The sequence below is a fragment of the Thauera sp. genome (assembly GCF_047601425.1).
In the GTDB taxonomy this organism is placed as follows: domain Bacteria; phylum Pseudomonadota; class Gammaproteobacteria; order Burkholderiales; family Rhodocyclaceae; genus Thauera.
The window spans coordinates 54294-504503 of sequence record NZ_JASGJL010000001.1; the positions used below are offsets into that span (position 1 = coordinate 54294).

Sequence of the window (450210 nt, forward strand, 5' to 3'; positions counted from 1 at the left end):
CCGAGCCGGAAGGTGGTCTGGCAGGCGGGGCAGCGTGTCAGCATCATGCTGCGAAGCGCTGCCCCTCCAGCCGGATCCAGCCGTCATGCGTTGCGCCGACCTGCAGCGCAATGAACGGCGCCCAGGCTTCGATGACCTGGCCGGCCTGGGTTTCGAGCACGCCGGACAGGGCCACGCGGCCGCCCGGCGCGACGCGTGCGGCGATGGCGGGGGCGAGCACGCACAGCGGGTTGGTCAGGATGTTGGCGACGACGAGGTCGAAGGTGTCGCCCAGCGGCACGCCGGAGTGCTGCAGGCGGATCGCCGTGGCGTTGCGTCCGGCATTGTCGCGCGCGGCCTCGACCGCCTTTTCGTCGATGTCGATGCCCAGCACGTCGGTGGCACCCAGCTTGGCCGCTGCAATGGCGAGGATGCCGGAGCCGCAGCCGTAGTCGAGCACGCTGATGCCGGGCGTGACCGTGTCGCACAGCCATTCCAGGCACAGCCGGGTGGTGGGGTGCGAGCCGGTGCCGAAGGCCATGCCGGGGTCGAGTTCGATGTTGATTGCGTTGCCGTCCGGTGCTTCGTGCCACGAGGGCACGATCCACAGCCGCTCGGTGATGCGGATGGGGTCGAACTGGCTCTGCGTGAGCTGGACCCAGTTCTGCTCGGCGACTTCCTCGGTGGTGTACGGCGGCACGTCGTCCAGCCCGGCGGCCTTAGCGGCCTCCGCCAGCAGGGCCTCGAGTGCGTCGGCGCTGGTGCCGCCGTCGATCAGCGCGATCACCCGGCTGTGGTCCCACAGTGCGGTGGGCAGGTGGCCGGGTTCGCCGAACTGCGGTGTTTCCGCGTCGGTGCCGGCGTCGGCATCCTCGATGGACACCGACAGGGCGCCAGCCTCCATCAGGGCGTCGGACAGGGCTTCGGCGCGGTCGGCGTCAGCCTGCAGGGTGACCGAGATCCACATCGGCTCAGTTCTTCACTTCGTTGCGGTTGGCCAGCTTGTGTTCCAGGTAGTGGATGCTGGTGCCGCCTTCGATGAAGCGCGGGTCGAGCATCAGGGTCTGGTGCAGCGGCACGTTGGTCTTGATGCCTTCGACCATCATCTCGGACAGCGCGATGCGCATCCGGCGGATGGCCTGGTCACGGGTGTCGCCGTAGGCGATCAGCTTGCCGATCATCGAATCGTAGTGCGGCGGCACGGTATAGCCGTTGTACACGTGCGAATCGACCCGGATGCCGGGGCCGCCGGGCGTGTGCCAGTTGCTGATGCGGCCGGGCGAGGGCGTGAATTTGAACGGATCCTCGGCGTTGATGCGGCACTCGATGGCATGGCCGCGGAACTTGATGTCGCCCTGGCCGAACCACAGCTTCTCGCCTGCGGCGACGCGGATCTGCGCCTGCACCAGGTCGATGCCGGTGATGTACTCGGTGACCGGGTGTTCGACCTGCAGGCGGGTGTTCATCTCGATGAAGTAGAACTCGCCGTTCTCGTACAGGAACTCGAAGGTGCCGGCGCCGCGATAGCCGATCGTGCGGCAGGCTTCGGCGCAGCGTTCGCCGATTTTCGCGATCAGCTTGCGGTCGATGCCGGGCGCGGGGGCTTCCTCGATGACCTTCTGGTGGCGGCGCTGCATCGAGCAGTCGCGCTCGCCCAGATAGACCGCGTTGCCGTGCTGGTCGGCGAGGACCTGGATTTCGACGTGGCGCGGATTCTCGAGGTATTTCTCCATGTACACCACCGGGTTGCCGAACGCCGCCTGGGCTTCGGCGCGGGTGGTGGTGACGGCGTTGAGCAGCGCGGCCTCGGTGTGCACCACGCGCATGCCGCGCCCGCCGCCGCCGCCCGCCGCCTTGATGATGACCGGGTAGCCGATGGCGCGGGCGGTCTTGATGATTTCCTTGGGTTCGTCGGGCAGTGCGCCGTCGGAGCCGGGCACGCAGGGCACGCCCGCAGCCTTCATCGCGTCCTTGGCGGAGACCTTGTCGCCCATCAGGCGGATGGTGTCGGGGCGCGGGCCGATGAAGACGAAGCCGGACTGCTCGACGCGTTCGGCGAAATCGGCGTTCTCGGAGAGGAAGCCGTAGCCGGGGTGGATGGCCTCGGCATCGGTGACTTCGGCCGCCGAGATGATCGCCGGCACGTTGAGGTAGCTCAGCGTGGACGAGGCCGGGCCGATGCAGACCGATTCGTCGGCGAGGCGGACGTATTTGGCTTCGGTGTCGGCTTCGGAATGCACCGCGACCGTCTTGATGTCCAGCTCGCGGCAGGCGCGCAGGATGCGGAGGGCGATCTCTCCGCGGTTGGCGATGAGGATCTTCTCGAACATGGCGTGATCAGCCGATGATGAAGAGCGGTTGGCCGTATTCGACCGGCTGGCCGTTCTCGACCAGGATGGCCTTGATTACACCGGAGAATTCCGATTCGATCTCATTCATCAGCTTCATTGCTTCGATGATGCACAGGCGGTCGCCTTCGGCGACGGTCTGGCCGACGTTGACCAGCGGCTTGGCTCCGGGTGCCGAGGCGCGGTAGAACGTGCCGACCATCGGCGACTTGACGATCTCGCCTTCGGGCAGCGCGTCCGCCGCGGCTTCGGCGACTGCCGGCGCAGGGACTGCGGCGACCGGGGCCGGTGCGGCAGCCGGAGCGGATGCGACATAGGTGGTCGGCGCGGCCACGCCGATGTGTTTGGCGATGCGGACCTTCTCCTCGCCTTCGGTGACTTCCAGTTCGGAAATTCCGGACTCCTGGACGAGGTCGATGAGTTTCTTCAGCTTGCGCAGATCCATGCTATTTCTCCATGCTTGACGATGCCGCTTGCGAGCGGTGTTCGTCGGCGATCAATGTTCTGGTTTCCGCAGGCATGCGCTGGCCGCTGGGCCGGCAGGCTACGGTGCCCGGATGGGGCGAGGATGGTGATGCAGGACGCAGAAAGGGCAGGGGGCGCCTTGCGACGTCGGCGGTGCAGCGGATGGACGGGCCGCCATCGGCGAGGCTGATGCACGTGGCCGGCACGGCAAAACGAGGCCGCTGCGGCTGATCAGACGCCTTGGAAAGTGGTGCAGCGGGTGCTTGCAGGCGGTCGCCTGCGGGGCCGCGGGCTGCCATGGGGCCGCGTTTTGTACGCTTCATGCCGGCAAGTTTGCAGCAAATCGATGCAAATTGTCCACATCGGCGTTGCCGGGGACGATGTCTCAGGAAGGCAGCAGTGCGCGGATTCTGCTCTCGAGTTCGTCCCGTTTCAAGGTGCCCAGCTTGATGTGGCGCGCCTTGCCGTCGCGATCGATGATGACGGTGAAGGGCAGCGCCCGGGCATCGTTGCCGAAGTTCTTTGCCAGGTTCAAGGTTTCGGGGCCTGCGATCAGCAGAGGGTAGGGGACATCGAACTCGGTGTCGAAGGCGCGAACCTTGTCGAGGCTGTCGATGCTGATGCCGACGAACTGGACCGGCTGGCCGGCAAACGCCTGGCTGGCGGCAGCGAAGTCCGGAATCTCCTTGCGGCAAGGGGGGCACCAGGTCGCCCAGAAATTGGCCACGATGACCTTGCCGCGCCATTGCTCCAGGGCCTGCGGCTGCTCGTCGGTGTCCGGCAGCGTGAGGGCGAACAGGGCATCGATCGCAGTGTCCGGCACGACATGGGTCTGTCCGGCGGGGGCGCCGTTGCGATTGGCGAAATAGCCGGCGATTCCGGCCAGGACGGCGACGGCGAGGATCAGCAGGGTCTGGAGGCTGCGGCTCATCGGTGTGTCCTTCAGGCGTCAGCGGCCGGAGGGCTGTTCTCGGCTTCGAGAAGGGCTTCGACCTGGGCCAGCCGCGCCCGCTCCTGGCCACGCCGGCCGTTGCGTTCGGCGCCGGCGGAGTAGATCGACAGCCGCACCGGTACTTCGTCCCAGTCGAAGCTCAGGATGGCTTCGGGGCTGTTCGGCGCAGGGCGGCGCGGCTCCCGGTGCTCATAGTGGAAGTCCTGGTTGAGGAAGAAGATCTCCACTTCCTTGGCGCTTTCGGGAAAGAGTTCGATTTCCAGTTCGGAATATCGGCCTGCGGTGCCGTCCAGCGCGCCGCCGGTCAGATAAGGGCGGAAGTCGGCGAGCAGGCGCATGACCTCGACCGCGGCGCTGCGCATCTCGTGCAGGCGTTCGGGCTGCTCTTCATCCTGATACAGCGCCTGCCAGGCGCGCAGTTCGGCCTCGATCTCGGTATTCGTCGGCAGGGCCTCGGAGTCGGCCGCGCCGAGCTGCTTGGCGGCCTTGCGCTTGGCGAAGCCGAAGTCGCTGATGCCGTCTTCGGCCATCATGCGGGCTGCCAGCGCGGCGATCTCGCGCCGCAGGGTGCCGTTGGGAGTCGCGTGTGAGGGCATGAGGAGGCTCGGGTAGAATGCGGGCCCATTCTACACGGGCCGGTTTCATCCGGATGACGGCCTCCCGGAGCTTCTTCGCCATGCACATCCACATCCTCGGCATCTGCGGCACCTTCATGGGCGGCGTGGCGCTGCTCGCGCGCGCGGCCGGCCATGTCGTCACCGGCTGCGATGCCAACGTCTATCCGCCGATGAGCACCCAGCTCGAAGAGCAGGGCATCCGCCTGACCGAGGGCTACGATGCCGCGCAGCTCGATCTGGCGCCGGACGTGTTCGTCGTCGGCAATGCGGTGTCGCGCGGCAATCCCCTGCTCGAAGCCATCCTGGACCGCGGCCTGCCCTACGTGTCCGGTCCGCAGTGGCTGGCCGAGCATGTTCTGGCCGGGCGCTGGGTGCTGGCGGTGGCGGGCACCCACGGCAAGACCACGACGACCTCGCTGCTGGCCTGGATGCTGGACGACGCCGGCCTGAATCCCGGTTTCCTGGTCGGCGGCGTGCCGCAGAACTTCGGCGTGTCGGCGCGGCTGACCGAATCGCCGTTCTTCGTCATCGAGGCCGACGAGTACGACACCGCGTTCTGCGACAAGCGTTCCAAGTTCGTCCATTACCGGCCGCGCACCGCGATCCTGAACAATCTCGAATTCGACCACGCCGACATCTTTGCCGACCTGGCGGCGATCGAGACCCAGTTCCACCACCTGGTGCGGACGATCCCGGCGAGCGGAAGGGTGATCGCCAACGGCCGCGAGGACAGCCTGAAGCGGGTGGTCGAGCGCGGCTGCTGGTCCGAGCTGGAATGGTTCAACGATGCGGCGCAATGGCAGGCCGCGGCGGGCGTGTCGGAAGCCGAGGCAGTGTTCAGCCTGGGCGGCAGGGAACTGGGGCGGGTGGAGATGCCGCTGGCGGGCAGCCATAACCGCGAGAACGCGTTGGCGGCGGTCGCCGCGGCGCGCCACGTCGGTGTCACGCCGGCTCAGGCGATCGCCAGCCTGGCGCGCTTCCAGGGCATCAAGCGCAGGCTGGAGCTGCGCGGCACCGCGCGCGGCGTGCGTGTCTATGACGATTTCGCCCACCACCCGACGGCGATCGCGCTGACCGTGGGCGGCTTGCGCCGGCGGGAGCCGCAGGGGCGCATCCTGGCGGTGCTGGAGCCGCGCTCGAACACGATGAAGCTGGGCGTGATGAAGGCCCAACTGCCGGCCAGCCTGGCCGAGGCCGATGCAGTGTTCTGCTACGCGGGCAGTCTGGGCTGGGATGCGGCGGAGGCGCTGTCGCCGCTGGGCGAGCGGGCGCGGGTGCATGAATCGCTGGACCGCCTGGTGGCGGATGTGGCCGCGGCCGCGCAGCCAGGAGATCAGGTGCTGGTGATGAGCAACGGGGGCTTCGGCGGCGTGCATCAGAAACTGCTGGATGCGCTCGCCGCCGCTGCCTGAATGGCGGCAGCCAGGGAGTGGCCGAAGGCCCTCCCTGGGGGGACTACTTGCGCGCGTTGGTCGGATTGTCCAGCCGGCGCGCTTCTTCGTCGCTGATGTATTCGAATACCCGCACCACCTTGCTGACGCCCTTGCTGGTACGGGCGATCTCGGCGGCAGCATCGGCTTCGGCACGGGTGACGATGCCGAGCAGGAAGACGACGTTGGCCTCGGTCACGACCTTGATGTTGTGTGCCGAGAAACGCCCGGCGTCGAGGAAGCGCGCCTTGACGTTGGAGGTGATCAGGGTGTCGTTGCCGCGAGCGGTCAGCGCCGAGTTGGGGCCGACCGCCACTTCGTTGATCACGCCGCGGACGTTGTCGACACCTGCGACCACGCCGTCCAGCTGGCTGCGCACGGTGTCGTTCGCAGCCTCGCCCGTCAGCAGCACGTTGCGGTTGTAGGAGGTGACGTTGACGTGGACGGTGTCGCCGAAGCGTTCTCGGATGCGGCTGGCGACCTTCCATTCGATGCTTTCGTCCTCGACGTAGGAGCCGCTGGTGCGCCGGTCGGCGACCATCGCGGCGCCGGCGCCGACGCCGGTGGCGACCACCGGGAAGCAGCCTTGCAGCAAGGGCAGGGTTCCCGCTGCGGCGAGGCCGAGCAGGAGACGGCGGCGGGACGGGCTGGGGGTATCGTGCGTATGGCGCATCAGTCTTCCACTCCAAGTAATAGACAATCGATGCCGTCGCACAGGCAATGCAGGATCAGCAGGTGCAGTTCCTGGATGCGTGCCGTGCGCTCGGCGGGGGCGCAAAGGTGGATGTCGTCGGGGCCGAGAAGTTCGGCCGTGGTCTTGCTGTCGGCGCCGGTGAGGGCGATGACCCGCATGTCGCGCTCATGGGCGGCGCCGATGGCTTCGAGGATGCGGGGGGAGTCTCCGTGCGCCGACAGCGTCAGCAGGATGTCGCCGGGCTGGCCGAGGGCGAGGATCTGGCGCGACAGCAGGCCTTCGGGTGAGGGGTCGCCGGAGATGGGGGCCAGCGTCGAGGCATCGGCGCTGAGGGCAAAAGCAGCCAGCGAGGGGCGTTCGAGTTCGAAGCCGTTGACAAGCTGGGCGGCGAAGCGCCGTGCGTCGCCGGATGAGCCGCTGCCGCCGCAGACCAGGACTTTGCCGTTGTCGAGCAGGCTGGTCGTGATGATCTCGATCGCGCCTGCGATCGGTGCGGCGAGCATTTCGAGCGCATCGAGCGTGGTGCGTGTGTTGTCCTGGAACTGGCGTGAGATGCGCGCGATGAGGTCCATGTCGCAAGAGTCGTTCGCTGGGGCGGGAAGTCTAGCATGCTGGTTCAGCCGGCATCGAAGGCGCCGCGCAGCCAGGTGATGCAGGCTTCGTCGAGGCCGTCGAGCAGCACGGCGTCGAAACGGCAGGGGGCGGACTGGAAGCGCTGGCCCTGGCCGTTGAGCCACCAGCGCGCCGCCAGCAGAACGCGCCGCTGCTTGGCGGCGGTGATGCTTTCGCCGGCGCCGCCGAAGCGGGTGTTGGTGCGCAGCCGCACTTCGACGAAGACGACGCTGCCGCGTTCCAGGCAGATCAGGTTGACCTCGCCGCCGCGGCAGCGGACGTTGCGGGCGAGGATGCGCAGGCCCCGCGCTTCGAGATGGCGCGCGGCCAGATCCTCGGCGAGCCGGCCGCGCGCTTGCGCCGGCGTTGCGCGGGCGCCGACAATGTCGTCCGTCGTGGCGGGCGCGCGGCTCGTGCGACTGCCCGCCGTCATTCCGGAGTCCTCGCCAGGCGGCGCTCGCGCGCCGCATCCATCGCCATGAACACCATCATTCCCCGCTCCAGCGTCGCGCTGCCCGAAAACCCGCTGTCCAGTACGCCGTCATTGTATGTGGTGGCGACACCGCTCGGAAACATCGGCGACATGGGCTTGCGCGCGCTCGCAGTGTTGAAGGCGGTTGAACATCGTCGCTGCCGAGGACACCCGCCACAGCCAGCGCCTGCTCGATGCCTTCGGCGTGGAGACGCGCATGCTGGCGGTGCATCAGCACAACGAGCAGGAAGCGGCCGGCCGCCTGATCGCGCTGCTCGAGGCCGGGCAGCAGGTGGCATTCATCACCGACGCCGGCACGCCGGCGGTGTCCGATCCTGGCGCACGGCTGGTGGCGCGGGTGCGCGAGGCGGGCTTTCCGGTGGTGCCGGTGCCGGGCGCCTGTGCGGCGATTGCAGCGCTGTCGGTGGCGGGGCTGGCCGAAGGCGGCTTCCGCTTCGTCGGTTTCCTGCCGGCGAAGTCGGCGGCCCGCCTGGCGGCCTTGCAGCCGCTGGGCGACGAGGCCGCGGCGATGGTGTTCTACGAGGCTCCGCACCGCATCGCGGAATGTGTGGCCGATCTGGCAGAGGTCTTCGGCGGCGAACGGGAGATCTTGATCGCGCGCGAGATGACCAAGCTGCATGAGCAGATCGTGCGCATGCCGCTGACCGAAACCGCGGCCTGGTTCGCCGCCGATCCGAACCGCAGCCGCGGCGAGTTCGTCCTCGTGCTGGCCGGCAAGCCCGCGGGCGAGGGGCTGGACGCCGAAGCCGAGCGGGTGCTGGTCCTGCTGCTCCGCGAATTGCCGGTGAAGAGTGCCGCCCGGCTTGCTGCGGACATCACCGGCGCATCCAGGAATGCACTGTATGCGCGAGCGCTTGCGCTGCGCGGGGAGCGCGGCTGAGGGGCCGACCGTGCAGATGCGGCATATGGCTGCCGCATGCGGCAGGATGCACGCTCAAGCCGGAGTCGAGCGCCTATAATCTGCGTTCCGGCTTCAAGGATATCTCCACAATGCAATCGATCACCCTGGTCCGCCCCGACGACTGGCACCTCCATGTACGCGACGATGCCGCGCTCGCCGCCGTGGTTCCGCATACGGCCGAACGCTTCGGCCGGGCGCTGATCATGCCGAACCTGAAGCCGCCGGTGACGACCACCGCACAGGCCCTGGCCTATCGCGAGCGCATCCTGGCCGCGGTGCCGGGTACGCGCTTCAAGCCCTTGATGAGCCTGTACCTGACCGACAACCTGCCGCCCGACGAGATCGACCGGGCCGTCGAGTCCGGCCACGTCGTCGCCGCCAAGCTCTATCCCGCCGGCGCCACGACCAACTCCGACGCCGGCGTGACGGCGGTTCGACAAGATCTACCCGGTGCTCGAGCGCATGGAAAAGCGCGGTCTGGTGCTGTGCGTGCATGGCGAGGCGACGGGTGCCGACGTCGATGTGTTCGACCGCGAGCGGGTCTTCATCGAGCGCACGCTGTCGCCGCTGGTGCGGCGTTTCCCGGGGCTGAAGATCGTCTTCGAGCACATCACCACCGCCGAGGCCGCCCAGTTCGTGCGCGCGGCGGGCAGCCACGTCGCCGCCACCGTCACCGCGCACCACCTGCTGCTGAATCGCAATGCCATCTTCCAGGGCGGCATCCGTCCCCACCATTACTGCCTGCCGGTGCTCAAGCGTGAATCCCACCGCGAGGCACTGCTCGCCGCCGTCACCTCCGGCAGCACGCGCTTCTTCCTTGGCACCGATTCGGCGCCGCATGCGCGCAGCACCAAGGAAAACGCCTGTGGCTGCGCGGGCTGCTACACCTCCCATGCCGGTATCGAGCTGTATGCCGAGGCCTTCGACGCTGCCGGCGCGCTGGACAAGCTCGAGGCCTTCGCCAGCCTCAATGGCCCGGCTTTCTACGGTTTCCCGCCCAACGTCGACACCATCACGCTGCAGCGCGAGGAGTGGACGGTGCCGGCGGCCTATCCCTATCTCGGCGACGATCCGCTGGTGCCCTTGCGCGCCGGCGAGACGGTCGCCTGGAAACTGCTTGCCTGAGGGGGCATTCATGCGGATTCATCTCGCCCGTTTGGCCCGGGTGCTGGCGGTGCTTGGCGTGTTGCCGGTGCTGGCAGCCTGCGAGAACAGCGCGACCGCCTACATGGTTAACGGCAAGGATCATGCGCTGATCCTGGTGCGCGAGCAGAAATTCTTCTGGGACAGCGATCTCAAGCAGGCGGTGATCGCCTCGCGCCTGCCCAAGTGCCAGAAGCGGGTCAGCATCCATCCGGGCTCGACCACGCTGGTCGAAATGCGGGTGTACGAGGCGGGCGACCGGTTGTGGGCGCTGCAGCAGGGCCCTTACTGGTATCTGGCCAGCACCGACGTGTGCCGCGTGCAGGACTGGGCCAATCCCGACGGCAAACCGCCGGGTTCCTGGGTCGGCAGTTTCGTGCTCAAGGACGGCGCACCGGCTTTCGTGGCCGCGCCGGCGAACCAGGACTGAAGTCCCGCGTATAATCCGCCGCTGGAAGTTCGCCAGGCAGTCGCTGCGCACCTCGTCGTGCGTGGAGGAAAGTCCGGGCCCCGCAGAGCAGGATGCCGGCTAACGGCCGGGCGCCGTGAGGCGACGGAAAGTGCAACAGAGAGCAGACCGCCGATGGCCGTCGCAAGACGGATCAGGCAAGGGTGAAACGGTGCCGCGGCATGCGCAAGCAGGCTGCGGGCCGATGCGAAAGCATCGGCGGGTAAGAGCCCACCGCAGGACTGGCAACAGGACTGGCACGGCAAACCCCATCCGGGGCAAGGCCAAATAGGGGAGCATTGGCGTGGCTCGCGTCGCTCCCGGGTAGGCTGCTAGAGCGCCACGGCGACGTGGCGCCCAGAGGAATGACTGCCCGATGCCGCCGGCTTGCCGGCGGTGTTCGACAGAACCCGGCTTATCGGCGAACTTCCCTTCGAATTCAGTTCGTTTCTCCGTTCCGGCGTCCGTCCGGAACGGCAGGCTGTGCAGCTCCGCGCGGCTGTCGTCTGCGCATTCCCCCATTCCGGTTTTCATCGTTCGTGGCGGCTGCTTGTGGGCCGGCCCTCCGGGGCCGATCCAGGCCTCGTCGTGGGCTTTTTTCCCCACTTCCTCCCACTTGGCTGGCGGCCCGGCGCAAGTTCACCTGTTTTCGCATGTCGATACATGATCTGCCTTGATTTTTCAGGGTTTATCCGGTCTTTGCCGATGTGGCATAAGTCATTGTGTCACAAAGAAAATCCTGATTCTTCAGCTTGACCGGGTAAAGCCTTTCCACTAAAGTGGGGTCAAGTGGAAAAAAGTGGGGAAAAGTGTCGATAGGGCGCTTCCCCAATCCGGTCAGGGGGGTCAATGTTCCAGGGAGCCGCTGCGCTCAATCTCGATGCCAAGGGTCGCCTCGCGATCCCTGCGCGGCATCGCGATGCCCTGGCCGTCGAAAACGGCCAGGTGGTGCTGACCGCCCATCCCCATGGCTGCCTGCTCGTCTATCCGGTGCCCGCCTGGGTGCCGATCCGTGACAGGGTGCTGGCCGCGCCCGGCCTGGACCCGACTTCCGCCATGCTCAAGCGCCTGCTCGTGGGCTTCGCCCAGGAGGAATCCCTCGATGCCGCCGGCCGTGTGCTGGTGGCGCCGTCGCTGCGCCAGTTCGCCAAGCTCGACAAGCAGGTCTGGCTGGTGGGCCAGGGCAGCCACTTCGAACTGTGGTCCGACGAGGGCTGGCAGCAGCAGCAGCAGGCCATGCTGGCGCTGATGAATGCGGGCCTGCCGCCCGGCTTCGAGAATCTGGCGCTGTGAGCACCGCGATGAGTGCTGCCGCTGCTGTCCATGTCACCGTGCTGCTGAAGGAGGCGGTCGATGCGCTCGACGTCAAGCCGGACGGGGTCTACGTCGATGGCACCTTCGGCCGTGGCGGGCACAGCCGCGCCGTGCTCGAGCGGCTCGGGCCGGCGGGGAGGCTGATTGCCTTCGACCGTGATCCGGCGGCGATTGCCGCGGGCCGGACGCTGGGCGATGCACGGCTGACGCTGGTGCACGAGGCTTTCGGCTCGCTGGACGAAATGCTGGGGGAGCTGGGTGTGGCGCAGGTGGATGGGGTGTTGCTGGATCTGGGGGTGTCTTCACCCCAGCTTGATGAGGCAGCGCGGGGCATGAGCTTTCGCTTCGATGCACCGCTGGACATGCGTATGGATACCAGCCGCGGGCAGACCGTGGCGGGCTGGCTGGCGGAAGCGTCCGTCGGCCAGATGACGGAGGTGATCAGGGATTATGGCGAGGAACGGTTTGCTCATGCGATTGCAAAGGCGATTGCAGCTGCTCGGACAGGGGGGGCTGTTGCAACCACTGGACAACTTGCCGCGATCGTGGAAAAAGCGGTCCGTACACGCGAGCCGGGGCAGCACCCGGCGACACGCACCTTCCAGGCTCTACGGATTTTCATCAATCAGGAGCTCGAGGAGCTGACGCGCGTGCTGCCTGCCTGCGTGAATCGTCTCGCTGCGGGCGGCCGGCTGGTGGTGATCAGCTTTCATTCCCTCGAAGACCGCATCGTCAAGCGTTTCATGCGTGACGAGTCCCGCCCGCCGGTGCTGCCGGCGAGGCTGCCGATCCGTGCCGCCGAGCTGCCGCCGCCCCGCCTGCGTCTGGTCGGCAAGGCGCAGCGGCCGGGCGATGCGGAAGTGGCGGGCAACCCCCGTTCGCGCAGTGCGGTGATGCGGGTGGCCGAGCGCGCCGGGAGCGAAGCATGAAGATGCGCTTCGATGCCGTGCTGGTGGCGCTGACGGTGGCGAGCGCGCTGGGCGTGATCTCCGCCCAGCATCAGGCCCGCAAGCTGTATGCGGAGTTCGAGCGCGAGCAGGCGCGGGCGCACAGCCTCGAAGTGGAATGGGGGCAGTTGCAACTTGAACAAAGCACCTGGGCAGCGCATGCCCGGGTGGAAAAACTGGCGCGGGAAAGGCTGGGCATGCGCCCGCCCGTGCAAGGCCAGGTGCTGGTGGTGGAGCCGTCATCATGAAGAAGAGCCGACGCGGGGTCGCCTTCAATCACAACCCTCTGCTCAAGCGCGAGCTGCCGATGTGGCGTCCGCGCTTCCTGCTGCTCGCGCTGCTGGCGGGGTCGATGACCCTGGCCGGGCGCGCGCTGTACCTGCAGGGCGTCAATAACGATTTCCTGCAGGCCAAGGGCGAGTCGCGCTATGCGCGCACGATCGAGATTCCGGCCACGCGCGGCCGCATCACCGACCGCCATGGCGACATGCTGGCGGTCAGCACGCCGGTGCGCTCGGTATGGGCGATCCCGGCCGACACCAAGCTCGAGCCTGCGCAGGCGCGGGAACTGGCGCGAGTGCTGGAAATGGATGTGCGTGAGCTGAACGAGAAGCTCGCCACCCAGCGTGATTTCGTCTATCTGAAACGCCAGCTGTCGCCGGAAGTGGCGCAGAGCATCGCCGATCTCGAACTGCCCGGTATCCATCAGCAGCGTGAGTTCCGCCGTTATTACCCGGGCGGCGAGGTGATGGCGCACATTCTCGGTTTCACCAATGTCGAGGATCAGGGGCAGGAAGGCATCGAACTGGCCTTCGACAAGCAGCTCGCCGGCGTGCCCGGTCTGCGCCGCGTGATCAAGGACCGCCGCGGCCAGATCATCGAAGGCGCCGAGGCGGTCCGCCCGCCGCGTGAAGGCGAAGAGGTGGCGCTGTCGATCGACGGCAAGATCCAGTACCTCGCCTGGTCGGCGCTGCGCGACACGATGAAGGAGCACAAGGCCAAGGCTGGGGCGGCGGTGGTCATCGATTCGCGCACCGGCGAGATCCTCGCGATGGTGAACGCGCCGACCTTCAATCCGAACAACCGCCGCAACCTGACCGGCGAGCAACTGCGCAATCGCGTGTTCACCGACAGTTTCGAGCCGGGCTCGATCATGAAGCCCTTCATTGCCGGGCTTGCGCTCGATCGCGGCAAGGTCAGGCCGACCACGCTGATCGACGCGACTGCGGGCCGCATGACGATCGGCACTGCGACGATCTCGGATTCGCATCGCCACGACAAGCCGATGACCGTCGCCGAAGTCATCCAGAAGTCGTCGAACATCGGCACGGTCAAGCTCGCCCAGTATTTCTCGCCGACCGAGATGTGGCAGCTGTTCGATGATCTGGGTTTCGGCAAGCCGCTCAATCTCGGCTTTCCCGGCGAGAGCGGCGGACGGCTGCGTCCGGCCAGGAGCTGGAAGCCGATCGAGCAGGCGACGATGTCCTATGGCCACGGTATTTCGGTGAGCCTGATCCAGATGGCGCGCGCCTATCTCGCCTTTGCGCGCGATGGCGAACTCGTGCCCTTGTCGCTGACCCGTGTCGAAGGCGCGCCCAGCAATGGGCGGCGGATTTTCTCGGTGGAAACCACGCGGGCGGTGCGCGCGATGCTGGAGTCGGTAACGCAGGCCGGCGGCACCGCGACCAAGGCGCAGGTGGCCGGCTACCGTGTCGGCGGCAAGACCGGTACCGCGCTGAAGATCGAGAACGGCCGCTACGTCAAGCGCTATGTCGCTTCCTTCGTCGGCTTTGCGCCGGTGTCGAATCCGCGTCTCGTCGTCGCCGTCATGATCGACGAGCCGAGTGCCGGCAGCTACTACGCCGGTACCGTGGTCGGGCCGCTGTTCTCGCGAATCATGGAAGGTTCGCTGCGCTCGCTCGGCGTGGCGCCGGACGCGCCGCTGACGCCGCTGCAGCTGGCTCGCCGCCAGGGTGAAGAAGGCGAAGCTGGCGCCGGTGTGGTGCGGGAGAGCATGTAAATGGGGAAGGTCGCGTCGATCCTGGCCTGCCTGCGCGCGGCGGGTGTGGAGCCTGCCGGCATCACCGCCGATTCGCGCAAGCTTGGTGCCGGCGAGGTGTTCGCGGCATGGCCGGGTTTCCGCACCGACGGCCGGCGCTACCTGGCTTCGGCGGTCGAGGGCGGCGCCGCGGCCGTGCTGTGGGAGAGCGGCGATGGCTTCGCGCCCGGACACCTGCCGGTACCGTCGCTGCCGGTCGAAGGGCTGCGCGAGATCGCAGGGCATCTTGCCCACGAGATCTACGGCCATCCGTCCGAGAAGCTCTGGCTGGCGGGAGTGACCGGGACCAACGGCAAGACGACGGTGAGCCAGATGATCGCAGCCGCGCTGCAGGGCGTGGGAACGCGCTGCGGCATCGTCGGCACGCTCGGCAACGGCTTCGCCGGGGAACTGCAGAGCGCGCTCAACACCACGCCCGACGCGCTGGAACTGCATCGTCTGCTGGCCGGCTTTCTTGCTGCCGGAGCGGGTGCGGCAGTGATGGAAGTGTCGTCGATCGGCCTCGACCAGGGCAGGGTGAACGGTGCCTGCTTCGATGCAGTGATCTTCACCAACCTGAGCCGCGACCATCTCGATTACCACGGCTCGATGGAAGCCTATGGCGAGGCCAAGTCCCGTCTGTTCACGCTGGCCGGCAGTGCGACCGCGATCGTCAATATCGACGATCCGTTCGGCTTGATGCTGGCGAGGCGCCTGGTCGGCGAAGGCCGTGAGGTGATCGCCTGCACGCTGTACCAAGTCAATGTCGATGCGGTGCCCGGTGCGCGCGTGCTGTTTGGCGACAGGCTGCAGTCGTCCGCCACCGGTTTCCGCTTCGTGTTGAACTGGGACGGACGTACGGCCGACGTCCAGGTACGCGTGGTCGGGCATTTCAACGTTTCCAACCTGTTGTTGGTCGCCGCGGCTTTGCTGGCTCGCGGCTTGCCCTTCGACGAAGTGCTTCCTCATCTGGCACGCCTGCAGCCGCCGGAAGGGCGCATGCAGTTGGTGGGAGGAGTCTGCGAGCCGCTGATCGTGATCGACTATGCGCATACGCCCGATGCGCTCGCCCAGGTGCTGGAGTCGTTGCGCCCGACGGTGCAGTCGCGCCGCGGCAGGCTGGTGTGCGTGTTCGGCTGCGGCGGTGACCGCGATCCGGGCAAGCGGCCGATCATGGGCGAGGTGGCACGCCAGCTGGCGGATCGCGTCATCGTCACCAGCGACAATCCGCGTACCGAGGATCCGCAGAACATCCTCGAAGCGGTTGCGGCCGGCGCCGGGCCGGCGGCCGAGCGGATCGTCGACCGCGCCCGGGCGATCGCTTTCGCCGTCGCCGAGGCGGCGGCGGACGACGTGGTGCTCATCGCCGGCAAGGGCCATGAGCCCTACCAGGAAATCCACGGCCGCCGGCTGCCGTTCTCCGATCTTGAACAGGCCGATCTTGCCTTGCGCGCCTGGCATACCCGAGGTGCCCAGCGATGATGAGCCTGCAGGACGCGGCCCGGGCACTTGCTGCACACGGTGCGCAGGCCATCGGCACGGCCCGCTTTGGCAGCGTCGGTACCGACAGCCGGGCGCTGGTGCCCGGTCAGTTGTTCGTTGCGCTGCGCGGCGAGCGTTTCGACGGCCACGCTTTCGTCGGCACCGCGGCCGAGGCCGGCGCCGCGGCGGCGCTGGTCGATGCGTGCTGGCTCGCCGAAAACCCGGAGCCGGCGTTGCCGGTGGTGGCGGTTGACGACACCCGGCTCGCGCTCGGCACCCTGGCTGCTGCCTGGCGTGCGCGCTTCGCGCTGCCGCTGATCGGCGTCACCGGCAGCAATGGCAAGACCACGGTCAAGGAAATGTGTGCGGCGATCCTGCGCACCCAGGCCAGGCACGAGGGCTTCGGCGACGAGTCGGTGCTGGCGACGCACGGCAACCTGAACAACGACATCGGCATGCCGCTGACCCTGCTCGGCCTGCGCGAATTCCATCGCGCCGCGGTGATCGAGATGGGCATGAACCACCCGGGCGAGATCACGTACCTCACCGCGCTGGCGCAGCCGACGGTGGCGATCGTCACCAACGCCCAGCGCGCCCATTTGCAGGGCATGGGTACGCTGGAGGACGTTGCCCGGGAAAAAGGTGCGATCTACGGCGGGCTCGGTGCAGCCGGCGTTGCCGTGATCAATGCCGACGATCCGCATGCGGACGACTGGCGCAGCCTCAATGGCGGGCGCCGGATTGTGACATTCGGTATCGATCGGGCTGCCGACGTCCGTGGACAGGCTACCCTTCGCGGCCTTGGCTCGCGGGTGATACTCGACACGCCGCAGGGCCGCATCGAATTCGCGCTCCAGGTGCCCGGGCTGCACAACGTGCGCAATGCCATCGGCGCTGCTGCGGCCTGCCTGGCTGCGGGCGCGGCGCCTGCAGCGGTGGCCGAAGGGCTGACGGCATTTGCCGGCAGCCGCGGCCGCCTGCAGCGGCGCGAGGGCGTGAATGGCGCGGTGATCCTGGACGATTCCTACAACGCCAACCCCGATTCCGTACGTGCCGGGATCGACGTGCTGGCGGCCATGCCGGGCCATACCTGGCTGGTCTTGGGCGACATGGGCGAAGTGGGCGAGACCAGCGCCCAGGTGCATGACGAGATCGGCGGCTACGCCAAGAGCAAGGGCATCGACGGCCTGTTCGGGCTGGGCGAGATGACGGCGGTGGCGGTGCGCAATTTCGGCGAGGGCGGGCGTCACTTCGGCTCGCCCGAGGCGCTGGCCCGGGCGCTGTCGGCACGGCTCGATGCGGACTCGGTGGTGTTGGTGAAAGGCTCGCGCTTCATGCGCATGGAAAGAGTGGCGGATGCGCTTGCGGCAGTGCACAATTCCGCCCCTTCGAACGGAACCGGCTCCTGACATGCTGTTGGAAATCGCACTCTGGCTCAGCCAGGACATTCGTGGCTTCAACGTCTTCGGCTACATCACGCTGAGGACGGTGCTGGCCGCGCTGACCGCGCTGGCGATCTCGCTGATCGCCGGCCCTGGCGTCATCCGCTGGCTGGCGGCGAAGAAGATCGGCCAGGCGGTGCGCGATGACGGTCCCAAGTCGCATCTGACCAAGGCCGGCACGCCGACCATGGGCGGCGCGCTGATTCTTATCTCGATCGGCATCACGGTGCTGCTGTGGGGTGATCTGAGGAACCATTACGTCTGGGTCACGCTGTTCGTCACCCTCGGCTTCGGCGCGGTCGGCTGGGTGGATGACTGGCGCAAGGTCGTGCACCGCGACCCGAAAGGGCTGGCGAGCCGCTGGAAGTATTTCTGGACGTCGGCGATCGCACTGGCGGCTGCGATCTACCTCGGCCTTGCCGCGGATACTCCGGCGCAGACCGAACTGATCGTGCCCTTCTTCAAGGCCGTTGCCTATCCGCTGGGCATCTTCGGCTTCATCGCGTTGACCTATTTCGTCATCAACGGCACCAGCCATGCGGTCAACCTGACCGACGGGCTCGACGGCCTGGCGATCATGCCGACGGTGATGGTGGCCGGCGCGCTGGCCATCTTCGCCTACGTCGCCGGCCACACCGGCTTCTCGAATTACCTCGGCGTGCCCTACATCGCCGGCGCGGGCGAGCTGGCGGTGTTCTGCGGTGCGATCTGCGGCGCCGGGCTGGGCTTCCTGTGGTTCAACGCCTATCCGGCCGAAGTCTTCATGGGCGACGTCGGCGCGCTGGCGCTGGGCGCGGCGCTCGGCACCATCGCCGTCATCGTGCGCCAGGAAATCGTGCTCTTCATCATGGGCGGGCTGTTCGTCGCCGAGACCCTGTCGGTGATGGTGCAGGTGCTGTACTTCAAGGCCAGCGGCGGCAAGCGCATCTTCCGCATGGCGCCGCTGCACCACCACTATGAATTGGGCGGCTGGAAGGAAACGCAGGTGGTGGTCCGCTTCTGGATCATCACCATCATGCTGGTGCTGTTCGGGCTGTCGACGCTGAAACTGAGATGAGCGAGCTGACGGGCAAACACGTTCTGGTCCTCGGGCTCGGTGAATCGGGCCTGGCGATGGCGCGCTGGTGCGCAGTGCGCGGCGCGCGTCTGCGCGTGGCCGACAGCCGTGCCGTGCCGCCCGGGCTGGATGCGCTGCGCGAGGACGCGCCGCTGGCCGAAATCGTCACCGGCAGTTTCGGCGCCGAAGTGCTGGCCGGCATCGATTTGGTCGCCCTCAGCCCCGGCCTCGATCCGCGCACCGGTGTCGCCGCCGAAGCCTATCGCCGCGGCCTGCCGGTCACCGGCGAGATGAGCCTGCTGGCGCAGGCGCTGGCCGAGCTCGGCGTGCGCGAGCGCAGCCGCATCCTCGCCATCACCGGTACCAATGGCAAGACCACCACCACCGCGCTGACGACCGCGCTGGCGCAGTCGGCGGGCATCGACGCGGTCGCCGCCGGCAACATCAGCCCGGCCGCGCTCGACGTGCTGATGGAGCGGCTGGAACTGGGCATCGATCTGCCGGCCTGCTGGGTGCTGGAGCTGTCCAGTTTCCAGCTCGAGACCCTGGACGGCCTGGACGCAGAGGCCGCGACGGTGCTCAACGTTAGCGACGACCACCTCGACCGCTATGCCGACGTCGAGGCCTATGCCGCGGCCAAGGCCGCGATCTTCCAGGGGCAGGGTGTGCAGGTGCTGAACCGCCAGGACGCGCGCGTCGCGGCGATGGCACTGCCGGGCCGCCGGGTGATCCGCTTCGGCGTCGACGCCCCCGCTCGCGAGGCTGACTACGGCATTGCCTGCCACGATGGTGCCGACTGGCTGGTGCGCGGCGGCCAGCGGCTGCTCGCGCTGAGCGAACTGCCACTGGCCGGGCGCCACAACGCCGCCAACGCGCTGGCCGCGCTGGCGCTGTGCGAAGCCGGGCTGGGCATGGCGCCCGCGGACCTGATTATCGGCCTGCGTGCCTTCCGCGGCCTGCCTCACCGCGTCGAACTGGTTGCCGAGCGCGTCGACGGCGTGCGCTTCTACGATGACTCCAAGGGCACCAACGTTGGCGCGACGGTCGCTGCGCTGGACGGCTTCGACCGTCCGGCGGTGCTGATCGCCGGTGGCGACGGCAAGGGCCAGGATTTCTCGCCGCTTGCGCCCGCGGTTGCCGGCAAGGCGCGCGCGGTGGTGCTGATCGGCCGCGATGCGGACCGGATCGCAGCTGCGCTGGCTGGCACCGGCATTCCGCTGGAGCATGCGGCTGATCTCGAAACCGCGGTCGGCCGGGCCGCTGTGCTGGCACAACGGGGGGACGCAGTGCTGCTGTCCCCTGCCTGCGCCAGCCTGGACATGTTCCGCAACTACGCCCACCGCGCCGAAGTGTTCGTTGCCGCGGTGCGGCGCCTGCCGGAGGTCGAGGCGCGATGAAGCTCGGCTCCAGCCTGACGAACATGTTTGCCGCGGTAACCGGCAAGTCCGTCGCACCGAAGGGGAGCGACCGCTTCGTACGCGGCGGCGGTTCGGTGCGGGAGCTCGATCCGCTGTTGATCTGGTCGGCCGTCGGCCTGCTGCTGCTGGGCCTGGTGATGGTGTATTCGGCTTCGATCGCGATCGCCGAAGGCAGCCGCTTCACCAACTACCAGCCCTACTACTTCGTTGCGCGCCATGCGGTGTTCATGGCCGTGGGCATCGTTCTCGGCCTGGCGGCCTTCCAGCTGCCGATGGCACGCTGGCAGCAACTGGCGATGCCCTTGTTCGTGATCGGCGTGCTGCTGCTGATGGTGGTGCTGATCCCGGGGGTGGGGCGCGAGGTCAATGGTGCCCAGCGCTGGCTGTCGCTGGGGCCGGTGAACCTGCAGCCGTCCGAACTGATGAAGATCTTCGCCGCGCTCTATGCGGCCGACTACACGGTGCGCAAGCTCGACGTGATGGGCAGCTTCAAGCGCGGCTTCCTGCCGATGATGGCGGTGATCCTGCTGGTCGGTTTCCTGCTGCTGCGCGAGCCGGACTTCGGCGCTTTCGTCGTCATCACCACGATCGCCTTCGGCGTGCTCTTCCTCGGCGGCGTCAATGGCCGGGTGTTCGCGCTGCTGGCGATTGCCGCGGTGATCGGTTTCGTCACCCTGATCCTGATCTCGCCCTACCGCCTGGAGCGCGTGCTCGGCTTCATGGACCCATGGAAGGACGCCTTCGGCAAGGGCTACCAGCTGTCGCATGCGCTGATCGCCTTCGGCCGCGGCGAATGGTTCGGCGTCGGCCTGGGGGCGAGCGTGGAGAAACTGTTCTACCTGCCCGAGGCGCACACCGACTTCCTGCTCGCGGTGATTGCCGAGGAACTCGGCTTCGTCGGCATCATGGTGGTCATCGCCATGTTCGCGCTGCTGGTGCAGCGCGCCTTCGTGATCGGCCGTGAGGCGATCCGGCTCGAACGCTATTTCGCCGGCCTGGTGGCGCAGGGCATCGGCCTCTGGTTCGGCGTGCAGTCCTTCATCAACATGGGCGTCAACATGGGCCTGCTGCCCACCAAGGGCCTGACCCTGCCGCTGATGAGCTTCGGCGGTTCGAGCATCGTCGCCAACTGCATCGCGCTGGCGATCCTGCTGCGCTGCGACTGGGAAGTGCGGCAGCTGAAGCGCGGGGGCCAGCCATGAAGACGCTGATGGTCATGGCCGGTGGCACCGGCGGCCACATCTTCCCCGGCATCGCGGTGGCCGAAGCGCTGCGCGAGCACGGCTGGCGCATCGTCTGGATGGGCAACCCCGACGGCATGGAAGCCCGCATCGTGCCGGCGCGCGGCTACGAGACCGCCTGGGTCCGCTTCGGCGCGCTGCGCGGCAAGGGCCTGGTGCGCAAGCTGATGCTGCCGCTGAACCTGCTGTCCGGCTTCTGGCAGGCGCTGCGCGCGCTGCGCCGCAGCCGGCCCGACGTGGTGCTGGGCATGGGCGGCTACATCACGTTTCCGGGCGGCATGATGGCGGCGCTGCTCGGCCGTCCGCTGGTGCTGCACGAACAGAATTCGGTGGCGGGGCTGTCCAACCGCGTGCTTGCCGGCGTCGCCGAGCGGGTGCTGACGGGCTTCCCCGAGGTATTGAAGAAAGGCCGCTGGGTCGGCAATCCGGTGCGTGCCGAGATTGCCGCCGTGGCGCCGCCGGGCGAGCGTTTCGCCGGCCGCGAAGGCCCGCTGAAGATTCTCGTCGTCGGCGGCAGCCTCGGCGCGGCCGCGCTCAACGACGCGGTGCCGGCCGCGCTTGCCCGTCTGCCGGCCGACAATCGGCCGCAGGTGCTGCACCAGGCGGGCGAGAAGCAGATCGAGGCCTTGCGCGCCGCCTATGCACGGGCGCAGGTGGAGGGCGATCTGCGCCCCTTCATCGACGACATGGCGAGCGCCTACGCGGAGGCCGACCTGGTGATCTGCCGCGCTGGTGCGCTGACGGTATCCGAACTTGCCGCGGTGGGGGCGGCCAGCCTGCTGGTGCCTTTCCCGCACGCGGTGGACGATCACCAGACCGGCAATGCGCGCTTCCTCGCCGACCGCGGCGCAGCCTATCTGCTGCCGCAAACCGAACTCGATGCCGAACGGCTGGCCGGCATCCTCGCCAGCATCGATCGCCCGCGCCTGCTGCAGATGGCGGAGAACGCCCGTGCCCAGGCCCGCCCGCTGGCGGCGGCCGAAGTGGCGCGCGTCTGCGAGGAACTGGCCGGCGGAGACAAGAAGAAATGAAGCACAAGCTCAGGAACACCGACTTCGTCGGAATGCGGGCTCACAACGCCAGGGCGTTGTTCGGGGTGCCGCTCGATCGCCATGAGGGCAATGACCGTGAAGCATAAGGTCAGGAACATCCATTTCGTCGGCATCGGCGGCTCCGGCATGAGCGGCATCGCCGAAGTGCTGGTGAACCAGGGTTATGCGGTGAGTGGCTCCGATCTCGGCGACAACGCCGCGACGCGCCGCCTGCAGAAGATGGGCGCCCGCGTCATGCGCGGCCATTCGGCCGACAACGTCGCCGGTGCCGATGTGCTGGTGGCTTCCACCGCGGTCAAGGCGGACAACCCGGAAGTGGTGGCTGCGCGCGAGCGCAACATTCCGATCGTGCCGCGTGCGCAGATGCTGGCCGAACTGATGCGCTTCAAGCAGGGCATCGCCATTGCCGGCACGCACGGCAAGACGACGACGACTTCGCTGGCGGCGAGCATTCTCGCCGAGGGCGGCATCGATCCGACTTTCGTCATCGGCGGCCGGCTCAATGCCGCCGGTGCCAATGCGCGCCTCGGCAATGGCGAGTACCTGGTGGCCGAGGCCGACGAATCGGATGCCTCCTTCCTGCTGCTGAGTCCGATGATCGCGGTGGTGACCAATATCGACGCCGATCACATGGACACCTACGGCCATGATTTCGGCCGCGTCAAACAGGCTTTCGTCGATTTCCTGCAGCGGCTGCCTTTCTACGGCGTCGCCGTGCTGTGCGAGGACGACGCCAACGTGCGCGAGATCATGCCGCAGGTGTCGAAGCAGATCGTGCGCTACGGCCTGTCGCCGAACGCCAACATCCGCGCCGAGAACGTGCGTGCCGAAGGCGGGCGGATGCTGTTCGACTGCGTGCGCGTCAATGGCTCGACCACTCGGCTGCCGATCGAACTCAACCTGCCCGGCATGCACAACGTGCTCAATGCGCTGGCGGCGATCGCGGTGGCGACGGAAGTGCAGGTGCCGGACGAGGCCATCGTCAAGGCACTGGCGGATTTCCGTGGCGTCGGCCGCCGTTTCCAGCGTTACGGCGAGGTGCAGCTGGTCGGCCTGGACGGCGACGAGGCCGGCAGCTTCACGCTGGTGGATGACTACGGCCATCACCCGGTCGAAATGGCGGCGACGATTGCCGCTGCGCGCGGCGCTTTTCCGGACCGGCGCCTGGTGCTGGCCTTCCAGCCGCACCGCTACACCCGTACCCGCGATTGCTTCGAGGATTTCGTCAAGGTGCTGTCCTCGGTCGATGGCCTGCTGCTGGCCGAAGTGTATGCCGCGGGCGAGGCGCCGATCGTCGCTGCCGACGGGCGCTCGCTGGCTCGCGCGCTGCGCGTCGCCGGCGGCGTCGAGCCGGTGTTCGTCGAGGACATCGCCGACATGCCGAAGATGATTCTGTCCACTGCGCGCGACGGCGACGTGGTGATCACCATGGGCGCGGGCAGCATCGGCGCGGTGCCGGGCAAGCTCGCAGCGATCGAGGACGTGTCGTGAAGGCGCGCTTCGGCAAGGTTGCGGTGCTGTTCGGCGGAACGTCGGCCGAGCGCGATGTGTCGCTGATGTCCGGCAGGGCGGTGCTGGCCGCGTTGCAGGACGCCGGCGTGGATGCGCATGCCTTCGACCCGGCGGAGCGCGATCTGCACATCCTGAAGGAAGAGGGCTTCGAGCGTGCGTTCATCGCCCTGCATGGCCGTGGCGGCGAGGACGGCACGGTGCAGGGCGCGCTGGAACTGATGGGCATTCCCTACACCGGCAGCGGTGTGATGGCTTCGGCGCTGTCGATGGACAAGTGGCGGACCAAGATGGTGTGGCTTGCCTGCGGCCTGCCGACGCCGCGCTACGCCATCCTGGATGCCGATACCGACTGGGATGCGGTGGTGGCCGGGCTCGGCCTGCCGATCTACGTCAAGCCGGTGCATGAAGGTTCGAGCATGGGGGCGACCAAGGTCGTCGCCGCGGACCAGCTGCAGGCGGCCTGGGAACTGGCGGCGCGCTACGACAGCCTGGTGATCGCCGAGGAGTTCATCGCGGGCGCCGAACTGACTGCGCCCTTCCTCGAGGATCAGGCCTTGCCGCTGGTGCGCATCGTCGCGCCGGACGGCAACTACGATTACCAGCACAAGTATTTCACCGACGACACCCGCTACGACTGCCCCTGCGGCCTGCCGGCCGAACAGGAGGCCGAGCTGCAGGCGCTGGTGATGAAGTCCGCCCGCGTGCTCGGCTGCCGGGGCTGGGGCCGGGGTGATCTGATCCTGACCGCCGAAGGCAGGCCCTATCTGCTGGAGATGAATACCTCGCCGGGCATGACCAGCCATTCGCTGGTGCCGATGTCGGCGCGCGTGGCGGGACTGGAGTTCGACGCCCTGTGCCTGAAGATCCTCGAAGGAGCCCGCCTTGGCTGAAATCGGCGTCCGGCCCGCTGCCGTCCGTCCTGCTGCCATCCGTTCCGCCCGACCGGCGGCACGGGCGGCTGCGGAGCGTGGCGGCAAGGGGCTGTGGCACAGGCCGGCGCTGCTGAACCTGATTTCCGATCTGCTGACCCTGCTGGGAGCGGTCGGCCTGGGCTGGGCGCTGGTGATCTGGTTCGTGTCGCGGCCGCTGTTCCCGATCGGCGAGATCGTGGTGCTGACGCCGCCGGCGCAGGTCACCGAGGAACAGCTGGAGTACGCCGCGCGTACCGCGATCGACGGCAACTTCTTCACCGTCGATCTGGAGGCGGTGAAGTCGACCTTCGAGAAGCTGCCCTGGGTGCGCAAGGCCGAAGTGCGCCGGCGCTGGCCCGATGCGCTCGAACTGCGCATCGAGGAGCATCAGGCGGTGGCCTACTGGACGGTGTCCGACAGCGGCGACGCGCGGCTGGTGAATGCGCAGGGCGAGGTCTTCGTCGCCGCCAGTGACGCCGAGATGCCGCATTTCGACGGCCCGCAGGGCAGCTCGGGCTGGCTGCTGGCCCGCCATGGCGAATTTTCCGAGCTGCTGCGGCCGATGGGGGTGCAACTGGTCGGATTGGTGCTGTCGGCGCGCGAAGCCTGGCAGCTGAAGCTCGACAACGGCCTGGTGATCATGCTCGGCCGCGAGCAGGAACGGTCTCTACTCGCCGACCGGCTCAAGCGCTTCATCGCGGTATGGCCGCGGGTGCGCGAGCAGGTTGACATCGACATCAAGGTGGCGGATCTGCGCTACCCGAGCGGATTTGCGCTGACGCCGGCCGATGGCACGGTACTGCTGCAGGCCGCGCCGCAAAGTGGCAGAAAGGGCAGGTAATGAGCAAGGAATACAAGGAACTGATCGTCGGACTCGACATCGGCACGACCAAGGTGACCTGCATGGTGGCCGAGGTGCGGCCCGACGGCCGGCTCAACGTCGTCGGCCTGGGCACGCAGTCCACCAACGGCCTCAAGCGCGGCGTGGTGGTCAATATCGAGGCCACGGTGGATGCGATCTCGCGCGTGCTGCAGGAGGTCGAGCTGATGGCCGAGTGCAAGATCCACGACGTCTATACCGGTATCGCCGGCAGCCACATCAAGAGCTTCAACTCCAGCGGCACCGTGGCGATCAAGGAGAAGGAGGTCACGCCGACCGACGTCGATCGCGTGATCGAGGTCGCGCGGGCGATGCCGATTCCGGCCGAGCAGCAGATCCTGCACATCCTGACCCAGGAATTCATCATCGACGGCCAGGGCGGCGTGCGCGAGCCGATCGGCATGAGCGGCGTGCGCCTGGAAGTGAAGGTGCACATCGTCACCGGCGCCGTGTCGGCCGCGCAGAACGTGATCAAGTGCGTGCGCCGCTGCGGCCTGGAGGTCATGGACCTGAGCCTGCAGCCGCTCGCTTCCAGCTATGCGGTGCTGACCGAGGACGAGAAGGAACTGGGGGTGTGCATGGTGGATATCGGCGGCGGCACGACCGACATCGCGGTGTTCACCCAGGGCGCGATCCGGCACACCGCGGTGATTCCGGTGGCGGGCGACCAGGTCACCAACGACATCGCGATGGCGCTGCGCACGCCGACCGCCGAGGCCGAGGAAATCAAGATCCGCCATGGCGTGGCGATGCACCAGATGGCCGATCCGGAAGAAATGATCGAGGTGCCCGGGGTGGGCGACCGGCCGCCGCGCAAGCTGTCCCGCCAGGCACTGGCCGACGTCATCGAGCCGCGCGTGTCCGAACTGTTCGAGCTGGTCCAGGCCGAGCTGCGCCGCAGCGGCTACGAGGAACTGCTGTCGTCCGGAATCGTGCTGACCGGCGGTTCGGCGGTGATGCGCGGCATGGCCGAGCTGGGCGAGGACGTGTTCCACATGCCGGTGCGAGTGGGCGCGCCGCAGTACGACGGAGGCCTGGCGGACGTGGTCTGCCAGCCGCGTTATTCCACCGCGATGGGCCTGGTCATGGAAGGCGCAGCGCAGCGCAGGCGGGGCTTGCAGGCGCGTGACACGCGCAGCGTGAAGCAGTTTTTCGGCCGCATGAAGTCGTGGTTCGAACGTAATTTTTGAGCGGACGCGAAAAGTCCAGGCATTTTGTCATGAAGGCCGTTGATAGCCGGTATTTAGTATTAAACTTGCCGGAATTTACTAGATGCAGGCTTATCGGCGTTTGATGTTGAGCAGGGCCGTTAATTCAGGAGGCGAGGCAAATGTTTGAAATCGTTGAGAAGGAACCGTCGGGCACGGTCATCAAGGTGATCGGCGTCGGTGGTGCGGGCGGCAACGCCGTCGACCACATGATCCGGGAAGGGGTGAAGGGGGTGCATTTCATCACTGCCAACACCGATGCGCAGGCGCTGGCCCGCTGCCTGGCTTCCCACAAGGTCCAGCTCGGCGGCACCGGCCTCGGCGCCGGTTCCAAGCCGGAGGCGGGGCGTGCCGCGGCGCAGGAGTCGCGCGAGGAGATCGCCGCCGCGCTGGAAGGCGCGCACATGGTGTTCATCACCGGCGGCATGGGCGGCGGCACCGGCACCGGCGCAGCGCCGGTGGTGGCCGAGATCGCCAAGGAGATGGGCATCCTGACCGTCGCCGTGGTGACCAAGCCTTTCGACTTCGAGAACCGCATCCGTGTCGCCGAGAGCGGCGTCGAGGAACTGACCCGCCACGTCGATTCGCTGATCGTCGTGCTCAACGACAAGCTGCTCGACGTCTATGGCGACGATGCCGGCTTCGAGGAGTGCTTCCGTTCGGCCGACAACGTGCTGCGCTCGGCGGTCGGCGGCATTGCCGAGATCATCAACGTGCCCGGCCTGGTCAACGTCGACTTCCAGGACGTCCGCACCGCGATGGCCGAGATGGGCCGCGCGATGATGGGTTCGGCCGAGGCCGCCGGCATGGACCGCGCCCGCATCGCCGCCGAGCAGGCCGCGGTGTCGCCGCTGCTCGAAGGCACCGAACTGTCGGGTGCGCGCTGCGTGCTGATCAACATCACCGCCAGCAAGTCGCTGAAGATGTCCGAAGTGCGCGACGCGGTGAAGACCGTGCAGGCCTTTGCCGCGCCGGAAGCCTTCGTCAAGTACGGCACCGTGTTCGAAGAGAGCATGGAAGACCGCATCCGCATCACCGTCGTCGCCACCGGCCTCGGTGCCCCGCGCGCGGCCCGCCAGCCGATCATGGAAGTGGTGAAGGGCACCGGCACCTATGGTCCGGCGATGAGCGGCAGCGGCGCGGTTGACATGAACAGCCTCGACGTGCCGGCGGTGATGCGCACCGGCCGCCGTACCACGGTCGAAGCGATGAGCACCAGCGGCGTCGGCACCTACGACATTCCGGCTTTCCTGCGCCGCCAGGCCGACTGACCGCCGTTTGCTCCGGCGCCGGGCTCCGCTGTTCGCGGGGCCTGGCGCCCGACGGGCATCTGTTGTGAACCGCCGCCTCCGGTTCATGGCAGATGCCCGTTTTCATTGGGGCACAGGCCGCCGCATGCCTTTTCCGGTCCGGGGCCCTTTCCGCAGGCGGGGGAAAGGAGCGAAACGACAGCGAACGTGTCCATGCAACAGCTTTGCTGCATTGCGCCAATAGTCCGTGTCGCCAGTGGGGGCGTGCTAAACTGCTGGCCGATATAAGGAATTTAACAATGATCAGGCAGCGCACCCTCAAATCCATCGTCAAGGCCACCGGCGTCGGTCTGCACGGCGGGCGCAAGGTGACGCTGGTGCTGCGTCCGGCGCCGCCGGACGCAGGCATCGTCTTCCACCGCGTCGATCTCGAGCCGCCGCTGACCCTGCCGGCCGATCCCTATGCCGTCTGCGACACGCGGATGTGCTCGGGCCTGGAAAAGAACGGCGAGAAGGTCGGTACCGTCGAGCATCTGATGTCGGCGCTGGCCGGCCTCGGCATCGACAACCTGTACGTCGATGTCGACGCGCCGGAGATTCCCATCCTCGACGGCAGTTCCGCACCCTTCGTGTTCCTGCTGCAGTCGGCGGGTATCGAGGAGCAGAAGGCGCCGAAGAAGTTCATGCGGGTGAAGAAGCCGGTGGAGTACCGCGAGGGCGACAAGTGGGTGCGTCTCGCCCCCTACGACGGCTTCAGCCTGGAGTTCTCCATCGTCTTCGACCACCCCGCGATCGACAGCACGGCGACTTCGGTCAAGGTCGATTTCGCCACTCACTCCTACGTCCGCGACGTCGCCCGCGCGCGCACCTTCGGTTTCATGCAGGACGTGGAGTTCATGCAGTCCAACGGCCTCGCGCTCGGCGGCAGCCTCGACAACGCGATCGTGATGGACGAGTACCGCGTGCTCAATGCCGAGGGCCTGCGCTATGCCGACGAGTTCGTCAAGCACAAGGTGCTCGACGCCATCGGCGATCTTTACCTGTGCGGCCATCCGCTGCTGGCGTCCTATTCGGCGCACAAGGCCGGCCACGCGCTGAACAACCAGATCCTGCGCGTGCTGCTGGAAGACAGCGAGGCCTGGGAGATCGTCAGCTTCGAGCAGCCCAAGGCCACGCCGCCCGCCGTCGTCCATCAGTTCGGCGAAGTCCTGCCGGCGCAGGCGTGATGGCGGCCACGCGGCTGGAGCGCGGGCGATGCTGATCATGCGTCTGCTGCTGCTGTTCGCCGTGCTCGGCATCGGCGGCTCGGTGATCCTGTGGCTGCTCACCGGCAATCCGCGTTTCAAGCTGTGGGCGTGGAAGGCCTTCCGCATCGTCGTCGTGCTGCTGCTGGCCATCCTTGCGGTGTTCGCCGTCGAGCGCGTGCTGGCGCCAATGATTTGAAGATTGCTGGCGGTATGGGGCTGCCTGTCTTCGTGGCTGCTCCTGTTCCCGCGTCTATTCGCGTCCGCGCCTGACCAGCCGCTCCAGTGATGCGCGCAGCGGCGAATCCGGCGGCAGCGAGGCGGCGAATTCGGACAGGCCGGCCTTGGCGCCGGCAGAGATGTGGCGCTCCGTCGCAGGCGGGCGCCAGACTGTCTGTTCCGGCGTTCCAACCTTGACCCTGATCGTGCCCAGTGCGTGCCCGGCGCGCAGGAAGTGCTCCTGCAGGCTGGGCAGCATCTGCTTGAGCCGCACCGCGGTGGCGCCGTTGCGCGTGGTGATGACCAGCACGTCGTCCTTCAGGTTGGCGACGTGGCACTGTTCCGCCAGCTGCAGGGGCAGCGCGGCCTCCAGCGTGCCCTGCAGCCGCCGCAGGCGGGCAGCGTGGTCCTGCAGGCGGGCGAGGGATTCGACGCTGCCGAGAAAACGATGGAGAGGGCGGCTCATGGGGCGTGGGAAAGGAGGAATGCGGGAGGTCGTGCTGTGGTGCGCAGTGGGGCACCCTGTGCGGCATGATAAACTCGCGCCTTTGCCGAATCGACGTCCACCTCCAACATGATCTCCGGCCTGCTCAAGAAAATCTTCGGTAGTCGCAACGACCGCCTCGTCCGCCAGTACTCCCAGACCGTGCGCAAGATCAATGCGCTCGAGCCGCAGATCTCCGCACTGTCCGATGAGGAACTGCGCGGCAAGACCGCCGAATTCAAGCAGCGCGTGGCGAACGGCGAGGCGCTCGATACGCTGCTGCCGGAAGCGTTCGCGGTGGTGCGCGAAGCCGGCAAGCGCGTGCATGGCATGCGCCACTTCGACGTCCAGCTGGTCGGCGGCATGGTGCTGCACAACGGCAAGATCGCCGAAATGCGCACCGGCGAAGGCAAGACCCTGGTTGCCACGCTGGCCGCCTACCTGAACGCGCTGTCCGGCAAGGGCGTGCATGTGATCACGGTGAATGATTACCTCGCCAGCCGCGACGCCGACTGGATGGGGCGCATCTACGGCTTTCTCGGCCTGACGACGGGCTGCAACCTGTCGCGCATGTCGCACGACGAGAAGCAGGCGGCCTACGCGGCCGACATCACCTACGGCACCAACAACGAATTCGGCTTCGACTACCTGCGCGACAACATGGTCTATGCGGCCAGCGAGCGCGTGCAGCGCGCGCTGAATTTCGCCATCGTCGATGAAGTGGACTCGATCCTGATCGACGAGGCGCGCACGCCGCTGATCATCTCCGGCCAGGCCGAGGACCACACCGAGCTCTACCTGAAGATGAACCAGGTCGTGCCGCTGCTGAAGAAGCAGGAAGGCGAGGGCGACAACATCACCGAGCCGGGCGATTTCACCGTCGACCTGAAGTCCCACCAGGTGCTGCTGACCGAGGACGGTCACGAGAACGCCGAGCAGATCCTGATGCGTATGGGCCTGCTGGCCGAAGGCACCAGCCTCTACGACCCGGGCAACATCCTGCTGGTGCACCACCTGTACGCGTCGCTGCGCGCCCATGCGCTGTACCACAAGGATCAGCACTACGTGGTGCAGAACGGCGAAGTCGTCATCGTCGACGAATTCACCGGCCGCCTGATGGCAGGCCGGCGCTGGTCCGACGGCCTGCACCAGGCGGTCGAGGCCAAGGAAGGCGTGCGCATCCAGGCCGAGAACCAGACCCTGGCCTCGATCACCTTCCAGAACTACTTCCGCATGTACGGCAAGCTGTCCGGCATGACCGGCACGGCCGATACCGAGGCCTTCGAGTTCCACTCGATCTACGGCCTCGAAACCGTGGTGATCCCGACCAACAAGCCTACCCAGCGCAAGGACGAGAACGACAAGGTCTATCGCACCGCGAAGGAGAAATGGGATGCGGTGATCGAGGACATCCGCGACTGCGTGCAGCGCGGCCAGCCGGTGCTGGTGGGCACGACCTCGATCGAGACCAATGAATTCCTCTCCAACCTGCTGAAGAAGGCGAAGATCGAGCACCAGTTGCTCAATGCCAAGCAGCACGACAGCGAAGCCCAGATCGTCGCCCAGGCGGGCCGCCCGGGGGTGGTGACCATCGCCACCAACATGGCCGGCCGCGGTACCGACATCGTGCTCGGCGGCAACATCGAGCGGCCCGTCGGCGCGGTGCGCGACGACGACAGTCTGCCGGCAGAGGAAAAGGAAGCGAAGATCGCCGCGATGCGCGAGGATTGGGCCAAGGTGCACGAGCAGGTGATTGCCGCCGGCGGCCTGCACATCATCGGCACCGAGCGCCACGAGTCGCGCCGCATCGACAACCAGCTGCGCGGCCGTTCCGGCCGCCAGGGCGACCCGGGCTCCAGCCGCTTCTACCTGTCGCTGGAAGATCCGCTGATGAAGATCTTCGCCGGCGAGCGCCTGAACGCGATCATGGTGCGGCTGAAGATGCCCGAAGGCGAGGCGATCGAGCACGGCATGGTCACGCGCTCGCTCGAGTCGGCGCAGCGCAAGGTCGAGCAGCGCAACTTCGACATCCGCAAGCAACTGCTGGAATACGACGACGTCGCCAACGACCAGCGCAAGGTCATCTACCAGCAGCGCAACGAACTGCTCGAGACCGAGGATATCTCAGACACCGTCAAGGCGATGCGCCAGGGCGTGCTGGGCGACGTCTTCCGCCGCTACGTGCCGCAGGACAGCGTCGAGGAGCAATGGGACATCCCCGGCCTGGAGATGGCGCTGGCTTCCGAGCTGGCGCTGAAGCTGCCGGTGGGCGAGTGGATCAAGGTAGAGCCGAGCCTGGACGACGAGAAGATGCTCGAGCGCATCATTGCCGCGGGCGAGGAGGCCTATGCCGCCAAGACCTCGCTGGTGGATCTCTCGGCCTGGCATCAGTTCGAGCGCAACGTGATGCTGCAGAGCCTCGACACCCACTGGCGCGAACACCTCGCCGCGCTCGACCATCTCCGCCAGGGCATCCATCTGCGCGGCTATGCGCAGAAGAACCCCAAGCAGGAATACAAGCGCGAAGCCTTCGAACTGTTCGAGACCCTGCTCGATGCGATCCGCGCCGATGTCACCAAGATCCTGATGACGGTCCAGGTGCGCACCGAAGCCCAGCTCGACGAGGCCGAAAAGCCGCCCGCAGTGGAAAACGTCCAATACCACCATGCCGACCAGGACGAAGCGCAGGCTGCTGCCAATGCCGGACTGGCGGCGAGAGGCGTGCAGCCTGCGCAGGCCGGGATGCGCGTCGGCCGCAACGATCCCTGCCCCTGCGGTTCGGGCAAGAAGTTCAAGCATTGCCACGGGCAACTGAGCTGACATGCAGGCGGCCGCAGGGCGGCGGGGGTGCCACCCGTCACCTGCGGCCTGCGCAGCCGCGTCGGTTTTCTTTACAATCCTGCCCCCATCGGGTTCCAGTGCAGAAAAATCGGGCATAGGAATCAGCGGCTTGTATCAGCTGGTCTGTTGATTGCTTGACATCCTTCGTTACGGTATCCCATAACTGAAGTGCAAGATGGCATGAGGCGGGTCTGGCGTCAGGCTCGTCGGATGGCTGTGGGCGCAAGGCTCGAGCCAGCTGTCTTGCCGGCCATGCAGAATGGCGGGGCATGGTCTGTTGCCAGGCTGATTCGCTGCCGTTGCCTCACGGGCTTTGTGAGGCAGGCGAGTCTTCATTGCAGCCGTGGATCTCGACCCGGGAGAGACAGATGGCGGAGCATGCTGTTCGATCTGGCACGATGGAAGGGCGATCATGTCCGGCGAGGCCTGCGTAAAGGCTCCAAGGCGGGCGATCGTACTCGACCGTACTGGTTCTGCGGCGGCCGAGCTCGATGCGCTTCGGCTGTCGGGCTGGGTGTTCCAGTGGGTGGCGACGATGGATGCCGCTCGCAAGGCCCTGGCTTGCGATCCGCCAGCAGTCGGCCTCGTCGCTTTCGATTCGGCGCAAACCTGGTCTGCCGGTGAGCTGGAGGGTTTGCTCCGGCGTCCCGACATCGAATGGATCGCATTGCTCGGCCAGGACCTGGTGGACGGCGATCGGCTGGGGCTGGAGGTGCTGCGCAGTTTCCATGATTTTCACTCCCGGCCTCTGGACAGGGAGCGGCTGTCGTTCACGCTGGGCCATGCCCATGGAAAGGTCGAGCTGTGCCGGTATGCCTTGGTGCCCCGCCGTGAGTGCGGCGCGTACGGCATGACGGGGACGAGCGGCAGGATGCGTCAGCTGTATCGGCAGATCGACAAGATCCTGGCGGTCGATGCGCCGGTGCTGATCGGTGGTGAGTCCGGCACCGGCAAGGAACTGGTTGCACATGCCATCCACCAGTATTCGATGCGTGCCCGGGCTCCCTTCATCGCCATGAATTGCGGGGCCATCGCGCCGAGCCTGATCCAGTCCGAACTGTTCGGCCATGAGCGGGGCGCGTTCACCGGTGCTGCGCAGCGCAAGATCGGCAGCATCGAGGCGGCCAACGGCGGCATCCTGTTCCTGGACGAGATCGGCGACCTTCCGCTGGAGATGCAGGCGAATCTGCTGCGTTTTCTCCAGGAGAAGAGCATCACCCGGGTCGGCTCGACCGAGCGGGTGAAAGTCGATGTCCGCGTCATCGCAGCGACGCATGTCGATCTGGTACGCGCGGTCACGCAAGGCCGTTTCCGCGAGGATTTGTACTATCGCCTCAATGTCCTGCATCTCGCGCTGCCGGCCCTGCGTGAGCGGCGCGAGGACATTCCCCTGCTTGCAGAGTGCATTTTTGCCGAGCACCGTGAGCAGGCTGCAGCGCAGGTGCGAGGCTTCAGCAGCGCGGCTCTGCAGGCAATGATGTGCTACGACTGGCCCGGAAATGTGAGGGAGCTGGTCAACCGGGTTCAGCGCGCGATGATCATGACCGAAAACCGCCTGATCGGCCCGCTTGATCTCGGGCTGTCGTCGGATGCAGAGCCGGGGATGCAGACCCTGGACGAAATCCGTGCCAGGATCGAGCGCGAACTGATTGAAACCAGCCTGAAGACGCACGGCAACAACGTTTCGGAGACGGCTCGCCGTCTGGGTGTTTCCCGGGTCACCTTGTACCGCATGATCGATCGTCTGAAGATCGTTCTCTAGCCGGCCGACCGCGGGAGGTCTTGACGCAGTAGTTTGACAGGGAGCAACTGCGATGAAGAAGGCACATGCGTACCGCGGCAGGCTTGTCCGTCCATTTCTCGGTGTGCTCGTCGCAGCCCTGGGGCAGCCGGTATCTGCCGAGGAACTGGACGGTGATGTCGGCAGCATCGCCGGGCGCTTCGAAGCCCAGCTCCAGCAGATCGAGATATTGAAGCGCGAACTGGCCCGGCAGGAAGCTGCGCTCAAGGCCTTGCGCCGGGAGGTCGATCTGCGGCAGAGAGGGCGGGGCAGGGATGGCGCCCCTGCCCGTGCGGCGCCGACCGCGGTTGCCCAGGCGGACGCAGCGCCGGTTTCGCCTGTCGGGCAGGCGCCGGAGGCGCCCGAGCGGCCGCCGGAGGTCGCCCCCATCTTCGAGCAGCCCGGGGTGCTGACCCAGCCCGGCAAATGGATCGTCGAGCCTTCGCTGCAGTATTCGTATTCGTCCAGCGACAGGATCGCACTGGTCGGCTACACGATCATTCCAGCCATCCTGATCGGCCTGATCGACGTGCGCAACGTGAAATCGAACTCCTTCACGGCGACGCTTTCCGTGCGCAGGGGAATCACCAACCGCTTTGAGCTCGAGGCGCGCATTCCGTACGTCTACCGCTACGACAATACGCGCGGGCGGGAAATCATGGACCCCGAGCGGGTGCGCGAATTCTATTCCGACCAGAAAGGGCAGGGGATCGGTGACATCGAACTGATCGGCCGCTACCAGCTCAACGACGGCGGCAACGATTCGCCCTATTACATCGCCTCGCTGCGCTTCAAGGCCCGTACCGGCAAGGATCCTTTCGAGGTGCCGACCAGCCTGACGGTCGACCCGTCCGACTCGAATACCGGCGCGAGGACGGGCATGCAGCGCGACCTGCCGACAGGTTCGGGCTTCTACTCCCTGACTCCGGGGCTGACCGTTCTCATCCCGTCCGATCCGGCCGTGTTCTTTGGCGGGATCAGCTACCAGTACAGCTTCAAGCGCAAGAACGTGACGCCCAACCTGGTGGGTGAAGTCGATCCGGCCGACTATGCATATTCCTCGATCCAGCCGGGGGGGGTGCTCGGCTTCAACTTCGGCATGGGGCTGGCGCTGAACGATCGTTCGTCGTTCAGCATCGGATACGACCACCTGTCGGTTGGCAAGACCGAAGCCAGATATGTCGACGGCCAGCGGGCGGAAGGCGTGCGTGTCCAGCTCGGCACGCTGTTGCTGGGGTATTCCTACAAGCTCGATTCGATGCGGACCGTCAATCTATCGCTCGGCGTCGGTGTCACGCGCGACACGCCCGATGTGCAGATGACGCTGCGCATGCCTTTCTCGCTGTAATCGGCAAATGAAACGGGCCGGCGCCCCCGGGAGGTGCCGGCCCGTGCTGTTCTGTCCGGCCGCGGGCTTTGCCCGGGCAGCCCGGCAAAGCGGGATTAGCGCATCTGCGCCGCACGCGTCACTGCTTCCTGCATCGCCTGTTCCATGAGTACACCCTGCATGGCTTCCAGGCTATTGACCGATGCACTGATCGTCGTAATGGTCTGAAGTTTCTGGTTGTCCAGCGAATTCTGGACCACCGTGGCGAGCGAGTGGGCCGGCAGAAGGTGAGAAATATTGTTGGGGCCGCTCTGGATCAGTGCCAGTGCGGCACCGGGCGGCAGCGGGATGCCGGACGTCTGGCTTGAACCGTCGAGGCGCAGGCTCGTGGTGCTGTGCAGAATGCCGTTGATCAGCACGACGCGCTCGATGCCGAAACGCATCTGCAGGCCGCCCGGCGTTTCAAAGCCGCCGCGCAAGGTATCGAGCTCGGTGTCGGGTATCGTGGCCGCGGCCAGCAGGTGGTCGAGCTGCTGTCGCCGCGCGGCCAACTCCGCTCCGGCGACGTCCGAGCCGCTTGCGGGCAGGCATGCCGCGAATGCACACCCCCCCGTGACGATCATGGCCAGCAGCGGCGGGCGCGTGCGGCGGAAGGATGTCCGGATGGCCATGGCGTCTGCTCTTCGTCGCTCAGAAATCCACCATGCTCGGCCGGCTCAGGCTGTGCCGCACGATGTTGTCACGATGGGCGCTCACCGGCGCGTGCGGCCGGATGCTCCAGTCGTCCGTGTGGTTGAAGCGCGCCGTGGCCATGTGACTGGTCACGACCAGCAGGATGCCGTTGGTCCAGTGGCGTTCGAAGTCGGTCCGTGCGACCACGCGCGTTCCCATCGCCGGATCACCGAGCAGGACATCGTTGCTGCGTACGCCCTTGATGACGACGAAGTGGGCATAGCCGTTTTCGTTGATCAGGGCAATGGCGGGAATGCCGGCTCGGGCGAGCTCGTCCAGATTCGCCTCGACACCGCTGGTCTCGAAGCCGCGGCTATCGAGATAGCGTTTCATGTCCAGCATCGAAAAACCGTCGTGGCGGATCTTCTCCTGATCGCCGTTCTCGAACATCACCTGGAAGACCGCCGATTCATCGACAGCCCAATCGTAGTGATGTGTCAGCAGCGTGGCGACGGCCGCAGAACCGCAACTGAAATCGTATTGCTGGCGAAGCGTGGCCAGAAAGCGGCTGCCCTTCATGCTCACGGTGGGGATCGAAAGCGTCCCGCCCAGCGGGGCCGTCATCTGCAGGCGCTCGGCATGGCCGGAGCCGCTGACGAGCAGAAGCGCCAGCATCGCGCAGGGCATCAGAGCATGGCGCAGGGAGCCGGCCAACATGGCAATGAACCTCACTGCACCTGGACGTTGAGGATCACGGCGTTCTGGATCAGCACGCCATTGCCCGAGTTCTGGATCACCATCGGCAGGCCGGCTGCGCCTGCGAGTGCGTTGTCGGACACGATGTTGTGGCCGGTGACGAGATCGTATGCCTGTACCTCGCTGACCGCGCCCGAGGCATGAATCTCGCTCAGATGCAGATCGCTGCCACCGCGCTGTGTTTCCAGCACCTCGGTATCGACGATCCGTCCGAAGCCGGGTATGGGGGCGGGTTCAGGCAGGGATCCACCGGCATGTGCGCTGCCGGATTCCGTGCAGGAGAACGCCAGTGCGACGCCCAGTGCAACCATCATTTGGAAAGCGGATTGCATGATGCTGCCCCTCCATGAAGTGTGCAGCAGGGGTTGGCGGCGATGCCGCCGCCAACCCCGTTCTCGCTTACCGGAGCGACATGTTTGCCTGCACATTGACGCTCTGCTGCACCAGCGCACCGATGCCCGTGTTCTGGGCTGCGACGGTGATGCCTGCAGAGTTGGCGAGGGCGCTGCCCGCGATGGTGTTGGACATGTCGAAGGTGCCGGCACGGACTGCCACCGACCCGCCTCCGCCGCCAGCGCCACCGGTGCCGCCCACGCCCGAACCGCCGGTGCCGGCGCCGGCGTAGGCCGCGCCGCCTTCACCGCCCTGGCCACCCTGGCCACCCTGGCCGGATCCGCCCGCACCGCCGGCGGCAGCCGTGGCTGCGCCGCCGCTCGCATCGCCGCTCGACGCGGTGCTGGTGGCATCGCCGCCCGTGCCGCTTCCCGCGGTTGCCGTGCCGCCTGCCGCCGTGCCGCCTGCACCGCCGCTGGCCGAGCCCGCGCTCGCCGCGCCACTGGTTGCGGTGCCGCCGTTGCCGCCGTAGCCAGCGGTATTCGTGGCCGAACCTGCCTGGCCGCCATTGGATGCGCCATTGCCGGCAGCCGAGCTGGCTCCGCCGGAAGAGCCTGCGCCGCCCGTGCCGCTGCCACTGCCGCCGGACACCGAGGCGGTTCCGGTCCAGCCGCGGGACGATGCGCTGCCGCCTGAGCTGCTGGCACCGCCGCCATTGGCGCTGTCGTGCGCCTTGGCACTGCCGCCGCTCGAGCTTGCGTCGCCGCCGCCGCCCGCCAGCGCGCCGCGGGCGCCACCGCCGTCGCCGCCATTGGCGCCGCGAGCGCTGCCGCTGCCGGCATCTCCACCGATGCCTTTGCCGCCGCCGCCAGCAATGGCCGAGCCGTTGCCTGCATCGCCGCCGCTGCCCCTGCCGCCAGCGGAGAAGGAGTCCGAGTCGCCGCCGATGGCATTCCCGCCGAATGCGTTGCCGCCGTCGGCGCCGCTGCCGCCGTTGCCGCCAAAGGCCTTGCCGCCGTCGCCGCCTGAGGCGCCTCTGGCATTGCCGCCCAGACCCGATCCGCCGTTGCCGCCGTAGGCCTTGCCGCCGTCAGCGCCATTGGCGCTGCCGAAGTTTCCGGCGCTGTTACCCAGACCATGTACGCTGATCCGGGTCACTGTGCCGTCGAGCCTGGACAGCGCCACGGCTGAGGTCTTGTTGAAGGAGTCGGAGAGGTTCGATGTCGCGTTGCCGATGCCTGCCGCGGCTGAGCCGGCGGCACTGGCCATCGCTCTGGCAGAAGTGTCGCTTCTGCTCATGTTGGTGCTCTTGCTGTTGCTCTTCGAGATGGAGGTCGTGCTGTTGTCGGATTTGTCGATCGAGGTGTTCCTCACCCGATTGTCCGACAGGTCCCTGCTGTCCGAGTTGCTGATCGAGACGTTTTTGACCCGATTGTCCGAGTTGTTGCTGTTGTCCGAATTGTTGCTGTTGTCGGTCAACAATGTGGCGCTCGAATACTCGTTGGCGAGTGCGCCGGTGCCGCCGCTCTGGTTCGAATGCGCTTCGGCGTTCTGCTGCACGCCGCCATCGTGCTGAGCCAGATTGTTGGTGGGGTTCGCCATGGCTGGCGAGGAAAGACCGAATGCGAGAGCAATCGCACTTGCGAGCAGACTGTGTTTCATGGCGTCCTCCACTGGTTGTTGGCGGGGCCCATGCATGGTGCAGAACCCCTGCAGAGTTGGGTCAGCAAACCCCATGCCAGAGATGCGGAAGCGGCCGGAACCGAGGTGTATGGAGTTGTTGCAGCGGATCGCGCTGGTGCTGAAAGCCTGCGGAGAAGGGCGATTGTTCATTTTGTTTACAGCAGCGCCGGACGGTGCCGCATGGCACGATTGCCCGAATGCCTTTCAGGGCGCGGTTTGCCGTCCGGAATGAAAGGCTGATGCCGGAGTCCGGCGGTGTAACGGCAGCGATACACCTTCGGAAATGTGGGGGCCCGGAATGCGGGAATCTGCGCCTCACTCTGCAACAAGGCCAATGAAGGGCGAATCCGCTATCATTCGGCGTCATTTCGCCGCCGGGTACTCTGCCCGGCAAGCCTGCAAGGAGCTTTGTGTGGCCGTAAATCTGAATACTCCGAATCCTGTCGATCTGCTGCCGGTTGCCGGCGTCCGCCTGGGGGTCGCCGAGGCCGGCATCCGCAAGGCCGGCCGCCGCGACTTGACGGTGATCGAACTCGCCGAAGGCAGCCGTGCGGCCGGTGTGTTTACCCGCAACCGTTTTTGCGCCGCACCGGTGCAGGTGTGCCGCGAGCATCTGCCGGCCGGGGCGATCCGGGGGATGGTCATCAACACCGGCAATGCCAATGCCGGCACCGGCGAGCCAGGGCTGGCGGCGGCGCGCGCCAGCTGCACGGCACTGGCAACGGAGATGAACATCGCCGCGGAGCAGGTGCTGCCGTTCTCGACCGGCGTGATTCTGGAGCCGCTGCCGGTCGACCGGCTGATTGCCGCCCTGCCGCGCGCGATCGCCGACCTGCGGACCGACGGCTGGTTCGACGCCGCGCACGCGATCATGACCACAGACACGCTGGCCAAGGCGGTGTCGAAGCAGGTCCAGGTCGGCGGCAAGACCGTGACGCTGACCGGCATCAGCAAGGGCGCAGGCATGATCCGGCCGAACATGGCGACCATGCTCGGCTTCCTCGCCTGCGACGCTGCCGTCGCGCAGCCGGTGCTCGAGACGCTGGTCAGGGAGGCGGCCGACCTGTCCTTCAACAGCATCACGGTCGATGGCGACACCTCGACCAACGACTCTTTCATCCTGATCGCCACCGGCAAGGCCGGCAATGCCGAAATCACCGCCGCCAGCGGCGCCGACTACCAGGCGCTGCGCGACGCGGTGGTCGAGGCGTCGATCGGGCTGGCGCAGGCCATCGTGCGCGACGGCGAGGGTGCGACCAAGTTCATGACCATCGCGGTCGAAGGCGGCCGGGATCGCGAGGAGTGCCGCAAGGTCGGCTACGCAGTGGCGCATTCGCCGCTGGTCAAGACCGCTTTCTTCGCCTCCGACCCCAACCTCGGCCGTATCCTCGCCGCGATCGGCTATGCCGGCATCGACGACCTGGATGTGTCGAAGCTGCGCGTCTGGCTGGGCAACCCCAATGAATCGGTGCTGGTTGCCGAGCACGGCGGCCGCGCGGCGTCCTATGCCGAGGAGGCGGGCGCGCGAATCATGAAGCATGCCGAACTGTCGGTGCGCATCGACCTCGCCCGCGGCCAGACCGCCGCCACGGTGTGGACCTGCGACTTCTCGTACGATTACGTCAAGATCAATGCGGATTACCGCTCCTGAGCGGCATCGCCGCAGCGAACTGCACTGAAGTAGATTGGGCCCGCGTAGCAAGCGGGCCTTTTCTTTCAACTGAATGCTGCGAAGGCTTCGTGCAGTGCCGCCTGCATCGCCGGTTCGAAAGGATCGTGTCCTGCCTCGTCCACCCACAGCAGGCGGCTGCCGGGCAGATGTTCATGCAGTGCGAGCGCAGCTTCCGGACGGCAGATCCTGTCCCGGCGGCCGTGCAGCAGGCGGATCGGCAGACCGGCAAGCCCGGCCGCCTGATGCTGCCATTCATCCTCGGGTTGGAAACAGTCGTGACGCAGGTAGTGGGCCTGTACCCGGTATTTGTCCAGTGCGCGTGCAGCGCTGGCGGCATCGAGTTGCGGCAGGGCCGCCGGCTGGCCGCGGGTGAGGCTTTCTTCCCATTGCATCCAGTGGCGGACGACCTCGAGCGCATGGCCGTGGCCGGCTCCGAGCACGGCGTCGCAAACCCGTTCCGCAAGCCGCTTTTTGCCCGGTACACAGCTGGCGAGCCGAGTGTGTGCGGCCGGCTGCAGCGCGCCCGCGCCGTCGAAGAACCAGTCGATGTCGCTGCGGCGGGCAAGGAAGATGCCACGCAGCACCATGCCGAGGCAGGCGTCGCGGTGGTGTGCGCCCCAGGCGAGCGCCAGCGTCGAGCCCCATGAGCCGCCGCTGACCAGCCAGCGGTTGACGCCGAGATGCTGGCGCAGGCGCTCGATGTCAGCCACCAGGTCTGCGGTGGTATTGGCTGCCAGTGCGCCGCGCGGGTTGCTGCGGCCGCAGCCGCGCTGGTCGAACATCACGATGCGGAAGCGGCTGGCGTCGAACAGGCCGGGATGGCGTGGGCTGCAGCCGCTGCCCGGGCCGCCGTGCAGGAACAGCAGCGGCGTGCCGTCCGGATTGCCGTACTGCCCGAACCAGATCGCGTGGCCGTCGCCGACTCCCAGCATGCCCTGCTGCCAGGGGTGCGCGTGATCTGCGGAAGGGATTCCGGCGGGAAGGGGAGCAGGGCTGCCGTTCATGGCATTCATGCTACTGCGCCCGGCTGGCGCTGCATGGGTTGCACGCCAGCTTCATGAAAATCTTGAGGCCCGCTTCAGAACTTTGCCGATGCCTGCGATCGCAAGCAGGCGCAGTCTATGGACCGTGCACGGCCTGCTTGACCGTGCGCCGCACCGGGCGAATCCGGCAAACCCGACCACGACAGGAGACACATCATGAAATGGGAAACCCCGACTGCCACCGACATGCGTTTCGGCTTCGAAATCACCATGTACATCGCGAACCGCTGATGCCGTCGTCCGGGAGTTGCATGACAGCTCCCGGACCGGCAGGGATGGAGGGCAGCAGGTGAAAGTACGCGTTCTCGGCTCGGCCGCCGGCGGCGGATTCCCGCAGTGGAACTGCAACTGCCGCAACTGCGACGGCCTGCGCCGCGGCAGCGTGCGTGCCCGTGCCCGCACCCAGTCGTCGATCGCGGCGAGCGGCGACGGCGAGAACTGGGTGCTGTTCAATGCCTCGCCCGACATCCTGCAGCAGTTGCGCGAGACGCCGGAATTGCAGCCGGCACGTTCGCTGCGCGACACCGCGATCCGCGCGATCGTGCTGATCGATGCGCAGATCGACCATACCACCGGCCTGCTGATGCTGCGCGAGCACCGCCAGCCGCAGGTGCTGTGGTGTACCGCGCCGGTGCGCGAGGACCTGAGCACCGGCAATCCGCTGTTCGGCGTGCTCGGCCACTACTGCGGGCTGGACCTGCACGAGATTCCGCTGCAGGGCGGCTTCAGCATTCCCGAACTGCCGGGCATCGGTTTCGCCGCGCTGCCGCTCAGCAGCAATGCGCCGCCGTACTCGCCGCGGCGCGACCGGCCGCAGCCGGGCGACAACATCGGCATCACGCTGAGCTGTACGGACAGCGGCCGCCGCCTGTTCTACGCGCCCGGCCTCGGCGAGATGACGCCGGATGTCTGGGCGGCGATGCAGGCCGCCGACTGCGTGCTGGTCGATGGCACCTTGTGGACCGACGACGAGATGATCCGCCTCGGTGCTTCCGGCAAGACCTCACGCTCGATGGGGCACCTGCCGCAGAGCGGCCCCGGCGGCATGCTGGAGTGGCTGGGCCGGCTGCCCGCCGCCACCCGCAAGATCCTGATCCACATCGACAACACCAACCCGATCCTGGACGAGGACAGTCCCGAGCGTGCCGAACTGGATGCGCGCGGCGTGGAAGTCGCCTGGGACGGCATGGTGATCGAACTCTGAGCGGCTGCGCTGCAGCCTGCCGAGAGGAGCTCCTGATGGAAGCTGAACTGATTGCCCCGCCGCCTGCCGCCCCTGCCGTCGACGATGGCGCTGCGCCGCTGTCGCGCGAGGAATTCGAAGCGCGGCTGCGCGGCAAGAGCACGCGTTACCACATCCATCATCCCTTCCACGTGATGATGGCCGAAGGGCGGCTGACGCCGGCTCAGCTTCGCGGCTGGGTCGCCAACCGCTTCTACTACCAGGTGTCGATTCCGCTGAAGGATGCGGCGATTCTCGCCAACTGCCCGGAGCGCGAGATCCGCCGCGAGTGGATCCAGCGCATCCTCGACCACGACGGCCGGGGCGCCGACGACCCCGGCGGCATCGAAGCCTGGATCCGGCTGGGCGAAGCGGTCGGGCTGACGCGCGAGGATGTCACCTCGCTGCGCCTGGTGGCGCCGGCGGCGCGCTTCGCGGTCGATGCCTACGTCAATTTCGCCCGCCGGCAGCCCTGGGAGGAGGCGGTCGCATCCAGCCTCACCGAGCTGTTCGCGCCGCACATCCACCAGCAGCGCATCGACACCTGGCCGCAGGTCTACCCCTGGGTCGATCCGGCGGGGCTGCAGTATTTCCGCAACCGCCTCACCCAGGCCCGGCGCGACGTCGACCACGGCCTGCGCTTCACGCTCGAGCACTTCAGCCGCAGCCGCGCCTTGCAGCAGCGCGCGCTGGAAATCCTTCAGTTCAAGCTCGACGTGCTGTGGGCGCTGGCCGACGCGATCATGCTCGACCAGTGCGAGATCGAGATCCGGGGGGCGAAGGCATGAACCGGGAAAACATCGCGGAAGCTGCCGCTCCGCTCGCCGGCGCCTGCCCGAAGGTGTCGCGCCGCTTCCGCCTGCAGTGGGAAGAAGCGCAGCAGTCCTGGGTGCTGCTCTACCCGGAAGGCATGGTCAGGCTCAACCGGAGCGCCGGCGAGATCCTGCGGCGCTGCGACGGCACGCGCACGCTGGAGACCATCGTCGCCGAACTGGAGCAGAGCTTCGGCGCCAGCGACCTGAGCGCCGACGTCAGTGCCTTCATCGACATGGCGCGCCAGCAGCAGTGGATCGAAGCCGGAGCCGGCCGGCCATGAATGCGCCGCTGCCAGCTCCGCCGCTTGCCATGCCCGGCCCGCCGCTGTGGCTGCTGGCGGAAGTGACATACCGCTGCCCGCTGCATTGCGCCTTCTGCTACAACCCGGTCGATTTCGCCCGCCACGACGGCGAACTGGCCACCGCGGACTGGCTGCGGGTGCTGCGCGAAGCGCGCGCCGCCGGCAGCGTGCAGTGCGGCTTTTCCGGCGGCGAGCCGCTGATGCGCGACGATCTCGAAGTCCTGGTGGCGGAAGCGCACCGCCTCGGCTTCTACACCAACCTGCTGACTTCGGGGGTCGGACTCACGGCCGGGCGGGCGCAGGCCCTGCGCGAGGCCGGGCTGGATCACATCCAGCTGTCCTTCCAGGACTCGACCCGCGAACTGAACGATTTTCTCTCGCACACCCGTACTTTCGATCTCAAGCAGCGCGTTGCCGGCCTGATCAAGGACAACGGCTGGCCGATGGTGATGAACTGCGTGATCCATCGGCTCAACATCGACTACGTCGAGAACATCATCGACATGGCGGTCGAGCTCGGCGCCGAATACCTGGAACTCGCCAACAGCCAGTACTACTCCTGGGCGCTGCTCAACCGCGACCAGTTGATGCCCTCGCGCGCCCAGCTCGAACGCGCCGAGCGTATCGTCAACGAATGCCGGCAGCGCCTCGGCGACCGCATCCGCATCTTCTTCGTCGTGCCCGACTACTACGAGACGCGGCCCAAGAAGTGCATGAACGGCTGGGGCGAAGTCTTCCTGACGGTGACGCCGGACGGCACGGCCTTGCCCTGCCATACCGCGCGCATGCTGCCCGGGCTGGACTTTCCCAACGTCCGCGACATGGACGTGAAGGCGATCTGGTACGGCTCGGAAGGCTTCAACCGCTACCGCGGCGATGCCTGGATGAAGGATCCGTGCCGAAGCTGTCCGGACAAGGAAAAGGATAGAGGCGGCTGCCGCTGCCAGGCTTACATGCTGGCCGGCGATCCGGCCGCGGCCGATCCGGTCTGCGACAAGTCACCCCACCACGGCAAAGTCGTGAAGGCGGTGGAACAAGCCAGCGATCCTGGCTGGAAGGGCGGTGCGAAGCCGCTGATCTTCCGCGATCCGCGCCGCTCGCGGGAACTCGGGGCGGTAGCAAAGAGTGCGGCGGGCGCCTGAGCCGTCGCCGATGCCTTCATCCAGCCGATTCGGTTCAGCACTGCAGGTACCGCTCCTGCAATGGCTGGAGCCGTCGGTACGGTGTCATCGTTTCAATGCAGCACATGCGGCATCGCCAGCATGAAGGGCGGAATCGACGCATCGAAACGATGGCCGTCGCCCGCCGCCATCTGGTAGCTGCCGTGCATCGTGCCGACCGGTGTTTCCAGCATACAGCCGCTGGTGTAGCTGAAGCTTTCGCCGGGTGCCAGCAGCGGCTGCTCGCCGACCACGCCCTGGCCGCGCACTTCCTGCACCTTGCTGTTGCCGTCGGTGATGATCCAGTGCCGGCTGATCAGCTGTGCCGGCAGGCTGCCGGTGTTGCGCAGGCTGATGTGGTAGGCGAAGACGTAGTGACCGTCATCGGGGCGGGATTGTGCAGCGATGTATTCGGCCCTGGCCGATATCTCGATACGGTAGGGGGGCGCCGGGGTGTCTGGGGTATTCACGTCTCTGCCTCTCCTTGGTCTTGTTGTGCTCTGTTTCGCCGGGGCGAAGCGGTAAAATAGCACTTTTGTCCGGAACCGCCGCCATGTCCCAAGCCGTACCGTCCCCGCTCACCGCCCTGTCTCCGCTCGATGGCCGCTACCACGGCAAGGTCGCGGGCCTGCGCGACCACTTCTCCGAACACGGCCTGATCCGCAACCGCGTGAAGGTGGAAGTCGAATGGCTGAAGGCGCTGGCCGCCGAGCCGGCGCTGGCGGAGATCGCGCCCTTCTCGCCGGCCACGATCGTCGAACTGGACGGTGTGGTCGCCGCTTTCTCGACTGAGGACGGCGAAGCGGTGAAGGCGATCGAAGCCACCACCAACCACGACGTCAAGGCGATGGAGTACTGGCTGAAGAAGCGCCTCGGCCACAACGCCGAAGTGATGAAGGTGTCGGAGTTCATCCACTTCGCCTGCACCTCGGAAGACATCAACAACACTTCGCATGCGCTGATGCTGGCCGAAGGCCGCGACTGGGTGCTGCTGCCGGCGCTCGACGCGGTCATCGCCCGCTTCCGCGAGCTGGCCCATGCGCTGGCCGATCTGCCGATGCTGTCGCGCACCCACGGCCAGCCTGCCAGCCCGACCACGCTGGGCAAGGAAATGGCCAACATCGCCGCCCGCCTGATGCGCGCCCGCGTGGCGATCGCCGGCGTGGCGATGACTGCCAAGTTCAACGGCGCGGTGGGCAACTACAACGCCCATCTGTCGGCCTGGCCGGCCTTCGACTGGGAAGGCTTCAACCGCCGCTTCATCGAGTCGCTCGGCCTCACCTTCAACGAATACACCATCCAGATCGAACCGCACGACGCCATGGCCGAGCTGTTCGACGCCGTCGCCCGCGCCAACACGATGCTGATCGACTCCTGCCGCGACATCTGGATGTACATCTCGCTCGGCTACTTCAAGCAGAAGCTTAAGGAAGGCGAAGTCGGCTCGTTGACGATGCCGCACAAGGTCAACCCGATCGACTTCGAGAACGCCGAAGGCAACTTCGGCATCGCCAACGCGGTGCTGAAGCACTTCTCCGAGAAGCTGCCGATCTCGCGCATGCAGCGCGACCTGACCGACTCCACCGTGCTGCGCAACATGGGTGTCGGCTTCGGCCACACCGTGCTGGCGCTGGACAGCTGCCTGCGCGGCCTGGGCAAGCTCGAAGCCGACCCGGCCCGCCTCGCGACCGACCTCGACGAATGCTGGGAAGTGCTGGCCGAGCCGGTGCAGACGGTGATGCGCCGCTTCGGCATCGAGAACCCCTATGAGCAATTGAAGGCGATGACGCGCGGCAAGGGCATCACCCGCGAAGCGCTGCAGGATTTCATCCGCACGCTGGCGATCCCCGCCGAGGAGCGCGATCGCCTGCTGGCCATGACGCCGGCCAGCTACGTCGGCAAGGCCGCCGAGCTGGCGCGCCGTATCTGAGCAACTGCGGGACAGCGGCCGGCTGCATGCCGGCCATGTCCAGGCAATGAAAGCGAGCGCCACCCGAGGGTGGCGCTTTGTCGTATGAAAGGAGCAAACAAGATGGCTTTTGCCGACAACCTGAAAGCGATGCCCGGCGTGTCGCATCTTTCCGCCCTGAACCTGATCGACGCTGCCGACAGCACGGTCGCCACCATCGAGAACAAGCCGGGCCAGGCCGGCTCGCTGGTGGTTCTACAACCACCTCGCCCAGCTCTACGGCGCGATCACCCCCGAAGCGGCGAAGAAGGGCCTGGAGCTCTACGCCGAGCACACCGAGGACGCACGCACCAATCCCGGCAAGCACCCCAACATCGACCGCCTGATCGGGCTGGTGGAGCGGGGCGAGACCCTGCGCGTGAAGCAGGTGTTCGCCGTCTGAGTCCGGCATCCGGAAAAGAAGGAATAGATTCGGAACCGAGGGCGCTGCGCAGCAAGGTGTGTTGTGCAGCGCCCTCAAAAGTATCGTTAATCGGTACTTTTTATCCTGGTTGTGGCGAAAAGTGTTTTCATGGCTATGCTGCAAGCCCTGTCACGCTTTTGAGTCTCCACGCCATGAGCACTTCCGCCGATCTCGTCGCCGCGCTGAAAGCCGAACTGCGCGACGCCCGTATCACCTACGCCGAACTGGCCGGGCGCATCGGCCTGGCCGAATCCAGCATCAAGCGCATGTTCGCCCAGGGCGGCGACATGCCCTTGTCGCGCGTCGATGAAATCTGCCGCGTGCTGCGGCTGGACTTCGCCGATCTCGCCCGCCGCGTGGCGGAGCGCCAGCCGCTGCTTGCCGAACTGACGCAGGAACAGGAGCAGGCGGTGGTGGCGGACCGGCGCCTGCTGCTGGTGGCGACCTGCTGCATGAGCCAGTGGAGCGCCGAGCAGATCGTCGCCACCTACCGCATCGATGCGGCCGAATGCACCTCCCATCTGCTGCGGCTGGACCGCCTCGGCATCATCGAACTGCGTCCGCTCAACCGCTACCGCCTGCGCGTGGCGAAAGGTTTCCGCTGGCGTCCGCACGGCCCGGTGATGAGTTATTTCCGCAGCGAAGTGCTGGATGAGTACTTTGCCGGCGGCTTCGACGGCGAAGCCGAGATGCTGAGCGTGGTCCATGGACAGCTCGGCCCCGGCATGGCCGAAGGTTTCCGCGAACGGCTGATGCGCATCGGCGAGGACTTCTCCCGCCAGCACGTTGCCGACCAGAAGCTGCCGTCCGCGCAGCGCCGCCCCTACACCCTGGTGATCGCGATGCGCTCCTGGCTGATGTCGGCCTTCCGCGACCTCAAGCGCGACGACGTCGCCTGGCCGGATGCCGGTTGAAGGGTTTTCCGCCTGACTCCCGTAGCCCCTGCCAGTTTCCCCCGTTCCCTCATCCGGCTCCGACACCATGTTCCGCTCCCTGCTCAAGACCGTATTGCGCGCCGCCGCACGTCTGCTGTTCCGTGTCCGCATCGAAGGCCGCTTGCCCGAGCAACCCTCGCGCCTGCTGGTCATCGCCAATCACGAATCCTTCCTCGACGGCCTGCTGCTTGCGCTGTTCCTGCCCTACGACCCGGTGTTCGTCGTCAACACCCGGATCGCCGGACATCCCTTCTTCCGCCTGCTGCTGAGGCTGGTCGACCACCTGAAGGTCGATCCCACCAGCCCGATGGCGATGAAGCACGTCGTCCGCCTGCTCGAATCCGGCCGCCCGGTGGTCATCTTCCCCGAGGGGCGGATCACCACCACCGGCAGCCTGATGAAGACCTACGACGGCCCGGCCTTCGTCGCCGCCCGCACCGGCGCCACCCTGCTGCCGGTGCGCATCGACGGCGCCGCGCGCACTTACTTCTCGCGCCTCGGCGGACGCTATCCGCGCCGCCTGTTGCCGCAGATCAGCCTGTTCGTGCAGCCTGCCACCCGCATCGACATGCCGGCCGCGCCGACCGCTCGCGAACGCCGCCGCAAGGCCGGCGAAGCGATGCGCCGCGTGATGCAGGAGATGATCTTCGCCAGCCGGCCGCGCCAGACCCTGTTCGAGGCGCTGCTCGATGCCGGCGCGATCCACGGCATGCGTCGCCCGGTGGTGGAAGATATCAAGCAGCAGGAATACAGCTACGGCGAAGTGCTGCGCCTGGCGCTCGGCCTCGGGCGGCTGGTGTCGCGCCACACCGAGGCGGGCGAGAACGTCGGCGTGCTGCTGCCCAATCTCGCGCCCACGCTGGCGCTGGTGTTTGGCCTGAGCGCGCAGCGCCGCGTGCCGGCGATGCTGAACTACACCGCTGGCGTGGACGGCATGCAGGCTGCCTGCACCGCTGCCGGCATCCGCACCGTGCTGACCGCGCGCGCCTTCGTCGACCAGGCCAAGCTGGGCGACAGGTTGGCGGCGCTGCAGGGCGTGCGCGTGCTGTACCTGGAGGACCTGCGCGCCGGCATGTCGCTGGCCGACAAGCTGTTGCTGGTGCTGTGGGCAGCGCGTTTCCCGCGCCTGGCGACGCACATCGGCGATGCCGAGGATCCGGCGGTGATCCTGTTCACCTCGGGCTCCGAGGGCAAGCCCAAGGGCGTGGTGCTGTCGCACCGCGCGCTGCTCGCCAACATCGCCCAGATCCGCGCGGTGGTGGATTTCTCGGTGGATGACAAGGTCCTGGATGCGCTGCCGCTGTTCCACTCCTTCGGCCTGACCGCCGGCGGCCTGCTGCCGGTGCTGTGCGGCGCGCGGGTGTTCCTGTATCCCAGTCCGCTGCACTACCGGGTGATTCCGGAGCTGGCCTACGACCGCGGCTGCACCGCGTTGCTGGGCACCTCGACCTTCCTCGGCAACTACGCGAAGCACGCCCATCCCTACGACTTCCACCGCCTGCGCTACGTCATCGCCGGTGCCGAGAAGCTGGCCGAGCCGGTGCGGGAAGCCTGGTTCGACAAGTTCGGCATCCGCATCTTCGAGGGTTATGGCGCGACCGAAACCGCGCCGGTGATCGCGGTGAATACGCCGATGGCCTTCCGCCGCGGCACCGTCGGCCAGATCCTTCCCGGCCTGCATGCGAAGCTGGTGCCGGTGGCGGGCATCGACGACCTGGATGGCCGTCGCGGCATGCTGCACGTGCAGGGGCCGAACCTGATGAGCGGCTATCTGCGCGCCGAAGCGCCGGGTCTGCTGCAGCCGCCGGTGTCGGAGCTGGGCGAAGGCTGGTACGAAACCGGCGACGTGGTGGAGATCGACGACGACGGCTTCGTGCGCATCGTCGGCCGGGTCAAGCGCTTCGCCAAGATCGCCGGCGAGATGATCAGCCTGGAAGTGGTGGAGAAGATCGCCGCGCTGGCCTCGCCCGGCGCCCAGCACGCCGCCAGCAGCCGCGCCGACGCCGCGCGCGGCGAGGCGCTGGTGCTGTTCAGCACCGACCCGGCGCTGAGCCGCGATGCCCTCAGCACCGCGGCGCAGCAGGCCGGCATGGCCGAGCTGGCGGTGCCGCGCATCATCGTGCCGGTGGAGTCGCTGCCGCTGCTCGGCACCGGCAAGATCGACTACGTCAGCTTGAAGAAACAGGCGGAGGCCGCGTGATGAAACCCGCTTCGAACATTGCTTCGCCCGCGCGCCGCCGCTGGCTGCGTGCCGGGCTGGCCGCCGGTGTGCTGGCCGTGGGCGGCGGCACGGCGGCCAGAATGGCGCAGTCCCGGCTGCTGAATCCCTGCCTCGCGGCGCTGCCGCCGGAGTGGGCCGGACATCCGCTGGTGGCCGCTGCCTGGCAAGGGCTGGATCCGGCGCAGGTGTGGGATTGCCATGTGCATCTGGCCGGCACCGGCGACGGCGGCCATGGCATCGAGATGTCGCCCGACATGCTGAGTCCCTTGAATCCGCTGCAATACCTGCAGCGCCTGTTCTACCTCAACGCAGGCTGCGTGCATCAGGCGCCGGGCCGGGTGGACGACAGCTACGTCGAGCGCCTGCTGAACCTGAGCGACGGCATGGCGCCCGGCTACAAGAGCATGCTGTTCGCCTTCGACCGCGCCCATGCGGCGGACGGTACGCCGATGCCCGAGCGCAGCGCGCTGTACGTGCCGGATGCCTATGCCCGCAAGCTGGCGCAGGCGACGCCGGAGCGCTTCGAATGGGTGTGCTCGGTGCATCCCTACCGCGCCGATGCCGGGGACGCCTTGCAGCAGGCGGTGGAGCAGGGCGCCCGCGCGGTCAAGTGGCTGCCGCCGGCAATGGGCATCGATCCCGCCGATCCGGCCTGCGACCGTGCCTACCGCACGATGGCCCGGCTCGATCTACCCCTCATCACTCACGTCGGCGAGGAAAAGGCGGTCCATGGCGCCGGCCAGCCGGCGTGGGGCAATCCGCTGCGCCTGCGCCGTGCGCTGGACCTTGGGGTTCGGGTGGTGATGGCGCATTGCGCGACGGTGGGCGAGGATGTCGATCTGGACCGGGGCGAGAACGGTCCGCGTGTGCCGAGCTTTGCATTGTTCGAGCGTTTGATGGCGGAACCGTCTTACTGGGGCCTGCTGTCCGGCGACATCTCCGCCGTCGTGCTGCGTAATCGTGAGCCTGAACGCCTGCGCGTGCTGCTCGAACGCGAGGACTGGCATCAGCGCCTGCTGTACGGCACCGACTACCCGCTGCCCGGCATCCTGCCGCTGATCTCGCCCGCCGCGCTGGCGCGCGAGGACATGCTGGACGAGGATGCCGTGCCCTTGCTCGAAACGATTCGCGAGCACAATCCGCTGCTGTTCAATTTCGTCCTGGCGCGCCTGCTGCACAGCAAGGGCAGCCGTTTCTCCACCGCAGTGTTCGAAACCCGCCGTTTCTTCGACCGGAAATCCGTATGAGCACCCAGTTCAAGCTGATGGGCGAGCGCCGCTTCCTGCCCTTCTTCCTGACCCAGTTCCTCGGCGCCTTCAACGACAACTTCTACAAGAACGCGCTGGTGGTGCTGATCACCTTCCAGGCGGCGCGGCTCACCGAGCTGTCGCCAGGCGTGCTGGTCAATGTGGCGGCGGGCTTGTTCATCCTGCCTTTCCTGCTGTTCTCCGCGATCGCCGGGCAGCTTGCCGACAAATACGAAAAGAGCAGCCTGATCCGCTGGACCAAGCTGCTGGAAATCGCCCTGATGGCGATCGCCGCGCTCGGCTTCGCAACGATGTCGCTGCCATTGCTGCTGGCGACGCTGTTCCTGATGGGCACGCAGTCGGCGATCTTCGGCCCGGTGAAGTACGCCATCCTGCCGCAGATGCTGGAGGAAACCGAACTGGTCGGCGGCAATGCGCTGGTCGAGTCGGGCACTTTCCTGGCGATCTTGCTCGGCACCATCGCCGGCGGCCTGCTGATCGAAGCGCCGGACGGCGTGGCCTGGGTGTCGGCCGGCACGCTGGCGGTCGCGGTGCTGGGCTACCTGAGCTGCCGCGCGATTCCGCCCGCCGCGGCGGTCGATCCGGACATGAAGCTCGACTGGAAGCCGGTCAGCCAGACCTGGCAGATGATCCGCTTCGCCGCCGGCGAGCGCACGGTGTTCCTGTCCATCCTCGGCATCTCGTGGTTCTGGTTCTACGGCGCGATGTTCCTGTCGCAGTTTCCCGGTTTCGCGTCCACCGTGCTGGGCGGCGACGAGAAGGCGGTCACGCTGCTGCTGGCGGTGTTCTCGCTCGGCATCGCGCTCGGCTCGCTGCTGTGCGAGCGGATGTCGGGCAAGCAGGTGGAAATCGGCCTGGTGCCTTTCGGTTCGATCGGCCTGACCCTGTTCGGCCTGGATCTGTGGTGGGCGAGCGCAGGGCTGGAAGCGGCCGGTTTTGCCGCAGCTGGTACGGAAGCCGGCACGGCGATGCGTCCGCTCTCCGAACTGCTGGCCGAGCCGGCGGTCTGGCGGATCCTGTTCGACCTGGTGATGCTGGCGCTGTGCGGCGGCTTCTTCATCGTGCCGTTGTACGCGCTGGTGCAGAGCCGCTCCGCGCCCTCGCACCGTTCGCGCATCATCGCCGCCAACAACATCCTCAACTCGCTGTTCATGGTTGCCGCAGCGGGGCTGGGGGCCGTCATGCTGGCAGCCGGCGCCAGCGTGCCGCAGCTGTTCCTAGTGACGGCGCTGCTCAATGCCGCGGTGGCGATCTACATCTACACCCTGGTGCCGGAGTTCCTGCTGCGCTTCATCGTCTGGCTGCTGATCCATACGGTGTACCGCCTGCGCGTCGAGGGCATCGGGCAGGTGCCGGAAAAGGGCCCGGCGGTCATCGTCGCCAATCACGTGAGCTTCGTCGATGCGCTGATCATCATGGCGGCCTGCCGGCGGCCGATCCGCTTCGTCATGGATCACCGCATCTTCCGCTGGCCGATCCTGTCCTTCATCTTCCGCACCAGCCGCGCGATCCCGATCGCGCCGGCCAGCGAAGACCGGGCAATGATGGAGCGTGCCTTCGACGAGGTGGCGCGGGCGCTGGAAGCCGGTGAACTGGTGGGCCTGTTTCCGGAAGGGAAGATCAGCGGCGACGGCGAGATGTCGCCTTTCCGCCCCGGCATCGCGCGCATCGTCGCCCGCACGCCGGTGCCGGTGGTGCCGATGGCCTTGCGCGGGCTGTGGGGCAGCTTCTTCAGCCGCAAGGGCGGCGCGGCGATGACGCGGCCTTTCCGCCGCGGTGCCTTCAGCCGCATCGAGCTGGTGGCCGATGCGCCGATCGAAGCCGCCGAGGTTTCGCCCGAAACCCTGTACCAGCGGGTGGCGGCCTTGCGCGGCGATCGGGCTTGAGGTGGCGGGCCGAGTGAGGGGGCTGATGAACTGGCAGTCGAGTGACGGCGAATGCGGCATCAGGGCTCGCCGGCCCAATGCAGCCGCGTCCTGATCTGCTCGAAGACCTGGCGCGTCAGCGGATTGACCACGTGGCGGCGTACATAGAGGCGATAGACGAGATCCGGCAGCGGAGGCAGCCCCTCCGCGGGGCCCAGCACGCGCAAGCCGCTGTCCAGTTGCTCGACGCCCCGTGCGGTCACGCCGAGGCCTGCACGCAGCGCGGCGCGGATGCCGATCAGGCTGCTGGAAGTGTAGCGGGTGGTCCAGGAAAGGCCGGCGTTGTCGAGCGCCTCCTGCGCCAGGCGGCGGAAGATGCTCGGGCCGTCGGCCATGATCATCGGGATGGGCCGGGACGGGTCATGCACGTAAGCTACGCCGCACAGCCACACCGTGGGCGAGGTGCGTAGCACCACGCCTTCGAGCTCCGCATCGGCGCGGTTGGAGATCACCATGTCGAGTTCGCCGCGCTTGAGGGAGTCCATCAGGAAGGGGCTGCGGCCGACGTGGATGTCCAGCTGCAGCATCGGGGAACTGCGCACCACTTCCGACAGCAGGCTGGGCAGCATGGTGTCGGCGACGTCGTGTGGCGCGCCGATGCGGAGTGTTCCCTCCAGTCGTCCCTGCTGAAGCTGGCGTAATGCTTCATCGTTGATGACCAGCATGTGGCGGGCGTAGGCCAGCAGCCTTTCGCCGTGCTCGGTCAGCTGTTTGTGGCGGCCTCGCTTCTCGAACAGCGGATGGCCGATGTGTGCCTCCAGCCGCTGCATCTGCTGAGTGATCGCCGATTGGGTTTTGCCCAGCTGCACTGCCGCCGCGCCGAAGCTTTCATGCTTCACGATCGCCAACAGGGTGCGCAGTTGCTCGAGATCGAGTGTGCTCATCCATTAATGATACTGATGTTTTTTGCTCGGGAACGGCGTTGTTCGGATGCCGTGCCGCCATTAGAGTGGCACAAGGGCGCACCGGTCACTTCCCTGCATCGGTGCCGGAGACAAGGAGATTCCTGTGAGTACTGTAAGTGAGCAACGCCAGCAGGCTGTCGGTGAAGCCATCGTGCAGATGAAACGCGCCATCGGTGATACCGGGGCCACGCGCACGGCCCTTGCCACCGTGCTGGCCTCGCTGGAGTCGATCGCCGCCCGGACCGAGTTGTGGCAGGCGGCCGACTTCCCTCCGCCCGAAGATGGAGAGCACCAGGCTCGTTATCTGATCGCCGAGGACCCGGACCAGAGCTATGCGCTCTATCTGAACGTGATGCGCCCGGGCAAGAAGATCGTGCCGCATAACCACACGACCTGGGCCTGCATCGCGGCGGTCGAAGGCACCGAGGTCAACCGCATCTACGAGCGCATCGACGACGGCTCCGTGCCGGGCGTGGGCAGGCTGCGCGAGACGGCCCGCGTTCTGGTGGAACCCGGCCACGGCGTCGCCTTGATGCCCGACGACATTCATTCGGTGCAGATCGAAGGCGAGCAGATCATCCGCCATCTGCACATGTACGGCCGTGCGCTGGAGACCCTGAACCAGCGCACCGCCTACGACCTGGAGAAGGGATCCTGTCAGACCATGGGCATCGGCGTGCAGACCCGCCGTTCGACGGATCTCGTTCGGGCCTGCCTTCTTCCCTTCTGCGAGCCGACGGCCGCATCGCCGATCATTCCCATCCCTGGCATTCATGACCATCGAACGCATAACCCCGTTCTTGCTGAAGACCTGGCTGCACGACGGCGATGAAATCGCCGTGCTCGATGTCCGGGAGCATGGCCAGTACGGCGAGGCCCATCTTTTCCATGCCACGCCGCTGCCCTACAGCCGGCTGGAGCTGGAGATCCGGCGCCTGGTGCCGCGGCTGGATGTGCGTGTCGTGGTGTATGACGACGGCGGCGAGGGGGCCGGCGTGGCGTCGAACGCAGCTGCGCGGCTGGCGGCGCTGGGTTATCGCCGCGTCTGCGTGCTGGATGGCGGGACGCGCGCCTGGCAGGCTGCCGGCCATGTGCTGTTCGCCGGCGTCAACCTGCCTTCCAAGACCTTCGGCGAACTGGCCGAGAAGATCTATCACACCCCACGGGTGACTGCGCAGCAACTGGCGGCCATGATCGCCGGCCCCTCGCCGGTGGTGGTGCTCGATGGCCGACCGGTGCCGGAGTTCCGCAAGATGAACATCCCGACGGCCATCTGCTGCCCCAATGGCGAGCTGGCGTATAGGGTGCGATCCCTCGTGCCTGATGACAGCACGCCCATCGTGATCAACTGCGCCGGCCGCACGCGCTCGATCATCGGCGCACAGACGCTGATCAACCTCGGCATCCCCAATCCCGTTTACGCGCTGGAGAACGGCACCCAGGGATGGTTCCTCGCCGACCAGGCGCTGGAGCACGGTGGCAGCCGGCGTTACCCCGACGGCTCGGGCACGCCGGTTCTGCGGGATGCGGCATGCCGGCTGGCCGAGCGCTTCGAGGTGCCGACCGTGAGCGCTTCGACCGTGCGGGCCTGGGCTGAGGACCCCGGCCGGACGCTGTTCTTGTGCGACGTGCGCACACCGGAGGAATTCGCCGGGAGCAGCCTGCCGGGCGCGCAGCATACTCCGGGTGGCCAATTGATGCAGACCTTCGATCAGTACGTCGGTGTGCGCGGCGCCCGGCTGGTGCTGTTCGACGACGACGGCGTGCGTGCGCCCACGGTGGCCAGCTGGCTGCGCCAGATGGGGCACGACGCCTGCGTGCTCGAAGGAGGCTTGTCCAGCGGCTTGTCGCTGCAGGCCTCTCCTGTTCCTGTGCCGCCCGTGCTGGGAGGCATTTCCGTTCAGGCCCTTGCGGCGCGGCTGGAACGTGGCGACATCGTCGTCATGGACCTTCGCCCCGGCATGGCATACCGCGCCGGCCACATCGATGGCGCCCGCTGGTCCATCCGGCCCCGGCTCGCGGCCGATCTCGCAGGTGAAACGCGCCAGGCCGTGCTGGTCGCCGACGAGCCCGCAGTGGCGGCCTGGGCCGTGACGGGGTGCCGATTGGCACACCCGCCGCTGCTGCTGGAAGGCGGCATGACAGCCTGGCGTGCAGCGGGCTTGGCCGAGGTGGCCACACCCGACGTTCCTGGTGATGCGGACTGCATCGACCATCTCTTCTTCGTGCATGACCGGCACGACGGCAACAAGGAAGCCGCGCGCCGCTACCTGGCCTGGGAGACGGGGCTGGTCGGCCAGCTCGATGAGCAGGAGCTGGCATCTTTCCGATTGCCAGCCGATCCGGCTGCGTCGCGCGACGCCTGATCGACGAGCAGCGCCCTGTCCGGGGGCTTTATCCTGCTGATGAGCCTGCCGCTTGTAGTCCAGAAATGAAGAAGGCGCCCCTGGGGGCGCCTTCTTCCGCAGGCCGGGTCGCATCAGACCACGGCTTCTTCCTTTTCCTTCTTCACCTTCACGAACTGCTCGCGCTTCATGCCGAGCCAGATCGCCAGCGGGCTGGCGACCAGCACCGAGGAGTAGATGCCGAAGCAGATGCCGATGGTCAGCGCGAGGGCGAAGTAGTACAGCGTCTCGCCGCCGAAGACCAGCATCGACAGCACCATCATCTGCGTGCTGCCGTGGGTGATGATGGTGCGCGAGATGGTGCTGGTGATGGCGTGGTCAACGACCTGCTCGGTGGTGTAGCCGCGTTTCTTGCGGAAGGTCTCGCGCACGCGGTCGAAGATGACCACCGACTCGTTCACCGAGTAGCCCAGCACGGCCAGCGTCGCCGCCAGCACGGCCAGCGAGAACTCCCACTGGAAGAAGGCGAAGAAGCCCAGGATGATGATGACGTCGTGCAGGTTGGCGATGATGGTGGCCACGCCCAGGCGCCATTCGAAGCGCAGCGCCAGGTAGACGACGATGCCGATGATCACCAGCAGCAGCGCCATCGCGCCGTCGCTGGCAAGCTCCTTGCCGACCTGCGGGCCGACGAACTCGACGCGGCGCAGTTCCGGCGCAGGAGCGTCCATCTTGTTCAGCGTGGCCATCACCCGGTCGGCGATGCCGTTGCTGTCGATGTCGTCGCGGTTGGGCAGGCGGATCAGCACGTCGCGGGCGCTGCCGAAGTGCTGCACCAGGATGTCGGTGTTGCCGTCGGCCGCAAGCGCACTGCGGATCGGCTCCAGTTCCTGGGCCTCGCTGTAGATGACTTCGACCAGCGTGCCGCCGGTGAACTCCACCGACAGGTGCAGGCCGCGGGTGGCGATGAAGAACACTGCGAGCAGGAAGGTGAGGAAGGAGATCGCGTTGAACACCAGCGAGTGGCGCATGAACGGGATGTCTTTCTTGATGCGGAAGAATTCCATGATTGTGCGTTCCCTTGTTCCGCGCTCAGTTGCTGTCCGGTTTCCAGATCTGGCCGATGGACAGACTGTCGATCTTGCGCCGGCGGCCGTAGATGAAGTTGATCAGCATGCGCGACACCAGGATGGCGCTGAACATCGAGGTCAGGATGCCGAGGCAGTGCACCACGGCGAAGCCGCGCACCGGGCCGGAGCCGAATACCAGCAGCGCGATGCCGGCGATCAGGCTGGTGACGTTGGAGTCGAGAATCGTGCCCCAGGCGCGGTCGTAGCCGGCAGCGATGGCGGCTTGCGGACTCGAACCGTTGCGCAGCTCCTCGCGGATGCGTTCGTTGATCAGCACGTTGGCGTCGATCGCCATGCCCAGCGTCAGCGCCATCGCGGCGATGCCGGGCAGCGTCAGCGTGGCCTGCAGCAGCGACAGCAGCGCCACCAGCAGCAGCAGGTTGGCGGCCAGCGCGATCGTCAACACGACGCCGAACAGCGCGTAGTACAGGCACATGAAGATCGCGATGGCGATGAAGCCCCACAGCGTCGAGTGGAAGCCCTTGGAGATGTTGTCGGCGCCGAGGCTGGGGCCGACGGTGCGCTCCTCGATGATCTCCATCGGCGCGGCGAGCGAGCCGGCGCGCAGCAGCAGGGCGACGTCGTTGGCTTCGGTGGTGGTCATCGCGCCGGAAATCTGCACGCGGCCGCCGCCGATCTCGGTGCGGATCACCGGTGCGGTGACGACTTCGCCCTTGCCCTTCTCGATCAGCAGGATGGCCATGCGCTTATTGACGTTTTCGCGCGTGACGTCGCGGAAGATGCGCGCGCCGGCGGCATCGAGCTGCAGGTGTACCGCGGGCTGGTTGGTCTGGCCGTCGAATCCGGGCTGGGCGTCGGTGAGGCGGTCGCCGGTCAGCACGACCTGCTTCTTGACCAGCAGCGGGCCGCCGCCGCGTTCGGAATACAGCTCGGTGCCGAAGGGGATGCTGCCGCCCAGCGCGGCTTCGAGCGCGCCGGGGGTGTCATCCACCATGCGCACTTCCAGCGTCGCGGTGCGGCCGAGGATGTCCTTGGCCTTGGCGACGTCCTGCACGCCGGGCAGCTGCACGACGATGCGATCGGCGCCCTGCTGCTGGATCACCGGCTCGGCGACGCCGAGCTCGTTGATGCGGTTGTGCAGCGTGGTGATGTTCTGCTTGATGGCGAAATCGCGCATCGTCTGCTGCGCCTGCGGCGTCAGCGTGGCGACCAGGCGGAGGTCGTCGGCGCCGGCGTCGCGGTCGGCCAGCTGCAGATCGTTGGTATTGTCCTGGATGGCGCGGCGGCCGGCGTCGCGCTGGGCAGCGTCGCGGAAGCGGATGACGACGGTGTTGCCTTCGCGGCTGATGCCGGCGTGGCGGACGTTCTTGTCGCGCATCAGCGTGCGCAGGTCGCCGGTGGTGGAGTCGAGGCGCTTGGTCAGCGCCCCCGGCATGTCGACTTCGAGCAGGAAATGCACGCCGCCGCGCAGGTCGAGGCCGAGGTACATCGGCAGCGCGTGGATTGCGGTCAGCCAGGCGGGCGAGGCCGGCAGCAGGTTGAGCGCGACGACATAGGACGGGTCTTCGGCATCCGGATTGAAGGCGCGCTCGATGACGTCCTTGGCGCGCAGCTGGATGTCGGTGCTGGCAAAGCGGGCACGCACGCTGCCGGCGTCGGAGAAGATGCCGCCGTGTTCGATGCCGGCATCCTTGAGCGCACTGGCGACACGGTCAGAGGCCGCGGCGGCGTCGAGCTTGAGGGTGGCCTTGGCGCTGGACACCTGGACTGCGGGAACCTCGCCGTAGAAATTGGGCAAGGTGTAGATCAGACCCCAGAGCAGCACGAGGCCGATCATGAGGTTCTTCCAGAGGGGGTAGCGATTCATCGTCGGCGGCAGACAGTATGGTGCCGGGCCGCGGCCGCTGCCTGGGGCAGTGGTGGGCGGGGCGACCGGTGTTGCGCAAAGCCGGGCGACCTCTCGGGGAGGACGCCCGGCTCCACGGCAAATGGGATCAGAGGGACTTCAGCGTGCCCTTGGGCAGCACGGAGGCGACAGCCTGCTTCTGCACCGCGATCACGGTGTTGGCGGCGACTTCGACCTGCACGAAGCTGTCGCCGACTTCGGTCACGCGGCCGGCGATGCCGCCGCCGGTGATGACCTCGTCGCCCTTGGCCAGGCCCTCGACCATGGCCTTGTGTTCCTTGGCGCGCTTCATCTGCGGGCGGATCATCAGGAACCACAGCACGATGAACATCAGGATCAGGGGCAGCAGGCCCATCAGGCCGCCGGTGGGGTCGCTGCCCGCAGCTTGGGCATAGGCATTGGAAATCAGCACGTTGGTTACTCCGGGTTAGCGAAAAAGCGCTCGATTATAGCAGTTGCCGGCGAGTGCTCCGGCCGGGTGAGACGTTGTGTGGTGCCTGGGGTTCAATGCGTGCCGGTCGCGCGCTCTTCGCGGAAGCGGCGCACATAGGCTTCGAAAGCCTGGCCAGCGATGGCTTCGCGCAGTTCGGCCGTCAAGGTCTGGTAGTAGCGCAGGTTGTGCACGGTGTTGAGCATGCTGCCGAGAATCTCGCCGGTACGGTGCAGGTGGTGCAGATAGGCGCGGCTGAAGTTGCGGCAGGTGTAGCAGTCGCAGGACGGGTCGAGCGGGCGGGTGTCGGCCTTGTGCACCGCGTTCTTGATCTTGATGTCGCCGTAGCGGGTGAACAACCAGCCGTTGCGCGCGTTGCGGGTCGGCATCACGCAGTCGAACATGTCGATGCCGGCGGCCACGCCTTCGACGATGTCCTCGGGCGTGCCGACGCCCATCAGGTAGCGCGGCTTGTGCTGCGGCAGGCGCGGCGCGGTGTGGGCGAGGATGCGCGCCATGTCTTCCTTGGGCTCGCCGACCGACAGGCCGCCGATGGCGAAGCCGTGGAAGCCGATCTCTTCCAGCGCGCCGAGCGATTCGTCGCGCAGATCCTCGTACATGCCGCCCTGGACGATGCCGAACAGGGCGTTGGGGTTCTCGAGGCGGTCGAACTCGTCGCGCGAGCGGCGCGCCCAGCGCTGCGACAGCCGCATCGACTTCGCCGCCTCGTCGCGGCTGGCGGGGTAGGGCGTGCATTCGTCGAAGATCATGACGATGTCCGAGTTCAGCACGGCCTGGATCTGCATCGAGATCTCGGGCGTCAGGAACAGCCGGGCGCCGTCGATCGGGCTGGCGAACTTGACCCCTTCCTCGCTGATCTTGCGCAGCGCGCCCAGGCTGAAGACCTGGAACCCGCCCGAGTCGGTGAGGATGGGCTTGTCCCAGGCCATGAAGCGGTGCAGGCCCTCGTGGGCACGGATGATGTCCAGCCCCGGGCGCAGCCACAGGTGGAAGGTGTTGCCGAGGCAGATCTGCGCGCCGATGCCGGCGAGCATGTCCGGCGTCATCGCCTTGACCGTGCCGTAGGTGCCGACCGGCATGAAGACCGGTGTTTCGACCGTGCCGTGGTTCAGCGTCAGGCGGCCGCGGCGGGCGCCGCCGTCGGTGGTGAGGAGTTCAAACTGCATCGTGTTCGGCGTTTTCGTTGCGGGTGAGGAACATCGCGTCGCCGTAGCTGAAGAAGCGGTAGCGCTGGGCGATGGCGTGGGCGTAGGCGCGGCGGATCTCGTCCATGCCGGCGAAGGCGGAGACGAGCATCAGCAGCGTGGATCTGGGCAGATGGAAGTTGGTGACCAGCGCATCGACGACCTGGAAGCGGAAGCCGGGCAGGATGAAGATCTCGGTCTCGCCGCTGCCGGCGGCGAGCGGGCCGTCCTGCGCGGCGGCTTCCAGCGCCCGCATGCTGGTGGTGCCGATGGCGATGACGCGGCCGCCGGCGGCACGGGTAGCCGCGATGGCATCGATCGTCTGCTGCGGGATCACGTAGCGCTCGCGGTGCATGCGGTGCTCGCCGAGGTCGTTGACCCGCACCGGCTGGAAGGTGCCGGCGCCGACGTGCAGCGTCAGCCAGGCGCAGCGCGCACCCTTTGCCGTGATGCGGGCGAGGGTGGCTTCGTCGAAATGCAGGCCGGCGGTCGGCGCGGCGACCGAGCCGGGTTCGCGCGCGAACACGGTCTGGTAGCGGCTTTCGTCGTCGTCGCCGGCGGCGCGCTGGATGTAGGGCGGCAGCGGCAGCTTGCCGTGGCGCTCCAGCAGCGCGAACAGGTCTTCGCCGGCGGGAAAGCGCAGGTGGTAGAACTCGCCGGCGCGGCCGAGCACCTCGACCTCGAAGGCATCGGCCAGGCGCAGCATGCTGCCGGCCTTGGGCGACTTGCTCGCGCGTACCTGGGCGAGCGCCTCGTGCGGGCCGATGGCGCGCTCGATCAGCACTTCGACCTGGCCGCCGCTGGCCTTGACGCCGTGCAGGCGGGCGTGGATCACGCGGGTGTCGTTGAACACCAGCAGGTCGTTCGGGCCGATCAGCTCGGGCAGGTCGGCAAAGCAGCGGTCGAGAAAGGGGGCATCCTTGTCCGCCGGCGCGACCAGCAGGCGGCTGGCGCTGCGCTCGGCGAGCGGTGCCTGGGCGATCAGTTCCGGCGGCAGGGGGTAGTCGAAATCGTTCAGCGTGAGCTGCATGTAATCAGGTAATGAAATTGGATGGATGTCGGCAGACGAAAGCCTGCCGGTATGCAGTGGGCGTCCTGCTTGCCGCGGCGAGCGGTATTCGTGGATAATGCGCGCCTTCCCAGCCGGGATGGCGGAATCGGTAGACGCAGCGGATTCAAAATCCGCCGCCGCAAGGTGTGTGGGTTCGAGTCCCACTCCCGGCACCAGCGCACTGTCTGCGCACTCTTTCCAGGTTTTCCCTGCGCACTCCGCTTCGTTGCGCTCCTGCCGCCACGCAAGGGCGGGATTCTGGCGCATCGCCGGGGGCGATGGCAAATCCGCGTTTTCCTTCCGCGATGTCCGTCCGTGCCGTGGGGGCCTTTTGGGCACCGCCTCAATCCGGCTGCCGGCGCTCGTTCGCCGCGGCGCTGATCGCACGCACCGCGGGGTGGGTCAGCCTGCGCTCCACCGAGATGGCGTAATAGGTTTCGACGACGTCTTCTGCAGTGCCGAGGTGCACCATCGCATCCTGGCGGCAGAGCTGTTCGCCGACCGCCAGGGCGCTGGGGAAGATGCCGGCACCGGCTTCGGCGAAGGCGCGCATCAGCGCGCTGTCGTCGAATTCGCCGACGATGTGCGGCTTCAGCCCGGCGGCGTCGAGCCAGCGCAGCAGCGGGCCGCGCACCGCGGCTTCGCTGCCCGGCAGCAGCAGCGGCGCGCCATTCAGGCTGTGCGGAAAATCGCTGTTCAGGCTTGCGGCCAGGCCGGGCGCGGCGAAGAAGCCGATGGTCGATTCGCTCAGCTTGTGGCTGTAGCCGCGCACGTCCATGTTCGGCGGCATCGGGCCGTCGGCGAGCACGACGTCGAGCTTGTGGATCGCCAGTTCGCCCAGCAGGGCATCGAACTTGCCTTCGCGGCAGACGATGCGCATCGGCTCGGCCAGCGTCATCGACGGCGCCAGCAGCAGCCAGGCGATCGTCTTCGGCACCACGTCGGCGACGCCGACGCGGAAAGGGACGGCACGGCCGCTGGCACGGCTGCGGATCGCCTCTTCCAGTTCGTCGCCAAGACGGAAAATTTCTTCGGCATAATCGAGGGCGACGCGCCCGGTGTCGGTCAGCGCCAGCCCGCGCCCCTGGCGCTTGAACAGGCTGACGCCGAGTTCGGTCTCGAGCGTGGCGATCTGGCCCGACAGGGTTTGTGGCGCGAGTCCGGAACGTTCTGCGCCGCGCACGATCCCACCTGCTCGGGCGACGGTCCAGAAGTGATGCAGCTGCTTGTAGTTGATCATGGCCGGCTTCCGGGTATTGCGAATACTTCGAAAAAATCAGATTCATATTCTGTTGAACCGAGATTCTATCGAAGCGTCTGAGGTTTAGTATCCGACAGGCGTCCAGCCTGGCGGCAATGCGCAACAACCAATAAGGAGACTCGACATGCGAATCGATCTGCATTGTGAGGGCGTCGAAGCCGCCCCCGTCCTGCGTGACTACGTGACTCGCCGGATGGGCTTCGCAATCGGGCGTTTTCGTGACCATATCCAGTGGGCGCGCGTGAAAGTGGCTGACGTCAATGGCCCGCGCGGCGGCCAGGACAAGCGCTGCGTGGTACAGCTGCGCCTGCGCAACCTGCCCGACGTGGTATTCGCGATCACCCAGCTCGACGTCCGTGCTGCGGTCGATCAGGCTGCCGAACGTGTCGCCCGCGTGCTTGCCCAGCGCGTGCGCCGTGTTCAGCGTCCGAATCGGGCCCGCCTCGCCGAGATGCAGGCGCAGCCGGCCTGAGGCGCACCGGGCTGCCCGAGCCAATCAATCCCGATACATCCAAAACAACACCCCCTGACCGGAGGAAGCAAGACCATGGAAAACCGCCTTTCGACGACGACTCGCTCCGAAACATCGGTGCTGTCGACCAACAAGGTCATCCGCAACACCTACATGCTGCTGTCGCTGACGCTGGCCTTCTCCGCACTGACGGCCGGGCTGTCGATGGCGATGGGGCTGCCGCACCCGGGGATGATCATCACCCTGGTCGGCTATTTCGGCCTGCTGTTCCTGACGACCAAGTTCCGCAACAGCGGCCTGGGCATCCTGTTCGTGTTTGCGCTGACGGGCTTCATGGGCTTCACCCTCGGCCCGATCATCTCGGCCTATTTGTCGCTGCCCAACGGCGACACCATCGTGATGCAGGCGATGGCCGGCACTGCGGCGATCTTCCTCGGCCTGTCGGCCTATGCGGTGACCACCAAGAAGGACTTCTCCTTCATGGGCGGCTTCCTGATGGTCGGCATCCTGGTGGCCTTCCTGGCCGGCCTGGGCGCGATCTTCTTCGAGATCCCGGCGCTGTCGCTGACCGTTTCCGCCGCTTTCGTGCTGCTGATGTCGGGCCTGATCCTGTACGAGACCAGCAACATCATCCACGGTGGCGAGACCAACTACGTGATGGCGACCGTGTCGCTGTTCGTGTCGATCTTCAACCTCTTCACCAGCCTGCTGCACCTGCTGGGTTTCATGAACAACGACTGATCGCCGGTTTGCCGGAATCGCGCGCGGGGTGGTTGCCGAAAGGCGGCCACCCCGCTTGTTTTAGGTCCCGAGCCGGGCTGCTGTCGGAATGCGATGGGCCCGGCCCGGCCCGTGTGGCGCTACAATGGCGCACATTTCTCAGTGGGAACGGTTGGATGAAGACCACTTTTCTGGATTTCGAACAGGCGGTTGCCGAACTGGAAGCGAAGATCGACCAGTTGCGTTTCGTGGCGGACGACCCTGCCGTGGACATCTCCGAGGAGATCGCCCGCCTCGAAGCCAAGAGCCAGTCGCTGACCAAGGACATTTACGCCAAGCTGACGCCCTGGCAGATCGCGCAGGTCGCGCGCCACCCGCAGCGGCCCTATACGCTCGACTACGCCCAGCACATCTTCACCGATTTCGAGGAACTGCACGGCGACCGCGCATTTGCCGACGACAAGGCCATCGTCGGCGGTCTGGCGCGCTTCAACGGCGAGAGCTGTGTCGTCATCGGCCATCAGAAGGGCCGCGACACCAAGGAAAAGATCGCGCGCAACTTCGGCATGCCGCGGCCCGAGGGCTATCGCAAGGCGATGCGGCTGATGAAGCTGGCCGAAAAATTCGGCCTGCCGGTGTTCACCTTCGTCGATACCCCGGGCGCCTATCCCGGCATCGGCGCCGAGGAGCGCGGCCAGTCCGAGGCGATCGGCCACAGCATCTACCTGATGGCGGAACTGCGCGTGCCCATCATCGCCACCATCATCGGTGAAGGCGGCTCGGGCGGTGCGCTGGCGATCGCGGTCGGCGACCAGGTGCTGATGCTGCAATATTCGACGTATTCGGTGATCTCGCCCGAAGGCTGCGCTTCCATCCTGTGGAAGAGCGCCGACAAGGCGGCCGAGGCTGCCGAGACCATGGGCATCACCGCGTCGCGGCTGAAATCGCTCGGCCTGGTCGACAAGGTCGTCAATGAGCCGATCGGTGGAGCCCATCGCGATCATCGGGCGATGGCGGCGTCGCTGAAGCTGGCGCTGGCTGATTCGCTGCGCCAGGTGGAGCATCTGTCGCCTTCCGAACTCGTGGCGCAACGCTACGAGAAGCTGATGAGCTACGGCCGCTTCAAGGAAGTGGCGGCCTGAGGCGATGTTGCTGGAGGCCGCTTCCCGCAGCTTGAAGGCCGCGGGAGTCGGCCCGGGCGCGCGCCTGTGCTGCGCGCTGTCGGGCGGCGTCGACTCGGTCGTACTGCTTCATGTTCTGCATGGCCTGGCTCCGCGCCTGGGCTTTTCCCTTCAGGCGGCTCACGTCCACCATGGTCTCAGCCCGAATGCGGATGCATGGGCCGAAGCCTGCGGGCAGCGCTGCGCCGAGTTGCAGATTCCCTTTTCCTTGTTCCGTGTGACCGTGCGGCACGACGATGCCGCCGGACTCGAAGCCGCAGCCCGGCGCGAGCGCCATGCCGCGCTCGATGGCCTCGATTGCGACTGGCTGGTGCTGGGCCATCATCTCGATGATCAGGCCGAGACTCTGCTGTTCCGCCTGCTGCGTGGCAGTGGCGTGCGTGGCGCGGCGGCGATGGTGGCATTCGAGCCGCCGCAAGCCGGCCGGCCGGGGCGGTTGCGGCCGCTGCTCGACTGCCGCCGTGCCGGGATCGAGGCCTGGGCGCGCAGCCACGGACTGAGCTGGGTCGAGGACGAAAGCAATGCCGTGCTCGACTACAGCCGCAACCACCTGCGCCATCGGGTGCTGCCGGTGATCGGCGAGCGCTTTCCCGCGGCAGTCGCCACGCTGGCGAGGGCCGCGGGACACTTTCGTGAGGCAAGTGACCTGCTGGACCAGCTTGCCGAACTCGATCACGCCGCCTGCGGTGGGCAAGTGCTGAGATGCGAACGCCTGCTGGCGCTGCCCGATAGCCGCATCGCCAACCTGCTGCGCTGGCTGGCACGGCGGCAGGGCTTCCGTGCGCCGAGCCGGGCGCGGCTGGGAGAGGCGCTGCGCCAGATGCGCGCGGTACCCGCCGCCCGTCCACTGCGGCTGGATCTCGGCGAGCTGGCCTGCTGCGTCTACCGCGGCGAACTATGGCTGGAGGAGAATCTTGCCGAGCGCCTGCAGCCGCAGTCCTGGCAAGGTGGCGGACAGCTGCCGTGGGGGGCGGGCAGCGTCGATTTCCGTTCTGCTGTCGGTGAGGGCGTGGCCCGTGCCGCAGTCGACGGCTGCAGCCCGGTCGTGCTGGATGTGTGCCGGCCGGGCCTGCACATGCGTCTGGGCGCGGGGCGGCCGCGGCGCAGCTTCAGGAAGCTGTGCCAGGAGGCGGGGATTCCGGCCTGGATGCGCGGGCGTCTGCCCGTGCTGTGGATCGGTGACGAGGCTGCCTGGATCGGCGGCATCGGTGTTGCCGCGGATTTCGCCTGCAAGGCCGGAGAGGCCGGCCTGGTGCCGGAGTGGAGCCCCCGGAGCGGAGCGGGCCCGTAGCAGGCGCTCGGCAGCGGCGGTTTCAACTGCGCAGATCTGTCAGTATCTGCGCCAGTTCCACTGCAGAACGAACCGCCATCTTGTCGAAGATGCGGGAGCGATGCGCCTCGACGGTGCGCATCGAGATCGAGAGCTCGTCGGCGATGACCTTGTTGTACTTGCCTTCCAGGATCAGCTCCATGACTTCGCGTTCCCGCTGGGTCAGGGTTGCCAGCCGGGCCTCGATGGCTTCGCGGTCGGCGATGGCGCGCTGGCGCTCGGCATCGAGCGCAAGGGCTTTTTCCACCAGTTCGACGAGATCATGGTCGTTGAAGGGTTTCTCGATGAAATGGAAGGCGCCTTTCTTCAGCGCCGCCACTGCCATCGGCACGTCGCCGTGGCCGGTGATGAAGATCACCGGTAGGCCGCAGCCGCGCGCCAGCAAGGTGTCGAAGCACTCGAGTCCGCTCATTCCCGCCATGCGGATGTCGAGCACGATGCAGCCCTGCCATTCCGGCCGCCAGGCTGCGAGGAACTGCTCGCCGCCTGCCCAGGCCTGGCAGGCGACGTTGCGTGTCTTGAACAGCCACTGGAGGGCGTCGCGGATGGCGTCGTCGTCGTCGATGATGTGCGCGCAGGGCGGATTCATGCGTTTTCCACGGGAAGCGTCAGGGTGAAGATGGTACCGCCGCCGGGCGCGGCGTCGAAAGTGAGGCGGCCATGGTGGAGTTCGGCAATGGAGCGGCAGATGTTGAGCCCCATGCCCATGCCCTCGGTCTTGGTGGTGAAGAAGGGTTCGAACAGCCGGGCGGCGGTGTCGGCCGGGATGCCGCAGCCGTGATCGGTGACCTGGACGATGGCCGAGTGGCCTTCGAGCCGGGTGGCGACGTGCACCTTCCTGTCGGCGGGCGAGGTGTCGCGCATCGCATCCATGCCGTTGCGCACCAGATTGACGACGATCTGCTCGATCATCACCGCATCGGCCTTGACCGGGGGAAGTGCCGGCGCCAGGTCGAGGACGAGCTGCATGCGCCGCTTGCGGACGTCTGCTTCGATCAGGCTGGCGGCGTCGCGGACGACGGTGTTGAGGTCTATCAGGTCGAGCCGAGGCTCCGAGCGGCGCACGAAGTCGTGCACCCGGCGGATGATCTCGCCCGCGCGGCGGGCCTGGCGCCCGATCTTGCGCTGGATGTCGAGCAATTCGTCGCGGTCGGTGTCGGTGGCCTGCAGGTGATGCAGGCAGCCGTCGGCATAGCTGGCGATGGCAGTCAGGGGCTGATTGAGTTCGTGAGCGAGCGTGGACGCCATCTCGCCCATCGTGATGAGCCTCGATGTGGCCTGCAGCCGCTCTTCCTGTTGTTGCGTCAGCTCGTGGGCGCGTTTCTGCTCGGTGATGTCGAGCACCGAACCCATCCAGCCTGCTTGCCGGCCGCTGGCATCGATCAGCGGCGCCTCGAACAGCAGCACATCGACCATCTCGCCATTCTTGCGGCGGAAGCGCAGTTCGACGCCGTCCGGTGTCGAGCCGATGTCCTCGAGGCGGTCGAGCAGTTCCTGGCGCTGTTCGATGTGGTTCGGCAGCCAGTAGGGCAGCGGCGGCCTGAGACCGACCAACTCGTCGGCACTGTAGCCGGTGATGCGGCAGAAGGCGGAGTTCACATAGGTCAGGCGGCCATCGAGGTCGCGGGCGCGCATGCCCGTCAGCATCGAATCCTCCATCGCCTTGCGGAAGGCGGACTCGGCGCGCAGCGCCACCTCGGCCTGCTGGCGCCGGGCAAGCTGGCGCCGGAGCTGCCGCACGCTCCAGACGATGGCGCCGCCGAGAATCACGATGGAGGCGGTCAGCAGCAGCGGAATCCAGCGCGTGTCCGGTTTGTAGGCGGTGATCTGCAGGCTCAGGCCGTGCCCGGGCGGCTCGAAGGGAATCCGGTAGTCGAGCTGCGGGGATAGCGGCGCAACCTTCGACTTGGCGGCGATCTCGCGTCCGTCGCTGTCGAGGACGGCGACCCGGTAGCGTGTCGAGAACCACCAGGGCAGATCGCGCACGACGATGTCGTTCAGCGAGTAGATGCCGGTCACCACGCCCTTCGATGCATTGTCGGACCAGACCGGAATATGCACCTCGAAGCGATGCTTGCCGTTGCTTCCGGGATAGGGCGGACCGTACGTGGGGCGGCCGATGTTGCGCGCGAGCTGGAAGGGGGTCTCGGCAAGGGAAAGATCCGCCGCCTCGTCCGGGTCCGGGGCGGGGAGCGGCGGCATGGCGCCGACCAGGGCGCCATCCGGGCTGCGCCAGAGGATGTGGACCAGCCCCCGCCCCTGGGTCAGCAGGTGCGCCAGGCGGGCTTCGGTCTGCCGCTCCAGCCGGGGGGCGAACAGGTCGGGGCCGAGTTGCTGGAGGTCCGCTTCGTTGCGATCGAGTTCGAAACGAAGGTTCTGCTCCATCCACAGCACGTCGCTGATCAGCGTGGAGCGCTGCTCGTCGGCGTCGTACTGGCGCGTCAGCCAGACGAGCGCGGCGATCGCGGCGAGGAACAGCGGCAGGGCGAAGTAGGAGATTCGGCCCACCCAGCGGGCCCGTCGGGTGGCGGCCTGGGGGACGGGGGCATCGGCATGGGTCATGAGCTCTGAGCGCAGGTACGGCGGGTATGAGCGCGGATGGTACCCGGCGGGAACTGCGGATTTCCACAATAGAAGCTGTTGGCGGGTACAAAGGATACTGATGGGGCTGTGCAGAAAAACTTATCGGTGCAGTCAGCCGCGTTGGGCACCATCGTCCGGCGGGGGAATGCAAACGTCAATATGAACACCGTTCATCCGGAGGGGAGAAATCCATGAAGATCCGTGCACTTCTGCTGGGTTTGGTCGCTGTGGGCCTGTCGGCCGCTGCTGTCGCCGCTGACCCGATCATCATCAAGTTCAGCCACGTCGTGGCCCAGGACACGCCCAAGGGCAAGGCTGCGGAAAAATTCAAGGAGCTGGCCGAGAAGTACACCAGCGGCGCGGTCAAGGTCGAGGTCTATCCCAACAGCACGCTGTACAAGGACAAGGAAGAGATGGAAGCGCTGCAGCTCGGCGCAGTGCAGATGCTGGCGCCTTCGCTGGCGAAGTTCGGCCCGCTGGGCGTGCGCGAGTTCGAAGCCTTCGATCTGCCCTACATCTTCAATGGCTACGATGCCCTGCACAAGGTGACCAAGGGCGCGGTCGGCCAGCAACTGCTGGACAAGCTGGAGCCGCGCGGCATCAAGGGCCTGGCCTACTGGGACAACGGCTTCAAGTCCTTCTCGGCCAACAGCCCGATCACCAAGCCGGAAGATCTGCGCGGCAAGAAGATGCGCATCCAGTCGTCCAAGGTGCTGGAAGAGCAGATGCGCCAGCTCAAGGCCTTGCCGCAGGTGATGGCTTTCTCCGAAACCTACCAGGCGCTGCAGACGGGCGTGGTCAACGGCACCGAGAACCCGCACTCCAACCTGTACACGCAGAAGATGCATGAAGTTCAGAAGCATCTGGCGGTGACCGACCACGGCTACCTCGGCTATGCGGTGATCACCAACAAGAAGTTCTGGGACGGCCTGCCTGCGGATGTCCGCACGCAGCTGGACAAGGCCATGGACGAGTCGACGGACTACGCCAACCAGATCGCCAAGGAAGAGAACGACAAGTCGCTGGAAGCGGTGCGTGCCTCGGGCAAGACCGAGATTCGTGTCCTGAGCGATGCCGAGCGCGCGGCCTTCATCAAGGCGCTGGTGCCGGTGCATAAGAAGATGGAATCGCGTGTGGGTGCGGCGACGATCAAGTCGATCTACGAAGCCACCGGCTTCGATCCCAGCAAATACTGATCGCTGACGGGCCGGTCCGACCCTGCCGTGCCCGCAAGGGCGCGGCAGCACTCATGGGAGAATCGCCATGGTATTGAAACTACTTGATCGCCTGGAAGAGTTCCTGGTCGCCTTCTTCATCGGCGCGGCGACCGTGATCATCTTCGTGGCGGTGGTGCACCGCTACATGGTCGGGATCGATTTCCCGGCGCTGCAGGACATCCTGCTCGAAATCGATCTCGGCTGGGCGCAGGAACTGTGCATCATCATGTTCGTCTGGATGGCCAAGTTCGGTGCCGCCTACGGCGTGCGCACCGGCATCCACGTCGGCGTCGATGTGCTGATCAACCACCTTTCCGACGCGGTGCGCGAAAAGTTCATCCTCTTCGGCCTGCTGGCTGGCGCACTGTTCACCGGCACCATCGGCACGCTGGGTGCCCACTTCGTGTGGGAAAACGGCATGGCCTACGCCGTGCTGAGCGCCCTGGGCGCGGATACGGGCAGCTTCTTCGAAGGTCCGGTCACGCCCGACCTCGAATGGCCCACCTGGATCGTGTATTCGGCGATCCCGCTCGGCTCCTACCTGATGTGCTTCCGCTTCCTCCAGGTCGCGGTGAGCTTCTGGCGCACGGGTGAGCTGCCGCACCACGATCACGGCCACGTCGATGGCATCGACGAGGAAGGCCACGTGCCGGTCGATGTGAACTACTTCGAGATGGACGACGATCTGCATCCGCACGACCTCAAGCACAAGCACCATCCGTACGAAAGCGACGATAGCCGCGACGGCAAGGGAGGCAAGAAATGAGCGCCCTGATTATCTTCCTGCTGCTCACGGTCCTGATGCTCACCGGCATGCCGGTGTCCATCTCGCTCGGCCTGACGGTGCTCAGCTTCCTGTTCTTCTTCACCGAAGTGCCGCTCGAATCGGTCGCGCTGAAGCTGTTCACCGGCATCGAGAAGTTCGAGATCATGGCGATCCCGTTCTTCGTGCTGGCGGGCAACTTCCTGACCCATGGCGGGGTGGCGCGGCGCATGATCGACTTCGCCACGGCGATGGTCGGCCACCTGCGCGGCGGCCTCGGCATGAGCTCGGTGTTCGCCTGCGCGCTGTTCGCCGCGGTGTCGGGTTCCAGCCCGGCGACGGTGGTGGCGATCGGCAGCATCATGATCCCGGCGATGATGAAGGTCGGCTATCCGAAGGAATTCGGTGCTGGCGTGGTCGCCTCGGCTGGTGGCCTGGGTGTGCTGATCCCGCCGTCGATCGTGATGGTGATGTACGCGGTGTCGACCAACAGCTCGATCGGCGCGCTGTTCATGGCGGGTGTCGTGCCTGGCCTGCTGTGCGCGCTGATGCTCGGCTTCACCACCTGGTGGGTGGCGCGCAAGGGCGACTATCCGCGTGAGCCCAAGCGCAGCCTCAAGGAGGTGTGGGTTGCCTTCCGCCGCGCGATCTGGGGCCTGGCGCTGATCATCGTGGTGATGGGCGGCATCTACTCGGGCATGTTCACGCCGACCGAAGCGGCGGCGATGAGCGCGGTGTACGCCTTCTTCATCGCGATCTTCGTGTACAAGGACCTGAAGCTGTCCGACGTGCCGAAGGTGCTGCTGAACTCGGCCAACATGAGCGCGATGCTGCTGTACATCATCACCAACGCGGTGCTGTTCTCCTTCATCCTGACCAACGAGCAGATTCCGCAGGGGATCGCGCAGTGGATCATGGACTCGGGGATGGGCATGATCGGCTTCCTGATCGCGGTCAACATCCTGCTGCTGGTGCTGGGCAGCTTCATGGAGCCGTCGTCGGTGATCCTGATCACCGCGCCGATCCTGTTCCCGATCGCGATGAAGCTGGGGATCGATCCGATCCACTTCGGCATCATGATCACGGTGAACATGGAGATCGGCATGATCACGCCGCCGGTGGGCCTGAACCTGTACGTGGCCAGTGGCATCGCCAAGATGGGCTTGACGGCGATGGCCAAGTCGGTGTGGCCGTGGCTGCTGACGATGCTGGTGTTCCTGATGCTGGTCACCTACGTGCCCATCATCTCCACCTGGCTGCCGACCGCGCTTGGCATGATGTAAGCGCCTTAAGCAAGCGAGGAGCGACGAAGCCCGGCGATGAGCCGGGCTTCGTGTTTTCTGCCTTGGGGGCGAGTGTTTCACCATGCATCCCGTCACATGCACGGGGGCATGCTCGGGTTAGAATCTCGCGCGCCTTGCCCGCCCGGAAACCTCATGGAATATCTCGCCTTTCTGGTCGACCTGCTGCTGCACGTCGATCAACACCTTGCTGCCTTGCTGGCCGAATACGGCAACTGGATCTACGCCATCCTGTTCCTGATCGTGTTCTGCGAGACCGGCCTCGTCGTCACGCCCTTCCTGCCGGGTGATTCGCTGCTGTTCGTGGCCGGTGCGCTGGCTGCCGGCGGCGGCATGGATCCGGCGATCCTGATCGGCGTGCTGTTCGCCGCCGCGGTGCTGGGCGATTCGGTGAATTACTCGATCGGCAGGCATTTCGGCGGGCGCATCTCGCAATGGCCGGACAGCCGCTTCTTCAACCGCCGTGCGCTGGAGCATACCCGCAGCTTCTACGAGCGCCATGGCGGCAAGACGATCATCATTGCGCGCTTCATGCCGCTGATCCGTACTTTCGCGCCCTTCGTCGCCGGCATGGCGCCGATGGACTACCGCCGTTTCGTCGCCTTCAACGTGGTCGGCGGTGCGCTGTGGGTCGGTCCGCTGGTGATGCTCGGCTACTGGTTCGGCAATCTGCCGGTGATCCAGGACAACCTGACGCTGGTGATCCTGGGCATCATCGCGCTGTCGCTGATGCCGCTGTTCATTGGCTGGCTGCGCCACCGCACAGAGGCGGCCCGCGCGCGGGCCTGAGTGGGAGGAGGGCAGCCGCACGATGCGGAAGGCTGGACGGCCGTGCCTGATGCCCTGTATGCAGTGTTGTCTCCGGGGCGGGATGGAAACCTGCTAAAATTCCCCGTTTTTTCAAACCCCGCTTGGAGCTTTTCATGGCAATCGAACGCACCCTTTCCATCATCAAACCCGACGCTGTGGCGAAGAACGTCATCGGCCAGATCTATGCCCGTTTCGAAGCGGCCGGCCTGAAGATCATCGCCGCCAGGATGGTGCACCTGTCCGAGCAGGAAGCCGGCCAGTTCTACGCCGTGCACAAGGAGCGTCCGTTCTTCAAGGATCTGGTCTCCTTCATGACTTCCGGCCCGGTGATGATCCAGTGCCTCGAAGGCGAGAATGCGATTGCCAAGAACCGCGAACTGATGGGCGCCACCGATCCGAAGAAGGCCGACAAGGGCACGATCCGCGCCGATTTCGCCGATTCGATCGACGCCAACGCCGTGCATGGCTCCGATGCGCCGGAAACCGCTGCCGTGGAAGTGGCTTTCTTCTTCCCCGGAATGAACGTTTACTCGCGCTGAGCGGTCCGTTCCCACGGCCCGTCGCGTACGCCACGGCGCCCAGGCGCCGCGCGCGGCGTGGTCGGGCCGTTTGCATTACAGGACTGAAGCTTCAGGCATGAGCACTTCCAAACCGGTCAATCTGCTCGATTTCGACGTCGACGGTCTCGTCGCCTGGTTCGCCGGGCTGGGCGAGAAGCCGTTTCGCGCCCGCCAGGTGATGCGCTGGATGCATCGCGAGGGCTGTGCGGATTTCGATGCGATGACCGACGTCGCCAAGGCCTTGCGTGCCAAGCTCAAGGATGCGGCGGTGATCGCCGCGCCGGTGCCGGTGCGCGACTCGGTATCGGCCGACGGCACGCGCAAGTGGCTGCTCGACGTCGGCAATGCCAACGCGGTCGAGACCGTGTTCATCCCTGAAGCGCGCCGCGGCACGCTGTGCGTGTCCTCGCAGGCCGGCTGCGCGCTCGACTGCGCGTTCTGCTCGACCGGCAAGCAGGGCTTCAACCGCAACCTGTCGGCGGCCGAGATCATCGGCCAGCTGTGGCTGGCCAACACCTTGCTGGGCGCAGCCCGGGAGGAAGGGCAGGAGGGCGGCCTGGAGCTCGAAGCGGGCGAAAAGGACAACGGCCGCATCATCAGCAACGTGGTGATGATGGGCATGGGCGAGCCGCTGGCGAACTTCGACAACGTCGTCACCGCCTTGCGCCTGATGCTCGACGACCATGCCTACGGCCTGTCGCGCCGCCGCGTCACGGTATCGACTTCCGGCATCGTGCCGGCGATGGACCGGCTGCGCGACGAATGCCCGGTGGCGCTGGCGGTGTCGCTGCATGCCTCCAACGACGGCTTGCGCGACAGGCTGGTGCCGATCAACCAGAAGTATCCGCTGCGCGAGCTGATGGCTGCCTGCCAGCGCTACCTGGAGCGTGCGCCGCGGGATTTCGTCACCTTCGAGTACGTCATGCTCGACGGCGTCAATGACAGCGAGGCCCATGCGCGCGAACTCGTCGCGCTGGTGCGCGACACGCCGTGCAAGTTCAACCTGATTCCGTTCAATCCCTTCCCGAATTCAGGCTTCCTGCGCTCGCCTGCGGAACGCATCCGCCGCTTTGCCGCTATCCTGATCGACGCCGGCATCGTCACCACGACGCGCAAGACGCGTGGCGACGATGTGGATGCGGCCTGTGGACAGCTTGCCGGCCAGGTCCAGGACCGGACCCGGCGCACGGTACGTCTGAAGCAGGCAACGGAGGAACGTTCATGAAGCCAAGATTCACCCTGGTCTGCGCGCTGCTTGCTGCGCTTGCCGCGGGATGCGCCACGTCACCCGGAACGCCGGGGCCGGGAGACTCCGCAGTCAGCCGGCCGATGTCCGACATATCGCCGTCGACACCGGCCGAAACGCGCGCCCGGGTACATGTCGACCTCGGCATGGCCTACTTCGAGATCGGGCGCACGGACGTGGCGCTCGACGAAGCGCGCATCGCCCTCAACGACAGCCCCGGCTATGCGCCTGCCTACCACCTGCTCGGGCTGGCCTACATGATGATCGAGGAGAACGGCCTGGCCCGGCAGAATTTCGAGCAGGCGCTGCGCAATGCGCCGGGCGATCCCGAGTTCAACAACAGCTACGGCTGGTTCCTGTGCACCCAGGGCGAGGAGGCGCGTGGGCTGGAGCGGCTTGCCCAGGCGGCCCGCAACCCGTATTACCGGCATGCGACGCGCCCCTATACCAATGCGGGCTTGTGCAATCTGCGGCTCCATGACTTTGCCGCCGCTGAAACCCAGTTTCTTGCCGCCGTGCAGGTCGATGCGTCGAACAACCAGGCGCTCTATCAGCTGGCGGACATCGCCTATCGCGGCGGACGCTATGATCAGGCCAGCGCTTTCCTGATCCGCCTGCATCGGCAGAGCAATCCGACGGCGGCCTCGGTCTGGCTCGGCCTGCGCACGGAGCGCCGGCTGGGCAACCGGGATGCCGAGGCCAGCTATGCAGCGCAGCTCGAGAGCCGCTTCGGCTCGTCCGAGGAATATAAGAAGATGATGCAAGGGAAGTACGAGTGAGCAGCATTCAATCCCAGGCGCCCGCTACGCCGGAAGCCGAATCGGTCGCAGCTTCTCCCGGCGCCCGGCTGCGCCAGGCGCGTGAACAGCGCGGCGAGTCGGTGAGCGAGACCGCGTTCGCGCTGAAACTGAATCCGCGCCAGGTGCTTGCGCTGGAGTCGGACGACTTCGCCGCACTGCCGGGCATGGCCTTCGTCCGCGGCTTCATGCGCAACTATGCGCGCTACCTCGGGCTCGATCCCGCGCCGCTTCTGGACGAGGTTCAGCGCCTGAGCGGCGGTGCCGCGGTCGATCTGACACCGATCCGCAATGCCGAAGGGGAGATGCCGAGCGGCAGCGGCTCGAAGGTGCGCACCGCGCCGATCGGCTGGATCGTGCTGGTGCTGGCGCTGGCGCTGCTGGTCGGCTGGTATTTCGACTGGTTCCAGACCGAACCGTCGGTTGCTGAAACCACATTGGAAGCGCCGGTGATGGGAGGCGTCCGCATCGAGCCGGCTCCGCCGCCGGCAACGATGGCCCCGCATGCCGTGATGCCGCCGGCAACGGCCGAGCCTGCAGCCGCGGCGGGTGAGGGAGCGGTGGCCGGCATTCCGGTGGCCGGCACCCCGGTGGCCGGCATTCCGGCTGTCTCGGATGCGGTGTCGCCGGAATCCGTGCCGTCAGCCGCAGGAGGCGCGGAGACAGTCGCAGTCCCCAGCGGCTCCAGCGCTTCCGAAGCCGCCTCGGCACCTGCCGGGCCGGGCGCAGAGACGCCAGCGGCTCCGCCGGGCAGCGGGGGGCTGACCTTCCGCTTCAGCGGTGAATCCTGGATCGAGGTGCGCGATGCCAGCGGAACGATCGTGTATTCGGGCATCAACCGTGCTGGTGCCACGCGCAACGTCCAGGGCAAGCAGCCCTTCGCGCTCGTCGTTGGCAATGCGGCGAGCGTGAGCCTCGAATTCGATGGCAGGCCGGTCGATCTGGCTGCCCACACCAAGGTTTCGGTGGCGCGCCTCACCGTCCAGTAAAGATGTCGACCAAGATGATCCAAGACGACAAGCCTTTCTCATCCGATGCCAGGCCGCTCGGCCGGCATCCGACCCACCAGGTCGCGGTCGGCCGCGTGCGTGTCGGCGGCGACGCACCGGTGGTCGTGCAGTCCATGACCAATACCGATACCGCGGACGTGCTCGGTACCGCGATGCAGGTCGCCGAACTGGCACGGGCCGGTTCGGAACTGGTCCGGATCACGGTGAACAACGAAGCTGCGGCGCGGGCCGTGCCCCATATCCGCGACCGGCTGCTGGCGCTGAACATGGACGTGCCGCTGGTCGGCGACTTCCACTACAACGGCCACAAGCTGCTGACCGATTTCCCGGCCTGCGCCGAGGCGCTGGCCAAGTTCCGCATCAACCCCGGCAACGTCGGTGCCGGAGCCAAGCGCGATCCGCAGTTCGCCGCCATCGTCGAGCTCGCCTGCCGCTACGACAAGCCGGTGCGGATCGGCGTCAACTGGGGCAGCCTCGACCAGTCGGTGCTGGCGCGCATCATGGACGAGAACGCCCGCCGTGCGGAGCCGAGCGATGCCGGCGGGGTGATGCGCGAGGCTCTGGTGGTGTCGGCGCTGGAATCCGCCGCCAAGGCCGAGGAGTACGGCCTGGCGGCCGACCGCATCATCCTGTCGGCCAAGGTCTCGAGCGTGCAGGATCTGATCGGCACCTATCGCGAACTCGCCCGCCGCAGCAACTACGCGCTGCACCTCGGCCTGACCGAGGCCGGCATGGGCAGCAAGGGCATCGTCGCCTCGACGGCGGCGCTGTCGGTGCTGCTGCAGGAAGGCATCGGCGACACCATCCGCATTTCGCTGACGCCCGAGCCTGGCGGCAGCCGCACGCAGGAAGTCGTGGTGGCGCAGGAAATCCTGCAGACCATGGGCCTGCGCGCGTTCACGCCGATGGTCACGGCCTGCCCGGGCTGCGGCCGCACCACCAGCACTTTCTTCCAGGAGTTGGCTTCCGGCATCCAGGACTACGTGCGGTCGCAGATGCCGGTGTGGCGGGACCAGTACGACGGTGTCGAGAACATGACGCTGGCGGTGATGGGCTGTGTGGTCAATGGGCCGGGCGAATCCAAGCATGCCAACATCGGCATATCGCTGCCGGGTACCGGCGAGTCGCCGGCGGCCCCGGTCTACATCGATGGCCAGAAAGCCGTCACGCTGCGCGGCGACAATATCGCCGCGGAGTTCAAGGCCATCGTCGACGACTACGTAGTCAGCCACTACGTGAAGAAGGGGGCCTGAGCCGCGCGCCAGGCTGCAAATCCAGCCAGCAACGACAATGCCTCCGGGCGATACCAACAAGATCAAGAACTCATGAGCCAGACCCTTCAAGCCGTGCGCGGGATGAACGACATCCTGCCCGACGACGCCGAAACCTGGGAATACTTCGAAGACATCGTGCGCGACTGGCTGCAAAGCTACGGCTATCGCCCGATCCGCATGCCCATCGTCGAACCCACGCCGCTGTTCAAGCGCGCCATCGGCGAAGTGACCGACATCGTCGAGAAGGAGATGTATTCCTTCGAGGACGCACTGAACGGCGAGCACCTGACGCTGCGCCCCGAAGGCACGGCATCCTGCGTGCGCGCGGCGATCCAGCACAACCTCGTCGCCTCGGGCGGCCCCCAGCGGCTGTACTACTACGGCCCGATGTTCCGCCACGAGCGCCCGCAGAAAGGGCGCTACCGCCAGTTCCACCAGATCGGCGTCGAGGCGCTGGGTTTCGCCGGCCCTGAGACCGACGCCGAACTGATCCTGATGTGCGCGCGGCTGTGGGAAGACCTCGGCCTCGAGGACGTCGCGCTCGAGATCAATTCGCTGGGTGCGCCGGAAGAACGTGCCCGGCACCGTGCGGCCCTGATCGCTTACCTGGAGCAGCACCAGGACAAGCTGGACGAGGATGGCAGGCGGCGTTTGTACACCAACCCGCTGCGCATCCTCGATACCAAGAATCCGGAACTGCAGCCGATCGTCGAAGCGGCGCCGCGGCTGGCGGACTATCTCGGCGACGAGTCGAAGGCGCATTTCGAGGCGGTACAGATATTCCTGAAGGATGCCGGCATCCCGTTCCGCATCAATCATCGTCTGGTGCGCGGTCTCGACTACTACAACCGCACGGTGTTCGAGTGGGTGACGACGCGGCTGGGCGCGCAGGGTACGATCTGCGCCGGCGGCCGCTACGATGGCCTGGTCGAACAGCTCGGCGGCAAGCCGCAGCCTGCTGCCGGTTTCGCCATCGGCATCGAGCGCCTGCTGCTGCTGTGGAAGGATTGCGGCGGCGAAGCCGAGCGGCCGGTGGTCGATGCCTATGTCGTGCATATGGGCGATGCCGCGGCGCGGCTGGCCTTCCGTGCGGCCGAAGCCTTGCGTGCGCATGGTTTTGCCGCGATCCTGCATTGCGGCGGCGGCAGCTTCAAGTCGCAGATGAAGAAGGCCGATGCCAGCGGCGCGCCGGTGGCGCTGGTGATCGGCGAGGATGAGGCGGTCGCGGGCGAGGTGGGCCTGAAACCCATGCGCGGTCCGGGAGCGCAGCAGCGCGTGGCGCTCGATGCGCTGCCCGAGGCGATGGCGGAGCTGCTGTACGGCGGCGATGACGAAGAAGGGGCTGAATGATGGCGGTGTATGACCTCGAGGAACAGGAACAGATTTCCGAGCTGAAAGCCTGGTGGGCGCAGTACGGCAACCTGGTGAGCACGATCGCGGCGCTCGCGGCGCTGGCTTCGGTCGGCTGGCAGGGCTGGCAGTGGTACCAGAACCGCAATGCGGCCGAGGCCGGTGCGCTGTACCACGTCGTGCAGAAGGCTGCGGACAGCCGGGAGGCACAGCAGGCGCGCGATGCTGCCGGCCGCCTGATCGGCGACTACCCGGGCACGACCTACGCGCAGCTGGGCGCGCTGCTGTCGGCAGGCACCCAGTTCAGGGCCGGCGAGCTGGACAATGCGCAGGCGCAGCTCGAATGGGCGGTGGACAAGGGCCAGGACCCGGCGCTGCGCGATCTTGCCCGCCTGCGTCTTGCCACGGTGCTGCTGCAGAAGGGCGAGCTCGACGCGGCGCTGGTCCGTCTGCAGGCTGCGCCGGTGGAGGCGTATGCGGCGCGCTTCGCCGACCTGCGCGGCGACGTGCTCGCGACGCAGGGCAAGGCCGCGGAGGCGCGCACTGCCTACCAGGCGGCGATCGATGCGCTTGCCCGCGAAGGCGAGCAGGCTGTGACCTTGCGTGAAGTGGTGCGCGTGAAACTCGAATCTCTGGAAGGCTGACCGATGAAGCTTGCTTCCCTGCGTGTCGTACCGCTCGTTGCCGCTGCCGTGCTGGCTGCCGGCTGCTCGTCCCTCAATCCTTTTGCCAGCGACAAGCCGAAGCCGGCGCCGCTGGCCGAATTCAAGCCGAGCGCCGAGCTGGTCCAGCTGTGGCGCGCTGACATCGGTGAGTCCGGTCCTTATCTGTTCGAACCCGCGGTGGTCGGCGACAGCGTCTATGCTGCCGGCGAGGACGGCGACGTCGCCCGTTTCGAAGGCGGCCGCACGGTGTGGCGCGTTGACGCCGATACCCGGCTGTCCGCAGGCGTCGGCGCGAGCCGCAATCTGGCCGTGGTGGTGACCGCGAGCGGCGTTGCCATCGCCTATGGCGCTGACGACGGCAGCGAGCGCTGGCGCTCGAACATCGGCGCCGAAGTGCTGGCCCAGCCGGCGGTCGATGGTGACCTCGTCGTGCTGCGCGCTTCCGACAACCGCCTGATCGCGTTGAACGCGCGGGACGGCAGCCGGCGCTGGATCTATCAGCGTGCCAATCCGCCGCTGGCGCTGCGCAACTTCTCGGGCGTGCTGCTCGAAGGCAACGTCGTGCTTGCCGGCTTTCCGGGCGGCAAGTTGGTCGTGATCAATTCGGTCAACGGCGGCGCGATCACCGAACTGTCGGTGGCGAACCCGCGCGGCTCGACCGAACTCGAGCGGGTCGCCGACGTCGCCGGCACGCCGGTCGCAGGCCGCCGCGAAGTGTGCGCGGTGACCTATCAGGGGCGCATGACCTGCTTCGACACCAGCAACGGCAATGCGCTGTGGACGCGCGACTTCTCGAGCAGCGTCGGCATGGACCGCGACGCGCGCTTTGCCGTCGCCACCGACGACCGCGATGCCGTGCATGCGCTCGATGTCTATAGCGGTGCCAGCGTCTGGAAGCAGGATGCGCTGGCGCGGCGCGCGGTGTCGCGTCCGCTGATCGTCGGTGATCACATCGTCGTCGGTGACATCGAAGGCTACGTCCATGCACTGGATCGCGATTCGGGCGCTTTCAGCGCGCGCAGCCGCGCCGGCGACGGCCCCTTGTCGGCGGCGCCGCGGCCCTTCGGGCGCGGTTTCGTCGTGCAGGGGCGCGACGGGACGGTCGCTGCCTATGAACTGCGTTGAGACAGGCGGCCTGACGTGAAACCTACCATCGTCCTGGTCGGCCGGCCCAACGTCGGCAAGTCGACCCTGTTCAATCGCCTCACGCGTACGCGCGACGCCCTGGTGGCGGATCAGCCGGGCCTGACCCGCGACCGCCATTACGGTGTCGGCCGGGTGGGCGAGCGCGACTACCTGGTCGTCGATACCGCCGGCTTCGATCCCGTCGCCAAGGACGGCATCATGCACGAGATGGCACGGCAGGCCGAGCAGGCCATCGCTGAAGCCGACGTGCTGCTGTTCCTCGTCGATGGCCGCGCCGGCCGCACGCCGCACGACGAGCAGATCGCCGCCCGCCTGCGCCGTGCCGGCCGGCCGGTGCATCTGGTGGTCAACAAGGCCGAGGGCCTGGACCGTGCGATCGTCGCCGCCGATTTCCATGCGCTCGGCCTGGGTGATCCGCTGCCGGTGTCGGCGGCGCACGGCGACGGTATCAAGCAGCTCGTCGAAATCGTGCTGGCGCCGTTTCCGCTCGACGACGAAGCCGAGGCCGCCGAGGACAGCGGCCCCAAGGTGGCAATCGTCGGCCGCCCCAACGTCGGCAAATCGACCCTGGTCAATACCCTGCTCGGCGAGGAGCGGGTGATCGCCTTCGACCTGCCGGGCACCACGCGCGACGCCATCGCGATTCCGTTCGAGCGCGGCGGCAAGCGCTACACCTTGATCGATACCGCGGGCCTGCGCCGCCGCGGCAAGGTCTTCGAGGCAGTCGAGAAGTTCTCGGTGATCAAGACCCTGCAGGCGATCCAGGAAGCGAACGTGATCGTCCTCGTGCTGGATGCCGCGCAGGACATTTCCGACCAGGATGCGCACATCGCCGGCTTTGCGCTCGATGCCGGGCGCGCGCTGGTGGTCGGCATCAACAAATGGGATGCGGTTGACGACTACCAGCGCGACCGCCTGAAGCTGGACATCGGACGCAAGCTGGCCTTCCTCGGCTTCGCGCGTTTCCACCAGATCTCGGCGCTGAAGTCGCAGGGCATCGGCGGCCTGCTGAAGTCGGTCGATGCCGCTTACGCGGCAGCGACGTCCAACCTGTTGACGCCGCGGCTGACACGCACGCTGCAGCAGGCGGTGGCCCGCCAGGCGCCGCCGCGCCATGGCCTGTCGCGGCCGAAGATGCGCTACGCCCACCAGGGCGGCATGAACCCGCCGGTGATCGTGATCCATGGCACCGCGCTCGAGGCCATTCCTGCTTCCTACGTGCGTTATCTGGAGCGCTGCTTCATGGAGGCCTTCAAGCTGCAGGGCACGCCCTTGCGCATCCAGTTTCGCACCACGCACAATCCCTATGCCGCGCGCGATTGAGCGCGCGGCAGGCAGGAACCCTACGGGAATCCTACCGGAACCGTTTCCACACCCGGATGTCGATGCATACTGCCATGTGGCGGTGCAGCATCAAATCCATTACATTCTTATAAACAGAAAATAAAGAGGTTCATCAATGAGCAACAAAGGGCAACTTCTACAAGACCCGTTCCTGAACACGCTGCGCCGCGAGCACATCCCGGTGTCGATCTACCTGGTCAACGGCATCAAGCTGCAGGGCCAGGTCGAGTCCTTCGACCAGTACGTCGTGCTGCTGAAGAACACCGTCACGCAGATGGTCTACAAGCACGCCATTTCCACCGTCGTGCCGGCCCGTCCGGTCGTCATCCAGCAGCAGGAAGAAGGCAACTGAGCACAGCAGCCATTGTTCGCAGCCGTCTGAGCGCGGCTGCCGGGGGCTCGCATGTTTGAACGCCCCTCGGCAGGAGAGCGTGCCGTTCTCGTCCAGCTCGATCTTGGCCAGGGGCTCATCGACGAGCGCCTGTCCGAACTGAAGCTGCTGGTCGGCAGCGCGGGCGCATCGATCGAGGCCGTGGTCCAGGGCCGGCGCCAGGCGCCCGATCCGAAGCTGTTTGCCGGCAGCGGCAAAGTGCAGGAAATCGGTGAAGCGCTGCGCGCGCACTCGGCTGACATCGTGATCTTCAACCACGCCCTGTCACCCGGCCAGCAGCGCAACCTCGAGCGTGAATTGCAGTGCATGGTCATCGACCGCACGGCGCTGATCCTCGACATTTTCGCCCAGCGCGCCCGCAGCCACGAAGGCAAGCTGCAGGTCGAACTGGCTCAGCTCGAACATCTGTCCACCCGGCTGGTGCGGGGATGGACCCACCTCGAACGGCAGAAAGGCGGTATCGGCCTGCGCGGCCCCGGCGAGAAGCAGCTCGAAACCGACCGCCGCCTGCTCGGCAACCGGGTCAAGATGCTGAAGTCGCGCCTGGCCCAGATCGAGAAGCAGCGCAAGGTCCGCCGCCGTGCCCGGGAACGCCGGGAGGTGTTGTCTGTCTCTCTGGTCGGTTACACCAATGCGGGCAAATCGACGCTGTTCAATGCGCTGACGAAAGCGGGTGCCTATGCGGCCGACCAGCTTTTCGCCACGCTCGACACCACCTCGCGCCGGCTCTACGTCGGCGGCGAGGGGGCGGGAGCGAGCGTGGTGCTGTCGGACACCGTCGGTTTCATCCGCGACCTGCCTCATGCGCTCGTCGCCGCGTTTCGCGCGACGCTCGAGGAAACGGTGCAGGCCGACCTGTTGCTGCACGTCGTCGATTCGGCAAGCGAGGATCGCGATGCGCAGATTGCCGCGGTAAACGAGGTCCTTGCCGAAATTGGCGCTGCCGATGTGCCGCAGGTGCTGATCTGGAACAAGATCGACCTCACGCATGCCGTGCCGGCGGTCGAGCGGAGTGACTGTGGTAACATTCGGCGCGTTTTTTTGAGCGCCAGAACGGGCAAAGGTCTTGATCTGCTTCGCGAAGCGCTCGCGGAAGTGGCTCAGCAGGCCTTTCATGAAGATGCCGACCGGGAAGCCGGTACGGTGGAAGAGCTTCCTATTCAATCGTGATTACGGGCATTCTCATGTCACTTAACGACCCCCGCTGGGGCGGCCAGGGCGGCGGCGATGATCGCGACCGCGACGATGGGCGGCGCGGCAACGACAATCGCGACGGAAATGACAACCGTGGCGGCAACCAGGGACCGCCCGACCTCGAGGAGGTCTGGCGCGACTTCAATCAGCGTCTGTCCGGCATGTTCGGCGGCAAGCGGCAGAACCGCGGTTCGTCGGGTGGCGGCGGAGGTGGCGGTGGCGGCAGGCCGCAGCTGCCCGAGTTCTCGTTCAAGCAGTTCGGCGGCGGCCTTGGCGCGCTCGCCGCGCTCGCCGTTGCGGTGTGGGCTGCGAGCGGCTTCTATACCGTCGATGCCAACCAGCGCGGCGTGGTGCTGCGGCTGGGCGAATACGTGCAGACCACCGAGCCCGGTCTGCGTTGGCGTCTGCCGTATCCGTTCGAGTCGCACGAAATCGTCGATCTGACCGGCGTGCGCACCGTCGAAGTGGGCTACCGCGGTTCCGAGCGCAACAAGGTGCTGCGCGAGTCGCTGATGCTGACCGACGACGAGAACATCATCAACATCCAGTTCGCGGTGCAGTACGTGCTGAACAGCCCGGAGAACTACATCTTCGACAACCGTTATCCGGACGAGTCGGTGGCGCAGGTGGCCGAGACCGCGATGCGCGAGATCGTCGGCAAGAGCCGCATGGACTTCGTGCTCTACGAAGGGCGCGAGGAAATCGCCGCGACCGCGCACGAACTGATGCAGCGCATCCTTGACCGCTACCAGACCGGCATCCAGATCAGCCGTGTGACGATGCAGAACGCCCAGCCGCCCGAGCAGGTGCAGGCCGCGTTCGACGACGCGGTGAAGGCGGGCCAGGACCGCGAGCGGCAGAAGAACGAAGGCGAGGCCTACGCCAACGACGTCATCCCGCGTGCGCGCGGTGCCGCGTCGCGCCTGATCGAGGAAGCAAACGCCTACCGCGAGCGCGTCGTCGCCAACGCCGAGGGTGAGGCGAGCCGCTTCGACCAGGTGTTCGCCGAATACCAGCGTGCGCCCGACGTGACGCGCGAGCGCCTGTACATCGAGACCATGCAGCAGGTGATGTCCAACACGTCCAAGGTGATGATCGATGCAAAGGGCAACGGCAATCTGATGATGCTGCCGCTCGACAAGCTGATGCAGCAGGCCGGCGCCACGTCGCGGCCGGCCGCGGGGGCCGCGCCCGCCCAGCCGGCGGCTGGATCGAATGCATCCACGCTGGCATCGGATCCGCGCAACAGCCGCGACCCGATGCGCAGCCGTGAGCGGGGAGAACGTTGATGCGTGACAAGCTTTCTTTGATCGGCGGCATCGTTTTGGTCGCCATTGTGATCGCCTCGGCGTCGCTGTTCACCGTCGACCAGCGCCAGTATGCGATCGTGTTCCAGCTGGGCGAGGTCAAGGAGGTCATCTCCGAGCCCGGCCTCAACTTCAAGCTGCCGCTGATCCAGAACGTGCGCTATTTCGAGAAGCGCATCCTGACCCTGGATACGCCCGAGCCCGAGCGCTTCATCACCTCCGAGAAGATGAACGTGCTGGTGGATCACTTCGTCAAGTGGCGCATCGTCGATCCGCGGCTCTATTACGAGTCGGTGGCCGGCGACGAGGCGCGTGCGCGCACCCGCCTGACGCAGACGGTCAATTCCGGCCTGCGCGAGGAGTTCGGCCGCCGCACCATGCACGACGTGGTATCCGGCGAGCGTGACCGCATCATGGACCAGATGCGCGAGCGCGCCGACCGCGACGCCCGCAGCATCGGCGTGCAGATCGTCGACGTACGCCTGAAGCGGGTCGACCTGCCGAACGAAGTGTCGGAATCGGTGTTCCGCCGGATGGAAGCCGAGCGTACCCGGGTGGCGAACGAACTGCGCTCGCAGGGTGCCGCCGAGGCCGAAAAAATCCGCGCCGACGCCGAGCGCCAGCGTGAGGTCATCGTTGCCGAAGCCTACCGTACCGCGCAGCAGCTCCAGGGCGAGGGCGACGCCAAGGCCACCGCGATCTATGCCGAGGCTTTTGGTAAGAACCCGGAGTTCTATGCCTTCTACCGCAGCCTCGAAGCCTACCGGGCCAGTTTTGCCGGCAAGGATGACGTGATGGTGGTCGATCCGAGCTCGGACTTCTTCCGCTTCATGAAGGACATCGGGGGCGCGAAGCGCAATTGAGAGCCTGATGGGCGCCTCCTTGTTGACCGCTTTCGCGCTGATGCTGATCATCGAAGGCATCCTTCCCTTCGTCGCGCCAGCCGCCTGGCGCGAAACTTTTTTGCGCCTCGCCAGCATGGCCGATGGCCAGATCCGCTTCGTCGGGCTGACCTCGATGCTGGGAGGCCTGTTGCTCCTTTTCGTCCTGAACTGAACGCTCTATGCGCTGGGTATTGCCCGACCACATCCAGGACGCGCTGCCGTCCGAAGCTCACCAGCTCGAAACGCTGCGCCGCCGGCTTCTCGACGCCTTCCGCGTCCGCGGCTATCAATTGGTGATGCCGCCGCTGCTCGAATATCTCGACTCGCTGACCACCGGGGCGGGGCAGGATCTCAAGCTGCGCACCTTCCAACTCGTCAACCAGCTGTCGGGGCGGACCATGGGCGTACGCGCCGACATGACGCCGCAGGTCACCCGCATCGATGCGCATCTGCTGAATCATCGCGGCGTGTCGCGGCTGTGCTACTGCGGCAGCGTGCTGCACACCCTGCCGTCGACGCTGACGGCGACGCGCGAGCCGCTGCAGCTCGGTGCCGAGCTGTACGGCCACGCCGGCATCGAGGCCGACGTCGAGATCCTTCGCCTGCTGGCCGAAGTGATGCGCCTGGCCGAAGTGCCAGCTTCGCGCATCGATATCAGCCATGTCGGCCTGTTCCATGCGCTGGCGGCGCGCGCCGGCCTGGTGCCGGGGCGTGAGGAAGAACTGTTCGACCTGCTGCAGGCCAAGGACGTGCCGGCGCTGCAGGCCATGCTGGCCGACGTCGCCGAACCGGTTCGCGCCGCCCTGCTGGCGCTGCCCGGCCTCTACGGCGGGCCGGAAATCCTCGACCGCGCCGCGGCCTGTCTGCCGCAGGACGAGGAGATCACGGCCCTGCTGGGCGAATTGCGCCAACTGGCCGGCGCGCTGGCCGATCTGCCGATCAGTTTCGATCTGGCGGACCTGCGCGGCTACCACTATCACAGCGGCATCGTCTTTGCCGCCTATGGCGCGGAGTCGCCGGCGGCGCTGGCGCTCGGCGGACGTTACGACCGGGTCGGCGAGGCTTTCGGCCGTGCGCGGCCGGCGGTCGGCTTCAGCCTCGACCTGCGCGAACTGGTGTGGCATCTGCCGGCGCCGCTGGCGCATCCGGGCGCGGTGCTGGCGCCCTGGGCGGGCGACGATGCCGAGTTGGCTGCCGAAGTGGCGGCGCTGCGTGCGCGCGGCGAGATCGTCGTCACGGCATTGCCCGGGCATCAAGGAACTTGGAACGAGGCCGGTTGCGACCGGCAACTGGTCAGGCGGGACGGTCGCTGGGCGGTCGTGCCGTTACAGGGAGAGTAGAAAATGGCAAAGAACGTCGTCGTCGTCGGCACCCAGTGGGGTGACGAGGGCAAGGGCAAGATCGTCGATTGGCTGACCGACCACGCCAAAGGGGTCGTCCGCTTCCAGGGCGGCCACAACGCCGGCCACACGCTGGTGATCGGCCAGACCGAATACAAGCTGAACCTCGTGCCCTCGGGCATCGTGCGCGAAGGCGTGGCCTGCTTCATCGGCAACGGTGTGGTGCTCGACGCCCATCACCTGCTGTCGGAGATCCGCACGCTCGAAGCCGGCGGCATCAAGGTCCGCGATCGCCTGCGCATCAGCCCGGGCTGCCCGCTGATCCTCGGTTACCACAGTGCGCTCGACCGCGCGCGCGAGGCGGCCAAGGCCGCCGGCGACAAGATCGGCACCACCGGCAAGGGCATCGGCCCCACCTACGAGGACAAGGTCGCCCGCCGCGCGCTGCGCGTCTATGACCTGTTCGACCGCGAGCGCTTCGCCGCCAAGCTCAAGGCCAACCTCGAATATCACAACTTCGTGCTGACGCAGCATCTGGGCGCCGAAGCGGTCGATTTCCAGGTGGTTTTCGACGAGGCCATGGCCGATGCCGAAGAACTGCTGCCGATGGTGGCGGACGTCTCGGCCGAGCTGTACGCGATCAACAAGTCGGGCGGTTCGCTGCTGTTCGAAGGCGCGCAGGGCACGCTGCTCGACATCGACCACGGCACCTATCCCTTCGTCACCTCGAGCAACTGTGTCGCCGGCCAGGCAGCGGCGGGCTCGGGCGTCGGCCCGAGCCGCCTGCACTACGTACTGGGCATCACCAAGGCCTATTGCACCCGCGTTGGCGGCGGTCCTTTCCCGACCGAGCTCGACATCGAGACCAAGGGCGTGCCCGGCGAACAGATGTCGACCAAGGGCCGCGAATTCGGCACCGTCACCGGCCGCAAGCGCCGCTGCGGCTGGCTCGACCTGGCCGCGCTGAAGCGTTCGATCATCATCAATGGCGTCACCGGTCTGTGCATCACCAAGCTCGACGTCCTCGACGGCCTGGAAGAGCTGAAGCTGTGCACCGGCTACATGCTGGACGGCAAGCGCATCGACCTGCTGCCGATGGGGTCGGAAGAGGTCACGCGCTGCGAACCGATCTACGAGACCATGAAGGGCTGGAGCGGCACCACCTTCGGCGCGCAGAGCTGGGACGCGCTGCCGCAGGAGGCGCGTGCCTACCTGCACCGGATCGAGGAGATCTGCGAGATTCCGATCGACGTGATCTCGACCGGCCCCGAACGCGACGAGACGATCCTGCGTCGCCATCCGTTTGGTGCCTGATCGGATGCTGCAGGCAGGGGAGGGGCCGCGAGGCTGCCTCCGCCAGCTTGCCAAAAAAACGGCGCTGTCCGCATGTCCGGCTCCTTCGGGGGGCCGTGGCATCGGCGGCGCCGTTTTCCTTGTGTCCTTTCCGGTGCAGGCTGTTGCGCTGACCTCGGACGGCGTAAACGAAAAAAGCCGGCTCAAAGCCGGCTTTTCCCTGCAACTGGTGCCCAGAAGAGGACTCGAACCTCCACGCCTCGCAGCGCTAGTACCTGAAACTAGTGCGTCTACCAATTCCGCCATCTGGGCAGGGAGGCGCATAATAGCAAACGATCCGGCGTTTGAAAAGATTTTTCCGTTTTTCCCGTGTTCCGCTGCTGTGTATCCGGCTGGCGCGTATGCTGTCGCCACGCATGCTGCTGGCGGTACTGCACGAGCCTTCAAGGCTGCAGCCGATGGCGGAAAACAAAAAAGCCGCTCCGAAGAGCGGCTTTCCTGTGAAACTGGTGCCCAGAAGAGGACTCGAACCTCCACGCCTCGCGGCGCTAGTACCTGAAACTAGTGCGTCTACCAATTCCGCCATCTGGGCAAGAAGACGCGCATTATAAGCACTCGAAGAAAACTGTCAATGACTCGAAGAACAAAAAATTCCGCAAGAAGTAATCAGACGCGTAGCGCTGCTCCGGCCGGCTCGCGTTCCCGCAATGGCGCAGCCCAGGGAGCCACGGCCGGCAGGTCGCCAGCCGGTGGCCGCGGTGCCGCGCCGACGGCCGGCCGCAGCCGCGCGGCGCGCAAGGATGCCGCCAGGCAGAATGCTGGCCGCCAAGACCTTGCCCGGCAAAACGCTGTCAAACAAAGTGCCATCCGCCTGGCCGATCCCTTCCATGAGCGCGAAGCGCAGAAATACGAACAGCCGCTGCCCAGCCGCGAATACGTGCTGCAGGTGCTGGCCGAGCGCGGCGTGCCGATGCCTTTCGACGAACTGGCGACGGCGCTCGACATCCAGGCTTTCGAGCGCGAGCACTTCGACCGCCGCCTGCGTGCGATGGAGCGCGAAGGCCAGATCGTGCGCAACCGCCGCGACGCCTATCTGCTGCCCGACAAGGCGGATCTGATCAAGGGCCGTGTCGAAGGCCATGCCGACGGCTTCGGTTTCCTGCGCCGCGATGATGGTGGGCCCGATGTCTTCCTGCCGCCGAAGGAAATGCGTGAACTGCTGCACGGCGACCGCATCCTGGCGCGCATCGCCGGCCAGGACCGCCGAGGCCGCCCCGAAGGCCGGCTGGTCGAAGTGCTGGAGCGCGCCAACAGCCGCGTCGTTGGCCGCATCATCAACGAGCATGGCGTGATGATCGTGGTGCCCGAGAACCGCCGCCTGGCGCAGGACATCCTGATCGCGCCGGGCGGGCGCAAGAAACCGGAGCCGGGCCAGATCGTCACCGTCGAACTGGTCGAACAGCCGACCAAGTTCGCCCAGCCGATCGGCCGCATCGTCGAAGTGCTGGGCAACTACGCCGATCCCGGCATGGAGATCGAGATCGCGCTGCGCAAGCACGACCTGCCGTTCGAGTTCTCCGCCGAAGCCAAGGCCGAAACGCGCAAGCTGCCGACAGTCGTGCGCCAGAAGGACTGGGCGGGCCGCGAGGATCTGACCAAGCTGCCGCTGGTGACGATCGACGGCGAGACTGCCAAGGACTTCGACGACGCCGTCTATTGCGAGCGCCAGGGCAAGGGCTACCGCCTGATCGTGGCGATTGCCGACGTGTCGCACTACGTCGAGGCCGGCAAGGGCCTCGACAAGGATGCCTACGATCGCGGCAACTCGGTGTATTTCCCGCGGCGGGTGATCCCGATGCTGCCGGAAAAGCTTTCCAACGGCCTGTGTTCGCTGAACCCCGAGGTCGAGCGCCTGGCGATGGTGGCCGACATGAACATCACCGCTACCGGCGAGATCAAGACCTACCGCTTCTATCCGGCGGTGATCTGGTCGCACGCGCGCCTGACCTATACCCGGGTCGCCGCGGCCCTGTACGAACAGGACGCGGCGGAACGCGAGGCGCTCGATGCGCTGCTGCCGCATCTCGAAAACCTCGACAAGCTCTTCCGCGTGCTGCTGACGGCGCGCGCCAAGCGTGGCGCGATCGACTTCGAGACCACCGAGACGCGCATGATCTTCGACGACAACGGCAAGATCGCGCAGATCGTGCCCGAGGTGCGCAACGACGCCCACCGCCTGATCGAGGAGTGCATGCTGGCGGCCAACGTCTGCGCCTCGGATTTCCTCGCCAAGCACGAGCATCCGGCGCTGTATCGCGTGCATGACACGCCGTCCGAGGAAAAGCTGACCAAGCTGCGCGAGTTCCTCAAGGAGTTCGGCCTCGGTATCGGTGGCGGCGACGAGCCGCGCGCCCGCGACTACGCCGCGCTGCTCACGCAGATCAAGGACCGTCCGGACGCCCAGCTGCTGCAGACAGTGATGCTGCGTTCGCTGAAGCAGGCGATGTACAGCCCCGACAACGTCGGCCACTTCGGCTTGGCCTACGAGAGCTACACCCACTTCACGTCGCCGATCCGGCGTTATCCCGATCTGCTGGTCCACCGCGCGATCAAGGCGGTGCTGGCGGGCGAGCAGTACAAGCCGGGCGACTGGGAGCAGATCGGCCTGCACTGCTCGGCGACCGAGCGCCGTGCCGACGAGGCCACCCGCGACGTCGTCGCCTTCCTGAAGTGCTATTTCATGCAGGACCGTGTCGGCGAAACCTTCACTGGTAGCGTTTCGGCGGTCGTGCCGTTCGGCCTGTTCGTCGCTCTCGACGACATCTTCATCGAAGGGCTGCTGCATGTCTCGGACCTCGGCAGCGACTACTTCCATTACGACGAGACCCGCCATGCGATGCTCGGCGAGCGCAGCGGCAAGCAGTTCCGCCTGTCCGACCGGGTCAAGGTGCAGCTGGTGCGCGTCGACATGGCGACCAACAAGATCGATTTCCGTCTGATCGAAGGTCCGCTGCCCGTCGAGAAACCCCAGCCTGCTGCCGTCGTTGCGCCTGCCGAGGCTGTCGTGGTCGCGCCGGTCGCCGAGCCGGCGGCAGCCGATGCCACCGCGGACGAAGTCGCGGCACCTGCGGAGAAGGTGAGACGCACCCGCACGCGCAAGGCGAAGCCCGTGGCCGCAGTGTCGGCAACCGAAGCTGCAGCAGCCGGCGCCGCGCCGGCTGCTGCAGCGCCGGCCGTCGCCGAGGCATCGCAGGCAGCCGAAACCTCCGCTGTGGCCGAAGTCGCCGCTGCGCCCGAGCTGAAGCCTGTTGCTGCACCGAAGCGGCGTTCGCGCACCCGCGCCTCCGCTACCCCGAAAACTGCGGCGTCTCCTGCAGCCGAGGCGGAGACCCGCCCGGCGCCGGCCAAGGCCGCCCGCGCCGGGGCCAGTGTGCTCGACGACATCCGGCGGAAGGCGGTCGACCAGGAGGCTGCGGCGATCGAGCTGGCTGTCGAAGAGGCATCCGCCGCCAAGGCTGGCAAGGCGGAGAAGAAGAAAAAGGAGAAGGCCGGCAAGAAGGACAAGGACGCTGCGGACAAGGGCAAGAAGGCCAAGGCCGTGAAGACCAAGGCCGGCAAGGCCAAATCGGCCGAGAAGGCAGAGAAGAAGGCGAAGAAGGCCGGCAAGAAGGACAAGGCGGAAAAGGCCGGGAAAGCGAAACCGGCCAAGCCGGCCAAAGCAGCCAAGGCCGTAGCCGTGCCGGTGCCCGCGACTGCTGCCGAGCCGGTAGAATCGCGCGCCTCGAAACCGGCCGCGCGTTCCGGCGGCAAGACGCCTGCGAAGGACAAGAAACGTGGCTAAGACGACCGACAGCACACCGAACAATGCCGCCACCCGGCTGATCTACGGCTTCCATGCCGTGTCGGCCAAGCTACGCCATGCTCCGGATTCGGTGCTGGAAATCCACCTGTCGGCCGACCGCAAGGACGCGCGGGTGAAGAAATTCGTCGTCCAGGCCGAGGCCGCCGGTGTCCGCATGCTGTATTGCGAAGGCGACAAGCTCGACGCGATGGTCGGCACCCGCCGGCACCAGGGTGTGGTGGCGAAGGTCGATGCGACGCGGCGCGACATCAAGCTCGCCGACGTGCTCGACAGCCTGGAAGAGAATGCGCTGATCCTGGTGCTGGACGGCGTGCAGGATCCGCACAACCTCGGCGCCTGCCTGCGCGTCGCCGACGCGGCCGGCGCGCATGCGGTGGTCGCGCCCAAGGACCGTGCGGTCGGCCTCAATGCCACCGCGGTCAAGGTCGCCAGCGGCGCGGCCGACACCGTGCCCTATATCACCGTCACCAACCTGGCACGCGCGCTGCGCGAGATGCAGGAGGCCGGCGTGTGGGTGGTCGGTGCCGCCGGCGAGGCGGAGAAGTCGCTGTACGGTATCGACCAGAAAGGGCCGGTGGCCTGGGTGCTAGGTGCCGAAGGCGACGGCCTGCGCCGGCTGACGCGCGAGACCTGCGACGAACTGGCACGGATCCCGATGCATGGCAGTGTCGAAAGTCTGAACGTATCGGTGGCGAGCGGCGTCTGCCTGTTCGAGGCACGCCGCCAGCGCGGCTGATTCTCAGCGGCCGGCTTGCCGGCCGCGCCTTGCCAGCTGCGCCGCGATTCAATACCCTTTGCGTCTTTCGAGCTTCGGGGTGCCCGCGCCTGCGCGGGAGAATCGGGAAGGCGGTGCAAATCCGCTGCGTGCCCAGCGCCGTGAAGGGGACTGTCCGGGCAAGGTTTGCCCAGCCACTGGCCTGCAGAGGCCGGGAAGGCGCCCGGACGGGATGATCCTCAGCCGGAAGACCGGCCCCGCAAGCGTTCAACAGCCGTCTGGTCGGCGGGCTGTCCACTGCTTCACGACAAGGGGACGACTCCGTGAGCAGCCATGCGCAAACCTTTCAGACCGATCCATCCTTCAGCGCCGCCGAGCGCGCCGCCGTTTACCGGGCCATCCACACCCGGCGTGACGTGCGCGGGCAGTTCCTGCCCGACCCCATTCCAGACGAGGTGCTGGCGCGCGTACTGATGGCCGCCCATCACGCGCCTTCGGTCGGCTTCATGCAGCCCTGGGACTTCGTCATCGTGCGTTCGCGCGAGGTGCGCGAGCGGATCCATCGGGATTTCCTCGCCGCCCATGCCGAAGCCGAGCAAATGTTCGAGACCGGCAAGCGGGGCGCCTATCGCAATCTGAAGCTCGAAGGCATCCTGGAGGCGCCGCTCAACCTGTGCATCACCTGCAATCGCAGCCGCAACGGTCCGGTGGTGCTCGGCCGCACCCACATGCCGGAAATGGACATCTACAGCGCGGTCTGCGCGGTGCAGAACCTGTGGCTGGCCGCGCGCGCAGAGGGGCTGGGCGTGGGCTGGGTCAGCATCCTGCACCCGCAGGCGCTGCGCGAGACGCTCGGCATTCCGGACGGGATCGTGCCGATCGCCTACCTCTGCATCGGCCATGCCAGCCATTTCCATGAGCGTCCGGAGCTGGAGTCGGCCGGCTGGCTCAAGCGCATGCCGCTGACCGAACTGCTGCACTTCGATGGCTGGCGGGGTGAGGCCGATGAGGTCGGTGCAAGCCTCGTCCGCGCGGTGCAGAGCGTATGCTCACCGGACCGGCAAGCCTGACGGGGCCCCTCGCCGCTCACACCATCGCCAGGAAATCCTGCCATTCCTCGATCGGCAAGGGTTTGCCGAACAGGTAGCCCTGGAAGAAGTCGCAGCCGTGCAAGCGCAGGAATTCGCGCTGAATCGGCTGTTCGACGCCTTCCGCAACCACTTCCAGGTTCAGGGCGTGGCTCATCGACAGGATGGCGAGGACGATGGCCTCGCTGCCTTCGTCCTGAGCCATGTCGCGGATGAAGGATTGGTCGATCTTCAGTTGGGCGAAGGGCAGGCGCTTGAGATAGGACAGCGACGAGTAGCCGGTGCCGAAGTCGTCGAGTGCGAACTGGATGCCGAGTTCGCGCAACTGGTTCATGCGGGTGATGCTCTGGTCCAGGTCGTCGAGGATGGCGCTTTCGGTCAGTTCGAGCTTCAGCCAGGATGGGTCGGCGCCCGTTCTTTCGATCGTGCCGCGCACGACATCGACGAAATCCGCCTGGCGGAACTGCCGCGCGCAGACATTGACCGAGATCCACAGGTGGCGGGTTGCTGCAGACTGCTGCCAGCGTGCGAGTTGCGTGCAGGCCGTGTCGAGCACCCATTGTCCGATCTGCACGATCAGCCCGGTGTCCTCGGCGAGCGGAATGAATTCTGCCGGCGAGATAGCCGTTCCATCCGGCCCGGACCATCGGATCAGGGCTTCTGCGCCGGCAGGGCGGCCGTGGCGATCGACCTGGGGTTGATACAGCAGGTGGAAACCGCCGGTATCGAGGGCTGCGCGCAGGCCGATCTCCATGCGGGTATGCGCATCGACCACGGCCTGCATCGCCGGGTTGAAGAAGCGGATGGCGTTGCGGCCGTCTTCCTTCGCCGAGTAGAGCGCGACTTCGGCCTGTTTCAACAGGGTCTCGGGCGAGGAGGCGTGGCCGCGGAAGAGGCTGATGCCGAAGCTCAGCGTTGCGTAATAGGGGCCCTTCTGCGCACCGCCCAGCTGGTAGGGGATGTCCAGTTCCTTGTGCAGCTTTTTGGCGATCAATTCGGCGCGGGCAATGGCATCGGCCTCGCTGGCGCCGATGTTCTCGATGACGACGGCGAAATCGTCGTCGCCGTGACGCGCCACGGTGTCGTCCTCGCGCACGGCGGCCTGCAGCCGTTCGCCGAGATCCTTCAGCAACTGATCGCCGCTGCTGTGGCCGAGGGAGTCGTTGAGCTGGCGGAAGCGGTCGATGTCCAGCAACAGCAGCATGCCCCAGACCTCGTTGCGGCTGCTGACGCGGATCGCCTGCTCTAGGCGGTCGCGCAGCAGGGCGCGGTTGGGAAGGCCGGTCAGTGCATCGTAGTAGGCGAGGCGATGCAGCAGGGCTTCGGATTGCTTGCGCTGGGTGATGTCCTCTTTGACGGCGACATAGTGCGTGATCGTGCCGTCGGCCTGCTTGATCGGGGCGATCGTGGCCAGTTCGAGGTAGCCTGAACCATCCTTGCGGGAGTTGTGGAACTCGCCGCGCCAGACTTCGCCGAGTGTCAGCGTGTTCCACAGCTCCGTATAGGTTTCCTTCGGCGTCCCGCCGGCGTTCAGGATGCGCGGATTCCGGCCGATGATCTCTTCGCGGCTGTAGCCGGTGACACGCTGGAAGGCGTCATTGACGTATTCGATACGGGCGTTCGTGTCGGTGATGACGACACACACGGGGCTTTGTTCGATGGCCATCGACAGCCGGCGCAACTCGGCGTCGCGCCGCTGGATTTCCTCTGCCATGTGGTCGATGCCGGCACTGACGTCGTCCAGCTCCTTGACCTTCGCATTGTGGCCGACGCGGGTGTCCAGCTCGCCAGCGGCGATTCGTGCCACTGCGTTGCTGATGCGCGAGGTCCATACTTCGATCAGTTGATAGATGTACAGACGGGCAACCAGCGCCGACAGCAGGGAGATGGCCGCGAAGATTGCCAGGTTGAGCTGGAAGCGTTGGTCGACTGCGCTCAGCGAGCGTTCGAGCGGGGCGCCGATCGCGATGAGATCGTTCTCGGAAGTGAAGCCGGGTGAGGCGACGCCGTACAGCCGCCGCTTGCCGTCCGGGCCGGTGAGTTCGGCGATGCCGCCTTTCATCGCCAGTGTTTGGTGCAGGGGCGCCAACTGCTCGGGTGTGAGGGTCTGGCCTTGCCACTGCCCAGGGTCGGGGTAATGGGCCAGGATTTTGCCGTTGCGGTCGATCAGGCTGGCTTCCCAGCCTGGTGGAAGCGTGAAGCCTTCGATCAGGCGATTGAGCCAGTTCAGCGAGATCGTCGCAAATACGGCCCCAGTCACCTTGCCTTCGGCATCATGCAGCGGGTGGCCGAACATGAGTACGGGCTTGTTCGATATGCGGCCGATGTAAGATTCCCCGTGGGTGATCCCGTTTCCGCTCAGGGCCGCCTGAAACCAGGCTCGGTCGGCAATGTTGACGGTTTCGCGTCCGGGCAGCGCGCTGCAGAATATCCGGCCGTCCGGCAGGGCCGCGCCGATGTTCATGAAGTCTTCCACGGATGCAAGCAGCCGCTGGGCGATGTCATTGCACAGGGGGCCGTCCAGAGAACGCAAGTCGTTCGACCGCGCCATCATCTGCAACGCGAGGCCCACGCTCCGGTGGGCCTTGTCAGCCTCCCTGCGGGCGGCGGAGAGGTATTGCGCGATTTCCTCGTGTGCGCGTTCGATGGTCCGGGTGCGCTGCTGGTGGTAGTCGGCCAGCACGAACATCAGCACGGGCGCCAGCGCGAGGCCGATTGTCAGCCACAGCCGCAGGCGCAGCGAATTGCGGATCATCTTGCCTCTTGGAATGGGTTGATCGGCAGACGGCGGGCTGAAGCCTGCCGCAGATGTGCGCAATATGCCCCAAAATGGGCAATCCTGTCTTGCAAGGACTGTCCGGGACTGCCGAGTGCATCACGATCCACGGGCGCTTCGTGTTGCCGCGCCTTGGCAATATCCTTATTTGAGCTGGAAGCCGCGGGCGTGCAGCGCTTCGACCAGGCGGTCGCGGCCGGACAAGGTCTGCGGGCCGGCGATGCGCTTGGCGGAATGCATGGCCCAGGTGCCGCGCACGTTCATGTGCTGCTCGTCGTAGAAGCGGGCCATTGCCGCGTTGTAGGCCTCGATGCCGTTCTGCTGTGTGGCCAGCGAGTATTTTTCATGGTGCAGCACGACCGATTGCGGCGGGCGCGGCTTGACTGCCGCGTGATGTGCCGGGTCAGGGTGACCGACGCACATGCCGAACACCGCCACCACGCGCTGGGGCAGGCTCAGCAAGTCCGCGACTTTCTCCGGCTGGTTGCGCATGCCGCCGATATAGACCGTGCCCAGCCCCAGGGACTCAGCCGCGGCGGCGGCATTCTGCGCCGCGAGTGCGGCGTCGATGACGCCGACGAGGAACATTTCGGCGTAGTCGAGTGCCTCGGCCGGGCGTTCGGTGGTTTCGGCGACATGGGCCAGGCGGGCGAGGTCGGCAAGCCAGACCAGCTGCAGCGGCGCGTCCCGGACGTGGGCCTGGCTGCCGGCGCATTCGGCCAGGGCGGCGCGCGTGGCCGGGTCGCGCACGGCGATGACGCTCCAGGCCTGCAGGTTGGACGAACTGGCTGCCGACTGCGCGGCGGCGATGATGGCGGTCAGCATGTCGTCGCCGACAGGGTCGGGCAGGTAGCCGCGCACCGAGCGGTGCTCGAGAAGCTGTTCGATCAGGGGGCTGCAAGCCATCTCGAGGGGAGCGCTCGCGTCATAGCCATAGCGGGCGTGAAGGCGGTGCTGGAGGAGAGACATCTTTACTCCGGTCGTTGTCACAATGCTGCGAGTATGGCGCCGCAACTGCGCTTCGGCGAGCCTCGCCGGAGGCGCCGGCGAAATGGAGGAGTGGGGGCTCCTGCATTCGGCGCACGGCCTGCGGGTTTGATTTCAGTGATTCGTTACGTTAACGTTAACGTAATATCAAAAGGCAGGCATGCGCCAGCATGACGGGCCGTCAATTTCTACGACAACGAGGAGGGGGCATCATGGGGGCTGCTGAATTCATCGCCGCGCGCGATTTCCTGCTGCAACATCGCAGCGACTACGCCACGGCCTACGCCGGTTTCAAGTGGCCGAAGCTGACGGAGTTCAATTGGGCGCTGGACCACTTCGATGTGCTTGCCCGGGGCAACGACGACCCGGCGTTGTGGATCATCGAAGAGGATGGCCGGGAGTCGAAGCTCAGTTTCGCCCAGCTGTCGGCGCGTTCGAACCGCGTCGCCAACTGGCTGCGCGGGCAGGGCGTCGGGCGTGGCGACCGCATCCTGATCATGCTAGGCAACGAAGTGCCGTTGTGGGAAACCATGCTGGCGGCGATCAAGCTCGGCGCGGTGGTGATCCCTGCCACCACGCTGCTGACGCCGGACGACCTGGTCGATCGGGTGGAGCGCGGACAGGTCAGGCATGTGGTCATCGGCGCGGCCCATACCGGCAAGTTCGAAACCCTGCCGGGTGGTTTCACCCGCATCGCCGTGGGCGGTGCGCCGGCCGGCTGGAAGGCTTTCGAGGACGCTGCCGCCGAGTCCGAGGTCTTCACTCCGGAGGGCGTCACCCGCGCGGACGATCCGCTGCTGCTGTATTTCACCTCGGGCACCACGTCCAAGCCCAAGCTCGTGCTGCATACCCACCAGTCCTACCCGGTCGGCCATCTGTTGACGATGTACTGGATCGGCCTGAAGCCCAACGACCGTCACATGAACATTTCCTCGCCGGGCTGGGCCAAGCATGCCTGGAGCTGCTTCTTCGCCCCCTGGAACGCCGGGGCCTGCGTGTTCCTGTACAACTACGGCCGCTTCGATGCCAAGGCGCTGCTCGACGTGCTGGTGAAGTACGAGGTATCCACCCTGTGCGCGCCGCCGACCGTGTGGCGCATGCTGATCCAGCAGGATCTCGCTGCGGTGAAGACCAGCCTGCGCGAGTTGATCGGCGCCGGCGAGCCGCTGAACCCCGAAGTCATCGAGCAGGTGAAGAAAGCCTGGGGCATCACCATCCGTGACGGCTACGGCCAGACCGAGACGACGGCGCAGATCGGCAACACGCCCGGCCAGCCGCTCAAGCCCGGCTCGATGGGCCGGCCGCTGCCGGGCTACAGGATCGCGCTGCTGGATGCCAACGGCAATCCGGCCGAGGAGGGCGAAATCGCGCTGGTGACGGGTGAGCATCGTCCGACCGGGCTGATGACCGGCTATGCGGGCGACGAGGCCAAGACCGCCGAAGTGATGCGCGACGGCCACTACCGCACCGGCGACGTCGCCAGCATCGATGCCGATGGCTACATCACCTACGTCGGCCGTGCCGACGACGTGTTCAAGGCTTCCGACTACCGGATCAGCCCATTCGAACTGGAAAGCGTGCTGATCGAACACCCGGCGGTGGCCGAGGCCGCGGTGGTGCCGAGTCCCGATCCGCTGCGCCTGGCCGTGCCCAAGGCTTTCGTGATCCTGGTCGGCGGGCAGCAGCCGAGCAGGGAGCTGGCCAGGGACATCTTCGCCTTCACCCGCGAGCGGCTGGCACCGTACAAGCGCATCCGCCGCCTGTCCTTCGCTGACCTGCCCAAGACGATCTCGGGCAAGATCCGCCGTGTCGAGCTGCGCAAGGCCGAAGAGGCCCGCGCTCAGGATGCCCGCGGCGAACTCGAGTTCTTCGAGGAGGACTTCCCCGAGCTGAAAGGTTGAGCCTCGGGCCCCACACGGCCGGCATGCTGCTACAATGCCGGCCGTGGCGGGTCTCCCCGCATTGCAGCGCGGTGAATCTGGTCAGGGCCGGAAGGCAGCAGCCACAGCCGTTCCCTGTGAGTGCCGGGGGTCGGGCTCGCCACCCCGAATCCGCAAAGCCGAGGACGCTCCGTCGTGGAGCGCCTCGGCTTTTTTCACATTCTGATCGGGACGCCTGCGAATCGCTTCCCGGTGTCGCGTGCCGCCGCCGCGACCCGGTTTTCAGCCGAGCAGGCCGTCCAGCAGCATCATCGTGACGAAACCTAGGATCAGCCCGCCGGTTGCCAGGGTTTCGCGGCCCCGGCGATGCGATTCCGGAATGATTTCGTGGCTGACGACGAACAGCATCGCCCCTGCCGCCGCCGCCAGCCCCCATGGCAGGATCGCCGCGGAAGCGGAAACCGCCATCGAGCCGGCGATTGCGGCAATCGGCTCGATCAGGCCGGATGCGGCGGCGACGACGAAGGCGAACATGCGGCCGTAGCCGGCTGCGGCGAGGGCGATGGCGACGATCAGGCCTTCGGGCACGTTCTGCAGCGAGATGCCGGTGGCGACGGCGCTGCCGCTGCCGGCCTGCAGCTCGCCGAGCCCGGATGCCACGCCGATGGCCAGGCCTTCGGGGATGTTATGTACCGCGATCGCGAACACGAACAGCCATGCCGAGCTACCGTTGCGCACGTCGCTGGGCCCTGCCCGGGAGGGCGTGTGCGAGTGGGGCAGCAGACGGTCCATTGCCAGCAGCAGCAGGGCGCCGGTCAGCAGTCCGGTTGCCACCAGCATGCCGGCGCCGGATGGCCCCAGGCCTTGCGCCTGCGCCGCCGCGAAAGCCGGCTGCAGCAGCGAGAACAGGCTGGCGGCCAGCATCACGCCGGCGCCGAAGCCGAGCAGCATGGCTTGCATGCCGGCGCCGATCTTGCGCAGCGTCAGCACCGGCAGCGCGCCCAGCGCAGTGGCGCTCGCTGCCATCGCTCCGCCGGACAGTGCAGCGGCGAGCGGCAGCTCGAAACCGTCGAGGCCACGCAGCGCCTGGGCCGCCAGGACGGCAAGGCCGGTGAGCGTGATCATCCATCCGGCGAGCGCACGCGCGACGCCGGAGGGGCTGGCGGGCTGGAGGTGCAGGCGGGCGACTTCGGCAACCATGGACGGATTCCTTCTGATCGATGCGCTGGGTGGAAACGGTGCGGCCGGCGAGGTGCGGCCGGCGAGGCGCTAGAGCGTCTGCGCAAACTCGGCGCACACCTGGCAGAACAGTTCGAACAAGACGTCGATGTCGGAGCGGAATGGGTGCATTGGGTTCATGGTCGGCTCCTCCTCGATTCCTTGGACTCGATACAAGGATAGGATCGGGATCGTCATAGCTCAAATTGATAAGAAAAATGATGGCCATCCTTGTTGGCTATCGATCGACATTTCAGCCGCTCGCCTGATCGGCACCGGATGGAGCGCCCCGCTCTGCTAGAATCGGCCGCCATGAGCTATCAGGTCCTTGCGCGCAAGTGGCGGCCGAAGTCCTTCGGCACGCTGGTCGGTCAGGAGCACGTCGTGCGGGCGTTGACGCATGCGCTCGCCACCGGCAGGCTGCACCATGCCTGGCTGTTTACCGGCACGCGCGGCGTCGGCAAGACCACCATCAGCCGCATCCTGGCCAAGGCGCTGAACTGCGAGACCGGCATCACCGCCGAGCCCTGCGGCGAATGCGAGGCCTGCAAGGCGATCGACACCGACCGCTTTCCGGATTATGTCGAGATGGACGCCGCGTCCAACCGCGGCGTCGACGACATGGCGGCGCTGCTGGACAAGGCGGTGTATGCGCCGGTGCAGGGCCGCTACAAGGTCTACATGATCGATGAAGTGCACATGCTGACCGGCCACGCCTTCAACGCCATGCTGAAGACGCTGGAAGAGCCGCCCGAGCACGTCAAGTTCATCCTCGCCACCACCGATCCGCAGAAGATTCCGGTCACCGTGCTGTCGCGCTGCCTGCAGTTCAACCTCAAGCAGATGCCGCCCGGCCACATCGTCGATCACCTCACGCGCATCCTGCAGGCCGAGGCGGTGCCGTTCGAGCCGGGCGCGCTGCGCCACCTGGCCAAAGCGGCCAATGGTTCGATGCGCGATGCGCTGTCGCTGCTGGACCAGTCGATCGCGCACGGCGCCGGCAAGGTCGAGGAGGAGCAGGTCACGCACATGCTCGGCACGGTCGGCGACGATCACCTGTACGCGGTGCTCGATGCGCTGGCAGCCGGCAGCGTGGCCGGCCTGATGGCGGTGGCCGACGGCATGGAGGCGCGCAGCCTGTCCTTCGATGCCGCGCTGCAGTCGCTGGCGAGTCTGTTCCATCGCATCGCGCTTACGCAATATGCGCCGGATGCCATCGCGGACGAAGTGGAACGCGCCCGCATCGTCGCCTACGTTGCTGCTTTCGATGCCGAATTCCTGCAGCTGGCCTACCAGATCGCCATCCACGGCCGCGACGAGTTGCCGCTGGCGCCGGACGAATACACCGGTTTCATGATGACGCTGCTGCGTCTGCATGCTTTCCGGCCCGAGCAGCCGGCCGCACTCGGCGGTCCTGGTGTGGCCCCCGCCGGCAGCGGCCAGGCACGGAATCCGCCGCCACCTGCATCCGCGGCACCAGCGGCAGCGCCGGAGTTGCCTTCTCGAGCGCCGCTTGGTGAAGCCTCCCGTTCCGCGCCGCGGTTCATCGGGCGGGAGTCAGTTCCGCCGCCAGCGTTGGCAGGAGGAGGAGGCGCATCGGGGAAGCAGGGGGCCAGTGCGCCTCAGCCTGCCGCCGCCGATGCCGCTGCGGTAGACCCAGCTCCGGCGATGTCGCGTACGACGCTTCCCCCGGCTGCTGCTCCGGAGACCGAACCGCTCCGTCCGCCTGCGGATGCGCCTCGGCGTATTGAAGCGGTCGCCGCAGCCGCGCCTGCATTGGAGGGTCCGCGCGGCGACCATGACGTGCCGCCCTGGGAGGAATTGCCTCTCGAGGCCTATGCCGCGGACTATTCCGGCCAAGGTGCCGAGCCGCCGGCGGCGCGGGAGGAGAGGGGACGGGAGTCGGCGCCAGCGCTTGAAGTGAAACCTGGCCGGTCGTCCGGGGACGAGGCATCCTCGGGTACGAATCAGGATGCCGCGCAGAGCCGGGTGCAGACGTCCGGCGCTGGCGGCGATGTCGCCACCTTGCTGGCGATGGGCGACTGGCGCGGCCTGATCAGGGCGCTCGGGCTGAGCGGCCTGTTGCGCGAACTCGCACAGCACTGCGAATGGGTCGATTTCAACGACGGTGAACTCCAGCTGCGCCTGTCGAATGCGCACCGCCACCTGTTCGACATGAACCGTTCGGCAGCAGACCGCCTGCAGGACGTGCTCGGCAATGCGGCCGGGCGGACGCTGAAGGTGCGCATCGCCGTCGGCGACATTGCCGGAGAAACACCGGCCCAGCGCGACGAGATCGAGCGCAGGGCGCGCCATGCCGAGGCAGTCGCCGCGCTCGAGGCCGACCCTTTCGTGCGCGAACTGATCGAGCGTTTCGATGCGACGCTGGTCGAAAACAGCGTGAAACCCTTGTGAATGGCGGCGGTTTGCCGCCGACCTTCGTTTGAACGATCAATTTCATTGGAGTAGCCAGCATGATGAAAGGCGGAATCGCCGGGCTGATGAAGCAGGCCCAGCAGATGCAGGAAAACATGAAGAAGATGCAGGAGCAGCTCGCTTCGGTCGAGGTCGAGGGCCAGTCCGGTGCCGGCATGGTCAAGGTGCTGATGACCTGCAAATACGACGTGCGCCGCGTCTCGATCGACGAGTCGGTGATGGACGACAAGGAAATGCTGGAGGACCTGGTCGCCGCCGCGCTGAACGATGCGGTGCGCAAGGTCGAGGCCACGACCCAGGAGAAGATGTCGGGCTTCACCGCCGGGCTGAACCTGCCGCCGGGCATGAAGCTGCCGTTCTGACGGGAGCGGGCGGATGTCGCCTTCCAGTCTCGACGAATTGATCGAAGCACTGCGCTGCCTGCCCGGGGTCGGGCCGAAGTCGGCGCAGCGCATGGCCTACCACCTGCTGCAGCGCGACCAGCGCGGCGCCGCACGGCTGGCCGGCGCGCTGGCGCATGCGCTCGACGTGCTGCGCCATTGCGAGCGCTGCAACACCTTCAGCGAGGAGGCGATCTGTGCGCGCTGTGCCAATCCGCGACGCGATGCTTCCCTGTTGTGCGTGGTCGAGATGCCGGCCGATCTGGCGATGATCGAGCAGACGCAGTCCTACAGCGGGCTGTACTACGTGCTGATGGGGCGCTTGTCGCCGCTCGACGGCATCGGGCCGAGGGAGCTGAGGCTCGACAAGCTGATCGCCCGTGCGGGCGACGGCAAGGTCAGGGAGGTCATCCTTGCGACCAACTTCACCAACGAAGGCGAGGCGACCGCCCACACCATTGCCAGCTCGCTGTCGGCGCGTGGCCTGAGGGTGAGCCGGCTGTCGCGCGGTGTGCCGGTCGGTGGCGAACTGGAGCATACCGACACCGGCACGATCGCCCAGGCGCTGGTCGAGCGGCGCTCGGTCTGAAACCGGCGGGGCGGGATGGGTTTTGCGGCGCAGCAAAAATGCTGCCGGCTGCGGCTTTCGTCGTATCGATGCCACGCGGAAAGCCTTGTTCCGACTGGCGATCCGGCCTTTGCGCTTTCTCTGCTGCGGTGACTCCGCTATAATTCCGCAGTTATTTGTATCCGGGTCTTTCGTTTTCCTTTCAGGGAAGAGGGTCATGAGCGTTGATCAAAAGATGGACAGCGGCCGCCGCACCCTGCTGCTGGCGACGTCCGCCGCAGGCGGTGCCGCCGCTGTGGCAACAGCGGTGCCGTTCGTTGCCAGCCTGACGCCGTCCGAGCGTGCCAAGGCAGCCGGTGCGCCGGTCGAGGTTGATGTGGGCAAGCTCGCTCCGGGCGAGATGATGACGGTGGAGTGGCGCGGCAAGCCGGTATGGATCCTGCGCCGTACCGAGGAGATGCTGGCGTCGCTCGACAAGACCGACGAGAAGGTCAGCGATCCCGAGTCGAACAAGCCGCAGCAGCCCGACTACGCCAAGAACAAGCACCGCTCGATCAAGCCCGAGTATCTGGTCGCGGTCGGCATCTGTACCCACCTGGGCTGTTCCCCGTCCGAGAAATTCAAGGTAGGCGCTGAAAGCGGCATGGGCGCGGACTGGCCCGGCGGTTTCCTCTGCCCCTGCCACGGCTCGATCTTCGACCTGGCCGGCCGCGTGTATAGCAGCATGCCGGCGCCGGACAATCTCGAAATTCCGCCGCATCAGTACCTCGCGGACACCACCATTCTTGTTGGCGAAGACGGGAAGGCATAAGCGATGACGACCAAATCCCAGGCTGTGCTGAACTGGATCGACGAGCGTTTCCCGCTCACGTCGTCCATCAAGGGGCATCTCACCGAGTACTACGCCCCGAAAAACTTCAACTTCTGGTACTTCTTCGGCTCGCTGGCGCTGCTGGTGCTGGTGATCCAGATCCTGACCGGCATCTTCCTGGTCATGCACTACAAGCCGGATGCGTCGCTGAACGCCGCCGGCGTGCCGGTGGCCTTCGCCAGCGTCGAGTACATCATGCGCGAGGTGCCGGGCGGCTGGCTGATCCGCTACCTGCACTCGACCGGCGCCTCGGCCTTCTTCATCGTCGTGTACCTGCACATGTTCCGCGGCCTGCTCTACGGTTCCTACCGCAAGCCGCGCGAGCTGATCTGGATCTTCGGCACGCTGATCTTCCTGGTGCTGATGGCCGAAGCCTTCATGGGCTATCTGCTGCCCTGGGGCCAGATGTCCTTCTGGGGTGCGCAGGTCATCGTCAACCTGTTCTCGGCGATCCCGGTGATCGGCCCGGACCTGTCGCTGGTCATCCGCGGTGACTACGTGGTGTCCGATGCCACGCTGAACCGCTTCTTCTCCTTCCACGTCATCGCCGTGCCGCTGGTGCTGATCGGCCTCGTCGCCGCGCACATCATCGCGCTGCACGAAGTCGGCTCGAACAACCCGGACGGCGTGGAAATCAAGAAGAAGAAGGACGCCAACGGCATCCCGCTGGACGGCATTCCCTTCCACCCCTACTACACCGTCAAGGACATCGTCGGCGTCGTCGCCTTCCTGTTCTTCTTCAGCGCGGTGGTGTTCTTCGCGCCCGAAGGCGGCGGCTACTTCCTGGAGTTCAACAACTTCATTCCGGCCGACCCGCTGAAGACCCCGCCGCACATCGCGCCAGTGTGGTATTTCACGCCCTTCTACTCGATCCTGCGCGCGGTGACCTACCCGCTGTTCGGCCTCGATGCGAAGTTCTGGGGCGTGGTGGCGATGGGAGCATCGGTGGTGATCATCGCCTTCCTGCCCTGGCTGGACCGCAGTCCGGTGAAGTCGATCCGCTACAAGGGTCCGATCTTCAAGATCGCCGTGGTCATCTTCGTCATCTGCTTCTTCATCCTGGGCTACCTGGGCGTGCTGCCCCCGACCCCGGGCCGTACGCTGGTGTCGCAGATCTGCTCGGTGCTGTATTTCGCGTTCTTCCTGCTGATGCCGTGGTACAGCAAGCTCGACAAGTGCAAGGCCGAACCGGAAAGGGTGAATTTCAAATGAAAATGCGCGTGATCAATCTCATCAAGCGTGCGGCAGCCGTGCTGCTGCTCGCCCCGGCGCTCACGCTGGCGGCCGATGTCTCGGTGAAGCTCGACAAGGCCCCTGTGAGCACCGATCAGGCTGCCTTGCAGCATGGCGCCAAGCTGTTCGTCAATTACTGTCTGAACTGTCACGGCGCGTCCTATGTGCGCTACAACCAGCTGGAGAACATCGGTCTGTCCGAGCAGATGATCAAGGACAATCTGCTGTTCACCGGCGAGAAGGTCGGCGATCTGATGAAGATCAGCATGACCCGCAACGACGCCAAGACCTGGTTCGGCGCCGCGCCGCCGGACCTGTCGGTGATCGCGCGCTCGCGCGCTTCCGGCGACGGCAGCGGCGCGGACTGGCTCTATACCTATCTGCGCCAGTTCTACCGTGATTCCGAGCGTCCCACGGGCTGGAACAACGTGATCTTCGAAAACGTCGGCATGCCGCACGTGCTGTGGGAGCTGCAGGGCGAGCAGGTGGCCAAGGTCAGCGATGACGGCCATGGCGGCAAGCACGTCGAACTGTCGCTGGCCAAGCCCGGCAAGCTGTCGGTCGAGGAGTACGACAAGGCCGTGGCCGATCTGGTCTCCTTCCTCGTGTGGATGGGCGAGCCGGTGGCCGAGAAGCGCAAGGCGATCGGCACCGTCGTGCTGATCTTCCTGGCAGGCTTCTTTGTGCTGGCCTATGCCCTGAAGAAGAACTACTGGAAGGACATTCATTGATCGGAAATGCGGCAGGCCGGGAGGCCTGTTGATCTAGTCCCATCCCAGACGCACCACGCGATTTCGCGTGGTGCGCTTTTGCTTTTGCATCCCCGGAGTGGCAACACCATGATGAATCTGTATTCCGGCACGACCGATCCCTTCAGCCATCGCTGCCGGATCGTCCTGTTCGAGAAGGGCATGGACTTCGAAGTCATCGACGTCGATCTCTACAACAAGCCCGAGGACATTGCCGTCATCAACCCTTACAACCGAGTTCCGGTGCTGGTCAACCGCGATCTCGTGCTGTACGAGTCGAACATCATCAACGAGTACATCGACGAGCGTTTCCCGCATCCGCAACTGATGCCGCCCGACCCGATCATGCGCGCCCGCGCACGCCAGTTGCTGCATACCTTCGAGCACGAGCTGTTCTCGCACCTCGAAGCACTCGAAGCCAACCAGAAAGGCGTGGACAAGGTTCGCGCCCATGTCCGCGACCATCTCACCCAACTGGCGCCGATCTTCACCAAGCAGAAGTTCATGCTCGGCGAAGAGTTCTCGATGCTGGACGTCGCCATCGCACCGCTGCTGTGGCGCCTGGAGCACTACGGCATCGAACTGCCCAAGGCTGCGGCGCCGCTGATGAAGTATGCCGAGCGCATCTTCAGCCGCCAGGGCTTCATCGATGCGCTGACGCCTTCCGAGAAGGTGATGCGCCGCTGACCGTTCGACCCGCGGTGGCCCGCCGCCAATGCGGGCATCGCTTGATGGAAAGGCCATGAGCACAATATCAACCAAGCCTTATCTGCTGCGTGCCATCTGGGAATGGTGCGTCGATCAGGGATTCACGCCCTACCTCGCCGCCATCGTCGATGGGCAGACACGTGTGCCGCCCGGCTATGCCCGCGACGGCCAGATCGTGCTCAATCTGTCGTCGGACGCCACCGGCCAGCTGCAGATGGCCAACGACTACATCACCTTCCAGGCTCGTTTCGGCGGTGTTGCGCATTCGCTGGTGATCCCGGTTGCCAACGTGATCGCGATCTATGCCCGCGAGAACGGGCAGGGCATGGCGTTCGAGCCCGAACTGGAGGAAGCGGAAGAGCATGCGCCGGCGCTGGTTTCCCAGGACGGCGGGGCCGGGGAGCCGGCCACCACCGAAGAGATGGGCGAAGCAGCAGCAAAGGCGCGCGAGGAAGCGGCGAAATCCGGCGATGGACTGCCTCGCCGTCCGCGCCCTTCGCATCTGACCGTCGTCAAGTAAGGAGGCACCATGCCCAGCCTGGAATGGAATGAAAAGCTCGAAAACGGTCTTGCGCGGATGGATGACACCCATCGCGAGTTCGTCGAGCTGTATACGGCTGTCGCGGCGGCTGCGCCGGAGAACTTCCTGGCCGCCTACGATGCTTTCGTCGAGCATACCGAGGCGCATTTCGCCCAGGAGAACCGCTGGATGGAAGCGGTGGATTTCCCCGGCTGCCACCGCGCCGAGCATGATCGCGTGCTTGCCGTGCTGCACGACATCCGCAAGCGCGTCGCCAACGGCGACATGTTCTTCGCCAGGCGTCTGGTGCAGGAATTGCCGGCGTGGTTCGAGAACCACACCAACGGCATGGATGCGGCGCTTGCCTTCCATCTCAACAGTGTCGGTTACGACGTCGAGGTGGAGCGTTTCGTACCCGGAGAGGAAGGCAGCGAAAAATCTGCTGCAGGCTGTGCCTGTGCCACGCTGACGGCCGAGAACAAGACCGCCTGCGCCTGAAGGGCGCGCTAGTCCCGTGCGCCATCGCCGTTTGCGGCGCCGCGGCTGGGGGTCAACTGCGGAAAGGGTAGGCGGGCACGGGGTGTTCGCCGCGCATCAAGGCCGCGAGAGCATTGGCCGAGCCGCAGGCGAGCGTCCAGCCCAGTGTGCCGTGGCCGGTGTTCAGCCACAGGTTTCTGCTCGTGCTCCTGCCGATCAGCGGCAGATTGCCCGGTGTGGCTGGCCTCAGCCCTGCCCAGGGCTGAATGCTGGTTTCGTCGATGACGCCGGGGAAGTTTTGCCGGACCCAGTCCAGCAGCGGGCGGATGCGTTCCGGCCGGATCCGGGTATCGAACCCGGCCAGTTCCGCCGTGCCTGCGATGCGCAGGCGGTCTCCCAGGCGGGAGCAGACGATTCGCCGCGACTCGTCGGTCAGGCTGATTTCCGGCGCCCTGGCAGGCTCCGTTAGCGCTGCAGTGATCGAATAGCCCTTCACCGGATAGATCGGCAGCCGCATGCCGGTCGGCGCCAGCAGTCCCGCGCTGTGACTACCGAGGCAGACCACGTAGGCGTCGGCGATCAGCGCGCCCCTTCGGCCAACCGCATCCTCGATGTCGATGTTGTTGACCGAACCGTTACTGTGGTTCAGCTGCAGCACCTTGGTGTTCCAGTGGAGGCGCACGCCTGCCTGGTTCAGTCTTTCGGCCAGCGCCCGGGTGAACAGGTGCGCATCTCCGGATTCGTCTCCAGGCGCGTGGATGCCTCCGGCCAGCGGGTTTTGCCGGGCCGCGAGCGCGGGTTCGAGGGCGATGCATTCGGCAGGCTGGCAGACCCGCGCTTCGATGCCGAAATGCGCCAGTTCCGCCACTCGTCGAGGTGCCTGGGCGAATTCTCGCGGTGTGTTGAACAGGTGCAGGATGCCGTGTTTGCGCTGCTCGTATTCCAGGCCGGTTTCGTCCCGCAGCCTGGCCAGGCATTGGCCGCTCCAGACGGCGAGCGCAGCAATGGCGGCAGTGTTGCGGCGCGTGCGCCAGGGCAGGCATTCCCTCAGAAAGGCAAGCGCCCAGCGCCATTGGGCCGGGTCGGAGGACGGGCGGATCTTCAGCGGAGCATCGGCGCGGCCGAGCCAGCGCAAGGCGAGCCACGGCGCCGAGGGGTTGGCCCAGGGCTCGGGGTGGCTGATGGAAATCTGGCCGCCGTTGGCGAAGCTCGTTTCCATGCCAGCGTCCGGGTGGCGGTCGACCAGGCTGACTTCGAACCCCGCCTGCCGTAGATACCAGGCAGTCGTGACACCGGTGACACCGGCGCCGAGAACCATGACGTGCATAAACGATGAAGATGCTGTAGGACGGTGGCGCGGAGCCCGGGTTCGAACGTGGAATGCCCACCCTCCCTGGGCCGAGGCAGGGATGATAGCCATCCATTCGGGCCGGGTGAAACTTTTTTTGCCGTGCGCTGAGCGCAAGGAACCGGGATAATCCACCGCTGTCAGCATTAACCGCATCCACGGAGTCTCTTCATGCGTCGTGTCACCCTCACCCAGTTCCTGATCGAGCAGCAGCGCGCCGGTCGCATCACCGCCGACCTGCGCCTGTTGACCGAAGTCGTTGCCCGTGCCGTCAAGGCCATCAGCGTCAATGTCTCCAAGGGGGCGCTTGCGGGAGTGCTGGGCGAGGCAGGTACCGACAACGTCCAGGGCGAAGCGCAGAAGAAGCTCGACGTCATCGCCAACGAGATCCTGCTGCAGGCCAATGAATGGGGTGGCCACCTGGCGGCGATGGCCTCGGAAGAAGTGGAGACCGTGCACCAGATCCCCTTCGACTATCCGAAAGGCGGCTTTCTGCTGCTGTTCGATCCGCTCGACGGTTCGTCGAACATCGACGTCAATGTGTCGGTGGGCACCATCTTCTCGGTGCTGCGCATGCCGCCTGGTGGCGCGCCGGCAACGGAAGAGAGCTTCATGCAGCCCGGGCGCGAGCAGGCTGCCGCAGGCTATGCGATCTACGGCCCGTCAACCCAGCTGGTGCTGACCGTCGGCAATGGCGTGCACGGCTTCACGCTCGACCGCGAGATGGGCAGCTTCATCTACACCCATCCCTTCATGACGATTCCCGAGGAAACGCGCGAGTACGCCATCAACGCCTCGAATGCGCGCTTCTGGGAGAAGCCGGTGCAGCGCTATGTCGAGGAGCTGCAGCAAGGGGCGGATGGCCCGCGTGGCGTGGACTTCAACATGCGCTGGGTGGCGTCGATGGTGTCGGATGTGCATCGCATCATGACCCGCGGCGGCATCTTCATGTACCCGATGGACGAGAAGTGCCGCGCCAAGGGCGGCAAGCTGCGCCTGATGTACGAGGCGAACCCGATGGCGATGCTCGTCGAGCAGGCCGGCGGCGCTGCCAGCACCGGGCGGGAGCGGATTCTCGACGTGCTGCCGACAGAGCTGCATCAGCGCGTGCCGGTCATCCTCGGCTCGAAGGCCGAGGTGGAGCGCATCGCCGAGTATCACCGCGAGTACTGATCGCTTCGCATGCGGGTTTGCCAGCGTTTTGCCGTCTCGCTGTTGCTCGGTGTCGCGCTGCAGGCCGCGCTGCCTGTCGCCGCCCAGCAGGCGCTGGACGTGGGCCTCGAGGCGCCGGACGAAGTGCGTGAACTGCTCGAGCGCCATGTCCGCCTGTTGCGCAAGGATGAGCAGAAGCTGCCCGAAGCTGCGGCCGATCGGCGTGCGATGTCACGCCGCGCGCAACGGGAGGTGGAGCAGTTGCTGGCGACCGAAGGCTATTTCTCGCCATCGGTCCGTGTTGACCGCAGTGAAGCGGGCCGATGGCTGCTGAAGGTCGAACCGGGGACGCGAACGACCGTCGGACAGGTTTCGATCGCTTTCGAAGGCGAGGTCACTGCGGCGTCCGACGATCCGGGTGCGGGAGGCGAGGCTTATCTCGAGGCCTTGCGTGGCCGCTGGAGCCTGCCGCAAGGCGCGCCTTTCCGCCAGGCTGACTGGGATGCGGCCAAGCAAGCGCTGCTCGACGCCGTAGCCGCCCGCCGTTATGCAGCCGCCCGCATCGTTGCCAGCCGCGCCGAGATCGATCCCGGTACGGCGTCGGCGCGGCTGAGCGTGACGCTGGACAGCGGCCCCGCGTTCTACCTCGGCGCCCTCGACGTCAGTGGTTTGCAGGAACTGCCTGCCGATCTGGTGCAGCGCTACAGCCGCCTGCAGGAAGGGGAGCCCTACGATCGCGAAGCCTTGCTGGCGTTCCAGACCGGCCTGCAGAACACGCCGCATTTCGCTTCGGTGACCGTTGCCATCGACCGTGACCCGGCGCTGGCCAAGGCCGTTCCGGTGAGGGTGCAGGTAACCGAGGCGAAACCCAGGTATCTCGGCTTCGGCGTGGGGGTGTCGAGCAACACGGGCTTCCGCGTCGAGGCCAGCTATCGCGATTCCAACCTGTTCCATCGCGCCTGGGAATTGTCGACCGGTTTGCGCATCGAGCAGCGCCGCCAGTCGGCCTATGCCGACATCTTCCTGCCGCCTTCGGGGCGGCACCGCGACAGTTTCGGCGCGCTCGTCGATCGCAGTGATCTCGAAGGGCTCAAGATCAGTTCGCAGGCCGTCGGCGCGACGCGCAACACGGTGCGGGGCGACATCGAGACTCAGCTTGCGCTGCGGTTGCAGCACGAGCGTATCCAGCCCAGTGGTGCGGAAGCGAGTTCGCAGAATACCTTGACCCTCAACTGGACCTGGCTCCGGCGGGCGGTCGATGATCTGCTTGATCCGACGCGTGGTTACGTGCTGGAATTCCAGGTCGGCGGCGGTGCCGCGGTGGCGCTGGCCGACCAGGATTTCGTCCGCCTGTATGGTCGCGCGGTACGTTACCAGCCAGTTGGGGAGCGCGACGTGCTCATCCTGCGCGGCGAAGCGGGCGTGACGCTGGCCGATTCGCGGGAAGGCATTCCGCAGGACTTCCTGTTCCGCACCGGCGGGGCGCAGTCGGTGCGCGGCTACGCCTATCAGAGCCTCGGTGTCCGTGAGGGCAGGGCGACCGTCGGCGGACGCTACCTCGGCACCATGAGTGCGGAGTACGTGCGCTGGTTCGAGCCGCAGTGGGGGGGCGCAGTGTTCGTTGATGCCGGCGACGCGGCCGATACCCGCGGCGACTTCGATCTGCGCACGGGCTACGGCGTCGGCGCTCGCTGGCGCAGTCCGGCCGGACCGCTGGCCGTCGATCTCGCCTGGGGGCACGACGAGCGCAAGCTGCGGCTTCACTTCGGCGTGGCCGTCGCCTTCTAGCGGATGCCTGTTCAGGCCCGCAGTGCTAGATGCTGTTTCAGGCCTCGCGGCGGAAGATCAGGCTGAAGTTGTTGACCGGCATCTCGATGATTTCGTCGAGTCGGAAGCCATGTTCCCGGGCTGCGGCTTCGACGGCTTCGAGGTCGCGCACGCCGAAGCGGGGGTCGATGCCATGCAGCCATTCGTCGAATGCGGCATTGGATGGCGCCGTATGCGTGCCGTTGCGGCGGTAGGGGCCGTAGCAATAGACGATGCCGCCTTTCGGCAGCACCCGGGCTGCACCGCGGAACAGCGCCGCCGTGCTCGGCCATGGAGAATAGTGAAGCACGTTGATCGCCATCACAGCATCGGCCTGCTTGACTGGCCACGTCTCACTGTTCAGTTCCAGTTCGAGCGGCGCTTCGATGTTGACCAGACCGGAATGCGCGATCCAGGCGACGATGGAGTCGATCGCGGCCGGGTCGCCCTCGGTCGGCTGCCAGTGCAGCCACGGCATGTGCGCACAGAAATACACGGCGTGCTCGCCGGTTCCGCTGCCCACCTCCAGCACTGAAGCCTCATCGGGCAGAACGCGCTGCAGGATCGGCAGGATGTGGACGCGGTTGCGCTCGGTGGACGGGGAGAACATGCGTCGATCGTCGGACATGGGGCAAAAGCTGATTTATTGGTTACTTGGACTTCGCGGAGTGTGAGCCAGACTGGCGAATGGGGCGAGCATCGACAGACGTCGACTGTGAACTTTTCCCCGCTATAGGGTATGTCCGGATCGCGGATCGATCCCGAACCTGTGCTCGGGGTGTTCCGTGCCCGGGACGAGGTTCAGCGCACGAGAAATGGGAGATTGGCCGATGCCGCTTTGCCGTGGCGGTCACGTGTCGTGATGAACAGGCGGTAGGCCCCTGGTTCGGCAGGCGCCAGCAAGCGCACGCTGGCGGCGTCGGCGCGCAGGACGCGAGTGACGATGCGTGCCGGGGGAGTTTCGCGGTCGCCGCCCTTGCGCAGATCGGTGGCTTCGGCGAGGATTTTCCATTCCGTTTCCAGCGCGGTGCCATCGGCGCTGACGGCATCGATGCCGGCCGAAATCTCTGCTCCGGGCGTGAACACGTCGGCTGAGATGCCGATCCCGCGAACGAGCGGAGCGGGTTTCGCCACCGGCCGGCCCCAGGATGAGGCCAGCGCGTCGCTCATTGCGGTTTCACTGCCATCGGCCAGCAGCAGGCCGTGCCAGGTTTCGGTCTGCTCCTGCTTCGCTCCCCACAGGAACGGAAATACGCCGCGAATCTGGGGCTGGTACGCGAGGTAAGCGAGAGCCTCGGTGAAGAAACGGGCCTTTTCGCTGCTGGTCGGCTCCACCGGGGCTCCCCAGGGTTTGCGGCCGGCCTGCCATTGGCCGAGCGGCCCCAGTTCCGTGATGACGACCGGTTTGCTGATGCCTGCGTCACGCAGCCGTCGAGGCAGATCGAACACCGCACCGGCATAGACGTTGATGCCCAGCAGGTTGACGTTCGGGCAGCAGTTCGCCAGGTTCCGGAAAGCACTCGCGCCGGTATCGGCGACGATCATCAATGTCGGGTGATCCGGGTCGAGTCGTTTGATCGACGCGGCAAGGCGGTCGACCGCGCGCCATAGCGGGAGCGGGTCTTCCACTGCCGTTTCGATTTCGTTGCCAATGCCCCAGGCGAGCAGGGCGGGATGTTTCCGGTAGCGCCCGACGAAATCGAGAATGGCCTGTTCCTGCGCATGCACGGCATGCCCGTCGTCGTAGTTGAAGCCGTGGCGCGGATGCTCCAGCCATAGACCCATGAGCACCTTCAGGCCGAGCCGCTGCGCCTCATCCAGCACCCAGGCATCGGTCTGCCGATAGACGCGTACCACCTTGGCACCGGTGCCCGCCAGTCGTGCGAGGCTGGCGGCATCGCCTTCGAAGGCCGCCCCCCGCCATTGTGTGTCCGCTTGCCCTGCAGCCGGGGCCGATCCGGCGGTGCAGATGAAAAGGGCGAAAAGGATGTGCCGGAAAACGGCTGCAGAAGTGCTCATCTCGATCCACTGTTCGGAACGGCGACCGTACGCGCGCTCCATTCCTGAGGGCTTGTCCTGCCTTGGGGCGGCCTGGCGGCACAAAAGTTCAGCGGCCGGCGACGTCCGGCATGGAAAGGGTCGGCACAAATCGCGCAGGCTGCACTTGAAATCCCGGAACCCCGTCCCTATTATTAGCACTCGTTGGCAGTGAGTGCTAACAAAAACCCGGGGTGGCAGCGCAGCTGCTGCTGCGGGCCACTGCGAATTTTCCGCGGGCAATCCCGCGAGCCATCAACCCAAACAGTTGAACCGAATAGGAGTGAACTCGATGAAGATTCGTCCCCTGCACGATCGCGTGATCGTCAAGCGTCTGGAAGCCGAGCGCAAGACCGCCAGCGGTATCGTGATCCCGGACAGCGCAGGCGAGAAGCCCGATCAGGGCGAAGTCCTGGCCGTCGGCAACGGCAAGATCCTCGACGACGGCAACGTGCGTCCGATGGCCGTCAAGGTGGGCGACAAGGTGCTGTTCGGCAAATATGCCGGCCAGGCCGTCAAGGTCGAAGGCGAAGAGCTCCTCGTGATGCGCGAGGAAGACATCATGGGCGTGGTCGAAGGCTGAGCCTTCCTGCAGTCCTGAAACGCTAATCCCCGAAAAAATTCCGGAGTTCTGAAGAATGGCAGCTAAAGAAGTCAAGTTTGGTGATTCCGCCCGCGAACGCATGGTCGCCGGCATCAACATCCTCGCCAACGCGGTCAAGGTGACCCTGGGCCCGAAGGGCCGCAACGTGGTGCTGGAGCGCTCGTTCGGCGCCCCGACCGTGACCAAGGACGGCGTCTCGGTCGCCAAGGAAATCGAACTGAAGGACAAGTTCGAGAACATGGGCGCGCAGATGGTCAAGGAAGTCGCTTCCAAGACCTCGGACATCGCCGGTGACGGCACCACCACCGCCACCGTGCTGGCCCAGTCGATCGTGCGCGAAGGCATGAAGTACGTCGCCGCCGGCATGAACCCGATGGACCTGAAGCGCGGCATCGACAAGGCCGTCGCCGCCACCATCGAAGAACTGAAGAACCTGTCCAAGCCCTGCTCGACCAACAAGGAAATCGCCCAGGTCGGCTCGATCTCGGCCAACTCCGACAGCGACATCGGCGACATCATCGCCAACGCGATGGACAAGGTCGGCAAGGAAGGCGTGATCACCGTCGAAGACGGCAAGTCGCTTAACAACGAGCTGGACGTCGTCGAAGGCATGCAGTTCGACCGCGGCTACCTGTCGCCCTACTTCATCAACAACCCGGACAAGCAGGTTGCCATCCTCGACAACCCCTTCGTCCTGCTGTTCGACAAGAAGATCTCCAACATCCGCGATCTGCTGCCGGTGCTGGAACAAGTCGCCAAGGCCGGCCGTCCGCTGCTGATCATCGCCGAAGACGTCGAGGGCGAAGCCCTGGCCACGCTGGTGGTGAACAACATCCGCGGCATCCTGAAGACCTGCGCCGTCAAGGCTCCGGGCTTCGGCGACCGCCGCAAGGCCATGCTGGAAGACATCGCCATCCTGACCGGCGGCCAGGTCATCGCCGAAGAAGTCGGCCTGACGCTGGAAAAGGCCACCCTGGAAGACCTGGGCCAGGCCAAGCGCATCGAAGTGGGCAAGGAAAACACCATCATCATCGACGGTGCCGGCCAGGCCGAGCGCATTGAGGCCCGCGTCAAGCAGATCCGCGTGCAGATCGACGAGGCGACCTCCGATTACGACCGCGAGAAGCTGCAGGAACGCGTCGCCAAGCTGGCCGGCGGCGTTGCCGTGATCAAGGTCGGTGCCGCGACCGAAGTCGAAATGAAGGAGAAGAAGGCTCGCGTCGAGGACGCCCTGCACGCCACCCGCGCTGCGGTGGAAGAGGGCATCGTCCCGGGCGGCGGCGTTGCGCTGCTGCGTGCCCGCGCCAACCTGAGCGGCCTGAAGGGCGACAACCACGACCAGGACGCCGGCATCAAGATCGTGCTGCGCGCGATGGAGCAGCCGCTGCGTGAAATCGTCGCCAACGCCGGCGACGAGCCGAGCGTGGTGGTGAACAAGGTCGTCGAAGGTTCGGGCAACTACGGCTTCAACGCGGCCACCGGCGAGTACGGCGACATGGTCGAGATGGGCGTGCTGGACCCGACCAAGGTGACCCGCACCGCGCTGCAGAACGCCGCTTCGGTCGCTGGCTTGATGCTGACCACCGACTGCATGGTCGGCGAACTGGCCGAAGATAAGCCGGCCGGCGGCATGCCCGACATGGGCGGCATGGGTGGTATGGGCGGCATGGGCATGGGTATGTAATGCCCGGGGCCCCGGCTCGCCGGGGTTCTTGAACTGCTTCTGGAAGGCCTCGCGAAAGCGGGGCCTTCTTGCATCCGGATGGCGTTGTCGGCTTGCGCCAAGTTCTACCGCAAGGCCTTTCGACCTTGCTGTCAGTATGGTCAAAATCCGTGGGATAATCGGTCGCTTCCGCTACATCCAGCGACCGAGCAAGGAAAGCGCATTCGAGCAGATGCTAGGTGCATTCGCTTACGCGTAACTTACACCCCGGAACTTCATGCGTATTCTGCTGGCAGAAGATGATCCCGTGATTGCCGACGGTATCGGCCGCGCCTTGAGGCGCAATGGATATGCCGTCGATCATGTCGACAATGGCATCGACGCCGATGTGGCGCTGGCATCCCAGCCCTACGATCTGCTCATTCTCGATCTCGGCCTGCCGCGCTTGCCCGGTATCGACGTGCTCAAGCGCCTGAGAGCGCGCAAATCCGTGCTTCCGGTCCTGATCCTGACGGCGCAGGACGGGGTCGATGACCGTGTGCGCGGACTTGATGCAGGTGCGGACGACTACATGGCCAAGCCTTTCGCCCTGCCCGAGCTCGAGGCACGCGTGCGCGCTCTGACGCGCCGTGGTACCGGCCAGGCTCGCTGCCTCGAACTGGGGCGGCTGTCCTACGATCAGGCGGACCGCGTGGTCAAGGTGGATGGCCAGGTGCTCGAACTATCGGCCCGCGAGATCGGCCTGCTGGAGGTATTCCTGCTGCGCGTCGGACGGCTGGTGAGCAAGGATCAACTGGTGGATCACCTGTGCGGCTGGGGCGAGGAAGTCTCCAGCAATGCCATCGAAGTCTACGTGCACCGTCTGCGCAAGAAGCTGGAGGACAGCGGTGTGCGCATCGTGACCGCTCGCGGGCTGGGCTATTGCCTCGAGAACTCTGATGCGGCGTCGGCGGCGAAAGTCTGACAGGGCCATATCCAGTACGAAGCGCCAGGGACCGCCGAATTCGCTGTTCGGCGAAATCCTCGACTGGCTGCTTGCGCCCTTGCTGTTCCTGTGGCCGATTTCGATCATCATCACGCACAATGTTGCCGACAACATCGCCAACCAGCCCTATGATCTCGCGCTGGCCGATGGAGTCCGGATGCTGTCGCGCATGGTGGTGTTCGACGAAGGGCAGGTCGTCGTGCGCTTTCCCGCGCCGCCACGCGCCCTGTTCCGTGCGGATCAGGATGATGTGCTGTATTTCCAGGTGGCGGACGAGCGTGGCGCGATCGTGTCCGGCGATGCGGACATTCCCCGGCCACGGGGGCTGCCGCCGCCCGCTGGCGAGGAAGTATTGTTCCGTGACGAGACCATCCACGGCGAGGAGACGCGGGTCGCCTACCAGTTGATGAAATCGGGCGAGGATGAAGACGCTCCACTGGTCTGGGTGCAACTGGCCGAGACCCGCAACAAGCGTGGCGATTTGGCTTCGCGTGTCGTGACTGGCGTGCTGCTGCCGCAGTTCGCCATCATCCCGTTGGCGGTGCTGCTCGTCTGGGTCGGCCTGTCGCGCGGCATCACGCCGCTCAACCGCTTGCAGAGTCTGATTCGTCGCAGGCGGCCGACGGACCTGTCGCCGGTCCAGCCGGCGAGCGTGCCGGAAGAGGTCAGGCCACTGATCATCGCCTTCAACGATATGATGGCGCGCCTGGAGGAGAACCTGCAGGCCCAGCAGCGCTTCATCGCCGATGCCGCACATCAGATGCGCACGCCGTTGACCGGGCTGAAGATGCAGACCGACCTTGCCCTTCACGAGACCGATCCGGAGCAATTGCGCCGCTCGCTGACCCATATCGCCGAGAGCACGGATCGAGCCGCCCACCTCATCAACCAGTTGCTGTCGCTGGCGCGGGCCGAGGCGAGCTTCGAGAAGCTGTATGCGGTCGAGCCGGTCAGCCTTGGCATGGTCGTGCGCGAAGTGGCGCTGGAGTTGTTTCCGCGCGCGCAGATGAAGGAGATCGACCTCGGCGCCGAAGGAGGGGAAGGGGAGCTGCTGGTCGAAGGCAATTCGGTGCTGCTGCGCGAATTGGTCAAGAACCTGGTGGACAACGCGATCAAATATACCCCTCGTGGCGGGCGCGTGACGGTACGGACACGCTTTGCCGGTTCGCCGGTTCTCGAAATCGAGGATACCGGTCCGGGTATTCCTGAGGCGGACCGGGAGCGTGTGTTCGAGCGCTTCTATCGCGTACTTGGCAGCGGAGTGGATGGCTCTGGCCTGGGCTTGCCGATCGTGCGCGAGATTGCCGAGCTGCACCGCGCCATCGTCACGCTGGATGCCAATCCGGCAGGGCAGGGGACCCTGGCCCGGGTGGTCTTTCCGCGCAGTCACCTGCATGTTCCGCCGCTGGTCCAGGGCGATGTCTATCCGCTCGGCTGAAGCGCGGTGGTTTCCGCTGTCGCAGAGGGAGAAATCGTAGGAATCGTTGATCGTGATCAATAAAAGTTCCGGAAAGTGCCCATAAGGGAAACTTTTTATCAACCTGTAAGCGCACCGTAAGTGTCTTCGCCTAATTTTGAGCGCAGCCGGTGGATGCCCGGTTTGTTCAAACAAGTAGGAGGGAGACATGGAAAGCAATACGGTGGCGAAAGTCGTCGCCAATCCCAAGTATCAACGGCTGGTCAGCACGCGTACCCGCTATGGCTGGACGCTGACGATCATCATGCTGCTGGTGTATTACGGCTACACCGCGATCATCGCTTTCGACAAGGAACTGTTCCATCAGCGCCTGGGCGAAGGGGTGATGACCCTGGGTGTGCCGGTCGGCTTCGGCGTGATCCTGTTCACCATCATCATCACCGGTATTTATGTGCGTCGCGCCAATTCGGAATTCGATGCCCTGACCGAGGAAATCGTCAAGGAGACCGGCAAATGATGGGTTCTTATGCACGTCTGGGCGGAGGCCTTGCCCTCGCCCTGCTGTCGGCGGCAGCGCTGGCTGCCGGCGGTGATCTCGGCCAGGCCGAAAAGCAGGCTACCAACTGGACCGCGATCATCATGTTCGGCGCCTTCGTCGCCGGCACCATGTTCATCACCAAGTGGGCAGCCTCCAAGACCAAATCGGCGGCTGACTTCTATACCGCTGGCGGCGGCATCACCGGCTTCCAGAATGGTCTGGCCATCGCCGGTGACTACATGTCGGCAGCGTCCTTCCTCGGTATTTCCGCCGCGGTCATGGTCAGCGGCTACGACGGCCTGATCTACTCGATCGGCTTCCTCGTCGGCTGGCCGATCATCACCTTCCTGATGGCGGAAAAGCTGCGCAACCTCGGCAAGTTCACCTTCGCCGACGTGGCCGCCTACCGCTTCGAGCAGACCCCGATCCGCGCTTTCGCGGCCTCGGGTACCCTGGTCGTGGTGGCCTTCTACCTGATCGCCCAGATGGTCGGCGCGGGCCAGCTCATCAAGCTGCTGTTCGGCCTCGAGTACTGGATGGCGGTGGTGATCGTCGGCGCGCTGATGATGATCTACGTGCTGTTCGGCGGCATGACTGCGACCACCTGGGTGCAGATCATCAAGGCGGTGCTGCTGCTGTCGGGCGCGTCCTTCATGGCCTTCATGGTGATGATGAACTACGGCTTCTCGCCCGAGCAACTGTTCGCCGCTTCCGTCAAGATCAAGGCCGATGCCGCGATCGCGGTCGGCAAGTCGCCGGAAGAGGCCAGTGCGCTTGCCCAGGCGATCATGGGACCGGGTTCCTTCATCAAGGATCCGATCTCGGCGATCTCCTTCGGCATGGCGCTGATGTTCGGTACCGCGGGCCTGCCGCACATCCTGATGCGCTTCTTCACCGTGCCGGATGCCAAGGAAGCACGCAAGTCGGTGTTCTGGGCCACGACTTGGATCGGCTACTTCTACATCCTCACCTTCATCATCGGTTTCGGTGCGATCGTGTTCGTCTCGAACAATCCGGAATTCCTCGACGCCAATGGCGTGCTGAAGGGCGGTGGCAACATGGCGGCGATCCATCTCGCCAACGCGGTCGGCGGCAACATCTTCCTCGGCTTCATGTCGGCAGTGGCCTTCGCGACCATTCTCGCGGTGGTGGCCGGCCTGACGCTGTCGGGTGCCTCGGCGGTGTCGCACGACTTGTACGCCACGGTGTTCAAGAAGGGCAATGCCGATTCCGCCTCCGAACTGCGCGTGTCGCGTATCACCACCATCGTGCTGGGTATCATCGCGGTGATCCTGGGGATTGCGTTCGAGAAGCAGAACATCGCCTTCATGGTGTCGCTGGCCTTCGCCATCGCCGCATCGGCCAACTTCCCGGTGCTGTTCATGTCGGTGCTGTGGAAGGATTGCACCACGCGTGGCGCGACCATCGGCGGTTTCATCGGCCTGATCACGGCCGTGGGCTTGACCGTGGTGTCGCCGTCGGTGTGGGAAGCCACGCTCGGCAACCCGAAGGGTTCGGCACTGTTCCCCTACACCTCGCCGGCCCTGTTCTCGATGACCGCTGGCTTCCTCGGCATCTGGCTGTTCTCGATCCTCGACAACAGCGCTCGTGCCAAGGCTGACCGTGCTGGCTACCTGGCTCAGCGCGTGCGTTCCGAAACCGGGATCGGCGCTGCAGCGGCTTCGAGCCACTAAGTTTCGGTCATGCCCTCCCTTCGTCGGGGAGGGCTGCTGGAAGGCAATACAAAAGGCGGCGGGCGCAGGCTCGCCGCCTGTTTTTTTGCAGTTCCGACCATGGTGCCGGCAGAAGAAAAAATAGAAGTGCTGCTTGACCTCATGTGGATTCGGGCTATAATGCACACCTCTTTGGCCAGGTAGCTCAGTTGGTAGAGCAGCGGATTGAAAATCCGCGTGTCGGCGGTTCGATTCCGTCCCTGGCCACCACAGAATTCGTTCCAGCAAAAAGCCCGATTCTTCCGATCGGGCTTTTTGCTTTTCGAGCGCATCTACACCCTGGTGCCGACTACGGATGAGCCGCCAGTGTAGTAGGGAAACTGGCTGATTCCGCTCAATTTTTGTGCGTAAACGCGGGTGCTATAATGCGCACCTTTCCATCGAAGTGCGCTGAACAGCCTGATCCCGAATGCAGCTTTACGCCCTTGGCCTGAACCACCACACAGCGCCGCTTGCGATTCGCGAGCGCGTTGCGTTTCAGCCGGAAAGGCTGGGTCAGGCGCTGCACGATCTGGCGCATGCGGATTCGGTGCGGGAAGCGGCGATCCTGTCAACCTGCAACCGTACCGAGCTGTATTTCGCCGCTGAACAGCCGCAACATGCGGCGGATTGGCTGGCGCGCTTCCATCAGGTGGCGCTCAACGACGTTTCGCCCTATCTGTATGCCTATCCGCAGCGTGATGCGATCCGCCACGTGTTCCGTGTCGCCAGCGGCCTCGATTCGATGGTCATCGGCGAGCCCCAGATCCTCGGCCAGGTCAAGGATGCCGCACGCCGTGCCGAAGAGGCGGGTACGCTGGGCACGCTGCTGCACAAGCTGTTCCAGAACACCTTCGCGGTGGCCAAGGAAGTGCGTTCAACCACTGCGATCGGCGCCAACACGGTGTCGATGGCGGCGGCGGCGGTACACCTGACCGAGCGGATCTTCGAAAGCGTTGCCGACCAGCACGTGCTGTTCATCGGCGCAGGCGAGATGATCGAACTGTGCGCAGCACATTTCGCCGGCGCACAGCCGAAATCCATGACGGTGGCCAACCGTACCGAAGAGCGTGCTCTGGCGTTGGCTTCCCGCTATGGTGCGCAGACCATGCGGATCGACCAGATCGGCGACATGCTGTCGCGCTTCGACGTAGTCGTGTCCTGTACCGCGGCACCTTTGCCGATCGTTGGCCTGGGCATGGTCGAGCGGGCGGTGAAGGCACGCCGCCATCGCCCGATGGTGATGGTCGATCTTGCCGTGCCACGCGATATCGAACCCGAGATCGCCGGACTTGACGACATCTTCCTGTATACCGTCGATGATCTTGCGCAGGTGGTCGATGCCGGCATGGAGTCGCGCCAGCAGGCGGTGGTCGAGGCCGAGCAGATCATCAACACGCGCGTGGATGGCTTCCTGCACTGGATGTCGGCGCGCGAGACGGTGCCGGCGATCCGTGCGCTGCGCGAACACGCCGAGAACCTGCGCCAGGCCGAACTGGAGCGTGCGGTGCGGCTGCTGGCCAAGGGCGACGATCCGCACAAGGTGCTGGAGGCACTGTCGCATGGTCTGACCAACAAGCTGATGCATGGCCCGACCCACTATCTGAACAAGGTGGAAGTCGAGCATAAGGCCGACGCCGGCCAGTTCGTGCGCCAGCTCTTCAATCTCCCCAACCAGGGCTAGCGCGACGCAGCTGCGTTCGGGCCCGCAACAGCGGGCCAACGGCCCTCATTCAGCCATGAAACAGAGCATCCGCGACAAACTCGAACATCTTGCTGCGCGCCTGCAGGAATTGGACCGTGCGCTTGCGGCTGAGGATGCGGCGCGCGACATGAACGCCTTTCGCGGCCTGTCGCGGGAGCGTGCCGAGATCGAGCCGGTGGTCGCCCTGTATGCGTCCTATGTGCAGGCCGAGGCGGACCGGGGCACTGCGCGCGAACTGCTGGCCGATCCCGAAATGCGCGAGTTGGGAGAACTGGAGCTCGAAGCGAGCGAAGCGCGCATCGCCGAACTTGAAGACGGGCTGCAACGAGCCCTGCTGCCGCAAGACCCTAATGACGAACGCAACCTCTTCCTCGAGATCCGTGCCGGTACCGGCGGCGACGAGGCTGCGCTGTTCGCTGGCGACCTGCTGCGAATGTATTCGCGTTATGCCGAGCGCCAGCGCTGGAAGGTCGAGATCGTATCGGCGAGCGAATCCGATCTGGGCGGCTACAAGGAAGTGATCGCCCGCATCGTCGGCAACGGCGCGTTCTCGAAACTGAAGTTCGAGTCCGGCGGCCATCGTGTGCAGCGCGTGCCGGTGACCGAGACCCAGGGACGGATCCATACCTCGGCTTGCACCGTGGCCGTGCTGCCCGAAGCGGGCGAGGTGGAGGCGATCGACATCAATCCGGCCGATCTGCGCGTCGATACGTTCCGGGCTTCCGGGGCGGGCGGGCAGCACATCAACAAGACCGACTCCGCCGTCCGCATCACGCACATTCCGACCGGCATCGTCGTCGAATGCCAGGACGACCGTTCCCAGCACCGCAACAAGGCCCAGGCGATGTCGGTGCTGGCGGCGCGGCTCTACGACGCGAGAGTCCGCGCGCAGCAAAGTGCGGAGGCTGCGCAGCGCAAGAGCCTGATCGGCAGCGGCGACCGCTCCGAGCGCATCCGTACCTACAACTTCCCGCAGGGCAGGGTGACGGACCATCGAATCAACCTCACGCTGTACAAGCTGGAGGCGGTCATGCAGGGAGAACTCGACGAACTGGTCGATGCGTTGACGCTCGAGCATCAGGCCGAATTGCTGGCCGCTTTGGCAGACGAATGATGGTGGAAAGCGCGCGGGGCTCCACCCCCGGTTCCACCGATATCGCCGGCGCCCTGGCGTGGGCGAGGACGCATATCGATCTGATGGACGCTCGCGTGTTGCTGCGCCACGTACTGCAGTGCCCGGCCGCGCACTTGGTGGCCTGGCCGGAGCAGAGGCTGGATCGAGAGGACTGGGCGGCGTACCGCGCACTGGTCGAGCGCCGTGCGGTCGGCGAACCGGTCGCCTATCTCGTCGGCACGCGCGAATTCTTCGGCCGCGAGTTCATGGTCACGCCCGCGGTGTTGATCCCTCGCCCGGATACCGAATTGCTGGTCGAATTGGCACTCGCATATTTTTCCGACCGAAGGGCTGCTCGTGTGCTGGACATGGGCACCGGCAGCGGGGCCTTGGCAATCACGCTGGCGCTGGAATTCGACGAAGCGGATGTCAGCGCGATCGACCGCTCGCGCGAAGCACTGTGGGTGGCGATGGCCAATGCTGCGCGCCTCGGTGCCAGCGTGTCCTTCGTCCAGAGCGACTGGTTCGTTTCCCTGGGTGAAGAGCGCTTCGATCTCATTGTCGCCAATCCGCCCTACATCGCTGTGGGTGATCCGCATCTGGGCCAGGGCGACGTGCGCTTCGAGCCTCCGTGCGCATTGGCTGCGGGGCCGGCCGGGCTCGACGACCTGCAGGAAATCGTCATGCAGGCGCCCGCTCGCCTGGCAGACGGCGGTCGGCTGTTCCTCGAGCATGGCTATGATCAGGCCGCCGCCGTGCGCAGCTTGCTGGCGGATGCCGGCTTCACGGAAATCGCTTCGTGGAAGGATCTCGCCGGTATCGAACGAGTCTCGGGCGGCCGATGGCTGGGACGTGGCTGAGTTGCGGCATGCCCATTGTGGGTGCATTGACGCTGCACATCGCCCATCTTAAAATTACCCGACTATTAAACTCAACTTTTGATGGCCCCAATCATGAGCATTCACGACGTCATTCGCGACCAGGTCACCAGCAACGATGTGGTTCTTTACATGAAGGGTTCGCCGCAGTTTCCGCAGTGCGGTTTCTCCTCGGCTGCAGTGCAGATCCTGAAGGCCTGTGGCGTGAAGGAAGTGCTGGCGGTCAATGTGCTGGCAGATGACGAGATCCGCCAGGGCATCAAGGAATTCTCCAACTGGCCGACCATTCCGCAGCTCTACATCAAGGGGGAATTCATTGGCGGCAGCGACATCATGCGCGAGATGTACCAGAACGGCGAGTTGCAGCAGATGCTGAAGGATACAGGGGTTGGCGGCGCAGACTGAAAACCGCCAAAGACTCGTCGCAGGCCCGGTACTTCCAGGGTGGGCGGCGGGCCGGCGAAGCATCGATGAAGCCAGCCCATGGGCTGGCTTCATGCATTTTGCGCGGGCGTCTGGCCTGTGAAACGGCTGCGCATGCGCAATCCGGCTTTTCGCGCCAGATGAGGCAGCAGCATGCGCAGCGGCATTCGCTGCAGGTGGTAGCGGGTCAGCATGGCGAGCCGGGCCAGATTGACCCCGGTCAACGGCGGAAAATCCGGGTCGGATGGCAGCATGGCCAGCGGCACCAGGCGCTTCATCGCTGCGCCGAACAGGGCTGGAGGAGCCTGGAGCCGTGCCAGCATCTCCTGCGCCCGGGGCGTGCCCATCCACGCATGGGCGAAGTACAGGCCGTACCATAGCGGGCGCTGCAGGCCGAGCTGTCTTGCCCGATCAAGCAGACGTTCGGCAAATTCCTGCTGGCCGGCTGCGTTCCTCAGCAGACCGTCGATATCGACGACCTCACGCACCCTGAGCGACATGTCTCCATCCTGGAAGCAATGCAGGCAAGCGTGCAGTATCTGGTCCTCGATCGACAGGACGCGGAAAGGAGAGCCCGGCAGCGCCTCGCTGGCTTCGAACAGGGGAGCGGGGTCAAAGCGCAGGCGTGCGGTGACCGGCGTGATCGCGTGATGCAGATCCACTTCCAGGAAGTGCCCTGGAAAGCGCATCGGCGGTGTTTCGTGGCTCCAGTCACGATAGTAGCGTTCGTCGTAGGGGTCGAGTTCGGCTGGCTTCCAGCCCGCGGACCGCAGGCGCTGTTCCATGCCGCGGAGGTGTTCGCGGGGAACGAGCAGATCGACGTCGGAAACGAAGCGGCCGCGGGTGAAGGCATGGCCCTGCAGGAAATAGGCGCTGCCCTTCAGCAGCACGATGGGAAATTGCCCATCGCACAGCTCGGCCAGGCTCGCAAGCTCCCCTTTCAGCATCTGCTGGTTGAAGGCGAACATCCGCTCTGCGGACAACAGATGGCGGCGAATGGGGGCAGGCAGCGAGGGATTGTCCTTGTTGGCGGCAGCCAGCCGGCCATGCAGGCCGCTCATGCGGGCCAGGCGGAGAACATATTCCCAGTCTGACACCGTTGATTCAAGCGGGCCTGCGATGCCTTTAAGCAGCAGCCGGGTTGCGGAGTTGACCGAGATGCTCACGGTGCGCGCTCCAGCAGCGTTTCGATGGTTTCGATGGCGCCGTCCAGGCTGCCGTAGAACCAGATCCCATGCATGAGATTCGCGGGCGAGGCGGACTGCTGCCTGAAAGCCGACGGGACCCAGTGCCCGGTAATTGAAGCTGTTCAGGCCAAGCCGCATGGCGGCCTCGGCTTGGGGAACCGGCGTACACGAAAGTGCTGCGCCGTCCTGGTAGCGCGGAAAGACGACGAGGCGCGGACGGGCAGGACGGTGCCGGCCTTCGTGGCTGTCTCGGTCGGGTACGAAATGGGCGACGTCGCCTTTGCGTGTTCCCGGAAACACCGGACCGAGGACGGCGCGCGGGTTGGAGCCGATGACCTCGATCGAGCGGTTCTTCAATGCCGCCGGCTTGATCAGCGGGAGCACCATGCCGGAATCGGGGTCGATCACGCCGAACTCATCCGACAGGAAGCGCCAGCCGGCCAGATGCAGCGCGCAGGTGAGCGTGCTCTTGCCGGAGCCGGGTGCAGCCGGCAGGATCAGCGCGCGATCATTGCGGGCGGCGACGCCGGCATGCAGCAGCAGGTAGGCGTTGAGACGCTGGGCGAGCAGCCAGTTGCCGCCCCATTCGAACAGTGGCAAAGCGTTGTCGCTTGGATAGGGATCGAAGGGGCGCGAGGCTTCGGACCAGAGCGATACCTGTCGTTTCCATGGCCGCAGCAAGGGAGCGTCGGGTAGCAGGGATACACGCACGTCGGCGAAAGCCACCGGATCTTCGCGCCCCTGATGTGGATAAATGGTGTCGAGGTCGGCGTGGAAGCGGGCAATCGGTGAATGTACGGCGATACGCGCGGCGCCGACGTCGAGGACACGGTATGCCGGCACGCTCACCCCTTCACCGATGCGGAGTCAGCCAGGATCATCAACGTGCGTGCCAGTTTCTCCAGGCCTGGAGGCCAGCCGCCGGCGGACTCGACGTCTTGCTGAAAATCGTCGAAGGAACCCTTCTCAATGGCCTCGGCTGCTTCACGCAACACTAGCGTTGCACCTTCATTGAGCTGGTGAGTGTCCCACCATAGCGGATCCAGAAAAAGAAACTGCCCGTCGAGGGACGGGCAGTATTGATCGAGCCAGGCACTGGGGCCGAGCACCGTCATCGGAGATCAGCCGCCGAACCTGAAACCTGCAACTGCACCCGGATTGACTGATGCGAGGCATGATGCGGTCGCAGGTGCTGCTGCGGCGTTCCCGGGTCTGTATTCCGGGTATGTGCCTTGCCTTACGCCGTTATCGTCAAAATAGACCAGAACCCAGCCTTTCTTCTGAGCAACTTGCTGCCGCCCGGGCCGGAGCGGGACTTCTGTTGCGTTCAAGAGCTCATCATGCGGGAAAGTCGTCGAATAGACACGATTGTTGACTACAAAGCCATCGACTTGCTTGCTTCCTTTTTTGGTGGGGGTCGCTACTTGATACGTATGGACCCTGACTTCCTCCCAGGCCCAATTGCCCTTTTCAGCGATTGGCGGAGGATTCTCACCCAGGACGAATTGCTTGCTGATTGCCGGATAGCCTCCCCCTGCGACCCGGACTTCGGCAATGCAGCCATGCGATGCCGCCGCGGCCGGCGCACCATATCCAAGCGTGACAACGGTAGAGGCGCCCAAGGCACCCTTCAACAGGCGTCGTCGCTGTTCGGTGGAGTCGTTCCGGGGGGCGTGTGTCATGTTCGGCCTCTTTCAAATTTCTGGCTGTGTTGGAGCAATTATATCTGCTTGGGTTCAAAACCCGAGAGCAAGTCTGGTTTGAACGTAGCAAATTTCACGCCTGGGTGCTGAAAAATTTCACAATAAATTGAATCCAATGAGTTTTTTTCAACCTGGATTCAGCTGGAAATCCCCGGTGTAAGAAAACTCGACAATCTGGCCGTACGGTATCAGGGGCGGATGTCCGCCATCAGCGCCACATCGACAGTGCGGCATTCAGTCGCGTGGCGAGACGCAGGGTTTCGCCCAGGTAGCCCTTTCCGAACAGGTTCAGATGGTTCAGCATGTGATACAGGCTGTATAGCTGCTTGCGGGTTTCGTAGCCTTCGTCGAGCGGCCAGCCGGCACGGTAGCGGGCATAGAAGCTGCCCGGAAAGCCACCGAACAGTTCGCTCATGGCGAGGTCGGATTCGCGGTCGCCGTAATGCACGGCGGGGTCGTAGATCGTCGGTGTGCCGTCGGCGAGCATTGCGGCGTTGCCGTGCCAGAGGTCGCCGTGCAGCAGGCTTTCGCGCGGGCGGTAATCGAGGAAAAGCGCCGGCACGCGGTCGAACAGGCGCTCGCCCTGTTTCTGGAGCTCACCGCAGAAGCCCTTGTCGCGGGCAAGGGCGAATTGTGGGCGCAGGCGGTATTCGGTGTAGAACAGCGCCCAGTTGTCGGCAAAGACGTTAGGTTGCGGGGTAGGGCCGATGAAGTTGTCGCGCCGCCAGCCGAAATGCGGGCCGTTGGTCCGGTGCAGGGCGATCAGCGCATCGGCGAAGCACTCGCCGTCTTCGGCGGACTGCAGCGGGTGCAGTTCGAGCTGTTCCAGGACCAGGAATGCATGTGTGTCGCTGCAGCCGCTGGCGATCGGTGCTGGCGTGCGGAAGCTGCCTGCGGCTGCGAGCGCGAGCAGGCCGTCGATTTCGGCTTCGAACATCTGCAGCCGGTCGGCGCTGGTGAACTTGACGAAAAAACGTTCGCTGTCGCCCGTGATGAGCATCTTGGCGTTGCTGCCCGTGCCGGCCGCTTGGGCACTGCGAATGCTGAAGCGGTTGCCGACGCGCTGGCGGATTGCGGCTTCGACCGTGGGCAGGGCTGGATGTGTCACAGGTTGGCGATGCGGGCGCTGGCCAGCGACAGGCGGGTGGCCAGTACTTCGAGAAAGGCCTTGTAGAAGTGCATGCGGCAGGTGTCGCTGGCGCGGCGCAGCGCATGGGCGCGGAGCGTGACCAGGCTGGTCGTGGTGCTTGCCGTGACCGAGGCCGAGCGTATGCCTGCTGCGGCCGAGAAGACGGCGATTTCACCGAAGCATTCGCCTGCTGTCAGTACGTTGAGCAGGCGGCCGCGTTTCTTGACCTGAGCTTCGCCGTCGATGATGAAGCAGATAGAGTCGCCGCCTTCGTCTTCCTTCATGATCACCGTGCCGGGCTGCACCTGGCTGAACTGCGACAGGCGCAGCACTTCCCACAGTTCGGCATCCGAGAATTCGCGGAAAAAGCGCATCGCGCGCAAGGCCTCGAAGCGTTCGGCCTCGGGGATCGAACCACGCGTGACTTCGACGCTGCGGTTGCGGAAGGCGAGCGCGAGGTCGTGAGAGAACTCGGCCCAGCTCTGGTAGCGGCGATCGACGTCGCGTTCGGTGGCGCGGCGGACGATGGCATCGAGCGCTTCGGGAACTTCGGGGCGCAGTTCGGACGGCAGCGGAACGACGTCGTGCGCGATGCGGTACAGCAGGCTGTAGTTGTTGCTGGTTTCGAAGGGCAGGTGGCCGGTCAGCAGCTCGAACATCACCACGCCGAGCGAATAGATGTCGGTGCGATGGTCGAGCGGCACTTCCCGCACTTGCTGCGGCGACATGTAGGCCGGTGAGCCGATGCCCGATATCTGCGTGGTCTCGCGTGCCGTGGCGAGCGCCGAGCCGAAGTCTGAGATGCGGATGTCGCTGCCTTCGGGTGCCATCAGCAGGATGTTGGCGGGCTTGATGTCGCGGTGGGTGATGCCCTGGTGGAAAGCGTAGTCCAGCGCGCGGGTGGCCTTGAAGACGATTTCGATGACGCGTTCGAAGCTGGCCAGCGAGCCGGCTTTGGTCAGTTGCTCCAGCGTGCCGCCGGGCACGTAGTCCATGACGACATAGGCATTGTTGTCATCTACCGCAGCATCATGGATCCGGACGATGTGCGGGTGGTGCAGGCGGCCGGAGAAGGCGGACTCATTGAGAAACAGCTGGCGATAGAGGCGTCCGCGATTGCGATCGCTTAGCACGTCGCGACGCAGTTGCTTGATCGCCACTTCATGCTGGTTGAAGGGGTCCCAGGCCAGGAAGACGACACTGGTAGCCCCTTCGCCGAGCTGGCGGCGAATCTCGTATTTGCCTATCCGCTCCACCGCCATGACGCCGCTCAGCCGCGCAGCTTGCGCGCGTGTGCAATGGCCGCCCGCACCTGCTCCGGCGCAGTGCCGCCGATGTGCTTGCGAGAGGCAAGCGACCCCTCGACGGTCAGCACGCCGAACACATCCTCGCCCAGACGTTCGGCAGCGCCCGGTACGTGCGCCATGGCGATGCGCAGTTCGTCGAGCGAGAACTGCGGCAGGTCGCAGCCCTTGACGTCGGCGGCGCGCACCGCCAGCGCCACGGCTTCATGGGCGTCGCGGAAGGGCAGGCCTTTCTTGACCAGGTAGTCGGCGAGATCGGTGGCGGTGGCATAACCCTGGGTCAGCGCGCCGCGCATGGCGTCGGCCTTGACCCGGATGCCGGTGACCATGTCGGCGTAGATGCGCAAGGTGTCGATGACCGTGTCGGCGGTATCGAACAGCGGTTCCTTGTCTTCCTGGTTGTCCTTGTTGTAGGCCAGCGGCTGGCCTTTCATCAGCGTCAGCAGCGCGATCAGGCTGCCATTGACGCGGCCGGTCTTGCCGCGCACCAGTTCGGGCACGTCGGGGTTCTTCTTCTGCGGCATGATCGAGCTGCCGGTGCAGAAGCGGTCGGCGAGGTCGATGAAGCCCACGCGCGGGCTCATCCACAGGATCAGCTCTTCCGACAGGCGCGACAGGTGGGTCATCAGCAGCGCGGCGGCGGCGCAGAACTCGATGGCGAAGTCGCGGTCGCTGACGGCGTCGAGCGAGTTGAAGCAGACTTCGTCGAAGCCGAGTTCGGCGGCGACGAATTCGCGGTCGATCGGATAGCTGGTGCCGGCCAGCGCGGCGGCGCCGAGCGGCAGCCGGTTGACGCGCTTGCGGCAGTCGGCGAAGCGTTCGGCGTCGCGTCGGCTCATCTCGTAGTAGGCCATCAGGTGGTGGCCGAAAGTGACCGGCTGGGCGACCTGCAAGTGGGTGAAGCCGGGCATCGGCGTGTCGGCATTGGCTTCGGCGACGTCGAGCAGCCTGTCCTGGAATTCGGCGATCAGCGCCAGGATCTGGTCGATCGCATCGCGCAGCCACAGGCGGATGTCGGTGGCGACCTGGTCGTTGCGGCTGCGGCCGGTGTGCAGGCGCTTGCCGGCGTCGCCGACCAGCGCGGTCAGGCGTTTCTCGATGTTGAGGTGGACGTCCTCGTCGTCGAGGTTCCAGGCGAATTCGCCGCGCTCGATCTCGTCCTGGATCTGTGCCATGCCGCGCTCGATGTCGGCGAGGTCGGCGGCGGCGATGATGCCCTGCTTCGCCAGCATCCTGGCGTGGGCGAGCGAGCCGCGGATGTCCTGGCGGGCCATGCGCTGGTCGAACATGACCGAGGCGGTGTAGCGTTTGACGAGGTCGGAAACAGGTTCGGTGAAGCGGCCGGACCAGGCCTTGGCGGGTTCGCCATTGCCGGCAGCCGGCATCGTGGTGTCTGTCATAATGCGTGTCGGAGGATGTCGGCCCGCGTATTCGGCGGGTCTTGCATGGGGACTTGTCTTGCTGGGGAGCGATCGCTGGCGCGGCGCCGATGAACGATGGAAAGTATAAAGCAAAAGCCCGTGCCGCTCGGCGCCCCGGCACTGCCGGATTTCCGCAATCTCGGCGTCATTCTGCGCCTGCTGGTGCTGGTGAACCTGTTCGCGCTGGCCACGTTGCTGATACGGGTCGATGAGGGAGAGCGGCTGCTCGCCGAGGGCGTGCTGATGGCCGGCCGCGTGGAACTGCCCCTGCTGCTGGTCGTGCTGCTGCTGTATCTCGCGTCGTCCTGGCTCAGGCGGCGCTCATCCCGCGTCGCGCTGGGCAGTCTGCTGGCACTGGTGGTGCTCGCGGTGGCGCTCAGCTATCCGCTGACCGAAGGCGGCAGCCTGTTCCGCCGCCTTGCCTGGGCGCTGGCGGCGGCCATGATCTGCCTGGGCTACTTCGACTACCGCAGCCGGCGCTATTCGCCTGCGCTGGCCGAGGCGCGGCTGCAGGCGCTGACGGCCCGCATCCGGCCTCATTTCCTGTTCAACAGCCTGAACGGCGTACTGGGCGTGATCCGTTCCGACCCCCGGCGGGCGGAACGGGCACTCGAAGAACTGGCCGACCTGTTTCGCGTGCTGATGCGGGAGAACCGCGAACTGGTTCCGCTGGGCGACGAGGTGGCGCTGTGCGAGCGCTATGTCGATCTCGAACGCCTGCGCCTGGACGAGCGCCTGGCGGTGCGCTGGGAAACACCGGAAGTGGGAACGTCCGCGCACGCCGAGTTGATGCGTGCCCGCGTTCCTGCGCTGCTGCTGCAGCCGCTGCTGGAAAATGCGGTCTACCACGGCATCGAGCCTTCCAGTGAGCCGGGGGAGGTCGTCGTGCGCATCGAGCGCCGGGGCGGCGAACTGAGGCTGGAGGTCGATAATCCGGTCTGCGACGTCAACCGCCATCGCGCCGGCAATCGCATGGCGCTGGACAACATCCGTGAACGCCTGATGCTGTTCTTCGATCTCGAGGCGGGGCTGGACAGCGAATGTAGCGGCGGTCGCTACCGCGTCCGCATCCGCCTGCCCTACAGGAGCCTGGGCGCATGAATTCTCCTGCCGGCCAGCCGGCCATGTTGCGTGTGCTGATCGTCGATGACGAGGCGCCTGCCCGTTCCCGTCTGCGCGACCTGCTCGGCGACATCGCCCGGAGCTGTCCCAATGTCGTGGTCGGCATGGCGGCCAATGGTGTCGAGGCACTTCGCCTGCTCGGAACCGAAAAAGCGGATGTGGTGCTGGCCGACATCCGCATGCCGGCGATGGACGGCGTCGAACTGGCCCGTCATCTGGTCCGCTGCACGCCGCCGCTGCCGGTGATCTTCGTCACTGCCTACGACCAGTATGCGGTCGAGGCCTTCGAACTGGCGGCGGTGGATTATCTGCTCAAGCCGGTGCGCGCCGAGCGGCTGGAGCTTGCGCTGGGCAAGCTGCGCAGCCGCCAACTGCCGGCCGATCCGGTTCTGGCCGGGCTGGCGCCGAACGAGCGCCGGCATTTCAGCGTCAGCGAGCGCGGCCGCATCCTGCTGCTGCCGGTGGCCGACGTGCTCTACCTGAAGGCCGAACTCAAATACGTCACCGCGCGCACCACCGAGCGCGAATACCTGCTCGACGAATCCCTGGTGCAGCTCGAACAGGAGTTCCCCCAGCGCCTGCTGCGGGTGCACCGCAGCTGCCTGGTGGCGCGCGACGCGGTGCTGGGTGTCGAGCGTGTCGGCGAAGGCGACGGCGAAGGGCACTGGGAGGTGCTGCTGAGAGGCCTGGAAGGCCCGGAAGGGCGCCTGCCGGTCAGCCGCCGGCAATGGCCGGCGGTGAAGCAGGCGCTCGGACGCTGATCAGCCGCTGTTGCGCAGGCCGGCAGCGATGCCGTTGATCGAGATGTGGATGCCGTTGCGGATGCGCGGATCTTCCCCGTGCTCACGGTGGCGGCGCAGCAGTTCGACCTGCACGTGGTTGAGCGGATCGAGATAAGGGAAGCGGTTGCGGATCGAACGTTTCAGCAGCGGGTTGCCGTCGAGCAGTTCGTCCTGGCCGGTGATCTGCAGCAGCGCGTCTACCGTGGCCTGGTGCTCGGCGCGGATGCGGCCGAAGATTTCCTCCCGCAGCGCGGTGTCCTTGACCAGATCGGCGTAGCGGCTGGCGATCGCCAGGTCGCTCTTGGCCAGCACCATGTCCATGTTCGACAGCAGCGTGGCGAAGAAGGACCACTCCCGGTACATGCGCTGCAGCAGTGTCAGACCGTCGTCCGGATGCTTTTCGAGGAAAGCGCGCACCGCGCTGCCGAAACCGTACCAGCCCGGCAGCATCACCCGGCACTGCGCCCAACTGAATACCCACGGAATCGCGCGCAGATCGTCGATCGCGGTGCTTTTCTTGCGCGAAGCCGGCCGCGAGCCGATGTTCAGCGCGGCGATCTCGCTGATCACGGTCGATTCCCAGAAATAGCGCTCGAAGCCCTCGGTGTCGTAGACCAGGCCGCGATAGGCGGTGAAGGCTGTGTCGGACAAGGCCTGCATGGCGTCGAGGAAAGCTGCCGGCGTCGGTTCGGCATCGGCCGGACGCAGGCTGGTTTCGAGCGTGGCGGCGACCAGCACCTCGAGATTGCGGCGGCCGACTTCCGGGTTGCCGTACTTGGCGCCGATGACTTCGCCCTGTTCGGTCAGGCGGATCTGGCCCTGCACTGCACCCTCGGGTTGGGCCAGGATGGCCTGGTAGCTCGGGCCGCCGCCGCGGCCGACCGAGCCGCCACGGCCGTGGAACAGGCGCAGGCGCACGCCATGGCGGGCGAACACGGCGACGAGCTCGCCTTCGGCCTTGTACAGCGCCCAGCCCGAGGTCAGGAAGCCGCCGTCCTTGTTGCTGTCCGAGTAGCCCAGCATCACTTCCTGCGTCTGGCTACGCGCGGCCAGCAGTTCGCGATAGATCGGCAGCGAGAACAGCCTGTCCATGACGCCGGCAGCATTTTCCAGATCGCCGATGGTCTCGAACAAGGGCACGATGTTGACGTCGAGCGCCTTCTCCCGCGGCCGCAGCAGGCCGGCTTCCTTCAGCAGCACTGCCAGCTCCAGCAGATCCGAGACGTCGTCGGTCTTGGAGATGATGCAGTTGCGGATCGCCGCCGTGCCGTAGCGCAGGTGGGCGCGGCGGGCGCTGCGGAAGATCGCCAGTTCGCCTTCGGTTTCCTCCGAATAGCGCAGGTGGGGCGAGGCCAGCGGGCGGGCGGTGGCCAGTTCCTCGAGCAGCAGCGCGCAGCGGCCGGCTTCGTCGCGGGCGCTGTAAGCGGTGCCGGGGCAGGCGGTTTCCAGCAGCTCGGCGACGACGCGCTCGTGCACGTCGGAATTCTGGCGCAAGTCGATCGGCGCCAGGTGGAAGCCGAATACCTTCACCGCCCGGCGCAACTGGCGCAGGCGGCCGCGGGTGAGCGCAGCCGAACCGTTGGCGAGCAGCGAGCGGTGGAGGATGTCGAGATCGTCCGCCAGCTCTGCCGCGTCCGCATACGGCGTGGCTTCGGCGACTGCATGGCGGGTGGGCTCATGGCCCAGCAGTGTGCGGTAGGTGGCGGCCAGCCGGGCGTAGATGCCGGACACGGCGAGGCGGTAAGGCTCGTCGCTGCGATGCGGAGAGTTGTCCGGCGAGCGTTCGGCCAGCGCCAGCAGCGCGTCCGAGGCACCGACGAAGGTCTGGCTCATCGACAGTTGCGAACCCAGCGTGTGCAGCTCGTTCAGGTAGTGGTCGAGCGCCATCGTGGCCTGCATCGACAGTGCCTTGTCCAGCACCTCGGCGGTGACGAAGGGATTGCCGTCGCGGTCGCCGCCGATCCAGCTCCCGACCTGCAGGAAGGCCGCCAGTTCGATGCCGTCCAGGCTGGGCTCCGCCGCGGCCAGCCGGTCTTCCAGGCTGGCGTAGATCCGCGGCAGCTCGTGCAGGAAAGTGGTGTCGAAGTAGGACAGGCCGTTGGTGACTTCGTCGATCACCGACAGCTTGGCGGTGCGCAGGATGCGGGTCTGCCATAGCGTCAGCACCGCGCGGCGCAGCGCCTCCAGGCGGGCCTCGGCTTCGTCGGGCGTGAGCTGCATGCGGTCGCGCTCGTCGAGCAGGCGCGCGATCACGGTCTCGCAGTTCAGGATGCTCTTGCGCTGCACCTCGGTGGGGTGGGCGGTCAGCACCGGCGACACCAGCGCGGTGGCGAAGAATTCGGCCAGTCCGGCGGCATCGGCGGCGCCGCTGCCCAACACGCTGGCGACGGCGTGGCCGAGGCTGCCTTCGCGCGGTGCCGAGCCGGCGATCAGATGGGCGCGCGAGCGGCGGATGTGGTGCTGGTCCTCGGCGATGTTCGCCAGGTGCGAGAAGTAGCTGAAGGCGCGCACGACCTGGATGGTCTGGTCGCGCGACAAGGCATCGAGGATGTCCTCGAGCTCGCGGCGGGCGGCGCTGTCGTCGTCGCGGTGGAAGCGGACCGAGTTCTGCCGGATGCGTTCGATCAGCTCGAATGCGGCGGCGCCCTGCTGGTCGCGCACGGTGTCGCCGAGCAGGCGGCCGAGCAGGCGGATGTCATCGCGCAATGGTGCGTCTTTGTCCTGGTTCATTTCGTTTCTGCTTGTAGGGGAGTGGGCGGGGGATGGAGCGCGCCAAGGACGGGGAGGGGCCCGCCGTTGGGCGGTACTACAAGAAAAAAGAACGGTGAAACGTCAGTCTGCAGCGCCCATGCTGCGGCGCGCAAGATCGAGCGCGTTGTCGATGTACTGGGCGTAGAAATCTTCCACGCCGATGCCGACCACGTCGTCGCCCAGCACGCGGCCGTCAGCGTCGAAGAACCTGACGGTCGGCGCGAAGCGTACCCCCTGTGCCGCCGCCACCTTGCGATGGGTCGAAGCCTGGCCGGCGAAGTCCACCAGGGGCGCGTCGGTGTCCATGTCGATCTGGCGGAACAAGGCTCGTCGGCCGCCGGCCGACATCGGCACCAGGTAGTGCCGCGCGGTGTTGCAGTAACTGCAGTCGGCCTGGCTGTAGAGCACCACCATCGGCATCCGCTTACTGCGCATCTCGGTCCTGTCCCGCGCCAGGTCGGTTGCGGCGGGCAGCCCTCCGGGCGCCGCCGGGAGCGCAAGTGGCACGCATGCTAGAATCGCGGCCAGTCCATGCACCAGCGGTGCGAAGCCGGATGCTGTGGCGCGGCGAAAATCGAGTCTCCCCGGCATCGTCGAATCCTGTCCTTGAGTGATCCCAACCGTGAGTCAAGCGAACCCCGAGCGCATCGTCATCGCCACCCGTGAAAGCCGCCTCGCCCTGTGGCAGGCCGAACATATCAAGGCCCGCCTCGAGGGATTGTATCCCGGCTGTCGCGTCGAACTGCTGGGCATGACCACCCGCGGCGACCAGATCCTCGACCGGCCGCTGGCCAAGGTGGGCGGCAAGGGCCTGTTCGTCAAGGAGCTGGAAACCGCCCTGCTCGACGGCCGTGCCGACATCGCCGTGCATTCGATGAAGGACGTGCCGATGGAAATGGGCGAGGAGTTCGTGCTGCCCTGCATCACCGAGCGCGAAGTCCCGCTGGATGCCTTCGTTTCCAACCGCTATGCAAGCCTGGACGACATGCCGCCGGGCGCGGTCGTCGGCACCTCGTCGCTGCGGCGCGAATCGCAGATCCATGCCCAATACCCCTTCCTCGGCGTCACCAGCCTGCGCGGCAATCTCGACACCCGCCTGCGCAAGCTCGACGAAGGCCAGTACGACGCGATCATCCTCGCCGCGGCCGGCCTGACCCGCCTGGGGCTGAGCGAACGCATCCGCTCGGTGATGCCGGCCGAAGTCTCGCTGCCCGCCGCCGGGCAGGGTGCGCTCGGCATCGAATGCCTGGCCTCCCGCGCGGACGTGATCGGCTGGCTGCAGCCGCTGGTCGACGCCGACACCTCGGCCTGCGTGCGCGCCGAGCGCGCCGTGGCCCGCGCGCTGGCCGGCAGCTGCGAAGTGCCGCTCGGCGCCTACGCGCTGATGCGCGAAGGCAAGGTCTGGCTGCGCGGCTTCGTGGCCCGACCCGATGGCAGCGAAATCGTGCGTGCCGAGCGCGACGGTTCGCCGGCCGAAGCCGAGGCGCTGGGCCGGGCGCTGGCCGAGGATCTGCGCGCCCAGGGCGCCGACATGATCCTCGCCGACCTCGGCTGATGCGCGGCTGAATGCGCGGCCGAACGAGTGGCCCAGCGACAGATGCCGCAGCCGTCATGACGCAGGATCTGCAGACCAAGGACTGTGCCCTGCCGCTGGCCGGGCGCCTGCTGGCGGTCACCCGGCCACTCGAACAGGCGGACAGCCTGTGCCGCCGCATCGAGGCGGCGGGAGGCAAGGCGATCCGCTTCCCGGTGCTGGGGATCGGGCCGGCGCCGGATTCGAGCCAGCTCGAGGCGATCGTGCCGCGGCTGGATGAATTCGACCTTGCCTTCTTCGTCAGCCCGAATGCCATTCACCATGCGCTCGAATTCGTCCTCGCGCGCCGCGTCTGGCCCACGTCGCTGCGCGTGTTGACCGTCGGCAAAGGCAGCGGAAAAGCGCTGAGCCAGCGCGGCTTCAGCGACCCGATAGTGCCCGAACACGGCTTCGACAGTGAATCGGTGCTGGCTCTGCCGGAGTTCGCCGCCGAGGCCGTGCGCGGCCGCAAGGTCGTGATCTTCCGCGGCGATGGCGGACGCGACCTGATCCGGGACACCCTCCGCGAACGTGGCGCGCAGACCGAGTACGTGACCTGCTACCGCCGCTACTGCCCGGCTCCTGATCCTGCGCTGCTGCTGGCGCCCGCTGCCCGAGGCGAACTTGCCGGCCTGTTGCTGACCAGCAGCGAGGGGGTGCGCAACCTGGCGACCATCCTCGGCCGTGACGGGATGAGGGCGCTGGCGACGATCCCGGTGTTTGCATCCCATGCGCGTATTGCTGCGCAGGCCCGCGCGGCGGGTTTTGGCAGCGTGATCGAGACCGCGGCCGGCGATGAAGGCCTGTTGCAGGCGCTGGCAGGATACTTTGGTTAAACTCTCCGGTCATGAATACTGAACTTCCCGCCCTGACCCAGCCGCCCGGGGCGGCCAAACCATCCAGCAAGGACGGCGCCATGCCCGAACAATCGACCGAACAAGTATCGCCACCGCCGCCGTCGGCTGGATCTGCGGCCCCTCGCCAGACCATCGCCTGGTGGGCGCTGCTGTTGGCGCTCGCGGCCTGTGGCGGCGCGGGCTGGTCGGCCTGGCAGGCGCGGGACACCCACGGGCAGTCGGCGCAACTGCGCGAGATGCTGGCCAGCCGCCTTGCCGAGAGTGAAGGCCTCGCCGGCGAGGCGCGGGGCATCGTCCGCCAGCAGCAGGAAATCCTTGCCGCCCTGCAGGGCAAGCTGGGTGCGCTGGAGTCCAAGGTCGAGGCCACCGAAGGTCAGGCTGCCGCGCTGGAAGCCCTGTACCAGGAATTTTCCCGCTCGCGCGAGGATCGTGTCGTTGCCGAAGTCGAACAGGCTGTCGCCCTGGCGGCGCAGCAACTGCAGCTTGCCGGAAACGTCGAGGCGGCGCTGATCGCGTTGAACCAGGCCGATGCCCGTCTCGGGCTGCACGACCGTGGCCAGTATGCGCCGCTGCGCCGTGCCCTGGCGGGCGACATCGAAGCACTGAAGCTTCAGCCCGTGGTCGATGTGCCCGGACTCGGCCTGCGCCTGGAGCGCTTGCTCGAGCGCGCGGACGTGATGCCGCTGGCCTTCGAGGGGCAGTTGCCGGCGCCGCAGCTGCCTCCCGACGATGACAGCGTCGCTGCTGCAGGTGATGACTGGACGGCCAAGGGGCTCGGCTACGCGCGCGAGCTTGCCCATGACGTCTGGCGCGAGATCCGCGGCCTCGTGCGCATGGAGCGGCTCGACGAGGAGGCTCCCGTGCTGCTGGCGCCGGCGCAGAACACTTTCCTGCGTGAAAACCTGAAGATCCGGCTGCTCACTGCGCGCCTTGGACTGCTGGCGCGGGATGCGCGCACTTATGCTGCCGATCTTGCCCAGGCGCGCGCGTGGGTCGAGCGCTTCTTCGACCTGAGTGACGAGCGCGTGAAACTGGTTCTGGAAGAGCTTAAGGCGCTGGAGTCGGTTTCCATCCGCACCGAACTGCCCACTCTCACCGAAAGTTTTGCCGCCCTGCGCGTGATGCAGGCGCGCGGCGAGCAGGCGCGCGGCGAACGTCCGGCGGTCCGGGAGGCCGCTGAGTCCTCCGCGCCGCCGGCAGCCGCCGAAGCTCCCGCCGCCGTGCCTGACGTTGCCGAGCCGGCTTCCGACTCCATAGCAGGGGACGCGCCGGAAGCGTCCCCGGCGCAGTGAGGGGGCGGCGATGCGTACCTTGATATGGATGATCGGCATCTTCGCCGTCGCGGTGGGCGTGGCGATGGTGGCCGGCCTCAACGATGGCTACGTGCTGGTTGTGGCGCCGCCGTGGCGCGTGCAGCTGTCCTTGAACCTGCTGGTGGTCATCGTCGTCGTCGGCTTCGCACTCGGCTATGCGCTGATTCGTCTGGTCAGCCGGACCCTGCAGTTGCCGACCAGGGTGGCGAAGTGGCGCGAGCGGCGCCGGCGCGAGCGTGCCGGACGGGCGCTGACGGATTCCGTCAATGCGCTGTTCGAAGGCCGTTTCTCGCAGTCGCTCAAATCCGCATCGCGAGCCTACGAGACTGACGAAGGCGCGTCGATGGCGGCGCTGGTCGCGGCACGCGCCGCGCATGCGATGCAGGACGAGCCGCGCTATCGTGAATGGCTCGGCAACGCGGCGAAGAAGGAAACGAATGGCGATGTCGCGCGCCTGATGACCGAAGCGGAGCTGGCCGTCGATGCCGGGCGCTTCGACGAAGCGGCGGCGCGGCTGGCGACGCTGCGCGAAGGCGGCCATCGCCACATTGCCATGCTGCGGCTGGAGGCGCGCGTGGCGTCGGCGCTGCGGCGCTGGGAAGAACTGGTCGGCACCGTCCGCCAGTTGCGCAAGCACAAGGCATTGACCGATGAGCAGGCCGTGCCGCTGCTGCGCCGTGGCCATGTCGAGCGCATGCGCGAACTCGCCGGCGACAGCGAGGCGCTGGTCGATTACTGGAAGAACATTCCCGCCGGCGAACTGCAGGATCGCGGCCTGATCGAACGCGTACTGCCGCTGCTGGCAAAAGCCGGGCGCGGCGAGCTTGCACGCAAGCAGGTGGAGCATCTGCTCGACGAGCACTGGGATTCCGACCTGGCACGGCAATATGCGCATTGCGCCGAGAACGAAGGCGAAAGCAGCGTGCGCGCCTGCCTGCAGAAGGCCGAAAGCTGGCTGCAGCAGCAGCCGCGTGACGCGGGGCTGCTGTTCGCGCTCGGCCAGCTTTGCGTTCGTGCGCAGTTGTGGGGCAAGGCGCAGAGCTACCTCGAATCGTCGGTGAAGTACGGCCCGAGCGTCGATGCCTATCTCGCCCTGGCGCACCTGCTGGAAAATCTCGAACGCAATGCCGAAGCCCAGCCCTACTATCGCGCAGCGGCCGAAATCGTTGCCGCCGGCGGGCAGAAGAACGCCGTGGCGCTGCTGCCCGCCTGAGGAGGCCGCGCCGCCGGCGCGGCTTGCCTGCACCGGCGGCGCGGCCGATGGCTTTCAGGCGGAAGCCGGAGGGCAGGCACCCATCTCGACCAGGCCGCTGAAGCCGCCCCAGAACATCCGCATGCCGTCGAAAGGCATGTCTTCCGGCTTGGTGCAGGTGATGCGGGGATCCTCCATCACCAGTGCGTTGATGCGGTCGCGCTCGGCGCGCGAAGCGTAGACGATCCACGAGAACACGGCCACTTCGTCGTCCTTGAGCTGTACGGCCTGCGGAAACGAAGTGATCTTGCCGGGCTGCACGTCGTCGCCCACGCATTCCCAATACTGCAGTGCGCCGTGTTCCATCCAGACCTCGCCGGCCTGTTGCGCGAGTGCGCGGTAGGCATCCAGCTTGGCGCGGGGTACGGGCAGCACGAATCCATCGACGTAGTGCATGAGTCTCTCCTTCGGGGTTGGGAAGGCGGCTTCGGCCATGCGGCGGAGAGGCTGCAAGCACCCTCTCCGCCGCAAGCGCTTCGACCGTCAGGCCTGCATGGCGACGTTGACCATCCAGGGTGTTCCGAAGCGGTCCCTGGCCATGCCGAAGCCGGGTGACCAGAAAGTCTCGGCGAAGGGCATCACGCACTGTCCCCCTTGCGCCAGGGCATCGAAAAGGCGCCGGCCCTCCGCCACGTCGGCGGCCTGGATCGATATCCACAGGCCCTGGGCCGGCTGGTAGCCGCCGCAGTCGCCATCGGCGCCGGGCATGGCATCGGAGCCCATCAGCGACTGTTGCCCGATCTGCAGGTGCACATGCATGATCCCGTTCCTGGCCGATTCGGGAATCGGCGGCATGCCTTCCATGGCGGGCATTTCGCCGAAGGTGGATTGGTGGACGATGCTGCCGCCGAACAGATCGGCGTAGAAGGCGAAGGCTTCGGCGCAGTTGCCGTCGAAATTGAGATAAGGCGTGAACTCCATTGCTGTCTCCCGGGGCGAGGCTGGGGCAGGGGCTGCCCCAACGCGTGGTGGGCCGCCGCAAAGAGTGTGTGGACGGCGTGCACATAGGTTAGAATCCGATGTGAACGATGTTTACATGAATCGTGCTTCGCGCTTGTAAATAAATATTCCCTGCTGCCGAGAATTGCCCATGTCCATCGCTGCCCGCTCGACCTATCACCATGGCGACCTGAGGACGGCACTGGTCGAGGCCGGCATGGCGCTGGTGCGCGAGGGCGGGCCGCAGGCGCTGGTGTTGCGCGAGGCGACGCGCCGTGCGGGTGTGACGCCCAATGCGGCCTATCGCCATTTCGCCAACCACCAGGCCTTGTTCGAGGCGGTGCGCGCAGCGGTGCTGGGCGTGCTGGCGGCAGCGATGGAAGCCGAACTGCGGCAGGCGGAGAGGCTGCGGGATCCCGCCGAGCGTGCACGCGGCATGCTGGCGGCCGTGGGGCGCGGCTACCTGGGCTTCGCGCAGGCCGAGACGGGATGGTTCCGCACCGCGTTCGCCTTCGGCGTGCACGACGTCGAAGTGCCTGCCGACCCGGCGCGCACTGCTGCCAAGGGGCTCAATCCCTTCGAATTGCTGGGCCATGCGCTGGATGCGATGGTGCATGCCGGCGTGCTGCCGGCCGAGCGGCGGCCCGGTGCGGAGTATCTGGCCTGGTCGGCAGTGCATGGCATGGCACTGCTGATCATCGATGGGCCGCTGCGGAACGCATCGGCCGAGCAGCAGCAGGCGCTGGGCGCCCGTCTGCTGCGCATGGTCGAACTGGGTTTGTGAACCCTGCAGCTACGGCGTGGAGAAGGCGCGGAGGTCCGGGCGGTTCAGGATCACGCCGCGGCGCCGGGCAGCAATGCCTCGACCAGTTCGGCCGGGCGGCACAGCCGCACACCGCGCGGCGTGACGACGATGGGCCGGTTGATCAGTATGGGAGTGGCCACCATGGCGGCGGCCAACTGGGCATCGGTGAGCGAAGGCTCGTCCAGGCCTTGTTCGAGATATTCGGGCTGCTTGGTGCGCAGCAGCGCACGTAGCGGCTCGCCGGTGGCCTGCGCCAGCGCCAGCAGTTCGTCGGCGGAAGGCGGTGTCTTCAGGTATTCGACGATGTCCGGTTCGGCACCGCTGGCCCGGATCATCTCCAGCACGGTGCGCGAAGTGCCGCATCTCGGGTTGTGGAAGATCGTGATGTCGCTCATGCCGTTTCCAATGAATCGAAGTCTGCGCGGGGACTGTTCAGGTCCTGGCTTTTACGCCCACTCGCGCGGTTTGAGGAATTCGTCGTACAGACGCGCCTCGGCCGAACCGGGTTCGGGCTGCCAGTCGTAGCGCCATTTGACGATCGGCGGCATCGACATCAGGATGGATTCGGTGCGTCCGCCCGACTGCAGCCCGAACAGCGTGCCGCGGTCGAAGACGAGGTTGAATTCCACGTAGCGCCCCCGGCGATAGGCCTGGAAGTCGCGCTCGCGCTCGCCGTAGGGCGTGTTCCGGCGGCGCTCGGCGATCGGCAGGTAGGCGCCGAGGAAGGCGTCGCCGACCGCGCGGGTGAGGCCGAAGGCGGTGTCGAAGTCGGTTTTGCCGTCGGCGCCGAGGTCGTCGAAGAACAGCCCGCCGACGCCGCGCGGCTCGTTGCGGTGCTTGAGGAAGAAGTAGCGGTCGCACCACTCCTTCAGGCGGGCATATTCCGCCTCGCCGCCGAAGGGCAGCACCGCCGCCTTGCAGGCGGCGTGGAAGTGGCGCACGTCCTCTTCCACCGGGTAGTAGGGCGTCAGGTCCATGCCGCCGCCGAACCACCATACCGGCGCCTTGCCTTCGGCCAGGGCGACGAAGCAGCGCACGTTCATGTGCACCGTCGGGCAGTGGGGATTGCGTGGATGCAGCACCAGCGACACGCCCATCGCCTCGAAGCGCCAGCCAGCGAGTTCGGGGCGGTGGGCGGTGGCCGAGGCAGGCATGCCGTCGCCCATGACGTGGGAGAAATTGACCCCGCCGCGCTCGAAGAAATTGCCTTCCTCGATGACGCGGGTCAGGCCGCCACCGCCGCCGGGGCGCTCCCAGCCGTCCGCCGCGAAAGCCTGGCCGTCGAAGGCTTCCAGGCGGCTGACGATGCGTTGCTGGAGATCGGTGAACCAGGGTTTGACGGTGGCGGGATTCATCGTGGCTCAGCTCTTGTCGTCGATCGGCGCCTCGGCGGCGCCGGCCTTGGCGGCGGCGACGGCGGCTGCGCAGGCGGCGGCATCGGCGAACATCGGGCTGGTGCCGACGATCTGGCCGTTGCTCGCTTTCAGGTTGAAGTAGGGACGGCCGTCGGAAGCCGTCTTGAGTTCGTAGCGCTTGTCGTCGCCGGCGTTCTTGCGCACCGACTCGATGCCGTTGGCGCAGCTGGCCTTGGCGTTGTAGCCCTCGCTGCGAACCAGGGTCTTGCCGTCCGCGTTGAGCAGCTTGAAGTGGAACTCGCCCTTGTCGTTCTTGGTGATCTCGAATCTGACGGACATCTGCGCCTCCATTGCATCGGGTTGTGGTGGTGAGCGCCAGACTGGCGCGCGTCTAGGATAGCCGGGGTTTACACCCCTGTTCGTGGCAGATGGCACGGGCACGGACGGCCGTGCCCGTGTCGGGGGGACGGATCAGACCTTGCGGGCGACTGCCCGGTAGCCGATGTCGCGGCGATACTGGCGGCCGTCGAAGGTGATGCCGTCGGCCATCTGGTAGGCGTTCTTCTGCGCGGTGCGCACGTTGTCGCCCAGGGCGGTCACGCACAGCACGCGGCCCCCGGCAGTGACGATCTCTCCATCATGCTCGGCGGTGCCGGCGTGGAAGACATGCACGTCGCCGGCAGCATTCCTGGGCAGTCCGGAAATGGCATCGCCCTTGCGCGGGCTGTCGGGATAGCCTGCGGCGGCGAGTACGATGCCGAGGGCGAAGCGGCGATCCCATTCGGCCTCGATCTGGTCCAGTCTGCCGGCGATGGCGGCTTCGACCAGGTCGGACAGATCGGTCTTCAGGCGCATCATGATCGGTTGCGTTTCCGGGTCGCCCATGCGGCAGTTGAACTCCACCACGCGCGGCCGGCCTTCGCCGTCGATCATCAGGCCGGCGTACAGGAAGCCGGTGTAGGGCAGGCCGTCGGCCGTCATGCCGGCGAGCGTCGGATTGATGATCTCGCGCATCACCCGCGCATGGACCTCCGGCGTGACCACGGGGGCGGGCGAATAGGCGCCCATGCCGCCGGTGTTCGGCCCCTCGTCGCCGTCCTTCAGGCGCTTGTGGTCCTGGCTGGTCGCCAGCGCCAGCGCATTCCTGCCGTCGGCCAGGACGATGAAGCTGGCTTCCTCGCCCTGCATGAACTCTTCGATGACGACGCGCGCGCCAGCATCGCCCATCTTGTTGTCCAGCAGCATCATGTCGATCGCGGCGTGCGCTTCGTCCGCCGTCATCGCCACCACCACGCCCTTGCCGGCGGCGAGGCCGTCGGCCTTGATCACGATCGGCGCGCCTTCGGCGTCGATGTAGGCATGGGCCGCGGCGGCGTCGGAGAAGGTCTGGTACTTCGCCGTCGGGATGCCGTGGCGGACCAGGAACTGCTTGGCGAAGTCCTTCGAGCTTTCGAGCTGGGCGGCAGCCCTGGTCGGGCCGAAGATCGCCAGTCCGGCGGCGCGGAAGGCGTTCGACGACGCCGGCCGCCAGCGGCGCTTCGGGGCCGACCACGGTGAACGCGACCTGCTCGCGGCGCGCCAGCTCGACCAGTTCGGCCACGGCGGTGGCGCCGACATCGACGTTCTGCACCTTGGGCTCGCGCGCGGTGCCGGGGTTGCCCGGCGCCACCAGCACGCGGGTGACCTTGGGCGACTGGGCGAGCTTCCAGGCCAGCGCGTGTTCGCGGCCGCCGGAACCGATGACGAGGACTTTCATGGGGTGCTCCGAGTTTCTGCTGGGTTGATGCTATTTGTCGGTCCGCCACCGAAGCGGGAGCAATGCTTCACCGCTTCGATGGCGAGCCGGGATCAGTGGCGGAAGTGGCGGAAGCCGGTGAACACCATCGCGATGTCCTGCTCGTCGGCGGCGGCGATCACTTCGGCATCGCGCATCGAGCCTCCCGGCTGGATCACCGCGGTGGCGCCGGCCTGGGCGAGCACGTCGAGGCCGTCGCGGAAGGGGAAGAAGGCGTCCGATGCGACCACGCAGCCCGAAATCACCAGGCCGGCATTCTCGGCCTTGATCCTGGCGATGCGGGCGGAGTCGACGCGGCTCATCTGGCCGGCGCCGACGCCGATGGTCATGCCGTCCTTGCAGTAGACGATGGCGTTGGACTTGACGTACTTGGCCACGCGCCAGGCGAACAGCATGTCGCGCATTTCGGTTTCGGTCGGCGCGCGCCTGGTGACTATCTTCAGGTCGGCGATCTGGATGCGGGCTTCGTCGGCGCTCTGCACCAGCAGGCCGCCGCCGACGCGCTTGTAGTCGAAGGCACCGGCAGGCTGGCCGAGCGGGCAGCTCAGCACGCGCACGTTCTGCTTGGCGCGCAGCAGCTCCAGCGCCTCGGCGGTGTAGGACGGCGCGATCAGCACTTCGAGGAACTGCGCCGACACCGCTTCGGCAGCGGCGCGGTCGACTTCGCCGTTGAAGGCGATGATGCCGCCGAAGGCCGAGGTCGGGTCGGTGGAGAAGGCCTTTTTATAGGCTTCCAGCGGGGTTGCAGCCAGCGCCACGCCGCAGGGGTTGGCATGCTTGACGATGACACAGGCAGCGGCCGCGCCGTCGCGGTCGAAGGCCTTGACGCATTCCCATGCCGCGTCGGCGTCGGCGATGTTGTTGTACGACAGCTCCTTGCCCTGCAGCTGGGTGTAGCCGGCGATGCCGCCTTCGGCCGCGCCCGGCTGGCGGTAGAAGGCCGCGCTCTGGTGCGGGTTCTCGCCGTAGCGCAGGTCCTGCACCTTGTCGAAGGCCAGCTGCAGGCGCTCGGGATAGGTCTGCAGCGAGACGTCGCCGGCCTCGTTGGTGACCAGCGCGGTCAGGTAGTTGGAGATCGCCGAATCGTAGCGCGCGGTGTGGGTGAAAGCCTTCACCGCCAGCGCGAAGCGGGTCTTGTGGCCGAGCTTGCCGCCGTTCGACTTCAGCTCGGCGACGATGCCGGCGTAGTCCTCGGGGTCGGTGACGATGCCGACGCCGCCTTCCTCGTTGCCGTGGTTCTTGGCCGCGGCGCGCACCATGGTCGGACCGCCGATGTCGATGTTCTCGATCGCGTCTTCCAACGTGCAGTCGGGCTTGGCCACGGTCTGCTGGAAGGGGTAGAGGTTCACCACCACGAGGTCGATGCGGCCGATGTCGTGCGCGGCGATGGTGTCCATGTGCTCGGCCAGGTCGCGGCGGGCGAGGATGCCGCCATGCACTTTCGGGTGCAGGGTCTTGACGCGGCCGTCGAGCATTTCCGGGAAGCCGGTGTGCTCGGACACGTCGGTGACGTCGAGGCCGGCTTCGCGCAGCAGGCTGGCCGTGCCGCCGGTCGACAGCAGCTTGATGCCGAGGCCGGCGAGTTCGCGCGCAAAGTCGAGCACGCCGCGTTTGTCGGAGACACTGATCAGGGCTTGGGTGACGTTCATCGTGGGATCGGAAGCGAAGAGGGGAAACGTGGAAAGAGTGGGGCTGGCGGCCGCCGCGGCACATGATGTGCCGCGATGCTCACAGCAATTCGTGGTTCACAGCAACTCGTAGTCGGTCAGCTTGCGCCGCAGCGTATTGCGGTTGATGCCCAGCATCTCGGCGGCGACCGTCTGGTTGCCGCCGGCCTGCTGCAGCACGAACTGCAGCATCGGGCGCTCGACGTTGCGGATCACCATGTCGTGGATGGCGGCCGGCTTCTCGCCGTCGAGGTCGCGGAAGTACTGGTCCAGCGTGCGGACGACGGCGTCCGCGATCTCGTTGCTGCGGCCGGTCATGCTGCGAGTTCCTGCGGAAGTTCGGCCTCGTAGCTCAGGCGGGCGTCGGCTTCGGCGAGCTGGCCGAAGAACTCGTCGACCGCGGCGAGCTGCGCGGGGATGTCGGGAATCTGGTTCATCGTGCGGCGGAAGGCGGCGGAGCCGACCAGGCCCTTGGTGTACCAGGAGATGTGCTTGCGGGCGATCTTGACGCCGCGGTCCTCGCCGTAGAAACCGTACAGGTCGGCCAGGTGTTCGCGGCAGACACGGTGGATCTCGCTGACCAGCGGCGGCGGCAGCAGCTCGCCGGTGTTCAGGTAGTGCTCGATCTCGCGGAAGATCCACGGCCGGCCCTGCGCGGCGCGGCCGATCATGACGCCGTCGGCGCCGGTGTAGTCGAGCACGAACTTCGCCTTCTCGGGCGTGGTGATGTCGCCGTTGGCGATCACCGGGATCTTCACCAGGGTCTTGACCTGGGCGATGGTGTCGTATTCGGCTTCGCCCATGTACTGGTCGGCGCGCGTGCGGCCGTGGATGGCGATGGCGCGGATGCCGGATTCCTCGGCGATGCGGGCGACCACCGGCGCGTTCCTGTTCTGGCGGCTCCAGCCGGTGCGGAACTTCAGCGTCACCGGCGTGTGCGGCACGGCCTCGACCACGGCTTCGAGGATGCGCGCGACCAGCGGTTCGTCCTGCATCAGCGCCGAGCCGGCCATCACGTTGCACACCTTCTTGGCCGGGCAGCCCATGTTGATGTCGATGATCTGGGCGCCGCGGTCGGCGTTGTAGCGCGCGGCCTCGGCCATCATCGCCGGGTCGGCGCCGGCGATCTGCACCGAGATCGGATCGACTTCGCCGTCATGGTTGGCGCGGCGCTGGGTCTTCTCGCTGCCGTAGAGCAGGGAATTGGAGGTGACCATCTCGGACACGGCGACGCCTGCGCCGAGCTTCTTGCACAACTGGCGGAAAGGGCGATCCGTCACTCCGGCCATCGGGGCGACGAAAAGATTGTTACGCAGAGTGAAGCCGGCGAACTGCATGCTGTGATCGGGCGGGGGAAACGGCGCATTTTACCCCAATGATCAAGGCTCTGGCGCGTATCGAGCGCCAGGGATGGGCATGGGGCGGCGGGGCAGGGCCAGGAGCCGGGGAATCGGAGCGGCTGTCTCCGCTGTGGAGAATGCGTTCGTGAAGCAGTAAGCTTCCGCTTGTCTGGATTGGCTTGGGTCGATTGAAACGGCGTTTGCATTCAATCTGGAGCAATCATGTCCATCAGCGTTCTCGATCTGTTCAAGATCGGCATCGGGCCATCGAGTTCACATACCGTCGGGCCGATGCGCGCCGCCCACGGTTTTGCCGCCGGGCTGATGGGGCAAGGCCTGCTCGCCAGTGTGACCCGCGTCGAAGTGAAACTCTACGGTTCGCTGTCGGCGACCGGCATCGGCCACGGCACCGACCGTGCGGTCATCGCCGGGCTGATGGGCCAGAAACCGGACGAGGTCGATCCCGACTTCCTGATCGAAACCGTCGATCTCGTCCGCCTCGACGAAAAACTCCCGCTCGCCGGCACCCACAAAGTGCCCTTCGCCTGGAATTGCGACATGCGCCTGCTGCCGGTGAGCCTGCCTTTCCATCCCAATGCGATGCGGCTCGCCGCATACGGCGGGACAGGCCTGCTCCACCAGAACACGTATTACTCGGTCGGCGGCGGTTTCGTCGTCGACGAAGTCCAGGCGCAAGCCGGCTTGTGTGCCGAAGCCGAACTCGCCCTGCCGTATCCCTTCGAGACCGGCGCCGAACTGCTTGCCCAGTGCCGCCGCCACGGCCTGAGCATCAGCGAGCTGATGCTCGCCAACGAAACCGCCTGGCGCAGCGATGCGGACACGCATGCCGCGCTGCAGCGCATCTGGGCGGCGATGCGGGCCTGTGTCGCGCGCGGCATCACCCGGGAGGGGGTATTGCCGGGCGGCCTGAACGTGCGCCGCCGTGCCGCCGCGCTGTACCGCAAGCTGAGCGAGCGCAGCGCCGGCCATAATCTCATCAGCAGCACCCTGGCCGCGCTCGACTGGGTGAATCTGTATGCGTTGGCGGTCAACGAGGAAAACGCCGGCGGCGGGCGCGTCGTCACCGCGCCGACCAATGGCGCCGCCGGCATCATCCCGGCCGTGCTGCATTACTACATGGACTTCATGCCCGGCAGCAGCGAGCAGGACGTCGATCGGTTCTTGCTCGCTGCTGCCGCCGTCGGCGTGCTGTGCAAGAAGAACGCCTCCATCTCCGGCGCTGAAGTCGGCTGCCAGGGCGAGGTCGGCTCCGCCTGTGCGATGGCCGCGGCGGGCCTGGCCGAAGTGCTTGGCGGCACGCCGGAGCAGGTCGAGAATGCCGCCGAGATCGGCCTCGAACACAACCTCGGCCTCACCTGCGACCCGGTCGGCGGCCTGGTGCAGATCCCCTGCATCGAGCGCAATGCGATGGCCTCGATCAAGGCGATCAACGCCGCCCAGCTCGCCCTGCGCGGTGACGGCGCGCATGCGATCTCGCTCGACCAGGCGATCCGCACCATGCGCGATACTGGCCGTGACATGCTCGACAAATACAAGGAAACCTCGCGTGGCGGGCTTGCGGTCAGCTTCCCTGCGTGTTGAATCCAGCCTGCAGGAGGCTGTGATCGCAGGAGCATCGGCTACGTATAGTCGGGTAGAGATGATGATGCTTGCAATGATTGCGATTGCGCCTAAGATGTAATCATTGCAAGCATCTTGAGCATTCCCATGGAGATTGCCATGACCACCAATCTCATCGTGCGCAACGTCGATCCCGCCGTCGCGCGGGCGCTGAAACAGGCGGCCGCTGCACACGGGCGCAGCGCCGAAGCGGAGCATCGCGAAATCCTGCGCGCAGTCCTCTGCCAGCCCAGCCGCCGCAGCTTCAAGGACGTGCTGGCCGCAATGCCCGACGTCGGCACGGACGAAGACTTCAATGCCCGCCCGCGCTGATGTATCTGCTCGACACCAACGTTCTTAGCGAACTGCGCAAGGGCCAGCGCGCCAACTCCGGTGTTCGTGCCTTTTTCGCGACGCTCGACAGCGCCGACATCTACCTTGCGGTGCAGACCATCGGCGAAATCCGCCGTGGCCTGGACAACATCCGCCGGCGAGGCGACCACGTTCAGGCCGACAGGCTCGAAGTCTGGCTCGATGCCGTGGTCGCCGAGCACGCCCGCCACATCCTGGATTTCGATCTTGAATGTGCCCAGCTATGGGGGAACCTGTTATCAGCCAGCCCTCAACATCCGATCGACAAGCAGATCGCCGCAATCGGTCTCATCCACGATCTCACCGTGGCCACGCGCAATACAGCGGATTTCGCCGGTACCGGCGTCCGCCTGTTCGATCCTTTTGCTTGATGCCCGGTACCGTCGTCGCGCCGGGGGAGGGCTCTGCTGAACGGGGGCTCGATCAAGCGGCTTGTGCTGAAATTTCCAGGCGATCGTGCAGCCGGCGGGAGGTGGGTTTTTTCGCGAGGCTTGGGTTGCGGTGAGAAACTCAAGGCCAGGCGCGAGCGCCGAACATCATGCGGCGGGCGACGAAGTTGCGCAGCGGCGGGAAGACATCGAGGGCGAACAGCGCGGCGCCGCGGGCGTGGCGCAGCGGGGCAACGTCGTTGCTGAACACGCGCACCAGGGTGTCGGTGAAGCGGATCGTGCCGAGGCGGTCGAGCCCGCGGCTGCGGGCGTAGGCGGCCAGCACGGCGGGGGTGCCGAGGTCGCATGGTGACTGAGTGGCCGAGGCGGCGCGAGCGCCTTCGTCACAATGGCGCAGCAGGGTGTCGGCCAGCGCCCAGACGTCGCGCAGCGCGAGGTTGAAGCCCTGGCCGGCGACCGGGTGCAGGGTCTGGGCGGCATTGCCGAGCCACACGGTGCGTGGGCCGACCGCGGATTCGCGGTAGCGCAGCAGCAGCGGATAGCGCAGGCGCTTGCTGACGCTTTCCAGCCGCACGCGGTTGCCGATGTGGGCCTGCAGGCGGGCGAGATAGGTGTCGTCGTCCAGCGCCAGCAGCGCATCGGCGGTGTCGGGGCGGGCGACGTGCACCAGCGCGTAACCTTCGCCCCTGGGCAGCAGCGCGAGCGGACCTTCGCGGGTGAAGCGCTCGAAGGCGGTGCCGCGATGGCCGCCGGCAACGGCGACCTGGGCGATCAGGGCATGCTGGCGATAGTCGTGCTCGACCACGTTCGGGTCGTCGGCCTTCAGCCCGCCTTCGGCGCAGGCAGCGAGCCGGGCGCGCAGCGTGGACTGGCTTACTCCGGGGCCGCTCAGGCTGGCCATGATGTCGCCGCCGCCGGGCGCCAGGTTGGCGACTTCGGTTTCGTCCAGCACCGGAATGCCGGCGGTGTCGACGGCGGCGCGCAACGCGGCGGCCAGTGCGCCCGCCGAGGCGACGTAGCCGAGCGCGGGCAGGCCGTGCTCGTTGGCGTCGATCAGGGTGCGGCCGAGGCCGCCTTGCTGGGAGACGTGGATGTGCTCGATCGGCGTGGCCGACAGCGCTTCCCATACGCCCAGGCGTTCCAGCGTCAGGCGGCTGCCGTGCGCCAGGGCGAGGTCGCGCGGGTCGCCGGCGACGGCTTCGCGGGAACGGGCATCGGCCAGCACGATGTCGAGGCCGGCATCCTTCAGCGCCAGCGCCAGCGCCAGGCCGACCGGGCCGGCGCCGACGATCAGCAGGTCATGGACGGGGGCGGGCGCAGGGGCGTCGTCAGCCATGGCCGGCCTCCCGCATCAGGGCTTCGATGTCGGTGACGGCCTTGGGAACGTCGGTCGTGATCAGTTCGCAGCCGTCTGCCGTCACCACCGCGTCATCCTCGATGCGGATGCCGATGTTCCAGAAGCGCTCGGGCACGTCGGCGGCAGGGCGGATGTAGCAGCCGGGCTCGATCGTCAGCACCATGCCTCGGGTCAGCGGGCGCCATTCGCCGTCGAGCTTGTATTCGCCGGCGTCATGCACGTCCATGCCCAGCCAGTGGCCGGTGCGGTGCATGTAGAAACGGCTGTAGGCGTTGCTCTCGATCGCGCCGTCCAGGCTGCCCTTGAGCAGGCCGAGGTCGATCATGCCCTGGGCGAGCACTTTCACCGCGGCTTCGTGCGGTTCATTCCAGTGCGCGCCGGGGCGGGTGGCGTCGCGGGCGGCGTGCTGCGCGGCGAGCACGATTTCGTACACTTCGCGCTGCGCGGCGCTGAAGCGGCCATTGACCGGGAAGGTACGGGTGATGTCCGAGGCGTAGCCGTCGAGCTCGCAGCCGGCGTCGATCAGCAGCAGGTCGCCGTCGCGCAGCCGGCAGTCGTTCTCGATGTAGTGCAGCACGCAGGCGTTGGCGCCGCCGGCGACGATCGAGGTGTAGGCGGGCGCCTGGCTGCCGGCTTTGCGGAAAGTGTGCAGCAGTTCGGCTTCGATCTCGTACTCGAAGCGGCCGGGACGGGTGGCGCGCATCGCGCGGCAGTGGGCTTCGGCGGAGATCTGCGCGGCGCGGCGCATGGTGGCGAGTTCGGCGGCATCCTTGACGAGGCGCATCTCGTCGAGTTCGGCGCGCAGGTCGCGGATCGAATGCGGCGGCGTGATGCCGGCACGGGCCTTGCCGCGCACGGTGTTCAGGGCGCGCAGCACGGTGGCGTCCCAGGTTTCGTCGTAGCCCAGGCTGGCCCAGATCAGCGGCTGGCCGGCGAGGTAGTCGGGCAGGCGCTTTTCGAGGTCGCCGATGGTCCAGGCTTCGTCGAAGCTGAAGGTCTCACGCGCCGCGTCCGGGCCATGGCGATGGCCGTCCCAGATCTCGCGTTCCTCGTTCTTCTCGCGGCAGAACAGAATCTGCTTCGGCTGCTCGCCGGCAACCAGCACGACGACGGCTTCGGGCTCGCGGAAAGCGGTGAGGTAGTAGAAATAGCTGTCGTGGCGGTAGGGATAGTGGGTGTCGCGGTTGCGGGCGCGCTCGGGCGCGGTCGGCAGGATGGCGACGCCGCCGCCGGCGGCCTGCATGCGCGCTAGCAGGCGGTCGCGGCGGTCGCGGAAAGGGGCGAGATCGAGTTGCGGAACGGAAAGGGGCGGAGTCGGTGCGTTCATGGCGCGATTATCTCACTGTCTGTAGCGGCTGCTGGCGCGCTCGCAGGAGATCGTCCAGGGCTGCGAGCTGGGCCGGCGTGCCGACGTTTTCCCAGTGGCCGTCGTGGCGCTCGCCGGTGGCGTGGCCGGCGGCGATGCTGCGGCGGTAGTAGGGCGTCATCGCCTTCCGTTCGCCGGGGGCGATGTCGGCGAACAGGCGGGTGTCGTAGAGGCCGATGTTGCCGAAGGTGAGGCGCGCCGCTTCGCCGGGGCCGTCCAGCGTCAGCAGGCCGTTCTCGCCGAGGACGAAATCGCCCGCTGGATGGAAGGGCGGGTTCGGCACCATGACCAGGTGCATCAGCGGCTCGGCACTGGCGGCCATCGCGGCGGCGCGTGGCAGCAGGCGGAGGTAGTCGTAGTCGGTGTGGATGTCGCCGGAGACGGCGAGGAAGATTTCACCGTCTGCGCTCGCCGGCCGCCCGGTCAGCAGCGGCAGCGCCTGGGCGATGCCGCCGGCCGTCTCCAGCGCGGTCGTCTCCGGCGAATAGCGCAGGTGCACGTCGTAGCGGCTGCCGTTGCCCAGCGCGTTTTCGAGCCGCTCGCCGAGCCAGGCGTGGTTGATGACGATGTTGACGATGCCGGCACGGGCGAGGGCTTCGATCTGCCAGACGATCAGCGGCTTGCCGCCGGCTTCGAGCAGCGGCTTGGGGCAGTGGTCGGTCAGCGGCCGCATGCGCTCGCCGCGGCCGGCGGCGAAGATCATCGCTTTCATGTCAGAAGGTGTAGCCGACCTGGGTTTCCTCGGGTTCGAGGCGGTCGAGCAGCTTCAGCAGCGGGCCGAGGTCGCGGTAGCGCTTGCAGGCGCGGCGCAGATGGTCCATCACCAGCGGCATGTCGGCCAGGTAGCCGTCCTTGCCGTCGCGGTGGCAGAGGCGGGCGAAGATGCCGAGCACCTTCAGGTGGCGCTGCACGCCCATCCATTCGAAGTCGCGGTGGAAGTCGGCGAATTCCTCGCGCACCGGCAGGCCGAGCTTCTTCGCGGTTTCCCAGTAGCGGATCAGCAGATCGAGGACGAACTCCTCGTCCCAGCGGATGTAGGCGTCCTTGAACAGCGACGCCAGGTCGTAGCTGATCGGGCCGTAGACCGCGTCCTGGAAGTCGATGATGCCGGGGTTGGCACCGAGGCCGTCGCCGGCTTCGAGCAGCATCAGGTTGCGCGAGTGGTAGTCGCGGTGCACGAAGACCCTGGGTTCGGCCAGGTTGACCGCGAGGATGCGCTCGAAGGCGGTGTTCAGCAGCGCCGTTTCGGCCTCGCTCAGGGTGACGCCCTTGTGGCGGGCGACGTACCACTCGGGGAACAGCATCAGCTCGCGCAGCAGCAGGGCACGGTCGTACTCGGGCAGCACGCCGGGGCGGCTGGCGTGCTGGATGGCGGCGAGCGAGCCGAGCGCGTCGGCATACAGATGGGCTGCGCGATGCGGGTCGCCGCCGCCTTCTCCCCCCTCCGCCTTCAGCGCGGCCAGGTAGGTCGTCGAGCCGAGGTCGGACAGCAGCAGGAAGCCCTGCTCGAGATTCTGTGCCAGCACTTCGGGCACGTGGGCGCCCGCAGCGCGGAACAGTTCGGCCACCTGCAGCCAGGGGCGCACGTCTTCCTTGCCCGGCGGGGCGTCCATGACGATGCGGGAAGGGCTGCCGTCGGCGAAGCGGGCGCGGAAGTAGCGGCGGAAGCTGGCGTCGGCCGAGGCCGGCGCGAGATCGAAGGACTGGCCGGGCAGGACGGCGGCGAGCCAGGCGCGCAGTTGTTCGAGGCGTTGCAAGAGGAAGTTCTCCACGGGCGTTCGTGTACAATCCGCAAGTTTATCAACACGGTCGTGCGACAGGGGATCGCCCTGCGAACGATGGAAAGCGTTTGCCTTCATGCCTCCGAATACGCGCATGCGTCTGATCCCCTTCCTGTTGTGCTGGCTGTCCGGCACGGCGTTCGCGGCCGGCTTGCCGCCGCTTGTGGTGTCGCCCGACCTGGTACGGGCGCCGAAACCTCCAGCAAGTCCGGTCTCCGTCCCGGCCAGCGGGACCGAGGCTGCACCTGCCGCTCCGGTGGCCCGACCCGCGCCGTCGGTGGCTCCGGCCGGAGGAAGGGTGTCGTTGACGCTGCCTCCTGTTCCGGCGTCCACCGCGGCGCAGTTGCCGGCCGGGGAAAAGCGCCGGCCGCCTGAGGTTGCCGATGAGCCCGCGCTGCCGGCGGGCAGCACTTCGGTGAAGGCGTTGAGAATCCTCGGTGCGCGCAGCATCGAGCTGGTTGCCGATGGCGATGCGGAGCTGCAGCGTGACAACATGATCCTCACTGCCGACCGCGTCACCTATCGCGAGCCGATCGACGAGGCCGAGGCCGAAGGCAATGTCGAGCTGCGGCAGGGCAATGACGTCATCGCGGGGCCGAAGGCGACGATGGTGATCGGTGACAGCACCGGCAGCTTCGAGTCGCCGGCCTACCAGATTTCGCGTCAACGCCAGCCCAGCCTGACCGGCGAGGCTCCGCGCACCGTGTCGGGCAGCGGCGAGGCCGACCTGCTGCGGCTCGACGGCGAGAATCAGTACCACATGCAGAATGCGACCTGGTTGACCTGCGAGGCCCGCGACCCCGACTGGTACATCCGTGCACGCGAGCTCGACCTGGACTACGACCGCGAGGTCGGCACTGCGCGCGATGCGTCGATCGTGTTCAAGGACGTGCCCATCTTCTGGATGCCATGGGCGGAGTTCCCGCTGACGGCCGGCCGCCAGTCCGGCCTGCTGCCGCCGACCTTCGGCTCGTCGAACAAGACCGGTGTGGACCTCGCGCTGCCCTATTACTGGAACATCGCGCCCAACTACGATGCCACGATCACCCCGCGTTTCATGAGCCGGCGCGGTGTCCAGTTCGGCGGCGAATTCCGCTACCTGGGCGAAAGCTATCGGGGCGAATCGCGCGTCGAATGGATGCCGAAGGACCGGCTGACGGGCGAGGAGCGCACGCTGGCGTCGATTCAGCACGAGCAGCGGATCACGTCGAAACTGTACGGCTCGCTCGACTTCAACTCGGTGTCGGATGACCGCTATTTCGAGGATCTGTCGTCCCGTATCGGTGTCGCCTCCCGGATCAACCTGCTGCGGCAGGGGCAGCTTTACTACCAGGGCGCGAGCTGGTGGAGCGCGAGCATTCTCGCGCAGAGCTATCAGACCCTGAATCCGGACGAGGAATCGAGGAATGTCGCGCCTTACCGGCGCCTGCCGCAGATCCTGGTGCAGGGTCAGCGTCCCGATCTGCCGGGCGGCCTGGCGGCGACCTTCACCACCGAGTACACGAGGTTCGCGCATGAGGATGCCGACAGGGACAAGGACGAAGGCGCGCGTTTCATTGCCTATCCGCAGCTTTCCCTGCCCTTGGCCGGGGCGGCGTGGTTTGTGACGCCGAAGGCAGGCTTCCACTACACCAGCTACGATATCGACCGCTCGCCCCTGACCGCCACGCAGCGCGACTCGATCACGCGCTCGGTGCCGATCTTCTCGGTGGATTCGGGCCTGTTCTTCGAGCGCGAGACGACGATCTTCGGCGGCAGCTACCTGCAGACGCTGGAGCCGCGTCTGTATTACCTGCGGGTGCCGTCGCGCGACCAAAGGGATATCCCGAACTTCGACAGCAGCCGCTTCGACGTCGGTTTCGCGCAGATGTTCGCCGAGAACCGCTACTCGGGCAGTGACCGGATCGGCGACGCCAACGACCTCACCGCAGCGGTGACGACGCGCTTCATCGATGCCGATACCGGTGTCGAGCGCCTGCGCGCGATGGTCGGCCAGCGCTATTACTTCTCCGACCAGGACGTTTACCTGTACAACCGGGACGAATTACGCAATGCCGGCCGCGGCACGGAAATTCTGCTCGGCCTCGGCGGGCGCCTGTCCCGCGAGTTCTCGATGAACTCCTATCTGCAGCACAACACCGAGACCAATCGTACCGAGCGGGCGAACTTCAATCTGCGCTACCAGCCTGACTACGCCAAGGTGCTGAACTTCAGCTATCGCTACGCGCCCGAACTGTATATTTCCGAGAATCTGGTTGGCCTCGAGGACATCGACGTTTCGGGCCAGTGGCCGCTTGGTGGTGGCTGGTACGGCGTCGGTCGCGTCACCCATTCGCTGCTCGACAACCGCATCACCGAAGCGATCGGCGGCCTGGAATACAACGGTGGCTGCTGGGTGCTGCGCGTCGCGGTGCACCGCTTCGCGATCGAGCGTGACGACGTTTCGAAGGCCATCTACGTGCAGCTCGAACTGAACGACCTGGCCGGCATCGGCTCCAATCCGATCAACCTGCTGACGCGCAGCGTGCCCGGCTATGGCAAGATCAACGACTCTTCGGCCGACCGCGTGTTCGGCATGGATTGAAACCCCGCGAGCAACTCATCAGATGAAGACCATGAATCGTCCCCTGTCCCGTTCCCGTTTGCTGCTCGCCGTTGGCATCACCAGCCTGGTCCTGAGTTTTCCGGCGCATGCAGCGCCCCAGGCCGTGGCGGTCGATCGGATCGTCGCCGTCGTCAATGACGAAGTGATCACGGCGCTGCAACTGCGGGCACGTATCGATCAGGTCACGCGCCAGCTCCAGCGCCAGGGGGTCGAGCTGCCGCCCAGAGAGGTGCTGGAGCAGCAACTGCTGGAGCGCCTGATCATCGAGCGTGCGCAATTGCAACTGGCCAAGGAAACTTCGCTGCGGGTGGATGATGCCACGCTCGGCCGCGCGATCGAGCGCATCGCCTCCAACAATCAGTTGAGCATCGATCAGCTGCGCCAGACGCTGGAGCAGGACGGCGTGGCGTGGCAGCGCTTTCGCGACGAGATCCGCACCGAGATCCTGCTGACCCGGCTGCGCGAGCGTGAAGTCGAAAGCAGGGTTGTCGTCACCGATGCCGAAATCGACAATTTCCTCGCCAGCAACCCCGATGCTTTTTCGGGCGAGGAGTTCGAGATTGCCCACATCCTGCTGCGCGTGCCGGAGCAGGCTTCGCCGGAGCAGATCGAGGCCTTGCGCCAGCGTGCCGAAGGCGTGATGGCCCGACTGCGCTCGGGAGAGGATTTCGCCCGCGTCGCTGCCGAGGTCTCGGATGCGCCTGACGGCCTGTCGGGCGGCAGCCTGGGCTGGCGCCCCCTCAACCGCCTGCCGGCGCTGTTTGCCGACGTGGCGCGCGAGATGCGCCCCGGCGAAACCTCGCCGATCCTGCGCAGCGCTTCCGGCCTGCACATCGTGCGCCTGGTCGACCGCCGTGGCGGCGGTGACACTGCCGTGGCCCAGATGGAACAGACGCGCGCCCGCCACATCCTGATCAAGACTTCGGAGGTGCTGTCCGACGCCGATGCCGAGGCGCGCCTGATGGGCATCCGCGAGCGCGTCGCCAACGGCGCCGACTTCGCCGAACTGGCCAGGGCCAATTCGGCAGACCTGTCCGCGGCCAAGGGCGGTGACCTGGGCTGGCTCAATCCGGGTGACACCGTGCCCGAGTTCGAGCGTGCGATGGGCGCGCTGCAGCCGGGTGAAGTCAGCATGCCGGTGCAGTCCCCGTTCGGCTGGCACCTGATCCAGGTCGTCGAGCGCCGCGTGCAGGACGTCACCGACGAACGCAAGCGCAACGCCGCACGCGCCGCGCTGCGTGAGCGCAAGGCCGACGAGGCCTACGAAGACTGGCTGCGCCAGCTGCGCGACAGCACCTACGTCGATCTTCGTCTGGACCGCGAGTGAGCGCTGGCGGCGCTTCCAGGCCGCTCGTCGCCATCACCAGCGGCGAGCCGGCCGGTATCGGGCCGGAACTGTGCGCCCGCCTGCTCGAACGCCAATGGACGGTGCGGCCGGTCGTGCTTGGCGATCTCGAATTGCTGCGCGGGCGTGCTGCCGCCGCTGGCGTCGCGGCGTCGTTCCAGCCGTGGCGGCCCGGGCATGATGCAGCAGCCGGCGTCATCGAAGTCCTGCACGTGCCGCTCGCCCGGCCGTCCCGCCCCGGCGTGCTCGATGCGGCCAATGGCGCCTACGTGCTCGGGCTGCTCGACCGCGCGATCGGCGGCTGCAAAAGCGGTGAGTTCACCGCGATGGTCACCGCGCCCGTGCATAAGGGCGTCATCTGCGAAAGCCTGGGTGTGTCCGATGCGCTGCCTTTCAGCGGCCATACCGAATATCTCGCCGAGCACACCGGCACGCCGCGGGTGGTGATGATGCTGGCCGGCGGCGGTATGCGCGTCGCGCTCGTCACCACCCATCTGCCGCTGGCCCAGGTGCCGGCGGCGATCACGCCGCAGGCGCTGGAAGAAACACTGCGCATCCTGCACGCCGACCTGGTGCGGCACTTCGGCATCGCCGCGCCGCGCATCCTCGTCGCCGGCCTCAACCCGCATGCGGGCGAGGGCGGGCACATGGGGCGCGAGGAAATCGACGTCATCGAGCCGGTGCTGGCGCGGCTGCGCGCCGAAGGCATGCATCTCGCCGGTCCGCTGCCGGCGGATACGCTGTTCGTGCCGCACACGCTGGAGCAGGGCGATGCGGTGCTGGCGATGTACCATGACCAGGGCTTGCCGGTGCTCAAGCATGCGAGCTTCGGCGGCGGCGTCAATGTCACGCTCGGCCTGCCGATCATCCGCACTTCGGTCGACCATGGCACGGCGCTCGACCTCGCCGGCAGCGGCCGGGCCGACCCCGGCAGCCTGTTCGCCGCGCTGGAGCTGGCTGCGGCGATGGTGGCTGCCCGCGCAGCCCATGCCGCTGCCTGACTGCGGCCGGCACGCGACAACGAGGATTTTCGATGCAAGACCGCGAAACCGACGGCCACCGCGCACGCAAGCGCTTCGGCCAGAATTTCCTGTCCGACCCCAACATCATCCGCCGCATCATCGACGCCATCCGCCCGCAGGCGGGCGAGACGATGGTCGAGATCGGCCCCGGCCTGGGCGCCATGACCGCGCCGCTGATCGAGCGCCTCGGCCACCTGCACGTGGTCGAGATCGACCGCGACCTGATCGCGCGCCTGCACGAACGCTACACGCCGGACCAGCTCACGGTGCATGAAGGCGATGCGCTGAAGTTCGACTTCGGCAGCCTGTGTGCCGATGGTGAGCGCTCGCTGCGCATCGTCGGCAACCTGCCGTACAACATCTCCACGCCGATCCTGTTCCACCTCGCCGGCTTCGCCGACCAGGTCAAGGACATGACCTTCATGCTGCAGAAGGAGGTCGTCATGCGCATGGTGGCTGAGCCGGGCACAGAGGAATACGGCCGCCTGTCGGTGATGCTGCAATACCGCTTCCGCATGGGCAGGATGTTCGACGTGCCGCCCGGCGCCTTCCGCCCGGCGCCCAAGGTCATGTCCAGCATCGTGCGCATGGCGCCGCTGCCCAGTGAGCAGCTCGGTGCGCAGGACGAGGAACTGCTCGGCCGGATCGTCACCGCCGCTTTTGGCCAGCGCCGCAAGACGCTGAAGAACACGCTGCGCGAGTTCGTGGGCGATGCCGATTTCGACGCCCTGGGCATCGATGCCGGCCTGCGCGGCGAGAAACTGTCGGTCGCGCAGTTCGTCGCGATCGCCAATCACTGCAGCGCGCGGGGATGAGGGCAGGGCCTTCAGGATTGGCGTAGGCCGGATGGGCCGTCTTTCGGCGGAAATGAAAACGGCAGGGTTCCAGTGGTGGAGTCCTGCCGTTTTTTCTTGCCGCGGCGCCCCGGGATGTTCGAGTTGCCGCGTCGCGCGTCAGCTCACTTCTTGCTCAGCGGGCAGGTATTGAGGCCGAGCAGCGGATAGAGCGGGCACCAGCCCATGGCGCCGGTGGCGAGCGGCACGATGCCGATCCAGGCCCAGACGGGGCCGCCCATCAGCGCCCAGGCGATCAGCGCGATGCCGACCAGGATGCGCAGGATCTTGTCGATGCCGCCAACGTTCTTCTTCATGATGCTCTCCTTGCGAGGATGGATAGTGGTCCGATTGGAGCACGCCATTCCATTCGCGGTCTGTAACCACGGTTACAGAGCGAGCCGCTTCAGGCCCTGGCCGAGCCCTCGGCCGCCAGCCGGCGAAGGCCGGCAGGATCGAGGATTTCCACCTGTTCGCGTGACAGCCGAACCAGGCCCTGGTCGGCGAAGTTCTTCAGCAGGCGGCTGACGATCTCGCGCACGCTGCCCAGCTCGTCGGCCAGTTGCTGATGGGTGGTGCGCAGGCTGCGGCCCTTGCCCAGCAGCAGGGCCGCCAGGCGCTGGTCGAGCTTGCGGAAGGCCACTTCCTCGATCAGCTGCATCAGGTCGGCGATGCGTTCGGTGAAGAGGTGGAAGATGAAGTCGCGGAAGGGGCGTTCGCTCATCATCTCGTCGAACACCGCCTTCGGCAGCAGCATCAGCAGTGTTTCCGCTTCAGTGACGCCGCGGGCGTTGTAGTCCTCATGGCCGAGCAGGCAGGAGGAGGAAATGATGCAGGTTTCGCCCGGCGCGACGCGGTACAGCGGCAGCTCGCGCCCGTTCGGCGCGCACTTGCTGACGCGCACCGAACCTTCGACGACGAAGGGAAAGCCTTCGCAAGCCTGGTGGTCGTCGAACAGCATCGCTCCGGCCGGCACGCGCATCCAGCGGGCGTTCTGCAGGACGCGCTGGCGCGCGTCGGCGGACAGGCGGTCCAGGATGGGATAGCAGGCCGAGAGGCGATCGGTTGCGGCGGTATCCATGGTTTCAGGCAAGTTCCAGGACGACCGGTGCGTGGTCGGAGGGCCGTTCCAGGCGGCGCGGCGCCTTGTCCACCGTGCAGCTGCGGCAGGCTTCGCGCAGCGCCGGGGAGACCAGCAGATGATCGATGCGCAGGCCGAAATTGCGCCGGAAAGCCATCATGCGGTAATCCCACCACGAGAAGGCGCGCTCGGGCTGTTCGAACAGGCGGAAGGCATCGACCAGCCCCAGCTCGAGCAGGGTACGGAAGGCGTCGCGCTCCGGCACGGATACGTGGATTTCGTCCTTCCAGTCCGGATGGGCGTCACGGTCTTCCGGGGCGATGTTGAAGTCGCCCGCCAGCACCAGGCGCTCGTGCGTCTTCAGTTCCTCGCGCAGCCAGCCGGTCAGTGCGGTCAGCCATTTCAGCTTGTATTCGAACTTGTCCGAGCCCACCGCCTGGCCATTGGGGAAATAACCGCACACCACCCGCACGCCATCGATGGTGGCGGCGATGATGCGCTTCTGTTCGTCCTCGAAGCCGGGGATGTTGCGCACCACGTCAGTGCCGTCGATCGGCCGCGGGCTGAGGATGGCGACGCCGTTGTAGGTCTTCTGGCCGATGAACACCGCATGGTAGCCGGCAGCTTCGAGTTCGGCGGCGGGGAAGGCCTTGTCTTCGAGCTTCAGCTCCTGCAGGCACAGCGCATCGGGCTGGTTGGCGGCCAGCCAGTCGAGAACGTGGGGGAGGCGGACCTTCAGGGAGTTGACGTTCCAGGTGGCAATCTTCATGGGGCTCGCATCGCTCTCGTATGGGCTGGTCTGAAAGGGGCGGGGGCATGCTCCAGTGTTTCTGCCGGTCTGCCGCTGTTGATGCCTGCTTCAGGCCACTGGCACCCCATATGGAGCAAGGCTCTCTAGTCTATCTTACTGGCGAGCTGCAAGCGGTCGCAGCCATCCTCAGTAGATTTCCGCACGTGGGCATCATCGTTTGTCACCCTTTAAACACAAATAATTCTCATTTATAGTATAGGGTACTGTGCTCTGTCATCCGCCAGGATGACGTATCCCGACCATCGCATGCCCAGTGTGCGCAAGACTTGTGAGGCCGACCATGGAATACGCCAGCCGTGACTTCGATCAGCTCGCCCAGGAACACCGTGCGCTGATGCACGACTATGGCCGTACGCAACGGCGCTGCTCCGAACAACTGCATGCGCAAGCGCGCGAACTCGAGCGCCTTCGGTCGCAGGTGATGCGTCTGCAGGCGGAGGTCATCAAGCGCGAAACCGTGCTGGCCTGGGAGCGCGAAGACCGCGCCGCCCTGGAGGCTGCGATCCCCGGCCTGCCCAAGCGTGTCACGCTGGCGCGCCACGTGGAGACACTGGTCGCCCGCATCCAGGTGCTGATGCGCGAGCGCCTGCAGTGGGAAAGGCCGCGTGAGGGGAGACTGACCGCCAAGGCAGCGGGGCAGGGCGATCTGAATGCCGCCATGGGCGCCCGGCCCGCGCCCGAAGCCGTGCTGGACGTTGACGACCCCGAGGCGCTGGAAGCGAGCCTGCGCGCCGCCGATCTGGTGATCTGCCAGACCGGTTGCCTGAGCCATGGCGATTATTGGCGGGTGCACGACTACTGCAGGCGGACCAACAAGACTTGCGTGCTGGTCGAACAGGCCGGGCTGCCGGACATGACCCGCGCGCAAAAGGCCGGCTCCGGTGAACTGCGCGTGCTGAGCCTCGCGGCCGGAGTACCGGGTAAATACACATGAGCTGCCCTTCTTGCCGTTTCCAGTCCTGTAGCTGTTTCTTCTCCGTTTCTCACTATTAGGTAGATCGACATGCCCCATGCCCTTCCTGCATTGCCCTATGCCTACGACGCTCTGGAACCTCACATCGACGCGCAGACGATGGAAATCCACTACACCAGGCATCACCAGACCTATGTGAACAACCTCAATGCGGCGCTGGAGGGCACCGAATACGCCGCGCTTCCGGTCGACGAGCTGATCGCGAAGGTCGAGTCGCTGCCTGAAGCGCTGCGCGCGCCGGTGCGCAACAACGGCGGCGGCCACGCCAACCACAGCCTGTTCTGGACGGTGATGTCGCCCAAGGGTGGCGGCAAGCCCGAAGGCGATCTGGCGCGCGCCATCGACACCGATCTCGGCGGTTTCGATGCCTTCAAGGATGCTTTCACAAAGGCCGCGCTGACCCGCTTCGGCAGCGGCTGGGCCTGGCTGACGGTGGACAAGGTCGGCAAGCTGGCGGTCGAGAGCAGTGCCAACCAGGACAACCCGGCAATGAAGGGGATCGGCTCGGGCAACACCGCGATCCTCGGGCTGGATGTCTGGGAGCATGCCTACTATCTTAAGTATCAGAATCGGCGCCCTGAATACATCGCCGCGTTCTACAACGTTGTCGATTGGGCCGAAGTCGCCCGTCGCCATGCCGTGGCGCGGGGATAAGCGGGACGATCATCAAATGGACGAGACGCCGACCCTGGAATCACCGCCCCCCTGGTGGCGCGGCTGGCGGCCGAGGCAATGGCTCGGCCTGGCCATTTACGTGGCGGGCGCGCTCGTCCTGCTCATGCAAAGCTGGACCTTCATCCATGGCAACCCGGTGGTGCAGAGCGCGCTGATCGGCGGTTCGGTCGCGGCGCTTGCGACCGCGCTCGGCACGCTGCCGGTGCTGTTCTCGCAGCGCTTGTCCGAGCGCGTGCAGGACAGCCTGTTCGGTTTCGGTGCCGGCGTGATGCTGGCGGCCAGTGCGTTTTCGCTGGTCATTCCCGGCCTGCAGGCGGCGCAGGATGCCGGCAGCTTCGGCGGCGGGCCATGGGCGGCGGGCGGGGTGGTCGGCATTGCGATCCTGCTGGGCGGCACGGTGCTGCTGATCATGGATCGCCTGCTGCCGCACGAGCATTTCATCAAGGGCCGCGAAGGCGCGGTGGCGCAGAAGCTTCGCCGCACCTGGCTGTTCGTCATCGCGATCGCGCTGCACAACCTGCCCGAAGGTGTGGCGATCGGGGTCGGCTATGCCGGCAACGAAGGCATGCGGGCCAACGCGCTGGCGATGGGCATCGCGATCCAGGACGTGCCGGAAGGGCTGGTGGTGGCGGTCGCACTGCTGGCGGCAGGCTATCGGCGCGCGGTGGCGGTCGGGCTGGGGATTGCGTCAGGCCTGGTCGAACCGATCGGCGCGGTGCTCGGCGCGGCGGTGGTCGGCTACTCGGCGGCCTTGCTGCCGTGGGGGCTGGGCTTCGCCGCCGGTGCGATGCTGTTCGTGATCAGCCACGAGATCATCCCCGAGTCGCACCGCAAGGGGCACGAGGCGTATGCCACGGCGGGGCTGATGATCGGCTTCGTGCTGATGATGGTGCTGGATACCGCGCTGGGCTGATCCTGCCGGTGCCGCCGCCCACTGCCAGGCGGCGGCATCCGGCCATCAGGCTCTCATTCAGGCATCCACCATGCCGCTGTGGCGCAGCAAGGCGTCGACCTTGGGTTCGCGGCCGCGGAAGGCCTTGAAGGATTCCAGCGCCGGGCGGCTGCCGCCGACGGCGAGGATCTCGCGCCAGAAACGCGCGCCGGTCTCTGGATCGAGCAGGCTGCCCTTGCCGGCGCCGGCCTCCTCGAAGGCCTCGAAGGCATCCGCCGACAGCACTTCCGCCCACTTGTAGCTGTAGTAGCCCGCCGCATAGCCGCCGGCGAAGATGTGCGAGAAGCTGTGCGGGAAGCGGTGCCAGGCGGGCGGGATCATCACCGCCACTTCCTTGCGCACGTCGTCGAGCAGCGCCATCACGCGCTCGATCGGCACCGGCCCGGCGGAGGCGTCCAGCTCGCTGTGCAGGCGCAGGTCGAACATCGAGAACTCGAGCTGGCGCACGGTCTGCATGCCGCTCTGGAAGTTCTTCGCCGCGATCATCTTGTCGTACAGCGCGCGCGGCAGCGGCTCGCCGGTGTCGACATGGGCGGTCATGCCCTGCAGCACGTCCCATTCCCAGCAGAAGTTCTCCATGAACTGGCTGGGCAGCTCGACCGCATCCCATTCCACGCCGTTGATGCCGGACACCGCCAGTTCGTCCACCTGGGTCAGCAGGTGGTGCAGGCCGTGGCCGCATTCGTGGAACAGGGTCAGCACGTCGTCGTGGGTGAAGGTGGCCGGTTTGCCGCCGACCGGGCCGGGGAAGTTGCACACCAGGTAGGCGACCGGCGTGCTGCTGCCCCAGGTGTCGCGGTGGCGGCTGCGTGCCGAATCCATCCAGGCGCCGCCGCGCTTGGTCGGGCGCGCGTGCAGGTCGAGATAGAAGTGGCCGACGAGCTCTCCGTCCTTCTCGATGCGGAAGAAGCGGACGTCCGGGTCCCAGGCCGGCGCCTCGTCAGGCAGGATGTTCAACTCGGTACAGCGCGCGGATCACGCCGAACAGGCCGTCCAGCACCTTGGGCTCGGGGAAGTACTGCTTCACTTCCTGGTCGGAGTAGGCGTAGCGCTGCTGGCGCAGCTTTTCCGAGGCGTAGGCGGCATCCCAGGGCTGGAGATCGGTCAGGCCGAGTTCCTGGGCGGCGAAGGCGCGCAGCTCCTCCAGGTCGCGCTCGGCGAAGGGCCGGGCCTTGGCGGCGAGGTCGCGCAGGAAGGCGAGCACCTGCTCGGGCGTGTCGGCCATCTTCGGCACCAGCGACACTTCGGCGAAGTCGCGGTAGCCGAGCAAACGCGCCTCTTCGTTGCGCAGTGCCAGGATGCGGCCGATCAGCGGGCCGTTGTCGAGTTCAGGATTGCCGAGCTCGGAGGCACGGGTGGCGGAAGCGCGGTACATGCGCGCGCGCAGTTCGCGGTCGTCGGCGTATTGCAGCACCGGCAGATAGGAGGGCATCTGCAGCGTGAACTTCCAGCCCGGCTTGCCTTCGGCTTCGGCAGTGGCGCGGGCCGCTTCGCGCGCATCCTCGGGGATGCCGGCGAGCTGGCTGTCGTCCTCGATCCATTCCGCGTAGGCGTTGGTGGCGTCGAGCAGGTTTTCGGAAAACTTCGCCGCGAGCTGCGACTGCTCTTCCTGGATTTCCTGGAAGCGCGGCTTCTGCTCGTCCGCCAGTTCGGCGCCGGACAGGCGGAAGTCGCGCAGGCCGTGCTCGAGGATCAACTGACGCACAGGCGACAGGGTGGCGAACTCCGGGCTGTTGCGCAGCGCCTTGTACTTCTCGAACAAGGCCAGGTTCTGGCCGACTTCGGCGTAGAAGCGCGAGATGTCCGGCAGCATGGCGTTGTAGGCCTCGCGCCATTCGGGCACGTCATGCACGCTGTGCAGGTGGCCGACCACGCCCCAGGCGCGGCCGAGGCGTTCGCCGGCCTCTTCCATCGGGCCGACGAAGCCGTCCCAGGTCGGTGTCGCCGGATCGGCGGTCAGGCGCTCGATCAGGCGGCGGTTTTCATCGATCAGTTGCTCGATTGCGGGCTTGACGTCTTCCGGCTTGATGTCGGCAAAGCGCGGCATGCCGGAAAAGTCGAGCAGGGGATTGGCGACGGCATCGTTCATTGGGCTGAATCCCGGTGGCGATTGAAGTTACGGGCCAAGGCTCAGTCGAGCTTGCAGCCGGTCAGGCGCTGGTAGGCGTCGCGATACTTGTCCGCAGTATGCTCGATGACGTTGGCCGGCAGCGTGGGGCCAGGCGCGGTCTTGTTCCAGTCGAGCGTTTCCAGGTAGTCGCGCACGTACTGCTTGTCGAAGGATGGCGGACTGATGCCTTCGCGGTAGCTGTCGGCGGGCCAGAAGCGCGAGGAGTCCGGCGTCAGCGCCTCGTCGATCAGGTGAAGGGTGCCGGCGGCATCGATGCCGAACTCGAACTTGGTGTCGGCGATGATGATGCCGCGCCCGGCTGCATAGTTCGCCGCTTCCGTGTATAGCGCGATCGCGGCCTTGCGGGCTTCCTCGGCGAGCTGGGCGCCGGTCTTGCCGGTGCCGGCGAGCGCGTCCTTCAGCATCGTCTCGCAGCGAGCCTGGGCCTGCTCGAAGGAAATGTTTTCGTCGTGCTCACCCATCTCGGCCTTGGACGAAGGGGTGAAGATCGGTGCCGGCAGTCTGGCTGCCTGCTGCAGGCCGGGAGGCAGGGCGATGCCGCAGATGGTGCCGGTGGCCTGGTAGTCCTTCCAGCCGGAGCCGATCACGTAGCCGCGCACCACGGCCTCGATCGGCAGCGGTTTCAGGCGCTTGACCACCAGCGCGCGGCCGCGTACCTGGCCGCGCTCGTCGGCTGCCACCACGGTTTCGGGGTCGATGCCGGTGAGCTGGTTGGGCAGGATGTGGCCGAGCCGTTCGAACCAGAAATTGGCCAGCGCCACCAGCACGCGGCCCTTGTCCGGAATCGGGTCGGGCAGGATCACGTCGAAGGCCGACAGGCGGTCGCTGGTGACGATCAGCAGCTTCTCGTCGTCGATGGCATAGATGTCGCGTACCTTGCCGCGGCCGAGCAGCGGCAGGCTGGTGATGGAAGTTTCGAAGAGGGGAGTCGCCACGGTCTGGCCTCGCTTGCGGGCAAAGCGGGAATTATAGGGGAGTGCCGTGCGCTGCGTGCCGCAGTTCCGGTGTGACGTGGGCGATGTATGAGGACGTGACCGGGGTCACGAGATGATTCTGCCGTTTTCATTAATCTCTTCAGTATCGAAGAATTTGACAGGATGGCTCCGCACCATGTCGCTGAACCGGCTTCTCGCTACCGCAATGCTCTGTTCGGGCCTTGCCTTCCAGGCCCAGGCGGCGCCGATCTCCGCCACCGAGGCATTGAATCAGTTCAACCTGATCGTGTTCGGCAGCGCGGTTTCCTCGTCCCATGTGGACGGCCGTGCCTACGTCGGCGGCAGCGTGAGCGGCGGGAACTACGCCCAGCATGCCCAGCGGATGCCGGATTCGCCCTACGCTGGGCTGACCGTCGGCGGTGCGGCTTCTGGCGTGAATGTGAACGGCGGCGGTATTTCAGTGGGCGGCAGCCTCTCTGGGGCCAACATCAACAAGGGGAGCGCCTACGTCGCCGGCGGCGCAACCAGCACCAATTTCAATGGTGGTGCTTATGTACGAGGCCCCGAGGCCTTCAACAATTTCAATGGCGGGCGCTTGAGCGAGGCGCCCGGGTTGCCCACGCCCGAAGGCATCAAGACGAGCATGCTCGATCTGTCGCAGGAACTGAGCCAGCGCGGCAGCACCGGCAGCACGGTCGAGCTCGGCGACAGGAAGGCAGTGTTCAATGCGGTTGCCGGCGCGGACGGCGTAGCGGTGTTCGATCTTACCGGGGGGATTGCCGAAGAGCTGTTCCGCCGCGGCGAGTTCGTGTTCAACACCGGCAATGCAGGGCTGATCGTTTTCAACATCGACGCCCTCGCGCTCGATTTCGCGGTGAATTTCCTCAACGGCAGCGCGCAGCAGATCGGCGGCCTGGCCGTGTGGAACTTCTACAACGCCACCGACCTGATCATCCACAACCAGTTCGGCGGCAGCGTGCTGGCACCCAATGCACGCTTCACCAACTACAACAACATCGAAGGCACGGTGGTGGCGAATTCGCTGGTTCAGCGTGGCGAGATCCATCTCCAGCCTTTCCGTGGTGCGTTCCCGGGCAGCGCGCAGCCGTCGGTACCGCCGATGGCCAATGCGGTGCCCGAACCCGGCGCGCTTGCCCTGCTGCTGGCCGGGCTCGGGATGATGGTGGTCGCCAGCCGCGGCAGGGTGGGCAAGGCCGCAGTCCAGGCCAGGAGCAAGAGCCGGAAAGTGTGAAGCGCTCGGGGCGGCCGGGGACCTAGTGCCCGCCGCTGCCTTCTTCCTTGGCGAGCACCTTGCGCATGCGGCGCAGCCCCATGAAGACGAAGCCCGCGATCACCGGAATGGACAGCGCGGTGATGATTTCCGGCGTCAGCGGGGCGATCAGATCCTTGGCGCCCTTGGAAACGTAGTTCACCAGCTGCGAGGCGTAGTAGGTGATCGCCACCACCGACAGGCCTTCCACCGTTTCCTGCAGGTGAAGCTGGATCTTGGCGCGGCGGTTCATCTGCGCCAGCAGCTCCTGGTTCTGGCGTTCCAGTTCGATATCCACCCGGGTGCGCAGCAGTTGCGAGTTGCGCGCGATCCGTGCCGACAGGTCGTCCTGGCGGCGGGCGATCGAGGTACAGGTGTCGATCGCCGGCACTAGCCGGCGGTCCATGAATTCGCTGATCGGCGAGAAGCTGGGCAGGCGCTCTTCGCGCAGATCCTCGATGCGCTGGCGCACCAGCCGGTAGTAGGCCGCGGCGGCGCCGAAGCGGAAAGTGGTGAGCGCCACCGAACGCTCGACCTCGGCGGCGAGCCTGGACAGGCGGGCGAGCACCGCGCGGTCGTCTTCGGCGCTGCGCGCCTGGTTCATGCCGTCCATCAGATCCGCAAGCTCGTCCTCGGCGCGCGACACCAGGCGGCCGACTTCCTTGGCCACCGGAAAGGCGAGCAGGGCCATCACGCGGTAGGTCTCGATCTCCACCAGGCGCTGGGCGATGCGGCCGGCCTGGCGCGGCGTGAGCTGTTCATCCAGCACCAGGAAGTGCGAGAAACCGTCGTGGAGGTGGAAATCGGTCAGTACCCAGCCGGCGCCGCCGGCCACCTTCGAGGCGACCAGGGCCTGTCCGCTGCTCGACTGCTGGTGCAGCACGGTTTGCGGCGGCACCTCGGCGGTGCTGCGTACTTCGATGTGCGTGGCCGCGATCAACTGGCCGGGGATCGCTTCGCGCCAGGCTTCGGGCACATGGCGCAGCGCGTAGTCCTTGCTGCCGGATTCGTCGCCGTCGATGCTGCAGAAAAAGCAATAGCTGGAAAACTCGTTGTGCCTTTCCCACTTCAACTGGAAACCATCCGCTTCCAGCAGCAGATAGCCGGAGTCGGTGACCGGCGCGGGGAGGCCGAGCTGTTCGGCCAGCGCCTGCAGGTGAATGCCTTCGCGCCCGGCGCTGCCTTCGTGATGGGTGAAGGCCAGGTAGGTGACGTATTCGGGCGTTTCCAGCGCGACCGGGGGCCGGGCATGGATTTCGTCGCTGAGGACCTGGCGCAGGGGATGCTGTTCGAACGGAGGCATGGCGTCGGTGCAGGTGCCGCGACGCCCTGCGTGGTTGGGGAGGAAGCATTCTTCCCCATCGGCCCGGGCGGTGACAAGCGCCCCACAATGAAAAACGCGCCCGGCGAGGGGCGCGTTCCGGATGGGGGTGCGGGGTGGTTCAGCGCACGATCTGGGTAAGTTCGCCAGCCTTGTAGCGCGCCGCCATCCTTTCCAGCGACACCGGCTTGATGCGGCTGGCCTGGCCGGCGCTGCCGAAGGCTTCGAAGCGGGCCTTGCACACCAGCTTGGCGGCTTCGCGGGCGGGCTTGTTGAATTCGCGCGGATCGAACTTGGACGGGTTCTCGACGAAGAACTTGCGCACCGCGCCGGTCATCGCCAGGCGGATGTCGGTATCGATGTTGATCTTGCGTACGCCGTACTTGATGCCTTCGACGATTTCCTCGACCGGCACGCCGTAGGTTTCCTTCATGTCGCCGCCGTACTGGCGGATGATCTCGAGCAGTTCCTGCGGCACCGAGCTGGAGCCGTGCATCACCAGGTGGGTGTTGGGCAGGCGGGCGTGGATGGCCTTGACGCGCTCGATCGACAGGATGTCGCCGGTGGGCTTGCGGCTGAACTTGTAGGCGCCGTGGCTGGTGCCGATGGCGATGGCGAGCGCGTCGCAGTCGGTCTGCTTGACGAAGTCGGCGGCCTGGTCGGGGTCGGTCAGCATCTGCGAGTGGTCCAGCGTGCCTTCGGCGCCGATGCCGTCTTCCTCGCCGGCCTGGCCGGTCTCGAGCGAGCCGAGGCAGCCGAGCTCGCCTTCGACGCTGACGCCGATGGCGTGCGAGAACTTGACCACTTCACGGGTGACGGCGACGTTGTATTCGTAGGAGGAGGGGGTCTTGCCGTCTTCCATCAGCGAGCCGTCCATCATCACGCTGGAGAAGCCGGAGCGGATCGCGCCCATACACACCGCCGGGCTCTGGCCATGATCCTGGTGCATGACGACCGGGATGTGCGGGTAGGCTTCGACGGCGGCGTCGATCAGGTGGCGCAGGAAGGCTTCGCCGGCATATTTGCGCGCGCCGGCCGAGGCCTGCATGATCACTGGGCTGTCGCATTCGGACGCCGCTTCCATGATGGCCTGGACCTGTTCGAGATTGTTGACGTTGAACGCGGGCAGGCCATAGCTGTGTTCGGCGGCGTGGTCGAGCAGCTGGCGCATGGAAACGAGGGGCATGAAGGTTCTCCTGGATGGCGGAAGAGGGTCGAAACTAACCGCGCATTCTAATACACAGCCGGTGTGGCGTTGCGTGCGTACGAGTGCTTCAGTGTGTGTGGAATCACGAAGCCCCCGACGCCCAGGCACCTGGCGCGGGGTGGTCGCCGACGCGCACGATCTTCAGCGTGTTGGTGCCGCCCGCGGCGCCGATCGGCTCGCCGATCGTCAGCACGATCAGGTCGCCGTAATCGACCACGCCCTGTTCGAGCAGGATCTGCTCGGCTTCCCACAGCAGCACGTCGCGGTCCTGGTGGGTCTGGCTCATCAGCAGCGGATAGACCTCGCGGTACAGCGTCATCTGGTTGCGGGCGCCGGCTTCGGGCGTGAGCGCGTAGATCGGCACGCCGCAGTTCAGCCGGCTCATCCACAGCGCGGTCGAGCCGGTCTGCGTCAGCGAAGCGATGGCCTTCACCTTCAGGTGGTAGGCGGTCCACATCGCCGCCATCGCGATCGACTGGTCGATGCGGGTGAACACGCGGTCCAGCACTTCGCGGTCGAGCGTGACCTCGCTCGACTTCTCCGCTTCCAGGCAGACCCGGCTCATCGCTTCGACGACCTCGACCGGGAAGCGGCCCGAGGCGGTTTCGGCCGACAGCATCACCGCGTCGGTGCCGTCGAGCACCGCGTTGGCGACGTCCGACACTTCGGCGCGGGTCGGCACCGGGCTGGCGATCATCGATTCCATCATCTGCGTCGCGGTGATCGTCAGCTTGTTGCGGTCACGCGCCGCGCGCAGCATCTTCTTCTGCAGCGCCGGCACGGCGGCATCGCCGACTTCGACCGCGAGGTCGCCGCGCGCCACCATGATGCCGTCGGAGGCATCGAGGATCTCGCCCAGGTTGGCCACTGCCTCGGTGCGCTCGATCTTGGCGATCAGCAGCGCGTCGCCACCGCCCGCGGCGCGCATCAACTGGCGTGCCATGTACATGTCGGCTGCGCTCTTGGGGAAGGACACGGCGACGAAATCGACGCCGATCCGCGCCGCGGTGCGGATGTCGTCCATGTCCTTGGCGGTCAGCGCAGGCGCGGTCAGGCCGCCGCCCTGGCGGTTGATGCCCTTGTTGTTCGACAGCTCGCCGCCGACCTTGACGACGGTGTGGATCTCGTGGCCGGTCACGCGCTGCACGCCGAGCTTGATCCGGCCATCGTCGAGCAGCAGCACGTCGCCTTGCTTCACGTCCTTGGGCAGATCCTTGTAGTCCAGCCCGACGCGCTGGGCGCTGCCGAGTTCGCAGCGGGCGTCGAGGACGAAAACCGCATCGCGTTCCAGCGTCACGCGGCCGTCGGCGAACTTGCCGATGCGGATCTTGGGGCCTTGCAGATCGGCCAGGATGCCCACCGGCCGGCCCGCCAGCGCCGACGCCTGGCGGACGGCCCAGGCACGTGCGACGTGTTCTTCCGCCGCGCCGTGGGAAAAGTTCATCCGCACGACATCGACGCCGGCCTCGATCATGCGTTCGAGCACCTGGGGGTCGGACGAGGCGGGACCGAGTGTGGCGACGATCTTGGTGTGGCGTGACATTGGCGGCTCCGGGGGCGAATGGTGCTGGCTGTTGCATCTCCATGCATTCTAAAGCCGAGGCTGACGGCGATTTCCGCTATCTTCGGAGTGATCCGGCTTGGGGCGGAACGGCAAAAGTCTATATGCCAGTGGCTGGATGCGAACTGGCTTACGAACTTGGGGGAAGGACAGTGGAAGTTGCAGCTGTGCTCATCTTGATCGTCGCGCTGCTGGGCGGATGGTTTCATCTGCGACGACGGCTGCGGGAACAGTCAGCGCCCGTGCGCGAGCCGCGCCATCCATACCATTGTGTGTCCATCGAAGCCCGGGGAGAGGGCTGTACGGCGGTATGCCAGCTGAAGGGGGGACGCTTCCTTGCTGCGCATGCGCCGCGTTTGCCGCTGGCGGATTGTGTAAGCAGTCGTTGCGGGTGCATCTACCGGCATCATGAGGACCGCCGCCATCATGATCGCCGTAATGCCTACATCCATGCTGTGCATCTGCAGTTTGGCCATGTTCCACAGGAGCGTCGAAACACGCCTGGCCGGCGCAAGTCGGACCTGATGCTGCATCCAATGCACTGATGAGCGAAGGGGCGCCTAGGCGCCCCTTCGCTTCGTATAGCTGCGATCAGCGGCTCAGTCGGCGTAGCGCGCTTCCAGCGCGGCGATCGCCGGCAGGGTCTTGCCTTCGAGGAATTCCAGGAAGGCGCCGCCGCCGGTCGAGATGTAGCCCACGTCGTCGGCAATGCTGAACTTGGCGATGGCCGCCAGCGTGTCGCCGCCGCCGGCGATCGAGAAGGCTTCCGAGTGGGCGATGGCCGAGGCCATCATCTTGGTGCCGCCGGCGAACTGGGCGTGCTCGAAGACGCCGACCGGGCCGTTCCAGACGATGGTGCCGGCGTGGGCGATGATGTCGGCAAGCCTGGCCGAGGACTTGGGACCGAAGTCGAGGATGCGGTCGTGCGGACCGACCTCGTCCACCGAGATGCGGTTGGCGCGGGCCAGCGCCGACACTTCGTCGGCCACCACGACGTCGGTGGGCAGCGGCACTTCGGCGCCGCGTTCCTTCATGATGTCCATGACCTGCTGGGCTTCGCGCACCATCTCGGGTTCGGCCAGCGATTCGCCGATGCGCTTGCCGGCGGCGAGCAGGAAGGTGTTGGCGATGCCGCCGCCGACGATGAGCTGGTCAACCTTCTCGGCCAGGGTCTTCAGGATGGTCAGCTTGGTCGAACACCTTGGCGCCGCCGACGATCGCGACCAACGGCCGCTTGGGATCGTGCAGGGCCTTGCCGAGCGCGTCGATCTCGGCGCCCATCAGCATGCCGGCGCAGGCCACCGGGGCGAAGCGGGCGATGCCGTGGGTGGTGGCTTCGGCGCGGTGGGCGGTGCCGAAGGCGTCATTGACGTAGATGTCGCACAGCGCGGCCACCTTCTTCGCCAGCTCTTCGTTGTCCTTCTTCTCGCCCTTGTTGCAGCGGCAGTTCTCCAGCAGCACGACTTCGCCCGGCTTGACCGCGAAGCCACCGTGAACCCAGTCGGCGATCAGCTTGACCGGCTTGTTCAGCAACTGGCCCAGGCGCACGGCAACCGGCGCCAGGGTGTCGTCGGGGCCGACCGTGCCTTCGGTCGGGCGGCCGAGGTGGGAGGTGACCATCACCGCCGCGCCCTTGTCCAGGCAGTACTGGATCGACGGGATCGAGGCGCGGATGCGGGTGTCCTCGGTGATGTTGCCGGCTTCGTCCTGCGGCACGTTGAGGTCGGCGCGGATGAAGACCTTCTTGCCGCGCACGTCGAGTTGGCTGAGTTTCTTGACTTGCATGATCGTGTGAGTCTCGTGAAAACGCCCTGCGGGGCAGGGCGTCGATGGTTTGCGATTGCCGGACGCTTACTTGGTGCTCATTTGGCGTTGACGAAGGCGCGGGCGGCGTCGAGCATGCGGCAGGAATAACCCCACTCGTTGTCGTACCAGGCCAGCACCTTGACCAGCACCGAGCCGTCCTCGCCCTTGATGACGCGGGTCTGGGTGGCGTCGAAGGTGGAGGAGACGGTGGTGTGGTTGAAGTCGGAGGACACCAGCGGCTCGGTGTTGACCGCCAGGATGCCCTTCAGCGGGCCGTTGGCCGCAGCGGTCATCAGTTCGTTGATCTCTTCCTTGGTGGTGGCGCGCTCGGCGGTGAAGGTCAGGTCAACCAGCGAGACGTTGATGGTCGGCACGCGCAGGGCGAAGCCATCGACCTTGCCGACGAGCTGCGGCAGCACCAGGCCGACGGCCTTGGCGGCGCCGGTCTTGGTCGGGATGATGTTGGCGGCGGCGGCGCGGGCACGGCGCAAGTCCTTGTGGCGGACGTCAACGGTGACCTGGTCGTTGGTGTAGGCGTGGATCGTGGTCATCAGGCCTTGCTTGATGCCGACGCTGTCGGCCAGGATCTTGGCGACCGGGGCCAGGCAGTTGGTGGTGCACGAAGCGTTGGAGACGACGGTCATGCCGGCCTTCAGCGCTTCTTCATTGACGCCCATGACGATGGTAGTGTCCACGTCGTCGCCGCCCGGCGCCGAGATCAGCACGCGCCTGGCGCCCTGGTCGAGCAGGGCCTGGGCCTTGGCCTTGGTGGTGTAGGCGCCGGTGCATTCCAGCAGCACGTCCACGCCGTGGCTGCCCCAGTTGACGCCCTTGGGGTCCTTGGTGGAGTAGAAGGGGATCTTCCTGCCGTCGATGATGATGGTGTTCTCGCCTTCGGTGTCGACCGAGGTGGCGAAGCGGCCATGGGTGGTGTCGTACTTCAGCAGATGGGCGTTGGTGGCCAGATCGCCGGAGGCGTTGATGGCGACCACTTCGAATTCGTTCTGCAGGCCCTGCTCGTAGATGGCGCGCAGCGTGCAGCGACCGATACGACCGAAACCGTTGATGGCGACCTTGATGCTCATCGATGCTTCTCCCTTTTCAGATATACGAAACCGATCGCCCGCTTCAGGCGAGCACTTTTCTGACCGCGGCCACGACGGCCTCGGTGGTGATGCCGAAATACTTGAACAGCTCGCCGGCCGGGGCGGATTCGCCGAAGCGGTCGATGCCGACGACTTCGCCTTCCAGGCCGACGTACTTGCGCCAGCCGTCGCTGACACCGGCTTCGACCGCGACCCGCGGCAGGCCCTTGGGCAGCACGGCCGCCCTGTACGCTTCGTCCTGGCGGTCGAAGACGTTGGTGCTCGGCATCGACACGACGCGGACGGCGATGCCTGCTTCGGCCAACTGCTGCTGGGCCGCCATCGCCAGCGCGACTTCGGAGCCGGTGGCGATGATAATCGCCTGCGGCGCGGCCGCCTGTGCAGCAGTGCGCGCTTCGGACAGGATGTAGCCGCCGCGGCGGATGCCAGCCAGTTGTGCAGCGTCGCGGCTCTGGAAGGGCAGGTTCTGGCGCGAGAAGCACAGGCTGCTCGGGCCGCTGTCGCGTTCGATGGCGCAGGCCCAGGCGACGGCCGTTTCGGTGCTGTCGCAGGGGCGCCAGACGTCCATGTTGGGGATCAGCCGCAGCGTGGCGGTCTGCTCGACAGGCTGGTGGGTGGGGCCGTCCTCGCCGAGGCCGATCGAGTCGTGGGTGAACACGAAGACCTGGCGGATCTTCATCAGCGCGGCCATGCGCAGGGCGTTGCGCGCGTACTCGCTGAACATCAGGAAGGTGGCGGTGTAGGGGATCAGGCCGCCGTGCAGGCTGATGCCGTTGGCGATCGCGGCCATGCCGAACTCGCGCACGCCGTAATACACGTAGTTGCCGCCGCCGGTCTTGCTCACGCCCTTGGCGCCCGACCACAGCGTGAGGTTGGAGCCGGCCAGGTCGGCCGAGCCGCCGAGCAGTTCGGGCAGCTTGGGCGCGTAGGCTTCGATGCTGTTCTGGCTGGCCTTGCGGCTGGCGATGGTCTCGGTCCTGTCGGTGACTTTGGCCAGCACCGCGGCGACGTGGGCGTCCCAGTCGGCGGGCAGTTTGCCGGCCATGCGGCGCTCGAATTCGGCGGCGAGCTCGGGGTGGGCGGCGCGGTAGGCGGCGAAGAGGGCGTTCCACTGCGCTTCGGCTTCGGCGCCCTTGGCGCGGGCATCCCAGGCGGCGTAGACGTCGGCCGGAATCTCGAACGGCGGGTGGTTCCAGCCGATGTGGGCGCGCGCGGCCTCGATCTCGGCGGCGCCGAGCGGGGCGCCGTGAACGTCGTGGCTGTCCTGCTTGTTGGGGGCGCCGGCGCCGATCACGGTCTTGCAGCAGATCAGCGTGGGCTGGGTCGTGTTGGCTTGAGCCTGCTGGATGGCAGCTTCGATCGCGGCGGGGTCATGGCCCTGCACGTCGCGGATCACCTGCCAGCCATAGGCTTCGAACCTTTTCGGGGTGTCATCGGTGAACCAGCCATCGACGTGGCCGTCGATGGAGATGTTGTTGTCATCGTAGAAAGCGGTCAGCTTGCCCAGGCCCCAGGTGCCGGCGAGCGAGCAGGCTTCGTGCGAGATGCCTTCCATCAGACAGCCGTCGCCGAGGAAGACCCAGGTGCGGTGATCGACGATCTCGTGGCCGGGACGGTTGAAGTCGGCGGCCAGCAGTTTTTCGGCCAGCGCCATGCCCACCGCGTTGGTGATGCCCTGGCCGAGCGGGCCGGTGGTGGTCTCGACGCCGGGGGCGTAGCCGTATTCGGGGTGGCCGGGGGTCTTGCTGTGCAGCTGGCGGAAACGCTTGAGTTCCTCGATCGGCAGGTCGTAGCCGGTGAGGTGCAGCAGCGCGTAGATCAGCATCGAGCCGTGGCCGTTGGACAGCACGAAGCGGTCGCGGTCGGCCCACTTCGGGTTGGCCGGGTTGTGCTTCAGGTGGTGGCGCCACAGCACTTCGGCGATCTCGGCCATGCCCATCGGCGCGCCGGGGTGGCCGGAGTTGGCCTGTTGCACGGCGTCCATCGCCAGGGCGCGGATCGCGCCGGTCACGGGGTTGAAGACCGGGGGCTTGACGTTGCGGGTCAACTGCATGATGTTTTCGGGCCGGGAGGCCGCCATCGGAAAACCGCAATTATCCCTTAAAAGCCCCCGCTGATGCCAATGTTGCAATGCGATGGCGGCATGGCCATCGGATCGATGTGGCGCTCAGACCGACTGCCGGCGCCGCTCCATCAGCTTCCAGATCAGCGGGGTCAGGATCAGCTGCATCGCCAGGTCGAGCTTGCCGCCCGGGATGACGATGGTGTTGGCGCGGCTCATGAAGGCGTTGGGGATCATGTTCAGCAGGTAGGGGAAATCGACGCCGCGCGGATCCTTGAAGCGGATCACCACCATCGATTCGTCCTGCGTCGGCACGTCGCGGGCGATGAAGGGGTTCGAGGTGTCGACGATCGGCACGCGCTGGAAGTTGATGTGGGTGCGGGCGAACTGCGGCACGATGTAATGCACGTAGTCGTGCATGCGGCGCAGGATGGTGTCCTGCACCGCGTCGGCAGAATAGCCGCGGATCCGGGTGTCACGGTGCAGCTTCTGGATCCATTCGAGGTTGATGGTGGGCACCACGCCGATCAGCAGGTCGACGTGGCGCGAGACGTCGACGTCGTCGGTGACGACCGCGCCGTGCAGGCCTTCGTAGAACAGGCAGTCGGTGCCGACCGGCAGGTCTTCCCATTCGGTGAAGGTTCCCATCGGCAGGTTCCAGCGCATGGACTGCGCCTCGTTGTGGATGTAGTGCCGGCGCCGGCCGGTGGCGGCCTCGCCGTAGGCGCGGAACAGGCTTTCCAGATCGGAGAACAGGTTGGCTTCCGGGCCGAAATGGCTGATGCCGCGCTGTCCGGCGCGTTCGGCCTCTTCGATCTGCTCCTTCATCTCCGCACGCGTGAAGCGGTGGAAGCTGTCGCCCTCGACGATCGCGGCATTGACGTGCTCGCGGTGGAAGATGGCTTCGAAGGTATGCTTGACCGTCGTCGTGCCGGCGCCGGATGAGCCGGTGACGGCGATGATCGGGTGTTTCATGGACATGTTGGATGCTCTCCACGCCGCACCGTGCGGTGCACGTGCTTCAGTATATTGCGGTGCAGCAAAATGGAACAGGCCGGCAGGCGTCCGGGCGGTCCGCGGCCCGGGTGCTCAGGACCGCGCCTTGACCCATGCAGACCATTCGGTGAACAGGCTGGGATTGACCGCGGCGATCACGCCGCGCTTCAGCGCCGGGCCGGCCATCAGCGAGCCGCCGTCCAGCGCTTCGGCCACGCCGCCCGCTTCGGCCAGGATCAGCCGGCCGGCGGCGTAATCCCACAGCATCTGGCCGCCGTGCAGGTAGACATCCAGCCTGCCTGCGGCGACGAAACACCATTCCAGCGCGCTGGAGCCGAAGTTGCGCTGCGAGTAGTAGGGGGGGCGCACCGCCAGCTCATCGCCCAGGTGGTGGCTGATGCGCTTGAAATCGACGCCGGCCACCGCGTCGCGCAGTTGGGACGCACCTTCGCGCAGCGGCAGTTCGGTGCCGTTGAGGTAGGCGCCGGCGCCGCGTGCGGCATAGAAGGATTCGTCGGTGATCGGGTTGTAGACCACGCCCAGCACCGGCTCGTGGTCGATCAGGTAGGCGATCGACACGGCGAACAGCGGAATGCCGTTGGCGAAGTTGGTCGTGCCGTCGATCGGATCGATGCACCACAGGCCACGGCCGCCTTCGTTCCACAGGTGGGCCTGCTCGGTGGCGGTCATTTCCTCGCCGAGCACTGCGCCGGCGAGGAGTTTCGGCAGGGCTTCGCTGAAGCAGCGCTGCGAGGCCAGATCGGCCTCGGTAAACAGCGAGCCGTCCGGCTTGCGGTTGCGCGCCGACTTCAGGTAGCGGGGCAGGATTTCGTCGCGCGCGATGTCGCGCACCATCGATTCGAGGGCTCGGGCACGGGCGAGGCGTTGGGCTGCGGTGGGCATGCGGGCTCCTGGCCGGTCGGCTGCTTGATGCGAAGTCTATAATCTTACGATGATTTCACGTTTCCATTTTCCAGGGCCTCTGCCCGATGGCGGCGAAGTCGCGCTGCCCGACGATCTCGCCCATCATGCGCTGCGTGTGCTGCGCCTGCGCGACGGCGAGCCGCTGGTCTTGTTCGACGGCAGCGGCGGCGAAGTCGAGGCGCGCCTGGTGGTGCGCGGCAAGGCCGGCTTTGCCATGCTTGGCGAGCGGCGCCTTTTTGATCGCGAGTCTCCCTTGCGCGTGGTGCTGGTGCAGGCGCTTGCGGCGGGCGACAAGATGGACTGGGTGGTACAGAAGGCCGTGGAACTGGGCGTGGCGGCGATCCAGCCGGTGCAGGCCGAGCGTTCGGTGCTGCGGCTGGCGGGCGAGCGCGCGGACAAGCGGCGTGCGCATTGGCAGCAGGTGGCGGTGTCCGCCTGCGAACAGAGCGGGCGCAACCGCATTCCGGACGTGGCGCCGATCCTGCCGCTGGCGTACTGGCTCGGCGCCGCGCGCGGACGGGAGGTATGGGTGCTGGCGCCAGGCGGTGGGGAAGGCTTCCCATCCGGCGAGCAGCCAGCAGGCGAACTGCATGTGATGATCGGCCCCGAAGGCGGCTGGACTGAAGGCGAGCTTGCCGCCTGCGATGCCGCAGGCGTGCGCCGGGTGACGCTCGGTCCGCGGGTACTGCGGACCGAGACCGCGGGACTGGCCGCGCTGGCGGTGCTGCAGGCGCGCTGGGGCGATTTCTGACCAGACGGTCCGGTCCTGCGGGGACAAGGGCGACGGGAGGAAGGGATGTTCGAATCTGCGGAACTTGGCCACAGGACCGACAAGGAAGAGTACGACGCTGCCGTGCCGCCGCTGCGCATGGCGCTGCTCGATGCCCAGTACGAGATCCTCGAATTGAAGCAGTTTGCCGTCGTCGTGCTGATCAACGGCATCGATGGCGCAGGCAAGGGCGAAACCATGAACCTGCTCGACGAGTGGATGGATTCGCGCCACATCGAAGGCTGGGCCTTCGACCAGCCGACTGCCGAGGAAAGCGAGCGTCCGTTCATGTGGCGCTTCTGGCGTGCCTTGCCGCCGCGCGGCAAGATCGGCGTGATGTTCAACAACTGGTATTCGCAGCCGATCCGCGACCGGGTCGAGCGCATCGGCAGCAAGGCCGATTTTGAACAGCGCCTCGGCGAGATCCGCCGCTTCGAGGACATGCTGGCCCAGGAAGGCGTGTTGCTGGTCAAGTTCTGGTTCCACCTGTCGAAGAGCGGCCAGAAGAAGCGCCTGCGCGAACTGGCGAAGGATCCGCGCACGCGTTGGCGCGTCACCGAGCGCGACTGGCAGTTCTACCGGCAGTACCCGCGCTACCGCGACGTCGCCGCACGTGCGCTGCGCCAGACCAGCACCGGCAACGCCCCATGGATGATCGTCGATGGCAGCGATCCGCGCTTCCGGGCACTGTTCGTCGGCCGCAGCTTGCTGGCGGCGCTTGAGAAGCGGCTCGAGGCTGCGCGTCGCAGGCACGTGCCTCGCCAACTGGCGCCAGCGCTGCCGCCGGTCATCGACCGGCGCAATGTGCTCGACAGCCTGATACTGCGCCAGTCGATGGGCAAGAAGGAATACGGCGAGGCGCTGGAAGGGCTCCAGGGCCGGCTGGCACTGCTGACCCGCGACGGGAAGTTCCGCAGCAGGCATTCGCTGGTGCTCGTGTTCGAGGGTGGGGACGCTGCCGGCAAGGGCGGTGCGATTCGACGGGTCACCGCGGCGCTGGACATCCGCCAGTACAGCGTGGTGCCGGTTGCCGCGCCGACCGAGGAGGAGCGTGCCCAGCCCTATCTGTGGCGCTTCTGGCGCCATCTGCCGGCGCGCGGCAAGACCGTGGTGTTCGACCGTTCATGGTACGGCCGGGTGCTGGTCGAGCGGATCGAGGGTTTCTGTTCGGAGGCCGACTGGATGCGGGCTTATGGCGAGATCGGCGATTTCGAGGATCAGCTCGCCGACGTAGGCATCATCGTGATCAAGTTCTGGCTGGCGATCGGCAAGGATGAACAGCTGGCGCGCTTCCAGGCGCGTGAGGCGGAGCCGCACAAGCGCTTCAAGATCACGGCGGAAGACTGGCGCAATCGCGAGAAGTGGGACGATTACGTCCGCGCCGTGTGCGACATGGTCGATCGCACCAGTACCGAGCGTGCGCCCTGGACACTGGTCGAGGCAGAGAACAAATATTTTGCCCGGATCAAGGTTTTGCGCACGATTTGTGAACGCATCGAAGCGGAACTGGCCTGACTTGTGCGTGGCGATGTCGCCGCGCGCACGCATCCGCTAGAATCCCGCCATCCGAAATTCCGTCGGCCCGGTGGCTTTGCTTCGACATGCCGCTGGTCCGGCACCTGCCGCGGTGACTGCGTGAACGCTGAATCGACCCCCGACGTACCGGTGCCCGACGACCCCACGTCTCAGTTCGTCGCCTGGGTGCGTGGCGCTGCACCTTACATCCACGCCTTTCGCGGCAAGACTTTCGTCGTCGGCTTCGGCGGCGAGGTGGCGGCGGGCGACCGCGCGCAGCGCCTGGCCTACGACTGCAACCTGCTCGCCGCGCTCGGCATCCGCCTGGTGCTGGTACATGGGGCGCGGCCGCAGATCGATGTCGAACTGGCCCGCCGCGGCCTGGAACCACGCTTCCACCACGGCCTGCGGGTGACCGATGCCGAGGCGCTGGAGTGCGTGAAGGCGGCGATGGCGGTGACCCGCTTCGAAGTCGAGGCGCTGCTGTCGCAGGGCCTGCCCAATACGCCGATGGCGGGCAGCTACATGCGCGTGACCGGCGGCAACTTCATCACCGCACGTCCCGTCGGCGTCGTCGATGGCGTCGATTACCAATATACCGGCGCGGTGCGCAAGATCGTCGCCGACGAGATCAACGCCGATCTCGACCAGCACAACGTGGTCCTGATCACGCCGCTCGGTGTCTCGCCCGCAGGCGAAATCTTCAATCTGGCGATGGAGGAGGTGGCCGAAGCGGTGGCGGTGGCGGTGAAGGCCGAAAAGCTCATCTATCTGTGCGATGCGCCTGGGCTGCTGGATGGCGAGGGCGGGCTGGTCGAGTCGGTGACGGCGGACGAGGCGCAGGCCAGGCTCGCGAGCGGAGAAGGCCTGACCGAGGATCTGGGGCTGTTCCTGCCATGTGCGATCCGTGCGGTGCGCCGCGGCGTGGCGCGCTGCCACCTGATCGACCACGACAAGGACGGCGGGTTGCTGCTGGAGTTCTTCACCCATGCCGGCGTCGGCACCGTGGTGTCGCGCGACCCTTTGTTCCGCCTGCGCGAGGCGACGGTCGATGACGTCGCCGCGCTCGTCTCGCTGATCACGCCGATGGAGTCCGATGGCACGCTGGTGCGGCGAGGCCGCGAACTGCTCGAACAGGAAATCGAGCGTTTCACCGTGGTCGAGCATGATGGCGTGCTGGTCGGTTGCGCCGCGCTGTATCCGTTCTCGGAGGACAATGCCGCCGAACTCGCCTGCCTCGCGGTGACGCCGGAATATCGCCGCGCCGGCCTGGGCGACCAGTTGCTGAAGCGCATCGAGCGCCGGGCCCGCGTGCAGCGGCTGGAGCGCTTGTTCGTGCTGACGACGCGTACTGCGCACTGGTTCCGCGAACGGGGTTTCAGCGAGATCGGCCCCGAAGCCCTGCCGCGCAAGAAGCGTGAGCTGTACAACCTGCAGCGGCGCTCCAAGGTGTTTGTGAAACCCCTATGATCCTCTGGCCCAGACGTACGATGCGGCGACAGGCCGATGCCGAACTGGCGCTTCTGCGGCAGGTGGCGGAGGGCGTACACGGCATCGAAGCGGTGTTCGATCGCGATTTGCGTCTGCTGTGGATCAGCCCCTCGATCGAGCGCGTCACCGGGCTGGAGCCGCAGGAGTGCATGGAGGCGGAGGATGCGCTGGATCTGCTCGTGCACGAGTCGGACCGCAGCTATTGCCGCCGCATGCTGACGCAGATGGTGGTGGATGGAGTGGCGCAGGATTTCGAGCTGCGGCTCAGGCGGCGGGACGGCGAAGCGGCTTGGGTTGCCTCCCACTGGCGGGCGGTGCCGGATGCCGAGCCCGGGCTGGCCGCCCTGCGCCTGTCGGCCGAGGATATCCAGACGCGCAAGGAAACCGAGTACAAGCTGCTCGAGACGGTCACCGAACTCCGCCGCGCCCAGGCGCTGCGCGAGCACTACCTGCTGAGGAGCAACGACGAGCGCCAGCGCCTCGCCGCGCTGCTCAACCTGATCCGGCTGGGCATCCTGTTCATGGACCAGGAACGGCGGGTGCTGTACTACAACCGGGCGATGCTCGAGATCTGGGGATATCCGGAGGATACGCACCTGATCGGCATGCGCGAGAGCGTGCTGCAGAGCAAGGCTGCGCCCTTGCTGGAAGATGCCCAGGCCTATTTCGTCCATGTCACCGAGGTGCTGGAAACCAGGAAACCGATCAGTGACGAACATGAATTCCGTTTCGCCGATGGCCGCGTGATCACGGACCGTTCGGCCGTGGTGGCGGGGGCCGGCAAGGACCAGCGCATCGGGCGGGTCTGGATCTACGAGGACGTGACCGAGGCCCGGCGCATTTCGGCGCAGTTGATCTCGATGGCGGAACGCGATCCGCTGACCAACATCTTCAACCGGCGCCGCTTCCATGAGGAACTCGAGCGGATGCTGGCCGATGCGGCGCGGCGCGGCACTTCGGTCGGCTTGCTCGGCATCGATCTGGACGGCTTCAAGCCGATCAACGATGCCTTCGGCCATCAGGCGGGCGACGAAGTGCTGGTGACGCTCGTGGAGCGGGTCGGCAGCGTGGTGCGCCGCAATGAAATGTTCTTCCGTGTCGGCGGCGACGAGTTTTCCATCCTGGTTCCCGACGCCAGGGCGTCCGCGCTGGCCGAACTGGCCAATCGCCTGTGCGAATCGATCGGTGGCCTGGTGTTCGAGTTCGACGGGCACAAGGCCGGTGTCACGGCGAGTATCGGCATCGCCCTGTTTCCCGAACATGGCGGTGACGCTGAAAGCCTGATGGCCGCCGCCGACGAGGCGATGTACCGCTCGAAGGCGGAAGGGCGCAATCGTTGGAGCCTGTCGGCAAGAGGCGGGGGCGAATCCGCTAGAATGCCGGCTTCGAGCTCCGATGAACCCGTTAGCAGAGAGGATTGAACATGGCTCGCATGGTGAATTGCGTGAAACTCGGCCGTGAGGCGGAAGGGCTGGATCTGCCGCCGGTGCCGGGCGCGCTGGGCAAGCGCATCTTCGACAACGTGTCGAAGGAAGCGTGGCAGCAATGGGTCAAGTACCAGACCATGCTGATCAACGAGAACCGCCTGAACCTGATGGATGCCCGCGCGCGCAAGTACCTGGCCGAGCAGATGGAAAAGCACTTCTTCGAAGGCGGTGCGGACCAGGTGAGCGGCTACGTGCCGCCCGCGCAGTGAGCGGACCGCGCCGGTTTCACTGAAGCCGCACGCACAAAAAAAGGATGGCCAGGCCATCCTTTTTTTTGTGGATCTGCCGTTCGGCGGTCAGTTTCCGTGACCGCGCAAGGCTTCCTCGGACTTGCTGTAGCGCACGTCCTCGCCCTGGGCCAGGAAGACCACGTACTCCGCGATGTTCATCGCATGGTCGCCGATGCGCTCGATCGCCTTGGCGTTGAAGAGCAGTTCGAGGCTGCTGGTGATCGTGCGCGGGTCTTCCATCATGTAGGTGATCAGCTGGCGCATGATCGCCTTGAAGCTGGCATCGACCTCGGCGTCCTCGCGTTCGATGCGCGGTGCGACGGAGGCATCGGCACGGGCAAAGGCGTCGAGCGCCGAATGCAGCATCCCCGATGCGGCCTGGGCGGATGGCGACAGGTCGACGCGGGGGGCGAAGCTCAGTTCGGCCGAGTGCAGGCGCTTGGCCGACTTGGCGATCTTCTTGGCTTCGTCGCCGATGCGCTCGAGATCGGCCACCGAGCGGAGCACCGTCATCACTAGGCGCATGTCCGCCGCGGTTGGCTGACGCAGGGCGACGATGTGGTTGCATTCGTCGTCGAGCTGTTTCTGCATCAGGTTGATGCGCTGGTCACCTTCGATGACCTTCTCGAGAAGGGAGAGGTTGCCGGTGCGCAGGCCTTCGAGTGCGTCAGCGACCTGTGCTTCGACCAGCCCGCCCATGCGCAGCACGCCGCTGCGGATTTCTTCCAGTTCGGTCCTGAACTGCTTGTATGTGTGTTCCGTCATCTTCGCCGTGGTCCTGTCGATGGAGGCATGCAGGCTAGCACCGCAAGGTTAAGGTTTTGTTGCATGTCACACGGCGGAGAACGATCGGTTCAACTGCGCTGCAGGCGTTCCACGCCGGCGGCACCGGCCAGCAGCAGCAGATCGGCGCCGCGGGCGGCGAACAGGCCGTTGGTGACCACGCCGACGATCTGGTTGATGCCTTGCTCGGTGCCGACCGGATCGTCGATCGCCAGGCCATGCACGTCGAGGATCAGGTTGCCGTTGTCGGTGACGAAGCCTTCGCGCAGGCGCGGCTCGCCGCCCAGGCGGGCGAGTTCGCGGGCGACGTGGCTGCGCGCCATCGGGATGACCTCGACCGGCAGCGGAAAGCGGCCGAGCGTCTGCACGCGCTTGCTTGCGTCGCAGATGCAGATGAAGCGCTGCGCGACCGCGGCGACGATCTTCTCGCGCGTCAGCGCGCCACCGCCGCCCTTGATCATGGCGAAGCTGCCGTCGATCTCGTCGGCGCCGTCGACATAGACCGGAATGCTGTCGATGTCGTTGAGATCGAACACCTGGATGCCGTGCGCGGCGAGCCGCTTCGAGCTGGCTTCGGAACTGGAGACCGCGCCGCGGATGCGTTCGCGCATGCCGGCGAGGCCGTCGATGAAGTGGTTCACCGTCGAGCCGGTGCCGACGCCGACGATGCTGCCGCCCTCGATGTAGTCGAGGGCGGAGAGGGCAGCGGCTTTCTTGAGTTCGTCCTGGGTCATGTCTGTTCCCTGGTCCTCAGACCAGGCCATGGAAAGGTTGGATGAAGACGGTGTCGCCGGCCTGCACCGAAGTGCAGTCTTCCGGCAGCACGATGAAGCAGTCGGCTTCGGACATCGAGCGCAGTACGCCCGAACCCTGTGTGCCGGCAAGGGTGACGCCAAGCCCGGTACCGTCCCGCAGCATGCGTCCGCGCAGATATTCGACGCGATCCGCCGGCTTGCGCAGGGCGAAGGCTGCGCGGGCGGCGAAACGCCCGGCCGGCGGCAGCGGGGTCACGCCCATCATGGCCAGTAGCGCGTCCTGCACGAACTGGTAGAAGCTCACCAGCGTTGCCACCGGGTTGCCGGGCAGGCCGAACAGCACGGCGTTGCCGATGCGGCCGAAAGCCAGCGGCCGCCCGGGCTTGATCGCCAGCTTCCAGAACGAAACCTCGCCCATGCGCGACATCAGTTCGCGGACGAAGTCGGCATCGCCGACCGAGACGCCGCCGCTGGTGATGACCACATCGGCGGCCTCGGCCGCTTCGGCGAACGCGGCCTCGAGTGCGGCCGGCCGATCGGGCACGATGCCCATGTCGAGCAGTTCGCAGCCCAGCCGCGACAGCGCGCCGGACAGGGTGTAGCGGTTGCTGTCGTGGATCGCACCCGGTGCCAGCGGCTGGCCGATCGGGGTGAGCTCGTCGCCGGTCGAAAAGAAGGCGACACGCAGGCGGCGGCGCACCACGACCTCGCCGATGCCGAGTGAGGCGATCAGCCCCAGTTCGGCAGGGCCGCAGCGTTTGCCGGCGGGCAGGGCGACGCTGCCGGCAGCGAGATCCTCGCCGGCACGCCGCAGGTTGCGGCCTTGCTGCTGGCCGGCGGGGATGAAGACGGTGTCGCCCTCGCGGCGGACGGCTTCCTGCATGACGACCGTGTCGGCGCCGTCCGGGATGACCGCGCCAGTCATGATCCGTACCGCCTCGCCTGGGCCGGGCCGGCCGGCAAAGGGGCGCCCCGCGAAAGCGTTGCCGATCACCGCCAGCGCGGTTTCGGCGTCGGCGGCCAGGTCCGAGGCACGCACCGCGTAGCCGTCCATCGCCGAGTTGTCGTGCATCGGCACGTCGAGTGGGGCGATCACGTCCTGCGCCAGTACCCGCCCGAGGGCGGCATGCACCTCGACGTGCTCGCTGCCGGTGATCGGAGAGAGGCTGTCGAGGATCAGCCGGTGCGCCTCGGCGACCTTCAAGGCGGCCTGTACCGTGCTGCTGGGGGATGGATGGGTCATCTGCTGCGTGCCAAGGAAACTGGAAGCTGCCGGGGCTGGCCGGCACGGCTGCCATTTTCACACAAGGGGAAGCGCATGAAAAAAAGGGGTGGATCGCTCCACCCCTTTCCGGGTCGATGGCCGGCAGTGTTCAGCGCAGGCCGGCGGCGAAGTCCGAAACGGCCTTCATTTCGGCGTCGGTCATCTTCAGCGCGATCATGCGCATCATGCGGTTCGGGTCGTTCTCGCGGCCGCCGTCGCGGAAGGACTTGAGCTGGGCCTCAGTGTAATCGGCGAACTGGCCGGCGATGCGGGGGTACTGCGCCGGCAGGCCGGTACCGGCGGGACCGTGACAGGCGGCACAGGCGGGAACGCCCTTGGAGGCGATGCCGCTGCGCCAGATGCTCTGGCCGAGCTCGATGGTGCCGAGATTCTTCGCCGGCTCGGGCTGCTGCTCGAAGGAGGAGAAATACCTGGCGAGCGCGCGCATGTCTGCTTCTTCGAGATCAGCGACCATCGCCGTCATGACCGCGTTCTCGCGTGCCGGGGGCTCGCCGTTCCAGCCCTTGAACTCGCGCAGCTGCTTGTAGAGGTAATCCTCATGCTGCCCCGCGATCTTCGGGTTGGCCGACAACTGGCTGTTGCCATCCGTGCTGTGACAGGCGGCGCAGAGCGTTTCGACAGTCTGTTTTGCCTTGGCGAGGTCCGGGGCCTGTTCCTGGGCCTGCAGGCCGCCAGCGACAAGCAACAGGGACGAGAGCAGCAGGGAACGCTTGGTCATGATGTCCTCGGAAAGCCGTGAGTGATTGTTTCAAACACGGTATTCTATAACAGGAAACCCACCTTGCGCGATGCGTTGTGGGCTTTGTGGCGCATCCGCCCGGTCTTTCTTCTGCTTTCCTCCATGCCCATCTTCCGCAACGCACAATTCGAGATATCGATCGCCAAGCCGTCCGGCCTGCCACCGCCTTCCGGAGCCGAGATCGCCTTCGCGGGGCGCTCCAATGCGGGCAAGTCGAGCGCGATCAACACGCTGGCCGGACATGTCCGTCTGGCCTTCGTGTCCAAGACGCCAGGCCGAACCCAGCTGATCAACTTCTTCCGTCTCAACAGCGGTGCGCTGCTGGTTGACCTCCCGGGCTATGGCTATGCTGCGGTCCCCGAGAAGGTCAGGCGTGAATGGCAGGGCCTGATCGAGCATTACCTGCGTGAGCGGGAAAGCCTGATCGGCCTGGTGCTGATCATGGATTCGCGCCACCCCTTGACGCCGCTCGACCGCCAGATGATCGACTGGTTCGCGCCGTCGGGACGGCCGATGCACGTGTTGCTGACCAAGAGCGACAAGCTGTCGCGCGGCGCGGCCAGTGCGGTGCTGCAGGACGTGCGCCGCCAGCTCGCGCCGCTGGGGCCGCAGGTGACGGTCCAGCTTTTCTCCAGCCTGAAGAAGGCCGGCGCCGAGGAGGCCGAGCGCGTCATCGGCGGCTGGCTCGGCCTGGTTCAGGCGGATGCCGGGCCGGCAGTGCGGCCCGCGGCCCAGGGTGGCGAGGGCGCGCAGGAGACAGGCAAATAAAAACCCCCGACCAGGGGAGTAGCCGGGGGTGAAGACTGCCTCGCTGGTGCGAAGCGCCCGCTCAGGGAGGTGAAGCGGGAGACAGCGGCGCAGGAGCGCGTTGCCGTCTGCTTGGTAAGATAGAGCACTTCGCCCGAAAGTTCCGCTGCCAATGCGTTACTTGATGTGTTTCCGGCGTGCGCAGGCGCGTCGGCGCGGGCCGTTTCGAAACCGACAAGCGAGATCCAGAGATGCGACCGACCGGAGCTTTCCCCTTCACCCGCATGCGCCGCATGCGCCGCGACGATTTTTCCCGCCGCCTGATGCGCGAGAACGTGCTGACGGCCAATGACCTGATCTATCCGGTGTTCGTGCACGACAAGCCCGGCCGCGAGGCCGTGGCGGCGATGCCCGGCGTGGAGCGGCTGTCGATCGACGAACTGCTGAAAGTGGCCGAGCAGGCGCTGGAACTCGGCGTGCCGGCGGTCGATCTGTTCGGTGTTCCCGATCCGGCGGCGAAGACGGCGGATGGCGCTGCCGCATGGGACGAAAACGGCATCGTCCAGCGCGCGATCCGTGCCTTGAAGGCACGCTTCCCCGAACTGGGTGTCATCACCGACGTCGCCCTCGACCCCTACACCACCCATGGCCAGGACGGCCTGATCGACGATACCGGCTACATCGTCGAACGACGAAACCGTCGAGGCGCTGGTCAGGCAGTCGCTGTCGCATGCCGCGGCGGGCGCCGACGTGGTGTCGCCCAGCGACATGATGGACGGTCGCATCGGCACCATCCGAGCTGCGCTCGAGGATGCCGGCTTCATCCACACCCGCATCCTCGCCTACAGCGCCAAGTACGCCAGCAGCTTCTACGGCCCCTTCCGCAGCGCGGTCGGCTCGGCGGGCAATCTGGGCAAGGGCAACAAGTATTCCTACCAGATGGACCCGGCGAACAGCGACGAGGCCTTGCGCGAAGTGGCGCTCGACATCGCCGAAGGGGCGGACATGTTCATGGTCAAGCCCGGCATGCCCTATCTCGACATCGTGCATCGGGTCAAACACGAGCTCGGGGTGCCGACCTATGTGTACCAAGTCAGCGGCGAATACGCGATGCTGAAGGCTGCTGCGGCCAACGGCTGGCTGGATGACCGGGCCTGCGCGCTGGAAGCCCTGCTGGCCTTCAAGCGTGCCGGCGCCGATGGCATCCTGACCTACTACGCGCTCGAAGCTGCACGCTGGCTGAAGGCCGGCGCATGATCTTGCAGGGCACGCAGGCGTCCGCTGCCGTCGTGTTGCGGACGATGCGCGTGGATGATCTCGGCGCAGTGCTCCGCATCCAGCGTGAAGCCTACGGCGATGCTTACCAGGAATCCGCCGAAGTGCTCGGGCGCAAGCTCGGTCTGGCCCCCGGCGCCTGCTGGCTGGCCGAATCCGGCGGCGAAGCGCTCGGTTATGTCTTTGCCCATCCGTGGGCTGCTGATGCGCCGCCGCTGCATGAGCGGATCGAGGACCTTCCGGCGCAGGCGGATCATGGCTTCCTGCACGACCTCGCGGTGTCGCCGCGCGCGCGTGGCCTTGGTGTGGGGCGGGGGCTGTTCGGCAAGGTGCGCTGCTGGTCGGAGCAGGCTGGGCTTGGCGCGCTGACGCTGGTGGCTCTGGCCGATGCGGCGGCTTACTGGCGGGGGCTCGGCTTCACTGCAGTCCCGCTGGCTTTGCCGACGGGTTATGGCGCTGGCGCGCAGTTCATGCGGTGCGGGCTGGAGGCAGGTGCCTAGCCTGGCAGGGGCAGCTGGGCTGTATTGGGATGGCCTGGCGAAGGAGCCGCCATCCATGGCTAATGGCCTGCCAGCAGGCGGCCGAACCGGCGGCGAAGATCGAGGATCGACGCCAGTTTCATGTCCACATAGGCGGGCGTGCGCAGGCTGCGGCTCACCAGCACGGTGCGCATGCCCAGCCGTTTTGCAGTTCGCAGGTTGATCGCCGAGTCTTCCAGCATCACGCAGCGGTTCGGGTCCAGGCGCCGTGAGGAAAGCAGCTTGCGGTAGCCGCGGATGCCGGGCTTGGGATGGTAGTCCAGGTCCTCGATGGCGATCACGTCCTCGAACAGGTCGTGGATGCCCATCAGGTCCAGTACGGCCAGGGCGTAATGGCGGGGCGCGTTCGAGAACACGAAGCGGCGGCCGGGCAGCCTGCGCAGCATGCCGCGCAGCGCACGGTCGAACACCATCATCTCGTGCAGGCGGTCGAAGCGATGCGTTTCGACCAGGAAGTGCGCCGGGTCGGTGCCGTGGTGGCGCATCAGGCCGAGCAGGGTGGCGCCGTAGCGGCGCCAGTAGTTCATCCGCAGCGCATTGGCTTCGTCGTGGGACAGCGACAGATGCCGTTCCAGGTAAGCCGTCATGCTGCGGTTGATGTGCGGAAAGATGTGCGGGCTGGCGTTGTGCAGCGTGTTGTCGAGATCGAACAGCCAGACGGTGCGGTTGGGCATGGTGGAGGCGACTCAGCGCGGCATGGGACGGGGCTGGAAGCGGACGATGCTGCGGCCGTCCTCGGTGGTCTTTGGTGCGGCTTTCCAGGCGTGGCCCTGGATGATTTCGAAGCTGGCGGGCAGCCGTCCGTCCCGGCGCAGTGCTTCGTATGCAGCACGTGCCTGTACCCAGCCGGTACGGCCGGACAGGCCGCGCGGGCGGCCGACGGCAGCGTTGGCGGCACCGGTGGCACGCAGATCGGACAACAGCCCGTCGAGCTCGGTATAGGTCAGCGTCAGCATTTCCATGTCCATCACCGGATCGGCGAAGCCGGCCTTGACCAGGGCGTCGCCCAGGTCGTGCATGTCGATGAAGCGGTGCACACGTTCACCGGCCGTGCGGGGCAGGGCATCGCGCAGTTCGCGCAGCGAATCCGGCCCGAGGGTGGAAAACATCAGCAAGCCGCCGACTTCCAGCGTGCGATGAATCTCCTGCAGTGCCGGCAGCGGATCGTCCAGCGCCGGCAGCATCAGGTTGGACCACACCAGGCCGAGGCTGCCGCGGGCGAAGGGCAGCTGCCTGGCGTCGGCGAGGATGTGGGGCAACGGTGCGGCCTTGGCGCCGAGCAGGCGGCGCAGCAGGCCGGGAGCGGGGGCATCGCCGCGCAGGCGCTGACCGGCACGGGACAGCATCGGCATGGCGAAATCGGCCGCCAGCACACAGGCCTGCGGAAAGCGCTGCGCCAGGCGGGGCAGGTCGGCGCCGGTGCCGCAGCCGAGATCGAGCACGCGCTTCGGTTCGATACGGATGTAGTCCAGGCGCTCGTCCATCCGGCGGGCGATTTCGCGGGCAAGGACGTCGGCGCCGTCGGCCGTCGCCGCGGCGCGGGCGAAGCGGCGGCGCAGCAGGCCGTGGTCGAGGGCGAAATCCTCGTCGCGGTTGGCCGTTTCGCTCATCGGGCGCTCCGGCGGTGGACGGGGATCGGGGCCTTGCCGTCGCGAACTGTGGCCGTGTCGTACCGATTCACTGGACGGTCGGCGTTGATCGAAGTCATTGTCATTTCCGGCGCCGGGGGCTGTAATGGCGAACCCCGAATGTTCTGCCATTGGTCAAAATCTTGTCAAACCGAGCCTTCGACCTGCGCCGCCTGCTGGCCAGCGTGCTGGATGTACTGATGCCGCAGGACTGCCTCGTCTGCGGCGAGGCGGCAGGGGCGTGCGGCGTGTGCACGGCCTGCCTGGCCGACTTGCCGAGGCGGCCTCCCAGCGCATGTCCGGTTTGCGCCCTGCCCGGGCTGGATGGCGGACCTTGCGGGCGATGCCTGCGCATGCCTCCCGCCTATGATGCGACGCTGGCCTTGTTCGACTACGTCTTCCCGGTCGATGTGCTGGTCCTTGCACTGAAGTATCGGCACCAGTTGAGCGTGGCCACTTTCCTGGCTGCCGAACTGAGTGTGCTCGGCGAACGACCTGCGGCAGATGCCGACTTCATCCTGCCGATGCCCTTGCATCCGCGCAGGCTGGCCGAGCGCGGTTTCAACCAGGCGGTGGAGCTTGCGCGTCCGCTGGCGCGCGGGCAGGCGCTGCCAATGGAACTGGCTTGCGTCCGCAAGCTGCGCGACACGCCACCGCAGGCTTTGCTGGGCCGCGACGAGCGTTTGTTGAGCCCCGCTGGCGCCTTCTGCTGCGATCGCGTACTGGATGGCCTGCATGTACTGGTGATCGATGACGTGATGACCACGGGAGCGACGCTGGACGAACTGGCACGCTGCCTGAAGGCGCAGGGCGCGGCGCGGGTCACGAATCTGGTCGTTGCCCGCACGCCGGCACCGGCCTGAGCTACAGTGCCGGCTTTGCGCACAAGGCGCTGACCGCCATTTCCGTCCCGATGTTCGAGATCGTCCTTTACCAGCCGGAGATTCCGCCCAACACCGGCAACATCATCCGGCTTGCCGCCAATTCTGGCAGCCGCCTCCATCTGATCGAACCGCTGGGTTTCGATCTGTCCGACAAGCAACTGGCCCGCGCGGGGCTGGATTATCACGACCTGACCTGCGTCACGGTGCATCCGGACTGGGCGCAGTGCCGTGCGGCGCTGGAGGGGCGGCGCTTCTTCGCGCTGTCGACCCGCGGCGTGCGGCGGCACGACGATGTGGCTTACCGCGAAGGCGACGTGTTCGTGTTCGGGCCGGAGAGCCGTGGCCTGCCGGCGGAAATGCTGGCGGGTTTCGAGCCCGAGGCGAGGATCCGCATTCCGATGCGGCCGACCAACCGCAGCATCAACCTGTCGAATGCAGTGGCGGTGGTGGTGTATGAGGGTTGGCGCCAGCAGGGATTCGCCGGCGCGGCTCAGGCGGAGGCCTGAGCGGGGATTACTCGTGGCGGGGGTCGCGCGCCAGCAGTTTCTCGACCGCGCCACGTGCATCGAGGCCGTGATGCAGCAAGGCATCGACAGCTTCGCAGATCGGCATCTCGACGCCATGGCGCCGGGCCAGGCCGACGACTTCGCGCGCGGTGGATACGCCTTCGGCGACATGGCCGAGGTCGCGCAGGATGCCGGCCAGCGTGCTGCCCTTGGCGAGTTCCAGGCCGACGCGGCGGTTGCGCGAGAGATTGCCGGTGCAGGTCAGGATCAGGTCGCCCATGCCGGTCAGGCCCATCAGCGTTTCGCCGTTGCCGCCCAGGGCGATGGCAAGACGGGAGATTTCGGCCAGGCCGCGGGTGATCAGCGCCGCGCGGGCATTGAGGCCGAAGCCCATGCCGTCAGACACGCCGGCGGCAATGGCCATGACGTTCTTGACCGCGCCGCCGATCTCGCAGCCGATGACGTCGGTGTTGGCGTAGATGCGCAGGCGAGGCTGGTGCAGGGTTGCGACCCAGTGGTGAGCGAAGGCTTCGTCGGCTGAGGCGAGGGTGATCGCTGCCGGCAGGCCGCGCGCGACTTCGGCGGCAAAGCTGGGGCCGGTCAAAACACCGCTGGTGGTGCCCTCGCCGAGCTCTTCGGCGACGATTTCATGCGGCAGCCGTCCGGTTCCGGCTTCGAGCCCTTTGCAGGCCCACAGCAGTGGCGTGCCTGGCTGCAGGCGATGGAGGGCGCGAGCCGTATCCCGCAAGCCGGCCAGCGGTGTGACGACCAGATGGAGATCGGCGCCTTGTGCCGCACGGGAGAAATCGGCTTCGAAGCGCAACGTGTCGCTGAGGCGGATGTCGGGCAGATAGCGGCGGTTTTCGCGCGTCAGGGCGAGTGTCCGCAGGTGTTCCGCATCACGTCCCCACAGGCACACCTCGTGCGTGGCGCTGAAGGCCTGTGCCAGTGCAGTGCCCCATGCGCCCGCGCCGAAGACGGCGATGCGCCGGCTGTTGTGCTGCTTGACGGATGCGGCGGTCACAGCCCCCAGACCTCGTTGATGCGGATGTAGCCTTCCTCGCCGTCGCGGTGGCGCACTCTCGCCCAGCCGAGCGACGGCGGTTCGACCAGGTCGAGCACGACGTTGCGGACGGCTTCGAAGCTGGGCGCCGCGTCATCGCGGGCCTCACGCCGGATGGCGGCGCGTTCCGCAGTCACGAGCACGGTGCGGCGGTTGGCGAGCACACGGCTCTCCAGCCAGCTCAGGGAGCCGCCGGGCTCCCGCACCTTGACCCACTTGTCGACCCTGACGACGATTTCGACCGGGGTGCCCGAGCGCAGGAAAAGAAGACGCTTGCCCTGTTCCGAGGGCGTGTCGTACAGGATTGCCTGTTCGGTCAGGGAGCGGAATTCGATCGCCTGCGCCAGCGCCGGCCCCGCCGCCATGCTGGCGAGTGCGGCAAGCATGGCGATCGAGCGGGGCTGGATGGAACGGCGCAGGTGTGTCATGGCGGCGAGCCTTATCACTGGATCGGCGTTTCGCCCTGCTGCGCGGCGGCCTGCTGGCGCTGCGATTGGTACAGGGCCTCGAAGTTGACCGGCGACAGCAGCACGGGCTGGAAGCCGGCGCGGGTGACGGCGTCCGACACGGCCTCGCGGGCATAGGGGAAGAGGATGTTGGGGCAGCCGATCATCATGACGGCCTCGAGGTCGGCTTCGGGCACGTTGCGGATCTGGAAGATGCCGGCCTGGGCCACTTCGACCAGGAACAGCGTACGGTCTTCGCCGATGGTGGCGGAGACGGTGACGGTCAGCGTGATCTCGTAGACGCCTTCGTCGATGCTCTTGCCTTCGGTACGAAGCTGCACGTTGACCTGCGGGGCCTCGCGTTCGAGATAGATCTGCGGAGCACCCGGCACTTCGACCGACAGGTCCTTGACGTACAGTTTTTCGATCGAGAAGACGGGTTGAGCGTTTTCAGACATGAAATGGGTATCCGGTGAGTGAGGTTTGGATTGCAGGAAAGAGAATCAGGGGAAGAAAGATTCAGGCGGATTCGCCGCGCAGCATCGGTTCGAGCTTGCCGGCACGGTCGAGCGCCATCAGATCGTCACAGCCGCCGACATGGTAGCCGCCAATGAAGATCTGCGGAACCGTGCGCCTTCCGGTTTCCGTGATCATCTGCTCGCGCCGGGCGGGGTCGAGATCGGTGCGGATCTTGTCGATCTCCGTCACGCCCTTGCTGCGCAGCAGCTGTTCGGCGCGGATGCAGTAGGGGCAGGTCGCCGTGGCATACATGCGGATGGCGGCGGGCATGCTCATTTCCTCTTGCGGCTGACCGGCTGGCCCGCTTTCTGCCATTCCATCATGCCGCCGTGCAGGTTGTAGACCTTCTCGAAGCCCGCCTTGCGCAACTGCGTGGCGGCAGCAGTCGAACGCGCGCCGCTGGCGCAGCACAGGATCAGCGGATGGCTCTTCCACTTGTCCAGCTCGCCGCTGCGGCGCTCGAGGTCGCCGGCGGGAATGTGGCGGGCATTGGGAATGTGGCCCTGGGCGTATTCGCCCTGGTCGCGCACGTCGATGACGACGGCGTCTTCACGGTTGATCAGCATCGTGGCCTCGACCGGGGAAAGCTGGCCCCCGCTGCCTCGGCCGCGTGCCAGGTCGACGAGCAGCCAGCTGCCGCTTGCGGCTGCCAGCGCCGCCCAATACCAGTTATGTTGCAGGAATTCCACGAAAAACGGTGCTCCGGTAGGGGAAAAGGAAATCAGCCTTGCTCGTCATCGACGCCGCAGAACACTTCGCGCATCAGCGCGATGAGCTGCAATGTACGCGGATCGCCGACGCGGTAATAGACGCGGTTGGCGTCCTTGCGCGTCTGCAGCACGTCCTTGTCGCGCAGGATGGCGAGATGCTGCGAGATGTTGCTTTGCGAAGTGCCCACCGCATCGACGATGTCCTGCACGCAGACTTCGCCGTCGCCGAGCACGCACAGAATCTTCAGGCGCAGCGGATGGGCGATTGCCTTGAGTGCGCGAGCGGCAGTTTCTATGTGCTCGTTCTTGTCGATGAGCGTGAAGATGTCGTCTTTGTTCACGGTAGGGCCGGCAGGGCAAAGCGCTAGTATAAAATAAGGTGTCTCCGTCTTGCGCGCTAGGGAACATGCCGGGAGCGGATCCGGTCTTCGTCCGTGCCCGTCGGCTTCCCCAGGCTCCCATTCCCGCAACCCCGCTCATTTCCTTGAATCGGAATCCTAGCTTCATGCGTATCGCTGGCCGTGGCCATCTGGCTGCTTTCGTCCTTGGCCTCGTGCTGGCGTCGGCAGTGGCGCCGGAGGCCGCCTACGCGCAGGCCACTGGCGACATTGCCGACAAACGCTCGGATCTCGATGATCTCAAGAAGCGTATCCGCGACCTGCAGCAGGAGATGTCGCGGACCGAAGCGAACCGTTCCGATGCGGCAAAGGCGCTGACCGAGTCGGAGCGCGAAGTGTCGCGTGCGCAGCGGCGGGTGTTGCAGCTGCAGCGTGAGCGTGCCGAGGCCGATGCACGTCTGGCGGAACTGGAACGTGCGCAGCAGGAAGCGGGGACGGGCATCGAGGCCCGTCGAGGCGAACTGGCGGAGTGGCTGCGCCGGCACTACGTGCATGGTGCGGCAGACGGCGTGGCTCCCCTGTTGTCTGCGCGTGACCCGAACCAGATCGCGCGTGACGCCTATTATCTCGAACAGCTCGGCCGCGCCCGCCTGGGCCTGATCGAGCGCATGCGTGCCGATCTGCGCGAAACCGAGCTGCGTGCGCAGGAGATCGGACGCCGGCGCGACCGGGTGAGCGAACTCGAGGCCCGGCAGCATGAGCAGCGCAAGCAGCTCGAAGCCAGCCTGCTCCAGCGCAAGACTGCGCTGGCCGAAATCTCGAAGCAGCTCCAGAGCCAGAAGCGCGAAGTGGCGACCTTGCGCGAGGACGAGCAACGGCTGGCGAAAGTGATCGACACCCTGGTCAGGCGTGCCCGCGAGGCGGCCGCGCGCGAGGCGGCGAGGAAACTGGCGGAGCAGCGTGCGGCGGAGCGCCGCGCGGCGGAGGCGCGTGCGGCCGCGGCGGCGCAGGCGAAGGCGGCCGGCAATGCCGCGCCGTCGGCAGCGGTTCCCCGTCCGCCGGCGCAGCGTGCCGAGCCGGTCGTCGGCGAGGCGCGCAGCACTGCCGGGGCGACGCCGACCGGCGTGCGCTTCGCCCAGCTTCGCGGCCAGTTGCGCTTTCCGGTGCGCGGCGAACTCGTCGGGCGCTTCGGTGCTCCAAGGGCGGAAGGCGGCACGACCTGGAAAGGCGTGTTCATCCGGGCGGGTACCGGTGCGGATGTCAGGGCGGTCGCAAAGGGCGAAATCGTGTTTTCGGACTGGTTGCGCGGCTATGGCAATCTGATCATCATCGACCATGGCAGCGACTACCTCACCGTCTATGGCAACAATGACACCTTGCTGAAGGAAGTGGGCGATGCGGTGTCCGGCGGCGACGCGATCGCCAGCGTGGGCACCAGCGGAGGGGGCGGAGAATCGGGTTTATACTTCGAACTCCGCCATCAGGGCCGCCCGCTCGACCCGATGCAGTGGGTGCGACTCAACTAGATCAAATGGTGCGAAGGGCTGGAGCCGCTTCCCCGATGGAGTTCTCATGCGCAGCAAGCTGAAACAGCTCGGCCTCGTCATGACCGGCGTGTTCGCCGGCGTGGCGCTCAGTCTCAATTTTTCCGCCAACGCCGACCGCACGACCCAGGTGCCGCTGCCGGTCGAGGAGTTGCGCGCCTACGCCGACGTCTTCAATGCGATCAAGCAGGGTTATGTCGAGCCGGTCGAGGACAAGAAGCTGATCGTCGATTCGATCAGCGGCATGCTGTCGGGGCTCGATCCGCATTCTGCCTACCTGGACGCCGAGGCCTTCAAGGAGCTGCAGGTCGGCACGCAGGGCGAGTTCGGCGGGCTGGGCATCGAGGTCGGCATGGAAGACGGCTTCGTCAAGGTCGTTTCGCCGATCGAGGACACGCCGGCCTTCCGCGCCGGCGTCCAGGCCGGCGACCTTATCGTCAAGCTCGACGACACGCCGGTGAAGGGCATGAGCCTGAACGACGCGGTCAAGCGCATGCGCGGCAAGCCCAACACCACCATCGAGCTGACCATCATGCGCAAGGGCGAGGCGCGGCCGATCGTGCTCAAGCTGACGCGTGAAGTCATCAAGGTGCAAAGCGTCAAATCCAAGATCGTCGAGCCCGGTTACGGCTACCTGCGCGTTGCCCAGTTCCAGGAGAACACCGCGGCCTCGGTGGTCCAGCACCTGAACAAGCTGAGTGCCGAAAAGCCGCTCGCCGGGCTGGTGCTCGATTTGCGCAACGACCCGGGCGGCCTGCTGCACGGCGCCGTGGGCGTGTCCGCGGCCTTCCTGCCGCTGGGGGCGATGGTGGTGTCCACCGACGGCCGCACCGAGGACGCCAAGCGCGAATACCGCGCAATGCCGGACGACTACCTGCGCGGCACGCGCGACGATTTCCTCGGCCGCCTGCCTGCGGGCATCAAGGATGTGCCGATGGTGGTGCTGGTCAATGCCGGCTCGGCCTCGGCGTCCGAGATCGTCGCTGGCGCGCTGCAGGATCACAAGCGTGCCGTCGTGATGGGGACTCAGACTTTCGGCAAGGGCTCGGTGCAGACCATCCTGCCGCTCGACAACAGCACCGCGATCAAGCTGACCACGGCGCGCTACTACACGCCGAGCGGACGCTCGATCCAGGCCAAGGGCATCGAACCCGACATCGTCGTCGAGGAAAGTGCCAATGGCTCGAACCGCCGGGTCCGCGAAGCCGACCTGCAGGGCCACCTGGGCAACGACAAGGATCCCGAGGCCGAGCTCAAGGCCAGGGAGGCCGGGCAGAAGGACGGCGCCGACGACGAGGCCGAACCGGTGCGCTTCGAGCTTGCCGGCAAGGACGACCACCAGCTGCAGCAGGCGATCAACCTGCTCAAGGGCCTGCAGATCGTTCAGGGCAAGAAGCCTGAACCGAAACCCTGAAATACCCTGTCCCGACCGCCTGCTCAGGGGCGCCCTTGAGCAGGCGGTCGGCATGTGCCGGATATCTGCCCACGATGGCAGGTATCCGGCCTTTTTGTTTGCCTTGCCAATCCACACATTTCTCTTCACATGAACGACGATCAGTTGCTGCGCTACAGCCGCCACATCCTGTTGCCGGAAATCGGCGTGGAGGGGCAGGAGGCGCTGCTCGCCGCGAAGGTTCTCATCGTTGGCGCCGGCGGACTTGGCTCTCCGGCGGCGATGTATCTCGCCGCCGCCGGCGTCGGCTCCCTGGTGATTGCCGATGACGACGCCGTCAACCTCACCAACCTGCAGCGCCAGATACTGCATTCGGCCGAGACGGTCGGCCGGCCCAAGGTCGAATCGGCGCGAATCAGCCTGCAGCGCCTCAACCCGCTCGCCGAGGTCGTGCCGCTGGCGGCGCGGCTCGAAGGCGATGCGCTGGAGGCGCAGGTGGCGGCGGCCGACGTGGTGCTGGACTGCTGCGACAATTTCGCCACCCGTCATGCGGTCAACCGGGCCTGCGTGAAGCTGCGCAAGCCACTGGTGTCCGGTGCCGCGATCCGTTTCGACGGCCAGGTGTCGGTATTTGATCTGAGGCAGCCCGAGGCTGCCTGCTATCACTGCCTGTTCCCGGAAGGCGAGGACATCGAGGAGGTGCGCTGCGCGGTGATGGGCGTGTTCGCGCCGATCGTCGGCCTGATCGGCACGACCCAGGCCGCCGAGGCGCTCAAGCTGATCATCGGCTGCGGCACGCCACTGGTGGGGCGCCTGCTGCTGCTCGACGGCCTGGCGATGGAGTGGCGCAGCATCGGTTTCGGTCGCGACCCCGGCTGTGCCGTCTGTGGCGGCGAATCCGGTGCCTGAAACCTAGCCGAGGCTGCAGGCCGCGCCGCAGCACGATGCGCTTATCGCTTCGCCGGCAGATCGGTTGCCAGGCGCGCGAGGATGCGGATGTCGCGGCCGAGCTGGCGCAGGTCGCGGAGGTCGAGCCGGGTGGCATCTTCCAGCCGTGTCAGCGCGGCGAGATTGAACAGGCCATGGGCGGCATCGCCGGCCAGCATCGGCGCCAGATAAAGCAGCAGCTCATCCACGCAGCCTTCGCGCAGCAGCGAGCCGTTGAGCTTGAAGCCGGCTTCGGCGTGGACTTCGTTGAGGCCGAGCGTGCCGAGTTCGCTCATCAGGCGCGGCAGATCGACCTTGCCGGCGGCGTTCGGCAGCACGATCAGCCGGTGCCCGGCGGCCGACAGGCTGGCGATGCGCGTGCTGTCCTCGCTGGCGGTGGCGATCAGGATCGGCTCGCCCTGCAGGATGCGGGCGCTGGGAGCCACGTCCAGCCGGGCATCGACCAGCACACGCAAGGGTTGGCGTTCGCAGGCGACGTCGCGCACGGTGAGCTGCGGATCGTCTTCCTTCACCGTGCCGATGCCGGTCAGCACGGCGCAGGCACGGGCACGCCAGGCGTGGCCGTCGCGGCGCGCCTCGGCGCCGGTGATCCATTGGCTGACGCCGTTTTCCAGCGCCGTCTTGCCGTCGAGCGTGGCTGCCGCCTTGAGCCGCAGCCAGGGGCGGCCGCGGGTCATGCGCGAGACGAAGCCGATGTTCAGTTCGCGCGCTTCTGCTTCCAGCAAACCGTGCTCGGTGACGATGCCGGTAGCGCGCAGGCGGGCCAGGCCGCGCCCGGCAACGAGCGGGTTGGGGTCTTCCATGGCGGCGACGACGCGGGCAACCCCGGCTTCGATCAGCGCATCGGCGCAGGGCGGCGTACGGCCGTGGTGCGAGCAGGGTTCGAGCGTGACGTAGACGGTGGCGCCGCGCGCGGCTCTGCCTGCCTGTCGCAGGGCGTGGATTTCCGCATGGGCTTCGCCGGCACGGTGGTGCCAGCCTTCGCCGACGATGGCGCCGTCGCGCATCAGCACGCAGCCGACGCGAGGATTGGGTGAAGTGGTGTTCAGGCCGAGCGCGGCGAGCCGGAGCGCGCGCGCCATGGCGGCATGGTCAGCCGCCGAAAAGGTCATGGCCGGATTCCTGCCCGGGCTTGGCGGGCTTGCTGCGGCGCGAGCGGGGCTGCACCTCGCGGATCAGGTCGGAGAATTCATCCACGTCAGCGAAGTTGCGATAAACCGAGGCGAAGCGGATGTAGGCGACCTTGTCGAGCTTCTTCAGCTCCTTCATCACCAGTTCGCCGATCTTCTCGCTCGGCACTTCCTGCTCGCCCAGCGACAGCAGGCGCGCTTCGATGCGGTCCACCGCGGCGTCGACGGCATCGATGGTGACGGGGCGCTTGCGCAGCGCCAGCTTCATGCTGCCGGCCAGCTTGGTATGGTCGAACTCGGTGCGGCTGCCGTTGCGCTTGACGATGTGCGGCATCTTGAGGTCGATGCGCTCGTAGGTGGTGAAGCGCTTGTCGCATTTCGGACAGCGGCGGCGGCGCCTGACGACGTCGCCATCCTCGTTCTCGCGCGTGTCGGTGACCTGGGTATTGGGGTCAGCGCAGAAAGGGCATTTCATGGCCGGAAGGCGCTACGCGGGGCTTGCCTGGCACGCCCCGCGTTCGGGCTTACTTGCCGTACACCGGGAACCTGGCGCACAGCTCGGCGACCTGGCCGCGCACGCGCTCGATCACGGCCTGGTCTTCCGGCGCGTCGAGCACGTCGGCGATCAGATGGGCGACCTTCTCGGCCTCGATCTCGGTGAAGCCGCGGGTCGTCATCGCCGGCGAGCCGATGCGGATGCCGGAGGTGACGAAGGGCTTCTCGGGGTCGTTCGGGATCGAGTTCTTGTTGACCGTGATGTGGGCGCTGCCCAGCACGGCCTCGGCCGCCTTGCCGGTGATCTTCTTGTTGCGCAGGTCGACCAGGAAGACGTGGCTCTCGGTACGGCCGGAGATGATGCGCAGGCCGCGCTCCTCGGACAGCACGCGGGCCATCACGCGGGCGTTGGCGATGACCTGTTCCTGGTAGTTGCGGAACTCGGGCGAGGCGGCTTCCTTGAAGGCGATGGCCTTGGCGGCGATGACGTGCATCAGCGGGCCGCCCTGCAGGCCGGGGAAGATCGCCGAGTTCAGCGCCTTCTCGTGTTCGGCCTTCATCAGGATGATGCCGCCGCGCGGGCCGCGCAGGGTCTTGTGCGTGGTCGAGGTGACGACGTCGGCGTGCGGCACCGGGTTGGGGTAGAAGCCGGCGGCGATCAGGCCGGCATAGTGGGCCATGTCCACCCAGAAGATGGCGCCGACTTCCTTCGCGATCTTGGCGAAGCGCTCGAAATCGATGCGCAGCGCGTAGGCCGAAGCACCGGCGATGATGATACGCGGCTTGGTCTCGCGCGCCAGCGCTTCCATCTTGTCGTAGTCGATCTCTTCCTTGTCGTTCAGGCCGTAGGCGACGACGTTGAACCACTTGCCCGACATGTTCAGCGCCATGCCGTGGGTGAGGTGGCCGCCTTCGGCCAGGCTCATGCCCATGATCGTGTCGCCCGGCTTGGCGAAGGCCATCAGCACTGCCTGGTTGGCCTGCGAGCCCGAGTTCGGCTGCACGTTGGCGGCTTCGGCGCCGAACAGCGCCTTCAGGCGGTCGATCGCCAACTGCTCGGCCACGTCGACATGCTCGCAGCCGCCGTAGTAGCGCTTGCCGGGGTAGCCCTCTGCGTACTTGTTGGTGAGCTGGGAGCCCTGGGCTTCCATCACCGCCCTGGAAACGTAGTTTTCCGAAGCGATCAGTTCGATGTGGTCTTCCTGACGCTTGTTTTCGGCCTGGATGGCGGCCCACAGCTCGGGATCGACTTTGGCGAGAGTGTCTTGCGAAGAGAACATGGACGGAACCGGTAACGATTGGCTTTAAAAGCGGATGTTACCACGCACACCCGGGACTGCAGCGGGCGCGATCATCGTGCCGATGCAGTCCCGGCCGAGCTCACCACCCGCCGTTGTCGCCGCCATCGCTCCCGCCGCTGCCCCAGGCGTCGCCGCCGCCCGTCGGCGCCTCGATGCGGATGCTGTCGAGGTCTACATCGACCGCCTTGTCCAGACTGCCGGTGATGAGCTGAGGGAACGCGATCAACAGGCCGAGGACGACGATCTGCAGGAACACGAAGGGCAGGGCGCCGCGGTACATCTGCCCGGTGCGGATGCCTTCCATGCGCTTGCCGGTGACGCGATCGATGAAGCTCGCTACCGGCGTGATGCTGCGCAGGTAAAGCAGGGCGAAGCCGAAGGGCGGTGTCAGGAAGGAGGTCTGCAGGTTGACCGCGATCAGGATGCCGAACCAGATCAGGTCGATGCCCATCTTCTCCGCCACCGGTCCCAGCAGCGGCAGCAGGATGAAGGCGATCTCGAAGAAATCGAGGAAGAAGCCGAGCAGGAAGACGACGGTATTCACGAACAGCAGGAAACCGATCTCGCCGCCGGGCAGTTGATCGAACAGGTGTTCGACCCAGTGGTTGCCGTCCACCGCGGTGAAGGTGAAGCTGAACAGCGTCGAGCCGATCAGGATGAACAGCACGAAGCAGGACAGCCGGGTGGTGGCTTCGAGTGCCTGGCGCAGCGTCTTGAGATCGAGCCGGCGGCGCATCAGGGCCATCAGAAGCGCGCCGGTCGCGCCCATCGCGCCGCCTTCGGTCGGTGTCGCGACGCCGAGGAAGATGGTGCCGAGCACGAGGAAGATCAAGGCCAGCGGCGGCACCATCACGAAGGTGAACTGCTGGGCCATGCGCGACAGCAGGCCAAGCCGCAGCAGGCGGTTGATGCCGGCCAGGATCATCGACAGGATGGTGCCGAAAGTCATGGCGACGACCACGGTCTCGTCACGCGCCGGGGACTGGGGTTCGGTGCCCTGCATCCAGCCGAGGATGTCGCCGTACCAGAAACCGAAGATGATGGCGGCGGCAATGATGAGGATGCTGAACACGAGCAGGGAGCGCCCGCCGGAGGTGCCATCGGCTTCGCGGAAAGTGCGCGCCTCCGGCGGCATGGCCGGCACCAGCTTGGGCAGGAAGATCGCCACCGCGATGATCAGCAGCGCATAGGCGCCGATCAGCATGAAGGCCGGCGTGAAGGCGCCGCGGAACATGTCGCCGACACTGGTGCCGAGCTGGTCGGCGACGACGATCAGCACCAGCGACGGCGGCAGCGCCTGCGCCAGCGTGCCCGAGGCGGTGATGGTGCCGCAGGAGAAGGCCGGGTTGTAGCCGTAGCGCAGCATGATGGGCAGTGAGATCAGGCCCATCGAGATCACCGCCGCGGCGACCACGCCGGTGGTGGCGGCCAGCAGCGAGCCGACGAACAGTACCGACAGCGCCAGCCCGCCGCGGATCGGTCCGAACACCTGGCCGGCGGTTTCCAGCAGGTCCTCGGCCATGCCGCTGCGTTCCAGGATCAGCCCCATCAGCGTGAAGAAGGGAATCGCCAGCAGGGTGTCGTTCTGCATGATGCCGAACACCCGCAGCGGCAGCGCCTGGAACAGGGTGGCCGGCAGCAGGCCCAGTTCGATGCCGACGAAACCGAATACCAGCCCACAGGCGGCCAGCGAGAAGGCGACCGGGAAGCCGGAGAGCAGGAACAGCATGACCACCCCGAACATGATCGGGGCGATGTTGGAGGTGAAGAATTCGATCATGATTTGCGCGCCTCGTCGCTGGCCTCGGGATGCGCTGCGTCGGCAGCGGCGTGGTCGTGATCCTCTGCCTGGCCGCCATGGCCGCCGCCGAGCTTCAGCGGATCGGGGCCGTGGCCGGTGAGGTAGGCGATACGCTTGATCAGTTCGGAGAAGGATTGCAGTCCCAGCAGCGCGAAACCGATCGGTACCAGCGCGTACACCGGCCAGCGGATCAGGCCGCCGGCGTTCGATGACACTTCGCCGGAGTTGTAGGCCTGTGCGACGATGGGCCACGAGAAGCTGATCATGAACCAGCACAGCGGCAGCACGAAGAAGACGATGCCGCCGATGTCGATCAGGATGCGTGTGCGCGGCGACAGCCGGCTCGACACGACGTCGATGCGCACATGGGCGTTCTGCAGGAAGGTATAGCCGGCGCCGAGCAGGAACACTGCGGCGAACAGATACCACTGGATCTCGAGAAAGGCATTGGAGCCGATGTTGAACGCCTTGCGGATGATGGCGTTGATTGCGCTGATCAGGGTGGCGACCAGGATCAGCCAGATGATGGATTTCCCGATCAGCCTGCTGAGCCGGTCGATGATCAGGGAGATATCTAGCAATGTCTGCATGGCGTCGGGCTCTCGATGGTCGGCTGGCTGTTCGTGCGCGTTGTCATGCCGGCATGAACGGCAGGCACAGCCAAGCCGCCGTCAGCGCGGAGCTGGCGGCGGCGGAGAAGACGACGGGCCGTGGCCCGTTCGCGGCAAGCGTGCTCAGAGTTTCTGGGCGGCCATGTACTGGTCGTAATTGCCTTCGGCGAGCGGCATCCACTGGTACTGGTCGGCAAGGAAGCGCGCGTAGTCCGGGTGGACCTTCTTCCAGTTGGGGTTGGTGTCGTTCAGTTCCGCGTAGACTTCCTGGGTGGCCTTGAACGAGGCGTCCATGAAGTCCTTCGGGAGGCGGCCCAGCTTGGCTCCTTCGGCGACAAGTTGCTTCAGCGAATTCGGGTTGCGGGCGTCGTAGCGGGCCTGGCAGGTGACGTGGGCAGCGCGCGAAGCCTGCTCGATGATGGCCTTGTACTCGGCGGAGAGGCTGTTCCACTGCTTGTCGTTGATGTAGAGCGAGAACTGCGTGCTGCCTTCCCACCAGCCCGGGAAGTAGTAGTTCTTGGCGACCTTGTGCAGGCCCAGGCGCAGGTCATCGTAGGGACCGATCCACTCGGCCGCGTCGATGGTGCCTTTTTCCAGCGCCTGGTAGATCTCGCCGGCCGGAATGTTCTGCGGCACGACGCCGAGCCTGGCCAGCACGCGGCCGCCGAAGCCGCCGACGCGAAACTTCAGGCCCTCGAAGTCCTTGAGCGACTTGATTTCCTTGCGGAACCAGCCGGCCATCTGGGTGCCGGAATTGCCGCAGGGGAAATTGACGATGTTGTACTGCTTGTAGAACTCGCGCAGCAGTTTCAGGCCGTTGCCTTCGAACATCCATGCGCTCATGCCGCGCGAGTTCATGCCGAACGGGATGCAGCAGTCCAGGGCGAAAGTTTCATCCTTGCCGAAGAAGTAATACGGCGCGGTGTGCGCGCATTCGATCGTGCCCTGCTGTACCGCGTCCACCACGCCGAAGGGCGGAACGAGTTCGCCGCCGGGGTGGACCGAGATCACGAACTTGCCGCCGGTGGCGTCGGAGACGTACTTGGCGAAGGCTTCGCTGGCGCCGAAGACGGTCTCGAGCGATTTGGGAAAGCTCGATGCCAGCCGCCAGCGGATCAGCTGCTGGGCATGCACGATGGCGGGTGCGGTACCGGCGGCCAGAATGCCGGCCATGCCGGCGCCTTGCAGAAATTTACGGCGTTCCATGTTCGTCTCCTCTGTTGTCTATCGAAAATTTGTATCCGATTATAGATGAAATTATTCGCCACCCGGATACCACGGAAAACCCTAATAATTCACGGAATCGCCGATTTTGCTGTGCCCGTCATGCACTGGGCAGTTCGTCCAGCGCTCCGCCGAGATGGCTCTCGTCCGCCCAGGCCAGCAATTGCCAGTTTCCGGCGCTGTGCTCGATCCAGTTCAGCCCGGCGTTCGGTATCGGAAAGTCGCGTGGCGTATGCAGCGCGGTGCCGCAAGCCAGCCGCCGGCTGATGTCGAGCACGCCGCCATGGGTGACGATCAGCACGGTCTGGCCGGCGTGACGGGTGGCGATATCGTTCAGCACGGCGCCGACGCGGGCGGAGAAGGCGAGCAGGCTTTCGCCATGTTCCGGAACGCCGAAATCGAGTTCCCGCGCCTTGAAACGCTGGTAGAACCCGGGGTGCTGGCGTTCGGCCTCGTCATAGGTCAGGCCCTGGAACAGGCCGTAGTGGCGTTCGCGCAGGCGTTCGTCCTGGATCGTTTCCAATGCCTGCCGGTGGGCGATGGCTGCAGCGGTCTGCCGCGCACGCAGCAGGTCGCTGCAGTACAGCGCGGCGAAGCCATGGCCGAGTGCCTGCAGACGTGTCGCCGTCGCTTCGGCCTGGGCGAGTCCGGTTTCGTTGAGCGGAATGTCGAGATGTCCCTGCAGACGGCGTTCGGTATTCCATGCCGTTTCGCCATGGCGGACGAGACAGATCCGGCATGTCCTTGGCGGTATCGATGAATTTTCCATATAAGACGTTTTAATGAATGGGTACGTGCGAAAAACGGAGGCTGTGAAATAATGACGGGCTTTCGATGGATTTGCTTGCGCACCGACGTGCACAGGCGCCGTGGCCGTTCACGTTGCCGTGCGTTTCTGGAGTCTTTCCGTGTCCTTTTTGCTGCGAATTTCCCGCTTGATCGACTGGATCAACGAACGGGTCGGGCGTAGCGTGATGTGGCTGGTGCTGATCGCGGTCGTGATCAGCGCCGGCAATGCATTCGCCCGCAAATTTTTCAACACCAGCTCGAATGCGATGCTGGAGATCCAGTGGTACCTGTTCGCCGCGATCTTCATGCTGGCCTCAGGTTACACCTTCCTGCGCAACGAGCACGTCCGCATCGACATCCTCACCACCCGCCTGTCGCCGCGAGGGCAGAACATCGTCAACGTGATCGGCATCCTGCTCTTCATGCTGCCGATGGCGGTGCTGATCCTGTGGTTGTCGCTGCCGATCGTGATGACCTCGATCGAGTCGGGCGAAATGTCGCAGAACTATGGTGGCCTGATCCGCTGGCCGGTCAAGCTGCTGCTGCCGGTCGGCCTGCTGCTGCTGGTGCTGCAGGCCTTCTCCGAACTGATCAAGCGCATCGCCTTTCTGACCGGGCACGGGCCGAATCCGCTGGTCAAGAAGTCCGCCGGCGCCGGCACAGAGGAACTGGTCGCCGCGATCAAGGCGAACAGTGCCCAGATCGTCGGACAGGAGCGTGCGAAATGACCGAGTTCATCATCGCCAACATGGCGCCGCTGATGTTCGCGTCCATGATCCTGTTCCTGTTGTTCGGCTTTCCGGTCGCCTTCGCACTGGCCGCCAACGGCATCCTGTTCGGCCTCATCGGCATCGAGCTCGGCCTGCTGCACGGCGCGCTGTTCCAGGCGCTGCCCGAGCGGGTGTTCGGCATCATGGCCAACGACACCTTGCTGGCCGTTCCTTTCTTCACCTTCATGGGTCTGATCCTCGAACGCAGCGGCATGGCCGAGGACCTGCTCGACACCATCGGCCAGCTGTTCGGCCCGATCCGCGGCGGCCTCGCCTTTGCGGTGATCTTCGTCGGCGCGCTGCTGGCAGCGACCACCGGCGTGGTGGCGGCCTCGGTGATCTCGATGGGCCTGATCTCGCTGCCGATCATGATGCGCTACGGCTACGACCATCGCATCGCGAGCGGGGTCATTGCCGCCTCGGGCACGCTGGCGCAGATCATTCCGCCCTCGCTGGTGCTGATCGTGATGGCCGACCAGCTCGGCCGTTCGGTGGGCGACATGTACCAGGCAGCGCTGGTGCCGGGCCTGATGCTGACCGGTTTCTACGCACTTTACGTAGCAGCTGTCGCGATCGTGCGTCCGTCCCATGTGCCGGCGATGCCGCCCGAGGCGCGGACCTTGCGCGAGGACGACGGCTCGAGCGGCTTGCGTTCTCTCGCTGTCCTGACTGTGCTGTCGGTGGCCGGTGCGTGGCTGTTCATCGACTGGTTCTATGGCGAAGGCGCACCGCGCGACGAGATGGCGGTGGTGTCGGCGATGGCGGCGATCGGCGTTGCCTTCGTCGTCGCGATCATCAACCGCGTGCTCGGCCTCGGCCTGCTGTCGCGCATGGCCGAGCGCGTGACCTTCGTGCTGATTCCGCCGCTGGGCCTGGTTTTCCTGGTGCTCGGCACGATCTTCATCGGCATTGCGACGCCGACCGAAGGCGGGGCGATGGGTGCGGTCGGCGCGGTGGTGATGGCGGTGGTGCGCGGACGGCTTTCGTTCGGCCTGTTGAAGCAGGCGATGGACTCGACGACCAAGCTGTCCTGCTTCGTGATGTTCATCCTGATCGGTTCGAGCGTGTTCGGCCTGACTTTCCGCGGCGTCAATGGCGACCTGTGGGTCGAGCACCTGATGACTTCGCTGCCGGGCGGCGAGATCGGCTTCCTGATCGCGGTCAACGTGCTGGTGTTCCTGCTCGCCTTCTTCCTGGATTACTTCGAACTGGCCTTCATCATTGTGCCGCTGCTGGCGCCGGTGGCCGACAAGCTGGGCATCGACCTGATCTGGTTCGGCGTGCTGCTCGCGGTGAACATGCAGACTTCCTTCCTGCATCCGCCGTTCGGCTTCGCGTTGTTCTTCCTGCGCTCGGTGGCGCCGGAGAAGGTGAAATCGTCCTCGATCTACTGGGGAGCTGTGCCTTTCGTCATCATCCAGCTCTGCATGGTCGGCCTCATCATTGCTTTCCCTGATCTGGTCTCCTATGGCGACGGCAGTCCGAAACCGGGCGAGCAACAGGAACTGAAGCTCGACGAGTTGCTGGGCGGCGGCGGAGCGCCGCCGGCTGCGGACGATGCCGGTTCCGACCTGTTGCGCCAGTTGCAGGGCGACTGAGAATGGTGCGATACGTCGAACTGCACGAATGAAAATGGCCCGCGCAGCAAAGCGCGGGCCATTTTTTTACTGCGTTCAGCCCGGCTCGAGGCCGGGCACTTCCGTTCAGCGGATCGACTGCATGAAGCGGTCGTAGCTGCCTTCGGCGACGCCGAACCAGGCGTTCTGAGATTTACGGTACTTTTCGAATTCGGTGTAGATCTTGGCCCACGCCGGATTCTTCTTCGCTTCCTCGGCGTACAGCTCCTGCGATACTTCGTAGCCGCGTTTCATGATCTCGTTCGAGAAGGTTTTCAGCTTCACGCCCTGCGACAGCAGGCGGGCCAGCGCCTGCGGGTTCTTGTGGTCGTAGGTTGCCGTCATCAGGATGTGGGCTTCGCGCGAAGCGGTGCGGAACGCAGCCTGGTATTCCTTCGGCAGCTTGTCCCACTCGGCCTTGTTCACGTAGAAATGCACCACCGGACCCGGCTCCCACCAGCCCGGTGCGTAGTAATTCGGTGCGACCTTGTGGAAGCCCAGCTTTTCATCGTCGTAAGGCGCGACCCATTCGGCGGCGTCGATGGTGCCTTTTTCCAGCGCGGGGTAAACATCGGGGCCGGCGAGCTGCTGCGGGATGGCGCCCATGCGCGCAAGGATCTCGCCGCCGATGCCGGCGATGCGGATCTTCAGGCCCTTGATGTCTTCGAGCGAGTTGATTTCCTTGCGGTACCAGCCGCCCATCTGCACGCCGGTGTTGCCGCCGAGGAAGGAGTAGATGTTGTAGTTGCTGTAGAACTCGTCCAGCAGTTCCTGGCCGCCGCCGGCGATGATCCAGGCGTCCATCTGGCGTGCGTTCAGGCCGAAGGGCACGGCGGTGCCGAAGGCGAAGGTCTTGTCCTTGCCGACGTAGTAGTACGAGCAGGTATGGCACATTTCGACCGTGCCCTGCTGCACGGCGTCGAGCGCCTGCAGGCCGGGCACCAGTTCGCCGGCCGGGAAGATGCGGATGTCGAACTTGCCGTCGGTGATTTCACGCAGGCGGTTGGCGAGCATCTCGGCGCTGCCGAAGAGGGTGTCGACGCTCTTTGGAAAGCTCGAGGTCATGCGCCACTGGATCGACGGCAGGCCGGTCTGAACGGCCGGTGCGGAGGCGGCGGCGGGGGCTGCGTGTTGTTCGGACTTGCCGCAGGCCGCGAGGCCGAGGGCGGCGCCAGCCGCAGCGCCGGCACCGGCCTTCTTCAGAAATGAACGACGTTCCACATGAACTCCTTCAGGACAGTGATGAGGTATCGATGTACGGCAGCCCGCCTCAGCGGCCCGCCACCTTCATGCGCTCGATCAGGATCGAGCCGCAGTGCTTGGCGCCGCGCGGCAGCGCATCGTTGCCGATGGCGACGATGCTGCGGAACATGTCGCGCAGGTTGCCCGCGATGGTGACTTCTTCCACCGCGTGCTTGATCCTGCCTTTCTCCACCCAGAAACCCGCCGCGCCGCGCGAGTAGTCGCCGGTGACGTAGTTTACGCCGTGGCCGAGCAGCTCGGTGACGAGCAGGCCGCGATCCATCTGCTTGACGAGGCCGGCGAGATCCTTGTCGCCCGGCCTGACGATCAGATTGTGCGAGCCGCCGGCGTTGCCGGTGGTCTGCATGCCGAGCTTGCGCGCGGAGTAGGCGGACAGGAAATAGCCGTTCAGCACGCCGTCGGTGACGACCTCGCGATCGCGGGTGGCAACGCCGTCGCTGTCGAAGGGGCTGGAGCCGAAGGCTTTCTTGAGGTGCGGCCGCCCGGAAATGCTGACCAGCGGCGAGAACACCTGCTGGCCGAGGCTGTCGAGCAGGAAGCTCGATTTGCGGTAGAGCGCGCCGCCGCTGACGGCCTGCACGAAGCTGCCGATCAGCCCGACCGCCAGCGGCGCCTCGAACAGCACCGGCACCTCGCAGGTCCGGACCTGCCTGCCGCCCAATCGTGCCAGTGCGCGTTCGCCGGCGATGCGGCCGATCTCGTCGGCGCTCATCAGCTCGGCCGGGTCGCGGCGCGAGTCGTACCAGTATTCGCGCTGCATGCCCTCATCCTCGCCGGCGATCACCGAGCACGACAGGCCGTGGCGGGTGGTGGCATAGCCGCCGATGAAGCCGAGGCTGTTGGCCGAGACGAAGTGCGACTGCTGGATCGAGGTGCCGGCGCCTTCGGAGTTGCTGATCTGCGGGCCGACCGCGAATGCTGCTTCCTCGCAGCGGCGGGCCAGCGCGATCGCTTCGTCGACGCCGATCGCCCAGGGGTGGAACAGGTCCAGCTCGGGCATGTCCTTCTCGCGCGCCATCAGCGCGGCGTCGGCCAGGCCGGCGCAGGGATCGGGCGCGGTGAAACGGGCGATCGACAGTGCGGCGTCGACCGTGGCTTTCAGCGCCTTCTTTGAGAAGTCGGAAGTGCTCGCGTAGCCGCGCTGCTGGCCGAGGTAGACGGTGACGCCGACACCCTTGTCGCGGTTGTATTCGATGGTCTCGACTTCCGCCTTGCGCACGCCCACCGACTGGCCGAAGCCTTCCGACACATCGGTCTCGCAGGCACTGGCGCCTTGCTTCTTCGCATACTTGAGGATGTCGGTGGCGATTTCGCGCAGATGCGCCTGGGAGAAGGAGAAGCCTTGGTCGGACATGGGCGGGCTGCTGTCGGGCAAAGGCTATAATCTTAACCCGTCCAAGCTCCGAGCCACCTGCAATGCGTTCAGATTCGCGCCCCTCCCACGACGAAGACGATATCGTCGAGCCGCCCAGCAAGAGCAGTCTCAAGCGCGAGATGCATGCCTTGCAGGATATCGGCGAGCAACTCGTCGCGCTGTCGTCCGAACGCCTCAAGAAAGTGCCGCTGCCCGATACCCTGTACGAAGCCGTGCGTGCCGCACAGGGATTCAAGATGGAGGCGCGCCGCCGCCAGATGCAGTACATCGGCAAGCTGATGCGCAAGATCGACCCGGCGCCGATCCAGGCCCAGCTCGACATCTTCAATGGCAACTCCGCTGCCGAAGTGGCGAAGATGCACCGCCTCGAACGCCTGCGCGAGCGCCTGCTGGAAGACGAGCAGACCATCGGCACCATCGCCGAGACCTGGCCCGAGGCCGATCTGCAGTACCTGCGCACGCTGCGCCGCAACGCGCTGAAGGAGCGCGAGGCCGGCAAGCCGCCCAAGGCCTTCCGCGAGATATTCCGCGTGCTGCGCGACTTGCAGCAGGCGCAGGATGATGCCATCGAAGCCGCCCGCGCCGAGGCGGAAGGCGAGGACGGCGGAGAAGAGGCGGATCGCGCCTGAAGCCGGCCGCGCCTCGCCGGCTGCACCCGAATCCCTCACGACGAGACTTGTTCCCATGAGCGAATCCATCCGCATCGGTCTGGTGTCGATCAGCGACCGCGCCGCCGACGGCACCTATGAAGACCAGGGCATCCCAGCGTTGCAGGACTGGCTGGGCAAGGCGCTGACCTCGCCCTGGAGTGTCGAGACGCGGCTGATCCCCGACGAGCGTCCGCTGATCGAACGCACGCTGGCCGAACTCGCCGACCAGGCCGGCTGCAACCTGGTGCTGACCACCGGCGGCACCGGCCCGTCGCCGCGCGACGTCACGCCCGAGGCCACGCTGGCCGTCGGCGACAAGGAAATGCCCGGTTTCGGCGAGGAGATGCGCCGCATCAGCCTCAACTTCGTGCCCACCGCGATCCTGTCGCGCCAGGTCGCGGTGATCCGCGGCCGCTGCCTCATCATCAACCTGCCCGGCCAGCCCAAGTCGATCCGCGAAACGCTCGAAGGCGTACGCGATGCCGATGGCGCCGTGCGCCACGTCGGCATCTTCGCCGCCGTGCCGTACTGCATCGATCTCATCGGCGGCCCCTACATCGAAACCGACGATGCGGTGATCAAGGCCTTCCGTCCCAAGAACGCCATCCGGCCGAAGCAGGCATGAGCGCGGACGCGAGCGGCGCGCCCCTGCTGTTGCACTGGTCCGAGGACGGCGAGGCGCACAGCGCCCGCTGGCGCTCGGAAAGCGGCCAGGCGCCGCCGAAGCGGGTTCAGCCCGTCGATGACACGCTGACCGCCGACGCCGCCTGGCGCCTGGCCTGCGAAGGCGCGGCGCTGCTGTGGCGGGGCGACTACCACAATGCCCGCCAGTTGCTGCAGGCCATGGGACGCCGTGCCGGCCGTCGACCGGGCAAAAAGAGCGTCGGCAGGGGCAGGAAGGCGGCACAGGCCCCCGCGTCAGCGGCCGAGGCTTTCCACCTCCACCGCATGGCCCAGGCGCAGCGTGCGCGGACGCTGGGCATGCTGCTGATTCCGGTCGAAGCCGGCGGCCGCATTGCCTTGCGCCGTGCGCCCGACGTTCACGACGTGCTGGCCGAAGCCTTCGGCGACGAGCACGCGGACCTGCTGCAAGCGCCGTTCGCGTTGTCGCTGCGCGAACTGCTCGGCCTGATCGGTGCGCACGAATGGCGGCGCAAGGGCGTTCCGGTGCCGGCGCTGGGCGAGCGCATCCATCCCTGGTACGGCGTGTTCTCGCCGATCCGCGGCGAATACCTCGATCTCGTCGCCCGTGCGCCCCTGCCGGCGAAGACGCTTGCCTTCGACATCGGCACGGGCACCGGCGTCATCGCCGCGCTGCTGGCGCGCCGCGGCGTGCAGCGCGTGGTGGCGACCGAGCTGTTGCCGCGTGCCATCGGCTGCGCCCGCGACAATCTCACGCGCCTGGGCTTGTCCGCGCAGGTCGACGTGGTCGAGGCAGATCTTTTCCCTGCCGGCCGCGCCCCGCTGGTGGTATGCAACCCGCCCTGGGTACCGGCCAAGCCCACTTCCGCGATCGAGCACGCCGTATACGATCCCGGCAGCGCCATGCTGCGCGGCTTCCTGCACGGTTTGCGGGCGCACCTGGAGCCGGGCGGCGAAGGCTGGCTGATCCTGTCCGACCTCGCCGAACACCTCGGCCTGCGCAGCCGCGACGAACTGCTCGGCTGGATCCGCGATGCCGGCCTGAGGGCGCTCGGCCGCGAAGACATCCGCCCGCGCCACGCCAAGGCTGCCGATGCGGACGATCCCTTGCATGCGGCACGGGCAGCGGAAACGACTTCGTTGTGGCGGCTGGGAGCAGCCTGAGCGTCGAGCTTCTACTTCTGCACGATCCGGATCATTGGCCGCTCCAGGTGCTTCGCCGGCGGCGGCACCGACAGCTGGCGGCGGCGTTCCTGCTCGCGCCACCAGGCGCGAACGCCGAGCAGGGCGGCGAGGATCAGGGCATAAATGAAGGGCTTGAGCAGGTCGGCCTTCACCAGCCACCAGAAATGCACCACGCCGAGGATGGCGATGGCGTAGCTCGAGCGGTGCAGCGACTGCCAGCGCCGGCCGCCCATGCGGCGCACTGCGGCCTTGTTCGAAGTGACGGCGAGCGGGACCAGCAGCACGAAGGCGGCGAAACCGACGCTGATGAAGGGACGGTCGAGGATGTCGCGTGCAATCGCCTGCCAGTCGAAGAACTGGTCCAGCCAGATATAGGTGGAGAAATGTGCGGCAGCGTAGGCGAAGGCGAACAGCCCCAGCATGCGCCGCAGCCGGATCAGCCAGTGCAGTCCGCTGTAACGGCGCAGCGGGCTGACTGCGAGCGTGATCAGCAGCAGGCGCAACGTCCATTCGCCGCTGGCGCGGGTGATGGTTTCGATGGGATTGGCGCCGAGGCTGTCGTTCTGCCAGCCCAGCGCCAGTTGTCCGGCGGGGACCAGGCAGGCGATGAAGACGATGGCCTTGAACAAGGTGATCAGTGGCGCAGAAGGCGCGCGCAGGAAGTTCGGCATGTCCGGGTGTCGCTCTCAGTAATGCGTGCGCAGGTCCATGCCCTGGTACAGGCTGGCGACCTGCTCGGCGTAGCCGTTGAACATCAAGGTCGGCCGTTTGCGGATCTCGCCGATGCGGCGCTCGGTGGCCTGGCTCCAGCGCGGATGCGAGACCTCCGGGTTGACGTTGGCGAAGAAGCCGTATTCATGGGGCGCGGCGCGGCGCCATGAGGTCGCCGGGCGGTTTTCGACGAGGCGGATGGTGGTGATCGACTTGATGCTCTTGAAGCCGTATTTCCACGGCACAACCAGGCGGATCGGTGCGCCGTTCTGGTTCGGCAGCACTTCGCCGTACAGGCCCACGGCCAGGATGGTCAGTGGATGCAGGGCCTCGTCCAGACGCAGGCCTTCGGCGTAAGGCCACTGCAGGACCGGCCGGCGCAGCATGATTTCAGGGTCGTAGTGGGTCAGGAATTCGACGTACTTGGCGCTACCGAGCGGCTCGACCGCTTTCAGCAGGGAAGCCAGAGGGAAGCCTACCCAGGGGATCACCATCGACCAGCCTTCGACGCAGCGCAGGCGGTAGATGCGCTCTTCCAGCGGCGCGAGCTTCAGCAGTTCGTCGATGTCGAAGCGGCGCGGCTTGCCGGCCAGGCCTTCGACCATGACGCTCCATGGCCGAGTCGCCATGCGCCCGGCGTTCTGCGCCGGGTCGCCCTTGTCGGTGCCGAATTCGTAGAAGTTGTTGTAGCTCGTCACCGACTTGCGTTCGGTCATGGCTTCGGTGGTGCTCAGCGGCGAAGCGGTGGTGGCCAGGCGGTCCGATGCTGCGTTTGCCGTCCCGCCCAATCCTTGCCACAGGGCCGTGCCGGCCATGAGCCCGAGTCCGCTGCGCACCAGGAAGCGGCGCCGGTCTTCGAACAGCGAGCGCGGCGTGATTTCGGCGGGGCGGATGTCGGCGGGAATGGGGCCCGAGGTGGAGCGGATCAGCATGGCAGGTTCTCGGCGGAGCGATTTCGGACGGACCGTCGAGACAGACCATCGAAATGGCTGATCGGTTCAGCAGGGGCGGGCGAATGGAATGGCGGCCTGTGCCTGCATGGCGCTGGCCTCGTTCGGCGTCAGCGAGGAGTTCGCCCAGACGACGCGGTTGCGGCCGGCGTGCTTGGCGTCGTACAGGGCCCGGTCGGCGGCGTGGAACAGTGCGTCGCTGACACTGGAGGTGGTGGGCACATGGCTTGCGCCTCCCAGGCTGAGCGTGAGCTGCAGCGGCTGGCCGTCGAGGGTCTGGAACGGTGTCGTGGCGATGCGCTGGCGTACGGCCTCGGCGAATGCGGAGGCGCCGGCTTCGTCGGCGCCCGGCAGCAGCAGCACGAACTCCTCGCCGCCGTAGCGGCAGACGAAGTCGCCGGGCCGGTGTATTGCCCACTTCAGCGCTTGCGCCACGCTGCGCAGCGCTTCGTCGCCTTCCGCATGGCCGTAGGTGTCGTTGATGCGTTTGAAGTGGTCGATGTCCGCCACGATCATCGACAAGGGCAGGGCATGGCGCAGGCAGCGTCGCCATTCCTGTTCGAGGGTCTCGGCGAAGCGCAGCCGGTTGGGGATGCCGGTGAGATTGTCGAGCATGGCCAGCTGTTCGAGCAGGCGGCGCTGCTCCACCAGGCGCAGGTGGTTGCGTACCCGGACGCGGACGATGGGCGGATGGAAGGGCTTGGTGATGTAGTCGACGGCGCCGAGTTCGAGGCCGATCTTCTGGTCGTCGAAGGAGTCCAGCGCGGTGATGAAGATCACGGGGGTGTCGCGCGTGCGGTCGTCGTCCTTGAGCTGGCGGATCACCGAATGGCCGTTCATGTCCGGCATCACGACGTCGAGCAGGATCAGGTCGGGTTGCAGTTCGCGTGCCCGCGCCAGCGCCTGCTCGCCGTTCTTGGCCAGGTGCAGGCGGCACTCGTGCTGCAGCAGCTCGGTGAGCAGCTGGCGATTGTGCTTTTCGTCATCGACGATGAGTACGGTGGGGTCGGCGTTCATGTCGGAGCCTGGATCATGTCTTCGCGCAGGGCGGTCAGCAGTGGCAGGGCGGTTTCGTATTCGACATCTTCGATCAGGGCGAGTATCGCCTTTACATGGGCTTGCCAGACCGATCCTTCCAGCACGCCGCTCAGCCTGCGTATCCCGCTTTCGGCGCGGGCATCATGACAGGCAAGCAGCGCCAGCGTCTCGTCGATCAGCGGCAATGCCGCCTCCATCTGCCGCGCAGCGTCCGCAGCCGATGCCTGCCCGGCTTCCGGCGCTCGGCTGCCGGGCAGCGTTGCCAGTGCCGAGCATACCGTCTGCAGGCTTGCATCCAGCGCCAGCAGCTCGTCCCCGCTGGGTGACTGGCCAGTGCGCAGCCGGTGTTCCAGTTCGCCCGCCTGCGCAGCCAGTCCGGCGGCGCCGATCGCTGCCGCGCCGGATTTCAGCGAGTGTACCCAGCGGTGAGCGGTTCCGGTATCCCCACGTGCCAATGCCTCGTGCAGGGGACGGCTGCCAGAGGCGAAGGCCGTTGCGAACTCGTCCAGGATGCGGCGGTACAGGGCCGGGCGGCCGAGATGGTTGGCCAGGCCGCGAATCATGTCGATGCCCGGCAGCTCGGCTGGCCAGCCTGCAACCGCGAATGGAGCCGCCTGGTCCGCCGGCGTTTCGCCCCTTGCCGCCACGCCGGCCATGCTCGGCGTCGATGCGGGAAGGGACGGGGAGGCGCCGGCTTCGTGTGCCGGCAGCCAGCGCAGCAGCACGGCATACAGCATGCCGACGTCGATCGGCTTGGTGAGGTGGTCGTTCATGCCGGCTTCGAGGCTCCGCTGGCGGTCGCCCTCCAGGGCATGGGCGGTCATCGCGATGATCGGGATGTCCGGACAGTCCGAGCCGGCCCGGATGCGCCGCGCAGCGGCGAGGCCGTCCAGCACCGGCATCTGGACGTCCATCAGCACCAGATTGCACGGCTGCACTGCAAGCGTGGCCAGCGCTTCCTCTCCGTTTGCCGCCTCGACGACCTGCAGGCCGGCATCCTGCAGGAAGGCGCGTGCGATTTCACGGTTGAGCGGCATGTCGTCCACCACCAGCACCCGGAAGCCGCCCAGGGATGCGTGGCCGCTCGGTAGCGCGACCTGGTCCGGGGGCGGCGGCGCAGGATCGGAGCGCGCTTCGTCCAGCGCCGCCCGCAGCGTCCGCGGCAGGACGGGCTTGACCAGGGTGGCGTCGATGCAGGCAGTCTGCAAGTGCTCATCCATGCTGGCGTAGCCGGTGTTGCTGATCTGCAGCACGATTTTCGGGAAGGGCCGGGCCGCGGCGGCGAACGTGGCGCCGAGACGGGAGCGCAATTCCCTTGCCAGCGCCAGGCCATCCATGTTGCCGATGTGCCAGTCCAGCAGGATCAGATCGAAGGCGTCGCTGGCGGCGACGCGCTCGTGCAGCAGTTCGATCGCCTGCTCCGCGTCTGCGCAGGCACGCGCGCGCAGCCCTTGCTGGGCGCACAGCGTCGACAGCACATGGCGGCTGGACGGGCTCGCTGCCACCACCAGGGCATGGTGGAAGCCGGTTGCGGCAGGGCGCGCCTCATCCGCTGGTGCCACGGGCAAGTCGAGCCCGACATGGAAATGCGCGCCTTCGCCGGATACGGATTCCACCTCGATGCGCCCGCCCATCATGCGGACCAGCTGGGCACAGATCGACAGCCCCAGCCCGGTGCCGCCGAAACGCCGGGTGATGGAGTCGTCGCCCTGGGAGAAGGGTTGGAACAGCACGGCCTGCTGCGCGGATGTGAGGCCGATGCCGGTGTCGTGCACGCTCAAGCGCAGAGCAGCCATGCCGGCCGGGGCGGGGTCGCCACGCAGGCTGACCTGCAGCATGACTTCCCCCCGTTCGGTGAACTTCACCGCGTTGGCCAGCAGGTTGATCAGGATCTGGCGCAGGCGCAGCGGGTCGCCGACCAGGCGGGCCGGCAGGTTTCCATCGGGCAGCAACAGCAGCTCGACGTTCTTCTCTTCCGCCCTGAGCGCCACCACGCTCAGCGCCTGTTCACACAGCTCCAGCAGGTCGAAGGGGATCGATTCCAGCGGCAGCTTGCCGGCTTCGATGCGGGAATAGTCGAGCACGTCGTTGATGACGCCCAGCAAGGCCTCGGACGAGGCCAGCATCTTGTCGAGCTGGTCGCGCTGCTGGCGCGTCAGCGCCGAGCGGCGCAGCAGGCCGCCCAGGCCGATGATGGCGTTCATCGGCGTGCGGATCTCGTGGCTCATCCGTGCCAGGAACTCCGATTTCGCCTGGTTGGCGCGGTGTGTCTCGGCCATCGCCGACGCCAGCGCGTGAGTGCGCTGCTCGACCAGTTGTTCGAGATTGTCCTGGTAGGCGGCCAGTTCGGCGCCGCGTGCCTGCACGGTATCGATCAGTTCGTTCAGGCCACGCCCCAGCGCGGCGATCTCGGTGCCGCCGCCCGGTTGTGCGCGAGCCTGGAGGTTCGGATTGCCGGTCAGCCGCCGCAGCAGATCGGGAAGCGCGTGGACAGGCGCAAGCAGCCGGCGCATTGCCCGAGACATCGAGATCAGCGTCACGACCAGCACCAGCAGCAGGACCGTGGTCGCTTCCAGCGCCGAGTGCAGGAGAGCCCTGTCGAGATGCTCCAGCGAGGCGACCAGTTCGAGCCGTGCCGCCTGGCGCTGGCCTTCGAGCACGGGAGCCCAGACGGTCAGCCTGCCGTCGCCGAAACGGTAGCCCGTCGCCCCCTGGGGCAGGTTGTTCAATTGGAAGGAAGAGGCGCCGTTGCGCGTGTAAGTCGCCAGCAGGCCGCTGTCGGGCAGCACCAGGCGGGCTTCGAGGATCAGCGGGTTGGCTGACAGTGCCTGCAGCAGGGCATCAGCCTCGCGGTAGTCGGCAAAAACCACCGCTGCCCGGCTGTTGCTGGCGATCAGGGCAGCCTGCGCCGAGAGCGAGGCGACCCATTCCGTTCGCAGCAGGCGCTGCTGCTGGAATGACATCAGGCCGAAGACCAGCAGGGTTGCCACACTCAGGGCGACTGCACCGAGCAGGTTCAGGCGCCCGCTCAGGGTGGCCGGCAGCCAGGCAGCCAGCCTTTCGATGCAGTGTCGCAGCCGCGCGCGCATCGACTAGTCTCCCGGAGGGCGGGCGAGGCGCAGCAGCTGCGCGCTGAAGCTGACGCCCCGCTCCCGCGCCACACGCTGGTTGATCACGATATCGATGCCAGTGCCTTCGTCCCGCACCAGCAGCTCGACGATGCCGCCGGCCTGGGCGAAGCCCTCGATGTCGGACACCGTGACCTGCGGGCGCCGGGTCAGCTGCGAGAGTATCGCGTCCAGGCGATGCCGTTCGGAGCTGCCGATGAACACCATGTCGCAGTGGACGGCCTGGGCGGGATCGTCCAGATAGCGCACGCTGAACGTGCGTCCGTCGGTTACCGAGCGCTGCAACTGGGTCAGTGCATCCTCCAGCCCGCTCCGCCCCAGGTGGCAGATCAATGGCGATGGGGCGCGTTCGAGCGGCGGTTCATAGACGAACAGCGGCAGCTTGAACAGCAGCACTGCCTTCAAGGCCTGCTCCGATGCCGCCTGGGGTGCGGGTGCCTGTGCCGCGGCCAGCTCGCAGCACAGGCCGGCCAGCAGGCCGGCCATGGCGCGCATGTATCGCCGCCACATTTAGAAGCTGTACTCCAGCGTCACCATCCAGCTGCGCGGCTGCTGCGGCATCGTCAGCAGGGTGCTGTCGGCGGCGCCGTGGGCGACGTGGTAGCGGCGGTCGAACAGGTTGTCGATGTCCAGCCACAGCGTGGCATGCCCATCCAGCAGGCGGTGCCAGCCCACGTGCAGGCTGGCGGCCCACCAGGCGTCGGCTTTCAGGTGATGGCCGGGCCGCGTCCGATCCCTGCGTCCGGTGGTGGTCCTGCCGACCCAGGTCAGGCGCGGCGTGACCGTCAGCGTGTCGCCATGGCGCCAGGTGCTGCCGAGCTTGAGCTTGTGCTTCGCGACGTAGGGCAGATCCCAGTTCCGTTCGTCCTCCCCGGTCTGGAGCGTGCCGTCGATGTAGCTCAGGCTGCCCCACACTTCGCCGTGCCAGGCGCCCGCGGTGCGGAATTGCCACTGGCCGCTGATGTCGAGTCCCGTATGGTGGGCCTTTCCTGCATTGCCCTTGATCGTGGTCTCGCTCAGCACCGCGCCGGGAATGTACTGCGTCGGCACCCTTTCGTTGAGCGTGGCGATCAGGTTGTTGATGTGGCTGTGGTACAGATGGGTGATCAGGTTCAGCGATGGCGTCGGGCGCCAGTCCCAGGTCAGGCTGAGCGTGCGGGCGCGTTCGGCTTCGAGCTTGCCGTTCGGTGCGCGGAAACCCTTGCCGATATAGAGCCCTTCCGCATCCCTGGCGCCGCTGAAGGCACCGTATGCCGACAGCGACTCGTCGTAGGAGGGCGCGCGGAAGGCTTCGCCGTAGGACAGCTTGAAGACGTGCCGCGCCAGCGGTTGCCACACCGCGCCCAGGCGCGGGTTGAGGCTGCTGCCGTAGCCCGAGTGGCGATCGTGGCGAACGCCGATCATGGTGGTGAACTGCGGCGTCCACTGTGCCTGCCATTGCAGGTAGCCGAATTCATTGTGATGGCGAGCCGAGGGAATCAGGATCGGCAGATCGGTGTTGGCATAGTTCAGGCCCTGGCCGTGCGTTCCCAGTGATCGCCGATAGCGGCTGGGCAGATTGGGCGTCAGCATGGCTTCGTAATCCTGATAGCCGATGCCGAGCTGCAGTTCATGCGCGGGATCGATGCGCCAGTGCAGCGTGGGCCGGATGCCGGTGCGGGTAGCCTTGGCATAGTTGTAGCCGCGAGCGCCGAAGCCGGTGTATTTGTTCAGGTAGTTGGAGTCCGGGTCGGCTTCCTGGCGAGCGTAGTCGATCAGCACGCGCCCCTCGATGTCAGGCGTCAACTGGAAGCGCGCCTGTGCGTAGAGGGTTTCGGAAACGGTTTCCCAGCGTGCACGGCGGTCGTACAGAGCCATGTCGGTACGGTCGCCCGTGCTGGTCGGCTGGCTGAAACCGTTGCGGTAGTAGCCCAGCGTCAGGTGTTCGGTGAGATCGGCGCGGGCGAACAGGCTGTGGCTCTCGATGCCGTCAACATGGCGGCGGCGGGCCTGGGCCGGCACGACGACCGTGCCGTCGTAATCCTGTGCGTCCGCTGCAGGGAAGTCATCGGGATAGTAGTGATCGAGCGGCGCGCGATCGCTGCGCTGCCTGTGTCCGCCCAGCGAGAAGCGTACGTCTTCGGCCGGGCTGAGATTGAACAGGAACTGCGCTTCGCGGCTGTCGAAGCGTCCGGCGCCTGCCGAGGCCCAGTTGTCGCCGGCCTGCTCGCCGCGGTCGGTGATGATGTTGATGACGCCGGCCACTGCGTCGGCTCCGTAAAGCGCCGCGGCCGGGCCGTAGAACCACCTCGACCTGGCGTGCCATGTACAGCGAGAAGTTCCGGGCGACGGCGATCTTGCCGCCGGCCGGGTCGTCCACGCGGACGCCGTCGAGCATGATCAGCAACTGGTTGTTGCTGTTGAAGCCCTGCAGGCTGAAGTTGTTGAAGATCGACGAGCGGCTGCCCGCCATGAAGTCAACGCCGGGCAGGTCGCTCAGCAGTTCGCCCAGGTCGCGATAGCGGCGGGCTCTGATCTGTTCCCGGGTGATCACGATGACGTGGGCGGGCGTGTCGTCGCGCCGCTCGACGCGGTGCGAGGCCGTGATGATCGGTGTCTGGATGAGTTCTTCGAGCGACAGCGGCAGCAGGCGCAGCACGTCCTCGCTTGCGCCTGCCTGCAGCGGTGGCCAGCATGTCGCCACGACCCCCGCCACACAGAGGGCCCGGCATTTCGGCCGGTGTCCGAGCACAGTCAGCGCCATTTCTCACCCATGAGTTTCACCTACCCGATCGAACCGGTAATGATCCCACAACAGTTCATGAATGTGGCATGCCGATGCACCCGATTGCCATCAATCCGTGCCCTGCCGATGGAAAAAATCACGCATCCGGGATGAGGCGCGCAGGCCGGGCGCTGTATCTGTCCCGCCTGTTGCCGGAAATGCGAGCTAGAATCACAGGTCACTTTCAGCCAGAGATGCAGAGTTTTTGCCATGCCCGCTTCCACCAAGATCCATATCGACGACGTCCGCATCCAGGAAATCAAGGAGCTTGTGCCACCGGCGCACGTGCTGCGCGAGTTCCCGGCCACGCCCGGGGCGGCGGCCGTCGCCTACGAGGCGCGCCAGTCCATCCACCGCATCCTGTTCGGCGCCGATGACCGCCTGCTGGTGGTCATCGGACCGTGTTCGATCCATGATCCGGCGGCAGCGATCGAGTACGCCAACCGGCTCAGGGCCGAGGCCGACCGCCTGAAGGACGATCTGCTGATCGTCATGCGCGTCTATTTCGAGAAGCCGCGCACCACCGTCGGCTGGAAGGGGCTGATCAACGACCCTGGCCTGGACAACAGCTACCGCATCAACGACGGCGTCCGCCTGGCACGCAAGCTGCTGTGGGAAATCAACGAACTCGGCTTGCCGGCCGGCACCGAGTTCCTCGACATGATCACGCCGCAGTACATCGCCGACCTCATCAGCTGGGGCGCGATCGGCGCGCGGACCACCGAGAGCCAGGTGCACCGCGAACTCGCCTCGGGCCTGTCGTGCCCGGTCGGCTTCAAGAACGGCACCGACGGCAACGTCCGCATCGCGGTCGACGCGATCAAGGCCGCCCAGTCGCCGCACCATTTCCTGTCGGTGACCAAGGCCGGCCATTCGGCCATCGTCACCACCCGCGGCAACGAGGACTGCCACGTCATCCTGCGCGGCGGCAAGGCGCCAAACTATGACGCCGCCAGCGTCGATGCGGCCTGCAAGGAGCTCGCCGCCAGCGGCGTGCAGGGCAAGGTCATGATCGACTTCTCCCACGCCAACAGCCGCAAGCAGCACCGCCTGCAGATCGAAGTCGCAGACGACGTCGCCCGCCAGCTTGCCGCCGGCGAGGATCGCATCATCGGCGTGATGGTCGAGTCCCACCTCACCGAAGGGCGCCAGGACCTGGTGCCGGGCAAGGAGCTCGAGTATGGCAAGAGCGTCACCGACGCCTGCATCGGCTGGGAGGACAGCGTGAAGCTGCTCGACACGCTGGCCGAAGGCGTGCGCCAGCGTCGCGTCGAGCGCGCGACCCAGTACGAGTGAGCCGCTGCGCCCGCATCAGCGACTGAACACACCGATCACGGAGGCCCGCCATGCAACTGACTGATTCCGCGCTGCTGCGCACTCAAGCCTACATCGACGGCGCCTGGCGCGACGCGGCCGATGGCAGCCGGTTCGAGGTCAGGGATCCCGCCAGCGGCTGCGCACTGGCCAGTGTGCCCGACATGGGAGCTGCCGAGACCCGGCAGGCGATCGAGGCCGCCGCTGCTGCGCTGCCGGCCTGGCGGGCGCGCACTGCCAGGGAGCGTGCTGCCGTGCTGCGCAAGTGGTTCGAACTGATGCTCGCGCACCAGGAAGACCTGGCGCTGCTGATGAGTTCGGAGCAGGGCAAGCCGCTGCCCGAAGCGCGCGGCGAAGTGGCCTATGGCGCATCCTTCCTCGAATGGTTCGCCGAGGAAGGCAAGCGCATCTACGGCGACGTGATTCCCGCGCATGGCGCGGACAAGCGCATCGTCGTGGTCAAGCAGCCGATCGGCGTGGTCGCGGCGGTGACGCCGTGGAATTTCCCGATCGCGATGATCACGCGCAAGGCCGGCCCGGCGCTGGCCGCCGGCTGCACGATGGTGCTCAAGCCGGCCGAGGACACGCCGTTGTCCGCGCTGGCGCTGGCCGAACTGGGCGCGCGCGCCGGCCTGCCGAAAGGCGTGCTCAACATCGTCACCACCGCGAGGGCGGCCGAAGTCGGCGGCGAGCTCACCGCCAACCCGCTGGTGCGCAAGATATCCTTCACCGGCTCGACCGAGGTCGGCAAGCTGCTGATGCGCCAGTCGGCCGACACGGTCAAGAAGGTCTCGCTCGAACTCGGTGGCAACGCACCCTTCATCGTCTTCGACGATGCCGACCTGGACGCCGCGGTCGCCGGCGCAATGGCGTCGAAGTACCGCAACGCCGGCCAGACCTGCGTCTGCGCCAACCGCCTGATCGTGCAGGACGGCATCTATGAAGCCTTCGCCACCAGGCTGGCCGAAGCGGTGGCGAAGCTGAAAGTCGGCCCGGCGTTGTCGGGCGACGTGCAGCAAGGTCCGCTGATCAACGAGGACGCCGTCGCCAAGGTCGAAACCCTGCTCGCCGACGCGCTCGGCAAAGGGGCGCGGCTGGTCTGCGGCGGCAGGCGGCATGCGCTCGGCGGCACCTTCTTCGAGCCCACCATCGTCGCCGACGTGACGCCGGCCATGCGCGTCGCGCGCGAGGAAATCTTCGGCCCGGTGGCGCCGCTGTTCCGCTTCCACACCGAGGAAGAAGCGGTGCGCATGGCCAACGACACCGAGTTCGGCCTTGCGGCGTATTTCTACGCCCGCGACATCGGCCGCGTCTGGCGCGTCGCCGAGGCGCTGGAATACGGCATCGTCGGCATCAACGAAGGCATCATCTCGACCGAGGTCGCCCCTTTCGGCGGCATCAAGGAATCCGGCATCGGCCGCGAAGGTTCGCGCTATGGCATCGAGGACTTCGTCGAGATCAAGTACCTGTGCATGGGCGGCATCCGCTGAGCGCTTCGGCCGGCTACGGCGCCGTGCCTTCCAGCGTCCTGACCAGCGTGTAAACGGCGCGATGAACCGGTAGTTCGAGTCCGGCTTCATCCGCCAGCCTCAGCAGCACACCGGTAATGGCATCGATCTCGGTGCGCCGGCCGGCCAGCACGTCCTGCAGCATGCTGGCGCGGTTGCCGGCCGTCGCCGTTGCCACCGCATGGACGCGGGCAAGGGCCGCGGCTTCGTCCAGCGCCAGCCCCCGGGCATGCAGTATCGGCCAGGCCTCGTGCACCAGGGTGTCGAGCAGCAGGCGATGCGGCGGCTGCAGCAGTGCCCCGTTGGGCACCTGGAACAGCGCCGCGAGCGGATTGATGGCGGCGTTGACCAGCAGCTTGGCCAGGCGCGCGGCGGCAATGTCCGGCGCCACGCGGGCGACGAAGCCGGCCGCCGCCAGCAATGCGGCAACCGGCTCGAAACCGGGCGGCAACAGTGTTTCGCCTGCGCCGGCGGGGTGCACGCCCTGCGCGTCGCGGTAGGCGCCTTCGGTGGTGACACCCTGGCCGACCAGAAGCGCAGGGCCGGCGGCAGGGAGCAGTTCTTCGACCAGCCCGTTCTGCAGCGACAGCACTCCCCTGGGCTGCATGGCCAGCGCCGTGGCCGCGGCCACGCTGGTGTCGCCCGTCTTGACCAGCACGATCACCCAGTCCGCCCCGGGCGCTTCATCCGGCCCGAACACGTCCAGCCGTCGCAGTCTGGCGCCGACGAGGACGCCCTGGCGCAAGGCTTCGGCACGCAGCCTGTCGCGCGCAAGCACCGCCACGGGGACGGAGTCTGCGAGGCGGGTGGCAAATGTGAGGCCGAGCGCGCCGGCGCCGATGATGGCGAGCGGATAGCGCCGGCGGGAGGGAGGAGCGGAAGTATCCATGGCGGTGAGTGTCCGCCATCGGCATGGCCTGCGGCAAGAGGCCGGCAGCGGGATCAAGCGTAGCGCCGAGCCGCCTCCACCGCCAGGCCGGCGCCGATGCTGCCGTAGAGGTCGCCTTCCACGGTTCGCGCCGACGGCAGTTCGGCGGCGATGCGGGCACGCAATTGCGGCACGCCGCTGGCGCCGCCGGTGAAGTACACGGTATCCACCTGTTCGCGGCGGATACCCGCATCGCCGAGCAGCTGCGCCACGCAGCTGCCGACACGTTCCACCAGTCCCGCCGTTGCGGCGGTGAAGTCCGCGGTCGTGATCGTGTGCCGCAGCCCGTCCTCGAGCCGGCCGAGGTCCAGCGCTGCCTCGGCCGCGGTCGATAGATCGATCTTCGCCTGCTCCACCTGCAGCGCCAGCCAGTGGCCCTCGCGCCGGCTCAGCAGGCGTGCTAGGCGGTCGAGTTCGGTGCGCGCTGTGGCGTCGCGGTAGATGTTCTGGAAATCGTTCCAGGCCTGGCGGCTGTATGCCATGTTGATCGTGTGCCAGGTCGATAGCTGGAAATACAGGCTGGCCGGGATGTGGGCGCCGTTCTTCATCAGGCTGCGATGGCCGAGCAGGGGCATCACGCAATCCAGGCTCAGCGCACGGTCGAAGTCGGTGCCGCCGATGTGGATGCCGGCATTGCCCAGCAGGTCGTTGCCGCGTTCGTCGTGGCGGGCGCGCTCGGGTGACAGCCGGACCAGCGAGAAATCGGCCGTGCCGCCGCCGATGTCGGCGACGAGTACCAGTTCCTCGCCAGACAGCGAACGCTCGTAGTGCAGCGCCGCGCCGATCGGCTCGAACTGGAAGCTGATTTCGGCGAAACCCACCTGGCGCGCGATCGCCTCCAGCGTGCCCTGCGCCTTGCGGTCGGCAGCCTCGTCGTCATCGACGAAATGCACCGGGCGGCCGAATACCGCATGATCGAAGCCGCGGCCGGCCTGCGTTTCGGCACGCTGCTTGAGTTCGCCGATGAAGGCGGCCAGCAGGTCGCGGAAGCGCAGTGCGCGGCCCTGCACTTCGGTCTGGCCGTCGATCAGGCTGGAGCCCAGCAGGCTCTTCAGCGCGCGCATCAGCCGGCCTTCGTAGCCGTCGAGATACTGCGCCAGCGCATCGCGGCCGAAGTGGGTGCTGTCTTCGTCGGCATTGAAGAACACCGCCGAAGGCAGCGTCGGCCTGCCGTCTTCCAGTGCCAGCAATGGAGCCGCGTCGGGCCGCAGCCAGCCGACGGTGGAGTTGGACGTGCCGAAATCGATGCCGCAGGCGCGGGCGGGAGCATGCATGGAGGCGGGCGGCGCAGGGCCGTGCGGCGGAAACGGCTGCGCATGTTAACCGACGGCAAGGGGATGTTCCACCGTGTTGGCAGCCGCCTGCCTGCAGCGCCTCGACGTCCGCCGCCGCTTTCAGCGTCGCAGCGGCCTGGCTGGAAGTGTATGGGGCTGTTTCGCCGGAACGCTTGTGCATGTACCGGGGGTGGGCGATGTTCTACCATGCGCATCTGTCCCGCCCGCAGCACCCTGCAGTCCGTTCATGCCCCCAGCCGCTCTTCGCCTTTCCCTCGCTTCCGTTGCCGTTCTGCTGCTTGCGGCCTGCGCTTCGCCGCCGCCGGTGTATGACATGGAAACCTTCCAGCATGAATCTCCCTTCGTGACCTGGAGTACGCGCGAACCCGCCGCGGCATGCGAGCTTGGCAAGCGTGCGCTGCTGAGCCAGGGCTACCGGCTCGAAGGCACGGACATGGTAAGGGTCAGGGGCGAGAAGTTTTTCCAGCCCAAGCCGGACGAGGGCATCACCCTCAACATCACCCTGGTGTGCCTGCCGAGCAACGTCGGTGCGGTGATCTATGCCAATGCGCTGCAGACACGTTATGCGCTGAAATCGGGCTCGACCAGCACCGGCCTCAGCGTGGCCGGCCTCGGTTCGATTTCGCTGCCCTGGACGGCGGCGAAGGAAGCGCTGGTCAAGACCGGCGAGGAAACCGTCACCAGCCCGGCGTTCTACCGCCGGCTGTTTTCGCTGATCCAGACGCTCGATGGCACGCGGGTTGACGGTATCGAGCTGGAGGTCGGCGACACGGAGCCCTGAGCCCGGCCAATCCGCATGGATCGTGGCCTATAATCCGACCCTGGCTTTCCATCCCGCCTGCTTGCCATGACTTTCCTCCGCCCCGACGAGCTTTCACCCGCGTTCCGTGACGCGGGCCGTCGCGTGGGCCGCCGGCAGGCCATCCTCCCATTCCAGCGCGGCCTCGTGCTGGCGCAGTCGTTCAAGATCACGGGGTCTCCCGCCGTGCTTTCCCCGGCCGTGCGGGGCCGGAGCCGGGACTGAGCCCGGACCGCCCCGCACGGCACCTTGCCCGGGGCGCTTGACCGCGTCCTGATCAACGTGCAGCCAGTGCGGGGACGCCGGATACCCCGGATCTTCCGCCTTTTGCTTTCGGGCAGATCGTTTCCACACCAGGGCTGCAATCACGATGCCACGCGATGCGTGGCCAGGCATCTGCACATGGGGTGATGTCATGGAACTCACGAGAAGGTTCGTCCGGGCCAAGCGCCCTTGCACAGACGGTTTCCGCTGGTTCGTGCGCCAGTTCGGCGAAGGCGGCGATTACCAGGAATTGCTCGACCAGATGGTGGCGGCGGGGCGGGTGGGTGATGCCTGCTGGCTGCTCGAACAGTTCGGCCCGACCGGCGAGGTGCGGGTCGTCGATGCGATCGAGGCCGATGCCATCGTCTTCGCCGGTACGCTGGAAGTGAGGGGCAACGTCGATATCGACGGCAAGCTTCACGTCGGCGGCAATCTGCGTGCCGGGGGCGGCGTGCGTGCCGGCGGAGAACTGATCGTCGGCGGCGACCTGCGGGTCGAAGGCAGCGTCCGGGCGGAAGACCATGCCGTGATCGGCGGCGATCTGCGCGTCGGCTGGGGTGTCGATGCCTCGGGTGATCTGCGCTGCGCGGGAGAACTCCGCGTGGCCTGGGATGTGCACTGCAAGGGGCGCATGCGGGTGGAGGGCAGCGCCAGTGTCGGCACCGAGCTGCGCTGTGAAGGCGATCTGCGCTGCCGCAAGGGCCTGCAGGCGGGGGGCGACATCAGCGTGACGGGGAGCTTGCGTGCGGATCAGGGCATCGTCGCGGGCGCCTCGATCGAGGCAGGCATGCACCTGGAGGCCGGCTGGGGCATCAAGGCGGGTGGGCTGATCCGTGCCGCGGCGGCCATCCGTGCCGGCGAGAGCCTGCAGGCAGGCGAGGGGATCCGTGCCGGGGACGGTTATGGCGTGTATGCCGGGCTGGACGTGCAGGTGGAGTCCTGGGAAAGCAGCGCCCGCGTCAGTGCCCCGGTGAAGCCCGAGAGCCTGATGAGCGGTTGGTGGGCCGGGCCGCGATAGGTTGGGCCGCGTCAGGCCGGGCTGGGGCGGTGCTTGCTCAGGCGTCGGCGGCCGGACCGTCGGTGCTGGCCTTGGCCGCGTCCGCCGCGTGTTCCTTGCGCAGATCGCGATAGACGGCGGCACGCATGATCATCATCGCCACCACCGGTGCGGTCATCAGCACGAAGACGCTGATCAGCAGTTCGTGGACCACCAGCCTGGACTGCGTCGCGGTGAAGTAGATCATCGACGCGATCAGGATGCAGCCGGCGCCCAGGGTGACGGTGATGGCCGGGCCGTGGATGCGCTGGTAGAAGTTGGCCAGCCGGAGCAGGCCGAGGGCGCCGATCAGCGTGATCAGCCCGCCCAGCACGAGCAGGAAGATCACCGGCAGCGCGGCCCAGGCCGGCAGGGTTTCGGCGATGTTCATTCGATCACCTCGCCGCGCATCAGGAACTTCGCCAGCGCGATCGTCGATACGAAGCCGAGCAGCGCGATCATCAGCGCCGCCTCGAAGTAGATCTGGCTGCCGTGGCGGATGCCCAGCATCAGCGCCAGCAGCATCGCGCACATCCACAGCGTGTCCAGGGCCAGCACGCGGTCCTGTGCGGAAGGGCCGATGATCAGGCGCAGGGTGCACAGGATCATCGCCAGCACCACGCAGACGAGTGCGAAGACGATGGCTGCCGACAGCAGGCTCGCGGTTGTCACGTCGTTTTCTCCCGTTTCGAATGCCTGGGTTGCTCGCCGGGCTGTTCGAATACCTCGATGATCGGCCGTTCGTAGTGCGATTTGATGGTGTCGATCCACCATTGCTCGTCGTGCAGATCGAACACGTGGAGCAGCAGCTCGTGGGTCTCGGGGACGATTTCCACCCATACCGTGCCCGGCGTCGAGTTGATCAGGCAGGACAGCAGGGCGAGGCCGTAGGGGTCGCGCAGGTCGAGCGGAATGTGGATGAACTGCGAATTCACCCCTTCGGTGCGGCGGAACAGGATGATCCGGCTGACGTTGAAGCATGAGCGCACGATTTCGATCAGCGACAGCCACAACAGCTTGAACAGCACGAAGGGCCGAGAAATGCGCGGGTAGCCCTGGGGCTGCAGCGGGCGGGCGAGCACCGGGGCGACGATGCCGAGCATGGCGCCGAGCAGCAGGTGGGCGGGTTCGATGCTCTGGTTGAGCAGCAGCCACATCAGCAGCAGGCACAGCGACAGGAGCGGGGAGGGGAGCCAGCGTTTCATCATTCCACTTCCGGCTGCGGCAAGCGCGTCACTGCGGGTTCGTGCAGCACGCGCTCGCCGTAGGTGGAGGTTTGCGTCAGCCCGGCGACGGTGCGGTCCAGGTAGTCGAAGATCGGCCCGGCCTGTACCGTGAGCAGCACGCAGAAGGTGACCAGTACGGTGATCGGCGCCGCTTCGGTGAACTGCAGCCTCGGCGGCGCGATGTCGCCCGAGGCCCAGAAGATGCGCACGCCCAGCCGCATCAGGGCGATGATGGCGGCCAGGCCGCCGACGATGACGAGGGCGATGAAGCTCCAGGTCAGCGCCGGAATGCGGCCTTCCGTGGGCAGGATGTCCAGCAGTGCGTGGAACAGGCTGAACTTGGCGACGAAGCCCGACAGCGGCGGCATGCCGCTGATGACCAGCGCGCAGGCGGCGAAGCTCAGGCCCAGGAAGGCCAGTGTGCCGGGGATGCCCTGGCCGACCGGCTCTTCCGGCTTGTCCTCGATGGCGAAGGCTTCCATGGTGATCGCGATCAGCGCCGCGCCGGGCGGGCGGATGCGGTCGGTGAGTTCGACCAGCAGCATGAAGGCCGCCATCGCCAGCGTCGAGCCGAGCAGGTAGTACAGGCCGGAGGCCAGCACCGGGCCGCCCGCCAGGCCGATCACCGCGAGCAGGGTGCCGGACGAGATGATCGCGCCGTAGCCGGCCATGCGACCGCCTTCCTGGCTGGCCAGCATGCCGACCGCGCCGAAGAACAGGGTCGCCATGCCGCCGATCGTCAGCGCGGTGAAGCCGAAGCCCGTCAGCGCCCCCGCGCCTTCGCTGAACACCGTCATCCACACCCGCAGCACGGCGTAGACGCCGACCTTGGTCATCAGCACCAGCATCGCGGCGACGGGCGCCGAGGCCGAGGCGTAGGTGCCGGGCAGCCAGAAGCCCAGCGGCCACATCGCGCCCTTGGTCAGGAAAGCCAGGCCGAGGGCGGAGACGCCGATCGCCAGCAGCCAGGTGTCCTCGGTGCCGAGCAGGGCGACGCGCATCCCCAGGTCGGTGAGGTTGAGCGTGCCGCTGGCGGCATAGACCAGCGCGACGCCGATCAGGAACAGGAAGGAGGCGACCAGGTTGATGGCGATGTACTGCATGCCGGCGCGGATGCGCTGCAGGTTGTAGCCGTGCAGCACCAGGCCGTAGGAGGCCGCCAGCATGACCTCGAAGAAGACGAACAGGTTGAACAGGTCGTTGGTCAGGAAGGCGCCGTTCAGGCCCATCAGCAGGAACTGGAACAGGGTGTGGAACTGGATGCCCACCCGGTCCCAGCGCTTGGCCGAGAACACCAGTACCGCCAGCGCGATGGTGGCGGTGAGCAGCAGCATCAGCGCGGTGAGCCGGTTGACGAGCAGGGCGATGCCGAACGGCGCGATCCAGTTGGAGGCGAGGTAGACGCCGATGCCGTCGGGCCAGTAGCCGCCGTCGGCCATCACCAGCAGTGCCACGGCCAGCAGCCACAGCAGCACGGTGCTGGTGACGCTGAGGGCGAACTTGAGCGTGTAGCGGCTCTGCTTGACCGGAATCAGCACCGCGCCGGTCAGCAGCGGCAGCAGGATCGGCAGCACGATGAAGTGCTGCAGGAAGGGCAGGGCGTTCATTCGCGCGGCTCCTTGCCGTCCACATGGTCGCTGCCGGTCAGGCCGCGGGCGCCGATCATGATGACGAGATAGAGCGCGGTGGTCGCGAAACCGATCACGATGGCGGTCAGCACCAGGGCCTGCGGCAGCGGGTCGGCGAACTGGGAGGGGTCGATGTCGGGAGTCGGGGTGATCGGCGGACGGTTGACCGACAGCCGGCCCATGGCGAAGATGAAGATATTGACGGCGTAGGACATCAACAGCAGGCCGGTGATGAGCTGGAAGGTGCGGGGCCGCAGGATCAGCCAGATGCCGGAGCCGAACATGACGCCGACGGCGAGCGCGATGACGATTTCCATTACAGCGCTCCTCCGTTGGCGGCGGAGGCGGCTGCATCGGCAGCCTGCTCCCCTGCTTTCTTGTGCGCACGCAGCGATTGGTGCGCCAGCGCGACCAGCATCAGCATCGTCGTGCCGACCACCACCGCGAACACGCCGAGATCGAACACGAAGGCGCTGGGCACGTGCAGTTCGCCAAGCACAGGGAGATGGAGGTGCGCGGTATGCGTGGTCAGGAAGGGGTAGCCGAAGGCCCAGGAGCCCAGGCCGGTGAGACCGGCCAGCAGCAGGCCGGCGCCCAGCCAGCGGTGGGGCCTGAGGGTGATGTGGGCCTCGACCCAGGTCGCGCCGGCGAGCATGTACTGGACCAGGATGGCGACGGCGAAGATCAGGCCGGCGACGAAGCCGCCGCCGGGCAGGTTGTGCCCGCGCATGAAGAAATAGGCCGCGATCACGCCCATGAAGGGCAGCAGCGTGCGCAGATAGATGCCCGGCACGGCGAGATAGCCGCTGTCTGCCTGCTCGGCGGGGGTCTGTCTGCTGGCCGGATCGAAGGCGTGCAGCTGCTGTTGCGGCACCTCGGCGCTGTCGGGTGCCGGGCGGAAGCGGCGCAGCAGGGCGTAGACGGTGAGCGCGACGATCGCCAGCACGGTGATCTCGCCCATGGTATCGAAGGCGCGGAAGTTGACCAGCAGCACGTTCACCACGTTGCTGCCGCCGCCGCCGGTGAGGGCATTGAGCAGGAAGAAGCTGGCGATGGTGTCCGAGGCGGGGTGCACCAGCACGGCATAGGTCAGCACGGCCATCGCCATGCCGCCGGCCACGGCGATGATCATGTGCAGTGCGCGCCGCGTCCAGTCGCGGCGGGAGGCGATGGCCTGCATCTCCGCCGACTCGATGCGGGGCGGCAGCCAGCGCAGGCCGAGCAGCAGCAGTACGGTGGTGACGGTCTCGACCATCAGCTGGGTCAGCGCCAGATCGGGGGCCGACAGCCACAGGAAGGTCGCGGCGGTGACGATGCCGGTGCCGCCGACCAGCACCAGCGCGGTCAGGCGGTGGTATTTCGCCATCCATGCGGCGGCGACCGCGCAGCCACCGCCAATCAGCCAGATGCCGGCGAACAGCGGGTCGAAGCCTTCCTGCGGCAGCACCGTCCAGTCGGGGGGTGGTCCGGCAAGCAGCAGGGGGACTGCCAGCAACATCAGGATCAGCATCAGCATCTGCTTCTGCAGCTTGGAGGTGCCCAGGCGGCGGACCAGCCATTCCGCCGCGCGGGTTAGCGACTGCATTGCGGTTTCGTAGGCCTGGGCGCCGTTGAAGTGGCTGAGCAGCGGCGCACGCGTGCGTTCGCGCAGGTTGAAGCGCCAGCGCAGTATCGCGTACAGGGCGATGCCGCCGAACAGGGCGATGATGCTCATCAGCAGCGGCAGGTTCCAGCCGTGCCAGGTTGCCAGGTCGTAGCGCGGGGTGTGCTCGCGCAGGCTGGCGGTCACCGCCAGGTCGAGGATGGGGCCGATGCTGATTGCCGGTGCGACGCCCACCACCAGGCAGGTGAGCGCCAGCAGTTCGACCGGAAAGCGCATCCAGCGCGGCGGCTCGTGCGGGTCGCGCGGCAGGTCATCGGCCTGCCTGCCGAAGAAGATCGAGATGAAGCGCAGCGAATAGGCGACGCTGAACATGCCCATTGCCACCGCGGCGATCGACAGCCACCAGTTGTGGTCGCCGCCGACCTGCAATGTTTCGGCGAAGAACATTTCCTTGGACAGGAAGCCGTTCAGCAGCGGCACGCCGGCCATCGCCGCGCTGGCGATGATCGCCAGCGTGGCAGTGATCGGCAGCTTGTGGCGCAGGCCGCTGAGGATGCGCATGTCGCGGGTGCCGGTCTCGTGGTCGATGATGCCGGCGGCCATGAACAGCGAAGCCTTGAAGGTGGCGTGGTTCAGGATGTGGAAGATCGCCGCGACCATCGCCAGCGGCGTGCCGATGCCGATCAGCACGGTGATCAGGCCGAGGTGGCTGATCGTCGAGTAGGCCAGCAGCCCCTTGAGGTCGTGCTGGAAGATGGCGATGAAGGCGCCGATCAGCAGGGTGCATACGCCGGCGCCGCCGATGATCCAGGTCCATTCCGGCGTGCCGGACAGGGCCGGCCACAGGCGCACCAGCAGGAACACGCCGGCTTTCACCATCGTCGCCGAGTGCAGGTAGGACGACACCGGCGTCGGCGCGGCCATCGCATGCGGCAGCCAGAAGTGGAAGGGGAACTGCGCGCTCTTGGTCAGCGCGCCCAGCGCGATCAGCAGCAGCGCGGTCAGGTACAGGTCGTGGCTGCGGATGAGTTCGCTGGCGGCGAGGACGATGTCGAGGTCGTAGCTGCCGACGATGTGGCCGAGCACGAGCACGCCGGCGAGCAGGCACAGGCCGCCGGTGGCGGTGACGGTGAAGGCCATCCGCGCGCCGCGGCGGGCGTCGGCGCGGTGGTGCCAGTAGCCGATCAGCAGGAAGGAGGTCAGGCTCGTCAGCTCCCAGAACACCACGAGCTGGACCAGGTTGCCCGACAGCACCACGCCCAGCATCGAGCCCATGAAGGCGAGCAGGAACGAGAAGAAGCGGGGTACCGGGTCGTTCGGCGACATGTAGTAGCGCGCGTACAGCACCACCAGCAGGCCGATGACGAGCACCAGCAGGCCGAAGATCCAGGCCAGGCCGTCCATGCGCAGCAGGAAGTACAGGCCCTGCGCAGGCAGCCAGTCGAAGCCTTCGCGCAGCACCGTCCCTTCCGACATCTCCGGATAGAGCGAGATGAGGGCGATGATCCCGTAGACCGCCACGCCGGCCGCCAGCCAGAACTCGCGGTTGCGGGCGTCCTGTGGCATCGATGCCGCAATCAGGCTGGCGATGAAGGGGACGAAGACGAGGGAGGCAAGCAGCATCGGGCCGTGGCTGTCGGGGAGGGGACGACCACGAAAGATACCACAGCAAATACCGCGCCAAGACGTGTTCAATCGACGAAATTTCCTTCTTTTGGCGGCTGTTGGCTTGTTTTACGGCGAGGCGTCTAAGCTCCGGCGCCGTTGTGCGTGCGGCTGGAGCGGAGGGCTGGATTAGTCTTCCGGGCAGCATGTGCATTTCGTGCCGAGTTGCTCCATATATTGGTATTTATGGAGCAGTTGTTCCGTCCTGACATGCTCCGCATGTGCTGCCGATCCCGCGATGCGGGCGGTTTTCCCGCTCACTGCTTGAAGGTGAATGGGCTGGCCGTGCTGGCACGGTGTCTGCTGGAGGTATGTGGTGGCGGTTGACGCCCATGAACATCAAAACGAGGAGACATCGAGATGATCTACGCAATGCCCGGTCAGTCCGGAGCCCCGGTGCAGCACAAGGCGCGCTACGACAACTTCATTGGCGGCAAGTTTGTTGCGCCGGTCAAGGGGGCGTATTTCGACGTGGTGACGCCGATCAGCGGCCAGGTGTATACGCAGGCGGCGCGCTCGACGGCCGAGGACATCGAGCTGGCGCTGGACGCGGCGCACGCGGCGTTTCCGGCCTGGAGCAAGACGCCGGCGGCGGATCGGGCCAACATCCTGTTGAAGATTGCCGACCGCATCGAGCAGAACCTGGAGCGGCTGGCGTACGCCGAGACGGTGGACAACGGCAAGGCGATCCGCGAGACGCTCAACGCCGACATTCCGCTCACGGTCGATCACTTCCGCTACTTCGCCGGCTGCCTGCGCGCGCAGGAAGGCGCGATCTCGGAGATCGACGAGAACACCGTGGCGTACCACCTGCACGAGCCGCTGGGCGTGGTCGGGCAGATCATCCCGTGGAACTTCCCGATCCTGATGGCGGCGTGGAAGCTTGCGCCGGCGCTGGGCGCGGGCAACTGCGTGGTGTTGAAGCCGGCCGAATCGACGCCGGTGTCGATCATGGTGCTGGCCGAGCTGATCGCCGACCTGCTGCCGCCGGGCGTGCTCAACATCGTCAATGGCTTCGGCCGCGAAGCGGGCATGCCGCTGGCCACCAGCAAGCGCATCGCCAAGATCGCCTTCACCGGCTCGACCTCGACCGGCCGGGTGATCGCCCAGGCCGCGGCCAACAACCTGATCCCGGCCACGCTCGAGCTGGGCGGCAAGTCGCCCAACATCTTCTTCGCCGACGTCATGGACAAGGACGACAGCTTCCTGGACAAGGCGATCGAAGGGATGGTGCTGTTCGCCTTCAACCAGGGCGAAGTGTGCACCTGCCCGAGCCGGGCGCTGATCCAGGAGAGCATCTACGACCGGTTCATCGAGCGTGTGGTGAAGCGCGTGGCGGCGATCAAGCACGGCCACCCGCTCGACACCGAGTCGATGATGGGGGCGCAGGCCTCGAAGGAGCAGATGAGCAAGATCCAGTCGTACCTGGCGCTGGGCAAGGAAGAAGGGGCGCAGGTGCTGATCGGCGGCGACAAGGCGGATCTGGGCGCGGACCTGAGCGGGGGCTACTACATCCAGCCGACGCTGTTCAAGGGCCACAACAAGATGCGCATCTTCCAGGAAGAGATCTTCGGCCCGGTGCTGGCGGTGACGACGTTCAAGGACGAAGCCGAGGCGCTGGCGATCGCCAACGACACGCTGTACGGGCTGGGCGCGGGGGTGTGGAGCCGCAACGGCAACGTGGCCTACCGCATGGGCCGTGCGATCCAGGCGGGCCGGGTGTGGACCAACTGCTACCACGCCTATCCGGCGCATGCGGCCTTCGGCGGCTACAAGGAGTCGGGCATCGGGCGCGAGACCCACAAGATGATGCTCGACCACTACCAGCAGACCAAGAACCTGCTCGTCAGCTACAGCGAAAACAAGCTCGGGTTCTTCTGAGACGGCTCTCCTCCCGCGCCCGATTGCGGGCGCTTGGTCGGGGGCGGGCGACTGCCCCCGACACTTGTATTGCGGAGCGGAAAAACATGGTCCAGCGCGTCATCGCCACAGCAGCGACGCTCGAATTGATCGACCAGCTCAAGGCGGAGCACGGTCCCGAGCTGATGTTTCACCAATCCGGCGGCTGCTGCGACAACAGTGCCGCCAACTGCTACCTGCCCACCGACCTCACGATCGGTCCTTACGACGTCCATCTCGGCGAGATCGGCGGCGTGCCCTTCTACATCAGCGCGTCGCAGTACGAATACTGGAAGCACACTCAACTGATCATCGACGTCGTGGAAGGGACGGGCGGCACCTTCTCCCTCGAGGGCGGTACCGGCAAGGCTTTCCTGACCCGGTCGCGGTTGTTCGACGACGACGAGATGGCCGAAGTGGAAGCCGAGGATCGCGCCCGAGGCCGCTGATGCTGCGCGGCTGCTTATTTTTGTTCCCGCTGCCGGGTGGAGCGGGCGGCTTTTTGCTTTAATGCCTCCAGTGGGCCGGTGGGGCCGGCGCTGGAGGCGAACGACGATGGGGCGGACCGATGCACGCATGCCAAAGGCGAACGCGCCTGTGCAGGTATCCGTTCCTGCGCCTGTCGCCGACGGGTGCGTGACGCTTGCCGGCCTGGCCACTGGCGATGCCGCCCTGCAGCGGGTGCTCGATCGCGCGGGCAGGGTCGTGGGGCGTGACATTCCGCTGCTGATCCAGGGCGAATCCGGCGTCGGCAAGGAGTTGCTGGCGCAGGCCTGCCACAACAGCGGACCACGGGCCGATGGCTCTTTCGTCGCCCTCAACTGCGCGGCGATCCCCGAAAGCCTGATCGAAGCCGAACTCTTCGGCTACGCCGGCGGCGCCTTCACCGGTGCATTGCGCGAAGGCGCGGTAGGGCGCATCCAGCAGGCCGATGGCGGGACCTTGTTCCTCGACGAAATCGGCGACATGCCGCTGGCCATGCAGGCCAGGCTGCTGCGTGTGCTGCAGGATCGCCGCGTGCTGCCGATCGGTGCCCGCGAAGCGGTACCGGTCGATATCGCCCTGGTCTCCGCAACGCACCGGATGCTGAATGAGTCGGTGAGGAGCGGCCTGTTTCGCGAGGATCTCTACTATCGCATCAACGGCCTGACCGTCCATCTTCCTCCCCTGCGCGCACGTACCGACATTCATGTCATTGCCGGCCAGTTGATCGAGGCGGAATGCGCCGGGCTGCCGCGCGATGGCGTCAGCGTGTCGGAAGAGGTGATGCGCTTCTTCGAAGCCCATGCCTGGCCGGGCAACATCCGCCAGTTGCGGAACGTGCTGCGGGTGGCGCTGGCGCTGCTCGATGACGACGAGCGGGTGATCCTGCCGAAGCATCTGCCCGAGGAAATCTTCGTCACCGACGCCGTGCCGGCGTCCATCGCGCCCCGGGCGACTGCGGCGCTGCGAAGCGGAAGCGAAAAGGAAAGGGACGCGCGGTATGTTCCGGTCAGGCCGCGCGGCCGCCCCCCGCTGGGGCTGGACGAGGGCCAGATCCAGCAGGCACTGGTTGATCACGGTGGCAATGTCTCCGCTGCTGCACGGGCCCTGGGCATTGCCCGCAATACCTTGTATCGCAAGCTGGGCCGCGATTTCTGAATGGAGAATGGATTAATGTCCGCTGATCAACGCCGCCTGCCGCTGTCGGCGCTCGTGCTTTTCGTTCTCGCGGCGCTGTGCATGGTGCTGGCCGTGATCTGTTTCGCCGGTGCCGGCGGCCAGCTCCACCCCGTGCTGGCGGAGCCGATCGCGGGGCTGGCGTTTCTGGTGTCGGCCGTCGCGCTTGCCGGATCCGGCGCCTTTCCGCTGGTGATCTCCCGTCTGGCAGCGAAGGACGAAGCACAGTAAGGGGTCGGGGCGCCGACAGGCTTCACCCGGCAAGCTGCCCTCAGGCCCGCCAGTGCCCCGATTTGCCGCCCAGCTTTTCCAGCAGGCGAATGCCTTCGATGCGCATGCCGCGGTCGACCGCCTTGCACATGTCGTAGATCGTCAGCAGGCCGATATTGACCGCGGTCAGCGCTTCCATCTCGACGCCGGTGCGGCCGACCGTTTCGGCGGTGACGGTGCAGCGCACCGCATGGTCGGCCTCTTGCGGTTTGCCTTCTTCCAGCCCGAACTCGACCGCCACCCGCGTCAGCGGCAGCGGATGGCACAGCGGGATCAGCTCGCTGGTGCGCTTCGAGGCCTGGATGGCGGCGATGCGGGCGATGCCGAGGACGTCGCCCTTCCTGGCGGTGCCGGCGCGGATCATGGCGAAAGTGTCCGGCAGCATCAGGATGCGGCCGGTGGCGACGGCGACGCGGCGGGTTTCGGCCTTGGCGCCGACGTCGACCATGTGGGCCTGGCCTTCGGCGTCGAAATGGGTCAGGACAGAGGTCAAAGCGGGGGTGTCGGGGCGGGTTGCGTCGGTACTCATCGGGAGTCGGAAGCCATGAAGAAATGAAACGTTCGGCGCCGGCTACAGCCCGATACAGGCGTGCGGGAACGCTTCGATGCGGCCGGGTATCATAGCACCCGATGATGCGACGACCTCTTGCCCTGCTGCTCAGCCTCGCGCTGGCCTTTCCTGCCCATGCCTACGATCTGCCCGACCTGGGAGACGTTGCTGCGACCGAGCTTTCGCCGGCCGCCGAGCGGCGCATCGGCGAGCAGATCATCAGCCAGATCCGCTGGCGCGATGCCAGCTACCTGGACGACCCCGAAGTCGAGGAGTACGTCAATCGCATCGGCCACAAGCTGGCGGCGGTCAGCAACAATCCCGGACTGGAATTCGATTTCTTCGTCGTCAGCGACTCCACGTTGAATGCCTTCGCGCTGCCCGGCGGCTACATCGGCGTGCATACCGGCCTGCTGCTGGCGGCGCAGACCGAATCCGAGTTCGCCTCGGTGCTCGGCCACGAAATCGCCCACGTCACGCAGCGCCACATTGCCCAGATCGTCGGCAAGCAGAGCCAGTCGGCGATGCTGATGATGGCTTCGCTGCTGGTCGCGGTGCTGGCGGCGCGCAGCAATTCGGACGTCAGCCAGGCGGCGATCGCTGCGGGCCAGGCCGGTGCGATCCAGTCGCAGCTCGGCTACACCCGCAGCTTCGAGCGCGAGGCGGACCGCGTCGGCCTCGAGACGCTGGAAAGCGCAGGCTTCGACGTGCGCGGCATGCCTGGCTTCTTCGAGCGCCTGCAGCGCGCCACCCGCATGTACGAGAACAATGCGCCGGCCTATTTGCGCACCCACCCGCTGACGACCGAGCGCATCGCCGACATGGAGAACCGCGTCGGCTCGATGCGCTATCGCCAGGTAGTCGATTCGCCCGATTTCAACTTCTCACGTGCCAAGCTGCGTGCCAATGCCGGCCTCGCCACCGATGCGGTCAGGGACATGGAGAGCCAGCTGGCGCAAGCGCCTGCCGATCCCGCTGCCGGTTATGGCCTGGCTCGCGCCCTGTTCCGCGCCGGCAGGCTGGACGAGGCGGCCCAGCGGCTCGACTCGGTGCGCGCCAAGGCGCCGCCGTCACCGTGGATCGAAACCCTGCGCGCCGAGATCGCCTTGGCGCGCAAGGACGGTGCGGCCGCGATCAAGATGCTGGAGGCGGCGATGCGCAGCTTCCCGTCCAATCATGCTCTGGTCTATGCGCTGGCCGATGCGCGCATCCTCGGCGGCCAGCCGCGGGCGGCTGTGGATGGCCTTCGCCGTGCGCTGGACAATCGGCAATCCGACCCTCGCTTGTGGCAGTTGCTGTCGCGGGCCTATGCGGATATGGGCAAGGTTACCGCCCAGCATCGCGCCCAGGCCGAGGTCTATCGGCTGCGCGGCAGCCTGCCGGCGGCGATCGAGCAACTGGAGATCGCAAGCAGGGCGGGGGACGGCGATTTTTATGAACTCTCCGCGGTGGATGCACGCATGCGCGAATTGAAGCAGCGCCTGATCGAGGAAAGGCGCGACCGTAACGATTGAACGTTTGCCGTGATGGATTCGATGGGCCGGCCTCGCTTGCCCTGCCGCGTGTTCTTTCGGCCTGGCTGGGCATCCATTAGAATGACGAGCTATTCAAAAAACTGATATCGACCCAAGCGAGGACACAGGATGGATTTCGACAAGGAAGTGGATGCACGCGGTCTGAACTGTCCGCTGCCGATCCTGCGCGCAAAGAAGGCGCTGGCCGAGATGCAGCCGGGCCAGGTGCTGCGCGTGGTGGCGACGGACCCCGGTTCGACGAAGGATTTCCAGGCCTTCGCCAAGCAGACCGGCAACGAACTGCAGAAGCAGGGAGAAACGGCGGACAAGGCCTTCGAGTTCTACCTGAAGCGCAAGTAAGCGCTCCGGCTGTGAATGCGAAACGGGCTGACCGAGTGATGCGGTCAGCCCGTTTCGTTTGCAGAGGCTTATCCGGCGGATCCGGGCGAAAACCCGGGCTCGACTCGGCTGCCCGCAGGGTTCAGGCCGAGCGTGACACGTGCAAGGCCGAGAAGGACTGCGATACCGGCATGACCTCGATCGCATTGACGTTGAAGTGCGGCGGCAGCGCGGCGATCCAGGACACCGTTTCGGCGATGTCGTCCGGGCCGAGCGCTTCCGTGCCCTTGTAGACCGACGCCGCCTTCTGCTCGTCGCCGTGGAAGCGGACCGATGAGAACTCTGTGCCGCCGCACAGCCCGGGCTGGATGTCGGTGACGCGGATGCGGGTGCCGGCCAGGTCGGCGCGCAGGTTCAGGCTGAACTGGGCGACGAAGGCCTTGGTGCCGCCGTACACGTTGCCGCCGGGGTAGGGGTAGCTGCCGGCGATCGAGCCCATGTTGATGACGTGGCCGCGATTGCGCTCCACCATGCCCGGCAGCAGCGCGTGGGTGACGCGCACCAGGCCGGTGACGTTGGTGTCGATCATCGTCTGCCAGTCTTCGAGGCTGGCCTTGTGGGCGGGCTCGATGCCGAGCGCGAGCCCGGCGTTGTTGACCAGCAGGTCGATGTCGCGGAAACCTTCCGGCAGCGTGGAGGGCAGGCGGGCGACGGCATCGGCGTCGCGCACGTCCAGTTCCAGCGCCAGCAGATCCGGCCCGAGCTCGGCGCGCAGGCCGTCCAGCAGCCCGGTGCGCCGCGCCGCGGCAACGACGCGGTAGCCGTCCTTGACCAGGCGCTGGCAGATCGAGCGGCCGAAGCCGGACGATGCGCCAGTGACCAGGGCGATGCGTTTTGGAGCGTTCTGGCTCATCGGCAGTGTCCTCGTCGCGGCCGTCAGCCGCCCAGCTTCACCAGCTGCGGCTTCAGCTTGTCCACCGTGGCCTTGAAGCCCGCCAGGCGGTCGCGTTCCTGCTGCACGACGGCGGCGGGGGCGCGGTCGACGAAGCTGGCGTTGCCGAGCTTGCCTTCGGCCTTGGCGATCTCGCCTTCGAGGCGGGCGATTTCCTTGCCCAGGCGTTCGCGTTCGGCGGCGACGTCGATTTCCACCTTCAGCATCAGGCGGGTTTCGCCGGCGACCGCGACCGGAGCGAGTTCGTCGGCACCGATCTCATCGACGATCTCCACCTCGGCGAGTTTGGCGAGGCCGGCGAGGTAGGGCGCGTACTGCGCCAGCACGGCCTTGTCGCCGGCGGCGACCAGCGGCAGGCGCTGGGCGGGCGAGATGTTCATCTCGCCGCGCAGGTTGCGGCAGGCGTGGATCAGCGCCTTCAGTTCGGTCACCCTGGCTTCGGCCGCTTCGTCGATGCGGGCGCTGTCGGCCAGCGGATAGCGCGCCATCATCAGGCTGTCGGCGTCCTTGCGCGCGGCCAGCGGCGCCACGGTCTGCCACAGTTCCTCGGTGATGAAGGGGATCAGCGGGTGGGCCAGGCGCAGCACGGTTTCGAGTACGCGCAGCAGGGTGCGGCGGGTGGCGCGCTGCTGGGCCGGGGTGCCGGTCTGGATCTGCACCTTGGCCAGCTCCAGGTACCAGTCGCAGTATTCGTCCCAGACGAATTCATATACCGCGCGGGCGGCGAGATCGAAGCGGTAGGCTTCGAACTGGCTGGCGACTTCGGCTTCGGTGCGCTGCAGGCGGGAGACGATCCAGCGGTCGGCGAAGGAGAAGTCGAGCACTTCGGGCGTGCAGGCGAGATCTTCGCCCAGGCCGCAGTCCTGGCCTTCGGTGTTCATCAGCACGAAGCGGGTGGCGTTCCACAGCTTGTTGCAGAAGTTGCGGTAGCCTTCGCAGCGCGACAGGTCGAACTTGATGTCGCGGCCCGGGCTGGCGAGGCTGGCGAAGGTGAAGCGCAGCGCGTCGGTGCCGAAGGCGGGGATACCGGTGGGGAATTCCTTGCGCGTCTTCTTCTCGATGCTCTGGGCCTGCTTCGGGTTCATCAGGCCGAAGGTGCGCTTGGCGACCAGTTCGTCGATGCCGATGCCGTCGATGAGGTCGATCGGGTCGAGCACGTTGCCCTTGGACTTGCTCATCTTCTGGCCTTCCGCGTCGCGGATCAGGCCGTGCACATAGACGTGCTTGAACGGGATCTTGCCGGTGATGTGCTTGGTCATCATGACCATGCGGGCGACCCAGAAGAAGATGATGTCGAAGCCGGTGACGAGCACCGTGGACGGCAGGTAGAGGTCGAGCGCGTCGTTGCTCTTCGCCGGCCATTCGGGCGTCCAGTCCAGCGTCGAGAACGGCCACAGCGCGGACGAATACCAGGTGTCGAGCACGTCGTCGTCGCGGCGCAGCGCGCCGGTGTAGCCGTCCTTGTCGGCCAGCGCGCGCGCTTCGGCTTCGTCGTGGGCGACCCAGCACCGGCCATCGTCACCATACCAGGCGGGGATCTGGTGGCCCCACCACAGCTGGCGCGAGATGCACCAGTCCTGGATGTTGTTCAGCCACTGGTTGTAGGTGTTGACCCAGTTCTCGGGGTAGAACCTGATCTCGCCCGAGGACACGCATTCCAGCGCCTTCTGGGTGATGCTCTTGCCGTCCGCGCCAGGTTTGCTCATGGCGACGAACCACTGGTCGGTCAGCATCGGCTCGATGACGACGCCAGTGCGGTCGCCGCGCGGCACCATCAGCTTGTGCGCCTTGGCTTCGACCAGCAGGCCGGCGGCCTCGAGTTCGGTCACGACCTTCTCGCGCGCCGGCACGCGGTCCAGCCCGGCGACCGAGGCCGGCATTGCGACCTGGCCCTTGGCCTGGCCGGCGGTGTCGAACACTTCGGCTTCGGCCGGCACGGCGCCGGCCAGCGTCAGCACCACGATCATGTCGAGGCCATGGCGCTGGCCGACGGCGTAGTCGTTGAAGTCGTGGGCGGGCGTGACCTTGACGCAGCCGGTGCCGAACTCGCGGTCGACGTAGTCGTCGGCGATGATCGGGATGCGGCGGCCGGTCAGCGGCAGTTCGACGGTCTTGCCGACCAGCGCGGCGTAGCGCTCGTCTTCCGGATGCACCATCACCGCGACGTCGCCGAGCAGGGTTTCGGGGCGGGTGGTGGCGACGGTGAGGCCGCGCAGGCCATCGACGGGGCCGTCGGTGAAGGGGTAGAGGATGTGGTAGAGCTTGCCCTCCTCTTCTTCCTGCACCACTTCGAGGTCGGACACGGCGGTGCCGAGCCTGGGGTCCCAGTTGACCAGGCGCTTGCCGCGGTAGATCAAGCCTTCGTTGTAGAGGCGGACGAAGGTCTCGGTGACGGTCTTGGACAGGCCGGCGTCCATCGTGAAGCGCTCGCGCTTCCAGTCCGGGCTGGTGCCGAGGCGGCGCATCTGGCGGGTGATGGTGCCGCCGGAATATTCCTTCCACTCCCAGACCTTCTCGAGGAACTTCTCGCGGCCGAGGTCGTGGCGGCTGACGCCCTGGGCGTCGAGCTGGCGTTCGACGACGATCTGGGTGGCGATGCCGGCGTGGTCGGTGCCGGGCTGCCACAGCGTGTTGTCGCCGCGCATGCGGTGGTAGCGCGTCAGCGCGTCCATGATCGTCTGGTTGAAGCCGTGCCCCATGTGCAGCGTGCCGGTGACGTTGGGCGGCGGCAGCAGGATGCAGAAGGCGTTGGGGTTCGACTTGTCGAGGCCGGCGTCGAAGTAGCCGCGGGATTCCCATTCGGGGTACCAGCGACGTTCGATGTCAGCGGGCTCGAAGCTTTTGGCCAGTTCCATGTTGTTTTACGCGCGTGAAGGCAAAGCGCGGATTATAGCGGATGCGCCCGCCGCGCCCGGTGGGTGTCTGGCAGGTAGGTGTTGGGGAGCAGGAGCAGCCGCGAGCAGAGCCTGGCGCCGCTCCAAGGGGCCGTCTTCGTGGCCAGGCGCCCCCGTAAGACTGCTACGGAGACGGCTCAACTCCGCAGTGGCGGTGGCAGATCCGAACTGCGTTCCATCTGGCGGCTGATGTGGGCCGACAGTTCGGGCAGCAGCGTGGCACGCAGGTGGGCCTGGAGTTCGACCTGCAGGCGCTCGCTGAGGTTGTCGAGCTCGCGCTGCAGGATCTGCGGAAATTCCTGGTCCATCCAGTCGTTGATGCTGCGTGCGATCAGGGTATCGAGCTCGATCAGGCGTTCTGCGATCTGGTAGGCGACGCGATCTTCGGTCGTGATCGCGGACGGGGCCGCGGTGGAGGCCGGCGGGGTTGCAACCGGCGTTGCCGTCTCGGTGGGGCGCGAGGCGGAAGGCGGAGAAGCGAACGACAGCGAATCAGGGTCACGTTCGCTCCAGCCCAGCGGCAGTTCGGACGGATCGACCACCTCGGTGAGGATGGGCAGATCGGCGGAATCGGTGTCGGCGAGGCTGGTGCCGAGGGGAGAAGCATTGCTGCCGGCCGAAACCGTCTCCCTGGATGCGCGGTGGCGGCCCAGCAAGGCGTCAGCCTGGTCCAGCAGGTCGTCGGCGCGTTCGAGTTCCTCGTCGGGGGACAGCGGCAGCCAGTCCTTCACAGCGCCACCCTGCGCTCGGCGTCGAAGGCCTTCGGCTCCAGCCCCTGCGCGCGGTACTGTGCCCAGCGGGCGCGGGCGGGCAGGCGTTCGGCTTCGGTCTTGCCGACGATTTCGATCACGATCCTGAATTCCTGGTAATCCGGCGGCAGGTCCGGTGCGAGGTTGAACAGCGTGTCGGCATGCGGCCAGGGGGCGGCGGAAACGGCTTCGCCGATGACGACCGGTGTTTCCGCCGCCAGTTCGGAGTCGCGCAGCACATGCGGGACGAAGGCGAGGGTGTCTCGCAGCCACAGCACGCGGTCGAGTTCCCGTGCGCTGTTGCCGTCGGGCATGCGCACCGCCACCTTGCGCCCGCTGCCGTATGCACGCCCGATCAGCTCGCAGGCGAGCACGAGCCGGTCGGGCGTGTTGTGGTAGAAGCGGACGCTCGGCGCCATTCCGCAGCCGCTCAGCCGCCGCGTGCGCGGCCGACGAGGAACTCGGACAGCAGCGGCACTGGCCGCCCGGTCGCGCCCTTGGCATCGCCCGACAGCCAGGCAGTGCCGGCGATGTCGAGGTGAGCCCACTTGTAGGCCTTGGTGAAGCGCGCCAGGAAGCAGGCGGCGGTGATGGTGCCGGCGTAGCGCCCGCCGATGTTGCCCATGTCGGCGAAGTTGCTCTTCAGCAGATCCTGGTATTCGTCCCACAGCGGCAGTTGCCAGGCGCGGTCGCCGGAGTCGGTGCCGCGCTTGAGGATTTCGGCGGCGAGTTCGTCGTCGTTGGCGAGCAGGCCGCTGGGGATCTTGCCCAGGGCGACGACGCAGGCGCCGGTCAGCGTGGCGATGTCGATCACGCATTCGGGCTTGAAGCGCTCGGCGTAGGTCAGCGCGTCGCACAGCACCAGGCGGCCTTCGGCGTCGGTGTTGAGCACTTCGATGGTCTGGCCCGACAGCGAGGTGACGACGTCGCCCGGCTTGGTGGCGCCGCCGCCCGGCATGTTCTCGGTGGCGGCGATCAGGCCGACGACGTTGATCGGCAGGCCCATCTGGGCGATGGCCTTGAAGGTGCCGAGCACGCTGGCGGCGCCGCACATGTCGTACTTCATCTCGTCCATCTCGGCGGCCGGCTTCAGCGAGATGCCGCCGGTGTCGAAGGTGATGCCCTTGCCGACCAGCACGATCGGCTTGGCCTTGGACTTGCCGCCCTTGTAGTTCATGACGATGAACTTGGGCGGCTGGTGCGAGCCGCGCGCCACCGACAGGAAGGAGCCCATGCCGAGCTTTTCCATGTCGGCGCGCTCGAGGACTTCGACGTCGAACTTGTACTGCTTGCCGAGCGCCTGGGCGGTGTCGGCGAGGTGGGTCGGCGTGCAGACGTTGCCCGGCAGATTGCCGAGGTCCTTCGCCAGCGCCATGCCGGTGGCGACGGCGTGGCCGTAGCGCACCGCGGTGTCGAACTCGGCGCTCGGTTCGGTTGCGGTCAGCAGCGTCAGCTTGCGTGCGCCGCGTTCCTTCTTGTCTTTCTTGTCCTTGCCGGACTTGAGCGCATCGAAGCGGTAGGCGCCGTCGGCCAGGATGCGGGCGGCCTGCTGCATCTTCCAGCTCAGCGGGCGTTCGCCGACGGCGAGGTCGGCCAGCGTGACGACGGCGTCCTTGGCCGGCGTCGCGGCCAGCGCCCTGGCGGCGGCGGCCAGCGCGTCGCGGTAGGCCTTGTCGCCGAAGTCGTCCTGCTTGCCCAGGCTGACCAGCAGCACGCGCTCGGCGTGGATGCCGGGCAGTTCCGCCAGCAGCAGCGTGGCGCCGGCCTTGTCGTCCAGATCGCCGCGCTTCAGGTAGTGGGCGATGCGGCCTTCGGCGGCGGCATCGACGGCTGCGGTGGCGGTGGGCAGAACCCCGTCGGCAAAGGCGCCGAGCACCAGCAGGCCGGCCTTGGACTTCGCCGGCGAGCCGGTCTTTATGGTAAATTCCATCAGCTTTTTTTTCCTTGGGAAGACGCGTCTTGCGAACTGCCGCCGATTATGGCGCCTTCGCCCGGAACCCGTCAAAAAGCCTTCCGGCCGGATCCTTTCGGCCAGTTGCACACAATCTTCACACAACACTCTTGCCCAACGGTCCTATCGCGCGATGATCTTCCGCCGCGCCCTTCAGCGGGAATTCACCCACTCCGCCGCCGCGGTCTTCGTCGCACTGTTCGCGATCCTGATCTCGACCGTGCTGATCCGCCTGCTCGGCCAGGCCGCCGGCGGCCGTGTGCCGGCCGAGGCGGTGCTGGCGCTGATCGGCTATGGCGCGCTGGCGCAGTTGCCGACTGTGCTGACGCTGACCCTGTTCATCGCCATCCTGGTGTCGTTGTCGCGCAGCTACCGCGATTCGGAAATGGTGGTGTGGTTCGCAGCCGGCGTGCCGCTGACGGCCTGGATACGGCCGGTGCTGATGTTCGCGCTGCCGCTGGTGGCCGTGGTCGGCGCCGGTGCGCTGTACCTGACACCCTGGGCGCAGCAGCAGAGCAGCGAATACCGCGACCGTCTCGACAGCCGCGACGATACCCAGCGGGTTGCGCCCGGCGTGTTCCGCGAGTCTTCCGGCGCCCAGCGCGTGTTCTTCGTCGAGATCGGCGCCGGCGAGGATGGCCGGGTGCGCAATGTCTTCGTCAGCGAGGACACGCGCGATGGCGGCCTGGTCGTGATCGCATCGGCCGAAGGCTACATGCGCAACGACGAGGAAGGGCGCCGCTTCGTGGTGCTCGAGAAAGGGCGCCGCTACGATGGCCGGCCAGGCACGCCGGAATACCGCGTCATGGAGTTCGAGCGCTACGAAGTGCAGGTGGAACAGAAGCCGGCAGTCAGCCAGCCTTCGCGCACGCGCGCGCTGCCCACGGCATTGCTGCTGGCGCAGGGCGACAATCGCAGCATGGGCGAGATACTCGGCCGCATCGGTGCGCCCTTGTCCGCGCTGCTGCTGGCCTTGCTCGCCATTCCGCTGTCCTTCGTCAATCCGCGCGCGGGCCGTGCCAACGGCCTGCTGATCGCGCTGTTCACCTATCTCGTCTATAGCAACGCCATCTCGGTGTTCCAGGGCTGGGTGGCGCAGGGGAGGATGAGTTTCGGCGCCGGGCTGTTCCTGCCGCACCTGATCGTGCTGGCCATGCTGGCGCTGTTGTTCTACAAGCGGCTGGCGGTGTCGCCGTTCTGGCGGGCGAGGTCGTCATGAGCATCCTGTTCCGCTATCTCGCGCGCGAGATCTATTCGGCCACGGCGCTGGTGCTGGTGGCTTTCCTGGGCCTGTTCGCCTTCTTCGACTTCATCAACGAACTGGAAGACGTCGGCAAGGGCAACTACCAGATCGCTGATGCGGCCGTGTATGTGGCGATGATCCTGCCTGGCCGCGTCTACGAACTGTTCCCGGTCGCGGTGCTGATCGGCACCTTGTATGCCCTGGCGACGCTGGCGCGCCATTCCGAAATCACCGTGATGCGCGCCTCCGGGATGTCGAACGGCGCGCTGGCGCGCATGCTGGCGCTGATCGGCAGCGTGCTGGTGGTGCTGACCTTCCTCATCGGCGAATACGTCGGGCCGCCGGCCGAAGCGGCTGCCCAGGAGTGGAAGCTGACGGCGACCCAGTCCACCGTGTCGCAACAGTTGCGCTCGGGCCTGTGGGTCAAGGACGGCCGGCTGGTGATCAACGTCCGCACGATGCTGCCCGACCGCACCATGCAGAACGCGCGGGTGTACGAATTCGGTGACGACTATGGTCTGCTGTCGATCAGTGAAGCCAGGCGCGGGGTGCACGACGGCAAGGATCATTGGCGCCTGCTGGAGGTTTCCCGTACCCGCTTCCTCGATGACCGTACCGAGGTCGAACTGGTGCCGGAGATCACCTGGCGCTCGGATCTCTCGCCCGAAGTGCTGGGCGTGCTGATGGTGGGTCCGGAGCACATGCCGCTGGCCAGGCTGTGGACCTACATCCAGCATCTGCGAGACAACCAGCAGAGCACCGACCGCTTCGAGATCGCGCTGTGGAAGAAGCTGATCTATCCCTTCGCCGTGCTGGTGATGATGGCGCTGGCACTGCCTTTCGGCTTCATCAACGACCGCATGGGCGGCGCGAGTGCCCGCATCTTCATGGGTGTGATGCTGGGCGTCGGTTTCCATCTGCTGAACGGGCTGTTCTCCAACCTCGGCATGATCAACGCCTGGCCGCCGATCATGGCCGCGCTGACGCCCAGCCTGATCTTCCTGGCTGCTGCGGCCGGCATCCTCCACTACGTCGAGCGGCGCTGACGTTCCTGCCTTCTGTCGAGGGGCTGCAGCGTGGAGTCTGCTGAGCCGGAAATGAAAAACGGACCCGAAGGTCCGTTTTCCGTGCGTCACCGCGAGGGCGATCAGCCTTGCTGCTGTTGCTGCAGGGCAGCCTTCTTGGCAGCGGCGGCCTTGTAGTCCAGCTTTTCCTTGATGCGTGCGGACTTGCCCGAACGCTGGCGCAGGTAGTACAGCTTGGCGCGACGGACGTCACCGCGGCGCTTCACTTCGATGCCGGCCACCAGCGGCGAGTAGGTCTGGAACGTACGCTCCACGCCTTCGCCCGAGGAAATCTTGCGGACGATGAAAGCGGAGTTCAGGCCGCGGTTGCGCTTCGCGATCACCACGCCTTCGTATGCCTGCAGACGCTCGCGGTTGCCTTCCTTGACCTTGACCTGGACGATCACGGTGTCGCCGGGGGCGAATTCCGGGATGGCCTTGCCCTGGGTCAGGCGGGCGATTTCTTCCTGTTCGAGTTGCTGAATCAGGTTCATTGCGGATACTCCATCAATGTTGTCGGCCTCTGTCTTTGCATCGGCCTGGCCGCAGAGCAGGTCGCCACCTGGTGCGTGCCGTTTATGGTCGGGCTTTCAGACGATGCTGCCGTCTTCCGCCCCGGCTTGCTCCTGCCTGAATTCCTCAAGCAGTTTCAATTCGGTCTTGCTCAGTTGCCGCCCGGCCAGCAGATCCGGCCGCCGCTGCGCGGTGCGGCCCAGGGACTGCTTCAGCCGCCAGCGGCGGATTGCTGCATGGTTGCCCGACAACAGCACCTCGGGCACCCGGTCTTCGTTCCCTGTCGCCTCGCCCAGCACTTCCGGCCGCGTGTAATGCGGGCAGTCGAGCAGGCCGTTGACGAAGGAATCCTCCTGCGCCGAGTCGGCGGTGTTCAACGCGCCGGGCAATTGGCGCACGATCGCGTCGAGCAGCACCATCGCCGGCAGTTCGCCGCCCGACAGCACGAAGTCGCCGAGCGACACTTCCATGTCGACCGCGCGTTCGATGACGCGCTGGTCGATGCCTTCGTAGCGGCCGCACAGCAGGATCAAGCCCGGCTGTGCCGCCAGTTCCATCACCGCCGCCTGGTCGAGCCGGCGGCCCTGCGGCGACAGGTAGAGCACCGGGCCCGAAGCGCCGATCGCCGCCTGCTGCGCCGCGCGTGCCGCTGCGATCGACTGCAGCAGCGGTTCGGCCAGCATCACCATGCCCGGCCCGCCGCCGTAGGGGCGGTCATCCACCGTGCGGTGCGGGTCGTGGGTGAAGTCGCGCGGGTTGTGGAAACCCAGCGCGTACAGCCCGCGATCCTTCGCCCGGCGGGTGATGCCGCTGCCCGTCAGGGCGACGAACATCTCGGGGAAGAGGGTGATGAGGTCGTAGCGGCGCAGGCCGCCCGCGATCCTCACTCCAGCCTCTTCCTGACTGCTCCCGGTTGCGGCGTGATCGCTCACGCCTACCAGTCCTCGCCCCAGGCGACGCGGATGCGCCGCGCGGCGAGATCGACGTCCAGCACATAGGCGGCGACGAAGGGAATCAGCCGCTCGGCGCCATCCCGTGTTTCGTCCTTCACCTGCAGCACGTCGTGGGCGCCGGTGGACAGCAAGCCGTTGACGACACCCAGGCGAACACCGGCCTCGTTGAAGACTTCCAGGCCGACGAGATCGCCCCAGTAATATTCGTTTTCCGCTGGTTTGGGCAAGGCTTCGCGCGGAGCACCGATGTACCAGCCATCGATGGCTTCCGCCGCGTTGCGGTCCGGCACTTCGCCGAAGGCCGCAACCAAGCCTTTGCCGTGCGCCCTGCATGCTTGCAGCGTGTAGGGCTTCCAGCATTCGGCGGGTGCGCCGTCCTTGGCGCAGAGCCACCATTGCGGCATCTTGCGCCATTCGACGGGGTCGTCGCCGAAAGGATGGATCTTGACCCACCCCTGAACGCCAAAAGGGGCGACAATGCGCCCCAGTACGATCATGTGCCTGTCCGCCTTTTCAGGCTCTGGCTTGGACCGTCGCTGCTCAGGCAGCGGCCTTGGCGGCCTGCTTGGCCAGGCGGGCAACGGTCGGCGACAGCTGGGCACCGTTCTGCTGCCAGTAGGCCAGACGCTCGGCGTTGATCACCAGGCTCTGCGCGGCGCCGGAGGCAACCGGGTTGTAGTAGCCGACGCGCTCGATGAAGCGGCCGTCACGACGATTGCGGGAATCGGCGGCGACGATGTTGAAGAACGGGCGCTTTTTGGCGCCACCACGGGCAAGGCGAATGACGACCATCTGATTTTCCTGATCGGTGGATGCGAAAAACGATGGACTATAGTCCATAACGCTGCCGGGATCAAGCCGAGCTTGAGTCGTCCAATGATGGCTGGGGCAATGGGCAAGTATGGTATTTGCGAAATGCTGCCTATTTCGACACGTTCCGGCCTGTGCGAGGAGAAAGCCGTACGGCCAAATATGTCTAAAATGCGATAAATGAACATTTACAACATTTTCTGTCCATGATCCAGGCTCCATCTTCTCTCGCTGTCGCCGATGAGGCGGCAGATTTCCTCCGTTGGCTGGAGTCCGAGCCTGCCGACGAGGTCGTTGATGACCTCCAGGCCCTGCGTGCCCGCCTCGGGGAATTGCTGCGCAACAAAGGGCAGAAAGATGAAGCGTTGCGCTGCTGCCTCAAGGGCGGCGCGGTGCGGGGGCTGGACATCAGCGCCCGTATCCGTGCGCAGCTGCAGCAGTCGAGCCTGCCGTTGCCATCCGCGCTGCATCGTGCATCGACCGGCATCTCCACAGCATTGGCGGAAATGGCGCAGTGGCTGGAAAGCCTGCAGCCCGGTTCCGCACCGGATTCCTGCGCTTCGCGGCGCTTGGCGCTGGCACTGTGCAGCGAGGCTTTCGTCGTGGCGGCAATGTCCGCCGACACCGCGCCTCCCGGCTTGTGGAAGCTTGCCAACGGGATGGTGGTGGAACTCGAGGGCGATGCGTCCTATTTCACCATGGCGGCGCTCGCCGCCGCGTCTCCCGAGAGCCTGACGGCCCGCCAGCTGGCGTGGATTGCCGACTTCCTCAGGAATGGTCTGCCCGAGTTGAAGTTGCAGTCCGAGGGAGAGTCGCTCGTTGGCGGCTGGTGGATCGAACCGGGGGCGGATGCGGCGCCGGTATCGGTGGCGCGCAGGGGCGCGCCTGCAGGCGGCGATGTGCGCCACTTCAGCCTCGTGCCGCTTGCGCGCGTGCTTGGCGAGCATGTCGAGCATCTGGAGGCGGTGATCGCTGCAGCGGAAAACACCGGCGATGTGCCCGAAGTGGAATTGCTGGATGCCGATGAAGATGATCTGCCTCCGGGGTTGACGCCGGTCGAGCTTCTTTCGCTGCTGCGCACCTTGCGCGAACGCTGGGTGAGCTCCCCGCTGCGGATGCAGGCCCGGCGGCCCCAGCACTATGCAATCCAGGTCTGTCTGGGCTTGCGTGGGCTGTGGGAACTCGGGCGGGGGCGCGGCGAAGACGGGCGGGTACTGGAATGGCAGGTGCTCAACGAAAGTCCTGGCGGCTACGCGATCATGTGTGTCACGGAAACCGGGGCCAATGCCAGCCGGCCGGCCGAGATCGTCGCCGGCATCGTGCTTGGGGTCAGGCGCCAGGCCGGTGGGGCCTGGGCGGTATGTGTAGTGCGCTGGGTGCGTAGCGAAGCGTCTGGCCGGATCGAATTGGGGCTGCAGGTGCTGGCGCCGTCCTATCACGCGGTGCAGGTAGCTTTCCGTGGCGCCACGCTGAAGGGAGTGGTGCCGGCGCTGGCGCTGCCGGCCATGGAGCCGATGCGCCGCCATGCAGCTTTTCTGGCGCCTGCCGGAACCTATGCTTCGCGCCGCTTCGTCTTCGTACGCGAAGGGGCGCGCGTGTATGTGGCACAGGGGCGGGCACTGGGACTGGACATGCAGACAGCCAGCATCGAGCTGTTTCGCTACGAGATCGATCCTTATCCGATCTGAGGAGCAGGCTGCACGGCGCCCGTTCCGTGGCCCGGCTGCATGCTTCCTGGCCAAGCGGCTGCTCCGGGCCGCCCAGGCCTAGGCGGGCTGCCCCAATGATATGATCCGCGCCTCCCGGTTCTCGCGCACAGCCATGCAGGAAATACTCGTTCTTTACTACAGCCATCGCGGTTCGGTCCGTGCGCTTGCCGAGCAGATCGCCATCGGTATCCATCAGGTGCCCGGTGCCGCAGCGCGGGTCCGGACCGTGCCGCGGGTATCCACCGTGTGCGAGGCAGTGGAGGATGAGATCCCCGCCGACGGCCCGGCCTATGTCGAACCGCGCGACCTCGCCGAATGCGCCGGTCTGGCGCTGGGCAGCCCGACCCGCTTCGGCAACATGGCTGCGCCGATGAAGTATTTTCTCGATGGGCTGGCAGGCGAGTGGGCCAATGGCACGTTGACCGGCAAACCCGCCTGCGTATTCTCGTCCTCGGCCAGCCAGCATGGCGGCCAGGAGAGCACGCTGCTGACGATGATGGTGCCGCTGCTGCATCACGGCATGATGGTGCTCGGCATCCCCTATGCCGAAACACGCCTCAACACCACGCGCAGCGGCGGTTCGCCCTATGGCGCGACGCACGTTGCCGGCATGGACGGCCTGCCGGTGCTGACTGCCGACGAGATCGAGCTGGCGCGCGCCCAGGGGCGCCGCCTGGCCGAAGTGACGCTGCGGCTGGCGGGTGAGCGATGAGTCCGCGCCTGCTCAACCTCGCTGCCAGCATCAGCCTGCTGGCCCTGATCGCGCTGTGCGTGCTGTGGGAAGTCTGGCTCGCACCGCTTCGTCCCGGCGGCTCGTGGATGATGCTGAAGGCGCTGCCGTTGCTGCCGGCGGTGTTCGGCGTCCTGCGCGGCAAGCGCTACACCCATCAATGGGTGTCGATGCTGTCGCTGCTTTACTTCACCGAAGGGGTGATGCGCGCTGCTGATCCGGGTTTGACCGGGGTGCTGGCGGGCGTGGAGATCGCGCTGTCGGTGCTGCTGTTCCTCAGCACGATGTACTACGCACGCAACACCGCGCCGTCGCGGCAGGCATCCGGGAAGTAGGGGAGGCCTGACGCCCCTGGCCGGGTCCGGCCAGGGGGAGGTCCGCTCAGACCTGCGGATTCAGCCGCGGGGCGGTGCTCTGCAGCTTGTTCAGCGCATTCAGATAGGCCTTGGCCGAAGCGACGATGATGTCGGTGTCGGCACCCTGGCCGTCCATCACGCGGCCATCCTTGGCCAGGCGCACGGTGACTTCGCCCTGGGCATCGGTGCCGGTGGTGATGGCATTGACCGAATACAGCAGCAATTGGCTGCCGCTGCTGGCAACGCTCTCGATGGCCTTGAAGGCGGCATCGACCGGGCCCGAACCTTCGGATTCGGCACGCTGCTCGGCGCCGCCGATGGCCAGCGTCAGTTCGGCGCGCGGCGTCTCGCCGGTCTCGGAATGGAAGCGGCTCGATACCAGGCGGAAATGCTCGGTCTCGGGCGTGATCGCCTCGTCGCGCATCAGTGCGTGCAGATCCTCGTCGAAGATCTCGTGCTTCTTGTCGGCCAGTTCCTTGAAGCGCGAGAAGGCGTGGTTCAGGTGCTCCTCGCCGGCGATCTCGATGCCCAGCTCCTGCAGCCGCGCGCGGAAGGCGTTGCGGCCGGAATGCTTGCCCAGCACCAGCTTGTTGGCGCCCCAGCCGACGTCCTCGGCGCGCATGATCTCGTAGGTTTCGCGGTGCTTGAGCACGCCGTCCTGGTGGATGCCGGACTCGTGGGCGAAGGCGTTGGCGCCGACGATGGCCTTGTTGGGTTGTACCGGGTAGCCGGTGACCTGCGACACCAGCTTGGAGGCCGGCACGATCTGGGTGGTGTCGATGCGCGTCTCGACCGGAAAGACGTCGCCGCGGGTGCGCACCGCCATGACGATTTCTTCCAGCGAGGCGTTGCCGGCGCGCTCGCCCAGGCCGTTGATGGTGCATTCGACCTGGCGCGCGCCGGCATGCACGGCGGCGAGCGAGTTCGCCACCGCCATGCCGAGGTCGTTGTGACAGTGCACCGACCAGATCACCTTGTCGGCGTTGGGCACGCGCTCGATCAGCGTGCGGATGGTGCCGGCGTACTGCTCGGGCACGTTGTAGCCGACGGTGTCGGGAACGTTGATGGTCTTCGCGCCGGCCCGGATCACGGCGTCGAAGATGCGCACCAGGAAATCGATCTCGGAGCGGCCGGCGTCCTCGGCCGAGAACTCGACGTCGTCGGTGAATTGGCGCGCCAGCGCAACCGACTTCACCGCCTGCTCGACGACTTGGTCGGGCGTCATGCGCAGCTTCTTCTCCATGTGGATCGGGCTGGTGGCGATGAAGGTGTGGATGCGGCCGCGGGCGGCGGGGGCGATGGCTTCGGCGGAGCGGCGGATGTCGTTCTCGTTCGCTCGCGCCAGCGAACAGACGGTGGATTCCCTGACCGCTTCGGCGATTGAGCGCACAGACTCGAAGTCGCCGTTGGAGGCGGCGGCGAAGCCGGCCTCGATGACGTCGACCCGCATGCGTTCGAGCAGGCGGGCGATGCGCAGCTTTTCCTCGCGCGTCATCGACGCGCCCGGGCTTTGCTCGCCGTCGCGCAGGGTGGTGTCGAAAATGATCAGTTGGTCTTTCATGTTCAGCTCCTCGGGGCGTCGTCGTCGGCCGCGGCGGGAGGCTCCGCGCCGCTGGCCTGGTTATCCGTCGCGGTCGGGGGCATTGTGCCTGCCCGCTTGTCCTTGCGCCGTTTCCAGCGCAGCGCCCACATCACGTAGCCGGAAGCTGCGTAAGCGAGGAACAGGCCGAACAGGATGCCCGGCGGATAGCTGGAAATCAGCGCGAACACCAGCACCACCGCCAGCACGACGATGAAGGGCACGCTCTTGCGCAGGTTGATGCTCTTGCCGCTCCAGAACAGCACGTTGCTGACCATCGACAGGCCGGCGAAGATCGTCAGCACGCAGGCGTAGCCGCTCAGTTCGTCGCCGCTGAAGCCGTTGTCGATGCCGACCCATACCAGGCCTGCAGTCAGCGCCGCGGCGGCTGGGCTGGGCAGGCCCTGGAAGTAGCGCTTGTCGACGACGCTGATGTTGGTGTTGAAGCGCGCCAGCCGCAGGGCAGCGCCGGCGCAGTAGATGAAGGCCGCGACCCAGCCGAGCTTGCCCAGGTCGCGCAGCGCCCACTCGTACATGACCAAAGCCGGCGCCGCGCCGAAGGACACCATGTCGGACAGCGAATCGTATTCCGCGCCGAACTCGCTCTGGGTGTGGGTCAGGCGCGCGATGCGCCCGTCCAGGCCGTCGAGGACCATGGCGACGAAGATCGCCACTGCCGCGATTTCGAAACGCTGGTCCATGGCCTGCACGATCGCGTAGAAGCCGGCGAACAATGCGGCAGTGGTGAACAGGTTCGGCAGGATGTAGATGCCGCGGCGGCGCTTGTCGGGCGTGATCAGAGGCATGCGGTCGGGATCGTCCATGGCGGACACTAATGGTTCTGCAGGAACTCGATTCTAGCAGTCCGCCGCCTGCACTGCGCCGAATCGCCGCCAGGCTGGCCGGTCAGCTCCTGGCGAGGGTGTCGCGCAATTGTGCAGCGTAGCCTTGCAGGACGTCGGCCGGCGGATCCTTGCGTGGCCAGGACAGCGCGATGCCGTCGTCACCATGGCGCGGCACCACGTGCATGTGGAAATGGAACACTGTCTGGTCGCCTTCGCGGCCGTTGGCCTGCAGCAGGGTCAGGCCGGGCGGGTCGAAGGTGTCGCGCACCGCATGGGCGACACGCTTCACCGTGCGTGCCACGGCGGCGGCTTCGTCCGCCGTGATGTCGAACAGCGTGGCGGCGTGGCGCCTGGTGGCCACCAGGACGTGGCCGGGATTGACCTGGCCGATGTCCATGAAGGCGATGGTCAATTCGTCCTCGAAGACGCGGGCCGAAGGAATCTCGCCTGCGACCAGGCGGCAGAAGATGCACTGGCCGGGCGGCGAGGTGTTGACGAACATGGGCATGCAGAAAACCTCCATGGGCATGAGAACCGGCTGCGTATGGAAAGCCGCAGCCGGTTGCAGGACGGCAGTTTAGCCCTGCCGCCGGCGAGCGAGAAAGCGGCGCCGGCCGAAGGCTTCAGTCGGCCTCAGTCGACGATGGCCGCTTCGTTCGGCACCACCACCGCGAACAGGTCGCCCAATGCCGCCAGCGCGGCCGCCTGCAGGCTTTCGGCGCTGACCACCGAGCCGTCCGGGCCGGCCAGCGGCCGGGTTGCGGTGGCGGCTGCCGGTACCGTCACGGCGTAGCCGAGGTTGAAGGCGCCGCGGGTGGTGGAGTTGATGCACATGTGTGTCATGAAGCCCGTCACCACCAGGTTCTTGACGCCGGCCGCCTTGAGGCGCTCGTCCAGGTCGGTGCCGATGAAGGAGTTCGGGTAGTTCTTGACCACCACCGCTTCGCCATCCGCGGGCGCGACCTTGTCGGCGATGGCGCCGATTTCGGTGCGAACGTCGTAGGGGGTGCCGGGGCCGGCGTCGTGCTGGATGTGCACCACCGGAATCTTGAGCGCCCGCGCGCGGGCCAGCAGCGTGGCGCACTGGTCAAGCGCCGGCTCGACGCCGGTCAGCTGCATGATGCCTTCGCGATAGGTGTTCTGGGCGTCGACGATGATCAGCGCCGATTCGGACAGGGGGGCGGGGGTGTCGGGCTGGCCGGTCAACTGGCGCAGGGTGGTGGATGCGGTGCTCATGACTTGTCTCCTGGTGATGTCGGTTGTCGGACAGCGGGACGGTGCGTCGCCTGCGCTGCAGATGCGACGGTGATGGGAGGCTATACTTTGCCAGTGCCTGCGTGAATAGGCATTTATGCCGGAAATTCATGCAAATTCGCAGGGCATAAAGGCATCGCTGCCGGGAAATGCCGAAGCATGTGAGACGGGCCGGATCGGCTGGGCAAGCGTGGATCGGGGAAGCTGAAAAAGGGATGGAGGCGGTGATGAACTGGGATGACCTGCGTTTTGCCGTGATGCTGGGCCGCGAGGGCACGCTGGCGGCCGCGGCGCGCCGGCTCGGCGTTGACCAGACCACCGTCGCCCGCCGCCTGAAGGCGCTGGAAACCGCGCTGGGCGCAAGCCTGTTCGAGCGTGGCGACGGCCACTGGCTGCCCACGGCGGTCGGCCTGCGCGTGCTGGAACGGGCTGGCCGCATCGAGGAGGACATGGCCGGCGTGATACGCGTGGCCGAAGCCGGTGCGGGCAAGGTGGGCGGTGTGGTGCGCATCACTGCGGTGGCTGCCATCGTCGGTGAATGGCTGGTGCCGCGATTGAGGGGCCTGTGCACCTGCCATCCCGAGCTGTGCGTCGATGTCATCGCCAGCAACGACAACCTCAACGTCGCCCGGCGCGAGGCCGACATCGCGATCCGGCTGGCGCGCCCGGCCAGCGGCGACTTCCTGATCCGCAAATTGGCGGACATCGGCTACGCCGTCTATGGTGCGGCACGGGGTGATCTGCCGGTGCGAACCGGCGACTGGGTGGGCTACAACGAGGATCTCGGCCACACGCCGGAGATGCGCTACCTGCATGCCATGCTCGGCGGCGGCCGCATTCGCCTGCGCTCGAACAGTCTGCGGGGGCTGGCGCGTGCGGTGGCCGATGGTGTCGGCCATGGCGTGCTGCCGTGCTTCCTGGCCGATGCCGCGCCTGATCTGGTGCGTCTGACCGGCGCCCGGCCGGTGCTGAGCCGGGAGCTGTGGATGCTGATCCACCCGGATGCGCGCTCGCAGGCACGGGTCGCGGCGACGGCGGACTGGCTGGTGGAGCGCTTCCAGGCCGAGGCGGCGGGTTTTGCGGGCATCCTTGAATGAATGGCGCATCCGGTGGCGGATGGAAATTCGACCGCAAGATTCGGAGTGCCTGCAGCCGGGGTGCAGCCTAAGCTGGCGCCATGATCAGGTTTCGGAGGGCAAAGCCATGAGTGCGAATCTTCAGACATCATCGCCTTATGCAAGCGAAGCCTCGCGCTGGCAGGCGGTGCGGGCGCGTGATCCGCAGGCCGACGGGCATTTCGTCTACGCCGTGCGTACCACGGGCGTGTATTGCCGGCCGAGTTCCACGGCCCGGCTGCCCCGGCGCGAGAACGTGGAGTTCTTCGATTCGGCTGAAGCTGCCGAGGCCGCAGGCTACCGTCCCAGCCGCCGCACACATGGCGACAGGACGGCCGCCGCGGCCGGGCGCGCTGCGCTGGTGGCGCAGGCCTGCCGCCGGATCGAGGAAAACGAACCGCCGCCCGGGCTCGATGCGCTGGCCGCCGGGGCCGGCATGAGCCCCTGGCATTTCCACCGCATTTTCAAGGCCGAGACGGGACTGACGCCCAAGGCCTATGCCTCCGCCCGGCGGGCCGCCCGGTTGCGCGAGGAACTGGGCGAACCGGCCGTCTCGGTGACGGATGCGATCTACGGTGCCGGCTTCAATACCAGCAGCCGCTTCTACGAGACTTCGAACCAGCGCCTCGGCATGCGCGCGCGGGACTACCAGGCCGGCGGCAGCGGCACCGAGATCCGCTTCGCCGTCGGCCAATGCACGCTGGGCGCCATCCTGGTCGCGCAGAGCCGGCGCGGCATCTGCGCCATCCTGCTGGGCGACGATCCCGATGCCCTGGTGCGCGACCTGCAGGACCGCTTTCCCAGGGCTGAACTGCTTGGTGGCGATGCCGGTTTCGAACGCCTGGTGGCGCAGGTCGTCGGCTTCGTCGAGACGCCCGCCATCGGCCTGAGCCTGCCGCTGGACGTGCGCGGCACGGCTTTCCAGGAACGGGTGTGGCAAGCCTTGCGCACGATTCCGGCGGGCGCCACGATCACCTATGCCGAGATCGCCGAGCGCATCGGCGCGCCGCGTGCGGCCCGGGCGGTCGGCGCGGCCTGCGGCGCCAACCACATTGCCGTCGCCATTCCCTGCCATCGGGTGGTACGGCGAGATGGCGATCTGTCGGGCTACCGCTGGGGGGTGGAGCGCAAGCGGGAATTGCTGCGGCGGGAGGCCGAGCCGGTGGCGGAAGCAGGCTGAAAAGAAAAAAGGCCGGACCCGCATGATGCGGTTCCGGCCTTTGTACGCCGCAAGGGCGCGCGAAGATCAGTTCTTCGACTTGTCGACCAGGGCCTTGGCCTTGATCCAGGGCATCATCTCGCGCAGCTGGCCGCCGACCTTCTCGATCGGGTGTTCGGCGTTCAGGCGGCGGCGAGCGGTCATGCTCGGGTAGTTGGTGCGGCCTTCCTGGATGAACATCTTGGCGTATTCGCCGTTCTGGATGCGCTTCAGGGCGTTGCGCATGGCGGCGCGCGATTGCTCGTTGATGACTTCGGGGCCGGTCACGTACTCGCCGTATTCGGCGTTGTTCGAGATCGAGTAGTTCATCGTGGCGATGCCGCCTTCGTACATCAGGTCGACGATCAGCTTGAGCTCGTGCAGGCACTCGAAGTAGGCCATTTCGGGCGCGTAGCCGGCTTCGGTCAGGGTTTCGAAGCCCATCTTGACCAGCTCGACGGCGCCGCCGCACAGCACGGCCTGTTCGCCGAACAGGTCGGTTTCGGTCTCTTCCTTGAAGTCGGTCTCGATCACGCCGCCCTTGGTGCCGCCGTTGGCCGCAGCGTAGGACAGGGCGATGTCGCGGGCCTTGCCGGAGCGGTCCTGGTACACCGCGATCAGCGAGGGCACGCCGCCGCCGCGCAGGTATTCGGAGCGCACGGTGTGGCCGGGGCCCTTCGGCGCGACCATGATCACGTCGAGGTCTTCACGCGGCACGACCTGGTTGTAGTGCACGTTGAAGCCGTGGGCGAAGGCCAGCGCGGCGCCTTGCTTGATGTTGGGCTCGACGTCGTTCTTGTAGACCTCGGGGATGTTCTCGTCCGGCAGCAGGATCATGACGACGTCGGCTTCGGCGACGGCTTGCGCCACTTCCTTGACCTGCAGGCCGGCGCCTTCGGCCTTGGACCAGGAGGCACCGCCCTTGCGCAGGCCGACGGTGACCTTGACGCCCGAATCGGACAGGTTCTGGGCGTGGGCGTGGCCCTGCGAGCCGTAGCCGACGATGGTGACCTTCTTGCCCTTGATGAGGGAGAGGTCGGCGTCCTTGTCGTAATAAACCTTCATGTTCGTCCTTTCGTTTGCGGTGTGGGGTGGGTCAGAGCTTGAGCACGCGGTCGCCGCGGCCGATGCCGCACACGCCCGAGCGCACGGTTTCGAGGATCAGGGCGGGCTCGATGGCGCCGATGAAGGCGTCGAGCTTGCTCTGGTTGCCGGTCAGTTCGACGACGTAGGAGGCGTCGGTGACATCGATGATGCGGGCGCGGAAGATGTCGGCGGTGCGCTTGATCTCCTCGCGGTCCTTGCCGGTGGCACGGACCTTGACCAGCATCAGCTCACGTTCGATGTGGGCGGCTTCGGAGATGTCGACGACCTTGACCACCTCGACCAGCTTGTTCAGCTGCTTGGTGATCTGCTCGATGATGTCGTCCGAGCCGGAGGTGACGATGGTCATGCGCGACATCGACGCGTCTTCGGTCGGTGCCACGGTCAGCGACTCGATGTTGTAGCCGCGCGCCGAGAACAGGCCCGAGACGCGCGACAGCGCGCCGGATTCGTTTTCGATCAGAAGGGAAATGACGTGACGCATGGTGTGTTCGGTCCTGGATTAGAGGTCTTCGGCGGACAGGATCATCTCGGTGAGGCCCTTGCCGCCCTGCACCATCGGATAGACGTTCTCGGTCGGGTCAACCTGGAAGTCGAGGAACACGAGCTCGTTCTTGTGCGTGGTGAAGGCCTCGCGCAGCGCGCCTTCGACATCCGAGGGCTTGTCGACGCGGATGCCGACGTGGCCGTAGGACTCGGCCAGCTTGGCGAAGTCGGGCAGCGAATCCATGTAGGACTCGGAGTAGCGGCCGCCGTGGAACAGCTGCTGCCACTGGCGCACCATGCCCAGGTAGCGGTTGTTCAGGTTGCAGATCTTGATCGGCAGGCGAAACTGCTTGCAGGTCGACAGTTCCTGGATGTTCATCTGGATCGAGGCTTCGCCGGTGACGCATGCGACCTGCATGTCCGGGTGGGCGAGCTGCGCACCCATCGCGTAGGGCATGCCGACGCCCATCGTGCCCAGGCCGCCGGAGTTGAGCCAGCGGCGCGGCTTGGTGAAGGGGTAGTACTGCGCGGCCCACATCTGGTGCTGGCCGACGTCGGAGGTGACGATGGCTTCGCCGCCGGTCACTTCCCACAGCTTCTGCACGACGAACTGCGGCTTGATGATCTCGTCCGAGTTCTTGTAGACCATGCAGTTGCGGCCGCGCCATTCGTCGACCTGCTTCCACCAGGCGGCAAGCGCCTCGGGGTTGGGGCGGGCCTCGCCGCTCTCGAGCTGGCGGATCATCTCCTCCAGCACTTCCTTGACGTCGCCGACGATGGGCACGTCAACCTTGACGCGCTTCGAGATCGACGATGGGTCGATGTCGATGTGGATGATCTTGCGCGGCTCCTCGGCGAAGTGCGAGGGCAGGCCGATGACACGGTCGTCGAAGCGGGCGCCGACGGCCAGCAGCACGTCGGAATAGTGCATCGACATGTTGGCTTCGTAGGTGCCGTGCATGCCCGGCATGCCGAGATACTGGCGGTCGCCGGCGGGGTAGCCGCCGAGGCCCATCAGGGTGTTGGTGATCGGGTAGCCGAGCAGGCGGGTCAGCTTGGTGAGCTGTTCGGCCGCGTTCGACAGCACCACGCCGCCGCCGGAGTAGATCATCGGCCGCTTGGCGCCGAGCAGCAGCTGCACTGCCTTCTTGATCTGGCCCGAGTGGCCCTTGACCACCGGGTTGTACGAGCGCATCGAGATTTCCTTCGGATACTCGTACTCGCACTGGTGCATCGACACGTCCTTGGGAATGTCGACCAGCACCGGGCCGGGGCGGCCGGTTTTCGCCAGGTAGAAGGCTTTCTTGATCGTCGCGGCGATGTCGCGCACGTCCTTGACCAGGAAGTTGTGCTTGACGCAGGGCCGGGTGATGCCGACCGTGTCAACCTCCTGGAAGGCGTCCTGGCCGATGGCGGCGGTGGGCACCTGGCCGGAGATGATCACCAGCGGAATGGAGTCGCAGAAGGCGGTGGCGATGCCGGTGACGGCATTGGTCGCGCCCGGGCCGGAAGTCACCAGCGCGACGCCGACCTGCTCGGTGCTGCGCGCATAACCGTCGGCGGCGTGCACCGCGGCCTGCTCATGGCGCACCAGCACGTGGCGCACGGATTCCTGCTGGAACAGCGCGTCGTAGATATACAGTACTGCACCGCCGGGATAGCCGAAGACGTACTCGACCTTTTCTTCCTGAAGGCACCTGATTACAATTTCGGCTCCGGTAAGCACCATCGCAAACTCACTCGACAAGTCGTTTGAAGAAACGTGCAACGTTACCGGCCACGGCGGGTTTGGTCAAGGCGGACAAGGGGTGTTCCGGCGCCCGTACCGCTTCGCACATCGATCGATCCCTCCGGACTTCTCCATGAAGCGCAATCCCGAACGTCATTCTGCCGCCGCCAGGGCTGCAGCCGCATCTGCCGGAACCAGCGAGCGTCCGCGCGTCGAACTCGCCAGTTTCCGCAGGCGGCTGGCGAGCATGCTGTACGAAGCGATGCTGCTGCTCGGCGTGCTGGCGCTGACCTTTCTCGTCCCCTACCTGATGCTCGGCATCGGCTTCGAGATCGCGCCGCCGGGCTGGTTCGCCTGGCTGCACATCTTCGTCGTGCTGGGCGCCTATTTCGTCTGGTACTGGCGCCGCCACGGCCAGACGCTGGCGATGCAGACCTGGCGCCTGAAGCTGGTCGATGCCGACGGCCGCGGCCTGAGCCTTGGCCGCTGCTGGCTGCGTTATGCATTGTGCTGGCCTTCGGTGCTGCTGTTCGGCATCGGCCTGCTGTGGGCGCTGATCGATCGCGACCGGCAGTTCCTGCATGATCGCCTGACCGGCTCCTGCATCGTGCTGATGCCGCCTGCCGCCAAGAAGTGAGCAGCCCGCAGGCGGTATTCCGCATCGTGCTCGAGGAACTTTTGCCGCACTGACGGAGTAGCATCGGGTATGCGATCCACTTCGTGGCGCGAGATGCCTGCCGGACAAGCGGGTATTTCCGCCCTGGCAAATCATGTCATCCGCACTTCCTGCCGCAGCATCCGTACCGCCTTCTGAACCCGTATCCGATTCCCACGCCCGCCCGGTCGATGATTGCCTGGTCACGCTCGGCGTCGACCGCAACGCAGGACTGGATTCAGCCGAGGCCGCCGCACGGCTGGTGCGGCACGGCCCCAACACCTTGCCCGAGCCGCCGCGCAACGGCCCGCTGAAGCGCTTCCTGCTGCAGTTCCACAACGTCCTCATTTATGTATTGCTGGCCGCCGGCGTGATCACGCTGCTGCTCGGCCATCACGTCGATTCCGGCGTGATCTTCGGTGTCGTGCTGATCAACGCCATCATCGGCTTCCTGCAGGAAGGCAAGGCCGAGCGGGCGCTCGATGCCATCCGCGACATGCTGTCGCCTCACGCCCAGGTATTGCGCGAGGGCCGGCGACAGGAAGTGGACGCCGCCGAGCTGGTGCCGGGCGACCTGGTCTTTCTCGCTTCGGGCGACAAGGTGCCGGCCGACCTGCGCCTGATCGAGGCCCGCAGCCTGCGCATCGAGGAAGCGGTGCTGACTGGCGAGGCCTTGGCAGTCGAGAAGTCTCCCGAGCCGGTTGCGACCGAGGCCAGTCTCGGCGACCGCCGCTCGATGGCGTATTCGGGCACGCTCGTCACCTACGGCCAGGGCTGCGGTGTGGTCGTCGCCACCGGCGCCGGCAGCGAGATCGGCCGCATCAGCGTCATGCTCCAGTCGGTCGAAGTCATGACCACGCCCTTGCTGCGGCAGATGGCGGGCTTCAGCACCATGCTGACCTGGGTTGTGCTGGCGATTGCGCTCGGTGCCTTCGCTTTCGGCACGCTGTTGCGCGGTTATCCGCCGGGCGAGATGTTCCTGGCCGCGGTCAGCCTGGCGGTGGCGGCGATCCCGGAAGGGCTGCCGGCGGTCATGACGATCACGCTCGCCATCGGCGTGCAGCGCATGGCGCGGCGGCGCGCGATCATCCGCCGCCTGCCGGCGGTCGAGGCGCTCGGCTCGGTCACCGTCATCTGCTCCGACAAGACCGGCACGCTGACCCGAAATGAAATGACCGTGCAGCGCGTCATCACCGCCGAAGGCGATCTGGACGTCAGCGGCGTCGGCTACGCGCCGCATGGCGGTTTCGAGCACGACGGACGCGAATTGCAAGCCGGCGACATACCGCTGCTGGGACGGCTCGGCCGTGCTGCGCTGTTGTGCAACGACGCCGAGCTGAACCGCGACGGTGACGCCTGGCAGATGGTCGGCGACCCCACCGAAGGCGCGCTGGTCACGCTGGCGCTGAAGGCCGGCGTCGATCCCTGCCAGCAGCACGAGGAACTGCCGCGCGACGACCTCATTCCCTTCGAATCCGAGCACCGCTTCATGGCCACGCTGCACCATGATCATCGCGGCGAAGCCTGGATCATGCTGAAAGGCGCGCCGGAGCGGGTGCTGTCGATGTGTGCCACCTGCGCCGGCCTCGATGGCCAGCCGCTGCCGCTGGACGCCGATGCCTGGCAGCAGAGAATGGACGAAGCGGCAGCCCGCGGCATGCGCCTGCTGGCCGTGGCTGAGCGGCAGGTGCCCGGCCAGTTGGACAGCTTGCGCTTCGACGACGTGGAGCAGGGCGGCTTCGTGCTGCTGGCCGTGCTCGGCATCACCGATCCGCCGCGTGACGAAGCAGTGCGCGCGGTGCAGGCCTGCCTGGGTGCGGGCATCCGGGTCAAGATGATCACCGGCGACCACGCCGCCACCGCGCGCGCCATCGGCCAGCAGCTCGGTCTGGCGCAGGAAGTTCACGCCGTCACTGGCGCCGAGATCGAACGCATGGACGATGCGGTGCTGGCCCGTGCCGTGCAGGAAACCGAAATCTTCGCCCGCGCCAGCCCAGAGCACAAACTGCGTCTGGTGCAGGCCATGCAGGCCAACGGTGAAGTGGTGGCGATGACCGGCGACGGCGTCAATGACGCGCCCGCGCTGAAGCGCGCCGACGTCGGCGTCGCGATGGGCCGGAAAGGCACCGAGGCCGCCAAGGAAGCCGCGGAAATGGTGCTAGCCGACGACAACTTCGCCTCGGTCGCGGCTGCGGTCGAGGAGGGGCGCACCGTCTACGACAACCTGAAAAAAGCCGTCGCCTACATCCTGCCCACCAACATCGGCCAGGCCGGCATCGTCTTCTTTGCCGTGCTGTTCGGCCTGACGATGCCGATCACGCCGGCGCAGATCCTGTGGGTCAACATGATCACCGCCGTCACGCTGGCGCTCGCGCTCGCCTTCGAGGACGCCGAGCCCGACATCATGCAGCGCCGTCCGCGCGACCCGCGCGAGCCCCTGCTGACGCCTTTTCTGATGTGGCGCATCGTCTTCGTCGGCCTGCTGCTGGTGGCCGGCGGCATGGGCCTGTTCCTGTGGGAACTGCAGCAAGGCGCCAGCCTCGCTGCCGCCCGCACCGCGGCGGTCAACGCGGTGCTGATCGGCGAAGTGTTCTACCTTTTCAACATGCGCAGCCTGACCGGCCCGGTGCTGAACCGCGCCGGCTTCTTCGGCAACCGCTACGTGCTGTGGGCCATCGGCTTGCTGCTGGTCTGCCAACTGCCGTTTACCTATCTGCCGATGATGCAGACGCTGTTTGGCACCGAAGGGCTGGCAGCGGATGTGTGGTTGCGGATTCTGGGGTTCGGGGTGGCAGTGTTGTTGCTGGTGGAGGGCGAAAAGGCGTTGGTGCGGGGGCGTTTGCAGGAGCGGCAATGACCGTCGCTGGTTTGGCAGTCCGGTGCCCCGGCTGCGACAATGGCGCCCATGGAACGCTCAACCCGCCAACGCCATTCGATCCGCAGCGCCCTGGCCGATGCCGGACGGCCGCTGCTTCCCGCTGAAATCCTGCAGGCAGCCCAAGCCGAGGTGCCGGCGTTGGGATTGGCTACCGTCTACCGCAACCTCAAGCAATTGGCCGAGGCAGGGGAAATCCAGGCGGTGGAGCTCCCCGGCGAGCCGTCCCGCTATGAGCTGGCGGGGCACAAGCATCACCATCATTTCCGCTGCAATCGCTGCAATCGCGTGTTCGACGTCCACGCCTGTCCCGGCGATATGCAGAGGCTGGCGCCCCAGGGTTTCGTCGTGGACGGCCACGAGTTGACCCTGTACGGCGTCTGCCGCGACTGCGGCACGTTGTCGGTCAAAGATACTTGAGCCAGGCGAGGTCGCGGCGGCGGGCCTTGAAGGCGGCGAAGGCCTTGACCACGGGGTAGAGGACCACCGCCAGCACCACGGTGCTCAGCCAGACTCCGCCCATGCCGTCGAAGCCGAAGTATTCGCCCTGGTTGTTGCCCCAGATCGCCTGTGCGCCCAGGTACAGGAACTTCAGCACGTACAGGTGCAGCACGTAGAAGAACATCGGCGCGGCGCCGAATACGACCAGCGGCTTCAGCCAGGCCGCGCCGGGCTGGCGGTCGAAGGCGCGCAGTACCAGCAGGCCGATGCCGAGCGTGAGCGCGACGAACAGCAGCGAGGGCGGATATTTGGTGATGTTGACGAAGCTCATCAGCGTTTGCAGCGCGGTGTCGCTCGCCACCCAGGGCTTGTCGCCATAGACGTTGATCGCGCGCAGCACGACGAAGCCAACCAGCAGGCCGATTCCCCGGTTCAGCAGGCAGCGCTGGCGCAGTGCTGCGTCCGAGCCGGCCGCGAACCACGGTCCGGCGGCGTAGCCGAGCGCGATCACGCCGATCCAGGGCTGCAGCGGGTAGGAGGTGCGCAGGCGCAGCGTTTCGGAGACTTCGATCCAGCCACGGTCGTGCAGCACGGCCCAGGGGATGTGCATCGGGTGGCCGACGGCGAAGTGCAGGCCGTCCAGCAGGTTGTGGCCGGCCACCAGCACGATGCCGAGCGCGATCAGCAGCCGGCGCGGCAGCCACAGCAGCGCCGCCAGCGCGATCATCGACAGGCCGATGACCCAGATCACCTGCAGGAAGACTTTGGCCGGCGGGAACTGGAAGGTCCACGCGAAGTTGATCACGGTGATTTCCAGCAGTACCAGGAACAACCCACGCTTGAACAGGAAGGCCGATGCCGCGGCGCGGCCGTCGCCGCCGTGGCGGCTGCCGTACAGGAAGGCCGACAGCCCGGTGAGGAAGACGAACACCGGCGCGCAGATGTGCGCCAGCAATCGGCTGAAGAACAGCTCGGGCGGGGTGTCGGCAATCACCATCGGGTCCGGCACCTGGTGGTGCAGGTAGAAGGTTTCGCGGACGTGATCGAGCAGCATGAAGGCGATCACCAGGCCGCGCAGCGCGTCGATGGTGCCGAGCCGGGTGCTTGTGGTGGAGGGGAGGGCTGGGGAGGCCGCAACTGCCGCTGTTGTGCTTGCGAGTGTTGTCATGGGGGTTAAATGATATTGATAATTTGTTATCAATAATAGCACGGCCCTGCCTGTGGGCAATCAAGGTGCTGCGACTCTTCCATGTCCTTCGCCAGTCCCTGCAGTAAACTCCCGCTTTTCCGCGCCCCTCGCGCGGAAGCTGGAGAAAACATGAGAACAGAACACGCCCCAACGATTCAACGCGCCGACTACCAGCCTTTGTCCTGGACGGTCGAGACCGTCGATCTGCATTTTTCCCTCGATCCCGACGCCACCGTCGTCACCAACCGCATGGTGTGCGTGCGCAACCGCGATGCGGAAGCCGGGCCGATCCGGCTGTGGGGCGAGGATCTCGAGCGGCTGTCGCTGACCGTCGATGGCCAGCCGCCGCGCGGTTTGCGCGAGCAGGGCACGCTGATCGAGATCGACGCCGACGGCGAGTGCGTGGTGGTCGAGGTCAAGACCCGCATCGACCCCAGGGCCAACACCACGCTGTCGGGGCTCTACCTGTCCAATGGCGGCTTCTTCACCCAGTGCGAGGCCGAGGGTTTCCGCCGCATCACCTGCTTCCCCGACCGTCCCGATGTGATGGCGCGCTTCACGGTGACGCTGGAAGCCGACCGCACTGCATGCCCGGTTCTGCTGTCGAACGGCAACCTGATCGAGCAGGGCGAGCTGCCGGATGGCCGCCATTACGCGCGCTGGGAAGACCCGTTCCCGAAGCCGTCCTACCTGTTCGCGCTGGTTGCCGCCGACCTGGTGGTGCTGGAGCGCAAGGAGCGCACGATGTCGGGCCGCGAAGTGCTGCTGCAGGTGTGGGTGGAGGAGGGCAACCTCGACCGCTGTCAGCACGCGATGGATTCGCTGGTGCATTCGATGCGCTGGGACGAGGAAACCTTCGGCCTGGAGCTGGATCTCGACCGCTTCATGATCGTCGCCGTGGCTGACTTCAACATGGGGGCGATGGAGAACAAGGGGCTGAACATCTTCAACACCAAGTTCGTGCTCGCCAAGCCGGACACCGCCACCGACGTCGATTACGAGAACGTCGAGAGCGTGGTGGCGCATGAATACTTCCACAACTGGACGGGCAACCGCGTCACCTGCCGCGACTGGTTCCAGCTCACGCTGAAGGAAGGGCTGACGGTGTTCCGCGACCAGCAGTTCTCCGCCGACATGCTGGCACGTGCCGCCGGCCCGGAAGGCGCGGCCTCGGCGCGGGCGGTCAAGCGCATCGACGACGTGCGCGTGCTGCGCGCTGCGCAGTTCCCCGAGGATGCCGGCCCGATGGCGCATCCGATCCGCCCGGACAGCTACCAGGAGATCAACAACTTCTACACCGCGACGGTGTACGAGAAGGGCGCCGAAGTCATCCGCATGCTGCACACCCTGCTGGGGCAGGAGGGTTTCCGCAACGGCATGGACCTGTATTTCAGCTATCACGACGGCCAGGCGGTGACCTGCGACGACTTCGTCGAGGTGATGTCGGAGGCGAACAACGGCTTCGATCTCGACCAGTTCATGCGCTGGTACGGCCAGGCCGGCACGCCGCGGCTTCAGGCCCGCGGCGAGTGGAACGCGGCGGACGGCAGCTACACGCTGACGCTGGCCCAATCCACCCCGGCGACGCCGGGCCAGCACGCCAAGCTGCCGCTGGTGATCCCGGTCGCGGTCGGCCTGATCGGCCCGGACGGGCGCGACTGCCCCTTGCAACTGGAAGGCGAGGCGCAGGCCGGTGTGGGCACGCGCGTGCTGAAGCTGACCGAGGCCGAGCAGTCTTTCCGCTTCGTCGGTTTGGCTGCCGAACCGGTGCCTTCGCTGCTGCGCGGCTTCTCCGCGCCGGTGATCCTCGAGCTGGATGAGGATGATGCGCGGCTGGCTTTCCGCATGGCGCACGATGCCGACCCGTTCAACCGCTGGGACGCGGCGCAGCGCTACGCCGAGCGTGTCGTGTTGGCGATGGCGGCCGATGCGGCGATGGCAGTGCCCGAGGCTTTTGTTGAAGCGTTCCGCACTTTGCTCGACGATGCCGCGCTCGACCCCGCTTTCCGTGCCCAGGCGCTGGCGCTGCCGGGCGAAGCCTATCTGCTCGAGCGCATGGCCCCCGCCGACCCGCAGGCATTGCGCGCGGCGCTGGTCAGGCTGATGCGCGCGCTGGGCGAAAAGCTGGCGGGCAACTGGCTGGCCCTGTACGACGCGATGCAGGTGCAGGGCGAATACCGCTACCACCCGGGCGATGCCGGCCGTCGTGCTTTGGCGAACCTGGCGTTGCGCTACCTGGCCGCCGCTGGCAACGCCGAAGGACTGGCCAAGGCGCGGGCGCGTTTCGATGCCGCAACCGACATGACCGAGCGCTTCGGCGCCCTGAGCGCGCTGGTGCAGAGTACGCACCCTGCACGCGAGGAGGCGCTGGAAGCTTTCCATGCCCGCTACCGCGACGATGCGCTGGTGCTCGACAAGTGGTTCGCGCTGCAGGCCGGGGCCTGGCGCTGGGACGATTCCGCGGCGCCGACGCTGGAGCGCGTGCGTGCGCTGATGGCCGACCCGGCATTCAGCCTGTCGAACCCGAACAAGGTCTATGCGCTGCTGGGCACTTTCTTCCGCGCCAATCCGGGCGAGTTCCACGCCGCCGACGGCAGCGGCCATGCGTTCTGGGCCGAGCAGGTGATCGCGCTGAACGCGAAGAACCCGCAGGTTGCGTCACGCATGGCGCGTGCGCTGGAAAGCTGGCGCCGCTTCACGCCGGCGCTGCAGGCCAGTATTCGTGCCCAGCTCGAAAAGGTGCTGGCGAGCGAAGGCTTGTCGCCGGACGTGGCGGAAGTCGTCGGCAAGGCGCTGGGCGGGGATTGAAGCTGCCTGTCTGGTGCGGAAACGAAAAACGCCGGGATCGACCCGGCGTTTTTCATGGTGTTTGCCGACTCATTCGGCGGCGAGATCGCCGGAGATGTAGCTTTCGAGCTGGCGGATCGTCGCCTGCTGCTGCTGGACGACCGATTTGACCATGTCGCCGATGGTGACGACGCCCATGATCTTGCCCTGATACACCACCGGCAGGTGGCGGAAGCGGTTTTCGGTCATGGTGCGCATGACGTCGTTGACCGTGTTGGCTGGCGAGACGGTGCATGGGTTGGGCGTCATCAGGTCGCCGACGTGGATGTCGCGCGACACCAGACCTTTCAGCACGACCTTCCGCGCATAGTCACGCTCGGTGAAGATGCCCACCAGGCGTTCGCCTTCGGTGACCAGGACACAGCCGATGTCGAACTGCGCCATCAGCGACAGGGCGTCGAATACCGAGTCGGCCGGACTCACGGCGTGGAAAGCGTTGCCCTTCTGTTCAAGAATCTGTTTTACGGTCGTCGCCATCGTTTCTCTCCCTCCTTCAGTTGTGCATTGTCTGCCACGTGCCACCAGGCTGCTGGCTGCGGCCGGTTTTTGTAAGTATAGGGTGGTCCGGGCTTCGGTTGAGCGCAAGCGGGGGCGAACCCTGATGCGCGCTGGATTTCAGATCTCCAGGTTGTCGATCAGCCGGGTACGGCCCAGCTTGGCAGCGGCCAGCACCACCAGCGGATCGTCCATGTGCAGCGGTGGCTGCAGGTCGGTGCGGCGGCGCACCGCCACGTAGTCGGGCTGCCAGCCGGCGGCGGCCAGTTCGTCCATGGCGTCGGTCTCGAGCTTGAGCAGGTCGTGGTCGCCGGTGCGCACGGCGTCGCGGATGCGGCTCAGCAGGCGGTACAGCAGCGTCGCGCGGGCGCGCTCGTCGTCGCTCAGGTAGCCGTTGCGCGAGGACAGCGCCAGGCCGTCCTCCGCGCGCACGGTGTCGCCCGGCAGCACTTCGACCGGCAGCGCCAGTTCGCGCACCATGTTGCTCAGCACCATCAACTGCTGATAGTCCTTCTTGCCGAACAGGGCGACGTCGGGCTGCACGATGTTGAGCAGCTTCAGCACCACGGTGGCGACGCCGCGGAAGTGCCCGGGGCGGAATTCGCCTTCGAGGATCGAGACCTGGGCCGGCGCCGGATCGACATGGTAGCGCTGCGGCTGCGGGTACATCTCGGCCTCGTCCGGCGCAAAGACGTGCTTGACGCCGACCGCGGCGAGCTTCTCGCAGTCGGCGGCGAGGGTGCGGGGGTAGCGGTCGAAGTCCTCGCCGGCGCCGAACTGCAGGCGGTTCACGAAGATGCTGGCGATCACGCAGTCGGCTTTTTCGGCCGCCTGGCGCATCAGCGTGATGTGGCCTTCGTGCAGGTTGCCCATGGTGGGAACGAGGGCGACCGTGCCGGCGGTGGCGCGGGCGGCGCGCAGGCTGGCGATGGTGTGGTGGATCTGCATGCTGAAACCTGGAATGGGTGGCAAACGAGGGTTGGCGAGGGCACGTTGGGCGCTCAGTAGCAGTGCTCGGCTGCCGGGAAGCTGCCGTCGCGCACCGCGGCCGCGTAGCGCGCGACCGCGTCCTCGATGCTGCTCGCGCCTTCCATGAAGTTGCGCACGAAGCGGGCGGTCTTGCCCGGGAAGATGCCGAGCATGTCGTGCAGCACCAGCACCTGGCCGTCGCAGCCGGGACCGGCGCCGATGCCGATGGTGGCCATCGTGCGCAGGCTGATCGTGATCTCGGCGCCGAGCGCGGCCGGCACCATTTCGATGACGACCAGCGAGGCGCCGGCCTGTTCGAGGGCCAGCGCGTCGGCCTTCATGCGGGCAGCGCCTTCGTCGCCGCGGCCCTGCACGCGGTAGCCGCCGAGCTGGTGCACCGATTGCGGCGTCAGGCCGATGTGGGCGCACACCGGCACGCCGCGCTCGACCAGGAAGCGCACGGTTTCGGCCATGTACTCGCCGCCTTCGATCTTGACCATCTGCGCGCCCGCGGCCATCAGGCGGGCGGCATTGCGCATCGCCTGCTCCGGGCTCTCGTGACAGGAGCCGAAGGGCATGTCGGTGACCACCAGCGGGCGGGCATTGGCGCGCGCCACGCATTCGGTGTGGTAGGCCATCTGCTCGAGGGTGACCGGCAGCGTGGATTTCTGGCCCTGCAGCACGTTGCCGAGCGAGTCGCCGATCAGCACGACGTCCACGCCGGCGCGGCCGAGCAGCGCGGCAAAGCTGGCGTCGTAGCCGGTCAGCATGACGATCTTGCGCCCTTCGGCGCGCATCTTGCCGAGTTCGAACAGGGTGACGGGCTTCTGGTCCTGGAGATAGCTCATTCATCGCTCCTGATGGGAGGGCGGAGTTTTCACCAAACTGGTGCGTTGCACAAGTTGATTGTCCCGAATCCGGCTAGGGGTTTACCCAGCGTAACCGAAGAATTCGCGGTAACCGCGCATGTCGCGCAGGCGGGTCAGCAGCAGTTCGAAGTCGTCGTCGTTGTCGACCGGATTCAGCTTGCCGGCATCGACGATGAACAGCGGCGCTGCGTCGTACTGGTAGAAATAGCGCGTATAGCGGTCGGCAACCTGCTGCAGATAGGCTTCGGTGATGCGCCGCTCAGCCTCGAGCCCGCGCTTGTGCACGCGCTCCATCAGCGTGTCGGCGCTGGCCTGCAGGTAGATCACCAGGTCAGGCTGGGGCGTCACCGCAGGCTTCACGCTGTCGTGGATGCGCTGGTGCAAGGCCAGCTCTTCCGGGCTGAGGTTCTGCTCGGCGAACAACCTGTCCTTGTCGAGGATGAAGTCCGACACCACGCGCCGATCTTCCGAGATCGGGCCCAGCGCGGTGAGCTGGTCGATGCGCTGGAACAGGAAGGACAGCTGGGTTGCCATCGCCCAGCGCTCGGGCTGCTGGTAGAAGCGCGCCAGAAAGGGGTTGAGCTCGGCCTGCTCGAACAGGGTCTCGGCCTGCAGCCGTTCGGCCAGACGCCTGGCCAGCGAGGTCTTGCCGGCACCGATCGGGCCTTCGACGACGATGTAGTGTGCTTTTTCGAGCATGTGCGTGCCGGCCTAGCCTTGTATCGGTTGTGGAATTAGCTGCGGAAGATGAAATAAACCGCGCCAAGCATACACAACGCGGCCCAGAGATAGTCAAGCTTGATCGGCTGCTTCATGTACAGCACGACGAAGGGGACGAATACCAGCAGGGTGATCACTTCCTGCATGATCTTGAGCTGGGCCAGATTCAGTGCGGTGGCGCCGATGCGGTTCGCCGGCACCTGCAGCAGGTACTCGAACAGCGCGATGCCCCAGCTCACCAGTGCAGCCAGGTACCAGGCCTTGCCCTGCATGTTCTTCAGGTGGCCGTACCAGGCGAAGGTCATGAACACGTTGGAGGCGGTGAGCAGCAGCGCGGTCTGCAGCCAGACGGGGCTGGCAGTAAGAGGGGCTGTGGCGGACTGGAGCCAGGCGGGCATGATGGGCTCGGAGCAGGGGCTGGAATGAGAGGGGAGGGGTAGCGAAGCGGGGTGGCAGGGCGTCGGGCTCAGGCGCGTGAGATGGCCTGGTCGGCAACGCCCGGCAGCAGATCGGCGGCCCGGCCGTGGCCCGGGATACAGGCCTCGGGTGCGATCTCGGCCAGCGGCACCAGCGTGAAGGCACGCAGATGCATGCGCGGATGCGGCACCTGCAGGCCGGGTTCATCGATGACCGCGTCGCCGTGCAGCAGCAGGTCGAGGTCCATCGTGCGCGGCGCCATGTGGCCGTCGCGCCTGCGGCCGCCTTCATGCTCGATCGCCAGCAGGGCGTCGAGCAGCGGGCGGGCGGCCAGCGTGGTGTCCAGTTCGATCACCGCATTGATGTAATCGGGCTGGCCTTCCACGCCGATGGGCGCGGTGCGGTATGGCGAGGACTGCGCCACGACCCGGGTTCCGGGCAGTTCGGCCAGGCGCTGCAGCGCCAAGGCGAAGGCCGCTGCGGGGTCGCCGAGATTGGCGCCGAAGGCGACGAAGGCGCGCACGGGGAGCGTCATGAGGCAGGGAGAGCTTGCAGGTGAGTCTGCTCAGCCGGCGTCGGCGGGTTGAGATGCCCCTGCCGGCTTGCGGCGCTTGCGGCGGCGCTTCCTGGCTGCGGGAGCGTCGTCTGCCGGCGCCTGGCGGATCAGCTCCTCGCGGGCGTCGTGGCCGGCATGGGCGAAACGGTCCCACCAGTTGACGATCTCCATCGGGATTTCGCCGGCCTGCGCGCGCAGGCGCAGGAAGTCCCAGCCGGCACGGTAGCGCGGCTGTTCGATGAGGCGGTAGGGCGTCTTGCCGGCGCGCTTGTCGAAGCGCGGCTGCAGCGCCCAGATGTCCTTGATGTCGCCGGCGATGCGGCGGGTGATGGCGAGCTTGCCGGCCTGGGCATCGAGCACTTCGTCCATCGCCTCGAACAGCGCCGGCTGCGAGTGTTCGCCGGCAGTCTTCTTCTTTTCCCAGGCGGCCAGCACTTCGTGCCACAGCAGGGTGGCGAACAAAAAGCCGGGCGATACCGACTTGCCCTGGCGCACGCGCTCGTCGGTGTTTTCCAGCGACAGCCAGACGAAGCGTTCGCCCATCGGCTGTTCGAGGATCACGTCGAGCAGCGGCAGCAGGCCGTGGTGCAGGCCTTCCTCGCGCAGCTGCTGCAGGCATTTGACCGCGTGGCCCGAGAACAGCAGCTTCAGCATCTCGTCGAACAGGCGCGCGGCGGGGATGTTTTCCAGCAGCACCGCCATGTCGCGGATCGGGTGGCGCGCGGCGGGGTCGATCGTCAGCCCCAGCTTGGCGCCGAGGCGCACCGCGCGCAGCATCCGCACCGGATCTTCGCGGTAGCGGGTGCGGGGATCGCCGATCATGCGCAGGGTCTTCTGCTGGATGTCGGCGACGCCGTGGTGGTAGTCGACGATGGTCTCGCTGGCCGGGTCGTAGTACAGCGCGTTGACGGTGAAGTCGCGCCGGGTGGCGTCCTCTTCCTGGTTGCCGTAGACGTTATCGCGCAGCACGCGGCCGTGCTCGTCGGTCTCGGCCGACTCGGCGTCCTGGCTGGCGCGGAAGGTGGAGACCTCGATGGTTTCCGGCCCGCTCATCACATGCACGATCTTGAAGCGGCGGCCGATGATGCGCGAACGGCGGAAGGCCGCACGCACTTCCTCGGGCGTGGCGCTGGTGGCGACGTCGTAGTCCTTGGGCGGCTGGCCGATCAGCAGGTCGCGCACCGCGCCGCCGACGACGAAGGCCTTGTAGCCCTTTTCCTGCAGTACGGCGCAGACCTTGCGCGCGGCGGGGGAGAGTTGTTCACGCCGAATGCCGTGGCGTTCGACCGGGATCAGCGCGGGTTCGTGGTGGGCGGATTGCGCCGGGCGCTTGAAAACCTTGCGCAGCAGCTTGCGGATCATCGGAAAAGGCGTCGTTCTTGCATGAGCCGGCAATGATAACCGATCGCCCGCGGCGAGCGGGCTTCGTCCATCAGCGCAGCGAAAGCACCGGCCAGCCCTGCTGCCCGGCGTGGGCGCGCAAGGTGTCGTCGGGATCGACAGCGACCGGATCGGAGACGTGCTTCAGCAGCGGCAGGTCGTTGTGCGAGTCGCTGTAGAACCAGCTGCGCCCGAAGCCGCCGACGTAGAGGCCGAGCGATTCCAGCCAGGCGTTAACGCGGGTGATCTTGCCGGCCTGGAAAGCCGGCGTGCCGCGCGCCTTGCCGGTGAAGGCGCCGTTTTCCTGCGCGGGTATGGTGGCGACCAGGTGGGCAATGCCGAATTCGCGCACGATCGGGCCGGTGACGAAGGCATTGGTGGCGGTGACGACGGCGACCAGCGCGCCTTCGTCCAGGTGCCGCCGGACCAGCGCGCGTGCCTTGGCGGTGATCATCGGCTTCACCGATGTTTCCATGAACTCGCGGTGCCAGGCGTCGAGTTCGGCACGCGCATGGCGGGTGAGCGGGGCGAGCTGGAAGTCGAGGAAGGCGTCGATGTCGAGCGTGCCGGCCTTGTAGTGCTCGTAGAACTCGATGTTCTTCGCTTCCTGCACTTCGCGGTCGAGCACGCCCTTTTCGATCAGGAACTGGGCCCAGGCGAAGTCGGAATCCCCGGCGAGCAGGGTGTTGTCGAGGTCGAAGAGCGCGAGGTTCAAGTGGATGCTCCAGTGGAAGGGGGAAAATGAGGGGCGGAATCAGGATTGAAATCAGATTTCCAGCCCCTGCTGCTGCATCTCGCGCAGCAGGGGCAGGGTGATCGGGCGCTTGCGTTCCAGCGAGGCGGCGTCGAGGGCGTCGAGCACGGCCAGCAGGCAGGGCAGTTCGCGCCGGCCGTGGCGAAGCAGGAAGTTGACCACTTCGTCGGCCAGCCGCAGGCCGCGGCGCTCGGCCAGGGTGGCGAGGATGGTGGCGCGCGAGTCGTCGTCGAGCGGCTGCACTTCGTAGATCAGGCTCTGGCCGATGCGGGTGCGCAGGTCTTCGCGCAAGCCCAGCCCCAGCGGTGCGGCCGGGCCGGCCAGCAGCAGCGACTGGCCATTGTCGCGGCTGCGGTTGAAGGCGTTGAACAGCGCGATCTGCGCCTCGGGCGCGAGGTGATCGATGTCGTCCACCGCGACCAGTGCGTCGGCGGTTTCCGGAAGGGCGTCATCCACGTCTCCGGCGGCGAGGATGTGGGTCGGGCGGCCTGCCTCCCGCGCCAGCGCCACGCTGGCGCGCAGCAGATGGCTGCGGCCGCTGCCCGGCGCGCCCCAGACATAGACGTGGCGCGCCGGCAACTGCCGCGCGGTCGCTACCGAGGCCAGCAGCGACACTGCCGCCACCAATTCGGCGTTGGCGCCGGCGACGAAGTTTTCCAGCGTTGGCGGCGCATCGGCGCGGATGTCGAGGACGAGCTGCTTCATTGCCTGGCGGTCAATGCCGATCGTGATCCACATCCTGCGTGATCACCGGCCGTACCCGCGTGCCGAGATACACCGGGCTGGCGAACCAGGCGTTGCGCACTTCGCGCAGGCCGACTAGCAGCGCGGCGCTGACCGGCAGCGCCACCAGCACGCCGACGAAGCCGAACAGCTGGCCGAAAGCCATCAGCGCGAAGATCACCGCCAGCGGATGCAGGCCGATGCGTTCGCCGACCAGGTAGGGTGTCAGCACGAAACTTTCGATCACCTGGCCCAGCCCGTATACGATGCCGACGCCGATCAGCAGCGGCCAGCCCTCGGCCTGCAGCAGCGCGGCGAGGATGGCGAGGATCAGGCCGCCGCCGTAGCCGACGTAGGGAATGAACACCAGCAGGCCGGTCAGCACGCCGACCGGCAGCCAGAAGTTCAGTCCGGCCAGCCACAGCCCGATGCTGTAGAACACCGCCAGCAGCAGCATCACCGACACTTGTCCGCGCAGGAACTCCGACATCACCGAGTCGATGTCGTTGATGATCGCCATGGTCCGCTCCAGCCAGGGCCGCGGCACGATGCGCTGCAGCTCGGCCAGCAGGCGCGGCCATTCCTGCAGCAGGTAGAACATCACCAGCGGGATCAGGAACAGGTTGGCGACGAAGCCGATCACCACCATGCCGCCGGCCTTGAGATGGCCGAGCACGATCGGCACCAGGTCCTGTGCGTTGCTCCAGTTTTCGGAGATCAGCTGGCGGATCTGGGCAGCGTCGAGCTGCAGGTCGATGCCCAGCCGCGCTTGCAGCAGCGGCGATACCCGGGCGTTGAACATCTCGACCAGGTCGGGCAGGCGGCTCATCAGTTGGACGCCCTCGCGATACACCATCGGCACCAGGATCAGCGCCAGCGCCACCATCACCAGGCCCAGTGCGACGATCACCAGCAGCACTGCCAGCGCGCGCGGCACGCGGCGCGCCACCATCCAGTTCGACCGCCGGGTCGCAGATGTAGGCGAACACTGCGCCGATCACGAAGGGCGCCAGGATGGAGCCCAGCAGCCAGAACAGACCGACCAGTGCGACGGCGATGGCGGTCCAGGCGAGGGTTTGCAGGCGGTAGGCGCGGGGCTGGGTCATTTCGAGTAAAATCGCGGGCTTGGCGCGGGGGCATGCCACCCGCGAAACACGTAAATGTAGCCACTTGGCGTTGCAGCCTCAAGCACGGGCCGCAGCCAGGGGCGCCAGCCGGGCCCGGTCCCGGCATTTCCGCCAGTCCAGAGGAACGATCTTGAGCGCACCCACCTCCTCCAACCAAGCCTCCCTTTCCTACCGCGACGCCGGTGTGGACATCGAAGCGGGCGACGCCCTGGTCGACCGCATCAAGCCGCTGGCCAGGCGCACCATGCGCCCCGAGGTGATGGGCGGCATCGGCGGCTTCGGCGCGCTGTTCGAGCTGTCGAAGAAGTACAGGGAGCCGGTGCTGGTGTCCGGCACCGACGGCGTCGGCACCAAGCTCAAGCTCGCCTTCCAGTTGAACAAGCACGATACCGTCGGCCAGGACCTGGTGGCGATGAGCGTCAACGACATCCTGGTGCAGGGCGCCGAGCCGCTGTTCTTCCTCGACTACTTCGCCTGCGGCAAGCTCGACGTCGACACCGCCGCCGACGTGGTCAAGGGCATCGCCCAGGGCTGCGAACTGGCCGGCTGCGCGCTGATCGGCGGCGAAACCGCGGAAATGCCCGGCATGTACCCGGCGGGCGAATACGACCTCGCCGGCTTCGCCGTCGGCGCGGTCGAGAAGGCCGACATCATCGACGGCAGCCGCATCGCGGCGGGCGACGTCGTGCTCGGCCTGGCTTCCAGCGGTGCCCACTCCAACGGCTACTCGCTGATCCGCAAGATCATCGAAGTCGCCAAACCCGACCTCGACGGCGATTTCCATGGCCGCAAGCTGCGCGACGTGGTCATGGAGCCCACCCGCATCTACGTCAAGCCGCTGCTGGCGCTGATGCAGGCCCAGCCTGGCGTGGTCAAGGGCATGGCCCACATCACCGGCGGCGGCATCACCGAAAACGTGCCGCGCATCCTGGGCGGCGAACTCACCGCCCGCATCGACGCCGCGAGCTGGACGCTGCCGCCGCTGTTCCAGTGGCTGCAGAAGGAAGGCAACGTTGACATGCAGGAGATGTACCGCGTGTTCAACTGCGGCATCGGCATGGCGGTGGTGGTGTCGGCGGCCGACGCCGATGCGGCCGAGGCCGCGCTGAAGGCGGCGGGCGAGACCGTGTATCGTATCGGCCGCATCGACGCGCGCAAGGACGGCGAGGCGCAGACCATCGTCGGCTGAGGTCGCGGGGCTCCACGGCCACCTCCGCAGGGCGGCCTGTACTGAAACCCGGCTGCTGCCGGGTTTCGTCTTTCTGAAGGCGGCCGTCCGTGGGCTGCGGCAGCGGGTGTGGAGGACGGAGTTTTGGGCGGAGCGATGTGAATGCGTGCGGTCTGGATCAGCGGCGTGCTTGCCGCGGCATTGTGGCTGGTGATGGTCTGGCAGCTCGCCGGGTTGAAACCGGGTGCGGTCGCACTCCAGTTCGCCTGGCAGCCAGGGATGTTCGGCGGGATCATTCATCTCTGGCCGCCCGAGGACCTTGAGCTGTATCGCCGCTGGCTGCCGTTCGACTGTCTGGTCCTGCTCGCCTATGGTGCGTTCGGCTGGCTGCTTGCGGTACGAACCCGGGTTTTTGCCCCGCTGCCGCGGATCGTGCGTGGCATTGCGCCTGTCGTGCTGCCGTTGGCGGCCCTGCTCGATCTCGTGGAGAACGGCCTGCACTGGTGGCTCACCGAGGTGCCTCGTTTCGGCATGCCTTCGATCTACCTGACGAGCGCGGCATGCTCGGCGCTGAAATGGTCGCTGGTGATCCTGTTCGGTGCGCTGGTGCTGTGGGCGCTGGCTGCCGACAGGGAGCAGGGCGGAGCTTGAGCGCACCGCCATGCTTCGCGATGGCCTCACCTTCGATATCCGGTTTCCCCTGCTTTGTCTCTTGCTACCCGAGCCCGAAATGCCCAGATCACCCGTTCAAGCTCCGCTTTTCCCGCCCATCGGTCCCTATAGCCACGCAGTTGTGGCCGGCGGCCAGGTTTTCATTTCGGGCACGCCCGGTGTCGATCCAGAAACCGGCCAGATGGCCGGAGACGATGCCTACCGGCAGTCCAGGCAGATCCTGAAGAATTTCCAGGCCATGCTGGAGGCGGCGGGCGGCACGCTCGACGACATCGTCAACATCCAGGTCAACCTGGTGAATGTTGACGACTTCCACGAGATGAACCGGGCCTATGCCGAATTCTTCACCGAGCCTTATCCCGCCCGCGCCGTGGTGGCGGTCGCGGCCCTGCCGAAGCAGGGCGCGCTGATGACGATGAGCGCGATCGCGGTCCTTAGGGCTTGAGTGGCGATGGGTGGCGGCCGTGTGACGGATTGCACATTCGTTCCATGCTCACGGCTGCAATCATTGGCGGCCCATTCCCGTTTCATGATTTCCTGTCCAGGAGCCGGCCACGCATGAAAACGCCTCCGCTTCGCCGCCTCGTCCCGCCGCTCGCGATTCTTGCAGCAGTTTTCCCGAGTCCCCCGCCTGCCGCGGCGCAGGATGCGAAGCCGATTGCGCTGGCCGTCAGCGAAGGCACTTCGGGCGGCATCGATGCCGCCACGGCCCGCAGGAAGTACGCGCCGATGGCGGAACGCCTGTCCGCTGCGCTCGGCAGGAAGGTCGAAGTCGTCTTCGTGCGGGAATTCGCCGAGCTGGAAAAGGGCATGAAGGACGGCCGTTTCGATTTCGTCGTCGCCCGCCCGTCCGACTATCCGGCACGCGGCCTGCGCGACTACGGCTACCAGTACGTCGCCAATGCCGAGCCCGAGGGCCATTGCATGCTGGCCGTGCCGGCCGGTTCGCCGATCCGGACGCTCGCGCAGCTGCGCGGCAAGACCTTCGTACTGCCGGAGGAGGTCGCCTACATGACGCGTTTCTGCCGTGCCGAGCTGCGTGACAAGGGCATCGACCTGGCAAGGGAGAAGGTTTTCTACGTGCGCGAGCAGGGGGCGATTCCTTTCGGTCTGGAAAAGGGCATCGTCGATGTCGGCGGCATGGCGTCCTATTCCGGAGCGATCCGCCAGTGGCGGGAAAAGGGGCATCGCGTACTGCACGAATCGGTCGGCCAGCCCTACATGCCCGTCGTCGCCGGTCCCCGGGTATCGTCCGAGGCGCTGGACCTGGCGCGTGCGGCCTTGCTTGGCCTGTCCTCGGACGAACAGGGCAAGGCCTTTCTGCACCAGCTCGGGATCAACGGCTTCAAGGCGGACGGCGAAGCGCGCTTGCGCGCCTTGCTGGAGTGGCTGGGAGTTTGAATTGAGTTTCTTTCTTTCATGACCTGGTCTTTCGCGCAACGGGCGCAGATATTCCGCCTTGCCGAGGCGGGCGGGCTGACGCGGGCGCAGCTCGCGCGGGCGGCGGCTTGCTCGCCCTTGCAGCCGGCACCCGGCGAGTGGCGGCAGATGCTCGACCGCCTGCTGGCTTTCGGCGCTGCGCTGCTGCTGGGTGCAGGCGTGGTGTTCTTCTTTGCCTGGAACTGGGATGCCCTGCATCGTTTCGCCAAGTTCGGACTGGCTGCCGCAGCCTTGCTGGCATGCGGGCTCACGGCTTTGTGGGTAGCGCCGCGCGGCATTGCATTCCGGGCCGCGCTGTTCGGTGCCTGCATCGCCACCGGCGCGCTGCTGGCGCTGATCGGCCAGACCTACCAGACAGGTGCGGACGTGTGGGAGCTGTTCGCCGCCTGGGCGGCGCTGATGCTTCCTTTTGCGCTGTTGTCGCGTTCGGCGGCCAGTTGGACGCTGTGGCTGGCCGTGGCGAACATGGCCCTGCTGCGCGCGCTCTCACAGACCGGTTTGATGGGCGCCTGGGCCTACATCGACGGCTTGCTCGGCCTGAATTCGCTGTTGCTGGTGGCAGGGCTGAACCTGGCGGTGTTATTGGCCTTCGAGTGCCTGAGCCGTTGGCTGCTGGCCGATGCGCAGCGCTGGATGGCGCGGCTGGCGGCGCTGGGGGTGGTGGCGCCCTTGTGCGCGGCGGCAGTGCTGGGCTGGTTCGAGGACGATTTTCGGTCGGGGCTGATGGCATTTGCGCTGGCCGCACTTGCGGGCGGCGCCGTGTATGGCCTGTGGCGGCGGGATGTCGCGATCCTGGCCTTGCTGGTCTATGCGGCAATCGCGGTGCTGACGGCAGGGCTGCTGCACCTGCTCGACGACTTCGATTTCCTCGCCCTGAACGTGTTGGGCTTGTTCGTGATCCTGGCTTCCGGTGCCGCGGGCTGGGGGCTGATGCGGCTCCACCGCGAGGATGGCGATGGCGGGGGTGGGGCGTGAGCGCGCGCGAACGGGGAGGGAGCGGCAGCCTTGCCGATCTGCTGTGCGAGCGCGGCATCGTCGATGAAGCGGAACGGCAGGCGCTGTCGGCGCGGACGCCCGGGCCGTGGTGGCTGATGCTGCTGCAGGCGCTGGCGGCATGGTTTGCGTCGCTGTTGATCGTGTCGGCGCTGGTGCTGCCCGTGATCGGCCTTGGTTCCGCGGGAGCCGGCGTGGTGGGCGGCGCCTTGTGCATTGCGGCGGTTGCGCTGTGCCGGCGTGGAGGTCTGTTCGCCGACCAGATGGGGCTGGCCTTGTCGCTGGCGGGCCAGGGCTTGCTGGTGTGGACGGCGGGTGAATGGTTCGGGCCGGATGCGTGGCGCCGGATGGCGGGCGTGGCCGTGCTGGCCAGCGGGGCGATGTTGCTGCCGCGTGCAAGCCGGCTGCACCGGGTGGTGTGTGCCCTGCTGCTGAGTGTGGCGCTTGGCGTGCTGATCGGTTCCGGAGTCGCCGGCGAGGCATTCGGCGTTGCCTTGATGGCAGCGGCGGTGCTGGCCTGCATCACCCGTGAACGCTGGGCGGCACAGCCGTGGAGCGGCCTCGCCGGGGCGCTGGGGCTGGCTTTCGGTCTGGCTGCGCTGGTGCTGCCGCCGATGCTGATGCGGGCCCGGACGGCGTTCGTGTTCGAGGGTGCGGATTACCACAGCCCGATGATCGGGCTGGCGGCTGGCGCGGCGCTGGTCTCGATCGCCCTGCTTGGGTATCTGCTGCGGGCAGCTTCTCCTGCGTCACGTCTGGCGGCATGCGGTTTTGCGCTGTTGTGGGCGCTGGTGTTCCACACCGCTCCGGGCCTGATCGTGGCGGTCGGTTTGTTCATGGCCGCGTTCCAGGCCAGCCAGCGCACGCTGGCGGGCTTTGCGCTGCTGGCGGCAGTGCTGTACGTGGGCGAGTTCTACTATCTGCTGGATGTGAGCCTGCTGCACAAGTCCGTTTTGCTGGTGCTGGGCGGTGCGGCCTTGCTGGCCTTGCGGGCATGGGTGCTGCGCATCGAGGCGGGGGCGCGGACATGAGCCGCCGGAACTGGCTGCGCATTGCCATCGTCGCGTCGGTGGCGCTGGTGCTCGGCGTGTCGCTGAAGGCGGTCCTCGACCGTGAAGCGGTCCTTGCGCAAGGGCGTGCAGTGCTGCTGGAATTGGCGCCGGTGGATCCGCGTTCGCTGATGCAGGGCGACTACATGGCGCTGAGTTTCGCCGTCGACCGTGAAGTGATGGATCAGTGGGACGAAAGAAGGGCGCGTGATCTCCCTCCGGCGGCATATGCCTTGCTGGCGCTGGATGCCGATGGCCGCGGCCAGCTGGCGGGCGTGAGCGACGTGCTGCCGGCCGACGGCACGGTGGCGATGCGTATCCGCTGGCGCGAGGGCGGCCCCACGGTCGGGCCGAATGCCTTCTTTTTCCAGGAGGGCACGGCTGAAACCTACGAGGCGGCGCGCTGGGGAGAATTCCGCGTGGCGGCGGACGGCAGCGCGCTGCTGACGCATCTGCGCGACGAGGCGCTGCAGCGCCTGGGCGAGCAGCGGCGCTGAGGCCGGCCGGCGGCCGTGGCAGAGGCCACGGGCGGATGAACTCGGGTGGAGGCCGCGCTGTCTGCTTTCTGCATCGCCGCACGTGCCTGTGGGACAATCGCGGCGCTGTGTTTTATTCTCATTCTCGTCTCCCGCCGGATTGCCATGTCGTCTCGCCGCCCCATCATCGTCGCCCTGTGCGCCATCGGCCTAGCCGGCCTGGCGGCATATGCCTGGTACGCCAATCGGCCCCACGGTACGGCCCCGCAGCAGGCAGCCGCCCAGCCAGCCGCGGAGGCGCCGGTGGTCGTCGAGGTGGCGAGAGCGGAACGGCGGGCGATGGCCGACGACGTCACTGCCGTCGGCTCGCTGGTGTCCAACGAATCGGTGGTGCTGCGGCCGGAAGTGGCGGGGCGTATTTCGCGCATTGCCTTCCGCGACGGCGAGTCGGTCAGGCGCGGTGAGGTGCTGGTCGAGCTGGATGCGGCGGTGCAGCGCGCCGAACTGCAGCAGGCGCAGGCCAACCTGACGCTGGCCGAGGCCAATTTCCGCCGCAGCGAGGACCTGTTCGCGCGCAAGTTCGTCAGCCAGAGCAGCCGCGACAACGCCCGCGCCGAACTCGAAGTGGCACGTGCCGGCGTTGCGCTGGCGCGCGCGCGGCTGGAGCGCACGCAGATCCGCGCGCCGTTCGACAGCGTGGTCGGCATCCGCAGCGTCAGTCCCGGCGATTACGTCAAGGACGGCGATGCGCTGATCAACCTCGAGGACATCGCCACGCTAAAAGTGGATTTCCGTCTGCCCGAGATGTATCTCGATCGTGTGAAGCCCGGCCAGAGCCTGGAACTGAGCAGCGACGTGCTGCCCGGCGGCAGCTTCGCCGCCCGGGTGGATGCGATCGATCCGCTGGTCGATGCCCAGGGCCGCGCGGTGCGGCTGCGCGCCAGCCTGGCCAACCCCGAAGGCCGGCTGCGTCCCGGCGTGTTCGTGCGTGTGCGGCTGATCCTGGCCGAGCGGCCCAAGGTGCTGGTGGTGCCCGAGACGGCGCTGGTGCCGGCGCCCGGCAACGTCCAGTTCGTCTATCGGGTGGTGGATGGCAGGGCGCAGCGGGTGGATGTGCGCACCGGCATGCGGCGCGAGACGATGGTGGAGATCGTCGATGGGCTGGATGCGGGGGCGGAGGTGGTCACCGCCGGCCAGCTCAAGCTGCGCGACGGCGCACCGGTGAGCGTGCCGCAGGCTGCCGTGGCCGGCGCGGCCTGAATCACGGGGAGCCGCGAAGATGGCCATCTCCGATATCTGCATCAGGCGCCCGGTCTTCGCCACCGTGCTGTCGCTGCTGGTGCTGCTGGTGGGGCTGATGTCCTATTCGCGGCTGACGGTGCGCGAATACCCCAACATCGACGAACCGGTGGTGACGGTCGATACCACCTACCGCGGCGCGAGCGCGGCGATCGTCGAATCCCAGGTGACCAAGCCGCTGGAAGATTCGCTGGCCGGCATCGAGGGCGTGGACGTGCTGTCGTCGATCAGCCGCCAGGAGCGCAGCCAGATCACCGTGCGTTTCCGCGTCGAGCGCAATGCCGACAGCGCCGCCGCCGACGTGCGCGACCGTGTGTCGCGCGTGCGCCGCCGCCTGCCCGACGATGTCGATGAGCCCGTGATCGCCAAGGTCGAGGCCGACGCCAACCCGATCATCTGGGTGGCGTTCTCTTCCGACCGCCATTCGCCGCTGGAAATGAGCGACTTCGCCAGCCGCGTCATCAAACCCAGGCTGCAGACCCTGCCGGGAGCGGCGGATGCGCGGATGTTCGGCGAGCGGCGCTATTCGATGCGGATCTGGCTGGATCGCGAGCGCCTGGCGGCCTTCGGCCTGACCGTGCAGGAGGTGGAAAACGCCATCCGCGGCCAGAACGTGGAACTGCCCGCCGGCCGCATCGAAAGCAGTCAGCGTGAATTTGCCGTGGTGGCGCGCACCGATCTTGCCCGGATAGACGAATTCGAGGCGGTGGTGGTGCGCCAGCCGGCCAATGCTGCCGACTACCCGGTGCGCATCCGCGACATCGGCCGTGTCGAAGTGGCGCCGGAGAACGAACGTTCGTCGGTACGCTTCATGGGCAAGCCGTCGATCTCGATCGGCCTGATCAAGCAGGCTACGGCCAACCCCCTCGATCTCAAGCAGGGCCTGGTGGAGATGCTGCCGCGGCTGGAGCATGAGCTGCCCGAAGGCATGTCGATGATGATCGCCAACGACAGCACGGTGTTCATCGAGCGCTCGATCGATGCGGTGTTCTCGACGATCTGGGAGGCGGTGCTGCTGGTGGCGGCGGTTTGCCTGTTCTTCCTGCGCAACTGGCGCGCGATGCTGGTGCCGCTGGTGACGATCCCGGTGTCGCTGGTGGGCGTGTTCACGCTGATGTTCGCGCTTGGCTTTTCGATCAACACCCTGACCCTGCTCGCGCTGGTACTGGCGATCGGCCTGGTGGTGGACGACGCCATCGTCGTGCTGGAGAACATCTACCGCCACATCGAGGAAGGCATGGCGCCGATGGCGGCCGCTTTCCAGGGCGCCAAGGAAATCGGCTTCGCCGTGGTGGCGATGACGATCACGCTGGCCGCCGTGTATGCGCCGGTGGCCTTCATGACCGGCCGTACCGGCAAGCTGTTCACCGAGTTCGCGCTGACGCTGGCCGGCGCGGTGATCGTGTCCGGTTTCGTCGCGCTGACGCTGTCGCCGATGATGTGCTCGAAACTGTTGCGTCACGAGCGCAGCCACGGCCCGATCTACAACGCCGTCGAAGGCTTCCTGAACTGGCTCACCGAGGGCTACCGCAGCCTGCTGGAAGCTTCGCTGAAGATGCGCTGGCTGGTGATGCTGGCCTTCGCGGCGGTGGCGGGCACTTCGGTGCTGCTGCTGGGGCAGCTGAAGAACGAACTGGCACCGCTTGAGGACCGCGGCCGCGTGATCGGCATGTTCAACGGCCCGGAAGGCTCGACCATCGACTACATGGCGCGCTACGCGCTGGAGATCGAGCGCATCTATGGGAGCCTGCCGGAGGTCGATCGCTATCTGGTCATCACCGGCAATCCGACGGTGTCGCAGGGTATCTCCTTCGTCGGCTTCACCGACTGGAGCGAGCGGGAACGCGGCGCATCGCAGATCGCCGAGGAGCTGGGGCCCAGGTTGAAGGCGATTCCGGGAGTGAATGCCTTCCCGGTGATGCCGGCTTCCTTCGGCCAGAGTCCGCGTTCGCGGCCGCTCAGCTTCGTGGTGTCGACTTCCGAGTCCTATGACGAACTCGCGCGCCATGCCGAAGCGATCCTGAACGAGATGCGAAGCAACCCGGGCTTCGTGTCGCCCGATACCGACCTCAAGCTGACGCTGCCGGAATTGTCGGTCGAGGTCGACCGCGACCGCGCAGCGGATCTGGGCGTGCCGGTCGATGTCATCGGCCGTACGCTGGAAACCATGCTCGGCGGCCGGCAGGTCACGCGCTACAAGAAGGATGCCGAACAGTACGACGTGATCGTGCAGGTCGCTGCCTTCAACCGCACCGATCCGCGCGACATCCGCGACATCTTCGTGCGCGCCCGCAACGGCGACATGGTGCCGCTGGCCAACGTGGTGAAGGTCAGCGAGGCTGTCGCGCCGCGCGAACTCAACCACTTCGGCCAGCGCCGCTCGGTGACGATCCAGGCCAGCCTGGCGCCCGGCTATGCGCTGGGCGAAGCCCTGCAGTGGATGGAGCAGATCGCTGCCCGCATCCTGCCGCCAGGCTACGCCACCGACTACGACGGCCAGTCGCGCGAATTCAAGACCAGCTCGGCCAGCCTGGCGCTGGTGTTCATGCTGGCGCTGGCCTTCATCTACCTGGTGCTGGCGGCGCAGTTCGAGAGCTTCCGCGACCCCTTCATCATCATGCTGACCGTGCCGCTGTCGATGACCGGCGCGCTCGGCGCGCTGTGGCTGGCCGGCGGCACGCTCAACGTCTATAGCCAGATCGGGCTGGTGACCCTGGTCGGCCTGATCACCAAGCACGGCATCCTGATCGTGGAATTCTCCAACCAGTTGCGCGAGCAGGGCCGCGAGTTGATGGAGGCGGTGGTCGAAGCCGCGGTGCTGCGCCTGCGCCCGATCCTGATGACCACCGGCGCGATGGTGCTGGGCTCGGTGCCGCTGGCGCTGGCGACCGGCGCGGGCGCCGAAAGCCGTCAGCAGATCGGCTGGGTCATCGTCGGCGGCCTGCTGCTCGGCACCTTCTTCACGCTGTTCGTGGTGCCGACGGTGTATTCGCTGCTGGCGCGCAAGCAGCGCGAGGCGGTCGAGCCTGCCGTGGAAGCGGTTGATGCACGGGTCTGATACGAACCGCGCCGTCAATATGCACGGGGGCAATCGGAGAAGGCTTTGATATCGGCCTTGTTCCCGGATGGCTTCCCTGAAAGGAAACAGCGGCCAAAAGAAAACTCCCTGGCGCTGATGCGGGCAGGGAGCGTATCGGTACAGCTGCTCGGGGCCTGTCAGGCCGTGGATTCGGCCTTCTGCAGGATCGCGTACATCTGATCCTTCAGCAGCAGCTTCTGCTTCTTCAGGATTTCCACCTCTTCGTGCGTCGCATGTTCGATGTGCGACTCGATGTTCTTGATCTGCTGATCGAGCGCGTTGTGCTTGTCGAACAGGCCCAGGAAATGGCGGTCGGTGGTCTTGAGCTGGGTGATCAGGTCACGGTATTCAGGAAACATAGGCACACTCCGGTGATCGTGGGTAAGGGAAACCGGGGGGACACCGAGTCCGTTGCCATCACTGTACTCCTCCGTCCGTGGTGCGCCAAGTTGGTGCAGGGGCGTCAGCCGAACAGGTAGGGGAACAGCCGCAGTTTTTCCTCTTCGGTCAGGGCTTCCATGCGGGCGATGTTGCGCGCCGGGATGCCGTCGACGTCGGGGTGGTGCTCGATGGCTTTCTCCAGGCTTTCCTCGCGGATGACGTGCAGCAGCGGCCAGGGCGAGCGGTTGGTCAGGTTGCCGGCATCGTCGGCTTCGGTGTCGGCGAACTGGTATTGCGGATGGAAGCTCGCCACCTGCAGTTCGCCTTCCCAGCCGAACTGCTCCACCCACAGGTCGACCGCGTCGAGAAAGTCGTTGTAGTCGCCGAAATCCTCAAGCATGTCGGGAATCGCCAGCAGCGTGGTTTCCAGTTCTTCCACCGGGGTATCGGCCAGGCGTTCGAGTTCGGCCTGCAGGTCGTTGAGCAGGGTTTCCTCGTCGGTGGCGTGGCTGATGGCGATGCGCACGCGCTTCTCGCGCCGCGGCCTGGCGGCGAAGGGACAGAGGTCGAGGCCGATGACGACCTCGTCGAGCCACTGGTTGATGTCGTCGATGATCTGTTGATCCATGGGTTTGTTCCGTGTGTGCAGGAGGTGTTCAGGCTGCGATCAGCTGCAGCGCGGTGTGGAGGACGGCGTCGGCGAGATCCGGCCGCAGGCAGTCGAGTTCGACCAGGCCGGGCCAGCTTTCGCGGAACTGGCGCTGCCAGGTGAGCTGGCGCTTGGCAAGCTGGCGGGTGGCGGCGATGCCCTTGAAGCGCAGTTCGTCGTGGCCGATGGCGCCGTCGAGGTATTCCCAGGCCTGGCGGTAGCCGACGCAGCGCATCGACGGCATGTCCGGGTTCAAGCGGTAGGTCCGGCGCAACCGGCGGACTTCGTCGACGAAGCCGGCGTGCAGCATGGTATCGAAGCGTTCGGCGATGCGCGCATGCAGCACGCTGCGGTCCGAGGGCGCGAGCGCCATCGTCAGCAGGCGGCAGGGCAGGGCATGGTCTTCCTTGCGCGCATAGCTTTCGGCCAGCGGCCGGCCGGTGAGGCGGACGATTTCGAGCGCGCGCTGGATGCGCTGGGCGTCGGTGGGTTCCAGCCGCGCGGCGGCGTCAGGGTCGAGGCGGGCGAGTTCGGCATGCAGTGCCGGCCAGCCGTGCGCGGCGGCTTCTTCGTCGATGGCGCTGCGCAGTCCGGTATCCGCCGCAGGCAGGTCCGAGAGGCCGTCGCGCAGCGTCTTGAAGTACAGCATGGTGCCGCCGGCCAGCAGCGGGATGCGGCCGCGTGCGCAGATGTCCCGCATCAGGCGGCTGGCGTCGGCGCGGAAGCGCGCGGCCGAGTAGCTTTCTTCCGGCGAGACGATGTCGATCAGGTGGTGCGGACAGGCGGCCAGCTCCCCGGCGCTCGGCTTGGCGGTGCCGATGTCCATGTCGCGGTACACCAGCGCCGAGTCGACGCTGATGATCTCGACCGGCAGGTGGCGGGCGAGGGCGAGCGCGCAGGCGGTCTTGCCGCTGGCGGTGGGGCCGAGCAGCAGCAGGGCGGGCGGAAGCGTGGAAGGCGGGGTGTCGGTCACGGGACGGGCAGTGAAGAAGCGGTGTGGCGAGGCGATCGATGGACCTGCATCGATTGGGGCGGGATTATCCGCTGCTTGACAGGCCTTGGGCAAAGCGATGGAGAAGCAATGATCGGCCTTGCTCATCCTCGATGCCGATTGAATTATGATTTTGGTATTTTCAGCCCGCCTCTTCTGCCAATGCTTCGCACTTGTTCGTTCCACCGCAGGCGGCGTCTACTGCGAGCCTTTTGCATGTCATTTGCCGCCGTGCTGTCAGCCTGGCTGTCGCCGGGGCCGGTGTCGGCCGGGGCGCTCGAGCCGATGCTGGCCGGCCGCTGGCATGACGGGCTCGATCCTTCGGCCTATTGGGTGAGCGAGAAGCTGGATGGCGTGAGGGCGCATTGGGACGGGCAGCAGCTGCGCTTTCGCAGTGGGCGGCCGATTGCGGCGCCGCCATGGTTCGTCGCCGGCTTTCCGCCGATACCGCTCGACGGGGAACTATGGCTTGGCCGGGGGCGTTTCGACCAGCTGTCGGGGTTGGTGAGGCGCGAAGCGGCCATTGAGCAGGACTGGCGCCGGGTGCGCTACATGGTGTTCGATTTGCCCGGGCGGCCAGGGCCGTTCAACGAGCGCCTGCACGCCCTGCAGGAACAGGTTGCCGCCGTTGGCGTTTCCCATCTGCAGGCCGTGCCGCAGTTCCGCGTGGAGACCCGTACGGCGCTGGCGGCGACGCTTACCCGTGTCATTGCCTCGGGCGGCGAAGGCTTGATGCTGCATCGGGCAGATGCCGAGTGGCAGCCGGGGCGCGGCGATGCGATCCTCAAGCTGACGCCTTTCCTCGATGCCGAGGCCAGGGTCGTTGCCCACCTGCCAGGCAAGGGCAGGTACAGCGGGGTGATGGGGGCGCTGGAAGTGGAGTCGGCCGAGGGGCGGCGTTTTCGCCTTGGTACGGGTTTCAGTGATGCGGAACGCCGTGACCCGCCGGCGATCGGCAGCGTGGTGACCTACCGCTATCGCGAACTGACCGCGCGGGGCGCGCCGCGCTTTCCGGTATTCCTGCGCGTTCGCGATGGCGGGACGGATTGAGGCTGCCTATTTTTTAAGCAGCTTCTTCGGAGGCCGTGACATCAGGCAGTTGAGGCACTTATCCACAGCTTGTCCAGCCGCCTGTTCACGGCGGTTGGGGAAAAGTGCGGGCCTGGGGACGAAGCCGGCCTCACTGGCCGCGCATGAAGAAGCGGTCGAGGTCGCCCATCGTCAACTGCGTCCAGGTGGGACGGCCGTGGTTGCACTGGTCGGCGCGCTCGGTGGCTTCCATGTCGCGCAGCAGCGCGTTCATCTCGGGAATGGTCAGCTGGCGGTTGGCGCGGACGGCGCCGTGGCAGGCCATGGTGCCGAGCAGTTCGTTGCGGCGCGCGGTGACGACTTCGGAGGCGGGGAATTCGCGCAGTTCCTCGAGCAGATTGCGCATCAGCTCGGCAACCGGCGCATTGGCGAGCAGGGCCGGCACGCTGCGCACGGCCAGCTCCTGCGGGCCGGCGGCGCCGACGTCGAAGCCCATCGCCGCGAGGACTTCGCTGCATTCCTCGGCGGCGGCCATGTCTTTGGGGCCGACCGAGAACACTGCCGGGATCAGCAGCCGCTGCACCGAAGGACGGCCGTCGAGCACGGTCTTGAGCTTTTCGTAGAGGATGCGTTCGTGGGCGGCGTGCATGTCCACCAGCACCAAGCCGGCGCGGTTCTGCGCCAGGATATAGACGCCATGCAGTTGCGCCAGGGCGAAGCCGAGCGGCGGCGCGCCGTCGCTGTCCTCGGGCAGCGGCTGCGGTGCCATGGACGGCGCGCCGGCCGGCGGACGGGCGCTGGCAGCGAAATCCAGATAGGCGCGGCTGGCGGAATCCATTGCCAACTGCCCTTGGCGGGGCGTCTGTGAGGGCCAGGGGCGGGTGTTGTCGTAGCCGGCGCCTTGGCCCGCGTGCTGGCCTGCTGCGCCCGCATCCGCCGGGCGTTCGGCCGCCGAGGCATAGCGCAAGGTGTTGGCTGCACCGCCGAAGCCGGTGCCGGGTGCCGCCGGCGCGCCGGCCTGGGTATCGAGCCGCCCGGCGCTGGACTCCGCCAGCACGCGCTTGAGCGCGTGGTAGACGAACTGGTGCACCGCGCGCGATTCGCGGAAGCGCACCTCGATCTTGGCCGGATGCACATTGACATCCACGCCCGCCGGATCGAGCTCCAGGAACAGCACGTAGGCCGGATGGCGGCTGCCGTGCAGGATGTCGGTGTAGGCTTCGCGCACCGCATGCGTCAGCAGCTTGTCCCGGACGAAGCGGCCGTTGACGAAGAAGAACTGCGCGTCGCGGCTGGCGCGCGAGTAGGCCGGCAGCGAGGCGAAGCCGGTCAGGCGCAGCAGGCCGCCTTCGGCCGACACTTCGCGCGCGTGCTGCAGGAAGTCGTCGCCCATCAGCGCGCCGATGCGCGCCGCGGCCGTGCCCGGCGGCAGGCGGTGGATGACGCGGCCGTTGTGCGACAGCTGCATGCCGATGTCCGGCCGTGCCAGCGCGACGCGGCGGAACATGTCGTCGCAGTGGGCGTACTCGGTGCCTTCGGTCTTGAGGAACTTGCGCCGTGCCGGGGTGTTGTAATACAGGTCGGCGACGTCCACCACCGTGCCCTGGTTGAGTGCGGCGGGCGCCAGGCTGCGGTCGCCACCGTCGATGCGCCAGGCATGGCCGGCGCCGGTGGCGCGGCTGGTGATCGAGGTGCGCGCCACCGCGGCGATGGCCGCCAGCGCCTCGCCGCGAAAGCCCATGGTGCCGACCCGCTCGAGGTCGTCGAGGGTGGCGATCTTGCTGGTGGCATGGCGCTCCAGCGCCAGCGCGAGGTCGTCGCGGCCGATGCCGCAGCCGTCGTCGGCAACGCGGATGCGGCGCACGCCGCCCTGTTCCAGTTGCACCTCGATTGCGCGTGAGCCGGCATCGACGGCGTTTTCCAGCACTTCCTTCAATACCGAGGCCGGGCGTTCGACGACCTCGCCGGCGGCGATCTGGTTGACCAGCAGGTCGGACAGGCGGTGGATGACGGACATGGCCGGACCCGGTTCGGTGGGGGAGGGCAGGATTATACGGGGCGGCCCCCATGCCGGGGCGGCCCGGCGCTGCTGCGGACAGTGGCTGGCGCTGCTTCCGGTATGATGCCGGGCCGAAGTCCCTGGACATGACGCGCATGAGCAAGCCCCTGCCAGCCCTGCAAGCCGATCGCCGGACACTGCGTCCGCGCACGGTGCTGGCCTTGGCGATCGGCTTGGCGCTGGCGGCGTGTTCGTCGCCTGGCACCGCGCCCGGGGCAGCGAGGGAGCGCGGCTTCCATCCCGGCCAATTGCTCAAGACCGATCTCAATCGCGTTGCCGAGACGCATCAGCACCACATTTTCGCCAGCCTGCGCCGTCTCGCCGACAAGCTCTACAAGCGCAATCCGCGCGAATGGCGCAAGTCGGACGCGGCGAGCGCCGAGGCGGCCATTTCGCGCATCTTCGACGAGCGCCACCGCTGGCGTTTCGCTTCGCTCGGCAACCGGCGCGATCTGGATGCGCTGCATGTCGCGCTGCACCCCGAATACCGCGGCGACCGGGTGCAGGCGCTGGTGGTGGGGCTGGCCAGCATGGTGCAGTCGGCCTTCGGCGACCGGGAAGGTTTCTATCTGCTGGATGATCTGGAGCCGCAGCACCTCTACAATGCGGCCCGCAACGTCGAGATCGCGATGTGGAAGCTGTTCGACTGCGCGCGACGGCAACGGTGCATTGCTGCTGTTGTCGAACGACTTCGGCTATCCGCCCAACCTCAGCTTCGAGCGTGAGTTCGGCCGCATCATCGGCCTGCTCGATGCCTTGTCCGACGTGATCGAGGAAGAGACCGAGCGCACGGTGACGCGCGTGGTCCAGAACCTGACCACGGCAGTCTTCCTGCCGGTGTATTGAGCTGCCGGCTTGATCCGGCCCTCCCAACCCATAGCTTTCAACATGAAGTCCATCGTCATTCTCGTTTCCGGCCGCGGCAGCAACATGCAGGCCATCGTCGATGCCGCCATTCCCGGTGCGCGCATCGCCGCCGTCATCAGCAATCGCCCGGACGCCGGCGGCCTGGCTTACGCTGCCGGCCGCGGCATCGATACGGCCGTGGTGGACCACAAGGCCTATCCGGATCGCGCCGCGTTCGACGATGCGCTGGCCGGGTGCATCGATCGCTTCGCCCCCGATCTGGTCGTGCTGGCCGGTTTCATGCGCGTGCTGACCGATGATTTCGTGCGCCGCTACGAGGGCCGCCTGATCAACATCCATCCTTCGCTGCTGCCATCCTTTCCGGGCCTGCACACACATCGGCGTGCGCTCGAGGCCGGCGTGCGCGTGCATGGCGCGACGGTGCATTTCGTCACGCCCACGCTGGACTGTGGCCCGATCATCGTCCAGGCCGTGGTGCCGGTGCTGCCGTGCGACGACGAGGCCAGCCTGGCGGCGCGGGTGCTGATGCAGGAGCACCGGATCTATCCGCAGGCGGTGCGCTGGTTCGTTCGACGGGCGGCTGCGCGTCGATGAAGCCGGACGCGTCTCCCTCTGCGGCCTTGCTATCGAAGCTGGCGGCGGGTATGTCGTGCCTGCCCTTGAAGATGCGGGAGCCGAACCATGAACATGAAGCGGCGCGACATGCTGCGAGCCTTGCCGGTGTTGATCGGCGGGGCGTTCCTGCCTTTCGGGCGGGCAATGGCTGCAGTGCCGGCCTCGGCCGGCAGCATCCGTTTCGACGTGCATTACGGGGCGCAGGGCTTCAAGGTCGGTGAAGCGCTGCATGAGTGGAAAATCGAACGGGACCGTTACGCCTTGCGCCTGAATCTTGCGGCAAGCGGCCTGGCGGGCCTGTTCGGCCTGCAGTACGAACAGCGCAGCGAAGGCGGCGTCGGACCGGAGGGGATGCGGCCGGATTCCTTCGTCGTCGATCAGCGCGGACGCAAGCTTGACAGCGCGCACTTCGACTGGGCGGCTGCCCGCGTCAGCCTGCGCCGCGACGGCAAGGAGCGTCGTCATGGCACGATCGGGCCGGGCGATCAGGATCTGCTCAGCCTGTGGCACCAGGCGCGGCGCTTTGCACGCGCCAGCCAGCCTGTGGCGCTGAACGTGATCACAGGCAAGAGCATCAAGCAGGCAAGGCTGGCGCCGCTCGGGCCGGAGAAGCTGAAACTGCCGGCCGGCGAACTGGATACGCTGAAGATGCGGGCGACGGCCGAAGGCGGAGAGCTGGACATCGACATCTGGCTGTCGGTCCAGCATGAGTTGCTGCCGGTTCGCATCCGCATCACCGATGACGATGGCGGCGTGCTGGATCAGCGTGCTGCAATGATCGAAGCGGGCCCGCCCGGCGCGTCTGCAAATACAGAGAAGAGCTGACATGAACAAGAGCAAGGACAAGAGCAGGAACAAGCCTGGGCGGGCATCCGCCGGTGCGAGCGGAGGTACGGCAAGGAGCGAGGCAAAAGGCGCCGCTGCAGTGGCCGAGGGGGCCATTTCGCGTGCGTTGTTCATCCAGACCACACAGGTTCTCGGCGCTGTGCTGGCGTTCGAGTTTCCGGCCGATGCCGTGCTGTCGCGCCATTTCCGCGACAACCGCGAGCTGGGCCACCGCGACCGCGGCTTCATCGCCGAAACGGTCTATGGCGTGCTGCGCCGCCTGCGCTGGCTGCGCCGGCTGGCGGGTGACCAGGCGACGCCGCGTGAACTGCTGCTGGCCTGGTTCGCCCGCGGCGAGGGCTGGCCGATGCGCAGTTTCGAAGGTCTGGCCTCGGCCACCGAGCGCGACTGGGTGGCGTCGGTGAAGGCGGCGGAGCTGGGCGAAGCCAGCCTGGCCGAACGCGCCGACCTGCCCGACTGGCTGGCCGAACGCCTGCTGCGCAGCTTCGACGAGGACGGCGTGCTGGCGCTGGCGCAGGGCCTGAACCGGCCGGCGCCGCTCGACCTGCGCGCCAACCTGCTGAAGATCGACCGCGACACCGTGCTCTCGCGTCTGCGCGAGGATGGCATCGCCGCCGAGCCGGGCAGGCTGTCGCCGCAGGCGGTGCGCTTGTCGGGCAAGCCGGCGCTGCAGAAGCATCCGCTGTTCCTGGACGGCAGCTTCGAGGTGCAGGACGAAGGCAGCCAGTTGCTCGGCCTGCTGGTGCAGCCCAGGCGTGGTGAACTGGTGGTCGATTTCTGCGCCGGCGCTGGCGGCAAGACGCTGCAGCTGGGCGCGATGATGCGCTCCACCGGCCGGCTGTATGCCTTCGACGTGTCGGAGAAGCGCCTCGCCAAGCTCAAGCCGCGCATGGCGCGCGCCGGCCTGTCGAACGTGCATCCGATGCTGATCGCGCACGAGAACGACGCCAAGCTCAAGCGCATGGCCGGCAAGGCCGACCGCGTGCTGGTCGATGCGCCCTGCACCGGCCTGGGCACGCTGCGCCGCAACCCGGACCTGAAGTGGCGCCAGTCGCCGGCTGCGGTGGATGAAATGGTGGCCAAGCAGGGGGCGATCCTGGCTGCGGCGGCGCGCCTGGTGCGTCCGGGCGGGCGTCTGGTCTATGCGACCTGCAGCCTGCTGGCCGAAGAGAACGATGCGATCGTCGAGGCTTTCCTCGCGGCGCATCCGCAGTTCCTCCCGGAGGCGGCGCAAGAGGTGCTGGCCAGGCAGGGCGTGGCGCTTGAGATCGGCGAGCGTCTGCGCCTGCTGCCGCATGTGCATGACACCGACGGCTTCTTCGCGGCGGTGATGGAGCGTGCGGCGGATGCCTGAAGCCGGGGTGCCAGGCTTGCGGGCCTGGTTGTTCCGGGGGCTGCTGCAGGGGATCGTGATGGCTTTGGCTGCGGCCCTGCCGCCGGCAGCATCGGCGGCGCAGCGCTTTGCCGCCAAGGGTGAGGTCGAAGTTGCTTTCGCGCCGCGCGACGATGCCGAATCCTTGCTGGTGCGTGTAATCGAGCAGGCGCGCCGCAGCCTGCATGTGCAGGCCTACGCCTTCACCAGCAAGCGGATCGCCAATGCGATGGTGGCGGCCCACCGGCGCGGCGTGAAAGTGCAGGTGCTGGCCGATGCCCACATGAACCGCAGGCCCAAGGGGAACGCCTTGCCGATCCTGCTGGCGGGCGGAGTGCCGGTGGCGGTCGAGACCGAATACAACGCCGCGCACAACAAGGTGCTGATCGCCGATGCAGACGGCCCCGGCTGCGCGGTGTCGACGGGCTCGTACAATTTCACCTGGTCGGCGCAGAACCGCAATGCGGAAAACGTCATCGTGCTGCGCGGCCATTGCGAACTGGCGCAGGCTTATCGGGACAACTGGCTGGCGCATCGCCGCAAGGCGATGGTGATCACCGCGCTGCCGTTCAAGCACTGAACGGCGAGGCGGGGCGTTCAGCCGCGGATGGCGTCGGCCCAGCAGTTGGGGGTTTCGTACAGGCGCACGCGCTCGAGCCGCAGGTGGTTGCCGTAGGTGTCACGATAGGCTGGATCGAGGATGCGGAAAGCCTCTGCGGCAAGGTTCTCCGCGGTCGGCACGACGTCGAGCACGACGGTCTTGTGGCCGGGGATGGCGTCGAGCATGGCCATGACCTGGGTGTCGCCACGATAGACCAGGAAGGCATGATCCCAACGCGAAACGACGAGTTCGTTGGCGATGCGCTTGACGTCGGCGAAATCCATCACCATGCCATTGACCGGCAGGCCATCGGCCTTGATGACTTCGCCCGAAAGCGTCACTTCCAGCGCATAGCGGTGGCCATGCAGGTGGCGGCACTGGCTGGCGTGATCGGGAATCCTGTGTCCGGCATCGAATTCGAGACGGCGGGTGATGCGCATGGCTGACCTCATTCAAACGGGCGCGGATTATAGCACCCGCACCATGCCGCCCTGCTGCGGCGATACCCGCAAGTAATTGAGCCCGCGGTGCTTTTCCGGGAAGGCGGGGAAACGGGCGTGAACGAAAAAGGGCTGACGATTTGCGTCAGCCCTCGATGCCGTGTCGCACGGTGCTCAGCGCTCTTTCTTCTTTGCGCGGGCTTCCTTCTTCAGGGTCTTGTACAACTCGGGGTTGGTAGCCTTCAGGTATTCGGCCACTTCCACGTCGTCCTTCTTGACCTTGCTGATGTCGATCTGCTCGACGTGCACCAGGCGCAGCAGCGCTTGCACGGGGCGGGGAATGTTGCGGCCGCTTTCGTAACGGGAACCGCCGCTCTGGGTGACGCCGATCTTGGACCAGAACTGGGACTGGTTGAGGCCCAGTTTGCGACGGATTTCACGGACGTCGATATTATCGTTGGATTTCATCTCTGTTTCCTTTGTTGAGTGCGCTTGCCATGGGTTTACCATGACGCCGCTGGTGCAATTGTAGGCTGGTTAATGACTAATACTACGGAAAAAAGTATAGATCACTATCCCGTGCAAATACAATGACAAATATCACGTTTTTGTCATTAAGAGCATAAGGGGTGTGTTTGGCGGTTTTGGTGTGCAAGGCACTGCAAAGTTCTCCGCCTTTCGCTAGAATCGCCCGCTTTATCCACCGGTATTTGGATACTACGATGGCACTGATAGTTCAGAAGTACGGCGGCACCTCGGTCGGCAGCCCCGAGCGCATCAAGAACGTCGCCCGCAAGGTGGCGAAGTTCCGCGCGCAGGGGCATCAAGTGGTTGTCGTGGTGTCGGCGATGAGCGGCGAAACCAATCGCCTGATCGCACTCACCAAGGAAGTCGCGTCGAACCCCACGCCGAGAGAGCTCGACGTGGTCGTGTCCACCGGCGAACAGGTCACGATCGGCCTGCTGTGCATGGCGCTCGAGGACATCGGCGTGCCGGCGAAGAGCTACACCGGTGGCCAGGTCAGGATCCTGACCGATTCGCTGCACACCAAGGCGCGCATCCTGGACATCGACGATGCGCCGATGCGCAAGGATCTTGATGAGGGCAAGGTCGTCGTCGTCGCCGGTTTCCAGGGCGTGGACGAGCACGGCAACATCACCACGCTCGGCCGGGGCGGTTCGGACACCACCGGCGTGGCGCTGGCCGCTGCACTGAAGGCCGACGAATGCCAGATCTACACCGACGTCGATGGCGTCTATACCACCGATCCGCGCATCGTGCCCGAAGCCCGCAAGCTCGACACCATCACCTTCGAGGAAATGCTGGAAATGGCCAGCCTCGGCTCGAAGGTCCTGCAGATCCGCTCGGTCGAATTCGCCGGCAAGTACAAGGTCAAGCTGCGCGTCCTTTCCAGCTTCGAAGATCGCGAAGGCGAGGGCACGCTCATCACCGTTGAGGAAGACAAGAACATGGAACAACCCATCATCTCCGGCATCGCCTTCTCGCGCGACGAGGCCAAGCTCACCGTGGTCGGCGCACCCGACAAGCCGGGCATCGCCTACCAGATCCTGGGGCCGATCGCCGAAGCCAACATCGACGTTGACATGATCATCCAGAATGTCAGCCATGACGGCACCACCGACTTTTCGTTCACGGTGGCGCGCGGCGATCTGGACAAGGCGGTCAAGGTGCTCGACGGCGTCAAGGCCCACATCGGCGCCCGTGAGATCGAAGCGGACAAGACCATGTGCAAGGTATCCATCGTCGGTGTCGGCATGCGTTCGCACCCGGGCGTGGCTTCGCAGATGTTCCGCACCCTGGCCGAGGAAGGCATCAACATCCAGATGATCTCGACCTCGGAAATCAAGATTTCGGTGGCGATCGAAGACAAGTACCTGGAACTCGCCGTGCGCGCGCTGCACAAGGCTTTCGGCCTGGATGCGCAGGTCTGATAAAGCTAGTGAATAGCGTTTGACCGGGAGGCGCGAACTCGCTATGATCGCGCCTTCCTGATGGAGACGTGGCCGAGAGGTCGAAGGCACTCCCCTGCTAAGGGAGCATACCGTCAAAAACGGTATCGAGGGTTCGAATCCCTCCGTCTCCGCCAGACAAGCACATGACCCGCTGATTCAGCGGGTTTTTGCTTTTCTGGCGCTCGAATCCGTCTTGGCGGTCCGGTGCCGCGTCAGCACACCGATTCCGGGTAGTCCACGATCTGCTGATAGACGTATGCCTTGAGCAGCATTGCGTCGTTTGCATCGAGGCCGGTGAACTTGAGGCCGTAGCTGTGAATGCCCGTGCCGTTTGCCGCCACATGGTGGCTGACGATCATGCTGTCGGCTTCCAGCGTGACGCTGTTGTCATGCAGCATCAGCGCGGCACTGAAGCGCAAGGGGGAATCCGGGTCGAGCGGCTGCTCCGTGCAGACCAGTGCGCCGAGGGCGCTCAGATTCTCGATCTGCGCGCGGACCGGTTCTGCCCGGTCTGGGGAATTCGACTGCAGCATGGCTTCGAGCTCGGTCCTTACGCGCTGGGATCGGCGTACGGGCCGGCCGAAGACATTGTCTGGAAAGGACAGATAAACGTGGTCGAAGGGCAGCCGGCTCACGCGCATCACCGATGCCCGGAAGGCGTAGGCGTTGGTTCCGGAGAACCCCCTGACGAGCACGTTGTCGTTTTCCACCAGTTCCAGCCGGCGTCCGCCAATGGTCGGTGCGGTGACGATGATCGAGCGATCCTTCAGATAACCCACTAGTTTGACGTAGGTTTTCTGCGATTTCAGCGGCATGCCCCAGTCGAGCTGCAGCGAATCCCCGATCAAGGGGCGCATGTCGGCGAGGCTGCTGCGGTCGGAGTGGGCGCCAGTCCGGGGCGCCTGATCTCGTGCGGGTTTTCCTGCTGCGTCGGGAGTGTCGGGCGAGGCCGTTGCAGTATTCATGGTGCATCCTGGATGGGTCTTTTCCGATTGTACGGCGTCCACGAATCCGCAGCACCTGGAGAGCTGAGCTTGTGTTCGCGTCCGGCCTGCTGCACCCTTCGCGCTCATGATCATCCCGTTCCAGAATCTGACCTGCCCGCTCGATGCCGCCCCGCTGCGGCGCGAGGGTTCGGCCTGGCGCTGCCCGTCCGGCCATGGCTTCGACATCGCCCGCGAAGGCTACGCCAACCTGCTGCCGGTGCAGCACAAGCGTTCGCGCGACCCCGGCGACAGCAAGGAGATGGTCGGGGCACGCCGGCGTTTCCTGAATGCGGGGCATTACCGGCCGATTGCCGACGAGGTCAGCCGCAGCGTGCTGGCTGCGCTGCCGCAGCAGGGGCAGCTGAGCTGCCTCGATGCCGGCTGCGGTGAGGGCTACTACCTGCGCCGGCTCGGGGCGGTGGCCGAAGCCCGCGAGATCGCCCTGATCGGCGTGGATATTTCCAAGTGGGCGGTACAGGCGGCAGCCAAGCAGCAGCGCGAAGCGACCTGGCTGGTCGGCAGCAACGCCCGGTTGCCGGTGGCGGATGCCGCGCTCGACTGCGTGCTGTGCATGTTCGGCTTTCCGGTGTATGCCGAGTTTGCCCGGGTACTCAAACCTGGTGGCCTGCTGCTGCAGGTCGATGCCGGACCCGATCACCTGCGCGAGTTGCGGGAGATCATCTATCCGGCGCTGAAGCCGGAGCGCGGGGAGAGCCGCCGGTGCCGGCAGGATTCGATCGCGGTGCATCCGGCAGCCTGCGTTTCACGCTGGAACTGGAAGGCGCCGAGGTGATCGCCGATCTGCTGTCGATGACGCCTCACCTGTTCCGTGCCACGCCCGAAGGGCGGGCGAGGGCGGCGGCCCTGACCGCGTTGTCGCTGACCGTGGATGCCGGAGTGCTGGCACTGGTGCGCGACGGAAGGTCTGCCGGACACGATTCCGGCGGGTGATGGCGGTTGTGCATGAATGCACGCGGCTTATGAAATCGGCCTGCGCGGTGGCCTTCGGCTGTGTTACAAAGAGCATCGATCCCATCCGTTTTTGCTGCGAGCGTTGAGCGCCATGAACAAGGCTGACCATCCCGTCGTATTCGGCACCGAAGACCTGCTGCTGGGTCTGTGCAACTCCGTGGCCTCGGTGCTCGGCAAGGCCACCCAGGAAGAGATCCGCTTCTCCGGCATGGTGCAGAAGATCACCAAGACCTGCCTCAAGCCCGACATCGGCTGCTTCGTGCTGTTCGATGGCGGTTTCTCCGGGCTGGTGGTGATGAACTTCTCGGCCCAGGCGGCGATGGAGATCTACGAGCGCTACATGCTCAGCATGGGGATGGCCAAGGATGAACTGGCGGTGTCCTACACTTCGGACGAAGTCAGCAACGTCATGGGCGAACTGATGAACCAGATCGTCGGCAACTTCACCGGCAAGGTCGGCCGCGAACTGCAGATCGACATCACCCAGAACCAGCCCAAGATGCTGGTGCTGACCAAGCAGGTCATCCTCAGCGTCGATACCAAGCTGGACCAGCCGGAAGCGCGGCGGGTGACTTTCTATACCGCGCAGAACAACGTCTTCTATCTGGAACTGGCGGTTGACCACACCGAGTTCATCAAGCTGGTCGATTTCGAGCCGAACGAGGCGCCCGATCCGGACGAACTGCTGGAACAGAACCGCCGGCCGTCCGAGGCCGCTGCGCCGTCGGCCGATGCCGACGATCACGACGCGCTGCTGAAGTCGCTGGGCATGTGATCGCGTCGGGCCTAGCGGCTTGCCTGGAGTGTGCGCCGGGCAAATGCGAACTGGCCCAGCGTCCATAGCAGGAAAGCCGTCCAGGCCAGGATCAGCCATGCTGGCGGAGCGTGCGGATGGGCCAGCATCCACCAATGAGTGCCCATGCTCAATATGGCGAAGGCGATGAGCCATGCCAGGTTCGGCTTCCGTCCATGCCAGGCCAGCCAGGCCGAATACAGGCCCAGCAGCACCGACAGCATGGCGAAACCGGCCATCCACAGTCCCCACCACGGATTCAGCAGGAAGCTCAGTTGCATTGCGGCCGGCATGGAAATCGCGATCAGCAGCGCCTTTTCCCGCAGGGACAGGAAAGCCTGGCGCAGCACGGCCTGTTCCAGGGCGGCTTGTGGCGGCAGGCCGGGGGCCAGGAACAGCTCGGCCCGCTGCCCCCGCAGCCGCGTGCGCAAAGCCATCAAGCTGCGTAGCGGCTTTTGCACGAGCATCGCCAGGCTGAACCAACTGATGATGAACATGACCGGATTGCCGGACACCGAGCGGGTTCTCTCCACGTCGGCGAAATGGCCGTAGATCAGCAATGTCGCGCTGCCGCCCAGGAAGATCGACCAGGTCAGCATCTGGCCGCGCGGGCCGTAGGTCTGGCGAAGGGTCTGGAAATCCTGCCCCAGAATCCTGGCGAGCATGGCCTGGCTGCCTTCCGCAAGCGCCGGAGAGGCGGCAGGTGCCGCCGGAATTCGCTCACCGAGCGGGGTGGCCGGCAAACGTCCGATGATGCGCAACTGCGGCGTCGAGTCTTCCACCCAGGCACCGAAGGACGCCAGCAGCACGTGCCGCCGCCGGGCGATGTGCCAGTGCCACGACAGCCCGGCCAGCAGCAGCGCGGCGCAGCCGGCGGCGAGACGGATGGCCGGCTCGTCCAGTCCGTCCCAACTGAGAATCAGCAACACGCCCGGCGCGAAGGCGAGCGGCAGCGGCAGGCTGATGACCAGCAGGCCGATGGTGGAGCCGAGCCACAATGCCGCGGCCAGGGACGGCAGGCTCGTTTCGGCAATGGCCTGTTCCGGCTGCCACAGCAGCATCGCCAGCATCGGCAGGCCGACGCTGAACAGCAGGTGAAGGCTGACCACGTCGCGAAGGGTGGCGCCGACGCGCGGCAGGCGCAGCGCCAGCATGCGGTCGAGCGTCACGCACATCCGCGTGCCCATGAAACCCCACCACAGCGCGGCCACGACCGTCCACGTCGCCGGCCAGAAGCGCCGTGCTTCGGCATCGCCGTCGAAGAAGGCGGGCAGGCTGCCCAGGCCGAGGCCGAACACGTACAGCACGATGCCCAGCACGCACACCCAGGTTTCGGGGAACAAAGGCCGCAGCGTGTGGGGGCGCTTTCGTGTCCTGCTCCGCGGCATGCGCTCAGCCATTTCGACCATCCCCGTTCGTCCTTGTGTCGATCCGGCGCCTGGCAGTCAGGAAATGCGCCAGCATCGCGCCCAGATAAATCACCCAGCCCAGCGCCGTCCAGGCATAGGACATCGGGCCATAGGGTGAATGCTGCTGGAGCAGCCACAGATTGGTGGAGAGGGACAAGGCGAAGAATCCCACGATCCGCGCGCTCGCCCACAGCGTGGTGGCGCTAAGCTCCTGTCCATGCCAGCTCAGCCAGGCTTTATGAACACCGTGCAGCAGCACGATCAGGGCAAAGCACACCCACCACAGTGCCCACCACATGTTCAGCGAATGGCTCAACTGCACGACTGCGGGCAGGAACAGGGCAAGCAGCAGTACCCGCTCCCCCACGCAGCGGAAGATCTGCCGCATCACTGCACCCTCCAGATGGGCGCGCGGCGGCAGGCCGGGGGCGAGATGGAGTTCCACCCATTGGCTGCGGCGCTTGGTGAGCAGCTTGTCGACCAAATGCTGGGAGTGGTCGATCAGAAGCATGAGCATGATGGCAAGGATCGCCACCTTGTCCTTCCCCCACGCCGGTTCGGGCCACACACGGCCGAGTGCAAGCAGTCCGGCGATGCAGCCCGCGACCAGTAGCCAGATCAGCCATTGGCCGCGCCGGCCGTAAGCCTGGCGGAAGGTCTGGAACCCGCGCCCAAGCATGCTGGCCAGCAGATCCTGGTCGTATCGGACCTGTACCGGGCTGGCGGATGAAACCATGCCGGCCGGGCTGCCGTTGACCGGTGGCGATCGGCGGCCGGTCTGCAATGGGAACGATGCCTGCAATGAACGGCCGCCCAGCCAGGCGCCACAGGGGGCCCAGATACCGGGGCGCAGCCGGGACAGATGCCAGCGCCAGCACAGTTCGGCCAGCAGCAGCGCGATGCTGCCGGCGACGAACTGTGCTGCAGGGGCGTCGACATGATCCCAGCCCAGGATCAGCGCAAGCCCCGGTATCACGGCCAGCGGCACCGGCAGGCTCAGGGTCAGCAGGCTGATGGCGGAGCCCAGCCACAGCGCGGCGGCCAGGGCGCTGAGCATGCTTGCCGAGGGCTGCCAGAGCAGTACGGCCAGCACTGGCAGGGCGATACCCACCGCTGCATGCAGGCTGACGGACTTGCGCAACGAGGAGGCGATGCGCGGCAGGCGCAGCGGCAGCATGCGGTAGGCCGTCAGGCTCATCTGTTGCCCAACCAGCCATGACCACACCGAGGCGATGACCACCCACATTGCTGGCCAGGGCGTTTGTGTCTCGGTACTCCGGCCGGAGAGAAAGGGGTACAGCGTCATGCCCAGAAAGACCGCCAGCAGCAAGGCGTAAAGCACGCATGCCCAGATCGGGGGAGCCAATTGGCGCAGGACGCGCGCGTTCATGCCGCCAGTTCCACGAACAGATCTTCCAGCGCCAGCGGGTTCAGCCGGGCTTCCGCCGGCCAATGGCCGGCCTGTGCGTCTGCATCGCGCAATACCAGGCTCCAGCCGCCTTCTTCCAGCGGCCGCCGCGCCAGTTCGCCTGCCAGCGGTGTGTCGGGCAGGGGCGTCGAGGCCGGCCACCACAGCCGTCGCAGGCTGTCCTTGATGTCGTCCAGCGCGGCGTGCAGGCGGATGCGGCCGCCGTGCAACAGGGCGATGTGCGAGGCCACCCGTTCGAGGTCGGAAATGATGTGGGTGGAGAACACCACCGTGGTGCCGTCCGCCATCGCCAGGTTGACGATCTCGCGCAGCAGGGTGCGGCGCGCAACCGGATCGAGCGCCGAAGCCGGCTCGTCCAGCACCAGCAGCGCCGGGCGGGGCGCCAGCGCGCGGACGATCGCGACCTGCTGGCGCTCGCCCGGCGACAGCGTGGACAGGCGTCGGTCGCCGTACAGATCCCAGGTGTCGAGCAGGCGTGCGGCCAGTTGCGCATCCCAGCCCGGGTAAAGCCCGGCGATCAGGCCCAGCATCTCGTCGATCGTCATCCAGTCGAAGCCGTCGGGCTGCTGCGGCACGTAGCCCAGACGCATCTTGTCTGCGTCGTCCATATGCTCGGGCGGCTTGCCGAACACCAGGGCGCTGCCGCGGTCGGCGCGGCGCAGGCCGAGCAGGCATTCCAGCAGACTGCTCTTGCCGGCACCGTTGCGGCCGACCAGGCCGAGGATGCTGCCGGGCTCGACGGCCAGCGACACGCCATCCAGGATGCGGCGCTTGCCGTAATCCTTGACGAGCTCCCGTGTCTCGATCAGCGGCGCCTGCACTGCGATTCCATCCATCTTCATTGCTCCCTGTTTTCGTTCTGCATGCGTTGCCGCAGGGCTTCGATCACCGGTCCTTCTTCCAGCCCGAGCTGTCCGGCCTGGCGCGCCACTTCCTCCAGCGCAGGGGCCAATGCCTGCAGCCTGTCCCTGATCGAACGGCTTGCCGGTGCCTGCGCTGCCACCACCATGCCCTTGCCGCGCTGGCGCTCCAGCAGGCCCTGGGCTTCGAGCTGGGCGTAAGCCTTGGAAACCGTCATCGGATTCACCGCGTGGGCTGCCGCCACTTCGCGCACCGAAGGCAGGCGCGTGCCCGGTGGGCACTGGCCGGCAGCGACCATGCGCGCGACCTGGCCGACGATCTGGCGATAGATCGGGTCGGGCGAGCTGGGCTCGATGTGCAGGCTCATGGCATCCATGTGTATTACTATAGCAATACACTTGGGCGATGCTCAAGACATCCCGCAGTCGATACTGCGGCAGCCGGTGCCGCGTACCGCGGCGGCCGATACTGCGGCACACTGAGGGTCTTTCTGCCAAGGAGCATTCCCGCATGAGCAAGGTCCTGATCATCAACGGCCCGAACCTGAACCTGCTCGGTACGCGCGAACCGCACATCTACGGTTCGACGACGCTTGCCGACGTCGAGAACAGCCTGCGCATGCAGGGAGCGGAACTGGGCCTGGAAGTCGATTGCTTCCAGAGCAACCACGAGGGCGCGATCGTCGACCGCATCCACCAGGCGAGGCTCGAGGGCGTGAAGTTCGTGGTCATCAACCCGGGCGCCTACACCCATACCAGCGTGGCGATCCGGGATGCCTTCGGCGGTGTGGCGATTCCCTTCGTCGAAGTGCATATCTCCAACGTGCACAAGCGCGAGGCTTTCCGTCACCGCTCCTACCTGTCGGACATCGCCGAGGCGGTGATGGCGGGCTTCGGCACGCTGGGCTACAACCTCGCGCTGCAGTTCGTCGCCAGCAAGCTGCGCTGACGTGCAGGGCCCGTGCCTGCGGTCAGGCATGGGCGATGGGGATCGGCAGGCGGCAGCCGTCTCTTGCCGGCTTTGCTTCGGTGGATGGATTGGTGGATAATCAGTAATGATTCCCATTAATTTTCATTTGCGTACGATAGCCAGGACCGGTCGTGGCCCAGTCCAGCTGGCCGAGGCGTCGTACAGCTTCAAGGCTGGCTGTGAACGTTACGGACCCCGTGTCCCCTCCAGGCATCACAACGCTCTACATGGACCATCACGCCTGGTTGCAGGGCTGGCTCGGCCGTCGTCTGGGCAATGCCGCGGATGCGGCCGATCTTGCGCATGACGCCTTTCTGCGCCTGATCGCCAGGCCATGCCGCTTCGACAGCGCACCGGAGGCGCGCAGTTATCTGCGCGCGATGGCCAATGGCCTGTGCATCGATCTCTGGCGCCGCCGCAGCATAGAGCAGGCCTGGCTCGACACGCTCGCCGCGCAGCCCGAGGCAGTGCTGCCCTCGGCCGAGCATCAGGCCATCGTGCTCGAAACTCTGTACGAGATCGACACCTTGCTGCTCAGCCTGCCGCCCAGGGCCGCGCAGGCTTTCGTGATGGCCGTCGCCTGCGACATGAGCTACAGGGAAGTTGCCGCTGAACTGGGTGTTTCGGTGCGCATGGTGGCCAAGTATGTCGCCAGGGCCACGCTGCATTGCCTGCATCATGAAATACGGCAAGGGGTGGAGGCATTGCATTTGGGCGGAGGCGTGCGCTGCGCAGCCACCGCCGCTTTCCCGGCGGCATCGTGAGCGCTGCATCGCCCGGCCCGATGCCGTCCGGGCCTTCGCACCGGGTACTGGAGCAGGCCGCCGAGTGGTTCGCGCTGCTGCTTTCGGGCGAGGCTACTGCTGCCGACCGCCGCCGCTGGGAGGCCTGGCTCTCGGCAGCGGACGAGCATCGGCAGGCCTGGGGCTATGTCGAAAACCTCAGCCGCCGGCTCGATCCGATCAAGGCCAGCGCCCAGCCGCGGCTGGCGGCATCTGCCTACAGGCAGGCTGGCGCCAATCGTGGGCGCCGTCGGCAGGTGCTGCTCGGTCTTGCCGCCTTCGCCGGCACAGGCGTGCTCGGCCTGGCCATCTGGCGTGATCCATCACTGTCCGATGCCGCGCCGGCATGGACGGCGGACTACCGCAGCGCTACCGGCGAAGTGCGCGAAATCGCCCTGGCCGACGGCAGCCGTGTCTGGCTCAATGCCGTCAGCGCCTTCGATCAGGACTACCGGCCGGACCAGCGCCTGCTGCGCCTGCGGCAGGGCGAAATGCTCATCGATACCGCGAGCGACCCGCTGCGGCGCCCGTTCCACGTCAACACGGCACAGGGCAGGCTGCGTGCACTCGGCACGCGCTTCAACGTGCGCCTGGACGGCGATGCGCAGACGACCCTGTCCGTCTATGGAGGGGCGGTCGAGGTGCAGCCTCGTGCCGGGCAGGCCACCATCGTCAGGGCCGGGCATCAGCTGAGTTTCACCGCTGCCGGCGTATCGGGCGCCAGGCCGGCCGATCCTGCACGCGAAGCCTGGACGCGCGGTGTGCTCATCGCCCGCAACATTCCGCTGGCCGAGGTCGTTGCCGAGCTTCGCAGGCATCATCGAGGCCATCTGGGGCTGGCACCCGAACTCGCCGGCCTGCCCGTTTTCGGCAGCTACCCGGCTGACGACCCCGAGCAGGCGCTCGCTATGCTCGAGACCGTGATGCCCATCGCGGTGCGCCGTCCCCTGCCGTGGTGGATCAGCATCGAACCCAGGAAGCCGGCCGCTGCTGATCGCTGATCCCGGCCGTTCGGCCCGACAGAAAAAACTCTTTTTTTGCGCAAAGCGGTTCATCGTTTTTGCCGCTCGTTCGATCAAGGAGGTGAGAGCTCGACTGCTCGTCCACGCCCGCTCCCCATGCGCGCAGTTCGTATGGCGCCAACGCGAGGGGAGGAATGGACGGGACAGCGGGGCTCCATTTCACCAACCCCTCTGTTCGACGAAAGGCTTCCGCCATGTCCGTTTGCCCATCCCATGCCGCCAATGCGGCTCCCAGGCTTTCCGTCCGCCGCTGCCTCCGCCCTGCGCGGATCGCGGCGGCCGTCCGACTCGCAGTGTTCGGCGGTCTGCTGGCTGCCGGACAGCAGGCCGTCCTGGCCCAGAGTGCCGATTCCGCATCGGCGCCGCAGCGGACGCAGGCTGCGCGCGCCTACGACATTCCCGCCGGGCCGCTGGACGAGGCGCTGGCACGCTTTGCCGGGGAGACCGGCATCCTGCTGGCCGCTTCGCCGGAGCAGGTTCGAGGCAGGAGCAGTCCGGGTGTGCGCGGCAGCTTCGGCATCCAGGCCGCGCTGGATGCGCTGCTGGCCGGCAGCGGGCTGGAAGCGGTGCCGAGGGGGCAGGACCAGTTCGTGCTGCGGGAGGCGCTCGGAGCCGCCGTGCTGCAGGCGGTCACGGTGGTCAGCGCCGCGGGCTACGAGCAGGACATCAGGAATGCGCCAGCGAGCATCAGCGTCATCACCAGCCAGGAGCTCGAGAAGCGCCAGTTCGCCTCGCTGCAGGACATCGTCAGGGAGATTCCCGGCGTCGCGGTGATCGGCTCGGGTCAGCAGAGCGGCATCTCGATCCGCGGCATGGAAAAGGGCTATACGCTGATCCTGGTTGACGGCAAGCGCGTGCGTTCGGAGACGAGCAACCCCCGGGAGCTGAACAACGAGGACCTGGACAGCAATTTCATCCCGCCGCTGTCGTCGATCGAGCGCATCGAGGTCGTGCGGGGGCCGATGAGCTCGCTGTATGGCAGCGATGCGATGGGCGGCGTCATCAACATCGTCACCAAGAAGACGCCCGATACCTGGGGCGGCAGCGTCGACTTCGGTTTTCGTGCGCCGGACAGCGGCTCGATGGGCAACCAGCGGCAGCGCAATTTCCACCTCGCCGGCCCGCTCGTCAACGAACTGATCGGGGTGTCGCTGTGGGGAAACGAGACCGACCAGGACGAGGACCGCTATCTCGGCGGCTACCAGGAGTCGGAGAAGCGCACTGTCGGCGGCAGGCTGCGCATCACGCCGAGCCGCGATCATGACCTGAGCCTGGACTATTCGGAGTCCAGCCAGCGCTACATCGGCAACCCGGGCGGTGTGCTGGCCGGCACCGCGCGGAGCAATTCGGATCGGGAATGGAAGCGGGATGCCTGGAGCGTGGCCTACAACGGCAGCTTCGAGCTCGGCCAGCTGGAATTGAAGTACTACCAGGAAGAGTACGAGCGCTTCACCTATCCGGCTGCCGCGCCGTACACCACGGGATCGACGAACAAGGTCGGCGATGCGCGCTTCGTCACCGGTATCGGCGACAGCCATGTGCTGACCATCGGTGCCCAATGGACGAAGGACGAGCTGACGAACAACGAGCTGGGCGGCGGGCGCGCCGGAAGCTTCGGCACCCGTGAAGTCACCGAGAAGGCCTGGTATGCCGAGGACGAATGGGCGCTGATCGACGACACGCTTTTCCTGACCGTGGGCGCGCGGCTGACGGACAACGAATTCTTCGGCCAGCATGTGACCCCCCGGGCCTATCTCGTCTTCAACCACGGCAGCGGCTGGACTTTCAAGGGCGGCGTCGCCACCGGCTACAAGAGCCCGAAGATCTCGCAGATCGACGACAGCACCGGCTCGCAGCGCGGCGGCGGCGCCACCCAGTTCCTGCTGGTCGGCAATCCCGACCTCGAGCCGGAGAAAAGCACCAACTACGAGATCAGCGCGCTCTACGCCAAGGAAGGGCCGCTGAGCGGCGGCGTGACGCTGTTCTACAACGATTTCAGCAACAAGATCCTCAATACCGCGCCCTATTTCTTCGACGACGGAAGTGGCAGGTCGATCTCGGCATATTGCGATTCGGGTGCGGTCGGTACCCGGAACTGCCCCGCCTGGGGCACCTGGCTGAATGCCAGGGGGGCGAAGATTCGTGGCGTCGAGCTGGAAGGCAAATGGCTGATCGGCAGCAGCCTGAGCCTGAAGGGCAACTACACCTATACCCATTCGCGCATCGATGCCGGCAACGTGACGATCGACACCCCGGCCGGCCCGCGATCCTTCGGCGACACGCTGGCAAGGCTGGACGGCAACTCGCTGGTCGGCATTCCGAAGCACAACGGCTCGGTGACGCTGGACTACCGTCCGAACGATGCTTTCTCCAGTTTCCTGACGCTCAACTACGAAGGCCACATCACCCGCGTCAGCTTCGAGAACAACACGGTCGACAAGAGCGACAAGGATCTGATCACGCTCGATGCCGGCCTCGGCTATGCGCTGAACCGCTTCGTCAGCTTCAAGTTCGTGGTGGACAACCTGACCGATGCGAAGCGCTTCAAGGTGAATAACGACACCGGCGTCTATCGCTACTCCGAACGCGGGCGCAGCTATTACGCCGGCATCAACGCGCGCTTCTGAGGGCTGGCACATGACGACTACGAATCGGGCCGCACGGCCGGCTGACGAGACTCGCCTCGCCGGGGCGCTGAAGGCGGCCGCCATGACCGCGCATGCCGTGGCGATCTGCCTGCTGGCCTATGTCGCCAGCGCCCGCCTGGCGGATTTGACGGGCGTGCTGCTGCATCGCCTCGGCATGGCGTGGACGGACGCCGTGCTGAACGCGAGCATGCTCGGCTTTCTGTATCTGCTGATCATCCTGCTGTGGGCATTTTCGCGCCGGAGCGTGCTGCGCACCTGGCTCGGTGCCGGCGGGCTGGCCGCAGCTGCCGTGCTCGCGGCGTGGATGCTGGGAGGCAAGGCATGAAAGAGGGATTCCGCGCCCGCATGGGCGATGTCCACACCTGGGCAGGGCTGGTGCTGAGCGCCTTGCTGTTCGCGATCTTCTGGACCGGCACGCTGTCGGTGTTCGACAAGGAGATCGACCGCTGGATGATGCCAGAGACGCGCATCGCCTTCGACGCGCCGGCGTCCGGGCTGTCGGTCGACAAGGACGTGCTGCCCTTGCTGCGCGAGCGCGCACCGGCGTCCGAGGCCTGGAGCATCGTGCTGCCCGGCGAGCGGGCGCCTTTCCTGTCGCTGGCTTACGAGACCGAGGGGTCGCCGATTCCCAGGCGTGTCCGCTTTCACCCGCTCACGCTGGAACCCTTGCCGGCGTCGAATACGCGTGGTGCAAGCCAGTTCATCTATCCCTTCCACCACAACCTCACGCTGCGCCAGAACAACATCGGCGCCTGGCTGGTCGGCATCGCCAGCATGGGCATGCTGTGCCTGCTGATCTCCGGCGTGGTGATCCACCGCAAGCTGTTCGCCGACTTCTTCACCCTCAGGCTGTTCCGCCGCTTCGGCCGTGCGAACCTCGACGTGCATAACCTGAGCGGCGTCATGCTGCTGCCGTTCGCCATCGTCATCACGCTGTCGGGGGTGGTCATCGCCCATCTGATCTACTTTCCGCAGGTGCCGGATGCGGTCTTTGCGCAGGTTCCGGCAAAAGCTGCGGCGGAGGCGAGGCCCCGGCCGGCGGCCGGCGAGGCGCCGCGTGCCCGCGAGGCCCGTGGAGCGCGGCAGGGCGAAGGACGGGCCGTCCGTGAGGGCGAAGCGCGAGGCAGGCAGCATGGTCCGGCAGGAGCGGCCCGTTCCGGCGACGAGCAGGAGGAGGATCAGCAGAATGGCGAAGCGCAGGCCGAGAGCCGTGGCGAAGGCGCCCGCAACAGCCCGGCGCGGCGCCAGTTCCTGGGTCAGGCGCTGGGCCGGGTCAAGGTTCCGGTGCTCGGCCAGCCGTCAAGCGGCATCGCATCGATCGACGAGATGATTGCTGCCACCGAGCGCGACTGGGGGCCGGGCACGATCTCGATGGTGCGCATCAGCAATCCGGGGGATGCCGGCGGTGTGGCGGCGGTTCGGCCGAACAACATCCACAACGTCACCCAGCGGCTCGACAACAAGCGCTTCTCGCTGGCGACCGGCGAGCCGATCAAGTCCTTCGAAGCGACGCCGACGGTCAACGTGTGGAGCTTCATCGCCGGCATGCACTATCTGCAGTTCAGCCATTGGCCGCTGCGCTGGCTGTACTTCCTCGGCGGCCTGGGCGGCTGCCTGATGATCGCCACCGGCCTGCTGCACTGGACGCAGGCGCGCAACAAGGGCAAACGCGCTGCCGCATTGAACGTAGCGCTGATGAACGTGCTGAACGTCGGCGCCATCACCGGCATCATCGCCGCTACCGGCGCTTTCCTGCTTGCCAACCGCGCCTTGGACAACCGCGAGCAGTTCGCCGGCATCGCCAGCCGAGATTTCGAGGTGGATGTGTTCTTCTATGCCTGGGTGCTGTGCACGCTGCATGCGCTGTTCCGGGTGCTGTGGCAAAGGCGGCATGGCCACCTGCGGGCCTGGGCCGAACAGTGCTGGCTGATCGCCGCGATCGCGCTGGCAGCGGTGGGGCTGAACTGGCTCACCACCGGCGACCATCTGCTGCGAACGGTATTCACCGATACGTATTGGCCGGTGGCGGCGACGGATCTGGGGCTGCTGGCTGCCGCCGGCATCGCGGTGTGGGCTGCGCGCAAGCTGAATGCCGCGTATCGGCTGGCGCTCAGCGAGGCCGGCAAGACCAAAGGCAAGGCGGTGCCGCCCGCAGCGGAGGTGGCCCATGTCTGAGGTACTGTGGCTGATCTCGGCAACGGCGCTGAGCTTCGCCGGCATGGCCTGGCTCGCGCTGGCCATGGACGTCCATTGGGAGCAGGCGATGCAGGGGCCGAGGGGCACGGCCGGTACGGCGTGGCTGCGCTGGCTGGGGACGGTGGCACTGGGCTTGTCGCTGCTGGCCTGCCTGGCGGCCGACCAGCCGTCGATGGCGGCACTGATGTGGGTGATGCTGCTGGCCGTCGGCGCCACCGGTGTGGCGCTGGTGCTGGTTTACCGGCCGCGTCTGCTGGGGCTGCTGTGGCCCCTGGGGGCCGCGGACGCGGGTGGCTCCCGGTAGCATCAAGGCCGTGGGACGGGTTTGCCGCGGGTGGCGGCCCGTCTTCGGCCCGAGGGGCAGGCGAGCGTGGCGGCTTGACGAAAGTCAATGCCGCGGATTTTTATCCCGACAAAAATACTCGGGTATTTCATGCTCCGCCTGCCGCAGGAGACCCGCCATGGCCAAGAAATTCCCCCTCCACCCGAAACACCCCGAGCGCATCTGCTGGGGCTGCGACAAATACTGTTCTGTCGATGACCTGGGCTGTGGCAACGGTTCGGGGCGAACGATGCATCCGGCCGAAGTGCTGGGCGAGGATTGGTATCTGTATGGCGACTGGGACATCGAGCCCGACGACAATGGCAGGAATGTGCGTCCGGACGAGCACTGAAAGCGGCCGGGGCCATGCGATGCGGGCCGTGCGGCGTTCACCCGCCGTTCACCCGTGCCGGAGGATGATGTGGCCGGTGATGCGCAGCGCAGTGAAGCGTGTCACGATGCCCTGTCTGCACATTGCCACCCGCCATGATTCCATCCCGCTGCTTGCCGCTGTTCGCCATGATGCTGCTGCTTGCGGCGCCGCCGGCCGCCGTTGCGGTCGAGCAGGACGTGGTGCGCCGCGCGGTGGAAGCGGGGCAGCTGATGCCGCTGAACGACATCCTGGTCCGGGTGCAAGCGCGCTATCCGGGCAAGGTGCTGGACGTTGAGCTCGATCGCGATCCTGCCGGCCGCCGCATCTACGAAATCAAGATCCTGCAGGAGGGCGGCCGTCGCAAGGAGGTCCACGTCGACGCCGTGACCGGCTTCATGCTCGACGACCGCGCAGCGGAAATCGCGGTGGTCATGCCCCTGCCGCAGGTATTGCGCACGGTTCTCGAACGCTATCCAGGGCACGTGCTGGATGTGGAGCTGGACCAGAATCCGGGCGAGCCGGCGGTGTATGAGGTACGCATCGCCCAGGCGAGCGGACGCCAGGTCGAGCTGCTCGTCGATGCCCGCAGCGGCCAGATCGTTCCCGGCAGCGACCTGCGTTCGGGCACGCTGCGATGGGTGAAGCCGCTGCCGGACGTGCTCGACTGGATTCTTTCGGTCTACCGCGGCGTCATCCTCGAGGCCGAACTCGAGTTCGACAGCAACGATGGGCCCTATTACGAGGTCGAAGTCCTGCTGGCCGATGGCCGCAGGATCGAAGTGCATGTCGATGCGCTGTCGGGCGAGCTGCTGCGCCAGGAGAGTGCCGAATAATGCGCGTGCTGGTGGTGGAGGATGATGACGCACTGGCGGACCGGATCGCCGAGGATCTGCGCCTGTCGGGCATGGTGGTGGACATTGCCCGCGATGGCAACCAGGCCGACTTCATGGGCTGCACCGAGGCTTACGACGCGGCGGTGCTCGACCTCGGCCTGCCCGGCCTGGATGGCGTGTCGGTGCTGCGCAGCTGGCGCGAGCACGGGCGTGACATGCCCGTGCTGATCCTGAGCGCGCGCGGACGCTGGAGCGACAAGCTGGCCGGCTTCGATGCCGGCGCCGACGACTACCTGACCAAGCCCTTCCTGCACGAGGAGGTCGCGCTCCGCCTGCGTGTGCTGATGCGGCGCGCGCGCGGCCATGCGCATCCTCTGATCACCGTCGGACCGCTCAGCTACGACAGCAACGCCGACCGCTTCATGCTGGAGGGCCGGCCGCTGGTGCTGACCGCGCAGGAGCAACTGATTCTCGCCTACCTGATCCAGCGCCACGGCTGTGTGGTTTCGCGCAGCGAGATCGCCGAGCACGTCTATGCCCGCGATCTCGATCCCGACTCGAACACGCTCGACGTCATGATCGGCCGCATCCGCAGGCGCCTGGGCCACCCGCTGATCCATACCGAGCGGGGGCGCGGCTACCGCCTCGCCGACGACAGCGGCGGCGATGGCTAGGCACATCGGGCTCGGCGGCCGCCTGTTGCTGATCGGCATCGCGGCGACCATGCTGGTGAGCGCCGCGGGCGGCTGGATGCTGCGGCAGAAGGTGCATGACACGCTCTACAACGGCATGGTGCTGCGCCTGCAGGATCATGCCGACCGCATCGGCGCCAACTTCGTTTCCGGCACCGATGGCGGCCTTGCGCAGGGGCAGTACCGCGGTACCGACGAGTTTGGCCGCATCTTTTCCGGCTGGTACTGGCAACTGGAGGACGGCCCGCGCCTGCTGCGTTCCCGCTCGCTGTGGGACAGCAGGCTGGAAACCGCCAGGGCGCTGCCGAGCAGGCATGGCGACAGCCTGCTGAATCTGACCGGGCCGCGCGGCGAACGGCTGTTCGGCATCGTGCGCGGCATCGGGGCCGGCGATCAGCAGGCACTGCTGCATGTCTACGGGCCGGCGGGAGAGACGGAGCGCGAACTCGCCTACCTGGATCGCATCCTGGCCGCGACCGGCGCCGGCCTGATCGTGTCGCTGGTCCTGCTGATGATCATCCAGATCCGCTTCGGCCTGTCGCCGCTGCGGCGCCTGCATACGGCCCTGTCCAGGGTGCGCCAGGGCACGGTGGAGCGGATCGGGCGCGGCTACGGACCGGACCTCGACCCCCTGGCCGAGGAGATGGACGAGGTGCTGGCGCGCAACGCGCGCATCGTCGGCCGTGCGCGCACCCATGCCGCCGATCTCAGCCATGCGCTCAAGAAGCCGCTCGCACTGCTGGCGCATGCCGGCAACGACGGCGAATTGCTGCGCAGCCAGGTCGCCACCATGTCCCGCCTGATCGATCGCTACCTGGCGCGTGCCGGCAGCGGCTCGGGCGAGATGCGCCGAATCGTCGTCCGCGAGCGCATCGCAGCGCTGCTCGCGCTGATGCGGCGCCTGCACCAGGCACATGCGCTGCACTGGCACATGGACGCTCCGGCAACCCTGATGTGGCGCGGGGAGCCGACCGACTTCGAGGAGATGCTCGGCAATCTGCTCGACAATGCCGGCAAGTGGGCCAGGAGCGAGGTGCGGGTGAAGGCGCGCGCCGAAGCCGGCATGCTGTCGATCTGCATCGAGGACGACGGCCCGGGCCTGAGCCGCGAGCAGATCGAACTGCGTCTGCGGCGCGGCCAGCGTTTCGATGAGAGCGTGGAAGGCTCGGGCCTCGGGCTGGCCATTTCGGCCGACATCGCCGAAACCTATGGCGGAACGCTGGGGCTGGAGCCGAGCGGGCTGGGCGGGCTGCGGGTCGAGCTGCAATTGCCGCTGTAGGCGGCAGCTGTGTCAGCTTTGTGAAAAAAATGTGAACGAAGCGTGAACGGCCGCGTCATGCGACGTTCAGGTTCGGGTTTCTAGACTGCGTACGCATTGGGCATTCGCCCAGGCTGCCAGTCCGGATGAATGGCTGGCCTCACCGGAGAGCTTTGCCATGAAACCGCCCCATGCCGGACCCCGAATCGCGCTCTATTCCCACGACACGATGGGCTTCGGGCACATCCGGCGCAACATCCTGCTGTCGCGTGCGCTGGCAGCTGCCGATCCGCAAGCGCAGATCCTGCTGGTCTCGGGCATCCGCGAGGCAGGCGCTTTCGCGTTGCCGCCCGGCGTAGACAGCATCACGCTGCCCGCGTACCGCAAGCAGACCGATGGCAGCTATGTGCCGCGCGCGCTCGGCGCCGACATCGATCGCCTGGTGGCGATTCGCGGCGAAACCATCGCTGCCGCGCTGTGCCGTTTCGAACCGGACCTGGTCGTCGTGGACAACGTGCCGCGGGGCGCGATGAACGAGCTCGACGGCGTGCTGCCGATGCTGCGCCGGATGCCGACGCGGCTGGTGCTGGGCCTGCGCGACATCCTCGACACCCCGGCCGTGGTGCTGCGGCAATGGCGCAAGCAACGCAACTTCCAGGCCATCCGCGACTACTACGACGCCATCTGGGTATATGGCGACCACAAGGTCTACGACACCGCCGAAGCCTGCGGCTTCGCTCCCGACATCCGGCGCAGGATCACCGCGCTGGGCTATCTAGACCAGTGTGCCCACATTGCCCCCTCGGCGGCTGCGGCCGCCGAGCCCTTCGTGCTGTGCATGGTCGGCGGCGGCCAGGACGGCTTCCGCCTGACCGAGACCTTCGTGCGCGCAACATTGCCGCCCGGCCATCGCGGCATCGTCGTCACCGGTTCGATGATGCCGGCCGCGTCCCGCGAGCGGCTGCGCGAGCTGGCCGCCGCGCGCCCCGCGATGACGGTGCTGGAGTTCGTCGCCGACCCGCTCGCGCTGATGCGCGACGCCGCCGCCGTGGTGTCGATGGGCGGCTACAACACCACCATCGAAATCCTCGCGCTGAACAAGCGCGCGCTGCTCGTGCCGCGCGTGGTGCCGCGCAAGGAGCAGTGGATCCGCAGCAGCCGGCTGGCGGCGCTGGGGCTGATCGACTGCCTGCATCCCGACGATCTCAGCGTCGAGGCGATGAGCCACTGGCTCGGCCACGGCCGGCAGCCGCCCGCCGCGCGTGAAGTGCTGGATTTCAACGGGCTGGACCGGTTCTGCCGCCTGGCGGCGGAGCTGATCACCGCTTCACCGAAGGACATCTGCCATGCCGCCTGAAAACATTCTGCGCCTCGGCTACGTGCTGAAGCGCTACCCGCGCTTTTCCGAGACCTTCGTCGTCAATGAAATCCTCGCTCACGAGGCAGCGGGCGCGCAGATCGACATCTTCGCCCTCGGCCCGGTGGAGGAAACCCACTTCCAGGATGCGATCGCGCGTGTGCGCGCGCCGGTCACCCGCTTCCAGCACCGCCTGCGCAACGGCGACGCGCTGTGGCAGCTCATCGTCCGCGCCTGCCGCGAGCTGCCGTGCTTCGCCGAGCGGATGGGGCTGGCAGAGGAGACCGCCGGCGACCTGGTGGGACAGGCGGTCCAGCTGGCGCTCGAGGTGAAGGCACGGCGCATCGAGCACCTGCATGCCCACTTCGGCACCCAGGCGGCCACCGTCACCCGTCTCGCCGCCGCCTTCGCAGATGTTCCCTACACCTTCACCGCCCACGCCAAGGACATCTATCACGAGTACGAGGAGCCGGTGCGGCTCGACCTGAAGATGCGCGATGCCGCCTGCACCGTGACCGTCTCCGACTACAACCTCGCCTACCTCCGCGATCGCTACGGCTCGGCGGCCGAGCGCACGGTGCGCCTGTACAACGGCCTGGATCTTGCCCACTTCCGCTGGCAGCCGACGCTGCAGCAGGCGGACGAGATCCTGGCCGTGGGCAGGCTGGTCGAGAAGAAGGGCTTCGACGTGCTGCTCGACGCCCTTGCCTTGCTGAAGGCGCGCGGCGTCGATTGCCGCTGCACGCTGATCGGCGACGGCCCGCTCAGGGCGCAACTGGAAGCGCAGCGTGCGGCGCTGGGGCTGGAAGACTGCCTGTCGATGCCGGGCCTGCGCCCGCAGCCGGAAGTTCAGCAGGCGCTGCGCGAAGCGGCGCTGCTGGCTGCGCCCTGCATCGTCAGCGCCGACGGCGACCGCGACGGCCTGCCCACGGTGCTGCTCGAAGCGATGGCGCTGGGCACGCCCTGCATCTCGACCCGGGTGGCCGGCATTCCCGAACTGGTCCGCGACGGCGATACCGGGCTGTGTATCGAAGGTGGCGATGCACGCGCACTGGCCGACGCGATCGAGCAGCTGCTGGGCGATCCGGCGCTGCGCGGGCGCCTGTCGGCCAATGCGCGCCGGCTGATCGAGGCCGACTACGACATCCACCGCAACGCCGCCATTCAGCGCGAGCTGTTCCGGCGCGCGCGGGACGGACGGCACGGGCGGGCCTGCTGATGCGAATCGCGTACGTCTGCGCCGACCCCGGCATTCCGGTGTTCGGCACCAAGGGAGCATCGGTGCATGTGCAGGAAGTGCTGCGCGGCCTGCGGCGGGCGGGGGCCGAGCCGGTGCTGTTCGCCAGCCGCATCGGCGGCGAGCCGCCGGCCGATCTCGCCGGCCTGCGCGTGGTCGAGCTGCCGCCGCTGCCCAAGGGCGAGCCGCTCGCCCGTGCCCGCGCCGCGCTCGATGCCAATGCCGCGGTGATGGCGGCGCTGGAGGCGGCGGGGCCGTTCGAGCTGGTATATGAACGCTATTCGCTGTGGAGCGATGCCGGCATGGTCTGGGCGCGGCGTGCCGGCTGCCCGGGGCTGCTGGAAGTCGAACGCGCCGCTGATCGAGGAGCAGCGCAAGTATCGCGGCCTGGTGCTCGAAGACGAGGCGTTGCGGATCGCGCAGTCGGTGTTCGGCGCGGCCAGCGCGCTGGCCGCGGTGTCGCCCGGCGTCGCGGCCTATCTCGAAGGCCAGCCGGCTGCGCGCGGCCGTGTCCATGTCGTCGCCAACGGCGTCGAACCCGGCACGCTTCGCCGCCGCGGCGGCCGGCCGTGGCCAGGGCAATGCCGGCAAGGCGCCGGTGATCGGCTTCCTCGGCACGCTGAAGCCCTGGCATGGGCTGCCGGTGCTGATGGAGGCCTTCGTCCGCCTGCGCCGCCGGCATGGCGCTGATGCCCGCCTGCTGCTCGTCGGCGACGGCCCCGAGCGCGATGCGCTGGCGGCGAGCGCCGAAGCGGCCGGTGTGGCGGCGATGGTCGAGTTCACCGGCGCGGTCGAGCCGGCCGCGGTGCCGAACTGGCTGGCGCGGATGGACGTCGCCGTCGCGCCTTATCCGGCGCTGGACGACTTCTACTTCTCACCGCTGAAGATCTACGAATACATGGCCGCCGGGCTGCCGGTGGTGGCGAGCGCGGTCGGCCACCTGGCGACGGTCGTCGCCGACGGCGAGGACGGTATGCTGGTCGCGCCCGACGATGCCGATGCGCTCGCCGCCGTGCTGGCCGGGCTGCTGGCCGATCCCGCGCGCTGCCTGCGGCTCGGCCGCGCGGGCCGGCGCAAGGTCGAGCGCGAGCACAGCTGGGATGCGGTCGTCGGCCGCCTGCTGGCGATCGCCCGCGGCACGATGGTGGAAGGCCAGGGCCGATGAGCACGCCGCTGCTGCGCATCGCACGGCGCTTCGGGCCCTATCTGCGCGGCCACCGGCCGCTGCTGTCCGGCGCCGCCGCCGCGCTGGTGTTCTCCACCGCGATGCGCCTGCTCGAACCCTGGCCGCTGGCCCTGATCATCGACGGCCTGGTGGCCGGCAAGCCGCCGGCTTTGCTGGCCAGCCTCGAGCCGATGATCGCGCTCGCCGTGTGCGCCGCGGCGGTGATCGCCATCGCCGCGCTGAAGGCGGGATCGGCCTACCTCAGCACGATCGGCTTCGCCCTGGCGGGCAACCGCATCCTCGGCCGGGTGCGCATCGACCTGTTCGCCCACCTGCAGCGCTTGTCGCTGGCCTTCCACCACCGCGCCCGCAGCGGCGACCTGACGCTGCGCCTGGTCAACGACGTCGGCATGCTGAAGGAGGCGATGGTCACCGCGCTGATGCCGATGAGCGCCAACCTGCTGATCCTGGGCGGCATGCTGGCGGTGATGCTGGCGCTCAACTGGCAGCTCGCGCTGGTGGCGATCCTGCCGGTGCCGGTGCTGCTGCTGGCGACCGTGCGCCGCGGCCGCCGCATCCACGAAGCCAGCCGCGCCCAGCGCAAGCGCGACGGTGCGATGGCGTCCACCGCCGGCGAGGCGCTGGCGGCGATCCGCACCGTGCAGTCGCTGTCGCTGGAGCCGGCGATCGCGAAAGCCATCGGTGCATCCGACCAGCACAGCCAGCAGGCCGACGTGCGCGCCAAGCGCCTCTCGGCCGGGCTCGAACGCGGCGTCAACTTGCTGGTGGCGGTGGCGACCGCGCTGGTGCTGTGGCAGGGCACGCGGCAGGTTCTGGCCGGCGCGCTCAGCCCGGGCGACCTGCTGGTCTTCGTCACCTATCTGAAGAACTCCTTCCGTCCGGTGCGCGAATACGCGAAGTACGCCAGCCGCCTGTCGAAGGCGCTGGCGGCCGGCGAGCGCATCGCCGACGTGCTCGACGAGACGCCGGAGATCACCGACCGCCCGGACGCCATCGAAGCCGGCAGGCTGAAGGGTGCGGTGCGCTTCCGGCAGGTCGATTTCGCCTATGCCGCCGGCGGCGCGAAAGTGCTCGACGGCTTCGAGCTCGAGCTGCGGCCGGGCGAGCACGTCGCCCTCGTCGGCGCCTCGGGCGCCGGCAAATCGACGATCGGCAGCCTGCTGCTGCGCCTGTACGACCCGAGCGCCGGTGCGATCGAGATCGACGGCCACGACCTGCGCGAGCTGACCGTCGCCAGCCTGCGCCGCCAGGTCTGCCTGGTGCCGCAGGACAATCTGCTGTTCGCCGCCACGGTGCGCGACAACATCGCGCTCGCGGCGCTGAGGCCGGTCGGGCAGGAGGAGGTCGAACAGGCGGCGCGCCTCGCCAATGCCCATGAGTTCATCATGGCGCTGCCGGCGGGCTACGACACCGTGATCGGCGAGCGCGGCGCGACCCTGTCCGGCGGCCAGCGCCAGCGCATCTCGGTGGCGCGCGTCGCCTTGCGCGACAGCGCCATCGTGGTGCTCGACGAACCCACCGTCGGCCTCGACCGCGACAACGAGCGCATCGTCATCGACGCGCTGCGCCACCTGGCCCAGGGACGGACCACCTTCACCATCACCCACGACCCGATGCTGGCGGCCGACGCCGACCGCATCGTCTTCCTCGATGGCGGGCGCGTGGTCGAACAAGGCGCGCCGGCGGAACTGATCGCCCGTGGCGGGCGCTTCGCCGCGCTCTGGCGCGGCCGGCGGGACGAACAGGCGGCAAGCGGGGCCTGCGATGCACTGTGACGCCGATGCCGCCATCGCCGCGCGCGACACCGCGCTGCCCGGCCTCGCCGTGCTGCTCGACGAGGCGCGGCTGCTGGCGCTGCTGCGCGGCTTGCCCGGGCTGGCCGCGGCCAGCGCGGCGGCGGTCGATTACCTGCGCTACAAGCCCGGCGTCAGCTGCACCGCGGGCGTTTGCGTCCAGTTCCGGGATACGGCGCCGCTGCGGCTCCAGTTGCGCGCATTGACGGCGTCGCGCTACGCGCAGGCCGCGGCGCGGCCGAAGTGGCAGGCCGAGATCGCCGCCGGCCGGGCCGATGCCCCCTGCATGCTGGCCGATGCGTGCATCGTGGTGCTGCGGCTGCGCCACGACCGCTCGATCAAGGCATTGCGCCTGCTCGAGGATCGCGCAAGGCTGCCCGATCTGCTGTCCCGGCTCGGCATCTGCGGCGACGGCAGGGTGGAGGACGGGGCCGGGCCGGCGCTCGACATCCTGCGCTACAAGCCCGAGCGCAGGCTGGTTGCGCGCGTGTCGGTGGCGGGGCGGCCGGTCGCGGTGCTGCGTGCCTGCCCGAAAGACGGTTTCGGTTCGATGCTGAGCAATGCCGCGCTCGCCGCCGCGGCCGGCGGCCCGCGCCTGCTGGGCGTCTGGAGCGAACGGCAGGTCTTCGCCTGCGCGTGGACCGAAGGCTGGAGCCTGTGCCCGGAAAGCGGCAGCCTGCCCGATGCCGCAACCTTGCGCGGCATCGGAGCGGCGCTTGCCGGCGTTCATCGCAGCGGCCTCGCCGCGCCGCTGAGGCGCCAGCGGCGCGACGAGCGCGAAGCGGTCGAGCAGGCGGTGGCGGCCTTGGGTGTGCTGTATCCGGAGCAGCTGCAATCCGCCCGCGAGCTTGCCGAGCGTGCGCTCGATGCGCTGTCGGCGGCGCCGATGTCGCCGTGCTTCATCCATGGCGACTTCTCCATCGACCAGGTCATCGCCGATGCCGGCCGTCTGACCGTGATCGACTGGGACCGCGCCTGTCTGGGCGATCCGGCGGCGGACCTCGCTTCGCTGTGCGCACGGCTGGACCTGCAGGTGATCGAGGGCCTGCTGACGCAGGCGGAGGCGGACAAGGCCGCCGCTGCCTGCATGGCAGGCTACGGCGAAGCGGCCGGTGCGCTTCCCGCCGCACTGCCGTGGCAGCGCGTGGCCGAACTGCTCAAGCTGCTCGCCGAGCCGTTCCGCAAGCGCAGCCGGGACTGGCCGCGGCACGTCGCGCACATGCTCGGCCGTGCCGGCATGCTCGCCGATCAGGCCGAGTCAGCGGCGGCGCTGCCGTGCGAAGTGGCTGCGGCCGGGCTGCCGACCCTGGCGCAGGCGCTCGATGCCGCATGGATGCGCCCGCACCTGGCGCGTTGCCTGGGGCTGGCAGAGGACGGCTGTGAAGTGCAGGTCGTGCTCAGGCGGCTCAAGCCCGGCCGGCGGGCGTTGGTCGAGTACGTCGTCATGCCTTCGGCGGCGGGGCTCCCGGGGACGCCACTCGGCCGTGCGCCACTGAGCCGTGCGCCACTGAAAATGCTCGGCAAGCTGCGCGGCAAGGGCCTGGACCGCCGCGGCTACGAAACGCAGCGCGCCCTGTGGCTGGCGGGCCTGGACCGCGGGCCGGTGGTCGTGCCCGAGCCGCTCGGAACCGTGCCCGAGCTGGCCTTGTGGCTGCAGCGCGGAGTGCCGGGCCGGCCGGCCTCGGGCTGCTTCGTGCCGGGCGCCGACACTGGCGCCGCGCGGCGCATCGGCGCGGCGCTGGCACACCTGCACCGGCAGGCGCTGCGGCCGCCGCGGACCTGGGACGTCGGCGACGAAACGGCCATGCTGCGGCGCTGCCTCGCCTCGGCGGCCCAGGCCCGGCCCGGCCTTGCGGCGCGCATCGAAGCCGTTGCGCGCGCCTGCGAAAGGCTGGCGGCGGCATTGCCGCAGGCGGCGGCCTGCGGCGTGCATCGCGATTTCTATCCCGACCAGGTGCTGGTCGATGGCGAAACCGTCGTGCTGCTGGATTTCGACCTGCATGCGCTGGGCGATCCGGCGCTGGACGTCGGCAATTTCGTCGCCCACGTCACCGAGCAGTCGATCCGCTTCCATCACGACGCCGCGGCCCTGGCGGTGCATGAAAGCGCTTTCGTCGACGCCTACCGGGCCGGCATGCCCGACGTGGCACGGGAGTCGATCGCCGGCTACACGGCGCTTTCGCTCGCACGCCACATCCATTTGAGCACCCGCTTCGAGGACCGTGCGCATACCACGATGATGCTGCTGGAAGCCTGCGAGGCCCGCCTCGCTCCCTGGCCGGAGGCAGCCGCATGATGCGTCCGGTTCTGCTCCGCATGTTCACCGCATGCAGCCTGGGCATCGCCGCCGGCGGGGCGGCGGCCGAAGAGTTCGTCGACCTGCGCACCACGCTGATCGTGGAGGCCGCCGCCGAGCGCAACTTCACGCTCGAGCGCGGCAATGTCGAGCGCGCCGAGGAATACGAACCCCAGCTCCGGCTGCAGGCGCGCTTCTTCCCCGAGCGCAGGGTGTGGGGCCTGATCGAGGCCGAACTCATCCACCGCATCAAGCGCGAGCGCGGCGAGCCGACCGGTACCGACAACCGGCTGAACCTGACCCACGCCTATCTCGCCATCGAGGATGCGCTGCCGGATACCCGGCTGAGGCTGGGCCGCTGGCTGCAGCGCGACGAGCGCGAATGGCTGATGGACGAGAACCTGGACGGCGTGCATCTCGAATACGATCGCGGCCGTTGGCAAGGCGAGCTGTTCCTTGCCCGCGTCAGCCATTGGCGGCGCGATCTGCTCGACCACGACAGCCACGGCGAGCCGGTCAACTTCGTCGCCGCGTTCGGCCGCCACGAGATGGATCGGAAGTGGGTCAAGGACTGGCAGATCGGCGCCTATGCGGTGCGTCAGCACGACGTCTCGGCGGACGATACCTGGCTCAACCATGTCGGCCTGCGCTCACATGCCACGCCGGACAAGGGCTGGCGGCACTGGCTGGAGCTGGCCCACGTCGGCGGCCGCGAAGGCGGCGAGCGTGTCGACGGCCATGCGGTCAACCTGGGTGTGACCTATGCCTTCGACACCGCGCCGCTGCGGCCGCGCCTGACGCTGGGCTATGCCTATGCCAGCGGCGATCCCAGGCGCGGCGACCGCGGCGGCGGCGCGTACAGGCAGACCGGCCTGCAGTCGAACGAGGCGACGTTCGGCGGCGTGGCGAAGTTCCGCATCTACGGCGAGACGCTCGATCCGGACCTGGGCAACCTGCACATTCTGACTGCCGGCCTGGGGCTGGACCTGGGGCGCGAACTGTCGCTGGATCTGGTCTATCACCGCTACAGGCAGGACGTGCTCGGCAAGCTGCGCGAGACCGAACTGGATCCGGAGGAAGACAGGCGCGACGACCGCTACCTGGGCGACGCTTTCGACCTGGTGCTGGGCTGGCGGCCGTCGGAACGCGTCAAGCTGGAGGCTGCGCTCGGCTGGTTCCGGCCCTCCTCGCGCTTCCGCAGCGATGACGACGACGATGCGCCGCGCGCCGGGGACGCCTATTCGGCGCGGCTGGAGTTCAATTACCGCTTCTAGCGATGCTCATTCCGGTTCGCCGATTTCCAGCGCGATGCCGCCGACGCCTTCGATGTGGCCGCTGAGGCGGTCGCCCGGCTGCACCGCGCCGACGCCTTCGGGCGTGCCGGTGTAGATCAGATCGCCCGGCTGCAGGCGGTAGAAGCAGGACAGGTCGGCGATCAGCTCGCGGATGTTCCAGATCAGCATCGACAGGTCGCCCGACTGGCGCGTCTCGCCGTTGACCTGCAGCGTGATCGACCCCTTGTCAAGCACGCCGGGGCCGGCGGCCGGAACGATCTCGCCGCAGACCGCGCCGCGCTCGAAGTTCTTGCCCAGGTCCCAGGGGCGGCCCTGGCCCTGGCAGAGCTTCTGCAGGTCGCGGCGTGTCATGTCGAGGCCGGCGGCATAGCCATAGACAAGCCGGTCGGCGTCGGCTGTGGAAACCTTGAAGCCTTCGGCGCCGATGGCGACGACCAGCTCCATCTCGTGGTGGTAGTTGCCGGTGCCGGGCGGGTAGGGCACGCGCGCAGGCTTCGCGGTGCTGGTCTCGACCAGGCTGCCGGCATCCTTGATGAAGTAGAACGGCCGCATCGTCGCCTTGTCGATCGGCGTGCCCATCTCGATGGCGTGGCCCTGGTAGTTGCGGCCGACGCAGAAGATGCGCCGGACCGGCAGGCGCGCGCTGCTGCCGCGCACCGGCAGCGAGGGAACGGGGGCGGGGGGCCACAGGTAGTCGGTCTGGCTCATCGGTGCGTCGCTCGTGATGTGGTGGGTCTGCAAGCGGGCAAGCATGCCGCCAATCGATCCTGTCCGTCCAGCGCAGGTCTGCGCTTCATGCTCTTTCCGGCAGATTCGGGTGGCTCCGGGCGCACCGAACGGAGAGAATTCGTCCCTGGTCAGGAATCGATTCATGAGCGGCGGGCTGAAGCCCGACACGCTGGCGTGCATGTGGGGGAGTGGATGAAGGAAGGTGTGCAGCAGGAGCGGGCGGTGACGCACTGGCTGGCGGTTGCGGCGGCGCTGTTGTGCGGTATCGCGGTGGCCACCAACGTCGGCAAGGTGTCGATCATGATTTCGGCCTTGCGCGAGGATATGGGCCTGAGCCTGGTGCAGGCCGGCTGGCTGTCGTCGGCGATCAACGTGTTCGCGGTATGCGCCGCGGTGGTGTTCGGTTTCTCGGCCGACCGCATCGGCGGGCTGCGGCTGTGTCTGGCGGGGATCGGCCTGAGCCTGGCGGGCGGCGCCGCCAGCCTGGTGGCGGAGAGCTTTCCGCTGCTGCTGGTCGCGCGGGCGATCGAGGGGGCCGGCTACATGGCGGTGGCGGTGTCGGCGCCCATCCTGCTGTCGGCGGCGAGCCGGCTGGAGGATCGGCGTTTCGTGCTGGGCGTGTGGGGCACCTATATGCCGGGCGGCATCGGCCTGGTGATGATCGCCGCGCCCCTGCTGCAGGGGCTGGGCGGCTGGCGGGCGATATGGGGCTTCGCCATCGCCCTGCTGCTGGCGGGCGGGGTGTCGGCATGGCTGCAGCGGCGGCACTACCGCTTCGCCGAAGCGCCGGACGAGAGCAGGGAGGAAAGTGCGTTGGCGGTTGCACGGGAAGTCATGCGCCAGCCATTGGCATGGACCCTGGGGCTGCTGTTCGCGACCTGGGCGCTGCAGCATTTCACCCTGATCGTGTGGCTGCCGACCTTCCTGCGCGAGCAGCGCGGGCTGGACATGCACTGGGTCGCCGCGCTGTCCTGCATCATGGTGCTGGCCAATGTTCCGGGCAACGTCATCGGCGGCAGCTTGCTGCGGCGCGGCGTGGCGCGCGGCAAGCTGCTGGTGCTGGGCAGCAGCCTGAGCGGCCTGTTCATGTACGCCGCCTTTTCGCCGGGATTGCCGGATGGCGTGCGTTACCTGGCCTGCGTTGCGGTGTCCTTCGTCGGCGGGCTGATTCCGTCGTCGGTCCTGTCGGCTTCGACCGTCATCGCCCGCACTTCGCGCCAGATCGGCACGTTCCAGGGGCTGAGCCTGCAGATTTCCAATCTGGGGCAACTGCTCGGGCCGCCGCTGATCGCGGCCCTGGTCGCCAGCCGGGGCAGCTGGGAGGCCGCAGTGTCGCTGCCCGTCGGCGCGGCGATGCTGGGCGTGCTGCTGGGCGCGGCCGCGTGGCGCCTGGAAAAAGGATATGGCGCGAGGCGCTGATCACAACCCGCCGCGTTCGCGCGCGGCGCGTTCGCGGTCGGTGTTGAAGATGTAGCGCTGGATGGTGTTTTCGATGTTGCGCGGCAGGTCGACGAAGGCGAGGCCGACGCGCAGCATCTGCGAACCGCTGCGCTGTTCCTGCTTGTTGAGGTAGCAGACGCGCAACTGGACGATGATCGGATCGAGGTTCGGCAGCTGAAGCCGGCAGTCCTGCAGCCTCTCGCCGATGACGAGCTGCGAGGCATCCGGCGGCAGCTGCAGCGCGACGCCGCCGACGCTGATGTCGAGCAGGCGTCCTGCCAGCACGGCCGGAGTGCCGGCAGTCCCCCTGATGCTGATCTGGCCGCTGGCGGCATGGCTCAGCGGCACGCTCAGGCGGTAGGCGGCGCGGCGCTGCAGGCGCAGGATTTCGTCCGGCACGGACGCGTGGAACAGGCTGCGGCCGTTCTTTTCGCGGCTTTCGCGCAGATCGTGCAGGGCGAACTGGATGCGGATGTGTTCGAGCTGGGTCAGGCAGACGAGCTTGGGCGCATCCAGCACGCGGCGGTTGGTGTCAGCGTCGGGGCTGGCGTCCAGCACCAGGGTGTCCTCGTCGTCCGAGAGTTCGAGCGCTGCCGTGAGGAAGGAGCGGCCATTGCCGAAGTGTCCGGTGATCAGCGCGCGATGCTCGATCAGCTCCTGCAGCAGCTGGCGCACCTGCCGGTGTCCGCTGAGGATGTACTGTTCGATCGTGTCGCGGCGATCCATGTCGATCGGAGCGGGCGTGTTGTCGGCGTCGGAAGTCATGGCCTGTGTATCTGCCGGAAGGGATCATTCCAGGGCGCGCTGGCGTGCGCTGCGCTGGCGGTCGATCTTCAGGATGTAGCGTTGTATGGTTGCATCCGCCCCCGGCGGCATGTGCGAGAACTCGCAGCCTGCGCGCAGCATGCCGATGCCGTTCCGGGTGGTCAGGCGGAACAGGTTTCGTATCGTCAGATGTGCATTTATCGGCGGATTGTCGGGAAGCTTGATCCTGCAGCCGGAGAATTCGTCGCCCGGCGAGAAGGATGCATCGCTCGGCGGCACGGCGATGGCAATGCCGCCGCCGCTGATGTCGATGATGCGCCACGTCATCTCGCCGGCGTCGGGCAGGGGCACGCTGCAGCTCAGCGAATGGGTGGCCGGCGCCTGCAGGCGGTAGAACTCCCTGCGCTGCAGCCGCAGCAGCTCGGCGGGCATGGCGGCGCGGAAGGCGGCGCCCCTGCCCCAGGTCTGCAGCATGGGCTGTTCGAGCATGAACTGGATGCGGACCTTGTCGAGCTGGGTGACGCAATCGAGCTGAGCGGCCCGGCCGAGGCGGGCATTCACGGCCTCGTCGGGACTGCCGTCCAGCACCAGTGCCGAATTTTCGTCGTCGACCTGCAGCAATGCGGTCAGAAAGGAGTCGTCGCCCGGAATGGCGCGTGCCCTCAACAGCGCACGCGCATCGACGAGGCGGTGGAGCACGGCGGCGATTTCGCGCCTGTCCTTCAGCAGGTATTTCGACGGGTCGTCGGCCTGCAGCAGCTCGACGCGGGTCAACTCGTGTTCGATCGTCATGCCATGGAGGGAGGGTTCGTGTGCCGATGCTTATAGCACGACTCATCGTGGCCGGCGTGCCTGGTCTGGCGTGTCGGCCGGCGTATCCGCCGGTGCGGGGCGCAGGGATTCGGGCAGGTCGTGAGCCACCGGTGCGGGGCCGGTGTCGCCGCCTTGCTCGACGCTGTACAGCCAGGCCAGCAGTTCGGCCACGGCGATGTAGAGCTGCGGCGGAATCCGTGTATCGAGATCGACCTGCATCAGCAAGCTGACGAGTTCGGGCGATTCATGCACGTAGATGCCGGCTTCGCGGGCCCGCTCGAGAATCTCCCGCGCCAGCACGCCCTTGCCCTTGGCGACCACGCGCGGCGCCGTCTCGCCTGCGGTATAGGCCAGGGCGACGGCTTCGCTGCGCTGGGGCCTGGGCTCAGTCATTGCGGCGCTCCACCACCAGGCCGGTCAGCTTCAGGCCGGCGGCTTCGAGCGATTCGGCCAGCCTGGCGGCGCCGGCGTCCAGCGCGGCGATGCTGGCGTCGTCGTCCGAACGCAGGCGCAGCGCGACGCCGGCCGGCGTCAGCTGCATGTATGCATCGATGCTGCCCAGGCGCGGAAGAGTCAGTCGCAGCGTGGTGTTCCAGTCCTGTGCCGCCGTGCCGTCCTCGCCGTCGTCCCGCTCGGGGTCGTCGATGAACCATTCCATCTGCTGGCCTGGCCAGGCCTGGCCCTGCCATGCGTACTGGTGGGTGGCGAGCGCTTCCAGTTGCTGGTGGACCAAGGGCATCAGGCGTTCGGGAACCGGCGCGTGGGTGCTGTTGCGGGCCGGCGCGGTCTCGTCGGCGAGGGCGCGGACGGCCGTGTTGCTGCGCTCACTGCCGTCCGCGGCTTGTCCGCCGGACGTGGCCGTGCTGTGTGCCGCGGCCGCCTGCGGGGGCGGTCCGCCGGGGCTGGCGGTGCGTGCCCCTGCTGCCTGGGCGCCGGCCTGGGCCTGCGGTTCGCGCATCAGGCTGGTGCCGTCGCGTGTGCCCAGCACCCATTCGGCCTGGTGCGACTCGTAGAACAGGCCGCTCTGGCCCAATGCCTGGCGCAGCAGCGGCACCAGCGGCGCGCCGCTGGTGGGCGGGGCGTTGAGCAGCGGCTGGTTGCCGGCAAGATTTGCCGGGGGCGGCGAAGGTTGGCCCGTGAGCAGGAAGCTGATCAGCCGGCCGGTCTGGCTCAGCGCGGGCTGGGCCGAGGCATTGGCGCCGGCGGCGTCGTTGCCGACGACGCGGGCGATCACCGCCTGTTGCGTCACGCGCGAGGTTTCCAGTTCGAGCGTGTCGCCGGGCTTGGCCGAGGTGTTCAGCGCCAGCGTCATTTCCTTGCCGGCGACGATGGCGCGGAAGGAGCCGTCGGGCAGGGTACGCAACAGCGTGGCGAAAAAGCGCTGGCCTTGCTGCAGTTCCGGCAGCAGCGCCTGGATGTCGCGTGCGCGCTGAAGCCCGGCAACCGGCGGGTTGGTGTTGAAGAAGCTGGCCTCGGTGAGCGTTCTCAGCCGCGCGGCGAGGTCGGCAGGGATCATCGCGGTTCCCTCCATGCCCTGGGCACGCCCGCCCACGGCCGGATGCGTCAGACGCTGCCGTAGGTGTTGCGCACGTTACGGTTGCGTATCGTACCCGACAGCAGCTTGCGCGTGCTTTCCAGGCTGGGTTCGGCGTGGGTGCGGATCTGGGCGTCGAGTTCCAGCATGCGCTGGATCATCGCTGCCATTTCCCGCTGCGCCGGGTCCGGCAGCGCGGCGGTGTTGGCAGCGGTGGCCGCGGCAGCCTTGCGCAGGTCGGAACTGCTTGCTTCCAGCTCGGCGAGACGGCCCCAGTCGTTGCGCACTGCCGCCTCGGCCATGGCTTCGTACAGCGCCAGCATCTGCCGGCAGGTTTCCGGGCTCAGCATGTCGTTGCTCCGGTTCAGGCCGCGGCCTGTTCGGCGATGCCTGCCCAGGCTTCGCGCAGGCTGGAGAGCAGATTGATGACTTCGTTCAGCGCTGCTTCGCTGCTGTGCAGGTTGGCATACAGCAGGCGCTCGCTCATGTATTCGTACAGCGCGTTGAGCCGTCCGGCCAGATCGCCGCCGGCGTTCATGTCGAGGCTGACCTTGAGACCGTTGTCGATGATGTTGATGGCCTTGGAAATGGACTGGCCCTTGGTCGGGATGTCCTTGTTGCGGACGGCGACCAGCGCGGTGCCCAGCGCCAGCAGGGCGCCGTCGTACAGCATCAGGATGAGTTTGTGCGGGCTGGCCGCATCGACGCTGGTTTCGGTACCGACGCGGGCGTAGGCGGATGCGCGGTTGGCGTAGGAAGTGCCGAACATGGTGCCCAGTCTCCTTACCCGATCTTCGGCAGGTTGGCGAGCTGCTGGCTCAGGTAGCTGCTGGTCTGCGACATGCCGGCGAGCAGGGTGTCGAGCCGCGAGAATTCAATGCGGTAGCGCTCTTCCATGCTGGTGATGCGCTGGTCGATGCGGTCGAACTGATCCTTCAAGGACTTGATGTTGTCGTCGATGCCCTTGGTGCGGTTGGCGATCAGGCCGTTGTCGTCCAGCAGGCCGCCGAGGCGCTCGCTGAAGGTGGCGGCAAAGCCCTTGGTGGTGCCGGAGCCGCTGAAGAAGGCGAGCAGATCCTTGTCCGCATTCTCCAGCGCGGCGGTGAACTTGGCGCTGTCCAGCTCCAGCTTGCCGTCGGCCTTCACCAGACCGCTCTCCTTGTCCATCTTGGCGCCGCCGGCGATGCCGAGCTCGGCAAGAGAATGGACGCCGCCCAGCCCGCCGAGCGCCTCGTTGAGCGCGTTGCGCAGCGTGCTCTGGATGTTGCGCACGGTGGAGTCGCCCGTCAGCGTCGAGCCTTGGCGGGTGGCGCTGTCGTAGGCCGTCACCGACTTGAGGATGTCGACGACTTCGTTGTAGGCCTTGATGAAGCCATCGACCGCCTTGCGCGCCGGCTCGTTGTCGGTGGCGACCGTCAGCGTGCCTTTCAGGCTGGCCACGCCTTCTTCAGGCTCGTCGTTGAGGGTCAGGGTGACGCCTTCCAGCACGCCTTCGATGGTGTTCCTGCCGCGTGAAATCTCGATGCCGTCGACCTTCAGCCTGGCGTCCTGCGCAGCCTGCACGGAGTGCATCGCGCTGCCGCTGGCGCCGGTGCTCGGGTCGTAGCTCAGGCCTTCCAGGCCGTCGGTGCCGGTGAGCTTGAAGGCCATGTCGGCACCGGTGGCCGGGCCGTTGGGGGCTGCGCCGGTCAGCACCAGCTGGTCGACCTTGCCGTTGTTGACGATGCTGGCCTTGAGGCCGAGCGAGGCGTCCTTGTTGATGGCATCGCGCAGCTCGGCGAGCGTGCCGCCTTCGAATTCGAACGAGGACATGCGCTCGGCGTCGGCTTCGAAACTGCCGCTTTCGTTGACCGTGCCGAACTGGATGCTCAGGCGGCCGGCACCTGGTACGAAGCTGGTGGTGGCGTCGGTCGAGATGCGCTGTTCCTTGGCGAGCTGGAACACCTCGATCGAATGGCTGCCGGTTGCCGAACCCGCCGCGGCGCTGGCGCCGAAGCCCTTGCCGCTGACCGTGGCCTTGACGCCGCCGAACACGTCGTTCTTGCCCAGCGCCTCGGCCGCCGTCTGCAGGCCGCTCAGCGCACCCTTGATCTGGCCGAACGCGGAGAGCTTGGCGGTCTGCGCGGCTTCCTTGGTGACCAGCGGCTGCTGGGTCGTCCTGCGTTCGGCAGTGATGAGCTGGCTGACGATGGAGGTGATGTCGAGGACAGAGCCTCCGGACGTGATCGCGGCCATGATGTGTTCTCCTTCTGTGGCGCTCAGGCTTCCTGCTTGATCAGCAAACCCTGCAGCTTGTCCATCGCCTTGGCGATGGCAACGATTTCCTCGGATGGGATCTGGCGGATGACCTCGTCGGTGGAAGCATCCACAACCTTGACGATGGTACGGCCGATATCCTGGTCGATGGAGAATTGCAAATTCTGTGCCACAGGTGCGATGGCGGCACGCATTTCATCCACGGCCTGGGTGATCTGCTGTGCGCTGGGCTGCTGCACGGCTGCCGTGGTGACGGGCGGGGCACCGACGGCCACCGCCTCGGGGCTCGGAGCTGCAGCCTGCGGTGCAGTCTGGGTGGCTTGCGACAGGATGCGTGCCGTTTGCGGGATGGTGTTGCCGATCGATTCGATGTTCACGATTCACCTCCTTGATGGGCGAACGGCGCGAGACTCTTGCGAGCCCCGCGCCGGATGAGCTACATCGTCAGGCCGCGAGTATCAGCGCAGCAGCGACAGCACGTTGTTGGGCAGGGCGTTGGCCTGCGACAGCATCGCGGTACCGGCTTGCTGCAGGATCTGCGAGCGGGTCAGGTTGGCCGTTTCGGAAGCGAAGTCGGTGTCGCGGATGCGGCTGCGGGAGGCCGACATGTTTTCCGAAGTGGTCTGCAGGTTGGCGATCGTGGTCTCGAAGCGCGACTGCAGGGCGCCGTACTTGGCACGCTGGCTATTGACCGCCGCCAGGGCAGAGTCAACCAGTGCCAGACTGCGTTGTGCCGAGTCCACCGAGCTGACATCCAGGTCGGCCACTTTTTGCAACTGCCCCGATGCATTGTTGGAGTTGAAGAATGCTGTGGTGCTCTGGGCGGCGATGCTGAAGGAGCGCTCGGAGTCCAGCGCCAGCTGGCCGGTAGCGACGGCGGTGGCGCCCATGGCAGTGGCCGTGCCGCCGACGGTCGCTGCGGCCGAGCCACTCGCCGCGTTGGCGATGGTGATGTTCTCGCCGTTGGCATTGAGCAGGGTGATGCCATCGCCACCGTCATTGATGCGGGCCGTCACGCCGGTCTTCGCCGACACGTCATTGAAGGCATTGACCGCAGAGGCCAGGCCGTTCTGGTCGATGGCGCTGCCGACCGTGAAGGACACGGTCACGGCGGTGGCGTTGTCCGACTTCACGTCGAACTTGTACGAGGTGTTGGCCGTCATCGCGGTGACGTCGATTTCGGTCTTGGCTGAAGCCTTGACGCCGGTCTTGCCGGTTTCGGCATTGATCTGCTCGACGGCCTTCTTGGCCGAGGCGCCTGCGGCGATGGTGACGGTAGCAGCGCCCGTCGCACCGTTGATGGTGATCGTTTCTGCGGCGGTGTTGCGGGCGTTGGTCAGGGTGGCGCTCGAGGCAACTGCATTGGCCGTGCTGCCCGCGGTCAGGTCGCCCTTGGCGCCGGCGTCAGTAGCAACCTTGGAGCCGACGCGGTAGTTGCCGTACTGGGTGGTGCTGAAGTTGGCCGAGGTGGCGGTGATGCTCTGGCCCGCGTTGGCGCCGACCTGGAACACGGCGGAAGTGAAGGAGCCGTCGAGCAGCTTCTGGCCGTTGAATTCGGTGGTCTTGGCGATGCGGTCGAGTTCGGCCGTCAGCTCATTGACTTCGGCGTTGAGCGCCTTACGGTCGGAAGCGGAGTTGGTGGCGTTGGACGACTGCACGGCGAGCTGGCGGATGCGTTGCAGCACTTCGCCGGCGGATTCGAGCGCGCTTTCGGCGGTCTGGGCGAGCGAGATGCCGTCGTTGGCATTGCGGCGGGCCTGGTCGAGGCCGCGGATCTGGGCGGTGAAGCGTTCGGAGATGGCGAGGCCGGCGGCGTCGTCCTTGGCGCTGTTGATGCGCAGGCCGGAGGAGAGGCGTTGCAGCGAGGTGGCCAGCGAGCCGCCGGAACCGTTCAGGTGACGTTGGGCATTCAGCGACTGAACGTTGGTGTTGATGACTTGCGACATGATTGTTCTCCGTCAGAGAAGTATCAAAAAGAATCCGGCGGTACTGCTTTGAAGGCCGGGCAGTTCCAGGAGCCAGTCCGATAAACCGTTTTCCTGTGCTCTTGGTCCCATTAACGGCGGCAAGTTGCCGGACTTTAGGGATTTCTTGCCTGGGGGCGGCAATCCTTGCCGCGGGTCGATTGCCGCCGGGACAGGCCGCGCAGGGGCTGTGCGGGGCGGGGTAAGATGCGGCACTTTTCAAGCGCGGGCATCGCCTTGCCATGACAGCACACAGTTCCCTTTCGGCATCCGACCAGCGAATCTTGAGCGAAGCCGCGGCGCACTTCGCCGCCGGCCGGCATGCGCAGGCGGCGGAGCTGGCGCGCGGCCTGTGCCTGCGCCACGAGGGTTTCGGGCCCGCGCACAAGCTGCTCGGCAGCGCCCTGCATCTGCTGGGTGAGCATGGCGAAGCCGCGCGGGTGCTGCGTCTTGCAGCAGCGCTGCTGCCACGGGACGGGCAGACCTGGAGCAATCTCGGCAACGCCCTGAGCGCAGCGGGCGAACAGGCGGAAGCGATTGCCGCCCACCGCCAGGCGGTGGAACCTGCTGCCGGACGCGGCGACGCCGCGCTACAACCTGGCTTGCGCGCTGCTGGAGCAGGGCGGGCGTGTCGAAGCGCTGGAGCAGTTCTGGCTGGCTTATGAGCGCGCGCCGCAGGATGCCGAACTGGCCAGGCTGTGCCGCGAACTGCTGGTCGAAGTGGGCGATGCCGAGCTGAGGCAGGCTTTCTGCCGGCTCAACCTGAAGCATCTGCCGCAGGACGTGGGCGCGCTGGCGATGCTGGGTGCCCTGCTGATCGACGATCCGACTGGCGACAAGGCCGAAGCCGAGCGCCTGCTGCGCGCCGCGCTCGAGCTGGCGCCGGAAGATGCGCCGATCTGGTCGAACCTGTGCGTGCTGCTGCAAGGCCAGACGCGGCTGGCCGAGGCCATCGAGGCCGGCCAGCGCGCGGCGGCGCTGGCGCCGGAATGGGCGCTGGCGTTCAGCAACCTGGGAGCGGCCTTGCGTGCTGCCGGCGCCTGGCCGGAGGCGAAGCAGTGCTTTCGTCAGGCATTGGCCAATGACGGCGAATGCGCGGACGCCTGGTACAACCTGGGTTGCGTGTGCGTGGATATCGGCGAGCACGAGGAGGCTCGGGCCGCATTCGTCGAGGCCGTGTCACGCTCGCCGCGTCCTGCCTGGCTGCTGCAGGGCGCCCATGCCTGCCGCCTGGCGGTGGATTGGGAGGGCGCGGATTTGATGGAGGCAGAGCTGGTGCGCCAGCTGGCTGATGGCAGCCTGTCCACCGCCAGCGGCCATTGCCTGTCGCCATTCGTCTGGCTGACGACTCCGGGCAGCACGGCCGCAATGCAGTTGCAGGTGGCGTGCAATTTCGCCGCTCAGTTCGACGCACACGCGCCGTTGCCGGAGCGTGCGGTGGCCGGCAGGCGTGGCGATGCGCTGCGCATCGGCCTGCTGTCGGCGGATTTCCGCGACCATGCGACCGCCCACCTGATGACCGGTGTGCTGGAGGCGCTGGATCCCGCGCGCTTCCAGTTGATCGCCTACGATTACAGTCCGCCCGGGCGCGAGGGCGACGTCTACCGGCAGCGCCTGCGGGCGGCGATTGCCGAATGGGTGCAGGTCGCGGCGATGTCGGACCTCGAAGCGGCACGGCGGATGCGCGCCGACGGCGTGGACATCGCCATCGACCTCAAGGGCTGGACGCAAGGCTACCGCGCCGGCATCCTCGCCCATCGGCCGGCGCCGGTGCAGATGCAGTGGCTGGGCTTTCCCGGAACCATGGGAGCGCCCTGGCTGGACTACATCATTGCCGACGCGGTGGTGATTCCGCCCGGCGCCGAAGCCGGCTACAGCGAACGGGTGCTGCGCCTGCCGGCTTGCTACCAGCCAAACGACCGCGGGCGCGAGATCGGCGCCACGCCCGCCCGCGCCGCGCTCGGCCTGCCGGCGGATGCAGTGGTGCTGGCGGCCTTCCACCAGTATTACAAGATCACCCGCGACAGCTTTGCGCTATGGCTGCGCGTGCTGGCGCAGTGCCCGCGGGCCGTGCTGTGGCTGCTGGACGGGCCGGATGGCGGCAAGGCGGCTTTGATCCGCGAAGCGCAGGCTGCCGGCATCGATCCCGCCCGGCTGGTATGGGCGCCGCGCGTGCCGGCGGCGGAACACCTGGGGCGGCTGGGGCAGGCCGATCTGGCGCTGGACGCCTTTCCGGTGAACGCGCACACCACTGCCAGCGATGCCTTGTGGGCCGGCGTGCCGCAGCTGGCGCTGTGCGGCGACAGCTTCGTGTCGCGGGTGTCGGCCAGCATCGTCAGTGCGGCTGGCCTGCCGCAACTGGCGGCGGCGGATGCCGCCAGCTACGAGGCGCTGGTGCTGGAGCTGGTCAGGGATGGCGCGTGCCGCGCCGCCTTGCGCGAGCAGCTGCGCGCAACCCGCGAACAGGTGCCCTTGTTCGATGCACAGGCTTTTGCGCGCCATCTCGGCGACGGGCTGGAACTCGCGTGGGCGCGCTACCGGCAGGGGCTGCCGCCGGCGCATATCGATGCGCCGGGCGGCCGGGTGCCGGGCTGACGGGCGTCCGGCCGATGGAGGCCTGACAGGCAGCTGCGCGGACGGGAAGCGGCGGGCCAGCCCGCTGCTTCAGCGTGTCCAGGCGGCGAGCCATTCTTCCAGGTGGTCTTCCAGCATCCAGTGCTGGAGGACATGCTCCCGCAGGGCCTGGCCCTCGGCGCGGGTGGCGTCCAGGTCATGGATGCGTTCGCGGATGGCGGCGATCCAGGCCTGGGCGGTGCCGCCAACGCGTGTGATCGGGAAGCCGGCCTGCCGGTAAGGGCCAACGTTCGAGCACACCACGGCATAGCCAAGCGTGCCGTACTCCAGCAGCTTGAGCGGACTTTTGGCTTCGTTGAAGGCGTTGGCGTCGAGCGGAGCGAGGGCGATGTCCAGATCCATTTCGGCCAGCCGGGCGGGATAGGCGTCGAACGGCACTGGAGGGTAGAGGTGCCTGATGTATGGGCGCAGCTCCGGCCTGACGACGCCGAAGAATACCCAGTTCGACCTCCTTCGCCAGCGCCGGAACGATCTGGGCCAGCAGGCGCAGGTCGCCCAGGTGGGAGTCGCTGCCCGACCAGCCGACACGCGGCTTCCCGCGATTTTTGCGCGGCGGGGCGATCTGTCCCCAGACATCGGCGGGCAGGTAGTTCGGCGCGATCCTCACTTCCGGCGCCAGGGGGCCGTAGGCCTCGGCCAGTTGCGCGGTGGGTACCACCAGGCGGTCGCAGCAGCGCAGCGAGGCGTCGAAAGCCGACAGTGCGTCGGCGCCGAAATGCCGCGCAGCGGGGTTCTCGGGAGAAACCTCGGTCACCAGATCGTCCACTTCGACGATACGCAGCGCTTGGCTGGCTGTCCGGTAAACCTCGAGCGCACGCAGGTGGCGTTCGCTGGTGGGGTGCTGCACGACGATGGTGGCCAGCTCGGCCTTGGCGGCTTCGACCGGATCGAGAAAACGCTGGCTGGCATAGTTGCGGCCGAGGCCGGCGTCGTGCAGTGCGCGCGCCGGGATCAGCATCCGGTATTCGCCGCTGCCGCTGCGGTTGATCGGATGCACCAGGATGCGCGGCACGGGGTTCCACGGCGTCGGGTTCCAGGACAGCACCGCTTCGGGCTCAGGCTGGAGGGAGGTGCCGCCGAGGCTCAGGTTGGGGTTGGCGGCCGGGTCGCGCGCCAGCCGCGGCAGCCAGCGCCGGCGCAACGCGGCGGCTGCATCGTTGTCGGCAGGCGCATCGCCGGCGCCCGTGTCCAGCAGGGTGGCGAAAGGCGTCCACAGGATGTGCTTGCCGCCGGCGCCGAGCCGCAGGCAGAAATCCACGTCGGCCCAGGCGCTCGGGAAGTGTGCGTGATCGAAGCCGCCGACGGACGTCCAGGCATCGCGTGCCGTCAGCAGACAGGCGCTGCTGACGGCGGCAACGCGATGGATGACCTGGTTGCGCGCCAGCACGTCCGCCTCGTCGGCCGGCTGGCCGGCGAACGGCGTGGCTGCTGCGCCCTCGAGCCCCAGCAGATAGCCGCCATGCCGCAGGCGGCCGTCACTGCCCAGGAGGCGGGCGCCGACGGCCGCGACGTCCGGCTGCTGCAGCAAGGCGACCATTTCGCCGAGCCAATCCTGGTGCAGCGCCACGGTGCTCGGAGCCAGCACCAGCAGCAGGCTGCCGCTGGCGGACTGGGCACCGAAGCCGAGGCGGGCCGAAGTCGAGGACGCCGGGCCGTCGCCGAGCACGACGAGCCGCGGATCGCCCAGCTGCTGCAGGGCTTGCAGATAGGCCGCGGTTTCCGCTGCGAGGGCCTGGTGGCCGATCAGGATGATTTCGAAATCGGGATAACCGGCCTGTTCGAACAGGCTTTCGACGCAGGCCTGCAACTGCGCCAGCCTGCCGTCGATAGCAATCAGGATGGAAACGCGCGGCGTTGCGCGCAGCGGATGGAGAATGCGCGCGGTGCCGGCGACCAGGCCGGGATGCGCTTGCGTCTCCGGTGCGTAACGGGCCAGATGCCCTTGCAGGCAAGGCAGTTGCGGATAAGCGCCGTCGGGCAAGGGGCGAAGCGCCGGATGGCTTGCGCTGCGGTGGTACAGCACGTCCGGCAGATGGCCGAAAGCGTCCGCGGGGAGATGCTCCGCCAGCCGCAGGGCGAGATCGAATTCATCCTGCCCGCCGCCGATGTGCCGCCAGCCGCCCGCGGCTTGCCAGATGCTCTGCCGCGCCAGCAGCAGGCTGCCGATGTAGGCGCTGCCGCGCAGCCATTCCAGGTCGAAATCCGGCTTGAAGCGGGGCGAGTGGCGGCGGCCGCCCGCTTCGACGATGTCCTCGTCGGTGTAGACGGCATGCAATTGCGGGTTCGAGTGCAGGTATTCGGCCAGCACCAGCAAAGCGTGCGGCGCCAGCAGGTCGCCCGCGCGAACGACGCCGACCCAGTGGCCGGCGGGCGTGTCGCTCAGCGCCTGATCCAGCGCATTCCACACTGCTCCTCCCGGCAGCCAGGCCAGCCGGCTGCTGTTCAAGCCGGCGGGGGCGGGCTGGGGGCTGGCGACACTGACGAGCAGGCCGGAGTAATACTGCCCCGCAAGCGATTGCAGGCTGCGGGCCAGTGCCTGCGCATTGCCGTCTTCGTCGAGCACCACGAGGTGGAAGTGCGGCGGCGCGGGCCAGGCGGGGATGCGCTGTTCATAGGCCCTGGCGTCGCTGCCGTGGAAGCGGTGGGTGGCGATCCAGTCCTGGTAGGGGTCGTTGGCTGTGGTCATGTGGGAGGCGGGGCCGGTTTTTCAGACAGTAAGGCTTCCTGCGTGGGCGGCGTATCGTCTTCGTCGGAAACGGATGGCCGTGAGCCGGTGAGGGGATGATATTGCTCCCGCACTGCGCGGGCCTTGTCCTGCAATTTGTCGAGCAGCACGCGGGCGGTGTGGGCCTGGGCCCGATAACTGTTCAATGCATCGACCGCCCCGGTCCACTCGGGCGCCAGCCAGGAAATGTCGTCGAAGCGCGGCGAGGTGGACAGCAACACGTCGCGCACGAACAGATGCAGTTCGGTGTCGTCGGGTTCGCGCTTGAGGATGTTCGTGCAGGCCGCCAGGGTGCGCCATGACTCGCCTTGCATCGCGTATACGGCAGCGAGCTTGCGCAGGCAGTGGGTGGAAGAAAATTCCAGCGCGGCGCCTTTTAGCAATACATCTGCGGCTTCGTCGAGACGGTGCTGTTCGGCATGGATCTGGCCCAGCGTTTCGTACACTTCCCAGCGCAGTGTGCCGTGAGCGGCGAGTCGCATCAGTAGCGTCGTGGCCTGACCGCTTTGGCCGGCTTTCATGTGCGCATCGAGCTGTTCCAGAATCCGGGCTTCGTCCGAAAAGGAAAGCTGCGGCGAGGCATTGGAAGCCGTAACGGGTGCGGCCGCTGGAGAGGTGGGCTCGATGAGAGGACTTGCTGCGGCGGCAGTCCGGTCAAGCCAATTCGCCAGCTGTTGAACGGGCGATGAGTGATCAAAGTAAGAAAAGATACTGAGGCGAGAGACGGATTCCAGAAAATCGCTCAGGTGCGATGCTCGGTTTTCTGGTGACATGTTCCAGAAATTCTCTGTTTCCGCGCGTGTTCCTCCTTTGCTCCGTCCTTGTCCGGAAAGCGTGAACCTGTCATGGGTTGCAGCGATGAAGTTCTCGACCGTGACCCAGCAATGCCTGTGAGTGGTTTCGTAAAGTTCCCTGAAGCCCTGTGTTTCCTGGCGGAGCCGGTTCAGCACCTCAGGCTCGTCTTCCCAGCCTGCTCCTGCGGGAAGCCACCGATCCAGCCAGTCCTCTTTTTTCAGGAAAGGCGATGAAACCAGTACGACCGGACAACCGCACAGAATGGCCTCGGACATCAAGGCGGTTTCTTCGTAGCAATACAGTACAGAAGATTTTCTGAGAATTTCCGCCAGCTCCGCCGGTGGGCGTGGAATGTCCTGGCAAAGACTGATTGCGCGATCCTTCATGTCCTGCGGCACTTCATGGCCTGCCGATAGGTACTTGTGGGCGTAGTAGCAAGGTACGCTGCGATTTTCGTCGTGCGGATTGTCGTGATTGTTGAAAACGGAGACGTCAAGCAAAGGGAGTGTCAGCAATTCAGATTGCATTCCCGGAGACAATACCCATTCCGAAAAATGGAACAGGATCTCATTTTCGTACGAGCGCTTCGGGGTGAGGCGCCCCGGGCGGTTGAGCAGCCAGTATGCGACATGCGGGATGCCGAAAATATTGGCTGTGACGGTTTCCGGATATATTGCGATCGGCGTCTTTCCCGCCAGGAAGTGGTTTTTGATGTTCTCGGGCTGCAGGGTTGGAGCCCTGAGCTTCGGCAGTGTTTTCTGGCCAGGCGCAATGTATGCCTCGCAACCCAGTTCGTTCAGCGCGTGGCATAGCTGATGCAATGCGCGTACCCCGGCAGACCCCTGATGGTAGTCAGGCGCATAGATGTAGTACGGATTGTGCTGCGAGTGGAAAAAAACACTTATGGAGCGATCGCTGGGTGCAGGCATGGTGGCCGATAAGAATCTCGATGTATTGGGGGGCGTGTGCCGAAGGATTGGTCTGAGCCGGTACGGTTTGACGATTCCGGGTAGTGCTACCGTGACAGAGTGATGCCGTCTGCGCTGATGAGAGTCGTGCCGGGCTTCAGATGTGAGGATGCTGCGGCGACGACTTCCTCGATGTGTTCGCGACGGGTGCAGATGACCAGCGCATCCAGGTCGGCATGTTCGATCGAAGATGGCGCGAGCACCGTCAGTTCGGTGCCTTCTACTCGGGTGCCGTGGAACGTCGTCTCCCGGTCGCCGATCCAGCAAAGTCTATCCAGACGAGGGAAGTTGTCCATAAACAGCGTTCCCCTTCCGGTTGCCCCCCATAACCCGATCCTGGCGAGCGGATTGTTCTGCAGGGTTTGAGCCGTCCATTTGAGGATGTTGCTCGCGTCATGTTCGATCTCGTACATGAACCTGGATTCGGCGTTGAACGAAAGCCAGAAATCTTCTTTTTTGGCGGATGACGGAATGGATTCTTCCAGCACGATATCCATGCCCTTGTTTTTTTCGGGCTTGTGAAGCATTCGGGCAAAGAGCATGCCGGCCATTTTGCGATAGCTTTTCCATAGTTCGGACATCGCGTCGGGCGCGAAGCCGTTCTCTTCCATCCACGTGAATAGCTGGTGTGTCCCGAAAATCATGTTCTTCACAGCGTAGTCTCCCCACTCCCAGCCATTTATTCCTTGCAGCACACATGGCTCGCCTACGTAGGCAACGGGTTTTCCGCAGACGCGAGGAATGGTTGCCAAGGCGTGTGGAAAGCAGTCGTCCAGCAGAATGGACGATCCATCCAGCGAGTCGCTCGGGTTCAGCCACTTGCGGGCATCTTCGAAGAAAACCCTGCGAGTCACGAAACAGAAAATGCCGCTGAACAAGGCTGAAGGGTTCTTGCCCGGCAGCCAGGCCAGGTCTTCAAGCCTGGCAAGCTGCCGGTACTCCCTCAGATTGCATTGCAGGTTCCTGAAGATTGAATCCGGTATCTCAAACTGATCATGATGGAAAAGGCGCTCGCGCCATTTCACGTCTATCCAGCCGAAGTTCAGGTAGTGATAGTCGATGCCAGGCGCCCGGGCAATCGACGCGAGAATACGCCCGACACTGCCCGGCAGTAGCGAGTCGTCATCTCCAACGATCCAGACGTATTCTCCGGATGCGAGAGTGGATGTGGCATATGCAAGATTCTTGGCAAAGCCGACGGTCCTGCCTTGCTTCCCGTATTTTATCGGTAGTCCGCTTTCCAGGACGATGTCCTCGGTGCCGTCCGTGGACGCGTTGTCCGCGACGACGATCTCGATCTGATCGAGATAGGGCAGGCATTCCTTTTCGATTATCTTCAGGGATGTCCGAAGAAGGTTCGCGCGATTGAGAGTCGGAATGCAGATGGAGAGGGTTTTTTTATCGTTCATGAGCGATCTTTTCAAAGGGAGCCAGCAGATCCGGAGTGATGTCGATGATCGCGCCGAGTTCATAGGCTTCCTCTATTTTTCCGTCATGTATCAGGATCAGGAGTATTTTTGCCCTATGGCTGAGCTGGCTGTAGTTGAAAATAGCTGCCCTGTCGATCGATGCCGAGCGGATTCTTTCGCGCGCCGTGGACAGGTATGCCAGGCTTTCCTTCCTGGAACTCGTGTTGATGACGCCGTATATTTTCTGGGGGAGGGAGATGAGTCCGGGATGCTCCGATCCGGGGTGGAGCCACTCCATGAGATCGAGCATTTTCCCGTAAATCCTGTACTGGTATGCCGGAAGGAGGGCCGTGCTCCATTGCTCATGCCGCTCGTCCGGTATCAGATATACATCGGCGGTGTCCTTCAGAATGGATGTGTTCCACACTTCGATGTTGTCAAGGCAGATGCCGTATATGTTGTATACCTTGTATCCGATTTCCCTTGCGTAGTCGAAAAGTGTCGTCGAGCGGATCTTTTCGCCTCTGAAGTCAAAGCTCAATGCGTTGTGGCAATATTCCATCACCATGAACGGACGGTTCCTGGCTATCGTCCTGGCCGCACCTTCAAGTGCCAGCAGCTCTGCGCCCTCGATGTCGAGTTTGATCAGGCCGATATTGCTTTCATCCCTGAGCGCATCGTCCAGTGTGCAGGCGTTGACCGTTGTTTCCGAAAAATTTTCTCCGACCTGGCAATGGGTCATGCCTGCCGTGTATTCGAGACTGCCAGCGCCCCACAGATCGGTGTCGAGAAACCTTGCCGGGCCGGTGGTGTTGGAGATGGCATTGTTGAAAAGCTTTACCCTTTTCTCGTCCTTGAATTTTTCCTGCGAGAATTCGAATATTTTTCTCGATGCTTCGAAGCCGAATATCCTTCCGCTGGTCAGGGGGAGAATGATTTCGGCTTGCATGCCGATGTTGAATCCCAGGTTGACGACGTCGCTGTTTTTGCCGAGAACCAGCGAGTAGTATTCCTTGAAGAATTCCGTATCGTTGTAGTAGTGGGCTGTCCCGTCGGCGTGGAAGGCCGTCGAGTACGCTATTTTCATGAAGGTCGTGAGTGCATGCATCGGCTTTCTCGCTGGTTCTGGATGGTTGTAGCTGGGGCCTAAGGGCCTGCGCCGGAATTTTTCGTATTCCTAGATGATTTTGAGGATTCGCCCAGGCCAGCGCATTTCGCTCAGAAGAAAGTTCTCGATTTCATCCGCATATGTCGTGCTCGCGATCAGAACGCTGCACCCCGTGATCGACGAAAGATGGGAAGGGGGTTGTATCGGGACGCCGAGCAGGCGTTTTCCTTGCAGTTGAGGATTGCGATCGATGAAAGCCAGCAAATTCGTTTTCATCAAGGCCGTGGTTGCACACAGACGGGCGCTCAGAGAGCCGGCCCCCCAGACCACGAGCGGCTGCTGCCCGGCGGCGAGTTCCGCAATCAGCGAAGCGGTGCGTGCGAGAGCGGCAGTCGAGCTGTCGATGTACCTCAGGATACTGGCCCGGCCGGCAGGGTCATACGCGCTGCTCCGGGCTGTTGCTGCGCCTGTTCGTCCGAAGAGTGCGAGCAGATAGCTGTTGCCGTAGAACGTATTGCGCTGGGACTGGCACGCGAGCATTTCGAATCCATGCTGCGCGAACAGGTTTTCGAGCGTGTTGCGGGTGAAGAACCTGATGTGTTCGGCGGCGAATTCCAGAAACGGCTCCGCAGGCGTCTGGAGTCCGAAGGAGCCTGCATCCGGCACGGCAATGAATACATGCCCGCCAGTATCGAGCAGCGCGCCGATTCGCGTGAGGCCGCGATGCAGGTCGTCGATATGCTCCAGTACGCCGCACAGGGTGATCAGGCCGAATGGGCGCTCATGCGTGAAGTGATCGATGGTGCCGGTGCGTACGTCGATGCCGTAGTGTTGGCGAGCCAGTGTGCGGGCCTGCGGGTTCGGATCCAGACCGGTGATCTGCCGGATGCCGGCAGCTTTGAAGCGGGCGAGAAAGTGTCCCATCGCACTGCCGACGTCGAGTACCGAGACGCCTTCGTCGTGAATCGATGGCAGGTGTGCGGCGATGAACTCGAAGAAACGGGCATGAATCGCAGCCAGTCCGTCCGGCAGCGCGGTATGCAGGTGGTGTACCGCTTCGCTGTAATACTCGTGCTGGATTTGTGCTGGCAGGTTTTCGGCGAAGACGAATCCGCACGATCGGCAGTGGGCCACGTCGTAATGTGTCGGTGCGGCCAACTCGGGAAAGACAAAGAGTTGGCGGTGGAGTCCTTCCTTGTCGTCGGAGCGGCAGACCGGGCAGTTTGGCATGGGCTTTCTCGGGTCAATGGCGCCGGTAGTGGCGCAGCATGCGCGCAAACCCCTGTTCTGCCGGTATGCGCGGCTGCCAGCCGAGTGCGGCGGCCTTGGTGATGTCGAAGTGGCCCGAACTGCGCGGGGCTTCGGCGAGCGCCGCACCGGGGCCGAACCGCAGGCGGAGGCGGTCGTTGCCGTTCAGCTTCAGAAGGAGCGCGGCAAGCTCCCGAATGCTCAATTCGGATGTGGCGCCAAGGTTGTAGGCCTGACCGGTCTGGCCGTGCAGCAGCAGGGTGAACAAGCCTGAAATCATGTCGGTGACGTAGCAGAACGGGCGCTGCTCCAGCCCCGCGCCATGCAGGACGATGTCCTCGCCGCGCAGAAGCTGGGCGATGAGGTCGATGAACACCCTGCCGTCGTCGAGTTCGAGGCCGGGGCCATAGGTATGGGAGATGCGTGCAATGACGCTGGATACGCCGTACTGCGATGCGTAGGCGCTGCACAGCGTTTCGGCGATGCGCTTGCTTTCTCCGTAGCACGCGCGCGGGTCGAGGGGGTCCAGGGCGCCAAAGCATGTCTCGGACAGCATTTCACCCGGATCGGCGTGCCCGCCATAGACTGTGCCGGAACTGAGAAAAAGCAGCCGGCTGCCGTGTGAACGGGCGATGTCGAGCAGGTGGAGGGTGCCCAGGGTATTGGCCAGGATCGTGTCCACCGGCTTTGCCAGGTAACGCCGCGGGCTGGCTTCGCTGGCGGCATGGATGATGAAGTCCGGTGCCGGATGAGCGGCCAGGGGCTGGGTGACATCCTGGATCAGCGGCAGCACGTCCGCACGTTCTGCCAGATGGGGCAGGCGCTCGCGCAAACGCCCGGCGTCGCGGGCAAGGGCGAGAACGGTCACGCCGGCTCCGCTGCCCCGTTCGTTCAGGCGTGCCAGCGTGTCCACGAGATAGGCGCCGAGAAAGCCGCTGGCACCCGTGACCAGCACGGTCTTGCCGTACAGTGCGTGCCAGGGCAGGGGATGCGACAGGATGGTTTCCAGGTCTTCCCCGATTACCGGGTCACGCCGGGTCATAGATGTCTTCCAGGCTGCGCAGGCGTGCCGGCGCAATGCCGCTTTCCCGCAGGTGCCGTTCGATTTCCCGCCTGAAGCGGACCGAGCAGATCAGCAGCAGTGCGGTTTCGTGGCGGTCGGGATCGTAGGGCTGCACGCTGCGGCCCGCGACCTGCATGCCCCACTTTTCGGGGGATGAATCCAGCAAGTCGATGACCGGCAGATGGTCGAGCAGGGGCAGAACGTAATTGTTGAAATCGCCGCCGATGCCGTAGGCCAGAAAGGGCGCCGGCAGCACGGTGCGAAAGCGTTCGAGCAAGCGTTCGGTGCGGCAGGACGGGGGCAGCGTCTTGCGCGCATGGATGCGGATGCTGTCCGGGTAGACCGCGGATTCGTAGTGGCCGGTGGTTACGGACAATGCTTCGAAGCCGTTGCGCGACAGCAAGGCGACCAATGAGCCGGCGCTGAACTGATGCAGATGCTCCGCGTTGTGGTCGTGATTCAGCAAGGGGTGCCCGGCACCGTTTGGCACTTCGACGACCAGTTGCCCTTCGTTGACCAGGCAGTGCCGCCAGGCACGGATTTCGTCAGCGATGCCGGCAATGTGTTCGAGAACGTGGAAGGACAGGATGAGTTCATAGCCGCCGGCGGGGAGCGTGGCGGCTGGCCTGCGGAATACCCGATCCAGCTTTGTTGCCGCGGCCTCGGCGTCGCGGGAAATCTCGATGCCGTCGTAGGAGAGTTCGCACGAGGCCTTGGCGCGTGCCCCAAGCTCAGCTTCGGCGCACCCGACTTCCAGCACGCGCATGCCTGGCCGCAGCAGCGGCGCAATGCTCTGCATCCGGTCGCCGAGCTTGCGTGCGAAAGCCGGTGCCGTGGTGTCGTTGCGCTGTTGAAGCTGATGGTAGCGAGCCGTGCTGCCATCGCCGCCTGGCTGAGTCCAGCGGTGCAAGCAGAATCCGCAGTGTTGCCAGCCGGGGGCAATACTGTCCTCATGCCCGCGCTGGCCGCAGCAGGGGCATGGGGCGGGGGCGATCATTGGGGTGTTCGCTGGCATGGGCGCTGGCGGTGGCCTGATGCTTATCGGCTGGCGTTTTGCGAGACGGGCAGCAGAGGCACCAGCATCTCCGCCTCGAGCTGTTCGAGCGGCAGCAGCGGCGACATGTCTTCCAGCGGCATCGACACCATCGTGCCGTCCGCTTGCGGCATGGCGGCGACCTTGGGGAACAGGGTTTCGTCCGGTGTCAGCATCACTTCGACGATGCGCGGCCCGGTTCCGCCGATCAGCGTGCCCAGGCTGGCCAGGCCGCCCGCGTCGTCGATGCGGGCGAAGGGCAGGCCGTAGGTGAGGGCGATCTTCTCCAGGTCCGGCAGCAGCAGGCCGGCTTCGGGACCGGTGCCGAGGTAGCGGCCTTCGAAGTAATTGCGCTGGGTGTTGCGGATGGAGGCGTAGCCGCCGTTGTTCATCACCACCAGCGTGACCGGCAGGCGCTGCGCCGCCAGCGTGGCGAATTCCTGCAGGTTGAGCTGCAGGCTGCCGTCGCTCTCGACGGCGACCATCGGTCTGCCGCCATGGGCCAGGCAGGCGCCGATGGCGGCCGGCAGGCCGTAGCCCATCGAGCCGAGGCCGGAGGTGAGGAAAACGCGCTGCCCCGGCTTGTTGCGGAACACGGTGTAGAACACTTCCACCGCCAGTCCCGAACTGCCGGTGCTGACCAGGGTGTCGGCGGGAATAGCGTCCGACAGCGCGGAGGTGAAATGGTAGTGGCTGATCGGGCCGCTGGCGGGGAAGGGCTGCCCGTCATTGACCGGGTAACGCGTTTTCCAGTCGCGGCAGCGGGCGCGCCAGGCGCTCGTGTCGGTGCGCTGCGCGGGAAGGGTGGCGCTGGCCAGCGCGGCGATGAAGTCGGCGGCATCGGCGGCGACGCGGATGTCGATGTCCATGTCGAGCTTGGCGATTTCCGCCGCATCCACGTCCACCACCACCTTGCGCGCGTGGCGGGCGAAGCCGCGCGGGTTGTAGGCCGTGAGCACGTTGTCCAGGCGGCTGCCGATGCTGATCAGCAGGTCGCAGTTCTGCACGGCGAAATTGGCGCCGCGCAGCGCGACCACGCCGGGCCGGCCGGCGTTGAGCGGATGCTCCCAGGGCAGCAGGTCGAGCGCGTTCCAGGTGGTGACGGCCGGAATCTGCAGCCGTTCGGCGAGGGCAGCAAAAGCGGCCGCAGCGCCGGCCAGGCGCACGCCGTGGCCGGCGAGCAGCAGCGGGCGCTCGGCCCGGGCGATCAGCGCCAGCACGTCCTGCGCGGCGGTGCCCAGCTCGGTCGTCCGGGCGGCCGGCGGAGTGAAGCCGGGTAGCTGTATGGGGTCGATGCGGGTCGCCTGGACGTCGAGCGGGATGTCCAGCCAGACCGGGCCGGCGCGGCCGCTGCGCATTTCGTACAGGGCGCGTTCGAGGTGGTAGCGGATCTGTTGGGGGTCGTCGACGGTGACGGCGTATTTGGTGACCGAACGCACCATCGGCACGATGTCCACTTCCTGTACGCCGCCCTGGCGCAGCGGCCGGTCGCCGAGGCGGTCGGCGCGTTTGACCTGGCCGGAAATCACCAGCATCGGTACCGATTCGATCCAGGTGCCGGTGACCGGGGTGATGACGTTGGTGGCACCGGGGCCAGTGGTGACCATGCAGACGCCGAAGGTTCCGCGCACGCGGCCCCAGGCTTCGGCGGCGATGCCGCAGGCCTGCTCGTGGTGGCAGGGCACGGGCAGCAGCCGCTTTTCGCAGGCCAGCGCGTCGTTCAGGTGCATGGCGCCGCCGCCCGGCAGCAGGAAGACGTGTTCGGCGCCGTGTTCGGCCAGGGCGGCCATCAGGTAGTCGGCGACGCGGATCGGCTGGGTCATCAACTTACATCCAGTAGGTGAGCAGGGTCTTGCGCTGGGGATTGTTCTGGATTGCGGGGTCGGTGTAGTAGGAATCGTCCGGATAGTGGGTGGACGACAGCTCCTCGAAGACCACGCCGGTATCGGTATGGAATTCGTGCCGCACGCCGCGCCCGACCACCACCACGTCGCCTGCGCGGCAGGTACGGGCCTGGCCGTCGAGCGTGATGCGGATTTCGCCGTGCAGGATCAGGAAGGTTTCTTCCTTCTTGAGGTGATGCTGCTCCGGATGGGTCTGCCCCGGCAGCATGACGATCAGCTTCTTGCAGTATTCGCGGTTGATGACGGTGATCATCACCAGGCCGAATTCGTCGAAACGGTCCATGCCGTAGTGGTGGGAGATTTCCAGGTCGGACTGGCCGGGGATCACGACGTGGCCGGCTTCGAGCAGGGCTTTGGTCTTGAGTACCGCATCCTGCACCTTTTCGCGCAGATGGACGGTCGTGAGCTGAGCGTGCAGCACCGCGCCGTTCGTGGCCACGTCCGCCGTCGTCACGTGGCGGGCGTACTTGGACCAGTCGTTGGCGAGCAGTTGGCCCGCTTGCGGCGGGAAGGCGAAAAACACGTCCTCGTCGCGCAGCGCGGTGCCGGCCGGCAGCGGGCGGCGGGCGAACACGCCGCGGCGCAGGCCGTCGAGGCTGTCGCGCTCGGCGGTGCCGGCAGTGTGGCGTCTGCCTTCCGGGCCGCACAGGGTGAAGGCGGCGGCGGCGGCGCTCAGCCAGGCGCGGACTTGTTCGGGGCTGGCCGAATAGGCGTTCAGCGGCCATTCGGCGGTGGGCACGCCGACGTGCTTTTCGAACAGGCGCGCACCCTTGGCGACGGCCAGTTGCACGGCGATGGTGTCCGCCGGGTCTTCGTGGGTGGAGTAGCCGATGGGCACCTGCGGGTAACGCTGGCGCAGGATGTCGATCTGGTTCAGGTGGTAGTGCGCATGGGGCGTCGGGTACTCGCCGACGCAATGCATCAGGCTGATCGGGCGCTGGCGGTGCGAGAAGAAGCTGACCACGCGGTCGATGTCTTCGAGTGCGGCGCCGGCGGTGGAGGCGATCACGGGCTTGGCCGAAGCTGCGATGCGCTCCAGCAGCGGCCAGTCGGTGAACGAGCAGCTGGCGATCTTGATCCAGTCGATGCTGTGGCGCTCGATGGTGGCCACCGAGGCTTCGTCGAAAGGCGTGCACAGCGGCGTGAAGCCGTTGGCGTGCATTTCCGCCACCAGGGCCTGGAAGTCCGCGTCGCCCAGGCGGGTTTCCATGAAGCGCTTGACCATCTTGAGGTCGGTGCGTCCGCGGTAGTCGGGGTGCACGAAGCTGTCGAGCTCGCGGTACTGCAGCTTGAAGGCGAAGCGGAACGCATGGTTGCGGCTGAATTCGCGTGCGGCCTGGCCGAATTCGCGGATGATGCGCAGGCCGTGGTCGACGCTGCCCATGTGGTTGTTGGCGAGTTCGAAGATGAAGAGCGGGGTGGCGGTCATGGTGTTCTCGAGGCGTGCTTACCAGCCGTGGCCGAAGAAGCTGCACAGGGTGTCGGCCAGGTAGTCCAGCCGCGCGGTGTCCAGGCCGGGATACACGCCGACCCAGAAGCTGTGGTGCATGATGCGTTCGGTGTTGTCCAGCGGCGCGGCGACGCGGTGCGGGCGGTCGCGGAAATAGGGCTGGCGCAGCAGGTTGCCGCCGAACAGCAGGCGGGTGCCGATCCTGTGCTGGTTCAGGTAGTCGAGCAGGTCGGCGCGGCGTACTTCGTGCGGGTTGCGCAGCGTGAGCAGGAAGCCGAACCAGGACGGATCGCTGTGCGCCGTGGCTTGCGGCAGGATCAGGTGTTCTTCGATGGCGCGCAGGCGTTCGTGCAGGTAGGCGAAATTGTGCCGGCGCTGCTCGACGAAGGCGGGCAGGCGCTGGAGCTGGGCCACGCCGCAGGCGGCCTGCATGTCGGAAATCTTGAGGTTGTAGCCGAGCTGCGAATACACGTACTTGTGGTCGTAGCCTTCGGGCAGGTCGCCCAGCTTCCAGCAGTAGCGCTGGCCGCAGGTGTTGTCGCGGCCCGGCGGGCACCAGCAGTCGCGGCCCCAGTCGCGGATGGATTCGGCGATGCGCAGCAGTCCGGCGTCGTTGGCGAAGAAGGCGCCGCCTTCGCCCATGGTGATGTGGTGGGCCGGGTAGAAGCTGAGGGTGCCGAGGTCGCCGAAGGTGCCGACGTGCCGGCCGCGCCAGGTGGTGCCGAGCGCGTCGCAGCAGTCCTCGACCAGCCACAGGCCGTGCTTGCGCGCGAAGGCGGTGACGGCGTCGAGGTCGAAGGGGTTGCCCAGCGTGTGCGCCAGCATGATCGCGCGCGTGCGGGGCGACAGTGCGGCTTCGAGCTGGCTGACGTCGATGTTGTAGGTGGGCAGGCTGATGTCCACGAACACCGGCACCAGGCCGTATTGCAGCGAAGGATTGACGGTGGTGGGGAAGCCGGCGGCGACGGTGATGACCTCGTCGCCGGGGCGCAGTGCGCGTTCGCCCAGGCTGGGGGAGCAGAGCGTCGCCAGCGCCACCAGGTTGGCCGACGAGCCCGAATTGACCGTGCGCGCGCCGGCGACGCCGATGTAGCGGGCCAGCTCCTGTTCGAAACGGTCGTTGAAGCGGCCCGTGGTGAGCCAGGCTTCGAGGCTGGCATCGACCATGTTGACGATTTCGTCCGCGCCGATGACCTTGCCCGATACCGGTACGGGGTCGACGCCGGGGCGGAAGGGGACGGGCTGGGTGAGACGGTCCGCGTATTGGCGGGCCTGCTCCAGCAGTTGCGCGCGTTCGGGATCTCCGCTGATGTTTCCGGTCATTGTGTCGTGTTCTGGTAGACGTCGATCTGCTGCAGGCTGAAGGCACGCATGTCGGTGCCGTTTTGCCAGGCCCGGTGCCAGGCGGCGATGGCGGCCAGGCTGGCTGCCACGCCATATCGGCTGCGCCAGCCCAGTTCTTGACGGGCTTTGCTGCTGTCCAGGCGCAGCATGCTGGCTTCGTGGGGGCGGGGGGCAGGTTGGCAGCGCCAGCCGGGATTGTCGCCCCAGTGCTCGGCGAAGCATTGCAGCAGGGCTTCGACGCTCAGGGTGTCGGTATCGGCGGGGCCGAAGTTCCATGCGCCCCGGCCGCGGCCGGAAAGCAGTTCGGCGCCCAGCATCAGGTAGCCGGCCAGCGCATCCAGATGGTACTGCCAGGGGCGTACGGCCTGCGGGTAGCGCAGTTCCAGGGCCTGCCCGGCATCCCAGGCGCGCAGGGTGTCCGGGATCAGGCGGTCGGCCGACCAGTCGCCGCCACCGATGACGTTGCCTGCCCGGGCGCTGGCTACGGCAACCGTTTCGCCAAGGAAGGAGTCGCGCCAGGCGGCGGTGAGGATCTCCTGGCAGGCCTTGCTGGCGGAGTATGGGTCGTGGCCGCCGAGGGCTTCGTTCTCGCGATAGGGCCAGGGCCATTCCCGGTTCTGGTAGCACTTGTCGCTGGTGACGACGAGCAAGGCCCGAACGCCCGGCGTCTGGCGGACGGCCTCGAACAGATGGGCGCTGCCCATGATGTTGGTGGCCAGCGTGCCGATCGGGTCGCGGTAGCTTTCGCGCACCAGCGGCTGTGCGGCGAGATGAAAGACGATGTCTGGCCGGGCGTCGAGCAGTGCGTCCTTCACGGCATCGGCGTCACGCAGATCGCCCAGGCGGTGGCTCATCATGCCGCCGGCTACTTTGGCGACGTCGAAAATGGCGGGTTGGGTGATGGGGGCGAGGGCGAAGCCATGTACTTCGGCGCCCAGGGCCTGCAGCCAGAGGCTCAGCCAGCCGCCCTTGAAGCCGGTGTGGCCGGTCACCAGTACCCGCCGGCCTGCCCAGAAATCGGCACTCAATCCCAGATGCGCCACGGGGCTCTCCCGTCCTGCCAGAGTTGTTCCAGGTAGGTTTTGTCGCGCACGGTGTCCATCGCCTGCCAGAATCCGCGGTGCTGGAAGGCGCCCAGCTGCTCTTCGGCGGCCAGGCGCTGCATGGGCTGCTGCTCCCAGATGATGTGATCGCCGTCGATGTAGTCGAACACGGCGCTTTCCAGCATGAAGAAGCCGCCATTGATCCAGCCGCCGTCTCCCAGGGGTTTTTCCTGGAAGCCGCTTACCCGTCCGCCTTCCAGCGTCAGGGCTCCATAGCGTCCGGGAGGCTGAACTGCGGTTACCGTGGCGTGACGGCCGTGCGTGAGGTGGAAACCGCTCAGTGCAGCGAGGTCGATGTCGGCCAGTCCGTCGCCATAGGTGAAGCAGAAGGTGTCCGTGCCGACGTAGTCGCGGATGCGGCGCAGGCGGCCGCCGGTCATGGTGTGCTCGCCGGTATCCACCAGCGTGACCTGCCACGGCTCGGCGTGCTTGTTGTGCACGATCATCTGGTTGTTGCGCATGTCGAAGGTGACGTCCGACATGTGCAGGAAGTAGTTGGCGAAGTATTCCTTGAGGATGTAGCCCTTGTAGCCCAGGCAGATCACGAATTCATGGATGCCCTGGGCGGACAGCACTTTCATCAGATGCCAGATGATCGGTCGCCCGCCGATTTCCACCATGGGCTTGGGCTTGAGGTGGGATTCTTCGCTGATCCGCGTGCCGAAACCGCCGGCCAGAATGACGCATTTCACCAGAGCGCCTCCGTGAGGGCGGAGGTGTGCGGATGGTGGCGGAAAGCGGGCATGAGGGCTGGCCTGTCGGCGGTATGCATGGGGTAGGCGAGGGAGCGTGATGGCCCGGAAGGGCGGATTCTAATCCAAGACAGGAGCGGAGGCCGATGCCTAGCGTGATGACGAGAGCTTGCCATGCCGATGCCGGACAAAGAAAAAAGCCCGCGTCGGAGCGCGGGCTCGATGGCCGGCCGGCCGCCCAGGGCCTCAGCCTTGCAGCAGCTGCAACACCTGCTGCGGCAGCGCGTTGGCCTGGGTGAGCATTGCGGTGCCGGCCTGCTGCAGGATCTGCGCGCGGGTGAGGTTGGCGGTTTCGGCGGCGAAGTCGGTGTCGCGGATGCGCGAGCGTGCCGCCGACAGGTTCTCGGCCGAGGTCTGCAGGTTGCTGATCGTCGTCTCGAAACGGGCTTGCAGGGCACCGAACTTGGCGCGCTGGCCGTTGATCGCGGACAGCGCGGCGTCGGCGATTGCCAGCGTACGCTGGGCCGAGTCGAACCGAACTGACGTCGAGATCGCCGACTTTCTGCAATTGAGCGGCGGCGTTGAGGTTGTGGAAGAAATCGGTGGTGTTGCTGGCGTCGACACTGAAGGAGCGGTCCGAATCCAGCACCAGCTGGCCGGTGCCGATCACGGTGCTGCCGGGGGCGGATGTGGCGCCGCCGATGGTGGCTGAGGCTGAGCCGGAGGCGGAGTTGGCGATGGTGATGTTCTCGCCGAACGAGTTCAGCAGGGTGATGCCGTCGCCGCCGTCGTTGACCCTCGCCGTGACGCCGGTCTTGGCTGCCACGTCGTTGAAGGCGTTGATCGCGGCGGCGAGGCCGTCGTTGTCTTCGGCGCCGATGGTGAAGGAGATGGTGACGGGCGTGCTGTTGTCCGAGCTGAGGTCGAATTTGTAGCTGGTGTTCGGCGCGCTGAAATCGATGTCCAGTTCGGTCTTGGCCGAGGCGGTGACGCCGGTGGTGCCGTGTTCGGTGTTGATGAGCTGCACCGCAGTCTTGGCCGAGGCGCCGGCGGGAATGGTCACGGTGGCTGCACCGGTGGCACCGTTGATGGTCAGCGTGCCGCCGCCGACACGGTTGGTGGTATTGGCCGAGGAGCCGAGCGCGAACGGGGTGCTGCCGGGCGTGAGGTCGCCCTTCGCGCCGCTGTTGGCTGCCGTCTGCGAGCCGATGCGGTAGCCGCCATACTGATTGGTGCTGAAGTTGGCGGTGGTGGCCGAGATCATCTGGCCGGCGTTGGCGCCCACCTGGAACGTGGCGGTGGTGAAGGAGCCGTCGAGCAATTTGCGGCCGTTGAATTCCGTGGTCTTGGCGATGCGGTCGAGCTCGGCGGTCAGTTCGTTGACTTCGGCATTGAGCGCCTTGCGGTCCGACGGCGAGTTGGTGGCGTTGGACGACTGAACGGCAAGCTGGCGGATGCGCTGCAGCACCTCGCCGGCCGATTCGAGGGCGCCTTCGGCGGTCTGCGCGAGCGAGATGCCGTCGTTGGCATTGCGGCGGGCCTGGTCCTGGCCGCGGATCTGGGAGGTCATCCGCTCGGAGATCGCCAGGCCGGCGGCGTCGTCCTTGGCGCTGTTGATGCGCAGGCCGGAGGACAGCCGTTGCAGGGACGTCGAGAGCGAGCCTTGCGAGATGTTCAGGTTGCGCTGCGAGTTCAGCGAGGGAATGTTGGTGTTGATGACCTGTGCCATTTTGAATCTCCCGGATGTCCGATTCGATTTGGGCGCGGGGGGCACTGTTGCCGGCGCCCGAGCTCTCTGGACGTCCTAGAGCGAAATATGTGCCAGGTGCCGAATCACGAAGAGATCCGCTTTGCGGCCAGGGGTTTGCCGGCCGCCGCCTGCCGTTTGCCGGCAAGCTTTGCCGGTGCGGCCGGGGATTTTTGCCACCTAGGCAAGCTTGCGATGGATTTCATCGGCAAGGCGCTGCCAGCCAAAAAAAGAAACCCGCCTCGAGGGCGGGTTTCCGGTGACGGCTGCCTGCGGTCCGATGCTTACTTCTTGCGCATCGGCGGCAGGTCGGTGCAGCTGCCGTGGGCGACTTCGGCGGCCATGCCGACCGTTTCCCCGAGGGTGGGGTGCGGGTGGATGGTCTTGCCGATGTCGACCGCGTCGGCGCCCATTTCGATCGCCAGGCAGACTTCGCCGATCATGTCGCCGGCCGAGGGGCCGACGATGGTGCCGCCGATGACGCGGTGCGTTTCGGCGTCGAAGATCAGCTTGGTGAAGCCGTAGTCGGCGCCGTTGGCGATCGCGCGGCCGCTGGCGGCCCACGGGAACTTGGCGGTTTCGATCTTCTTGCCTTCGGCCTTGGCCTGGGCTTCGGTGTAGCCGACCCAGGCCACTTCCGGATGGGTGTAGGCCACGCCCGGGATCACCGTGGCGTCGAAGGCGGCCTTGTGGCCGGCGGCGACTTCGGCGGCGACGTGGGCTTCATGCACGGCCTTGTGGGCGAGCATGGGCTGGCCGACGATGTCGCCGATGGCGAAGATGTGCGGCACGTTGGTGCGCATCTGCGCATCCACCGGGATGAAGCCGCGCTCGCCGACGATGACGCCCGCCTTGTCGGCGCTGATCTTGTTGCCGTTGGGCGAACGGCCGGCAGATTGCAGCACCATGTCGTACTTGACCGGTTCGGTCGGCGCCTTGTCGCCTTCGAAGGTGACGTAGATGCCGTCGTCCCTGGCCTCGACCGCGACCGTCTTGGTCTTGAGCATGATGTTGTCGAAGCGGTGGGCGTTCTGCTTTTCCCACACCTTGACCGCATCGCGGTCCGGCCCCTGCATCAGGCCGTCCATCATCTCGACGACGTCGATGCGCGAGCCCAGCGTGGAATACACCGTGGCCATTTCCAGGCCGATGATGCCGCCGCCGATGACCAGCATCCTGGCCGGCACCTGGCGCAGTTCCAGCGCGCCGGTTGAATCGACGATGCGCGGGTCCTTCGGGATGAAGGGCAGGTGCACCGCGGCGGAGCCGGCGGCGATGATGCAGTTCCTGAACTTGACGACTTTCTTGGCGCCGGTGGTGTCCCAGCCGCTGCCGGTGGTTTCCTCGACTTCGATGTGATGCGGGTCGAGGAAGTTGCCGTAGCCGCGGATGACGTCGACCTTGCGTGCCTTGGCCATGCCGGCGAGGCCGCCGGTGAGCCTGCCGATGACGCCGTCCTTGTGCTTGCGCAGCGCGTCGACGTCCACCGAGGGCTTGGTGAAGCTGACGCCGGCGGCGCTGACGTGCTCGGCTTCCTCGATGACCGCGGCGACGTGCAGCAGCGCCTTGGACGGGATGCAGCCGACGTTCAGGCACACGCCGCCCAGCGTGGCGTAGCGCTCGATGATCGCGGTCTTGAGGCCGAGGTCGGCGGCGCGGAAGGCCGCCGAGTAGCCGCCGGGACCGGCGCCGAGCACGACCATGTCGTATTCGGCGTCGGCGCTGCCGCTGTGGCTGGCTGCCGCCGGAGCGGCAACCGATGCCGCTCCGGCCGCAGTCGGGGCCGGCGCGGCAGCGGCGCTGGCGCCCGCTGCCTCGACCTTGATCAGTACGGTGCCCTGGCTGACCTTGTCACCGAGGCTGACCAGGACTTCCTTGACGACGCCGGCGGCGGAGGACGGCACGTCCATCGTCGCCTTGTCGGACTCGAGCGTGGCGATGGCGTCGTCGACCTTGATGGTGTCGCCGGCCTTGACGAACAGCTCGATGACCGGCACGTCGGAGAAGTCGCCGATGTCGGGCACGGCGACTTCGACCACGCCGCCACCGGCGGCCGGTGCTGCGGCTGCAGGTGCCGTGGCAGGCGCGGCCGCCGGAGCGGGCGCTGCCGCCGCCGGCGCACCGGCCGCTGCTGCGGCGCCGGCTTCGATCCTGATCAGCAGGGCGCCTTCCGACACCTTGTCGCCGAGATTGATCAGCACTTCCTTCACCACGCCGGCAGCCGAGGACGGCACATCCATGGTCGCCTTGTCGGATTCGAGCGTGCAGATCGCGTCATCCACGTTGATGGTGTCGCCGACCTTGACGAACAGCTCGATGACCGGCACGTCGGAGAAGTCGCCGATGTCCGGAACTTTTACTTCCACTAGACTCATGGCGGTCTCCTTACAGCATCACGCGGCGGAAGTCCGCCAGCAGTTGCGCGAGGTACACGTTGAAGCGGGTTGCCAGGGCGCCGTCGATGACGCGGTGGTCGGCGGTCAGCGACATCGGCAGGGTCAGGCGCGGCACGAACTGCTTGCCGTCCCACACCGGCTTCAGCACCGACTTGTTGACGCCGAGGATGGCGACTTCGGGCGCATTGACGATCGGCGCGAAGTAGGTGCCGCCGATGCCGCCGAGCGACGAGATCGTGAAGCAGGCGCCGGACATGTCGGCCGGCTTGAGCTTGCCGTCGCGGGCGAGCTTGGCCAGGTTGCCGGATTCGGCGGCGATCTCGAACACGCTCTTCTTGTCGGCGTCCTTGATCACCGGAACGACCAGGCCGTTGGGCGTGTCGGCGGCGAAGGCGATGTTGAAGTACTTCTTGTAGACCAGGTTGTCGCCGTCGAGCGAAGTGTTGAACTCGGGGAATTCCTGCAGCGCGCGCACCGAGGCCTTGATGATGAAGGCGAGCATGGTGAGCTTCTTGCCGGACTTCTCGTGCTCCTTGTTCATCGCCACCCGGAAGGCTTCCAGGTCGGTGATGTCGGCGTCCTCGTGGTAGGTCACCGCCGGGATCATCACCCAGTTGCGGGCGAGGTTCTGGCCGGAGATCTTCTTGATGCGGGACAGCGGCTTGACCTCGACTTCGCCGAACTTGGCGAAATCGACCTTCGGCCACGGCAGCAGATCCAGCCCGCCGCCCAGCGAGGCACCGGCTGCCGCGGCAGCCGGCGTCTTGCCCGGCACCGTGCCGCTGCTCATCGCACCCTTGACGAAGGCGGTGACGTCTTCCTTGACGATGCGGCCCTTGGGGCCGGTGGCCTTGACCTGGGCGAGATCGACGCCGAGCTCGCGGGCGTAGGCGCGCACCGAGGGGCTGGCGTGGACCTTGCCGCCGAGCGTGACCGCGGACGCTGCGGCCGGCGAAGCAGCCGGTGCCGGGGCGCTGGCCGCCGGGGCTGGCGCGGCTGCGGCCGGAGCCGTTGCGGCGGCAGGAGCGGGCGCGGGTGCAGCAGCCGGGGCGGCCGCGGCGGCTGCGCCGCCGGCGGTCTCGACCTTGATCAGCAGGCTGCCCTGGCTGACCTTGTCGCCGAGCTGGACCAGCACTTCCTTGACCACGCCGGCGGCGGAGGACGGCACGTCCATGGTGGCCTTGTCGGACTCGAGCGTGGCGATGGCGTCGTCGACCTTGATGGTGTCGCCGGGCTTGACGAACAGTTCGATGACCGGCACGTCGGAGAAGTCGCCGATGTCGGGCACGACGACGTTGACCACACCGCCGCCGGCCGCCGGTGCTGCGGCGGCCGGGGCTGCCGCCGGAGCGGCCGCGGGTGCCGGCGCCGAGGCGGCAGCCGGAGCAGGGGCCGCAGCAGCGGCGCCGGCGGCCTCGATCTTGATCAGCACGCTGCCTTCGGACACCTTGTCGCCGAGGCTGATCAGCACTTCCTTGACCACGCCGGCGGCCGACGAGGGCACGTCCATGGTGGCCTTGTCGGATTCGAGCGTGGCGATGGCGTCATCGACGGCGATGGTGTCGCCGACCTTGACGAACAGCTCGATGACCGGCACGTCGGAGAAGTCGCCGATGTCCGGAACCTTCACTTCAATGAGTTGGCTCATGTTCTTGTCTCCTTGCTCGCTCAAACCGACATCGGGTTCGGCTTGTTCGGGTCGAGGTTGTACTTGGCCACGGCGGCGGCGATCTTGTCGCGGCCGATCACGCCGTCATCGGCCAGCGCCTTCAGCGCAGCCAGCGTCACCCAGTGGCGATCCACCTCGAAGAAGTGGCGCAGGTTCTCGCGGGTGTCGGAGCGGCCGAAGCCGTCGGTGCCCAGCGTGACGTAGCGGCGGTCGAGCTGCGCGCGGATCTGCTCGGGGAGCATGCGGATGTAGTCGGTGGCGGCGATGGCCGGGCCTTCGAAGCCGGCGAGCTTCTGCTGCACGTGGGTCTTCTTCGGCTCTTCCGCCGGGTGAAGCAGATTCCAGCGCTCGACGTCCTGGCCGTTGCGGGCCAGTTCGTTGAAGCTGGGCGCGCCCCAGATGTCGGCCTCGACGCCCCAGTCGTTCTTGAGCAGCTCGGCGGCGGCGATGACTTCGCGGAAGATCGTGCCCGAACCCATCAGCTGAACGCGCGGACCGGCGGCGTCGCCGCCCTTGCGGAACAGGTACAGGCCCTTGAGGATGTCGGCTTCGGCGCCGGCAGGCATCTCGGGATGTTCGTAGTTCTCGTTCATCACCGTGATGTAGTAATAGATGTCCTCCTGTTCGGCGAACATCCGGCGCAGGCCGTCCTGCACGACGACGGCGACTTCGTACTGGAAGGTCGGATCGTAGCTGATGCAGTTCGGGATCATGTTGGCCATCAGCAGGCTGTGGCCGTCCTCGTGCTGCAGGCCTTCGCCGTTCAGCGTGGTGCGGCCGGCGGTGCCGCCGATCAGGAAGCCGCGGGTGCGCTGGTCGGCGGCCGCCCAGCACAGGTCCATGGTGCGCTGCAGGCCGAACATCGAATAGAAGATGTAGAACGGGATCATCTGCACGCCATGCACGCTGTAGGCGGTGCCGGCGGCGATCCAGTCGGCCATCGCGCCGGCTTCGTTGATGCCTTCCTGCAGCACCTGGCCGGTCTGGCTTTCCTTGTAGAACATGAGCTGGTCATGGTCTTCCGGCACGTACTTCTGGCCTTCCTGGTTCCAGATGCCGTACTGGCGGAACATGCCTTCCATGCCGAAGGTGCGCGACTCGTCCGGCACGATCGGCACGATGTGCTTGCCGATCTGCTTGTCCTTCAGCAGGGTGTTCATCATGCGCACGATCGCCATCGTGGTCGACAGCTCGCGGCCTTCGCCCGAAGCCTTCAGCAGTGCGGCGAAGGTGTCCAGCGCGGGCACGGTCAAGGCTTCAGCCTTGGTGCGGCGCTGCGGCAGGAAGCCGCCGAGGTCCAGGCGGCGTTGCAGCAGGTACTTCTGTTCGGGCGAGCCTTCCTCGAACTTCAGGTAGGGCAGCTCTTCCAGCTTGTCGTCGGGCACCGGCAGGCCGAAGCGGTCGCGGAAGCGGCGGATGGCTTCGACGTCCATCTTCTTCTGCTGGTGCGAGATGTTCATGGCTTCGCCGGCCTGGCCCATGCCGAAGCCCTTGATCGTCTTGGCCAGGATCAGCGTCGGCTGGCCCTTGTGCTCGGCCGCGGCCTTGTAGGCGGTGAAGATCTTGAAGATGTCGTGGCCGCCGCGGTTCAGGCGCCAGATCTGGTTGTCGGTCCAGTCGGCGACGAGTTCCTTCAGTTCGGGGGTGTTGAAGAAGTGCTCGCGGACGTAGGCGCCGTCCTTGGCCTTGAAGGTCTGGTACTCGCCATCGACGACTTCCATCATGCGCTTCTGCAGGATGCCCTTCTTGTCGCGGGCAAACAGCGCGTCCCAGTGGGTGCCCCAGAGGACCTTGATGACGTTCCAGCCGGCGCCGCGGAATTCGGCTTCGAGTTCCTGGACGATCTTGCCGTTGCCGCGCACCGGGCCGTCGAGGCGCTGCAGGTTGCAGTTGATGACGAAGACCAGGTTGTCGAGCCGCTCGCGGCCGGCCATGCCGATCGCGCCCAGCGATTCGACTTCATCGGTTTCGCCGTCGCCGAGGAAGGCCCAGACCTTGCGCTGTTCGGCGCGGGCCGGGTCGATCATGCCGCGGCTGGCCATGTACTTCATGAAGCGCGCCGAGTAGATCGCGCACAGCGGGCCGAGGCCCATCGACACGGTGGGGAACTGCCAGAACTCCGGCATCAGCCAGGGGTGGGGGTAGGACGAGATGCCCTTGCCGCCAGTTTCCTGGCGGAAGCTGTCCATCTGCTCGTCGGTCAGGCGGCCCAGCATGTAGGCGCGGGCGTAGACACCGGGCACCGAGTGGCCCTGGAAGAAGATCAGGTCGCCGTCGTGCTGGGCCGACGGGGCGTGCCAGAAGTGCGAGAAACCGACGTCATAGAGGGCTGCAGCGGACGCGAACGAGGCGATGTGGCCGCCGACGTTGGTGTCCTTGTTCGCGCGCACCACCATCGCCATGGCGTTCCAGCGGATGTAGGAATGGATCTTGATTTCCATGTCCGCATCGCCGGGGTAGGGAGGCTGCTGTTCGACCGGAATGGTGTTGATGTACTCGGTATTGGCCGCGTAGGGGATGTTCACCCCTTCCTGGCGTGCGGTCGCGATCAGGGTTTCGATCAGGTAATGGGCACGCTGCGGGCCTTCGTGTTCGACGACGGCGGCAAGCGCGTCGATCCATTCCTTCGTTTCCTGCGCGTCGGTGTCGTTTTGCGCGAGAACGTTGCTGATTCCGGTCATGGTTTGTCTCCTCATGACGTTCGGTTGGCGAACCCTGCCTGTCGGGCAGGTCTGTTGGTGGTACGGGCGCAGCCACCTCGACAACCAGCGGCTGACTTTTCGAACTATAAAACCACTTTTCGCAATGTGCAATGATGTTGACGTGGCGAAGCCCGGATGCGCGCATGGGACGCATGCCGGCAGGCATGGAAAAGGTGCTGGAGAAGGCTATGCACGTGCTTCGAGGTCATGGTTGAAGCACGGTGCGGGCGCACGCAGGCGACGGGAAGAGGCAGAGTGGCAAGGCGTTTGCGCCGGGTGCTGGAGAACGGCATACCCGGACTGTATTGGCAGGCATGAAGGCGGGAAAGTTGGCGGAAACCCGGATGCCGCGGTAAGGGTTAAACCGGATGACGATTGGCGGGAGGCTCGTCGACAATCGGGCGGCAGGTATTGCACCGCATCATTTCTGCTCCTTCCCCTGAAGCCATCCATGTTCCGTTCCGAATCTGCCCGCGGTTCGCCGCACCGCTATTGGGCTGTTCCCTGTGTGGCGATGCTGCTCTTCGCGCTGGGCATGCTGGCACTGGTGTGGCTGCTGCTGCAGCCTGGGTTCGGCGCCGAGCGCGGCATGGCTTTGCGTGACCTGCAATGGGCGCTGCCTGCGGCGCTGATTCTGGGCCTGTCGGTGCTGGTGCTGTGGAGCCTGTGGTCGCTGCGCATCCACGTGCTTCGCCGCATGCAGGTCGAGAAGGAGCGCGACCGGCTGTTCGATCTCTCGCTCGACATGCTGTGCGTGCTTGGCCTGGATGGCAGCTTCCGCCGCTGCAATCCGGCCTTCGGACGCATTCTCGGCCATGCGCCCGACAGCCTGCCGGGCCGGCCGATGGTCGATTTCGTCCACGACGAGGACGTGGACACGACACTCGACGCCTTGCGCCGCCTGGCGACCGGCGAGCCGGTGACGTTCGAGAACCGTTGCCGCTGTGCGGACGGCAACTACAAATGGCTGGAGTGGAGCATCAACCCGGTGCCAGAGGAGGGCCTCGTTTATGCCGTGGCCCGCGACATCACCGGCAGCAAGGCGGCCGAGCAGGCCTTGCGTGCCGAATCCGCCTTCCGCAAGGCGATGGAGGATTCGGTGCTGACCGGGCTGCGTGCCATCGATCTCAGCGGACGCATCATCTACGTGAATTCTGCCTTCAGCCGCATGGTGGGGTGGCGCGAGGACGAACTGGTCGGTGCGACCGCGCCTTTTCCGTACTGGCCGAAGGAGATGCGGGATGTCTGCGAGCGCAACCTGCAGATGACGCTCGAAGGGCGTGCGCCGGCCAGCGGCTTCGAGCTGCGCATCCAGCGGCGCAATGGCGAACTCTTCGATGCGCGCTTCTACCTGTCGCCGCTGATCGATGCCAGCGGCCAGCAGACCGGCTGGATGGCGTCTATCACCGACATCACCGAACCCAAGCGCGTGCGTGCGGCGCTGGAGGCGACGCACGAGCGCTTCGAGGCAGTGCTGGATGGGCTCGATGCGGCGGTGTTCGTGGCCGACGCCCGCAGCGACGAGATCCTGTTCGCCAATCGTGCCTTCAAGCGCATCAACGGCTTCGACGTCGTCGGGCACACGGTGCGCGGCGTCGCCGTGCCCCAGCCCGAGCGCGGCGACTACCGCGTCGACCCACGCGGCCTGACGCCGGCCGAGCTGCCGCGCGAGCTGTTCGACGGCGAATTGCAGCACCCCTTGTCAGGGCGCTGGTATCACGTGCGCGAACAGGCGATGCGCTGGGTGGATGGCCGGGTGGTGCGGATGGGCATCGCCACCGACAGCACCGAGCGCAAGCAGACGGCCGAGGTGGCGCGCCAGCAGGAGGAGCGCCTGCAGCGCACCTCGCGCCTGATCACGATGGGCGAGATGGCCTCGATGCTGGCGCATGAGCTGAACCAGCCGCTGTCGGCGATCGCCAACTACTGCGCCGGTTGCGTGACCCGCATGCAGGGCGGCAGCTGGAAGCCCGAGGACGTGCTGGCGGCGATGCAGAAAGCCAGCTTCCAGGCCGAGCGCGCGGGCAAGATCATCCGCCGCGTGCGCGAATTCGTGAAGAAGAGCGAGCCGCGCCGAAGCGCGGTCAAGCTGGTCGATATCCTCGACGACGCGCTCGGCTTCGCCGACATCGACGCGCGCCGCACCGGCATCAGGCTGGTGGCCGAGATCGAAGCCGATCTGCCGCCGGTGTTCGCCGACCGCATCATGATCGAGCAGGTGGTGCTGAACCTGATCCGCAACGGCCTGGATGCCATGGCCGACACCCTGCCGGAGCAGCGGCAACTGGTGGTGCGTGCGCGCCGCTGCGGCGAGGGGATGGCCGGGGCCGTGGAGGTGGCGGTGATCGACCGCGGCCACGGCATCAGCGAGGAAGGGCGCCAGCGCCTGTTCACGCCCTTCTACACGACCAAGGCAGAGGGCATGGGCATGGGTTTGAACATCTGCCGTTCGATCATCGAGTTCCACGATGGACGTTTGGTTGTCGACGACAACCCGGATGGGGGTACCATATTCTCGTTTACCCTGCCGGCGGAGTCCGTAAGTGAGCGAGTTGCACCCAGCGTCTGAACAGATCATCCATGTCGTCGATGACGACGAAGCCCTGCGCGACTCTATGACCTGGATGCTCGAGGGCAACGACTACAAGGTGCTGACCTACGAATCCGCCGAAGCCTTTCTCGAAGGCTGCCGCCCCGACATGGCGGGCTGCATCGTGCTGGACGTGCGCATGCCGGGCATGAGCGGGCTGGAGATGTTCGAGGAACTCGGACGCCGGCGCTGTACCTTGCCGGTGGTCTTCATCACCGGCCATGGCGACGTGCCGATGGCGGTGTCGGCGCTGAAGAAGGGAGCGGTCGATTTCATCGAGAAGCCGTTCAGCGAGCGCGACATGCTGCGCCTGATCGAGCAGTGCCTGACGCTCGAGCGCGAGAGCCGCAACAAGCGGCTGCAGGAGGCCGATACCGCGCGCCGGCTCGACCATCTCACCCAGCGCGAGCGGGAGGTGCTGGACCTCATCATCGTCGGCAAGCTCAACAAGCAGATCGCCGACGTGCTGGGCATCAGCATCAAGACCGTGGAGGTGCACCGCGCCCGCGTGATGGAAAAGATGGGCGCCAATTCGCTGGCCGAGCTGGTGCAGCACGTCGTCACGGTGGAGCCGGGCGCGCTGCAGCGCTGAAAGCCGAGCCGCCGAACCGGGCGATGAAGTGGACAATTTCGCTTGGAATAACCAGCTGATCCAGCTGCTGGGCTGGGCGATGAATGGGTACGCGGCTCGGGCGCCTTGCTGTAAAATCCTGCCCTTTTTCGAGGCTTTACCGATGACCGCTCGCATCATCGACGGCAACGCCCTGTCGGCGCGTGTCCGTGGCGAAATCGCAGAACGTGCCGCAGCGCTGACGGCACGCGGTGTGCAACCTTGCCTGGCGGTCATCCTGGTCGGCGGCGATCCCGCTTCCGCCGTCTATGTGCGCAACAAGGTCGCCGGCTGCGAGAAGGCCGGCATCCGCTCGCTGCGCTTCGACTACCCGCAGGACGCCACCCAGCAGGAAGTCATGGCCAGGCTCGCCGAGCTGAACGCCGACCCCTCCGTGCATGGCATCCTGGTGCAACTGCCGCTGCCCGCGCATCTGGACGAGACGGCGGTGCTCGAAGCGATCGACATCCGCAAGGACGTTGACGGCTTCCACGCCGAGAACGTCGGCCTGCTGTCGCAGAACCGCGAAGGCTTCGTCCCCTGCACGCCGAACGGCGTCATGAAGATGCTGGAAACGGCCGACGTGCCGGTGCAGGGCGCCGAGGCGGTGGTCATCGGCCGTTCCAACATCGTTGGCAAGCCGATGGCGATGCTGCTGACCAATGCCGGCGCCACCGTCACCGTGTGCCATTCGAAGACGCGCGACCTCGCTTTCCACACCCGCCGCGCCGACATCGTCGTCGCCGCCATCGGCAAGCCGCGCTTCGTCACCGGCGACATGATCAAGCCGGGCGCGACCGTCATCGATGTCGGCATCAACCGCCTCGACAGCGGCCCGGATGCCGGCAAGCTGTGCGGCGACGTCGATTTCGCCTCGGCGGCCGAAGTCGCCGGCGCGATCACGCCGGTGCCGGGCGGCGTCGGGCCGATGACGATCACGATGCTGCTCGAGAACACCGTGGTGTCCGCCGAACGCTCGGCGCGCGACGCCGGCAAGTGAGCCTGAAGAGATGACGATGAATACGACCGCGACCGCCCAGCCCCTGGTGGGCATCATCATGGGCTCGAATTCCGACTGGCCGACCATGCAGGCGGCGGCCAAGATGCTGGCCGAATTCGGCGTGCCCTACGAGGCGCGCGTGGTGTCGGCCCACCGCACGCCCGACCTGATGTTCGAATACGCCGAAGCCGCGCGCGGCCGCGGGCTGAAGGCGATCATCGCCGGCGCCGGCGGCGCGGCCCACCTGCCCGGCATGGTCGCGGCCAAGACCACGCTGCCGGTGCTCGGCGTGCCGGTGCAGTCGAAGGCGCTGTCGGGCCAGGATTCGCTGCTGTCCATCGTGCAGATGCCCAAGGGCATCCCGGTGGCAACCTTCGCCATCGGCGAGGCCGGCGCGGCCAACGCCGGCCTGTTCGCGGTGGCACTGCTCGCCAACGAGAATGCCGAGCTGGCGGCGCAGCTCGAGGCTTTCCGCGCCCGCCAGACGCAGACCGTGCTCGACATGGAGCTGCCGCCGCCGGCCTGACGTACTGTAGCCGTATCCGCCGAATTCCGCCCACTGAAGGCCCCCCAATGTCGTCCAGCAACACTTCCTCCACGATCCTTCCGCCCGCCACGCTGGGCATGCTCGGCGGCGGTCAGCTCGGCCGCTTCTTCGTCGCCGCGGCGCATGAAATGGGCTACAAGGTGTGGGTGCTCGACCCCGATCCGCACAGTCCTGCAGGTCTGATCGCCGACCGTCACCTGGTCGCCGGCTACGAGGACTATGCCGCACTCGACGAACTGGGCGGCGGCTGTGCGGCGGTCACGACCGAGTTCGAGAACGTGCCGGCCGGCACGCTGGACTACCTCAGCAAGTTCATCCCGGTGCACCCGGCGGCGAGCGCGGTGGCGGTGTGCCAGAACCGCATCGCCGAAAAATCCTTCCTCGCCGACAATGGCCTGCCGCACGGCCCCTTCGCGGTGATCCGCAGCGAGGACGACGTCCGTCATGCCGATGCCGGGCTGTTCCCGGCGGTGCTCAAGGTCGCGCGCTTCGGCTACGACGGCAAGGGCCAGGCGCGGGTCGCGAGCCACGACGAGGCGGTCGCCGCCTTCCAGCATTTCAAGGGCGAACCCTGTGTGCTGGAAAAGATGCTGACGCTGGACTGCGAAGTCTCGGTGGTGCTGGCGCGCGACGAGGCCGGCACGGTGCGCTGCTTCGCGGCCGGTGAGAACCGCCACCGCAACGGCATCCTCGACGTCACCATTGCGCCGGCGCAGGTTTCGGCCGATTTGAGGGACACGGCCCGCCAGACTGCCGAACGCATCGCCGAAGAGCTCGGCTATGTCGGCACGTTGGGCGTGGAGTTCTTCGTCTGTGGCGGCGGACTCGTCGTCAACGAAATGGCGCCGCGCCCGCACAACAGCGGCCACCACACCATCGACGCCTGCGACGCCAGCCAGTACGAGCAGCAGGTGAGGGCGCTGTGCGGCCTGCCGCTCGCCGTGCCGCGCCAGCATTCGGCCGCAGTCATGGTCAATCTGCTGGGCGAACTCTGGTATGCCGACGGCAAGGGCCATGGCGCCTACCGCGAGCCCGACTGGGCCGTGCTGCACGCCGTGCCCGGGCTGCGCCTGCACCTGTACGGCAAGCACCACGCCCGCCCCGGTCGCAAGATGGGCCATTTCGTCGTCACCGGCGAGGATGCGGACGAAGTGCTGCAGCGCGCGCTGCAGGCCCGCGCCGCGATCGGCATCCGCGACGAGTGAACGAGGCGTGAGCAAGGACACCGCAGTCAAGCCGCGCGGCCGCATCGAGCCGCCCACGCTGGTGGCGATCCGCGAGGCTGCCGGTCTGCTGCGCGCCGGCGACATCGTCGGCATGCCGACCGAGACCGTCTATGGGCTGGCTGCCGATGCGCTGAATCCGGAGGCGGTGAAGAAAATCTTCGCCGCCAAGGGCCGGCCTGCCGACCACCCGCTGATCGTGCATCTGCCGTCGGCCGAGCACCTGCCGCGCTGGGCCGAGAGCATCCCCAAGGATGCCATCGCGCTCGCCCGCGCCTTCTGGCCCGGCCCGCTGACGCTGATCCTGAAGCGTGCTCCCGAGGTGCCCGACGAAGTCACCGGCGGGCAGGACACCGTCGGCCTGCGCGTGCCCTCGCATTCCATCGCCCTGGCGATGCTGCAGGTCTTCGGCTCCGGCATCGCCGCGCCCAGCGCCAACCGCTTCGGCCGCATCAGCCCGACCACGGCCCTGCACGTTCAGGAAGATCTGGGTGAGCGCGTCGCCATGGTGGTCGATGGCGGCCCCTGCGCCTTCGGCATCGAATCCACCATCCTCGATTTTTCGCGCGACGTGCCCGAGATCCTGCGCCTCGGCGCGATCACGCCCGACGCCATCGCCCGCGTCATCGGCCGCCGCCCGCGCGTGCGCGGCGAGGCCGGGGAAACGCCATCGCCACATGAGGGTGCAGGGCAGGAAAATGCCGCAGCCCAGGCCGCACTCGCTCCGCGCGTATCCGGCGCCCTGGCCGCCCACTACGCGCCGCGCACCCCGTTGCGTCTGGTGCCGTCCGCTCTGCTGGCCGACGAAGCGGCCACGCTGGCGGGCGAGGGCAGCCGCGTTGCGGTGCTGGCGTACGGCCAGGCCGACCCGCAGGACTCGCGCCTGATCTGGCAGGCCATGCCCGCCGATCCCGCCGCCTATGCCCACGATCTCTACGCCAGCCTGCGCACCGCCGACACGCTGGACGCCGATTTCATCCTCGTCGAGGCTTTGCCCGACGAGCCCGCATGGCATGCGATCGCCGACAGGCTGGGGCGTGCCGCAGTAGGCTCCGGCGAGGGCGGTTGAAGCTGCCAGACGGGCTGTGGCGGGGCTTCCATTTCACGCCCCGGCTCTCTATAATGCGCCTTCTTTCAGGGCCGATAGCTCAGCTGGGAGAGCGCTGCGTTCGCAATGCAGAGGTCGGGAGTTCGATCCTCCTCCGCTCCACCAAAAACACCACATCACAAAGCCTCGGAAACACAGGATGTTCCGGGGCTTTGTTGTTTTCAAAGCCTTGATTTCATTGGAGTTACGACAACATCTAGCCTGACTTGGCAGCTCCGAATCAATTATTTTCGGTAGCAGCCGGGATGTTCAGGTATCCGGCCCGATCCCGGAAAATTTTGTCCCTCAGTGGGACAGATTTGGGACAGGCCCGCAGCGTTGGATGTTGCGGCGCAGACCTGTGCCGACATCGCACGAAGCCAGGATACGGCCTCCCGCGCTTCCCAAGCCATGTGATACCTGGCTAACTTTTGCTGCTTGTCCCAAAGACAAGCGATAGATCGAACGCTGTAGCCCCAAGAGCGCCATCGCTTGCCGATACGCACCGGGCTTGGGTTTAAGACACCCTGACGCGGGGAGATGGGCCGCGTGACCGCACCGAAAAGAGGTGCTGACTACCTCGGAAGATGTTGAGGTTGACACTGCGGAAGTGAGACGTGGCATTGGGCACCCCGTACATGGCCGATAACGGGGTTGCAGCATCGGCTAGACCGACCTGAAAGCAGGTTCTGTGACGGGGACAGTTACCCGTCCGGCGTTCGCCCCCTTCAATCTTGAATGGAGCGGCGAACATGACTTTCGTCCCTACCCTCGTTACGCGCGCTGCGATCACCGTTATCGCGCTGCCTGTCTTCGGCTGCGCCTTCCTCGGCTTCGGCCCAGGAGGTGGCGCATGACCGTCATCGTGACCTTCCTGGACTTCCTCAGTTCGAGGTATCCCCCGACGCTGACCATCGAGCAGGTTGGCGAGATCACCAGCGAGAACCCGCAGACCATCCGCAATCGTCTGTCGGAAGGGAAGTACCACATCCCTTCCTTCAAAGTCGGCAGCAAGCGCCTGTTCAAGCTGATCGACGTGGCCGAGTTCATCGAGCGCCAGAGCACGGCCGATCCAAGCCACCCCGGCAACAAACGCCCTCGTCGTGGCCGGCCTACCAAGGTCGAGCAAATGGCGCGGCAGCAGGCGGCCCATGCGGATGCACGGGGGTGACTCATGGACAACCATCAACCCTCGATGCGGCATCGTCCCGCAAGGGTCGGCGCGGCTGCGCGGCCGGAGCGCGCCCCCGCCGACTATCTCTTTCATCGCAACGACATCCCGTTGGAGGTCAAGGCTTTCGCCTTGGCACGGCTCGGCAACGACACGCAGGTTCATCCAGCTCGGAGAAATGGTAGCTACAAGGGCACCATCCTGCTGAACTCCAGAGACTGGCTCGTTCAGGCGCTCGGCCGTCACATGAAAACCGCCGTTGCCCATCGCAAGACGGACGTGATGCTGGTCGGGTCGGTCAAATGGCGCGATGAGAACCGCCGCCTGGGCGGCGCTGCGGTGCAAGTTCACTACAACGGCGGCAGCGGCAAGGTGTACCCCCTCCAGAGCGAGCAATCGCGGCCAAGGCCAGCGCGCTCATCAGAGCCGACGCGCGGCTCCACAGGCATCGAGAGGTGAGCCGTGGAGCGTCTTCAAATGCCCCTGCCGGGCACCGGCAGAAGCGCGCGTGCGCCCACCAGAAAGGCAACCAGGGCCAGCCCCGCCAAGGTCGCGGACTTGATTGCCACGGCACTTGCCATCCAGGAGCAGGACGCGGCGGAAGCCGGCCAGATCGGCTACATGGCCCGCGCCATGATCTGGGCCTCGATGCCACACAAGAAGGTCGAGGGCGCGCACTACAAGCGCGACAACGGCCTTGCGTCCATCACGATGCTGGTCGATCCCGACATCGGCCTGCCCTACGGCAAACTGCCCCGACTGATTGCCGCGTGGCTGACGAGGGAAGCGAAGCTAACCGGCTCCCGAGAGTTGATGCTTGGGCGCAGCCTGGCCGAGTTCGCCGAGAAGCTTGGACTGTCCACGAGCGGCGGCCAGCGCGGCGACACATCCCGATTGAAGGTGCAGGCCACCAAGCTGTTCAGCACCTTCGTTTCCGTGACGACGCACCAAGGCCAGGACTACGCCTACAAGAACGTGGCGCTGTCCGATGCCGGCATGTTGCTCTGGAACCCGAAGAAGCCTCACGAGCGGTCACTATGGGAAAGCACGATCACGCTATCCAATGCGTTCTACCGCGAGTGCATGGACTACGCCGTACCGTTCGACCTGCGCGTGCTGCACCGGCTGCGCTCACCGCTGGCGATAGACCTGTATCTATGGCTGACGTGGCGCATGTTCATCCTGCGCCGGCCGGTGCTGATCCCGTGGGTTTCCCTTCGCTTCCAGTTTGGCGCGGGCTACGCGACCACGCCCCAGGGTATGGCGCACTTTCGGGCGGAGTTCCACCGCTGCCTGCACGAAGTGAATGCGCTCTACCCCGGCGCTCGGGTAGCGCCGGAACGCGACGGGCTGCGTCTGTTCCCCAGCCCGCCACATGTCGATGCGCTGCCCTTGGCGCACTGATTCGCCTGCCCAGCCGGCAACGCCCGCGATGGTGACGCCGGCAGCTCGGCCGCCGGCGGAACTTGTCACCAATCACTCAACACCCCAGGAGCCCTCATATGAACCAGCGCACCACCGATCACACCGAAGCGGCCATCGACCCCGCCGTGATCCTCGATACCTTCTTCGACTCAACGAGGCCGCCCGGCCGCAAAAGCCGCGCATGGACGTTCGAGCACTTCCGTGAGGCATGCGACACACCGGGAGCCAATCGCGTCCAGGCGGTGCTCGCGGTGAGCAACACGACAGGCTTCACGCTGTATGCGCGTCAGTCTGGATGTCTGCACCCCGTTACGCACGATGACCGCCCCGTGCGTTTCCGTACCATCGAGCAGGCGTTGGACACCCTCTCTGATGTGTCCTACCTTGCCCCCGAGATCGCCATCGACACATCGAGTTGGTGACGCCGGAGAGCTGGCCAGGTCATGCGCGTGTCACCAATCACCTGTGGGCATGCCTGTGGATGACGAGAGTTGTCCACGCTGAAACACCGATACGGCATAGAAACCGCGTGAACCCTTGTCTGGCAAGGGTTTGCGGTTTTCCGGGCGAACTTATCCACGCTGAAACGCCGATACCACTGCGCTGAAACACCGATACGGTCACGCTGAAACACCGATATCGAGCGGGCTGGACAGAGGTGCAACCCATTGTCCATAAACGAGTTTTTCACACATCAGCCTACCCGCATGTAGTTTTGCATTTAGCTTTTCAAATATATATAAACAGGTAGTTGGACAGCCTTCAGCCGTGGACAACCGAGCACACACCGCCCCGGCCTGCGGGCCGAGCGAAAAAGGCGCCTCCGGCGCTGAAGCGGCAGAGCCGCCTTTCTCCCCCGCACCAGCGGTGCGAGAGGGGCGGCGTGCTGACTAGTTTTCGTGACGCCAATCAACTCAACATCTGATCTGAATAGGTGCCCTCATGGCGACAAGACGCCTACCTGGTTGACCTCCAGTGTCACCAAAGTGCTATCATGCCGTCCTCTGTGGGGTCATAGCTCAGCTGGGAGAGCGCGTCGTTCGCAATGACGAGGTCGGGAGTTCGATCCTCCCTGGCTCCACCACCAATCAAAGGCCAACTCTGCTGAGTTGGCCTTTTTCTTTGCGGAATCGCCAGTATTCGCGGAGTTCCGGGCCAGGATGCAGTGGCTGGTGGTGCCGGGCTGGGTGCAGCAGGGAACAGGATCGCTACTGTAACTGGATGGGCACGACAATGCCGCAATGCGGCGGGATGAGTAACGACATGTCCTTGGCTTCCGATCTCAAATCATTGGTTGATGAACTGGATCGCATTCATGGCGGCGCTGCACCATGGGCAGAGGAAGCCGGCATCCCTGAGTTCGTCACCGCCGAGAACGGAATGCAACGGTATTTCAATAAGAAATCGAGGGAGGCTCTGTGGCAGATTTCAAGAGTCCTCCACGAAAACCGCCCCCCCAGTGCGCTGAAGATTGAAATTGATGAGTTCGCAAAGACTGCTCGACAAGCCGTTGCTGACATGCATGCTGCGGAGGAGTTCACGGGGTTTGATGAGAGTGACAGCGGCAATCTCGTTCCTCGACTGAAAACCCTCATCGAGGATCGAATTGCGAAAATTGCATTGGAATACACACACTACTTCCCTGCGTGGACACTGGGCATGGAGAGGGACGCTCCGTTCGTGCTTGGCCCGGTGACATTTCTCACTCGATCAGATTGGATTGACTCGGTAGATTTTCCACAGTTGGGAAAAGAGCGTTACCTCAACCAGTCGGATGCTAATTTTCGCTGGAAGGACATTCTCAAGGACGCAATTCAGAAGCCGAAGGACAGCACGCCGCTTGATGGGCTGGCCGGTGCCGTCTACAGTGCCATTTCCGAATGCCCATCACTGGTGAAAGTCACTGTCCTCGGCTACGAACGCAATTTGTCGCGCAAGCTGGCCAGACTGGCGGCCAAGACCGCCCTCGACGCCATCTCCTTGGGCTTCGGGGCACCGGAGTGCTTTCAGCAGCAGGCACTTCACGAAGAACGACTACCGCCCGTTGGCACCAACAGCTTGATTGAAACGAATGGGCTGCTTTGGTTACCAGGAAGTTCTCTTGGAAAACGAATTCCATCACTCTCGCCAGCCCGGGTGAAGCAGGCGCTGTCCGATCTTGCTCCGATTTTTCCTGCATTTGGCGAAATCCTCGGAGGGGTGGTTAACCCTTCTGGGCACAAGCATCCAAAACTCGCCAACCGGTGGGCTACTGCACTGGACTGGTTCGGTGAAGGGAATCGAGAATCCAATGATGCCATTGCACTTGCGAAGCTCGGAACCAGTTTGGATGTGCTGAGTAACGGAGGAAAGGCGACCGGGATTGGAAACATGATTTCTCATCTCACGGGCACGGACAAGACCACACAAGTGATCCGAGGCAGCCGACCGCGAACGCTGAAAGGTCTGGTGGAGGACATCTACAATGGGGGCAGATCAAAGATTTTGCACGGCACCCACTACGACAGGCTTGAGTCGTTTGCCGTCGAGCGACAGCAAGCAGCATATCTTGCGAGAATCGTGTTGATTGAATGCGCGGTTCGGCTGGAAAAATACACCGGACCAGACGAGGAAAAGGCATTTCGAACGATTTGAAGGGTGGCGAACGCCCGCACCACTCCGCTCACGCCTGCCGATTGCTATCTGCTACACTTAGCACAATTCAGGTAGCGGCATCGCCCGCCACCACCGAATCAAGGAAGGGCCAAGCTGATGCTTGGCCCTTCTTGTTTGTGTCCTCATCCTGAACGCCCCGTTTGAGTAGCGTAGTAGTAATAGTAAGACTATTACTACTCCTACCGTTGCCGATAGTGACACGGCGATGACCTGGCCGAGCTGTCGGCGTCACCAATGCCCGGCGATGGTGACAAGCCCGTGCGATCGAGGAAGATCCACCGTCGCCAAAAAAGAAGCCCCGCCGAGGCGGGGCCGTGGTGCGGATCAAGGGACTTACCGCCGACGTAGCGCAAGCCGAACGTGACGCCAGAAGATGCGCCATTCTCCAGGCTGGCCACCACCGAGCAGCAGCGCCCGGAACATGGCGAACGCCTCGCCCGGCCGCTTGCGGTACGCCTCGGCCATTGCTTCGTCGTGCGGTCTATCGTTCATGGGCTTTTCCGTTGCAGGTTGCCCAGGGTTGCCGCGTTGTATGCGGGCTGCCATCCACCGCCGCCGGCATTGGAAACGCTATTGCCTCGGAGCTTGTTCACGCCCGCTTTGCCAAGACCGTAGGCACCCTTGCCCAAGCCGTAAGCGCCTTTGCCAAGTGCCAAGCCAGCCTTTGCCGTTTGCTGGGCGCCGCGCCGGCCTTTGTCCAGGCTATCGGTCAGGCCGCGTGCCGTCATGACAGCCATCGAGATACCGCCAGCCAGAGCCGCAGCCATCGGCATGACACCCTTCACGATGCCATAGAGGATTGCTGCCACGACAAGCAGCTCCAGGGCCACCATGAGCATGTTCTGATCGGAGTCGATGACGACCTTCGCTATTTCGTTGTCGTAGATCGTGACGCCAAGCGTCAGCACGACCGCCGTCAGCGCAACAATCAGAACGTGGTTCAGCACGAAGCCCACCCAGGAATCGAAGAACTTCGCCGTGACCGGAAACATCAGGCACATGATGAACACCGGCCCAATGGCAAAGAGGATTTTCAGGTAGATGGTGGACATCAGGATTGCGATGCCGCCGAACACCACGACCAAGGCAAAGCCGATGGCAAGAATCGCCATGATGAGGTACCACATGAAGATCGTCCCCATCTCCCGCCAACTCGCCGCCTGCGCCTTTTCTCGGCACTGCATGATCAGCTCAAGCCCCTTGCTCAAGCTGCTGTCCAGAGAGGCGTAGATCGAGCCACCAGCCGAGCCGGAGAAGGCGGACGTTAGCCCTTCTTCGATGCCCCGGAAGGCTTCGACAACACCATTCAGGTACATATCGGCATTGAGGGCCATCGTCCCCACGATCATGACCTTGACCATCTTCAAAAGCCCTGTTTTGAAAGGCTCCTGAACTTGCCCGGTCATCATCATGTAGGCATACAGGGTGATGTAAAGCGTCAGCGCGCCGAGTGCCCAGGGATAGACCGTTGCAATGGTGTCGCCGGCCACGTTCGTGACAAAGGTCGTCGTGGCATTGTCCAGGGTGCCGCCGATGCCCTGGAAGACGTTTGTTGTTGCTGGCATGGCTATTTGCCTCCCATCTTGATACCCGTCATGGGCTGGACGTTGAGGCCGCGCCGCTTGCCCGCATCGGCAAGGCTTTCAGCGCGTTCCGCGTTGATGCAGTTCGGCGTTTCGGACAGTTCGCCAGGATTGGCGCGGCACTTCGCCAAACGGTCGGTCCGCTCGGTTGCGTGTTCCTTGTACCAATCGACCGACTGGACGGGTTCAGCCGGTTCCGTGCAGCCGACCAAGACAGCCGAGACGATCAGGGAGAGGATGAGCTTTCTCATTTCCCGACCTCCCGCGCTTCGGCTTCGATGGTGCGGCCAGCAGCTTGCCGGGCTTCATGTTGTTGCATGACTTTCAGCGCATGAGCTACTTCGGCCGCTTCGATGATTTGGCGAGAGGCGAGGAAGCGCAGCGTTGCTTCCCGGCGACCTGCATAGGTCGGTGTCAGGAACCTTTCCCGACCATTGAAGTAGCCGATGGACAGACTGGTGACAGCGCAGGCGACCGCCAGGAGCGTTGCTTGCCAGCTCATGAGCTGGCCTTGACTGAATAACGGCAAGGTGAAGCCGTACCAGTCGTTCGCGGCGAAATAGGCCACCATCAAGGCCGCATAGATGGACACGCCATCCATAGCGAACATATGCACTTCGCGGCCGATGGTTTCCTTCCACTTGCCGAAGCGGCGCACGTCGTGCCAGAAGCCGATAACCATTGCTGCGTACAGGCCCGCGAGCAGGCCGGAGAGGACGTAAATCATGACAGTCCCCCCTTACGGACGCAGCGAAAAGTTCATGGGCTGGACTTTGAGGCCGTCGCGCTTCGCGGCGTCTCGCACGTTCATTTCGTGCGCGCGCTGTTCTTGCAAGCGATCCTCGGCCGCCGCCACCATCGCGTACATCTGGAGCTTGGTTTGCTCGTTCTGGATCATGGCCTGTTCGGCAGCGATGCGGCCTTGCAGCTCGGCAATCGCTTTGGGGTCTGGCGTGTCGTTGATCTTCGCCATGAGCTGGTCGATTTGGTTCAGCCGTGACTTGGCCTTGTCGTAGGCGTCCAGGGCGAAAGCCTTGTCCTGGGCACCCTTGACGGCCTGGGCTTCGCACGCGGTGCGCTGGTCTGCGATCTTGAAATGGGCGCAGGCATCAAATGCCTTGGTGTCCTCATAGATCGACTGCGCCCTGCCGCTCAGGCCGGCATAGCCGCCCGTTTTCACGGCGTCATAAACGCCCTGCCAGTCGGCCGGCAGGTACTCGCGCAGCGCCGGATTGTTCAGGATGTTGCCGAGGCCGCGCGAGCCGGTCAGGGACTCGTACTGCTGCTTCATCTGGTTGATCTGGCTGGTCATCTGGTCGTACTGCATCTTCCACTTGGCGATGGTTTCGACCTGGGCGGCGATTTGTTGCGCGATGGAAGCGCCGTCAGTGACCGGGATTTGGGCCTTGGCCTCGTGGTTGCCGAAGATCATCCAACCGGCTACGCCGAGGACTGCCAGGACTTTGATTGTGCTCATGTGATTGCCACTCCTGTTGAAAAGGAGGGCGTCGGGCCTACCGGCCATTCCGCCACCGTCGGCAGCGGTCTTGCTTCCCATCCAGGAGCGTGCCCCGAAGGGCTTCACAGCGAGTCTTTCCACGCGGTCATGCTGTCTGTTTCAGCACGTCAGACCGGGCGCGGCGCGGAGCCGGTCGAGCAGATGGGCGATGCCCAAAACTATTGATTCCGAAATGCCAAAACCTAGTGTGCTGGCATTCCGATTGTCCTACTTTGGCGTGGTCACGCCAATGGTGACACGGCGTGTTCGCTTCGTACCCGTCTTCAATGCTTATTGGTGTGCCGCCTCCTGAATGCGTTGCTGGGTCTTCTTGTCCAGGTCGTTCCATACCACGCCCAACGCCCTGCCATACCGTGCCGAAGTCAGCAGACCATCATCCGCAAAGCGGGCGCTCCCGTAGCCCGCAAGCGCGCCAAGAAGCGCTACGACGAAAACGACAAGGGTCATCTTCCATATGCCCCAACGGCCGTTCGATTCGTCATGCCGCCTCACCACTTCATGAAGCACGGATTGCATGTCCTCCCGCATCGAAATCCGTTCCTGGGCTGCGAGCGCTTTGAGCCGTTGCTCCTGAGCCTCACCATAGGCGTCGATGACCGACTGCGCATCCCTGGTCGATTTGACGATGGCCCCGCAGACCGGCCCCAAGGCTTTGGGTAACTCCTTGATCGAATCATGTAGGCGACCCACATCGCCGAGCAATTCTGCAATCAAGGCATCGTGAGCTGTTGTCGGATTCATAACCGCTCTCACCGGAACAACGTCTTGAAGACCGCATCCAGCTCAAGCGTGACGCCCTGGGCCAGCCGTTGAATGCCGAGCAGCTTCGAGTAGGCCAACTTCTCGGCTACGTCTTTAGCCTCTTTGATCTTGACCTTGAAGTCGGTGGACTCTTCAAGAATCTGCTTCATGGTCATATCAATACCTCGAAGATCATCGTAGATGCCATTGCGATGGACGACGGCCGCCGGGTTCAAGGCGAACTTCTTGCCTTCCTTGTGATATTCGAACAACCCAGGGAACAGTCGTTCGGGAAGGCGGTCCGGCGGCACCATGTTGAAGATCAGCCGAATCTTCTTTGCGGGCACACCCATGCCGGACAGTGCTTCGATGGTAGAGATCGTGTCCCGTTGCTGCTTGCTGTCGGATGTCGTGGGCACCACGAAGAAATCGTAGTCCTCGTGCGCTCCTTGGTATTGCTTCATCAAAGTCACGAAGTCTTCGACGTTCGACTGACCGACATCAACGATTGCGCTATCAAGCAGCAGCAATGCGTTCTGTACTTCCTTGAAATCCTCTCCCCGCATAGGTTCTTGACCCGAGGCATCCGAGTTGATCGACTCGACGGGAATCAGTTCGGCGTCCGTCATGCGCGGAAGCAAAAGATGCTGAGCGATAGTTGACTTGCCGACGTTGCCGGAAAAATTCATGACGGCGATTTTCATTTTTGCTTCTCCTGGATGCGTTTAAGAATCGAGTTTTGTGTTTGTGATGAGATGAACCGATGAGCAAGAGCTTCGCGCTGCTCGCGTGCATCCATCGGCGTGGTGTTTTCCTGCGCGATGGCCTCGGATGGTTCTGGTGCTACCGGAGGTGCCGCCGGCACAGGCGAGGCGGAATACCCCTGAACGCCATGCCTACTCAGGTAGGCCGACAAGCCGCCGACGGACACCTTGACCCCGTTCGTAGATAGGAACTCTCGAATCTGTTCGAGAGAGAAACCACGCTCCCGAAGCATCTGGATTTCGGAAAGAAATGGAGCAATGCGGGATCGCTTTCCGGCGGGTCTGACTTGCTGCATGAACTCGTTCACGTCCATCACAGCTCATACCCATGCGAGACCAGCACCTGGGCCATGTTGTAGCCCTCCCATGAGCCGGGGCGGGTGACTACCATGCCGGCATCCTCGGCCAGCATTTCCAGCAACGTGACCGGCGTCAGGAGGCCGTGACTGGTGAAGCCATCGCGCGCTGCATGCACGCCGCTGCAACGCCTTGCCAGTTCGGCAAGTGCCTGAGCTGTGCGACTGTCGATGGTCAGGACAAGTTGGGTTCCACCGGATGCGGCATCTTCCCCGGTGACTGGCCCAGCATCGGAGCCGGGCTGATTGACGATATTGCTCATGCGCGTATCTCCCGAAACGCACGCGAGAAAGCCTCGACGAGCGAACGGTTCAAGGGAGATCGGATGAAAGTCGCCGACGCTGCTGCGCCGTTGCTTCCTATCAAGCGGGAAGGCCGCTCTTCCCAATGAGTGGGGAAATCACCCGGCTGCAAAGCCGTTCATCGCGAAGCAAGCCCTGACGGGCTGCACTGCTGCCTCTGACAAGCGAGGCCGTATCCGACGACGACATGCTGCTGTCACACAGCACACCGAAGTTATTCAAGGAACTTCGGAACCTGTTCGCATTTTATCAGTGTGCATCGCGTCGTCAACGTAATTTCACGCACATGAACTGAACTGCTTCTATTTTCTGCACATAGAAGTATGAAAGCTTCGTTTTCATTCAAATCACTGCTCAGTTATTCACGCGGGTACCAAACTGAAGCGTTTGACTCTTCGTCATGACGAAAAAAGTGTGTGGGGGTGGGCTAATGCAGGATAGGCTAACGCCGGTATTTTGTGCCACACTACGTCTGCACTTTGCCCACACACCTCGACTAGGAGGCCCTATGCCGCGCAAGGCCGAGATTGGGGCGACACGAGATAGCTACGTATATCGTCTTCGCGTCCCCGCTCCATTGAAGGCGCAATGGGACGAGCATTGCGCCAAGCAAGACAAGAATCCGTCCGTGGTGATGCGGGCGCTGATGCGCTACATCATCCAAGACGACATGCCGCCCGACATTCGCCACTGGATTGCCGAGCAAACCGAGGGCGAGCCGGACGGAGGGCCGAAAGAACGCCTCGAAGTCCGCTTCACGCCCACCGAGTTCCAGGGCATCACGGCCCGTTCCCAGACCGAGGGCTGTTCGCCGCAGCGTTGGGTTATCAACTGCGTGCGTGCGAGCTTGACGCACGAACCGCAGTTCACGATGGAGACGACGAAAGCTCTATGGGAATCGTCCTACCAGCTCCGGGCCATCGGCCGGAACTTGAACCAGATCGCCAAGAGGTTGAACGAGGGCAAGCCCGCCAGCATCAAGGCCGAGCAGATAGAGAAACTGGCGGCCTACATCTACCGGCACACGGACAAGGTGGCGGCCGTTCAGGACGCCAGCCTTAGCCGTTGGCTCATACGAAATATTGAAAGTCGCAAAATCCAGTGATGGGGCGGATGGGATTTTTCTTTCCTTTCTTGCGCAATAGCAAGCGTAAATTTTCCGCCGTCGAAGTTCGTCTTGCCACTACAAGATGGTCCCAGACCTTTGTCGAGCCCAACCCAGATTATCGAGCCACCATCCTTAACAGCATGGGGCAAGAAGTGGGTTCCGCCACCTTCGGTGTAAGCCCACTCGACGATGCAACTTATGTGTATCAGATCGAGGTACATGCAGAGCATCGAAGACAGGGCTATGCCTTGGCATTCTTATTCTGGCTATACAACGAATACCGTCATCCAATTATTCCGATACACATCGTCGGCAACGCCATAGGGTTTTGGTCAGCGGCACGCGCATTCCCGCATCGGTTGCTTATCGTTAAAGACGAATTACGGACAAGCGAAATGGCCGCAGAAAAGATGCGCTGGGCACACCTGATTCCCGAGCCAGAACATATACGGCTTCAGCGAATTTGCGAAGCCTCACCGACGTGGCGGCATGAAAAGTAATACTTGCCACGGACTCAACATAAGCACGGTATGCACACCGAGACTGCCCTTACACTCCCACGACAACTGCATTCGCCACTGGGATTTTCTGAGCGACAGCGGTGTAAAGATCAACGTCCATCTGCTGCGTCTGAATAGACACGACAAGGCTATACCGCGCTGGCAAGCCATAGCGCTCCAGCGCAGGCCGTGTCCGCCACCAGCCGGCAGATGGGTAGACCGCGATGAATCCACGGCTGGCCAGTTCGGCGGCCGTGCCTTTCCACACATCCTGATGCAACGAGCCACGATGCCGTCTCTGACCGCCCAGCAGCCAGTTCGGATCGGAAGGATTGACTGGATCGCCATCACCTTCGTCTTCACGCTGTGCGGCGGCGTTCAGCCGTGCAATGAAGTGATCGGTGGAAGTATCCAGTGGACGCTGCACGTCGAAGCGTAGGCGATGCGAAGGGTAGTGATACTTCGACGCGACGCCCCGCGCCGAAGGATTGGGCTCGACGAAATACGACAGCGTGACACGCATCTCGACGGGCGTGTCCTGCAATGCTTCCAACTCGTCCTTCGGCCACGGCAAGGAATGCAGGTTCATATCCCGGGTAACGACCCCTTTGCCCTGAACCTTCGCATATGGATACACCAAATCTTCAACCACCAGCGTCAAGGAGTTGCCGGCGCTCCACAGTGCGCGGTTCAGGTCCGGTGTACCCCAACCGCAGTGACGGATCAGGTTGACGAAGTTATCCTTATTCGGAGCAGCCGGCAAAAACATCGCACGCATGGCATCGCTCCATTGCGCCGAATGAACAAGCAATGCGCGCACGGTCTCCGCTCGAAGATGCGGATAGGCGGCCATGATTCGCGCCGCCATGCCGGCACACAGCGCCGATGCGGCGCTGGTGGCATTGCTGGTGGTGAATAAGCGGGCCTGCGGCTGGTTGTGGGTGGTCAGTAGGCTCAGGCTCGTCATCCACGATGCGCCCAGATCATCCTTCGCCGCGTTGCCGCCTTCCAGTACCACATCAGGCTTGAGCGGCCACGCGCGATCCCAGGTCTGTGTCGTGGTGGTGAACGGGCTGAGCCCACCCGCTCCGGCAATGGGGTTCAAGGACGGATGCCCCTGTGTGTCGATCTTGTCGGTGCAAGCGCCCACGGTGATGGCATTCCATGCCTGCCCTGGATCATGCACAAGGTTGGTGGCCAGGCAGTCGGGATACGTGGCCCACGCATTGGCATCACGGTTGTTGCCGGCGGAGAGCACGAACAGACGCGGGTTCTCGCCCGTGCCATCCGCATCCGCCGCGAGGCTATCAACGGCAGCCGACCATGACGAAGGTCGGCCCCGGTCCCGATAGTCCGAAGCCGTCACGGCAGAAGTGAACACGCGGGCGCGAGCCGGCGCAGAGATTTCGGGGCGCGCGACGCCTTCCGCGAACAAGTAGGCGTGGTGCCGTGCATCGCCTTCGTTGGCGCCTTCCGCTGGCACCAGCTTCACCGACTCCAGCCGATGCGGGACGCTGATCGCGCCCGCAGAAGACAGGGCATCGGTGAGGTCGCCGTAAGCTGCTAGACCGGCCAAGCCTGTACCGTGATCCGCTTGGTCATCCACACCCCACGCCGGCTCCACGGTATGCAGGTCCGCCGCGTCCATCAAGGGCTCCAGCAGCGGATGCGCGCGGGTTACGCCTGAATCCAGCAGGCAGACCCGGGGGGCATCGTCTGCGGGCTGCAACTGCGCACGCCGCAGCAGATCGTCTGCCCATTGGCGCTGATCTTCCACCTCCATGCCGTCGAAGAACTCGGCGGTCTCTTTTGCATAGCGAAGCTCGGCCACGCAGTTCAAGGTCATTACCGAGCGCGAGAGTTGCTGTTGCGAGCCATACATCAGCAGCACTGTGCGCTCAGGGAAGTTAGCCTGCTTGTCGCTGACCACACAATCTGCCAGGCGGGCAAGTTTCTTGAAATCCTCCACCACGGCTTGCCGCTGCCCCGCACCTCGAACCGGAAGCCACACTTCCCACCAGAAAGCCGTGGCGGGATCAGCCGGCAGCAGTTCGGGCGCATCGGTCCACAACGCCCTGATCTCCGCCGTCCGGATGGATTGGATGGCATCAATCAGCTTGCGATTATCTCGCGCCTTACCGGCACGATCTTTCTTCTCCTCCAGATAGTCGGAGATGTATTTTTCAAAGTGAGCCAGCTTTCCATCAGGGACAAAGACATTGGCGAAAGTTTGGTTGCCCTCGTGGCGAACACTGAGAAGCTCGATTCTTTGGCGAGCATCCGCCAAGCTCTCAAATGCCAACTCGACATTCGGTAGACTGGAAAACTGGATTTGTAAGCCAAGACCACTTTCCAGTTGCAGCTCCTTATGAACTCGCACTGCATCTGCCGCAACAGGCTTCAATACTTCGATTTGCGCTCGAAGGGCTGCACTATGTTGTGGACGTGGCAAAGCTGGTACGTTTCGCGTCGAGCCACCGCCCGGAGAATGCGCGGTGAACTGGATAGCCTCTGATGTGTCTCGAAGAATGAAATGGGGGCGTTTAGCCTGCGGTTGATCCGGCATGGTTCGATGCAGCCTTTTTGTCGTTCATTCTGATGCTGAATTTCCGGCGTTCCTCGAAGGCCCGCGTCAGCGCCTCAGGCGCCACGCGGTCATCATCGTGCATCACCGCCTCCTTGATGGACTCGTCCACGGCGCGCTTGATTTCCGCGTAGCTCAACCCCTCCGCCTTCGCCGTGAGAGCCTTCAGGGGGAAGGGTTTCGGAGCAAACTTCCCTAGTCGCGCCTGCAGCAGCTTGGCGGCTTGTGGCCCGCTCGGCAGCCGGTACTCGATCACGTCGTCGAATCGACGGAAAAGCGCGTAGTCGAGTATCTCCACATGGTTGGTCGCAGCGAGGATCAGGCTGTGAGACTGGTCGCTTTCGATCATTTGCAGAAAGCTGTTAAGCACTCGCCGGATCTCGCCCACGTCGTTGGCGAGTCCTCGCTGCGAGCCGATGGCATCGAACTCGTCGAAGAAATAAACGCCACGAACCTCGCTAATGGCGTCGAATACTTGGCGCAGCTTGGCCGCCGTTTCCCCCATGAACTTGGTGATGAGCGCATCAAGCCGCACGGAGAACAAGGGAACGCCAAGCTCGCCTGCCAGCACGGAGGCCGTCATCGTCTTGCCCGTGCCGGGCGGCCCCACCAGCAGCAGTTTGCGCCGTGGCGACAAGCCATGCTCGCGGATGCGCGAATGGTGCTTCTGCTCCTTCAAGATGCGGCCAAGCTGCTCGGCCACATCCGTATCGAGCACCATGTCCACCAGCCGATTCTTCGGATAGGCCACCGTCAGCAGGTTCGCCAGCTCGCCGCGGGGACGCGCCAGCGGCACCAGATTGCCCGTCGCATCAGCGGGCGAGACGCGGGCCTTGGCCGCGTCGATCATGTCGCGCAGTTCCTGGGCGAGCTTGCCGTGGCCCACCTTGGCTTCGCGGGCGGCGACCTGCATGGCTACGGAATAAAAGTGCCGGTCATCCCGTTCGATATGGGATTTCACCAACGCCTTGAGTTGTTCGGCATTAGCCATAGTGGCCTCCCACCTGCGCTGTCATGTTGTCCGGTGTTTCCAGCGATGCCAGCGCAGACTGCATCAACTGATCGGCGACCTGCTCGTCAATGTCACCCAGTTCGTTCTGATCGGCGGCCAGAACGAACAACAGACCTACAGGCACATGCAATGCCTCGGCAATTTTGGTGACCGTCGAAAGCGTCGGATCGCGCTTGTTGTTCTCAAGCATCGACAAGTACGAGACCGAGCACTTGGCCCGATGCGCAATGGCGCTTTGTGAGGCTCCCCGTTGCGTCCGGCACAGTCGAATAGCTTGACCTACATTCATGACACTGTTTTTCCAAGGGTTGCGGCGAGCGCGAAACTAGCACGATTTTACCATCAGTGAACCCCTTTCCTCCAGTTCGCGCAATCGCAGAGCTACCTCACGCCAATCGTTTTGCCAAGTCCTTCGCCCTGGGGTGGTAGTACCGCATCAGCATGCGCGGGTCCTTGTGGCCGGTGATCTTGGTCAGCTCGTGCATCGGAAAGATGGCGGCCAGACGCGACGTGGCTTCATGCCGAAGATCGTGGAACCTCAGATCGACCAGGTACTTCGGGTCTGGCCGAACCTTGCCCGCCTTGCATTTATCCTCGTATGTCTTCCTGGCACGCTCCACGGCGCGCTCGAACGCGCGCGTCACCGCATCACTGCGAATCTTGAACACGCGGCTGTCGTCTTCTTCGGCCTCGTCACCTTCCTTCTCGTCCTCGTTCTCTTCCGGCATCAGGGCTTCGAGCACGGCCACCGCCTTTGAAGAAAGTGGCACGTCGCGCGGCTCCCCGTTCTTCGTCTTGGGTAGGTGAGCCACGCGATCCTGGAGGTCGATATGCTCCCAGCGGAGGCCAACGATTTCGCCGCGGCGCATCGCGGTCTCCACGGCCAATCGAATGATGGCCGGGAGAACGCTGGAGCCAGTGGCAGCGATCACACGCGCCAGTTCGTCGTCGGGTGTATCCCGACTGGACTCCTGATCCGCGGCTTCTTCGCCGGCCTCCCGTGTGTCAGCCTGCTTGGCCGCCACGATCCGCCGGGTGCGTGCATTGTTGGGTTGCGGTTTGCGCACCAGTTCCAGGGGGTTCGACAGGCTCTCCATGCCCCATTCCTTACGCGCAATGTTGAAGACGTGGGATAGCAGTTGCAGCCGCCGTAGCACGGTGGCCGGCTTTAAGGTCTTCAGCCATTCATCGCGCAGCTTGGCGATGTCGGCGCTGCGAATCGCCGGCATGGTTCGCAAGGCAAGCTCAGTACCTTTCCAGATCCGCAGGACGGATTTCTCGGCTTCCTCGCCGTTCTTGTGAACCGTCACCTCGCGCTCGTATCGGCCCAATGCCTCGTAGAGCGTTGTTGCCTCGGCCTCGGCCCGGCTGACGAACGCGCCTCGGTCGATCTGATGTTCGATGGCTCTGGCCCATTCCTCAGCCTCGGCGCGGGTGTTGAAGGTCTTGACCTGATCGGGGTAGCCCTTGCGGCGAATCCGTGCCTGCCATTGCAGTTCGCCGCGCTTGCGGAAGTTGGCCATTTTTCGTGTTCTTCACCTGTCGGCACCGGCAGTCAGTGGGACAGGATTGGGACAAAAAAGCCAATCACCATACCAAGAGAATGCGGCCTATGCCTATAAACTGTTGATACGCATAGACTACAGTATTCCCGGCGGAAGTCGAGTTCAGGCGTTCGCAATGCAGAGGTCGGGAGTTCGATCCTCCTTCGGTCCACCAGGAATTCCAGACAAAAAGGCGCATACACATAACCGTGTAATGCGCCTTTTTGCTTTCGGCGGCATGATGCAGCCGCCGTACGTAGTACAGCTTCGGTGGGGCAGCCAGGCGCTGGCTCGTCCCCACCAGCGAGGTTTTCAGAACAGGCTGCCGACGTTGAACAATGTCAGCACGCCCAGAATACAGAAGATGGCCGCCGCAATGCCGTGCACGACCGGCATGGAGACCTTCCTGGCGATCTTGTCGCCGAGGAACACCGCCGGCACGTTCGCCAGCATCATGCCCAGCGTGGTGCCGAGGACGACCGGGATGACATCGATGTAGCGGGCGGCGAGGGCGACGGTGGCGATCTGGGTCTTGTCGCCCATCTCGGCGAGGAAGAAGGCCACCACGGTGGTGCCGAACACGCCCAGCCCGCGGGTGTTCCGGGCGGCATCGTCCTCGATCTTGTCCGGGATCATCATCCACACGGCCATGGCGACGAAGGAGATGCCGATGACCCAGCGCAGCACGTCCGGCCCGAGCGCCTGGGCGACCCAGCCGCCGACGGCGCCGGCCGCAGCGTGGTTGACGAGGGTGGCGACGAAGATGCCGGTGATGATGGTCCAGGGGCGGCGGAAGGTGGCGGCCAGGATGATGGCCAGCAGCTGGGTCTTGTCGCCCATTTCACCCAGCGCGACGACGCCGGTGGATACCAGAAACGCTTCCATGAAAACGGGAACTCCAGGGCCGGAAAGACGAACGACCACGCCGCCTCCCGGCCCTAATCCGTAGGCAGTGCGGTCAAAGGTCTTGCCAGGCCTGGAAGCTGTACGCGCCATGGCCTGTCGGCCAAGCATGTTGACGCGCACCCCTGCGTTGCGCAGGGCGGCTACTCCCCGATGACGAGCGGGCGCGATTCTAGCATCGGCGTGCGGGTGGCGGAACTTGCTGTGGTTTTTGTGCGAAGGGCTGGCCGGAAGGGCTGCTTGCTGCCGCGCCCCTCCGGATGCCTGGCCGACAGTGCTCAGGACTTGGCTTGCAGCTTGTCCTGCGTGCGGGTGTCGAAATCGCACGCGTCGTGGCGCTCGTGGAGCTGCTGCTCGAGCGGACCGCTGACACGATTGACCATGCGGCCACGCTTGACCGCAGGGCGGGCGGCGATTTCAGTGGCCCAGCGTACCAGATGGGTGTAGTCCTGCACCTGCAGGAACTCGGCGGCGTCGTACAGCTGGCCCAGCACCATGCCGCCGTACCACGGCCAGATGGCGATGTCGGCGATGGTGTATTCGTCGCCGGCGATGTAGCGGCTTTCGGCCAGCCTGCGGTTCAGCACGTCCATCTGGCGCTTGGCTTCCATCGCGAAGCGGTCGATGGCGTATTCGATCTTGGTCGGCGCATAGGCGTAGAAATGGCCGAAGCCGCCACCGAGGTAGGGGGCGCTGCCCATCTGCCAGAACAGCCAGGACAGGCATTCGGCGCGCTTTGCCGGTTCGGTCGGTACCAAGGCGCCGAATTTTTCCGCCAGGTAGAGCAGGATGGCGCCGGATTCGAAGACCCTGACCGGTTCCGCGCCGCTGCAGTCGAGCAGGGCGGGGATCTTGGAGTTCGGATTGACGCCGACGAAGCCGCTGCCGAACTGGTCGCCGTCGCCGATGCGGATCAGCCAGGCGTCGTATTCGGCGCCGGCGTGGCCGAGAGCCAGCAGTTCTTCCAGCATCACGCCGACTTTGACGCCGTTCGGCGTGGCCAGCGAGTAGAGCTGCAGCGGGTGTTTGCCGCGCGGCAGTTCGCGGTTGTGCGTGGGGCCGGCGATCGGGCGGTTGATGTTGGCGAAGCGGCCGCCGTTGGCCTTGTCCCAGGTCCAGATCCTGGGCGGGGTGTAAGTGGTGTCTGTCATGCTCGGGCCTTCAGCGTGGGATCGACGAAGCCAGCATGATAGAGGAGCAGGTGAACGAATTCGAGGCGGATGCTGCAGTCCGTCTCGAGTCCGGGCGCAACAGAACAGATGTGCGGCAGCTCAGTGCTGGTCGATGCGGTAAATCTTGTCGGCGTTCATCTTCGGCGACCACGGCAGCCCGCTGTTCTGCCAGCCGTTCTGCAGCCGGAAGCCGGCCTGCGGACCATCCTTGATTGCCGCACCCTGGAAGCCGTTGACCACGTAGCGGGCGTTCGGGAAGCCGTTGGCGCGCAGGAAGCTGGCGCTGGGTTCGCCGCGTTCGCTGCCCGAGCGGCACATGGTGATGATCTCGGCGTCGCTGCTCATGCCGCGCTTGTCCAGTTCGGCCTTGATCTGTGCGGCGAAGTCCGGGTTCTGGTACAGGCGGAAGACGCCGCGTTCGGCATTCCATTGGCCGCGGTCGACCAGGATGAAGGGAACATTGACGTGGATGGCGTCGGTGAAGCCGACGAACATGATCTCGACCGGATCGCGAACGTCGACGAACAGCACGTTCGGTTCGGCATTCCGGATCTTGGCGTAGGTTTCTTCGGCCGAGATGGCGATGTCGGCTGCTTGTACGGACAGGCTGGCGAAGCAGAGGGCGGCGGCGATCAGAAGGCGTTTCATGGCGGCAGTGGCTCCTGTGGGTAGGTTCGCGTGCTTCAGGCCGCCCGGCGCAGGCTGGCAGCGATCGGCCAGGCCAGTGCGGCGGCAACTGCACCGAAGGCGGCGGCATAGAAGAACAGGTTCATCCAGTCGACCCAGTAGCCCATGTTGGCGAAGGACGACTTGGTCATGCCGGGGGTGATGAAGAAGGTGATCGCGGTCACGCCGATGCCGACCGCGAAGGCGGGGACGAGGCCTCGCCGCCAGCCAACACCGGGCCGGGTGGCGGCGAACAGCATCAGCATCGCCCACAGCAGCAGGCTGGCGACGACCTGCGGCAGGTACTGCAGGCCCAGTTCGAACAGGATGTTGAGGGTCAGCCAGATTTCGTACATTCCGTTCTCCTTCAGACCCGGCCCTTGAGCACCGCCATGTAGGCAGGCTTGAGCAGGCGGTATTTCATGACCCAGGCGAAATAGCTGTCCTGCAGCGGATCGATCATCGGCAGCGAGGGCGTCAGCTTGTTGTCGTAGTCGAATTCGACCAGCAACGCCGAACCTTCGCGGATCAGCAGCGGGCATGAGGTGTAGCCGTCGAATTGCTGCGAGGGTTCGCGGCCGGCGATGACGTCGATCAGGTTCTGCGCGACGAGCGGTGCGCTCTTCTTGATCGTGGCCGCGGTCTTGCCCTTGCCGGTGCCGTTGATGTCGCCCAGGCCGAAGACGTTGGGGAAGCGGCGGTGGCGCAGGGTCCTGGGATCGACTTCGAGCCAGCCGCCTGCGGCGAAGCCGCCTTCCTGCCACGGCAGGGGACTGTTCCTGACCGCATCCGGGGCGCGCATCGGTGGCACGACATGGATGAAGTCGTAGCCGAGCTCGGTGCGATCACCCTCGGGGCTGGCGACCGTGGCACGGCGGGTGCCGATGTCGATGGCGACCAGCTTGCTGTTGAAGGTGACGGGAATGTCCAGTTCGGCCCAGCGGCGCAGCACCTCGTCGTTGATGCGCGGCACGCTGAAGATGTTGTCCAGTGCGGAGTGGAAGGCGATGCTCGATGTGCCGCGGGTGCCGGCCTGCTTGAGCCGGTCGGCGACCATGAAGGTCATCTTGAGCGGTGCGCCGGCGCATTTCAGCGGAGTCGCGGGCAGGGTCATCAGCGCCGAGCCGCCTGCCTGGCGGAACGCGTCCATCGCCCGCCAGGTCGCTTCAGCGGCGGCGGGGCTGGGGTAGACGCTGCCCAGGCCGTTGCTGCCGATGGCGGCGATGTCCATGCCTTCGATCTGCGCATAGTCGAGGTGCAGGCCGGTGGCGACGACCAAGTAATCGTATTCGACGCGCTTGCCGCCGTCGGTGATGACGACATTGGCGACCGGATCGAACTCAGCGACCATCTCGCGCACCCATTCGACACCTGCCGGCATCAGGTCAACGTTGTGGTCACTGACCTTGTCGACCGGCCAGATGCCGGTTGCCACGAGGGTGTAGCCGGGCTGGTAGTTGTGGATTTCCTTGCGATCGATGATGGTGATCCTGGCGCCGTCCAGCTCGCGCGACAGGCGCGCGGCGATGGCGAGACCACCCAGGCCGCTGCCGGCGATGACGATGTGTGCCGAGGTCTTCAGTGCGGCGTTTGCAGGCGTGCTGGCGAGTGCCAGGCCGGTTGGCAGACCGGCGCCGGCAATGGCCGGCAGTGCCGATGCACCGAGCAGGAAGCGGCGGCGGCCGCTGGCTGGTGCTCCGGATGGATATGATCTGGATTTGTCGGACATTCTGTCTCCCCTGGTTGGCATGGTTCAGCGCAAACGGGCCGCTGTTCATGTCTGTGTCCGATCAATCATATAAGTGTTTGCTCACATATCCGTGGTCCGGTCGTGGTTATGTGACTTGCGTCACAGAGCGCCGTCAGGCTCAAGCTTTGCTCTTGCCTGAGTCCTGTTGGGCGATTTCTGCGGCGAGCGTGTTGAAGGCTGCGTCCTGGGTCATGAAGAGCTGCCCCGACAGCCAGTCGGAGACTTCGGTCCGGTCCAGGGCGTCGCGTATGGGGCCTTTCAGTTCCGACAGGTGCAGCTGGATGCGCTTGGCGCGCAGTTCGCGGTCGAGCTGCATCAGCACTTCGAGTCCGGTGAGGTCGATGCCATTGACGCCGCTCATCATCAGCACGACGTGCTGCAACTGTGGACGCTGGTGCAGCGCTGCGGTGAGGGTTTCCGAAATCCAGCGTGAGTTGGTGAAGAGCAGGCTCTCATCGACCCGGATCGACAGCACCTGCGGCAGCGTCTCGACCTCGAAGCGGCTCACGTTGCGAAAGATCGTGGTGCCGGCGAGCCGTCCCACTTCGGTCCAGTGCGGGCGGGCCGTGCGCTGCAGCAGCAGGCCGATGGTGGCAATCACGCCGGCCAGCAGGGCCTCCTCGATGCCGATGACCAGCGTCAGCACGGCCACTACGACCATCACGGCGAATTCTGCGCGGGAATAGCGCCATGCGAGCAGGAAAGGGGCGAAGTCGAGCAGCGACAGCACGGCAATGATGATGGTGGCTGCCAGCACCGCGCGCGGCAGGTATTGCAGCACGTCGCCGAGCAGGATGATGGCCAGCGCAAGCAGGATGGCGGTCCAGACGCCTGCCAGACGGGTGCGGGCGTTGGCGTCGAAGTTGACGATGCTGCGCGAGAAACCGCCGGTGACCGGCATGCCGCCCGAGGCACCGGCGGCGGCGTTGGCGGCGGCAAGGCCGAAGAGTTCGCGCCGGGGCGAGATCTTTTCACCGCGGCGGGCGGCGAGTGCTTCTGCCACCGCCAGGCTTTCGACGTAGGCCACCAGTGCGAGCACCGAAGCGGGGGCGAGCAGGTCGCGCCAGACGCCGAGCGGAGCCTCCCATACTTTGGGGAAGGCGAGGCCGTCACCGAGGCTGATCCGGCCCGACATGGCGACGCCGCGATTCAGTTCGGGAAAACCGGCGATCCAGACGATGGCAATGGCAACGACGAGGATCGGCGCAGTGCGGGCCAGCAATTGCGCCATGCGCGGCTTGCAGCCCAGGCCCTGGAGCATGCGGCTGCCGTGGCGGCGCAGGGTCCAGAGCGTGAGCAGCGCCAGCAGGCCGATGGCGGCAGTGGCGAAATGGGGGAGCAGGCGTTCGCTGGCGGCGAGGGCGCCGCCCAGCTCGAGGGCGGTGTTGCCCTTGACCGGCATGCCCAGCAGGGCCGGGAGTTGGCCGAGGGCGATCAGCAGCGAGGCGCCGGTGATGAAGCCGTGCAGCACCGGCGCACTGAGCAGGGCCGCCAGGGTTTCCAGACGGAACAGCGCGGCGATCAGGCAGATCGCGGCGATCTCCAGCGCCAGTACCAGCGCTGCGAGATGAGGGGTGACGCCATGGTCGATGGCGATGCCGCCGACCACCTGGGCCGTCATCATCGCCACCACCGCCACCGGTCCCACGGCGAGGGTCGAGCTGGAGCCGAAGATGGCATAGGCCATTGCCGGCAGCAGGCTTGCCATCACCCCCACCACCGGCGGCAGGCCGGCGAGCATGGCATAGGCCAGGCTCTGCGGAACCAGCAGGATGGTGACGATGACGGCGGCGATCAGATCGTCCGTCAGAGCCGTGCGGCTATACTCGGCCACGCGTCGGGCGAGGGACGGGCTGGTGCTGGTGGCAGGCGTCGGCGACATGTTTACAGCAGATCGAGCGGGATCTTGAGATAGCGCACGCCGTTGTCCTCGGCGGGCGGCAGGTTGCCGGCGCGCACGTTGACCTGGATGGAAGGCAGGATCAGCGTCGGCATGGCGAGGGTCTTGTCGCGGGCGGTGCGCATGGCGACGAATTCCGCTTCGGTGATGCCGTCATGGACGTGAATGTTGCTGCTGCGCTGTTCGGCGACCGTGGTTTCCCAGGCTGGTTCGCGTCCCTCGGGCGGGTAGTCGTGGCACAGGTGCAGCCGTGTCTCGGGCGCCAGCGACAGCACCTTGCGGATCGAGCGGAACAGCGTGGCGGCGTCGCCGCCCGGAAAGTCGCAGCGCGCGGTGCCGTAGTCGGGCATGAACAAGGTGTCGCCGACGAAGGCGTCCTGGCCGACGACATAGGTCAGACAGGCGGGAGTGTGCCCCGGCGTGTGCATCACTTCGACGTCGATTTCCCCGATGTGGAAATGCTCGCCGTCCTCGAACAGATGGTCGAACTCGGCGCCGTTGGTGTTCATGTCCCTGGCATTGAAGATGGATTTGAACACGCCCTGCACCTGGCGGATGTGGGCGCCGATGCCGATTCGACCGCCCAGTTGCTGCTTCAGGTAGGGGGCGGCCGACAGGTGGTCGGCGTGGGCATGGGTCTCCAGCAGCCAGTCGACCGCCAGGCCGGCCTCGCGGACATGGGCGATCACCGCATCGGCGGAGGCACGCGAGGTGCGACCGGACTTCGGATCGTAGTCCAGCACGCTGTCGATGATTGCCGCCCGGCGCGTGATCGGGTCGGCAACGATGTGGGTCACGGTGGAGGTGGCAGGATCGAAGGAGGACTGGATTCGAGCGTGTCGCATGTGAGGGATCCTCATATCCGCTCAATAGCGGACGTCGATGCTGATTTCCTTCGCCTTGGTCTCGGCGCTCAGTTCGAATGCGCTGTCGTCGAAGGCGGGGGGCCCGGATACCGTGGGGTTGTTCGACAGGCCGTAGCCCTCGGTCGGAAACATGCCGAAACGGCGGTTGAGCTCGCCGTTTCCGTCTTCGTCATGGTAGGCCATGATGGCGTAGCGGCCAGGGGGCAGCTTTTCGAAGCTGACCCGCACGGTGCCGGCGGCAGCGGGGGCCTGCTGTACGGCAAGCGCCTGTGCTTCCTTGCGGAAGGTTTTGGGCTCGGCATACAGCCCCACGCGGATGCTGCCGCGTTCATGCTGGATGCCGACGAGCTGGACGTCCAGCCGGGCGTCCTGTGCCAGTGCGGCGCCGGCAATGGATGTGGAGAGCAGAAGGACGAACGGATGGGCGCGCATGGCATGGCCTGGAGGGGAGAATGATTCGAACGTGAAAATATAAGTAAAAACTTATCATCAAGTCCAATCGGATTTGCCGATGATGAGTGCAAGTGGGCAGGGACGCGGGGCTGCGGCATACTGTGTTTTTCCCACCCCACGGAGTGCTTGCCATGAAGCTTTACTACAAGCCGGGCGCCTGCTCGCTGTCGCCGCACATCGTTCTCGAAGAACTCGGCCTGCCTTATGAGGCGGAAGCCGTCGATCTGCAGACCAAGCTGACGGCAGGCGGCGCCGATTTCACCGGGATCAATCCCAAGGGCTATGTGCCTGCCTTGGTGCTCGGCGGCGGTGAAGTGCTGACCGAAGGGCCTGCGATCGTGCAGTACCTGGCCGACCTCGCACCCGATAAGAAGCTGGCGCCCAGCAACGGCAGCCTGGCACGCTACAAGCTGCAGTCGTGGCTGACGTACATCGGCACCGAGCTGCACAAATCCTGCAGCCCGTTCTTCAATCCGGCGTCCGGAGACGCCTGGCGGGCTGCCGCACAAGCCAATCTCGAGCGCCGGCTGGGGTATGTTGACAAGGAGCTGGCGGGCAAGGCGTTCCTGATGGGTGAGGATTTCAGCGTCGCAGACGCTTATCTATTCACCGTGCTGGGCTGGATGGGGTTCATCAAGTTCGATCTGTCCCGCTTCACCAACCTGACGGCGTTTCAGGCACGTGTTGCAGCGCGACCGGCAGTACAGGCTGCATTGAAGGCCGAAGGACTGGCCTGATCGGCGTCGGGTTGCTCGGACGGCGGTGCTTCGGGGCGCCGCCGCGATCTGCGTCCGAGTGAAAGCAGGTGATCGGCGAAGCTTGCGCCTGCTCAGCCCGGCTCGGCGCCGATGACGCGATTCCGCCCGGCCTGTTTCGCTTGGTACATCGCTTTGTCGGCCCGGCTCAAGGCGGGCTGCAATGCTTCACCTGAGCCCACCGGTGTCACGCCTGCGCTGAAAGTGATGACGATCTTCTGGCTGTCCGCCATGAAAAACTCGCGGGTCAGCTCACGCTGCAGCCGGGTGAGCGTGTTGTAGGCGTCAGCCTTGTCCGTTTCCGGGAGCAGGATCACGAACTCTTCACCGCCATAACGCGCCAGCACATCCTGCGGACGCAAGTGCTGCCGCACGACGTGGGTGAGGTGTACGAGGGCTTCGTCTCCCACGTTGTGGCCATGGACATCATTGAGTTTCTTGAAGTTGTCGATGTCGAGCAGTGCGAGGGCGAGTGTCGTGCCACGCCGCTGGGCGCGGGCTGATTCGGTCTCGAACATTTCGTCCAGGCCACGGCGGTTGAGTGCGCCGGTCAACTGGTCGTGCCGCATCATGCGGCTGACTTCGTCCAATTCATCCTGCAGCCTGGCAATCTGCTCCTCGGCTGCACGTGCCTGCTGGCGGCTCGCGATCAGTTCATCGCGTGAGCGCTGGGCTTCGTCCTGGATGCTGAGCGTTTCCCGCATCACTTCATCCAATACCTGTCCGATTGCACTGATGTCCTTGGCTTGAGCGATGCGCTGGGCGCAGTGGCCGATGCGGTCGTGGTAAATGCTGGTGCTTTCCGAAAAGCATGCAAGCTGGTTGACAAAGCCGGCGAGCATGGTGCGCAGGTGGTTCTGAGCTTCGACGAGATTGTGCTTCAACTGGCTCTGCTTGTAGATCAGCTCCTTCAGACGGCGCTCTGCGTCGTCGATGCTGCGCGGGTTTAGCGGGCTGGCGACGAGTTCGCGCAGCATTTCGATCTGACCTGCCAGCCAGGTGTCGTCCAGCACCAGATCGTCGATGTTGCGCAGCAGCAGGCGCAGCAACTGGAGGAGTCCATCACGAATTTCTGCATCATCGGCTGTGGTCATTTCGAGGCGATGTGCGAGGCGGCGGATGCGGGCGCCTATTTGCTCGAGTTGCGCGGTCTCGAGCGTATGGGCGACATCATCGGCAAGCTGCTGGGCTTCGTCTGCCAGTTCCGGATGTGCTCCCAGGAAGGAGGGAACGACATTGCGAAGGGTCGATGAAAGGAGTTGGCGGAGATTTTCGATCAGGTCGCGGTCGCGTCCTGCTGGCAAGGCTGCAGTCGGTTTGGTGCTTGTGATGACCGCGGCGATACCTTCCGATGGCGAGGGATCCGAGGCTGTGTCGGGAAACTCGAGTGCAGGCCCAGCGCCGAGTGGAACCTGATTCCAGCCGCGCAGCAGACCTTGCAGGCGGCTGTAGAGTGTTGCCGGCTCCGACGCAGCCAGGACACGATCCAGGGATTCACGCTTGCGTGCGGTGGTCCAACCTTGTTGGCGACTCTCCCAGGAGCGGAGCAGGCTGGCGATGAGATCATTCCATGCTGGTACTTCGGTGGCCTTCAAGCCGGCCAGATAGCGCTCCAGGGCCTCTTCCGCCATTTTCAGCTTGCCTGCTCCCAGGGCCTGGTCGAGTTCGCGGGCTGCTTTCTGCCGCTCTGTCGTGTCCCTGGGCAGGCGGAGTGACAATTTGCGCAGGAAACCCTCGGACGTGGTGGCGTCATCGGCGTGAGTGCCGGCAATCTCGTGGTAGAGCTTGTGGTAATTGTCCGGCGTCGGAGTCATGCGGCGCAGTGCAAGCTGACGGAGAGTTTCGCGGGCGACTTCGGAAGGACTGCGCTGGGCGCTCATGGAGGATGCCGATGGCCGGTTCAAGACATTGAATTATATCGGCAACCCGGTGTGGTGAAATATGTGCCTCATGTGGTGCAAAGAGCCGGTTCGGACTGCTTGTGCTGAATGCGGGGCTGGCAAGCCTGGTAGGAGCGGATCATTTGCGAGCGACACGCTGCTTGCTTCGGATGGTTGCAAGATGGATGCTAGCAAGTAGGCGGGCCGCTGCCGTGTTCGGAGGCAGTTGGGCAGGTAGAATGTGAAGCTTGATCATCCTTGGGCCTTACTGATAGGGCCCCAGTCTGCAAGAGTTCTTGTCCTCCATGAGCACCGAAAAAGACAGCATCGCGGCCGATGTGCCTGCCACTGCAACAGAGAGCAACGCCGCGCCGCGGCAACGAATCGAACCGCGTGCCCTGCTGCAACGCCTGCAGGATGCGTTTCCGGCTTTCCGTGACTGTAAACCTCTGGCACTCAAGATCGATTCCTGCATCATCGAACGCATGCCTGACATCGATCGCAAGAGCCTGCGTACTGCATTGCGGCTGTACACCGCCTCGACTCGCTACCTTAAGGCCGTCGAGCGTTCGCAACAGCGCTTCGATCTCGATGGGCAGCCCGCTGGAGAGGTGACCGAAGAGCAGCGCGCGCATGCATCGACGACGCTCAAGGAGCGCTTTGCCGCAGTGGCTCGGCAGCAGAAGGAAAAGCGCGAGGCCGAGGCTGCAGAGAAGCGACGCACCGAGAAGCTGCAGCAACTGGTAAGCAAGTTCGGTCGCTGAAAACCTGTCGCCGACTTGGTGCTCTGAGGTCAGCAGTTCGGCCGGAACAGGTTCTGCGAGCGGACCAGCCAGGTTGCGGCGCCGGCAAGCACGGCCAGCGCTATGCCTGCTGCAACATTGCCGGTTCCCAACATCAGGCCGGCCAGCAGGCCGATAGCGAGCAGCAGGCGAGTGAGCAGCGTTTCAGACATGATCGGTTCCTGTATGGATGTTCAGTTAATAAACTGTATATCCATACAGATTTTGATGCAAGAGTGATCTGCAGCCGCATGCGCACGCTTGCGCTATAATCCGCCCCCAGTGCCGGCATAGCTCAGTTGGTAGAGCAGCTGATTTGTAATCAGAAGGTCGTGGGTTCGATTCCTATTGCCGGCACCAAGAACACCCGCCGGACACGTCATCTACGCACGGCTCGTTCGGAAACCGCAGGTGGCTTGCGCCGACACGAGCCCCGACGACAAGAAAAACTTGCATTCTTTGCATCGACCGTTTATAGTGCTGTTTCTCCGACGCGGGGTGGAGCAGTCTGGCAGCTCGTCGGGCTCATAACCCGAAGGTCGCAGGTTCAAATCCTGCCCCCGCAACCAAACAAGAGGCAGGCCGACAGCAGAAGCTGATCGGCCTGTTTTGTTTTTCCGTTCGAAACGTACTTGGTGGTTGTAGCGTGTCAGTCCGCGTCGCGCGTGATGTGCAGTGCGAAGTCGCAGTTTCCGCCGCCACGAAACCAACGTGCTTTTATCCGTTGGCCGCCCGGAAAGTTCAGGGTGTGCTCGATCGTGGTTGCTTTCTGAACATGATCGCCCGTGGTGTGTGGCCCGAGTTCATTGCTGAACCTGCTGGCGAATGCTTTGGCTTGGCGAAAGCAGGTGTCGCCATCGGCGGTGCGAAGTACGGGAGCTGAGTCGGGCTGAACGACGATTTCCTCGATCCGGCCTTTGGTATCGGCCATGGCCATGACTGCGATGTCCAGAAGGCGGGTTCGCATGGTGAATTCATTACGACCGTCGCAGCCAGGGGTGATCGGGAGTGCGCCCGGATCGAATCGCTTTGCCTGAGCGGCGGATTTTTCCAGATTGGCACCGAGAGTGAGTGGGCCGACGCCGTCGCCTCTCAACTGCAACTCGCCAGCCGCTTGTGGCGAAGGCGGGCTGCAGGCAGCCGGCAGTGCGGCTAGCAAGACCGTTGCGAAGGCACTGCCGGGAAAGCGCACGGAATCAGTCTGCCTTGATGACGCCGCAGAACAGTCGGGCACCAGCTCCACCGATGGGTTGGGTGGCGTGGTCGTCGCGGTTTTCGTGGATGACCAATGCAGCGCCGTCGTCGTCGAGAATCTTCGCCCGCCCGTTCTGGCCGCCAAGGCTGGCGAGCGAGGTGTAGAGTTCTGCTTCGATGGTACCGTCGGCATGCACGAAGATGTTTGGCAGGTCGCCGGCGTCGGGGCCTTCCGGATTCATCAGGCCGTGCTTCTTGCCGTGCGGGTTCAGGTGGGCCTTCGAGGCGACGAAGCCTTGATCCGGGTCGTCGCAAGTGCCGACGCTGTGAATGTGGACGCCTTTCGGTCCGGGAGGCAGGCCTTTGGCAGAGAGATGGATCAGCACGCCGTGTGGTCCTTCGATCAGCGTTGCAGTGCCCACGGTCTGCCCCTGGCGGTTGATGATGCTGGCGGAAGCCTGCTCGGCGGCAATGGCGGAAGTGGTGGCGCCGGCAATTGCGCATGCGACGATGAGGCGGGAGAAGGACATGGCGGATCTCTCACGGTGATTGAGTGAATCGTCATGATAGACACGATTCCGGACGTGTCAAAGGCATGCATCGTCGGCTCGACGTGGCTGGCGCAGCCTTGCGCTTGGCCGTAACATCGCGCCGACCATCCACGGAGAAACGACCATGGCGTCCACCGCCGACAGTATCAGCATGGCGCTTTTTTGCGATTTCGAGAACGTAGCGCTCGGCGTGCGGGACGCAAACTATGAGAAGTTCGACATCAAGCGCGTGCTCGAGCGCCTGTTGCTGAAAGGCAGCATCGTCGTCAAAAAGGCATATTGCGACTGGGATCGCTACAAGAGCTTCAAATCGGCGATGCACGAGGCCAACTTCGAGCTGATCGAGATTCCCCATGTACGCCAGTCGGGCAAGAATTCGGCTGACATCCGCCTCGTCGTCGATGCGCTGGACCTGTGCTACACCAAGTCGCATGTCGACACCTTCGTCATCATCAGCGGTGATTCGGATTTTTCGCCGCTGGTGTCCAAGTTGCGCGAGAACGCCAAGCAGGTGATCGGCGTCGGCGTCAAACAGTCCACGTCCGATCTGCTCATCGCCAATTGCGACGAATTCATCTTCTACGACGATCTGGTGCGCGATGGCCAGCGCTCGGCGCGGCGGGACACGCGCGATGCGCAGCCGTCGGCGAAGCGTTCGCCTGAGGAGGAGAAGCGGCGCCGGGAGGAGCTGGAAAGCCGTCGTGGCAAGGCGATCGAGATCGCGGTGGAAACTTTCGATGCTCTGATGGCCGAGCGTGGCGACAGCGGCAAGATCTGGGCATCGATGCTGAAGGAGGCGATCAAGCGGCGCAAGCCGGATTTCAATGAAAGCTATTTCGGCTTCCGTGCCTTCGGCAACCTGCTCGAAGAAGCCCAGGCGCGCGGCCTGCTGGTCGTGGGGCGTGACGAGAAGTCAGGGGCTTATGTCCAGCGGCCGACTGTTGCCGCGCAGACCGGTGCGGCAGAAGAAGCCGGTGCGGTCACCGATGAAGCTCTTGATGTGATGAGTACGGGCACCGAGGCTGAGCCTGCTGCCGTGACCGAAGTGCCGGCAACCGGGGCAGAAAGCAAGGGGCATGCGGCTAAAAACGGCCGTACCGGGGCTGCACGCAAGGCCGGCCGGGGGCGGACTGTGCGCCGTGCCGACACCGCCGAGGAAATGGTGCTGGCCGACGTCGTGCCCGCAGCAGCCAGTGAATTGCCGATGGCCGAATCAGCACCAGTTGTCGCTGCAGAGCCCGTTCAGGGCGATGATGCTCCCATGGAGGATGAGCCGGCGGTGCAGCGCCAGGCAAAGAAGGGCAATGCCCGCAGCCGTTCGGGGGTGCGCGGAGGCAAGAAGGAAGGGCGTGCAGTTGCGGCTGAGGGCGGTGCGATGGCTGATACAGAGGCAGGACGGCAGACGGCTCAGGCGTCGGTGACGCTGGCAGAGTCTGTCGAGGCTTCCACGGCAGGACCTCATGGCGAAACTGACGCAGTGCCGCCAGCCAGAAAGCCCGCTGCCCGTCGCCGTACTCGCAAGCCTGCGGCGACTGAAACGGGCGGCGAAGGCTGAGGGCGCGATTCTTGCGCACGATGCCGCCCGCGCAGCCCTTCGCCGTTGTCGATGCCACCCACTGGCCTTATCCGCGCTGGATTGCGCATCGCGGTGCGGGCCGACTGGCACCGGAGAACACCCTGGCAGCCTTTCGCGCAGGCCATGCTCACGGCTATCGGATGTTCGAATGCGATGTCCGCCTGAGCGCCGATGGCGTGCCGTTTCTGCTGCATGACGATGTACTCGATCGAACGACCGATGGACGGGGAGAGGCTGCAGCGCTTGCGTGGGATGAATTGTCGGTGCTCGATGCTGGTGCCTGGCATTCGGCAAAGTTCCGCGGCGAGCGTTTGCTCAGCCTGCAAGCCCTGGTCCGTTTTTGCCAGATCGAGGATTGTGCCTTGAACGTCGAGCTGAAGCCGGCGCCAGGCACGGAGTACGAAACGGGTCGCATCGTTGCCCGCATGCTGGAGCGCGAATGGGGCGGCAGATTACCTCCTTTGCTCAGCTCTTTCCGGGTCGAAGCACTGCGAGGTGCTTGCGCCGGCGGGCCCTCCTTGCCACGGGCGCTGCTCATTGGCAGCCCTTTCCCCGATTGTCTGAGGCTTGCCAAGGAGCAAGCCTGCATTGCGCTGGTGGCGGGGCATGAACACGTCTCACCATCGTTCGTGCAGCAGGTCCGTGCAGAGGGGCTGGCGCTGCTGAGCTACACGGTGAACGACGAGGCCGAAGCCCGGCGTTTGCTGCAACTCGGCCTCCACGGCCTGATCACCGACTGCGTCAACTGCTTCGACCCCGGCAGGCAAGCCGCTTGACCGGAACTCGCTGCAGGGAGCAGGCTCTACGCACTCATTGCCTCCTTGCAAAGGCTTAGCCCATGCGTCGTTCATGCCTTACTCCCTCCGTTCTGCTGGCGCTGGCATGCCTGCTGCCACCAGTTGCTGCCCCTGCTGCCGATGGAGAATCGAGCTGTCTCGAAGCAGGGCGTTGGACGGTGCTCGGCAGCGATGGACTGCGGGCAGGTGCGGAGCAGTCGGCCGTGATGGAAATGGTGGCCGGGCGGGATGTCGTCTTGCTGGGCGAACAACACGACGATGTGGATCATCACCGTTGGCAATTGCAGACGCTCGCAGCCTTGCATGCGCGCCGCCCGGACCTGGTGATCGGTTTCGAGATGTTTCCGCGCCGCGTGCAGCCCGTGCTCGATCGCTGGGTGGCGGGGGAATTATCCGAACAGCAGTTTCTCAAGCAGGTCGAGTGGAGCGAGGTCTGGAGCATGCCGGCCGAGCTCTATCTGCCCTTGTTCCATTTCGCGCGCATCAACAAGGTGCCGATGCTGGCCCTCAACATCGACCAGAGCCTGATCCGGAAGGTCGCCAAGAGCGGCTGGAATGGCGTGCCGGATGCCGAGCGCGGTGGTGTGGGCAGTGCAGCAGCGCCCTCTCCTTCCTATGTCGATATGCTGTACGACGTGCATCGCCAACATGCGCGAATGCGGGCTGGCGACGGCAACGAGTCCACGCGTGAAGATGAGGCGTTCCGCAATTTCGTCGATGCCCAGCTTGTCTGGGACCGTGCGATGGCCGAGGCATTGGCCGAGGCGCGCGGCGGCGCGCAGCCACCGCTGATGGTTGGCATCATGGGCAGCGGGCATGTGCGCTTCGGCCATGGTGTGGCACATCAATTGAGAGATCTTGGTGTGGCGGAGGTCGGTTTGCTGCTGCCGGTGGCGGCGACTGCATCGTGCTCGGAATTCGTTGCCGGTCTGGCCGATGCCGTCTTCGCAATCCAGGAGACCGTACGCGAGCCAGCACCGCCGCCGCGCTTGGGTGTCAGCCTGGAAGAACACAAGGATGGGGTGCGTATCGCCCAGGTGAGTGAGGGCAGCCTGGCGGCACGTACTGGTCTGCGTACCGACGATGTGATCGTCGAGGCTGCGGGCACGCCGCTGAAGCGTTCGACAACTCTGGTCAGCCTGGTCCGGGCCCAGCCTCCTGGAACCTGGCTGCCGATCAAGTTGAAACGCGCTGATGAGACGCTCGAAGTCATCGTGCGCTTTCCGTCAGTGAACTGATTTCGATGTTTCGCGCAGGATGCCTGTGGGTCTGGCGCGTGTGGATACTGGCTGTGCTCGCCCTCGTCTTTGCCCTTGCCGGCTCGGTCTCGGCTGCTGAATGGCCGATCGAACTGGATGTTCGGCTCGACCCTACGAGTCGAAAGCTGCAGGTCGAGGCGGCGCTGCAGCCGCAGGAGAGGGATTTCCGTTTTGCCCTGCATGCCAGCCTGTCCATTGATTCGGCCACGGTCGATGGGCAGGCGCTGCGCGTCGAAGCACTGGGTAGGCAGGGCGAGGTGCGCAACTGGCGCATACGCCTGCCTCAGTGGGGAGTATTGCGCCTGGGCTATGGAGGCATTCTACCGGCGCTGGATGCCAGACTGGACCATCGAGATGTGTTGCAGGGCATGCCGCCAATGGCCTCGGCGGTGGGTTGTTATCTGCCGGCAGGCGGCGCTTGGTATCCTCGTCCGGCCGGAGTGTTCGGCTATCGTGTCGACGTGCGCGTCCCGGCTGGTCAGCGGGCTATCGTGCCCGGCAGGCTGCTTGCCGAGCATCTGCCGGATGGCGAAGAGGGATATTACCGGGCGCGTTTCGAGTTTTCCCGCGTCACTGATGGCATCGACCTAATGGCAGGGCCGTGGGCAGTACGCGAGCGCATCGTGGCACGTGGTGACGGGGAAAAGCTGCGGCTGCGCACTTACTTCCCCGCAGCGCTCGATGCCGAAGCTGGCCTGGCCGAGGCTTATCTGGACGACAGCGCGCGCTACATCGAGCGCTACAGCAGGAGCATCGGCGCTTATCCCTTCACCGAGTTCTCGGTCGTCGCCTCTCCGCTACCGACGGGCTTCGGCATGCCGACACTGACCTATATGGGGGAGCAGGTACTGCGCCTGCCGTTCATCCGTGCCACCTCGCTCGGCCATGAGGTATTGCACAACTGGTGGGGCAACGGTGTACTGGTCGATTACCGCAGCGGCAACTGGTCGGAAGGCCTGACTACCTTCATGGCCGACTACGCCTACAAGGAAGAACAGTCGGCAGCGGCAGCACGTGAGATGCGCTTGGGATGGTTGCGTGATTTCGCCGCCCTGCCTGCCGATGTCCACCGGTCGTTGGCCGAGTTCCGCTCGCGGACCCACGGTGCCGCGGCGGCGGTAGGCTACGGCAAGGCGGCGATGGTGTTCGTGATGTTGCGCGACCTGATCGGCGAAGAGGCGTTCGCACACGGCATCCGCATGTTCTGGGAGAGGAACCGTTTCCGCATCGCCGGCTGGGCGGAGCTGAAGGTGGCTTTCGAACAGGCCTCGAGGCGCGATCTGGACGCTTTCTTCCAGCAGTGGCTGCGGCTTGCGGGCGGTGCGCGAGTGAACATCGAACAGGCTCGCTTCATCGCCGGAGCGGAGGGAAAAGGCGGACTGTTGAAAGTGGAACTACGGCAGAACGAGCCGGCATATCTGCTCCATCTTCCGCTGCAGCTGGAAAACGGCCCAGCGGCGCAGACTCACTGGGTGAGTCTGTCTGAGCCTTGGCAGACGTTCGAGCTGGCAGTGGCCCAGGCGCCTCAGACCGTGCGGCTGGACCCGGAATTGAGGGTGTGGCGCAGGCCGGATGATGAACAGCTGCCGCCGATTCTGCGTCAGTGGATGCTGGCGGATTCACCCCGGCTGATCATCGCCGACGAAGGCGATACGGCGTTGGTGGAGGCTGGCGAGGGGCTGGCCAGGCGCTTCTTCGAACGTCCTGTGCGCACCGTCGGCCCGGAGGCTCTGCGTCGAAGCGGTGATGCCGTGTTGCTGGTCGGCACGCACGCGGCCGTCGATCGCCTGCTGGCAGACGCAGGCCTGCCGCCACGGCCGGCCTTGGCGGAGCAGCAATACAGTGCTGCAGCATGGACTGTGCAGGCCTCGTCCGGCCCCGCACTTGCCGTGGTGTCGGCACGTGATGCTGGCGCACTGACGGCACTGCAACGGCCGCTGCCGCACTACGGCGGGCAGAGCTGGGTGGTCGCAGAAGGCGCCCGGGTGCTGGAGCGTGGCGTCTGGGATGCATCGGGCAGGGCGGTACCGGTTAACGGGCAATGAATCTCCTGCGGCGGAGGCAGCGTAGAATCATGGGCATGAATACCAGATACGCCTCCCATCGAACCCTTCGTTTCTCCCGGGCATGCAGGCAGATGCTCGCGATGCTTGCCGTGGCGGGCCTGGCTCTGCCTGCAGGCGCATCCGATGCGGATTTTGCCGGCTGCATGAAGACGCTGCGCGGCGAAGCGGCGTCCGCAGGCGTGTCGCCGGAGACCTTCGACCGCCATACCGCTGCGCTGGTGCCCGACATGGCCGTGGTCGGTTTTCTCGACGCCCAGCCGGAATTCGTGACCCCGATCTGGGACTACATGGCCGGCCTGGTCGATGCCGAGCGCGTCGCCGACGGGCGTGAAATGCTGGCCCAATGGGCTGACGTGCTTGGCCGCGTCGAGGCGCAATACGCCGTCGATCCTGCCACCGTGGTCGCGGTATGGGGTGTGGAAAGCAATTTCGGCCGCAATTTCGGCAGCCGCCCCTTGCTGACCTCATTGTCCACGCTGTCCTGCTTCGGCCGGCGCCAGGCCTTTTTCCGCGGCGAATTCTTCACCACACTCAAGATCATCCAGGAAGGCCATGTCGCTCCTGAGCGCCTGACCGGCTCGTGGGCCGGCGCGTTCGGCCATACGCAGTTCATGCCCTCGACCTTCATGCGGCTGGCGGTCGATTTCGATGGCGATGGCCGTCGCGACCTGGTTGACAGCGTGCCTGACGCGTTGGCGTCAACAGCCAACTTCCTGAAACGGGCAGGCTGGCGTGTCGATCAGCCATGGGGCTTCGAAGTCGTGTTGCCGGATGGCTTCGATCCTTCTGTTGCAGGGAGGCGCAACAAGCAGCCGATGGCTGATTGGGCGGCGCGCGGCATCACGCAGGCCGATGGCAGTCCCTTGCCGGCTGGTTCCACGCCGGCGGGGCTGCTGCTGCCGGCAGGCAATGGCGGTCCGGCGTTCCTCGTCACGCGGAATTTCGATGCGCTCTATTCGTACAATGCGGCCGAAAGCTACGCTCTGGCAATTGCGCACTTGTCCGATCGGCTGCGTGGTGGAGGGGCTTTCCGTGCGCCCTGGCCGACGGACGATGCCGGATTGTCGCGTGAGGAACGGCGGGAGGTGCAGCAACTGCTGATTGCGCGCGGCCACGACATCGGCGAGCCGGACGGCATGATCGGCGCCCGCACGCGCGAGGCATTGAAGCAGGTGCAGGTCGAGTTCGGCTTGAAGGCGGACGGGCGAGCCGGACAGAGGATCCTGCAGGCGCTGCGCGAGGCAGCGGCGAACTGATCCGGTCCGCGTGCAGGATCTGGTGCAGGCCACGACCTGAGACAGATATCACCGATTTTCGCTAGAATTCGCCCCCTCGGTCGGGTTTCGTTGGCCGTCCTGACAGGCCGTCTTCATTCTCTCCAGGCGTGACATGCAAGATCTCGGGTATTTCAAATGGTCCTTCATCGTGACCATTCTCGGCATCGCCGGCGGCTATCTGCTGGCGGGGTGGCCCGGTGCCTTCATCGTCGTCGTGCTGGCCATCCTCGAGACCTCGCTGTCCTTCGACAATGCGGTGGTCAATGCCACGGTGCTCAAGCACATGGACGAGAAGTGGCGCCGCCGCTTCCTGCTGTGGGGCATCCTGATCGCGGTGTTCGGCATGCGCATCGTGTTTCCGCTGGCCATCGTCGGCATCGTGGCGCACATGGGGCCGGTGGAGGTGATCAGGCTGGCTTTGTTCGACGAGGCCGAATACGCCCGCATCCTGCTGTCCGCGCATCACGAGATCGCGGCTTTCGGCGGCGCCTTCCTGTCGATGGTGTTCCTGAAATTCTTCGTCGACAGCAACAAGGATCTGCACTGGCTGAGCGTGCTGGAGTCGCCGCTGACCAAGCTTGGCCGGCTGGAGGCGGCACAGATCCTGCTGACTCTGCTGGCGATCCTCGGCAGCGCGGCCTGGCTGGATGGCGATACCAAACGCGTGGAATTCATCGTCGCCGGTGTCTGGGGGTTGATCACCTACATCGTCGCCGACGGCCTGGGTGCGATCCTTGGTGGTGAGGAAGGCGAGGGCGGCAAGGTCGTCGCGAAGACCGGCTTTGCCGGCTTCATGTACCTGGAGCTGCTGGATGCTTCCTTCAGCTTCGACGGCGTGATCGGCGCTTTTGCGTTGACCGCCAGTCTTCCGATCATTGCGATCGGCCTCGGCGTCGGGGCGATGTTCGTGCGCTCATTCACGTTGATGCTGGTCTATCGTGAAACGCTGAACGCCTATCGCTTCCTGGAACATGGCGCATTCTGGGCGATCGGTGCGCTGGCGGCGGTGATGTTCATCGGCGTCCACGTCCACATTCCCGAGGTGGTCACCGGCCTGGTTGGCGCCGTGCTGATCGGCGCTGCTTTCCTCAGCTCCCTGCGCGGCCGGCGAGCCGCTGCCTGAGTACGGCGGCTCGCGATCCGGCACGGGTTTCAACCGCGCCGGGTGTGCATCAGGTAATTCACGTCGGTGTCGCGCCCCAGCGAATAGACCTGGGTCAGCGGGTTGTAGCTCATGCCGATCAATTCTTCCATGTCCAGGTCGGCGTTGCGGCAGTAGCGGCTGAGTTCCGATGGCTTGATGAACTTCTCGTATTCGTGCGTTCCACGCGGCAGCATGTTCAGCACGTATTCGGCACCGACGATCGCGAGGGCATAAGCCTTCAGGTTGCGATTGATCGTGGAGAAGAAGACGTGTCCGCCGGGCTTCACCAGCCGAGCGCAGGCGGCGATGGTGCTGGCGGGGTCCGGTACGTGCTCGAGCATTTCCATGCAGGTGACGACGTCGAAATGAGCGGGGGCTTCGTCGGCGTAAGCCTCGGCGCTGATCAGCCGGTAATCGACACTGTGGCCGCTTTCGAACAGATGCAGGCGGGCGACGCTCAGTGCCTTTTCCGATAGATCGATACCGGTGACCCTGGCGCCGAGCGAAGCCATGCCTTCGGCCAGGATGCCGCCACCGCAGCCGATGTCGAGCACCGTCTTGCCTGCCAGGCCGGCCTTGCTGTCGATCCAGCCCAGGCGCAGCGGATTGATTTCATGCAGGGGCTTGAATTCGGAGGCCGGATCCCACCAGCGGTGGGCGAGTTCGCTGAATTTCTGTACTTCGTTCGGGTCGGCGTTGATTGCGCTCATGATTTATCGTCACAGCTTGCAGAGTTGATTGGTTTGTCGGCGGGGGCGCACGTTCCAGTCGCAGATTACAGGAAACAGGCGCCACAAAACAAAAAGCCCTGCCGAAGCAGGGCTTTTGCACATCGGAGATCCGTGATTACTTGGAGCCGATGACTTCGACGTCCACACGGCGATCCGGCTGCAGGCACTCGATCAGGGCCTTGCGGTTGCGGATGTTGTCGCACTTGTTGCCGGTGACGGGCTGGGATTCGCCCTTGCCCTCGGTGTAGATGCGGTTGGCTTCGACACCCTTCGAGACCAGGTAGGTCTTGACGGCAGCGGCACGGCGCTCGGACAGGGCCTGGTTGTAGGAGTCAGAACCCAGACGGTCGGTGTGGCCGACAGCCAGGATGACTTCCAGCTTCAGTTGCTGGGCCTGGGCGGCCAGTTTGTCGAGGGTGGCACGGCCTTCCGGCTTCAGCGTGGCCTTGTCGAAGTCGAACAGCGTGTCAGCAGCCAGCTTGATCTTGTCGGCGGTGGGCTTCGGAGCGGGAGCAACCGGGGCCGGAGCAGGAGCGGCCGGAGCAACACACTTGTCCTTGGCAACGATATCGCTGTCGCATGCGCAGCCAGCCGGGAATTGACCAGCCAGAGCGGTCGAGGCAGCGGCCGGCGACCAGTAGCCGGTGCGCCAGCACAGACCGTCAGCACTGCGGGCGACGACGTTGCGTGCGTCGATGACGTAGGGGATCTCGCCCTTGCCATCGACCACGATGTCCTTGACCTGCGCGAAGGCGCCGGGAGCAGACAGGCCGATCGACGCGATGGCGGCCAGCATGAGCATCTGTTTCTTGGTTTGTTTGATCATGGTTTCCTCTTTGAAGGGCGAGTCGCCGGAATTACCACTGCAACGGAAGGTGAAAACGGTTGAAAAGCCGAATTCGTGTCAGATTCCTGTCGAGTGTGAACACTCTATCCAGTTCAATTAGCGAGCCTAGTGTGCCATAGCGACGCGATCCTGATCAATTCTTTGTCGTTAATTTGCAACAGCCGAACACCTTTAGCCACGCGGGATTCGCCGTTTACCCACACATGTGTGACGTGCTCGCGACCCGTCACATAAACGAGATGGGAAACGGGGTCGAAGCAGGGCTGGGTGAATGGACCGCCAAGGTCCACTGCGCACAGATCGGCAGACTTTCCTGGTGAGATCGAGCCGATGCTGCCATCGAGCCCGAGTGCCTGGGCGCCACCCAGCGTTGCCATGTGCAGCGCAGCATGGGCAGGGAGTGCGGAGGCATCGAGCGTACTCGCCTTGGCGAGAAGGGCGGCATGACGCATTTCCTGAAACAGGTCGATACGGTTGTTGCTGGCTGCACCGTCACTGCCGAGGCCAATGCGGATGCCGGCCGACAATATGCGTGTGGCAGGCGCGATGCCGCTGCCGAGCTTCATGTTGGAGGTCGGACAGTGGGCAACGCTGCAGCCATGATGACTCAGTAGTTCGATGTCGGTGTCGTCCAGGTGAACGGCATGAACTCCGATCAGGTTCTCGCCCAGCACACCGAGGCCAGCCAGGCGGGCGAGAGGGCGCATGCCGTGTTGGGCGATGGAGTCGCCGATTTCGGTGACGGTTTCATGGATGTGGGTGTGAATGGGCAGATCCAGTTCGTCGGCGAGCGCTCGTACGCGCTGGAAAGTGCCATCGGACACCGTATAGGGTGCATGGGGTGCGAGCGAGAACGAGACGCCCGGATGTCCGCGCCATGCGTCACGGATTGCCAGGCCCTTGCGCAGATAGTCGTCCGCGTCGCTTGCCCAGGGAGTGGGAAACTCGAGCACGGTGAGGCCGACCACGGCCCGCATGCCGGCGGTGGCGAAGGCGTCCGCTGCGGCGTCGGGATAGAAGTACATGTCGTTGCAGGTCGTGATGCCGCCGCTGAGCATTTCGGCTGCGGCCAGCAGGGTGCCGTCGCGGACGAAGGCGGCACTGACATGGCGGCTTTCGGCTGGCCAGATCGCTTCATGCAGCCAGCGCATCAGGGGGAGGTCGTCGGCAATGCCGCGCATCAGGTTCATTGCAGCGTGAGCGTGGAGATTGACCAGGCCGGGGATCAGCACATGTTGTGGCAGCTCGGTTGTCGTGTCGGCTTCGTAGCGCAGGCGTGCTTCGTCGAGCGGTAGCACTGCGATGATCATCCCCGCGTCGACTGCGACCGCATGGTTTTCCAGGGTGACGCCGGCCGGATCGACTGGAACGATCCAGCGGGGCGTGATCAGGAGGTCGATCCGTCGTTTCACGTGTCCCTCTCCAATGGATGGGTTGAAGTGCAGCAGATGAGCTTAATCCTCGCCCGGGCGTTGGCCTGGTTCAAGCACAATCGCATCTGATCAGGGCTCATTTGCCCAGCCTTCTTCCGTTCGTGCCACAATCCGTGACATCTGTCACGGTTTGCGGTGTTCCGTTCCGGTTCGCCATCGCCCAACATGAGTCGCACCCCTGAAACAATCGGTAAATATCGCATCCTGCGCGAAATCGGACGCGGAGCGACAGCTGTCGTTTACCTGGTCGAGAGTCCCGATCATCCGCAGCCGGTGGCATTGAAGCACGTGCGCTTCGACGACAAGGCGAAGGACGAGGCGAAATGGAACCGCCGCCTGCTGAAGCTGCTCAAGGCCGAGCGGGCGGTGTCGTCGCGCCTGAGCCATCCGAACATCATCCGCATCCTCGACGCCTCGGTGGAGCCCACCGAAGCCTATGTGGTGATGGAGTATTTCCCGGGCGAATCCCTCGAGCGCTACTGCAGCTTCGAGAAGCTGCTGCCGATCCATCGCACGATCGGCATCGTCTTCAAGTGCTGCATGGCGCTGGACCACGCATTCCGCCAGGGCATCGTGCATCGCGACATCAAGCCGGCGAACATCCTGGTCGATGACCAGGACAACGTGAAGATCACCGATTTCGGGCTGGCGATGAACATCAGCAAGCGGGTCGATACCGACTCGACCTTCATCATGGGGGTGGGCTCGCCGGCCTACATGAGCCCGGAACAGATCAAGGGCTACCCGCTTAACCAGAAGACCGACCTGTATTCGCTGGGCGTGCTGTTGTTCCACATGCTGACTGGACGGCTGCCGTTCCGCGCGAGCAATCCGGCACAGCTCGTTCTACAAGATCATCAACGCCGATCCGCCGCAGGTGTCGCAGCTCAATCCCGACGTGCCCGAGCAGATGGATGCGGTGATCCGCAAGGCGCTGGAAAAGGATCTCTATTCCCGCTATCGCAATGGCGCGGAGTTCGCCAAGGATCTTGCCGCGGTGCGCTACCAGATCCTCGACGAGAATTACGTGCCGCCGGACACCAGCCGATTCATGCAATTGCGCAAGCTGGCGTTCTTCACCGAATTCGAGGACGTCGAGCTGTGGGAAGTGATGAGGATCTCATCCTGGCGCAGGGTCGGCCAGCACGTATCGCTGGTGCGCGAGGGCGACAACGACCAGCGGTTCGGCATCGTCCTCGAAGGTATGGTGGAGCTGTCGATCGAGGGGCGGAGGGTAATGGAACTGGGGGCGGGCGAGGTTTTTGGCGCCCAGGCCTGGCTTGACCAGCTGGAACATCGCCACATGCTGTCCGCAGTATCGCTGACGCCCCTGACTTATCTCGAAATCAACCCTTCGGCGCTGGCGCTGGCCAGCGAAGAGGTGCTGGAATGCTTCCGTCGTGAGCTGGGCACGGTGATGGTTCGCCGGCTTGCCCAGGTGGCGAAGCTGCTGTCTGCAGGTGGCTCGCCTGCAGTGCGAGGTGACTTCACCGCCACCGGCGGGCTTGACCTGCAGTTGCTCGAACCCTGATCAGCCTTCCTGTCGTGCAGGGCCGGCAAGCCAGTTACCCAGGTGGCCTACGGCGAGTCCGGCAAGGGCCTTGATCCAGTCTTGGCGCTCGTTGAGGCAGGGAATGTAATGGAAGTGCTTGCCGCCGTGGCCGAGAAAGGCGTCACGGCATTCCATGGCGATTTCCTCAAGTGTTTCCAGGCAGTCGGCGGTGAATCCGGGGCAAAGGACGGCGACGCGGCCGACGCCCTGGGCAGCGAGCGCTTCCAGCGTGGGCTGGGTATAAGGCTGCAGCCATTCGGCCTTGCCGAAGCGCGACTGGAAGGTGACCATCGCCCGTTCAGGCGGCAGGCCGAGTGCTTCGGCGAGCAGGCGACCGGTGGTCTGGCATTCACTGTAGTAGGGGTCGCCAAGCTCGACCGTGTGCTTCGGAATGCCATGGAAGCTCATCAGCAGGCGATCCGGCTCTCCGTGCATGGCCCAGTGCTCGCGCACGTTGGCAGCGAGTGCCTCGATATAGCCGGGTGCATCGTGGAAGTCGCGCACGAAGCGGATTTCCGGCTGGTTGCGCATCTTCGCCAAGGCGCGGCCGACGGCGTTGACCACCGTTGCCGTGGTGCTGGCCGAATACTGCGGGTAGAGCGGCAGGACGAGGATGCGCTTGCAGCCTCGTGCCTGCATCGCGCGCAGGCGCTCGTCGATGGAGGGTTTGCCATAGCGCATGGCGAAATCGACATCGATATCGGTGTGGCCGACAGCCAGATGGCTGCCCAGCCGACTGGCCTGCCGTTGGGTGTGGACCATCAGCGGTGAGCCTTCTTCGGTCCAGATGCTGGCATATTTCTTTGCCGATGTTCCTGGCCGAATGTTCAGGATGATGCCGTTGAGGAGCGGCCACCAGACGATGCGGGGAATTTCGACCACCCGCGGATCGGACAGGAATTCCTTCAGATAGGGGCGCAGCGCGCCGGCGGTGGGCGCATCGGGCGTGCCGAGATTGACGAGCAGAATGCCGGTACGGGCGGGGGCGTCGTGCGAAGCGGGTGGTTCGGGCCAGTAGCGGGCCATGCTTGTCCTTGCTTGTGGGGGCCCGGCAGGGCGAAACCGGGGCTCGCCTTGTCCGGAGCGGTGTTTCAGTTGTTCGACGACAGCGCGTTGGACAGTAGCCGGGCGGTGATGTCTACGATCGGAATCACGCGATCGTAGGCCATCCGGGTCGGGCCGATGACGCCCACCGAGCCGACGATCTGGCCGTTGACCTCGTAAGGTGCGGTGATCACGCTGCAGGCGTCGAGCGGCGCGAGTCCGGATTCGCCGCCGATGAAGATCTGCACCCCGTCGGCCTTGTTCGACAGTTCGAGCAGTTGCACGAGGCTGGTGCGCTGTTCGAAGAGTTTGAACAGTTCGCGCAGGCGCGACATGTTCGACGACAGGTCTTCGATGTCGAGCAGATTGGTTTCGCCGGAAATGACGTAGCGGGTGGCGGTTTCTTCGGCGGCGGCACTACCGGCATCCACGGTTGCGGTCATCAGTTCGGTCATGTCGCTGCGCAACTGGCGCAGCTCGTCCATGATGCGGCGGCGGATCTCGTCGAAAGAGAGGCCGGCAAGGTGTTCGTTCAAGTAGGTTGCGGCACTGCTCAGTTCACTGGCGCTGTAGGCGCGACGGGTCATCAGGATGCGGTTCTGCACGTCGCCGGCGGTGGTGACGATGATCAGCAGGATGCGGTTTTCGGACAGGCTGATGAATTCGAACTGCCGGATGCGAACGGCATCCTTGCGGGGAGCGACGACGATACCGGCGAACTGCGTGAGATTCGACAGCAGATGCGAGGCCGAATTGAGCAGGCGCTGCGGCTGGTCGGGCTGGAGTTGGCCCTTGAGTTCATGCACCCGTGTGGTGTCCAGAGGCTGGACCGTCAGCAGGGAATCGACGAAGAAGCGATAGCCCAGTGCCGTTGGAATCCGGCCGGCCGACGTGTGCGGGCTGGCGATCAGGCCGAGTTCCTCCAGATCGCTCATGACGTTGCGCACCGTTGCCGGCGACAGTTCCAGTCCGGAAAAGCGCGAAAGGGCGCGCGAGCCGACAGGTTGACCGTCCGCGATGTAGCGTTCGATCAAGGTTTTCAGCAGGATCTGGGAGCGTGAGTCTAGCGAGTTCATGGCAGGCGAAGAATATAGCCCGGATCACCCATCGATGGATATTCCGGATATCTCCTGAGCTTGGCCTATGGTCTTTGGCAGTGCCATCCGCTGCTCGCCAAGGCGTTGGCGGGATATGGTTTAATCCGCGTCATGAGCGCCAAATTCCACAGCATCGCCCTTGTGGGCAAGTATCAGAGTCCTGACGTGGCCGAGTCGGTCATGGCGATCGCCCGTTTCCTGCGCGAGCGCGGGCGCATGGTGTGGATCGAACAGGGGACGGCGAGCTCCATCGGTGGTGCGGGTGACTTTCCGGTTGCCGGCTATGATCGCATCGGTGGCGAGGTCGATCTGGCCGTAGTGGTCGGCGGTGACGGCACCATGCTCCATACCGCCCGCCGCCTGGCCGAGTATGGCGTGCCGCTGGCCGGGGTCAATCTCGGCCGCCTGGGTTTTCTGACCGACATCGCGCTCAAGGACGCCAATGCCCGCCTGGCCGAGATTGTCGATGGGCGCTTCCGGGAAGAGATCCGCTTCATGCTCGACGCCGAAGTATTGCGGGGCGGCGAACGTATCTTCCAGACGCTGGCGCTCAACGACGTCGTCGTCAATAAGGGCGAGCTTGGGCGGATGATCGAATTCGAGCTGTCGATCGATGGGGAGTACGTCTATACCCAGCGTTCCGACGGCATGATCGTGTCGACGCCGACGGGCTCCACCGCCTATGCGCTGTCGTCCAATGGCCCCATCCTGCATCCGAGCGTAGGCGGCATTGCCTTGGTGCCGCTGTGCCCGCATGCATTGACGGCGCGACCGATCACCTTGCCGGACAGTTGCCGCATCGACATCGTGCTGCTGCCCCCTCAGGATGCCAGGGTGCATTTCGATGGGCAGGCTCGTTTCGACCTGCGCGCCGGCGATTGCGTGCGCGTGACCCGTTCGAGGCACGGGCTGAGGCTGCTGCACCCGGAGAGCTACAGCTATTTCGCCATGCTTCGCGAAAAGCTCCATTGGAGCACTCCGCCGCGGCACGATTGAGGCGTGGCATCCACGCCGAACTGCTGTGACCGAGCGCCGTCTTCCTCCATTCCTCATTGAGTTGCCATGCTGAGAAGCCTGTCCATCCGCGACTTCGTCATCGTCGACCACCTCGAACTCGAATTCGGCAAGGGCTTTGGCGCGTTGACCGGGGAAACCGGTGCCGGCAAGTCTATCCTGCTCGATGCACTCGGACTGGCGCTGGGCGGGCGAGGAGAGGCAGGCATGGTCCGCCGCGATCGCGACCGGGCCGACGTGGTTGCCGAATTCGATCTGCCGGACGGCGGTGGCTTGCGTGCCTGGCTGGCCGAACAGGAACTGCCGGCCGAGGACGGGACCGTGCTGCTGCGCCGCACCATCGACAGCAACGGGCGTGGCCGGGCCTGGATCAACGGCACCGGCGTGACGCTTGCGCAGTTGCGCACGGCCAGCGACTGGCTGGCCGACATCCATGGCCAGCACGCCCATCACGCCTTGCTGAGGCCCGAGACGCAGCGCCAGTTGCTCGATGCTCACGCCGGTGCCCAGGGCCTCGCTGCCGATGTCGCCGAACGCTATCGGGCCTGGCAGCACATCCTTCGCCTGCGGCGCGAGGCCGAAGCCGATTCGGCCAGTTCGGCGCGCGAGCGCGAATTGCTTGCCTGGCAGATTCGAGAGCTGCGGGAGCTTGGCTTCGATGCTGCCGAGTGGGCCGAGTTGAACCTGGAGCATGGCCGCCTCGCACATGCCGCAGGTCTGATGGAGGGCGCGGACGAGACTCTGGCAGCCCTTGGCGAAGGCGACATGGCGATATGTTCGATGCTGCGCCACCTCGATGGACGCCTGGCGACACTTGCCGATATCGATCCTGCATTGGCCGATGTGCGTGAGCTATTGTCGTCGGCCGCGATTCAGGCGGACGAGGCCCTGCATGCCTTGCGCCGCTATCGCGACCGGCTCGATCTCGACCCGCAGCGGCTGGCCGAGATCGAGGGGCGGATCGCAGCCGTCACCGATGTCGCACGTAAATACCGGGTCACGGTGGATGAACTGCCTGAGCTGCTGGCGCAATGGCAGGCTCGGCTCGATACCCTGGAGGCAACGGCCGATCCGGCGCGGTTGGCCGCCGACGAGGCGCGGGCGAGGAAGGCTTTCGACGAGGCGGCGGCGGGGCTGTCCGCTGCCCGGCGTCCGGCTGCCGAAGCCTTGTCGGCGACGATCACCGAGGCCATGCAGACGCTGGCGATGGCGGGCGGGCGTTTCGAGGTGGCACTGGAAACATGCGAGCCGTCATCGAGCGGAACCGAGACCGTCGAGTTCCGCGTCGCCGCCAATCCGGGACAGTCCTTGCGCAGCCTTGCCAAAGTCGCTTCCGGTGGCGAGCTTTCGCGAATCGGGTTGGCGATCCAGGTCATGACCAGCCGCTCGAGCGATACGCCAACCCTGATTTTCGACGAGGTCGATGTCGGCATTGGCGGCCGTGTGGCCGAGATCGTTGGCAAGCTGCTGGCGAAGCTCGGCGAAAACCGGCAGGTGATGTGTGTGACGCACCTGCCGCAAGTCGCGGCATGCGCAGACTGGCAGTGGCGTATCGCCAAGCGCGAGCAGGTGGGTGAGACCTTGAGCGAAGTGCAGGCGCTGGATCAGGCTGGCCGCGTCGAGGAGATCGCGCGGATGCTCGGTGGTGTGAATATCACGGCGACCACGCGTGAGCATGCGGCAGAAATGCTGGGATTGGCGCCGGGCAAATAAGGGGTCGGTACAAACTTAGCCGGTGGCGATCGGCAAGCCGGTTCCGGACGGAATGCTGCGTCGAACCCTTGCTCTCACGGGTACGGCGACCCGTGAGGCTCCGTGGGTTTCACGAATCCTGCGAGGGTGTTTCGTGTCGGTTCTGCTCGCTCGGATAGTTGCCCTTCTGACAGTCGCTGCAGTCGCCGTAAAGATAAAGCGCGTGTTCGCGCAGCTTGAAGCCGCGTTCCTGAGCGACGGCGTTCTGGCGTTTCTCGATCTCGGGATCGAAGAATTCCTCGACCTTGCCACATTGCACGCACACCAGGTGGTCGTGATGGCCGCCTTCGTTGAGTTCGAAAACGGCCTTGCCGGATTCGAAATAATGTCGTTCGAGCAGGCCAGCCTGCTCGAATTGCGTGAGTACGCGATATACGGTTGCCAGGCCGATGTCCATGCCGTCGTTCATCAGTGAGCGATAAACGTCTTCGGCAGTCAGATGGCGCTGACCCGAGTGCTGGAAGAGGTCGAGAATCTTCAGGCGAGGATAGGTTGCCTTCAGGCCGATGCTCTTCAGGTTCTTTGAATTGTCGGGCATGAGTCTTCGGGAAAAAAGGGCCGTGTGGGTGGCCGGTTGAATGGTGGCAAGCCTGAGGCCTGGTTGCGGGTGTGGAGCAATGCGCCGTGCGCAGCAGCCCTATGTTATATTTTTTGCCCTTTCGTGAGAACCGCGCCCCTCATGTGCGCCAACTCCTCCACGGTCTTTCCTATGGGTTTCGCCTAGGCTTTTCATGCGCTCCTATCTTTCTGCGGCGATCATCGCCACCAGTATGCTTGCAGGCTGCTCTTTCGATTCCATCGTGGGTGTGGTCGATCCTTACCGGATCGATGTGCGCCAGGGCAATTACGTGGATCAGGACATGATGTCCCAGCTCAAACGCGGCATGACGCGCGAGCAGGTGCGCTTCGTGCTCGGTTCGCCGCTGGTGGTCGACATGTTCCGCAGGGACCGCTGGGATTACGTCTATCGCTACAAGCAGGGTTCCGGAGAAGCCGAGCAGAGGGTGATCTCGGTCTTCTTCGTTGACGACCTGCTGGATCACGTCACGGGCGATGTCCAGGGTGGCAGCGGCGAGGCTGCAGCCCCGGCCGAACGCAGCCGGGTCATCGAAATTCCGCCTGCGACGGATGACTGAGTGCGGCGACCGGGATTGAGCACGCCGCTGCTGGCGGCGCAAGGTATTTTTTTGAGGGTTTTCCATGGCTGACATTCGTGTTGCGATCGCCGGCGCGTCCGGGCGCATGGGGAGGATGCTGATCGAGGCTGTGCTGGGGGCCGAAGGCGTTGTGCTGGGTTCCACGTTCGATCGGCCGGGCACGCCGTTCATCGGGCGAGATGCTGGCGAAATGGCAGGTGTTGTCACCGGTGTCGTGATCAGCGATGACGCGCGCGCCGCGATCACCGCGGCTGACTGTGTGATCGACTTCACCCGCCCGGAAGGCACGCTGCAGCATCTGGCGCTTGCGCGCGAACTGGGCAAGGCGATGGTGATCGGCACCACCGGCTTCGATGCCGAGGGCAAGGCAGCGATTGCCGACGCGTCGCGCGAGGTGCCGGTCGTCTTCGCGCCCAACATGGCCGTGGGTGTGAATGCGGTGTTCAAGCTGCTCGAAGTGGCGGCGCGGATCCTGTCCGAGGGATACGACGTCGAAGTGATCGAGGCCCATCATCGCTTCAAGGTCGATGCGCCCTCCGGTACCGCGCTGCGCATGGGCGAAGTGGTGGCGCGTGAGTTGGGGCGCGATCTCGATACCTGCGCGATCTACGGCCGCGAGGGATACACCGGCGAACGCAAGGCCGAGACGATCGGCTTTTCGACGGTTCGCGGCGGCGATGTGGTCGGCGACCATACCGTGCTGTTCGCCGGCATCGGCGAACGGATCGAGATCACGCACAAGTCCGGCAGCCGGATGCCGTATGCGCTGGGATCGGTGCGGGCAGTGAAGTTCCTGCAGGGGCGCAAGAACGGCCTGTTCGACATGCAGGACGTGCTCGGGCTGCGTTGAGGCGGGAGCCCGCCGTCGTTCGCGGTTTGCCTTCGGAAGGCCGAAAATATACAATTCAACGGTTTATCCAGCGGGATCGGCCCAGAGGCTCGTCCCGCTTTTTTGCACATGTCCGGGGCGCGGCCCTTCGCCAGTCCCTGCTCAAAGCTGAATCCAGGAGTTTTTCGTGAGTGCATACCCGTCCGCCCTTCTTGCGCTTGCCGACGGAACTGTCTTCCATGGCAAGGGTATCGGTGCGGTAGGCAGCACGGTTGGCGAGGTGGTGTTCAACACCTCGATGTCCGGTTATCAGGAAATCCTGACCGACCCGAGTTATTCGCGCCAGATCGTCACGCTGACCTATCCCCATATCGGCAACACCGGCGTCAACCTCGAGGACGTCGAGGCCACCCGCGCACATGCCGCCGGTCTGGTCATCCGCGACCTGCCGATCCTGCCGTCCAACTTCCGCATGACCCAGCGCCTCGACGCCTATCTGCGCGCCGAGAACGTGGTCGCGATCGCTGGCCTCGATACCCGCAAGCTGACCCGCATCCTGCGTGAAAAAGGCGCCCAGGCCGGCTGCATCGTCACCGCCGCCGAAGGCGAGAAGCTCGACGCCGAAGCCGCCATCGTCCAGGCGCGCGCCTTCCCGGGGCTGGCCGGCATGGATCTGGCCAAGGTCGTCAGCGTCACCGAGCCCTACGAATGGAAGCAGGCCGAATGGAAGCTCGGCGAGGGCTATACCGAGCAGACCGCGCCGCGCTTCCACGTCGTCGCCTACGACTACGGCGTCAAGCTCAACATCCTGCGCATGCTGGCCGAGCGCGGCTGCCGCCTGACCGTGGTGCCGGCGCAGACGCCCGCCAAGGACGTGCTGGCGCTCAAACCCGACGGCGTGTTCCTGTCCAACGGCCCGGGCGACCCCGACGCCTGCGACTACGCGATCGAGGCCATCGGCGAGATCCTCGCCAGCCGCACGCCGACCTTCGGCATCTGCCTCGGCCACCAGCTGCTGGCGCTGGTGTCGGGGGCGAAGACCATGAAGATGGGCACCGGCCACCATGGCGCCAACCATCCGGTCAAGGATCTGGATACCGGCAAGGTGCTGATCACCAGCCAGAATCACGGCTTCGCCGTCGATCCTGCGACGCTGCCGGCCAATCTGCGCGTCACCCACGTGTCGCTGTTCGACGGCACCAACCAGGGCATCGAGCGCACCGACGTGCCGGCTTTCTCCTTCCAGGGCCACCCGGAAGCGAGCCCGGGGCCGCATGACGTCGCCTACCTGTTCGACCGCTTCATCAAGCTGATGGAAGCGGCCAAGTAATACGGCAGGGCGCCGCCGGGATCGTCCCCGCGGCGCCCTCACTGTTCGACGCCGGCGCCCTCCGCCGGGTCAAGGAATCATCGAGGCAAGACAATGCCGAAACGTACCGACATAAAGAACATCCTCATCATCGGCGCCGGCCCGATCGTCATCGGCCAGGCCTGCGAGTTCGACTACTCCGGCGCCCAAGCCTGCAAGGCGCTGCGCGAAGAGGGTTACAAGGTCATCCTGGTGAACTCGAACCCGGCGACCATCATGACCGACCCGGAAACCGCCGACGTCACCTACATCGAGCCGATCACCTGGCAGGTGGTCGAGCGCATCATCGAGAAGGAGCGCCCCGACGCCATCCTGCCGACCATGGGCGGGCAAACGGCGTTGAACTGCGCGCTCGACCTCGGCCGCCACGGCGTGCTGGCCAAGTACGGCGTCGAGCTGATCGGCGCCTCCGAAGAGGCCATCGACAAGGCCGAGGACCGCCTGAAGTTCAAGGACGCGATGACCAGGATCGGCCTCGGCTCGGCGCGCTCCGGCATCGCCCACAGCATGGAAGAGGCGCTGCAGGTGCAGGGCGGCATCGGTTTCCCGGTCATCATCCGCCCCAGCTTCACGCTCGGCGGCACCGGCGGCGGCATCGCCTACAACATGGAAGAGTTCCACGAGATCTGCAAGCGCGGTCTCGAAGCCAGCCCGACCAACGAACTGCTGATCGAAGAGTCGCTGCTGGGCTGGAAGGAATACGAGATGGAAGTCGTGCGCGACCGCGCCGACAACTGCATCATCGTCTGCTCGATCGAGAACCTCGACCCGATGGGCGTGCATACCGGCGACTCGATCACCGTCGCCCCGGCGCAGACCCTGACCGACAAGGAATACCAGATCCTGCGCAACGCCTCGATCGCGGTGCTGCGCGAGATCGGCGTCGACACCGGCGGTTCGAACGTGCAGTTCGCGATCAACCCGAAGGACGGCCGCATGATCGTCATCGAGATGAACCCGCGCGTGTCGCGTTCGTCTGCGCTGGCGTCCAAGGCCACCGGCTTCCCGATCGCCAAGGTCGCGGCCAAGCTGGCGGTTGGCTACACGCTGGACGAGCTCAAGAACGACATCACCGGTGGCGCCACACCGGCCTCCTTCGAACCCTCGATCGACTACGTCGTCACCAAGATTCCGCGCTTCGCCTTCGAGAAGTTCCCGCAGGCCAACGATCGCCTGACCACGCAGATGAAATCGGTCGGCGAAGTCATGGCGATGGGGCGCAGCTTCCAGGAATCCTTCCAGAAGGCGCTGCGCGGCCTCGAGGTCGGCGTCTATGGCCTGGACGAGATCGAGGCCGATGCCGAGGACCTCGAGCGCGAACTGGCCAGCCCCGGCCCGGAACGCATCTGGTACGTCGGCCAGGCTTTCCGCGAAGGCATGAGCCAGGAGCAGGTGTTCAACCTGAGCAAGATCGATCCCTGGTTCCTGGCCCAGATCGAGGACATCGTGCTGGCCGAGAAGGCGCTTGCCGGCCGCTCGCTGAAGGCCCTGCAGGCCGCTGAACTGCGCGAGCTGAAGCGCAAGGGCTTCTCCGACCGCCGCCTGGCCAAGCTGCTCAACACCGACGAGACCGCCGTGCGCCTGCATCGCCACGCGCTGGGCGTGCGTCCGGTGTTCAAGCGTGTCGATACCTGCGCGGCCGAGTTCGCCACCTCGACCGCCTACATGTACTCATCCTACGAGGAAGAGTGCGAGGCCAAGCCGACCGACAAGAAGAAGATCATGGTGCTGGGCGGCGGGCCGAACCGCATCGGCCAGGGCATCGAGTTCGACTACTGCTGCGTGCATGCCGCGCTCGCGCTGCGCGAGGACGGCTACGAGACCATCATGGTCAACTGCAATCCCGAGACCGTGTCGACCGACTACGACACCTCTGACCGCCTGTATTTCGAACCCATCACGCTGGAAGACATCCTCGAGATCGTGCATATCGAGAAGCCGGTCGGTGTCATCGTCCAGTTCGGTGGCCAGACGCCGCTGAAGCGCGCCAAGGCGCTGGAAGAGAACGGCGTGCCGATCATCGGCACCACGCCGGACATGATCGATGCCGCCGAAGACCGCGAGCGCTTCCAGAAGCTGCTGACCGACCTCGGCCTCAGGCAGCCGCCCAACCGCACTGCGCGCACGCCGGAAGCGGCGGTGCGTCTGGCGGCCGAGATCGGCTATCCGCTGGTGGTGCGCCCGAGCTACGTGCTCGGCGGCCGGGCAATGGAGATCGTGCATGAGCAGAAGGATCTCGAGCGCTACATGCGCGAGGCAGTGAAGGTTTCCAACGAGTCGCCGGTGCTGCTCGACCGCTTCCTGAATGATGCGACTGAAGTCGACGTCGATGCGCTGTCGGATGGCAAGCAGGTCATCATCGGCGGCATCATGGAGCACATCGAGCAGGCGGGCGTGCATTCGGGCGACTCGGCCTGCTCGCTACCGCCGTACACGCTGTCGGCCAGGCTACAGGACGAGCTGCGCCGCCAGACCGAGGCGATGGCGCGTGCCCTCAACGTCGTCGGTCTGATGAACGTGCAGTTCGCCATCCAGGGCGAGGGCGACAATGCCGTCGTCTATGTGCTGGAAGTGAATCCGCGTGCGTCCCGTACCGTGCCCTTCGTCTCGAAGGCTTGCTCGCTGCCGCTGGCCAAGGTCGCCGCACGCTGCATGGCTGGCCAGAGCCTGGCCAGCCAGGGCGTCACCGGCGAGATCGTGCCGCCGTATTACTCGGTCAAGGAAGCGGTGTTCCCATTCGTCAAGTTCCCGGGCGTCGATACCATCCTCGGTCCCGAGATGAAGTTGACCGGCGAGGTCATGGGTGTCGGCCGCAGCTTCGGCGAAGCCTTCGTCAAGAGCCAGATCGGCGCTGGTGTGAAGTTGCCGACCGGCGGCACTGCCTTCATCAGCGTCAAGCCAAGCGACCGACCGGTGGCGATCGAGGTCGCGCGCGAACTGCGCGAGTTGGGTTTCTCGCTCGTCGCCACGCGTGGCACCGCCTCGGTGATCGAAGCGGCAGGCATCCCGGTGGCGGTGGTCAACAAGGTCAACGAAGGCCGTCCGCACATCGTCGACATGATCAAGAACGAGGAAATCACGCTGGTGATCAACACTGTCGAGGAAAAGCGCCAGGCGATCACCGACTCGCGCTCGATCCGGACCAGTGCGCTCGCGGCAAAGCTCACCATCTTCACCACGATCGAGGGCGCGCGCGCGGCCTGCATGGGCATGCGCCAGATGGCCGAGGGGCTGGATGTCTATTCGGTGCAGGCGCTGCACGCCGAACTGGCGGGTGAGGCATGAACAAGATTCCGCTGACCGTCGCCGGCGCGGAGAAACTGCGCGAGGAGCTCCACCGGCTGAAGACGGTGGATCGCCCCGGCGTCATCGCCGCGATCGCCGAAGCGCGCTCGCATGGCGACCTGTCCGAGAACGCCGAGTACGACGCGGCCAAGGAGCGCCAGGGCTTCATCGAAGGCCGCATCATGGAGGTTGAGGGCAAGCTGTCGCACGCCCAGATCATCGACCCCAAACTGCTCGATGCGGATGGCCGTTGCGTGTTTGCCTCCACTGTGGAGCTCGAGGATCTTGAGTCGGGCAAGGTGGTGACTTACCAGATCGTCGGCGAGGATGAGGCCGACATCAAGGAAGGCAAGATTTCGGTGAGCTCGCCGATCGCGCGCGCGCTGATCGGCAAGTACGCCGGCGACATCGCCGAAGTGCAGGCGCCGGGCGGCGTGCGCGAGTACGAAATCCTCGACGTGCGCTACGAGTGAGTGAGGGCTGAGGCGGCCACAGGTCGCCTCCTTCGGCTGCTGCGTTCGAATCGGTCCGCGCTTCAGCGGCCGCGGCTGCTCTTCACCGGCCCGCGGCTGGATGGACCGCGTGCGGGAGAGCGGCGGGATTCGGCACTTGCCTTGGCCAGGGCGGCACGGCGGGCGGCTGCCGCAAAAGCCGCAGCGGATTTTGCCGTGGAGGGGCGTGCGGTGTTTTTCTGCGCAACGGGCGCTGAGGCCTTTTCTTCGCGGCGTTCACGCCAGACGATGAGAACGTTGCCGATGTGCTGAACCGGCGCTGCATCGAGGGCTTCGCACAATTCCTTCATCAGCGCGTCGCGCTGCTCACGTTCGGCGCCCTGGACCTTCACCTTGATGAGTTCGTGGGCCTGTAGCGAGCGCTCGATTTCGGCGATGACGGCGGGAGCGAGTCCGTTGCCGGCGATCGTGACGACGGGGTTGAGATGGTGGGCTCGGGCGCGCAGGTCGCGGCGCTGAGCCGGGGTGAGTTCGACCATTGGATATCTCTGGATGCTTGAAGCTTCGGGCCCGCGATTCTACTCCTACTCTGATGAGGGCGCCTTTCCGGGCGTTACCCCAAGTCGATGAAAAAGAACAAGACAAGCCGTGCCTGGGTGCACGACCACGTGAATGATCCCTACGTCCAGCGTGCCCAGGCCGAAGGCTATCGCGCTCGCGCGGCCTACAAGCTGCTGGAGGTCGATGAACGGGACCATCTGCTGAAGCCGGGCGCGGTGGTGGTCGATCTCGGCTCGACGCCCGGCTCGTGGTGCCAGGTCGCGGTCAAGCGCTGCGGGCCTAAGGGGCGGGTGTTCGCGCTCGACATCCTGCCGATGGAGGTGGTGCCCGGAGTGGATTTTCTCCATGGTGACTTCACCGAGGACGCTGTGCTGGAGGCGCTCGAGGCCCGGCTGGAAGGGGCGAAAGTCGATGTCGTGCTGTCGGACATGGCGCCGAATCTGACTGGCGTAGCGGCAGTTGACCAGGCCCGCTCCATCCATCTATGCGAGCTGGCGCTCGATTTTGCCGTGCGACACCTGAAGCCGGGCGGGCAATTTCTGGTCAAGGTCTTTCAGGGCGAAGGCTTCATGGACTATCGCAAACAGATGGAAGCTGCATTCTTGACGGTGCAGGTGCGCAAGCCCAAGGCTTCGCGCGACCGCAGTGCCGAGGTCTATCTGCTGGCGAAGGGGGTGCGCTGACTTCGCGTGCATTCGTGATTGAACGTTGCAATTGTCGCCATTGGTTTGCCCGGGGGAACGTTCGGCACTAGAATCGGTCAGTTGCGTATATGGCCGCAATGGCTTTTGAGGAACGGAACGTTGAACAATTTATTCAAAAACCTCGCGATCTGGATGGTCATAGGCGTCGTGCTGATGACCGTGTTCAACCAGTTCAACACACGCCAGGCCACGCCGAATACGATGGAGTATTCGCAGTTTCTGGAAGAGGCGAAAGCGGGGCGCATCACCAAGGCGACGATCGATGGCCGCGTACTGAAGGCCACCACCCAGGAAGGACGGATGATCACCGTCTATACGCCGGGGGTGCAGGACATCTGGATGGTGTCCGATCTGATGAAATATGGCGTGCAGGTCAATGCGACCAAGCCCGAAGAGGAGCAGTCCTTCCTCGCGAGCATCTTCGTCTCCTGGTTCCCGATGCTGCTGCTGATTGGCGTATGGATCTTCTTCATGCGCCAGATGCAGGGCGGCGGCAAGGGCGGCGCGTTCTCGTTCGGCAAGAGCAAGGCGCGCATGCTCGACGAGTCGGCCAACAACATCACCTTTGCCGACGTCGCCGGCTGTGACGAAGCCAAGGAAGAGGTTGCTGAACTGGTCGAGTTCCTGCGCGACCCGTCCAAGTTCCAGAAGCTCGGCGGCCGCATTCCGAAGGGTGTGCTGATGGTCGGTTCGCCGGGTACTGGCAAGACCCTGCTCGCCAAGGCGATCGCGGGCGAAGCCAAGGTTCCCTTCTTCTCGATCTCGGGTTCGGATTTCGTCGAGATGTTCGTCGGCGTCGGTGCCGCACGCGTGCGCGACATGTTCGAGCAGGCCAAGAAGCAGGCGCCCTGCATCATCTTCATCGACGAAATCGACGCGGTCGGCCGCCAGCGTGGTGCCGGCCTAGGCGGCGGCAATGACGAGCGCGAGCAGACGCTGAACCAGCTGCTGGTCGAAATGGACGGTTTCGAAGGCCAGACCGGCGTGATCGTGATTGCCGCGACCAACCGTCCCGACGTGCTGGACCCGGCGCTGCTGCGCCCGGGCCGTTTCGACCGCCAGGTCGTCGTGGCGCTGCCCGATATCCGTGGCCGCGAGCAGATTCTGAAGGTCCACATGCGCAAGGTGCCGATCGCTCCCGACGTCGATGCGCAGGTGCTGGCTCGCGGAACGCCGGGCTTCGCCGGTGCGGATCTGGCCAACCTGGTCAACGAAGCGGCCCTGTTCGCCGCGCGCGCCAACAAGCGCCTGGTGGACATGGACGACTTCGAGCGCGCCAAGGACAAGATCATGATGGGCGCCGAGCGCCGCTCGGTGGTCATGCCCGAAGAGGAGCGCCGCAACACGGCTTACCATGAGTCCGGTCACGCGGTGGTTGCGCGCCTGCTCGACAAGACCGATCCGGTGCACAAGGTCACGATCATCCCGCGCGGCCGTGCGCTGGGCGTGACGATGCAGCTGCCGACCGAGGATCGCTACAGCCAGGACCGCGAGCGCCTGCTGCAGACGATCGCCGTGCTGTTCGGCGGCCGGATTGCCGAAGAGATTTTCATGAAGCAGATGACGACCGGCGCCTCCAACGACTTTGCCCGGGCGACCGATCTCGCCCGCCGCATGGTCACCCAATGGGGCATGTCCGATACCCTGGGGCCGATGGTGTATGGTGAGGAAGAAGGCGAGATTTTCCTTGGCCGCCAGGTGACGACACATCGCAATGTGTCCGAAGCCACGATGCAGAAGGTCGATGCCGAGATTCGCCGCATCATCGACCAGCAGTACGCGCTGGCGCGCCGTCTGCTCGAAGAGAACAGCGACAAGGTCGAGGTGATGACGAAGGCGCTGCTGGAATGGGAAACGATCGATGCCGAGCAGGTGAACGACATCATGGCGGGTCGTCCGCCGCGTGCACCCAAGCCGCTGGCATCGCCGCCCAGCCGACCGACCGACGATGCGCCGGGTGCGGCACCGACGGCGCCGGCGCCTGCCGCCTAGTCCGGCCGACATTTTCAGCCTTCAATCCGACGGGCCGGTTCTTCCGGCCCGTTTTCATTGGGATACCTCCCCATGCCGATCCTTCAATGCGGGCGTTTCCGCCTCGATCTTTCCCCACCAAGGATCATGGCGATCATCAACCTTACGGACGACTCCTTCAGTGGGGACGGCCTCAGTGGAGATTTGTCCGCTGCCTTACGGCAGGCCGAGCGCGCGCTGGAGCAGGGGGCCGACATGCTCGACGTCGGTGCCGAATCGTCGCGCCCGGGTGCTGAGCCGGTGCCGGACGCGCAGGAGCAGGCGCGAGTGGTGGCTTTCATCGAACGCACGCGCAGCTGGAATGTGCCGCTGTCGATCGATACGTTGAAACCGGCAGTGATGCGCGCGGCGATCGAGGCCGGCGCCGACATGATCAATGACATCAATGCGTTTCGTGCCCCAGGGGCGGTCGAGGCCGTGGCGGGCAGCCAGGCCGGTTTGTGCGTCATGCACATGTTGGGCGAGCCGCGCACGATGCAGAAGGATCCACGCTATGTGGACGTGGTTGCCGAGGTGAAGCGATTCCTCGACGAGCGAACGAGAGTGCTGGAGGCTGCCGGCATCTCACGCGAGCGGATCGTGCTCGATCCGGGATTCGGTTTCGGCAAACGGGTCGAGAACAACTATGCCTTGCTGCGGGAACTGGAACGCTTCGGTGCCGAAGGGCTGGCCGTACTGGCCGGGCTTTCGCGCAAATCGATGCTGGGCGCAGTGACCGGGCGCGAAGTGGCAGAGCGGATGCCTGCCAGCATCGCCGCGGCCCTGATTGCCGTGCAGCGAGGAGCCGGCATCGTGCGTGTGCATGACGTCGCGGCGACCCGCGATGCGCTCGAGATATGGCGGGCGGTAGGTGCCGGCACGTGAGCAATCCTTGGCGCGCGCTGATTCACGAGGGATGCCATAATTACCGCTTTGTCAAACAGCCGGAGCGATGATGGGGCGCAAGTATTTCGGTACCGATGGTGTGCGGGGAAAGGTCGGTGATGCACTGATCACTCCGGAGTTCGTGATGCGGCTGGGCTATGCGGCCGGTGTGACGCTGGTTGCACGCGAAAAACTGCCCGTGGGCGAGCATCCGGCCGTTCTAATCGGCAAGGACACGCGGATTTCCGGCTACATGCTCGAAGCTGCACTGGAGGCGGGGTTTGCTGCCGCCGGGGTGGACGTCATGCTCGCGGGGCCGATTCCAACGCCGGCGGTGGCCTATCTGACGCGCGCGCTGCGCCTGCAGGCTGGGGTGGTGATTTCGGCCTCGCACAACCCTTTCTACGATAATGGCATCAAGTTCTTCTCTGCGGGCGGCACCAAGCTGCCGGATGCGCTCGAAGCCGAGATCGAGGCTCACCTCGACGAGCCGATGGGCTGCGTCAACTCGAAGCGGCTCGGCAGGGCCCGCCGCATCAGCGATTCGGCTGGACGTTACATCGAGTTCTGCAAGAGCACGTTCCCGAATGAGCTGGACCTTCGCGGCATGCGGATCGCGGTCAACTGCGCCCATGGCGCGGCCTATCAGATTGCACCGAAGGTTTTCCACGAGCTGGGCGCAGAAATTCTGCCGGTCGGGGTCGAGCCGAATGGACTGAACATCAACGACGGCGTCGGCGCCACCCGGCCCGAGCATCTGTGTCAGGCCGTGCTGGCGCAGGGGGCGGATCTGGGTATCGCGCTCGATGGCGACGCGGACCGTCTCATCATGGTGGACCATCGTGGCGAAATCTACGACGGCGACAAGCTGCTCTACGTGATTGCCGCTGCCCGCCATGCGGAAGGGAAGCTGGACGGCGTCGTCGGCACCCTGATGAGCAACCTGGGTTTCGAGCATGCGATCGGCCGGCTCGGCGCACCGTTTGCCCGGGCCAAGGTGGGCGACCGCTATGTGCTGGAGCTGCTGCACGAGCGTGGCTGGAAGCTGGGCGGCGAGAACTCGGGCCACATCATCTGCCTCGACCGCCACAGTACTGGCGACGGTATCGTTTCTGCCTTGCAGGTGCTCGCCGCGCTCAGGCAGACCGGCAAGAGCCTCGCAGAAGCCTGCGCCGACTTGGTGTTCTATCCGCAGAAACTGATCAATGTGCGTCTGCCTGCCGGTTTCGACTGGCGTGCCGACAGCGGCATCGCCGCTGCACAGACCAGGGCGGAGGAGGCGCTCGGCGACAGTGGCCGTGTGCTGCTGCGGCCTTCGGGCACCGAGCCCTTGCTGCGCGTGATGGTCGAAGGGCGTGACGGCGAGCTCGTCGAGCGCCTTGCGCGCGAAATCGCCGATGTGGTGCAGCACGCGGTCGGCTGATTCCAGGACGGTGCTGGGCATGGCCCGGCACCGTCATTTTCGCAGTCATGGTCGGACGGGTTTTTTCCGTCCGGTGACATGAAACGCGGCTGTAACAATGCGTTGTTACCTTAGGGGCCTGGATTTCAACCCGAGGTAACGATGATGCGTTTCTCCACCAAGTTTGCCCTTGCCGCTTCTTCCGCCATCCTGTTCGCCGTCAATGCGCAGGCGGCTGACATCACCGGAGCGGGTGCGTCCTTTCCGGCGCCGATCTACGCCAAGTGGGCCGATGCCTACCAGAAGGCGACGGGCAACCGCGTGAATTACCAATCGATCGGTTCCGGTGGCGGCATTCGCCAGATCACCGCGAAGACGGTCGATTTCGGTGCCTCCGACATGCCGCTGACGCCGGAGAAGCTGGCCGAAGGCGGGCTTCAGCAGTTCCCCACGGTGATCGGCGCGGTCGTGCCGGTGGTGAATCTGCAAGGCATCAAGCCGGGCGACATGAAGCTGACCGGTGAAGTCCTGGCCCAGATCTACCAGGGCAAGATCACCAAGTGGAACGACCCGGCGCTGGTTGCGCTGAATCCTGGCCTGAACCTGCCGGATCAGGACATCGGCGTGGTGCGTCGCGCCGACGGTTCGGGTACGACCTTCGTGTTCACCAACTACCTGTCGAAGGTCTCCGCCGAGTGGAAGGAGAAGATCGGCGAGGGTACCGCAGTTCAATGGCCGGTCGGCCTGGGTGGCAAGGGCAATGAAGGCGTGTCGGCCTTCGTGCAGCGCCTGCCGGGCTCGATCGGTTATGTCGAGTACGCCTACGCCAAGCAGAACAAGCTGCCCCATGCGATTCTGCAGAATGCGAATGGTCAGTTCGTCGAGCCGAGCAACGAGAGCTTCGCTGCCGCGGCCGAAGGCGCCGACTGGTCCAAGTCGGCCTTCTACGAGATCCTGACCAACCAGCCCGGCGCCAAGGCCTGGCCGATCACCAGCGCGACCTTCATCCTGATGCACAAGGTGCAGGGCAAGTCATCGCAAGCAGCCGAAACGCTGAAATTCTTCGACTGGGCCTATGCCAATGGTGGCGAAATGGCGCTCGAGCTCGAGTACATCCCGCTGCCGAAGGCCACGGTCGACCTGATTCGCGCCTCCTGGGGCGAGATGAAGGATGCCGCCGGCGCGCCGATCCCCTACGGCAAGTAAGCGGGATTCCTCCCCATGGTCCAACCTAGCCAACCGCCAGAGGCCCATGGGGCCTTTGGCGCTTCCCTTTCCACGGGCGGCGGCGCCCAGGCCGCCGCCCTTCAGGGTGTTTCCATGCGAACGACCGACTTCAAGTCTTCGGCGTCGAGAAGAGCCGGCGACAAGGTGTTCAGCGGCATGGCGAAATCCTTCGCCTGGCTGACGCTGATTCTGCTGGCGGGCATCGTCGTCGCACTCATCTATGCTTCCTGGCCGAGCATCCAGGCCTTCGGCATCGGCTTCCTGTTCTCCGATGCCTGGAATCCGCCGATGGAGGATTTCGGCGCGCTGATTCCGATCTACGGCACGCTGGTCACCTCGGCGATCGCCTTGCTGATCGCGGTGCCGGTCAGCTTCGGCATCGCGCTGTTCCTGACCGAGCTTTCGCCGGCCTGGCTGCGCCGTCCGCTCGGTACCGCAATCGAACTGCTCGCGGCCATCCCCAGTATCGTCTATGGCATGTGGGGCCTGCTGATCTTTGCGCCGATCTTCGCCCAGTATGTGCAGCCCGGCCTGCAATCGACCATCGGGCAGGTGCCGATCATCGGCAAGCTCTTTGCCGGTGCGTCGCTGGGCATCGGCCTGCTCTGTGCCGGCATCATTCTGGCGATCATGATCATCCCCTACATCGCCTCGGTCATGCGCGACGTGTTCGAAGTGACGCCGCCGATGCTGAAGGAGTCTGCCTACGGTGTCGGCTGCACGACCTGGGAAGTGATGTGGGGCGTGGTGCTGCCTTACACCAAGACCGGCGTGATCGGTGGCGTGATGCTGGGTCTCGGCCGTGCGCTGGGCGAAACGATGGCGGTGACCTTCGTCATCGGCAATACCAACTTCCTCAATTCCGCGTCCTTGTTCGAACCCGGCAACAGCATCACCTCGGCGCTGGCGAACGAGTTCGCCGAAGCCGATCCCGGCCTGCATACCGCAGCGCTGATGGAGCTTGGCCTGATCCTGTTTGCGATCACGCTGGTCGTGCTGATCGTTTCAAAACTGCTGCTGATGCGACTCGCCAAGGGCGAGGGCGCCAAGAGCTGAGCGAGTGACCGACATGAATCTGCTTGCAAGACGCAAACTCACCAACCAAGTGGCCCTGACCTTGTCGCTGTCGGCCATGGGCTTCGGCCTGTTCTGGTTGGCGTGGATCCTCTGGACGGTGTTCGATCTGGGTCTGTCCGGCCTGTCGGTCACCTTGTTCACCGAGATGACGCCGCCACCCGGCGCCGAGAGCGGCGGTCTGCTCAACGCGATCGTCGGCAGCCTGATCCTGGTGACGCTGGCAACGCTGCTCGGCACGCCGATCGGCATCCTGACCGGTGTGTATCTGGCCGAGTACGGACAGCATCACTGGCTGGGCAAGACCACCCGCTTCATCAACGACCTGCTGTTGTCGGCACCGTCGATCGTCATCGGTCTGTTCGTGTATGCGGTAGTGGTGGCGCAGACGGGCAAGTTCTCGGCCTGGTCTGGCGTGATCGCGCTGGCCCTGATCGTGTTGCCGGTCGTCGTGCGCACGACCGAGAACATGCTGCAACTCATCCCCAACACCTTGCGCGAAGCGGCTTTCGCCCTGGGCGCGCCCAAGAGTGTGGTGATTTCCAAGGTCACGCTGCGGGCGGCCCGGGCCGGGGTGATGACCGGCGTGCTGCTGGCGGTGGCGCGGATCGCGGGTGAAACGGCACCGCTGCTCTTCACCGCGCTGTCCAACCAGTTCTGGACGCTGAACCTCAACGAGCCGATGGCCAACCTGCCGGTCACCATCTTCAAGTTCGCCATGAGCCCCTTCACGAACTGGCAGGACCTGGCCTGGGCAGGCGTCTTCCTGATCACCATGGGTGTGCTGGTGCTCAACATCCTTGCCCGTGTCTTCCTGCGGGCCGAGAAGATCAACTGAGGATCGAACAAGGATCCATTGCCAGCAATCCGGGGCCGGCAGCGCCGGCCCGCGACTGGAGAAGAACACATGCAAATCAACGACGCGCAAATCGAATTCAAGGACTTCAACTTCTACTACGGCAAGTTCCATGCGCTGAAGAACATCAACTTCAAGATGGCGCGCCACAAGTGCACCGCCTTCATCGGGCCCTCGGGCTGCGGTAAATCGACGCTGCTGCGCACGATCAACCGCATGTACGACCTCTACCCCGAACAGCGTGCCGAAGGCCAACTGCTGCTGGACGGCCGCAATCTGCTCGGTTCGGACATCGACCTCAGCGTGCTGCGCGCCAAGGTCGGCATGGTGTTCCAGAAGCCGACACCGTTTCCGATGTCGATCTACGACAACATCGCCTTCGGCGTGAAGTTGCACGAAAGCCTGTCGTCGAAGGACATGGACGATCGGGTTGAATGGGCGTTGCGCAAGGCGGCGCTGTGGGACGAGGTCAAGGACAAGCTCCACCAGAGCGGCATGAGTCTGTCGGGCGGCCAGCAGCAGCGACTGTGCATCGCCCGCGGCATTGCGGTGAAGCCCGAAGTCATCCTGCTCGACGAGCCGACTTCGGCCCTCGATCCGATCTCGACCGCACGCATCGAGGAACTGGTCGATGAACTGAAGAGCGAGTTCACCATCATCATCGTCACCCACAACATGCAGCAGGCGGCGCGGATCTCGGATTACACCGCCTACATGTATCTTGGCGAGATGGTCGAGTTCGGCGTCACCGATGAGTTGTTCGTGAAGCCGAAGAAGAAGGAAACGGAGGACTACATTACCGGTCGCTTCGGCTGAACGGAAACGGGTGGTTCGGGCTGCCCTGCGCGGGCCGCCCTTTCTGCATCCTGACAAAGGCCGGCACGTGTTGCCGGCCTTTGTTCATGCGGCGTTGGTATTACGTAATGCCGCGTTGAGCTGGTCGACGAGTTCGGCCCAATCGGCATCGTTTGCAAGCTGCTCCTGGAGAAACGCTGCCTGGCCTGTCGTCCAGAATGGTGCATCGGGCAGCTTCACCTCGTCGGCGAGCGGTGCATGTGCGGCAATGAAGGCTTCGACCTCGACGGCCGAGTTCGGCAGCCCGAGCTGGGCGAACAAATCCTTCAGGACGTGCACTGGCTTTTCCATGGCGGTGCTCCTGTGATGGTGAGTGACTCAGGTTCGGCAAGCCCGGGACGGATTGGTTCGTGCCTGGGGCGACCCTGTTCTTGCCGCACCACACTTTGCCATGCATCCTGGCGAGCGTCGCTTCAAGCATAGCGTCGATCTGTTCTCCAGTCTTTCCACATGGTACGGGTGACGCGCTTGGTGGAGCAGGGCGTTTGCACGGATTTGCCGGCAGGCCGTCCGGGCCATATAATCCTGCGGTTTAGCTTTCTGCGTCAGAAAGTCCGCACAATGATCAAGAAACTCGTCGCAGGCAATTGGAAGATGAACGGCGGCCTCGCTGCCAACGAAGCTCTGCTTGCGGCACTTCGCCCTGTGTCCGGAGTGGATGTCGCGCTGTGTGTTCCCCATCCCTATCTGGCCCAGCTGCAGCGGCGCCCGCCGGGTTTCGAGCTTGGTGCGCAGGATGTCAGCGAGTTTGCTGCTGGTGCCTATACCGGCGAGGTCAGCGCCGCGATGCTCGCGGATTTCGGCTGTCGCTACGTGATCGTGGGGCACTCCGAACGGCGGGCGTTGTTCGGCGAGGATGATGCGACTGTGGCGCGCAAGGCGTGCGCGGCTCTGTCGGGCGGACTCGTGCCGATCGTCTGTGTGGGTGAAACCCTGGATGAGCGTGAGGCCGGTGAGGCGCTGGCCGTGATCACCCGGCAGCTTGCGGCGGTGGTAGAAGTGCTGGGCAAGGAAGGTTTGAGCCGGTCGGTGTTGGCCTACGAGCCGGTCTGGGCGATCGGGAGCGGGCGCTCGGCGACGGCGGAGCAGGCCGAAGAAGTCCATGCCGCGATCCGGGCCTGGCTGGTGGAGCAGGGTGTCGATGCGACTGGAGTCAGGATCTTGTACGGTGGCAGTGTGAAGCCGGACAACGCGATGGAGCTCTTTGCCATGCCGAACGTGGATGGCGGCTTGATCGGCGGGGCATCTCTGGTCGCCGGTGACTTCATGGCCATCTGCCGGGCGGCAGGGGTCTGAGTTTTCAACGAAGTTCTTTTAGGGTTTGTGATGGGTGACTATCTTTTTTCTCTCGTGCTGACTGTCCATGTTCTGGTCGGCCTCGGTGTGATCGGTCTGGTTCTGGTGCAGCATGGGAAAGGGGCTGACATGGGGGCTGCATTCGGAAGCGGTGCGTCTGGCAGCCTGTTCGGCTCGTCCGGCTCGGCGAACTTTCTCAGCCGCACGACGGCGGTGCTGGCAGCGGTCTTCTTTCTGACCAGTCTGGGGCTGAGCTATCTCGCCAACGACAAGCCCGCGGCGCCTTCGAGCATCATGGAGGGTGTGCAGGTGCCGTCGCCCCAGGATGGCGTTCCTGCTGTGCCGTCGGCGCCGGCCGACGACTCCGCTGCGCAAGCCATCCCCAAATAAATACGTATCCGGTTGTTTGCTCGCTGCGTAAAAAAACGTATAATCGCTTGGCTTTGAAACGAAGCGCCGACGTGGTGAAATTGGTAAACACGCTATCTTGAGGGGGTAGTGGCGAAAGCCGTATGAGTTCGAGTCTCATCGTCGGCACCATGATTACGGAGAGCGCCCGCTATTGCGGGCGTTCCTACGCAGAGCAGCCAAAACAATAATGACAGCGCTCCTGCTGTCGAATTTGCTAGGGGGTTTTGAACATGCTGGAAAATTACTTTCCTGTTCTGATGTTCATGCTCGTGGGTCTGGGTTTCGGTGTTGCTCCTGTGCTTCTCGGGCGTATCGTTGCTCCCTATCGCCCTGACGGTGAAAAGCTCTCTCCTTACGAATGCGGCTTCGAGGCGTTTGAAGACGCCCGCATGAAGTTCGACGTTCGTTATTATCTGATCGCCATTCTCTTCATTCTGTTCGATCTGGAAATCGCCTTCCTGTTTCCGTGGGCGACGGTTTTCCAGGAGTTCATCGCCGCAGGTGAGCACGTCTGGTTCGTGTTCGGTTCGGTGATGGTCTTTCTTGCGATTCTGGTTATCGGATACATCGTCGAGTGGAAGAACGGTGCGCTCGACTGGGAGTAAGGCATGAGCATTGAGGGTGTCTTCCGCGAAGGTTTCGTCACGACTTCGCTCGACGCGGTCATCAACTGGACGCGTACCGGCTCGCTGTGGCCGATGACTTTCGGTCTGGCCTGCTGTGCGGTCGAGATGATTCATGCCGGCTGTGCCCGGTATGATCTCGACCGTTTCGGCGTGGTGTTCCGGCCCAGTCCCCGTCAGTCCGATCTGATGATCGTGGCCGGTACCTTGTGCAACAAGATGGCGCCCGCGCTGCGCAAGGTGTATGACCAGATGGCCGAGCCGCGCTGGGTCATTTCGATGGGTTCCTGTGCCAACGGTGGCGGGTACTACCACTATTCCTATTCGGTCGTGCGTGGCTGCGACCGCATCGTGCCGGTCGATGTCTATGTGCCGGGCTGTCCGCCCACGGCCGAGGCCTTGCTCTACGGCATTCTTCAGCTTCAGAACAAGATCAAGCGCACTAGCACGATCGCGCGTTGACAGGTGCCCCAGACATGAGTGCCAAGCTTGAACGCCTGAGCCAGAAGCTGCGCGACGTATTCGGTGAAACGCTGCAGTCTCTGGTTGTCGATTGCGGGGAAGTGACGATCGAGGTCGCTGCCGCCGATTATCTGAACGTGGCCCGGATGCTCCGCGATCATGAAGATCTGCATTTCGAGCAGCTGATCGACATCTCCGGTCTCGACTACTCCACCTATGGCAATACCCCTTGGGCTGGAAAGCGCTTCGCATCGTCGGCGCATCTGACTTCGATTCGCCACAACTGGCGCTTGCGCCTGCGTGCATTTGCCGATGACGACGCGTTTCCGGTGCTGGATTCGGTCGTCGAAATCTGGCAGAGCGCCAACTGGTTCGAGCGTGAGTCCTTCGACCTGTACGGCATCATGTATGCCGGCCACCCCGATCTGCGCCGCATCCTGACCGACTACGGTTTCGTCGGACATCCGTTCCGCAAGGATTTCCCGATTTCGGGCTATGTCGAAATGCGCTACGACCCGGAGCAGGGTCGGGTCGTCTATCAGCCGGTCACCATCGAGCCGCGCGAGAACATACCGCGCATCGTGCGCGAAGAGAACTACGGGGACGTCGGCCATGGCTGAAATCCGCAACTACACGATCAACTTCGGGCCGCAGCACCCGTCGGCTCACGGCGTGCTGCGTCTGGTGCTCGAGCTCGACGGTGAAGTCGTCGAACGTGCCGATCCGCATATCGGCCTGCTGCACCGCGGTACCGAGAAGCTTGCCGAGACGCGGACCTGGGTGCAGTCGGTGCCCTACATGGACCGTCTCGACTACGTGTCGATGATGTGCAACGAGCACGCCTACTGTATGGCCATCG

General features: G+C 65.9%; 418 protein-coding genes, 10 tRNA genes, 2 other RNA genes, 13 pseudogenes and 2 riboswitches (2 of these 445 running past the window's edge). Of the genes and pseudogenes, 240 read left to right on the plus strand and 203 right to left on the minus strand.

From position 1 onward, the window contains the following. The 6 genes from QM748_RS00290 to QM748_RS00315 form a co-directional block, all read right to left on the minus strand. Window positions 1-47, minus strand: the 5' portion of a protein-coding gene (locus tag QM748_RS00290; protein ID WP_415245106.1) for a DUF3426 domain-containing protein. It extends 1192 nt beyond the left edge of the window; the window shows 47 of its 1239 coding nt (coding positions 1-47); it begins with the start codon at window positions 45-47; its stop codon lies beyond the left edge, outside the window. Beyond that, entirely contained in the window at window positions 44-946 is a 903-nt protein-coding gene (gene prmA / locus QM748_RS00295; RefSeq protein ID WP_415245107.1) for a 50S ribosomal protein L11 methyltransferase, read from the minus strand. Before prmA ends, QM748_RS00290 begins: the two co-directional genes overlap by 4 nt. Window positions 947-950: 4 nt before the next feature. Then, on the minus strand, window positions 951-2309 hold the full coding sequence (gene accC / locus QM748_RS00300) for an acetyl-CoA carboxylase biotin carboxylase subunit (protein WP_415245108.1): 1359 nt from the start codon (window positions 2307-2309) through the stop codon (window positions 951-953). Window positions 2310-2316: 7 nt separating this feature from the next. Then, the gene (gene accB / locus QM748_RS00305; protein ID WP_415245109.1) at window positions 2317-2772 is read right to left on the minus strand and encodes an acetyl-CoA carboxylase biotin carboxyl carrier protein; all 456 of its coding nucleotides are present in this window, start codon (window positions 2770-2772) and stop codon (window positions 2317-2319) included. A gap of 405 nt (window positions 2773-3177) precedes the next feature. Beyond that, complete coding sequence (locus tag QM748_RS00310; protein ID WP_415245110.1) at window positions 3178-3723, minus strand: TlpA family protein disulfide reductase; 546 nt, start codon at window positions 3721-3723, stop codon at window positions 3178-3180. Between the two features lie 11 nt (window positions 3724-3734). Beyond that, a complete protein-coding gene (locus tag QM748_RS00315; protein ID WP_415245111.1) occupies window positions 3735-4340 on the minus strand; it encodes a hypothetical protein in 606 nt (201 codons plus the stop codon). A gap of 80 nt (window positions 4341-4420) precedes the next feature. Here QM748_RS00315 and mpl point away from each other — a divergent pair, with 80 nt between their 5' ends. Then, window positions 4421-5773, plus strand: a complete 1353-nt coding sequence (gene mpl / locus QM748_RS00320) for a UDP-N-acetylmuramate:L-alanyl-gamma-D-glutamyl-meso-diaminopimelate ligase (protein WP_415245112.1) — start codon at window positions 4421-4423, stop codon at window positions 5771-5773. A 43-nt stretch (window positions 5774-5816) separates the two neighbouring features. On the opposite strand, the gene QM748_RS00325 is transcribed toward mpl, so the two are convergent. Genes QM748_RS00325 through QM748_RS00340 form a run of 4 tightly spaced genes read right to left on the minus strand, consistent with a single transcriptional unit; the run spans window position 5817 to window position 7682 of the window. Beyond that, on the minus strand, window positions 5817-6464 hold the full coding sequence (locus QM748_RS00325) for a BON domain-containing protein (RefSeq protein WP_415245113.1): 648 nt from the start codon (window positions 6462-6464) through the stop codon (window positions 5817-5819). After that, window positions 6464-7057 carry an SIS domain-containing protein gene (locus QM748_RS00330; RefSeq protein ID WP_415245114.1) on the minus strand — a complete coding sequence of 198 codons (594 nt, stop codon included), beginning with the start codon at window positions 7055-7057 and terminating at the stop codon, window positions 6464-6466. Before QM748_RS00330 ends, QM748_RS00325 begins: the two co-directional genes overlap by 1 nt. Window positions 7058-7101: 44 nt before the next feature. Beyond that, a complete protein-coding gene (locus QM748_RS00335; protein WP_415245115.1) occupies window positions 7102-7530 on the minus strand; it encodes a YraN family protein in 429 nt (142 codons plus the stop codon). After that, a complete protein-coding gene (locus QM748_RS00340) occupies window positions 7527-7682 on the minus strand; it encodes a hypothetical protein (RefSeq protein WP_415248086.1) in 156 nt (51 codons plus the stop codon). Before QM748_RS00340 ends, QM748_RS00335 begins: the two co-directional genes overlap by 4 nt. Here QM748_RS00340 and rsmI point away from each other — a divergent pair. From rsmI to QM748_RS00445, 21 genes and pseudogenes are all read left to right on the plus strand, one after another. Next, window positions 7642-8470 (plus strand): annotated as a pseudogene (gene rsmI / locus QM748_RS00345) (16S rRNA (cytidine(1402)-2'-O)-methyltransferase). The gene QM748_RS00340 and the pseudogene rsmI sit on opposite strands and share 41 nt — an antisense overlap. A gap of 110 nt (window positions 8471-8580) precedes the next feature. After that, a pseudogene (pyrC, locus tag QM748_RS00350) lies at window positions 8581-9616 on the plus strand (dihydroorotase). 10 nt (window positions 9617-9626) lie between these two features. After that, the gene (locus QM748_RS00355; protein WP_415245116.1) at window positions 9627-10064 is read left to right on the plus strand and encodes a hypothetical protein; all 438 of its coding nucleotides are present in this window, start codon (window positions 9627-9629) and stop codon (window positions 10062-10064) included. 24 nt (window positions 10065-10088) lie between these two features. Next, window positions 10089-10516, plus strand: an RNA gene (rnpB, locus tag QM748_RS00360) — RNase P RNA component class A. 415 nt (window positions 10517-10931) lie between these two features. Next, the gene (mraZ, locus tag QM748_RS00365) at window positions 10932-11375 is read left to right on the plus strand and encodes a division/cell wall cluster transcriptional repressor MraZ (protein ID WP_415245117.1); all 444 of its coding nucleotides are present in this window, start codon (window positions 10932-10934) and stop codon (window positions 11373-11375) included. Between the two features lie 8 nt (window positions 11376-11383). Further along, window positions 11384-12325: a 16S rRNA (cytosine(1402)-N(4))-methyltransferase RsmH gene (rsmH, locus tag QM748_RS00370; protein WP_415245118.1), complete on the plus strand. Its 942-nt coding sequence runs from the start codon at window positions 11384-11386 to the stop codon at window positions 12323-12325. After that, on the plus strand, window positions 12322-12591 hold the full coding sequence (ftsL, locus tag QM748_RS00375) for a cell division protein FtsL (protein ID WP_415245119.1): 270 nt from the start codon (window positions 12322-12324) through the stop codon (window positions 12589-12591). The genes rsmH and ftsL overlap by 4 nt, the downstream gene beginning before the upstream one ends. Beyond that, the gene (locus tag QM748_RS00380) at window positions 12588-14363 is read left to right on the plus strand and encodes a peptidoglycan D,D-transpeptidase FtsI family protein (RefSeq protein ID WP_415245120.1); all 1776 of its coding nucleotides are present in this window, start codon (window positions 12588-12590) and stop codon (window positions 14361-14363) included. Before ftsL ends, QM748_RS00380 begins: the two co-directional genes overlap by 4 nt. After that, complete coding sequence (locus tag QM748_RS00385; RefSeq protein WP_415245121.1) at window positions 14364-15863, plus strand: UDP-N-acetylmuramoyl-L-alanyl-D-glutamate--2,6-diaminopimelate ligase; 1500 nt, start codon at window positions 14364-14366, stop codon at window positions 15861-15863. Then, entirely contained in the window at window positions 15860-17272 is a 1413-nt protein-coding gene (locus tag QM748_RS00390) for a UDP-N-acetylmuramoyl-tripeptide--D-alanyl-D-alanine ligase (RefSeq protein WP_415245122.1), read from the plus strand. The genes QM748_RS00385 and QM748_RS00390 overlap by 4 nt, the downstream gene beginning before the upstream one ends. Window position 17273: 1 nt before the next feature. Beyond that, complete coding sequence (gene mraY / locus QM748_RS00395) at window positions 17274-18362, plus strand: phospho-N-acetylmuramoyl-pentapeptide-transferase (protein WP_415245123.1); 1089 nt, start codon at window positions 17274-17276, stop codon at window positions 18360-18362. Next, complete coding sequence (gene murD / locus QM748_RS00400) at window positions 18359-19759, plus strand: UDP-N-acetylmuramoyl-L-alanine--D-glutamate ligase (RefSeq protein WP_415245124.1); 1401 nt, start codon at window positions 18359-18361, stop codon at window positions 19757-19759. The genes mraY and murD overlap by 4 nt, the downstream gene beginning before the upstream one ends. Beyond that, window positions 19756-20982 carry a putative lipid II flippase FtsW gene (gene ftsW / locus QM748_RS00405; RefSeq protein WP_415245125.1) on the plus strand — a complete coding sequence of 409 codons (1227 nt, stop codon included), beginning with the start codon at window positions 19756-19758 and terminating at the stop codon, window positions 20980-20982. The genes murD and ftsW overlap by 4 nt, the downstream gene beginning before the upstream one ends. Then, on the plus strand, window positions 20979-22052 hold the full coding sequence (gene murG, locus QM748_RS00410) for an undecaprenyldiphospho-muramoylpentapeptide beta-N-acetylglucosaminyltransferase (protein WP_415245126.1): 1074 nt from the start codon (window positions 20979-20981) through the stop codon (window positions 22050-22052). Before ftsW ends, murG begins: the two co-directional genes overlap by 4 nt. Window positions 22053-22148: 96 nt before the next feature. After that, on the plus strand, window positions 22149-23564 hold the full coding sequence (gene murC / locus QM748_RS00415; protein ID WP_415247985.1) for a UDP-N-acetylmuramate--L-alanine ligase: 1416 nt from the start codon (window positions 22149-22151) through the stop codon (window positions 23562-23564). After that, window positions 23561-24475 (plus strand): D-alanine--D-alanine ligase, encoded by a 915-nt coding sequence (locus tag QM748_RS00420; RefSeq protein ID WP_415245127.1) that lies wholly within the window; start codon window positions 23561-23563, stop codon window positions 24473-24475. Before murC ends, QM748_RS00420 begins: the two co-directional genes overlap by 4 nt. After that, complete coding sequence (locus QM748_RS00425) at window positions 24468-25337, plus strand: cell division protein FtsQ/DivIB (protein WP_415245128.1); 870 nt, start codon at window positions 24468-24470, stop codon at window positions 25335-25337. Before QM748_RS00420 ends, QM748_RS00425 begins: the two co-directional genes overlap by 8 nt. After that, a complete protein-coding gene (ftsA, locus tag QM748_RS00430; RefSeq protein ID WP_415245129.1) occupies window positions 25337-26566 on the plus strand; it encodes a cell division protein FtsA in 1230 nt (409 codons plus the stop codon). Before QM748_RS00425 ends, ftsA begins: the two co-directional genes overlap by 1 nt. A 140-nt stretch (window positions 26567-26706) precedes the next feature. Further along, complete coding sequence (gene ftsZ / locus QM748_RS00435) at window positions 26707-27855, plus strand: cell division protein FtsZ (protein WP_415245130.1); 1149 nt, start codon at window positions 26707-26709, stop codon at window positions 27853-27855. Window positions 27856-28133: 278 nt separating this feature from the next. Beyond that, window positions 28134-29060 carry a UDP-3-O-acyl-N-acetylglucosamine deacetylase gene (gene lpxC / locus QM748_RS00440; RefSeq protein WP_415245131.1) on the plus strand — a complete coding sequence of 309 codons (927 nt, stop codon included), beginning with the start codon at window positions 28134-28136 and terminating at the stop codon, window positions 29058-29060. Window positions 29061-29088: 28 nt separating this feature from the next. Continuing rightward, window positions 29089-29277, plus strand: a complete 189-nt coding sequence (locus tag QM748_RS00445; RefSeq protein ID WP_415245132.1) for a hypothetical protein — start codon at window positions 29089-29091, stop codon at window positions 29275-29277. A 54-nt stretch (window positions 29278-29331) separates the two neighbouring features. Here the strand turns inward: QM748_RS00445 and QM748_RS00450 are convergent, their stop codons facing one another. Beyond that, the gene (locus QM748_RS00450) at window positions 29332-29763 is read right to left on the minus strand and encodes a DciA family protein (RefSeq protein ID WP_415245133.1); all 432 of its coding nucleotides are present in this window, start codon (window positions 29761-29763) and stop codon (window positions 29332-29334) included. A 108-nt stretch (window positions 29764-29871) separates the two neighbouring features. Here QM748_RS00450 and secA point away from each other — a divergent pair, with 108 nt between their 5' ends. The 3 genes from secA to QM748_RS00465 all read left to right on the plus strand — a co-directional run bounded on the left by secA (window position 29872) and on the right by QM748_RS00465 (window position 35750). After that, window positions 29872-32601 (plus strand): preprotein translocase subunit SecA, encoded by a 2730-nt coding sequence (gene secA / locus QM748_RS00455; protein ID WP_415245134.1) that lies wholly within the window; start codon window positions 29872-29874, stop codon window positions 32599-32601. 433 nt (window positions 32602-33034) lie between these two features. Continuing rightward, a complete protein-coding gene (locus QM748_RS00460; protein WP_415245135.1) occupies window positions 33035-34384 on the plus strand; it encodes a sigma 54-interacting transcriptional regulator in 1350 nt (449 codons plus the stop codon). 52 nt (window positions 34385-34436) lie between these two features. Further along, complete coding sequence (locus QM748_RS00465; protein ID WP_415245136.1) at window positions 34437-35750, plus strand: acetate kinase; 1314 nt, start codon at window positions 34437-34439, stop codon at window positions 35748-35750. Between the two features lie 95 nt (window positions 35751-35845). Here the strand turns inward: QM748_RS00465 and QM748_RS00470 are convergent, their stop codons facing one another. From QM748_RS00470 to QM748_RS00485, 4 genes are all read right to left on the minus strand, one after another. Next, on the minus strand, window positions 35846-36400 hold the full coding sequence (locus tag QM748_RS00470; protein WP_415245137.1) for a hypothetical protein: 555 nt from the start codon (window positions 36398-36400) through the stop codon (window positions 35846-35848). Window positions 36401-36419: 19 nt separating this feature from the next. Then, a complete protein-coding gene (locus QM748_RS00475) occupies window positions 36420-37118 on the minus strand; it encodes a C39 family peptidase (protein ID WP_415245138.1) in 699 nt (232 codons plus the stop codon). Between the two features lie 11 nt (window positions 37119-37129). Further along, a complete protein-coding gene (locus QM748_RS00480) occupies window positions 37130-37489 on the minus strand; it encodes a hypothetical protein (RefSeq protein WP_415245139.1) in 360 nt (119 codons plus the stop codon). A gap of 67 nt (window positions 37490-37556) precedes the next feature. Continuing rightward, window positions 37557-39152, minus strand: a complete 1596-nt coding sequence (locus tag QM748_RS00485; RefSeq protein WP_415245140.1) for a hypothetical protein — start codon at window positions 39150-39152, stop codon at window positions 37557-37559. 109 nt (window positions 39153-39261) lie between these two features. Here QM748_RS00485 and QM748_RS00490 point away from each other — a divergent pair, with 109 nt between their 5' ends. Further along, on the plus strand, window positions 39262-39405 hold the full coding sequence (locus QM748_RS00490; protein ID WP_415245141.1) for a hypothetical protein: 144 nt from the start codon (window positions 39262-39264) through the stop codon (window positions 39403-39405). A gap of 180 nt (window positions 39406-39585) precedes the next feature. Next, window positions 39586-40824 carry a bifunctional glutamate N-acetyltransferase/amino-acid acetyltransferase ArgJ gene (argJ, locus tag QM748_RS00495; RefSeq protein WP_415245142.1) on the plus strand — a complete coding sequence of 413 codons (1239 nt, stop codon included), beginning with the start codon at window positions 39586-39588 and terminating at the stop codon, window positions 40822-40824. Between the two features lie 65 nt (window positions 40825-40889). Here the strand turns inward: argJ and QM748_RS00500 are convergent, their stop codons facing one another. Continuing rightward, window positions 40890-41777, minus strand: a complete 888-nt coding sequence (locus QM748_RS00500; RefSeq protein ID WP_415245143.1) for an alpha/beta fold hydrolase — start codon at window positions 41775-41777, stop codon at window positions 40890-40892. Window positions 41778-42044: 267 nt separating this feature from the next. On the opposite strand from QM748_RS00500, the gene pqqA reads away from it, so the two are divergent. The 5 genes from pqqA to pqqE are packed head-to-tail and all read left to right on the plus strand — an operon-like array spanning window position 42045 to window position 45369. Next, complete coding sequence (pqqA, locus tag QM748_RS00505; protein ID WP_068636095.1) at window positions 42045-42119, plus strand: pyrroloquinoline quinone precursor peptide PqqA; 75 nt, start codon at window positions 42045-42047, stop codon at window positions 42117-42119. 58 nt (window positions 42120-42177) lie between these two features. Beyond that, complete coding sequence (pqqB, locus tag QM748_RS00510; protein WP_415245144.1) at window positions 42178-43092, plus strand: pyrroloquinoline quinone biosynthesis protein PqqB; 915 nt, start codon at window positions 42178-42180, stop codon at window positions 43090-43092. A gap of 35 nt (window positions 43093-43127) precedes the next feature. Further along, window positions 43128-43898, plus strand: a complete 771-nt coding sequence (gene pqqC, locus QM748_RS00515) for a pyrroloquinoline-quinone synthase PqqC (protein WP_415245145.1) — start codon at window positions 43128-43130, stop codon at window positions 43896-43898. Further along, on the plus strand, window positions 43895-44206 hold the full coding sequence (gene pqqD / locus QM748_RS00520) for a pyrroloquinoline quinone biosynthesis peptide chaperone PqqD (RefSeq protein WP_415245146.1): 312 nt from the start codon (window positions 43895-43897) through the stop codon (window positions 44204-44206). The genes pqqC and pqqD overlap by 4 nt, the downstream gene beginning before the upstream one ends. Further along, complete coding sequence (pqqE, locus tag QM748_RS00525; RefSeq protein WP_415245147.1) at window positions 44203-45369, plus strand: pyrroloquinoline quinone biosynthesis protein PqqE; 1167 nt, start codon at window positions 44203-44205, stop codon at window positions 45367-45369. Before pqqD ends, pqqE begins: the two co-directional genes overlap by 4 nt. A gap of 92 nt (window positions 45370-45461) precedes the next feature. Here the strand turns inward: pqqE and apaG are convergent, their stop codons facing one another. Then, on the minus strand, window positions 45462-45857 hold the full coding sequence (gene apaG, locus QM748_RS00530; RefSeq protein ID WP_415245148.1) for a Co2+/Mg2+ efflux protein ApaG: 396 nt from the start codon (window positions 45855-45857) through the stop codon (window positions 45462-45464). An 83-nt stretch (window positions 45858-45940) separates the two neighbouring features. Here apaG and purB point away from each other — a divergent pair, with 83 nt between their 5' ends. From purB to QM748_RS00560, 6 genes and pseudogenes are all read left to right on the plus strand, one after another. After that, window positions 45941-47317 (plus strand): adenylosuccinate lyase, encoded by a 1377-nt coding sequence (purB, locus tag QM748_RS00535; RefSeq protein WP_415245149.1) that lies wholly within the window; start codon window positions 45941-45943, stop codon window positions 47315-47317. A gap of 102 nt (window positions 47318-47419) precedes the next feature. Then, window positions 47420-47738 (plus strand): annotated as a pseudogene (locus QM748_RS00540) (DUF2322 family protein). 173 nt (window positions 47739-47911) lie between these two features. Then, entirely contained in the window at window positions 47912-48673 is a 762-nt protein-coding gene (locus QM748_RS00545; protein WP_415245150.1) for a helix-turn-helix domain-containing protein, read from the plus strand. A 67-nt stretch (window positions 48674-48740) separates the two neighbouring features. Continuing rightward, the gene (gene aas / locus QM748_RS00550) at window positions 48741-50894 is read left to right on the plus strand and encodes a bifunctional acyl-ACP--phospholipid O-acyltransferase/long-chain-fatty-acid--ACP ligase (RefSeq protein ID WP_415245151.1); all 2154 of its coding nucleotides are present in this window, start codon (window positions 48741-48743) and stop codon (window positions 50892-50894) included. After that, complete coding sequence (locus QM748_RS00555; protein WP_415245152.1) at window positions 50894-52162, plus strand: amidohydrolase family protein; 1269 nt, start codon at window positions 50894-50896, stop codon at window positions 52160-52162. The genes aas and QM748_RS00555 overlap by 1 nt, the downstream gene beginning before the upstream one ends. Next, a complete protein-coding gene (locus QM748_RS00560) occupies window positions 52159-54069 on the plus strand; it encodes an MFS transporter (RefSeq protein ID WP_415245153.1) in 1911 nt (636 codons plus the stop codon). Before QM748_RS00555 ends, QM748_RS00560 begins: the two co-directional genes overlap by 4 nt. Window positions 54070-54128: 59 nt before the next feature. Here the strand turns inward: QM748_RS00560 and QM748_RS00565 are convergent, their stop codons facing one another. Next, entirely contained in the window at window positions 54129-54992 is an 864-nt protein-coding gene (locus tag QM748_RS00565) for a LysR substrate-binding domain-containing protein (protein WP_415245154.1), read from the minus strand. Window positions 54993-55170: 178 nt separating this feature from the next. Between QM748_RS00565 and QM748_RS00570 the strand changes: the two genes are divergently transcribed. Continuing rightward, window positions 55171-55845: a hypothetical protein gene (locus tag QM748_RS00570; protein WP_415245155.1), complete on the plus strand. Its 675-nt coding sequence runs from the start codon at window positions 55171-55173 to the stop codon at window positions 55843-55845. Continuing rightward, the gene (locus QM748_RS00575) at window positions 55814-57379 is read left to right on the plus strand and encodes a rhodanese-like domain-containing protein (RefSeq protein WP_415245156.1); all 1566 of its coding nucleotides are present in this window, start codon (window positions 55814-55816) and stop codon (window positions 57377-57379) included. The genes QM748_RS00570 and QM748_RS00575 overlap by 32 nt, the downstream gene beginning before the upstream one ends. 113 nt (window positions 57380-57492) lie before the next feature. Here the strand turns inward: QM748_RS00575 and secF are convergent, their stop codons facing one another. From secF to queA, 5 genes are all read right to left on the minus strand, one after another. Next, window positions 57493-58425, minus strand: coding sequence for a protein translocase subunit SecF (gene secF, locus QM748_RS00580; RefSeq protein WP_415245157.1), 933 nt, complete (start codon window positions 58423-58425; stop codon window positions 57493-57495). Window positions 58426-58450: 25 nt separating this feature from the next. Beyond that, window positions 58451-60316 (minus strand): protein translocase subunit SecD, encoded by a 1866-nt coding sequence (gene secD, locus QM748_RS00585; protein WP_415245158.1) that lies wholly within the window; start codon window positions 60314-60316, stop codon window positions 58451-58453. A 127-nt stretch (window positions 60317-60443) separates the two neighbouring features. Then, window positions 60444-60767, minus strand: coding sequence for a preprotein translocase subunit YajC (gene yajC, locus QM748_RS00590; protein WP_415245159.1), 324 nt, complete (start codon window positions 60765-60767; stop codon window positions 60444-60446). A gap of 92 nt (window positions 60768-60859) precedes the next feature. After that, complete coding sequence (gene tgt / locus QM748_RS00595) at window positions 60860-61972, minus strand: tRNA guanosine(34) transglycosylase Tgt (protein ID WP_415245160.1); 1113 nt, start codon at window positions 61970-61972, stop codon at window positions 60860-60862. Further along, window positions 61962-63020 carry a tRNA preQ1(34) S-adenosylmethionine ribosyltransferase-isomerase QueA gene (gene queA / locus QM748_RS00600; protein ID WP_415245161.1) on the minus strand — a complete coding sequence of 353 codons (1059 nt, stop codon included), beginning with the start codon at window positions 63018-63020 and terminating at the stop codon, window positions 61962-61964. Before queA ends, tgt begins: the two co-directional genes overlap by 11 nt. Before the next feature lie 112 nt (window positions 63021-63132). On the opposite strand from queA, the gene QM748_RS00605 reads away from it, so the two are divergent. Beyond that, a tRNA-Leu gene (locus QM748_RS00605) sits at window positions 63133-63217 on the plus strand. Window positions 63218-63384: 167 nt separating this feature from the next. On the opposite strand, the gene QM748_RS00610 is transcribed toward QM748_RS00605, so the two are convergent. Further along, window positions 63385-64281 carry a LysR family transcriptional regulator gene (locus tag QM748_RS00610; RefSeq protein ID WP_415245162.1) on the minus strand — a complete coding sequence of 299 codons (897 nt, stop codon included), beginning with the start codon at window positions 64279-64281 and terminating at the stop codon, window positions 63385-63387. A 145-nt stretch (window positions 64282-64426) separates the two neighbouring features. Between QM748_RS00610 and QM748_RS00615 the strand changes: the two genes are divergently transcribed. The 4 genes from QM748_RS00615 to tilS all read left to right on the plus strand — a co-directional run bounded on the left by QM748_RS00615 (window position 64427) and on the right by tilS (window position 67966). Then, complete coding sequence (locus tag QM748_RS00615) at window positions 64427-64774, plus strand: HPF/RaiA family ribosome-associated protein (RefSeq protein ID WP_415245163.1); 348 nt, start codon at window positions 64427-64429, stop codon at window positions 64772-64774. A gap of 75 nt (window positions 64775-64849) precedes the next feature. Then, the gene (locus QM748_RS00620; protein WP_415245164.1) at window positions 64850-65515 is read left to right on the plus strand and encodes a Bax inhibitor-1/YccA family protein; all 666 of its coding nucleotides are present in this window, start codon (window positions 64850-64852) and stop codon (window positions 65513-65515) included. 155 nt (window positions 65516-65670) lie between these two features. Further along, window positions 65671-66636 carry an acetyl-CoA carboxylase carboxyltransferase subunit alpha gene (locus QM748_RS00625; protein WP_415245165.1) on the plus strand — a complete coding sequence of 322 codons (966 nt, stop codon included), beginning with the start codon at window positions 65671-65673 and terminating at the stop codon, window positions 66634-66636. A gap of 4 nt (window positions 66637-66640) precedes the next feature. Next, window positions 66641-67966 carry a tRNA lysidine(34) synthetase TilS gene (gene tilS / locus QM748_RS00630; protein WP_415245166.1) on the plus strand — a complete coding sequence of 442 codons (1326 nt, stop codon included), beginning with the start codon at window positions 66641-66643 and terminating at the stop codon, window positions 67964-67966. Window positions 67967-67988: 22 nt separating this feature from the next. Here the strand turns inward: tilS and QM748_RS00635 are convergent, their stop codons facing one another. Next, a complete protein-coding gene (locus QM748_RS00635; RefSeq protein WP_415245167.1) occupies window positions 67989-68594 on the minus strand; it encodes a response regulator transcription factor in 606 nt (201 codons plus the stop codon). Beyond that, a complete protein-coding gene (locus QM748_RS00640) occupies window positions 68591-70567 on the minus strand; it encodes a sensor histidine kinase (RefSeq protein WP_415245168.1) in 1977 nt (658 codons plus the stop codon). The genes QM748_RS00635 and QM748_RS00640 overlap by 4 nt, the downstream gene beginning before the upstream one ends. A gap of 212 nt (window positions 70568-70779) precedes the next feature. Between QM748_RS00640 and QM748_RS00645 the strand changes: the two genes are divergently transcribed. The 20 genes from QM748_RS00645 to QM748_RS00740 all read left to right on the plus strand — a co-directional run bounded on the left by QM748_RS00645 (window position 70780) and on the right by QM748_RS00740 (window position 90501). Then, on the plus strand, window positions 70780-71784 hold the full coding sequence (locus QM748_RS00645) for a TRAP transporter substrate-binding protein (protein ID WP_415245169.1): 1005 nt from the start codon (window positions 70780-70782) through the stop codon (window positions 71782-71784). A gap of 67 nt (window positions 71785-71851) precedes the next feature. Further along, the gene (locus QM748_RS00650; RefSeq protein WP_415245170.1) at window positions 71852-72571 is read left to right on the plus strand and encodes a TRAP transporter small permease; all 720 of its coding nucleotides are present in this window, start codon (window positions 71852-71854) and stop codon (window positions 72569-72571) included. After that, window positions 72568-73851, plus strand: coding sequence for a TRAP transporter large permease (locus tag QM748_RS00655; RefSeq protein ID WP_415245171.1), 1284 nt, complete (start codon window positions 72568-72570; stop codon window positions 73849-73851). The genes QM748_RS00650 and QM748_RS00655 overlap by 4 nt, the downstream gene beginning before the upstream one ends. 153 nt (window positions 73852-74004) lie before the next feature. Then, window positions 74005-74658: a DedA family protein gene (locus QM748_RS00660; protein WP_415245172.1), complete on the plus strand. Its 654-nt coding sequence runs from the start codon at window positions 74005-74007 to the stop codon at window positions 74656-74658. Between the two features lie 134 nt (window positions 74659-74792). Then, window positions 74793-75218, plus strand: a complete 426-nt coding sequence (ndk, locus tag QM748_RS00665) for a nucleoside-diphosphate kinase (RefSeq protein WP_263462078.1) — start codon at window positions 74793-74795, stop codon at window positions 75216-75218. Window positions 75219-75315: 97 nt separating this feature from the next. Next, complete coding sequence (gene rlmN, locus QM748_RS00670; protein ID WP_415245173.1) at window positions 75316-76464, plus strand: 23S rRNA (adenine(2503)-C(2))-methyltransferase RlmN; 1149 nt, start codon at window positions 75316-75318, stop codon at window positions 76462-76464. After that, entirely contained in the window at window positions 76461-77264 is an 804-nt protein-coding gene (gene pilW / locus QM748_RS00675) for a type IV pilus biogenesis/stability protein PilW (RefSeq protein WP_415245174.1), read from the plus strand. Before rlmN ends, pilW begins: the two co-directional genes overlap by 4 nt. Then, window positions 77261-78271, plus strand: a complete 1011-nt coding sequence (locus QM748_RS00680; protein WP_415245175.1) for a helix-turn-helix domain-containing protein — start codon at window positions 77261-77263, stop codon at window positions 78269-78271. The genes pilW and QM748_RS00680 overlap by 4 nt, the downstream gene beginning before the upstream one ends. A gap of 14 nt (window positions 78272-78285) precedes the next feature. Beyond that, the gene (gene ispG, locus QM748_RS00685; protein WP_415245176.1) at window positions 78286-79545 is read left to right on the plus strand and encodes a flavodoxin-dependent (E)-4-hydroxy-3-methylbut-2-enyl-diphosphate synthase; all 1260 of its coding nucleotides are present in this window, start codon (window positions 78286-78288) and stop codon (window positions 79543-79545) included. A 72-nt stretch (window positions 79546-79617) separates the two neighbouring features. Further along, window positions 79618-80916, plus strand: a complete 1299-nt coding sequence (gene hisS / locus QM748_RS00690) for a histidine--tRNA ligase (protein WP_415245177.1) — start codon at window positions 79618-79620, stop codon at window positions 80914-80916. Then, window positions 80916-81560 (plus strand): tetratricopeptide repeat protein, encoded by a 645-nt coding sequence (locus QM748_RS00695; protein WP_415247986.1) that lies wholly within the window; start codon window positions 80916-80918, stop codon window positions 81558-81560. The genes hisS and QM748_RS00695 overlap by 1 nt, the downstream gene beginning before the upstream one ends. A gap of 3 nt (window positions 81561-81563) precedes the next feature. Next, complete coding sequence (bamB, locus tag QM748_RS00700) at window positions 81564-82706, plus strand: outer membrane protein assembly factor BamB (RefSeq protein WP_415245178.1); 1143 nt, start codon at window positions 81564-81566, stop codon at window positions 82704-82706. 15 nt (window positions 82707-82721) lie between these two features. Beyond that, window positions 82722-84050, plus strand: coding sequence for a ribosome biogenesis GTPase Der (gene der, locus QM748_RS00705; protein ID WP_415245179.1), 1329 nt, complete (start codon window positions 82722-82724; stop codon window positions 84048-84050). Window positions 84051-84186: 136 nt separating this feature from the next. Then, on the plus strand, window positions 84187-84423 hold the full coding sequence (hfq, locus tag QM748_RS00710; RefSeq protein WP_004342183.1) for an RNA chaperone Hfq: 237 nt from the start codon (window positions 84187-84189) through the stop codon (window positions 84421-84423). Window positions 84424-84474: 51 nt separating this feature from the next. Beyond that, window positions 84475-85632, plus strand: coding sequence for a ribosome rescue GTPase HflX (gene hflX, locus QM748_RS00715; protein WP_415245180.1), 1158 nt, complete (start codon window positions 84475-84477; stop codon window positions 85630-85632). A gap of 14 nt (window positions 85633-85646) precedes the next feature. Beyond that, entirely contained in the window at window positions 85647-86945 is a 1299-nt protein-coding gene (gene hflK, locus QM748_RS00720; protein WP_415245181.1) for an FtsH protease activity modulator HflK, read from the plus strand. Continuing rightward, a complete protein-coding gene (gene hflC / locus QM748_RS00725; protein ID WP_415245182.1) occupies window positions 86945-87826 on the plus strand; it encodes a protease modulator HflC in 882 nt (293 codons plus the stop codon). The genes hflK and hflC overlap by 1 nt, the downstream gene beginning before the upstream one ends. Window positions 87827-87833: 7 nt before the next feature. Then, a complete protein-coding gene (locus tag QM748_RS00730) occupies window positions 87834-88019 on the plus strand; it encodes a DUF2065 domain-containing protein (RefSeq protein WP_415245183.1) in 186 nt (61 codons plus the stop codon). Window positions 88020-88026: 7 nt separating this feature from the next. After that, a complete protein-coding gene (locus QM748_RS00735; RefSeq protein WP_415245184.1) occupies window positions 88027-89187 on the plus strand; it encodes an ATP phosphoribosyltransferase regulatory subunit in 1161 nt (386 codons plus the stop codon). 3 nt (window positions 89188-89190) lie between these two features. Beyond that, window positions 89191-90501, plus strand: a complete 1311-nt coding sequence (locus QM748_RS00740; protein ID WP_415245185.1) for an adenylosuccinate synthase — start codon at window positions 89191-89193, stop codon at window positions 90499-90501. Window positions 90502-90707: 206 nt separating this feature from the next. Here the strand turns inward: QM748_RS00740 and QM748_RS00745 are convergent. Both QM748_RS00745 and QM748_RS00750 read right to left on the minus strand, forming a co-directional pair. Further along, window positions 90708-90792: transfer RNA gene (locus tag QM748_RS00745), tRNA-Leu, on the minus strand. A gap of 195 nt (window positions 90793-90987) precedes the next feature. Continuing rightward, window positions 90988-91072 (minus strand) — tRNA-Leu (locus tag QM748_RS00750). Window positions 91073-91111: 39 nt separating this feature from the next. Between QM748_RS00750 and rnr the strand changes: the two genes are divergently transcribed. The 3 genes from rnr (at window position 91112) to bluB (ending at window position 96127) form a co-directional block, all read left to right on the plus strand. Next, entirely contained in the window at window positions 91112-94321 is a 3210-nt protein-coding gene (gene rnr, locus QM748_RS00755; protein ID WP_415245186.1) for a ribonuclease R, read from the plus strand. Beyond that, window positions 94314-95078, plus strand: a complete 765-nt coding sequence (gene rlmB / locus QM748_RS00760) for a 23S rRNA (guanosine(2251)-2'-O)-methyltransferase RlmB (RefSeq protein ID WP_415245187.1) — start codon at window positions 94314-94316, stop codon at window positions 95076-95078. Before rnr ends, rlmB begins: the two co-directional genes overlap by 8 nt. Before the next feature lie 60 nt (window positions 95079-95138). Beyond that, a riboswitch (cobalamin riboswitch) is annotated at window positions 95139-95332 on the plus strand. Between the two features lie 48 nt (window positions 95333-95380). Beyond that, entirely contained in the window at window positions 95381-96127 is a 747-nt protein-coding gene (gene bluB / locus QM748_RS00765) for a 5,6-dimethylbenzimidazole synthase (RefSeq protein ID WP_415245188.1), read from the plus strand. A gap of 16 nt (window positions 96128-96143) precedes the next feature. Here bluB and QM748_RS00770 read toward each other — a convergent pair whose 3' ends face one another. Both QM748_RS00770 and QM748_RS00775 read right to left on the minus strand, forming a co-directional pair. Continuing rightward, window positions 96144-98900: an EAL domain-containing protein gene (locus QM748_RS00770; RefSeq protein WP_415245189.1), complete on the minus strand. Its 2757-nt coding sequence runs from the start codon at window positions 98898-98900 to the stop codon at window positions 96144-96146. 165 nt (window positions 98901-99065) lie between these two features. After that, window positions 99066-99890 carry an NADPH-dependent oxidoreductase gene (locus QM748_RS00775; protein ID WP_415245190.1) on the minus strand — a complete coding sequence of 275 codons (825 nt, stop codon included), beginning with the start codon at window positions 99888-99890 and terminating at the stop codon, window positions 99066-99068. Window positions 99891-100120: 230 nt separating this feature from the next. On the opposite strand from QM748_RS00775, the gene QM748_RS00780 reads away from it, so the two are divergent. Both QM748_RS00780 and ffs read left to right on the plus strand, forming a co-directional pair. Then, complete coding sequence (locus QM748_RS00780) at window positions 100121-101809, plus strand: AMP-binding protein (RefSeq protein WP_415245191.1); 1689 nt, start codon at window positions 100121-100123, stop codon at window positions 101807-101809. 45 nt (window positions 101810-101854) lie between these two features. Continuing rightward, window positions 101855-101953: signal recognition particle sRNA small type (ffs, locus tag QM748_RS00785), an RNA gene on the plus strand. 117 nt (window positions 101954-102070) lie between these two features. On the opposite strand, the gene QM748_RS00790 is transcribed toward ffs, so the two are convergent. Beyond that, window positions 102071-102988 carry a ZIP family metal transporter gene (locus QM748_RS00790; RefSeq protein ID WP_415245192.1) on the minus strand — a complete coding sequence of 306 codons (918 nt, stop codon included), beginning with the start codon at window positions 102986-102988 and terminating at the stop codon, window positions 102071-102073. 330 nt (window positions 102989-103318) lie between these two features. Between QM748_RS00790 and dnaX the strand changes: the two genes are divergently transcribed. From dnaX to QM748_RS00835, 9 genes are all read left to right on the plus strand, one after another. Next, window positions 103319-105421, plus strand: a complete 2103-nt coding sequence (gene dnaX, locus QM748_RS00795) for a DNA polymerase III subunit gamma/tau (protein WP_415245193.1) — start codon at window positions 103319-103321, stop codon at window positions 105419-105421. A 62-nt stretch (window positions 105422-105483) separates the two neighbouring features. Then, entirely contained in the window at window positions 105484-105804 is a 321-nt protein-coding gene (locus QM748_RS00800; protein ID WP_415247987.1) for a YbaB/EbfC family nucleoid-associated protein, read from the plus strand. Window positions 105805-105817: 13 nt separating this feature from the next. Further along, window positions 105818-106411 (plus strand): recombination mediator RecR, encoded by a 594-nt coding sequence (gene recR / locus QM748_RS00805; protein WP_415245194.1) that lies wholly within the window; start codon window positions 105818-105820, stop codon window positions 106409-106411. A 196-nt stretch (window positions 106412-106607) separates the two neighbouring features. Next, on the plus strand, window positions 106608-107201 hold the full coding sequence (gene petA / locus QM748_RS00810; RefSeq protein ID WP_415245195.1) for a ubiquinol-cytochrome c reductase iron-sulfur subunit: 594 nt from the start codon (window positions 106608-106610) through the stop codon (window positions 107199-107201). Window positions 107202-107204: 3 nt separating this feature from the next. Then, on the plus strand, window positions 107205-108473 hold the full coding sequence (locus QM748_RS00815) for a cytochrome b (RefSeq protein WP_263462108.1): 1269 nt from the start codon (window positions 107205-107207) through the stop codon (window positions 108471-108473). Then, the gene (locus QM748_RS00820) at window positions 108470-109225 is read left to right on the plus strand and encodes a cytochrome c1 (protein ID WP_415245196.1); all 756 of its coding nucleotides are present in this window, start codon (window positions 108470-108472) and stop codon (window positions 109223-109225) included. Before QM748_RS00815 ends, QM748_RS00820 begins: the two co-directional genes overlap by 4 nt. A gap of 108 nt (window positions 109226-109333) precedes the next feature. Further along, a complete protein-coding gene (locus tag QM748_RS00825; RefSeq protein ID WP_415245197.1) occupies window positions 109334-109930 on the plus strand; it encodes a glutathione S-transferase N-terminal domain-containing protein in 597 nt (198 codons plus the stop codon). 55 nt (window positions 109931-109985) lie between these two features. After that, window positions 109986-110471, plus strand: a complete 486-nt coding sequence (locus tag QM748_RS00830) for a ClpXP protease specificity-enhancing factor (protein ID WP_415245198.1) — start codon at window positions 109986-109988, stop codon at window positions 110469-110471. A 9-nt stretch (window positions 110472-110480) separates the two neighbouring features. Beyond that, entirely contained in the window at window positions 110481-110969 is a 489-nt protein-coding gene (locus QM748_RS00835; protein ID WP_415245199.1) for a hemerythrin domain-containing protein, read from the plus strand. Between the two features lie 52 nt (window positions 110970-111021). On the opposite strand, the gene QM748_RS00840 is transcribed toward QM748_RS00835, so the two are convergent. After that, window positions 111022-112275, minus strand: coding sequence for a D-amino acid dehydrogenase (locus QM748_RS00840; protein ID WP_415245200.1), 1254 nt, complete (start codon window positions 112273-112275; stop codon window positions 111022-111024). A gap of 192 nt (window positions 112276-112467) precedes the next feature. Here QM748_RS00840 and QM748_RS00845 point away from each other — a divergent pair, with 192 nt between their 5' ends. Both QM748_RS00845 and QM748_RS00850 read left to right on the plus strand, forming a co-directional pair. Then, window positions 112468-113469 carry a class 1 fructose-bisphosphatase gene (locus QM748_RS00845; protein ID WP_415245201.1) on the plus strand — a complete coding sequence of 334 codons (1002 nt, stop codon included), beginning with the start codon at window positions 112468-112470 and terminating at the stop codon, window positions 113467-113469. A gap of 9 nt (window positions 113470-113478) precedes the next feature. Next, on the plus strand, window positions 113479-115236 hold the full coding sequence (locus QM748_RS00850) for an autotransporter assembly complex protein TamA (protein WP_415245202.1): 1758 nt from the start codon (window positions 113479-113481) through the stop codon (window positions 115234-115236). 37 nt (window positions 115237-115273) lie between these two features. On the opposite strand, the gene QM748_RS00855 is transcribed toward QM748_RS00850, so the two are convergent. Then, window positions 115274-115864 (minus strand): DUF938 domain-containing protein, encoded by a 591-nt coding sequence (locus tag QM748_RS00855; protein ID WP_415245203.1) that lies wholly within the window; start codon window positions 115862-115864, stop codon window positions 115274-115276. A 191-nt stretch (window positions 115865-116055) separates the two neighbouring features. Continuing rightward, a complete protein-coding gene (locus tag QM748_RS00860) occupies window positions 116056-117273 on the minus strand; it encodes a glycoside hydrolase family 2 TIM barrel-domain containing protein (RefSeq protein ID WP_415247988.1) in 1218 nt (405 codons plus the stop codon). Between the two features lie 310 nt (window positions 117274-117583). On the opposite strand from QM748_RS00860, the gene groES reads away from it, so the two are divergent. The 11 genes from groES to grxD all read left to right on the plus strand — a co-directional run bounded on the left by groES (window position 117584) and on the right by grxD (window position 128312). Next, window positions 117584-117874, plus strand: coding sequence for a co-chaperone GroES (gene groES, locus QM748_RS00865; RefSeq protein WP_004332931.1), 291 nt, complete (start codon window positions 117584-117586; stop codon window positions 117872-117874). A gap of 55 nt (window positions 117875-117929) precedes the next feature. Then, on the plus strand, window positions 117930-119579 hold the full coding sequence (gene groL / locus QM748_RS00870; protein WP_415245204.1) for a chaperonin GroEL: 1650 nt from the start codon (window positions 117930-117932) through the stop codon (window positions 119577-119579). A 256-nt stretch (window positions 119580-119835) separates the two neighbouring features. Then, on the plus strand, window positions 119836-120522 hold the full coding sequence (locus tag QM748_RS00875; protein WP_415245205.1) for a response regulator: 687 nt from the start codon (window positions 119836-119838) through the stop codon (window positions 120520-120522). Next, window positions 120497-121981, plus strand: coding sequence for a sensor histidine kinase (locus tag QM748_RS00880; protein ID WP_415245206.1), 1485 nt, complete (start codon window positions 120497-120499; stop codon window positions 121979-121981). The genes QM748_RS00875 and QM748_RS00880 overlap by 26 nt, the downstream gene beginning before the upstream one ends. Before the next feature lie 187 nt (window positions 121982-122168). After that, window positions 122169-122477 (plus strand): DUF485 domain-containing protein, encoded by a 309-nt coding sequence (locus tag QM748_RS00885; protein WP_415245207.1) that lies wholly within the window; start codon window positions 122169-122171, stop codon window positions 122475-122477. Then, entirely contained in the window at window positions 122474-124192 is a 1719-nt protein-coding gene (locus QM748_RS00890; protein WP_415245208.1) for a cation acetate symporter, read from the plus strand. The genes QM748_RS00885 and QM748_RS00890 overlap by 4 nt, the downstream gene beginning before the upstream one ends. Before the next feature lie 173 nt (window positions 124193-124365). After that, window positions 124366-124441: transfer RNA gene (locus tag QM748_RS00895), tRNA-Phe, on the plus strand. Window positions 124442-124640: 199 nt separating this feature from the next. Next, window positions 124641-125894, plus strand: a complete 1254-nt coding sequence (hemA, locus tag QM748_RS00900) for a glutamyl-tRNA reductase (RefSeq protein ID WP_415245209.1) — start codon at window positions 124641-124643, stop codon at window positions 125892-125894. A gap of 55 nt (window positions 125895-125949) precedes the next feature. After that, window positions 125950-127029 carry a peptide chain release factor 1 gene (gene prfA / locus QM748_RS00905; protein ID WP_415245210.1) on the plus strand — a complete coding sequence of 360 codons (1080 nt, stop codon included), beginning with the start codon at window positions 125950-125952 and terminating at the stop codon, window positions 127027-127029. Beyond that, window positions 127029-127889 carry a peptide chain release factor N(5)-glutamine methyltransferase gene (gene prmC / locus QM748_RS00910; protein ID WP_415247989.1) on the plus strand — a complete coding sequence of 287 codons (861 nt, stop codon included), beginning with the start codon at window positions 127029-127031 and terminating at the stop codon, window positions 127887-127889. The genes prfA and prmC overlap by 1 nt, the downstream gene beginning before the upstream one ends. A gap of 93 nt (window positions 127890-127982) precedes the next feature. Then, window positions 127983-128312, plus strand: a complete 330-nt coding sequence (gene grxD, locus QM748_RS00915) for a Grx4 family monothiol glutaredoxin (RefSeq protein ID WP_415245211.1) — start codon at window positions 127983-127985, stop codon at window positions 128310-128312. Between the two features lie 89 nt (window positions 128313-128401). Here the strand turns inward: grxD and QM748_RS00920 are convergent, their stop codons facing one another. The 6 genes from QM748_RS00920 to argH all read right to left on the minus strand — a co-directional run bounded on the left by QM748_RS00920 (window position 128402) and on the right by argH (window position 135053). Then, window positions 128402-130366 carry an HprK-related kinase A gene (locus QM748_RS00920; RefSeq protein ID WP_415245212.1) on the minus strand — a complete coding sequence of 655 codons (1965 nt, stop codon included), beginning with the start codon at window positions 130364-130366 and terminating at the stop codon, window positions 128402-128404. Beyond that, window positions 130363-130632: a hypothetical protein gene (locus tag QM748_RS00925; RefSeq protein WP_415245213.1), complete on the minus strand. Its 270-nt coding sequence runs from the start codon at window positions 130630-130632 to the stop codon at window positions 130363-130365. The genes QM748_RS00920 and QM748_RS00925 overlap by 4 nt, the downstream gene beginning before the upstream one ends. A 6-nt stretch (window positions 130633-130638) precedes the next feature. Further along, the gene (locus tag QM748_RS00930; protein ID WP_415245214.1) at window positions 130639-131199 is read right to left on the minus strand and encodes a hypothetical protein; all 561 of its coding nucleotides are present in this window, start codon (window positions 131197-131199) and stop codon (window positions 130639-130641) included. 229 nt (window positions 131200-131428) lie between these two features. Continuing rightward, entirely contained in the window at window positions 131429-132328 is a 900-nt protein-coding gene (locus QM748_RS00935; RefSeq protein ID WP_415245215.1) for a fructosamine kinase family protein, read from the minus strand. Then, window positions 132325-133611: a protein kinase domain-containing protein gene (locus QM748_RS00940; RefSeq protein ID WP_415245216.1), complete on the minus strand. Its 1287-nt coding sequence runs from the start codon at window positions 133609-133611 to the stop codon at window positions 132325-132327. The genes QM748_RS00935 and QM748_RS00940 overlap by 4 nt, the downstream gene beginning before the upstream one ends. Before the next feature lie 8 nt (window positions 133612-133619). After that, window positions 133620-135053, minus strand: coding sequence for an argininosuccinate lyase (gene argH, locus QM748_RS00945; RefSeq protein ID WP_415245217.1), 1434 nt, complete (start codon window positions 135051-135053; stop codon window positions 133620-133622). Window positions 135054-135149: 96 nt separating this feature from the next. On the opposite strand from argH, the gene QM748_RS00950 reads away from it, so the two are divergent. Beyond that, window positions 135150-136175 (plus strand): sensor histidine kinase, encoded by a 1026-nt coding sequence (locus tag QM748_RS00950; protein ID WP_415245218.1) that lies wholly within the window; start codon window positions 135150-135152, stop codon window positions 136173-136175. Further along, window positions 136172-136957: a LytR/AlgR family response regulator transcription factor gene (locus QM748_RS00955; protein ID WP_415245219.1), complete on the plus strand. Its 786-nt coding sequence runs from the start codon at window positions 136172-136174 to the stop codon at window positions 136955-136957. The genes QM748_RS00950 and QM748_RS00955 overlap by 4 nt, the downstream gene beginning before the upstream one ends. Here the strand turns inward: QM748_RS00955 and ppc are convergent, their stop codons facing one another. Next, window positions 136958-139708 carry a phosphoenolpyruvate carboxylase gene (gene ppc, locus QM748_RS00960; protein WP_415245220.1) on the minus strand — a complete coding sequence of 917 codons (2751 nt, stop codon included), beginning with the start codon at window positions 139706-139708 and terminating at the stop codon, window positions 136958-136960. A 102-nt stretch (window positions 139709-139810) separates the two neighbouring features. Then, window positions 139811-140164, minus strand: coding sequence for a hypothetical protein (locus QM748_RS00965; protein ID WP_415245221.1), 354 nt, complete (start codon window positions 140162-140164; stop codon window positions 139811-139813). 187 nt (window positions 140165-140351) lie between these two features. On the opposite strand from QM748_RS00965, the gene hemC reads away from it, so the two are divergent. Genes hemC through QM748_RS00985 form a run of 4 tightly spaced genes read left to right on the plus strand, consistent with a single transcriptional unit; the run spans window position 140352 to window position 144685 of the window. Continuing rightward, a complete protein-coding gene (gene hemC, locus QM748_RS00970; protein WP_415245222.1) occupies window positions 140352-141284 on the plus strand; it encodes a hydroxymethylbilane synthase in 933 nt (310 codons plus the stop codon). 56 nt (window positions 141285-141340) lie between these two features. Beyond that, window positions 141341-142138, plus strand: a complete 798-nt coding sequence (locus QM748_RS00975) for a uroporphyrinogen-III synthase (protein ID WP_415245223.1) — start codon at window positions 141341-141343, stop codon at window positions 142136-142138. An 11-nt stretch (window positions 142139-142149) separates the two neighbouring features. Continuing rightward, window positions 142150-143451, plus strand: coding sequence for a uroporphyrinogen-III C-methyltransferase (locus tag QM748_RS00980; protein WP_415245224.1), 1302 nt, complete (start codon window positions 142150-142152; stop codon window positions 143449-143451). Between the two features lie 10 nt (window positions 143452-143461). Next, window positions 143462-144685, plus strand: a complete 1224-nt coding sequence (locus QM748_RS00985) for a heme biosynthesis HemY N-terminal domain-containing protein (RefSeq protein ID WP_415245225.1) — start codon at window positions 143462-143464, stop codon at window positions 144683-144685. 54 nt (window positions 144686-144739) lie between these two features. Here the strand turns inward: QM748_RS00985 and QM748_RS00990 are convergent, their stop codons facing one another. Beyond that, window positions 144740-145120 (minus strand): DUF1428 domain-containing protein, encoded by a 381-nt coding sequence (locus tag QM748_RS00990; protein WP_415245226.1) that lies wholly within the window; start codon window positions 145118-145120, stop codon window positions 144740-144742. Between the two features lie 87 nt (window positions 145121-145207). Further along, window positions 145208-145645, minus strand: coding sequence for a VOC family protein (locus tag QM748_RS00995; RefSeq protein WP_415245227.1), 438 nt, complete (start codon window positions 145643-145645; stop codon window positions 145208-145210). A gap of 169 nt (window positions 145646-145814) precedes the next feature. Between QM748_RS00995 and QM748_RS01000 the strand changes: the two genes are divergently transcribed. Further along, window positions 145815-146447 (plus strand): TetR/AcrR family transcriptional regulator, encoded by a 633-nt coding sequence (locus QM748_RS01000; protein WP_341645728.1) that lies wholly within the window; start codon window positions 145815-145817, stop codon window positions 146445-146447. A gap of 50 nt (window positions 146448-146497) precedes the next feature. On the opposite strand, the gene arsC is transcribed toward QM748_RS01000, so the two are convergent. The 7 genes and pseudogenes from arsC to dusB all read right to left on the minus strand — a co-directional run bounded on the left by arsC (window position 146498) and on the right by dusB (window position 152622). Continuing rightward, entirely contained in the window at window positions 146498-146863 is a 366-nt protein-coding gene (gene arsC, locus QM748_RS01005) for an arsenate reductase (glutaredoxin) (protein WP_415245228.1), read from the minus strand. 51 nt (window positions 146864-146914) lie between these two features. Beyond that, window positions 146915-147823, minus strand: a complete 909-nt coding sequence (gene hemF / locus QM748_RS01010) for an oxygen-dependent coproporphyrinogen oxidase (RefSeq protein ID WP_415245229.1) — start codon at window positions 147821-147823, stop codon at window positions 146915-146917. Between the two features lie 6 nt (window positions 147824-147829). Next, window positions 147830-148162 (minus strand): YegP family protein, encoded by a 333-nt coding sequence (locus QM748_RS01015; protein ID WP_415245230.1) that lies wholly within the window; start codon window positions 148160-148162, stop codon window positions 147830-147832. Window positions 148163-148294: 132 nt separating this feature from the next. Further along, window positions 148295-149579 (minus strand): annotated as a pseudogene (purD, locus tag QM748_RS01020) (phosphoribosylamine--glycine ligase). Between the two features lie 92 nt (window positions 149580-149671). After that, window positions 149672-151267 (minus strand): bifunctional phosphoribosylaminoimidazolecarboxamide formyltransferase/IMP cyclohydrolase, encoded by a 1596-nt coding sequence (gene purH, locus QM748_RS01025; protein WP_415245231.1) that lies wholly within the window; start codon window positions 151265-151267, stop codon window positions 149672-149674. A 96-nt stretch (window positions 151268-151363) separates the two neighbouring features. Continuing rightward, entirely contained in the window at window positions 151364-151603 is a 240-nt protein-coding gene (locus QM748_RS01030) for a helix-turn-helix domain-containing protein (RefSeq protein WP_263462148.1), read from the minus strand. Beyond that, a complete protein-coding gene (dusB, locus tag QM748_RS01035) occupies window positions 151600-152622 on the minus strand; it encodes a tRNA dihydrouridine synthase DusB (protein WP_415245232.1) in 1023 nt (340 codons plus the stop codon). Before dusB ends, QM748_RS01030 begins: the two co-directional genes overlap by 4 nt. A 225-nt stretch (window positions 152623-152847) precedes the next feature. Here dusB and QM748_RS01040 point away from each other — a divergent pair, with 225 nt between their 5' ends. From QM748_RS01040 to QM748_RS01050, 3 genes are all read left to right on the plus strand, one after another. Beyond that, window positions 152848-154227: an L-serine ammonia-lyase gene (locus QM748_RS01040; RefSeq protein WP_415245233.1), complete on the plus strand. Its 1380-nt coding sequence runs from the start codon at window positions 152848-152850 to the stop codon at window positions 154225-154227. A gap of 138 nt (window positions 154228-154365) precedes the next feature. Then, window positions 154366-154578 carry a FitA-like ribbon-helix-helix domain-containing protein gene (locus QM748_RS01045; RefSeq protein WP_415245234.1) on the plus strand — a complete coding sequence of 71 codons (213 nt, stop codon included), beginning with the start codon at window positions 154366-154368 and terminating at the stop codon, window positions 154576-154578. Further along, entirely contained in the window at window positions 154578-154988 is a 411-nt protein-coding gene (locus tag QM748_RS01050) for a type II toxin-antitoxin system VapC family toxin (protein ID WP_415245235.1), read from the plus strand. The genes QM748_RS01045 and QM748_RS01050 overlap by 1 nt, the downstream gene beginning before the upstream one ends. 139 nt (window positions 154989-155127) lie before the next feature. On the opposite strand, the gene QM748_RS01055 is transcribed toward QM748_RS01050, so the two are convergent. Genes QM748_RS01055 through QM748_RS01070 form a run of 4 tightly spaced genes read right to left on the minus strand, consistent with a single transcriptional unit; the run spans window position 155128 to window position 159486 of the window. Beyond that, a complete protein-coding gene (locus tag QM748_RS01055; RefSeq protein WP_415245236.1) occupies window positions 155128-156342 on the minus strand; it encodes an FAD-dependent monooxygenase in 1215 nt (404 codons plus the stop codon). Beyond that, the gene (gene pepP / locus QM748_RS01060) at window positions 156335-157690 is read right to left on the minus strand and encodes a Xaa-Pro aminopeptidase (RefSeq protein WP_415245237.1); all 1356 of its coding nucleotides are present in this window, start codon (window positions 157688-157690) and stop codon (window positions 156335-156337) included. Before pepP ends, QM748_RS01055 begins: the two co-directional genes overlap by 8 nt. A gap of 7 nt (window positions 157691-157697) precedes the next feature. Next, the gene (gene murU, locus QM748_RS01065; RefSeq protein ID WP_415245238.1) at window positions 157698-158441 is read right to left on the minus strand and encodes an N-acetylmuramate alpha-1-phosphate uridylyltransferase MurU; all 744 of its coding nucleotides are present in this window, start codon (window positions 158439-158441) and stop codon (window positions 157698-157700) included. 1 nt (window position 158442) lies between these two features. Then, the gene (locus tag QM748_RS01070; protein ID WP_415245239.1) at window positions 158443-159486 is read right to left on the minus strand and encodes an aminoglycoside phosphotransferase family protein; all 1044 of its coding nucleotides are present in this window, start codon (window positions 159484-159486) and stop codon (window positions 158443-158445) included. A gap of 118 nt (window positions 159487-159604) precedes the next feature. Here QM748_RS01070 and lptD point away from each other — a divergent pair, with 118 nt between their 5' ends. Genes lptD through rsmA form a run of 4 tightly spaced genes read left to right on the plus strand, consistent with a single transcriptional unit; the run spans window position 159605 to window position 165297 of the window. Further along, window positions 159605-162094: an LPS assembly protein LptD gene (gene lptD, locus QM748_RS01075; protein WP_415245240.1), complete on the plus strand. Its 2490-nt coding sequence runs from the start codon at window positions 159605-159607 to the stop codon at window positions 162092-162094. Between the two features lie 31 nt (window positions 162095-162125). Continuing rightward, complete coding sequence (locus tag QM748_RS01080; protein ID WP_415247990.1) at window positions 162126-163442, plus strand: peptidylprolyl isomerase; 1317 nt, start codon at window positions 162126-162128, stop codon at window positions 163440-163442. Then, a complete protein-coding gene (gene pdxA / locus QM748_RS01085) occupies window positions 163439-164461 on the plus strand; it encodes a 4-hydroxythreonine-4-phosphate dehydrogenase PdxA (RefSeq protein WP_415245241.1) in 1023 nt (340 codons plus the stop codon). The genes QM748_RS01080 and pdxA overlap by 4 nt, the downstream gene beginning before the upstream one ends. A gap of 32 nt (window positions 164462-164493) precedes the next feature. After that, entirely contained in the window at window positions 164494-165297 is an 804-nt protein-coding gene (gene rsmA, locus QM748_RS01090; protein WP_415245242.1) for a 16S rRNA (adenine(1518)-N(6)/adenine(1519)-N(6))-dimethyltransferase RsmA, read from the plus strand. Window positions 165298-165440: 143 nt separating this feature from the next. On the opposite strand, the gene QM748_RS01095 is transcribed toward rsmA, so the two are convergent. From QM748_RS01095 to xth, 3 genes are all read right to left on the minus strand, one after another. Beyond that, a complete protein-coding gene (locus QM748_RS01095; protein ID WP_415245243.1) occupies window positions 165441-165632 on the minus strand; it encodes a DUF2892 domain-containing protein in 192 nt (63 codons plus the stop codon). Window positions 165633-165721: 89 nt separating this feature from the next. Continuing rightward, window positions 165722-166396, minus strand: coding sequence for a Crp/Fnr family transcriptional regulator (locus tag QM748_RS01100; protein WP_415245244.1), 675 nt, complete (start codon window positions 166394-166396; stop codon window positions 165722-165724). A 4-nt stretch (window positions 166397-166400) separates the two neighbouring features. Continuing rightward, window positions 166401-167165, minus strand: a complete 765-nt coding sequence (gene xth / locus QM748_RS01105; RefSeq protein ID WP_415245245.1) for an exodeoxyribonuclease III — start codon at window positions 167163-167165, stop codon at window positions 166401-166403. Between the two features lie 322 nt (window positions 167166-167487). Here xth and QM748_RS01110 point away from each other — a divergent pair, with 322 nt between their 5' ends. The 3 genes from QM748_RS01110 (at window position 167488) to QM748_RS01120 (ending at window position 169768) form a co-directional block, all read left to right on the plus strand. Continuing rightward, a complete protein-coding gene (locus QM748_RS01110) occupies window positions 167488-168141 on the plus strand; it encodes a DUF2325 domain-containing protein (RefSeq protein WP_415245246.1) in 654 nt (217 codons plus the stop codon). Between the two features lie 69 nt (window positions 168142-168210). Beyond that, complete coding sequence (locus QM748_RS01115) at window positions 168211-168834, plus strand: superoxide dismutase (RefSeq protein ID WP_415245247.1); 624 nt, start codon at window positions 168211-168213, stop codon at window positions 168832-168834. Between the two features lie 16 nt (window positions 168835-168850). Beyond that, entirely contained in the window at window positions 168851-169768 is a 918-nt protein-coding gene (locus QM748_RS01120; RefSeq protein WP_415245248.1) for a ZIP family metal transporter, read from the plus strand. Between the two features lie 57 nt (window positions 169769-169825). On the opposite strand, the pseudogene QM748_RS01125 reads toward QM748_RS01120, so the two are convergent. Together QM748_RS01125 and QM748_RS01130 are read right to left on the minus strand one after the other, a co-directional pair. After that, window positions 169826-171896: pseudogene (locus QM748_RS01125) on the minus strand (M3 family metallopeptidase). Window positions 171897-171937: 41 nt separating this feature from the next. Further along, a complete protein-coding gene (locus tag QM748_RS01130; protein WP_415245249.1) occupies window positions 171938-172873 on the minus strand; it encodes a phosphoribosylaminoimidazolesuccinocarboxamide synthase in 936 nt (311 codons plus the stop codon). A 175-nt stretch (window positions 172874-173048) separates the two neighbouring features. Between QM748_RS01130 and QM748_RS01135 the strand changes: the two genes are divergently transcribed. Then, a complete protein-coding gene (locus QM748_RS01135; RefSeq protein WP_415245250.1) occupies window positions 173049-174125 on the plus strand; it encodes a choice-of-anchor A family protein in 1077 nt (358 codons plus the stop codon). Window positions 174126-174147: 22 nt separating this feature from the next. Here QM748_RS01135 and QM748_RS01140 read toward each other — a convergent pair whose 3' ends face one another. The 9 genes and pseudogenes from QM748_RS01140 to QM748_RS01180 form a co-directional block, all read right to left on the minus strand. Beyond that, window positions 174148-175446, minus strand: a complete 1299-nt coding sequence (locus QM748_RS01140; protein ID WP_415245251.1) for a DUF3422 family protein — start codon at window positions 175444-175446, stop codon at window positions 174148-174150. A 139-nt stretch (window positions 175447-175585) separates the two neighbouring features. Next, window positions 175586-176650, minus strand: a complete 1065-nt coding sequence (gene fba, locus QM748_RS01145; RefSeq protein ID WP_415245252.1) for a class II fructose-bisphosphate aldolase — start codon at window positions 176648-176650, stop codon at window positions 175586-175588. 103 nt (window positions 176651-176753) lie between these two features. Further along, window positions 176754-178214 carry a pyruvate kinase gene (gene pyk / locus QM748_RS01150; RefSeq protein ID WP_415245253.1) on the minus strand — a complete coding sequence of 487 codons (1461 nt, stop codon included), beginning with the start codon at window positions 178212-178214 and terminating at the stop codon, window positions 176754-176756. A gap of 251 nt (window positions 178215-178465) precedes the next feature. Then, window positions 178466-178708 carry a hypothetical protein gene (locus QM748_RS01155; RefSeq protein ID WP_415245254.1) on the minus strand — a complete coding sequence of 81 codons (243 nt, stop codon included), beginning with the start codon at window positions 178706-178708 and terminating at the stop codon, window positions 178466-178468. Window positions 178709-178831: 123 nt separating this feature from the next. After that, a pseudogene (locus QM748_RS01160) lies at window positions 178832-180017 on the minus strand (phosphoglycerate kinase). Window positions 180018-180094: 77 nt separating this feature from the next. Next, window positions 180095-181123 carry a type I glyceraldehyde-3-phosphate dehydrogenase gene (gap, locus tag QM748_RS01165; protein WP_415245255.1) on the minus strand — a complete coding sequence of 343 codons (1029 nt, stop codon included), beginning with the start codon at window positions 181121-181123 and terminating at the stop codon, window positions 180095-180097. Window positions 181124-181166: 43 nt separating this feature from the next. Beyond that, window positions 181167-183197: a transketolase gene (tkt, locus tag QM748_RS01170; protein ID WP_415245256.1), complete on the minus strand. Its 2031-nt coding sequence runs from the start codon at window positions 183195-183197 to the stop codon at window positions 181167-181169. A gap of 114 nt (window positions 183198-183311) precedes the next feature. Then, window positions 183312-184187 carry a phosphoribulokinase gene (locus tag QM748_RS01175; protein ID WP_415245257.1) on the minus strand — a complete coding sequence of 292 codons (876 nt, stop codon included), beginning with the start codon at window positions 184185-184187 and terminating at the stop codon, window positions 183312-183314. 108 nt (window positions 184188-184295) lie between these two features. Further along, the gene (locus tag QM748_RS01180) at window positions 184296-185105 is read right to left on the minus strand and encodes an inositol monophosphatase family protein (RefSeq protein WP_415245258.1); all 810 of its coding nucleotides are present in this window, start codon (window positions 185103-185105) and stop codon (window positions 184296-184298) included. 49 nt (window positions 185106-185154) lie between these two features. Here QM748_RS01180 and QM748_RS01185 point away from each other — a divergent pair, with 49 nt between their 5' ends. The 5 genes from QM748_RS01185 (at window position 185155) to QM748_RS01205 (ending at window position 190597) form a co-directional block, all read left to right on the plus strand. After that, the gene (locus QM748_RS01185; RefSeq protein ID WP_415245259.1) at window positions 185155-185877 is read left to right on the plus strand and encodes a 16S rRNA (uracil(1498)-N(3))-methyltransferase; all 723 of its coding nucleotides are present in this window, start codon (window positions 185155-185157) and stop codon (window positions 185875-185877) included. A gap of 45 nt (window positions 185878-185922) precedes the next feature. Further along, window positions 185923-187410, plus strand: coding sequence for a polyphosphate:AMP phosphotransferase (gene pap / locus QM748_RS01190; protein ID WP_415245260.1), 1488 nt, complete (start codon window positions 185923-185925; stop codon window positions 187408-187410). A 120-nt stretch (window positions 187411-187530) separates the two neighbouring features. Further along, the gene (argA, locus tag QM748_RS01195; RefSeq protein WP_415245261.1) at window positions 187531-188880 is read left to right on the plus strand and encodes an amino-acid N-acetyltransferase; all 1350 of its coding nucleotides are present in this window, start codon (window positions 187531-187533) and stop codon (window positions 188878-188880) included. Between the two features lie 20 nt (window positions 188881-188900). Next, window positions 188901-190322, plus strand: coding sequence for a diguanylate cyclase domain-containing protein (locus QM748_RS01200; RefSeq protein ID WP_415245262.1), 1422 nt, complete (start codon window positions 188901-188903; stop codon window positions 190320-190322). A 2-nt stretch (window positions 190323-190324) separates the two neighbouring features. Next, entirely contained in the window at window positions 190325-190597 is a 273-nt protein-coding gene (locus QM748_RS01205) for an oxidative damage protection protein (protein ID WP_415245263.1), read from the plus strand. An 87-nt stretch (window positions 190598-190684) separates the two neighbouring features. Here QM748_RS01205 and phoU read toward each other — a convergent pair whose 3' ends face one another. The 4 genes from phoU to QM748_RS01225 all read right to left on the minus strand — a co-directional run bounded on the left by phoU (window position 190685) and on the right by QM748_RS01225 (window position 194159). Then, complete coding sequence (gene phoU, locus QM748_RS01210; RefSeq protein ID WP_415245264.1) at window positions 190685-191383, minus strand: phosphate signaling complex protein PhoU; 699 nt, start codon at window positions 191381-191383, stop codon at window positions 190685-190687. 89 nt (window positions 191384-191472) lie between these two features. Continuing rightward, the gene (gene rpiA, locus QM748_RS01215; protein ID WP_415245265.1) at window positions 191473-192135 is read right to left on the minus strand and encodes a ribose-5-phosphate isomerase RpiA; all 663 of its coding nucleotides are present in this window, start codon (window positions 192133-192135) and stop codon (window positions 191473-191475) included. Window positions 192136-192151: 16 nt separating this feature from the next. Further along, window positions 192152-193399: a gephyrin-like molybdotransferase Glp gene (glp, locus tag QM748_RS01220; RefSeq protein WP_415245266.1), complete on the minus strand. Its 1248-nt coding sequence runs from the start codon at window positions 193397-193399 to the stop codon at window positions 192152-192154. A gap of 130 nt (window positions 193400-193529) precedes the next feature. Then, a complete protein-coding gene (locus QM748_RS01225; RefSeq protein WP_415245267.1) occupies window positions 193530-194159 on the minus strand; it encodes a c-type cytochrome in 630 nt (209 codons plus the stop codon). A gap of 123 nt (window positions 194160-194282) precedes the next feature. On the opposite strand from QM748_RS01225, the gene yihA reads away from it, so the two are divergent. The 3 genes and pseudogenes from yihA to QM748_RS01240 all read left to right on the plus strand — a co-directional run bounded on the left by yihA (window position 194283) and on the right by QM748_RS01240 (window position 196702). After that, the gene (gene yihA / locus QM748_RS01230) at window positions 194283-194948 is read left to right on the plus strand and encodes a ribosome biogenesis GTP-binding protein YihA/YsxC (RefSeq protein ID WP_415245268.1); all 666 of its coding nucleotides are present in this window, start codon (window positions 194283-194285) and stop codon (window positions 194946-194948) included. 230 nt (window positions 194949-195178) lie between these two features. Beyond that, window positions 195179-196184: pseudogene (gene hemB / locus QM748_RS01235) on the plus strand (porphobilinogen synthase). Continuing rightward, entirely contained in the window at window positions 196181-196702 is a 522-nt protein-coding gene (locus tag QM748_RS01240) for a GNAT family N-acetyltransferase (RefSeq protein ID WP_415245269.1), read from the plus strand. The pseudogene hemB and the gene QM748_RS01240 overlap by 4 nt, the downstream one beginning before the upstream one ends. A 59-nt stretch (window positions 196703-196761) precedes the next feature. Here QM748_RS01240 and QM748_RS01245 read toward each other — a convergent pair whose 3' ends face one another. Beyond that, the gene (locus QM748_RS01245; RefSeq protein ID WP_415245270.1) at window positions 196762-197415 is read right to left on the minus strand and encodes a pyrimidine 5'-nucleotidase; all 654 of its coding nucleotides are present in this window, start codon (window positions 197413-197415) and stop codon (window positions 196762-196764) included. Window positions 197416-197427: 12 nt separating this feature from the next. After that, a complete protein-coding gene (locus tag QM748_RS01250; RefSeq protein ID WP_415245271.1) occupies window positions 197428-198351 on the minus strand; it encodes a methyltransferase domain-containing protein in 924 nt (307 codons plus the stop codon). Between the two features lie 203 nt (window positions 198352-198554). On the opposite strand from QM748_RS01250, the pseudogene QM748_RS01255 reads away from it, so the two are divergent. The 3 genes and pseudogenes from QM748_RS01255 to QM748_RS01265 form a co-directional block, all read left to right on the plus strand. Then, window positions 198555-198707: pseudogene (locus QM748_RS01255) on the plus strand (double zinc ribbon domain-containing protein); the annotation flags it as partial. Window positions 198708-198722: 15 nt separating this feature from the next. Continuing rightward, window positions 198723-199232 carry a ComF family protein gene (locus tag QM748_RS01260; protein ID WP_415247991.1) on the plus strand — a complete coding sequence of 170 codons (510 nt, stop codon included), beginning with the start codon at window positions 198723-198725 and terminating at the stop codon, window positions 199230-199232. Between the two features lie 50 nt (window positions 199233-199282). Then, on the plus strand, window positions 199283-199759 hold the full coding sequence (locus QM748_RS01265) for a tRNA (cytidine(34)-2'-O)-methyltransferase (protein WP_415245272.1): 477 nt from the start codon (window positions 199283-199285) through the stop codon (window positions 199757-199759). A gap of 7 nt (window positions 199760-199766) precedes the next feature. Here the strand turns inward: QM748_RS01265 and QM748_RS01270 are convergent, their stop codons facing one another. The 6 genes from QM748_RS01270 to QM748_RS01295 all read right to left on the minus strand — a co-directional run bounded on the left by QM748_RS01270 (window position 199767) and on the right by QM748_RS01295 (window position 202838). Further along, on the minus strand, window positions 199767-200783 hold the full coding sequence (locus QM748_RS01270) for an NAD(P)H-dependent glycerol-3-phosphate dehydrogenase (RefSeq protein ID WP_415245273.1): 1017 nt from the start codon (window positions 200781-200783) through the stop codon (window positions 199767-199769). Then, on the minus strand, window positions 200780-201250 hold the full coding sequence (locus tag QM748_RS01275) for an SH3 domain-containing protein (protein WP_415245274.1): 471 nt from the start codon (window positions 201248-201250) through the stop codon (window positions 200780-200782). The genes QM748_RS01270 and QM748_RS01275 overlap by 4 nt, the downstream gene beginning before the upstream one ends. Window positions 201251-201264: 14 nt before the next feature. Continuing rightward, window positions 201265-201726: a protein-export chaperone SecB gene (secB, locus tag QM748_RS01280; protein ID WP_415245275.1), complete on the minus strand. Its 462-nt coding sequence runs from the start codon at window positions 201724-201726 to the stop codon at window positions 201265-201267. A 61-nt stretch (window positions 201727-201787) separates the two neighbouring features. After that, window positions 201788-202057, minus strand: coding sequence for a glutaredoxin 3 (gene grxC / locus QM748_RS01285; protein WP_415245276.1), 270 nt, complete (start codon window positions 202055-202057; stop codon window positions 201788-201790). 2 nt (window positions 202058-202059) lie between these two features. Then, complete coding sequence (locus QM748_RS01290) at window positions 202060-202476, minus strand: rhodanese-like domain-containing protein (protein WP_415245277.1); 417 nt, start codon at window positions 202474-202476, stop codon at window positions 202060-202062. Between the two features lie 32 nt (window positions 202477-202508). Then, the gene (locus QM748_RS01295; protein WP_068635587.1) at window positions 202509-202838 is read right to left on the minus strand and encodes an ArsR/SmtB family transcription factor; all 330 of its coding nucleotides are present in this window, start codon (window positions 202836-202838) and stop codon (window positions 202509-202511) included. Window positions 202839-203002: 164 nt separating this feature from the next. Between QM748_RS01295 and QM748_RS01300 the strand changes: the two genes are divergently transcribed. The 3 genes from QM748_RS01300 to QM748_RS01310 all read left to right on the plus strand — a co-directional run bounded on the left by QM748_RS01300 (window position 203003) and on the right by QM748_RS01310 (window position 206681). Continuing rightward, window positions 203003-204361, plus strand: coding sequence for a murein hydrolase activator EnvC family protein (locus QM748_RS01300; RefSeq protein ID WP_415245278.1), 1359 nt, complete (start codon window positions 203003-203005; stop codon window positions 204359-204361). Between the two features lie 46 nt (window positions 204362-204407). Further along, a complete protein-coding gene (locus QM748_RS01305; RefSeq protein ID WP_415245279.1) occupies window positions 204408-205793 on the plus strand; it encodes a S41 family peptidase in 1386 nt (461 codons plus the stop codon). Between the two features lie 129 nt (window positions 205794-205922). After that, window positions 205923-206681, plus strand: coding sequence for a HesA/MoeB/ThiF family protein (locus QM748_RS01310; RefSeq protein ID WP_415245280.1), 759 nt, complete (start codon window positions 205923-205925; stop codon window positions 206679-206681). Between the two features lie 41 nt (window positions 206682-206722). On the opposite strand, the gene ribD is transcribed toward QM748_RS01310, so the two are convergent. From ribD to QM748_RS01345, 7 genes are all read right to left on the minus strand, one after another. Continuing rightward, on the minus strand, window positions 206723-207832 hold the full coding sequence (gene ribD / locus QM748_RS01315) for a bifunctional diaminohydroxyphosphoribosylaminopyrimidine deaminase/5-amino-6-(5-phosphoribosylamino)uracil reductase RibD (protein ID WP_415245281.1): 1110 nt from the start codon (window positions 207830-207832) through the stop codon (window positions 206723-206725). Beyond that, window positions 207813-208325, minus strand: coding sequence for a transcriptional regulator NrdR (nrdR, locus tag QM748_RS01320; protein ID WP_415245282.1), 513 nt, complete (start codon window positions 208323-208325; stop codon window positions 207813-207815). The genes ribD and nrdR overlap by 20 nt, the downstream gene beginning before the upstream one ends. 49 nt (window positions 208326-208374) lie before the next feature. Then, window positions 208375-209625 (minus strand): serine hydroxymethyltransferase, encoded by a 1251-nt coding sequence (glyA, locus tag QM748_RS01325; protein WP_415245283.1) that lies wholly within the window; start codon window positions 209623-209625, stop codon window positions 208375-208377. A 100-nt stretch (window positions 209626-209725) separates the two neighbouring features. Further along, window positions 209726-211426, minus strand: coding sequence for a TRAP transporter large permease (locus QM748_RS01330; RefSeq protein WP_415245284.1), 1701 nt, complete (start codon window positions 211424-211426; stop codon window positions 209726-209728). Beyond that, window positions 211423-212037 (minus strand): TRAP transporter small permease subunit, encoded by a 615-nt coding sequence (locus QM748_RS01335; protein WP_415245285.1) that lies wholly within the window; start codon window positions 212035-212037, stop codon window positions 211423-211425. The genes QM748_RS01330 and QM748_RS01335 overlap by 4 nt, the downstream gene beginning before the upstream one ends. Before the next feature lie 144 nt (window positions 212038-212181). Then, window positions 212182-213264: a TRAP transporter substrate-binding protein gene (locus QM748_RS01340; RefSeq protein WP_415245286.1), complete on the minus strand. Its 1083-nt coding sequence runs from the start codon at window positions 213262-213264 to the stop codon at window positions 212182-212184. Between the two features lie 118 nt (window positions 213265-213382). Then, window positions 213383-214051 carry a histidine phosphatase family protein gene (locus QM748_RS01345; protein ID WP_415245287.1) on the minus strand — a complete coding sequence of 223 codons (669 nt, stop codon included), beginning with the start codon at window positions 214049-214051 and terminating at the stop codon, window positions 213383-213385. A 139-nt stretch (window positions 214052-214190) separates the two neighbouring features. Between QM748_RS01345 and QM748_RS01350 the strand changes: the two genes are divergently transcribed. Together QM748_RS01350 and QM748_RS01355 are read left to right on the plus strand one after the other, a co-directional pair. After that, the gene (locus tag QM748_RS01350; RefSeq protein WP_415245288.1) at window positions 214191-214799 is read left to right on the plus strand and encodes a TRAP transporter small permease subunit; all 609 of its coding nucleotides are present in this window, start codon (window positions 214191-214193) and stop codon (window positions 214797-214799) included. Beyond that, window positions 214796-216439: a TRAP transporter large permease gene (locus tag QM748_RS01355; protein ID WP_415245289.1), complete on the plus strand. Its 1644-nt coding sequence runs from the start codon at window positions 214796-214798 to the stop codon at window positions 216437-216439. Before QM748_RS01350 ends, QM748_RS01355 begins: the two co-directional genes overlap by 4 nt. Before the next feature lie 105 nt (window positions 216440-216544). Here QM748_RS01355 and QM748_RS01360 read toward each other — a convergent pair whose 3' ends face one another. Together QM748_RS01360 and pmbA are read right to left on the minus strand one after the other, a co-directional pair. Further along, entirely contained in the window at window positions 216545-217678 is a 1134-nt protein-coding gene (locus QM748_RS01360) for a TRAP transporter substrate-binding protein (protein WP_415245290.1), read from the minus strand. A 49-nt stretch (window positions 217679-217727) separates the two neighbouring features. Continuing rightward, on the minus strand, window positions 217728-219074 hold the full coding sequence (pmbA, locus tag QM748_RS01365) for a metalloprotease PmbA (protein WP_415245291.1): 1347 nt from the start codon (window positions 219072-219074) through the stop codon (window positions 217728-217730). A 62-nt stretch (window positions 219075-219136) separates the two neighbouring features. On the opposite strand from pmbA, the gene yjgA reads away from it, so the two are divergent. The 3 genes from yjgA to QM748_RS01380 are packed head-to-tail and all read left to right on the plus strand — an operon-like array spanning window position 219137 to window position 221551. Next, entirely contained in the window at window positions 219137-219724 is a 588-nt protein-coding gene (gene yjgA, locus QM748_RS01370; protein WP_415245292.1) for a ribosome biogenesis factor YjgA, read from the plus strand. A gap of 55 nt (window positions 219725-219779) precedes the next feature. Beyond that, window positions 219780-220370, plus strand: coding sequence for a molybdopterin adenylyltransferase (gene mog, locus QM748_RS01375; RefSeq protein ID WP_415245293.1), 591 nt, complete (start codon window positions 219780-219782; stop codon window positions 220368-220370). After that, on the plus strand, window positions 220367-221551 hold the full coding sequence (locus tag QM748_RS01380) for a methyltransferase (RefSeq protein WP_415245294.1): 1185 nt from the start codon (window positions 220367-220369) through the stop codon (window positions 221549-221551). Before mog ends, QM748_RS01380 begins: the two co-directional genes overlap by 4 nt. 11 nt (window positions 221552-221562) lie before the next feature. Here QM748_RS01380 and QM748_RS01385 read toward each other — a convergent pair whose 3' ends face one another. The 7 genes from QM748_RS01385 to QM748_RS01415 form a co-directional block, all read right to left on the minus strand. Beyond that, window positions 221563-222243 carry a sulfite oxidase heme-binding subunit YedZ gene (locus QM748_RS01385; RefSeq protein ID WP_415245295.1) on the minus strand — a complete coding sequence of 227 codons (681 nt, stop codon included), beginning with the start codon at window positions 222241-222243 and terminating at the stop codon, window positions 221563-221565. A 15-nt stretch (window positions 222244-222258) separates the two neighbouring features. Further along, on the minus strand, window positions 222259-223215 hold the full coding sequence (msrP, locus tag QM748_RS01390; RefSeq protein WP_415245296.1) for a protein-methionine-sulfoxide reductase catalytic subunit MsrP: 957 nt from the start codon (window positions 223213-223215) through the stop codon (window positions 222259-222261). A gap of 66 nt (window positions 223216-223281) precedes the next feature. Continuing rightward, on the minus strand, window positions 223282-224250 hold the full coding sequence (locus QM748_RS01395) for a diguanylate cyclase (RefSeq protein ID WP_415245297.1): 969 nt from the start codon (window positions 224248-224250) through the stop codon (window positions 223282-223284). Further along, window positions 224247-227360 carry a response regulator gene (locus QM748_RS01400; RefSeq protein ID WP_415245298.1) on the minus strand — a complete coding sequence of 1038 codons (3114 nt, stop codon included), beginning with the start codon at window positions 227358-227360 and terminating at the stop codon, window positions 224247-224249. The genes QM748_RS01395 and QM748_RS01400 overlap by 4 nt, the downstream gene beginning before the upstream one ends. 3 nt (window positions 227361-227363) lie before the next feature. Further along, window positions 227364-227894 (minus strand): YfiR family protein, encoded by a 531-nt coding sequence (locus QM748_RS01405; RefSeq protein WP_415245299.1) that lies wholly within the window; start codon window positions 227892-227894, stop codon window positions 227364-227366. A gap of 15 nt (window positions 227895-227909) precedes the next feature. Further along, window positions 227910-229256, minus strand: coding sequence for a TonB-dependent receptor (locus tag QM748_RS01410; RefSeq protein WP_415247992.1), 1347 nt, complete (start codon window positions 229254-229256; stop codon window positions 227910-227912). Window positions 229257-229443: 187 nt separating this feature from the next. Continuing rightward, entirely contained in the window at window positions 229444-230142 is a 699-nt protein-coding gene (locus tag QM748_RS01415; protein WP_415245300.1) for a TonB-dependent receptor plug domain-containing protein, read from the minus strand. Window positions 230143-230373: 231 nt separating this feature from the next. Here QM748_RS01415 and aroG point away from each other — a divergent pair, with 231 nt between their 5' ends. Both aroG and gabD read left to right on the plus strand, forming a co-directional pair. Then, complete coding sequence (aroG, locus tag QM748_RS01420) at window positions 230374-231459, plus strand: 3-deoxy-7-phosphoheptulonate synthase AroG (RefSeq protein ID WP_415245301.1); 1086 nt, start codon at window positions 230374-230376, stop codon at window positions 231457-231459. A 50-nt stretch (window positions 231460-231509) separates the two neighbouring features. Beyond that, window positions 231510-232967: an NADP-dependent succinate-semialdehyde dehydrogenase gene (gene gabD, locus QM748_RS01425; protein WP_415245302.1), complete on the plus strand. Its 1458-nt coding sequence runs from the start codon at window positions 231510-231512 to the stop codon at window positions 232965-232967. A gap of 13 nt (window positions 232968-232980) precedes the next feature. Here the strand turns inward: gabD and QM748_RS01430 are convergent, their stop codons facing one another. Further along, entirely contained in the window at window positions 232981-233874 is an 894-nt protein-coding gene (locus tag QM748_RS01430; RefSeq protein WP_415245303.1) for a ketopantoate reductase family protein, read from the minus strand. Between the two features lie 53 nt (window positions 233875-233927). Next, on the minus strand, window positions 233928-235187 hold the full coding sequence (locus tag QM748_RS01435; protein WP_415245304.1) for an Hsp70 family protein: 1260 nt from the start codon (window positions 235185-235187) through the stop codon (window positions 233928-233930). Window positions 235188-235434: 247 nt separating this feature from the next. Between QM748_RS01435 and QM748_RS01440 the strand changes: the two genes are divergently transcribed. Both QM748_RS01440 and QM748_RS01445 read left to right on the plus strand, forming a co-directional pair. After that, on the plus strand, window positions 235435-235989 hold the full coding sequence (locus tag QM748_RS01440; RefSeq protein ID WP_415245305.1) for a DUF2242 domain-containing protein: 555 nt from the start codon (window positions 235435-235437) through the stop codon (window positions 235987-235989). Between the two features lie 433 nt (window positions 235990-236422). Next, window positions 236423-237289 (plus strand): hypothetical protein, encoded by an 867-nt coding sequence (locus QM748_RS01445; RefSeq protein ID WP_415245306.1) that lies wholly within the window; start codon window positions 236423-236425, stop codon window positions 237287-237289. Window positions 237290-237326: 37 nt separating this feature from the next. Here QM748_RS01445 and mnhG read toward each other — a convergent pair whose 3' ends face one another. Genes mnhG through QM748_RS01475 form a run of 6 tightly spaced genes read right to left on the minus strand, consistent with a single transcriptional unit; the run spans window position 237327 to window position 243387 of the window. Further along, window positions 237327-237698 carry a monovalent cation/H(+) antiporter subunit G gene (gene mnhG / locus QM748_RS01450; RefSeq protein WP_415245307.1) on the minus strand — a complete coding sequence of 124 codons (372 nt, stop codon included), beginning with the start codon at window positions 237696-237698 and terminating at the stop codon, window positions 237327-237329. After that, on the minus strand, window positions 237695-237979 hold the full coding sequence (locus tag QM748_RS01455; RefSeq protein WP_415245308.1) for a K+/H+ antiporter subunit F: 285 nt from the start codon (window positions 237977-237979) through the stop codon (window positions 237695-237697). The genes mnhG and QM748_RS01455 overlap by 4 nt, the downstream gene beginning before the upstream one ends. After that, window positions 237976-238512 (minus strand): Na+/H+ antiporter subunit E, encoded by a 537-nt coding sequence (locus QM748_RS01460; RefSeq protein ID WP_415245309.1) that lies wholly within the window; start codon window positions 238510-238512, stop codon window positions 237976-237978. Before QM748_RS01460 ends, QM748_RS01455 begins: the two co-directional genes overlap by 4 nt. After that, window positions 238512-240140 carry a monovalent cation/H+ antiporter subunit D gene (locus QM748_RS01465; RefSeq protein ID WP_415245310.1) on the minus strand — a complete coding sequence of 543 codons (1629 nt, stop codon included), beginning with the start codon at window positions 240138-240140 and terminating at the stop codon, window positions 238512-238514. Before QM748_RS01465 ends, QM748_RS01460 begins: the two co-directional genes overlap by 1 nt. Then, window positions 240137-240478: a Na+/H+ antiporter subunit C gene (locus QM748_RS01470; protein ID WP_415245311.1), complete on the minus strand. Its 342-nt coding sequence runs from the start codon at window positions 240476-240478 to the stop codon at window positions 240137-240139. Before QM748_RS01470 ends, QM748_RS01465 begins: the two co-directional genes overlap by 4 nt. After that, the gene (locus tag QM748_RS01475; RefSeq protein ID WP_415245312.1) at window positions 240478-243387 is read right to left on the minus strand and encodes a monovalent cation/H+ antiporter subunit A; all 2910 of its coding nucleotides are present in this window, start codon (window positions 243385-243387) and stop codon (window positions 240478-240480) included. The genes QM748_RS01470 and QM748_RS01475 overlap by 1 nt, the downstream gene beginning before the upstream one ends. A gap of 402 nt (window positions 243388-243789) precedes the next feature. On the opposite strand from QM748_RS01475, the gene adh reads away from it, so the two are divergent. The 4 genes and pseudogenes from adh (at window position 243790) to QM748_RS01495 (ending at window position 247218) form a co-directional block, all read left to right on the plus strand. Further along, window positions 243790-245310: an aldehyde dehydrogenase gene (adh, locus tag QM748_RS01480; protein ID WP_415245313.1), complete on the plus strand. Its 1521-nt coding sequence runs from the start codon at window positions 243790-243792 to the stop codon at window positions 245308-245310. 86 nt (window positions 245311-245396) lie between these two features. After that, on the plus strand, window positions 245397-245777 hold the full coding sequence (locus tag QM748_RS01485; RefSeq protein ID WP_415245314.1) for a DUF779 domain-containing protein: 381 nt from the start codon (window positions 245397-245399) through the stop codon (window positions 245775-245777). 166 nt (window positions 245778-245943) lie between these two features. Continuing rightward, a pseudogene (locus tag QM748_RS01490) lies at window positions 245944-246969 on the plus strand (sigma-54-dependent Fis family transcriptional regulator); the annotation flags it as partial. Between the two features lie 15 nt (window positions 246970-246984). Further along, the gene (locus QM748_RS01495) at window positions 246985-247218 is read left to right on the plus strand and encodes a hypothetical protein (protein WP_415245315.1); all 234 of its coding nucleotides are present in this window, start codon (window positions 246985-246987) and stop codon (window positions 247216-247218) included. A gap of 40 nt (window positions 247219-247258) precedes the next feature. Here the strand turns inward: QM748_RS01495 and moaC are convergent, their stop codons facing one another. Further along, entirely contained in the window at window positions 247259-247786 is a 528-nt protein-coding gene (gene moaC, locus QM748_RS01500; protein ID WP_415245316.1) for a cyclic pyranopterin monophosphate synthase MoaC, read from the minus strand. A 101-nt stretch (window positions 247787-247887) separates the two neighbouring features. On the opposite strand from moaC, the gene QM748_RS01505 reads away from it, so the two are divergent. Then, window positions 247888-249321 carry a M48 family metalloprotease gene (locus QM748_RS01505; protein ID WP_415245317.1) on the plus strand — a complete coding sequence of 478 codons (1434 nt, stop codon included), beginning with the start codon at window positions 247888-247890 and terminating at the stop codon, window positions 249319-249321. Between the two features lie 129 nt (window positions 249322-249450). After that, window positions 249451-249681 carry a sulfurtransferase TusA family protein gene (locus tag QM748_RS01510; protein WP_415245318.1) on the plus strand — a complete coding sequence of 77 codons (231 nt, stop codon included), beginning with the start codon at window positions 249451-249453 and terminating at the stop codon, window positions 249679-249681. A gap of 121 nt (window positions 249682-249802) precedes the next feature. On the opposite strand, the gene QM748_RS01515 is transcribed toward QM748_RS01510, so the two are convergent. From QM748_RS01515 to QM748_RS01535, 5 genes are all read right to left on the minus strand, one after another. After that, a complete protein-coding gene (locus tag QM748_RS01515) occupies window positions 249803-250573 on the minus strand; it encodes an SDR family oxidoreductase (protein WP_415245319.1) in 771 nt (256 codons plus the stop codon). A gap of 23 nt (window positions 250574-250596) precedes the next feature. Next, window positions 250597-253467 carry a valine--tRNA ligase gene (locus QM748_RS01520; protein ID WP_415245320.1) on the minus strand — a complete coding sequence of 957 codons (2871 nt, stop codon included), beginning with the start codon at window positions 253465-253467 and terminating at the stop codon, window positions 250597-250599. A 176-nt stretch (window positions 253468-253643) separates the two neighbouring features. Then, window positions 253644-254237: a hypothetical protein gene (locus QM748_RS01525; RefSeq protein WP_415245321.1), complete on the minus strand. Its 594-nt coding sequence runs from the start codon at window positions 254235-254237 to the stop codon at window positions 253644-253646. Then, on the minus strand, window positions 254234-254674 hold the full coding sequence (locus QM748_RS01530; RefSeq protein WP_415245322.1) for a DNA polymerase III subunit chi: 441 nt from the start codon (window positions 254672-254674) through the stop codon (window positions 254234-254236). Before QM748_RS01530 ends, QM748_RS01525 begins: the two co-directional genes overlap by 4 nt. Window positions 254675-254685: 11 nt before the next feature. Then, entirely contained in the window at window positions 254686-256185 is a 1500-nt protein-coding gene (locus QM748_RS01535; protein WP_415245323.1) for a leucyl aminopeptidase, read from the minus strand. A gap of 154 nt (window positions 256186-256339) precedes the next feature. On the opposite strand from QM748_RS01535, the gene lptF reads away from it, so the two are divergent. Together lptF and lptG are read left to right on the plus strand one after the other, a co-directional pair. Further along, window positions 256340-257425 carry an LPS export ABC transporter permease LptF gene (lptF, locus tag QM748_RS01540; protein ID WP_415245324.1) on the plus strand — a complete coding sequence of 362 codons (1086 nt, stop codon included), beginning with the start codon at window positions 256340-256342 and terminating at the stop codon, window positions 257423-257425. Beyond that, a complete protein-coding gene (lptG, locus tag QM748_RS01545; RefSeq protein WP_415245325.1) occupies window positions 257422-258495 on the plus strand; it encodes an LPS export ABC transporter permease LptG in 1074 nt (357 codons plus the stop codon). The genes lptF and lptG overlap by 4 nt, the downstream gene beginning before the upstream one ends. Before the next feature lie 101 nt (window positions 258496-258596). Here the strand turns inward: lptG and rplS are convergent, their stop codons facing one another. From rplS to rpsP, 4 genes are all read right to left on the minus strand, one after another. Next, a complete protein-coding gene (rplS, locus tag QM748_RS01550; RefSeq protein WP_415245326.1) occupies window positions 258597-259007 on the minus strand; it encodes a 50S ribosomal protein L19 in 411 nt (136 codons plus the stop codon). A gap of 96 nt (window positions 259008-259103) precedes the next feature. After that, window positions 259104-259913, minus strand: coding sequence for a tRNA (guanosine(37)-N1)-methyltransferase TrmD (gene trmD / locus QM748_RS01555; RefSeq protein ID WP_415245327.1), 810 nt, complete (start codon window positions 259911-259913; stop codon window positions 259104-259106). Between the two features lie 47 nt (window positions 259914-259960). Then, entirely contained in the window at window positions 259961-260476 is a 516-nt protein-coding gene (gene rimM, locus QM748_RS01560) for a ribosome maturation factor RimM (protein ID WP_415245328.1), read from the minus strand. Between the two features lie 43 nt (window positions 260477-260519). Further along, on the minus strand, window positions 260520-260771 hold the full coding sequence (gene rpsP, locus QM748_RS01565) for a 30S ribosomal protein S16 (protein ID WP_263459744.1): 252 nt from the start codon (window positions 260769-260771) through the stop codon (window positions 260520-260522). Window positions 260772-260995: 224 nt separating this feature from the next. Between rpsP and QM748_RS01570 the strand changes: the two genes are divergently transcribed. From QM748_RS01570 to QM748_RS01580, 3 genes are all read left to right on the plus strand, one after another. Beyond that, entirely contained in the window at window positions 260996-262477 is a 1482-nt protein-coding gene (locus QM748_RS01570) for a hypothetical protein (RefSeq protein WP_415245329.1), read from the plus strand. 133 nt (window positions 262478-262610) lie between these two features. Continuing rightward, complete coding sequence (wrbA, locus tag QM748_RS01575) at window positions 262611-263210, plus strand: NAD(P)H:quinone oxidoreductase (protein WP_415245330.1); 600 nt, start codon at window positions 262611-262613, stop codon at window positions 263208-263210. Further along, window positions 263207-263563 carry a DUF2069 domain-containing protein gene (locus QM748_RS01580; protein WP_415245331.1) on the plus strand — a complete coding sequence of 119 codons (357 nt, stop codon included), beginning with the start codon at window positions 263207-263209 and terminating at the stop codon, window positions 263561-263563. Before wrbA ends, QM748_RS01580 begins: the two co-directional genes overlap by 4 nt. 46 nt (window positions 263564-263609) lie before the next feature. Here the strand turns inward: QM748_RS01580 and QM748_RS01585 are convergent, their stop codons facing one another. The 4 genes from QM748_RS01585 to QM748_RS01600 all read right to left on the minus strand — a co-directional run bounded on the left by QM748_RS01585 (window position 263610) and on the right by QM748_RS01600 (window position 267244). Then, window positions 263610-265145: a 2-isopropylmalate synthase gene (locus QM748_RS01585; protein WP_415245332.1), complete on the minus strand. Its 1536-nt coding sequence runs from the start codon at window positions 265143-265145 to the stop codon at window positions 263610-263612. Between the two features lie 2 nt (window positions 265146-265147). Beyond that, on the minus strand, window positions 265148-265969 hold the full coding sequence (gene pssA, locus QM748_RS01590) for a CDP-diacylglycerol--serine O-phosphatidyltransferase (RefSeq protein ID WP_415245333.1): 822 nt from the start codon (window positions 265967-265969) through the stop codon (window positions 265148-265150). A 100-nt stretch (window positions 265970-266069) separates the two neighbouring features. After that, complete coding sequence (locus QM748_RS01595) at window positions 266070-266516, minus strand: HIT family protein (RefSeq protein ID WP_415245334.1); 447 nt, start codon at window positions 266514-266516, stop codon at window positions 266070-266072. A gap of 125 nt (window positions 266517-266641) precedes the next feature. Next, window positions 266642-267244, minus strand: a complete 603-nt coding sequence (locus tag QM748_RS01600; protein WP_415245335.1) for a cysteine hydrolase family protein — start codon at window positions 267242-267244, stop codon at window positions 266642-266644. A 245-nt stretch (window positions 267245-267489) separates the two neighbouring features. Here QM748_RS01600 and QM748_RS01605 point away from each other — a divergent pair, with 245 nt between their 5' ends. Continuing rightward, window positions 267490-268359: a LysR family transcriptional regulator gene (locus QM748_RS01605; RefSeq protein WP_415245336.1), complete on the plus strand. Its 870-nt coding sequence runs from the start codon at window positions 267490-267492 to the stop codon at window positions 268357-268359. A gap of 106 nt (window positions 268360-268465) precedes the next feature. Then, complete coding sequence (ada, locus tag QM748_RS01610; RefSeq protein ID WP_415245337.1) at window positions 268466-269557, plus strand: bifunctional DNA-binding transcriptional regulator/O6-methylguanine-DNA methyltransferase Ada; 1092 nt, start codon at window positions 268466-268468, stop codon at window positions 269555-269557. A gap of 66 nt (window positions 269558-269623) precedes the next feature. Here the strand turns inward: ada and ilvC are convergent, their stop codons facing one another. From ilvC to QM748_RS01625, 3 genes are read right to left on the minus strand one after another with little or no spacing between them, the layout of a single operon-like run. After that, complete coding sequence (ilvC, locus tag QM748_RS01615; RefSeq protein ID WP_415245338.1) at window positions 269624-270640, minus strand: ketol-acid reductoisomerase; 1017 nt, start codon at window positions 270638-270640, stop codon at window positions 269624-269626. A 31-nt stretch (window positions 270641-270671) separates the two neighbouring features. After that, window positions 270672-271163 (minus strand): acetolactate synthase small subunit, encoded by a 492-nt coding sequence (gene ilvN / locus QM748_RS01620; protein ID WP_415245339.1) that lies wholly within the window; start codon window positions 271161-271163, stop codon window positions 270672-270674. Window positions 271164-271181: 18 nt separating this feature from the next. Continuing rightward, complete coding sequence (locus tag QM748_RS01625) at window positions 271182-272912, minus strand: acetolactate synthase 3 catalytic subunit (protein ID WP_415245340.1); 1731 nt, start codon at window positions 272910-272912, stop codon at window positions 271182-271184. 115 nt (window positions 272913-273027) lie between these two features. Between QM748_RS01625 and QM748_RS01630 the strand changes: the two genes are divergently transcribed. The 3 genes from QM748_RS01630 (at window position 273028) to QM748_RS01640 (ending at window position 276844) form a co-directional block, all read left to right on the plus strand. Then, window positions 273028-273531 carry an RDD family protein gene (locus tag QM748_RS01630; RefSeq protein ID WP_415245341.1) on the plus strand — a complete coding sequence of 168 codons (504 nt, stop codon included), beginning with the start codon at window positions 273028-273030 and terminating at the stop codon, window positions 273529-273531. A gap of 133 nt (window positions 273532-273664) precedes the next feature. After that, window positions 273665-276406: a cation-transporting P-type ATPase gene (locus QM748_RS01635; RefSeq protein WP_415245342.1), complete on the plus strand. Its 2742-nt coding sequence runs from the start codon at window positions 273665-273667 to the stop codon at window positions 276404-276406. Between the two features lie 48 nt (window positions 276407-276454). After that, entirely contained in the window at window positions 276455-276844 is a 390-nt protein-coding gene (locus QM748_RS01640; protein WP_415245343.1) for a Fur family transcriptional regulator, read from the plus strand. Here QM748_RS01640 and QM748_RS01645 read toward each other — a convergent pair. Further along, complete coding sequence (locus QM748_RS01645; RefSeq protein WP_415245344.1) at window positions 276831-278033, minus strand: DUF1624 domain-containing protein; 1203 nt, start codon at window positions 278031-278033, stop codon at window positions 276831-276833. The two genes, QM748_RS01640 and QM748_RS01645, sit on opposite strands and share 14 nt — an antisense overlap. Window positions 278034-278183: 150 nt before the next feature. Here QM748_RS01645 and pepN point away from each other — a divergent pair, with 150 nt between their 5' ends. Further along, the gene (gene pepN / locus QM748_RS01650; protein ID WP_415245345.1) at window positions 278184-280862 is read left to right on the plus strand and encodes an aminopeptidase N; all 2679 of its coding nucleotides are present in this window, start codon (window positions 278184-278186) and stop codon (window positions 280860-280862) included. Window positions 280863-280931: 69 nt separating this feature from the next. Here pepN and QM748_RS01655 read toward each other — a convergent pair whose 3' ends face one another. From QM748_RS01655 to QM748_RS01700, 10 genes and pseudogenes are all read right to left on the minus strand, one after another. Then, window positions 280932-281378 (minus strand): CBS domain-containing protein, encoded by a 447-nt coding sequence (locus tag QM748_RS01655; protein ID WP_415245346.1) that lies wholly within the window; start codon window positions 281376-281378, stop codon window positions 280932-280934. A gap of 138 nt (window positions 281379-281516) precedes the next feature. Next, complete coding sequence (gene panC, locus QM748_RS01660) at window positions 281517-282344, minus strand: pantoate--beta-alanine ligase (protein ID WP_415245347.1); 828 nt, start codon at window positions 282342-282344, stop codon at window positions 281517-281519. Window positions 282345-282397: 53 nt separating this feature from the next. Beyond that, a complete protein-coding gene (panB, locus tag QM748_RS01665) occupies window positions 282398-283213 on the minus strand; it encodes a 3-methyl-2-oxobutanoate hydroxymethyltransferase (RefSeq protein ID WP_415245348.1) in 816 nt (271 codons plus the stop codon). Window positions 283214-283294: 81 nt separating this feature from the next. Further along, the gene (locus tag QM748_RS01670) at window positions 283295-283933 is read right to left on the minus strand and encodes a deoxynucleoside kinase (protein ID WP_415245349.1); all 639 of its coding nucleotides are present in this window, start codon (window positions 283931-283933) and stop codon (window positions 283295-283297) included. A 35-nt stretch (window positions 283934-283968) separates the two neighbouring features. Continuing rightward, window positions 283969-284352, minus strand: a complete 384-nt coding sequence (locus tag QM748_RS01675; protein WP_415245350.1) for a DMT family protein — start codon at window positions 284350-284352, stop codon at window positions 283969-283971. Between the two features lie 68 nt (window positions 284353-284420). Beyond that, window positions 284421-284906, minus strand: coding sequence for a 2-amino-4-hydroxy-6-hydroxymethyldihydropteridine diphosphokinase (gene folK, locus QM748_RS01680; protein ID WP_415245351.1), 486 nt, complete (start codon window positions 284904-284906; stop codon window positions 284421-284423). 30 nt (window positions 284907-284936) lie between these two features. Beyond that, on the minus strand, window positions 284937-286289 hold the full coding sequence (gene pcnB, locus QM748_RS01685) for a polynucleotide adenylyltransferase PcnB (protein WP_415245352.1): 1353 nt from the start codon (window positions 286287-286289) through the stop codon (window positions 284937-284939). Window positions 286290-286359: 70 nt separating this feature from the next. Next, on the minus strand, window positions 286360-287022 hold the full coding sequence (locus tag QM748_RS01690) for an HAD family hydrolase (RefSeq protein ID WP_415245353.1): 663 nt from the start codon (window positions 287020-287022) through the stop codon (window positions 286360-286362). A 51-nt stretch (window positions 287023-287073) separates the two neighbouring features. Beyond that, window positions 287074-287766, minus strand: a complete 693-nt coding sequence (gene hda / locus QM748_RS01695; protein WP_415245354.1) for a DnaA regulatory inactivator Hda — start codon at window positions 287764-287766, stop codon at window positions 287074-287076. Window positions 287767-287776: 10 nt separating this feature from the next. Then, a pseudogene (locus QM748_RS01700) lies at window positions 287777-288890 on the minus strand (AI-2E family transporter). A 151-nt stretch (window positions 288891-289041) separates the two neighbouring features. Between QM748_RS01700 and purM the strand changes: the two are divergent. The 9 genes from purM to QM748_RS01745 all read left to right on the plus strand — a co-directional run bounded on the left by purM (window position 289042) and on the right by QM748_RS01745 (window position 299066). Continuing rightward, window positions 289042-290100 carry a phosphoribosylformylglycinamidine cyclo-ligase gene (gene purM / locus QM748_RS01705; protein WP_415245355.1) on the plus strand — a complete coding sequence of 353 codons (1059 nt, stop codon included), beginning with the start codon at window positions 289042-289044 and terminating at the stop codon, window positions 290098-290100. A 141-nt stretch (window positions 290101-290241) separates the two neighbouring features. Next, a complete protein-coding gene (locus QM748_RS01710) occupies window positions 290242-290730 on the plus strand; it encodes a hypothetical protein (RefSeq protein WP_415245356.1) in 489 nt (162 codons plus the stop codon). Window positions 290731-290740: 10 nt separating this feature from the next. Continuing rightward, on the plus strand, window positions 290741-291196 hold the full coding sequence (locus QM748_RS01715; protein ID WP_415245357.1) for a RidA family protein: 456 nt from the start codon (window positions 290741-290743) through the stop codon (window positions 291194-291196). 113 nt (window positions 291197-291309) lie between these two features. Continuing rightward, entirely contained in the window at window positions 291310-292152 is an 843-nt protein-coding gene (locus tag QM748_RS01720) for a phosphate/phosphite/phosphonate ABC transporter substrate-binding protein (RefSeq protein ID WP_415245358.1), read from the plus strand. 18 nt (window positions 292153-292170) lie between these two features. Further along, on the plus strand, window positions 292171-293166 hold the full coding sequence (locus tag QM748_RS01725; protein WP_415245359.1) for a DUF2157 domain-containing protein: 996 nt from the start codon (window positions 292171-292173) through the stop codon (window positions 293164-293166). Further along, window positions 293163-294215, plus strand: coding sequence for a DUF4401 domain-containing protein (locus QM748_RS01730; RefSeq protein WP_415245360.1), 1053 nt, complete (start codon window positions 293163-293165; stop codon window positions 294213-294215). Before QM748_RS01725 ends, QM748_RS01730 begins: the two co-directional genes overlap by 4 nt. Continuing rightward, on the plus strand, window positions 294212-294730 hold the full coding sequence (locus tag QM748_RS01735) for a GDYXXLXY domain-containing protein (RefSeq protein WP_415245361.1): 519 nt from the start codon (window positions 294212-294214) through the stop codon (window positions 294728-294730). The genes QM748_RS01730 and QM748_RS01735 overlap by 4 nt, the downstream gene beginning before the upstream one ends. A gap of 144 nt (window positions 294731-294874) precedes the next feature. Next, window positions 294875-295969 (plus strand): efflux RND transporter periplasmic adaptor subunit, encoded by a 1095-nt coding sequence (locus tag QM748_RS01740; RefSeq protein WP_415245362.1) that lies wholly within the window; start codon window positions 294875-294877, stop codon window positions 295967-295969. Between the two features lie 19 nt (window positions 295970-295988). After that, complete coding sequence (locus tag QM748_RS01745; RefSeq protein WP_415245363.1) at window positions 295989-299066, plus strand: efflux RND transporter permease subunit; 3078 nt, start codon at window positions 295989-295991, stop codon at window positions 299064-299066. A 158-nt stretch (window positions 299067-299224) separates the two neighbouring features. On the opposite strand, the gene QM748_RS01750 is transcribed toward QM748_RS01745, so the two are convergent. The 3 genes from QM748_RS01750 to miaA form a co-directional block, all read right to left on the minus strand. Further along, window positions 299225-299446, minus strand: coding sequence for a YdcH family protein (locus tag QM748_RS01750; RefSeq protein ID WP_415245364.1), 222 nt, complete (start codon window positions 299444-299446; stop codon window positions 299225-299227). A gap of 104 nt (window positions 299447-299550) precedes the next feature. Continuing rightward, window positions 299551-300096, minus strand: coding sequence for a DUF1415 domain-containing protein (locus QM748_RS01755; RefSeq protein ID WP_415245365.1), 546 nt, complete (start codon window positions 300094-300096; stop codon window positions 299551-299553). 28 nt (window positions 300097-300124) lie between these two features. Further along, window positions 300125-301090: a tRNA (adenosine(37)-N6)-dimethylallyltransferase MiaA gene (gene miaA / locus QM748_RS01760; protein ID WP_415245366.1), complete on the minus strand. Its 966-nt coding sequence runs from the start codon at window positions 301088-301090 to the stop codon at window positions 300125-300127. A 234-nt stretch (window positions 301091-301324) separates the two neighbouring features. Here miaA and QM748_RS01765 point away from each other — a divergent pair, with 234 nt between their 5' ends. Beyond that, the gene (locus QM748_RS01765; RefSeq protein ID WP_415245367.1) at window positions 301325-302158 is read left to right on the plus strand and encodes a DNA ligase; all 834 of its coding nucleotides are present in this window, start codon (window positions 301325-301327) and stop codon (window positions 302156-302158) included. 130 nt (window positions 302159-302288) lie between these two features. Here the strand turns inward: QM748_RS01765 and mutL are convergent, their stop codons facing one another. Further along, window positions 302289-304154 (minus strand): DNA mismatch repair endonuclease MutL, encoded by a 1866-nt coding sequence (mutL, locus tag QM748_RS01770; protein WP_415245368.1) that lies wholly within the window; start codon window positions 304152-304154, stop codon window positions 302289-302291. Window positions 304155-304291: 137 nt separating this feature from the next. Between mutL and QM748_RS01775 the strand changes: the two genes are divergently transcribed. The 6 genes and pseudogenes from QM748_RS01775 to QM748_RS01800 all read left to right on the plus strand — a co-directional run bounded on the left by QM748_RS01775 (window position 304292) and on the right by QM748_RS01800 (window position 308476). Continuing rightward, on the plus strand, window positions 304292-304921 hold the full coding sequence (locus QM748_RS01775; protein WP_415245369.1) for a hypothetical protein: 630 nt from the start codon (window positions 304292-304294) through the stop codon (window positions 304919-304921). Then, window positions 304875-305042, plus strand: coding sequence for a hypothetical protein (locus QM748_RS01780; protein ID WP_415245370.1), 168 nt, complete (start codon window positions 304875-304877; stop codon window positions 305040-305042). Before QM748_RS01775 ends, QM748_RS01780 begins: the two co-directional genes overlap by 47 nt. A gap of 42 nt (window positions 305043-305084) precedes the next feature. Continuing rightward, window positions 305085-305748 (plus strand): annotated as a pseudogene (gene purN, locus QM748_RS01785) (phosphoribosylglycinamide formyltransferase). Beyond that, the gene (locus tag QM748_RS01790; protein ID WP_415245371.1) at window positions 305745-306503 is read left to right on the plus strand and encodes a DUF3108 domain-containing protein; all 759 of its coding nucleotides are present in this window, start codon (window positions 305745-305747) and stop codon (window positions 306501-306503) included. The pseudogene purN and the gene QM748_RS01790 overlap by 4 nt, the downstream one beginning before the upstream one ends. Before the next feature lies 1 nt (window position 306504). Continuing rightward, complete coding sequence (locus QM748_RS01795; RefSeq protein WP_415245372.1) at window positions 306505-307878, plus strand: RsmB/NOP family class I SAM-dependent RNA methyltransferase; 1374 nt, start codon at window positions 306505-306507, stop codon at window positions 307876-307878. A gap of 58 nt (window positions 307879-307936) precedes the next feature. Then, window positions 307937-308476, plus strand: a complete 540-nt coding sequence (locus QM748_RS01800) for a phospholipase D family protein (RefSeq protein ID WP_415245373.1) — start codon at window positions 307937-307939, stop codon at window positions 308474-308476. A gap of 17 nt (window positions 308477-308493) precedes the next feature. On the opposite strand, the gene queD is transcribed toward QM748_RS01800, so the two are convergent. Both queD and QM748_RS01810 read right to left on the minus strand, forming a co-directional pair. Beyond that, the gene (queD, locus tag QM748_RS01805) at window positions 308494-308937 is read right to left on the minus strand and encodes a 6-carboxytetrahydropterin synthase QueD (protein ID WP_415245374.1); all 444 of its coding nucleotides are present in this window, start codon (window positions 308935-308937) and stop codon (window positions 308494-308496) included. Between the two features lie 174 nt (window positions 308938-309111). Then, on the minus strand, window positions 309112-309405 hold the full coding sequence (locus QM748_RS01810; protein ID WP_415245375.1) for a helix-turn-helix domain-containing protein: 294 nt from the start codon (window positions 309403-309405) through the stop codon (window positions 309112-309114). A gap of 254 nt (window positions 309406-309659) precedes the next feature. On the opposite strand from QM748_RS01810, the gene QM748_RS01815 reads away from it, so the two are divergent. Together QM748_RS01815 and QM748_RS01820 are read left to right on the plus strand one after the other, a co-directional pair. Beyond that, the gene (locus QM748_RS01815; protein ID WP_415245376.1) at window positions 309660-310889 is read left to right on the plus strand and encodes an aspartate kinase; all 1230 of its coding nucleotides are present in this window, start codon (window positions 309660-309662) and stop codon (window positions 310887-310889) included. A 62-nt stretch (window positions 310890-310951) separates the two neighbouring features. Continuing rightward, window positions 310952-311044, plus strand: a tRNA-Ser gene (locus QM748_RS01820). 78 nt (window positions 311045-311122) lie between these two features. Here QM748_RS01820 and QM748_RS01825 read toward each other — a convergent pair. Further along, window positions 311123-311983: a flagellar brake protein gene (locus QM748_RS01825; protein ID WP_415245377.1), complete on the minus strand. Its 861-nt coding sequence runs from the start codon at window positions 311981-311983 to the stop codon at window positions 311123-311125. On the opposite strand from QM748_RS01825, the gene QM748_RS01830 reads away from it, so the two are divergent. The 3 genes from QM748_RS01830 to QM748_RS01840 all read left to right on the plus strand — a co-directional run bounded on the left by QM748_RS01830 (window position 311982) and on the right by QM748_RS01840 (window position 313643). Next, the gene (locus tag QM748_RS01830; RefSeq protein WP_415245378.1) at window positions 311982-312689 is read left to right on the plus strand and encodes a putative RNA methyltransferase; all 708 of its coding nucleotides are present in this window, start codon (window positions 311982-311984) and stop codon (window positions 312687-312689) included. The two genes, QM748_RS01825 and QM748_RS01830, sit on opposite strands and share 2 nt — an antisense overlap. Beyond that, window positions 312686-312847, plus strand: coding sequence for a hypothetical protein (locus tag QM748_RS01835; RefSeq protein ID WP_415245379.1), 162 nt, complete (start codon window positions 312686-312688; stop codon window positions 312845-312847). Before QM748_RS01830 ends, QM748_RS01835 begins: the two co-directional genes overlap by 4 nt. Before the next feature lie 112 nt (window positions 312848-312959). Next, window positions 312960-313643 (plus strand): DUF3334 family protein, encoded by a 684-nt coding sequence (locus QM748_RS01840; RefSeq protein WP_415245380.1) that lies wholly within the window; start codon window positions 312960-312962, stop codon window positions 313641-313643. Between the two features lie 11 nt (window positions 313644-313654). Here the strand turns inward: QM748_RS01840 and QM748_RS01845 are convergent, their stop codons facing one another. Genes QM748_RS01845 through QM748_RS01860 form a run of 4 tightly spaced genes read right to left on the minus strand, consistent with a single transcriptional unit; the run spans window position 313655 to window position 317727 of the window. Further along, window positions 313655-315070, minus strand: a complete 1416-nt coding sequence (locus QM748_RS01845; protein ID WP_415245381.1) for a hypothetical protein — start codon at window positions 315068-315070, stop codon at window positions 313655-313657. Then, on the minus strand, window positions 315054-316460 hold the full coding sequence (locus tag QM748_RS01850; RefSeq protein ID WP_415245382.1) for a hypothetical protein: 1407 nt from the start codon (window positions 316458-316460) through the stop codon (window positions 315054-315056). The genes QM748_RS01845 and QM748_RS01850 overlap by 17 nt, the downstream gene beginning before the upstream one ends. Continuing rightward, entirely contained in the window at window positions 316457-317335 is an 879-nt protein-coding gene (locus QM748_RS01855; RefSeq protein WP_415245383.1) for an ABC transporter ATP-binding protein, read from the minus strand. The genes QM748_RS01850 and QM748_RS01855 overlap by 4 nt, the downstream gene beginning before the upstream one ends. Window positions 317336-317337: 2 nt before the next feature. Beyond that, a complete protein-coding gene (locus QM748_RS01860) occupies window positions 317338-317727 on the minus strand; it encodes a GntR family transcriptional regulator (protein WP_415245384.1) in 390 nt (129 codons plus the stop codon). Between the two features lie 143 nt (window positions 317728-317870). Here QM748_RS01860 and aroQ point away from each other — a divergent pair, with 143 nt between their 5' ends. The 18 genes from aroQ to QM748_RS01950 all read left to right on the plus strand — a co-directional run bounded on the left by aroQ (window position 317871) and on the right by QM748_RS01950 (window position 337598). Next, entirely contained in the window at window positions 317871-318308 is a 438-nt protein-coding gene (aroQ, locus tag QM748_RS01865; RefSeq protein ID WP_415245385.1) for a type II 3-dehydroquinate dehydratase, read from the plus strand. A 248-nt stretch (window positions 318309-318556) separates the two neighbouring features. Continuing rightward, window positions 318557-319093: a sigma-70 family RNA polymerase sigma factor gene (locus QM748_RS01870; RefSeq protein WP_415245386.1), complete on the plus strand. Its 537-nt coding sequence runs from the start codon at window positions 318557-318559 to the stop codon at window positions 319091-319093. Beyond that, window positions 319090-320112, plus strand: a complete 1023-nt coding sequence (locus QM748_RS01875; protein ID WP_415245387.1) for a FecR domain-containing protein — start codon at window positions 319090-319092, stop codon at window positions 320110-320112. The genes QM748_RS01870 and QM748_RS01875 overlap by 4 nt, the downstream gene beginning before the upstream one ends. 314 nt (window positions 320113-320426) lie before the next feature. Further along, on the plus strand, window positions 320427-322760 hold the full coding sequence (locus QM748_RS01880) for a TonB-dependent receptor domain-containing protein (RefSeq protein ID WP_415245388.1): 2334 nt from the start codon (window positions 320427-320429) through the stop codon (window positions 322758-322760). 10 nt (window positions 322761-322770) lie between these two features. Further along, window positions 322771-323106 (plus strand): hypothetical protein, encoded by a 336-nt coding sequence (locus tag QM748_RS01885; protein ID WP_415245389.1) that lies wholly within the window; start codon window positions 322771-322773, stop codon window positions 323104-323106. Beyond that, window positions 323103-324956, plus strand: a complete 1854-nt coding sequence (locus QM748_RS01890; protein ID WP_415245390.1) for a PepSY-associated TM helix domain-containing protein — start codon at window positions 323103-323105, stop codon at window positions 324954-324956. Before QM748_RS01885 ends, QM748_RS01890 begins: the two co-directional genes overlap by 4 nt. Further along, window positions 324949-325281 (plus strand): DUF3325 domain-containing protein, encoded by a 333-nt coding sequence (locus tag QM748_RS01895; protein WP_415245391.1) that lies wholly within the window; start codon window positions 324949-324951, stop codon window positions 325279-325281. The genes QM748_RS01890 and QM748_RS01895 overlap by 8 nt, the downstream gene beginning before the upstream one ends. Window positions 325282-325438: 157 nt before the next feature. Beyond that, the gene (locus tag QM748_RS01900) at window positions 325439-325651 is read left to right on the plus strand and encodes a DUF3079 domain-containing protein (RefSeq protein ID WP_415245392.1); all 213 of its coding nucleotides are present in this window, start codon (window positions 325439-325441) and stop codon (window positions 325649-325651) included. Window positions 325652-325818: 167 nt separating this feature from the next. Beyond that, a complete protein-coding gene (locus tag QM748_RS01905; protein WP_415245393.1) occupies window positions 325819-326505 on the plus strand; it encodes a PepSY domain-containing protein in 687 nt (228 codons plus the stop codon). Further along, window positions 326505-327179 carry a response regulator transcription factor gene (locus QM748_RS01910; protein ID WP_415245394.1) on the plus strand — a complete coding sequence of 225 codons (675 nt, stop codon included), beginning with the start codon at window positions 326505-326507 and terminating at the stop codon, window positions 327177-327179. The genes QM748_RS01905 and QM748_RS01910 overlap by 1 nt, the downstream gene beginning before the upstream one ends. Then, a complete protein-coding gene (locus tag QM748_RS01915; protein ID WP_415245395.1) occupies window positions 327172-328476 on the plus strand; it encodes a sensor histidine kinase in 1305 nt (434 codons plus the stop codon). Before QM748_RS01910 ends, QM748_RS01915 begins: the two co-directional genes overlap by 8 nt. Before the next feature lie 157 nt (window positions 328477-328633). Continuing rightward, on the plus strand, window positions 328634-329812 hold the full coding sequence (locus QM748_RS01920; protein WP_415245396.1) for a glycosyltransferase family protein: 1179 nt from the start codon (window positions 328634-328636) through the stop codon (window positions 329810-329812). Further along, window positions 329802-331031: a glycosyltransferase gene (locus QM748_RS01925; protein ID WP_415245397.1), complete on the plus strand. Its 1230-nt coding sequence runs from the start codon at window positions 329802-329804 to the stop codon at window positions 331029-331031. Before QM748_RS01920 ends, QM748_RS01925 begins: the two co-directional genes overlap by 11 nt. Then, window positions 331031-331651 (plus strand): hypothetical protein, encoded by a 621-nt coding sequence (locus QM748_RS01930; RefSeq protein ID WP_415245398.1) that lies wholly within the window; start codon window positions 331031-331033, stop codon window positions 331649-331651. Before QM748_RS01925 ends, QM748_RS01930 begins: the two co-directional genes overlap by 1 nt. Further along, the gene (locus tag QM748_RS01935; RefSeq protein ID WP_415245399.1) at window positions 331564-332214 is read left to right on the plus strand and encodes a glycosyltransferase family 4 protein; all 651 of its coding nucleotides are present in this window, start codon (window positions 331564-331566) and stop codon (window positions 332212-332214) included. The genes QM748_RS01930 and QM748_RS01935 overlap by 88 nt, the downstream gene beginning before the upstream one ends. Beyond that, on the plus strand, window positions 332211-334010 hold the full coding sequence (locus tag QM748_RS01940) for an ABC transporter ATP-binding protein (protein WP_415245400.1): 1800 nt from the start codon (window positions 332211-332213) through the stop codon (window positions 334008-334010). The genes QM748_RS01935 and QM748_RS01940 overlap by 4 nt, the downstream gene beginning before the upstream one ends. Continuing rightward, entirely contained in the window at window positions 334000-336324 is a 2325-nt protein-coding gene (locus QM748_RS01945) for a phosphotransferase (protein ID WP_415245401.1), read from the plus strand. The genes QM748_RS01940 and QM748_RS01945 overlap by 11 nt, the downstream gene beginning before the upstream one ends. Further along, window positions 336321-337598 carry an alginate export family protein gene (locus QM748_RS01950; RefSeq protein WP_415245402.1) on the plus strand — a complete coding sequence of 426 codons (1278 nt, stop codon included), beginning with the start codon at window positions 336321-336323 and terminating at the stop codon, window positions 337596-337598. The genes QM748_RS01945 and QM748_RS01950 overlap by 4 nt, the downstream gene beginning before the upstream one ends. A gap of 6 nt (window positions 337599-337604) precedes the next feature. On the opposite strand, the gene QM748_RS01955 is transcribed toward QM748_RS01950, so the two are convergent. Next, the gene (locus QM748_RS01955; protein ID WP_415247993.1) at window positions 337605-338327 is read right to left on the minus strand and encodes a fumarylacetoacetate hydrolase family protein; all 723 of its coding nucleotides are present in this window, start codon (window positions 338325-338327) and stop codon (window positions 337605-337607) included. A 213-nt stretch (window positions 338328-338540) separates the two neighbouring features. Between QM748_RS01955 and QM748_RS01960 the strand changes: the two genes are divergently transcribed. Then, window positions 338541-339767 (plus strand): CynX/NimT family MFS transporter, encoded by a 1227-nt coding sequence (locus QM748_RS01960; protein ID WP_415245403.1) that lies wholly within the window; start codon window positions 338541-338543, stop codon window positions 339765-339767. Here QM748_RS01960 and QM748_RS01965 read toward each other — a convergent pair whose 3' ends face one another. The 9 genes from QM748_RS01965 to QM748_RS02005 form a co-directional block, all read right to left on the minus strand. Further along, entirely contained in the window at window positions 339768-340553 is a 786-nt protein-coding gene (locus QM748_RS01965; RefSeq protein ID WP_415245404.1) for a flagellar brake protein, read from the minus strand. A 24-nt stretch (window positions 340554-340577) separates the two neighbouring features. Further along, window positions 340578-341345, minus strand: a complete 768-nt coding sequence (locus QM748_RS01970) for a flagellar brake protein (RefSeq protein ID WP_415245405.1) — start codon at window positions 341343-341345, stop codon at window positions 340578-340580. Window positions 341346-341387: 42 nt separating this feature from the next. Further along, window positions 341388-341759, minus strand: coding sequence for an EscU/YscU/HrcU family type III secretion system export apparatus switch protein (locus QM748_RS01975; RefSeq protein WP_415245406.1), 372 nt, complete (start codon window positions 341757-341759; stop codon window positions 341388-341390). Next, a complete protein-coding gene (locus tag QM748_RS01980; RefSeq protein WP_415245407.1) occupies window positions 341752-342882 on the minus strand; it encodes a flagellar hook-length control protein FliK in 1131 nt (376 codons plus the stop codon). Before QM748_RS01980 ends, QM748_RS01975 begins: the two co-directional genes overlap by 8 nt. A gap of 47 nt (window positions 342883-342929) precedes the next feature. Beyond that, on the minus strand, window positions 342930-343250 hold the full coding sequence (locus QM748_RS01985; protein WP_415245408.1) for a flagellar protein FliT: 321 nt from the start codon (window positions 343248-343250) through the stop codon (window positions 342930-342932). A 14-nt stretch (window positions 343251-343264) separates the two neighbouring features. Further along, window positions 343265-343669, minus strand: coding sequence for a flagellar export chaperone FliS (gene fliS / locus QM748_RS01990; RefSeq protein WP_415245409.1), 405 nt, complete (start codon window positions 343667-343669; stop codon window positions 343265-343267). 14 nt (window positions 343670-343683) lie between these two features. Continuing rightward, window positions 343684-345135: a flagellar filament capping protein FliD gene (fliD, locus tag QM748_RS01995; RefSeq protein WP_415245410.1), complete on the minus strand. Its 1452-nt coding sequence runs from the start codon at window positions 345133-345135 to the stop codon at window positions 343684-343686. Between the two features lie 23 nt (window positions 345136-345158). Next, window positions 345159-345533, minus strand: a complete 375-nt coding sequence (locus tag QM748_RS02000; protein ID WP_415245411.1) for a flagellar protein FlaG — start codon at window positions 345531-345533, stop codon at window positions 345159-345161. A gap of 81 nt (window positions 345534-345614) precedes the next feature. Then, window positions 345615-347102: a flagellin gene (locus QM748_RS02005; RefSeq protein ID WP_415245412.1), complete on the minus strand. Its 1488-nt coding sequence runs from the start codon at window positions 347100-347102 to the stop codon at window positions 345615-345617. Between the two features lie 302 nt (window positions 347103-347404). Between QM748_RS02005 and QM748_RS02010 the strand changes: the two genes are divergently transcribed. Both QM748_RS02010 and QM748_RS02015 read left to right on the plus strand, forming a co-directional pair. After that, complete coding sequence (locus tag QM748_RS02010) at window positions 347405-347785, plus strand: BTAD domain-containing putative transcriptional regulator (protein WP_415245413.1); 381 nt, start codon at window positions 347405-347407, stop codon at window positions 347783-347785. A gap of 133 nt (window positions 347786-347918) precedes the next feature. Next, window positions 347919-349715 carry a tetratricopeptide repeat protein gene (locus QM748_RS02015; RefSeq protein WP_415247994.1) on the plus strand — a complete coding sequence of 599 codons (1797 nt, stop codon included), beginning with the start codon at window positions 347919-347921 and terminating at the stop codon, window positions 349713-349715. 175 nt (window positions 349716-349890) lie between these two features. Here the strand turns inward: QM748_RS02015 and QM748_RS02020 are convergent, their stop codons facing one another. The 16 genes and pseudogenes from QM748_RS02020 to aceE form a co-directional block, all read right to left on the minus strand. Continuing rightward, window positions 349891-352440, minus strand: coding sequence for a glycosyltransferase (locus QM748_RS02020; protein ID WP_415245414.1), 2550 nt, complete (start codon window positions 352438-352440; stop codon window positions 349891-349893). Then, window positions 352437-354203, minus strand: a complete 1767-nt coding sequence (locus QM748_RS02025) for a tetratricopeptide repeat protein (protein ID WP_415245415.1) — start codon at window positions 354201-354203, stop codon at window positions 352437-352439. Before QM748_RS02025 ends, QM748_RS02020 begins: the two co-directional genes overlap by 4 nt. An 86-nt stretch (window positions 354204-354289) precedes the next feature. Then, the gene (locus QM748_RS02030) at window positions 354290-355651 is read right to left on the minus strand and encodes a glycosyltransferase family 2 protein (RefSeq protein ID WP_415245416.1); all 1362 of its coding nucleotides are present in this window, start codon (window positions 355649-355651) and stop codon (window positions 354290-354292) included. Beyond that, on the minus strand, window positions 355641-356759 hold the full coding sequence (locus QM748_RS02035) for an FkbM family methyltransferase (RefSeq protein WP_415245417.1): 1119 nt from the start codon (window positions 356757-356759) through the stop codon (window positions 355641-355643). The genes QM748_RS02030 and QM748_RS02035 overlap by 11 nt, the downstream gene beginning before the upstream one ends. A gap of 69 nt (window positions 356760-356828) precedes the next feature. Beyond that, window positions 356829-357989, minus strand: a complete 1161-nt coding sequence (locus QM748_RS02040; RefSeq protein WP_415245418.1) for a methyltransferase domain-containing protein — start codon at window positions 357987-357989, stop codon at window positions 356829-356831. Between the two features lie 13 nt (window positions 357990-358002). Further along, window positions 358003-359049, minus strand: coding sequence for an NAD-dependent epimerase/dehydratase family protein (locus QM748_RS02045; RefSeq protein WP_415245419.1), 1047 nt, complete (start codon window positions 359047-359049; stop codon window positions 358003-358005). Then, entirely contained in the window at window positions 359036-359980 is a 945-nt protein-coding gene (locus QM748_RS02050; RefSeq protein ID WP_415245420.1) for a class I SAM-dependent methyltransferase, read from the minus strand. The genes QM748_RS02045 and QM748_RS02050 overlap by 14 nt, the downstream gene beginning before the upstream one ends. Before the next feature lie 128 nt (window positions 359981-360108). After that, window positions 360109-361926 carry a thiamine pyrophosphate-binding protein gene (locus QM748_RS02055; protein WP_415245421.1) on the minus strand — a complete coding sequence of 606 codons (1818 nt, stop codon included), beginning with the start codon at window positions 361924-361926 and terminating at the stop codon, window positions 360109-360111. Window positions 361927-361930: 4 nt separating this feature from the next. Next, window positions 361931-363436, minus strand: a complete 1506-nt coding sequence (locus tag QM748_RS02060; RefSeq protein WP_415245422.1) for an N-acetylneuraminate synthase family protein — start codon at window positions 363434-363436, stop codon at window positions 361931-361933. Between the two features lie 18 nt (window positions 363437-363454). Further along, entirely contained in the window at window positions 363455-364780 is a 1326-nt protein-coding gene (gene rfbH, locus QM748_RS02065; protein ID WP_415245423.1) for a lipopolysaccharide biosynthesis protein RfbH, read from the minus strand. Then, complete coding sequence (rfbG, locus tag QM748_RS02070; RefSeq protein WP_415245424.1) at window positions 364777-365844, minus strand: CDP-glucose 4,6-dehydratase; 1068 nt, start codon at window positions 365842-365844, stop codon at window positions 364777-364779. Before rfbG ends, rfbH begins: the two co-directional genes overlap by 4 nt. After that, a complete protein-coding gene (gene rfbF, locus QM748_RS02075) occupies window positions 365826-366596 on the minus strand; it encodes a glucose-1-phosphate cytidylyltransferase (RefSeq protein WP_415245425.1) in 771 nt (256 codons plus the stop codon). The genes rfbG and rfbF overlap by 19 nt, the downstream gene beginning before the upstream one ends. 246 nt (window positions 366597-366842) lie before the next feature. Next, a pseudogene (locus QM748_RS02080) lies at window positions 366843-368325 on the minus strand (flagellin). A 302-nt stretch (window positions 368326-368627) separates the two neighbouring features. Beyond that, window positions 368628-370718, minus strand: coding sequence for a dihydrolipoyl dehydrogenase (gene lpdA / locus QM748_RS02085; protein ID WP_415245426.1), 2091 nt, complete (start codon window positions 370716-370718; stop codon window positions 368628-368630). A 10-nt stretch (window positions 370719-370728) separates the two neighbouring features. Continuing rightward, window positions 370729-372387, minus strand: coding sequence for a dihydrolipoyllysine-residue acetyltransferase (aceF, locus tag QM748_RS02090; protein ID WP_415245427.1), 1659 nt, complete (start codon window positions 372385-372387; stop codon window positions 370729-370731). A gap of 20 nt (window positions 372388-372407) precedes the next feature. After that, window positions 372408-375089, minus strand: coding sequence for a pyruvate dehydrogenase (acetyl-transferring), homodimeric type (gene aceE / locus QM748_RS02095; protein ID WP_415245428.1), 2682 nt, complete (start codon window positions 375087-375089; stop codon window positions 372408-372410). Window positions 375090-375561: 472 nt separating this feature from the next. Between aceE and QM748_RS02100 the strand changes: the two genes are divergently transcribed. From QM748_RS02100 to QM748_RS02160, 13 genes are all read left to right on the plus strand, one after another. Beyond that, window positions 375562-377679: a PAS domain S-box protein gene (locus QM748_RS02100; RefSeq protein WP_415245429.1), complete on the plus strand. Its 2118-nt coding sequence runs from the start codon at window positions 375562-375564 to the stop codon at window positions 377677-377679. Further along, window positions 377654-378292 (plus strand): response regulator transcription factor, encoded by a 639-nt coding sequence (locus QM748_RS02105; RefSeq protein ID WP_415245430.1) that lies wholly within the window; start codon window positions 377654-377656, stop codon window positions 378290-378292. The genes QM748_RS02100 and QM748_RS02105 overlap by 26 nt, the downstream gene beginning before the upstream one ends. Before the next feature lie 142 nt (window positions 378293-378434). Then, complete coding sequence (folD, locus tag QM748_RS02110) at window positions 378435-379310, plus strand: bifunctional methylenetetrahydrofolate dehydrogenase/methenyltetrahydrofolate cyclohydrolase FolD (RefSeq protein ID WP_415245431.1); 876 nt, start codon at window positions 378435-378437, stop codon at window positions 379308-379310. 16 nt (window positions 379311-379326) lie between these two features. Beyond that, complete coding sequence (purE, locus tag QM748_RS02115; protein WP_415245432.1) at window positions 379327-379836, plus strand: 5-(carboxyamino)imidazole ribonucleotide mutase; 510 nt, start codon at window positions 379327-379329, stop codon at window positions 379834-379836. Window positions 379837-379883: 47 nt separating this feature from the next. Further along, window positions 379884-381062, plus strand: a complete 1179-nt coding sequence (locus tag QM748_RS02120) for a 5-(carboxyamino)imidazole ribonucleotide synthase (protein WP_415245433.1) — start codon at window positions 379884-379886, stop codon at window positions 381060-381062. A gap of 7 nt (window positions 381063-381069) precedes the next feature. Further along, entirely contained in the window at window positions 381070-382149 is a 1080-nt protein-coding gene (locus QM748_RS02125; RefSeq protein WP_415245434.1) for an L-threonylcarbamoyladenylate synthase, read from the plus strand. Between the two features lie 68 nt (window positions 382150-382217). Continuing rightward, window positions 382218-382293: transfer RNA gene (locus tag QM748_RS02130), tRNA-Ala, on the plus strand. A 727-nt stretch (window positions 382294-383020) separates the two neighbouring features. Further along, the gene (locus tag QM748_RS02135; RefSeq protein ID WP_415245435.1) at window positions 383021-383338 is read left to right on the plus strand and encodes a helix-turn-helix domain-containing protein; all 318 of its coding nucleotides are present in this window, start codon (window positions 383021-383023) and stop codon (window positions 383336-383338) included. Window positions 383339-383341: 3 nt separating this feature from the next. Then, entirely contained in the window at window positions 383342-383797 is a 456-nt protein-coding gene (locus tag QM748_RS02140; RefSeq protein ID WP_415245436.1) for a hypothetical protein, read from the plus strand. Window positions 383798-383815: 18 nt separating this feature from the next. Continuing rightward, window positions 383816-384742, plus strand: coding sequence for a replication protein RepA (locus QM748_RS02145; protein WP_415245437.1), 927 nt, complete (start codon window positions 383816-383818; stop codon window positions 384740-384742). A 98-nt stretch (window positions 384743-384840) separates the two neighbouring features. Beyond that, the gene (locus QM748_RS02150; protein WP_415245438.1) at window positions 384841-385185 is read left to right on the plus strand and encodes a hypothetical protein; all 345 of its coding nucleotides are present in this window, start codon (window positions 384841-384843) and stop codon (window positions 385183-385185) included. Between the two features lie 586 nt (window positions 385186-385771). Then, window positions 385772-385847 (plus strand) — tRNA-Ala (locus QM748_RS02155). 179 nt (window positions 385848-386026) lie between these two features. Continuing rightward, entirely contained in the window at window positions 386027-387397 is a 1371-nt protein-coding gene (locus QM748_RS02160) for a hypothetical protein (protein WP_415245439.1), read from the plus strand. A gap of 354 nt (window positions 387398-387751) precedes the next feature. Here QM748_RS02160 and QM748_RS02165 read toward each other — a convergent pair whose 3' ends face one another. The 9 genes from QM748_RS02165 to QM748_RS02205 all read right to left on the minus strand — a co-directional run bounded on the left by QM748_RS02165 (window position 387752) and on the right by QM748_RS02205 (window position 392644). Then, window positions 387752-387910, minus strand: coding sequence for a hypothetical protein (locus tag QM748_RS02165; protein ID WP_415245440.1), 159 nt, complete (start codon window positions 387908-387910; stop codon window positions 387752-387754). Further along, window positions 387907-388983 carry a type IV secretion system protein gene (locus QM748_RS02170; RefSeq protein ID WP_415245441.1) on the minus strand — a complete coding sequence of 359 codons (1077 nt, stop codon included), beginning with the start codon at window positions 388981-388983 and terminating at the stop codon, window positions 387907-387909. Before QM748_RS02170 ends, QM748_RS02165 begins: the two co-directional genes overlap by 4 nt. A gap of 2 nt (window positions 388984-388985) precedes the next feature. Further along, window positions 388986-389252, minus strand: coding sequence for an EexN family lipoprotein (locus QM748_RS02175; protein WP_415245442.1), 267 nt, complete (start codon window positions 389250-389252; stop codon window positions 388986-388988). Continuing rightward, window positions 389249-389728: a hypothetical protein gene (locus tag QM748_RS02180; protein ID WP_415245443.1), complete on the minus strand. Its 480-nt coding sequence runs from the start codon at window positions 389726-389728 to the stop codon at window positions 389249-389251. The genes QM748_RS02175 and QM748_RS02180 overlap by 4 nt, the downstream gene beginning before the upstream one ends. A gap of 12 nt (window positions 389729-389740) precedes the next feature. Next, window positions 389741-390478 (minus strand): P-type DNA transfer protein VirB5, encoded by a 738-nt coding sequence (virB5, locus tag QM748_RS02185; protein ID WP_003480883.1) that lies wholly within the window; start codon window positions 390476-390478, stop codon window positions 389741-389743. 312 nt (window positions 390479-390790) lie between these two features. Then, window positions 390791-391261 (minus strand): hypothetical protein, encoded by a 471-nt coding sequence (locus QM748_RS02190; protein ID WP_415245444.1) that lies wholly within the window; start codon window positions 391259-391261, stop codon window positions 390791-390793. An 8-nt stretch (window positions 391262-391269) separates the two neighbouring features. Next, window positions 391270-391965 carry a StbB family protein gene (gene stbB / locus QM748_RS02195; RefSeq protein ID WP_415245445.1) on the minus strand — a complete coding sequence of 232 codons (696 nt, stop codon included), beginning with the start codon at window positions 391963-391965 and terminating at the stop codon, window positions 391270-391272. Then, window positions 391962-392339, minus strand: coding sequence for a hypothetical protein (locus tag QM748_RS02200; protein ID WP_415245446.1), 378 nt, complete (start codon window positions 392337-392339; stop codon window positions 391962-391964). Before QM748_RS02200 ends, stbB begins: the two co-directional genes overlap by 4 nt. Then, on the minus strand, window positions 392339-392644 hold the full coding sequence (locus tag QM748_RS02205) for a hypothetical protein (protein ID WP_415245447.1): 306 nt from the start codon (window positions 392642-392644) through the stop codon (window positions 392339-392341). The genes QM748_RS02200 and QM748_RS02205 overlap by 1 nt, the downstream gene beginning before the upstream one ends. 548 nt (window positions 392645-393192) lie before the next feature. Here QM748_RS02205 and QM748_RS02210 point away from each other — a divergent pair. Then, entirely contained in the window at window positions 393193-393789 is a 597-nt protein-coding gene (locus tag QM748_RS02210; protein WP_415245448.1) for a plasmid mobilization protein, read from the plus strand. After that, entirely contained in the window at window positions 393786-394292 is a 507-nt protein-coding gene (locus QM748_RS02215; RefSeq protein WP_415245449.1) for a hypothetical protein, read from the plus strand. Before QM748_RS02210 ends, QM748_RS02215 begins: the two co-directional genes overlap by 4 nt. A 49-nt stretch (window positions 394293-394341) precedes the next feature. Here the strand turns inward: QM748_RS02215 and QM748_RS02220 are convergent, their stop codons facing one another. From QM748_RS02220 to QM748_RS02275, 12 genes are all read right to left on the minus strand, one after another. Beyond that, entirely contained in the window at window positions 394342-396696 is a 2355-nt protein-coding gene (locus QM748_RS02220) for a S8 family peptidase (RefSeq protein ID WP_415245450.1), read from the minus strand. 139 nt (window positions 396697-396835) lie between these two features. Further along, a complete protein-coding gene (locus QM748_RS02225; RefSeq protein ID WP_415245451.1) occupies window positions 396836-397867 on the minus strand; it encodes an AAA family ATPase in 1032 nt (343 codons plus the stop codon). Beyond that, on the minus strand, window positions 397860-398177 hold the full coding sequence (locus QM748_RS02230; protein WP_415245452.1) for a helix-turn-helix domain-containing protein: 318 nt from the start codon (window positions 398175-398177) through the stop codon (window positions 397860-397862). The genes QM748_RS02225 and QM748_RS02230 overlap by 8 nt, the downstream gene beginning before the upstream one ends. Before the next feature lie 97 nt (window positions 398178-398274). Further along, window positions 398275-399411 carry an integrase gene (locus tag QM748_RS02235; RefSeq protein WP_415245453.1) on the minus strand — a complete coding sequence of 379 codons (1137 nt, stop codon included), beginning with the start codon at window positions 399409-399411 and terminating at the stop codon, window positions 398275-398277. 333 nt (window positions 399412-399744) lie between these two features. Continuing rightward, a complete protein-coding gene (locus tag QM748_RS02240) occupies window positions 399745-400317 on the minus strand; it encodes a TMEM165/GDT1 family protein (protein WP_415245454.1) in 573 nt (190 codons plus the stop codon). 9 nt (window positions 400318-400326) lie between these two features. Continuing rightward, window positions 400327-400499: riboswitch (yybP-ykoY riboswitch) on the minus strand. 114 nt (window positions 400500-400613) lie between these two features. Then, window positions 400614-401486 carry a glutathione-dependent disulfide-bond oxidoreductase gene (yghU, locus tag QM748_RS02245; RefSeq protein WP_415245455.1) on the minus strand — a complete coding sequence of 291 codons (873 nt, stop codon included), beginning with the start codon at window positions 401484-401486 and terminating at the stop codon, window positions 400614-400616. A 120-nt stretch (window positions 401487-401606) separates the two neighbouring features. Next, window positions 401607-402155, minus strand: a complete 549-nt coding sequence (locus QM748_RS02250) for a rhodanese-like domain-containing protein (RefSeq protein WP_415245456.1) — start codon at window positions 402153-402155, stop codon at window positions 401607-401609. Between the two features lie 35 nt (window positions 402156-402190). After that, window positions 402191-402529, minus strand: a complete 339-nt coding sequence (locus QM748_RS02255) for a hypothetical protein (protein WP_415245457.1) — start codon at window positions 402527-402529, stop codon at window positions 402191-402193. Between the two features lie 11 nt (window positions 402530-402540). Further along, window positions 402541-403902 carry an NAD(P)/FAD-dependent oxidoreductase gene (locus QM748_RS02260; RefSeq protein ID WP_415245458.1) on the minus strand — a complete coding sequence of 454 codons (1362 nt, stop codon included), beginning with the start codon at window positions 403900-403902 and terminating at the stop codon, window positions 402541-402543. A 139-nt stretch (window positions 403903-404041) separates the two neighbouring features. Beyond that, window positions 404042-405805 (minus strand): SulP family inorganic anion transporter, encoded by a 1764-nt coding sequence (locus QM748_RS02265; protein WP_415245459.1) that lies wholly within the window; start codon window positions 405803-405805, stop codon window positions 404042-404044. A 2-nt stretch (window positions 405806-405807) separates the two neighbouring features. Then, entirely contained in the window at window positions 405808-406668 is an 861-nt protein-coding gene (locus QM748_RS02270) for an MBL fold metallo-hydrolase (RefSeq protein WP_415245460.1), read from the minus strand. 21 nt (window positions 406669-406689) lie between these two features. Continuing rightward, complete coding sequence (locus QM748_RS02275; protein WP_415245461.1) at window positions 406690-407121, minus strand: DUF2141 domain-containing protein; 432 nt, start codon at window positions 407119-407121, stop codon at window positions 406690-406692. Between the two features lie 152 nt (window positions 407122-407273). Between QM748_RS02275 and gstA the strand changes: the two genes are divergently transcribed. Then, window positions 407274-407879, plus strand: a complete 606-nt coding sequence (gstA, locus tag QM748_RS02280) for a glutathione transferase GstA (RefSeq protein WP_415245462.1) — start codon at window positions 407274-407276, stop codon at window positions 407877-407879. A gap of 92 nt (window positions 407880-407971) precedes the next feature. Here the strand turns inward: gstA and QM748_RS02285 are convergent, their stop codons facing one another. Beyond that, window positions 407972-409777 (minus strand): GGDEF domain-containing protein, encoded by a 1806-nt coding sequence (locus QM748_RS02285; RefSeq protein WP_415245463.1) that lies wholly within the window; start codon window positions 409775-409777, stop codon window positions 407972-407974. A 305-nt stretch (window positions 409778-410082) separates the two neighbouring features. On the opposite strand from QM748_RS02285, the gene QM748_RS02290 reads away from it, so the two are divergent. After that, window positions 410083-410541, plus strand: coding sequence for a ProQ/FINO family protein (locus tag QM748_RS02290; RefSeq protein WP_415245464.1), 459 nt, complete (start codon window positions 410083-410085; stop codon window positions 410539-410541). Window positions 410542-410570: 29 nt separating this feature from the next. On the opposite strand, the gene QM748_RS02295 is transcribed toward QM748_RS02290, so the two are convergent. Further along, a complete protein-coding gene (locus QM748_RS02295) occupies window positions 410571-410732 on the minus strand; it encodes a hypothetical protein (protein WP_415245465.1) in 162 nt (53 codons plus the stop codon). 111 nt (window positions 410733-410843) lie between these two features. On the opposite strand from QM748_RS02295, the gene QM748_RS02300 reads away from it, so the two are divergent. Together QM748_RS02300 and QM748_RS02305 are read left to right on the plus strand one after the other, a co-directional pair. Next, window positions 410844-410919, plus strand: a tRNA-Thr gene (locus tag QM748_RS02300). 132 nt (window positions 410920-411051) lie between these two features. Next, window positions 411052-411128 (plus strand) — tRNA-Met (locus QM748_RS02305). An 80-nt stretch (window positions 411129-411208) separates the two neighbouring features. Here QM748_RS02305 and QM748_RS02310 read toward each other — a convergent pair. Together QM748_RS02310 and QM748_RS02315 are read right to left on the minus strand one after the other, a co-directional pair. Next, a complete protein-coding gene (locus QM748_RS02310) occupies window positions 411209-411751 on the minus strand; it encodes a hypothetical protein (RefSeq protein WP_415245466.1) in 543 nt (180 codons plus the stop codon). Window positions 411752-411755: 4 nt separating this feature from the next. After that, complete coding sequence (locus QM748_RS02315) at window positions 411756-412283, minus strand: superoxide dismutase family protein (protein WP_415245467.1); 528 nt, start codon at window positions 412281-412283, stop codon at window positions 411756-411758. Window positions 412284-412428: 145 nt separating this feature from the next. Between QM748_RS02315 and QM748_RS02320 the strand changes: the two genes are divergently transcribed. From QM748_RS02320 to QM748_RS02345, 6 genes are all read left to right on the plus strand, one after another. Continuing rightward, window positions 412429-413859: an NYN domain-containing protein gene (locus tag QM748_RS02320; protein WP_415245468.1), complete on the plus strand. Its 1431-nt coding sequence runs from the start codon at window positions 412429-412431 to the stop codon at window positions 413857-413859. A 20-nt stretch (window positions 413860-413879) separates the two neighbouring features. Next, complete coding sequence (gene ugpQ / locus QM748_RS02325) at window positions 413880-414656, plus strand: glycerophosphodiester phosphodiesterase (protein WP_415247995.1); 777 nt, start codon at window positions 413880-413882, stop codon at window positions 414654-414656. Between the two features lie 62 nt (window positions 414657-414718). Beyond that, window positions 414719-415915, plus strand: a complete 1197-nt coding sequence (locus tag QM748_RS02330; protein WP_415245469.1) for a ChaN family lipoprotein — start codon at window positions 414719-414721, stop codon at window positions 415913-415915. 5 nt (window positions 415916-415920) lie between these two features. Continuing rightward, window positions 415921-417981, plus strand: coding sequence for a M1 family metallopeptidase (locus QM748_RS02335; protein ID WP_415245470.1), 2061 nt, complete (start codon window positions 415921-415923; stop codon window positions 417979-417981). 101 nt (window positions 417982-418082) lie between these two features. Continuing rightward, the gene (locus tag QM748_RS02340; RefSeq protein WP_415247996.1) at window positions 418083-419258 is read left to right on the plus strand and encodes a lytic murein transglycosylase; all 1176 of its coding nucleotides are present in this window, start codon (window positions 418083-418085) and stop codon (window positions 419256-419258) included. Between the two features lie 133 nt (window positions 419259-419391). After that, window positions 419392-420402: a DUF475 domain-containing protein gene (locus tag QM748_RS02345; protein ID WP_415245471.1), complete on the plus strand. Its 1011-nt coding sequence runs from the start codon at window positions 419392-419394 to the stop codon at window positions 420400-420402. A gap of 29 nt (window positions 420403-420431) precedes the next feature. Here the strand turns inward: QM748_RS02345 and ubiG are convergent, their stop codons facing one another. From ubiG to QM748_RS02360, 3 genes are all read right to left on the minus strand, one after another. Next, complete coding sequence (ubiG, locus tag QM748_RS02350) at window positions 420432-421133, minus strand: bifunctional 2-polyprenyl-6-hydroxyphenol methylase/3-demethylubiquinol 3-O-methyltransferase UbiG (RefSeq protein ID WP_415245472.1); 702 nt, start codon at window positions 421131-421133, stop codon at window positions 420432-420434. Window positions 421134-421269: 136 nt separating this feature from the next. Continuing rightward, complete coding sequence (locus QM748_RS02355; protein ID WP_415245473.1) at window positions 421270-421980, minus strand: OmpA family protein; 711 nt, start codon at window positions 421978-421980, stop codon at window positions 421270-421272. A gap of 113 nt (window positions 421981-422093) precedes the next feature. Then, window positions 422094-423413: a TRZ/ATZ family hydrolase gene (locus QM748_RS02360; RefSeq protein ID WP_415245474.1), complete on the minus strand. Its 1320-nt coding sequence runs from the start codon at window positions 423411-423413 to the stop codon at window positions 422094-422096. A 186-nt stretch (window positions 423414-423599) separates the two neighbouring features. Between QM748_RS02360 and QM748_RS02365 the strand changes: the two are divergent. Then, window positions 423600-424965: pseudogene (locus QM748_RS02365) on the plus strand (protein kinase domain-containing protein). Here QM748_RS02365 and hemH read toward each other — a convergent pair. Together hemH and hrcA are read right to left on the minus strand one after the other, a co-directional pair. Then, window positions 424966-426012 (minus strand): ferrochelatase, encoded by a 1047-nt coding sequence (hemH, locus tag QM748_RS02370; protein ID WP_415245475.1) that lies wholly within the window; start codon window positions 426010-426012, stop codon window positions 424966-424968. It abuts the pseudogene before it with no gap. A 65-nt stretch (window positions 426013-426077) separates the two neighbouring features. Next, window positions 426078-427106: a heat-inducible transcriptional repressor HrcA gene (gene hrcA / locus QM748_RS02375; RefSeq protein WP_415245476.1), complete on the minus strand. Its 1029-nt coding sequence runs from the start codon at window positions 427104-427106 to the stop codon at window positions 426078-426080. Window positions 427107-427238: 132 nt separating this feature from the next. Between hrcA and QM748_RS02380 the strand changes: the two genes are divergently transcribed. Both QM748_RS02380 and recN read left to right on the plus strand, forming a co-directional pair. Further along, on the plus strand, window positions 427239-428123 hold the full coding sequence (locus tag QM748_RS02380) for an NAD kinase (RefSeq protein ID WP_415245477.1): 885 nt from the start codon (window positions 427239-427241) through the stop codon (window positions 428121-428123). A 66-nt stretch (window positions 428124-428189) separates the two neighbouring features. After that, window positions 428190-429854, plus strand: coding sequence for a DNA repair protein RecN (recN, locus tag QM748_RS02385; protein WP_415245478.1), 1665 nt, complete (start codon window positions 428190-428192; stop codon window positions 429852-429854). A 109-nt stretch (window positions 429855-429963) separates the two neighbouring features. On the opposite strand, the gene fur is transcribed toward recN, so the two are convergent. Next, complete coding sequence (fur, locus tag QM748_RS02390) at window positions 429964-430431, minus strand: ferric iron uptake transcriptional regulator (RefSeq protein ID WP_415245479.1); 468 nt, start codon at window positions 430429-430431, stop codon at window positions 429964-429966. Window positions 430432-430624: 193 nt separating this feature from the next. Between fur and QM748_RS02395 the strand changes: the two genes are divergently transcribed. The 5 genes from QM748_RS02395 (at window position 430625) to greA (ending at window position 437006) form a co-directional block, all read left to right on the plus strand. Beyond that, on the plus strand, window positions 430625-431029 hold the full coding sequence (locus tag QM748_RS02395; protein WP_415245480.1) for an outer membrane protein assembly factor BamE: 405 nt from the start codon (window positions 430625-430627) through the stop codon (window positions 431027-431029). Window positions 431030-431093: 64 nt separating this feature from the next. Next, complete coding sequence (gene dapB / locus QM748_RS02400) at window positions 431094-431900, plus strand: 4-hydroxy-tetrahydrodipicolinate reductase (protein ID WP_415245481.1); 807 nt, start codon at window positions 431094-431096, stop codon at window positions 431898-431900. 166 nt (window positions 431901-432066) lie between these two features. Then, window positions 432067-433209 (plus strand): glutamine-hydrolyzing carbamoyl-phosphate synthase small subunit, encoded by a 1143-nt coding sequence (carA, locus tag QM748_RS02405; protein ID WP_415245482.1) that lies wholly within the window; start codon window positions 432067-432069, stop codon window positions 433207-433209. A gap of 93 nt (window positions 433210-433302) precedes the next feature. Next, a complete protein-coding gene (gene carB, locus QM748_RS02410) occupies window positions 433303-436533 on the plus strand; it encodes a carbamoyl-phosphate synthase large subunit (protein WP_415245483.1) in 3231 nt (1076 codons plus the stop codon). Further along, window positions 436530-437006: a transcription elongation factor GreA gene (greA, locus tag QM748_RS02415; protein WP_415245484.1), complete on the plus strand. Its 477-nt coding sequence runs from the start codon at window positions 436530-436532 to the stop codon at window positions 437004-437006. Before carB ends, greA begins: the two co-directional genes overlap by 4 nt. Before the next feature lie 62 nt (window positions 437007-437068). On the opposite strand, the gene yhbY is transcribed toward greA, so the two are convergent. After that, window positions 437069-437524: a ribosome assembly RNA-binding protein YhbY gene (gene yhbY / locus QM748_RS02420; RefSeq protein ID WP_415245485.1), complete on the minus strand. Its 456-nt coding sequence runs from the start codon at window positions 437522-437524 to the stop codon at window positions 437069-437071. An 87-nt stretch (window positions 437525-437611) separates the two neighbouring features. On the opposite strand from yhbY, the gene QM748_RS02425 reads away from it, so the two are divergent. The 8 genes from QM748_RS02425 to pstB all read left to right on the plus strand — a co-directional run bounded on the left by QM748_RS02425 (window position 437612) and on the right by pstB (window position 446520). Continuing rightward, window positions 437612-438229 carry an RlmE family RNA methyltransferase gene (locus QM748_RS02425; RefSeq protein ID WP_415245486.1) on the plus strand — a complete coding sequence of 206 codons (618 nt, stop codon included), beginning with the start codon at window positions 437612-437614 and terminating at the stop codon, window positions 438227-438229. Between the two features lie 120 nt (window positions 438230-438349). Continuing rightward, entirely contained in the window at window positions 438350-440242 is a 1893-nt protein-coding gene (gene ftsH, locus QM748_RS02430) for an ATP-dependent zinc metalloprotease FtsH (RefSeq protein WP_415245487.1), read from the plus strand. A gap of 72 nt (window positions 440243-440314) precedes the next feature. Beyond that, window positions 440315-441145 carry a dihydropteroate synthase gene (gene folP / locus QM748_RS02435; RefSeq protein ID WP_415245488.1) on the plus strand — a complete coding sequence of 277 codons (831 nt, stop codon included), beginning with the start codon at window positions 440315-440317 and terminating at the stop codon, window positions 441143-441145. 70 nt (window positions 441146-441215) lie between these two features. Beyond that, entirely contained in the window at window positions 441216-442568 is a 1353-nt protein-coding gene (gene glmM, locus QM748_RS02440; RefSeq protein WP_415245489.1) for a phosphoglucosamine mutase, read from the plus strand. 144 nt (window positions 442569-442712) lie between these two features. After that, entirely contained in the window at window positions 442713-443753 is a 1041-nt protein-coding gene (gene pstS / locus QM748_RS02445) for a phosphate ABC transporter substrate-binding protein PstS (RefSeq protein WP_415247997.1), read from the plus strand. 114 nt (window positions 443754-443867) lie between these two features. Next, entirely contained in the window at window positions 443868-444830 is a 963-nt protein-coding gene (pstC, locus tag QM748_RS02450; protein ID WP_415245490.1) for a phosphate ABC transporter permease PstC, read from the plus strand. 13 nt (window positions 444831-444843) lie between these two features. Then, the gene (pstA, locus tag QM748_RS02455) at window positions 444844-445686 is read left to right on the plus strand and encodes a phosphate ABC transporter permease PstA (RefSeq protein ID WP_415247998.1); all 843 of its coding nucleotides are present in this window, start codon (window positions 444844-444846) and stop codon (window positions 445684-445686) included. Window positions 445687-445755: 69 nt separating this feature from the next. Then, a complete protein-coding gene (gene pstB / locus QM748_RS02460) occupies window positions 445756-446520 on the plus strand; it encodes a phosphate ABC transporter ATP-binding protein PstB (protein ID WP_415245491.1) in 765 nt (254 codons plus the stop codon). An 84-nt stretch (window positions 446521-446604) separates the two neighbouring features. Here the strand turns inward: pstB and QM748_RS02465 are convergent, their stop codons facing one another. After that, window positions 446605-446850 (minus strand): DUF2789 domain-containing protein, encoded by a 246-nt coding sequence (locus tag QM748_RS02465; RefSeq protein ID WP_415245492.1) that lies wholly within the window; start codon window positions 446848-446850, stop codon window positions 446605-446607. Window positions 446851-447120: 270 nt separating this feature from the next. Between QM748_RS02465 and tpiA the strand changes: the two genes are divergently transcribed. The 7 genes from tpiA to QM748_RS02500 all read left to right on the plus strand — a co-directional run. Next, the gene (gene tpiA / locus QM748_RS02470) at window positions 447121-447855 is read left to right on the plus strand and encodes a triose-phosphate isomerase (protein WP_415245493.1); all 735 of its coding nucleotides are present in this window, start codon (window positions 447121-447123) and stop codon (window positions 447853-447855) included. Window positions 447856-447885: 30 nt separating this feature from the next. Further along, entirely contained in the window at window positions 447886-448245 is a 360-nt protein-coding gene (secG, locus tag QM748_RS02475) for a preprotein translocase subunit SecG (RefSeq protein WP_415245495.1), read from the plus strand. A gap of 65 nt (window positions 448246-448310) precedes the next feature. After that, window positions 448311-448395: transfer RNA gene (locus tag QM748_RS02480), tRNA-Leu, on the plus strand. A gap of 101 nt (window positions 448396-448496) precedes the next feature. Beyond that, the gene (gene ndhC, locus QM748_RS02485; RefSeq protein ID WP_415245496.1) at window positions 448497-448871 is read left to right on the plus strand and encodes an NADH-quinone oxidoreductase subunit A; all 375 of its coding nucleotides are present in this window, start codon (window positions 448497-448499) and stop codon (window positions 448869-448871) included. A 3-nt stretch (window positions 448872-448874) separates the two neighbouring features. After that, window positions 448875-449351: a NuoB/complex I 20 kDa subunit family protein gene (locus QM748_RS02490; RefSeq protein WP_415245497.1), complete on the plus strand. Its 477-nt coding sequence runs from the start codon at window positions 448875-448877 to the stop codon at window positions 449349-449351. A 14-nt stretch (window positions 449352-449365) separates the two neighbouring features. After that, window positions 449366-449971 carry an NADH-quinone oxidoreductase subunit C gene (locus QM748_RS02495; RefSeq protein WP_415245498.1) on the plus strand — a complete coding sequence of 202 codons (606 nt, stop codon included), beginning with the start codon at window positions 449366-449368 and terminating at the stop codon, window positions 449969-449971. Continuing rightward, on the plus strand, window positions 449964-450210 hold the start of the coding sequence (locus tag QM748_RS02500) for an NADH-quinone oxidoreductase subunit D (RefSeq protein ID WP_415245499.1). Its footprint extends 1007 nt past the window's final position; only the first 247 of its 1254 coding nucleotides appear in the window; its start codon is at window positions 449964-449966; the stop codon falls past the right edge of the window. The genes QM748_RS02495 and QM748_RS02500 overlap by 8 nt, the downstream gene beginning before the upstream one ends.

What these genes read in the sequence shown, in the direction of transcription:
- prmA (WP_415245107.1), bottom strand. Translation starts at nt 946, where the DNA reads ATGTGGATCTCGGTCACCCTGCAGGCTGACGCCGACCGCGCCGAAGCC.
- accC (WP_415245108.1), bottom strand. Translation starts at nt 2,309, where the DNA reads ATGTTCGAGAAGATCCTCATCGCCAACCGCGGAGAGATCGCCCTCCGC.
- accB (WP_415245109.1), bottom strand. Translation starts at nt 2,772, where the DNA reads ATGGATCTGCGCAAGCTGAAGAAACTCATCGACCTCGTCCAGGAGTCC.
- QM748_RS00310 (WP_415245110.1), bottom strand. Translation starts at nt 3,723, where the DNA reads ATGAGCCGCAGCCTCCAGACCCTGCTGATCCTCGCCGTCGCCGTCCTG.
- QM748_RS00315 (WP_415245111.1), bottom strand. Translation starts at nt 4,340, where the DNA reads ATGCCCTCACACGCGACTCCCAACGGCACCCTGCGGCGCGAGATCGCC.
- mpl (WP_415245112.1), top strand. Translation starts at nt 4,421, where the DNA reads ATGCACATCCACATCCTCGGCATCTGCGGCACCTTCATGGGCGGCGTG.
- QM748_RS00325 (WP_415245113.1), bottom strand. Translation starts at nt 6,464, where the DNA reads ATGCGCCATACGCACGATACCCCCAGCCCGTCCCGCCGCCGTCTCCTG.
- QM748_RS00330 (WP_415245114.1), bottom strand. Translation starts at nt 7,057, where the DNA reads ATGGACCTCATCGCGCGCATCTCACGCCAGTTCCAGGACAACACACGC.
- QM748_RS00335 (WP_415245115.1), bottom strand. Translation starts at nt 7,530, where the DNA reads ATGACGGCGGGCAGTCGCACGAGCCGCGCGCCCGCCACGACGGACGAC.
- QM748_RS00340 (WP_415248086.1), bottom strand. Translation starts at nt 7,682, where the DNA reads ATGTCGCCGATGTTTCCGAGCGGTGTCGCCACCACATACAATGACGGC.
- QM748_RS00355 (WP_415245116.1), top strand. Translation starts at nt 9,627, where the DNA reads ATGCGGATTCATCTCGCCCGTTTGGCCCGGGTGCTGGCGGTGCTTGGC.
- mraZ (WP_415245117.1), top strand. Translation starts at nt 10,932, where the DNA reads ATGTTCCAGGGAGCCGCTGCGCTCAATCTCGATGCCAAGGGTCGCCTC.
- rsmH (WP_415245118.1), top strand. Translation starts at nt 11,384, where the DNA reads ATGAGTGCTGCCGCTGCTGTCCATGTCACCGTGCTGCTGAAGGAGGCG.
- ftsL (WP_415245119.1), top strand. Translation starts at nt 12,322, where the DNA reads ATGAAGATGCGCTTCGATGCCGTGCTGGTGGCGCTGACGGTGGCGAGC.
- QM748_RS00380 (WP_415245120.1), top strand. Translation starts at nt 12,588, where the DNA reads ATGAAGAAGAGCCGACGCGGGGTCGCCTTCAATCACAACCCTCTGCTC.
- QM748_RS00385 (WP_415245121.1), top strand. Translation starts at nt 14,364, where the DNA reads ATGGGGAAGGTCGCGTCGATCCTGGCCTGCCTGCGCGCGGCGGGTGTG.
- QM748_RS00390 (WP_415245122.1), top strand. Translation starts at nt 15,860, where the DNA reads ATGATGAGCCTGCAGGACGCGGCCCGGGCACTTGCTGCACACGGTGCG.
- mraY (WP_415245123.1), top strand. Translation starts at nt 17,274, where the DNA reads ATGCTGTTGGAAATCGCACTCTGGCTCAGCCAGGACATTCGTGGCTTC.
- murD (WP_415245124.1), top strand. Translation starts at nt 18,359, where the DNA reads ATGAGCGAGCTGACGGGCAAACACGTTCTGGTCCTCGGGCTCGGTGAA.
- ftsW (WP_415245125.1), top strand. Translation starts at nt 19,756, where the DNA reads ATGAAGCTCGGCTCCAGCCTGACGAACATGTTTGCCGCGGTAACCGGC.
- murG (WP_415245126.1), top strand. Translation starts at nt 20,979, where the DNA reads ATGAAGACGCTGATGGTCATGGCCGGTGGCACCGGCGGCCACATCTTC.
- ftsA (WP_415245129.1), top strand. Translation starts at nt 25,337, where the DNA reads ATGAGCAAGGAATACAAGGAACTGATCGTCGGACTCGACATCGGCACG.
- ftsZ (WP_415245130.1), top strand. Translation starts at nt 26,707, where the DNA reads ATGTTTGAAATCGTTGAGAAGGAACCGTCGGGCACGGTCATCAAGGTG.
- lpxC (WP_415245131.1), top strand. Translation starts at nt 28,134, where the DNA reads ATGATCAGGCAGCGCACCCTCAAATCCATCGTCAAGGCCACCGGCGTC.
- QM748_RS00445 (WP_415245132.1), top strand. Translation starts at nt 29,089, where the DNA reads ATGCTGATCATGCGTCTGCTGCTGCTGTTCGCCGTGCTCGGCATCGGC.
- QM748_RS00450 (WP_415245133.1), bottom strand. Translation starts at nt 29,763, where the DNA reads ATGAGCCGCCCTCTCCATCGTTTTCTCGGCAGCGTCGAATCCCTCGCC.
- secA (WP_415245134.1), top strand. Translation starts at nt 29,872, where the DNA reads ATGATCTCCGGCCTGCTCAAGAAAATCTTCGGTAGTCGCAACGACCGC.
- QM748_RS00460 (WP_415245135.1), top strand. Translation starts at nt 33,035, where the DNA reads ATGTCCGGCGAGGCCTGCGTAAAGGCTCCAAGGCGGGCGATCGTACTC.
- QM748_RS00465 (WP_415245136.1), top strand. Translation starts at nt 34,437, where the DNA reads ATGAAGAAGGCACATGCGTACCGCGGCAGGCTTGTCCGTCCATTTCTC.
- QM748_RS00470 (WP_415245137.1), bottom strand. Translation starts at nt 36,400, where the DNA reads ATGGCCATCCGGACATCCTTCCGCCGCACGCGCCCGCCGCTGCTGGCC.
- QM748_RS00475 (WP_415245138.1), bottom strand. Translation starts at nt 37,118, where the DNA reads ATGTTGGCCGGCTCCCTGCGCCATGCTCTGATGCCCTGCGCGATGCTG.
- QM748_RS00480 (WP_415245139.1), bottom strand. Translation starts at nt 37,489, where the DNA reads ATGCAATCCGCTTTCCAAATGATGGTTGCACTGGGCGTCGCACTGGCG.
- QM748_RS00485 (WP_415245140.1), bottom strand. Translation starts at nt 39,152, where the DNA reads ATGAAACACAGTCTGCTCGCAAGTGCGATTGCTCTCGCATTCGGTCTT.
- QM748_RS00490 (WP_415245141.1), top strand. Translation starts at nt 39,262, where the DNA reads ATGGAGTTGTTGCAGCGGATCGCGCTGGTGCTGAAAGCCTGCGGAGAA.
- QM748_RS00500 (WP_415245143.1), bottom strand. Translation starts at nt 41,777, where the DNA reads ATGCTGGGAGTCGGCGACGGCCACGCGATCTGGTTCGGGCAGTACGGC.
- pqqC (WP_415245145.1), top strand. Translation starts at nt 43,128, where the DNA reads ATGGAAGCTGAACTGATTGCCCCGCCGCCTGCCGCCCCTGCCGTCGAC.
- pqqD (WP_415245146.1), top strand. Translation starts at nt 43,895, where the DNA reads ATGAACCGGGAAAACATCGCGGAAGCTGCCGCTCCGCTCGCCGGCGCC.
- pqqE (WP_415245147.1), top strand. Translation starts at nt 44,203, where the DNA reads ATGAATGCGCCGCTGCCAGCTCCGCCGCTTGCCATGCCCGGCCCGCCG.
- purB (WP_415245149.1), top strand. Translation starts at nt 45,941, where the DNA reads ATGTCCCAAGCCGTACCGTCCCCGCTCACCGCCCTGTCTCCGCTCGAT.
- QM748_RS00545 (WP_415245150.1), top strand. Translation starts at nt 47,912, where the DNA reads ATGAGCACTTCCGCCGATCTCGTCGCCGCGCTGAAAGCCGAACTGCGC.
- aas (WP_415245151.1), top strand. Translation starts at nt 48,741, where the DNA reads ATGTTCCGCTCCCTGCTCAAGACCGTATTGCGCGCCGCCGCACGTCTG.
- QM748_RS00555 (WP_415245152.1), top strand. Translation starts at nt 50,894, where the DNA reads ATGAAACCCGCTTCGAACATTGCTTCGCCCGCGCGCCGCCGCTGGCTG.
- QM748_RS00560 (WP_415245153.1), top strand. Translation starts at nt 52,159, where the DNA reads ATGAGCACCCAGTTCAAGCTGATGGGCGAGCGCCGCTTCCTGCCCTTC.
- QM748_RS00565 (WP_415245154.1), bottom strand. Translation starts at nt 54,992, where the DNA reads ATGAGCACACTCGATCTCGAGCAACTGCGCACCCTGTTGGCGATCGTG.
- QM748_RS00570 (WP_415245155.1), top strand. Translation starts at nt 55,171, where the DNA reads ATGAAACGCGCCATCGGTGATACCGGGGCCACGCGCACGGCCCTTGCC.
- secF (WP_415245157.1), bottom strand. Translation starts at nt 58,425, where the DNA reads ATGGAATTCTTCCGCATCAAGAAAGACATCCCGTTCATGCGCCACTCG.
- secD (WP_415245158.1), bottom strand. Translation starts at nt 60,316, where the DNA reads ATGAATCGCTACCCCCTCTGGAAGAACCTCATGATCGGCCTCGTGCTG.
- tgt (WP_415245160.1), bottom strand. Translation starts at nt 61,972, where the DNA reads ATGCAGTTTGAACTCCTCACCACCGACGGCGGCGCCCGCCGCGGCCGC.
- queA (WP_415245161.1), bottom strand. Translation starts at nt 63,020, where the DNA reads ATGCAGCTCACGCTGAACGATTTCGACTACCCCCTGCCGCCGGAACTG.
- QM748_RS00610 (WP_415245162.1), bottom strand. Translation starts at nt 64,281, where the DNA reads ATGATCAACTACAAGCAGCTGCATCACTTCTGGACCGTCGCCCGAGCA.
- QM748_RS00615 (WP_415245163.1), top strand. Translation starts at nt 64,427, where the DNA reads ATGCGAATCGATCTGCATTGTGAGGGCGTCGAAGCCGCCCCCGTCCTG.
- QM748_RS00620 (WP_415245164.1), top strand. Translation starts at nt 64,850, where the DNA reads ATGGAAAACCGCCTTTCGACGACGACTCGCTCCGAAACATCGGTGCTG.
- QM748_RS00625 (WP_415245165.1), top strand. Translation starts at nt 65,671, where the DNA reads ATGAAGACCACTTTTCTGGATTTCGAACAGGCGGTTGCCGAACTGGAA.
- tilS (WP_415245166.1), top strand. Translation starts at nt 66,641, where the DNA reads ATGTTGCTGGAGGCCGCTTCCCGCAGCTTGAAGGCCGCGGGAGTCGGC.
- QM748_RS00635 (WP_415245167.1), bottom strand. Translation starts at nt 68,594, where the DNA reads ATGAATCCGCCCTGCGCGCACATCATCGACGACGACGACGCCATCCGC.
- QM748_RS00640 (WP_415245168.1), bottom strand. Translation starts at nt 70,567, where the DNA reads ATGACCCATGCCGATGCCCCCGTCCCCCAGGCCGCCACCCGACGGGCC.
- QM748_RS00645 (WP_415245169.1), top strand. Translation starts at nt 70,780, where the DNA reads ATGAAGATCCGTGCACTTCTGCTGGGTTTGGTCGCTGTGGGCCTGTCG.
- QM748_RS00650 (WP_415245170.1), top strand. Translation starts at nt 71,852, where the DNA reads ATGGTATTGAAACTACTTGATCGCCTGGAAGAGTTCCTGGTCGCCTTC.
- QM748_RS00655 (WP_415245171.1), top strand. Translation starts at nt 72,568, where the DNA reads ATGAGCGCCCTGATTATCTTCCTGCTGCTCACGGTCCTGATGCTCACC.
- QM748_RS00660 (WP_415245172.1), top strand. Translation starts at nt 74,005, where the DNA reads ATGGAATATCTCGCCTTTCTGGTCGACCTGCTGCTGCACGTCGATCAA.
- ndk (WP_263462078.1), top strand. Translation starts at nt 74,793, where the DNA reads ATGGCAATCGAACGCACCCTTTCCATCATCAAACCCGACGCTGTGGCG.
- rlmN (WP_415245173.1), top strand. Translation starts at nt 75,316, where the DNA reads ATGAGCACTTCCAAACCGGTCAATCTGCTCGATTTCGACGTCGACGGT.
- pilW (WP_415245174.1), top strand. Translation starts at nt 76,461, where the DNA reads ATGAAGCCAAGATTCACCCTGGTCTGCGCGCTGCTTGCTGCGCTTGCC.
- ispG (WP_415245176.1), top strand. Translation starts at nt 78,286, where the DNA reads ATGATCCAAGACGACAAGCCTTTCTCATCCGATGCCAGGCCGCTCGGC.
- hisS (WP_415245177.1), top strand. Translation starts at nt 79,618, where the DNA reads ATGAGCCAGACCCTTCAAGCCGTGCGCGGGATGAACGACATCCTGCCC.
- QM748_RS00695 (WP_415247986.1), top strand. Translation starts at nt 80,916, where the DNA reads ATGGCGGTGTATGACCTCGAGGAACAGGAACAGATTTCCGAGCTGAAA.
- bamB (WP_415245178.1), top strand. Translation starts at nt 81,564, where the DNA reads ATGAAGCTTGCTTCCCTGCGTGTCGTACCGCTCGTTGCCGCTGCCGTG.
- hfq (WP_004342183.1), top strand. Translation starts at nt 84,187, where the DNA reads ATGAGCAACAAAGGGCAACTTCTACAAGACCCGTTCCTGAACACGCTG.
- hflX (WP_415245180.1), top strand. Translation starts at nt 84,475, where the DNA reads ATGTTTGAACGCCCCTCGGCAGGAGAGCGTGCCGTTCTCGTCCAGCTC.
- hflK (WP_415245181.1), top strand. Translation starts at nt 85,647, where the DNA reads ATGTCACTTAACGACCCCCGCTGGGGCGGCCAGGGCGGCGGCGATGAT.
- hflC (WP_415245182.1), top strand. Translation starts at nt 86,945, where the DNA reads ATGCGTGACAAGCTTTCTTTGATCGGCGGCATCGTTTTGGTCGCCATT.
- QM748_RS00730 (WP_415245183.1), top strand. Translation starts at nt 87,834, where the DNA reads ATGGGCGCCTCCTTGTTGACCGCTTTCGCGCTGATGCTGATCATCGAA.
- QM748_RS00735 (WP_415245184.1), top strand. Translation starts at nt 88,027, where the DNA reads ATGCGCTGGGTATTGCCCGACCACATCCAGGACGCGCTGCCGTCCGAA.
- QM748_RS00740 (WP_415245185.1), top strand. Translation starts at nt 89,191, where the DNA reads ATGGCAAAGAACGTCGTCGTCGTCGGCACCCAGTGGGGTGACGAGGGC.
- rnr (WP_415245186.1), top strand. Translation starts at nt 91,112, where the DNA reads ATGACTCGAAGAACAAAAAATTCCGCAAGAAGTAATCAGACGCGTAGC.
- QM748_RS00770 (WP_415245189.1), bottom strand. Translation starts at nt 98,900, where the DNA reads ATGATCCGCAATTCGCTGCGCCTGCGGCTGTGGCTGACAATCGGCCTC.
- QM748_RS00775 (WP_415245190.1), bottom strand. Translation starts at nt 99,890, where the DNA reads ATGTCTCTCCTCCAGCACCGCCTTCACGCCCGCTATGGCTATGACGCG.
- QM748_RS00780 (WP_415245191.1), top strand. Translation starts at nt 100,121, where the DNA reads ATGGGGGCTGCTGAATTCATCGCCGCGCGCGATTTCCTGCTGCAACAT.
- QM748_RS00790 (WP_415245192.1), bottom strand. Translation starts at nt 102,988, where the DNA reads ATGGTTGCCGAAGTCGCCCGCCTGCACCTCCAGCCCGCCAGCCCCTCC.
- dnaX (WP_415245193.1), top strand. Translation starts at nt 103,319, where the DNA reads ATGAGCTATCAGGTCCTTGCGCGCAAGTGGCGGCCGAAGTCCTTCGGC.
- QM748_RS00800 (WP_415247987.1), top strand. Translation starts at nt 105,484, where the DNA reads ATGAAAGGCGGAATCGCCGGGCTGATGAAGCAGGCCCAGCAGATGCAG.
- recR (WP_415245194.1), top strand. Translation starts at nt 105,818, where the DNA reads ATGTCGCCTTCCAGTCTCGACGAATTGATCGAAGCACTGCGCTGCCTG.
- petA (WP_415245195.1), top strand. Translation starts at nt 106,608, where the DNA reads ATGAGCGTTGATCAAAAGATGGACAGCGGCCGCCGCACCCTGCTGCTG.
- QM748_RS00815 (WP_263462108.1), top strand. Translation starts at nt 107,205, where the DNA reads ATGACGACCAAATCCCAGGCTGTGCTGAACTGGATCGACGAGCGTTTC.
- QM748_RS00820 (WP_415245196.1), top strand. Translation starts at nt 108,470, where the DNA reads ATGAAAATGCGCGTGATCAATCTCATCAAGCGTGCGGCAGCCGTGCTG.
- QM748_RS00825 (WP_415245197.1), top strand. Translation starts at nt 109,334, where the DNA reads ATGATGAATCTGTATTCCGGCACGACCGATCCCTTCAGCCATCGCTGC.
- QM748_RS00830 (WP_415245198.1), top strand. Translation starts at nt 109,986, where the DNA reads ATGAGCACAATATCAACCAAGCCTTATCTGCTGCGTGCCATCTGGGAA.
- QM748_RS00835 (WP_415245199.1), top strand. Translation starts at nt 110,481, where the DNA reads ATGCCCAGCCTGGAATGGAATGAAAAGCTCGAAAACGGTCTTGCGCGG.
- QM748_RS00840 (WP_415245200.1), bottom strand. Translation starts at nt 112,275, where the DNA reads ATGCACGTCATGGTTCTCGGCGCCGGTGTCACCGGTGTCACGACTGCC.
- QM748_RS00845 (WP_415245201.1), top strand. Translation starts at nt 112,468, where the DNA reads ATGCGTCGTGTCACCCTCACCCAGTTCCTGATCGAGCAGCAGCGCGCC.
- QM748_RS00850 (WP_415245202.1), top strand. Translation starts at nt 113,479, where the DNA reads ATGCGGGTTTGCCAGCGTTTTGCCGTCTCGCTGTTGCTCGGTGTCGCG.
- QM748_RS00855 (WP_415245203.1), bottom strand. Translation starts at nt 115,864, where the DNA reads ATGTTCTCCCCGTCCACCGAGCGCAACCGCGTCCACATCCTGCCGATC.
- QM748_RS00860 (WP_415247988.1), bottom strand. Translation starts at nt 117,273, where the DNA reads ATGAGCACTTCTGCAGCCGTTTTCCGGCACATCCTTTTCGCCCTTTTC.
- groES (WP_004332931.1), top strand. Translation starts at nt 117,584, where the DNA reads ATGAAGATTCGTCCCCTGCACGATCGCGTGATCGTCAAGCGTCTGGAA.
- groL (WP_415245204.1), top strand. Translation starts at nt 117,930, where the DNA reads ATGGCAGCTAAAGAAGTCAAGTTTGGTGATTCCGCCCGCGAACGCATG.
- QM748_RS00875 (WP_415245205.1), top strand. Translation starts at nt 119,836, where the DNA reads ATGCGTATTCTGCTGGCAGAAGATGATCCCGTGATTGCCGACGGTATC.
- QM748_RS00880 (WP_415245206.1), top strand. Translation starts at nt 120,497, where the DNA reads ATGCGGCGTCGGCGGCGAAAGTCTGACAGGGCCATATCCAGTACGAAG.
- QM748_RS00885 (WP_415245207.1), top strand. Translation starts at nt 122,169, where the DNA reads ATGGAAAGCAATACGGTGGCGAAAGTCGTCGCCAATCCCAAGTATCAA.
- QM748_RS00890 (WP_415245208.1), top strand. Translation starts at nt 122,474, where the DNA reads ATGATGGGTTCTTATGCACGTCTGGGCGGAGGCCTTGCCCTCGCCCTG.
- hemA (WP_415245209.1), top strand. Translation starts at nt 124,641, where the DNA reads ATGCAGCTTTACGCCCTTGGCCTGAACCACCACACAGCGCCGCTTGCG.
- prfA (WP_415245210.1), top strand. Translation starts at nt 125,950, where the DNA reads ATGAAACAGAGCATCCGCGACAAACTCGAACATCTTGCTGCGCGCCTG.
- prmC (WP_415247989.1), top strand. Translation starts at nt 127,029, where the DNA reads ATGGTGGAAAGCGCGCGGGGCTCCACCCCCGGTTCCACCGATATCGCC.
- grxD (WP_415245211.1), top strand. Translation starts at nt 127,983, where the DNA reads ATGAGCATTCACGACGTCATTCGCGACCAGGTCACCAGCAACGATGTG.
- QM748_RS00925 (WP_415245213.1), bottom strand. Translation starts at nt 130,632, where the DNA reads ATGACGGTGCTCGGCCCCAGTGCCTGGCTCGATCAATACTGCCCGTCC.
- QM748_RS00930 (WP_415245214.1), bottom strand. Translation starts at nt 131,199, where the DNA reads ATGACACACGCCCCCCGGAACGACTCCACCGAACAGCGACGACGCCTG.
- QM748_RS00940 (WP_415245216.1), bottom strand. Translation starts at nt 133,611, where the DNA reads ATGGCGGTGGAGCGGATAGGCAAATACGAGATTCGCCGCCAGCTCGGC.
- argH (WP_415245217.1), bottom strand. Translation starts at nt 135,053, where the DNA reads ATGACAGACACCACGATGCCGGCTGCCGGCAATGGCGAACCCGCCAAG.
- QM748_RS00950 (WP_415245218.1), top strand. Translation starts at nt 135,150, where the DNA reads ATGGAAAGTATAAAGCAAAAGCCCGTGCCGCTCGGCGCCCCGGCACTG.
- QM748_RS00955 (WP_415245219.1), top strand. Translation starts at nt 136,172, where the DNA reads ATGAATTCTCCTGCCGGCCAGCCGGCCATGTTGCGTGTGCTGATCGTC.
- ppc (WP_415245220.1), bottom strand. Translation starts at nt 139,708, where the DNA reads ATGAACCAGGACAAAGACGCACCATTGCGCGATGACATCCGCCTGCTC.
- QM748_RS00965 (WP_415245221.1), bottom strand. Translation starts at nt 140,164, where the DNA reads ATGCGCAGTAAGCGGATGCCGATGGTGGTGCTCTACAGCCAGGCCGAC.
- QM748_RS00975 (WP_415245223.1), top strand. Translation starts at nt 141,341, where the DNA reads ATGACGCAGGATCTGCAGACCAAGGACTGTGCCCTGCCGCTGGCCGGG.
- QM748_RS00980 (WP_415245224.1), top strand. Translation starts at nt 142,150, where the DNA reads ATGAATACTGAACTTCCCGCCCTGACCCAGCCGCCCGGGGCGGCCAAA.
- QM748_RS00985 (WP_415245225.1), top strand. Translation starts at nt 143,462, where the DNA reads ATGCGTACCTTGATATGGATGATCGGCATCTTCGCCGTCGCGGTGGGC.
- QM748_RS00990 (WP_415245226.1), bottom strand. Translation starts at nt 145,120, where the DNA reads ATGCACTACGTCGATGGATTCGTGCTGCCCGTACCCCGCGCCAAGCTG.
- QM748_RS00995 (WP_415245227.1), bottom strand. Translation starts at nt 145,645, where the DNA reads ATGGAGTTCACGCCTTATCTCAATTTCGACGGCAACTGCGCCGAAGCC.
- QM748_RS01000 (WP_341645728.1), top strand. Translation starts at nt 145,815, where the DNA reads ATGTCCATCGCTGCCCGCTCGACCTATCACCATGGCGACCTGAGGACG.
- arsC (WP_415245228.1), bottom strand. Translation starts at nt 146,863, where the DNA reads ATGAGCGACATCACGATCTTCCACAACCCGAGATGCGGCACTTCGCGC.
- hemF (WP_415245229.1), bottom strand. Translation starts at nt 147,823, where the DNA reads ATGAATCCCGCCACCGTCAAACCCTGGTTCACCGATCTCCAGCAACGC.
- QM748_RS01015 (WP_415245230.1), bottom strand. Translation starts at nt 148,162, where the DNA reads ATGTCCGTCAGATTCGAGATCACCAAGAACGACAAGGGCGAGTTCCAC.
- purH (WP_415245231.1), bottom strand. Translation starts at nt 151,267, where the DNA reads ATGAACGTCACCCAAGCCCTGATCAGTGTCTCCGACAAACGCGGCGTG.
- QM748_RS01030 (WP_263462148.1), bottom strand. Translation starts at nt 151,603, where the DNA reads ATGACCGGCCGCAGCAACGAGATCGCGGACGCCGTCGTCCGCACGCTG.
- dusB (WP_415245232.1), bottom strand. Translation starts at nt 152,622, where the DNA reads ATGCAGTTCGCCGGCTTCACTCTGCGTAACAATCTTTTCGTCGCCCCG.
- QM748_RS01040 (WP_415245233.1), top strand. Translation starts at nt 152,848, where the DNA reads ATGTCCATCAGCGTTCTCGATCTGTTCAAGATCGGCATCGGGCCATCG.
- QM748_RS01045 (WP_415245234.1), top strand. Translation starts at nt 154,366, where the DNA reads ATGACCACCAATCTCATCGTGCGCAACGTCGATCCCGCCGTCGCGCGG.
- QM748_RS01050 (WP_415245235.1), top strand. Translation starts at nt 154,578, where the DNA reads ATGTATCTGCTCGACACCAACGTTCTTAGCGAACTGCGCAAGGGCCAG.
- QM748_RS01055 (WP_415245236.1), bottom strand. Translation starts at nt 156,342, where the DNA reads ATGGCTGACGACGCCCCTGCGCCCGCCCCCGTCCATGACCTGCTGATC.
- pepP (WP_415245237.1), bottom strand. Translation starts at nt 157,690, where the DNA reads ATGAACGCACCGACTCCGCCCCTTTCCGTTCCGCAACTCGATCTCGCC.
- murU (WP_415245238.1), bottom strand. Translation starts at nt 158,441, where the DNA reads ATGAAAGCGATGATCTTCGCCGCCGGCCGCGGCGAGCGCATGCGGCCG.
- lptD (WP_415245240.1), top strand. Translation starts at nt 159,605, where the DNA reads ATGCGTCTGATCCCCTTCCTGTTGTGCTGGCTGTCCGGCACGGCGTTC.
- QM748_RS01080 (WP_415247990.1), top strand. Translation starts at nt 162,126, where the DNA reads ATGAATCGTCCCCTGTCCCGTTCCCGTTTGCTGCTCGCCGTTGGCATC.
- rsmA (WP_415245242.1), top strand. Translation starts at nt 164,494, where the DNA reads ATGCAAGACCGCGAAACCGACGGCCACCGCGCACGCAAGCGCTTCGGC.
- QM748_RS01095 (WP_415245243.1), bottom strand. Translation starts at nt 165,632, where the DNA reads ATGAAGAAGAACGTTGGCGGCATCGACAAGATCCTGCGCATCCTGGTC.
- QM748_RS01100 (WP_415245244.1), bottom strand. Translation starts at nt 166,396, where the DNA reads ATGGATACCGCCGCAACCGATCGCCTCTCGGCCTGCTATCCCATCCTG.
- xth (WP_415245245.1), bottom strand. Translation starts at nt 167,165, where the DNA reads ATGAAGATTGCCACCTGGAACGTCAACTCCCTGAAGGTCCGCCTCCCC.
- QM748_RS01110 (WP_415245246.1), top strand. Translation starts at nt 167,488, where the DNA reads ATGGAATACGCCAGCCGTGACTTCGATCAGCTCGCCCAGGAACACCGT.
- QM748_RS01115 (WP_415245247.1), top strand. Translation starts at nt 168,211, where the DNA reads ATGCCCCATGCCCTTCCTGCATTGCCCTATGCCTACGACGCTCTGGAA.
- QM748_RS01120 (WP_415245248.1), top strand. Translation starts at nt 168,851, where the DNA reads ATGGACGAGACGCCGACCCTGGAATCACCGCCCCCCTGGTGGCGCGGC.
- QM748_RS01135 (WP_415245250.1), top strand. Translation starts at nt 173,049, where the DNA reads ATGTCGCTGAACCGGCTTCTCGCTACCGCAATGCTCTGTTCGGGCCTT.
- QM748_RS01140 (WP_415245251.1), bottom strand. Translation starts at nt 175,446, where the DNA reads ATGCCTCCGTTCGAACAGCATCCCCTGCGCCAGGTCCTCAGCGACGAA.
- fba (WP_415245252.1), bottom strand. Translation starts at nt 176,650, where the DNA reads ATGCCCCTCGTTTCCATGCGCCAGCTGCTCGACCACGCCGCCGAACAC.
- pyk (WP_415245253.1), bottom strand. Translation starts at nt 178,214, where the DNA reads ATGTCACGCCACACCAAGATCGTCGCCACACTCGGTCCCGCCTCGTCC.
- QM748_RS01155 (WP_415245254.1), bottom strand. Translation starts at nt 178,708, where the DNA reads ATGGCCAAACTGCAGATGCACAGCATGGATGTAGGCATTACGGCGATC.
- gap (WP_415245255.1), bottom strand. Translation starts at nt 181,123, where the DNA reads ATGAGCATCAAGGTCGCCATCAACGGTTTCGGTCGTATCGGTCGCTGC.
- tkt (WP_415245256.1), bottom strand. Translation starts at nt 183,197, where the DNA reads ATGCAGTTGACCCGCAACGTCAAGCCCCCGGTCTTCAACCCCGTGACC.
- QM748_RS01175 (WP_415245257.1), bottom strand. Translation starts at nt 184,187, where the DNA reads ATGTCCATGAAACACCCGATCATCGCCGTCACCGGCTCATCCGGCGCC.
- QM748_RS01180 (WP_415245258.1), bottom strand. Translation starts at nt 185,105, where the DNA reads ATGCCCACCGCAGCCCAACGCCTCGCCCGTGCCCGAGCCCTCGAATCG.
- QM748_RS01185 (WP_415245259.1), top strand. Translation starts at nt 185,155, where the DNA reads ATGATTTCACGTTTCCATTTTCCAGGGCCTCTGCCCGATGGCGGCGAA.
- pap (WP_415245260.1), top strand. Translation starts at nt 185,923, where the DNA reads ATGTTCGAATCTGCGGAACTTGGCCACAGGACCGACAAGGAAGAGTAC.
- QM748_RS01200 (WP_415245262.1), top strand. Translation starts at nt 188,901, where the DNA reads ATGCGGCGACAGGCCGATGCCGAACTGGCGCTTCTGCGGCAGGTGGCG.
- QM748_RS01205 (WP_415245263.1), top strand. Translation starts at nt 190,325, where the DNA reads ATGGCTCGCATGGTGAATTGCGTGAAACTCGGCCGTGAGGCGGAAGGG.
- phoU (WP_415245264.1), bottom strand. Translation starts at nt 191,383, where the DNA reads ATGACGGAACACACATACAAGCAGTTCAGGACCGAACTGGAAGAAATC.
- rpiA (WP_415245265.1), bottom strand. Translation starts at nt 192,135, where the DNA reads ATGACCCAGGACGAACTCAAGAAAGCCGCTGCCCTCTCCGCCCTCGAC.
- glp (WP_415245266.1), bottom strand. Translation starts at nt 193,399, where the DNA reads ATGACCCATCCATCCCCCAGCAGCACGGTACAGGCCGCCTTGAAGGTC.
- QM748_RS01225 (WP_415245267.1), bottom strand. Translation starts at nt 194,159, where the DNA reads ATGACCAAGCGTTCCCTGCTGCTCTCGTCCCTGTTGCTTGTCGCTGGC.
- yihA (WP_415245268.1), top strand. Translation starts at nt 194,283, where the DNA reads ATGCCCATCTTCCGCAACGCACAATTCGAGATATCGATCGCCAAGCCG.
- QM748_RS01240 (WP_415245269.1), top strand. Translation starts at nt 196,181, where the DNA reads ATGATCTTGCAGGGCACGCAGGCGTCCGCTGCCGTCGTGTTGCGGACG.
- QM748_RS01245 (WP_415245270.1), bottom strand. Translation starts at nt 197,415, where the DNA reads ATGCCCAACCGCACCGTCTGGCTGTTCGATCTCGACAACACGCTGCAC.
- QM748_RS01250 (WP_415245271.1), bottom strand. Translation starts at nt 198,351, where the DNA reads ATGAGCGAAACGGCCAACCGCGACGAGGATTTCGCCCTCGACCACGGC.
- QM748_RS01260 (WP_415247991.1), top strand. Translation starts at nt 198,723, where the DNA reads ATGCCTCCCGCCTATGATGCGACGCTGGCCTTGTTCGACTACGTCTTC.
- QM748_RS01265 (WP_415245272.1), top strand. Translation starts at nt 199,283, where the DNA reads ATGTTCGAGATCGTCCTTTACCAGCCGGAGATTCCGCCCAACACCGGC.
- QM748_RS01275 (WP_415245274.1), bottom strand. Translation starts at nt 201,250, where the DNA reads ATGACACACCTGCGCCGTTCCATCCAGCCCCGCTCGATCGCCATGCTT.
- secB (WP_415245275.1), bottom strand. Translation starts at nt 201,726, where the DNA reads ATGTCTGAAAACGCTCAACCCGTCTTCTCGATCGAAAAACTGTACGTC.
- grxC (WP_415245276.1), bottom strand. Translation starts at nt 202,057, where the DNA reads ATGCCCGCCGCCATCCGCATGTATGCCACGGCGACCTGCCCCTACTGC.
- QM748_RS01300 (WP_415245278.1), top strand. Translation starts at nt 203,003, where the DNA reads ATGCGTATCGCTGGCCGTGGCCATCTGGCTGCTTTCGTCCTTGGCCTC.
- QM748_RS01305 (WP_415245279.1), top strand. Translation starts at nt 204,408, where the DNA reads ATGCGCAGCAAGCTGAAACAGCTCGGCCTCGTCATGACCGGCGTGTTC.
- QM748_RS01310 (WP_415245280.1), top strand. Translation starts at nt 205,923, where the DNA reads ATGAACGACGATCAGTTGCTGCGCTACAGCCGCCACATCCTGTTGCCG.
- ribD (WP_415245281.1), bottom strand. Translation starts at nt 207,832, where the DNA reads ATGACCTTTTCGGCGGCTGACCATGCCGCCATGGCGCGCGCGCTCCGG.
- nrdR (WP_415245282.1), bottom strand. Translation starts at nt 208,325, where the DNA reads ATGAAATGCCCTTTCTGCGCTGACCCCAATACCCAGGTCACCGACACG.
- glyA (WP_415245283.1), bottom strand. Translation starts at nt 209,625, where the DNA reads ATGTTCTCTTCGCAAGACACTCTCGCCAAAGTCGATCCCGAGCTGTGG.
- QM748_RS01330 (WP_415245284.1), bottom strand. Translation starts at nt 211,426, where the DNA reads ATGATCGAATTCTTCACCTCCAACATCGCCCCGATCATGTTCGGGGTG.
- QM748_RS01335 (WP_415245285.1), bottom strand. Translation starts at nt 212,037, where the DNA reads ATGCAGACATTGCTAGATATCTCCCTGATCATCGACCGGCTCAGCAGG.
- QM748_RS01340 (WP_415245286.1), bottom strand. Translation starts at nt 213,264, where the DNA reads ATGGAACGCCGTAAATTTCTGCAAGGCGCCGGCATGGCCGGCATTCTG.
- QM748_RS01345 (WP_415245287.1), bottom strand. Translation starts at nt 214,051, where the DNA reads ATGGAAAATTCATCGATACCGCCAAGGACATGCCGGATCTGTCTCGTC.
- QM748_RS01355 (WP_415245289.1), top strand. Translation starts at nt 214,796, where the DNA reads ATGACCGAGTTCATCATCGCCAACATGGCGCCGCTGATGTTCGCGTCC.
- pmbA (WP_415245291.1), bottom strand. Translation starts at nt 219,074, where the DNA reads ATGTCCGACCAAGGCTTCTCCTTCTCCCAGGCGCATCTGCGCGAAATC.
- yjgA (WP_415245292.1), top strand. Translation starts at nt 219,137, where the DNA reads ATGCGTTCAGATTCGCGCCCCTCCCACGACGAAGACGATATCGTCGAG.
- mog (WP_415245293.1), top strand. Translation starts at nt 219,780, where the DNA reads ATGAGCGAATCCATCCGCATCGGTCTGGTGTCGATCAGCGACCGCGCC.
- QM748_RS01380 (WP_415245294.1), top strand. Translation starts at nt 220,367, where the DNA reads ATGAGCGCGGACGCGAGCGGCGCGCCCCTGCTGTTGCACTGGTCCGAG.
- QM748_RS01385 (WP_415245295.1), bottom strand. Translation starts at nt 222,243, where the DNA reads ATGCCGAACTTCCTGCGCGCGCCTTCTGCGCCACTGATCACCTTGTTC.
- msrP (WP_415245296.1), bottom strand. Translation starts at nt 223,215, where the DNA reads ATGCTGATCCGCTCCACCTCGGGCCCCATTCCCGCCGACATCCGCCCC.
- QM748_RS01395 (WP_415245297.1), bottom strand. Translation starts at nt 224,250, where the DNA reads ATGAACGCCGACCCCACCGTACTCATCGTCGATGACGAAAAGCACAAT.
- QM748_RS01400 (WP_415245298.1), bottom strand. Translation starts at nt 227,360, where the DNA reads ATGCGCGCGCGGCTGCGACACTGCATCGAAAGGCTGGCTGCCTGGCTG.
- QM748_RS01405 (WP_415245299.1), bottom strand. Translation starts at nt 227,894, where the DNA reads ATGCGCGCCATGGCCGGCCTGCTGGCCGGCCTGTGCTGCGAGCTGGCC.
- QM748_RS01410 (WP_415247992.1), bottom strand. Translation starts at nt 229,256, where the DNA reads ATGGCTCTGTACGACCGCCGTGCACGCTGGGAAACCGTTTCCGAAACC.
- QM748_RS01415 (WP_415245300.1), bottom strand. Translation starts at nt 230,142, where the DNA reads ATGGCGCTGACTGTGCTCGGACACCGGCCGAAATGCCGGGCCCTCTGT.
- aroG (WP_415245301.1), top strand. Translation starts at nt 230,374, where the DNA reads ATGCCCGCTTCCACCAAGATCCATATCGACGACGTCCGCATCCAGGAA.
- gabD (WP_415245302.1), top strand. Translation starts at nt 231,510, where the DNA reads ATGCAACTGACTGATTCCGCGCTGCTGCGCACTCAAGCCTACATCGAC.
- QM748_RS01430 (WP_415245303.1), bottom strand. Translation starts at nt 233,874, where the DNA reads ATGGATACTTCCGCTCCTCCCTCCCGCCGGCGCTATCCGCTCGCCATC.
- QM748_RS01435 (WP_415245304.1), bottom strand. Translation starts at nt 235,187, where the DNA reads ATGCATGCTCCCGCCCGCGCCTGCGGCATCGATTTCGGCACGTCCAAC.
- QM748_RS01440 (WP_415245305.1), top strand. Translation starts at nt 235,435, where the DNA reads ATGCCCCCAGCCGCTCTTCGCCTTTCCCTCGCTTCCGTTGCCGTTCTG.
- QM748_RS01445 (WP_415245306.1), top strand. Translation starts at nt 236,423, where the DNA reads ATGGAACTCACGAGAAGGTTCGTCCGGGCCAAGCGCCCTTGCACAGAC.
- mnhG (WP_415245307.1), bottom strand. Translation starts at nt 237,698, where the DNA reads ATGAACATCGCCGAAACCCTGCCGGCCTGGGCCGCGCTGCCGGTGATC.
- QM748_RS01460 (WP_415245309.1), bottom strand. Translation starts at nt 238,512, where the DNA reads ATGAAACGCTGGCTCCCCTCCCCGCTCCTGTCGCTGTGCCTGCTGCTG.
- QM748_RS01465 (WP_415245310.1), bottom strand. Translation starts at nt 240,140, where the DNA reads ATGAACGCCCTGCCCTTCCTGCAGCACTTCATCGTGCTGCCGATCCTG.
- QM748_RS01470 (WP_415245311.1), bottom strand. Translation starts at nt 240,478, where the DNA reads ATGGAAATCGTCATCGCGCTCGCCGTCGGCGTCATGTTCGGCTCCGGC.
- QM748_RS01475 (WP_415245312.1), bottom strand. Translation starts at nt 243,387, where the DNA reads ATGCTGCTTGCCTCCCTCGTCTTCGTCCCCTTCATCGCCAGCCTGATT.
- adh (WP_415245313.1), top strand. Translation starts at nt 243,790, where the DNA reads ATGATCTACGCAATGCCCGGTCAGTCCGGAGCCCCGGTGCAGCACAAG.
- QM748_RS01485 (WP_415245314.1), top strand. Translation starts at nt 245,397, where the DNA reads ATGGTCCAGCGCGTCATCGCCACAGCAGCGACGCTCGAATTGATCGAC.
- QM748_RS01495 (WP_415245315.1), top strand. Translation starts at nt 246,985, where the DNA reads ATGTCCGCTGATCAACGCCGCCTGCCGCTGTCGGCGCTCGTGCTTTTC.
- moaC (WP_415245316.1), bottom strand. Translation starts at nt 247,786, where the DNA reads ATGAGTACCGACGCAACCCGCCCCGACACCCCCGCTTTGACCTCTGTC.
- QM748_RS01505 (WP_415245317.1), top strand. Translation starts at nt 247,888, where the DNA reads ATGATGCGACGACCTCTTGCCCTGCTGCTCAGCCTCGCGCTGGCCTTT.
- QM748_RS01510 (WP_415245318.1), top strand. Translation starts at nt 249,451, where the DNA reads ATGGATTTCGACAAGGAAGTGGATGCACGCGGTCTGAACTGTCCGCTG.
- QM748_RS01515 (WP_415245319.1), bottom strand. Translation starts at nt 250,573, where the DNA reads ATGAGCCAGAACGCTCCAAAACGCATCGCCCTGGTCACTGGCGCATCG.
- QM748_RS01520 (WP_415245320.1), bottom strand. Translation starts at nt 253,467, where the DNA reads ATGGAACTGGCCAAAAGCTTCGAGCCCGCTGACATCGAACGTCGCTGG.
- QM748_RS01530 (WP_415245322.1), bottom strand. Translation starts at nt 254,674, where the DNA reads ATGGCGCCGAGCGTCCGCTTCTACCACAACACGCCCGACCGGCTCGTG.
- QM748_RS01535 (WP_415245323.1), bottom strand. Translation starts at nt 256,185, where the DNA reads ATGGAATTTACCATAAAGACCGGCTCGCCGGCGAAGTCCAAGGCCGGC.
- lptF (WP_415245324.1), top strand. Translation starts at nt 256,340, where the DNA reads ATGATCTTCCGCCGCGCCCTTCAGCGGGAATTCACCCACTCCGCCGCC.
- lptG (WP_415245325.1), top strand. Translation starts at nt 257,422, where the DNA reads ATGAGCATCCTGTTCCGCTATCTCGCGCGCGAGATCTATTCGGCCACG.
- rplS (WP_415245326.1), bottom strand. Translation starts at nt 259,007, where the DNA reads ATGAACCTGATTCAGCAACTCGAACAGGAAGAAATCGCCCGCCTGACC.
- rimM (WP_415245328.1), bottom strand. Translation starts at nt 260,476, where the DNA reads ATGATCGTACTGGGGCGCATTGTCGCCCCTTTTGGCGTTCAGGGGTGG.
- rpsP (WP_263459744.1), bottom strand. Translation starts at nt 260,771, where the DNA reads ATGGTCGTCATTCGCCTTGCCCGTGGTGGCGCCAAAAAGCGCCCGTTC.
- QM748_RS01570 (WP_415245329.1), top strand. Translation starts at nt 260,996, where the DNA reads ATGATCCAGGCTCCATCTTCTCTCGCTGTCGCCGATGAGGCGGCAGAT.
- wrbA (WP_415245330.1), top strand. Translation starts at nt 262,611, where the DNA reads ATGCAGGAAATACTCGTTCTTTACTACAGCCATCGCGGTTCGGTCCGT.
- QM748_RS01580 (WP_415245331.1), top strand. Translation starts at nt 263,207, where the DNA reads ATGAGTCCGCGCCTGCTCAACCTCGCTGCCAGCATCAGCCTGCTGGCC.
- QM748_RS01585 (WP_415245332.1), bottom strand. Translation starts at nt 265,145, where the DNA reads ATGAAAGACCAACTGATCATTTTCGACACCACCCTGCGCGACGGCGAG.
- pssA (WP_415245333.1), bottom strand. Translation starts at nt 265,969, where the DNA reads ATGCCTCTGATCACGCCCGACAAGCGCCGCCGCGGCATCTACATCCTG.
- QM748_RS01595 (WP_415245334.1), bottom strand. Translation starts at nt 266,516, where the DNA reads ATGCCCATGTTCGTCAACACCTCGCCGCCCGGCCAGTGCATCTTCTGC.
- QM748_RS01600 (WP_415245335.1), bottom strand. Translation starts at nt 267,244, where the DNA reads ATGAGCACCGCATCCACCACCCTGCGCCAGTTGACCGGCCAGCCCGAC.
- QM748_RS01605 (WP_415245336.1), top strand. Translation starts at nt 267,490, where the DNA reads ATGAACTGGGATGACCTGCGTTTTGCCGTGATGCTGGGCCGCGAGGGC.
- ada (WP_415245337.1), top strand. Translation starts at nt 268,466, where the DNA reads ATGAGTGCGAATCTTCAGACATCATCGCCTTATGCAAGCGAAGCCTCG.
- ilvC (WP_415245338.1), bottom strand. Translation starts at nt 270,640, where the DNA reads ATGAAGGTTTATTACGACAAGGACGCCGACCTCTCCCTCATCAAGGGC.
- ilvN (WP_415245339.1), bottom strand. Translation starts at nt 271,163, where the DNA reads ATGCGTCACGTCATTTCCCTTCTGATCGAAAACGAATCCGGCGCGCTG.
- QM748_RS01630 (WP_415245341.1), top strand. Translation starts at nt 273,028, where the DNA reads ATGAAGCGCAATCCCGAACGTCATTCTGCCGCCGCCAGGGCTGCAGCC.
- QM748_RS01635 (WP_415245342.1), top strand. Translation starts at nt 273,665, where the DNA reads ATGTCATCCGCACTTCCTGCCGCAGCATCCGTACCGCCTTCTGAACCC.
- QM748_RS01640 (WP_415245343.1), top strand. Translation starts at nt 276,455, where the DNA reads ATGGAACGCTCAACCCGCCAACGCCATTCGATCCGCAGCGCCCTGGCC.
- QM748_RS01645 (WP_415245344.1), bottom strand. Translation starts at nt 278,033, where the DNA reads ATGACAACACTCGCAAGCACAACAGCGGCAGTTGCGGCCTCCCCAGCC.
- pepN (WP_415245345.1), top strand. Translation starts at nt 278,184, where the DNA reads ATGAGAACAGAACACGCCCCAACGATTCAACGCGCCGACTACCAGCCT.
- QM748_RS01655 (WP_415245346.1), bottom strand. Translation starts at nt 281,378, where the DNA reads ATGGCGACGACCGTAAAACAGATTCTTGAACAGAAGGGCAACGCTTTC.
- panC (WP_415245347.1), bottom strand. Translation starts at nt 282,344, where the DNA reads ATGCAGATCCACCACACCATCGCCAGCCTGCGCGCCGCCCGCGCCACC.
- panB (WP_415245348.1), bottom strand. Translation starts at nt 283,213, where the DNA reads ATGAGCTATCTCCAGGACCAGAAGCCCGTCACCCTGTTCGAACTCGGC.
- QM748_RS01670 (WP_415245349.1), bottom strand. Translation starts at nt 283,933, where the DNA reads ATGCTCGAAAAAGCACACTACATCGTCGTCGAAGGCCCGATCGGTGCC.
- QM748_RS01675 (WP_415245350.1), bottom strand. Translation starts at nt 284,352, where the DNA reads ATGCCCGCCTGGCTCCAGTCCGCCACAGCCCCTCTTACTGCCAGCCCC.
- folK (WP_415245351.1), bottom strand. Translation starts at nt 284,906, where the DNA reads ATGACGCTCCCCGTGCGCGCCTTCGTCGCCTTCGGCGCCAATCTCGGC.
- pcnB (WP_415245352.1), bottom strand. Translation starts at nt 286,289, where the DNA reads ATGATCCGCAAGCTGCTGCGCAAGGTTTTCAAGCGCCCGGCGCAATCC.
- hda (WP_415245354.1), bottom strand. Translation starts at nt 287,766, where the DNA reads ATGAAGCAGCTCGTCCTCGACATCCGCGCCGATGCGCCGCCAACGCTG.
- QM748_RS01710 (WP_415245356.1), top strand. Translation starts at nt 290,242, where the DNA reads ATGCGTGCGGTCTGGATCAGCGGCGTGCTTGCCGCGGCATTGTGGCTG.
- QM748_RS01715 (WP_415245357.1), top strand. Translation starts at nt 290,741, where the DNA reads ATGCTTCGCGATGGCCTCACCTTCGATATCCGGTTTCCCCTGCTTTGT.
- QM748_RS01720 (WP_415245358.1), top strand. Translation starts at nt 291,310, where the DNA reads ATGAAAACGCCTCCGCTTCGCCGCCTCGTCCCGCCGCTCGCGATTCTT.
- QM748_RS01725 (WP_415245359.1), top strand. Translation starts at nt 292,171, where the DNA reads ATGACCTGGTCTTTCGCGCAACGGGCGCAGATATTCCGCCTTGCCGAG.
- QM748_RS01735 (WP_415245361.1), top strand. Translation starts at nt 294,212, where the DNA reads ATGAGCCGCCGGAACTGGCTGCGCATTGCCATCGTCGCGTCGGTGGCG.
- QM748_RS01740 (WP_415245362.1), top strand. Translation starts at nt 294,875, where the DNA reads ATGTCGTCTCGCCGCCCCATCATCGTCGCCCTGTGCGCCATCGGCCTA.
- QM748_RS01745 (WP_415245363.1), top strand. Translation starts at nt 295,989, where the DNA reads ATGGCCATCTCCGATATCTGCATCAGGCGCCCGGTCTTCGCCACCGTG.
- QM748_RS01750 (WP_415245364.1), bottom strand. Translation starts at nt 299,446, where the DNA reads ATGTTTCCTGAATACCGTGACCTGATCACCCAGCTCAAGACCACCGAC.
- QM748_RS01755 (WP_415245365.1), bottom strand. Translation starts at nt 300,096, where the DNA reads ATGGATCAACAGATCATCGACGACATCAACCAGTGGCTCGACGAGGTC.
- QM748_RS01765 (WP_415245367.1), top strand. Translation starts at nt 301,325, where the DNA reads ATGTCATTTGCCGCCGTGCTGTCAGCCTGGCTGTCGCCGGGGCCGGTG.
- mutL (WP_415245368.1), bottom strand. Translation starts at nt 304,154, where the DNA reads ATGTCCGTCATCCACCGCCTGTCCGACCTGCTGGTCAACCAGATCGCC.
- QM748_RS01775 (WP_415245369.1), top strand. Translation starts at nt 304,292, where the DNA reads ATGAGCAAGCCCCTGCCAGCCCTGCAAGCCGATCGCCGGACACTGCGT.
- QM748_RS01790 (WP_415245371.1), top strand. Translation starts at nt 305,745, where the DNA reads ATGAACATGAAGCGGCGCGACATGCTGCGAGCCTTGCCGGTGTTGATC.
- QM748_RS01795 (WP_415245372.1), top strand. Translation starts at nt 306,505, where the DNA reads ATGAACAAGAGCAAGGACAAGAGCAGGAACAAGCCTGGGCGGGCATCC.
- QM748_RS01800 (WP_415245373.1), top strand. Translation starts at nt 307,937, where the DNA reads ATGGCTTTGGCTGCGGCCCTGCCGCCGGCAGCATCGGCGGCGCAGCGC.
- queD (WP_415245374.1), bottom strand. Translation starts at nt 308,937, where the DNA reads ATGCGCATCACCCGCCGTCTCGAATTCGATGCCGGACACAGGATTCCC.
- QM748_RS01810 (WP_415245375.1), bottom strand. Translation starts at nt 309,405, where the DNA reads ATGAAATCCAACGATAATATCGACGTCCGTGAAATCCGTCGCAAACTG.
- QM748_RS01815 (WP_415245376.1), top strand. Translation starts at nt 309,660, where the DNA reads ATGGCACTGATAGTTCAGAAGTACGGCGGCACCTCGGTCGGCAGCCCC.
- QM748_RS01830 (WP_415245378.1), top strand. Translation starts at nt 311,982, where the DNA reads ATGATCATCCCGTTCCAGAATCTGACCTGCCCGCTCGATGCCGCCCCG.
- QM748_RS01825 (WP_415245377.1), bottom strand. Translation starts at nt 311,983, where the DNA reads ATGAGCGCGAAGGGTGCAGCAGGCCGGACGCGAACACAAGCTCAGCTC.
- QM748_RS01840 (WP_415245380.1), top strand. Translation starts at nt 312,960, where the DNA reads ATGAACAAGGCTGACCATCCCGTCGTATTCGGCACCGAAGACCTGCTG.
- QM748_RS01845 (WP_415245381.1), bottom strand. Translation starts at nt 315,070, where the DNA reads ATGGTCGAAATGGCTGAGCGCATGCCGCGGAGCAGGACACGAAAGCGC.
- QM748_RS01850 (WP_415245382.1), bottom strand. Translation starts at nt 316,460, where the DNA reads ATGAACGCGCGCGTCCTGCGCCAATTGGCTCCCCCGATCTGGGCATGC.
- QM748_RS01855 (WP_415245383.1), bottom strand. Translation starts at nt 317,335, where the DNA reads ATGGATGGAATCGCAGTGCAGGCGCCGCTGATCGAGACACGGGAGCTC.
- QM748_RS01860 (WP_415245384.1), bottom strand. Translation starts at nt 317,727, where the DNA reads ATGAGCCTGCACATCGAGCCCAGCTCGCCCGACCCGATCTATCGCCAG.
- aroQ (WP_415245385.1), top strand. Translation starts at nt 317,871, where the DNA reads ATGAGCAAGGTCCTGATCATCAACGGCCCGAACCTGAACCTGCTCGGT.
- QM748_RS01870 (WP_415245386.1), top strand. Translation starts at nt 318,557, where the DNA reads ATGGACCATCACGCCTGGTTGCAGGGCTGGCTCGGCCGTCGTCTGGGC.
- QM748_RS01885 (WP_415245389.1), top strand. Translation starts at nt 322,771, where the DNA reads ATGACGACTACGAATCGGGCCGCACGGCCGGCTGACGAGACTCGCCTC.
- QM748_RS01890 (WP_415245390.1), top strand. Translation starts at nt 323,103, where the DNA reads ATGAAAGAGGGATTCCGCGCCCGCATGGGCGATGTCCACACCTGGGCA.
- QM748_RS01895 (WP_415245391.1), top strand. Translation starts at nt 324,949, where the DNA reads ATGTCTGAGGTACTGTGGCTGATCTCGGCAACGGCGCTGAGCTTCGCC.
- QM748_RS01900 (WP_415245392.1), top strand. Translation starts at nt 325,439, where the DNA reads ATGGCCAAGAAATTCCCCCTCCACCCGAAACACCCCGAGCGCATCTGC.
- QM748_RS01905 (WP_415245393.1), top strand. Translation starts at nt 325,819, where the DNA reads ATGATGCTGCTGCTTGCGGCGCCGCCGGCCGCCGTTGCGGTCGAGCAG.
- QM748_RS01910 (WP_415245394.1), top strand. Translation starts at nt 326,505, where the DNA reads ATGCGCGTGCTGGTGGTGGAGGATGATGACGCACTGGCGGACCGGATC.
- QM748_RS01915 (WP_415245395.1), top strand. Translation starts at nt 327,172, where the DNA reads ATGGCTAGGCACATCGGGCTCGGCGGCCGCCTGTTGCTGATCGGCATC.
- QM748_RS01920 (WP_415245396.1), top strand. Translation starts at nt 328,634, where the DNA reads ATGAAACCGCCCCATGCCGGACCCCGAATCGCGCTCTATTCCCACGAC.
- QM748_RS01925 (WP_415245397.1), top strand. Translation starts at nt 329,802, where the DNA reads ATGCCGCCTGAAAACATTCTGCGCCTCGGCTACGTGCTGAAGCGCTAC.
- QM748_RS01930 (WP_415245398.1), top strand. Translation starts at nt 331,031, where the DNA reads ATGCGAATCGCGTACGTCTGCGCCGACCCCGGCATTCCGGTGTTCGGC.
- QM748_RS01935 (WP_415245399.1), top strand. Translation starts at nt 331,564, where the DNA reads ATGTCGTCGCCAACGGCGTCGAACCCGGCACGCTTCGCCGCCGCGGCG.
- QM748_RS01940 (WP_415245400.1), top strand. Translation starts at nt 332,211, where the DNA reads ATGAGCACGCCGCTGCTGCGCATCGCACGGCGCTTCGGGCCCTATCTG.
- QM748_RS01945 (WP_415245401.1), top strand. Translation starts at nt 334,000, where the DNA reads ATGCACTGTGACGCCGATGCCGCCATCGCCGCGCGCGACACCGCGCTG.
- QM748_RS01950 (WP_415245402.1), top strand. Translation starts at nt 336,321, where the DNA reads ATGATGCGTCCGGTTCTGCTCCGCATGTTCACCGCATGCAGCCTGGGC.
- QM748_RS01955 (WP_415247993.1), bottom strand. Translation starts at nt 338,327, where the DNA reads ATGAGCCAGACCGACTACCTGTGGCCCCCCGCCCCCGTTCCCTCGCTG.
- QM748_RS01960 (WP_415245403.1), top strand. Translation starts at nt 338,541, where the DNA reads ATGAAGGAAGGTGTGCAGCAGGAGCGGGCGGTGACGCACTGGCTGGCG.
- QM748_RS01965 (WP_415245404.1), bottom strand. Translation starts at nt 340,553, where the DNA reads ATGACTTCCGACGCCGACAACACGCCCGCTCCGATCGACATGGATCGC.
- QM748_RS01970 (WP_415245405.1), bottom strand. Translation starts at nt 341,345, where the DNA reads ATGACGATCGAACACGAGTTGACCCGCGTCGAGCTGCTGCAGGCCGAC.
- QM748_RS01975 (WP_415245406.1), bottom strand. Translation starts at nt 341,759, where the DNA reads ATGACTGAGCCCAGGCCCCAGCGCAGCGAAGCCGTCGCCCTGGCCTAT.
- QM748_RS01980 (WP_415245407.1), bottom strand. Translation starts at nt 342,882, where the DNA reads ATGATCCCTGCCGACCTCGCCGCGCGGCTGAGAACGCTCACCGAGGCC.
- QM748_RS01985 (WP_415245408.1), bottom strand. Translation starts at nt 343,250, where the DNA reads ATGCTGAGCCCGGAAACCTGCCGGCAGATGCTGGCGCTGTACGAAGCC.
- fliS (WP_415245409.1), bottom strand. Translation starts at nt 343,669, where the DNA reads ATGTTCGGCACTTCCTACGCCAACCGCGCATCCGCCTACGCCCGCGTC.
- fliD (WP_415245410.1), bottom strand. Translation starts at nt 345,135, where the DNA reads ATGGCCGCGATCACGTCCGGAGGCTCTGTCCTCGACATCACCTCCATC.
- QM748_RS02005 (WP_415245412.1), bottom strand. Translation starts at nt 347,102, where the DNA reads ATGTCGCAAGTCATCAACACCAACGTTCAGTCGCTGAATGCCCAACGT.
- QM748_RS02015 (WP_415247994.1), top strand. Translation starts at nt 347,919, where the DNA reads ATGCTGGGTGCCCTGCTGATCGACGATCCGACTGGCGACAAGGCCGAA.
- QM748_RS02020 (WP_415245414.1), bottom strand. Translation starts at nt 352,440, where the DNA reads ATGACCACAGCCAACGACCCCTACCAGGACTGGATCGCCACCCACCGC.
- QM748_RS02025 (WP_415245415.1), bottom strand. Translation starts at nt 354,203, where the DNA reads ATGCCTGCACCCAGCGATCGCTCCATAAGTGTTTTTTTCCACTCGCAG.
- QM748_RS02030 (WP_415245416.1), bottom strand. Translation starts at nt 355,651, where the DNA reads ATGAACGATAAAAAAACCCTCTCCATCTGCATTCCGACTCTCAATCGC.
- QM748_RS02035 (WP_415245417.1), bottom strand. Translation starts at nt 356,759, where the DNA reads ATGCATGCACTCACGACCTTCATGAAAATAGCGTACTCGACGGCCTTC.
- QM748_RS02040 (WP_415245418.1), bottom strand. Translation starts at nt 357,989, where the DNA reads ATGCCAAACTGCCCGGTCTGCCGCTCCGACGACAAGGAAGGACTCCAC.
- QM748_RS02045 (WP_415245419.1), bottom strand. Translation starts at nt 359,049, where the DNA reads ATGACCCGGCGTGACCCGGTAATCGGGGAAGACCTGGAAACCATCCTG.
- QM748_RS02055 (WP_415245421.1), bottom strand. Translation starts at nt 361,926, where the DNA reads ATGACCCAGCCGATCCGCGTCGCCGACTACCTGATGGCCGCCCTGGCC.
- QM748_RS02060 (WP_415245422.1), bottom strand. Translation starts at nt 363,436, where the DNA reads ATGACCGCCACCCCGCTCTTCATCTTCGAACTCGCCAACAACCACATG.
- rfbH (WP_415245423.1), bottom strand. Translation starts at nt 364,780, where the DNA reads ATGACCGGAAACATCAGCGGAGATCCCGAACGCGCGCAACTGCTGGAG.
- lpdA (WP_415245426.1), bottom strand. Translation starts at nt 370,718, where the DNA reads ATGAGTCTAGTGGAAGTAAAAGTTCCGGACATCGGCGACTTCTCCGAC.
- aceF (WP_415245427.1), bottom strand. Translation starts at nt 372,387, where the DNA reads ATGAGCCAACTCATTGAAGTGAAGGTTCCGGACATCGGCGACTTCTCC.
- aceE (WP_415245428.1), bottom strand. Translation starts at nt 375,089, where the DNA reads ATGACCGGAATCAGCAACGTTCTCGCGCAAAACGACACCGACGCGCAG.
- QM748_RS02100 (WP_415245429.1), top strand. Translation starts at nt 375,562, where the DNA reads ATGTTCCGTTCCGAATCTGCCCGCGGTTCGCCGCACCGCTATTGGGCT.
- folD (WP_415245431.1), top strand. Translation starts at nt 378,435, where the DNA reads ATGACCGCTCGCATCATCGACGGCAACGCCCTGTCGGCGCGTGTCCGT.
- purE (WP_415245432.1), top strand. Translation starts at nt 379,327, where the DNA reads ATGAATACGACCGCGACCGCCCAGCCCCTGGTGGGCATCATCATGGGC.
- QM748_RS02120 (WP_415245433.1), top strand. Translation starts at nt 379,884, where the DNA reads ATGTCGTCCAGCAACACTTCCTCCACGATCCTTCCGCCCGCCACGCTG.
- QM748_RS02135 (WP_415245435.1), top strand. Translation starts at nt 383,021, where the DNA reads ATGACCGTCATCGTGACCTTCCTGGACTTCCTCAGTTCGAGGTATCCC.
- QM748_RS02140 (WP_415245436.1), top strand. Translation starts at nt 383,342, where the DNA reads ATGGACAACCATCAACCCTCGATGCGGCATCGTCCCGCAAGGGTCGGC.
- QM748_RS02145 (WP_415245437.1), top strand. Translation starts at nt 383,816, where the DNA reads ATGCCCCTGCCGGGCACCGGCAGAAGCGCGCGTGCGCCCACCAGAAAG.
- QM748_RS02150 (WP_415245438.1), top strand. Translation starts at nt 384,841, where the DNA reads ATGAACCAGCGCACCACCGATCACACCGAAGCGGCCATCGACCCCGCC.
- QM748_RS02160 (WP_415245439.1), top strand. Translation starts at nt 386,027, where the DNA reads ATGTCCTTGGCTTCCGATCTCAAATCATTGGTTGATGAACTGGATCGC.
- QM748_RS02165 (WP_415245440.1), bottom strand. Translation starts at nt 387,910, where the DNA reads ATGAACGATAGACCGCACGACGAAGCAATGGCCGAGGCGTACCGCAAG.
- QM748_RS02170 (WP_415245441.1), bottom strand. Translation starts at nt 388,983, where the DNA reads ATGCCAGCAACAACAAACGTCTTCCAGGGCATCGGCGGCACCCTGGAC.
- QM748_RS02175 (WP_415245442.1), bottom strand. Translation starts at nt 389,252, where the DNA reads ATGAGAAAGCTCATCCTCTCCCTGATCGTCTCGGCTGTCTTGGTCGGC.
- QM748_RS02180 (WP_415245443.1), bottom strand. Translation starts at nt 389,728, where the DNA reads ATGATTTACGTCCTCTCCGGCCTGCTCGCGGGCCTGTACGCAGCAATG.
- virB5 (WP_003480883.1), bottom strand. Translation starts at nt 390,478, where the DNA reads ATGAGCACAATCAAAGTCCTGGCAGTCCTCGGCGTAGCCGGTTGGATG.
- QM748_RS02190 (WP_415245444.1), bottom strand. Translation starts at nt 391,261, where the DNA reads ATGAATCCGACAACAGCTCACGATGCCTTGATTGCAGAATTGCTCGGC.
- stbB (WP_415245445.1), bottom strand. Translation starts at nt 391,965, where the DNA reads ATGAAAATCGCCGTCATGAATTTTTCCGGCAACGTCGGCAAGTCAACT.
- QM748_RS02200 (WP_415245446.1), bottom strand. Translation starts at nt 392,339, where the DNA reads ATGGACGTGAACGAGTTCATGCAGCAAGTCAGACCCGCCGGAAAGCGA.
- QM748_RS02205 (WP_415245447.1), bottom strand. Translation starts at nt 392,644, where the DNA reads ATGAGCAATATCGTCAATCAGCCCGGCTCCGATGCTGGGCCAGTCACC.
- QM748_RS02210 (WP_415245448.1), top strand. Translation starts at nt 393,193, where the DNA reads ATGCCGCGCAAGGCCGAGATTGGGGCGACACGAGATAGCTACGTATAT.
- QM748_RS02225 (WP_415245451.1), bottom strand. Translation starts at nt 397,867, where the DNA reads ATGGCTAATGCCGAACAACTCAAGGCGTTGGTGAAATCCCATATCGAA.
- QM748_RS02230 (WP_415245452.1), bottom strand. Translation starts at nt 398,177, where the DNA reads ATGAATGTAGGTCAAGCTATTCGACTGTGCCGGACGCAACGGGGAGCC.
- QM748_RS02235 (WP_415245453.1), bottom strand. Translation starts at nt 399,411, where the DNA reads ATGGCCAACTTCCGCAAGCGCGGCGAACTGCAATGGCAGGCACGGATT.
- QM748_RS02240 (WP_415245454.1), bottom strand. Translation starts at nt 400,317, where the DNA reads ATGGAAGCGTTTCTGGTATCCACCGGCGTCGTCGCGCTGGGTGAAATG.
- yghU (WP_415245455.1), bottom strand. Translation starts at nt 401,486, where the DNA reads ATGACAGACACCACTTACACCCCGCCCAGGATCTGGACCTGGGACAAG.
- QM748_RS02250 (WP_415245456.1), bottom strand. Translation starts at nt 402,155, where the DNA reads ATGAAACGCCTTCTGATCGCCGCCGCCCTCTGCTTCGCCAGCCTGTCC.
- QM748_RS02255 (WP_415245457.1), bottom strand. Translation starts at nt 402,529, where the DNA reads ATGTACGAAATCTGGCTGACCCTCAACATCCTGTTCGAACTGGGCCTG.
- QM748_RS02260 (WP_415245458.1), bottom strand. Translation starts at nt 403,902, where the DNA reads ATGTCCGACAAATCCAGATCATATCCATCCGGAGCACCAGCCAGCGGC.
- QM748_RS02265 (WP_415245459.1), bottom strand. Translation starts at nt 405,805, where the DNA reads ATGTCGCCGACGCCTGCCACCAGCACCAGCCCGTCCCTCGCCCGACGC.
- QM748_RS02270 (WP_415245460.1), bottom strand. Translation starts at nt 406,668, where the DNA reads ATGCGACACGCTCGAATCCAGTCCTCCTTCGATCCTGCCACCTCCACC.
- QM748_RS02275 (WP_415245461.1), bottom strand. Translation starts at nt 407,121, where the DNA reads ATGCGCGCCCATCCGTTCGTCCTTCTGCTCTCCACATCCATTGCCGGC.
- gstA (WP_415245462.1), top strand. Translation starts at nt 407,274, where the DNA reads ATGAAGCTTTACTACAAGCCGGGCGCCTGCTCGCTGTCGCCGCACATC.
- QM748_RS02285 (WP_415245463.1), bottom strand. Translation starts at nt 409,777, where the DNA reads ATGAGCGCCCAGCGCAGTCCTTCCGAAGTCGCCCGCGAAACTCTCCGT.
- QM748_RS02290 (WP_415245464.1), top strand. Translation starts at nt 410,083, where the DNA reads ATGAGCACCGAAAAAGACAGCATCGCGGCCGATGTGCCTGCCACTGCA.
- QM748_RS02295 (WP_415245465.1), bottom strand. Translation starts at nt 410,732, where the DNA reads ATGTCTGAAACGCTGCTCACTCGCCTGCTGCTCGCTATCGGCCTGCTG.
- QM748_RS02315 (WP_415245467.1), bottom strand. Translation starts at nt 412,283, where the DNA reads ATGTCCTTCTCCCGCCTCATCGTCGCATGCGCAATTGCCGGCGCCACC.
- QM748_RS02320 (WP_415245468.1), top strand. Translation starts at nt 412,429, where the DNA reads ATGGCGTCCACCGCCGACAGTATCAGCATGGCGCTTTTTTGCGATTTC.
- ugpQ (WP_415247995.1), top strand. Translation starts at nt 413,880, where the DNA reads ATGCCGCCCGCGCAGCCCTTCGCCGTTGTCGATGCCACCCACTGGCCT.
- QM748_RS02330 (WP_415245469.1), top strand. Translation starts at nt 414,719, where the DNA reads ATGCGTCGTTCATGCCTTACTCCCTCCGTTCTGCTGGCGCTGGCATGC.
- QM748_RS02335 (WP_415245470.1), top strand. Translation starts at nt 415,921, where the DNA reads ATGTTTCGCGCAGGATGCCTGTGGGTCTGGCGCGTGTGGATACTGGCT.
- QM748_RS02340 (WP_415247996.1), top strand. Translation starts at nt 418,083, where the DNA reads ATGCTTGCCGTGGCGGGCCTGGCTCTGCCTGCAGGCGCATCCGATGCG.
- QM748_RS02345 (WP_415245471.1), top strand. Translation starts at nt 419,392, where the DNA reads ATGCAAGATCTCGGGTATTTCAAATGGTCCTTCATCGTGACCATTCTC.
- ubiG (WP_415245472.1), bottom strand. Translation starts at nt 421,133, where the DNA reads ATGAGCGCAATCAACGCCGACCCGAACGAAGTACAGAAATTCAGCGAA.
- QM748_RS02355 (WP_415245473.1), bottom strand. Translation starts at nt 421,980, where the DNA reads ATGATCAAACAAACCAAGAAACAGATGCTCATGCTGGCCGCCATCGCG.
- hemH (WP_415245475.1), bottom strand. Translation starts at nt 426,012, where the DNA reads ATGGCCCGCTACTGGCCCGAACCACCCGCTTCGCACGACGCCCCCGCC.
- hrcA (WP_415245476.1), bottom strand. Translation starts at nt 427,106, where the DNA reads ATGAACTCGCTAGACTCACGCTCCCAGATCCTGCTGAAAACCTTGATC.
- QM748_RS02380 (WP_415245477.1), top strand. Translation starts at nt 427,239, where the DNA reads ATGAGCGCCAAATTCCACAGCATCGCCCTTGTGGGCAAGTATCAGAGT.
- recN (WP_415245478.1), top strand. Translation starts at nt 428,190, where the DNA reads ATGCTGAGAAGCCTGTCCATCCGCGACTTCGTCATCGTCGACCACCTC.
- fur (WP_415245479.1), bottom strand. Translation starts at nt 430,431, where the DNA reads ATGCCCGACAATTCAAAGAACCTGAAGAGCATCGGCCTGAAGGCAACC.
- QM748_RS02395 (WP_415245480.1), top strand. Translation starts at nt 430,625, where the DNA reads ATGCGCTCCTATCTTTCTGCGGCGATCATCGCCACCAGTATGCTTGCA.
- dapB (WP_415245481.1), top strand. Translation starts at nt 431,094, where the DNA reads ATGGCTGACATTCGTGTTGCGATCGCCGGCGCGTCCGGGCGCATGGGG.
- carB (WP_415245483.1), top strand. Translation starts at nt 433,303, where the DNA reads ATGCCGAAACGTACCGACATAAAGAACATCCTCATCATCGGCGCCGGC.
- greA (WP_415245484.1), top strand. Translation starts at nt 436,530, where the DNA reads ATGAACAAGATTCCGCTGACCGTCGCCGGCGCGGAGAAACTGCGCGAG.
- yhbY (WP_415245485.1), bottom strand. Translation starts at nt 437,524, where the DNA reads ATGGTCGAACTCACCCCGGCTCAGCGCCGCGACCTGCGCGCCCGAGCC.
- QM748_RS02425 (WP_415245486.1), top strand. Translation starts at nt 437,612, where the DNA reads ATGAAAAAGAACAAGACAAGCCGTGCCTGGGTGCACGACCACGTGAAT.
- folP (WP_415245488.1), top strand. Translation starts at nt 440,315, where the DNA reads ATGCCGATCCTTCAATGCGGGCGTTTCCGCCTCGATCTTTCCCCACCA.
- glmM (WP_415245489.1), top strand. Translation starts at nt 441,216, where the DNA reads ATGGGGCGCAAGTATTTCGGTACCGATGGTGTGCGGGGAAAGGTCGGT.
- pstS (WP_415247997.1), top strand. Translation starts at nt 442,713, where the DNA reads ATGCGTTTCTCCACCAAGTTTGCCCTTGCCGCTTCTTCCGCCATCCTG.
- pstC (WP_415245490.1), top strand. Translation starts at nt 443,868, where the DNA reads ATGCGAACGACCGACTTCAAGTCTTCGGCGTCGAGAAGAGCCGGCGAC.
- pstA (WP_415247998.1), top strand. Translation starts at nt 444,844, where the DNA reads ATGAATCTGCTTGCAAGACGCAAACTCACCAACCAAGTGGCCCTGACC.
- pstB (WP_415245491.1), top strand. Translation starts at nt 445,756, where the DNA reads ATGCAAATCAACGACGCGCAAATCGAATTCAAGGACTTCAACTTCTAC.
- QM748_RS02465 (WP_415245492.1), bottom strand. Translation starts at nt 446,850, where the DNA reads ATGGAAAAGCCAGTGCACGTCCTGAAGGATTTGTTCGCCCAGCTCGGG.
- tpiA (WP_415245493.1), top strand. Translation starts at nt 447,121, where the DNA reads ATGATCAAGAAACTCGTCGCAGGCAATTGGAAGATGAACGGCGGCCTC.
- secG (WP_415245495.1), top strand. Translation starts at nt 447,886, where the DNA reads ATGGGTGACTATCTTTTTTCTCTCGTGCTGACTGTCCATGTTCTGGTC.
- ndhC (WP_415245496.1), top strand. Translation starts at nt 448,497, where the DNA reads ATGCTGGAAAATTACTTTCCTGTTCTGATGTTCATGCTCGTGGGTCTG.
- QM748_RS02490 (WP_415245497.1), top strand. Translation starts at nt 448,875, where the DNA reads ATGAGCATTGAGGGTGTCTTCCGCGAAGGTTTCGTCACGACTTCGCTC.
- QM748_RS02495 (WP_415245498.1), top strand. Translation starts at nt 449,366, where the DNA reads ATGAGTGCCAAGCTTGAACGCCTGAGCCAGAAGCTGCGCGACGTATTC.